Here is a 409,462-nt window from a genome sequence, read left to right as displayed (position 1 = left end):
GTATTACCGCGGCTGCTGGCACGTAGTTAGCCGGGGCTTTCTTCTCAGGTACCGTCACCTTGAGAGCAGTTACTCTCCCAAGCGTTCTTCCCTGGCAACAGAGCTTTACGATCCGAAAACCTTCATCACTCACGCGGCATTGCTCCGTCAGGCTTTCGCCCATTGCGGAAGATTCCCTACTGCTGCCTCCCGTAGGAGTCTGGGCCGTGTCTCAGTCCCAGTGTGGCCGATCACCCTCTCAGGTCGGCTACGCATCGTCGCCTTGGTGAGCCGTTACCCCACCAACTAGCTAATGCGCCGCAGGCCCATCCCCAAGTGACAGATTGCTCCGTCTTTCCAGTTTCCTTCAGGCGAAGAAAACAACTATTCGGTATTAGCTACCGTTTCCGGTAGTTGTCCCAAACTTGAGGGCAGGTTGCCTACGTGTTACTCACCCGTCCGCCGCTAAGTATCAAGGAAGCAAGCTTCCTATCAACTCCGCTCGACTTGCATGTATTAGGCATGCCGCCAGCGTTCGTCCTGAGCCAGGATCAAACTCTCCAATAAAGTATTGAAAAGAGCGATAAGCTCATTTTGAATCTGACGATTCATTATAAATCAAAAGTTACTATCCATTTGTTCAGTTTTCAAGGAACTTGTATGTCTGTTTATGTTGACGTTTGTCAACCAGACAGGAATCTTATCATACCATGTTAACTAACTTACTGTCAACACTTTATTTTCGTCAGCTTTCAAATCATTATGACAATCATTCGTTTGAAGCGACAAGAAATAATATATCACGTAGCGATTTATTTAGCAAGCATTATTTATCTACCATTTGAAATTATATAAGTCTTCATCAACAGTACCTTGCCTTCAGCCTATATACGACATATCAATACAATATCTGAAACATAGATGGAAACCTTATAAAGGCTGCTCTATATCAATCTCCTGTTGGTTTGAAGAAAGTGATCCAAAAACCCTATAATAAGGTATATAGATATAGGGATATAAATATAGGGATAGGGATAAGCAATCAAATGCACTTCTTCATGTGGTGTGGTTAATCCATGAACAAACGCTAACCGTCTCGTACGAACGTTTACTCAGATATCGCACTTCATTCACTAACTAGCTATTACATATCAAAGTTCTGGATAAACTCATTACTAACCTATATGGGGTGATCGTACTTGAAACAATGGTTGAAGAACAGACGGAAAGGTTACGGCAAAAAGCTGGTTTCCATTCACGCCTGGAATGCCTGGATTGTCGTGATTCTTGCTATTTCAGGCCTTATGCTGGTAGGTGGCTTTTGGCGAGAGATACTCGGAATTGGGCGTGTATGGTTAAAATGGCTGCATATCATCGTTGGGCTAGCGATGCTGGCACCCGTGGTATATTACTTGATTTTGGCCGGAAAGCACTGGAAGCAACTTCGTAACAGACCTTGGCAGAGAATAAATACTATCGTAGTTCTCGCTCTGTTGGTGGGATGGCTCCTCTCGGGTATCATATTGTGGCAGTTCAAGCTGGCTGGACCTCGATGGTCGAATGCTGCACTTCTGATCCATGACCTTCTAACTTGGGTGGGCCTACCTTATATCATCTATCACTCAATAACTCGGACCAAATGGTTAAAGGACCCTGCACGACGTGCGGTTACAACCAATGCAGCTTCAACACCAACTAAAAATGGATCTGATCCCTCTGATTCAAAATTGGATAAAAATGAAACTCCGGCTGCCATATCTGCTTCCCATATTGATCGCAGATCCGAAAGAGATACCATCAAGCAGCCTGAGCGACCTGAACCTGTGTATACACGCCGAGCTTTCATCCGTTCTGCTGTAGGTGTTGGACTCGCCGTCACGCTGGGACCTACATTTATATCCTGGGTAGGACGAAATCTCAAGATCGATAACAGTATTGATAGTATGCTGGAGAACGATCCTAATCGTATGGTTCCTTTGCCACAACCGCTGTCGGCTTCCTCTCCTCCCATTGGAGGCGGAGCTGAAGGTCATTTCCGCGTATATACGGTTACGCCCATCCCGTCCTTCTCCAATGCTAACTGGTCTTTCCGAATCGATGGATTGGTTGAACGGGCACAGGTTTGGAACTGGGAACAGTTCGTGAAGCTCGCGCGTACCGTACAAGTTAGTGATTTCCATTGTGTAACGGGCTGGTCTGTATATAAAAATACCTGGGAAGGCATTTCTCTTGCACAGCTTCTGAAACAAGCCGGGGTCAAACCGGAAGCTCATAGTGTGAAGTTTTATTCCGGTGATGGTGTGTATACAGATGCGATTACGATGGACCAGGCACAGATGGAGGATATTATGGTCGCAGTCATGCATGATGGTAAACCCATCCCCGCAGATCTTGGCGGTCCGGTACGGCTCGTCATTCCTCAAATGTATGCCTATAAATCAGTAAAATGGTTGAATCGCATTGAACTCATCGACAGCGAACATATCGGTTATTGGGAAGAACGAGGATATGATAAGGATGCCTGGCTTACAGGCGCATCTCAGCGCATTCCCAACAATATAAGTGGATCATAATCAGATAGGACTGGTCAGCTTTCATCCGTTGTATCACAAATCATTTATGAAACAGTAAAAGCCCCCGATCACGGATTCGTGTCTTCGGGGGCTTTCTAATATGAACTCTTTTGTCCGCTTATCCTCTAACCCTGTGGATTTAAAAGACGTACAAGTTCGTCCTCATCCTCGATCGTTGGAATACCGAGATCATGAGCTTTGGCCAATTTGCTACCTGCCTTCTCTCCTGCAATCACCAGATCTGTCTTTTTCGACACACTGCCTGTCACCTTCGCTCCCAGCGCTTCCAGTCTTTGCGTCGCCTCTTCACGTGTCAACTGGTGCAAGGTTCCGGTCAGGACAACCGTCTTGCCACTGAAGAAGGAATCTTCCACAACTGCTGCAGGTGCCTCAGGTGCCTGGGCTTTCACACCCAAGTTGAGCATTTTCTCAATTGCAGCCTGTGTAAACGGGTCTGCAAAGAAGGTTACGATACTCTCCGCCACAATACCACCAACGTCAGGTAGTTCAACCAATTCTTCTACGGTTGCATTCATAATGGCGTGCAGATCTCGGTAATGATCCGCAAGCATACGCGTGGTGGATTTACCTGTGTTCGGAATACCCAGTGAATATAGGAACGATGCCAGATCTCGATCCTTACTGAGCTCCAGCGCAGCGATAAGGTTGTTCGCCTTCTTTTCGCCAAACCGTTCCAGTTTCACCAGATCACCAAACTGTAACGTATACAGGTCAGCAGGCTCACGCACGTTCAATTCATCATACAGCTGAATCGCTGTTTTCTCACTGAATGTCTCGATGTCCATGGCATCACGGGAAGCAAAATGGGATATACGTGCCACCGTCTGCGGTTTGCATGCCAGTCTGTTATTACAGAACAAGTGCGCTCCACGTTGCTCGAGCGGGAATCCGCATGCCGGGCAATGCTCAGGGAAGACGATCTCCTCGCCATCACTCTCCTCTGTCACTTTACCCAATATTTCTGGAATAACATCATTAGAACGACGGATAAAGACCCGTGTACCCAGAGCGAACTTCAGATTTTTGCGCTCAATATCGCCAACATTGTTCAGTGTACAATTCTGTACCGTTACCCCGGCAAGTTCAACGGGTTCTACGCGTGCCAGCGGAGTTACTTTGCCAGTACGACCCACATTCCATACCACAGCATTAAGAACCGTCGTGGTCTCTTCTGCCTCGAATTTATATGCTACCGCCCAGCGAGGGAATTTATCAGTATAACCCAACACCTCACGGGTGCGCATGTCCGTAATTTTGATAACCGCTCCATCAATCAGATAGTCCAACTGACTCCGGTTCTCCTGAATCGCAGCCAATTGTTCCATTACATCATCAAATTCGTGGAAGTACGTGATGGATGGATTCACTTTGAAACGGTTCTCACGCAGGAAGTCCATCATCTGCTGATGATTGGCAAACTGAATGTCATCCGAATAACCTACGTTATAAAAATAAGCATTCAATCGACGCTCAGCCGTTGCCTTCGGATTGAGGTTCCGCAGCGCTCCAGCTGCTGCATTCCGTGCATTTTTGAGCGGTTCTGCTGCTGTCTCATTATATCGATCCAGGACAGACAAGTTCATGATACCCTCACCCTGTACTTCAATGGTGCCGCTTGTGTAAGGAATTTTGAGCGGAACTGATCTGATTGTTCTCACTTGAGCCAGAATCCCTTCGCCTACGGTACCATTCCCTCGTGTAGAGGCTTGTACCAACTCACCGTTGGTGTACGTCAGGTTCAGCGTCAATCCGTCAAACTTCAACTCAATGACATAACCTGGTTCCGGTAAAGGCGTATCGGGATTTTTACTGTTATAGTCATTAATCAGTTTCAATACACGGGTATTCCAGCTGCGCAGCTGTTCAATATTCTGCGCTTTGTCCAGACTCCATAATGAGGATAAATGGCGATGTGGGGTAAACCCCTTGAGCAGCTCGCCACCCACACGCTGTGTAGGAGAATCCGGCAGAACCATGCCGCTTTCCTGTTCCAGCGTAACCAGTTCATCGTACAGAAGATCATACTCCTTATCACTGATCTGTGGCTGATCCATCGTGTAGTACTGATAATTATGCTGGTTCAGCTCGGTAACGAGTTGCTCCATCCGGTGCATCGGGTCCATACAGGGCCATCCCTCCGTTAATTTGATCTATATATGTAAACGAACATTCCTCTTGCACTTAACCACCGATAACAGAATAACTTTCCGATCGCTGTTATCCCCAGCTGGAGATAAAGGCGATCGCTTCGCTTCTTCAAAGTTAGTTCTGTACTCTCCGTTATCGTGCAAAAGGAAGTTTCGTTTTTATTCCACTTTCGTAATTGGAGCAAACCCGGCAAGCAAACGTTTCACGCCAACCGGAGCCGGGAATGCAATCTGCAGTTCGGTGTCATTCCCTGTCCCTTTAACTGCAACGATTGTGCCTGTTCCCCATTTGCCATGCTGCACTTTGTCTCCGGCCTTGAATCCTGCTTCACCATTAGAAGCCACCGGCTTGGAAGCAGATGATGGCGTAGAGTATGTTGGGCGGGAAGTACTTGTGGTCACACGCGAAGTTGGCGTGGATGAGGTAGCAGATGACCCGCTCTTGCTTTGGTGATCAAAGAGCTTGGTGCCACCACCGAAGTTACTCCCTCCACTGGAACCTAATCCACGTCCACCATATGAGCCACCTCCGCTGCTACCGCGGCGGAAACGATCACGAGCCATGGAAGTGTCTTCCTTCAGCTCATCCGGAATTTCATCCAGGAAGCGGGAAGGCGGGTTCGCTGTGGTACGTCCAAACAAGGTACGCATCTGGGCACACGACAGGAAAAGTTGCTCTTCCGCACGGGTGATCCCAACATAAGCAAGTCGGCGTTCTTCTTCCAGTTCTTCATTGTCCATAAAGGCACGGCTGTGCGGGAAGACGCCTTCCTCCATACCCACGATAAAGACAACCGGGAACTCCAGTCCTTTGGCACTGTGCATGGTCATCAGGGTAACCGCATCGCTCTGGTCCTCTTCATCATCGTTCATGCTGTCAATGTCCGCAATCAATGCAAGATCGGTGAGGAACGATACGAGCGTTTTGTCTTCATTATTTTTCTCAAATTCCATCGTTACCGACAGGAACTCATCAATGTTTTCGAGCCGTGCACGAGATTCGAGTGTATTTTCATTTTGCATCTCAAGACGATATTGGCTCATCTCCAGAATCTTCTCGGTTAATTCAGTTACAGACAGATATTCTACCATCTGATGCAGAGCAGCGATCATGTCATAGAACTCCACCAACGCATTACGCGTACGACCAGCAAAACCAAGATCATCCACGACCTGAAGTACTCGGAAAATGGAAATTCCACGCTCTCCTGCAGCAGCCGCTAGCTTCGCTACTGTTGTATCCCCAATGCTGCGTTTCGGTACATTAATAATCCGGGTGAGACTGATATCATCGTCCGGGTTGGACAACAGGCGCAGATACGCCAGAATGTCCTTGATCTCTTTACGATCATAGAACTTGATGCCGCCGACAATCTGATACGGAATATCAGACTTGATCAGAATTTCCTCTATAACCCGGGACTGGGCATTGGTACGATACAAAATGGCATGGTTCTGATAGGATTTGCCGTTCTTCACATTTTTACTAATCTCAGAGGTAACAAAATACCCCTCATCATGTTCGGAATCCGCACGGTACACCTTGATCTTCGAACCACCCTCTTTGTCCGTCCACAGTTTTTTCGGTTTACGCCCTGTATTCAGGCCGATCACTTCATTCGCTGCATTCAGGATATTGGAAGTAGAACGATAGTTCTGCTCCAGCAAAATTGTATTTGCTTCAGGATAGTCTTTCTCAAAGTTCAGGATATTGCTGATATCGGCCCCGCGCCAGCGATAGATCGATTGGTCACTATCCCCTACAACGCAGATGCGGTGGTGGCTGTCAGCGAGCATGCGGCACAGCATGTATTGTGCACGGTTCGTATCCTGATACTCGTCCACGTGAATGTACTGGAATTTCTTTTGGTAAAAATCGAGGACTTCCGGTACTTCCTTGAACAGTTGAATAGTCTGCATAATAAGATCATCAAAATCAAGTGAGTTATTGGCTCTTAACCTTTTCTGATACATCTTATATATCTTCGCTACAATACCCTCGAAATAGTCCCCTGCCTGCTTCTCATATTGCTCCGGACTGATCAGTTCATTCTTGGCCGTGCTCATCATGGATTGAACTGCTTTGGGCTCAAATTTCTTCGTATCAATATTCTGGTCTTTCATACAGCTACGAATTACAGATAATTGGTCCGATGAGTCCAGAATACTGAAGTTGGAGGTAAAGCCAATTCGTTCAATATCACGGCGCAAAATTCGCACACACATGGAGTGGAACGTGGATACCCAAATGTCGCGGCCTTGGGAGCCACCAACCAGTTGGGAAACCCGATCCTGCATCTCACGGGCGGCTTTATTCGTAAAGGTAATCGCTAAAATGCCCCACGGAGGTGCTTTCCGTGTTGCAATAAGGTAGGCAATCCGGTGTGTCAGCACCCGGGTCTTGCCGGATCCCGCTCCGGCCATAATCAGCAGCGGGCCATCCGTCGCCTCGACGGCTTGCCGTTGAGGGGTGTTAAGCCGTGCAACGGCATCATGTATATTTACAGGTTGCATGCATGCATGCTCCTTTCGTTGGTTGGTCTATAGAGCAAAATTAATAGGTTACACTCGCCACTCCGATGACAGAATAATCTTCCGATCGCTGTTATTCCCGGATTTTTCGATCTACATTTCAAAGGTGAAAATCCGGTAATAAAGGCGAACGCTCCGCTTCTCCAGCTTATTTCTGTCCTCTGTGTTCTCGTGTAAAAATTAGTTTAGCTTAAATTTAAGGGCAGTAAAGATACAAGAGAGAACACTTCGTTTCTGTGTAAAACTTACTCTTGTATACGAATTGCTTAATTAGTAAGGGCAAAGTTCTATTTTAACAGATCATAAGGGGAAAATGGGGGAATGGTAAACTAAACCGTTTCATCGGTACCTTTTACGGCCAACACCGTCTCAAGTGCCTTATTTAAATCGCTGTATACAATGTTGCCTACCACAACGGTATCAGCCACTTGGGCAGCTTGCGCGGCTTTATCCGGATCATCTATTCCGCCGCCGTAGATGAGGTGTGCCCAATCCAGTTGTCTGTGTGTCTCACCAACGAGTTCCATATCTCCGAACGTTCCGCTGTACTCCATGTATACAATAGGAAGGTTGAGCAGACGTTCCGCAGCCTGGGCATATGCCACCGCTGCTCCTGTCGTCAGTTCCGTATCTGCACCCGTCAACCTCGCTACCGTGGAGTTTGCATTAAGCACGATATAACCCTCGGCAATCAGCAGGTCCCAAGGGATAAGATAACCATAACGTTCTATGGCCTGCTGGTGGTGTCCAATCATCCATTTGCTGTCCGTTGCATTCAGGACCATCGGGATCAGATATCCGTCAAACCCGGGAACAACGGCTTCCAGATCGGATACTTCAAGCACACAGGGCAACTCATAACGACGCACACGGGACATCAGGTCTACCGTGTTATCATAAGTAATTCCGGAAGATCCCCCAACGATAATCGCATCGGTCCCCGACAAGCAGACCAGATCGAGTTCTTCGTCCGTAATCTCCCGGTCCGGGTCAAGCTTAAATACATGTCTCCACTGCTTAATCATGTCTATCAACGAACATTCCTCCAGAGGTTCTTCTGCATCCTAGAAAGCTTGTAAACTAAGTCTAAGTCAGCAGGCAGTGAGTGTCAATGTTCGTATAAAAAGGGGAACAGAAAAACGTATAGTTTTACGGTTTCCAGGCAAAACGTGTGTTCATCTCATCCAGTTCCTGCTCCGTTAACACGTCCGAGTACACCCCGTACACGCCCCATTTCTCATAGTTAGCCACCTGTTCAGTGTCATTAATGGTGTGTACGTAAGTGACCGCCCCCGCACTATTCAACTTGGCGACGAAATTCTGGTTCACTTTATATTCCGGCATGGTTACAGCATCAATATCATTCTTTTGCACAAAATCAACAACCTGATCTTCTGTATCCTGTGTGGCATATAACGTATAGATAATGGAAGGGAAAGCATAGACTTCTTTCACTGTTTCAAGCATCGGTTCATTATAGATCTGTACAACCACCCGATCCAGCACGGATGGATCATGTTCTTTGGCTGCATCCACGAGGGATCTTAATACTTGCTGAATATCTTCATCTTTCTGTTCCTTGGTGTCGGTTACGATATACATATCCGGGTACTCAGCCAGTACATCTATAATGCCATCGGCATCCATGGGTTGATACATGCCCAGAATGGGCGTATTCATGAACTCATCATGTGTCAGCGCCCCGGCCTGTTTATCCTCCGAAAGTTCTTCATCTTGTCCTAGCATTTTGCTCATATTAGCAGTCCATTCATGTCTGGCTACAGCTATGCGATCCGAGGTCAGCATAAAGTCGATCTCAAAGACACGTGTGCCTTTCTCGTAATTGGCAATCATCGCTTCATAGGCGTTGGTATATGGTTGATCACGAATGCTGCCCATCGCATGGGCTATTAATCTATAAGCGGTAAATCCGTCCCGTTGCTCTTCACTTTGGCTTTCATAAGCAAAAAAGAGTGTACTCACGGTAACGATTAGTAGTGTCAAAACTGCGGCAATACGTTTCATGTCACATTCACATCCTCAGTACCTTTTTGATAGCTAACTACCCGAATTGAGGAGCACCAAAACAAAATAGCCGCCCGGAGGCAGCTGTTAAATGGTGGTTAGACTATAGAGATAAAGCACGGGCCATCAACATGCTCAGTCTTTTTGGTCTACACTCAACTCTATCAAAAAGGCAATCAGCGCCTCACGCCAAGGTCTCAGAGGTTTCAGACCGTTAGTTCGAATCGCCAGATGATCCATAACCGAGTATGCAGGACGCGGAGCTGGACGTGGAAATTGATCGGTTGTGCATGGCGCAAGTTCCGCCGTTGGCTTGAATCCTCCCCGCTTAGTCGCTTCTTCGCTAATAGCCTGCGCAAACTCATACCATGTGCAATTTCCGGAATTGGAAGCATGATAGATGCCATACTTTTCACTTACGGAAAGGAGATGGATGAATCGGGCAAGATCCACCGTATAGGTAGGCGAACCTTGTTGGTCGTGGACTACTTGAAGTTTTGGACGCTTCACCATAAGTTCCAGCATGGTTTTGACAAAGTTACTGCCATACACACCAAACACCCATGATGTTCGAATGATAAACCATTGCGTACACAAACTTTGAACAAGACGTTCACCGGCAAGCTTCGACTTGCCATAAACACTCTGTGGATTCGTTACATCGTACTCCCGGTATGGTGTACTACCACTCCCATCAAATACATAATCCGTACTGATATATACCAGCTTTGCTCTCACACTCTCGGCGGCAACTGCAATATTTCTAGTACCTGAAGCATTGATGGCATATGCTGTATCCTCATCTGCCTCAGCCTGATCGACTGCCGTGTAAGCAGCGCAGTGAATAATGATGTGAGGTCGAAACGTTGTAATCATATCTGTGCACTGCTGTTGATCAGTAATATCCATCTGGTTCCTGTCACAGGCCAATACCTGATGACCCTCTGCTTCGAAGGTCTTCACCACATCATAACCCAGCTGTCCCGCCGCGCCAGTTACCATAACTCTATAGTTCATTTGGACGAATCACCCATCCGCTTACCATACTGAAGCTGAACATAGTCCTGATATGTGCCTGACTGAATTCTCGTCCACCAATCCTGGTGTTTCAGATACCACTGAATTGTCTCCTTAATCCCTGTCTCAAAGTTGTGCGCAGGCTGCCAGCCGAGCTCTGTACGTATCTTGGCAGGGTCTATACCGTAACGCCGGTCATGTCCCAATCGATCCTGTACATACTGAATCAAGCTCGCCGGCTTACCCAGTTGCTCCAATACGCTCTGCACAATGTATATATTAGTACGTTCATTATTACCGCCAATGTTGTATACTTCTCCAGATTGCCCATCATGAATCACCAGATCAATCGCGCTGCAGTGATCCTCGACATAAAGCCAGTCACGAATATTGAGCCCGTCACCATATACCGGAATGGCTTCATCATTCAATGCACGGGAAATAATTAGCGGAATCAGTTTCTCCGGGAATTGAAAAGGTCCGTAGTTATTGGAGCATCGTGTAATATTTACAGGCAATCCAAAGGTTTCATGATAGGCTCTCACGAGCAGGTCCCCGCCAGCTTTACTTGCCGAGTAAGGACTGTTTGGCATCAGAGGTGTATCTTCAGTAAATAAGCCTGTTGGGCCTAGTGATCCATATACCTCATCCGTCGATACCTGAACAAATTTGGTGACTTGATATTTCTTTGCCGCATCCAGCAGAACCTGAGTACCCATCACATTGGTACGCACAAAGATATCCGGGGACAGAATACTTCGATCCACATGAGACTCGGCAGCGAAATTCACAACCACATCGACGCCTTGGGAAAAAACTGTTTCCATCTGCTGTACATCTGCAATATCTGCTTGGATAAAGGTATATTGGGGATTGGACTCTACCGCATGCAAGTTCTCCAAGTTCCCCGCATACGTTAATGCATCCACATTGATAATTTCATAACTCGGATGTTCACGAAGCATATATAGCACAAAGTTACTGCCGATAAATCCGGCCCCACCCGTAACCAGTAGTTTCATGCCGTTTCTCTCCCTCTGCCTCCAGATACAAAAGTATCTGAAAAGTCTGTTTAATTAGTCGAAGTTCAGTTCGGCATCTTTCAGTAAAGGATGCTTGTTATCCTTCTCCGATAGTATAGGTATCGTCACAGGCCAATCAATAGCGAGCGCCGGATCGTTCCACAGAATTCCACGGTCATGTTCAGGTGAGTAATAGGCGTCTACCTTATAAGTTACCTGGGAATGAGGCACCAAGGTACAGAATCCATGAGCAAATCCTTGAGGAACAAGCAGCTGCCGCTGGTTGTACTCACTTAGAATGACACTTTTCCATTGGCCAAAAGTAGGGGATGATGTGCGGACATCCACAATCACATCATATATAGCCCCTGATATAACCCTCACCAATTTAGTTTGCGCTTTGGGCTGAAGCTGGTAATGAAGCCCACGTAAAACACCTGCTTCTGCCGACAAGGATTGATTGTCCTGAATAAAGACGTGCTCTATCCCCTGTTCATGCAGAATCTGCTCATTATAACTCTCCATAAAATATCCACGGTGATCACCATAAATCTTGGGTTCCAATATGGCAGCGCCATCCATAAACAGCGGAAGTACCTTCATGACATCCCTCCGTTTTGCTGTTGACATCATTTCTTCATATTGACTATGTATATGTAAAGTGTCGGGCAAGTGTTTGTTCATTGGCCTGTATAACCCTCATATTTGTTCTTCCTCCAAAATAAATTAAAGCCCAGCCACGATATCATTCTTCGGCTGGACTTCAAGGGCATACGAAAAATCATTTATGATCCTTTACGACCTGTTCCAAATATTTCAAGAGATCTTTCCGCAGATCCGGGCGCTGCAACGCATAATGAATTGACGTTTCAATAAAGCCCAACTTCTCACCAACATCATGGCGCAGCCCGTCAAAATGATATGCAAGAATCTGCCGCTGCTCATTCAATCGGGACAAGGCATCCGTAAGTTGAATTTCGCCTCCAACGCCAGCAGATTGCTGACCTAGTATCTCAAAGATATCCGGTGTAAGAATGTAACGTCCCATAATAGCCAGATTCGAAGGGGAATCTTCGGTCTTTGGTTTCTCTATTAAGCGTCGGGCGCGAAAAACACGATCATCGGTAGGGGTCAGCAACTCCCCGTCTACAATCCCGTAGCGAGATACCTCGCTCCAATCCACGGGCTGTACACCAACAATCGGAGATTGCAGTTCATCGTAGACATCAATCATCTGCTTCAGGCAGGGATGGTCAGCTTCCACGATGTCGTCCCCTAACAGGACGGCAAAAGGCTCGTTGCCAATAAACTTGCGAGCACACCAGATAGCGTGACCAAGTCCCTTCGGTTCCTTTTGACGGATATAATGGATATCTGCCATCTCGGAGGGTTTGCGTACTTCGTTAAGCAAGTCCCACTTCTGTTTGTCCGCCAGATTCTGCTCCAGCTCAAACGAATAGTCGAAGTGATCTTCAATGGCCCGCTTCCCTTTACCTGTCACAATAATGATATCTTCAATGCCTGAAGCTACGGCTTCTTCAATAATGTACTGGATCGTTGGCTTGTCCACGATGGGCAGCATTTCCTTGGGCATCGCCTTGGTGGCAGGCAGAAACCGGGTACCCAGCCCTGCGGCTGGAATAATCGCTTTGCGAATACGCACACGAACCCACTCCTTTTGCTAAACAAGTGAACTAAAGCATATTTACACTTACCACTCCGATGACAGAACAACCTTCCGATCGCTGTTATCCCCCGATTTTTTTAAATTCACTTTTACAAAGGTGAAAATCTGGTGATAAAGGCGACCGCTCCGCTTCTCCAGCTTCTTTCTGCCCTCTACGTTTCTCGTGTAAATCATTAGTCCATCTTGTATAGATTCATATATTTAATGATGCTAAGTGCTATAATGCTTGGACTCCGTTATACCATCAACAATTCGCGGATATCCTGTTCGGATAACGTCGTTGATCCGCCATCTCCAGGTTCAATTACTTCGGCAATCAAGTCCTTCTTCCGCTGCTGGAGTTCCAGAATCTTCTCTTCGATCGTACCTTCGGTAACCAAACGGATGACTTGGACCACTTGTTTCTGTCCCATACGATGGGCACGGCCAATCGCCTGTTCTTCCACCGCGGGATTCCACCACAGATCATATAATATAACGGTATCTGCACCCGTTAAGTTTAGCCCTGTCCCTCCCGCCTTCAGGGAAATCAGGAACAATTCAGCTTCACCCTCATTAAATCTGCTACACATCTCGACGCGGCTATGTGCAGGAGTCTGACCATCGAGATAGAACAGAGTTCTTCCCTGTGCCGCGAGCGTCTGACGAATCAGGTTCAACATGCTCGCAAACTGGGAGAAGATGAGAATGCGTTTGCCTGCTGCCAAACAATCTTCGACCGTTTCAAGCAACTGCTCCATTTTCCCGGAATCACCTTGATAGCCTTCGACAAAGAGGGCCGGATGACAACACAACTGACGCAAACGCGTGATGCCAGCGAGGATTTTGATACGATTCTTCTGGAATCCGTTATCCTCCATATCCTTCGATGCTTCATCCTGAAGCTGGGAGAGGTAAGCCGCATACAGTTTCTTCTGTTCAACCGTGAGCTCCGACCGCTGTACCGTTTCAATTCGATCAGGCAATTCTTCCAACACATCTTTCTTCAGGCGGCGCAGGATAAATGGACGTACCATCCGCGAGATCCGTTCCGGAGGAAGGTCGCGGAATCTTCTGTAGCTTGGAAACAGCCCAGGGAATACAGCTTCAAAAATGGACCATAATTCATCCAGCGAGTTCTCCACAGGTGTACCTGTAAGTGCAAAGCGACGCGGTGCCTGAATTTGTTTTACTGCCTGCGCAGTCTGGGAAGAGGCATTTTTAATCGCCTGAGCCTCATCCAGAATGAGGGTATGAAATGTTCGGCCAAGGTAGGTATCCAGATCCCGACGTAACAAAGGATACGATGTCACAATCACATCTGCCTCATCCATGCCTGAAAGCATATTGGCTCGTTCTTCTTTCTGCCCGGCTGCGATCAGGACGTTCAGATGCGGGGCAAACCTCGCAAACTCATTAGCCCAGTTATAGGTCAGCGAAGCAGGGGCCACGACAAGTACCGGAGGATGAATGACTTTCGTTCGGACCGTTAATCCATCCTGCTGCATCGTGGACCATGAACCATCCGTATTCTCTGCTGCCATCTTATCGAATGAGCGACCCGTTTCGGGATCGATGTCGGCAGTGGCCAACGTTTCACCACCCCATAATGATCCGCTCTCCCGATACTTATCACTACCCGTATGGTCAATGTTGTACTCGGGCTTCTCCTGAAGTACTGCTGTGATATAGGCGATGCTTTGCAACGTTTTGCCAAGTCCCATATCATCCGCCAGAATGCCGCCAAAACGATAATAAGCGAGGGTACGCAGCCACTGGTATCCGCTAATCTGATAATCCCGCAGAATAGGGGTCAGAGATCCCGGCAATGCAAAATCCATACGTTCAGGATCGCGCAGATCACCGAGGAAACGTTTCAGGGAGCCTCCCCACTTCACATGACCAGAAACCTCATCCCTGCCTGGCAATTGTAACGCTCGAACAGCTGGCAGCCGGATATGGCTGCTCTTGATGTCATCTGCTCCCAGTCCAAGCGAATCAGCCATGTGAGCGAAGCTGTCTGCACCTTCATTCTCAAGCGAGAGAAAGACACCGCTCTTGAGACGGAAATACGGTTTCTTTTCCACAATGCGGCGCATAAGTTCCTGAAGCTCCTGCTCGTCCACACCTTCCATCTCGAATGAGATCTCCAGCCAGTCCAATCCTCTTCCCAAATCTGCCCGGACTTTCGGCGGCGTTGGATAAGATTGCACCATCGCCTTCACGGCGTTTGGCATATAGATGTCTACCTGTTTCTCAAGCTCAGGTAACAGATGGTACATGACATCATAAATGGCATCTTCTCGTTCGCTCGCCCAGACACTGCCATCCCTTTCGAGAAAGGAACGATCAAGCCGTTCGATCAGATTCCTCTCTTTGTATCGATCACGCACCAAAATAACCTTTTTCTCTTCTTCATCTATTAAGTACTCTGCCAGCGGATTAATTACCATGACCTCATAGTCGAATTCCAGACGTGCTGTAATACGTTCACGGTAGAAGTCGATGTATAGTTTCGGTGAAAGTTCCGGTTCCGCGATCTGTTCACGCACCTGTGAATCAATGGACAGATGTCCGAGCGTGCGCAATTCAGGTACAACATGCTGCACGAACTCATCCACCTGCTGGGTCGAAATATCAATGCTTTCCTTGATCCCATATGAAGTGAGTGCCGCACTCAAGTCTTCCAGACTTCGCATCTGCATCGGCTCCAACATGTGCAGCTGTCCTTCCACCACAGCAGCATCATAAGCAGGGAGAAGAATCAGCTCACGCAGTCCGGAAATCTCAAGCTGATACCCTTCATTCGTTCCCTGAGCAATCCGGTAAAATAAAGGCAATACACCTTCACCAAGTGTGAGTGGTCCATTGGCAAATCCTGTACCTTCCATCCGACTGTCAGCCTGTAGCAGTAATTCCAGCAGTGGCTTCCATACGATTGGAGCAATCAATATCTCCCTTCCATCGGAAGCTCCCAGATAACCGGAAATGGATTGGCGATATGCTTCTTCACTTTGTCTCATTCTAATAAGCATCGAGAGAATAGCCTGATCCTGCGGAGTGAAAACATGCATCAATGGATCATAGTGGAACAACTTGGTAAATGACATTGGCTCGCCCTTTTCGATGCAGTTCAGGAATTGCTTCACTTTCTGCACCACATACAGACGTTTGTTACCCACTTTCAGTTCAAGAGCAAGTTTCCCTCCACCCTTATGAACCTGTATCAGCTTACATATAAACTGGACCTGCAACTCTTCCCGCAGGGAGGATCTGTTAACAGGGGCAATGTATTTTCGGTCATTTCCATACAGCGGTCGCCGATCCTTGGCAAACATGGACAGAATCTGATCCGCCGTACGATAAGATGGTTTATCCGCCGAACGGCCCCACCCCGAAGCTGTGCTTGGACGACCTGCTTGGGCAAAATGAACCGGAGAACGCTCTGGAGCATTATTCATCTGCTCTCGTTGTGAATCAGACTGGGGACGCTCCCACTTGCTCTCTTCGACCAGCGTCCCGACCCTAGACTTGGAACCTGTGTTGGAACTGGTATTGGCTCCTTGACCTGTAGCAGATCGAGTAGGCTTCTCAGAGTCAATTGTAGCATTATGCTCCTGCTGCTCACCCCATTCGTGAATAGCCAACAGAACAGCAGCCACATGTTTGCAATAGTCATAATGTCTGCCATCACCCGGACAACTGCAGCCTGCCACAACCTCACCCGTTCCATCTATATCCACCGTCACCTGATAGCGCTCCGATCCACGTACCTGTGCTTCATAATGAAGCTGATCCTTGCTGACCACCAGATTGGTCACCCTGCCAGATTGGTTATAATCTTCTCCGCGCTTGAATGCCGTGACCCCGCACAGCAATTTGATATCCATGATTGTGAATGGCGTCACGCTTCTTCGCCTCCTGTGTCATGATGTAAAAAGAACCCCAAGAGCTCCTTGAAGCAGAGATTGGGGTTCCTTCATGCTTGTAACTGTTGTTGTACCATACAATCTGTTTATTTCACCAATTGACCGCGTGTAACGCCCAGTTGGTTCGTTGCTTTGAGTGTTTTCCAAACTTGTGTACCACTGATCTCACCGCGCAGTGCACGGTTGTACAGATCAATGACTTCACGTACCTGCTCCGGTGTCTCTTCTAGGAATTCCACACGGTAACGGGATACACCCAGATCCATAAAGTTGGTCAGATACTCGGCACCAGACTGCTCCACTGCATTGTATACCGTATTACGGCAGCCTTCATCCACACGTACCGGGTGAGACATACCAATCCGGTCTTGCAGGGATGCACGCTGTTCCTCACAAGGACGTCCACAGTTCGTGAAGTCTGTTCCTTCACTCATAAACGTACAATACACACAGTGCTCGGTGTGGAACATCGGCAGATGCTGATGGATAACCACTTCGGTCTGACTTGTACGGGAGTGGCCCAGTAAATCAACCATTTGTTGAATGTTCAAGTCATAGGATGGTGTAATCCAGTCACATCCGGCTTCCAGGAACAGTTCAACGGCTTTGTGATTGGCGATGTTCAATGAGAAGTCGCCGATCAGTTCCGGGTGCGTCGCATCCGGGTTTTCCATCCGGTGACGCAGGTAGAAGTACAGTGCGCCTGTATTACGCACCAATACTGCATCCGGCTTCAGACGCAAGATATTGTTATGATATCCGTTCTCCCCAGGCATATGAATACGCGGCGTTGCCAGCGCGATCTTGCGACCCGCGGCATGCACAGCTTCCACGGCTGCCGGGAACTGCTTGATAAACTCGAAGTCGGCATAGATCATGCCGATACCCGCTGCAATCGCTGCCTCCACTTGTGGCAGGCTGCGACAGAGCGCGGTCAGTTCGGCTTGACCGCGAGCGACTGGCGATGCAGGTTTAACCGAATCGCCGTACACATCTACCGACCGTTTCACGTAGACGGGTGGTTTAGGACGCTCGCCTGCGAGTTGCTCTACCGCCTGACGGCGAATGTTATTCAACTCGCGCATCGGGATGATGACGTCACCGTGCAGGTTGACGTCCATACCTTCCAGCTGGAACACGGTACCTCCCAGACGTCCGAACTGCTCTTCGAGCAATTCATGTGTCATTGGACGCTTCTGTGCGATATCCAGTTCCATCTCGGAATCAATACGAACGGTCGTACCTTTCTGCACGTCTGTCCACCACGTGCTAAGCGGCTGCCCCGGGCTGCCGATGACCTTCACCTTCACCGGGAATACACGGAACGGTTTCTCTGTCTCGAAGCTTTGACGAAGACGTTTGTCCAGCGCCGGGTCATTCGTTTTCCAGACTTTGTCGCCAACTTTCACGCGGCGCAGATCCACGTCACTGCGGCCTGGCACGACGTCAACGATCCAACCCTCTTCGGCTTCGCCTTCGAGTTTTACGCCTTTGCGACGGACATCGTATACCCGTCCGCCTTCTTCCTTCTTCGTTGGGTCTCCAGCGTCAAATACAATCCCGTCTCCACGTTTCACGGGTGCATCCAGCTTCAGGACCACACCATCGCGCAACACTTGATCTACACGACCGAGGTAGACGCCACGGCTTTTCGGGAACGTTCCATCCACCAGTTCTTTGTTGTTTGTACCGCTGAGGAATCCATGCGTGAATCCACGGGAGAAGCTTTGCTGCAATTCGCGAACTTCTTCCTTGCTTGGTGGTGTGTTATCTCCATCAAAATAACGGTCAATCGCTTTACGATATTTGCTTACTACGTTCGCTACGTATTCCGGCGTTTTGAGACGTCCTTCAATTTTGAAAGATGTTACTCCTGCTTCGATCAGTTCCGGCATCAGATCAATCGCTGCCAGATCCTTCGGAGACAACAGATAAGCCACATCCCCCATCGGCTTGTGCTCACCATCCACCATCAAGTCGTATGGCAAACGACAAGCTTGTGCACACTCCCCGCGGTTCGCGGAACGTCCTCCCCACATTTCGGAAGTCAGACACTGTCCCGAGTAGGATACACAGAGCGCACCGTGGACAAATACTTCCATTGGAAGCTTCGCCTGTTCACCGATCTTCTGGATCTGCTTCAGGTTGTTCTCCCGTCCCAGAACGACACGTTCCATATCAAACGGCTTCGTAAACTCGACCGCTTCCGGTGACGTAATCGTCATCTGTGTTGAACCGTGAATCGGGAAATCTGGCGAGATCTCGCGAATCATTTTTACCAAACCCAAATCCTGAACAATTACAGCATCCACACCTGCATCGACACAAGCATCAATCAGTTCTTTGGCATCCGTCAATTCATTTTCAAAAATCAATATATTAAAGGTCAAAAAACCTTTTACGCCGTAACTGTGCAAAAACGCCATAATCTCCGGCAGCTCGTCCATGCGAAAATTGTTCGCCCGTGCCCGTGCATTAAACTTTTCGACTCCGAAGAAAATTGCATCTGCGCCATTGGCTACCGCCGAACGCATACAATCCCAGTCACCAGCGGGTGCCAGAAGTTCAACGTCTTCTCTTCGTATTGTTGCTGTTTTCATGTAGATCCTCCCCATGCCGGCATACGCCGGATTTCATCCCTATATCCTTAAACGCCTGAACATACCAAGCTTAAGACTGCACCTTATCGGGTACACCTGCATTGTCAAAGTATTACATATCTATCTATTATGTCTGTATTGCCTGAACTCCAAGCTTACAGTCATTCATATTTTTCAGATCAGCAGTCATAACTCCTGAACTAGTATAGTGTACCACTTCTGCACCGACTCTTCTACGTTTTCCTGAAAAAACCGTTTACCATTTTCATTTCCAGCACAACGAAAAAGCCGAAAGGTCTTTTGACCCTCCGGCTCCGCTACAATTATTTAATAAAAGTAAATGAGTTCACTGCTTTTTCCAAAGCAGCCGCCTGAACTTCTGTCTTGTTGGCATCATTCAGACCACTTGTGATCGTATAGGTTGTTCCGTCCTTTTCAAACACGATCTGGCGACCCGCATATGGCACACCTTTGTCCAATTCATGATACGTAAAGGAAAATGCAGGAACACCTGCAAACGTCAGCTCCTCACTGCGAAGCAGCTGGAAGTTTTTCCGCGTTTTGGTGGCTTCGGCATAAGCTTCTCTCAGTTGGCTGACCGTCATCTCGATCGACTTGTCCTCGCTCGCCGCAATGGAAAATTCTCCGCCCGTAAAGGTGTACACCACAGGTGAATATTCGAATCGATCACTGTAAGGCGTCCAGTAACGTGGAATATCTACACTGTATTTATAACGTTTGGATGTACGTGTAAGTGTCTTCGTTCTGTCTGTCAGATAAGGATCTTCATCCAGCTGACCGAAATTATCGGCAACCGTACCAAAATCAATCTCCACACTCTTCATAATCCGTTCAAACCATGCCCGATCTGCAACTTGCTCCTCAGGGAACGTATACTCTGCGTAATATCGATACCCATTCTTCTGCAAAAGAACATCGAACTCCGTCTGCCAGCCTCCGCCAAAGTTATAACGGAATTCATTCACCTCGGCAGTCTCTCCCGAGATATCCATCGTATATGAGCCTATCGGCTCGTAACTCTCTGGTGTAAATGTCTCGCGCATCCACTTATCCAGTTGGCTGCTCCAGTCTTTGACCGTTGTACCTGCCTTCGCTGAAGTGACACGCCATTGCAGATACGCACCATCCTTGGCTTCATAGACCATCTGATTGTTGTCCATTGACCAGCCGGCAGGAATCTTCAATTCAATACCATAGTCATCATTCCACGCGGAGCGCATGCCATTATCTACGGTGGACAGATCCTTGATCGTTCGATCCGATTCCGCATAGGTTGGCTGGAATGAATTGAGCAACGCTGCACGTTTGCCCAGATCTTTATAATTCAGAGCTTCGTAATCCGCGAGGTACACATCATATTGACGACCTTCGCTCAGATACTGACGCATCTCCCACAACATGCCGTCTACATCTTTCACGATAATGCGTGCATAAGGCGTTTTGCCTTTCGACACCGCTTCACGATCCAGCACCGTATCTCCCGATTGTTTGGCCTCCTGGACGAGTTGCTGCAACAAATCATCCGCATCCAGAGCTACATCCTGATCGCTGACGTACACTTCAAGATAATAACTGTTGTCCGCAGCGCCAAAAGTCATCATGCGCTCCTGCTCACCGGTCTGGAAAACCATAAGGTCTGCCGGATAGTTAATGGACCAGCCGTAAAAACTGTTGCCAATTCTGGTTTTGCCTTCATCCGGATGAAGGCCGTCCTCATCGTCTACCGAATCATCGGTTTGCAACAGACGAATCACCATTTCTCCGGAACTGGTTGGAGCAAGCGTTGCTCCAATCCCGGCAGCTACCGGACGAAGTGGAACCATGAGTACACCATTCACCATCTTGGGAGCAGCACCCATCTCATGTTTCACACCATCCACCCAGCCAATCGAACTGCCAATCGTCAGAGTTACGGTGTGCGGACCTTCCTTGATTTTGATGACATCATTTTTCTCCAGCCGGATTTCACTGCCAAATGCTTTTTTAAATACACCGACAGGTACCATCGTCACACCCTTGACCTTGTAAGGCTTGGCTATGGCCTGTTTATCTCCGTTAATATAAGCGTTCGTGCTGCCCGCTTTGACTCGCAGTTCACTTGTCATCATATCTGATGCCCATACAGGCAGTGCCGCGCCAATCGTCAGCATCCCGGTTAATACACCTGTGCTTAGCACACGTATCCATGACTTTTTCATACCGCTCTTTCGTCCTCTCTCATCCGGGCTGATCGCCAGGGCTTTATTGTTCTTCATCTGCAAGGAACGCTTCATCTTCCTCGTCTACGATGTCTGCGCGATCAGCAAGCACCAACGTGCGGGTGACGATATCACCATCTGTTTGCATCAACAGCTTTACCTTTTGTCCAGGCAGATACGTTTTGAGCAGCTCATTGATATCTACAACTGAGGAGACTCGTGTACCTGCCACACTATAGATGAAGTCGCCCTCTTTGATTTTGGCTTTCTTCGCTTCAGGAGACAGTACACCCGTGATCGTTAATGGATCATCTGTCGGCAGGCCCACAATCGCAGACCAGCTCTCTTCCAGCTGTAGCCCCAGACTTGCACGTTTTATTTTGCCATATTTGAAAAATTGATCGATGATATATTGAACCGTATCCACCGGAATCGAAAATCCCAAACTCTCTACGCCAACCGCGGAGAATTTCATGGAATTGATACCCACTACTTCACCCTTCAGGTTGACCAGCGGTCCTCCACTATTTCCCGGGTTAATGGCCGTGTCGGTCTGAATCAACCGGTAGGTCGCCTCAACACCACGATTCAGGCCGCTAATGACCCCTACCGTTGCCGAGTTGCGCAAAGAAAAGGAAATCGGCGTACCTAAGGCAATCACCGTTTCTCCAACAGAGGTTTGTGTAGCTTTGGCGAAACTCGCCGGTTGGAGTGATTTGGCATTGATTTTGATCAGTGCCAGATCACTGAGTGCATCACTGTATGTTTTCGTAATTTTGTATGTATTGCCATCCGTCGTTACGACCACCGGATTCGTTAATCCATCAACCACATGGGCATTCGTTACGATCCATCCATTGGATCGGATAATAACACCTGTACCATGTGCAAGATTATAACGGTTGTCTGATGATGCACCTTCCTGCACTTCGGTAGATTTCCCAATAATGCCTACAACCGAAGGGGATACCTTTTCGATCACTTTGGGAATGATTTCACTTCCCTTGTACGTGTACGTTCCGGATTTGGCATCATATTGCCCACTTCCACCAACTGCCTTGAGCAGATCCTTGGTGTTCACATAGACTTCGCCGTCTACCACTTTCGATTCCATTGCCATTTTGGATTCAGCCGCGCCGGCCGTTGCCGCTACACTAATCGAGAGTACAGCAGCCATCAGTATGGCTATTCCCTTTTTACCCAACACGCTCATATTCTCACCTGACCCTCTCTATACATCCTTCTTGCGCGACTCGACATCGAATTCATCACTGAATCTATTCTCTCTTTCTCTCATCTGCAATTCCGGTATCCCTCAATGTATCATACAGAATCTGGATATACAATTGTTTTAAGTCCTATTTTAGTAGAGAAGGTAGAATCTTGTTCAATCGCTCGATATAAACGAAAAAAACACCCTCCATGTCTCCCATGGAAAGTGTTCTTTCATACCTCTTTTAGAGGTTGTTCAATAAGTTCGCTTTTGATTACGAAGGATGCCTAGTGGCATCATCAGCATCGAAGTTGAAATTCAGCCGAAATGTCCGTTGCTCACGTAGTTTGCCTACGCTCCGCTACTCCATTTCTAGCTTCATTCCATCTTCTCGGCACTGAAAACCGATCTTTTTGAACATGCAATACTCACTTATATGCCATTCACTTCAATGGCCTTCCTACTGAGCAAACCAACCGGTTATCATCGCATAGTCCGTCATCAGAAATACAAGCAGGCTGACGACTGCAAATCCGATCGCAAACAGATTCTTCTTCGGCGCCCGAAGAAGGCGAACGACTCCAATGAAAATCAGGATCGTAAATAGGATGACAAAAATATCAAATGCATTAAAATTCGATGTACTCGCCGTGGCAGCTTCTGCAAACAGCATGGATAGACAGACCTCCTTACCATAGTTGAACAGCTAACGCATACCCTAATATCTTCCTCTATGTTATCTGTACCCTGCTTGTAATGCAAGCCCTATCATCCATAAAAATGAAAAAAAGACAATTTGGCCGAATATTCTGTAATGCTCGTCATAATGCATATGTAAACACTTTCACGAAACGACTGGAGTCCGAAGATAAACGGTGCAAAATGAAAAACCCTTCTTCTCGGAAGCAGAGCACATCAGATCGTAATCCAACGTCTCCACCTTTTCGAAAAGAAGGGCCAATCCTGCCACTTCATATTGATATAACTACTGGTTAGAGGACCTTAGTCCACCAATTGCAGTGCCTTGCTCCGCTCGGTATCCCGCTCCAGAACCGGTTTCAAGTACTTGCCCGTATAGGAAGCTTCCACTTTAATGATATCCTCAGGTGTTCCGGTTGCAACAATGGTACCTCCACCGCTACCACCTTCTGGACCCAGATCAACAACATAGTCTGCCGTTTTGATTACATCCAGGTTATGCTCGATCACTAACACCGATTCCCCGGAATCAACCAAACGGTGCAATACGTTTAGCAAACGGTCGATATCATCGACATGCAAACCGGTCGTCGGTTCATCGAGGATGTAGATGGTTTTCCCCGTACTGCGGCGATACAGTTCGGAAGCGAGCTTCACACGCTGGGCTTCACCACCAGACAATGTGGTTGCAGGTTGTCCCAGATTGATATAACCCAGGCCCACATCCATCAGTGTCTGCATTTTACGATGAATCTTCGGAATGTTCTCGAAGAATTGGGTTGCATCTTCAACCGTCATTTCCAGCACATCGGAAATATTTCTGTTTTTATATTTCACTTCAAGCGTTTCCCGATTGTATCGTTTGCCTTTGCAGACTTCACATGGAACATAGACGTCCGGCAAGAAGTGCATCTCGATTTTGATAATACCGTCTCCACGGCAGGCTTCACAACGTCCACCTTTGATATTAAAGCTGAATCGACCTTTCTTATATCCACGTACTTTGGCTTCATTCGTCTGAGCAAACAGATCCCGAATATCATCAAAGACACCTGTATACGTAGCCGGGTTGGATCGTGGTGTCCGCCCGATTGGCGACTGGTCAATATCGATAACTTTATCGATATGCTCCAAACCACGAATCTCTTTATGTTGACCGGGACGTACCCGAGCACGGTTCAGATCACGTGCCAGCGTTTTGTACAGGATCTCATTAATCAATGTGGATTTACCTGAGCCAGACACCCCCGTTACCGCAGTAAATACACCCACTGGAATCTTCACGTTCAGATTCTTGAGGTTATTTTCTTTGGCTCCGCGCACTTCCAGCCAGCGGTCTCCTACACTACGGCGCTCTGTACGTACAGGAATGAACTTGCGTCCACTCAAATATTGGCCGGTTAAGGAGTTCTCGTCGTTCATAATCTCCTCCGGTGTACCCTGTGACATGACGGTACCTCCGTGTATACCTGCACCTGGCCCAATATCAATAATATAGTCGGCAGCCATCATCGTATCTTCATCATGTTCAACCACGATCAACGTGTTACCAATGTCGCGCATATGTGCAAGGGTTGAGATCAGGCGGTCATTATCCCGTTGATGCAGACCGATACTTGGCTCATCCAGAATATACAGTACACCCATCAGGCTGGAACCGATCTGTGTAGCCAGTCTGATCCGCTGGGCTTCCCCACCAGACAATGTTCCGGCAGCACGACTCAGTGTAAGGTAATCCAGACCAACATTCACCAGGAAGCCGAGACGGCTGTTGATTTCTTTCAAAATCAGTTTGGCAATCGTCTGCTCTTTCTCCGTCAATTCCAATGTATCGAAGAATCGGCCAGCTTCACCAATGGACAAACTAGTCACATAGGCCATGTTGTGATCATTAATTGTAACCGCAAGACTCTCGCGTTTCAGACGTTGGCCTTTACATGTACCACAAGGCTTCGCACTCATGTAACCCTCAATAAATTCACGGATACCTTCAGATGCTGTATCACGGTAACGACGTTCCAGGTTATTCACGATACCTTCAAAGGTAACGAGCGCTTCCTTCCGTTGTCCAAAATCATTCTCATAGCGGAAACGGATTTTCTCCGTACCTGTGCCCTGCAACAACTTGTTCATCTGCTCAGCGGGCAGATCTTCGACAGGAACATTTTGCGGAATGTTGAAGTGCTCACATACTGACTTCAGAAACTGCGGATAATAGGTGGATGTTCCACCTGTCCAGGCATCAAAAGCACCCTCTTCAATCGTCTTGCTGCGATCCGGTACGAGCAGATCAGGGTCAACAATCATTTTGACACCTAACCCATCACAATCCGGGCAAGCGCCGAAGGGACTGTTAAATGAGAACATCCGTGGTGCAAGCTCTTCAATACTGAATCCGCACACCGGGCAGGCAAAGTTGGAACTGAATCGCAACTCTTCTTCACCCATAATGTCCACGAGTAGTTGTCCACCAGACAGATTCAGTGCTGTTTCAATAGAGTCGGCCAGACGCGCCTGTACATCATCCTTAACAACGATCCGGTCAACAACAACTTCAATCGTATGCTTTTTATTTTTCTCCAATTGAATATCCTCTGACAGGTCACGCAATTCCCCGTTCACCCGCACACGGACAAAGCCCTGCTTGGACACATCGGCAAATACACTTTTGTGCTCACCCTTACGTCCCGAGATAATGGGTGCCAGTATTTGTAGCCGGGTACGCTCCGGGTATTGCATGATACGGTCAACCATTTGTTCTACGGTCTGGGAGCTGATTTCCACGCCATGGTCCGGACAGTGTGGATGGCCCACACGTGCAAATAACAGACGCAGGTAATCATAGATTTCCGTCACCGTTCCCACCGTGGAACGCGGGTTACGGCTTGTTGTTTTTTGATCTATTGAAATGGCAGGAGATAATCCTTCGATGGAATCCACATCCGGTTTCTCCATCTGTCCCAGAAACTGCCGTGCATAAGCTGACAATGATTCGACATACCGTCGCTGTCCTTCGGCATATATGGTGTCAAAAGCCAGCGAGGACTTCCCTGAGCCACTCAGACCGGTCAATACAACAAAGCGGTCACGCGGGATGGTAATGTCGATATTTTTCAGGTTATGCGCTCGTGCGCCTTTAATGACAATGTTATCGCTCGCCAATAGTATTCATCCTCTCAGTGTGTTAATCCAAACCTTTTAAAGGCTTTTCGATCCCTCCCAAACCCTCCCTTCCAAGGGAGGGCCCCAGAGGGCGCAGCCCTCTGGACACCCGAAACAAGCGGTGCAATGGTGAGGGGTCGGGTCTTGCTATGTGAAGGGTTGTCGTATGCCCGCGGTTTCCCATAAGATTCCGGCATATTGCCGGAACCTTTATGGGACCGCTCTACTGCGAGATGACGCTCTCCGCTTCGCCACGTTCGCGGCAAAGTCGCCATTGCCTTCGGCTCGGCTCCCAGGTCAACACCGGGACGCTCTCCGCTTCGCCACTTTCGCGGCAAGGTCGCCATTGCCTTCGGCTCGGCTCCCAGGTCAACATCAGAGGGCTTCTTGGCTCTCAGGGGGACACGACTCCCAATTGCTTTCCTATAAACCTTTTAACCAATTTCAACATTTCTATCAGTATAGACCTGAATTCAAGATTTCAACATCTCTTATTATTCGGTAGATATCAACGAATTCCTTACTCAACAAGAGAACGGCCAATTGGCCGTTCTCTTGTTACAGATCCATCTTTACTGGAGCATATGAATGAGCTGTATCTTATTCAGCGCGAAGTTCCAGCAACGCATCGCGAAGCTCGGCAGCACGTTCAAACTGCAGGTTTTTGGCTGCATCTTTCATCTCTACCTCTAGGCGCTGAATAAGCGCCTGGCGATCTTTCTTCGACATCTTCTCGGCTGCGCCTGTGAGATAATCTTTCTTGGATTCGGCAACTTTGGTTGCCTCAATTACATCACGCACTTTTTTGCGAATCGTCTGTGGCGTAATTCCATGCTTCTCGTTGTACTCGATCTGGATTGCACGGCGACGCTCGGTTTCCTTTATCGCCTTATCCATTGAATCGGTCACTTTGTCACCATAGAGAATAACGCGACCCTCGCTATTCCGTGCCGCACGACCAATGGTTTGAATCAGTGAGCGTTCGGAACGCAGGAATCCTTCCTTATCAGCATCCAGTATAGCTACTAAGGATACTTCGGGCAAATCGAGGCCTTCCCGGAGCAAGTTGATTCCGATCAGTACGTGGAATGTACCCAGCCTCAGATCACGCAGAATCGCCATCCGCTCCAACGTCTTGATCTCGGAATGAAGATAACGAACCTTGATTCCAATCTCCTTCAGATAGTCCGTCAGATCCTCGGACATCTTCTTCGTTAATGTGGTAATCAATACACGCTCGTCTTTGGCAATCCGGTCGTTAATCTCCCCGATCAAGTCATCGATCTGACCCTTGGTTGGACGCAGTTCAATAATTGGATCAAGCAGACCGGTTGGACGGATAATCTGTTGAACCATCGTATCGGTATGCTCAATCTCATATGGGCCCGGTGTGGCTGATACATAAATAATCTGATCCATCTTGCCCTCGAACTCTTCGAATTTGAGTGGACGATTATCCAGCGCTGACGGGAGGCGGAAACCATGTTCAACCAGTACCGTCTTCCGCGCTTGGTCACCATTGTACATCGCACGGATCTGTGGCAGAGTCACGTGAGACTCATCGACCACGATCAACATGTCATCCGGGAAGTAATCCATCAGTGTATATGGCGTATCGCCGCGTTCGCGGAAAGTCAGCGGACCGGAATAGTTCTCAATCCCCGAACAGAAGCCGACTTCCTTCATCATCTCGATATCATATCGTGTGCGCTGCTCCAGTCGCTGAGCCTCCAGCAGTTTTCCCTGTTCACGCAGCACTTCAAGACGCTCCTCCAGTTCACGTTCAATGTTCACCAGCGCCACCTTCATCGTCTCTTCTTGCGTTACGAAGTGAGATGCCGGGAAGATGGCAATATGTTCACGTTCGCCAATCAGTTCTCCGGTTAACACATCTATCTCCGTAATTTTCTCAATCTCATCACCGAACAATTCTACCCGAATCGCATGTTCGCCCTTGGAGGCAGGGAAAATCTCAACAACATCCCCACGAACACGGAATGTCCCCCGCACAAAGTTAATATCGTTCCGCTGATACTGAATCTCTACCAGACGGGACAAAATCTGATTGCGCGGTTTCTCCATGCCTACCCGAAGTGACAGCAACATGCTTGAATACGAGTGCGGTGAACCCAAACCATAAATGCAGGAAACACTCGCTACAATGATGACGTCCCGGCGCTCAAACAACGAACTTGTCGCTGCGTGCCGCAGTTTGTCGATCTCTTCATTAATACTTGAATCCTTCTCGATATACGTATCGGAGGACGGGATATATGCTTCTGGCTGAAAATAATCGTAATAACTGACGAAATACTCAACCATGTTATTCGGAAAGAAATCTTTGAACTCACTTGCAAGCTGCGCCGCCAACGTCTTGTTGTGTGCAATAATCAGCGTAGGACGTTGCAGTTGGGCTATCGTCTGGGCTATCGTAAACGTCTTACCTGTACCCGTTGCACCCAGCAGTGTCTGGTACCTCTTCCCCTCCTGAACACCCTTCACCAATTCTTTAATGGCAGCAGGCTGATCACCTTGGGGAGAAAACTCTGACTCGATTTCGAACGTTTTGTCGCTCATTATAATATCGCTCATTGCCGTATCTCACCCTATCGTCTAAAATAATAGTCACTATATATTGTCGAAGTTCCCCGAATTTTCATATGGGAAAACTTATAGTAATAGGAATATTTGTTCCCTTTTAATTATACCTTGTTCGTTTTAGTGATGCAAACGTGAAATGAAGATAGGAGTGGGTTAATTTATGGATATTGCGACACTTATCGGTATTATTGCCGGAATTGCCGCAGTCATTAGCGGTTTTTTGTGGGAAGGCGGCCAATTGTCCGGTCTCCTGCAAAAAACGGCTGCTTTAATTGTATTCGGTGGAACGATTGCTGCTGTGGTTGCAAGTTTCCCAGCTCATCGTCTGCGTACGATTCCAGCTGCCCTGCGTATGGCTTTTGGACGTCACAATAATGAATCAGGCTTATGGGTTGAAGAATTGGTCGAAATGTCTTCGATCGCACGCCGCTCAGGTGTGCTTGCATTGGAACGCAAGGTTATGGATCATCCGCATCCATTTTTGCAAGACGGTATTCAGATGGTTGTCGATGGTACGGATCAGGATGTAGTTCGTCAGATTCTGGAGATGGAGATTGACTCTATTGAACAAAAACATGAGGGCTATGCCAAGATTTTCGAATCTGCTGGCGGTTATGCCCCAACCATGGGAATCATCGGGACCGTGATGGGACTCATTCAGGTCCTTGGCAGTTTGACCGATCCAACCGGGCTCGGACCTGCCATTGCTGTTGCCTTTACCGCAACCCTGTATGGGGTCGCCAGTGCCAACCTTATCTTTTTGCCCATTGCCTCCAAGATCAAATCCAGAGGTGCCGATGAAGTGCAGACCATGGAAATGCTTCTCGAAGGTGTACTTGCCATTCAGAACGGTGAGAACCCCCAGCTTGTACGTAAAAGACTGGAGTCCTTCACCCTCACGCATCGTCAGCATATGCGCCCCCTAGTGAAGGAGGGATTGGATGAGTCGGCGCAGTAAACGGCGCGTAAAACGTGAAACAGTTGATCATCGGGATCGCTGGATGATTACTTATGCCGATCTCATCACTTTGCTTCTGATCTTTTTTGTCATCATGTATGCCATGAGCAATCTGGATTCCGGTAAATATGACGTCGTTACCCAATCGTTACAAAACACATTCAATTCATCCGACTCTATCCTTGAGCTGGGTGAGGGACTTGGCGAGAAACCCGGACAAACGATTACGGAAACTCCACCATCCGGGATTCAAGGGGAAGATTCTTCAAAAGGCGAAGGAAACCCTTCCGATTCTGGAACTGCAGCGCCAGATGATGACAAGCCCCTCACAGAACGGGAAGAACAATTCAGATCACAGGAGCAGGAATTGCAAAATCTGTTCAATGTGATTACCCAATATATCGAGGATAATAAACTGGAAAATCAGATTTTTGTTGCGGACAAGCCACAGGGACTATCCATTACACTTAGTGACCGCTTCTTGTTTGATCAGGGGCAGGCCGCCCTAAAGGACGGTGCAGCGCCAACACTCAGTAAACTGGCCAGCCTTTTCCGTGATCTGAATACCGTTGTCAGCATTGAGGGTCATACCGATAATGTTCCTGTCGGAGCAAACTCCGCCTATACCGATAACTGGCAGCTTTCCGGGGAACGTGCACTGTCTGTATTGCGATTCTTTTTGGATACAGAGAAGCTTAACCCGGACGGATTCCAGTATGCCGGATATGCGGATACTCGCCCAACGGGTGACAACACCACAGCGGCTGGAAGACAAAAGAACCGTCGGGTCGAAATAACAGTCCTGCGTCAACTCCAACCCTAAACAGCGATATCTCGCTTATGAACCCATTACATTCTTCGTTCTTCATTCTTCTTTTATAACAAAAAGCACGTTCTACCTGAATCAAACTCAGGCAGAACGTGCTTTTTATTAATCTTTTAGCGTGAGACTAGCTCTCCATAACCGTCTTGATCTACAACTTATGCCTCTACTCCTGGCTGGCTAGGACGCAGAATTGCGGAGCCTACGGTCAGCAAAATGGCAGCCATACCAAACAAAATTAATAGTGGCAGTGTAATATCTGATAACGTACCACCAGCTGAGATCGTCTCCACCGCCTGAATCGCCCATTTCTGCGGAACAAAGTTGGCAAGCTTCTGCATATAGTCAGGCATTAACGAGATCGGCCAGAAACAACCGCCTATCATGCAGGTAGGCATAATGACAAGTGAATTCAGCATGTTCGCATTTTTGGGATTACGGATCAATCCTGCCACGGTACTTGCGAGCCCCATGGAGACCAACATGAATGCTGCCAAGATGATGAAATGAATGCCAAAAGGAATACCGGCATCATAATGAATCAGCCACCTGCTGACTCCCAGTACGATCACAATCTGAATCATACCAATGACAAAGCTACCCAGGAAATTACCAAGCGCAATCTCATATGCACGGACGGGTGCCGTAAATACTCTGGCCATGGTACGTTTTCTGCGATCTTCCATGATCACAGCCACTGCACTGGTCAGCAGCCCCATCATAAACATGATTGTAAATCCAGTCACATTGTTCAGGCCTGGCTTGGGATAGATCTGCAGAGCGGTGACTTCACCAGCAACCTGATGCTTTCCTATTTCCTGTAAAAGCTGTTCAAATCGCTTCTGTATACTCAATAGTCTATCAGTCTCACTTGAGACAGGACCTGCCGCCAAGATAACAGCTGAAGCAGATTGTTGCAATCCGCTCGTCAACCCTTCAACTGCTGCTCGCAGTGTGTAGGAAGCTTCGCTGATCCGCATCTCCACCAGTTGAATTTCGGTTGCCTTGCCTTGTAAGAGATCTTCCGTATACCACTCCGGAATAATGATGCCAGAAGTTCCTTTTTGCTCAGCGATGGCTTCCTTCACCTCTGCTTCGTTAGTCATCGGCTTGAGCAGGTACTCCTCTTTGCCAGCAAGTTCTTGAATCATCCACGCTCCTGCTGCCCCTCCATCCTCATTGACATAGGGAATAACAGTGCGTGCATTCTGCTCGTTTCCAAAAAGAGCAACCGCCCCTGTAACCACCAGGCAAGGCAGAAGTAGAAACGTAATGAAGCCCATTTTACGGCCTAGTGTACGTCTAATCATCAACCAGGCGATGTGTAGACTATTCATATCGGTATCCTGCCTTTCTATAGATTAATCCTGAGATCAACAGTAATACAGCGCATATTACGCCCAGCATCAGAATGCTATATACAATTTCGCCTACAGGTGCATCCAGCATCATTCTCAGAAAACTCTGAAGCGCCCAGTGGTTTACCGTGAATTCGCTAATCCGTTGTACAAAATCTATCGGAATGGGCATGAATCCACCGCTGATGAATGTCATGGCAACGATGATACCTTGAAGGGCTCCACTAGCCGATGCCGTACTTTTGCATACCAATGCCACGATCACGCCAAGGGTCATGGACGCCAATGTGATTCCTACACAAGTCAGCACAATGTACCAAGGATGCGTTCCCCAATCCACACCGTAGAACCAATACGTCATAAGAATAATCGTTGTTGCTTGCAAGAATGCGAGCAGACTATTGCCAACAATTTTACCAGCGAAAATAACTCCGTTACCTATCGGCGCAGCCTGAAGACGAATTAACGTTCGGTTATCCCGCTCTCCAAAAAGGCTGGTACTTGTGGTCATACCCGAGTACAACATGAACATGGCCAGCATGGAAGCTGCATAGTACTGAGAAGCGCTGTAGGCCGTGCCTGTTTTTCCGGGATTAATGACAGTAATGGAGGTGGAACTCGCCGCACCAGACTCCGAATAAGGGGCCATGGCAGCTATTACTTCCGGACCGAGCACTTTGTTCATCGCCATCTGCCGATTCCATTCGTCCGTAAATCGTGTGAACAAGGTTTCACCCAATGTATTGAGCGTGTTGTCCTTTCCTCGTATCCACTGTAACCTGGCCTCTTTTCCCGTCATCACATTCTGCTCAAAATCCGAAGGAATCATTACAGCAAAGTCGAGCTTACCGGTACGCAGCAAATGGACAGCCTCTTCTTCTGTCTTAAAGTTCTGTACCTTGATCATCTCGGCTACCGTCGGGGAATGAACGAATGTATCCATTGCTTGATTAACCGGTTTTGAACCGCCACCTGATTCAGTGCTCCAATGGATGACTCCCACACGTACAGTATCCGGAATAACATCATCCGCGGTACCCATCGTACTGGAAAGGGCAGTACCCAATATAAAAATCAGTAACAACGGCAGGATGAACAGGTTCAATACCACAGATCGAATCTTAAGAATACGTCTTAACTCAAAGATGCAAATATGCCATATATCCATCTCTTGCTCCCCCTAGTCTCGAAGCGTACGCCCGGTCAGATTGAGGAACAATGTTTCCAGATCCGGTTCTTCAACCTTAAGTGATTGAATGGATATTTCATGTTTGCTGCAAATGAAGAGCAGATCCTGGAGATCCTGCTGTGCCGAAGGCAGCGTAATCGTCAGTGTATTATCTGAAACTTCTACCATACGCACGCGAGGGTGAAGTTTCAGTTCTTCCACAACGTCAGCACTGATACCGGAAGTGGAGAGCACTACTTTTTCCTCCGATGCTACCCGTTCTCTCAGCTCTGCTTCCGTGCCACAGGCAATGATTCGCCCCTGATCCATAATTGCAACCCGGTGACTAATCGCCGCCACTTCCTCCATGTAGTGACTTGTATATATAATCGTTGAACCCATCTTGTTGAGTGTGCGCACCGATTCCAGGATATGGTTTCGCGATTGCGGATCAATGCCTACTGTTGGTTCATCCATAATAATGAGATCCGGGCGATGTGTAATCGCACATGCGATGTTTAACCTGCGTTTCATACCGCCGGAGAAGGTTGAGGGGGCATCCTTGGCTTTATCCTGTAACCCTACGAATTCAAGAGACTCCTGTACCCTCTCCTTCAGCAATTTCCCACGCAGTCCATACAGCCGGGCAAAAAAAGTCACATTCTCCGCAGCCGTCATCGTTTCGTATAAAGCCAGATCTTGCGGAACCAGTCCAATCTTGCGCTTCACATCAAGTGGTCGCTCTTTGACCGATATTCCATCTAATCTGATTTCACCCTGATCCATATTGAGAAGTCCTGCAATCATGCTGATGGTGGTGCTTTTCCCTGCTCCGTTGGGACCGAGCAATCCAAAAATTTCGCCTTTGCCAACACTAAGGTTCAAATGATCCACGGACAGCTTACTGCCATACCTTTTCACTACATGATCCACTTCAAGTATACCCATCCCGTTTACGCCCCTCTTCCGTTTCGGCCTCTGCCGCTGGATTTCATATTTGTATTGTACCGGATCGTACTCTTTAGCGAAGGTACGAAAAGTCATGAATCGAAGGTGACTTAAGTCATCTCCTGATTCGATTGCTGCTTGTGGTATAATCAAGGGCGCATTACCTAGAGATTTTCTACTCCACTTTTTATATAAAGGATGTCATTTACATATGCCGATACGGTTTCTGCAATATGGATTAATTATCGTTCCAGCCGTGCTGTACATGTTGATGCTGCCCTTGGACAACGAAGCCGTCTACACCCTATATATCATTATTGCGCTTGGGCTCTCCGTGTGGAAAGATTCCACTCGTTCAAGTACACAGCAGTGGCTGTTGCTTCTGGCCGAAATACTTTGGAGCTGTTGGCTGATTGCTTCGTATGGACCAGTCCTGCTATTCCTCGCTCTATCCGTGCTCTACGTGTATATATATAGACTTGAGGGAAGCCGGAGGTGGTTGATGTTAGCAATTCAGCTGATCTCAAGCAATGTCGCTTTGGGATGGTATTATTCTGTGTCACAGGCACCGCAGCCAGCGTCAACCACAGTAAATCCAACTACCACTACATTATTCTCCGCAGAGACAACAGCGATGGTTCTTGGCAACCTGCTTCTGCTCATCACAGCAGCTCTCTCCTGGCAGGGATCAAGAACGGCGAGCAGCCGTGGACAACTGGAACAAGTCTATGACGAGCTCCGCAGTAAACATTACGAGCTACAGGAAGCACGTGCACAGCTCCTGTTATTTACAAAGCAACTTGAAGGAGCGGCCCAGGCAGAGGAACGTATCCGTATCTCAAGACAGCTTCATGACGATATCGGGCATCGACTGATTCGTACCAAAATGATGTCGGAAGCAGCCCTGCTGACCCTCCCCAGAGATACAGAACAAGGAACGGAAATGGTAAGACAGATTCGCGATCAATTGGCCACCAGTATGGAGGATATGCGCAGCACGCTGCATAAACTGCAACCTGACTCTTATGCATCCGAAGCCTACGACCTGGATCGTCTCCTAGAGGAAGTGGGCAGAGATACCGGTGTGAAGACAAATTATGAAGTTCATGGCCCATCTCATGCGCTGTATCCTAGCATTCAGATTGTTTTGTTCAAAAATGCAAAAGAAGCCATGACCAATGCCCTTCGACACGGGAATGCCTCTTCCATCACAGTAGAGTTGGTATTCAGGAATCAGGAAGTCTCTATGAGTGTAAGGAATGATGGCAAAATCAACCCCCGTTCGTCTAAGGGAAGTGGTATAGGACAGGAAGGCATGCGTCTGCGGACACAAACGGTGGGAGGAACCTTGGAGATCCAATCAGCTTATCCATATACAGTGATTACACGCATTCCAATTACGAATCAGATGGATATACTCTAAAAAAAGGAAGTGAATGTGCTCATGTCCGAACGGAATGATGTGAACAACAAGCATGATTCAGCCCAGCCCCCACTTATTCGGCTGATTCTCGCCGACGATGACTATTTCATTCGCGAGAGCCTTAAAGTGCTGCTGGGACTGGACTCCGGTATTAGCGTTACAGGCACAGCCTCAAATGGACGGGAGACCTTGGCATTGCTTGAAGCAGGAACGCCTGCGGACGTGGTGTTAATGGACATTCGGATGCCGGAATGTGACGGAGTCGAAGGCACTGGGCTGATCAAGGCACGTTTTCCCGAAATCCAGGTGCTCATGCTGACTACGTTTGACGACGATGAGTATATTATTCAGGCATTACAGAATGGAGCCAGCGGTTATTTGCTCAAAAATGTACCACCTGAGCGGATCATTCAAGGCATCAAGACGGTCCACAATGGCGATATGTTGATCCATCCGGATATTGCACGTAAATTGGCAGGCCTGCTTCGTCCTGCTGCGATTCCCCCGACACAGCATTCAATCGAATCCTATGGACTGACTCGTATGGAGCTGGCGGTTTCCGAGGCCATATCGGAGGGTTTATCCAATAAAGAAATTGCCGCCAAATTGTTCCTCAGTGAGGGCACGGTCAAAAACTATGTCACGGATATTCTCGGTAAGCTAAGCTTGCGTGATCGGACTCAAATCGCCATTTTTATGTTAAAAAAATAACAAAAAGGTATTTCCCTCGCCTGTAACGGCGCTTGGAAATACCTTTTTCATTACTCCATTTATGCAACATACTTCATCACATATGCTTAGTTACATCTCTATGGATCCTTTATCACTGGTCACAGGGGCTGGCGGTAATGCCAATGTTGCTTCGTCCCTTTGTGATTTTTTCAAGCGGGCAAACAATTTGAGATTGATGATATGGAACAGCGTCAGTGGACGTAACCGAATCGCCCAGACCTCGTGATTGTCCGGTGCCATAATGACCCCAAGCTGATGATGCTCCCCTTCATAAATCGCTCGTTGCATAAACTTGCTTTCTCCCTGATGATTGCGTACTTCAAGCTTGCAAAAAGCCGGGTTCATCCGCAAGGCGCGATGCAACTCTTCCGGCGAATGAACCAACTTACCATTCACCTTGTACAACGTCTCTCCAGCCTCAATCCCCAAATCCGCAGCAGGACTCTCGGGAATAACAGCTAATACTTTCAACCCATGCTGCGGATGGACAAATACCGGACTGCGGTTTTGTTCTTCAAACGCGCTGTACCATACCAGAAACTCATGTCCGATAAATGCAATCAGCGCAGCAACCACCATGAGTGGAGACCACCATGCAGCAAGCAAACTGAACACGAGCAAGGTTGTCCCATACAACATCAACCGTTTGGACGAGATCTGCACCTTCTGTCCAGGAAGCATACTTTGCGTTATTTCACCAAATCCGAGCATAATGGGCAAGGCAAACAGCATATAACTCTGACCTGCATTCATAAATGGATTCCATGCAAGCTCCGCGCCACCTCCTGTGACGGGAACAAGAATTAGTAAGGGAACGGCCCAGAACTGTTGCAGTTGATATCCACCAACCAGTTTCCCGCGTTTTCCCTCGAAGAGAAGCGGTGATGCCATCGATACCCCCTGCATGCGTACCAACAGGGCTTCACCCATATGTAGAAGGGCCGCCAGGACAAGCAGGGCAGGCATGTCCAGAGCACGTAGCGTCTCCGTTATACTCCCGATCCAGCCCGATGGATGCCAACCTGAAGCCAGATTCAAACCAAATTGCAGCACACCCAGTAACCCGGCTGCGTAAGCAATACACAGATACCGGATACGGAACAAGGATAGAATTAACGTTGCAGCCCATATGCATATCATGCTTCCCAGGGTAAGATGTGCACCGAGGAATAGGGATACAAGCGAGACGATGGTACCAATGAGTATACCTCCCAGCACGGCACGAATCGTCTGTGTAATCGAGCTTTGCAAACGAACATGAAACAATTTACGCTCCTGCAGTAACTGACGATGATAGATGAGCGCAATCAGGATCACCGAAATATAATAAAACGGCTGAATAAACAACTGCAACAATGCTTCGCCTAATGTAGTTAACCACGGCCATACCCATTCCATCGTGGTTCTTCACCCCTCTCTTTCAGCCGGTTCAGAAAAAAAGAAGGCTGAAAATCAGCCTTCTTTATGGCTTCGACACAGCGGACGAAATATCCTTCGAGACATTTTCGATCGCGCGTTTCAGCTGTGCATCATATTGAGGATTCGCAATACGTTCAATCAGAGCCGCCTCCAGTGATTCAGCGGTTTTCTCATCAATCTGGCCTGTAGCCTGAATGCCTTTTTGCTTCTGGAATGCCTTGACCGCTTCTTCTGTCTTCTGGTCGTAGTATCCGTCCACACGATCCGGTTTGAAATCGAGTCCTCTCAGCATCGTCTGCGCACTTTTCACATCCGTGCTATTGCTGTCATATTTAAGTGGCAACTTCTCTTTGTTTATCGGTGCCACCGAGAAATAATCCGGTTGGTTAACCGCGATATCCGGTTTGATTCCTTTTTCATGAATCCAGTCCCCGTTCGGAGTGAGCCATTTGGCAATGGTGATCTTCAGCAAGCTGCCATCACCCATCTGTTTGTCATAACTCGTCTGTACGGTTCCTTTACCAAAGGAGTTTTCACCAATCAACTTCGCGCCTGCTGATTGTTGTAATGCACCGGCCAAAATCTCCGACGCACTCGCGCTACCTTTGTTCATCAGGACTGTGACTGGATAAGCTTTGGCTGATCCATTGGATTTGCTTTGTTCCTTTTTGCCGTTCTTGTCTTCGACTTGCACAATAACCTTACCTTTAGGAACGAACTGTTCCGCAATATCAATAACGACTTGCAGGACACCGCCCGGGTCATTCCGTACGTCGATGACGAGACCTTTCATATTCTGCTTCTCAAGCTTCGCCAACTCTTCCTTGAAGCGATCGCCTGTATTCAAAGAGAATTGAGTAATGGCAATAACGCCAATTCCGCCGTCCTCCATGTGAGCATATACGGTCTCCAGATCAATATCATCCCGCACAATAACAAATTCAATCAGTTCAGAAGATCCAGCACGTTTCACTTGTACCTTTGCTTCACTGCCTTTAGGACCTCTGATTTTGTTAACAGCCTTGTTCAGTTCCAAACCTTGCAGCGATTCTCCGTTAACAGACATAATCATGTCTTTTGCACGAATACCCGCTTTCTCGGCAGGTGATCCTTTGATTGGGGAAACAACAACGACGTTTCCATCCTGTGAGGATACCTCTGCGCCAATACCGGTAAATGAACCTTCGATCGACTCTTCAAACTGAGCAGCCGTTTCCTGCCCCATATAGTTGGAGTACGGATCACCAAGGGATTCCATCATGCCGTTGATCGCACCGTCAATCAATTTGGTCTGATCCACGTCTTTATAGTAGTTGCTTGAGATCAAATCCATCGCGGTTTCAATCTTCTTCAAATCGTTCTTCTGCTGCGTATTGCCGGTCACACTGGCCAGCAAACCTTCGCCCGCTGTGGTTTGGCTCCCTATTCCCGGGTAAGTCATTAATACCAGGGTTAGCAAACTACCGCCAAGCAGACCCACAATGACAAGCAGTAGCGCCGATCTTTTCTTCATCATCCGTTTGTCACCGCCTTTAGTTTTGAAGCGTGTCAGATTCCATTGTTGCCAGATTCCATTCCCTGAACATGCCAGCTTAGTATATGTCTAGCTTGTACGGAATATGTTTTTTCCATTCGGTCTAAGAATGAAAAAATTACAAATAGTTCATCGGATTTACCGCGGTACCGTTATCTCTCACTTCAAAGTGCAAGTGAGGTCCCGTGGAGTTTCCTGTATTTCCTGACTCAGCAATGGTATCCCCTTTGCTTACAGTGTCTCCCTTGCTGACTTTGAATCCACCTTCGCGCAAGTGACCATATAATGTCCAAAGTCCGCCGCCATGGTCCACAATAACCGTATAACCATAACCGCTATACCATTCAGCCATGATTACGATTCCGCCAGAGGCAGCATGTACAGAGGTTCCCACAGGAACAGCAAAATCTACACCGTTATGCATCTTACCCACTACACCCGTAATTGGATGGGTACGGGGACCGAAAGGAGATGAAATACGTCCTCCAGATACCGGTCTAGAGAAGATACCATTACCGGATGAATACGTGACCTCACTGCTGCTCTCCGAGCTAACTCGAGTTGGCGTCTTGGCTGCAGCTTTCGCCCTAGCGGCTGCTGCGGCTTTGGCTTTGGCTGCTGCGGCTGCCTGTTGCTCACGCAATTTATTTTTCTCTTGAAGAAGTGCCGAACGTTTGCTGGCAATCTGCATCAATACATCTTCCTGCTCTTGTGTCAGCTCTTCTGACTCTTCAATCTTAGCATCATATGAAGCGAGAAGCACTTGCTTTTCCGCTTCTTTTTCATTCAATTGGGACTTGCGCTGTTTCTTCTGTGCATACAGGCTCTTGGCTTCCGCATATTGCACATCCAATTCTGCCTTTTTGTCCACGACCAGTTGCTTGTCCGCTTTGTGCTCATCCAGCAGATGCTGATCCTGATCCACAATCGTTTTGAGTGAATCCGCACGGGTCAGGAAGTCAGTGAAGCTAGTAGAGGACAACAATACATCCAGATAGGATACAGCACCGTCCGTATACATCAGGCGCACGCGTGACTCCAACAATTTTTCCCTTGCAACAATGCGTTCTTCTGCCGCTTGCAGATCTTTTTTCGTTGTACGGAGATCTTCCTCCGTGTTCTCGATCTGCAAGGATACACTCGCCAGTTCATCACTAACGACATTGATCTGTTCCATGACAACCTTCAGATAAGCGTTGGTTTTGTTCTTGTAATGCTGTGCTTCCTTTTTGTTGGAAGCCGCTTTTTTTTGCTCCTGCTTGGCAGAAGCCGCCTTGCTCTCCAGTTGCTGAATCTGTTGGTCAATATCGCTGATGCTACTCTTGGCATATCCGTCAGAAGGTTGAAGCGTCAAACTGGCCAATAACGTAAAGGCCAGCAGCGAAGCGGTTTTTTTCAAAATGATGATCCCCCATCCTATGATTTCACAAGAAAGCAACCTGCACAGGTGGTGAACAGCATGTTCTTTGCTTTCTTCAATCTTAAAAGACTCCGTCTTTCCTACATATCGTCAAACAGCGTCCATTAATGAACCTGCTTTACCATTCTTTTCGACATATTCTGCAATTTGATCGTTGAAAACAAAATTAAACGTTGAGCGATTTCCGAATGGACAGTGTACTTCCCAAAATACCTACCAACACACCTAGTCCGATCAACAGCGTTCCAAACAGCAGCCAGATTTCGCTGAGCGGAATCAAGTTAAGCATCTGCATGAAGACATCCTGACCAATCGTGGACATCAATTGGCTGTATCCAACGAACAGTACCCCCACCGTAATGACCGAGCCAATAAATCCAATGAGTGCACCTTCAATAAAGAAAGGCCAACGGATAAAGGTGTTGGTTGCGCCGACCAGCTTCATAATACCGATCTCCCGGCGACGTGCCAGAATCGTTACGCGAATCGTATTCGAGATCAGGAACATGGACATGAGACCCAGTCCCCCGACAAAAATAAATCCGATGTTACGAACAAGTTTCGTAAATTTGAACAACACTTCCACCGTTTCCTTGCCGTAGTTCACTTTCATAATCGGCTTCTCCGGGTGTTTTTCGTTCAACGCTTCGATTTTTTGCGCTACAAAAGTGACGGTTTCCGGTTCAATGACTTCAACTTCAATAGTCTCCGGCAGTGGATTGTTGTCCACATCGAAACCGCTAAGTACGTTATCTGCACTCTCTCCAAGACGCTCACGGAACTCCTTGAGTCCTTCTTCCTTGGAAACAAAACGAATCTCGCTTACTTCAGGCATGGCGCTGATCTCTTGCTCCAGTGTGTTACGCAGGTTCTCGTCCACATTCAGTTCAAGAAACGTGCTGATCTCCACCTGGCTATCAACCTGATTCGCCATGGAGTTCACATTGAGCACCAGCAGCATAAACACACCAAGAATCAATAGTGACACAATGATGGACATGATGGAGGCTACAGACATCCAGCCGTTGCGGAATACGTTTTTGAATCCCTCCCGCAGATGGCGCAAGAGAGTACTAAAATTCATAACCGTATTCTCCTCTCATCTGATCCCGTACAATCTGTCCGCGTTCAATCGCGATTACCCGTTTACGCATTGTATTTACGATATCTTTGTTGTGGGTCGCCATAACAATGGTCGTTCCCCGGAAATTAATCTCATCCAGCAGTTGCATAATGCCCCATGACGTCTCCGGATCGAGGTTACCTGTAGGCTCATCGGCGATAATAACCGACGGGTTATTGACGATAGCCCGTGCAATGGCAATACGTTGCTGTTCCCCGCCTGAGAGCTGAGAAGGTTCGCGATTCGCCTTGCTGCGCAGTCCCACCAAGTCGAGTACTTCCATCACTCTTTTCTTGATATGACGCTTTGGTGCTTCAATAACTTCCATGGCAAATGCCACATTCTCAAATGCTGTCATCCGTGGCAGCAGACGAAAATCCTGGAACACAACGCCGATGTTGCGACGCACATAAGGAATCTTTCTTGGCTTTAACTTACCAATATTAAATCCGTTAATGGATATTTGTCCTTTGGTCGGAACTTCTTCTCTGTACATCAATTTCATAAATGTCGATTTGCCTGCGCCGGACGGACCGACGATATAGACAAATTCATTGCGGTCGATCTTCACCGACACCCCTTGTAATGCGTGGGTACCATTGGCGTAGGTCTTCCACACGTCCTGCATTTCTATCACATCATCACTTCCTGCTCGCATAGTTAGCCATTATCATTTCGACACAATCCCGGCATTTCCTTTAAAAAGACCTGAATTTCATCAGGAAAAAATCCACTTCATCCCTGTTTCGTTGGTGAAGCATGGATTCATATGAAGTTTATTGTAACAAATTTGTTACCTATTGAGTACCCGAAAGTTTTCCTGCATTGGATCATATATATAGAAAGTGTTACAAAGTGCGGAACAACAGAAGTATAAAGGAGCGTACGGTTATGAAAAAAATACATGTGACGGTCATTGTTCTATTCTCCATCCTCTTGATCGGCTCCGCGTCTTATGGATTGCTGTATATGTACGTGAATCAACCTGCCATGCCCAAAGATGTTCATGTTGGTGGCATGCTCGTGGAGGGAAAAAACCGCAAGAATCTGCTGCATGAAGTGCATGAACAGATTCAAAAGCTGGAGGACTGGCCTGTCACCTTGGAAGTGGCTGAACCTGATCCGCAGACGATGACGTATACCACAGCTCAAGTGGGGGCGAGCTACAACGTTAACAGCCTGGAAGCCGCGATACGGCAGCTGGAGGAAGGTAACCTGTGGGAACGCGCTTATGCACGTTACCATTTTCCGAAAGAGTTCTCTCTCGATATGAGCTACGACTCACGGTCACTTCAAGAGCATCTCAGCCCTGCCTGGGAAAAAGAAACCTTCGGTACACCTGCGGACGCTGTTCGCCGCATCACCACAAGTGATAAAGTCCAGTATATCCCGGAAAAGGGCGTCCGCCGGATTGATTGGGATACACTCGCTAATCTCATTCAAACAAAACTGCACAGGGATTTCAGTGTACTGAGCCCAAATGAGAAATCCGCCCCATTGTTGATCCAGGTACCACTGTATACGCTGAAGCCTGAGATAACCCTTGATTCGCTGCGCCAGGAAGGTATTGACCGGAAGATCATCCAGTTTTCCACGGGTCTGGGCAATAGTAGTGAAGGCCGGATACATAATGTCAGCGCAGCAGCGGAAGCGATTAACGGCATGATTTTGCCACCGGATGCCACATTCGATTATGAAAAGGTCATCCGTAAAGCTGAAAAGGAGTATGGGTTTCGTGAGGCCCCGGTCATTGTGAATGGAAGGCTGACCCCCGGCATTGGCGGGGGAATCTGCCAGGTGTCCAGTACAGTGTATAACGCAGCGTTATTGACAGGTCTCGATATTATCGAGCGTCGCAACCACTCACTGCCGGTCAAATATTTACCGAAAGGATTGGATGCCACCTTTGCCTCCGGAGCCATCAATTTTCGCTTCAAGAATAATACAGGGAAATCCTTACTCATTCATGCAGAGGTGAAGAACCACCAATTGATGGTGAAATTTTTTGGTACATTCCCGGAGAATGTCAGTTATGCACTTGAATCTCGCACCATTGAAACATTAAGTGTTCCGGTAAAATATGTGTCCAGTACGGTACTGCCTGATGGTGCACAGCAGGTGCTGCAAGACGGACAGCCTGGATATATTGTCGAGACGGTAAGAACGAAGAAGCTGGACGGCAAAGTGGTCGAATCCAAAACGATTACACGGGACACCTACAAAGCTCAGAATCGTCTGATTGCCCGCTCCGGTCATAGCAGCCTGCCTGATCCACAGGAACCTTCTGTTGTCGAGGACGGGATTAGCGATACGAAACGGCCATAAGAGTATATGTTCCAAGCAAACAAAAACGAAAAGACACACTTCCCGGCCCTTTTGAGGATACGCCAGAAGTGTGTCTTTACATGGTATAAATAGGATATTGGAGTTGTAATAAACTACGATTAGCTCTAAAACGTAATTACAGTTAGCTGTATAGCCGGCTTAGTGACCGCCTGTGTATTCGCCTTGCTCTTCGCCTACGACCATCTTCTCTTTTCCCATGAAGAAGGAAGCGACCAACGCGAGAGTAGCCGGAATCACAGCCCAAGCAAATAACTGAACAATGGAAGAAGACAGGGCATGTGTGATCGATTCAAGCACCTGCGGGGGGATCGCCTGTCTGAGTTCTGGTGACAGCAACGCATGTGGATCCGTCAGATCCATTCCCTGAGGCATACCACCCGCGGAGGCACCACCTGCTTCCGCAGCTGAACCAGCGAGGGCATCATTCATTTTACGCGTAAATACCTGGCTCTGTACGATACCAAAGATCGTGATCCCCATCGTCATGCCGAGGGACCGCAAAAAGTTAAGTGTGGAGCTTGCTGCTCCGCGTCGTTGTGGTTCAAATGCGTTCATGGCTGCATTGCTGAGTACCGAGAACGAAGCACCGACACCCAGACCAACCATCACCATGTAAATCCGTATCGTCCAGAGGGAAGAACCCTCATCCAGCGTAGTCAGCAATCCAAGTCCAATGACAAGCAAGGCCAACGTAGGGATCATGATATTGCGATACTTGATCTTGGTCATGAGCACCCCGCCCAGGGATGCCGTCACAACGGACCCCAGCATCATCGGTAAAAGCACAAGACCGGAGTTGGTCGCTTTACCACCGAGTACACCTTGTATGAAGATCGGAATATACACGGATGCTGTAATGAACGCCGCACCACTGAACATACCAATAACGTTACTGGACCAGTAAACCCGGTTGCGGAACATGCCGAAGGAGATGATGGGTTCCTTGGCTTTTGTTTCTGCAAACAGGAAAAGCAGCGCTAGTGCTACAAATCCGGCAAACAAGCCAAGAATCTGCCATGAACCCCAGGCAAACGTCTTGCCGCCCAGTTCAAGACCGAAGATCAGGCACACAACAGCCCCGATCAGCGTTACGGCACCCAGCCAGTCGATCTGTTGAGACTGATGCTGATGAGACTCCTTGTAGAAAAATGCAATAAACACAAATGCAATCAAGCCTAGCGGCAGGTTGATATAAAATACCCATTCCCATGTCGCATACTGAGTAATGTAAGCACCCAGCAGAGGTCCAAAGACACTGGACAGGCCGAAGACGGCTCCAAACAATCCGCCCAGTTTACCGCGTGATTCGGGTGCAACCACATCAAACATGATTGTAAATGCAATCGGCACCAGGGCACCTGCACCAATACCTTGAATGGCTCTGTACATCGTCAATTCCACAATAGACGTGGCCGTTCCGCACAGTGCTGAGCCAAGCATAAACACAATAATACCAAAGACAAAAAACTTCTTCCGTCCATACATGTCGGATAACTTACCGAAGATCGGCATCCCGGCCATCTCAGCCACCATGTACGCGGAGGTCACCCAGACGAACTTGTCGAGCCCGCCCAACTTCCCGACAATATCCCCCATTGCCGTAGCAACGATGGTATTATCCATCGAGGCCATGAGTATGCTGAGCAATAAGCCTGCCAGCACCAATCCAATACTGTTTTTACGTGCAACCATTGTACTCAATCTCTCCATTCACGCTCTATTCATATGACTGCATTAGTATATCCGAAAGGAAGTCTGCGTTAATCAGTCCAAAGACCGATTGCTTTGCAGCAAAACTTCCGATTGCGGATGAATATGCAGCGATGAACGGTATTCCACTGTGCCAATCTGGCAGCCGGGACCGATTTTCACTTTATCCCCCCGAACCATCTCGGCCACGGTATTCTCTAATTCAATATCGTCCCCTTCGATGATCTGTGCCTTGAGAATCGACTTATTGCCCGTGAACAAGTCATTCAACCGGCCACTCCTCACGGAGATGATGGAACCGCCCATTTCCTTGACCTCGGATGGACCCATGATTTTGAGTGTCATATGTTCGGCGCTAAGCATCCCCGCTATCGTCAACCGTCCGTTCAGCTTGATGTTTTCCGCCTGACAATCCCCGGGCAGATGAAGCTCACCGACCACTTTGATATGCTCAGCTTTGGCGTGCAGGCCAGAAGCCTGGATGCCATCCTCACCTTCGTTGTTGGCCGCGCGCTCTGTCAGAGTAAGGGTTCCCGTGATTTTAATATCTGTTGATTCAAGCGATCCGTATATGACTGATGTACCCGTACATTTGAATTGATCACAATATAGATTGTCGTTGAAGGATGCGTCCCCTACGACCTTGACCTTGCCGTACACGCCACCCGCAGAACTGCCATCACCCACGATGCTGATATCCGATTTTTTGTCCATTGAACGCCCATGATTATTATTCATGCCCATCCCTCCCTTTCTCTCCAAATCAAACTTTAAATACGCCGACTGCTACCCACCTTGGCATCCCGATCCACCTCAAGTTCACCCGAGTACTCAACCAGCCTGATGTTACAGCCACGACCGATATGAATGTTGCTTCCCCGCACGATATCAGCTTCGGTATCTTCCAGCACAATCTCATCGCCCTCAATTAAGGATGACTTAAAGGAAGGAGTTCCGCCCAGACCAATACTTTTCCAAAAGCCGTTCTTCTGTTCCTTGCGACGAATATCGATACGCTCTCCGCCAATCTCTTTAGCCGAAGAAGAGGTATGCAGCCTGATCTCTACTGTTCCCGCATTCAGAAAGCCACTGATTTTAATATTGCCCTGAACATTCAGGGACTCGCATTGCACATCGCCTTCAATATCGATCACGCCGCCAATATCAATTCGTTCTCCGTCCACTCTTCCGCGTACGGTACACTTTCCGTTCACTTCGAGCTCAGGGCTATGAAGATCTCCGTTAATTGTCGTCATGCCATCCACACGAACACGCGAACTGGTCAAAGGGCCGTTCAGCGTACACATGCCGTTGATCGTTGCACTTTCGGAGTTCAAGCCGCCATGCATCTTCAATGTTCCATTCACTTCCATAGAGGTACAGTCCAGGTTGCCGTTCACCTTAGCCATGCCATCAATAGATACACGGTGAAAATTCCCGCCTGCCGTTTGACTTATGCCCGCCACATTCAGATCATTCCGCTTATTCCGCTCTTCCATAGATGATCCTCTCCCTATCCCAATTTGAGTTTTAATTCTTCCATAAATGTTCCCATCGACTGCTTAAGAACCACTTTCACACCATTGTCAAAATAAAACTCCGTTCCTGCTGCAACCAGCATGAATGAAGGAACCCCCATCTTGCGAATAAGCACGAGTTCGCTGGGTTTGCCTGTGAAACGATAATAATGTTCGGACATCACATCAATGAGTACGCCACCCTCTTGCCTTGTAATGTCTCCGCTCATTAATAACTGATCAACGACGTAGAGCATCATAATCTGCTCCAAAGCATACAGCGGTTGTTCCCGCCCTGCCTCTTTCAACAGATCCAGCGATATTTGTGAAACAATGTTTCGCTCTAACAGTTGTTGTGCAGACATCTCCACGTCACCCAACGTAGGTGAGAACACGTCAGCCAGCTCATCCAGCGACAATCCGTCTTTCATATTGAGTATCTTGTCTATGCGAAGTAATATCTGCTGTTTCGGAAAAAAGGTCTCTTGTCCGGTGTAGGACGACTTCCGAATGAACCATTCTTCCGGAATGAGATTTTTCCGCTTCCAGCGGTATAACTGGCCGTATGAGATTCCTGTCAGGTCCAGCAATTCTTTCTTGGAGATCAAATCATCCGTCATATACACTCACTCCTCTTGTTAAAAACAGTGTAACATAACATTGTTACGTTGTAAATCAATCTTGTTATTGCAATGGCAGAGCATTGCGTATAACCTGTTACATATACACACTTGAAGTTTCAGACATCCAGATTTCATCTCATCATCTCAAATTAGAACATGTGTTCAACGAACTTATGAAAGGGGTTTCTTTTACTCATGGCACTTATTAAATGTGATTTTTACTCGGATACACTTGGATTGAGCACCAGCATGCATGTCATTCTGCCGCAACAAACCCACAATCAGATCGGTATGGAGAATGTGACCGGCAAAGGACTGCATCCCACCCTGTACCTGTTACATGGTCTATCTGATGATGATTCCATCTGGCTGCGCCGGACTTCCATCGAACGTTATGTAGCCAACCTCGGTATCGCTGTTGTTATGCCACAGGTACATCGCAGCTTCTATACGGATATGGTGGAAGGCGGAAAGTACTGGACGTTTATCAGCGAGGAACTGCCAACGCTCGCCCGCTCTTTCTTCCCACTGTCGCATCAACGCGAGGATAACTATGTCGCTGGTCTGTCCATGGGTGGATATGGTGCATTCAAGCTGGCCCTTCGCAAACCGGATCAATACGCTGCAGCTGCAAGTTTGTCCGGAGCACTCGATATGTCTGCACATATGGATAGAAACGCATCCTCAGCATTACAACAGACAGAGTTACAGCGGATTTTCGGACCCGATGTGACAGGTACAGAGAACGATCTGATCCATCTGTTAAAAGAATATCAATCTGGCGAAAGCCCAAGACCTTTGCTCTACCAATGTTGCGGAACGGAAGATTTCCTGTATGAGGACAATCAAACTTTCCGTCAAGCCTGCGAACAAACAAACTTCGAATTGACGTACGAGGAAGGGCCTGGTGAACATGAATGGGGCTACTGGGATGCCAAGATCCAGGATGTATTGAAATGGTTGCCTTTGCCCAAGCGCGATTAGTAGAGCATTAATAGCCGCTTTAGACAATGAAGACGGCACGGTATTCCGATGACATAACAACCTTCCGTTTCTATGGAGTTGGAACGAACGATCTATATCACATTGCTGTAAAACACAAAAAAAGCAGGCCGTTGAGAACAAAGTTCTCTGGCCTGCTTCTTTATTGTACTGTCTTATCTGTAAGATACCTATCGTACCCGTGGTATTAACCGCGGTTCGTAATCCATTGCTCGGTGATTTCCAGTACCTTCTCACTGCGTGCAATGGCTTCAGCAACTTGACCCGAAGCTGTTCCACCGTAGACATTACGAGCGTTTACTACCGCTTCCGGTTGAAGCACGTCATAGATGCGTTCATCAAACAGCGGTGAGAACTGCTTGAATTCATCGATCGTCAGATCCAGCAAATACTTGCTGTTCTGGATGCAGTACAGCACCGTTTTGCCAATCACTTCATGCGCCTGACGGAAAGGCAAACCTTCGCCTACGAGGAAGTCGGCAATATCTGTAGCGTTGGAGAAATCCTGGTTGACCGCTTGACGCATACGATCCTTGTTCACGGTCATTGTCGCGATCATTGGAGCAAACAGTTGAAGTGCACCTTCCAGCGTTGCTACCGTATCGAACATGCCTTCTTTGTCTTCCTGCATGTCTTTGTTGTATGCCAGTGGAAGAGACTTCAGTACTGTCAGCAAACCAATCAGGTTGCCGTACACACGTCCTGTTTTACCACGAACAAGTTCAGGAACGTCCGGGTTTTTCTTCTGAGGCATAATGCTGCTGCCTGTGCAGAACGCATCATCCAGTTCAACGAATCCAAACTCCGTGCTGCTCCACAAGACCAACTCTTCACTCAGACGGGACAAGTGAGTCATGATCAGGGAAGCGGCTGCCAGGAACTCAACGATGAAGTCACGGTCGCTTACTGCGTCCAGACTGTTCTCGTACACCCCATCGAAGCCCAGTTGTTCCGCCACAAAATGACGGTCGATCGGGAAGGTTGTGCCAGCGAGCGCACCTGCACCCAGCGGCAGGATGTTAATGCGTTTGTAACTGTCCATCAGACGCTCCGCATCCCGTTGGAACATGGATACATACGCCATCAGGTGATGGGCGAACAGTATCGGCTGTGCCCGTTGAAGGTGCGTATAACCCGGTACGATGGTATCGAGGTTATCTTTGGCTTGTCCGATCAACGCTTCCTGCAAGGAATGCAGCATGCCTACAAAGCCAACCACACGCTCACGCAGATACAAGTGCATATCCGTTGCAACCTGGTCATTCCGGCTACGGCCTGTATGTAATTTGCCGCCTACAGGGCCAATCGTCTCAATCAGGTTTTTCTCAATGTTCATGTGGATGTCTTCATCCGATACGGAGAATTCCACTTCGCCCGCACGGATTTTGTGCAGAACGGTGATTAGACCTTCTTTAATTGATTCCACATCTTCCGCCGGAAGAATGCCGCATTTGCCCAGCATTGTTACATGAGCCAGACTACCCTGAATGTCTTCCTCAGCCAAAGCTTTGTCAAAATTGATTGATGCCGTATATTCCTCAACCAAATGATTGGTTTGTTTCGTAAAACGTCCTCCCCACAGCTTGCTCACAGTGAGTACTCCCCTTTCGCTCATGGACAAAGCCGCTCCTGCCAGATGTGCAAGAACGGCCTGCCTTGTCAATTATATTAATGTCGCTCTAATATGCAGGTTGAACTTAGTTTTTGTTTTGCTCCACGCCGGAGTTTACTTTCAAACGCAGTGCGTTCAGGCGGATAAAGCCTGTTGCATCCCCTTGATCGTAAGCTTGTGTTGGATCAGCTTCCATCGTTGCGATGTCCGGATTGTAGAGGCTGACAGGACTTTTCACACCTGCGCCGATGATGTTACCTTTGTACAGCTTCACACGTACCGTACCTGTTACGTTCTTCTGGCTTTCAGTTACCAGCGCTTGTAATGCAAGACGCTCTGGTGCGAACCAGAAACCGTTGTATACCAGGGTGCTATAACGTGTGATCAGGCTATCACGCAGGTTCATCACTTCACGATCCATCGTGATGGATTCCATTTTGCGATGTGCAGTAAACAAGATCGTTCCACCCGGTGTTTCGTATACGCCACGGCTCTTCATACCCACAAAACGGTTTTCAACCATATCTACACGGCCGATACCATGTTTGCCACCCAGCTCGTTCAATTGCTCCATCACTTGCAATGGGCTCAAACGCTCACCGTTCAGCGCAACACAATCGCCTTGTTCGAACTCCAGTTCAACATATTCTGCTTGATCTGGTGCATCTTCAGGTGCACTGCTCAACAGGAACATGTCTTTGTTCTCGTCCGCACTTGGATCGAACCAAGGATCTTCGAGCACACCGCTCTCATAGCTGATATGCAGCAGATTACGGTCTGTTGAATACGGTTTAGCCGCGGATGCGGTTACTGGAATGCCATGTTTCTCAGCATACGCGATCATCTCGGCACGTCCCGGGAACTGGTTACGGAATTCTTCCAGACGCCAAGGTGCAATGACATTAATGTCTGGTGTCAGCGCGGCCGCGTTCAGCTCAAAGCGAACTTGGTCATTTCCTTTACCCGTAGCGCCGTGAGCGATGGCTGTAGCACCTTCTGCACGAGCGATATCCACCATGCGTTTAGCGATCAGTGGACGAGCGATACTTGTACCGAGCAGGTATTGTCCTTCATAGAGGGCACCCGCCTGGAACATCGGATAGATGAAATCTTTGGCGAATTCATCGCGCAGATCGTCGATGTATACTTTGGAAGCGCCTGTTGCCAGTGCTTTTTCCTCCAAGCCGTCCAATTCATCCTTTTGTCCAATGTCTGCTGTGAATGCGATAATCTCTGCATCATACGTTTCTTTCAACCATTTCAAAATTACGGATGTGTCCAACCCGCCTGAATATGCGAGTACAATTTTTTCCTTAGCCATGTTCGATGGTCCTCCCCAAGATCAGTTAAGTTAAACAGAGCCTTCATACACTGAATCCTACGAGCTTCTTGTTTAATTAACTTTTTAAAGTACATTATAGATGAATCTATCATCGCGAAATCTTCGCCTAAAATCAACCCGTAAAGGCAAACAGCCTCTATTCGCTCATTAACGCAGCCATCAATGCTTTCTGTGCATGCAAGCGATTCTCCGCCTGATCAAAGATCAGGGAGTTCGGTCCGTCAATTACACCGGCACTCACTTCTTCGCCGCGGTGTGCTGGCAGACAGTGCAGGAACATGTAGTCCGGCTTCGCGCCTTTCATCAGTTCCTCATCCACTTGGTATGCCGCAAACGCCTTCTCACGAATCTTCTGCTCTTCTTCAAAGCCCATGCTTGCCCATACATCCGTGTACACGATATCTGCATCTTTCGCTGCTTCTTGTGCACTGTAGGTTACCGTCACTTCAGAACCGCTCTCTTGTGCAATAATACGCGCCTGCTCCACAACCGCACCATCCGGCTCATAGCCTTCTGGCGTTGCTACAGCAACATGCATACCCATTTTCGCTGCACCGAGCATCAGGGAGTGTGCCATATTGTTGCCATCTCCGATGTAAGCCATTTTCAAACCTGCTAGCTTGCCTTTGTGCTCCAGCACCGTTTGGAAGTCGGCCAGTACCTGACAAGGATGCGCTGCATCGCTCAGGCCGTTAATAACCGGAACATCCGCATGCTCTGCCAGTTCAGTTACATTATGGTGTCCAAAGGTACGGATCATGATGCCGTCCAGGTAACGGGACAATACTTTGGCTGTATCATGTGTGGTTTCCCCACGACCCAACTGGATATCATTTTTGCTCAGGAAGAGCGCGTGTCCACCCAATTGGAACATGCCCACTTCAAAGGATACACGCGTACGTGTAGATGATTTTTCAAAAATAAGTCCGATCGTTTTGCCTTTCAACGGTTGAAAAGGTACACCGCTTTTTTGCTTGCCTTTAATCTCGATCGCGAGATCAAGCAGATAACGAATCTCCTCTGCCGTGTAGTCCGTGAACTCGATAAAATCCCGGCCTCTCAGATCAATCTTCTGAACCTTTTCCGTCTGTTGTGCTGTCATCTATATGTCCTCCTTATTTCCGGTTCCCTGCACCCGCATAGGCAGAAGAGCGGGCAATGTCGATACTTTGTCGGGGTGCTTCTCACGTTTATTCATCTCGGCCTTCTGCAAGTTCACCACGCGGCTACAGGGATTCATCATCTCGTTCTGCTTCGAGGCCGGTAATGGCCCCGAGACAGAAAGGTTATCATGTTTATATTAGGCTTTCGCCGCTACGTGCTCTTCGATCAGTGTCGCTACCAGGGATACTGCCTCGTCGATCTCTTCTTTGCTCACATACAGGTTTGGAAGCAAACGAATCACATTCGGTCCTGCAGAGACGAACAAGATACCGCGTTTTTGTCCAGCAACTACAATATCACCTACCGGCTCAGCACATTCGATGCCAACGAGCAATCCCAAGCCACGAACTTCCTTCACAAAGGAGTTGCCTGCCAAACGCTCCCGCAGCGAGCTCATCAGGTATTCACCCATTTCCGCTGCACGCTCTGGCAAACGATCTTCCAGCATCGTTTCAATGGTTGCAATCACAACGGATGAAGCAAGTGGCGTTCCGCCAAATGTCGTCGCATGACTACCAGGTGTGAACGCATCCCGCAGGAAACCTTTACCCAGCATCGCGCCTACAGGGAAGCCACTGCCGATACCTTTGGCAACGGTGAACACGTCTGGCTCAATGCCATAATGTTCGTGTGCAAACAATTTACCTGTACGTCCCATTCCGGTCTGCACTTCATCCACAATGAGTAACAACCCGTGCTCGTCACACAGTTTCCGAACATGCTTGACGAATTCCGGTTCAACCGGATATACCCCACCCTCGGCCTGAACCATCTCCAGCATTATCGCTGCAGTGTTGGGTCCAATTGACGCTTCGAGTGCAGGGATATCATGAAGAGGAACAGTTACAAACCCGGCTGGCAATGGCAAAAATCCTTCTTTCACCTTATCCTGTCCGGTTGCTGTCAGTGTAGCGAGTGTCCGTCCATGAAAAGATTGGGCAAATGTGATCACTTCATAGCGATCTGTTCCTTTTACCTTCTGGTGATACCGACGGGCTACCTTAATAGCCGCTTCGTTCGCTTCGGCACCACTGTTACAGAAGAACACGGCATCAGCGCATGTATTGGCTGTCAGCAATGCTGCTGCCTTCTCCTGGCCCGGAATCTGGAACAGGTTGGATACATGCCATAGCTCATCAATCTGAGCTTTCAACTTGGCTCCGACTTTCTCCGGCGCATGGCCCAGGCTGGTTACAGCGAGTCCGCACATGAAATCGAGGTAACGGTTGCCCTGATCATCCCATAGCCAGCTGCCCTTACCTTTGACCAGACTGATTGGATAACGCGCATACGTTTGAAAAAGCGAGCTTTCCGTCTGTGCAGCTGCACCTGTTGCTGCTACACCTGCTACCGCTGTGCCAGAACCTGGCTGTTCGTTGCCTTTTGCCATCACCATATCACTCCTATTGGTTGGTGCAACGGCAATCATATAAGAGCCCTGACTTACACTAGACCACTCCGATTGCAGAACCATCTTTTGAACGCCTGCATACTCCACTTCGATGACAGAACAACCTTCCGATCGCTGTTATCCCCGGATTTTTTTGATTAATTGTTTAAAGGTCGAAATCCGGGGATAAAGGCGCACGCTTCGCTTCTTCAGGTTATTTCTGTCCTCTACGGTATGCATTTTTATTCTTCAGTTTGGTTCTGCACCCTACGTTATTGTGTGTGTAATATTAGATTTCTTATATAAAAAAGCCGTGCACATATTTTTTATTTACTATCAGATCATGAAGACCCTAGCACACTCAGAAAATTATTGCATACGGATGATTCTTGTTCCGATGATTTCTCCGCCGAGCACACGGCTCAGGATCTGGGGTTCGCTTCCATCTACGATGATGACCTCACGTACTTGACCATGGATACAGGCGATTGCTGCACGCACTTTGGGAATCATGCCGCCATAGATTTCTCCGGTCTGAATCATGTCCTCAATCTCCTGTACAGAGACGGATGACAGTACTTTTTTCTCACCGCCTACGTTCTTCATGATGCCAGGAACGTCTGTCACGACAATCATCCGACTCACGCCGAGATGAGACGCCACTGCACCCGCAGCTGTATCTGCGTTAATGTTGTAGCGCTGTCCGGTTGCATCTACACCAACTGGTGCGATAATCGGCATGTAACCCATGTTCACGATGCCTTGGATAATCCCTGCGTTCACACCAGTGACATCGCCTACCCAACCGATTTCTGCGTGGTTTGTAACAGGTTTAGCCTGAATCAGGCCTCCGTCCACACCAGACAAGCCCAGTGCACGACCTCCCACACGTTGAATCAGACGCACGATTTGTTTGTTGATACTGCCCGCAAGCACCATCTCCACTACGTCCAGCACCGGTTCAGTCGTCTTGCGTAGACCGTTAACGAACTCGGTTTCGATACCAAGCTTCGCCAGGTTATCCGAGATCGCAGGACCTCCGCCATGCACGATCACCGGCTGCGTACCCTGAGACTGCAAATCACGCAGATCCGCGAAGAAAGATTCCGGCAATGCTGCCAGCGTGCTGCCTCCACATTTCATGACAAACATCTGTTTCTCTGTGCTCGCTTCCGTTGCGGTACTCTTGTTTGGCATTGTTGAATTCATGAGGGCAAGCTCCTATCATAGTAAAAATTATATTCAAAAAAATATAACACTTTTATACGGTCACAAAGCCTGGTAGGAGTCCATTCCGAATTCGGATTGTTCTTTCGATCGCTGTTGTCTCCAGGTATCTTGAATTATCCCTATATAGGGGAACACCCGGAGACAAAGGCGACCGCTCTGCTTCTGCAGAATCAATTCCGTCTTCTCCATTACTATCGCTATATGTCCAACACCAAACAACAAGTTTAAATTTCATTGATAATTTTTGAAACATCTCACGAAACAGTTTCACAATAGAAGACAGCTGTTTCGCAAAATCTTTAACCCAAAAGTTTATTAAGTGCGGTATGCGGCGTTAATTCGGACGTAGTCATACGTCAGGTCACAGCCCCAGGCTCTTGCTGTTCCTTCGCCGTGGTGCAGATCCACCACAATACGAACCGTATCCGTCTGTAAATAGGCCAATGCCGCTTCTTCGTCAAACACGACAGGACGGGACTGTTCAAGTACCGAGATCTCTCCCAAACGGATATTTACCGTATCCGGGTTCACTGGCTGTCCTGCACGTCCTACGGCTGCAATAATCCGTCCCCAGTTGGCGTCAGCGCCGAACATGGCGGATTTCACCAGACTGGACCCGATAACCGTTTTGGCAATCGCTTGCGCGGATTCATCACTTACCGCACCTGTAACTTCTACCTCAACCAGTTTGGTTGCTCCTTCACCATCGCGAGCAATGGCTTTGGCCAACACTTGGCATACATAGGTGAAGCCGGCTGCAAAAGCGTCCCAATCCGGATGATCTGTGGTCAGCTCTTCATTGCCTGCATATCCACTGGACATGGCTACCAGCATGTCGTTCGTACTTGTATCCCCATCGACAGTAATCATGTTGAATGTATGATTGGTTGCCTGGCGCAGCAGGCGCTGCAACGCTTCTGCACCAATGACCGCGTCAGAGGTCATGAATGCGAGCATCGTCGCCATATTCGGATGAATCATCCCCGAGCCTTTGGCGGCACCTGCAATCGTAACCGTCTTGCCGTTAACCATAACGGAGACGCAGGCTTCCTTTTTCACCAAATCCGTTGTCAGAATCGCTTGTGAAAATTGTTCCGCCTCATTCGACTCCTTGCCCATATGCGCCGGAAGGCCGGTAATACCTGAATGCACAGCATCCATTTTGAGCAATTCCCCAATGACACCTGTGGAGGCCACAGCTACGTCCTCTTCTGCCACACCCAACTCACGCGCAGCGGCCGATCGCATCGCATAGGCATCTTCTTCCCCTTGTTGACCTGTACATGCATTGGCATTCCCACTATTAACGATGACAGCTTGAAGGCGTCCATTGCTCAGGCTTTCACGCGTTACTTTGAGTGGCGCTGCCTGAAACACGTTCGTTGTATACACAGCAGCAGCTGTTGCCGGTACATCACAGCGGATCGCTCCGATGTCATTGCGAGATGTCTTTTTCAATCCACAGTGAAGTCCACCCGCAGTGAACCCCCCAGGGGTTACAATCGTTCCGTTCTCAATTACGGTAAAACTCTTTTGCTCCACATTCGTTCCCATATCATATCCCCCGTATGCGTTCAGCTATATGCCGATGATCCGCTGCTTAACCTGACCCAATCTCCCCAAGTGGCTCCGAGAATGCACTTAAATTTTACAACGAATATTTCAGTGCCTTCCGAATTCCAATCCCTATGGATATACCGGTGTCATGTTCAGCCCGAGGTTCTCCTCCCATCCCATCATCAGGTTCATATTTTGAATCGCTTGCCCGGAAGCACCCTTCACCAGGTTGTCGATGACCGAAATAATCGTCAAACGCCCTGTGCGAGGATCCACCGCAAATCCGATATCACAATAGTTGGATCCGTACACTTCTTTGGTAGAAGGCCAGATGCCCGGTTCACGTACACGTACGAAAGGTCTGTTCTCATAATATTTGCGATACAAGTCCACGATCTCCCGGTCGCTGTGTTCCCCAAGGAGTGTTGCATACATCGTACTCATGATTCCACGCGTCATTGGTACCAGATGTGTGGTGAAGGTAACCGTAACAGGCGTTCCCGTTATGTTGCCAAGCACTTGTTCGATCTCGGGAATATGTTGGTGTTTGTTGAGTTTATAGGCTTTGAAATTCTCATTCATCTCTGCATAATGGTTCGTCAGACTTGTTCCGCGCCCTGCACCGGACACACCTGATTTGGCATCAATAATAATAGTAGAAGGATCAATCCAGCCTGCCTCTACGGCAGGGATCAGTCCAAGAAGTGTGGCTGTTGGATAACAGCCGGGGTTGGAAATAAAATTCTGTCCCTTCACCTTTTCACCGAATACTTCAGCCATACCATACACCGCTTGTTCCAACAAATCAGCTGGAGGCGCCGGATGTTTATACCACTCTTCGTATACTGTCCCATCCTTCAGTCTGAAATCGCCAGACAAATCAATAACCTTAAGCCCTGCTGCCAGCAGGCTTGGTACGAGTTTTGCACTTACGCCGGACGGGGTCGCTGTGAATACCAGATCTGCACGACTCGCTATCTCAGCCGGATCTACGCCGTCGAGTGGCCTGTGAATCACGTCCGTCAAATGCGGAAATCCATCTGCGATGGACTCACCACTGCTCGATGATGAGATCACCGATGTGATTTCAACCTGCGGATGGTTCTGGAAAAAACGAATCAGTTCCACCCCGCCGTAGCCGGTGGAACCGACGATTGCTACTTTTAATTTGTTATTCACTCTCGCTCCCCCAATCTCGATGTATGCGCTACTTGTGCTATGCCCTTGCATGAATGTGGCCCGAACACAGCAATTCCGTCGCTTATATGCATATTTGTGTATTATTATACGACTCTGGTTATATAAATACAACACTCTATCATCAATTTCACATGGATTTCCATCGAATCCGAACATATCTTTTTTATCATCCGGGACGAACAGGTATACTTCTGTTAAAATACGTATTAGTAGGAAACATTACAATCAGGGTCTCATTCATAACTAACCTGCTAATCAAGGACATATGAATAGATTCATGATGGTCATTATGAGACGTGGGGGACTATAGTGCATATCGAATCCATTTTACTTATTGTACTCCTGGGCCTGAATATTATTTTTGCGGCAGCAGTCGTTTTCTTCGAACGGAAGGATGCCAGCGCTTCCTGGGCTTGGCTGCTCGTCTTGAACTTTATTCCAGTGTTTGGGTTTGTACTTTATCTTTTAACCGGTCAGAACCTGACTCGATACCGGCTTTTCCAGTGGAAGGAACGCAAGAAGCTCGGGCTCGAGGAACGTATTGAAGCCCAGCTCGCACAGTTGCACGATAACCGTACCCCTTTCCGCAACCAGGCAACCGAGAGTAGCCAGGACATGATCTATATGAACCTGAAGCAGAACGGCGCCCTGCTGACAGAGGATAATGCGGTTGAGATCATTACGGACGGTACCGACAAATTCCAGCGGCTCTTGGATGACATCGAAGCGGCCAAGGATCACGTGCACGTGCAATACTACATTTATAGAGGCGACCGTCTGGGCAAAAGAATTCGGGACGCACTCATCCGCAAAGCGCGGGAAGGCATCAAAGTTCGTTTGCTGTATGATGCGCTCGGCTCGCGGCGGGTATCCAAACGCTTTTTCAAAGAATTGCGCGAAGCAGGTGGTTTGGTTGAAGTCTTTTTCCCATCCAAATTCAGTCTGATCAACTTGCGTATGAACTATCGTAATCACCGGAAGATTGTCATCATTGATGGTAACCTTGGATACACGGGCGGATTTAATGTTGGTGATGAGTATCTTGGTTTGAACTCGAAATTCGGTTACTGGCGCGACACACATCTGCGTATTCAGGGGAATGCCGTTCATGCCTTGCAGACCCGTTTCCTCCTGGATTGGAATGAAGCGTCCAAACAGCATGATACGCCTTATGTTCCTGCACATTTCCCTCATATCGAGGGTACGGGTAACACTGCCATGCAGATTGTCTCCAGTGGACCGGATGCAGAGACTGAGCATATCAAGAACAGTTATCTCAAGATGATTAATGGTGCCAAACATTCGATTTTGATCCAAACGCCTTATTTCATCCCGGATGCCAGCGTATTCGAAGCCATACGCCTCGCGTGTCTGTCCGGTATCGATGTTCGCATTATGATCCCGAATAAACCAGACCATGCCTTCGTCTATTGGGCAACGTTATCGTATATTGGTGAGTTGTTGAAGGTTGGCGCCAAAGTATTTATATATGACAATGGCTTCATTCATGCCAAAACACTTATCATTGACAGCTTGGTTGCATCCGTGGGAACCGCCAATATCGATTACCGCAGTTTCCGGCTGAACTTTGAGGTGAATGCTTTTATGTACGATGAGACGATTGCGACAGCACTTGTACAAACCTTTGAGCACGACCTGCATGTATCGCGGGAAATGACGCTTGAGGAATACCAAAAACGCAGTCTGATCATCCGCTTCAAAGAAGCGATTTCCCGTCTGTTATCTCCGATTCTGTAGTGGTGGCACTCCGATGACAGAACATCCTTCCGAAGTAGCTTTCTTTCAGAAAGCTTTTAGGCGAACGTTCCACTTCTTCAGGATATTTCTGTCCTCTCCGTTATGTGAAATGTTAAGTTGAACTTTTAAGAATAGAAAAGCAGGTACTCCCTCTTCGTTATCTCAGAGAAGGGTGTACCTGCTTTTTATTTTGAACTTTCAAACTTATGAGCCTGTATGGCTCACTCGCTATTTTCATACCCGTTCACACATGTTCTCCCCGCTTAAAGCCTTCGCCGAGCACTTCGTGCGCATTACTGATAATGACAAAAGCTCCCGGGTCCACGGACCGGATCAACGCTTTGAGTCTTGGCACCTCATTTTGTCCAACCACTACCATCAGTACTGTTCGTTGATCGTCGGTGTACCCGCCTTTGGCCTCCAGCTTCGTTAAGCCACGATCCAGGTCATCCAGAATTACTTTGCTGATTGCTTCCGTCTGGTTGGAGATAATATAAGCCACCTTGGAGAAGCCGAGCCCCATCTCAACCGCATCGATCACTTTACCGGTAACATACAACCCAATCAGCGCATAGAGAGACTGCTCCAACGATAATACAAATGCAGCCATAATGATAACGGTGGCATCCATAATTACAACACAGAGAGAGTAACTTAGCCCGCTGTATTTCTGTACGATTCTGGCAAGAATGCTCATGCCCCCTGTTGATCCTCTACCTCGATATACAATGCCGATCCCCAGACCCACGCCAATTCCACCGTACAGAGAACCAAGAAGCGGATTCGTTGTTGGTATGGCCCAATCCTTCGTTAGATAGACCAGTAAGGGCAGGACAATACTGCCGAGAACTGAACGGATCCCATACTGTTTGCCAATGAGCAGAAACCCTGCAATCAGCAGGGGGATGTTAATTGCCCACTGCGTATAAGCCGGCTCCCAATTGAGCCATTCCTTGCCCAGGATGGATAATCCGGACACCCCACCTGAAGCGATTTGATTCGGTAATAGAAATAAATTAAAGGCTACTGCGATTAAAAATGAACCTACAATGATGGATAACGTATCCACGACGTTTCTCCAGGGCCCGTTTAGGGGAATGAGGCTGATTAACCCCTTTTTGCGATGATTATGAAATTGTGATCGTTGTTGCATGTTCTCGTGCGCTCCTTTGTTGTGACTGATCAGTTGTTCGTTCATTAACATACACCCTATAAAATCATTCAAAAAAAAGCCCCTGTATAGACCAGCATACGCCTAGACGTAAGGGTCCATACAGGAACTTCTATTAATCGTTCTCTACTTTAATCTGGCTACGCAAATAACCATCGATGAATGCATCGAGGTCGCCGTCCATTACTGCTCCTGTGTTTCCTGTCTCTACGCTTGTACGGTGATCCTTTACCATACTATAGGGATGGAACACATAGGAGCGAATCTGGCTACCCCATGAAATATCCGACTGATCTCCTCGGATTTCATCCAGCTGTTGTTTTTGCTCTTCAATTTTACGCTCATACAATTTCGAACGAAGCATCGTCATCGCTCGCTCACGGTTCTTAATCTGTGAACGTTCATTCTGACACGTTACAACTACGCCTGTCGGAAGGTGAGTGATCCGCACGGCAGAGTCGGTGGTATTGATATGTTGTCCACCCGCACCACTTGCCCTGTACGTATCGATCTTGAGATCCTCTGTACGGATGTCCACTTCAATCGTATCATCAATCTCCGGTACCACATCACAGGATACGAAGGACGTATGTCTACGGCCCGATGAGTCAAAAGGAGAGATCCGCACCAATCGGTGTACACCCTTCTCGGCTTTTAGATAACCATAAGCGTTATGTCCCTTGATCGACAACGTCACACTCTTGATCCCAGCCTCGTCACCTGGCAGATAATCCAATACCTCAACCTTGAAGCCACGCTTCTCGGACCAACGTGTATACATCCGGAGCAACATCTGTCCCCAATCCTGGGACTCGGTGCCACCCGCACCCGGGTGAAGCTCCAAAATCGCATTCATCTTGTCGTATGGTTGATTCAGTAGAAGCTGAAGTTCGAACTCTGCGACCTTATTCACGATCGCGGTAATACTGTTACCAATCTCGGTAGCAAGATCTTCGTCGCCTTCTTCATCCGCCAGCTCTATCATCATCACTGCATCATCATAGTCCTGTTGGAGCTTGGTGTATTGATCCACCGATCCCTTCACCGCATTTAGCTCAGCGATGATGGATTGCGCCTTGTCACTATCGTCCCAGAAATCCGGGGCAGACATCTTCACTTCGAAGTTGCCGATCATCTCTTGCTTCAGATCTAAGTCAAAGAGACCCCCTAAGGTTTGTTAGTTTCTTGCCTATTTCACGCAGGTCATGCTTCACGTTTGGATCGATCATGTGCAATTCCTCTTTTCATTAAGATAAGCTCCCCGCATCCAGGGGATTCCGCCAGATCAAGTAACGGATGCGCCACCGTGGTGTTGAGACAACTGTTTTCAGTCTATCTCTTCTCCATGTTCATGGTCATATGATTATAACTATGCACCATTCACCGGTTTTGCATCCTTCACTTCATCTATGGAATACCCGGCTGCAAGGAGCCGTTCATGTCATGCTATGTAAGTTGACCTAGTAACTGTTACACCTGCACTCCGATTACAGTAGCATCTTCCGATCGCTCTTATCCCCAGATTTTTTTGATCCCCTCTTACAAGGGGGAAAATCCGAGGATAAAGGCGAACGCTCCGCTTCTTCAGATTGCTTCTGCACTCTCCGTTATGGTGTAAAATCAAGGTTCAACTTATTACACTAAAGTTTATCTAAAAACCATTGTACTACTCTTGACCGTGGCAGTGTTTGAACTTCTTGCCACTACCGCATGGGCATGGATCGTTACGTCCGATTTGGTCGGAAACCTTCACTGGACGTTTCTCAGCAGGTTCACCGCTTGTCGAGATCTGACTTTCCTCCACAACCGCTTGACGCTCCTGATTGCTCTCGATCTGTGCTCTCATCACATAAGTCGCTACTTCTTCCTGAATCGAAGCGATCATCTGATGGAACATCTCGAAGCCTTCGAACTGGTACTCACGCAGTGGATCTGTACCGCCGTAGGCGCGAAGGTGGATACCTTGACGCAATTGATCCATTGCATCAATATGATCCATCCACTTGCTGTCTACTGCACGGAGCACAACCACTTTCTCGAACTCACGAACCATTTCTTCGCCAATTCGCTCTTCACGTGCATTGTACTTGTTCTGCACTTTCGTAAACAGATACTCGATAATCTCTTCTGCTTCTTTGCCCCACAGATCATCTTTCGTTACCGAACCATCATCCAGCAATTTGCTGTTCATGTAATCGGCAACTTCCTGCAACTCCCAGTTTTCCGGAATATCGTCACCACAATGTGCTTCAACGATACGTTCAATGGATGGTTTGATCATATCCATAACGATCTGTTTGATGTTTTCGGACTCCAGTACCTCGCGGCGCTGTTTATAGATAATTTCACGTTGTTGGTTCATGACATCATCATATTGAAGAACGACTTTACGCACGTCAAAGTTGTTACCTTCAACACGCTTCTGCGCCGATTCCACTGCACGGGTAATCATCCGGCTCTCGATCGGTTGATCTTCTTCAAAACCAAGGCGCTCCATCATGTTCAGTACATTGTCTGCACCGAAACGTCTCATCAATTCATCACCCAGTGACAGGTAGAATTGTGTTGAACCCGGGTCACCTTGACGTCCTGCACGTCCACGCAGCTGATTATCAATCCGGCGTGACTCGTGACGCTCTGTACCGATGATATGAAGGCCGCCTACTTCAGCTACACCTTCACCCAAGATAATATCCGTACCCCGTCCTGCCATGTTGGTAGCAATCGTTACTGCACCCGCTTGGCCAGCTCCTGAGATAATCTCTGCTTCTTCAGCGTGGTACTTGGCGTTCAGTACCTGGTGTCTTACACCACGGCGCTTAAGCATATCAGACAAGCGTTCAGAGTTCTCGATGGACACCGTACCTACCAGAACCGGTTGATTCTTGCTGTGGCGTTCCACGATTTCTTCCACAACCGCCTTGAACTTGCCATCGATGCTCTTGTACACGACATCTGCCATGTCATCCCGTTTGTTCGGACGGTTAGTTGGAATCTGCAATACTTCGAGACCGTAGATTTTTTTGAACTCTTCTTCCTCGGTTTTCGCTGTACCCGTCATACCCGCAAGTTTACGGTACATCCGGAAATAGTTCTGGAAGGTAATCGTAGCAAGCGTCATGCTCTCGTTTTGTACTTCAATGCCCTCTTTGGCTTCAATCGCCTGGTGTAATCCATCACTGTAACGACGTCCGGACATCAGACGACCTGTGAATTCATCGACGATCATAACTTCTTCATCACTGACCACATAATCTACGTCACGACGCATGATTACGTTGGCTTTCAACCCCTGTACGATGTGATGGTTGAGCGTAACGTTGGCATGGTCATACAAGTTCTCGATCCCAAATGCTTTCTCTGCTTTGGCCACGCCCGCCTCAGTCAACGCTACGGATTTCACCTTGATGTCTACCGTAAAGTCTTCTTCCGGCACCAAACGCTTCACAAAACGATCTGCTGCATAGTACATATCCGTTGACTTTTGAGCTTGTCCGGAGATAATGAGTGGCGTACGCGCCTCATCGACCAGGATGGAGTCCACTTCATCAATGATACAGAAGAACAATGGACGTTGGACCATTTGCTCTTTGTACAGAACCATGTTGTCACGCAGATAGTCAAAACCAAACTCGTTGTTCGTTCCGTACGTAATATCACATGCATATGCATGCTGTTTCAAAGCATGGTCCATACCGCTCAGGTTAACCCCTACCGTCATGCCCATGAATTCGTAGATTTGTCCCATTTCCTGGCTATCCCGCTGTGCCAGATAGTCATTGACCGTGACCACGTGAACACCTTTGGACATCAACGCGTTCAGATATACCGGGAGTGTTCCTACCAGCGTTTTACCTTCACCCGTTTTCATCTCGGAAATACGGCCTTCATGCAGAGCGATCCCGCCCAGCATCTGTACATCGTAGTGACGTTTGCCCAGTACACGGCGTGATGCCTCACGTACAGTTGCAAATGCCTCTGGAAGAAGCTCATCTGTTGTTTCTCCCTTTTCAATACGAGCACGGTATTCCTCCGTTTTACCTTTCAGTTGTTCATCAGACAACGCCTGAAATTGTGGTTCCAGTTTATTGATCACATCGACCGTCTTCATCAGACGTTTAACATCACGTTCATTCATGTCGCCGAAGATCTTTTTGACAAGTCCTAGCATGGTATACCCCTTTCGTGCAAAACAGAATAGACCCCCTGTTGCCGCCACGCGACACCATCGGATGGATGTTGCTCCACTTGCCCGGGGGTGACAAACATTATAAAAAGTAATATGGATGAATCAACTCCAGGCTTGCCAAGGGTTCCTCATGAAGCTGATTCGGTGTTCAAACGGATTCGGTTATTAAAAACTAGCCGAAGCCCGAGCCTTGCGAATCATGTTCATGGTGCTGTGCCTGTCATTGATTATGATTAGCGATCATTCGTTGACAATTCCTCATCAGGACAATGATTCTCTTTGCATAAATTGTAACAGTTTGTAAGGGTCGCCGCAACACGCCACGGCACACTTCTTTGAACTTCTGAGACATATCAAATGGAGTTTTAGTGCAAAAAATCATAGTCGTTAGCGGAAGCGTTCAATTGTCTGGTTTCATTTTACAAGGCAGACTGCCCTGTCAACGAATTTTGATGGTAAATCTGGATGATAATCTCAAAATTCAGTTCTCGAAATTAGGTGTACGAATAGTTTCGTAACCATTGGAATCCGGTGGTTACATTGTACCGATTATTGAATCTTCATACTATCTATTAGACGCAGCAGCATAGGGAATAGTTTCACCATTTTATTTCCAAACATCATTTCCCAGTCCCTCTACGCACAAAAGAGCCCCATCCCTTAAGGGATGGAAGCTCTTGTTAGGTCTAATCCAGGAAACTACAGTTCCCGTGTTCATTATTAAAGTTTAGATATTCTTATTCAATTCCCATCCGATGATCGTAAACGTTAAAATTAACCTTGTTCGATTAATCCGTACTTACCATCGTTCCGTTTGTAAACCACGCTAACTTCTTCACTGTCAATGTTGGAGAATACGAAGAAATTGTGACCAACCATGTTCATTTGGAGGATTGCCTCTTCCACGTCCATTGGTTTCAACATAAAGCGTTTCGTACGTACAACTTCCAAATCATCTTCATCCGTGTCCGCATCCAGTTCAGCTGTAGCTACAGTACCTGTTGGATCTTCAACGAAGAGTGTTTTCAGGCTGCCTTCCTGGCGGAACTTACGGTTAATTTTTGTTTTGTGTTTGCGGATCTGACGTTCCAGCTTGTCCACCACGGAGTCAATGGATGCGTACATATCGTCGCTCTCATCCTCAGCGCGGAGCACAATGCCTTTCAAAGGGATCGTCACCTCTACCGTATGCAAACCTCTCGTCGTGCTCAATGTAACAGCACCGTCAGAGTTAAGGGGTGCATCGAAATACTTCTCGAGTCTACTCAACTTTTTGTCGACATAATCCTTCAAAGCATCGGTAACCTCGATTTGCTGACCTCGAATACTTAAATTCATAGGGCACTCCTCCTTTTTCCTTTGCCACTTCATTATAACACGAATGTAAGCGCCATGTAAAAACTCCCGGTGACCGAATAATGACATCTGTTCAAGCCACATCTGCCAACATAGGCATAGCGCCATATTTCGCGATATTTCATCATATTCAGCCATAATCGTATATTTGCATGGAACGTCTTATTAGGCGCTTGATGATGTATTTAACCGTTTTTGAGCTTGCTCAATCTAATATGTAAAAGGAACTTCATCTATCTCTTGAATCTACTGCTTTAATCTATTAAACTCACAAAAATACTATTCCCGGAATGATCTAAATCTCGAATCTATTGAAACAAAAAAAGACCCCGGAACATACCGGAGTCTGATGCTAGCGATAATTCAATTTGGTAACCATCTAACCATATATGTAGGTCGGATTGTCCGGATGATTATAATTTGATTACGTTAGCTGCTTGCGGTCCACGCGCGCCTTCGACGATGTCGAATTCTACGGATTGACCTTCTTCCAAAGTTTTGAATCCTTCGGATTGAATTGCGGAGAAATGTACGAATACGTCGCCGCCATCTTCAGTCTCAATGAAACCGTAACCTTTTTCTGCGTTGAACCATTTTACTTTACCTTGCATGCACTAACATTCCCTTCGTCATCAAATGAAGTGAAGCTTTCGGCCTTAACCTCTGCCCACAATTCAGATAATACCATCCAAAGTTATCCATTGTCAATTGGTAAAGTAAATGTTTTCTTGGAATTTTTTGTAGATTAATTGGGGATTGTGTTGAATGGTGGGATATCTTGAATATAACAGGTAATTGGCGGGTTGGTAAGTCTATTTTAGAGAGATATGTTAGAGAAGAAACTATAGTGCAGATAACGAGCGAATGACAAAATGCATGAGTCTTAAATAACTGACAAATTCACTTTTACAGCTAATTATGATATAGGAATATCTTCGTAAAAACATAAAATTGTTCTGTACAACAGAGTGATCAATGGCTAAAACATACGAACTCTCTCTACTTAAAATGTTATCAAATATATTAATATGTTTGATAACATTCTACTTTACACAATTTTTAATTTCATAAAAAAAATGAGCCGCAGCGTCGAAAACAAAACAGGGGAAATCTTAAAAGATCTCCCCTTTTCTTTATATGTTATTTTCTTCTATCCATAAGCATACTATCAGGCGCATAGGCAGTCTCATATACATTCCGCTGCATTTTTGCTTGATTTCGTTTATGCAGCCAATCTTGTGCCTCAACCCGAAGGGCGTTCATACGATTAAGTAGTGTTTTATCATAGGCCAAAATCCGATGAACTTCCCCTTTTTGTTTTACATCCAGAGGGCAAATCTCACTCTCTTTAATTATAGCATCCACAATGTGTTGGCGATCTTCTATGAAGGACTCCAGTTCCTCATATGAGATCTCCTCAATCCGTTCAATGACTTCCAGAGTCATTATTGACAATTGCTCAATAAGCTTATCCATGAGCACTTTCAGTCTGAGAAGAGGCAAGTTTGGAAGCCTGCACCCAAGTTTCCCGCAAATCCGTCAAGTATCCAATGGCCTCTTCTGCTTTTTCTGGACTTTTACGAATATTAGCCTCAATTAGAAGATAGTTCGTATACTCATAGAGAGCGAACAAGTTTTTGGATACATCGAATGACTGGTCCAGCGTAGACATAAGTTCACTAATAATCGTCTGAGCTTTACCCAGATTCAAATTTGCTTTCTCAATATCCTGGTTATTCAGGCCCTCAAGTCCAACTTTTACAAATCGGATTGCTCCATCATACAGCATAATAACCAATTGAGCTGGCGTTGATGTCTGAACGGAAGATTGACGATATTTTTCATAAGGAGATTTAATCAATTAGGTCACCCTCTATTATAAAATTTCTCTTAGCTCGTGGTAGAGAATAGACTGGACGACTGTGAACTGAGTTTGTTCATTGCTGTTTCCATCGCAGTGAACTGTTTATAATAACGAGTTTCTGTGTTTTCCAAAATGGTAAGCATATTCGTAATTCGACTATTATACTCCTTGAGTTTCCTACCCATAGCACTTTCTTCTTTGTAACTCACTGTGAGGTCAGCTGAGAATTTACTGGTTCCGACACGTGTCACGAGGCTATCCAACGAACCAGATATTTTGTCTGCCAACTTGTCAAAAATACCATTATTCGCCTCACTGCCGGTACCTTGGAACAGATCGACTGCTTTTTGAGGATTCTCAGTCAATGCTTTTTTCAAGACGACTTCATCCAGAACAATTTTGCCTCCTGAGTTGTAGGATCCCATTGTAATCCCCATCTCAGATAAAGCGACGACTTGACCCGATATAATTCCTCTCATGTTAGAAAGAGCCGATCTTAAAATGTCATCATTCTTCAATAAACCACTCTTTGCTTTGTCAGTCCAATTGGTAATATCCGTATCTTTCATTGCCGTCTTTTGTTCGTCAGTCAACGGCTTGAAGTCACGATATTTATTTTCGTCCAGCTTGGTATTAAGCAGTGTGATCAAAGAATTGTAATCTTCAACAAAACTTTTGATGGTCTGCAAAGCTGTTTCAGTATCACTTGATGTTGTAATCGTAACTGGAGTGTCACCTGTTGTTGGAATCAATTCGGGATCAGCTTGAGTTACTGTTGTTTTTTCAAGTGTCAGTTGGACACCATTAATTGTAATCGTATTACTTGCGCTCTCAAACTTCTTATCATTTACAAATAAGAAGGCATTTTTCCCTTCAACAGTCTGCTTGATAAGGTCGGTGGTAGTGCCTTTAGGATTAAAGAGATTTAACACGGTATTATTGGTGTTAGCATCCGGATCAATTTCTACTTTCCCATCTTTACCGCTTGTTTTGGAGTTAATAATTAGTTTACCTGAGATTTCATCGTATTTTGCTGTAACGTTTGCTTTTGAATTTCCGTTGATGGTAGCAATCATCGTGGAGATAGAATTTCCTCCTGTAAAAGAAAAACTTTCCCCATTTATCGTTAACTTATATTCTTTTTCTGATAATTGTTTGCGATCAGCATCTGTCATATTGGCGACGCCTGTAGGATCCATCTGTAACATTTCCAAGTCAGCTAGAGTCTTCGTGCCAGCTACAGGTTTGTCCAACCCGTTAGTCGCGACTGTCTTTTTGGTAGCTACTTGAGTAATACTGACTTTCATATCAATTCCGTTAGCGTTTGCCGAAGCGTCCGCTTTTAGAGCGTCGGTGTTTCCACTCACAACAGCTTTTTGTGTATTTAATGCTGCACTTTTACCATATTTATCAATGAGTTTGTTCGTCCGAAAGTCTACGAGTTTGCTGTTAATTTCTCTATAACTATCACGTTTCCATTCAAGGATCTGCTTTTCCTGATTCAGTTTATCCAGTGGAATTCGTTTTGCAACCATCATACTTTTAACCATGCTATCGACGTCCATACCGGAGAAGCCGTTAATACGTGTAACCATTCAATCCCTCCTATAATTATATTTTCTCGTCTACCAATATCCCTGCAATCTCCATCATCTTGGCAACCAAGTCCAGCGTTTTCTCTGGTGGAATCTCACGAATAAGTTCCCCCGTATCTTTATTCATCACTTTCACCATGATGTCATGGGTCTTCTCATGTACACTAATTTCGAGCGTAGTCTCGGGGCCTTGCAAAGATTGCACCGCACGTTCAATCGTTTTAATCAGTTGCTCATCTGCAACCGAAATTTTGGCACCTTGGCTTTCTCTCGTGCTCAGGTCTTTATAATTTTTAATAGCTGACGCTGAAGATATTGATTCACTTGCACTTTGAACAGGAGCTACTTCTGGTCGGGGCTGTCCGTTAGCTGCGCCGGATGCCGAGAAGGAAAACTGTACATTCATGTGCTCTATCCTCCAAGAACGCTTGATTTATTATATATATCGGTCATTAGTCTTCGTTATTTTAGGGAATTCCTAGCAAAACAAAAAAAAGCCCCGGAATACTCCGGAGCTTTCGGTATTGAAGTGAATCTTAACGAAGCAATTGCAGAACGCCTTGTGGTTGTTGGTTAGCTTGAGCCAACATTGCTTGTGCAGCTTGTGCAAGGATGTTGTTCTTCGTTTGTTCCATCATTTCTTTAGCCATGTCAACGTCACGTACACGGGACTCAGCTGCAGTCAGGTTCTCGGAAGATGTGTTCAAGTTGTTGATTGTGTGTTCCAGACGGTTTTGAACCGCACCCAATTTAGCGCGCTCGCTGGAAACGGAGCTGATTGCTTTGTCCAAAGAAGTGATTGCGTTAGAAGCGCCAGCTGTAGTAGAGATATCTACACCAGAAATACCAAGTGCAGTAGAGCGCATGTCATTTACACCGAATGTGATGCTTTGACCTTTGTTTGCACCGATTTGGAATGTAACGCCACCATTGCTAGAAGCATCCGTTTGAGCTGCAGAAAGACCCAGATCTTTAATTACTGTGCTTCCAGTCAGATCTTCGAGTTTAATCGGACCACTCTCACTGATAATCTCAAAACGTCCGTCTTCCAATGCGTTTACTTTGACATCCTTAATGAAACCAAAGTCGCCGTCTGCTGTTGCGCCAGCTGCATCGTTAGCTTTTTCAATTGCATCATTAATCGCTGTCTCCAACGCTGTAGCTGCATCTGCCATAGTCGTTGTACCATTTTCAATATCCGCTGCTCCCGTTTCTGCTTGAAGCTTAGTATCTCCAATTGTGAAGTTGAACTTGGAGGCTGCTGTCACAGTTGTTCCATTGTATACACTTGTTCCTTTATTAGTAGCCGCCGCGCCGTCTGTTCCCAAAAATTTACCAGCAATCGAAGTAGTAGCTGAAGCTGTTTGAATTTGGGAATTAACACCTGTAGAGCCGCTTTCCAAAACAAGTTTATCTCCACTTACATAACCAGAAATATGAGCAACATTTGCTCCGGATTTATCAATAGCTTCGTTAATTTTGCTTACAATTAGGTCAGCAGCAGCTTTCATGGAAGTTGAAGTAGCTCCGCTTCCTGTACCTGCTGTGATAGTGTTTTGCTCTTCTGTAGATAGATTTTGCCAGTCAACTGTAATGTCAGTGCCATCAATTTTAATTTTTTCACTAACAAAGTCAGGAGTAGCAACCAGAGCCGTAGCACCATTCATTACAGCGGTTCCCGTAGCTACAGCAGCTGTTTGCTTACCAATTACAGTACCTGTAGTCGAATCCAATCCTACAGTTGCTCCGGAAGTTTTCAAAGCACCGTTCAACAATTTCTTCGTATTGAACTCTGTAGTATCGCCGATACGGTCGATTTCGGATTTCAATTGTTTAACTTCGTCTTGCAATGCTTTACGATCTTCTTCAGTGTTCGTACCGTTAGCGGATTGAACGGAAAGTTCACGTACACGTTGCAGGATGGAGTGAGTTTCGCTCAATGCGCCCTCAGCTGTTTGGATCAAAGAGATACCATCTTGCGCATTTTTGGAAGCCATATCCAAACCGCGGATTTGACCGCGCATTTTTTCGGAGATTGCCAAGCCTGCAGCATCGTCACCAGCACGGTTGATACGAAGACCTGAAGACAATTTCTCGATGTTTTTGCTAGTTGCAGCAGAGTTAGTGGACAGTTGGCGGTGAGTGTTCAACGCCGTAATATTATGGTTGATAATCATTTGATATTTCCTCCCTGAAGATAAATTAGTTCCACATCCTTGTGGTAAACGCCGCGACATTAAGGTCGGCCGCCCTGCCGAAGCAGCGTCTAAATTATATATCGACGGAAGGTATGCAACTGTTTATAGCAAATTGGAATATTTTTAATCTTTTTTGATATCTGTATTTCGTAGGCGTTCCATAAAAGCTTCAATATTGGCTGCCAGCGGCGTGGCAGACTCCCGATTGGCCTCTTGAATGGATGCATATATTTCCTGCCTGAATATATCAATATGCTTGGGTGCGGAGATTCCAATACGTACTGTATCTCCCTCTACAGCGAGTACAGTCACCTCAATCTGATCCTGAATGATAATAGACTCACCTTTTTTACGTGATAGTACCAGCATTTACACTCCACCTTTCACTGATTTGGCATCGTCTTCTGCCCAGATCAGATGACGTGTATCGTAAGAAGACTGATGGAGCACGACTTGTTTACCTAAAAGTCGCTCGGGATTAAGAACTACGGGTGCTAGCAGATTCATTGTTGATTTATTCGCCAGTGAATGAATCGTAACCATAGAGTATACAGACACTTGCTCCACAATCTCCAATTCTTCCTTATCTACCTCTCCCAATTCAAAACTATAATCCGGTACAAAAGTAAACGGACTTACCAAGAGGAATGCCAGTCCCGGCTCTCTTGTCGATTGCAAATAACTGAAAGGTGTATCTTCCCAAGGAACCAATGCGAACTCGGTTTCCTCTTCAAATCCGGGTAAACCTTTAGGAAATTGATATACATCTTCCGTTTTGACCTCTAATGATCCCCACATGCTTGTCTGAATATGAATAATAAACGCCTCCCTGGCGAAAGTTTTATGCAAAAAGAGCCATAGATGTCTACGATCAAGACCGTCTATAGCTCTACTTTATAATAACTAGAATCCTATATCTATGGCAGGTGGTGTGTACTGAATCGATGCATACTGCTTCACATAGATATCAAGCTTGCCCCGATTATACTCAATCTCCGGTCTATTCACAATGACATTCATTTCCGAAACAGCTGGAGTAAAGTTGATATCCGGCGCCTGAGTATACACACGAGTCTCCACATTCCCAGAAGAAGCGGGTGTCCGCGTTTCCGGAAACGGCCTCGCCTGCCAGTCTGAGCCAATAATACTCGCAATGGTATTTCCAGGCTTATGAATTGCAGCCAATTCATTGCCCTGCTGAACTCGTTCAGCCATATTTTGCAAAAAGATCTGTTGAATGCCTGAATAGATCCGTGCATTCATATCAATCATATTGCCGCCTGTGTAAGCAGAGAATGCTTTGCTCTGATCCACACTCAGTCTCATCGGATGACTCTCTACCGTTAGCTTGGCAGGTCTGGTATTCAACTGCACCTCAGCTTTGGGTTGACGAATGGTGAACTGTCCTGGATCAGCATCAATACTTAATAGTGTCGGCGTTGTCCTAATCTGAAGAACGGGAAGAGTACTCAAACGTTAACTCCTCCTTTTTATCTTAAGAAGTCCACCAAAGATGGAGAGATAATTTTGGCACCTGCAGACAAGGAAGCGTTATAGATGTTTTCCTGAATCTTGGATTGCATCGCCAGTTCCGCATAATCCGCATCCTCGACTTTGGATTGCAGATCTGTCAGGTTAATGCCGAGATCATCCAAACGACCCATCATCAGATCCACCCGGTTCGTCTTGGCACCAATCTCAGAACGGATTGCAAGCATCTTGTCCGTACGGCTATCAATATGATCCAACTGATTGGATAACTCTTTTTGATTCCCTTCTGTGAGAGCTTTCATGATGTTGTTCACGATGTTGAACAAGTTATCTTCTTCCGTCTCTGTTCCAAACACTTCATTACCACTCACGTTAATAGGCAATTGAACACTTTCACCTACGATGAAGTTAATCTTCCCTTTATCCGTCACAATAGAAGTAGCATTCGTTGTATCTAATGTACCGTCTGGATTAGACGGGAAATCATAAGGCTTAATATCATATGTCTCGCCATTAAAAATATATTTCCCGTTAAGCTTACTGTTCGAGATATCAATCAGCTGTTCTTTCAACTGTTTGACCTCTTCATTAATACTATCCAGCGCGGACTGGGGATTGGTCCCTGTCGAAGCTTGTACCGTCAACTCTCGCAGACGCTGTACGGCGTTACCCGCTTGATTCATAACCGTATCATTAAACTCAAGCCAGGATATAGCACTGTCTACGTTTTTCTGATACTGATCATTCGATGAAAGTTCTGCACGATAACGAAGGGAGTATGTGATCCCTACCGGATCATCCGAAGGTTTGTTAATTTTACGGCCTGTTGCCAGTTGGGTCTGGGTGTTGTTCATCTGCTGTGCATTCCGGTTCAAGTTCAAAAGCAACTGTGAACTAAGCATGTTATTCGTTATTCTCATGGTCTGTTATGTCACTCCCCTCTATTATCTGCCTACTGTTCCAGTAGAGTTGATCAACTTATCAAGCAATTCATCATATGTGGTCATAAATCGAGCAGAAGCGTTATAGGCATGCTGGAACTTGATCATATTGGACATCTCTTCATCCAAAGATACGCCACTCACGGATTGGCGACGAGTATCCACTTGCTCTACAAGGAACTCCGAGTTGGATGTCTGACGAGCCGCTTCCTGGGATTGTACCCCCAGTTGTCCCACAATGGCACTGAATTGTGCACCGATCGTTGCATTCCGTAAACCGTCTGCTGATTTCATCGGTGTATCTTTCAGATTCGCAAGCAAGATGGCAAGTGTATTATTACCTTTGATAACAGTCTCTGTACCAGAAGCATCCGATGTACGGAGTGAGGTCGCAATCTTATTCGGATCAGCCAAGATCTCTGCGTTCAATGAGATATTGCCAGCTGTAATGGCTGTTCCACCACCCGCTGCTGTAAAGAATGGGACTCCTCCAGAATTAGTTCCATCCATGCTGTATCCAAGTTGGTGCAATCCGTTCAGACCTTTGACCGTAACCTTCAAGTCTGTAGCGAGTGTACGTGCTGCACCTGTGTATGTAACCCCATCCAGTACAGTATTATCTGGCAATACCGAGCCAGCAGGAAGAGTAATCTCAATATCTCCGTTAGCAAGGGTATTCGCCAAGTCATCCATTTGTTTCTGGTAATCACTTACCAAGGTGTCTCTGGACTTAATCATGCCATGAACTTCACCATTGGTGAGTGTACCCGCAGTATATGCATCATTCAGAAAAGCAGGATCTACCGCGACTTGTACTGCCCCGCCTGTAACCAGTGCCTGTCCATTCATCTGGATCTGGTATCCTTGCTGTGAATCAGTAACAGTAATATTCATGATTTTGGACAGCTTATCCGTCATTAGATCGCGTTGGTCACGCAAATCGTTGGCATTGTCGCCAAGTGATTCAATTTTCACAATGGCACTATTGAGGTTTGCAATGTTACCCAAGTAACCCTGAATCTCATTACTTTTCACAGCGATGTTACTATCCAAATCCTGACTAAGCGCATCCAATTGACGGCTAATCTGATTCATAGCATCCGTAAGAGCGAGTGTGGTTTCCTTAACAATCCGGCGTGCCGTAACGTCCTCAGGGTTTTTGCTCAGATCTGACCATGATTTATAAAAATTATCCATTACGGTCCGGAATCCGGTGTCCGATGGCTCGTTCACAATGGCTTCAAGTTTCTCAAGTGTATCTCGTTGAATGGACCAACTCCCGAAGTTGGTGTTTTCATTGCGATATTGGTCATCCAAGAATTTCTCGCGCACACGGGTAATGGAGTCGAACTCTACCCCTGTACCAAGCTGTCCTGGTGTTGTGCTATGCAGAAATGCAAATGGCTCCATTGGAATGGATGCCTGCATGTTTACCTTTTGACGAGAATAGCCTTCCGTGTTGGCATTGGCTACGTTATGGCCTGTTGTGCTAAGAGCTGTCGTCTGTGTGAACAAACTGCGTTTAGCCGTTTCGATTGAATGAAATGTAGATGTCACCTGGTTTCCCCCTAATTAATCAGGCACGCGTGTCAAACAGACCGATTCGCCCTGGATTGCCGTTCTTATCAGCAGGATGCTGATATGTGGCATCCTGTTCTGGCCGAGAAGCAAAGATGTCCATTGAAAGATCAATAAACATCAACGATTGCTCGATCAGCTTTTGATTCAGTTGATTGATTTCCTTTAACTCCTGCAATGTTCCCGCCAGCTTCTTCTGGACTTCGAGCAATCGCTGTTTGTCAGCCGGATCAAATATCAGTTTGGAGATCTCTGTAATATTCAGGTTCAGCATGGACTTGATTCCACGCTCCTGAAGCAATTCGTGAACTGCACTCTGTCGTTCGATCTCCAATGGCTCCTGTTGTTTCATGAAACGGGATTCTTTGTTCAGAACGGCAATGAGTTCATCCACATCGTTTTTGACAATGACCTGTCTCTTGACCTCGCTGAGTGCCAGCATATCGCGGTGACTTTGTTCCATTTGCTGCAAAACTGCAATTAATCTGTCCAGTGCTGCCATTACGTGATCACCTATTCCTTATCAAAAGACTTAAAATACGGCAGCAGCTTGTCAGCAAGCTTGCTACTGTCTACCTGATACGTTCCCGAACTGACCTGTTCTTTCAGTTCCTGTATCCGCTGAATGCGTCCTGCATCCTGTGTACGTCCTTGTTCCTCAAGCATCTTCATCGCCTCCGGAGAAATGGATACTTCGTCCTTACGGCGGCTCTTCTTGGCTTCAGCCTGCTGATTGGATTCAACGTTCCTCTGATATGAATTGATGGCGCCAATTCTACTCGGTTCATTGATTTTCATATGAACTACACTTCCTTCCACGTTAGAATTTTACCTTGATATACGTTTTTCTTACTTTATCTTTATGTTATCGAAATGATTAGGATAATAAAAAAAACCGATAATCTTTAATAAGTTTATCGGTACGTTTCAAAACATTTGTTATAGCAAAGCATGTATTTGAGCCCTCGCTCCTATTAATCGCGTAGTTTGTCGAGAGCATTGTAGGTTCGTCCGCCTATATTGCCGTTATCCTTCTGACCTACATCGCGAGCTGCACTAGCCAAGTCTTTCGTCAAACGATTACGACAAGAGTCACACATATGACCTTCACGAATCAATGTTCCGCATACTTCACAAGGATACATCATATTCGGGGCATTTTCGATGGAAATCCGTCCCTCACGGATGAACTTGGTAATGGTTTTGATCGAAACTTCTGTTGCATCAGATAGTTCCTGTATGTTGGTGCCTTTGTTTTCGCGCAAATACTCTACACAGATCTGATATTCCTGTTCCATTTCCTTAATACAATTCGAGCATACATCTCGAAAATTCAACGCATATAATTTACCACAGCGAGGACAATTACCTAGATTCATCGCTAAAACGCCCCTCTCAAACTTCCATTTCCGAATAGATAATAACTATACATTACCTTATTTTCTCTGATGAATCCATAGTCTATTTGCAAAACAAAAGAGGGGAGAAGGATGCACATATACGCAACCCTGCTCCCCAATTTTATATTCCTAATTCAGTGTTCTAATACTTAGTACAGAAGACCATACGCTTGTGTTCTGATCGTTGAATGCGCGAATGCGATATTTATGCAAACTGGACGGTAACAGATCAGAATGAACAAATGTTGCATCACTGACAGTCGCCACAATTTACCCATCGGCTTCAATTTCGTAAGACGAAGCGCCTACAGCCCCGTCCCATGTCAGAGTAACGTTTGTTCTGTCCGAAGTTCCCTTCAGTACAGGTGTAGTTAATTGAGTCATTCCCATTATCATCTCACTCCAAGCTCCCGCGCCAGAAGCATTTTTAGCACGAATACGGAAGGTATGTTCCGTATTTGGTACAAGTCCGCTCTTCGTATAAGCACCTCCACTCACGGCAACCACCGTACCATCAATCTCCAGATCATACCCGGTAGCTCCAGTTGCAGCAGTCCATCTCAGCGCGATAGCCGCTGAGGTTGCAGAGTTAACACTTAAACCTGAGACACTGGCAGGCAACGTAATTTGGGACAGTATTGCTGTCCATGCACTCACATTAGTATCGGTCAGAGCACGTATACGGTACTTATGCGTAGTCCCACCAAGTAATCCATTGTGGACATACAAGGGATCACTCACCGTAGCAACCACTAGGCCATCTGCCTCAATTTCATATATTGTTGCACCTGCAACTTCATTCCATGTCAGCGTTACTGCCGTTTCTTCAGGTACAGCTTTCAGCGTTGTTGGTACATTTAATTGAGTCGAAGCGGTTACGATCTCAGTCCAGCTACCCAAGCCAGCAGCATTCTTCGCACGAATACGGAAGGTATGATCTGTATTAGGTAGAAGACCACTTTTCGTATAAGCAGCTCCACTTACAGAAATTACAGCACCGTCAATTTCCAAATCATAAGCGGTAGCGCCTGTAACAGGGCTCCATTTCATTGAAATAGCCACAGGTGTGGCGGTATTTAGCATAAAACCGTTAACTGCAGCAGGGATGGTACTTTGTGTCAGCACTGCTGTCCATGCACTTTTGTTTTCACCTTTTAAAGCGCGAATTCTATACTTGTGTGTCGTTCCGGGCAATAAACCATCGTGTATATATACTGGCTCACTAACAATACCAACAATTGTACCATCGACCTCAACTTCATACGCGGTCATATCTTCTACATCCGACCATGATAGATTGATTGTTGTTTCTTCCGATGTTGCCTTTAATACAGGTGTATTCAAAAGAGTCATACCACTGATTAGATCACTCCAAGCACCTACTCCTGCGGCGTTCTTTGAACGAATACGGAAGGTGTGCTCAGTATTCGCAACAAGACTACTTTTCGTATAGGCTACTCCCGTTACCGGGACAATTGTGCCATCAATTTCTAAGTCATACCCCGTAGCTCCGGTCACTGCTGTCCATTTTAGAGTGATACCCACATTCGTAACAGAACTAATATTAAGTCCCGCAACTGAAGCAGGTATCGTACTTTGCGACAGCACAGCAGTCCATGCACTCGTATTGTTATCCGTTAGAGCACGTATGCGATACTTGTGCGCTGTTCCTGGTAACAATCCAACATGTGAATATGCCGGATCACTAACTGCGGCAATCACTGTACCGTCGGCTTCAACTTCATAAGTAGTAGCGTCTGCAACAGCTGCCCAAGTTAGATTAATTGCCGTTTCTTCTGATGTTGCTTTTAATACAGGTGTATTTAAAAGCGTCGTTCCACTGATCAAGTCGCTCCAAGTACCTACACCAGCGGCATTCTTTGAACGAATACGGAAAGTATGGTCTGTATTTGCTGCAAGACCGCTCTTCGTATAGGCTACTCCCGTTACTGGGACAACCGTTCCGTCAATCTCTATATCATATCCCGTCGCTCCAGTTACTGCCGTCCATTTCAATGCAATGGCTACGTTCGTCGCAGAGCTAATATTCAACCCTGTAACCGAAGCCGGTATTGTACTTTGCGTCAACACTGTTGTCCATGCACTCGCATTGATATCCGTAAGAGCACGGATTCGATACTTATGCGCAGTCCCTGGTAACAGATCAACATGTTCATACGCTGGATCACTAATTGTTGCAATTACTGCACCATCGGCTTCAATTTCATAAGTAGTAGCATCTGCAACAGCTGCCCAAGTTAGATTAATTGCCGTTTCTTCTGATGTTGCTTTTAATACGGGTGTATTCAGTAGTGTTGTTCCGCTAATTAGATCGCTCCAAGCACCTACTCCTGCGGCGTTCTTCGAACGGATACGGAAGGTATGGTCTGTATTTGCTGCAAGACCGCTCTTCGTATAGGCCACTCCCGTTACTGGGACAACGGTACCGTCGATTTCCAGGTCGTATCCCGTCGCTCCAGTTACTGCTGTCCATTTCAAGGCAATCGCCACGTTCGTCGCTGAGCTAATATTCAACCCAGTAACCGAAGTTGGTATCGTGCTTTGCGTCAACATTGTTGTCCAGGCACTTGCATTGTTATCTGTCAAAGCACGAACTCGGTACTTATGTGCCGTTCCCGGCAACAGATCGCTGTGTACAAATGTTAGTTCGCTGGATGTTGCAATAACCGTACCATCGGCTTCAATCTCGTATGTAGTCGCATCTGGTACATCCGCCCATGTCAGATTGATACTTGTTTCTTCTGAAGCTGCCTTTAATACAGGTGTATTCAACAGTGTTGTTGTGCCGAGCGGATCACTCCAATCACCCACGCCTGCAGCATTTTTCGAACGAATACGGAAAGTATGTTCTGTATTTGCTATAAGGCCGCTCTTTGTATAGGCTACGCCAGTGACAGGTACAATTGCTCCGTCAATCTCCAAATCATACCCTGTTGAACCTGTCACTGCTGTCCATTTCAGAGCAATAGCTGCATTAGTGACCGAATTTATAGTGAGATTCGAAACAGGACCGGGGAGTGTACTTTGAGACAAGATTGCAGTCCAGGCACTTGTTTTCGTATCATTCAAAGCTCGTACACGATACTTATGAAGTGTCCCTGGTGATAGATCAGTGTGTGTATAAGCGGGATCTACAACAATTCCTACGTTAACTCCATCAGCTTCAATTTCATAAGAGGTAGCTCCCTCAATTGCAGGCCATACCACAATCATCTCTTCTTGCGAAGAAATTGCTTTAAGAACAGGTGTACTTAAAAGTGTCGACACCGTTAGCATATCAGTCCACTTACCTACGCCGCCTGCATTTTTAGATCTCAATCGAAACGTGTGCTCTGTATTGGGTGCAAGACCCGTCTTGCTGTAAGTTGTACCAGAGACCGGAACAACGACCCCATCTACCTCCAGGTCATATCCACTAGAACCTTTAATTGCAGTCCAACTTAAAGAGATTTTATTGAATGTATTTTCTGTTATTTTCAAATCACTTGCTGAGTCTGGGACAACAAGTTGCGTAGCCGTTCTACTCCAATTGCTTTCATTATCTGAAGATACTGCTTTTAAAGCATAGGTATGACTGGAATTGGCCTCCAGACCAACGTGTTCGTAATTCGTTACATTACCTAAATCAATTGGGGCCTCACCATCAATCTGAAGTTGATATCCATCGGCATGATTAATTGCAGCCCACTCTATTATATTTTTCCCTTGCTCAGAACTTGTGGAGATAACAGGTTCGTTAAGCAGTGTTTTGACATTAAAGACACTACTCCATTCACTTTTTCCTATCGAATTTATAGCACGTATTTTGTATGAGTAATTTTGGTTAGGAGTGAGTACGGCATCATCCAAGCTCGTGCCATAATAAGGCCCCATTAAAATACCATCACGCTCAATTTCATACTGTACAGCTTCCTGTGCATGATCCCAGCGAATGTGAGTTGTGTTTTCAGTAGAGCTACCCGTTATATTCGAAGGCACAGAGGGTACGTTATTAATCGGTAATGGGTTTACCTCCTGCTTGGTAAAAGAAGCAGGCTCTGCTTTACGTGTATAGTACGGATTAAGTTCAGAGTAAAAATCTACAACTTCTCCCGTATCTGCGTTTACAACCAAACTCAACTGTCTCACATCATAGTCATATACATCAATTGGCGTCACTTGACCTAGCACATTATAGTTTGTGATCGTCCATTGGCCAACTTGGTTATACGGTTGTCTGTACGTCATCTCAGTAGCAATTTCACGCACTTTGCTCAGATCAATTAAAAAAGCATTATCGATCTGTCCGGCATATTTGGATGTATACGATCCAAAGCTTATGTTGGTGATATCACTTGTGAAACCCAGGACAGACTGCATTCTGGTGAACGAATATCCTGTCGATGAAATGTTGTATGATCTCGCCCAACTCAGTTTAACTGATTTTTGGTTCACCTCTAATTGGCCGTTGTTGTTGGTCAACACATATTGGTAATCATTGCTTGATGAGACTATCCCGCTTCCTACTGCTGCATGTGCCCGGTTCCCCCCGTACACGCCAAACTGTCCGAATACCAGCATGAATACTAGTAGACGGACAGTCCATAAATAAAATCCGTTTTTTCTTTTTCCTGCGACCACTTGTGTTCTCCCCTTCAAAAGATATGTTGTGCCACTCCCTATGCTGTCACCTCTATGAACGGCAAAACTATCTATTCTGCGCGAGAAAACCAATTCCTCTTTTTTACATGTAAAAAAATTCTTGTTACACTTTCATTTATAATTTCATCAAACAATTATATTTCACACGGTAAACATGGAAAGGTGAACCACACATATATACCAACGATTAATAAAAGAACATATTTTCCTGTCTACTATTAATCATAAAGTATGGATCATCCACCTAAAGTGACTGAAGGATGCTGGGCAATCATTCATTATTCAGGATTCATTTCTAGGATCTTGCCAGTGTCAACGTGTAAATCTCGACTGGAATCCCCATGGAATAACCAGCATTTAGGATAACCCCGCCACAAGCGTCCAAGGTGCTACCTGTTGTGTATATGTCATCGATCAGCAGGATCTGTATGGGTTTGACATGTGACATGCCCTTTTGTGTTGTCAGATGAGATTCCCTGTATAGTGCTTTAATTAACTGTATGCCTTCGGGGTTGATGGAAAAAGCGTTCTTCATCGTTTCAATACGCTCACCGCGTGATTTGAAACTTTGTTTGGTGGTGTTGATCTGGCGCTGCAACAGATCAACGATAGGTAGGCGGCAAGCGGTGGCAAGCCCAGCAGCCAGCCGCTCCGCCTGATTGAAGCCGCGCTCGGCCAGGCGCTCGCTGCTCACCGGAACATAGGTGACCGCGTCAGGCTGCCATTGCGGCTTCGTTTGTTGAGCAGGCGTGGCGAGGTGAGCCACGGGGGCTAGGGGTTCTTTTGCCAACGTAGAAATGTGTTCCTCGCTCATCGCTTGAAATGCTTGAATCAACAGCGCGGTTAAGAGCGGCGCGTATCTTTCATGACCCCTGAATTTGTACATGCCTATCCATTCTTTCATAAGAGGGTTGTACTGTACGGCGCTGCGGTTGAGGATAAAAGAACGGTTTTGCATATGTGGACGAGAACAGTCCGGGCATCCTACGCCACGACCACAACGCAGGCAGCGGATGGAACGAATCCATGGAATCTGTTGCACACAGCGTGGGCATATACCTGGATAGATTGGAGACAGGATCGCGCGAGTGCCACATGTCAGACAAGTCGCTCCCGGTGGGGCGAGTAGATGATGAAGGCGCTGGGTAAGATGCTGCGCTTGGTCGGTGATGTTGCTGAGCCAGTTGAACATAATGGTGTAAACCTCCAATCTGGTCTGGAGAATCTAATGGTATGTAGGAAATATACGCTGTGTGTACTTTGAAATATGGATGCTAATTCATATATTTAGGCAGATCACAATTTGTCTGGGATGGCGGATGCAGGTAGCCTTTGCGACGAGCGATCGTGTTCATTTTCCGAATTTGTGCAACGGCCTTCACCTGTGAACGTGTCCGACGAGATGATGCGAAAACCACTCTACCCGCCGGGTCGTCCTTGGAACGCCCTGCTCTGCCCGCCATCTGAACCAGTGAAGCTTCATCAAAGAGACCATTGTCTGCATCCAATATAAATACATCGCTGCGCGGAATGGTCACGCCACGCTCCAGAATTGTGGTGGTTACGAGCAGACGAATTGTGCGTTCACGAAAAGCTGTAACTTTGCTAGCCCGATCGGGGTCCTGAGATGAAGTTCCTTCGATATGGATTCCGGGAAAAGTATGACGCATCAGATTCACAAACGCCTCAATCTGGGCAATGCGTGTCACAAACACAAATACCTGGGCGTCACGCTTCAATGAAATTTGGATGTTAGTTTTCAAAGCAGAAGGAAGATTTCGTTTCCTAATACATTCAGCAACGGTAACCATCTTGATCAATCTTGGCACAGGCAAAGGATGACGGTGGAAACGTACTGGCACTTTGGCATGAGTGAGTTTTCCTTGCGCTGCTTCCCTCTGTAGCCGAGCTGGTGGTGTAGCAGACAAATAGACGAAATTGCCATCCGGTTTACAGGAAGAGGCAGCCGCGTGAGCGAGCATGGGATCGTTATGGTACGGGAAGGCATCCAGTTCATCGATGATCACGAGGTCAAACCCCTGATAAAAACGCATCAGTTGATGTGTGGTCGCGAGCGTCAGTTGAGCGTCTTTCCAACGTTCGTCACTGCCTCCGTAAAGGGTAGCGAGCGAGGTGTCCGGAAAGGCTTTGGCCAGACGCGGAGCAAGTTCCAGTACCACATCCCTGCGCGGCGTAGCGACCAACGCTCGTCCACCACAATCCAATGTATGTTGGAGTAGAGGGAATATCATCTCGGTCTTGCCGGCCCCGGTCACGGCCCACAGCAAGAACCGCCCCGGCCCATCCCCTGCGGGTGGCCGGGCCAAAAACGCAAGCGCCGCGGCTGCTGCCGCGCTCTGCGCTGCGCTAAGCCCCCACCGGGCGATCCTGCCGCCGGTGGGGGCCATGGCCGTGCCACGCGGTGCTTCGCCGCGCCGTGGCACGGCCCCGTGCGCTGCACTGCGTAGCAGCAGCGCACAAGCACGGCTGCGCCCTAGCGCGAGGCATGCCTCGCAGTAGGCGCACGCCGCCAGGCCGCAGGCAGCGCAGGGCACGCGCTGCCTGGCTTCGCTGCCACAACGGTGGCAGCGGGGCGCGCTCCGCGCGCGTCCAAGCCATGCGTGCCGACGGCGCGTGGCAGGCCCTTCGAGGGCGGCTGTGATACTCAGCCGCCCGTGCAAGCGCGCGAGCTGCGCAGCCGCGCGCCACTCCCTTGGCGGCTGGGCGGTATCCGCCAGCAACGCCTCCGCTTCGGCCGCCAGTAATTGGCGGCCGCTGATCCGCTCAGCCAGCAGGGCCGCGTCCCGCTCCAGCTGAGCCCACTGCCCGGCGGGATACGGCTCTGACATCCCGCCTACCTGAATGCGACGCGCAGCGACACTCCCCGCTTTGCCCGCTGTACCTTTTCTCGCCTCAACTTCCCCCGAGGCCAGTTCATATACATCCAGCTTCCGCGCAAAATAACTCTGCCATTCGCACTGGCCCCACTGATCCATGCCTCGCTCCATCTCAAAATGTTCAACCAACCAGGATGCCTGACTTAACGGCAACGCCTGATCTAACAGCAACCAGCGCAGCACATGTCGCCCACTTCCTCCCTCTAGCCACCAGGCCACGTCCACACGAATATCGAGTGATAACACCATGCTCCACCCGTCCCCTGCACGGCACACATATAAGGCAACCTTCATTAACTCTCCTCCCCTATCGTAATTTTTCCGAACGCAAAAAAAGCACATGCTAACCCGGCTGTTCGCCGGCGCATGTGCTTCATGTCCATATTCCATCTTCTTATGATCAATCTACTTATCACTATACCAATTGAATCTTCACAGCACAAGGTTAGTCACGCATCATAAAATTCTTCTAATAACCAGAATCTTTCTATAAAATTGCGAAACTTTTTCCAATCTCTATCGTCTATACTTTTAAATTAAGAGTTCTGACTTCGAAAATCTTATTTCCATGATCAGAAACTCCTCAAACCCAGGCAATAACCATAGATTGCATAAAAACCCATTTTTAATTTAAAAGCAGACTTGGCTACAATTACAAAAAAAGACTACAGCTTCTGCTGTAATCTTTTCACTGTAGATCTGTGAAATGTTAATCCCATTTTCCGTTCACATGATGATTTATTGCTCAGACTCACGCAAATCAATCAGCCGAAAAGTGTGATCGGTCTTTGCTATCCGTTCAATATCAGCAGGGACAGCAGACAGATAAGATGTCTCCAGACCTTGCCTTTGCATAAGTCTTTCAATAATCGTAATCGTTTCCGCTTCTGTACGATCAGCAACAACGGTTAATCTGAAGCTCTTTCCACGGTATAACAATTCCCGGCAAAGCGCTCTTACAATGCCTTCGATCCGCCCTGCCTGATTGGAAGGGATGAGCAGGATCTGCTCGAAACCTTCAGGTTCCGGACGGGAAAGATGGCGCTGGTGCATGGCATGAACGGCCATTGCCGCCAGGAAGTATATGAGCAGAATCATAGTCAGATGAGCAACCATGGCAACTGCACCTCCTCGGAAGGTCATGCTCACCCATGGCGAACATCCCTGTATACGACAGTATATGCCGTACTTCCTGAAGGGTTACACTTGCACTTCCCATCACTCATATTCCACGCTGATCGACACCGGACGAAGAAAGACAGGCCAGGTCATTCATTCACGCCTAAGCTTGAACATATGTTCCGCATAACCTTACGCTTTGCTCATGTGCAGTGATAAAGTCCATTAACCCGCAGACCAATCCAACATTCTGGAGAGGGCGCGAGTGAACACCAATCTATACTTCGTCAAGGTTGAATCATCCAATGGACTGACTTACCGTTAAAATACTGCTTTACTCAAAACATAAGGTATTAGAGCGTAACCCAACCATATTTGATCGAATTGATAACCGCTTGTGTACGGTCGTCCACTTCCATCTTCTGCAGAATACTGCTGACATGGTTTTTTACTGTTTTTTCACTGATGAACAGGAATTCACCAATCATTTTGTTGCTCTTGCCTTCTGCCATTAAGCGAAGCACTTCAGCCTCACGACGTGTGAGCGGGTTATTGTCGCCAGCGACAAATTTAACGCCTGCTTCCTTCGAAGCTCCTTCACTCATTGCCCCTGTTTCATTAAGATACGTCATACGACGCAGCTGCATGATCAGTTTGCCAGTCACTTTCGGGTGAATGAATGCATGTCCTTCATGCACGGAACGAATCGCATTGATCAGAGACTCGGCCTCCATATCCTTCAGCAAGTATCCGTTAGCCCCTTTACGAAGCGTCTCAAACACATAACTTTCATCATCATGAATGGACAGGATAATCACTTTGACATCAGGGAACAGCTCACGCAACTTCTCCGTTGCTTCAACCCCGTTTTCAATCGGCATGTTGATATCCATCAATACGATATCAGGTTTATCCTGATTGCAGAATTCGAGCACTTGAATACCATCGCCGCATTCGCCGATGACCTCAATGTCGTCCTCCATATTTAAAATGCGTTTCAGTCCCTCACGGAACAGCTGATGATCATCAGCCAAAAGAACTTTAATTGATGCTTTACCAGTATCACGGTTTTCCATCATCCTGCTACTCCTTTCCCTTATCCACGTTTGTCGGGATATGAATCACTATTTTGGTTCCTTGATTTTCTCCGGATTCAATCTCTATTCTTCCTTCTAACAGTTCAACCCGTTCTCTCATCCCAATCAGACCGAAGTGGGTATGATCCTTGCTTTTCTTTGCAAGAAGCTCCGGTTTGAACCCAAGCCCATTGTCCTGAACGACAATTTTGACGAGCTGAGCCTGGTATGTAATCTCCACTACAACATAAGTGGGATAAGCATGCTTTGCAGCATTTGATAGCCCTTCCTGCACAAGGCGGTAGATCGCAGCCTCCATCGCGGAAGATAAACGGTGTTCTTTACCTCGTGTTTCAAAAAGCGACCGGATTTTCGTTTTTACCTCAAAATCCTGCACGTACTTCCGAAGCGTTGGAATCAGTCCCAGATCATCCAGTGCCATAGGACGCAGATTGAAAATAACTTTTCTCATTTCTTCAAGACTGGAACGAACCTGGCCTTTCAAATCTACTATTTCGGCCTGGACCATCTTAAAATCCTGCTTAATGAGCATTCTTTCTACAATTTCCGTCCTAAGCACTAGATTGGCAAGCATCTGCGCAGGCCCGTCATGAATCTCACGAGCAATACGTTTCCGCTCTTCTTCCTGGGCCAAAATTATTTTCAAACCAATCATTTGTCGATTTTTGGCAGATTCGATGATCCGGGTCACTTGACCCAGTTCACCTGACAGGTATTCGAGTACAACACCCATCTGCGAACCGATAGTCTCGGCACGCTCCACAGATGCTTCCACATTTTTGGCACGCTTCTGCAGATCATCCCGACGGGCCTTCAGATACATTTCCTTCTCACGATAAATCATCAGATCCAGCTGCAGCTGTGTTGCTTTCTCGTACGCCTGCTTGATATCATGCTCGGAATAACGGACAAAGTCGCGGCTAACCTCCGTCAGCCGGATCCGGGAACGGCGGTAGTTCAGCTCCAATTGATCTACTTTCTCGATCGTTTCCGCCGTCTCCTTCAATACCGACTTTAACTCCTCGTTGAGTGTTTTGAGCTCATCGCGAGTCGAGTCCATAATTTCGAACATTTGATATTTGCTGTTTTCCATGACTTGTATGGCGTTTTTAATGACGCGGTCTATGGCATCGGCTTGTAAATCCACGTTTGTTCGACTCCATTTCTATCGTTTCCGGTATATATCATACCATATCACGATGAGATGGTAACGGTCTTCGTTTTCTGTTCCCATTTTACAGTCAGTCCAAGTTGCTCGGAAACGAGTCTAAGTGGGACCAAAGTCCTACCACCCGTTACGTATGGTGCAACACTTGCGCTCTGTCTTTTGCCATTCAGAATGAATTCTTTCTGCCCTACAACCAGATCAATCAGCTTCCCACCACGTAATACCGTGATTCGCTGATTTTTGCTATCCCAGCTTGCCTGACCACCAAAAGCATCCAAAACATGTTTAATTGGCACATACGTCGTACCATTTTTCAGGACTGGTGCTGCATCAATTGCTTTTTTCGTTCCATTCACCGTCATCGATTTCTGTCCAAGTACAAGCGAGGCAGTACCCGTGGGCAATCCAACTTCACTGGACTTGGAAGGCATCGTGAATGCGATATTGTCAAAGGCAACCGTACCTGATTTCGCACGCTCATCCTGACCCTCTTCCACGTTCACCACATAGACTCGCTTCAGCTTCGCCGGATAGGCAATGTTCAGTCCGTTGAGGTCCACGCTCAGCTTCTTCCACCCGTTCCAGTCAATCGCCTTGGCGAGATCGGCATATACCGTTTTGCCTTTGGCATCCGTGAACTCGGCACGCAGCCAGTTCAGGCTCTTATCTCCCATAACATCCATCGACATCGATGTCGCTGCTGCAGATACCTCTTTACCAGTGGAACCGTTCAGTTGTGCATAAGCATACATTTTGCCTGTACCCGCAGTCATATCATAACCGAGCTGCAGCACATTGGAGCCGGCTTTCTCACCAGTTCCTGCCGTAACGCTTGCCGAACCGGTCACACCCGCTGCATTCGTTGTGAAGTTGATCGGATAATTCACATTTTCGAAGTTTTCCCAGATCGTTTCGCTTGCAGAAGCAGAGAGTACTACTACTGTGCTGTACCCATCATAACGACCAATTGCATATCCCACTTGTGCACCAGAATTGACGGAAGATACGGTTAATTGGTCCGCCGTCACTTTACCCTTGAACCCGATAAATTCCCATGTCAGCGAGTCCGCCGGAACCGTCACACTTTGTCCGCTCTTTGTTGTTGCCGTTACCGGAATGGACATCGTTGTGCCCGCTTTGAGCGAACCCAGACCCGATCCTGCTGTCAGGGAAGCCAATTCACTTCCACCGAGTACCGATACTTTAATGGAAGATGATGCTCCATTGCTCGTTGCCGTCAGCGTTGCTGTGCCTGGTTTCACGCCTTTGATTGTGCCGTTGCTGACACTCACGATGCCGTTATTGCTGGACTTCCAGGACATGCTGATATCACCTGTTGCGATCGGGTTGTAGTAGGTGTCATATCCTTTGGCTGTGTACTTGCCCTCTTGCCCCACCAGCAACGTTTGGCTGCCACTCACGGCAAAGCCCTTCAGTTTACCTGCAGGAGCCGTAGAGAACACCCCCAGCGTGTTTACGACCTGACGTTGCTCGGTGCCATACTCTGTGTTGAACGTCAGACCGGCGGTTTGCTCCCCTAGCGGACGTGTTACCATCGTTGTGGAGCCGCCTCCGTCCAGGTTCATGCCTTTCCAGACACCCACGCTGGTCATAAAGGATTGCAGTTCCGTCAGTGACATCCCGCTGCTGTTACTGTTTTTCTCCGCTGCAATGATGTAGACATATCGACCATCCTGAGAGTAGCCTACTGCCGTTCTTGCACGAATACCGCCAATGCCGGACGCAGCGATATCCCGGGAGAAGGAAGCTGCCTTGCCACCGTTCACCAAAATGGTATGACCGCCAATCATCATCTCCAGATTACTTGGATCAACCGATTGCCCGGTTGTTTTGGCTTTCAGCTTGTAATCCGCATCCAAGGTTTGCCCCACGGATAGATGGCTCATGATCCATGTCGCCGCTGTTCCATGCGCACGCAAAATGTACCCATCCTGCGGCACCGTCATGTCTAGTGCTTTTTTATCCGAGATCTGGGTGATTACTCCGTTCTGCACGAGAACCTCTGTTGGCGTTGTGGAAGGGTCATTCGGACGTTTGGTGGACGTCCATGCCGGTGTATAAATATACATTGAGTTGGCATGACTATACTTCACCGCACCTGACTCTACCGTATAATCCTCTTTATTTATCCCACGCAAAGCAAAGGTTGAACCATCCTGAGCCTTCACTGTTCCGTCAAATGAATACTCGTCGATCATCGGCTTGCCATCCTTGGTCACTGTGAGGGCATACATACCCGATAGTTCAGAAGGTGTGGACACCAGTACGCCATCAGAGACCTGTCCACCGATTGGTGCCAGCTCCCCGGATACGTTGAAGTAATCACCATTCACAGCAGCTACAGCACCATTTTCCTTGGCCATGGCACCTGTGCTCTGTTTACTGTTCAGATTACCGCCCTTGCCTGTCATTACATCCAGCTTCACATACGGGTTCTGCAGATCCACCTGGATCACATCCGCCAGTACGTTGACCTTGGAACCGGAACGTGTTGTTGTATATCTGTATTTCATGAGCTTCGCACCCGAAGTCAGAATTTCTTCACTCAACTTGCTTGTATTCGTAGATGCTGCTGCGGCCACCGATTGCCATGAAGTACCTGACCAGATCTGCCCACCTGTGCTCATCACCGGTGCAATCCAGATCACACCCGCCAGCGTCACAATTGCCCATTTCTTCACCTTACTGCCCTTAACGTCTTCCAGCTGTTTCCCATGATTCCCCAGCATGTCTGAAACGTCTCTCCCATCTTGTATATCAATCTTAGACATCACGAACACTGCCAAGTAGGCAGCAGATAGCGAGATCTCTAGTATACTCTTCTATTAATAGACTGCTTTTAGTGGAAAAAGTTACGCCCACAGCCAAGATTGAGGTATATATTGGTTAATCGATTCACACGTTTCTAGTATGTAGTTAAACTAATCAAAAAATAGACTTCGTCTATGCCTGATTCAGCACAACAGAACTCCAATTTCACATCTCAATAAAAAGGAACACCTCAAGAAATGCGCTTCCTTGAAGTGTCCCTATTAATTTATAGATATTCCAACTTATCCAAAACCCGTTTCAACATGACTGCTGCCTGAGCGCGAGTCGCGTTTCCCTGGGGTTCGAATGTTCTCGCTGTCATGCCTTGAATAATTCCCTCTTGCACTGCTTTGGCAACAGAATCCTTGGACTGAATTTTATTGCTATCCTTGAACTTGGACAATGTCGAAGTAGCAGAGGATTGCAGAGAGACTGTCTTCCCACCGTAGCTCATCGCCCGAACCATCATGAGAGCCATCTGTTCACGCGTAATTTCACTTTCCGGTTTGAATGTACCATCCGTGTTGCCTGTAATAATGCCGGCTTCTGCCGCGGCACCAATGTAGGCACTGGTCAGATCTCCTCCACGAATATCACGGAAACGACGTGCAGCAGTCTGATCTCCTTTCAAACCAAGACCTTTCGCTACCAATTCGGCAAACTCGGCACGTGTTATTTTCTGATTAGGTCCGTAATAGGAGCCATTCGTGGCCCCAATGATCCATTTGGACGACAATTCTTTGATGACTGCACCTGCCCAATGGCTGGAGGTATCCTGATAACTCACGGAATGAGTGACAGGCACGATGGTCTGGTTACCGTTCAGTTGTCCTTTAACAACCACTCCTCCTGTTGTACTCGCAAACGTATGCGGCACATTCGCCAGAATCAGTGTAGTCGGATCAATATACGTAAACCCTGAAGTCGCTGTAGGTGTGTTTACAGGCAACTGCATCGCCAGCTGGCTTTTGATATTTTGTTCTACCCGTTGATTCGTATTGCCACTAAACGCAGAGAGGTAGATGTCTGTAACATTACCAAGTTTCTGTGCTCCAGCAACCGCCAGCATTCCGTCGATCGTTCCTGAACTGGAGACAGGAACTGTCTCCACCTGTACATAGAAGTAAGAGGCATCGGTGGTGGTTGTGTTTCCCCCTACAGCTTGACTCATTGCGGATACATCCAAATTAGATAGTGGGACCATCCACAGACGATCACCATATTTGACACCAATTGAACCTGTACGGTTACTTAATGCAACCTGAGCCAATGTGTTCAACGGGAATCCTACATAAGCGGAAGATTCACTGGCAGGGACTTCAAATACAACAGGTTGTGTTGTTTTGCCAGTTGTTGTTGCGTACTGGAAGGCCTGCAAAAGTTTGGTACCATCTACATTGAACTGACGAGTAGAGCGATTGTTTCGTGACATCATCGAAGCTGTAGCTGCCGTATCTGTGCTCATCACAAGCAATGCTTGTCCATAACTTGACGAGTCTTGTTCTGTAAGCCATGAAGGCCGACTGTTCGTCTGGTTGCCTGTCGAACTACTGCCATTTTGTTGCAAGGGAAGTGGTCCAAACGCAGTAATGGTATTGTTCAACGCATCTCGCAGCGGAACTGCTCCCGGAGTATAGCTCACCGTACCTGTCTGTCCTGCTGTTCCCGAGTTTGAGAGATTAAGAGTCACAATTGAACCCGATATGGAAGCATTCAGAACATTCGTTGTCGTCCCTCCAAGCTGCACACTAAACTGTGAAGCCGTTAGAGCCGTTTGAGCCTGAAGTACATCTCTAAAGTTAATATATACTTTGTCCCCTTGAAGAGTTGCCGACAATATTTTCCCGTTACCAAAGGTATATTTTACTGGAGCCAGATTAACATATCCTGCAGGATTATTGTTTAGATCGGTTAACCGCAGGGTGCCTGGCACATAGGAAAAGGTTACGTTTTGAGTACTGGCAACGGTGTTGGCCAGCGTCAATGTAATCAGATCATCCTCAATCTCGGAATCATTGACAAATACAGCTTTACCATCTACCAATACGGAATATTGGCTCTTGAGTGGCTTATTCGTCCGGCTCAGCGGCTCATTATATCTGATCCACATCGTCGTACCACTCACTTCTGCACTCTTGAACTCAGGTGGTTTCGTATCAATACTGTTACGTACATAGAACCCGTTGAATCCAGCAAGAGCTTGACCACGACTGTCTTTCACCGGCCATGTTCCTGGCGCATAGGATACCTGTACCACTTCACCATTCTGGATGGAACGACTCAGATTAAGCGTCACCAATGAACTGTTATTGGTGGATATGCTACTGATGCCCACCGCTGACCCGTCAGCAGTAACACTGAATTGTCTCACCGCATCACTGGAGTTAATATAGACGGTCTCAGGATAGTACAGACTGATCGTATTGTAATAAGCTGTGCCTTCGCGTGGTTTCGACATAATGGAATCGAGACTGTTCTCTACATCTCTGGCTCCGAATGCCGGAGCCGCGTTAAGAGACAAATCCTGAATTTTACGTGTTCCTGTTCCCGGTGCGTAGGCAATGCGGACAACCTGCCCTACGGCTACACCTGTATCCAGAACAACATGCACACTGTCTCCTGAAACATAGGAAGAACTTACATTCCGGTTCTCTCCGTTAACCGTCACTGTGAAGCTGGAAGCAAACGGATCAATACTGGAGAGCAACTCATCATATGTTAACCGGATGATCGTATTGCTGTACATTTTGGCTGTTTTCAGTACAGGTGGTGTTGTATCTACAGTCAACGTTCTAAAGGTCCACGATGTGGTTCCATTCAGACCCGTGAACAGATTCCCCGTCTGATCCCGGAACACATTTGCAGGAATATCAACTGTATACGTTGTGTTGCTTGTCAGAGTCGTTTGCGGGATGATGCGCAACTGTCTCGGGTTGGACGTACTAATTAATGTCGTCGAAGCCACAATCCCTCCGTTTGCATTTTTAACCGTAGCTGAACTAGTAAAATTCCGGTCCAGGTCTTTGTTGAATGTCAACGTAAACTCATTCGTGAGTGATACGCCTGTTGCTCCGTTTGCAGGAGAAAGGCTGGATACGGTTAATGCTGTGGGATCGGATACTACATTGAATCCCCATGTTGTTCGCTGAATGGCTCCCGTATCATTGTTCAAGTCATCACGCAAAAAACCTTCCGGAACTGCTATGTAAATCGTGCTGTTATTCGCCCAATTGTTCACTGGATCAATCGTCACCGTGGTTCTCGCCGTGTTGAAACTAATTCGGTTTGAATTGGCATCAATCTCTTCCAATAATGTACTGCCACGATAGATCTGGAGCTTGCCAGCACCGACCTTCATTGCCCGATCATAAGTTAGTTGAATATTGGCTGAAGGAGATACATTCGCAGCTGCGTTAAGAGGCGACTGCCCAGTTAATTGAGCTGTACTAACTCCTGATGTGCGGAATGTCCACTCTGTATTCAATCCCTCAACCGGTTGACCGTCCCCATATACGAAAGACTGGCTACCGATCATAACATAGAATGACCCTCCAGGCAGAGCAGCAGGAAGCTGGATTTGCACACGTTTCCCCAAATATGCATCAATAGCTGCATCATCTGCAATGACAGTCACAGCTGCATTCGTTACGGAAACTTTTGTTACGATCGAGTCATCCTGAACTCGGCGTACAGTAATTTCCTCTGTAGAAGTGTCGATTTTCTTTACTGGCTTAATAAAATCAAGCGTCAGTGGTGCTGATCCACTCGCCTGTTGTTCGTTCACAGCAGGTGACGTTGTGCTAATTCCTTTTCCCGTCAACTCATCGGCGGCATATGCGGACTCTACTCCTCCCCATCCGGCGAGTATCCCTTGAGTGACTAACATCAAAATCATAAGACTAGCTAATCCCTTACGGGCCATTTTTTTCACAAACACCCAACCTTCCCCCTCTTCTCATTATCCTAATTGTCTGATATACAGACCTCTATATTTATGTCGGTCAGAGAGAGTTTTTCAATTAATAATATGGAAATGTATGGTGCTTTATTTTGTAAAAAGATGCAAAAAGCCCCTTATTCCATATCGGAATAAAGGGCTTCATTAGAAGATCAGTGTACAGTCAGCTAATTACAGACCTGCTTGAGCTTTCAAAAGGTCTACTTTGTCCACTTGCTCCCATGGTACATCCAGGTCTGTACGGCCGAAGTGACCGTATGCAGCAGTTTGTTTGTAGATTGGGCGACGCAGATCCAGCATACGGATGATGCCAGCCGGACGAAGATCGAAGTTGTTGCGCACAAGCTCAACCAATTTCTCTTCGCTGACTTTGCCAGTTCCGTATGTATCCACGTTGATCGATACCGGGTTGGCTACACCAATTGCATAAGCGAGCTGGATTTCCACTTTGTCTGCAAGACCTGCAGCTACAAGGTTCTTCGCTACGTAACGAGCCGCATAGGCTGCGGAACGGTCTACTTTTGTCGGATCTTTACCAGAGAACGCACCACCACCGTGACGTGCATAACCGCCGTACGTATCTACGATGATTTTACGTCCAGTAAGGCCTGCATCTCCCTGAGGTCCGCCAATAACGAAACGTCCTGTTGGGTTGATGAAATATTTAGTCTGCTCATCCAGCAATTCAGCTGGAACGACAGGCAAGATGACATGTTCTTTGATGTCTTTTTGGATCTGCGCAAGTGTAGTCTCTTCAGCGTGCTGAGTAGACACAACGATGGTATCCACACGTACCGGCTTGTCACCGTCGTATTCAATCGTTACTTGCGTTTTACCATCCGGACGAAGATATTCCAACGTACCGTTCTTACGCACTTCCGCCAGACGGCGTGCGATCCGGTGGGACAATGCGATTGGCAAAGGCATGAGTTCAGGTGTTTCGTTCGTTGCAAAACCGAACATCAGACCTTGGTCACCTGCACCAATGTTTTCTGTTTCACGAGCGACTTGTTCCGGGTCACGATTCTCAAGCGCTGCGTTAACGCCTTGGGCAATATCAGCAGACTGCTCATTCAGAGAAGTCAGAACTGCACAAGTGTTATAATCAAAACCGAACTTGGCACGTGTATAGCCAATATCCTTAATTGTATTACGAACGATGGACGGAATGTCCACGTATTCAGAAGCTGAACTGATTTCACCGATGACAAGCACTAAGCCTGTGGCTACGGAAACTTCGCAAGCTACACGAGCATTGGGGTCGTTTGCAAGAAACGCGTCCAATACGGCGTCTGAGATCTGATCGCAGATTTTATCCGGATGTCCTTCAGTTACAGACTCCGATGTAAATAGATGCCGGCCTTTAACAGACATGAAGTTTCAACCTCCCATAACTAGTAGTATGGCGATTGCCCGAACAAAACATGACAGCGATTCGTTCACTGTACCCTCGAAGCTTTCCAACATGGAATAAGGACCCTGGGTCCGCAGTTACGAAGATAAGGATTTTTCAGGTAATTGCCTCAAACGAAAATCAACCTTTCCCTAGTGGAAAAGGTTGCATACCTCAAGTGCCATCTTAACGTATTTGTCAAGACGTGTCAAACGAAACGGGGTAAGGAAAATGCCCTATAAGTGCTGCTCTGCCTGACGAATTAGCCTTTTGGTGATCTCTCCACCAACCGATCCATTCTCGCGGGAAGTCAGATGTCCCCACCCTTTGTATTGCCCATAAGAGTGATCACTCACTTCACCCAGTTCAGATCCAAATTCTGTATCCGCACCAGCCAATCCTCTGCCACCATAACCCACATTGAGACCAAACTCCGCAGCAATCTCGTACTTCATCTGATCCAGCATTTGACGACTTTCGGGTACCACTTTGCGATTGCTTCTAGCCATGGTTCCTGCACCTCCGTTAATTGGTTGTCAACAGTTATAGAGTGAGCAGGAACAAGGCATGCTAGCCGTATTAATGTTTGTTAGAACTGGGTAATCTGAGCAAATAAAATGTATGACGAATGAATAATTCCTTTAACAGAAGCAAAACCTATTTCAAAGTATATCCACCACGAACCATTACGGTTAAGCTGTATTTGTTGCCTTCCAATACCGTGATCCCCCGTCCATCTCTTGGAAAAGAGAGCAGGTGATTGGTCGGCGCTGCCTGTCCATTCGTCAGGTCAATCCCGTCCGTCAGATCCGCTACACCATTCGTACCTTCACTGACGATCACAGCCTTGCCGCTACGTACAATGAACTCCGCGCCAGACTTGCCGATCAGCTGTTGCCCCGGCTTCACGGTTACGATCTCAACGGCATCAGAAGCACCTGAGACCAGTGGAGGAAGCGAAGTATCGCCACCTGTACTACCGGAGTTCCCGGTTCCTGTAGAGCCAGAATTGTTACCTGATGAATTACCAGAACCTGTGCTAGCACCGCCACCCAATGCTTTTTGAATCTGCTGATCTACATAACTCTTCGTTACAACCGGATCATCTGCTGTTCCTGGCTGGCTTGTACCTGCACCGATGGCTGTATTGCTGTATACCGACCCAACCCACACGCCAACACCAATCGCGAGCGCAGCAAGGGATACTTTCATATAAGGTTTCATGTGAATCATTTTCCTCCTCTGGTAATCTATTAACTTTAACTATAGAGAAAAAATAGGGATGCGACAAGCAAAACCTCGTTTCCATTGGGGTGGAAACGAGGTTAATAAAGTATTCATGGTACTGATTCTTATAATTAGAGCCCATTCGTAGGAAACGTTGGTAATTCAAATTCTTCTTTTGGCAGCTTGGTAATGTCGAATCCATAACTTTGCTCTGCAAGACGAATACGTTGTCCTTGGAATTGGTCATACACAGTTAAGCGATAAGAACCGCCACGTAATTTCTCATAAATACTATCTTCAATACTCCAGTTCAAAGTTTGATTGCTACCGACTTTGAGATCGGTTCCAAGCGTTACTTCTTTCTCAAACGTTTTACCAGTTTGATCCGTTATAGCTAAGATCAATTTATGTTCGTTCTCTCCCATCTCAATTTCCTCATTGCGACTCAGGCTATAATTCATATCAATCTGTACGGAAGAGCTACCCGCCAGATATGCACGGACGCTGTTAGCAGTCCAAGAGTAAGGATAGAGATCAATATTGGTGAGTGAACCCTGTACGCTTATCGAAGTTGGCGGTACTTCAAATGCCAAAGCATTCACATATGCGGTAGCCTCGCCTTCACCTGTAACAAACTTGTTATCGGCAATACCTTCTCCTACAACTAAACGCAGGTCAGAAAACGTCACAGACTTCGGTAGCTTGGCCCAGAACGTCACAATCGATTTCTGGCCTGGACCCGGTTTACTATCTGCTTGCTTCGCTGTAGCACGGTAATACTGGCCATCCGCTGTTTTGAAATAACCTACAAGTTTGCCAAGACCACTCTGACGGAGCGATTTGTTGGTAACTTCGAACTCTGTATATACGATATCTGATGAAGTACCTGGATAACGGATAGTTCTGCGCACACCCATCTCCGTCTCTTTATCACCAATTCCCAACGTATAAGTCTTGCCTGTTCCAACATACGAAACGGGTTGTATTAATCCGGATGTGTTCAGCGTAATCCATTCATTCGTTTCTTCCTCGCTCACTTTCTCACTCAAACTAACCTCAAGACGAGACATCCGCAGATCAGAAGGAATCTTGGTTAACAAGTATGCTTCAGTTGTCATACCAGCCCCTAACAGTTTTCCAGATTGAGTGTAGATCAGTTTCTTGTCGCCTTCAATCTGAGCAGAATCTATGGTAAACATTGCCTCTAGTTCAGGTAGTTGCACTGTTTTGGTACTTGCATTTCGAATAGTTACTTTTGCGGCAATAATATCACTATCCAGCCACGGTAAACGTTGCAGTGATCCCAATGATACACCAAACGTTCCTTTATTGTTCTTAATAACAGTCTCCGTTGTTAATCCATCTCCACTAGATACCGATTCAGGAATAGCGTAGACGCCTACAGGATAGGAGAAAACAAACCCATTGGTTGGAGAAGAAGCTGTTGCTGACTCTGTACTTTCATTTTTGTCCACCGGACTCATTACATAGAGCTTGATCTTTTTGGTATCCCCATCACCCTGAAGGGTTGCACTGAGCTTAATCGTCTTGATATCACCTGGATTTAACTTTAATGTATCCAGTGCCTTCGTTTCGATCGGATAGGCTGTTCCGTCGTTATTCCTTACCTCGAAGGTATATGTTGGCACTTTAATAGCTTTTTTCCCTTCATTCTTAAGCTTCATTTGAAGGTTAAGGCTGTACTCACCATCATCAATTCGAACTTTAGCAGATTCAAGCAGTGTGGACAGTCGTTGTCCTTCAACAGAAATGATGTTCGGCTGATTCGCAGCAACCTCTACATTTGTTTTGCTCGCTTCAGGCAGTTGCAATGCTGCAACAGGCAGAACACTCTTCTCTTCACCCTGTTCTTCTACCAGCAACAACTCAGACTTTTGCAGCTTCACTGACGTAGGAAGAGATGCCATCAGACTGAGGGCTTTATTTGCTTGAGCCTGGATGCTGACATTTGTGCTGTCTTTATCCGGGGTTAGCGGATAGTTCGTACCACTTGGCGTACGCAAAATCCATTTGATATTCGGATTTTCAAGTAATTTATAACTGATATTGTTTAAATTCACACCAATTTTCACATACTGTTTCTTATCTTCACCTGGAAACACTTTAATGCCTGATACTTTCACCTTTACTGCAGAGTCGCTTAGACGAACCGTCTTTGGCTTACCTACAGGTGTGGTAATGCTATAGGATGCGGGCACGTTAAACTTACCCAGCGTACGTTCATAGTTAGCTTGACTGAAATCCCATTTCACAATGAGAAAGTTCAGATCACTCAGTTTCACTTCGCGACCCACTTTCATAACATAGGTCAACTCGACCGTTGATCCAGGCCCGACGGTTTTCTTTTCCTGATCTTTGGCGATCAGTTTAGGCGAGAACGATGTTCCACCCTTTGTCTTTACCTTGCTCCAGTAATCGAGCATCATCATTGGGGTGCTGTCATTGTTCTTGTAAGACAATGTATACGTAACCACATTGCCATCATCTTGAGCCAAAATATTGACATCTGTTAATCTTACGGAACTTCGCGCTGTCACTTTAACAGCTGACAGGTTACCCAAGCTATGTACAACCTTCTGCGTTGTTGTTGTCGTTTTCTTCGATGTACTGCTATTTGAACTGGTGGCAGACGTTTTGTTGGTTGTACTCGCTGCCATAGCAATGCCAGCGGTTGAACTGATCAACATTGCACTTGCGAGCAAGCTCACAAACATTTTCTTTTGATTCACTTCCAAACCTCCCATAAGTTGCTTGTTGATTTATAGTATAAACGTTTGGGGAGAGCAGAAAGTTACGATGTTGTTTAAATTCATATGACCATCTTCATAAACGATATCAATTTTATGAAAAAGAAAAGACCCCTACATTTAAGTAGGAGTCCTTCATTGAATAAATTATTTATTAAGGAGCAACAGTGAATGTACCTTGTTCGCTGAATGCAGCGACATTAACATCACCTGGAGTAGCCTTGACTGCAGCAGAACCGCCTGCATAAGTTACACTAAATACTGTTTCACCAGCAGCTACAGCATCAGTTGTATTAACTGTGAAAGTGAGAATAGATGCATCAGCAGTGTTAGCAATTGTAGTCTCATCGACAGTAGCTTCTTGATCACCGACAACTACTTTCAACAATCCTTTGATAAGATTTTTATCAGAAGACAGTGCAAGTTCTTTATCGAATTTCACAGAAACTTGGAAAGTTTTGTTATCTGCACCTTGTGCAACAACTACTGGAGCAGTATCAATCAATGATGCTGCAATTTTGTTGTTCAGTACTTCTTTACCAGTAGGGATTGTAACAACATTACCAAAGGCATCAACAGTTCCTGATCCAACACGAACCAATGTCAAACCAGTTGTGAATTTAGGATCCAAGTTGTTGTTCAGTGTAATTGTCAACGTTTTTTGATCGTTAGACAATGTAGCACTTGTACCAGTAGCAAGTGTAGTTGCTCCGTTTCTAACAGCGAAATCGCTAGCTACATAATTAGAAACTTGGCCGTCGAATTTAACAACAACAGTTTTCTTACCAGTAACTTCGATGTCACCTGTTACTGCAACAGCATCGGTGGAATTTTTAACTGAAGCTGTTGTAGTATAACCACTTCCAGCAGCCAGATAAGTACCAGTTGAATCAGCAATGTAGTTTGCTTTCAAGTTAGTCAAAGCAGCAAACTCAGCTGAATCCAAATTAGTAGCTTCCAAACGAACAGTGTTAGCTGTAATCAATTGAACGTCATTGTCCGTTTTTGCAATTTGCTTATTAGTAGCATTCAAATATTTAGAAGCATTCAACGCACTACCAGCACCATCTGTTGCCAAAGAACGGTTGAATTGAACGTACACATAGTTATGTCCATTTTCAATACCTTTCCAAGCACTGTTGATTGCAGTTTCAGAAGCCTGACCTACAGGTAGGGAAACTGTGTATGGAAGCAGTACGTTACCAATTGTAGCCGAATCTTTCACTCCGGAAACAGTCAAAGCAAAAGTTTCATTGTTCAAAGTAGGTCCAAAGTTAACTTTCACTGTTTTACCATCAGCTTGAAGAGCCGGTTGGCGAATTGGATTACCACTGCTATTTACAGCAGTAGTAGCTGTAGGAATGTTACCAGCAGCATTTCTCAGAACGTAGTTTTCACGATTTTGAGCAGATGAGCTATCCAAGTTTTTGCTGAATACCAGAGTAGCTACATAGTTTCCACTCTCAACTTCGAATTTAGTATCAACTACTACTGGACGAACTGTGTCCAACGTAGGTGTTACCTTAACATCCAAGTTTGCAGAGTTACCACTGTAGTCTGTAACACCATTCAAGCGAATGTTGTTTTCAGAAGCATTCAACGGATTTTTGAATTTCAAAGTTACTTTGTTATCACTTACAGTAGTTGTCTCTGGAGTGATAGATGAAACGTTAGCATATGCACCAGAAACAGATTTCACTGGTTCATTGAAAGTGATTGTAACTTCTTTCAGGTCTTTAGATGTTACAGATTCAACTACAGGTGCAGTTGTATCAGTAGCAGCAGTGAATTCAACAGTGTTAGGTACAATTGTCAAGTTAGAGTAATCTTGAACATTGCTTACACGCAGAGTGTGAGTACCTTCAGTCAGTTCAGTTGCCAAGATTACAGTATCAGGATAAGTGTATTGCACAGTTGCTGCAATCGCTTTGTCGTCGATACGGAAGTTACTGGAGATAATTCCAGTAGACTTAACTGGCTCGCTGAATTTGATTTTAACAGCTTTAGTTCCCAAAGCTGTAACAGACTCAACTGTTGGAACTGCTACATCAAGTGGTGTAAAGGAAACTGTACCACTGATTGTTTTGGAGCTATCAGCATTTTTAACATTGTTAACTACAACAGAAGCCTGTCTTTGGTTAACGAAGTTACTGCTGTTAGCCAGCAACAATGTTACTGATTTTTTATCAGCACCCAAAGTAGCTTTTTCAATAGACAATCCGCTGATTGTATAGTTACTTACAGTTTCTGCGGAATCTTCTTCAACAGATCCATCGAATGTTACTACTACTTGTTTCAAGTTGGATGCAGTAGCTGCTTCAACTTTAGTAGCTGTAGTTACTACATAAGTAACTTTCTCAGTGAACTCTTTATCTTTGTAAGTGAATTTCACTTCAGTTTCTTTGTTAGCTTCGAGAGCTTTATCCAAAGTTACTTTTACAGTTTCGCCGTCGCTGATTTTGAATTCAACAACTTTTCCACCTTCAGTTACTGTGTAAGAAGATACTTTCAAGCTTTGAGCTTGATCGATTGCGAATGCTGCACCTACCAACAACTCGCGGGAAGCATTACCAGCGAAGTTAGCGTTAGCGTCGATCAAACCTGCGTTGATCGCTGCTTGAGCATAACCTTTAGCCCATGCTGCTGCACTGTTGTTAGTTTCAGTTGGGATTTCAAGATCAAGTGCACGAGTCAAGATTGTAGCCATTTCAGCTACTGTCACTTTACCATTGAAGTCAAAGATTTTTTTCTCTACGTTTTTACCTTCCATGATACCCGCAGCTGTTACAGCTTCGATGTAAGGTACAGCCCAGTTTTTAGCTGTGTAGTTTTTGTCAGTGTAAGAAAGAGTTCCAGTGATCTCTTTCAGACCGAGCAATTTAGTGATAACTTTTGCGAACTCAGCACGAGTCATGTCTTTATCAAGACCTGCTGTGCCATCTGGATAACCAGAGAAGATACCTTTTGCTTTCAATGCATCAAACTGTTGTTGTGGTGAAACTGCTGTGTCACCGAATGCTACAGATGCAAACATTGAGAATGCCATTGCTGTAGACAATGCTACGGATAAAATTTTCTTCATAACCTTTTTGTCTCCTCCTTGGGCGTTCATAACATTAGAATTTTCTTTAATAGGGTCGCTCGTATTCCTCATATATTGTTGCACCCCCTTTCCAGAGTTTTGAGCAAGTTAATATAAATGATGTCTGTGAGCATATCACAGAAACTTGTAAACAAGATAATAGAATCACACGTAAATAGAGTAGTTTCCTAATCCTACCTACGTATTATACAATGGGTCTCTCGTGCCGTAAAGCAATTTTTTCTAATAAATAGACAAGATTCTTCACGAGGTCATTCTTGGTAAGTTGCCCAATGTTTTCGACTCTACATCTTAAACGCAGCAGATTTCAAAAAGTTGCGGATTCCTCAAAAAAAGTTTTGAACTTATTTATGTATTGATGCAGTGCGGTCTCTAGCGGGTTCAAAACCTTTAATGCAGCTGAATTTATAACCTTTTCTTTGAAATCACCCTGTGTAAGGAATGATGTAGACGTTTATTTATACCCGTTATTTTCCACAATGAAGCGACAAAATCTTAAATATTGAAATAAAAAAAGAGGGCCCTCAGGGCCCTCTTCTTAAATAAGTGACTATAATTTAGCGGATCTTCATCGCCAGCTCAATAATTTGAGCACGCATATTCGGATCACTGTTCAATCTCAGATACATATCGTCAATTGGTTGTCTGTTCTCCCGGTAGGTTTTCTCGTGCTTCATCGTAGTATGAGACCATTCAATCAATTCATTCTCAGCCAGAACCAGATTGTTATACGCATCATGGAAACCGGTGGACTGTACAAGTCCTTCCATTACTTCCTGAGAGATCTCTTCGGTCTTACGTGTATCTTCCAACTTTTTCTCCAGAATGACTGCCTGCTTCTCGAACTGTGTCTTTGCCTTCATGTAACCCAATTGGGCTCTCGAATAAATCGGTTTCATTAGCTAACTTCACCCTCTAGATCATTGTGTATTTACCGTTATTGTATCTTAATCTCTCGCAAATTACAAAAATAGTTATTGGTAAAAAACAGATTTCTTCTATTATAAATGAATTCTATATAAGCTCTTCTACTGTCATAAAAAGAACCCACCCCTTTAGTAAAAGGGACAGGTCTTTCCTAAAATTAACTCAACACTGCTAGATTAGCTCAATGTTTTAGGGAATAGTTTCGTGCTCTTCTTAAGCAGTTCTACAGCAATCTTGGCTGCTTCTGCACGAGTCATATTACCTTTTGGATTGAATTGGAATTGCGTTTTGGCTGCACCTGGAATGTTTACAGGGCTTCCTTCCATGATTTTCGCTTTGGTAACCGCCACAATGGCTGGTCGTGCATAGAAATCGATAGAAGTTGAATCCAGGAACGATTTGGCCAACGTAGCCGTCAACTTACTGTCATTGGCCGCAAGCTTGGCATTCATCGCCCGTGCGATCATAACAGCTGCCTGCTCCCGTGTAACCGGCTGATCCGGTCCAAAGAAGCCATCACTAAGTCCTTGAACAATACCTGCACGTGCTGCTGTTTCGATCGCTTCATATGTCCAACGATCCGATTTGGTGTTCTCCGAAACGTCAGTGAAGGTTGTTTTGCTTGGTTTTACCAATTGAATGTCCATTCCTTTGACAAGCAAGGTAGCAAATTCGCCACGTGTAGTCTGATCATCCGCACCAAATGCATTGGTTCTGAGCGGATTCATAATTCCTTTGGAATACATCGCATTCAGCAAGTTACGTGCCCATGGATGATTCGTGATATCCGGGTAGCTTTGACTTTGCTTCATAACTTTGTAATAACCAAATTCGTCAAACGGTACGGTAATGGTGTGACTCTTCGTATCCACTGCACCACCTATGGAGACCCATTTACCTACATTAGAGTCATCCGAGTAACGATATACCGTAATTGTAGACCCTACGTCATCAACAATGGATGGATCATAGCTCAGCGTTAACGTTCCGCGCTGGGATGGGGTCAGAATACGCTCCTGAGCATATCTCGTAAACTCTCCATCAATGGAATACGGCGTAATTCCGTTCGTTCCTGCTTTGTATCCGTTCGTACCACGATCACCCAGTTCACCCAGACCACCGTTGATCCAGTAAATATCAGATACTTGAGTAAAGTTGGCTGTATTGATCACTGAGGCGAAGAAACTCGACAACTCGGTAGGAATACGGATTACGCTGGCACCATTGGTGCTTCTGTCATCTGCATTAACACCGATAACATTACCGTAGTCATTCTTACGTTCTACAACGCCATCTTTTGGATCAGCGATACCAAACAACAGTTTGTTGTCTGGATAGAACTTCACCATGCCACTTGTTGTTGTTGATTGCAGTACCGTTCCTTTCGGGAATGAAAGCACCACATTTTTGTTAAACACAGTATATTTGTTGGCTACCTTAGGAGCCATGAACTGTGAATCAATCGCGATCGCACCTGTATAATACACATTAATCGTATCGTTGATCGTGCCGCCCTCGCGGATAATCTGAATTTTGATTGCATTATTCTTGTCTGCTTTGAGTCCTACATAATCCAATACAAAACGGTTATTCATATCTGTACGTTTAACGGCTGGCTCTTTGCCAATTAATACTTGAGAAGCTCCTTCAGCTTCAATATCGAAGCGAACAAAGTTTTTGTTCACAACGATGTTATTACCTACCGTAGGTTGTGGAGACAAAATGCGGTAAGAGGAAGGTTCGCGTACAATCTCCAAACGTTGTGTCGTTCTCGCACCTGTGCTGTTGATCAGTTCGAGTGTGTACACATGTGTTCCTGGTACATCAAACTTAAGATTCTGAATCCGTGCGATAAACAGGTCACTGTTACCAGTAATATCATAGCTTGGCAACCCGGCTGTAGCTGGTTGGTTCACTTCAAAAATCGTTGTACTTGTCAGTTCTTTGGTAAAGATTTTATCAGAACCAAAGTAGACGTTCACAATATCAGCACCGCCGCCATTAATGACGAGATCATAATTTTCTTCACTTGTTACATACTTGTCTTCTTTGAACGCAAATTCAGGTGTAACGGAGAAAATGCGCTTCATCTCATCATCTTCATATTGCGTGATCGGTTTGTTGATAAATTGCTGACGTGAGTCCTTAGGAATCAGTGTAGGCATGAAAGATGTTACTGTCGATTGATTTTGGTCAATGACATTGATCTTCAGCGTAGTTGAGATCGTGATTGGAAGTTTATTCGCATCCTCATCTGTAGCACGTATTAAAATGGTATTCTCACCATAGACAATCGGTCCTGATTTTAAGACGGGAAGATCTACACTGAACGTTCCATCCTCTTTTTTCGGGAATGTGGTTGAAGGTGTGAATTTTTTACCATTTACAAATATTTCCGCGATAAAGTTATCTCCGTCTAGGGTTTTGAAACCAATGAAACGACCTTTTAACGTAAGCTTATCCGTACTGCTCTTGGAGTTAAAAGTGTAGGTTTGTCCGTTTTGAAGACTTTCCACATAAATAGAACTCGCTGTTACATAAGAAATTTTCACAATCTTAGGTAAGTTTGTCGGACTACCATAGTAAAAGCGTACTTGTTGGTCTCCACCAAGGAAACCGGAAACCTTATAAACTTTTTTGTTAGTAGGTAAACCATCGGGTCCCTCTACGGTTCCATCAATCGTTAACTTAGTCGTGCCTGTTGGCAGATATTCACCTACAAGCGTCCCTGAGATAGGTTCACTGGATTCTACCAAGATGTAGAATTCATCGTTTTGCAGCTTAGTGCCATCAAGTTTTGTTTGGGAATCAATGGCTTCGCCTTCTTTATAATCAGGCAAATAATAGATCTCTGTAATATCCTGTGCCCCTGGGGAGAAGGTATAGCTCGCATTATACCCTGCACTGAAATTACCATACGCAAGACGGAGACGAAGCGTTTGATCCTTCTTCGGAGATGTGCCATCCGCGGCAAGTTCCAAATTATACGGTGTTGTAACCTTGAATTTTACCAATCGATACTCAATGGTTACACCATCGGAACCCGTGATAAGTACTTCTTCAGCCGGGACCGTTTCAAACACAAAATTAGTTGGTTGCGTCAAGTTGCCATTAGACAGCGTGATCTCACCATTCGTCGGACTAAATGGATTAGGGCTCGCTGAATAAGGAAGCAGCACCTGTCCAGTCAAGGTTGCCGTTGTTTGACTAGCACCTGTAAAGGTAGGATTGCTACCCAAAATAGACTTGTCCTGTCCACCCAATTGTACCTTCAGATCTGTGAAAGGTTGATCTTTATCAAAATAATAAATGGAACGTTCTGTTTCAATGGCATTGGATGCACTTGAAATTTTGAACTTCAGATTATTCAGTCCTGCTTTTAATGCTAACTGTGGCAAGAAGAACGATCCATCTTGCAACATGGAAGCATTGATCTCGTCTCCGCCGTTCACTTTTACGCTTACAAGCGTAGAGTTCTGCACTTTACCTTGAATAGATACACGTTGGGTATCTACAACCGTGTTGGAACCTTCATTCAAGTTATAGGACTTGTTACCGCCAGTAGCGGAACTGTCCGTAAATACTTGGAAGCTCTCAATAAATGGAGCCTGATCGTACAATACATAAAATGTATCTGAGCGTTCAACTGATCCCTGGTTACCCGAGAAAGTAACCCGGTTGAATCCCGGGAACAGATTCAGGTTATTGGCTGTGAATTTGTTATTACCACTTGGATCAGCAGTAACCGCAGTTGTAATTGATTTAGTGGAGTCTGGTACCCATTTGCTATCTGAACCGGATGTAACCAAGTTCAGTTGTTCCACTTTAACCTTCAAGCTCGTATTGGATACAAACGCATAAGAACCTGAAATTGTAATTGATGAAGTTGAGGTTGTGTATGCATTCGAACGTGTCAAGAAAGCCTTGGTTGCATCTGGAACTATAGATAGAGCAGCGGTCTCCCGCAATGTTCTAAGATCTGGCGTAAAATATGTGGTATAAGCATTAGATCCAGGAGTTACCGGATCACCGTCTGCAGCCGAAGCAACAGCCCCACCGAATAGACCCTGCGGGAACAATGAGAACACCATGGTGACCAACATGATCCAGACCAACGGCCGTTTCTTTTGTTGCATTACGTATCATCTCTCCTCTTTTTAAGTCAGTTACCTTTATATATCGGCAAAAGGTTCCAATTATTTAGTAAAAATCTCAAAAAAAACAAAAAACCTTATCCACCAGGGATAAGGTTGGGTCTGGAATAATATTCAAGAATGGCTGTAACCATTACATTTATCTATTTATGATTTCGAACGAGTCTCCGGGCTCATCTTGACGCGCATGCGCATCAGGAAGTTAATAACCGGTCTTCTCGTTTTGCTAACAAGTCCGATGACTTCTGCTCCCACTTGGAGGAAGAACATCATGATACAGATGACCACAAACGTTACCCAGTTCGCTTCGAACATGGCAGCGGAAGATTGGATAATCGCCAGAACTCCGAAGAACGCAGCGATTCCATAAATAATCAGTACCGTCTGACGGTGACTGAATCCAAGTTCACGCAAGCAGTGATGCAGGTGGCCTTTATCCGGTGCGAAAATCGGTTTCCGTTGTACCGCACGACGGATAATCGCGAAGAAGGTATCCGAGAGCGGCACACCGATAATAATCAACGGGGTAATGAAGGACACGATAGCAATTTGCTTGAATCCGAGCATGGACAACATCGCAAGAGAGAAACCAAGGAATAGTGATCCGGTATCCCCCATGAAGATCTTAGCCGGGTGGAAGTTGAAGAACAGGAATCCGATAATACTACCCAGCAATACAAGACACATCAAGGCAATCATCATGTTCCCCATCAGGAAGGACATCACGGCAATGGTACCAATGGCAATACCAGATACACCGGCAGCCAGACCATCCAGACCATCAATCAGGTTAATCGCATTCGTTACTCCAACGATCCATAAGATCGTCAGCGGAATGGATACCCAAGCTTCGAGTGAAGAATAGGAATCCTGAAAAGGAATGTTAACGAAATCTACGCGGATGTTAAATCCGAATACAACGACAGAAGCAGCAACGATCTGACCAAGCAGCTTCACTTTGGCCGACAGTTCAAACCGATCATCAAGTGCTCCGATCAGCACGATAATTGTTCCACCAATCAGAAACGCGCTGACAAAACTCATGTCCCGAGTTGTGAACCATGCGGATACAAATGGAAGCAATGCAGCAACTGTAATAATAAAGGCCAGGAATATCCCTAGACCACCAAGACGCGGCATGATCCGTGTGTGTACCTTACGTGCATTCGGCGTATCCATTGCGCCAATGCGGACTGCGAACTTTTTGACAAGCGGTGTCAGGGCAAGAGCCAGTCCCATTGACACGATAAATCCAATGATAAAGATCGCTACCATTTGAACATTCGACCCCCAATTATAATACCTGTACGAAATTATAAATCCCCTGATCTCTTTTATATATAAAAAATATTGTTAGTCACTTTTGATGAAAAATGCCATTTGCACCAGAACGGAGAGGGCAGAAATAACCTGTAGAAGCGAAGCGTTCGCCTTTATCGCGGGATTTCAACCTTAGAAAGGTAGATAAAAGAAATCCAGAGATAACAGCGATCAAAAGGTTATTCTGACATCGAAGTGGCTATGTGCAACTAAAAGTTTCATGTAAGTGGCACACATCTAATCCGGAATGAATTATACGCCGATCCCACCCGAAAAGCTATCCTCAATTTCTAGCATAAACAAGCAATTATCTCTTAATTACCTGTTTTTAACGGACTTTTGTCACGTTTTCTTTGTCACGCATCACCTTAACAGCGAATTTCGGAAGCGCAAGCATCCGGCCAGCCCGGCTTGGTTCACGCAATAAGCGATAGAACCACTCCAGTCTTAACTTTTGGAACAGCATAGGCGCACGTTTGGTTTTACCCGAGATCACATCAAAGCTGCCGCCAACGCCCATGGTTACGGGAACCTGCAGTGCATCTTTGTGCTTGTGAATCCAGGGTTCTTGTGTGTCGGCCCCACGTGCTACAAACAACAGATCAGGCGAAACTTCACGAATGGAAGCGATGACCTGTTCATCCTCAGCCGGACCAAAATAACCGTCGCGATAACCCACAATTCGAATCGCCGGATATTGCTGTTGTAACCGAACTGCCGTTTCTTGAATCACCTCAGGGGTGGAACCGAGTAAATATACGCCCCATCGATAGTTTTCTCCAACACGCAGCAATTCATGTAAAAGCTCAAATCCCGGCACTCGCTCAGCTACAGGATCTCCACAATAATTCGCCGCCCATACGACACCTGTTCCATCAGGAACAATCAATTCCGCAGATTGCATAACTTCCATGATTGCGGGATTTTCCAGTGCAGCCATAACCATAATCGGGTTGGCTGTAATGACTTGATGTGGTTGCTTGGACAGCACAGCTTCCTGGAGAACCTTTACCGTTTCTTTCATCGTCAGTTTGGAAAAAGGAATGCCGTAGATCGAAACGGTAGGTATGGATCCGGTCTGACTCATCTTTATCTCATCCTTTGCGGCCTAAATAGTTAATAATCTGCTGTGCAGGCACTCTGGCTTCCTGCTTCAGTTGGGTGATACCTTCTTCATGTTCCTTCAGCCACTGCGAACGTTGATCCAGCAGTCCAACGACAGTCTTGGCGAGTTTGTCGCCATCGAGTGAGCTCGTATCCCCTGCGGGTTCACTATCCAGTCGAAGCAAGAATTGATCGATTTTCGGATCATACGAGATGCCCACCGGTGGCACATACTGCGAAGCTGCATAAATCAGACTGTGCAGACGCATACCGATGACAAGATCACACTTGCTGACTTCCTCCAACATAAGCTGAGGGTCGGTCAGATCCTGTGCGATGCTAACCTCACTGCCTTTGCTGGTCACATCACCGAGCAATTCCATAAGGAATCGTGATGCTTGTTCATCAATCGGCAAATGAAATGGCAGAAAACGCAAGTGCACAGCTCGTTTGGAACACAACTTTTTTAATCCCGCGGCAATAGCCGTTAGCTCTTTACGATCCGACTCCCAGAACCGTACGGATATGCCGATCACAGGAAGCTTCGTGTGTGCTCCAGATGTAGTTTCCACTCGATTAGCTTCGGCAGCACCATTGGCTAAGACTGAACCTGCACCACTCTCAACTTTTGCTTCAGGTAATGGCAAACCCATTACCGGGTCGGGTACAACATGGATCTGATTCCACTGTAGCCCGAGCCCACGCAGGTAGTCTGCAGATTGTTCATCCCGAACGGACACATAGGTGCAGGCCTTGAAGACCGATTTGATCATCGGATTAAAAAATTTACGATTCACAGGACCAATTCCCTGTGCATAGATAAACGTCGGCTTTTTCAACATCTGAGCCAGCTTGATCACGCCCAGATAATAAGGAATGGATTTCAGTCCAGTTGCATCCTGCAATAGACTTCCTCCGCCACTGATTAGCCCATCGCTCTCCTTGAGTGCTTCACGGACTTCCTTCAATTTCATACGATGCACGGAGCGCACACCGTACATGGAGGTAGTCCACTCGGGATCACCCGAGAGAACAATCGGTTCAATGGTGACGTCCGACCTTTGGCTTTCCTCTTCCAGTGCTGTCAGAATCGACTTTAGCACCGCTTCGTCTCCGCTGTTGCGGAATCCGTAATACCCTGAGATGACTAACTTTTGAGAAGTGGTGACCATTTTTTCCAACATCCTTCCGCTACTTGCCACACACCCACAGCAATGATACCGAAGATTAAGCCAAGTCCCAATCCCATCACTCCACGAATGAGTGACAATACAGCCGGCGTATGGATATGCGCGAACGTATCCACCATGGACAACTGTCCAATCGCTGCAATAATGAGCACAAAGATGACTTTACGATATTTTAAAGCGGCGAACACGCCAACGATAAACAGCGGGTGTCCCAGCATAAATTCTTTGAATCTCGGACGTACACCGAACGTATCTTCCAACGTGGTACGCAGGAACATCTCGAATGGTGTTACTGATCCCGAGTTGCCTGTACGGCTCAAGTAATAGTATCCAACAACGGCAGCAACGAGCGCCAAAACAACCATTAACACATTGATTGGCATACGAAGCATTTCTTTAATTTTCTGAATAGAGAACGATCCTGAACCACGATAAAACACAATGTATATCGCTACCAGCGCCATAGGTGCAAAGTGCAACAGACTTACGCCGCGGAATTGGTTGATTACCAGACTGTACGTAATGCTGTTAAGCAACGCGATGACAAAAGGTACTGCCAGGAACGAAATAATTGACGTTCTTACATATAAAACTACAGTCTGTCTCAAACGACGACCCGCAGATGCATCGGGTTGACGCTGTTGCTGATAGTTCACGGTACGAACGGCCAGCACCATCGCTATGGTCGGCGCCGCTATAGCCACAAGCAAGGCAATTCCTTGCTCCAGCAGCGTTGGTTTCAAGAGGAACAATCCTGCACTGCCCACTAGAGCAACCACAAATGCGATCAAGGTCAATAGTGGGATGAAATAAGAAACCATAAGCGCAATCATCGCAATCGCACCAACGAGAGCAACCAGCTTGGCATAACGCTGAATCGACGAATCCTTCACTGTGAATGCTTCAGCTTGTCCAAGTTCGAAGCCATGCTTCGCCATACGTTCTATCGCATGACCAGGTTCACCCAGGCTGTTGATCAAATTCTCAATCGGATCTGTAATCATGGCTTTAGCTGTATTCCGGCTTGGTGATGCATTCATATAGAGCATACGAATGTTGCGGTCTTTGGTTGCCAGAACAAAACGGTCAGCGATCGTATCTACGTCCAGATTGGCATCGCCATCACTAAGTGAGTATAGACGCGTAACGTTATAGTCCGTTTTATACGCAAGGGTCTGGAATCCAGACTGCGGTTTCTTCAAGTTCTCGATAGCTGCAAGACCAATATTGTGCTTGTTCAGCAACTGTGCGAATTGATCGAGACTTTTCATCTCTGCATTATCATTGTACCCTTTCACAGCATCACCATCAAACAAGATGCGCTTTACGCCATTCTCTTCGAAGAAGGTAAGCAAGCGCTCCATCGATTCCTGGCTGTATGGCACACTGTCCGAGATCCGCGGCAAGATGTAGAATCCTTTATCACGCAGCATCTTCACGGCAACCGGATCGGGCTGCAAAGGCTGCATGTTGGCATTCTCCGGAGGAGTCTGCAATATTAAGCCGCTACGACCTTCATACTCCCAAGGAACTACCGGGATCTGCCGATCAGCGAACGTTTGTTCAATAATAGGGGTATACGTCTGTGCATTTTCCTCCGATGTAAATAACACATACGTGTAATTTGCGTTAGAAGGAATTACATCTTTGGTCAGGTTCGCGAGATCCTGGCCGTTATATACCATTAGTCGGCGTGTCTTTCTCAGCTCGTCCAATGTACTTTCGAACACAGCCATCGTTGTTACGCCTGCGTCTTTCAGACGCGTTAATTGTTCGTTCATGAAATCTTGCGGATGTGCCTGATACGCGGAGATATCCAGCAGTCCCCGATAGTTGAAAACAAGTTCTACCTTTTTGGCAGAAGATTCTGTCTGCACCCGATCACTGATTACAGGGATCGACGCAACCAGACCGATAATAACGACGAGCCACAACCACTTCCGAGAAGCGTTATTCCAATAAAGCCATTTTTGACGCACTACATGTACCTCCTCAAGTGTTGGAACCAAATGCACGTTCAGCTCAAGTAATTCATTCATTTAACATATATACAATAGGTTACAAACAGCTTGTGTCAACTAGCCCTGATATATGCCAGTCTATCTACACTTTTATTTCAAAGAAAAACCCCTCCGCCAACCAACCTTACGGTGCGGAGAGGCCTTCTCATGTTCTTGCTCATTGTTGCATTCGTATTATTGTGCGTCTACACGCGACATTACGGTAGTCACCAGACGCTCGATCCGGCTTTCTGCATCTTCCAAACTCTCTCCACGCACGGCGAAGTATACTTTGATCTTCGGTTCTGTTCCTGAAGGACGCAAGCAGAACCATGAACCGTCTGCCAAAATGAACTTCAGTACGTTCTCCTTCGGCAGACCATCCAGACCAAGGGAATAATCCAGTACATCCGTTACAGCAATTCCCGCTACTTCTTGTGGCGGATTGGAACGCCAGTCCGTCATTTTGGCCTGAATTTGAGCTACGCCGTCTTTGCCTTTCAGCGTACGGGACTCCAGCTTCTCCAGGAAATATCCGAATTGGTTGTATAGCTCTTGCAAAACATCATAGAGCGTCTTACCTTGACTCTTATAATACGCTGCAGCTTCAGCAATCAGCATCGAGGCAAGGACGGCATCCTTGTCACGGGCATAGTTTCCTGAAAGGTAGCCATAACTCTCTTCATATCCGAACAAGAAAGTATGACTGCCTGTTGCTTCGAATTGGTTCATTTTTTCACCAATATATTTGAAGCCTGTCAGTGTATTCATCACTTCAGCACCGTAATGTTCAGCAATAACAGCACCCATCTCACTGGTTACGATCGTTTTGACAACTGCACCGTTGCTCGGCAATGTTCCGGTCTCTTGCAGGCGACTTAGCAGGTAATGTACCATAATGGCACCAGACTGGTTACCGGACAAGACGAAATATTTGCCATCGTTGTCTTTCACGACTGCACCCATACGGTCTGCATCCGGATCTGTTCCGATCAGAATGTCAGCGCCCACGGATTCTCCCAGCTTCATTGCAAGCGTAAACGCTTCGCGTTCCTCCGGGTTAGGGGATTTCACGGTAGAGAACTCAGCATCCGGCTGTTCCTGTTCAGCTACAATGTGCACCTGCTCGAATCCGATCTGCTCCAGTACACGACGTACAGGGATGTTGCCTGTTCCATGCAGCGGTGTGTAAACGATTCTGAAATCACGGCCAATGCCGGACTGGATCAATTCGCGGCTCAGACTGCGGCTTGATACGGTATCCACGAACGCTTGGTCTTGGTCTTCACCCAACCAGATCAGGAGGCCTTGAGCTTCTGCTTCTTCTTGCGTCAGCTTCTTCACGTCAGCAAGGGAAGGCACTTCCTGGATGTACTGAATGACTTTTTCCGCTTCATCCGGCACCAATTGACCGCCCTCATGATTGTACACTTTGTATCCGTTATATTCTGGTGGGTTATGACTCGCTGTTACAACGATTCCGCCAGTTGCCTTCTGATGACGCACCGCGAATGACAACTCCGGAGTTGAACGCAGGGATGGGAACAGCTTGGCTACAATGCCGTTTCCAGCCAGTACAAGCGCAGCATCCAGTGTGAATTCAGGTGAGAAATGACGGGAATCATGAGCAATGACAACAGAAGGTTTACCTTCCTTATCACCATGCTGCTCAAGCAAATACCGCGCGAATCCTTGCGTTGCCCGACCTACGGTGTAACGGTTCATCCGGTTGCTTCCGGCACCAATGACTCCACGCAATCCCCCTGTACCAAACTCCAGGTTTCTGTAAAAACGTTCCTCCAGCTCTTTCGGCTGATCCTGCAAGTCACGAAGCTCCTGTTTCGTTGCTTCATCAATCGAAGCATCCTCCAACCATTGCTGCAACGTCTCTGCTGCTGCTGTGCTTAACTGTTCCATTCCGATAAACCCCTTCCGTCTATATAAATTCAGGTGTGCTGAGATACTTCAGCATCTTGCATCATTCGGTCCAACAAAGTTCCTGCATGATGTCAATGCTCACGTATGTAATCAGCTTGGGTCAGACAGTGCAAACATAATCTCGCCTTCAGCGACCACTTTATCGTCTACACGGGCGGTTGCTTTACCTTTACCAATCGAACCCTTCAGGCGTGTAATCTCCACTTCCAGGATCAACGTATCTCCGGGCACAACTTGTCCACGGAATCGGAAGTTGTCCAGTCCCGCCAAAAAGCCGATCTTGCCTTTGTTGCCTTCCATATTCAGAATGGCTACTGCACCAACTTGAGCCAGCGCTTCTGTAATCAGTACACCCGGCATTACCGGATACTCTGGAAAATGACCAATGAAGAATGGTTCGTTAATGGTTACGTTCTTCAGACCAACGGCACGTTTGCCATCCTCAATCTCTAGAATCTTGTCCACCAGCAAAAACGGGGGACGGTGCGGGATGATTTCTTGAATCTGTTTGATATCGAGCACAGTGTAATCTCCTCTCGGGATGTTTATATGAGCATTCTTCATCATAAAGTTCTCATGGTAGCACAGGTGAGCGTTACGGTCACGGATCGTTCTTCTGATCGCTGTTGTTTCCTAATGTTTCTGAAATATTTTTCAGATGGATAACATTAGGAAACAGCTTATGCTTTCGAAGCAGCTTTCTTTACAGAAAGCTTTTAGGCGAGCGCTTCGCTTCTTTCGAACGATTCCGTTCCCTCCACTTACTTCGGTGCGGCATGAAAATTAATTATGACCAAATCGAACCTCATATAAAGGTTTTTAATTTTAAAATGGTGTATGGAAAGCATATTTTCGGTTAACACTAGTTATATCCTTCATGACTGCAGTAGTGAAGGTTAAGATAAGGGGTCTCTCTTCGCGATGACGAATGTCTTTCGCAGGGGAGGCCTCTTTTGACGTCAAACGTCATCCATCATTATACTGTTTTCAACGTCAAAAAGAAAACTCCTGCCTGCGCAGGAGTTTTCGCTTAAGTCGTTACATTATGGAGCGAACACCAGATTATATACATGTTCCCATGTACTCCATTGCCACACGGAACCGATATCCTGTTTGCCCAGTACCACATAGCCAGCTACCATTCCGCCAGCAAGGGCAAGAACAAGCAGGACCGGAACCAGGAACCATCTTGCGATGCGCCATCCACTCTTCTTCTTCTTGACTTCCTTCTTCTCCGGCTTACTGTTCTGCTGCTGTGTTTCTGTCATCACATTCACCTTTTACGCTCTCATAGTGTTGGCAAGACCCATCATGGAGTCACTCGAAGTTAGCGCCTTAGCCGCCAGCTGGTAGGTCCGCTGTCCTTGCATAAGCAAAGACATCTCCTGAGTCAGATCCACATTGGATTGCTCCAGATAACCGGGACGAATCATGGCAACCGATTGGCGCGTGGCCGCGTTGGCACCGAATACATCATCCTCGGTTAATCCTGCATCCAGACCGAACAGGTTGTCCGAATACTGTACCAGCCCCTCAGGGCGTTCAATGTCTACCACTTGCAGTTGTGCTCCAATGGTGGCATTCGCCTCATTACCGCGCCGGATTAACAGGTTGCCATTTTCATCAAAAGCAACTTTGCTATTATTCGGTGCCGTAATACGGTTGCCTAGACGATCCAAGGCAAAGTGACCTTCGCCATTGACCATTACCATCATATCTGGAGAATTCGGAGTAGGCTTCGGTCTTGTATCGGGTACAAAATGAAATGCACCCTGACGTGTCCACATTTTCTCTCCATTTGCTTCAACTGCAAACATGGCATTTCCTTCAATGGCGAGATCGGTCGGAAGGCCAGTCTCGTTCAAGGTGCCTTGAGACATATCCTTCGTCACATCTGCCAAACGGGCACCAAAACCGAGGTTATATCCCATCGGTGTGGAGCGTCCATCCAGTTTGTACTTGTCCGGTTGTTGTTGAACCCGGGTCAGCACATCCTCGAAGGCCGCTTGTTTGCTTTTATAGCCTGCCGTATTCACGTTGGCAATATTATCGGAAATGACATCCAGACGCTGCTGTATGGCAGTCATGGAAACCTTGGCACTGATCATGGAATTATTCATCGGTGGTTACCCTCCCGCTGTGCGGTTATATTTTAACGTCGGCGTTATACACGCCCGACTTCATTGACGGCTTTTTCCAGACTGCGATCGTAAAATTGTACGACCTTTTGATTCGCTTCATATGCACGGTATGCGGCGTTCATATCAACCGTTGCCTGTGAAGCATCGACATTCGAGCCTTCCAGGTACCCCTGACGGATCTGCACATTATCACCCGCAGCCATCATCCGGGCCGTGGCCCCATTTTCATCACTCAGACTGAAATTGCCATTCCCTTGACGAACCAGTTGATTCGGCTGGTCAATGACACTAATACCGAGAGTAACCCCAGTCGGTGCACCCGTTGCTGCATCCACCAAACGGCCTTGCTCATCCACTTTAAATTGCTCTACGGAACCTGTCAACACAACAGGTTGTCCATTATTATCCAACACTTGAGAACCTGTCGAGCTCAGCAATTGTCCCGTTCCTGTAATCTCGAAGTGACCATCACGTGTATATCCGGTGTTACCGTCTGCATCCTGAACTGTAAAATACGCTTGAGGCTGGTAAGTCACCGTACCATCGGCCCGTACAAATTTGCCTGATGCGTCAAACGGGACAGGTTGTCCAGTCTGCGGATCATTGACAGTCATATTGGATGAAATGGAAAAATCATTTTTCTGCCCAGTCTCCATAATGGTCCCCTGCAAATTCATGGACAAACTCTCTTCCGCGAACACCCCCGTGTTCAGCTTGCCCAGCCGCTTTGTCGGGAGATTTGCATCTCCGCCTACCAAGGTAATGAGCATTTCCGGGAAGGAACGGCTTACGCTGTTCACTTGTTTGTATCCCGTGGTGTTCATATTTACGATATTCTGTGTTGCTGTGTCATGGCGGCGTTGTTGCGTAATCATTCCCGCAGTAGCGGTGTACAGACCTCTTAACATGAATTAACCCCTCTCCTCAAGCGCTTGACCTGCATCTCAGGTTGGCTGCTTGTCCGTTCTGCTTTCCGAGCATGGCGAACCTATGCTTTTTATATCGGCAGATTAGAACTTTTTCTTAACCACCTGATCCAAATTATTAAGCATAATGCCTGTCCCCTTCACGACACAGTGCATTGGATCTTCCGCAACCCATACCGGAACATGTAATTCATTGGACAAAAGCTCGTCCAGTCCGTTCAGCAATGCACCTCCACCAGTCAAAACAACACCACGGTCGATAATGTCCGCTGACAATTCAGGCGGTGTACGTTCCAATACCGATTTGGCTGCCACGATGATGGATTGCACGGAATCCCAAAGCGCTTCCTGTACTTCATTTCCCGATACCGTTACGGTAACAGGCAGACCGGATACCATATCACGTCCGCGAATGTCCATCTCCGTTTGACGCCCACTCGGATTTACGGAACCAATCGCAATTTTGATATCTTCAGCGGTCCGTTCACCGATCATAAGCTTGTACTTGGCTTTGATAAACTTGATAATAGCTTCGTCGAACTTGTCCCCTGCGACTTTAATAGAAGAGGCGGTGACCACGTCGCCCATAGAGAGAACTGCAACGTTAGTCGTACCGCCGCCGATATCCACGACCATATTGCCGCTCGGCTGAAAAATATCCATTCCCGCACCGATCGCTGCCGCTTTCGGCTCTTCTTCCAGAAACACTTCTTTGGCACCGCTGCGTTCTGCCGCCTCGCGGATGGCCTTCTGCTCCACAGAAGTAATGTTCGTTGGTGCACAGATCAAAATTCGAGGGTGGCTGTACCAGCTTCTTGCACCCACACGATTAATGAAATGTCTGAGCATTGCTTCCGTAATCTCGAAGTCCGCAATAACGCCATCACGCAGCGGTCTAATGGCAACAATGTTACCTGGAGTACGCCCCACCATACGACGCGCCTCTTCCCCAACAGCAAGGACACGCTTCGTATCGCTTTCAATGGTCACGACGGAAGGTTCATCGAGGACAACCCCACTTCCTTTCACGTGAATAAGCACGTTGGCCGTGCCAAGATCAATACCGATATCCTTGCTAAACATAAAAGAGCCCCCAAAGTGATATTATTTGGTCAGCGTATCCTGTGAAAAAGAGTCCCTTATCACGTCACCGCTCGTTCGACAAAGTGCAACATATATATGTAAAAATCGGGCTGATAAGATGTCATAATTCGATCCTGTACCAGCTTTTAACATATCATACTTCAGGGGAGGGATTCAATGCATGTGTGAGCTTTTTGGCCTACGTCTTCAAGAAGATGCTTACGATTTGGCGGAAGCCAACACCTCACGTTTCTTGCCACTCGTTTTTTTGTATTTAATTTTGGTCGCTTCCCCGCCCCGCAAATGACGGATGGACTTGTGATACTCCAAAATGTGTTTCACCTGGTCAGCAAGATCAGGGTTGATTTCCGGCAGACGCTCCGTCAGATCCTTATGCACAGTACTCTTTGACACGCCGAATTCTTTGGCTATGGTACGGACCGTATTCCTCGTCTCAACAATGCAGCGACCAATTTTGATGGTCCGTTCCTTGATGTAATCGTGCACGCTCCCGCCTCCCTACTGTGTGGATAGTTTGGTACATTATATGAGGAGCATGCCTATATATTCGCGGTTTAGAGGTGTGACAAGCTTCGAAGGTCCCATTATTTTCTGAAAAGCACAAAAAGAGCAGAGGTTCAACCCTCTGCCCGTCATGTTGCTGCGGTAAAAATCATTTATTTTTCCGGAAGATATCCTTGCGGGTTAACCGGCTGTCCGTCTTCGTACACTTCAAAGTGAAGGTGGTTGCCGAGCGTTTTACCCAGTTCATTGACGCCAGCGGATGCGATCGCATCTCCCTGTTTCACTTCGTCGTCCTGTTTCACTTTGACGTCTGCCAAGCTTTGGTATACCGTCTTCAGGTTATCGCTGTGTGTAATTTCCACAACCTGACCTGTGAGCGGATTCTGCTCAACCCGGGTAACTTTACCGGCAAGTGCTGCTTTGACTTCAAACGTTTTGTTATCCCCACGTGCCAGATCCACACCCGTGTTCGGGATAAATGTATCATTGTACTGCACCATTGCCGCTTCATGTTCCTCGGTTGAAGCTTCGCTGTCATAGAAAGGTTTCACTACCGAAATTTCGGACGGTACCGCTACCGGCCATACAAAATTCTCCGACTTTGCAACAACTTCCACACTTTCTTCTTCTCCGCCTGCTGCTGTTCCTTCTGTACCCGCCGATGCACCTGTTTCTACTGCTTCTTTAGCAGAGTCCGGGTTCATAGCTTTGTCGCCTGTTCCCTGATAGACCCACACTAAGGTTAGTATAATGCCTGCTGCTGCGATGTAGGCTGCCGGGAAGACCCAGCGTTTGGACATTGCTCTTTTCCATGAAGAGGGCTGGTTAGCCGGTACTCCTTGAGTTGTTTTAGGAGTTTCTTCTTGGACTGTTTTTTTGTTTTGTTCATTCATCTTGATCACCTCAGTAACAAGTGTTACCGGGTGCAACTCTTTTATACACGCGCGACTCTAATTATTTTCACGGAGGTTTCAGAGAGTGCTATATATGTGTGGAGATGAGTGTTAGTACGAGCTCCGCTTCTACAGGTCTTTTCTGTCCCCTGCGCTCTCCATACGCTAGCACTCTCCTCCTATATAGCCGAATCTTGAAAGCTCCGGAAGGGATGTTGCTAGAGAAGACTCGGTTGGCTGTAGAGGCCATTCCTTCTATGAAGTGCATTTATTGGCTAAAAGCGAAATGATATAGGATGTGACTGGATAACACAGTTTAAGGCGCCTAGGTTCTCCTACTTCGATGCAAGCATCTTGGATGCCTGTCCGAATGAGATGCCGGTATAGTAGTGTTTGAGAATCTGGGTAGCCGTGTGGCCCTCTTGCGCCATGCCATTTGCTCCCCATTGGCTCATGCCAACCCCATGCCCGTAGCCATACGTTGTAATCTGGACCTCGTCACCCGTAGTCTTCCAACTGAACTGGCTGGATCTTAATCCGAGAAGCTTGCGAACCTCTGGGCCGCTGAATGTTTCACCAGCAATTTGCATTTCCTTAATTCGATGTCCTTTGGTTGTAGACAACACTTCCATCCACGATCCACTCTTCTGGGTAGTAACCGGAATGGCATCCAGGTTCAGCTTCTGCAGAATCTCGTTACGCTTCATCGTAACGGTCTGCTTGTAGCCTGGTGCCAGGCTTTTATCCCAGGGACTGTCTACACTTTGCAGATACGGCACGGCGTTACCCCATACATCCTCTGCGTTCTCGGTATACCCATTACTTGTGGAAAAAAAGGATGCGGTGATCGCCTTGCCCTGATATGTCATCACCGTATCTCGACTTTCGCGTACAGCCTGTTGCAGCTTCTCCCATTCCTTCGCCTTCCCCAGTCGAGTCCATTCCGATTTCACCTGATCTGGCGGAATAAACACTTGATGGCTTACCGTATCCGTCACATCCGCCGCGCCTGATGGAACACCACTTGTATCACTAGCAGCAAGTCTTCGCACAATAAATGTTCGGGCTGCGATCGCCTGTGCCTTTAACGCTTCCAGCCTGAATTCCGCTGGCATCTCAGCTGCCACCACCCCGGTAACATAGTCTTCCAGTGGCAGATTCATCGTTGTCCCTGTTGCGGACAGGTATACCCTTACCTTGGGTTCAGGGTAGGTAACAGGAACAGCTGGCGCAGGAGCTGGGGTTCTTGTAGTGCTGGCATCTGTTGGAGCAGGGATCGGCTTTGGTGATTCACCTGTCCGCGGCCATACCAGAATTACCGGAATTAGCAGAGCCATTGCCAATAAGGCAGATACAGCAGCCGCAGGTTGCCACCGTGTAGAGTTGCGTCCCCGTCCCCATCGGGGTTTTCGCCCGAATGTCCGCATTCGGCGACGCTTCACACGGCGGAATTCGTCCAGCTCAATAACAGGTATATGAATATGCGCGGTTGCCTGCCGGTTCACTTCATCTGTCGACACCCGTTCTGAAGTTGATAATTTTGCAGGCTGTGATGAAACAGTCCTCAGTTTTAATGGGGCAGGCTTGTCTTTTTCCACTCCAGATACGACATTCTTCTCAGGTTCTTGCATACCTGGACGGGGGACAAGTGGTACCTTTACCTGTACACTAGCTTCTTTCATTCGACTATAACCCTCCGTTATCTATGGCCGGTCATGTGCCGGTCGTGTTGTTCAAATCCATAGTTTAGGGTATGAGCTAGCTCGATCTGATAGAACCTGATTTAAGAGAAACGAGTCTCTTTTCGTTCTGTGCAATTTCCTGTTTTCTTTTGCTATGTACATCTTAGAAACGTTGATCTGTCGCTGAATACCGGTGTTTAGCTGGACCCAACACCCTATATAAAGTACGCTCTTTCATTTGGTTCAGGATGGATACAGAATACGATGTTATGCTATACAAGTTAGGACCAGCTATTAATAGAATCAGGTATCAAATATCTCGTTGTCTTCTGAAAAGTAAACACAAAAAAAGCCAAGCCAGATGGCTTAGCTTTATCATTTTTACAATATACGTTCCATCGCATTCATAATCCACACAACTGTGTGACTCATAATAGGGGGACCATATTTTTTCTATTCAATCCAGTGTTAAGCCAGAGTTGGTTGCACCTTAAACATCGGCACTTCTTTCTCCACCTTTTCACTAGGTGCTTTGGTTGCTTCCAGCTTAGGCTCATCAACCGAGATCCGATAGATGTCAGCGCCAAGTCCGTTAAGCTTCTCAGCGAGATGTACATAGCCACGGTCGATGTGATGAACACCACCAACTTCCGTTGTACCTTCAGCAACAAGACCTGCAATAATGAGTGCGGCACCCGCACGCAAATCGGTAGCCGTTACTTTGGCACCCTTCAGTTTGGCATTACCTGTGATGATGGACGAACGTCCTTCAACTTTGATCTCCGCATTCATCAATTGGAACTCATCCACATGCATGAAGCGGTTTTCAAAAACAGTCTCTGTCACGACACTGGTTCCTTCAGATGCGAGCAAAAGAGCCATCATCTGAGATTGCATATCTGTCGGGAATCCTGGGTAAGGTAATGTTTTCACATCCACAGCCTTAAGAGGACGATCTGCGATTACACGCACGCCATTCTCATCCGGTTGGATCGTTACACCCATCTCTTCAAGCTTCGCGATAACGGAACCTAAGTGATCAGAAATTGCACCTTCAATATACACGTCACCGCCAGAAATTGCAGCAGCAGCCATATACGTACCAGCTTCTACCCGATCCGGAATAACGGTGTGTGTAACGCCTGACAGTTTCTCCACACCTTCAATGCGGATCACTCCAGTACCAGCACCACGTACAATGGCACCCATTCCATTCAGGAAGTTGGCAAGATCCACAATCTCAGGTTCTTTGGCCGCGTTCTCCAGAACAGTCACACCTTCGGCCAATGTTGCAGCCATCATAATATTTTGAGTGGCACCTACGGAAGCCACATCCAGATAAATTTTCGCGCCACGCAACCGTCCTTGGCTACGAGCTTCGATGTAACCTTGGCCCAAGCTGATCTCTGCGCCCATGGCTTCAAAACCCTTCAAATGCTGATCAATAGGCCGTGTACCGATGGCACATCCACCAGGAAGTGAGATTCTTGTATGACCCATTCGCGTCAACAAAGGCCCCATGACCAGGAAAGACGCCCGCATTTTACTAACCCATTCATACGGGGCTTCACAGGAAGTAAGTTTCTCCGCATTTACGGTAATCACTTCGTCCCGGTATGTAACTCCCGCTCCCAGCGATTCCAACACCTTGTTAATCGTCATCACATCGTCTAGAGGAGGCGCGTCAATAATAACGCTTTGTCCTTCTTCCCCTAAGAGAGAGGCAGCGATGATCGGAAGAACAGAATTTTTAGCGCCGCTAACTTTGACACTTCCGGTCAACCTTTTGCCACCGCGGACGATAAATTTGCTCATCATGGTTCCCTCCGCGCTTTTATTCCCTTTTCTTCATTCCGGAATACGTAAGCCCCACTGTGTGTAGAAAGGACTGTTGCTGTGTGTGGAATTTCGACATAAACTGGCATATTGCCACAGATGTCTGTTCAGAAAAGAATTGGTTTTTATAATCCATATCAATGATACCATGTGCCGTGCATCTTGCTATTCAGCATGTAAAATCAGTGTCCTACAAGCCAGCAAAGCATCAGAACAGACAGAGTGGGATGGTTATTAGCCGGCATGAACCGGATATCCCGTTTATAACTACAAAATAAGTGAACAATTGTGAATTCCCTAACTTCCATCATAACATTGTTGATTTGTACGATACAAGCATTTTTTACATAAAACATCTCAAATTCATCCAATTTTACGTCACACTTTTTTCTTAATTTCTTTACCGACAACTCATACTCTAATTGTTAACACAATTAATCGATGTTATTCGACAATGAGCTCCTTCAAGGGCCTAACAGATGATTAACCAACCATCTCAACATTAAAACAAATTACGCAACATTTGAGTCCAGGACAAGTAGTCAATGACAAAGCCAGCAACGGCATGCCCCAAGATAATGGCGAGCAACAAATGTAACAGTCTTCCTTGAGCACCTCTTGGCTGTCTGATAATTAAATCCAATTTGAGATTTGTCAAAGCCCACCATGACAACGCAATACATAAAAGAGAGACGATGATCGAAACCAAGCCATTGGTGCTTAACGCCTGGTTCACCTGATTCGTCAGATCAGTATCCATATATTCTTTACCTCCACATTTGTTGCAGCAGTCAGCATATCATATGCCTGGCACCCATAACTTGTTAGTATACTGGAATGTCTTAAACACAAAATACTGAGCGTACTGTCAGTTTTACTCCTGCCAAGCAGGAATCCCCTGATGCCCAAAGAGCGAGCAGCAACAATCCGGCAGTGCATGACTATGGAATCTACTACGCAGCTTCCTGCTTCTGCTGACTCTATGGAATATAGGCTCTTTCATCATACATTGTCAATTACATTGATTTCCACTTCTAAAATATTTTAATTTTAAAAGGACGGGATTTTGTGACTAAAACGACATAAAAGAGCGCTATTTCGATATCGATTCTGTCATTTCCTCGGAAATAATTTTAAATCTCTTATGAAAAAAATGGTTCTCTTAGTGGTAAATGCGCCCATTACTTTAGTCCTACATTCTATTCAAATCCTCATAATTGGTGAATCATTTGCTTAAAATACTTCTGTTTACTGAAGGACCTATGGAATTTGTGGCCAGCCACTTTGATATATTCGATCAAACCATTCTATTAAACAAACTCAAAAAAGCCCGGCAGATTAATCCGCCGGGCTTCCAAGAATCGTTTATTTGCCAAATACATTAATCCGGTTAACCGCTTTTTGCAGCGCAATCTCTGCACGACGGTGATCAAAGTGATCCTGATTGCTTTGGCTTGCAAGCCGACGTTCTGCCCGCTCTTTCGCCGCACGCGCACGATCCACATCAATGTTTTCCGGGAATTCAGCACTCTCTGCGAGTACAACAACCTTATCTTTACGTACTTCAATAAACCCGCCACCGATAGCAACTTGTTTATTTTCTTTTCCGTTACGAATATAGATTGGTGCAATCTGCAAAGGTGTAACCATAGGAATATGACCTGGCAGAATGCCCAGTTCCCCTTCAATACCACGAGCCGTGATGCTATCCACTTGTTCTGAATACACCAGACGCTCGGGTGTTACGATTTCCAACAAAAAGGTGCTCAATTCCATCCCTCCTGAAACTATCCGAAGGATAGCCCGCATAAGGACAATCCTGGATTCAGACTAAACCAGTGTTTTGGCTTTCTCCACTGCCTCTTCAATTGTACCAACAAAGAGGAAAGCTGCTTCCGGAAGATCATCATACTTACCTTCGAGAATCTCTTTAAAGCTGCGCACCGTTTCTTTAACCGGAACGTATTTACCCGGAATACCGTTAAATGCTTCAGCAACGTGGAAAGGCTGGGACAAGAAACGTTGGATTTTACGAGCACGATATACAAGCGCTCTGTCTTCCTCACTCAACTCGTCCATACCCAGGATTGCAATGATATCTTGCAATTCATTGTAACGCGCCAAGATACGTTTAACGCCTTGAGCTACGCTGTAGTGTTCTTCACCTACAACTTCAGGGGACAAGATCCGGGAGCTGGAAGCCAGCGGATCTACCGCAGGGTAGATACCCATCTCGGAAATTTTACGCTCCAGGTTCGTCGTTGCATCCAAGTGGGCAAACGTCGTTGCAGGAGCCGGGTCAGTGTAGTCATCCGCAGGCACGTAGATGGCCTGGATGGATGTTACAGAACCTTTTTTCGTTGAAGTGATACGTTCTTGCAGTTGACCCATTTCTGTTGCCAGCGTAGGCTGGTAACCAACCGCGGAAGGCATACGTCCAAGCAAGGCGGATACTTCTGAACCCGCTTGGGTGAAACGGAAGATGTTATCGATAAAGAGCAACACGTCACGGCCTTCTTCATCACGGAAATATTCCGCCATCGTCAGACCTGTGAGGGCAACACGAAGACGTGCGCCTGGAGGCTCGTTCATTTGTCCGAAGACCATTGCTGTTTTGTTGATAACGCCGGAATCACTCATCTCGTGATACAAGTCATTACCTTCACGTGTACGCTCACCAACACCCGCGAATACGGAGATACCGCCGTGCTCTTGTGCGATGTTGTTGATCAATTCCTGAATCGTTACCGTCTTACCTACACCGGCACCACCGAAGAGGCCGATTTTACCACCCTTAGCGTAAGGGGCAAGCAAGTCGATAACTTTGATTCCTGTCTCCAGCATCTCTGCTTGGGTAGTCAGTTCATCAAATGCAGGTGCTGAACGGTGAATCGGATTTTTGTGCTCAGAAGCTACGGCACCGCCAGTATCAATTGCTTCACCGAGTACGTTAAATACACGACCCAGTGTTGCTTCTCCGACGGGTACAGAGATTGGTGCTCCTGTATCTAAAGCTTCCATACCACGAACAAGTCCATCCGTGGAGGACATCGCAATACAACGTACTCGGTTGTCACCCAGATGTTTTGAAGCTTCGAGTGTAAGGTTTACACTAACGCCGCTCTCACTTACTGTAGTGATCGTAATGGCATTGAGGATTTCCGGCAGACCGCCGCGATCAAACTCGACGTCAACAACCGGACCCATGATGCTCACAACGCGTCCTTTGTTCATCTTAACGTTCCCCTCCTACAAGCCTGCTACTTTTGCAAAAATAATGTACCGTTCGTTTATCTTTGCTCTGCAAGCCTTCATTAATAAAAAAACGGTTAGCCTTGTGCTGCGTTGGCACCTGCCACAATTTCCGTAATCTCCTGCGTAATCGCCGCTTGACGGGCACGGTTATAGGTCAATGACAAGTCATTTATGAGTTTCGATGCATTTTTGGTTGCATTACCCATTGCCGTCATTTTCGCGCCCAGCTCACTTGCCTTACCGTTCAGAAGTGCACCATAGATCAGCGTTTCCGCATAACGCGGAAGCAAAACCTCCAGTACAGCTTCAGCAGACGGCTCGTATTCGTAGCTCGCCGTTGGTCCTTCCGCAGCAGTTACCTCAGGTGTTTCCATTGGAAGAAGTTTTTCAACCGTAGGAATCTGGGTCAACGCATTCACAAAGCGGTTATAACAAATGTACAATTCATCAAATTCAGCCAGTTCAAACCCATGAACAGCTTCGTGTGCGATGGATTTGATGTCTGCAAATGAAGGCGAATCCGACAGATCCGTTGTTGTGGATGCCATCGCAATTTCACGACGTCTGAAGTAATCGCGTCCTTTACGTCCAATGACGAACAATTCGTAGTCATCCTGGGAGTTGTGGCGCTCTTTGAGCGTCTGATTAACCTGACGCAAAACGTTCGCATTGTATCCACCTGCAAGACCACGGTCCGATGTAATGATCAGGTAAGCTGTCTTTTTAACCGGACGGCTCTCCAGCATCGGATGCTGTATGCCTTGCGTGCTTGATGCAATACTCGCTACAACTTCTTTCAGTTTCTCCGAATAAGGACGGGCTGCTTCCGCTTTTTCCTGCGCTTTACGCAGTTTTGCAGCAGCTACCATCTCCATTGCTTTGGTGATCTGCTTGGTGCTTTGTACGCTTTTAATTTGCCGCTTAATTTCGCGCATGCCTTTTGCCATGATTTCACCACCTCAAAACTTTGACGGAGTCAAAGTTACTTCGTAAGCATCACCACTAGTTTTGACAGAGTCAAAACTACATCGTAAGCATCATCTTTTTTGACAGAGTCAAAGTTTTACATGCAGACATGCGGAATCGGTTAGACAACTCCGCACCTGCAATCATTTATTTAGACAGAGACAGCAAAGCTCTTTCTGAACTTCTCAATTGCACCTTTCAGTGCATTTTCATTGTCTGCAGTCAATTCTTTTGTATCACGGATGGATGCAAGAATCTCCGGATGGCTGCTCTCCATGAACGCGAGGAACTCACGCTCGAAACGAGTAACATCACCTGTTGGAATCTCATCCAGGAATCCTTTAACTGCAGTGTACAAGCTGACAACCTGTTGTTCTACAGGCAGAGGCTGGTTAACACCTTGCTTCAGGATTTCCATCATACGCGCACCACGATTCAGGCGGGCCTGAGTCGCTTTATCCAGATCGGAACCGAACTGGGAGAACGCTTGAAGCTCACGATATTGAGCCAGATCGAGACGCAGGGAACCTGCAACCTTTTTCATCGCTTTGATCTGAGCAGAACCACCAACACGGGATACGGAAATACCTACGTTGATCGCCGGGCGTTGTCCAGCATTGAACAAGTCAGCTTCCAGGAAGATTTGTCCGTCCGTGATGGAGATTACGTTCGTTGGAATGTATGCCGATACGTCGGAAGCTTGTGTTTCAATAAACGGAAGTGCGGTTAAAGAACCACCACCAAGTTCATCATTCAGCTTCGCAGCACGCTCCAGCAAACGGGAGTGCAGGTAGAAGACGTCACCCGGATAAGCCTCACGGCCCGGTGGACGACGAAGCAACAAGGAAAGCTCACGGTATGCAGAGGCTTGTTTGGTCAAGTCATCGTAGATAACCAGAACGTGCTCGCCTTTGTACATGAAGTACTCACCCATCGAACAACCGGAATACGGTGCGATGTACAAGAGTGGTGATGGATCGGAAGCTGCTGCAGTTACAACAATCGTGTACTCCATTGCGCCTTTACGACGAAGAGTTTCCACAACTTGAGCAACCGTAGACTGTTTCTGACCAATAGCTACATAGATACACTTCATGCCGCTACCTTTTTGGTTCAGGATCGCATCAATTGCGATGGATGTTTTACCTGTTTGACGGTCACCGATGATCAACTCACGTTGTCCACGACCGATTGGTACCATTGCATCAATGGCTTTGATACCTGTTTGCATCGGCTCATGAACCGATTTACGATCCATTACGCCTGGTGCTTTACCTTCAACCGGACGGAATTCCGTTGTAGCGATTGGCCCTTTGCCATCTACAGGAATACCGAGCGGATTAACAACGCGTCCAATCAATGCTTCGCCTACAGGCACTTGCATGATTTGACCGGTACGTTTCACTTGGTCACCTTCACGAATATCGTAGTAAGGTCCCAGGATAACGACACCGACATTGCTTTCTTCCACGTTCATGGCGAGTCCCATAACACCGCTTGGAAATTCAACCAACTCGTTGGACATGACGTTCTCAAGTCCGTAAACACGAGCGATACCATCACCAACCTCGATTACCGTTCCGACTTCGACTACATCGATATCGGTCTTGTATTGTTCGATTTGGCTCTTAATTAATGTACTGATTTCTTCTGGTTTGATACTCAAGTGTCCTCACCCCAATCTACTGTACTCGTCTGTTAAAAGACTGCTCAAGACGTTCGAGCTTGCCAGCCAAGCTGCCGTCATAGATCGTATCGCCAATGGCGACTTTCAATCCGCCCAGCAGAGTCGGATCAACAATGTTCTCGATACGAATCTTTTTATTCACACGGCCACCGAATTCACGGGCTACCGCTTCTTTTTCTTCATCATTCAACGCATAAGTCGAGTAGACAAGTGCATCAGCGATGCCCAGCGACTCACCTTGGATCTTCCGATAATCATTCAGCAAGTCTCCCAGCAATTCAACGCGTCCGCGCTCAATCAACAACAAGACTGTACGAAGGACTGAATCGGATACCTTGCCATCAAGACTTGAGTGAATCACGTTCTGCTTGGCTTCATCAGAGATATTAGGGGATACGATAAATTTCTCGATATCTGCATCTCCGGTCAATGCACTGACTACTGCAACCAGTTCCTGTTCAACCTCAAGCACCTGCTGCTGCTGAAGAGCAACTTCGAACAATGCTTTCGCATAACGCTTGGCAACAATCGTATCGCGGCTCATTGTCGGCCTCCTACCTCATTGAGGTATTGGTTCACAAGCTCTTCTTGTGCAGGACCGTTCTCAACTTCTTTTTTGATCAATTTGGATGCAATCTGAACGGAAGCTGTACCCAGTTCGCTGCGAAGCGCTGCGACTGCTTTGTTCTTCTCGCTCTCGATTTCGCGTACTGCATCGTCTTTCAGACGATTAGCTTCAGCTTTCGCATCAGCCAAAATCGATTCAGCTTGTTTGCCACCCGTTTGTTTGGACTGTTCAATGATGTCGTAAGCATCTTGACGCGCTTGCTCAAGAGCTTGTTTTTGTTCCTCCACATAGGCAATGGCCTGTTCCCGAGTCTGTGCAGCCTCATTCATCTGCGTCATCACGAGTTCACGACGTTTTTCCATAATGGAGAACAAAGGCCCGAAGGCATAACGGCTAAGCAGCCAGTATAAAATTGCAAATGCAACAATCGCAAGAAGCGTATTTTCCCATATGAAACTCAATCTGTTCACTCCTTCCTGGAGGTATCCTTAAAACGTCATCCGTTAGAACGGACATTACCTAAAAAGAAGGCGCGGATGGCTATGGCCTTCCCCGCCAAACCTTTAAAATTTAATTAAGCCATACCGTAGAACATGAACGCGAGTACCACACCGATGATCGGCAATACCTCGATCAAACCTACACCGATAAACATTGTTGTTTGAAGAGTGGATTTTGCTTCCGGTTGACGGGCAATACCTTCCACCGTTTTGCTGATTACCATACCGTTACCAATACCTGCGCCAAACGCGCCCAGTCCTGCAACAATTGCTGCTGCGATTAATGCCATTGCTCCCATTTGTATATCCTCCTTAAAATGATAAATCGAATTTTTTATTGTTCAGCCTGGTGAAGAATTCTTCGTAGGGCTTGAAACTTAATGCTCGTCGTGCGTCTCGATGCTCTGTGAAATGTACACCATCATCAAGATAACAAACACAAATGCCTGGATTGCGCCGATAAAGATACTGAAGCCTTGCCACACCATTAACAGCGGAATTGCTGCGATAGCACCAAACACTTTGAATGTGGTCAGTTTCAGGATCGTTGCAATCAGTACCTCACCCGCGAAGATATTCGCGAATAGACGCATACCGTGTGTCAACAGCTTGGATGCCGTCTCAATCAAGTTGATTGGCAAGAACAAGGCGAATGGCTTAAGGTAATGCTGGAGATACCCTTTTGTGTTGCGGAACAATCCTAGTCCATGAGATACAAGGAACGCTACGAGAGCGAGTCCCATCGTTACAGACAAGTCGGCTGTCGGTGATTTCCACCAAGCCAGTTCAACGTGCGGGTGTGCTTCAGGATCCTTGGCATGCGCTTCTTCAAACGCCTCCACCGCTGTAACAATCGGCTTACCGAATACCTGTGCCTGATTAACATCTGTTACCTCAGATACAGCCACGAGCGGAAGACCTAGCATATTCCCTACAAAAATGAACATAATCATGGAAAGAGCGAGAGAGATAAAGTGTTTACCTTTCTTCATATCCATCGTGCTGGAAATCAGATTGCGGACGAATTCTACTGCCCACTCCATAAAATTTTGCAGCTTGCCGGGATTTTCAACGGATAATCTCCGTGTTGCCAGTACAGCAAAAATAAAAACAATTGCACCTGTAACAACCAGCATCAACAGAACCGATAGATCCAGTCGAAATCCGCCAAGCATAATAATTGGAGCTTCATGCATATTTTTCTCACCCCTTTCTCGACTTGAAAGCTGCAGCCCTTAACTTCATTCTGCTCTGCGGGAATGGACAATCCCTATAATCAGTAAGGAAAATTGTGCAATGACGAGACCGCCTGCAACCGCATATGTATTGAAGTACTGCGGAAAGCGCATCGATATGAATATACCGAGCACAGCGAGTGCCGCTCTTGTCAAAAATCCCAGGTTCACACGCTTCAAGTTACCTTCTGCCGCATCATCAGACATTTTCCTTACTTTGTAGCCCAAGTAAAATGCATTGATCCAGCTAATTCCTGTACCCAGGGCGAGTCCCAAAGCAATTGTCTCCACACGTGGCATAAAGGCCGCTGCGAGAAAACAAATCATAAGAAAGTACATGATGAAAACAGTCATCGATCTGCGGTATCTGGTTAGTTCACTCATCACTTTCCCCCATGAATTTTTTCGCGATAAAGTAGATGCTTACACCGCCTGCCGCAAGAAAAAAGAGAACGCTTACGGCGATCCATATTCCGTTACCTCCGATGGTCTTGTCCAACCAGGAGCCAGCGTAATATCCGGCAACAGCGAGAATGGCAATCTCGATCCCAAAAGCTGTCACGAGTCCCATCGCTTTCCACACATTATCGTCATGGTTACGGGATGAATTTGGTTTGTTCGAATCGGCCATTTTCCACGCCACCCTTGCAATCCCAGTTAATTTTACTGAATGATGAGAGCCTTTGTCAATTGAATGATTTTAGCGTTTTAAAGGGGAAAACGACGGGAATACAGACCATCAAAGCCCATAAACCCGCGTAAACCGTACAGTTTAACTGTATGCTATGCCCTTTATAAATCCGTCAGAAAAATTGTATTATTTTTTGAATTTTCTGTGAAATGATTCCGGACGCTCACTATTTACACCAAAATGGTGCAAAATCGCATTGACAATTCTTTCCGAAGCATGTCCATCACCGTATGGATTAGCAGCCTGACTCATGCTTGCATATAGTGTTTTGTCTGTAAGCAGAGCTTTGGTCCGTTCATATACACGTTCCTCTTCGGTACCTACCAATTCCAACGTTCCAGCTTCAATACCTTCCGGGCGCTCTGTTGTATCGCGCAATACGAGCACAGGCACACCAAACGAAGGCGCTTCTTCCTGCAAACCGCCTGAATCGGTCAAAATCAAGTGAGTATGCGGGTAAAAGTTATGCAAATCCACCACGTCTAGTGGATCAATTAATTGAATACGGGGATGATTCCCCAAGATCGCGTGAGCCGGCTCCTTCACAGCAGGACTTGGATGCACCGGGTACACGATGGCAATATCTTCAAATTCGTCGGCAATCCGTTTGACGGCCTGGAAAATGTTGCGGTGAGGCTCGCCTTGAGATTCACGGCGATGAGCTGTCATCAGCACAAGGCGTTTGCCTTGGGCCCAATCAAGTACCGGGTGTGTGTAGTCCTCCCGTACTGTATATTGAAACACATCTGTTACCGTGTTGCCTGTGACGTACGTACTAGACTCTGATTTATTTTCTTTGGCAAGATTGGAAGAAGACCAGTCTGTAGGCGCAAAGTGTAGATCAGCCAGTACGCCCGTCAGCTGACGGTTCATCTCTTCGGGATATGGAGACAGCTTGTTCCACGTCCGAAGTCCTGCTTCCACATGTCCTACCTGAATCTGTTGCAAAAATGCTGCGTAACTCGCCACAAAGGTAGTCAATGTATCTCCGTGAACCAGTACAATATCCGGTTTAGCTTCCGCTAACACCGGCTCCAGACCGCCAAGGACACGAATTGTAATCTCATTCAATGTCTGGCGGTCTTTCATTACATCCAGATCATAATCGGGATGAATGTCGAAAACTTCAAGTACCTGATCCAACATCTGGCGATGCTGCGCAGTTACGCAAACAATAGATTCAATAGACTCAGGGTGTTTTTGCAATTCCAAAATAAGCGGAGCCATCTTGATGGCTTCTGGACGCACCCCGAAGATCGTCATGACTTTAATTTTCTTGGACATTCGAGCAAAGCCCCTTTTCTATAAGTTCCGATTACAAGCATGCGATATGCTTATTTAGTGCCGTATAGACGGTCTCCTGCATCTCCAAGCCCTGGAACGATATAACCATGATCATCCAGACGGTCGTCCAGTGCTGCTACATAGATATCCACATCGGGATGTGCATCCTGAACCGCTTTTACGCCTTCCGGTGCTGCCACCAGGTTCATCATTTTGATTTGGGTACAGCCACGTTTTTTGAGCACGTCAATAGCTGCAATTGCCGAACCGCCTGTTGCAAGCATCGGATCGATCACAATCAATTGACGCTCTGTTACGTCTGTAGGCAGTTTGGTGTAGTATTCTACCGGTTGCAGTGTTTCCGGGTCACGGAACAGACCAACATGTCCAACTTTTGCTGCTGGCAACAATTTCACAACGCCATCCAGCATTCCGAGTCCTGCACGCAGAATCGGCACCAGTCCGAGCATGCGTCCAGAGATGACTTTACCTTGTGTTGCAGCTACAGGTGTCTGTACATCAATCGTTTCCAGTTCAACATCTCTTGTAATCTCATAAGCCATCAACGTTGCTACTTCATCCACCAATTCACGAAAATCTTTCGTATTCGTACGCATGTCGCGTATAAACGTCAGTTTGTGTTGAATCAAAGGGTGATCACATATTACTAATTTTCCCATCTAATTTGTCCCTCCGGTAAGTTCTTCATGTTCAGCATTTCCAAATATACCTAGCCACCATTCATGGGCTCGATAAATCCTGTATATTATATCATCACCAACAACGAATTACACCATCAAAGGGCACCCAATCATTACAGAATACCGAATCCTATAAAAAACAGGACCGGAAAATGATCCATCCGGTCCTGTTTTGCTCATGTTGTTATGTCATTGAGTGGGAAAAATATGAATACAAGTGATGCTCCGCAAGCAGATTGCACCTTCGATCGCTGTTATCCCCTGATTTGTTTGATCTCCTATAAAAGGAGAAAATCAAGGGATAATGGCGAGCGCTTCGCTTCTCCGGTTGCATTCTGCCAGCTTCGTCTTTTGTATTCCAATTTAAATAAACTCAAAAGAAAGCAGCATGAGCAAAGTTTTTTAGTATTTAAGGTCGGTATAGAGCGGGAATTGGTCTGTCAGTGCAGTCACTTCTGCACGGGCTTCATCCAGCTTCGCTGTATCTTTTGGATTTTTCAATGTTTTGGCAATGATCTTACCGATCGCTACCATCGCTTCTTCGTTCATTCCACGGGAAGTTGCAGCAGGTGTACCAATTCGAATACCGCTTGTTACAAACGGGCTGGTTGGGTCGAATGGAATTGCATTTTTGTTCACGGTAATACCGATGGAATCAAGCACATGCTCAGCTTCCTTACCCGTGATGTTCACACTGCGTGTGTCAATCAGCATCAAGTGGTTATCTGTACCACCGGATACGATGTTCAAGCCTTCAGCAATCAGGGTTTCAGCCAAAACCTGTGCGTTTTTCACAACGTTCTGTGCATATGTTTTGAACTCTGGTTGCAAAGCTTCTCCGAATGCTACCGCTTTGGAAGCAATCACGTGCATCAGAGGACCACCTTGCGAACCCGGGAATACCGCTTTATCAATTGCTGCCGCCCATGCTTTACGGCACAGAATCATACCACCACGAGGTCCACGAAGCGTTTTGTGTGTTGTTGTCGTTACGAAATGCGCATGTGGAACCGGGTTTGGATGCAGACCAGCAGCAACCAATCCTGCGATGTGAGCCATATCCACCATGAACAAAGCACCTACATCATTGGCGATGGAAGCCAGCTTTTCAAAATCAATGGTACGCGGATATGCACTTGCCCCTGCAACGATCAGACGAGGGCGGTGTTTGAAAGCCGCTTTGCGCACTTCATCATAATCAATCAGGAATGTATCTTCCTGTACGCCGTATGCTACAAAGTTGTACAGCAAACCGGAAGCGTTAACCGGGCTACCGTGTGTGAGGTGTCCACCATGGGCAAGGTTCATACCGAGTACAGTATCACCAGGTTTCAATGCTGCAAGATATACTGCCATGTTCGCTTGTGCGCCGGAGTGAGGTTGAACATTCACGTGTTCTGCTCCGAACAATTCTTTGGCACGATCACGCGCGATGTCTTCAACGACGTCTACATGCTCACAACCGCCATAGTAACGTTTGCCTGGATATCCTTCAGCGTACTTGTTGGTCAATACAGATCCCAATGCTTCGATTACCGCTTCGCTTACGATGTTCTCGGATGCAATCAGTTCGATGTTGTTCTGTTGACGTTTCAGTTCAAGATTCATCGCTTCCAGTACTGCCGGGTCATTCTTGCGCAATTGTTCCATGATTAAATTCCTCCCAAGTATAGTGAAGTAGGTTGAATATGTTAGTCACAAAATGTTGAATCTGGTTGTTCTTCCATACGATACACCGCGCGTTCGCCGCCAATTAACTTTGGACGGGTCAACGCTGTGGTTACACGTGCATCTCCAACATAGCGGAGCGCTGTACGAAAGGGTACGGCTACATGCCGGAGATGCATGCCAATCATGGTCTCCCCAATGTCCAGTCCCGCATGGGCCTGCACATGTTCAGCCAGGCATGGATCGGTCAGCGAACGATATGCTGCGGATGCCATTGAACCTCCGGCCTTGGGCACGGGTACTGCACCAACCTCGGTCAATCCCAGACGAGTCAGCACAGAACGTTCCATGACCAGCGCACGATTCAGATGCTCACAACATTGGAATACCGTGTCAAAACCGAATTCCTCCTGCACCTCGCGTATACCCGCAAGAAGCTGTTGCGCCACTTCAATGGCACCACTCGTACCAATCCGCGCCCCTGCGACTTCACTTGTGCTTGTACCGATCACAACGATCTGTCCAGGCCCAAGCTGTCCGGCAAGCGCCAGTTCATGCAGAATGGATGCGGTCTGTTCCTGTAATCCGGGTTGTTCTGAATCTAACTCTATAGTCATCCTCTCATCGCCTCCCGATAAAATCATGCCCGCTGTCTCTTGGCTGTCCTTCGTATTCTTGCACGGCATCTCAGGACCTATTATAGCGAATAATCAGATGAAAGACGAAAAAAAGAGCAGTCTGCGGGTATCGCAGAATTGCTCTTTTGCCCAGGCGACCGGCCGTTTGTTCCGGTGCTCCATCGTGGTTATGCCCACTTCGTCGCCAGTTACACCGGATCCCTGTTTTCCCCTTCATCATAAAACAACCCGCGTCTAAAATCAACGGTTAATTTACATCCTATGTCCTGTTTCTATAACCTGCCCCGCAGGATCAGAATTATCCCAGCTTATCCAAAAGCCGGTCCAATGCCGTCCGAATCTCAGCCGCAGCGATATTGTAATCATCACGACTTCCCCCAAACGGGTCAGAGATATCGAAACTAGGAATACGTTGTCTAATCTCAATGGCTCGCTCACGCTCTGATGCCAGAATCTCTTGCCCAAGGGCACGCTTCATCTCCAACGTTGCAAACAGGCTGTCCAACTCCTGAACATCTCTTAATACCTGCTCGTCGTCCTCCACATACTCTTTCAATGTATAGGTTTTGTGGACGGAGTCGGGAAACACCTGCATGACATGTTGCTTATGGCTCCGCGTTAATGTAAGAACCAGATCTGCCCAACCGACCAGGTTGGCGCTAAGCTGTGTGGAATGAGGTGGGCCTTCAACGTTATGATCTCTCAAAACCGCTTCCGCATGACGGGAAATCGGCATACCCGACGTAGCTGCCACACCTGCGGAACGAACCTCTACCTGAATGCCGCGCTCCGATGCCAGTTTTCGCAAAAGCCCCTCTGCCATGGGGCTGCGGCACGTATTGCCTGTACATACGAATAAAATATGTTTCATTGTGTTAGCCTCCCCATTTTACATATGATGCGAATGATATGATGTCTCACATTTTATTTTAAAATATAAACAAAAGTCCAAATGCAAGCAAGATTGCGCCACCAATAGCTTCGCCGTAATCCCCGAGATTCTGGCTCACCCGACGGCCTAATAGCAGTCCCATAATCGACATCAACCCGCCACACACGCCAAAGGCAAGTACAGTCAATATCAGATCACTGCTAAACATCCCCAGTGAAACGCCAACGGAAAACGAATCGACACTTACGCTGAGGGAGAACAGAACAACGCCGAGCAGGGACCGGTGATCCACCAGCTTGGTATCCCCTTCACGGAATGCATTCAGAATCATATGACCACCCAGGAGAACAAGTAATCCACCTGCCGCATACGTCGTAATGTCACCGAGCAGGGAGCTGACGTATTTGCCCATATACATGCCGATGAGCGGCATGATGATATGGAACAGTGCCGTGACTGTACTGATTCGTAATACATCCCTCAGCCGAATGCCCTTCATGCCTATTCCGATTCCGAGCGAGAACGCATCGAGGCCCAGCGCAACAGCCATGATCAAAATGGTTACCAACTGCCCTACATGGGCAGACACATCCCACATCCCCATACCCCCAAGTCACGTAAAGGTTCTTGTACACGATATGCGGACAAGGACCCAAACATGACCGATGAAAGGTAAACGGCGACGAATCTGCTTAATATCCATGGTGCATGAAGCTAGATTGGCGTGCATGTGGATATGGTGGTATGTGAATTGTTTTGGAAAAGAGTACGTAGCTCTCCTGACTGTATGATCAGGAGAGGTTAGGAGGGCTGGCCAACTTGTATGAGTTGGTTCCCCGCAGCCTTGAGCAGCCGGTTCATGACGGCTGCTCCCAGCCCTTCGCGTGAGCAGGCTTCAGCCACAATATATGTGGCGCCTTGCTCATCGCAGCTGCGCAGCGCGGCGTATAGCCTGCGCGCTGCTTCCTCCAGCTCGCTGGCATCTCCCAGCGAGAACACGGCATCGGCGCGGTACTGCTCCGCGTGCTCGGCGAACGCCAGCACCGCGGTGCGCTCTCCGCGCTGCGCCGCCTCTGCGAGGGCGGCGCTGATCCAGGCCGCCACCGCCGCGGGCGGCCCCTCCACCACGCACAGCGCCCCTGCGGGTGCGTAGTGCGTGTACTTCATGCCCGGCGAGCGCGGCGCCGGGCTGCCCACGCCATCGGACCCCTCCGCAAGTAGCGCGGGGTCCGTGGCGACACGGGCGGCAACGGCGGACAGTTGTTCCGCCGTAATGCCGCCAGGGCGCAGGATGGTGACGGTACCGTCGTCACCGACCTGCACGACCGTGGACTCGACGCCCACCCCGGTGGGGCCGCCGTCCACGATGCCGCCGATGCGGCCATCCAGATCCTCGCGCACATGAGACGCGAGTGTCGGGCTTGGCCGCCCGGAGCGGTTGGCGCTTGGCGCAGCCACAGGGCATGCCGCCGCCGCGATCAACTGCAAGGCCACCGGATGGTCCGGCATGCGCACAGCCACCGTGTCCAGACCGGCGGTGACACGCGGGGACACCGCCCCCGGCCTAACCGGCAGCACCAGCGTCAGTGGTCCCGGCCAAAAGGCCGCCATCAGCGCTTCCGCTGTCTCGTTCACTTCCGTGACCAGAGCATCCAACTGGTCACGGTGCGCGATATGCACAATCAGTGGATTGTCGGAAGGTCGGCCTTTGGCGACAAATACAGCCTCCACGGCTGCCGTGCTACGCGCATCAGCACCCAGGCCGTAGACCGTCTCGGTCGGAAAGGCCACCGTCTGACCTTGACGAAGGCAGGCTGCGGCCGCCTGCAAGTCGTCGAGCGCCCTTTGATGGGCGCTCCCCTTTTTCACATCCGCTGATTCAATATTACCCAATTCATGATCATGATCAGCGTTTACCAAAACGCGCACATCCCAATTCGCAGTAACCATCTCTGATGGAGTTCCCTTGTCGTGAAGCTCCATGTCATTTCCCATTTCTGAGGTGGATTGCACTTGTTCGTTCTCTCTATTCATATATCCATCATTCCTAAACATCATAATAGGTTACTTGTGCACGTGAGAAATACACCTTACACGCTATACACATCCTTGTTCACTTCGCTTCATACTCCATATTCAATATAAGTAATTATAACATACCTGTCCTGCCTCGGATGCCCTTCAAACTTTGCTTACGTATGAGTGCCCCTGTAACTTCGCCACCAATTCATATCAAAAGGGCAGCTCCCTGAATTGAAGCCACCCTTATGTATAGTATAAATTCGTTGTTATGCGAACAATCCAGTTACCCAACTCCATAGTTTCACAGCCATATCCCACAGAAAGAATCTCGCCTCCGGTGTCTCTCCCTGCACAGATGCCTCTGCATCTCCAGGTTCAGCTGCTGCGGCCGATACGTTTGAAGGTTTCGCCAGTGCATCCCCGGTCCCTGCATCAATGAAGCACAGCGGCGGGAACAACACACACCACCAGTTCTGACCTTTGCCTTCGCCCAGCGTAATCCGAACCGCTTCATAATCTCCAGCAGGATAGACGGTGCCCCCATATAGTTTGGTCGGGAACGGAACAGAACCCAGTTCCACCTGATAGTCATAATGCAAGCCACGACTTGTCAGCTCTTCTCCAACTCTATTCTCAATCTCGGACAGATGCTCACGAATTACCTTGCGCGCTTCATCCAGACTTTGCGGATTCTCCAGTTCAGCTACCCACTCGCCCATCTGAGCAACGACAGCATCCCGAATCTCGCGTTTCACCAATTGATCGCCCGGTGCATCCGAGTTTGCTAGAATACGTAAGCGAATCGATTGTTCAGGAATGGCTGTAGCCGCCACAGCTGCATCCGTTTTCTGACCTTCCCACATCATGATCATCATCATAAGACATACAATAATAAGTCCAACTTGCTTAACAATTCGTCTGTTCATTCCGTTCTCCCCCTCGGCTCTCTGATCACGCGACCTGCAACTCTCTCATGTCTATCAGTATGCCCGGGAGAGGCGAAAGTAAACCTAGCATTTGCAATTAATCTACTAGAGATTGTGCTGACTGACCCTGGCGAATGACTCTCGAATGACCAGTCGATATTTCAAATCCCCGAATAAGACGGATGTGGTTCGTTAGCACCGCTCACCCAACATGTTAAAAAGGCTGATCTGCACCTGGTTACAGGGCAAATCAACCTACCTCTTCATTCCTCCGAAAAATGAACAATTCCGTTAAACGCTCTACCGCTTTACTTTTTCACTACACCAACTCAACAGTTACACAGCACTTTTCTCTTTCTTGAGCATATTCCATAAACGTTCCGCCACCCGGGGTGGCTGCTCCCCCATGAGAAGTTCATCCTCCTCTTCCTGTCCATACAACTTAATGCTCATGACTACCCCAATACAGGCCATATTAATGAGCAAAGAGGTGCCGCCATAACTGATGAACGGCAATGTAATGCCTGTGAGCGGCATGAGTCCGAGGAATGCTCCTACATTCTCGAACACCTGATACAACAACATTCCGATAATACCCACAATGATGACGGGTCCCGCGCGATCTCTGCATGTCAGAGCAATCAGCACCATACGGTGGACCAGAATAAAGTACAGCAGGATCAGTATGGATGCACCGACAAAGCCAAACTCCTCTGCGATCACGACAAAAATGGAATCAGAATACGTATAGGGAACTCGTCCGCTCTGAACGGATGTTCCTTGCAAATAGCCTTTACCGATGATTCCCCCTGAACCGATGGCTAAACCAGCATTTTTTGTATGCCAGGAGGCTTTGGATGTAGCCTTTTCCGGTACAAGCCAGGGATCTATTCGCTCGGCCCAATGCTCTCGTTTCACCTTTTCAAGAAAAGTAAATACTTCATCATGATAGAACGTATAGGCTTTAACAAAGCCAATAAATGCCACTCCCACAATCGCCAGCGTAATCAATACGTGCTTCAGCCTCATATTGCCGATCCAGAATACCGCAGTCAGAATCACCACGTACCCCAGTGCATTTCCCAAATCGTTCTGAGCCATAACCAGAGCAAACGGAATAAACGCCCAGCAACCAATCGGTACAATATCTCTCCAAAATTTCAGCGTGCCCCGTTGTCTCTTCACAATCAAATGGGCGAGGAACAGAATCAGAATCATCTTGAACAGCTCTGCCGGTTGAAAAGAAAAATTGTCGCCCAGCTTCAGCCAGCCGTTGGCATTATTGATCGAACTTCCTAGGACATTGGCCAGAATCAGCAGTATAATCCCCAACCCATACAAATAAAACGCATATTTCACGTATAACTTGTAATTCACAAGCCCGATCACGAGCACTGCAATGAATCCAGCCACATAGAAATAGATTGTTTTGACATGGTGATTCGCCAGAGTGGCATCTGTCTGCGTTCCGCTGTATATCGCAAATACACTAATAATCATAAGCAACAGCATGACGAAGAGAATCACACCATCCATCTTTTTCAACATTCTCAACATAACTCCGTCCATCCCCCTGAAATCTAGCAATCTATGATTTCCAATTGAACTCAATATTACCATTGTATATAATTGGATAATAAAATGGAAATCTGGATCTTTTCAGGATGACTATTCAACCATTCAACGGCCTGTCTCCCACAATAAAAACAATAAAAACCCCAAAACATTCATTCCTATGTGAATAGGACTGATCTGTTTCAGGGTTCTATCGTTAAATGACTTATATACGAATATCTGACGTTGCTATTTCAAGGTTTGATTCAAGAGAACGTTATTGCTCCTGCTGGGATGGCTTGCGTCTCAGTACTTTCATCACCAGATCGGTAATACTCGGTTGTTCCGCAGAGCCGAGAATATCCTCATTCTCTTCCGTGTGAACCTTGATACTCATCACAATTCCCATACTGATCATGTTGAGCATAATGGAGGTACCACCCGAACTGATAAATGGCAGCGTAATCCCCGTCAATGGCATTAGACCAATGAATGGGCCAATATTAACAAAGATCTGGTAGAGCAGCATCGCTATAATACCTACAATCAGGTATGGCCCAGCACGATCCTTACACTCCAGTGCAATCAGCACCAGCCTGTGAATCAGAATAAAGTACAGAAGAAGCAATACCGAGGCACCGATGAAACCGAACTCCTCACCGATCTGTACAAAGATGGAGTCAGCATAGGCCAGTGGCACCCGATTCGACTGAATTGTCGTGCCCTCCATATACCCTTTGCCCGTAATACCACCAGAACCAATGGCAAGCTTTGCATTGTACGTCTGCCAGAGTACATCTCTTGAGGTCAGCTCGGGTACAAGCCAGGGGTCAAAACGATCCGCCCAGTGCGAACGTCCAATGTCATTCAGAAATTTAACAATCTCATCATGATAATGAATATATGCCTGTGTACCGCCGATAAAAGTAGCTACAGCAATAATAAAACCAATGAGGGCATGCGTAAATTTAATGTTGCCGATCCATAACAGGCCCACAAGAATGACAACATAACTTAACGCATTCCCCAAGTCATTTTGAAGCAATACGAGTAGTAATGGCGGCAGAACACAAAGTGAGATCGGAATGACATCACGTCCGAAATAGAGCGGACGATTCTTCTTTCGGGCCAAAAAGGCCGATAAAAACACAATCAGACATAGCTTGAACAACTCAGCAGGTTGAAGACTGACCCCGAAGATGGACAGCCAACCTTTTGCACCGTAATACTCTTTACCAAAGAACATTACGAAAATGAGCAACAGCATACCCACGCCATAGATATATAAATAATTTTTAATTATGAATTTATAGTTGATCATCGACATTCCAAAAAAGACGATGAATCCCAAAATATAAAAGATCACTGCACTTTTCGGGAGTCCCTCCAGCTTCGGACGACCAAACGTTGTACTGTAAATCGACAAAATACTGATAACCATCAGAATAACAAGTATAAACACTATGGAATAGTCTATCTTTTTAAATTTGTGCAGCATGTAATTATGTTCCCCCAAGCATTCAGAAATCTTCGGTATATCTCATTGTAGAGGATTTCACGGCAAAAAGAAAACCCGCGGAACCTTACATTTTCGTCACCTGTTCCGAAGTACGAACACCCAGGACATGCCGCTCGATTCCGGCAAGGTCCGGTACAACGATAATTTCCGGCCAATGTCCCGCCGATTCAAGCAGAGCCGCGATGTCACGAGCCTGCCCCTGGCCCAGCTCAAAACCAATAATCTGCGGCGGCGCAGGCAGCAGCGCCAGTTGCTCCAGCATAATGCGGTACGGTGCAAGCCCGTCCGGACCGCCGTCCAGTGCCATGCGCGGCTCATGATCGCGCACCTCTTGCTGCAACCCGGCGATATCCGCTGCCGGGATGTATGGCGGGTTGGACACCAGGATGTCCACCCGTGCCCCGGCGAACGGGGCCAGCAGATCGCCTTCACGGAAGTCGATCTGTACGCCGTTCGCGGCCGCGTTCCGCGCGGCCACTTGCAGGGCAGCCGCCGAGAGATCCCCGGCGCCGACCTGCCAGCGCGGGCACAGTGAAGCCATCGTCACCGCGATGGCGCCACTGCCCGTGCCGATATCGACGGCGAGCGGAGCGCCGTCAGGAAACACGCGGTCGGCTTCGCGCAGCACAGCCTCGACCAACAGCTCAGTCTCCGGCCGAGGAATCAGCACGGCCGGCGTGACCTCGAACGGCAGCCCATAGAATTCCTGGCTGCCGATAATGTATTGCGCCGGCTCACCCGCAGCCTTGCGCGTGACGGCGTCCTCCCAGCGGCTGCGATGCTCGCTGGGAAAAGGCTCCGGCTGCATCATGTAGTACGCGGCGCCATTAATGCCAAGTACATGTTCCAGCAGCAGCCGGGCATTGTTTTGCGGCTCGTACACGCCGCACTTCTCCAAAAAAGAGGAAGCCTCCACGAAGGCTTCCCGACAGCTCTGTTCCGGCGTCATGACAAACTGCGCTCGGGTCACAGATTATTCTCCTCTATCCATCATCTCAGTCTGCTGAGCAATGGTCAGTGCAGACAGAATATCTTCAATCTCTCCGTTCATCACCTGGTCCAGCTTATGCATTGTCAGGCCGATCCGGTGATCCGTCACACGGCTTTGCGGGAAGTTGTACGTACGAATCCGCTCACTGCGGTCACCCGTTCCCACTTTGCTCTTCCGCTCAACAGAGATTTTCGCTTCCTCTTCCATACGTTTCATATCGAAGATACGTGTACGCAGAACCTGCAACGCTTTTTCCTTGTTGGAGTTCTGTGATTTTCCATCCTGACACGTCGCCACGATGCCCGTTGGCACGTGTGTTACCCGTACTGCGGATTTCGTCGTATTAACCGATTGTCCACCAGCACCACTGGAACAGAACGTATCCACACGGATGTCTTTATCATGAATTTCGATATCGAAATCTTCGGCTTCAGGCATTACCGCAACCGTTGAAGTTGACGTATGAATACGTCCGCCCGATTCGGTTGTAGGGATACGCTGCACACGGTGTGCGCCGCTTTCGTATTTCATCTTGCTGTAAGCGCCACGTCCGTTGATCAGGAAAACAACCTCTTTGAATCCACCGAGGTCATTCGTATTAACGTCCATCAGCTCTACACGCCAGCCCTGTGCATCTGCATAACGAGTGTACATACGGTACAGATCTGCTGCAAACAACGCTGCTTCATCTCCACCAGCTGCTCCGCGAATCTCGACAATAACGTTTTTGTCATCATTCGGATCTTTGGGCAACATGAGTACACGAATCAATTCGTCCAGTTCTTTCTGGCGAGTGCTCAATTCGTCAATTTCCATTTTGACCATTTCGCGCATCTCATCATCCAGTTTTTCGCCCTGCATTTCCTTGGCTGCTTCAAGATCCTCACTTACCTGTTTGTACTCATTGTACGCTTCATAAGTCGGTTGCAGATCGGATTGTTCTTTCGAATATTCCCGCAACTTTTTGTTGTCACTTGCCACATCCGGGTCACACAAAAGCTCGCTCAACTTGTCATAACGGTCGGCTAACGCCTGTAATTTATCCAACATGTATAGTCACCTCACGTATTATTTTGTCCATGCAAATATCGTTTTCAATAATTACTTTGGTTTCATTCTTCATAACATTTATAATCTATATTCCACAACGCACAGGATTCTCAACGAATCCCCTGACCGCAGCATGTATTCACATTCATGTATGATCGACGTATAACATCGCTACAACGTCATCAAATCCTTTACTTTTAAGTTATATAAAAGAAATCGCGTACCCGGTATCAAACCCGCTTCAACTCATTAAGCCGAGCATGAAATTCAACATAGGTATACGACTCTTAATTATAGCATATTCTTATGCTTCTGGATAGCAATAGTTCATCGGACAGACATCCAATATTGCTTTTATTATAAAAACGAAAATGATATCATCCCGCTATACTATCTCGTCCTCCAACTGTTCAAGCACAACACTCCACCACGTATCCTCTTTTGCAACACTCGCCGGATCACTATCCGTATAAAACAACCACAGCTGCTTGAGTGCTTTATTCCTCGCTTGTGGAGAATATCTCTGCGCAGGAGGTGTAACTTCACCGCGCCGAAAAGCAGCCAACTTGGCTTGGGCTTGCTCTAGCGTCATCACACTCGGTTCATATGACGGGGAATATTCGTTGACGAATAAAGCATACCTTTGCAGGAATGTCAGAAACAAGCTTAAACTGGAGTTTATTACACCATACTCACCGGTATGAACATTCAGCGTGTAGAGCAACCCCGTTTCCGCTTCAAGACCCAACAATGCCGTGGTTTCATCCCATTCATAACCGATAGGAAGCATTGTTTTACGTCCATCTTTCGTGCGAATCAGACCCTGATCCGTCTTTGCTTCAAAATGAATGCCCAAGAGAGCTTCCTGATTCATATGGATCTGAGATAATCCGGACAGAAGTAACAGATCCTGTGTATATTGAGGCAATTGCGCAGCTTCCACAAGCGATCGGTCGTAACGAACTGTATTCTGATTCTCCATCATTCCGTCTCCTCCTGCTTCCTCATTTTTATTATATCCACCGCTGGCAAACAATCCAGCAAAATTACAGTATGCGGCACGATCAGAATATAACAAAAGCCCCGCAGTCTTCACGGGAAGACAACAGGACTTTTGGTTAACATTATATCTATTTGTAGATTAAATATGAATTAAACGTTGAAACGGAAGTGCATAACGTCGCCGTCATTTACAACGTACTCTTTACCTTCAAGACGAAGTTGTCCACGCTCTTTGGCACCGTTCATGGAACCCGCAGCAACCAGATCGTCGTAAGAAACAACCTCTGCACGGATGAATCCGCGTTCGAAGTCCGTGTGGATCACACCCGCTGCGCCAGGCGCTTTTGTACCTTTACGGATCGTCCACGCCCGAACTTCCTGCACACCTGCTGTAAAGTATGTGTACAGACCGAGCAATTTATAAGCTGCTTTGATCAACAGGTTCAGACCGGAATCCTCAATACCGAGCTCTTCCAGGAACATTTGTTTATCTTCGCCTTCCAGCTCAGAGATCTCTTCTTCAACCTTCGCACTGATTGGCACTACTTCTGCATTTTCAGCAGCTGCGAATTCTCTTACTTTTTGCACGTAGGCATTGTTCGCCACGTCGCCGATTTCGTCCTCAGCTACATTGGCTGCGTACAGAACAGGCTTCAGGGTAAGCAAGTGCAGATCGCGTATAATCAAAAGCTCGTCATCCGTAAGTTCCATGCTGCGTGCTGGCTTGTCATCGTACAGAACAGCCTTCACTCTCTCCAACACTTCTACTTCTTGAGAGGCAGACTTGTTGCCGCCCTTCATGTTTTTCTTGGAGCGATCGATTTTCTTCTCAACACTCTCGATATCGGCCAGAATCAGCTCCAGATTGATCGTCTGAATGTCGCTCACCGGGTCAATTTTGCCATCGACATGTGTAATGTTCTCATCTACAAAACAACGTACCACGTGTACAATTGCATCCACTTCACGAATGTGGGCAAGGAACTTGTTACCCAGACCTTCGCCTTTGCTCGCACCGCGAACAAGACCTGCGATATCTACAAACTCAAACGCGGTTGGTACTGTTTTCTTAGGTACAACGAGTTCTGTCAATTTGTCCAAACGCTCATCGGGTACTTCAACGATTCCCACGTTAGGGTCAATCGTACAGAACGGATAGTTTGCCGATTCGGCACCTGCTTGTGTAATTGCATTAAACAATGTAGATTTACCAACGTTCGGCAAACCCACGATTCCAGCTTTCAAAGCCATGTATATGACAACTCCTCATTGATTACTTGTTCGGTATGGATAATCCTATACATTATATATGACAAACCTCAAGGCATCAAGGAACTTCGCCAATTCGACCTGAGTCCCATCCGCTTCCCGAAATCCCTCGTTACTGCGGATGATTCGTTTTACGTAGATGATACCTTTGGCTTAGATTATCCGTTATCCGTTAACCTTTAATTTCCTTGTACATGGTCAGATCCGTTACCTCATATCCCATCTTGCGATACAGGCTGCTCGCACGCACATTATGTCCAAACACATGCAAACCAATGCGATCTACGCCAAGACTCAAGGCCGTCTGTTCAAGCGCCTCCATTGTCTCTGTGCCGTATCCCTTACCACGATGCGCTTCTTCAACCACAATATCCAGCAAAAAAGCATCCTTTCCACGTCGATTTTCCGTGATATTAAACCAGATATACCCCACATTGCCGTCCACAGAATGCACGAGATTGTAGAGATACGCTCCAGGTGTGTTCAAGCCCTCTGGCAGATAACGTTCATAAGATTCCTCCGCCAGTTGCTGCGCCTCTTCCTCCGCCCAAGTGCCTGCTTCTACTTTTTCCTGTGCAAAATCCTTAATCGATTTAATGCGGAAACTAGCATAGTCTTCCTGATTCATTGGAGAAAGTTTCAACTTTTTCCCCTCCTTATGTTGAGTGATCTTTATTATGTAGGATCTCTGTGCAGTCCTTTTTGCACTGCTAGTATCTTATTGTATCCTGTTCTCCCGCTTGGCGCATGAGGTAATTCTGACGATTTGAACTTCAATTTTCATATGTATCCATGCTATCTATAACTTTTGATCTCTTCCCATCGTTTATAACTTATAGGAAGGAGTGCATTATATTGTACACACGTCGCCGATTCTCCAAAAAGAAAATCATTATCTTGTCCGCCATCTTAATCGTCATAGGCATCATCGCCTTTAAGAGTTTGCTGAATGCAGTCGATCCCTTTCGTCACTTAAGGATCACGATCCACAACCAGTCCGACTATGACCTCACCAATATTCAGGCTAACCTGGCCCAAGGTGATTCGTATAACACCAACGAGAATGGCTCCACTTACATATTTGAAAAGGATGTTCCCAGCGGATCAGACGTGAAATTCGCCCCACAGCTGAAACTTTCCGGGGAAGGGTCTGTCTTCCTGGAGTTTACGGACAGCCGCGGTAAAACCTATAACAAAACGGTTTGCGGTTATACGGAATATTTATCTGGTAACTCCTATGTGACTGTAACCAATGAGAATGTCACCGTGATAGAGGAATGTATGTAAAGGGTGTATCAATTCTCAAAAAAACATGCAATCTCCCTTTAGGAAGATTGCAAATTCGGCTCTCGTCATTTTTTGATATCCACCAAGCGAACCATTGGAATAATTCCATGAACCGTTCCACGTTTCCCTCACAGTCTAACGAACCTGAGAGACATTATTCAGCCCTTTTCATACGTCTTGAAAATCTAACGAACTATAGACTCTTTATTTACTCTTTCTTTGGCGTCATCCGCTGTAAATTGCTGTTTTCTAGCCTCTTAGCGTGTGTGAGATTCGTTAGATTCGCAACTAACACCTAAATCGCCAAATAAGATGTTACAGGTTCGTTAGCAGACGTTTGTCCATCAAACCCAGCGCCTACAAAGATCACAAGTCAGAGCTGTTCAGCAAGACGCCATCTCTGGTTTTATCTACCGCCGTTCCACCAGTCGCTCCGTCTGTTTCAAATCCTCAATTTGCCCTGCGCCAATGCCAAACATCACGGTACGCAGCTCAAATTCGACCTGTTCCAGGCGCTCATCCAGCGCATCGTCGGAAGCGACTGCGGATTCGAGTAAAGATCGGCCAAAACCAGCCAAGTCCGCACCGAGCGCGAGGGCTTTGGCCGCATCTACGCCTGTGTACAGTCCGCCACTGCCAATTAAAGCACCCGCCGGGTTCAGCGCACGCACTTCCTGAATACACTCCGCTGTCGGAATGCCCCAGTCGGCAAAAGCTTCAGCTGCCGCCCGGCGTACCGGGTTATTGTTGCGGTACTTCTCCACCTGCACCCAGCTTGTACCACCAGCACCAGCTACATCGATAAACGCAACACCCGCTTCATATAGGCGTTGAGCCGTCACGCCATCGATGCCAAAACCTACTTCTTTTACACCAACAGGCACGTCTAATTCGCGGCACAAGTTCTCAATCCGCTGAAATAAGCCGCTGAAGTTGGTATTACCTTCTGGCTGGAAGACTTCCTGCAACGTGTTGAGGTGAAGCACGAGCATGTCCGCCCCTGCAATGTCTACGGCACGCTGGAAATCAGCCGTGGTGAACCCATAGTTCAACTGCACCGCGCCAAGGTTGGCAATGACCGGGATGTCCGGTGCCCAGCGACGCACATCGAAGGTACTTGCCAGTTCCGGCTGTTCCACGGCAGCCCGGATCGAACCTACGCCGAGCGCCCAGCCTCTGGCGTTTGCTACTCGGGCGAGGCGCTCATTGATGGCGCCCGTTGTTTTGCTTCCACCCGTCATCGAACTGATGAGTAGGGGTGTGCGTACTTTTTTGCCAATAAACGAAGTCTCCAGATGCACCTCTTCAAAATCCAGCTCCGGCAGTGGGTGATGACGAAACGCATACCGCTCCATACCGCTGGTTACCCCTTCTCCTGCCACATTCTCCTCAAGACAGAGGCGCACGTGCTCCAGCTTCCGTTCTCCTGTAGCTACTTCGGGAAGCAGCCGTTCGCCGGCTCGCTCTTGTTCATTCATGATGAGACCTCCTATGTGAGAATCGTGCGGATCGACAGGATAACCTGCCTGTTCCTAGCTTCTATGTATATAAGTCATTTGTATAAAAGACACAACAACATGTATTAAATATGCAATACAGCTCAACTCTATCCAGTATAACGTTCCAAACCGCCTATTGAAAGGATGCCCCGACATCAGTGTCTCATTTAAATCTCGGAGCACCACTATCTTTGCCTACTCATCTCAAAATTTCAGATGCCAACTGTTCACCAACAAGCTGCCCGGACAATGTCACGATCGGGGTTCCGCCGCCTGGATGCGTTGTGCCGCCGACGTACCAGAGTCCTTGTACATCTTTGCTTCGGTTGCCCGGTCGCATAAAGGTCTGCTTCACGGAGTTGGACGAGATGCCATAGATCGACCCTTGATGCGCCAAAGTATCCCGTTCGATATCTCGCGGTGTGTATCGGATCAGCACATCGGATTGGTTCAACCCCGTAATCCCTCGGGCCGCTAACTGTTCCAACACATACTCCCCGTAACGTTCCGTCTGCTGTCCCCAATCCCATGAATCCGACAAGTAGGGGGCATTAACCAGAATGAACAGATTACTGGCTCCCGCCGGGGCCATGCCTGCTTCGGAATAACCGGAATAACAGATGTAGATTGTGGGATCTTCGGGCATTTTACGGTCACGGAAAATATGGTCGAACTCCGGCTCATACCGTTCCGGGAAGAAGACCGTATGGTGCAGCAGTGCATCATATTGTCTTCGCACACCTGCCAGCGTTACAAATCCCGAAATGGATGGTTCATACTTCCGTATGCGGGAATCACTCATCTCTTTCCGATGTTCCGGTGCGAGCAGCAGTCGATTCACGCTAAGCACATCTCCATTGGCAACCACCTGATCGGCTTCCCGGAAGCCTTGGTCCGTATCCACACCTGCTACTTTGCCATTTTGAACAACAATCTGCCGGACCTCTATGCCCGTAATAATCTGTACCCCTTTTTCCTGTGCCAGGCGAGTCATGCCTTCGATCAGTTGATAGGTTCCACCTTTAACTCCGTAGATGCCCACCTCTGCTTCCACATGACCCATCATGGCAAAGATGGAAGGTGACTGATACGGCGATGATCCCACATAGGTCGCGTACCGTCCGAACATGGCGAGTGTATGCGGATGCTGGAAATATGAACGCAGCAGCTTATCCAACTTCACCGTTGGTCGCACGCGGAGCAGACTGCGCAGCATCTGAAGATTGTATTTATCAGAAGGAGACAGCAGCAGCTTACCGAGAAAATGACGGTTGGCTTCCGCATACAGTGCAGCAGACTCATCCATAAATGCATCATAACGAGACGCATCTTCCGGACTGTACGCCGCGATCTGCTCCTTCATCCACCCGCGATTGCCTGACAAATCTACTACCGTGCCATCTGAAAATACATTACGCGTGCGCGGTTCTAACTCATATAGCTGTACGTAATTCTCCATCGCCACACCCGCATGGTCGAAGACGGAACGAAAAGTGGATGGCATCGTGATCGTGCTCGGTCCCCGGTCAAAATGATACCCGTCCCGCTCAATATGCTGCAGCTTGCCACCTACATGTTCCTGCCGTTCCAGAACGGTCACCTGCACACCTTGTGAAGCCAGTCGGATCGCACACGACAGACCTCCGAATCCCGCACCGACAATAATGACGTTACCTCTCAACTGTACCGCCTACCTTTCCATACATACCCCTTGCCGGAGCGGCCTGCCTGCCATGAAGCAAGTCCGATGGCAATGACACAGGCCATGCTGACCGGTTGCAGAAGGGCAAGCCACCAGGGTTGTCCGCCAGCATGGTCTGCGACTCTTTTCACAGCCATACCCAATAAAGTTCCTATCAATCCATACAGAACGGACATCGAGCTGCCCATCAGGAGTCCAATAATCAAGCCCATCGGAGGCACAATATACATTAGTGTATACATCAACATCGTACCAAGCAGCAGTAAGTCTTTGCGGCCCATACCTTCGTACATGTTTTTCTTGTATCCATTCCATACTTCTGCACCGTTCTGATACATGCGGGTATTCGTTACGTCATGCACGTCGGTCAGCATCACCGGATGACCTGCACGCTTGACTGCTTTGGCAAGACTCATGTCATCCACCAGATGCGCCTGAATGGCAGCATGACCGCCGGATGCTTCGTAACTGGAGCGATGAATCAGCAAAAAAGCCCCCGTAGCGGCTACAAACATCGGACTGGATGATCTGCGTATCATAAAAATGGGCAGATGACTGATGATGGTAAAGACCATCATCGGTACGACAAGCTTCTCCATCCATGTCATGGTTACCTGATAAGGAAAACCGGTTACCAGCCCGCCCCCTTGCTCACAACCGGCAGCAACGGTCTGCCGAATCGCACTTGGCTCCAGACGCACATCCGCATCCACGAACATGTACCATTCCCCCTCGGCCTCCTTAACCAGTCTGTGACACGCATGGGATTTGCCCATCCAGCCCTCAGGAAGATCGACACCATGCAGCAGACGTACACGCGCATCGCGGTCCGCAATCGCTTGTACCATGGCCGCTGTCTCATCTTCGGAGCGATCATCCAGCACCAGCACTTCCATCCTGAATCCCGACGTATCGCTCGCGAGTACACTTTCCAGACATCCTTCGATATGTAGTCTTTCATTTCTGGCAGGTATCAGCACCGAGACCAGCAGGTCTGGTGGTTGTATCTTGTCTGCCCGGAATGAACGCACTTTGGGCAGACAGGAGACGTTCCATAGAGCGAACAGCAACTGTATGCCCAATATACATGTAAGCACCATCCAGAAGATTTCAGGTGTATTCATCCTAACGGTTCACCCGCTTTCGCGTGGCATCATATTTTTCACTTGTCGAACGTGCATGACGAATCAACGGAAGCGCATCTGGCAAACTTCCCTGCCCCAGCCGTATAAGCTCTGATCTGTGATCGTCTAACTGCCGTTCCAGCACATGGCCCAGTCTGGTCGCAATCTCTTCACTCTTCCATGCCTTCCAGTCTTCCATTACAGTTGGGCCTGCCAGCATCGAGATTTCCGGTAAATCATGCTGGACCATCCCATGGCATAAGGTTACGGGTACAGCAATGGCATTTGGGGAGCGGCGAAGCAGCAATCCGATGCCTGGACGGAACCGAATTGGTCTCGCCTCCTGATGCAATATTTCTCCTTGCGGAAAAATCCAGACTCTTTTGCCCGAATCCAGCAGTTCAGCAGTGTACTGCAGGGAGGTCCGAATACCGGACGCACTCTCCTTATTGATCGAATACGCGCCCAATTTACGAAAAAAAGCATATTGCTGCAGCTGTTGCTCCTCCATCATCACATAATGATCTCCCCGCGATGTCTGCCTGGCCGCATGATAGAGCAGCAGACCATCCCACCAGGAACTGTGGTTCATGAAGTAGATCACCGGACGAGCGGGATCAATTGGGGAGTTGTCCCTGGTGTCCACCTGCGGGTCCAGTGACCCCGTAAGTGTGAAGGATCGGAAGCGCCGACGCAGCAGATAATAATGATTGTATAAGGCAAAAATCTGATTAAACGGTTTTGATTTTACGGCGCGAATCATAGAGCCAGCTCCCTTCGGCAAGAAGCACGCCAGCAATGGCGATGATAAAGCTGCCCGTAATCCCTTCCTTTAAGGCCAGTAGGCCGAACAGAAGAATAAACAGCTGATACAGCCATTTTGCACGCAGTAATGAGCTGCGGTCATTCGGCATGACCGGAAGGAAGAGGGACAGGAATGCACCCATGATAAACCAGCTTATGTAATTGGTCCACGGAACACCATAGAATCCACCTGGAGCCTGCCACTCCCAGAATCCTCTCGCGTGCGCAACAGGATCGAGTACCAGATCGAGTACAATCGCCCAGAACCCGGTTTTCACTGCTCGAAGCAATCGGCCCTTCCAGGTTGAACCACCGCCACTTAACAGTGCCGAGTTACCAACCACTGCAATCCAGGCGAAACCGAGTGTAACTGGCACACTGAACAGATGAATCCCGAAGAAGTCCGAGTAAGCATATTCGCCAAAAGGCCAGTGAGTATGAACCCCTACCCACTCCACACCCATGCCTCCCAGCCAGATGATTATAGAAGAAATCCAGAGTCCGGGCTTCATCCAGATGACTGACTGGTCGGACAGACCTGTTCGATTACGCCCCTGATAGATCAGATCCAGCACATACAACGCATAGAAGATTAAGAATAAACCATTGGAAAAGGACAATACATCCGGCACGCCGATCGTCAGCATCAGGGTTGCTCCAATGACATACCAAGCCCAGTAAAGCCACTGGATCATCAGGATACCGCCGTTCGGGAGGCTTGATAGGCCAGCATCGGGTAACGTTTTACAATCGCACCCAGCATCTCCAGTTTCAATTCATCGCTAACATATGCCCGTTTGGTATATACGTCATAGTCGTTGCGTTCAACCGCGTGTAGAATGGTAGAGTAAAAGGCTGCTGCCAGTTCGATGGAAAACGCACTTTCCGTTGGGTACGTATCCAGACGATCCATGCCAATACGGAACCAGTTCAATGCTGCAGCTTTTAATTCATGAATAATGGCAATAAAGCGTTCATCCACAACTCCGTCTTCAAAGTCCTGCTCGGAGTAACCATGCTTCTCCATGATCTCCAGCGGAACATATCGGCGCACTCTGGCCCGATCTTCACCCACATCCCGAATAATGTTGACGATCTGCATCCCTTTACCCAAAGCTATCCCGTTTACGGCTACTTCCGCGCCATTATCATCCCGCAATACAGGCAATAGCATCTCGCCTACGGTTCCAGCCACAAGATAACAATAATGCTCCAGTTCCTGCATTGTTGCGTAATGTGTCACTTTAAGATCCGTGAGCTGACCTTCCATCTGACGGAAAAATGGCCCCTTATCCAGATGAGGGAATTTGCTGAACAACCATCTCAGAGCTGGCCAGATAAAGTGTCCCTCCGCTTCATCCAGACGATCAAACAAGTCATGGATCTCGTGAATCGTATAGGCCGATTGTTCCGGCTCATCCACGCTGTCATCAATCATGCGGCAGAAGGCATAAATGACATATACTGCTTCACGGCGTGGACTGGGCAGACCCCTAAAGGCCTGATAAAAAGATGAAGAACCCTTTTGCATCAACTCTTCACACCTGTTTAAAATTGCTTCATTCATGTTCCCATCTCCTTCATGAGTTGATTGACAGCCATACGTGCACTCTGCATCACAATTGGCACTCCGCCTCCAGGATGTACAGATGCTCCTGCGGCATATAATCCCTGTATATTGGGGAATGGTTTGGGTTGCGGTCGATATACACCGGACTGGAACAATACAGGCGCAATTCCGAAGCTTCCGCCCCCATAGAGCCCGTCTCGCTCTGCGTCAGCGGGTGTACGCACCTTTTTCCACTTGATGGCTGCACGAAGTCCCGGGAATCCACGTTGCTCTGCTTCTTCCAGAACCCGTTCTGCCAAAGCTTCGCTCTCTTGATCCCAATCGACACCTTGGGCATCGGGTACCGGAATGAGGAAATATAATACACTCTGTCCTTGAGGGGCTGCTGTCTTATCCAATGCGACCGGATTAAATACGTAAAATGAGGACTTTGCCGGTATGCGTCGCTGATTGAACACTTCCTGTAAACTGCCTTCAAGACTGGGTGGCAGGAAGAACTGGTGTGTCGTAGTATCTTCCCAGGTTTTGTCCACGCCCACATAGAGCAATACACAACCGGAAGAGGGGCGATACGGCTTTCTTTTGCGCACTGCCTCTGGTGACTGACCAAGCAAACCTGATAGATGGGGGAAATCACCATTGTAGATAACTGCATCCACATTTTCTGCGCCTGCTGCCGTTTGTATACCTTCACATATACCATTTTTAATCGTGAGCCCGGTAACTTCCGAGTTCAGCATGACACGTCCACCACGCGATATCAGTTCCTGTTCCAGCATGGCCGGCAGTGCCGCATAGCCGCCTTTGACCATCCAGATCCCATATTCATGCTCTGCATAGGGAAGCAGGGAATAAATGCCTGGCGTGCCGAACGGTGATCCACCGATGTATAGACTTTGTAGCGAGTACGCGTCGAGCAATTCCTCATGCTGAAAATAATCGCCTACCGCTTTGCGGACACTTTTGTGTGCACGCAATCTGCCCATGAGTGACATGAGAGATGGTGTGAAGAAATCCCTTTTGCGCGGAAAAGCCCTTTCCAGAAACGCTGCCCGGCCTGCCGGAAACAACGTGTCCATATCTTTCATGAACCGTATGAATCCCCGGCTCTCTCCCGGGAACAAACGTTCAATCTCCGCCGTCTGCTCTTCACGTGAGGTCATCTTGGTCATGACACGACCACTGTGATAGTGCACTCTGTATAGCGGATCACAGCGAAGCAGCTCAATCTTCGAACGATCTACGCCCGCTTCCTCCAATATGCCAAGTAACATCTCCGGCAAAAGCACAATGGTTGGCCCCTGATCGATCCGATACTCCCCATCCTGCTCATATCCAATGCGTCCGCCAACGCGTGAACCCCGTTCATACACGGTGACATCCCATCCTTGACGATTCAACAACAGTGCCGAAGTGAGTCCACCAATTCCTGCCCCTACAATGGCGGCCCGCTTCATGAATGCCCTCGGGCTTCTGCCGTCTTCACGTAAGAGGATAGCTTGGAACTTGTTCTGGCATCCTCTTCCTGGATCAGCCTCACGCTGATTCGAGCCGACTCAAAGATCGTTGGCAATCCGCTGCCCGGATGTGTCCCGCCGCCTACCAACCATACACTTTCCAACTCTTCAAACTGGTTGTGGGGGCGCAGGTACATCATCTGACCCAAATTATGTGCCATATTAAATGTTGCTCCGCGATACACATCCAGTTCAGTCTCCCAATCGAGTGGGGTGAAAAGCATAGATTCTTCGATCCGGCTACGAATGTCGGCCAGTTCAGGAATGCCTTCCATGCGTTTCATCATGGCCTCCTGCACATTCTGCCGTTCTGCCTCCCAATCGATGTCTGCGGTAAGGTTAGGCGTAGGCATGAGAACATAAAGAGCAGATTTTCCTTCCGGTGCCAGCGTCGAATCGAGTCTGGAAGGGTTATGAATATATAGAGATGGATCGGCTGATAACATTTTGTGCTTCGTAATCTCATCTACGTTCAATCGGTAATCCTCGGGGAAATAGATCGAGTGATGCGGCAGATCCACTTCACCATCCACGCCCAGGTACAGCATCGCTGTAGAACAGGAGTACTTTTTGCGTTTCATTTTCTCCGGGGAATATTTCTTCAATACGCCCGGTTCGAAGAGATGATTCACCGCATGTGCAAAGTCGGCGTTCACAACCACATGGTCCGCTTCGATGCGTTCACCGTTCTCAAGCAACACACCTTCTGCACGACCATTGCGAACGATGACCTGTTTCACAGGGGTGGAAGTATGTATACGTCCCCCGTATTCTCCTACGACATCGGCCATGGCCTGGAAGATTCGATTCACACCGCCAATGGGGTGGAACAATCCGTAGTGATGTTCGATAAACGACAGTATGGTAAACGTACCCGGACAATCCCAGGCAGACATGCCAAGGTATTTGGATTGGAATGTAAATGCCCAGCGCAGACGCTCATCGGTAAAATAGCGGGACAAGATCCCATAGACCGTGTTGTGGACATCAAGCTTGGGCAGAGCTGTTATCGCATCTTTGCGCAAATAGTCCGTCAGCTTGCCAAAAGGACGACGGAGCAATGGCATAACTTTGCCAAACTTCACTTCCTCTTCTTGCATGAACCGAAGGTAATTGTCCTCATTCCCAGGAAACAATTCCTTAATCTGTGCAGCTGTATCTTCCCGATTACGAGAAGGCGTGAACACCTTGTCACCAAAGTTCAGGGCGTACAGCGGGGTCAGCTCTTTCATATGCACATAATCGGATAACTTGCGTCCCACCACGTCGAACATCTCTTCAATCAGCTGAGGCATCATCAAAAATGTAGCGCCCCGGTCGAATCGATATTCACCCAGTTCCAATCTGGCAGAACGTCCCCCGATGACTGGCTGTTTCTCATACACATCTACTTCGTACCCCTGACCGGACAATAACATCGCTGCTGCAAGTCCACCCGGACCCGCACCAATAACAGCTGCACGTTTGCGTTGTTGATTCGGTATCATGCCACTCACCTCTCTATGTAGGGAATTCCTATAGTTCTCTAGCCCCTAACCTATTATTAAACCGCCCAAGAACACTTTAAGCGGGTAACAGCAAAAACATTATACAAATATAATACAAATATTATACGACCTTGTAAACTAAAAAATGACCAGCGGGTCAAATTACGAGAATACTCCATTCATAAACGCAAAAAAAACATCCCTTGATGACTTTCGTCAAAGGATGTCCTGTATTCAGTAACCTATTCATATCTTTTGAGATTATGTTTAATTATTGGTTTGTCCGAAACTCGCCCCAAATGGTCGATCCGTGAGATACTCACGTTCTATCCATGACTGCCAATCTGCTGAATCCTCCGGCATGATCCATTGCGGGTAACGAGCATGTTCTGCACGCTCATAGCCCTTCCCACCCAGTACAAAGCGAATATGCGGAAATTCGTTTTTAATCCGTTCTATAAGCTGATCACACCGTTCAAGAAGCCCGGGACTTGTAATCGACAGGCAGACCAACTTGATCTTCTGCTCCCGGATAATCGGGAAAATGCCCTCTTCTGGTGTGTTCGCGCCGAGATACAGTACTTCCGCTCCATTTTTACGCATAAAAAGAGAGAACAGCAGCAATCCAACCTGATGGTGCTCCCCTTCCGGACATAACGCCAGAACTTTGGGCAGATGCGGATAGATCGGGAACAGATGGAAAAACTGATAAAACCGCTGTGAAATCAGCTGAGTCATGAAGTGTTCCTGAGCCACCGAAGCCCTGCCTTGCTCCCATGCATCTCCAACTCGAACCAGGATAGGTACCAGCACGTGATAGAACATCGAGTCGTACCCGTACATGGTAAAGCCAAAATCAATCAGACCGTTGGCACGTTCACCCTGAAAGTTGTAAAGCGAGTCATAGATCTGATCTGCCATGCGTGCGTAGGCTTCTTCCATCGTAGGCACCGGGGCCATGATCGGAATAGGCGCAGCTGCCTCGGGTGGGTTTAATTTGTTTACTTTCAACATCCGTACCGCTTCCGAGATATTGGTTTGATGCAGCTCTACCTGTTCTTTCAACCAGCGCAGATCCTCAACATTCTCTTCGGTATACATTCGATAACCCGATTCTGTCCGCTCAGGGGTGACCGCATTATACCGATTCTCCCAAGCCCGGATTGTTACCGCCCTGATATCGAGCATGGCTGCGACTTGTTTGATGGAATACACCTTATTACCCACTTTCTTTCCTAAATGTCCAGATTTCACAGGTTATATCATTGGTTCCCCGTCCTTGTCAGGCATATGAAAACCCTAACATTCTACAAAAATAATACACTCATTATACACAACGCTCAGACACCTGTCGATTGCCTCCTGCCAATTTTGCTATATGCATTTTACAGCTACATTCGTTATTCTGCTGGTTATCCTGCGTCAACGTTATCATCCATGTGGTAATAGAACTCAGCATGTACAGAAGGGGGAGTCCACCGTTGGTCTCATTGCGCCGCCATTCATCCGACCGCAAGTCTTCACGCGGCAAATTTCCATACATACGAACAGGGCTCGCCCTATTGGCCCTATGGCTCATCGCCGTTATGCTCTATCAGACATACAAACCATTACCACCCGGTATTTCCTACGAAAGTCCGGAGTATCGTGTGGATCAAGTCGATTTCCTGCATGATCTCACGTATCCTTCTTCCGACGGACAGATGCAGCACGAACAGCAGATTTTCCAGCGCATGATGCAAATTGTGGAGGAAGCAGAGCAGTTTGTCCTGGTGGATATGTTCCTGTTCAATAATTATCAGCACAAGGGACAGAACTTCCCACCTGTCAGTACAGAATTTACCGAAGCTCTGGTTGCCAAAAAAAATAAGCATCCTGATATGGACATCTGGTTCATTACAGATGAAGTAAATACCAACTATAACTCAGCACCCAATCCGTTGCTGGAACAAATGAAACAAGCAGGCATTAACGTGGTCATCACCGATGTTGACCCTTTGCGTGATTCAACTCCGGTATACTCTGCGGTCTGGCGGACCTTCTTCCAATGGTTCGGGCAAACCGGAGATGGCTGGATCAAGAACCTGATGGCCACAGATGGTCCGGATGTCACTGTGCGCTCCTATCTCAAACTGCTCAATGTGAAGGCGAATCATCGCAAAGTTGTCGTTAATGAGAAGACGGCGATTGTCTCTTCCGGCAATATCCATGATGCAAGTGCTTACCACTCGAACATTGCATTTGAAGTAACAGGCCCGGTCATTGGGGATATTCTACAGTCAGAGCAAGCTGTGCTTGATATCTCAGGCGGAGGCCAGGTTCCTGCCTACACCACTCCTTCCACGGATTCAAACACGGGAGATCTGCGAATACGCTATTTAACTGAAGGCAAAGTGAATGACGCTGTTCTCCATGAGATCAATCAGGCTGGAAAAGGTGATACCTTATGGATGGGCATGTTCTATGTTGCCTCTCCGAAAGTATTGGAAGCCCTGCTGGAAGCCGCCAAACGAGGGACCGAGATCCGGCTTGTACTTGATCCAAATGAAAATGCCTTTGGTCAGGAAAAGATCGGCATTCCGAACCGTCCTGTTGCCGCCGAATTGCATGATAAATCCGACGGTAAAATACAGATCCGCTGGTATAACACCACCAAGGAGCAGTACCATACCAAGATGATCTATATTGCCAAAGCAACCGGAGATCATATTGTCCTTGGCGGTTCAACCAACTTCACACCCCGAAACATGAATGATTACAATCTGGAGAATGATCTATGGGTCGCTGCACCTCCAGACAATAAGTTCACACGCGATATTGCGAATTATTTTGAGCGAATTTGGAATAATGATGATGCCGAGTTTACGCTAAACCTGGATGAGTTCCAGGAGAAGACAACGTTTTTGAAAGGTATCCTGTATAAACTGCAACTGATTCTGGGTCTAACGACCTTTTGAACATAAAGCACATTCATACTTGTGATGTCCGCCTGCACTCAACTGTGCAGGTGGTTTTTTATTGACAGGTGATGTAAAGTGTGAAAATATAATTACCTAACGACCGTTAGGAAGGTGATCTGATGACTGCACAATCCATTCGGGATGCAGCCCTGTTCCATTTTGCCAAAGATGGTTACGAAGGGGCCTCTCTGAGAGCAATTGCTGATGAAGTCGGGATTAAAAAACCGTCGATATATGCACATTTCAGTTGCAAGGATGACTTGTTTTTACACACATTGGCCTTTGCATTTCAAGAGGTGCAGCGGCACACTCTGGAGTATTTCCGTGATCATGCGGACATGCCACTGGGGCACAGGCTGAAGGGCTTACTGGAGTGGTTTGAACAAGAGTACCATGCCCACGCCTCTGCTCGCTTCATGCTGCGCAATTGTTTTTATCCGCCGCTTTCTCTATATAGCGAAGTGATGGATCTGGTGTATCCGTTTATTGATGGCATGGAACGCGCACTGAGCCGTCTGCTGCAAAGAGCAATGCGTGATGGAGATCTGCCACCCATTCCCGCCGAACAGGCTGCCATTGCATTCATGACATTTCTCGATGGCATTACCGTGGAGATCATCTATGGAAGTTCGCGTCGGTACAAGAGACGATTGGAAGCAGCATGGCCCGTCTTCTGGCAAGGGATTCATCATCTGAAAGAGGTACAAAACGTTGTGCCGGAAGGAGATTTAACATCATGAACCGCAACTGGTTATATGTATTTATCGGTGGAATTATTGAGATTGTCTGGGTAAGCGGGCTGAAACATGCCTCGAATGCCTGGGAATGGACTCTGACGGGGATTGCTATCGTGATTAGCTTTGGACTGATCATTGCTGCTTCCAAAAGGCTGCCTGTGGGTACGGTGTATGCCGTCTTTACGGGAATTGGTACAGCGGGTACCGTCCTTACGGAAATGGTCCTGTTCGGTGAACCGTTCCGCTTGGCCAAAGTATTACTCATTGGACTGCTGCTCTGCGGCGTAATCGGACTGAAGCTGGTTACCGATCAGCAAGAAGCCAAAGGAGGTACAGCATAATGGCCTGGATTGCAATTGTAGGTGCAGGGATATGTGAGATATTTGGCGTGATTGGCATTAATGGTGCTTCTACTCGCAAAGGATGGCCTTATATCGTACTGATGTTGGTATCGTTTGTGTTCAGTTTCTCGCTGTTATCCTACGCCATGACGTCCATTCCCATGGGCACAGCTTATGCCGTGTGGACCGGCATTGGGACAGTCGGCAGTACGTTAACAGGCATGTTCCTCTTCGGTGAACGGAAAGAAGCGAAGCGCATCTTGTTTATCGCGATGATTTTGGTGGCTGCGGTTGGTCTGAAACTGATCACATAAGCGGAACGAAATGAAGTTGACGTTATAACTCCGATTGCAGTACCACTTTCCGATCGCTGTTTATCGTGTAAATCTTAGCCTCCATATAAGATATCTATTAAATTTTATAACATTAATCAGACGACTTTCATCAGGAAGTCGTCTTTTTTGGGATATGATAGAAATAGGAAACCTCACTACACTTTGCTACGTAAGAAAGGAAGTCGTAATGATGAAAAAATTATTGGCACGCATGGGCTCTTATACGGGCTATGCCCTTCTGATCGCCATGGCCGTCTTCTATCTCATTGCACTTATCGCCATTATTATACTCGCCTTGTACGCCTTCACTGGAGAAAACTAGCTTATCCGTTTTTTGACCACTTATTTGACCACTCAATTGTACGTACATACAGACTGCAACTTCTTAACTGCTTGTCTACTTCCCTGATTCACCCTCATGTCACTATACAGATATCACTTCTTAACCCACTCTGATTTTCCAATTTACTCCCATTTGAATTCCTTCAGCCAGATCGTTTATACTTGGTTTGACCTTAAAGTCAATTCAAGAACTCACAAGTTCCCTGATGAGGTGAATGTATCGTTAATGAACCCTATACATGAGATGAACGAGAAGAAAAAACTCATCATTACTACAGCACTCAAGTTATTTTCATCCAAAGGCAGTGCTGCAACATCCATGCAAGAGATTGCAGAATTATGCGGGATGTCCAAAGGCAGCCTCTATATCATGTTCAAATCCAAAGAGGAATTGGAAGCCAGTACTCTGGAGTATTGCATGTACACACTAATGGACGAGATGACGCAGATTGAGCATGAAACCAGCCTCACCTCGCGAGAACGTCTGCAAAAGCAGATTGAGACACTGCTCATTCATGTATCCGAACTTAAGGAATTTTTACGAGTACAGATGCGCAGCATGATGATGGATGATGAACAGCAACGCAAGGAACAATGCCATCCGCTGCAAAGAGATCTGGAGGTCCGTACCTTGCATTGGTTTAAGGATAAACTGGAGGAGCAGTACGGATCGGAGATAGAACCTTATACGATTGACCTTATTTTGCTGACACAAGGGCTGTTCCTTTCCTACGTCAAAATCTGGTTTACAGAGATGCCATCTCTGACCGTTACCAAAATGGCTACAAACTTACTGCAAATGATGGACTACGCAGCGCACGGGTTCCTCAAGCAGCGTCCTTTGCCTTTGATTCCTTTGGAGGACTGGCCTGCCTGGATTACCGAGCGCCACCCGGATTCCACAGTGATGCGGCATCCTATCCATATTATCAAGCAAATGCAGGATGTCGCCGCCTCCGATTTGCCCGCAGGGCAACCGAAGAATGATGTGCTTGAAACCATTTCCATTCTCAGACAAGAGATGATGGAATTCACGCCGAGGCGTGCCATCATTCTGGGCATGATGCACAATCTGGAGAACGTAACTGCGATTCAACCCTTGCATTCCGAGCTTCAGCATATTTTGGATGCCATGTATAGCCGGTTCATCCAAGCTGACTCGTCACACACATAAACAGGAGAAACAGAGAGGAGAAGAAACCATCGTATGAAAGGTATTATTAATTTTTCACTGAACAACAAGTTTGCGATCTGGATTCTGACGATTATCATCTCTTTCGCAGGTCTGTACAGCGGATTGACGATGAAACAAGAGACGATCCCGAACATCAACGTACCGTTTCTGAATGTCACTGCCATTGATCCGGGGGCTGCACCAGAGGGTATTGTCGAAGATGTCACGAAGCCGCTGGAACAGAAGCTGCGCAATGTTGATGGCGTGAAGACCGTTACCTCCACTTCCATGGAGAATGCGGCATCCATCACACTCGAATTTGATTATGGTACAGATCTGACCAACGCAACGGCAACCGTGCGTGAGGCACTGAATGAAGTCCAATTGCCTGACAGCGTGCAGAAGCCGACCATTTCCAAGTTCAGCATTAACTCTTTCCCGGTTGTATCTCTGAGCCTGTCCGACAAGGACGGCGGTGACCTGGAACAATTGACACGACTGGTTGAATCGGATATTCAGCCTGCACTTGAAGATATTGATGGTGTAGCTCAGGTTCAGGTGTCCGGTCAATACGTAAAAGAAGTTCAACTGAAGTTCGACCAAGCCAAAATGGCCGAGCTCGGCCTAACGGAAGATACGGTAAATGGCATTGTCCAAGGCTCCTCCATCCGTGTGCCCCTTGGACTGTTCGAACTGGATAAATCCCAGAAAGCCGTTGTCGTAGACGGAAACATCGTCGACATCGATGATCTGAAAAACCTTGCCATTCCAGTTGTACCCGGCGGTGCCGGTGCTGCTGCAGGCAATGGATCTGGCGCAGCTCCACAAGGTTCCGGGGCACCAACTGAGGATTCCTCGGCAGCTGGCGGAGCAGGTCAAGGTACCGCTCCTGGCTCGGCACAAGGAACAGACCCGTCCGCTGGTCAAGCTGCTGGCGGTAACGCCAGTGTAGGTAGTCCTTCAGCTGCTGCCAATGCGCCTGGCATCCCAACTGTAAAACTAAGTGAAATTGCCAAGATCGAAGTCATCGGTCAAGCGGAATCCATTTCCCGGACAGACGGCAAGGAATCGATCGGTATTTCCATTGTAAAATCCAACGATGCCAACACGGTTGATGTCGTTAATGCAGTCAAAGACAAAGCGGAAGAGTTGCAAACGCAGTTCAAAAATGCTGATTTGACTGTACTGCTCGACCAAGGTAAGCCGATTCAGGACTCGGTGAACACGATGCTGGGCAAAGCCGTCTTCGGTGCTTTGTTTGCCATTCTGATCATCCTGTTATTCCTGCGTAATATCCGTTCAACCATTATCTCCATTATCTCGATCCCGCTCTCCTTGCTCATGGCATTGACTGCGCTCAATATGATGGACATCACCTTGAACATGATGACGCTGGGTGCCATGACGGTTGCCATCGGACGGGTTGTCGATGACTCCATCGTTGTTATCGAGAATATTTACCGCCGATTAACACTCAAAGGAGAGCGACTGAAAGGCCGTGAACTGGTCCGCGAAGCAACGCGCGAGATGTTCATTCCCATTCTTTCCTCCACCATCGTAACCATTGCTGTATTCCTGCCACTGGCACTGGTAAGCGGTATGGTCGGTGAGCTATTCATGCCATTTGCACTGACCATGGTATTTGCCTTGCTGGCATCCCTGCTCGTTGCCATCACCATTGTGCCGATGCTCGCGCATACCCTGTTCCGTAAAGGGTTGAAGAACAAGCAGAATCACGAAGAAAAACCAGGCAAAATGGCGGAGGGTTACAAACGCCTGCTGAACTGGACACTGTCTCACAAACTCATCACAGTCAGTATTGCAGTGATCCTGCTGGTCGGCAGTTTGTTCCTGTACCCGTTCATCGGTGCAAGCTTCTTGCCTGAACAACAGGACAAATACGTGACGATTACGTACAGCCCGCAAACCGGAGCTTTACGTGAAGATGTAGAAAAAGAAGCACTCGTGGCCGAGAAGTGGTTGCTGAAACAACCAGGTCTGGAGAAAATGCAATATTCCATCGGTGGCACGAACCCACTGAGCAGTATGGGTGGCGGTGGCGGAAACTCAGCCCTTTTCTATATCGAATATAACGAAGATACGAAGAACTTTACTCAAGTGAAAGAACAGCTTGTCGAAGGTCTGAAGAAGGAAGTTACCGTAGGAACCTGGAATGAGCTCGACATGTCCGGGGGTCTGGGTGGCAGCGGCTTGAGCCTGTCCATCTATGGCGATAATGTAGAGCAACTCAAACCTGTATCGGACGAAATTCTGAAACTGGTTGAAGCAGATAAGGATAATTTTGAAAAAGCAGACACAACACTCGCAGACACTTACGGGCAATATACGCTCGTGGCAGATCAGGAGAAATTAAGTTCCCTGGGTCTGACTGCAGGTCAGCTGGCTATGGCACTGAGCCCTGCACGGGAACGTCCTGTGCTCACGGAAGTCGATATTGATAATAAAACGTACAAAGTATATGTAGAGACTGACGACAAAACATTCAGCAGTATTGATGAGATTGAGGATGAGACTGTCACTTCACCGCTCGGCATCCAGGTTCCGATCAAAGATGTTGCCAAAGTGGAAGAAGGTACATCCCCGAACTCCATCATGCAGATTGATGGTAAGGTTGTTGTGCAAGTCACAGCCAACATCTTGGCTTCGGATGTACAGAAAGCTTCAAGTAACTTACAGGCTGAGATCGACAAGTTGGATCTGCCTGATGGCGTTGAAGTGAAATTTGGCGGTACAACCGAACAGATTAATGATACCTTTACTCAACTTGGTCTCGCCATGTTGGCGGCCATCGCCATTGTATACTTCGTGCTCGTTGTTACATTCGGCGGCGGATTGGCACCATTCGCCATCCTGTTCTCCCTGCCATTTACGGTGATTGGTATTATGGTAGGTTTGTTCATCGCTGGGGGTACGCTTGACGTCTCCGCCATGATGGGTGGACTGATGCTCATCGGGATCGTGGTCACCAACGCCATCGTGTTGATCGACCGTGTTATTCACAAGGAAAATGAGGGTATGTCTACCCGTGAAGCCTTGCTGGAAGCCGGCGCAACTCGTCTGCGTCCAATTCTGATGACCGCTCTCGCAACGATCGGTGCCCTGTTGCCACTGGTAACCGGTCTCGAAGAAAGTGCGGGTATCATCTCGAAAGGACTCGGAATCACCGTAATTGGCGGTCTGATCAGCTCCACGCTGCTCACGCTGGTTATCGTACCGATTGTGTATGAGTTCTTGATGAAATTCAAAAAGAAAAGAATCGAAGATTAAGAAGTAGAGAGTCGTTCTCATATAACGGTTCGAGTACAACTCAGATATAGGCTATACGTTCTAACCTCTCGCCCCTTAGCGCATATTGGAATGAGTGATTTCCGATGTGATGCGAAGGGGCTTTTTATTATTTAAGCATTTTGCATAAATCTCATGAGCGTCTTCCAATCAGCAAGATATAGATCGAAATGATCCTATTCGTCTATATCTTGCTGATTGGAATCGAATTATGCAAAATGCTGTTGTGAATGTACAGGGGATATAAACGGACATAGAAATAATTCATTTTAATCAGAATCACAAAAATAATAGTGCCGATTGTCATTTGAAACAAATGAACGTTAGATTTCTGCCCATCTGCTGTAAATCGACTTATAATATGGATTAATTATGCAAGTTGACGGATTCCAGACTCCAGATAGGTCACATGTGATTGGGGAAGGACGGTGGTTGTGTGGGGGAGACAACGCTACATATTCAGGTCAGAGACATGTTAAAACGTCCCGTGTTTCGCAAGGCAGAAGTCCTGGCCAGTGATCGTGCGCTGGAGCGATACGTTCGCTGGGTTCATATCATGGAGGTTCCAGAGGTAGGGGACTTGCTCAATGGCGGGGAATTGGTGTTGACGACAGGCATTGGCTGGCAGGAAGGTGAGCAGCAAGGTCTGTCTTTTCTGCGTCAGTTAATTGCACGCGGGGCTGCCGGACTCTGCATGGAACTGGGGGATCACACAAGGTCGCAACTCGGTGCCATGAAAGAAATTGCAGTCGCAGCGGATTTCCCCTTGATCTGGTTCCACGAACAAGTCCGCTATATTGATATTACGCAAGATCTTCACTTCACCTTGATTCGCAGCCATCAGCGGATGATCGCCGAACTTGATCATCTCACCACTTCGTTTAACCAACTTCTTCTGAATGGAGATGGCGTACAACCTCTGCTTCGATTATTGTCACGGACAATTGGATATGCCGTGGCGTTATACCCATTTGAAGGAGAAGCAAGCAGTGTTCCCTATTGTCCTCCAGAGCAGTTGGAGACTCGTCGGCAGGATTGGTTTTTGCAGCAAAGGCATTCGGAGGGGGAGGATCATACAGCGTTAGAAGCATACACGGATCATGCATTGCATGCATTCAGCATGCCTGTTCAGGCGTTGGACTACACCTTTGCCGATCTTGTCCTCATGCATCAAAAACTGCCCGATCACGATTCAAGCCTATCCGTCCAACCTTCAGATGAATTCGTCATTCAGGCAATGGAACGGTGCGCGGCAGCGATTGCTCAGGACTGGATGCGAACCAAATACATGGAAGAGAAGCGCCGCTACAAAGAAGATATGTGGGTCATTGACTGGCTTAACGGACATCACTCCACGAAGGAAATTCATGAATATGTATCCAGCGCTAATCCCCTTCTCGCAACAAGCAAGGCCACGATTATCTTATTCGACAGTAACCCTGCATACACAGACAGTCTCAGACTTCAGAAATTATTGATCCAACGTAACATTGTCGCCCGATCCGTGTTCGCTCGGGAGAAATTCACCCTCTACAGCACCGTTCTCAATCACCAGATCATTCTGATCATTCTCGACCCACTCCCTGGATCTCAGCGTAAAAACAGTCTATGGCGCTGCGTCGAACAGCTGCGGCTGCACGAACAGGAACAGACCCACTGCCTCTTCTCGGGCATGTTCGGCATCGGCCATAGCTGCACGGACCTTTCCCGTCTCAAGGACAGCCTGGAAACCGCGAAGGAGACCCTGCGGATTCAGAAGGACATCGGTGTGATGCAGCAGCCCTTTTACAGTAATCTTCATTGTTACCGCATCATTGCCAGTATGAAGCAGAGTGGCAGTCTGGATGATTTCATCGAAGAATATCTGGGGCCGCTCATCCGATACGATGTGGAGAAAGCAGGTCAGTTGTTACGCACGCTCAAGCAATATTTGGCCCTATGCTGCTCCAAACAAGAGACGGCCACCGCGCTATATATCGTCAGACAGACGTTGTATCACCGTTTGGACAAAATCGAAGCCCTTCTGGGAGAAGACTACATCCTCCCGGAGAAGCGGGTAGCGATCGAACTTGCACTCTATGCCTATGAGTACGTACACGGCCCGATCGCATGAAGGCATAGCTTGGTCTATGGTCTATGCTCCCCGCTGCTCCTGAAGCTGGCGAATCAGGATACGACTGAACCACTTCCGTCCAGACGCCGTGCCCACGTATTGCTCTTGTTTCTCTTCGGGAAGATCCGGGTGCCCCCATATGACGTGAGCACCCTCCAGATGTTCCCGGACCGCATAGATCTGATACCCCTGTTCAACCATTCGCTCGATGGCAATCCTCTCGGACTCAAACACATCATGATCCGTCATCAGCTTCTCCCTCCATTCACTGCCGTCACAGGCTGTTTCATCGGTATGGGTGCACCTGCATCATATTTGTTGCGCTTCACATATTGGCCTGCTCCCGCTTTTCCGGCATACTGCCGATCTCGAATAACATATTCCCCGCGGCACAACACGGTTACCGGACAACCCTGTACCTGCATGCCTTCAAATGCACTGTAATCGACATTCATATGATGCGTATCTGCCGAGATCACCCTGTCTACAGATGGGTCAAAAATAACGATGTCTGCATCTGTCCCTACAGCCAGAGTCCCTTTCTGCGGAAATAACCCAAATAACTTGCTCGCTCTTGTCGAACATAGATCGACCCATTGATTGAGCGTAATCCGCCCTTTGACTACACCTTCCGAATACAAAATGCTGAGGCGATCTTCGATGACAGGTCCCCCGTTTGGAATTTTGCTGAAATCAGCCTTGCCCAGGTCCTTCTGCCCTTTGAAATTAAACGAGCAATGATCGGAGCCAATCGTCTGCAGTTGACCACTTTTCAGCGCGTTCCATAACGCTTCCTGATGCGCTGCTTCCCGCAGCGGTGGTGACCAGACATACTTCGCACCCTCAAAGTCCGGCTGATCCATGATCGACTGATCCAACGTCAAATACTGAGGACAGGTCTCCCCCCAGATCCGATAGCCCATTTCACGCATGCGCGCGATCTGCTCCACCGCTTCTGCACAGGTCACATGCACCACATACAGCTGTGAATCCGCAAGTGCAGCCAACCGGGCCGCCCGGCCTGTCGCTTCTCCCTCCAGCATGGATGGACGAGTCAGCGCATGATGAATTGGCTCCGTGCGCCCTTCGGCGAGCGCTTGTCGAACCAGCAGGTCGATGACATCCCCGTTCTCGGCATGAACCATGACGAGTGCGCCGTACTCTTTTGCCTTCTGCAACGTCTGGAAGAGAATTCCGTCATCGGCCTGGAACTGGTTTTTGTACGCCATGAACACCTTGAACGATGACACCCCCTCTTCTTCAATAATCTGGGGCAACTCTTCCAGCACCTGATCATTCATCTCCCCGATCATCAGATGAAAACCGTAGTCAATGGCGGCTTTACCCTCGGCTTTGGCATGCCACTCCTGGAGGGATTCGATTAATGGACGGCCTTTTTGTGTCAGACAGAAATCGATGATCGTCGTGGTCCCTCCAAAAGCTGCTGCTGCCGTTCCCGTCGCAAAATCATCCGCCGTTACCGTTCCGCCGAATGGCATATCCAGATGCGTGTGCGGGTCGATCCCGCCCGGAATAACGTAACAGCCGGAAGCGTCCACAACTTCCGTTTGTTCGTCTGGGTTAAGCCCGATACCAATCTGTGTGATCTTCCCCTTCTCGATCAGAATATCTGCTTCAAAGGTATCTGACGCTGTGACCAACACACCGTTACGAATCAATTTGCGAGTACTCATGATATCGCCTCCTTGGTTGATTGATCTCTGAACGATTGCAACATGGCAATCGCCGACTGACGTTCATTCCAGGTTACAGGTTCCTGCTCTGGTACAAGTTCAACCATCTCAATTGCCCCATCCACCGGGCACACGATCGAACACAGATTACAGCCAACACAGTCCTCTTCCACCACTTCCAGATAGGAACCGGACGGGTCGCTCAACATGTCAATACATTGGTGCGAGGTGTCCTCACAAGCAATATGGCATTTGTTGCAATTGATGCAGACATCGCGGTTGATGCGGGCGACCACTTTGTAGTTCAGATCGAGATTGCCCCAATCCGAGTACCGCGGAACCGTTTGACCTACCAACTCTGCTACGCTGCTCAGACCCTTCTCATCCAAATAGTCGTTCAGCCCATCAATCATGTCCTCCACAATACGGAATCCATGATGCATCGCTGCGGTACACACCTGAACCCCTGTAGCGCCCATAAGCAAAAACTCTGCCGTGTCCCGCCAGTCGGATATGCCGCCAATCCCCGAGATTGGCACACCCACCTCCGGATTACGTGCGCACTCGGCAACCATGTTCAGTGCAATTGGCTTCACGGCTGGGCCACAATACCCGCCGTGCGCTCCTTTGCCACCCACATGCGGCACGGTATTCCACGAATCCAGATCCACACCTGCCAGGGAGTTAATCGTATTGATCAGCGAGATCGCATCTGCGCCGCCGCGGACGGCCGCCCGGGCTGTCGCCGTAATATCCGTGATATTCGGCGTGAGCTTCACAATCACCGGTGTGGTCGCCACTTCCTTCACCCACATCGTCTGTAGTTCGACCAGATCAGGTTGCTGACCAGAGGCGGCTCCCATACCACGTTCAGCCATGCCATGCGGGCAGCCAAAGTTCAGTTCCAGGCCATCGACGCCGACGGCCTCTACCTTTTTCACAATCTCATGCCACTTCTCCCGTGTAGGTTCCACCATTAGTGAAGCGACAACCGCGCGATCCGGGAAGCGCTTCTTGGTCTCGGCAATCTCCCGCAGATTCACTTCCAGCGGACGATCGGATATCAATTCAATATTGTTAAACCCCGCCACCCGCTGTCCGCCAAAATGGACTGCCGCGAAACGCGAGGATGTATTGATAATCGGCTCGCCCAGCGTCTTCCACACTGCACCGCCCCAGCCCGCTTCGAACGCACGCTGGACTTGATATCCCGTATTGGTCGGTGGGGCAGAAGCCAGCCAGAATGGATTGGGTGATCGAATACCTGCCAGATTAATGGATAAGTCAGCCATAACGATCCCTCCTTGGTGTTGTTTTAACTTACGAGTTACACTGGACACTCCGATGACAGAACAACCTTCCGATCACTGTGTAAATGTTTAGTTCGATTTTTATCGTTGTACTGGATATTTGGTCGTGCTCAGGATTTCTGGATAGTAATTAGTTTTAGATAGCACGCGCCTAAATTCTAACGAACCGTACACTTCTTATATGACTCATATGCGACACTTTCAAAATCTAACGAATCTTAGAAACCTTATATTCCTGTATTCGCTCATTTTGGCTTCATTTCAACGATTTATATCAAAATAAGATGTGTGAGATTCGTTAGATTTTTCAATCCTCCATAATTGCCACTATAAGATGTGTAGCGTTCGTTAGCGCGTCAGTGGCATGGGAATTCGATGCACCACTCACGCCGTCTCCTCCACCTGCCCAGGCAATGCCTTTATGACTGCCGCAGCAGCCAGCTTACCTTGCTGTGCAGCCGAGACAACCATCGCCTCACCCTGGCCCTGACCAAAAATAACATCTCCTGCCGCATAGATCTGAAGATTCGAGGTACGGTACGTATGCGGCTCAATCTCGACGACACCCCAGTGGTGACTCAGCCCAAACGCTTCGATTAATGGTAATAAACGATGCTGCCCAATCGCACGGATGACCGTATCACATTCAATCATGAACTCCGACCCTTCCACAGGTACAGGCAATGCACGCCCACCCCCAGGCGGAGTAATCAGCTCCATTTTCACACATTCCACAGCCTGAACCCGACCGTTCTCGTCTCCAATAATACGCTGCGGCATCGTAAACCAGCGGAACTCTACACCCTCCTGCTTGGCAAACGTATATTCAAACGCATACGCCGTCATCTGGCTTTCCCCGCGCCGATATAACATCTGCACCCGCTCGGCACCCAGACGTACCGAACAAGTCGCTGCATCTACCGCCGTATTGCCTGCGCCAATCACGGCGACCTTCAGACCATTCAGTGCCGGCGGAACACCCTGCTTGGTAGACTCCACCAGTTCAATCGCATCATAGACACCTTCCAGTGTCTCTCCTTCAATGCCCAGCATGGGCACCGATCCCATGCCACAGGCCAGAATGACGGCTTCATGCTGCTCCAGCAACTGCGTAGCAGGAATATCCACACCAATGCGCACCCCGTAACAGATCTTCACACCCAGCGCTTCCACCTGCTCCACTTCCCATAGCGCAACCGATTCGGGCAGACGGAAGGATACGATGCCATACGTATTCAACCCGCCGCCTTTGGGTTTGGCTTCATAGATCGTCACCTCATACCCCGCACGCCCCAGTTCACGTGCCGCCGACAATCCCGCAGGCCCTGCTCCCACAACGGCGACAGTTCTCCCATTGGCAGGTGCCGCCTGGAATAACGGCTCATTCTTCGTCCGTGCCCAGTCGGTGGCGTAACGTTGCAAGTCACCAATACGAATCGGCTTCGACGATTCGTTCAGCACACATGCGCCTTCACACAACTCTTCTGTGGGGCAGACGCGTGCGCAGCTGGCTCCAACCGGATTCGCATCCATGATGGTGCGGGCCGATCCTTTCAGGTGCCCTGTTGATATTTTGCCAATAAAAGAAGGGATGTTAATGTCGGTTGGACAGGCCTTGATACAAGGTGCATCGTAACAGTACAAACAGCGGTTCGACTCCTCCATCGCTTCCTTTCCCGTCATGGCGGGTTTCATCTCGGCAAAACGACTCTCCCACCCATAATCGGATAACGTTGTTCCTGAGCTGTTCATCAATGTCATGCACCTCCTGTAGAATGATCTACGCTAACTCAAACCATATTACGTACATTACAGAGCCACCCGCTGACAGAATCACTTCACCGTCGCTTGTTGCTTCTTCCTACAGACTAACCAGATGTTCGTACGTTTCCGGTCTGCGATCCCGGTAGAACTGCCATACATTACGTACCTCACGAATCATCTCCGTATCCATCTCACCAATGACGACCTCACCCTGATCCCGGCTGCCGATGGCAACCATTCTGCCTCGCGGATCGACCAAGTACGACTGCCCATAAAATTCACCCATATTCCACGGCGCTTCCACGCCGACCCGGTTGATGGCTGCCACATAATAACCATTAGCTACTGCGTGAGCGGGTTGTTCCAGTTTCCACAGATATTCCGATGTACCCGCAACCGTAGCGGACGGATTGAACACAATCTCTGCCCCTGCCAGCCCGAGCAATCGTGCCCCTTCCGGAAAATGTCGGTCATAACAAATGTACACGCCAACTCTGGCGTAAGCTGTATCAAATACCGGATACCCGAGGTTGCCTGGTTTGAAATAATACTTTTCCCAGAACCCGTTCGTACCCTCACCTGCTTCCACATGCGGGATGTGATGTTTGCGATATTTGCCCAGATATGAACCATCTGCATCAATGACGGCTGCCGTATTGTAATACGAAGCAATGCCCTCCACCTCGTACACAGGCAAAATAATCACCACCGCAAGCTCCTTCGCCAGCTCCTGAAAAAGCTTGGTCGTAGGTCCTTCCGGCACCGGTTCGGCGGATGCATACCATTTGGGATTTTGCTCTGTGCAAAAGTACGGCCCATAAAATACTTCCTGCAGCCCGATGATCTTCGCCCCTCTCGCAGCCGCTTCTCGAACCAGTGCAATGTGCTTCTGAATCGCAGCTTCTTTGTGAACTTCAACGGGAGCCGAACCTTCAATCTCATGAGAAGCCTGGATTAATCCGATACTGATTTTGGCCATAACGTCACAACGCCTCCTCAGGTAAATGGGTTATTTGGTTCATTCCACTGCACATCCTCCGAATGGTGCGATATAACACTTCCGTGCCGATTCCAATATCCTCTGGGGAGGAATACTCGCTGGGATGATGACTGATTCCGTCCTTGCTGCGGACAAAGATCATGCCGTAATCACATACAAGCGAAAGAGCCAACGCATCATGGAACGGACCACTCATCAGCTCTGGCAAAGGAATCCCCATCTCTTCCGCAGATGAACGAATAACGGACATGATTGGCTGGGCACAATACCGCGGCTCACTGTTCGTATCTTCTGTCAACGAGTAAGTTAGACCGTAGCGGGAACTCACGTCATCCAGAATTCTCATTAATCGGGCTTCCAGCCGGTTCCTGCGCTCCATCTCCATGTCTCGCATATCCACCGTGAAGCTCACTTCCTCCGGGATGATGTTACGCGAGTCTGGAAACACCCTCAGACTTCCCACCGTACCTACGGTTGGAGCTTCCGGGTCTTCTCTCACCATATCGTCAAAAGCCGCAATGACTTTGGCACTGCCTGCCAAAGCATCATGCCGCATGGCCATCGGAACGGAGCCCGCATGACCCGCCATACCTTTCATCGTAACCGTGAGCCATAGCGGGCCCGAGATGCCTGTCACCAGACCTACAGGTGCATTCAACGCTTCCAGCACCGGTCCCTGTTCAATGTGCAGCTCCAGATAACTGCCTATGGAACCTGCGGGATAGATCGCTTCTCCAAAATCCGAAGGAGAACAGCCGAAGGCTTCCAGCGCCTCCCGGCGGGTCACTCCGTTTTTATCCTGCCGCTCCAGTTCGCCTTCTTCCAACTGACCGGTTATACCACGTGAGCCGAACAGGCCTTTGTTAAAACGGGAACCCTCTTCATCGCAAAAAGCAATCACCTCAATCGGCATCCGGGGCTGAATGCCGTGTTCGATCAGGCATTGCACGGCTTCGAGTGCGCCGAGCACACCAATCGCTCCATCATATCGGCCGCCATAGGGTTGAGAGTCGATATGGGAACCAATCATGAGGATCGGCAAGGCCTCATCCACACCTTCCAGACGACCAATCAGATTGCCAAAGGCATCAAGTCGTGTCGTCAGACCGGCCTGCTCCATCCAAAGACGCACCTGAATAATGCCGTCCATATCTTCCGGAGTCAGGGCAAGCCGGCAGACACCCGTCTCTGCGATGCGGCCAATGCGTGACAGCTGCTCAATTCGCTCATTCAGCCGAAGCTGATTAATGAGTTTGCCTGTCGTCGTCTGCATCCTTTCTCGCCTCCTTTTGTGTTATCCATCCATTTAGGGCAACTAACCCGCGTCCAGACTACGTAGTGCAACAAGCAAACTTCCAGCGATCAGATCCAGTTCTTCCTCGGTGGTGACAAACGGTGGGGAGATGGTCAAAATGTTTGCAAATCCCGGTACGGTATCACCGTTCTTGCCAATCAGAATCCCGTCCCTTTTGCAACTGGCGAGTACCTTCATTACTTTATCCGCTTCCGCAGGAGACCCGTCTGCTTCAATCAACTCCACCCCGCAGGCGAATCCGAATGAGCGGATATCCCCCACAATGGACAACTCCAGCAATGGCTCCAGCTTCTCACGAAGCAAATATCCCAGTTCTTCTGCCCGGCTGACCAGATTCTCTCGTTCCAGAATCTCCAGATTCGCCAGTGCCACCCGGCAGGACACGGGATTCCCGCCAAATGTATTCACATGCCGAAAGTGTGCATCCGGACCGGGTTCCCGGAACGTATCGTACAGTTCGGCTCGCACCGCCGTTGCTGACAACGGTGAATATGCACTGGTCATCCCCTTGGCCATCGTCACAATATCTGGCTGTACGCCATAATTCTGATGACCAAACTTCTGCCCCGAGCGGCCAAAACCACAGATGACCTCATCGACAATGAGCAGCACGCCGTAACGCTGACAGATCTCTTGTACGGTACGCATATAATCCGGCGGCGGGACAATCATGCCGCCCCCTGTAATCACCGGCTCCATAATCACTGCGGCAACCGTCTCAGGACCTTCCCAACGAATCACCTCTTCATAGATGGTTGCACACTCGAGTCCGCATCCATCCTTGTTTCGTCCAAACGGACAGCGGTAACAATACGGTGGTGGAACATGAGAGAAACCTACGCCGAGTGGTTCATATTTGATCTTGCGGGCAGCTTGCCCGGTCGCGCCCAGTGCGCCCATGGAATTGCCGTGATAGGCACGGTGACGGGAGATGAATTTATGCCGAGCAGGCTCACCATTCTGATGGTGGTACTGACGGGCTATTTTGAAAGCCACCTCATTTGCATCTGAACCCGAGTTGGAGAAGAATATTCGATACTCCCCCTCCAACCAGTCATTCAGCTTCTCCGCCAGCAAAATCGCCGGTTCATGACTCTGCGTCATCGGTACATAAGCAAGTGCTTTCATCTGTTCGTAGGCACTTCTCGCAATCTCCTCACGGCCATGCCCTACATTCACACACCACAGTCCCGACATCGCATCCAGATAACGCGTACCATCCTGATCGGTAATCCAACTGCCCTCCCCGCTTACTGCAATCATCGGATGATCGTTATGAGGTGAGATGTGATGCCATACGTATTTGCGATCCTTCTCCAGCCATTCTTCCTTCGTACCGCCAAGCGGCTGCGGCTGCTGATCCACAGAACTCATTCGTCATCCTCCTCTCTTTAAGCTGGACCTACAGACTTTACACTCGCCACTCCGATTGCAGTACCATCTTCAGATCGCTGTTATCCCCAGATTTTCTAGATTTATTTTTCCTTAAGGAAAAAATCCGGGGATAAAGGCGCACGCTTCGCTTCTTCAGATTGGTTCTGCACTCTTCGTTTTCGTGTAAATGCTTGTTCCCAGCCTAATTACTTCGTCATATCAATCGCCGCTTCTTCATAGATGCTTTTCTCCAGCGCTTCATCCAGGTTGGCGGCTTTTTTGATCAAGCCATAATTTAGTGCAATATCCGCAGTTCGGGTAAATGACTCATCTACAAAACTGCCAACTTGCTGCTCCGTAAATCCTTCCGGGCGAATCAACTTTGCGATCTCTTCCAGCATCGTGACCTGATGTTCACGGGTGGTGCTGCCCTCCGTCACATTACTCATCACGATATCCACTGTCTCATCCTGATTGTCGATGGCGTAATTCCAGCCTTTCAGAATGGCACGGGTCACTTTAACCGCTAGCTCACGATTGCTGTCTACCCAATCCTTCTTGGCAATCAGCGTATCCTCCAGCATCCCAACACCGGCATCTTCAATATTAAATACATCCAGATCGGATTCTTTCGTTCCACTTTCCAGTACTACGTGGTATTCGTTATAGATCGTCGCCGTAGCTACATCTACCTGATCGTTGAAAAACTGATCCATCGTGAACCCCTGCTTCACCAGTTCAATATCTTTCTTCGGGTCCAGGCCGTTCTTCTCCATGAACGCAAGCACCTGAAACTGCTGACTGCCGAACCACGTACTGACCTTCTTGCCTTTCATCTGAGCGGGATCGGTGATGCCGAGGGACTTCTTGGCGATCAAGCGATAACTACTCTTCTGTGAGATCTGGGCGAGTGAGACGAGAGGCAGACCGTTATCCCGGCTGACCAGCAGACTGTCTACTCCTGTGATGCCCACATCGGCTGCGCCATTGACCACCTGCTGCTCAATTACGATATCCGGACCACCCGGAATAATCTCGGCATCAATGCCTTCATCTGCAAAAAAACCTTTTTCCTTCGCAGCATAGATTCCGGCAAACTGCGCCTGAGGCACCCATTTCAGTTGAATCTTCACTTTGGTTAAGGGTTGATTTGCTTCTCCCGCCCCTCCTGAACTCGCAGCAACAGGTTCCTTAGCTGGCTCAGACTTCGTAGAACATGCGCCCAGCACCGTAACCACCAACATAACCATGACCAGCAGACCCAACTTCAACGTTTTGTACATGGACAGAACAACCCCCTGTGTATATGCGATTTTTCAATCAGGCAGTGTGAGGCTCTACTTCGCCAGCTCTATCAATCTATGGTTGCTAACCTGATGTACGTTATGGATCTGTGCGTGCACGATTCCAAGGAATGAGTCGCTTTTCTGCCAGAACAACAGCTTCATACAGCACAATGCCAAGCGCGGCAGCGATAACAATGCAGGACCAGGCCAGAGGCATGTTTGCCAGTCGAATCTGATCCGAGAGCAAGTACCCCAGCCCCTGGGAAGCGATGAAAAATTCACCCACAATGGCCCCGATAATACTGGTCGACATGTTGATCTTCAGACCCGCAAAGAGGGACGGTATGGCGTGAGGGAGTCTCAGCTTCCAAAAAAACTGCATCCTGCTCGCGGCAAGACCACTCAGCAGATCACTGTACTGGGGCTGCATGGAGGTCAACCCCTTAAACAAGCTGACCGCCATGGCCGACATCGTAATGACGGTGATGACTGCAATACGCGACCAGATCCCGTCACCGAACCAATTGTTCATAATCGGGGCAAGGGCCACAATCGGAACGGCGTTCAGTGCAGACAGAATGGTAACCGCCGCCTTGCCGCTTGTTGGAAAGAAAGACGCACCCGCCGCTGCCAGAGCGCCTAGCAGGGAACCCAGCAGGAAACCACCCAGCATTTCCGTTCCACTGTACATCGCGTAACGAAAGAGCATATTGGCATTTTCCTGAATGGATATCGCAATCGCGGAAGGCACAGGCAGTTGGTAACTTTCCAGCGAGAATATCCAATGAAACAACCTGAGCTGCCAGAGAGCGAGAAACATCACCCCTGCACCCCAAGGAAGCATGTTCAGTACAATCGATCGCCCGCGAACGCCGGTGTCCGATCTGGCCTTTCCGGCCTGTCCCTGTTGTCCATGAATTTCCGATCCGGGAGCAGATGTCATCTGTGAACCCGTGAGGGGTGTAGCCGCGCCATGGACAGCAGCAATTGCCACACTTTCATCCCGCTTCCGCCGCATAACTCTACCTTCACTCATGTGGCATCACCTCCTTTGGCCCTGAATTCAGGCTGCCAGGGGGTCAGCCAACGTTCGGCCAAGCTGATGACCAGATACGAGATCAGGCCAATACCAATGCTAAGCATGATGGTGGCCCAGAACATGCCCACTTGGGCATGGCCGTAATATAACGAACTAACCATCAGGACACCGAGTCCGTCAGGGGCTCCCATCAATTCCACAACGATGGAAGAGGTCACCGCCAGCGGAGCAGCTATTTTCATACCTGAAAATAATCCCGGCAGTGCTGAGGGCAGCAGACATTTGATATATCGTGCAGTCAATGAAGCTCCACAAGAACGCATCAGTTCCAGATGCTCCGGGGCTGCGCTTTTCAATCCTTTTAAGGTATGGATGATGATGGGGAAGAAAGTGACATACGCCGCCATAACCATGCGCGCCCATTCTGCATTGTGGATGATGCCGTACACAATTGGTGCGAGACCAATCACCGGAACCATCTGTGAGGAGACAACATATGGCGATAACGTGCGCTCCAGCCAGACAGCCCCGCTCATGAGTAACGCCAGCCCCAGACCAAGCATCGTTCCCCCTGCAAAACCAATGGCGGCATTGCCAAAGGTCACAGCTCCCTGCTCTGCCAGCGTACCCGAGTAACGAAACAAGGCTGCAAGGACATCGTGCAGATAAGGAAGGCGAGACGCCGCCTGCTGGGGTGACAGGAACAGTTGGAGCATCCAGGCAATACCTTCCCACAGCACCAATACGGCCATAATCCATATGACAACCCAGGATCGATATCCCGGTTTAAAGAACCGCGGGGACATGAGATTCATCACGCTCCTCGTAGAAGCAATTGCGAATAGTCGTGATCATGTGGTAGAAGGCTTCTGTTTCTCTCAGTTCACGATGGCGTTCAGAAGGCAGATTGACGGAATGAATGGAATGTACTTGCCCCGGATGCGCCGAGAGTACGATGATCCGGTCGGACAGAAATACGGCTTCGGGGATGCTGTGTGTGACAAAGAGGAAGGTCTTGCCGGTCGAGCGCTTGATCTCAAGTAGCTCCAATTGAAGCTTTTCTTTGGTGAATTCGTCCAGAGCGGAGAAGGGTTCATCCATGAGCAGCAATGGTGGATCAAGCGCAAGGGCACGCGCAATGGATACCCGTTGCTGCATGCCTCCACTGAGCTGCCATGGGTAATGGTCGGCGAAGCGGGTTAGCCCTACCATCTCAAGCAGCTCACCGCTGATGCGGCGACACTCCTTCCGACGGGTACCGAGCAGCTCCAATGGCAATTCCACATTGTGACGAACGGTGCGCCAATTGAACAGGGCTGGTGTCTGAAAGACGATGCCGAACTTTCGCTGTAGTCGAGCCCGTTCAGGTTCCTCACCTGCAATGCGAACAGTGCCTGAGGTGGGCTGAAGCAGATCACCCACCAGCCGAAGCAAGGTCGACTTGCCACAGCCGGAAGGACCCAGCAGGGAGACAAACTCATTGGACTGGATCTGGAATGTAACATCCGACAAGGCAGTGACTTGTTGTGTACCTGTGCCAAAGACGACGGACACATGATTTACATCAATATGGAAGGCTTCGGGGACAGTAGCTGAGGATCTGGAGGGCATGGGCATTCTCCTTTGCGGAAGATATTTTCATTGCACACCAAGGCTGAATGGGAGGTTTACATACACGAACGTAACAGGTTTTGCTTGTTAGATAATACTATATCGCTTTGGGCGGGAATTACATTATACAGTGTGTTTTGAGTATGGGCCTGTTCATGTTACACAATGTAAAATGAGACAGGTTCTCAGATACATCCATGTGAGTTTCCCTGGTATATAGCTAACATGTATTTCACCTAACAAGAAGCGCACGATCATTTGTATTTATTGATTAAATATTCGGAAAATATGACATATCCCCTCGTATTCTTGTTCGTTTTCTTGTATAAAGATTGAATAGACGTACAAGGACTTCCACTACCATGTGGTCAATTCTTCTGAATGATGAAGGCGGTACCATTGTTCCGGATCAACCACCAGGGAGGGCTGGATTCCTCTGTTAGATTTCGCTTTGAAAACCACATAGATAGGTCTATCCAAAGATCAGTAGAACGAAGCTTTCAAATCCAGAAATCGGGGTGGTTATGATGTTTGATTGGCTGGGATGGAGAAAAGGATTGCCGCTGTGGCGATCGTATCGGTTGAACGCACATATTAAGGAAGATGTAGAACAGATTTTTGAAGGAATTGCCGAAACGCGGCGGCAGCTTATGATGGACTGGGCAGATGAACAATGGAATCACCTGGATCGATTGCTTCAACAGATACAATCCGTTCCATTACAAGCTGTGTTAGAAGGTACACAGCAACGAAACAAACTAGATGCATGGTTACAATCCAGTTATATACGAGCCGTTGACAGTACGGAACTATTTATGTTGAACGAACAGAATCAGGTGGTATTCTCTACATACAAGAAACATGTTGGACAGATCTATGAAGATCACGAAGCATTGATTGGACCAGGATTGAAGTATTCCAGAGCAGATCATCATCCTCAAAAATGTTTGTACGGTCCTTATTCCGATCCATTGACGTTGGATATTGGTCCACGCTCGTCCGCTTTTCACGATGATGTCACCTTGCTGTTTATCAACCCCATTCTACAGGAAGGTCAATATGTTGGTTCATTATGCAGCCGTGTTCCCGGAGATGTACTCGGTGACCTGATTCAGCGGGAGTCAGGCCACATCTATCCCGATTCAGGTGACAACTATCTCTTTATGGCTGAGTCAACATTACGGCCCCATCTACAGCCCGGCACTGCCTTGTCCAGAAGCCGCTTTGAAGATCGTACCTTTACACATGGAGAAAATCTGAAAGATGGTGTCACCACTGATTGGGGCATCGTTTCCGTTAAGCATCATACCGAGCTGGAGCTTATGTTCACCGACCCGTCAACGGGAGAGCTACACCCTGGCGTAGCAAATACCATTCAGAATGGTTCCAATCTGTTCGTAGCTTTTCCCGGCTACTCGGATTACCGCCATATTTCTGTAATCGGTAAAGGCATCACCTTCCAGCTGCCACACTGTCCTGATCGTTGGGGCATGATGTGCGAAGGGGATCTGGAGGAAGTGTATCGGGTACGAAGCATTGGCTGGCGCCAGTTCAAGCAACACAGTTTCTTTACGCTTTTGTCGGGCGTTGCAGGAGCCGCTCTTGTCTACGCCCTCACTGACAGTGGATGGAGTTCGGCAGCAATGGCGGCTTTTAATATGTTATTCGGATTCTTCACTGCATTACAGCTGCATCGTAGACAATATATACGTGTTCATGAAGATTTGCGCCGCATCAGCCGATTTATTCGAATCAACGCCGAGGGCAGGGGGGATCTGACCCAGCGCCTGGACACTTCTGCCTTTGCCCAAGACGAATCGGGTGAACTGGCCAAGTGGATCAACAACATGATCGATTCTCTGGAAGGCATTATGCTGAAGGTACAACTTGCCACGGTAGACGTTATGGATAATCAGGTTCAGATGCGAACTTCAACAGAGACAACCCAGGGCACAACTGAACGTGTGAACTACAAGCTGGGTTCGATGATTCAGGCTATCCGTACCCAACTGGAAGATCTCGATCAGGCCAAGATCGCTGCCGATCACATGCGCATAACGCTGCAACAACTGGAGACCACCGCAACCGAACAGATCGGTGTGGCCCAGCAGGAAGTGGAACGAATCGGCGACAAAATGACCCAAATCTCTGGAGCGGTATCCGATACCAACCGTACGATCTTGTCCTTCATGGATACGATGAAAGAGATATACCGCGCACTGGCTGTCATTGATGAAATTTCAGCTCAGACCAACCTGCTGGCTCTGAATGCTACGATTGAAGCTGCACGTGTGGGCGAACATGGCCAAGGCTTCTCGGTCGTGGCAGGAGAAATCCGTAAGCTGGCCGATTTATCCCGCTCTTCTACTGATAATATTCATCAGATTCTGGACCGGATCTCCACGGCAGCAGGAGCTGCATCCCAATTAATCACAGAGGGAGATCAGGTGCTTGCTGAAGGTACAACACTGGTTCAGGCCGCTTCGCAACTTCTGCAAAACGCTACCGCTGAAGAACCTGAGCGGACACAAGTCGTGGATCAAGTGGTCATGCTGATGGAGAATATTGCTGCAATCAGCCATCAAAATCGGGCTACTTCTGCAGAGGTGGAGGCTGAGATGATGGAGCTAATCCGTGATATGATGCAGGTTCAACATTCTTCGCATAACGTGGAAGTCATTACGGTCTTCCTGCAGCAACTCGTGGGACAATTCCATCTGAACCACCCTGCCAAAAATGCTGTCATCTGACGTCATCATTGACGTGGATTGGAGAAATAGCTAAAATTTGATGCAACTGTTCCTTTTGAAATTGTCGTATCATTTATAATAGAAGATTTCCAATCTGAACCGATGAAAGGGTGGTCTGCATGGAATTGCTTCAGGATTCATTTGGCCGGATACATGACTACATCCGTATTTCTGTTACGGACCGCTGTAATTTACGCTGTGTGTATTGCATGCCTGCGGAAGGCATGGAGTTTGCTCCACATGATGAGATTATGAGCTATGAAGAGATCGCACAGGTGCTGAAGGTGCTCGCTCCGATGGGCATGCGCAAAGTTCGGCTCACTGGGGGCGAACCGCTGGTGCGCAAGGATCTGCATAAGCTCGTCGGCATGATCTCGGCGATTGACGGTATTGACGATATTGCACTGACGACCAACGCTCTTCTACTGGATAAGCAAGCTCAGGCATTGAAAGACGCTGGATTGAACCGGATTAACATCAGTCTGGATTCCCTGCGCGCTGATCGTTTCTCCATGATTACCCGCGGCGGGGATGTGAACAAGGTACTGAAAGGTATTGAGGCTGCAACAGCCGTTGGTCTCGCTCCAATCAAGCTAAATGTTGTGCTGATGAAGGGAATTAACGATGATGAGATCAAGGACTTTATTGCCATGACCATCGATCAGCCTCTTCATGTGCGTTTTATTGAATATATGCCAATTGGACATGCTTCGGATTCATGGCGCAAATCCTATTTGCCGCTGGAAGCCGTGACAGATGTATGCGCTGAGGCAGGCTGGACGGTAGAAAATACAACAGGCCCTGCGGGCAATGGCCCATCACGCAATATGAAAATTGTGGGCTCCGAAGGCACATTCGGATTGATTCATCCCGTGAGTGATCACTTCTGTGATAACTGCAACCGACTGCGGCTGACCGCTGACGGACATATCAAAGCCTGCCTCTACTGGTCGGATGAGTATAATGTTCGCCGCTTCGTGGATGATCCGGATGCGATGGCGGCGCTTTTCCTCAAAGCGCTGGGTACGAAACCGAAGAATCACGAGATGGCCCTTGCTCTGGAACAAAAAATGCAATCCCATACGCCGACTGTACGGCGCATGTCCCAGATTGGCGGATAACACGTGTTTCACGGGTGATGTACGGTGGTGATGTAAAACTCATTGCGGGAAACGTGAAACAGAGCGTTATACAAGGAATAAGTGGATAACAAAGCAGACGAGAACTTGATTGTTCTCGCCTGCTTTTTTGTCATGTTTTCATAATTTCCTGAAAAATATCACTTTCCCTGTTTCATATGTTAAAAATATTATTAATATACGTTATGCCCTTATCAGGCCTTCAAGATTATCCTCATTATGACGATGTATACAATACATCTAGATGATATGCACATACATTATAGGAGCTGAACTTTATTGAACATCGTTGAAGCACTCGTTGCAGCAAGTCCGTATTTTAAAATTATGCTGAAAGAACACGATATCATGATTGCAGTAACGGATACCGAGAAGTTCTGGTATTATGTTCCCAGCAACGAGCTCGATCTGGGCATCAAGGCAGGAGACCCCGTTTCCCTCGATGACCCTACACTCCGCCGTGCACTTATACATGGGGAAACTTCAGCGAACCGAATTGATGCGAAATTCTATGGCACATCCATCAACTCGGCGGCCACCCCACTTCGGGATGAGCAAGGAAATATTGTGGGCACACTTGCCATTGGTTTCTCTCTTCAGAATGAGGAGAAACTGGAGTACTTCACTGAATTGATCGGCGGAATCAGCGGAAAATTAACAGATATGGTACAGACGGTGGCTGCCCAATCCGAGCAATTGACGGCTTCTTCCACGCAGATTTTGGATAATACCCGCATGGCAGTGCAGAACTCAGGCGAAGTGAATAAGGTAGCTGCATTCATCCGTGAAATCTCGGAACAGACCAATCTACTGGGCCTGAATGCGGCTATTGAAGCAGCCCGAGCAGGCGAAGCAGGCGCCGGATTCAGCGTCGTTGCATCCGAAGTGCGCAAACTTTCTACGGGTACCAAAGAAGCCACGGTGAATATCGAACGTTCCTTGAAGGATGTCCAGCATTCCATCCAGCAGATGGAGCAGGAGATCACTTCCATCTCACAGTCTAGCAACCAACAGGCTGTGATGGTAACCGAGTTCAGCGAGGTCATTGATCAGTTGAACAGTGTAAGCCGTGACCTGAAAGTGTTTATTGAATCCATGCTGCTGAAGGCAGAATAAATTCGAAAACGATGACCCTTCCTTAAATGATTAACCATATATTAAAGACGCTACACCGAAGCGTTATCGAGCACTACATGTTTCATTTCGATAACGAGATCAGCAGGCATCTATTGATCACCAAATTCAGCACCTGCATAAAACTCCCCATGTGATTAACGTCACGGGGAGTTTTCTAATTCTAAACAAAATAAGCCACATCACGTCCTTCTATGCATAGATGAGTTTCCACAGCATCATAACCGCCAGCCCGACCATGACCACAGCGGACAATCGATTGAACACCAGACTCATACGTCCAGTGCGATCCGTTCTCCCAATTACTCTGCCCGCACCTGCAAGTCCCAAGAACCACACCCACGACACAGCTGCGGCTGTCAGGGCAAAATAGATGCGCTCCACCCCTTCGTACCGAAGCGAACTGGTGCCAATCACGGCAACGGTATCCAGCAGCGCATGGGGATTGAGTAGAGATACCGATGCAGCGAACGCAATCTGTCTCCCCGCTGACATTACCGTCTGCGAACCTTGCACAGATTCGGACGACCGCCATATACTCCATGCCATATACAGCAAAAACAGACTTCCTGCTGCATACAACACATTCGCCAGCACTGGCCATTGCAGCAAAATAAGCGACACCCCTCCAACAGCTGCCCCGATTAACAACGTATCACTGACACCTGCCGTTATTACAGCAGGTAACGCATGTATATAACGTCTCTGGCTCATGCCCTGATTAAAAATAAATACATTCTGCACACCCAGTGGCAAGATCAGGCCAAACGCCAGAATCACTGCGTGAATAACAACCTCCATCGTTCTTCCCCCTTCTCTCGTATTCCATAGTAGGGCAGATGAGGGCTGACGTAACCAACCACTTGGATGGCATCAGACCCAACCAAATGATATAGTGTTCGTTACACAGACAAACGGAGGTGATTCTGCCTGTCATGGAACGTTTTGATTCCCGACTACACATGAGTTGGAAGCCAAATCCTTCTCTCGACCTGCCTTTATATCGCCAGATTGAAGCCTATATCCGCCACAAAATCACAACAGGTGAATGGTCGGCAGGCTACCGTCTTCCCTCACAGCGACTATGGGCTGAGTCCATGGGGGTAAACCGCAGTACATTGGTCACTGCCCTTGATAATCTGGCTGCCGCGGGTCTGCTTGAAGGCAGACATGGCGGGGGAACCTATATCTCCGGCTCCGGTTGGCATGGCATGGCTCACGAAGCGGCGACACCCAAATGGAATGAAGCCATTGAGGAGGGTTGGTATTATCCCAACCTGCCCGAGATCCAGCAGATTAATCAGGCTGAATTCAGGCCCGGCATCATCCGGCTCGGTACAGGGGAGCTTGCCCCGGAGCTGATGCCTCAGGCTGCTTTTAACGACATTCTGTATACACTGTCCCTTCGTTCTCGCACACTGAACTACCTGGAACCTCAAGGTAGCCTGGAGCTGCGTCAGGCGATATCCGTCCATTTGCAGACAACCGGCATTCAGGCCTCTCCGGATTCCATACTAATCGTATCAGGCTCTCTTCAGGCCCTGCACTTGATCTCGGTCGGACTGCTCCCTCGCGGATCAGCGGTTCTGCTGGAAAAACCGTCGTACCTTTATTCCATTCACGCCTTTCAATCGGCAGGATTAAAAATGAGCGGAATTCCGATGGATGACGAAGGATTGCACATTGCACGTCTGGAGGACGCAGCGCAGCATCTAAAAGATCAAGAACACATCTCGCTTCTCTATACGATCCCGAGCTTTCACAATCCCACCGGCTCTGTGATGAGTGATCACCGCCGGGAAGAACTGATGACCACCGCTCGAACAATGGGCATCTCCATACTGGAGGATGCCGCCTATAGTGATCTGTGGCTGGATCAACCTCCTCCGTCATCGCTAAAAGCGCGTGACCAGGAAGGACGGGTGCTGCATATGGGCACCCTGTCAAAGGCCGTCAGTCCCGGGCTGCGCCTCGGATGGCTGGTCGGGCCGGAACCGGTCATTCGCCGGCTCGCAGATATCAAGATGCAGACCGATTATGGTACAAGCTCACTCGCCCAAGAAGCTGCTGCCTTGTGGTTCGCAGAAGGACATCATGCAGAACATATGGAGCGCCTTCGCCCTGAGTTACGCAGACGCAGAGACCTTATGCTGGAATTGCTTCAACGTTACTTCCATGGAATTGCGGAATGGAAGATACCTGCTGGCGGGTTTTACATCTGGTTGAACTTCACGGTTGAACCTCTCTCTATCCGCCAGTTATTCCATACCTGTCTGGAGCAGGATGTGCTTATCCACCCGGGCTATCTGTATGACAGGCTGGATGCGAGTCATATCAGGCTGTCTTACGCCTATGCTTCTCCTGATGAGATGGAGCGTGGACTACAATGCCTTGTAGAAGCTGTCCACAAGCTCCTGAAAGCTGGCTCCTGAGTTCGAATGCAGGTTCCAGATTTTACAACCGAAAAAACAGCCTTGACCTGAAAGGACCATGTCCTCTAGATCAAGGCTATTTGTGTAAGTTTTGTAAGCTTGATACGAATAACAAAATCGGAAAAATTACCAAATGAACAGCGGGATTCCTTCACACTTCTACCCTTTTACAGCACCCTCTGCAATGCCCTCCATGATGAACTTCTGGAAGAAAGCATAGATCAGAATAACCGGAATCGCAGTCAGTACCAGGGAGGACAGAATCAACGGCCATTCCTTGTTATATTCACCAAACAGCATGTTCGTGGACAGGATCAGCGTATAGCGATTCACATCGGTTAACATGAGCAGCGGCAACAAGAAGTCATTCCAGATCCACAGGAAGTCCAGAATCGCGATGGTGACTGTGATCGGAAGCAAGAGCGGGAATATAATCTGGAAGAACGTCTGGAACTCGTTACATCCATCAATCTGAGCCGATTCCTCCAATTCCCGCGGGATGGACTTCACAAACCCGTGATAGAGGAAGATTGCCATGTTCACACCAAGCCCGATATAGATCAAGGCCAATCCGTACGTGCTTCCCTGTACCCCCATGCCTTTGGCTACCCGAGTCAGCGGAATCATGATGGAGTGAAACGGCACCAGCATGGATGCAACAAACAGGAAAAAGATCAGGTTGCTCAGTCGACCAGAGGTACGTGACAGCTTGTATCCAGCCAATGAGGCACAGAAGACGATCCCACCAATCCCCAGAAAGGATACAATCGCCGAGTTCATCGAACTGCCCAACAGATTGATTTTGTTAAACGCGTCCGAATAATTCTCCCAGTGAAGCGTCGCCGGCAGCGCGATAAAAGATTGGAACATCTCACCTTGGGTTTTGAAAGAGTTCACCACTGCCATATAGATCGGCAGCATGGCCACGAGAGAACCCAGAATCAGCAGCAGTCGAATCAGATAACTGTTCAGTCGTTGCATCCTCATGCTTCCACCTCTTTCTTCTTCATGACGGTGATCTGAATGAGTGTGAAGATGAGTACGATGATGAACAGCACAACCGATTTGGCACTCGCATAGCCGTATCTGAAGTTGTTGGAGAACGCTTCTTCATAGATATTCATCGTGATAACCTGTGTAGCACGGCCCGGTCCACCACCCGTCAGTCCATATACCACTTCAAACACCTTAAATGCTCCGTTCAGCGTCAGGAAGAAACAGATGGTCACAGCATGAGTAATCATTGGCAGCACCACGTTGCGCAGCACCTGGAATGCATTGGCGCCATCAATGACAGCCGCTTCCTTGAGACTTTTTGGCACACCCTGGAGAGCGGCCAGATAGATGATCATCATATACCCCACACCGTTCCAGAGCGAAACGATCAGAATGGAGTAAAATGAAAACTTCGGATCTCCCAGCCATTGCTGGTCCAGGAATGAAATGGCCAGTTTCTGTGCGAGTTGTGGCAGTACCTGAGAGAAGATGAATGTCCACATGAAGGCACTAATGATCGTACTGATCATGTTAGGCATGAAGAACAGGGTCCGGAATAGCCCTTTACTGCGCGTCCGTGATTCAATCAACACGGCAAGTAGCAAGGCAATTCCATTTTGCAGAATAAGCATAAATATTACATATTTCATCGTGAACCACAGAGAGTTCAGAAAGTCCGGATCTTCTTTGAACAATTCCACGAAGTTGCCCAGACCGATAAAGCTGTAATCCCGGTTAAGCCCGTTCCAATCTGTCAGACTGTAGAACATGCCGCTAAACGTAGGGTACAGCAGGAAAATCGCATAGATGACAAAGGCAGGCGCAGTGAACGCGAGCAGTGACAGATACTTCTTGAACACATTCGTAGCCATTGGTTCTCCCCCTTTTCACTCGAAGCGGATGATCGTAAACGAGGGAACGAAGAACGTTCTGCCTGACGTATCATCTGCTTGGAGACTGCGACGAAATAAAGTACCGCCTATTTGTTGACAAAACCCCAAAACCGTAGGGATTTTGCCAACAAAAGCGGGTACTACATTCCTCGCAACTCCTTACTTGTTGACTTTGTTGTACGATTTCCACGCTTTGTCGAGTGCATCGATAACCTGCTGTTGATTTAATTGCCCAGAGTAGTAACCTTGCAACGCTTTGCCTGACTCGTCTTTCACCGCTTGCGGGATCGATGGGTCCTGATAGGCTTTACCTTCACTCACATATTTCTGGGCATCGTCTACCCACGGGAAGCTCTTGAAGTCATGGATTTTGGCAACCGGATTGAACTTGAGTGCTTCGTAGAATGCACTTGAATCCTTGTCATCAAGAATGTAGTTCACGAAATCGAGTGCCACTTCTTTGTTCTTGCTGGATGATGATACTGCCAGTGAAGTAGAGGTACTCAGATTGATTTTGGTATCATCCGGATTGTCATTGATCGGCATTGGTGCTACCCCAAAGTTCAAGTCCGGGTTGGACTTCAGAATGGTTTCGGCAAACCATGGTCCCTGAATCCACATCGCGGCATTTCCTGATGCGAAGGCTGCTGAACCATCATCTCCGCCCACTTCCAGCGCTTTGTCCGTTCCATTCGCATTAACCAGATCGAAGACATCGAACAACGCTTTCATATCCGAGAAGGAACCCTGATCCTGATTCATCTTGTCGACGAAGTCTTTGTGCTCCGACTGCGTTAATGCCCCCACAGTGAGTGGCAGGAATAATTGCGGAATCCAGGATTCTTTGTAGGACAGTTCAAATGGTGTAATGTTGGCTGCTTTCAGTTTCTCCACGACCGCTTTCATTTCCGTTAACGTCGTTGGTACTTCCAGCCCTTGCTCCTCGAAAATATCTTTATTATACAGATAGCCCCATGATAACGTTTCCAAAGGCACAGCCACGACTTTGCCCCCTGCATCCGTTACGGAAGGTTTGACCGAATCCAGCAACTTATCGACAAAAGGTTGGCCCGACAGGTCTTCCAGATAACCCGCTTTGCTAAACGGTGGAATCTCATTGACTGCATGTAGAGCGAATACATCCGGTGCATCATTGGAGGCGAGTCTTGTCTTGAGAATCTGAGGTGCATTGTCCGCTGGCGGCATCTCCAGTTGCACGTTCACCTCAATGTTTTTCTCTGCTTTCTCCTTGGCTTTGAACTGCTCTATATATTTATCGTAATGTTCTTTCAGCCGAGGTTGGGCAACGAACACTTTGAGTGATACCGTGCTGCCTGATGCCGATTCTTCCTGCCCATTGTCCGTTCCTGCATTGGAGCCGCAACCTGCGAGCAGAACACTGACCAGTACCGCACTTGCTACGCTTTTCCATACTTTCATCTCTTATGACCTCCCGGTGTGACTGGTTTGTCTTTCATAGACTCATTATATATCAGATAATGAAAGCGCTTCATTGGACAAAATTAGACTCGTGTATTGGATTATTTTAAACCTTAATCCAACCACAAGTGCTCCCTCGAACGAATCAATCCGAGCTAATGCCTGAATTGCCTGATGTACGAGGTTGTCCCTTCCGCATCTCTCCCGGGGAAACTCCGAAATGCTTCTTGAATACCCGATAGAAGTATGACACATCTTCATAACCCGCCATCTCGGCAATATGCTTAAACGGAATCTGTTCGTCCATTACCCACTCTTTCGCTCTCGCCATACGTAATTGGACAACATAGTCGGTCACGTTCACTTCATACTCTTTCTTGAATACCTTGCTGAGATATTCCTTGCTGACAAAAAAGATCTGGGCAAGCTGCTCCAGCGTGATCATCTCCATACAGTGCTGCTCAATGTATTGTTTCACCTCATTCAGGTTCAGCTTGTTCTTGAATTTACGCTGGGCAATGAGCTGCTCCAAAGCCTGGTAGTACGGCGCGGATATCCAGTTGATTGTGGATTCAATGGAAGCCAGCGCTGTTGAAGGAGGTAGCGCCGTTGCTTCGGGCCGCTCGTACAAGCCATTGGAGACACACAACTCATCCAGCAATGCCTGTAGTTCATAGGCGACCCGTCCAAGTTGCCGGGGTCTGTTAATTTCGCATCGTTCCAGCTTCTGCTGCAACTGCTGGAACCATTCACGCAGACTCTGACCGTTCAGGTCATTAAACCTAAGACGGGCCTGCTGTTGAAACAGGAAGAACTCACCTGCGAACGAAGATGGGTATGCCTCCCATGATTCAGGCGCGGATTCAACCTTTTCCAAGTCTCTTCCACATTTAGCCAGCACCGCATTCAGTTCATCCGGATTCACCGGTTTGAGCAGATAATCAGCAGCCCGATGTCGGATCGCATGTTTTGCATAAGTGAAGTCATCATACCCGCTTACCACAATCACTTTGATCTGTGGATACTGTCCGCTCAGCGTCTGTAGCAGTTCCACACCGTCTGTGCCGGGCATGCGCATGTCCGTAATGATAATGTGAGGCTGATGCTGCTTGACCAGTTGTATGGCCTGCTCGCCATCCTCTGCCTCACCAGCAACGGTCATGCCAAGTTCATTCCAATCCCCCAGGTTGCGCAATATATCCCGGTTCCACGGTTCATCATCCACCAGTAGCACTCTGTACAGTTCCTTGTTCACAAGGCTTCGCCTCCTCTATTGCAGGGAATACGTACCGTAACGCATGTCCCCTGTCCGTATTCACTTTCCATGTCCATTCCATATTCAGGTCCAAAGTGCATTACCATTCGTGAGGCCGCATTGACCAGTCCAATACTTGTACCTGAACTCCAGACCCGATCTGCCTGCCGGGTGAGCCGGTCCAGTCTGGACTGCATCTCCGTTAGTTTCTCAGCATCCATACCCACGCCGTTATCACGAATTCGAATGGTTACCTCTTCAGATTCACAGATGATCTCAATGTCCAGCTTCCACTCGCCCTGTTTCTTCTCCAGACCATGCAAAAATGCATTCTCCACAATCGGTTGCAGAGACAGCTTGGGGATGTAACATTCCTGAAGTTCCCCGGTAATCTCCAGTGCATATTCAAGCCTTCCGCCAAAACGCTGCTTCTGAATCAGCATATAATGTTCCAACTGATCGAGTTCAGACTGTAGAGGCACAAGTCCATCCGGCGCTCGCACAATATAACGAAACATCTCGCTCAATGCTCGAATGACTTTATAACTGTCTGCCGGTTTTTGCGAGTAGACCATGCCGCCAATCATCTGCAGCGTATTTTGCAGGAAATGCGGATGGATCTGGGATTGCAGTGCTTTGAGCTCGGCCGTCTGCTTCTCCAGATTCATCAGGTAGTTGTCACGAATATGTTCCCGAATACGACTAGCCATACCGTGCAGATTTTTCTCCAGCAGGCCAATCTCATCCACCCGGCCGCTCCGTACCACTTCCCTGTCTCTGATCAACTGGATACCCTTCATGGAATTTGCCAGTCTGACAATGGGCTTCGATGTACGCCAAGCCACGAGCGCAGCGATTCCAATAGAAATGAGGGTGGCCAAGCCACCCACAACCAGTCCATATTTCATCGTTTCCAAGGCACTCTCATTAATGACATGGGCAGGTACAATCTTGATCACACGCAGTCCTGACGGCTCAATGGAATGAAAGAATACGTATTCCTTGGCTGTACGGATAAAGCCCGAACTTTCTTTCGTACCTGCCAGTCTCTCCAGGGCTTCCGCAGATGGCTGAATCTTCTGGTTTGGCTGATAGACGGGACTGCCCGTGCTGTCAGCAATGTACACCCCATAGTCTCCCCGGCTATCCAGCAACTCCAGGGTCTGGTTGAACTCAGCCCATTTGACCTCCAGACTGATGGCACCGATCTGTGCCTGATCCTCGAAGCGGTTCATGCTGCGGGTCATGTGGAACTTTTGCGGATCGTCCGGATCATTAATAATTGTAAAATCTTTATGTTGTGCAAAAATCTCATGATATCCTTCCGGTATTTGCGATACCGCTTTGATGCGAGAATCCATGGAGTTGAAGGTGAACAAGGTATCCAATTCCTTCAGATACAGTTCAACACCAAATACATAATTGCCGGCAGAATAGTATACACTGTTCAACATATTGAACATGGCCTTCTGTTCGTCGAATCGGCTGGCTGCCGGTGCTTCCTGGTTCAGCGCCAAATATTGATGCAATTCGTCACTGATCTGAATGGAATAGATGATATTGTTCATGCGAGCGAACTGTTCCCCCAGATAGATGGAGGCCCAGTTCATATTGGCTCGGTTGGTCTCCATAATCTCCTCTTCCATGGAAGAGCGGGTATTCTCAGCTGCCATAGCCGTCATGGCAATGACCGGCAGAACAGCCAGCAGCGTCATGGTAAGAATCAACTTGTTGCGAATGCTGCGTTTGAAAGGATCTGTCAGCTTCCGATAACATTCGGTAAACACAGCGCATCCACTCCTGATCTAAAATAGACAAACGCCCCAGCATGGAAGCCGAGGGCGCTTTGGTCTTTATATTCGTTTGGAAATGTTAAAATATCACGTTATACACTAGGATGAATGGTTACACGAGATCACTACGTGGTCAGAACAACCCTCTGATCGCTGTTATCACCGGATTTTTTTGATTCCCTTTCTAAGGGGAAAATCCGGTGATAAAGGCGGGGTGTATGCTTCCGATGCAGCTTTCTTTCAGAAAGCTTTTAGCTCCGCTTCCTCAGGTTATTTCTGCCCTCTCCGTTAACGTGTACATGTTAAATTCAACTTATATACCTATATTTATTATTTCCTATTATTGTTCAATAATCCGTATGCCCCATGGCTCCAGTTCGATCTTCTCTCCCGCAGCAATCGGGATTCCTGCCAGAAGTTCAGTCCCTTCCCCATAAGCATTCACGAAGGATGTTGCCTCATCTGCATAATTGAAATAGTAGCGAATCGTATTCCCTTGATCGTTCACACCAGTCTTCACAATGATCGGAAATGCCAGCTCCTGATCGGCTCCCCATACGCCTGCATCCTTCATCACACGTTCCAACACCTTACGGATCACAGCAGAACTGGTATAACAGCCGACATAGGTTGTTTTGCCTTTTCCGTAGGCATTCTGGGTAATTGCCGCATATTCACCCCAATGTGGATGATCATACCAAGCGAGTACTTCAGCCGTTGTCGGCGTAATCAGTTCCATCCAGGTGTGAACCTGGTTCTGCTCCTCCCCAACCCCGAACGGATCATCGCGTAGCGAAACATGCTTCGGCTCTACAAAAAGGTTATAGCTGATCCCGCATGCCTCACTGATCAAGCCGGGTTGGCGGGTAGAGCGTACCTTGATATGCTCATTCGCAAATCCGCTTTTGAACGAGTAGACGATATGTCCGCCATTCTCTACGAATTGATTCAATTTTTCCAGCAACGCATCCGATGCAGCGTACAGAGCAGGTACAACGAGCACATCATATTCCGCATAACTCTCAACAGACGGGTCGATGAGGTCACAGCCAATATTCATTTTGTACAGTTCATCGTACATCCAGCGCACCACGTCATTGTAATTCTTGTCACTGGTGAAGTTAAAACCAAACCACTTGATCGATGTCAGGGCCTCATTGCTGAACAGCACAGCCACCCGATTCTTTTTCTTCAGATTCACGAGCTTTGGACTGAGACGGGCAAAATCCCTGCCAATGGTCTTCGCTTCGTTATACACCGGATTTGGTTCAAAATCATGGCTGAGCAATCCTTTCCAGTACGTCTCAAACGAATTGTGCAACGAATGCCAGTGCCAGTAGGCGACCATGTTCGCTCCGGATGCCAGATGACTGAACGCCTGCAACCGAAGTTGCCCCGGATAGGGAACCCAATGCCAGAAAGCCTGTGCTTCGGTCTCCAGTACAAGATAATTCGATTGTTTGGTCGAACGCGCCACATCCCCGCCGAATGCAATCTCAATGCCAGTCAGATCATCCTGGGAAGGATGATAGATGTCCACACTCGTAATATCAAAAGGTTTCGATGCGGCAAAATGATCCACATCCCCTTGAATGCCGTAGGAATATCCACGCCAATCGAAGTCAAAGTTCTGAGTAACAAACTGTCCTTCCTGTTTGTATTCATTTACGATCCCCACTTGCCAAGCCAAAAAGTGGGTTACCAGCTGTCGCTGGAACTTCGCAAACTCCGCGCCCAGACTGCCGTTAATCGTTCCTACGACAGACGGGAAGTCCTCCCAGCTATTGATCCGATTGCTCCAGTAGTCGAGGCCGAATTCCTTGTTCAACTCGTCCAGGGAGCTGAACTTGTTCCGCATATATTTGACGAATTGCATTTGTACATTATCGCCTGCGGTATTGTAGTGCTTCGTCTCGTTATCCGTCTGATAACCGATGACCGCTGGGTGTGTGCTTACCCTGGATATCAACTTGCGGATGATCCGCTCGGCATAGAATAGATAGGTTGGATGTGTGATATCCATGATCTGTCTTGCACCATATTTGCCAGGCCCTTGTGCGGTGGTAGCCAGTACGTCTGGATGTTCCTTGACCATCCATGTTGGAACGGCATAGGTTGGTGTGCCAACGATAACCTGAATCCCCGCTTCATGCATGGCATCCAGCACACGGTCTACGGAAGAGAAGTCGAATACACCATTTTGCGGTTCATGGGTGCTCCAGGTTGATTCTGCAATGCGGACTACATTAATCCCTGCATCCTTCATCATCTGAATGTCCTTGTCCAATCTTTCGTAAGGCATATATTCATCATAATAGGCTACGCCATATAATAATTTGTCCATGATTTGATCTCCTTTTTGTCGGGAAAATATAATGATCTTGACGTGTGCACGAGTTGACATATTCCTACTCGCAATGGTAGCGTTTACATTATTATCGGTTGAAAGACTGGAACCGTTCAGTAACCCCTTCAAACGTGGATACGTTCCATGGTTTATCCATGCTTGCGTTAAACTGATTATAATGAAGTATACTAAGGGTGCCGATTGTACAAGGCGAGTTTTTTTTACCCTTTTCCGAGGTGAATGTTATGGATATCCGCTCACAGCTCCGAGAAATGCCTCACCATACGTTGGCACACTGGCTGCCTATTATCGACTGTAACATCAAATTCTATGGCGCGCACAGCCAACAAGTTCCATATGGATGGGCGATGCCGGAGGAATCACATCCGGGATTTGAGATTATGCTGATCATCGAAGGTACTCAGGAGAGTGTGATTCATGGTTATACCTACACCGTAGAGGAAGGTTCCATTCTTCTCATTCCTCCCGGGTTCAAACATACCAATCAATGTGTATCCATGAAAGGCATGACTTATTTCAGCGCTCATTTTAATGTGGATGATCCGGTCTTCACCCTGAAGTTGATGTCTCAGCATAGCCAAATCTACGCAGCAGGGACGGAAGATAACAGGAAGATGCGCGTTGTGCTGGAGAGCTGGATGGAGATGATTAACGTATCTGAGGCCTACACGTCCACCGATAAAATGATCATGCAGGCCCGCATGTTTGAACTGTTTGCCCTGTTGTCCCAGGCTGCTGACAATGAACCGGAGTCCTCCACTTCCGTTGCTGCTTCACATGCACCAGCTCCAACAGCGATGCATTATGCGGGAGCTATAGCGGAGGCGATCAAGCAGGCCTTCTATGCCCAACTGCGAACCAAGGAAGACAGTGTATCCACGGTCAAAGTGGAGCAGATTATATCCTCGTTTGGCATCAGCCCGGGATATGGTCTACAGGTCTTTCGCAAGGTGTACGGGCGATCCCCAAGGGCTTACCTATCCAGCTTGAAGTTGCAGGAGGCCAAGGTACTGATCGAACAGCCAGAGCTGTCGCTCGGTGAAATTGCATGGAAGCTCGGCTACACCCACCTGTCCCATTTCAGCAGACAATTCAAACGTTGGACAGGCCAAAGCCCGCTTCAATATCGCAATCATCATGCCGATGCATCTGGCGGTCCTGTATCCTACAGATCTGAATCGAGCCCTGAATCTTGATTGCGGATACGCTCGTATTCTTCCGGCGTGTTCATATTACTCAATTGCATCGCTACATGATGAATGCCCGCTCTCTCAAGCTCCTCCGCTTCGATATAGCGGCAACCAATCTCTTCAAGCCATCGTGTGACTCGAAGATGATCCTGATTCAGACGCTGCTCCAGATCAGGGAGCACTCGCTTGTGATAAGCCCCTGCAAGCGGATGGATACGTCCATCCACGACTGGCACGATAGCAGAATAAGAGTCATTCATTTCGGCCAGTTTTTTTATGCTACCCAAAAAGGACGTTTGCAGGAGCGGCATATCGCAGGCGCAGACCAGATTCCAGTCTGTATCCGAAGCTTCCAGTGCCGCGTGAAGGCCCGCGAGTGGTCCCTTCCCCGGATAGTAATCCTGTACGCAGTCGTAGCCCATATCACCGTATGTTGTCACGTTGGGTCCACCAGCCACGATGATACGGGATACTGCGGGTCTCATGGCTTCTGTGACATGTTCCAGTACGACGGAACCGTTCAGTTCCAGCATGGCCTTGTTGGTCCCCATGCGGCTGGATAATCCCCCTGCCAGTATAATGCCTGTCCATTCTCTCGTATTCATGATGTCATGCTCCTTCCTGGTTACGATATGAGCTTGTTATATCAATGGATCAACTTTTTCTATAGATTGAATCCCCTTTCAACAAATGATACATTGAACAATATGCATTTGAAAGGAATGGCTTAATTGGACAGACCTGTACCTTCAAAAGGTAATCCCTCATTGGGATCTCTGAAACTATATAACTTTTTCATATATGGAGCCATCTCGATCTTTGCCGGATTCCTGCAGCTCTATCTGCAAGAGATTGGCATGACCAAACTGGAGATTGGCAGTCTGATGGCGATTGGCCCCTTTGTATCCTTGTTCGCCAACCCGTTCTGGGGTTTCTGGAGCGATAAATCACGCAATATTCGTATCATTCTGATGATCATGATGGGAGGTACGTTTGTACTCGCCCAGGGTGTGTTCTATGCGCCCAGTTATACATGGATCTATGTAGCCATGATCTTTTTTTATTTTTTTCAAAGTCCATTATTTGCTCAAACCAATAGCCTGATTCTCGGTTATATTGATGGTACGACCCAGAAATTTGGATCATTCCGGCTCTGGGGTTCACTCGGTTGGGCGCTGACAGCCGTCGCTGCCGGACCGCTCATTGACCGTTTTGGCATTGGCAGTGTATCCATTATATTTGCGTGCATGATTGCAACCGCCTTCGTGTTATCCGTATTTCTGCCCAGACAGCCTATTGCTTCGGATACACCCGTAGTTACTTTTCGGCGGTTTGGCAAGGTCATGTTCAATCCGTATTTTATGACATTTATCGGTCTGGGTGTACTCGTGTCGGTGCCTAATGCGATGAACAGCACATTTATGTCGCTATATATTGTAGAGATGGGTGGCGACAAACAGATGGTCGGCTGGGCCATCTTCACCTCATCCATTCTCGAAGTCGGTGTATTCCTGCTGCTCGACCGCTTGCTCAAACGCAAGATGAGCCTACTCCTGGCATCTCTTATCCTGATTAGTGTGCTGTTTGCACTTCGCTGGCAGCTCATGGCACTGGCCACCAATCCGATGGAGATTGTATTCATTCAGCTGATGCACTCCATTACGTTCGGCGGATACTTTTATGTAGGTACCCAGCTGACCATGCTATTCATTCCAAGACCTTATCGTTCCTCCGGTCAAGCGGTGTATACGATGGCCTGGGGCGGCCTCTCAGGGGTTATTGCGGGTCTGTTCGGCGGCTGGCTGTTCCAGAGTTTTGGTGCGGAAGTAATGTATAGTATCGGCGTATTCTTCTCGCTCATCGGTGCTGTTGGATTCGGCATCATGTGGTTGTCGAACCGCCGTAACGGCTATCAGCCGGTTGTGTTGACGGAGATGGGCAATATGGATGAGGACAGGTAATCTTTTGTTTGAAAAAGTTGAAAGATTGATTTACACAAGAGCACTACGATGACAGAATCCCCTTCCGATCGCTGTTATCCCCGGATTTTTTTGATTCCCTTTTCAAAGGGTAAAATCCAGGGATAAGCGTATGCTTCCGATGTAGCTTTCTTTCAGAAAGCTTTTAGGCGAACGCTCCGCTTCTCCAGCTTTCTTCTGTCCTCTCCGTTATCGTGTAAATTAACGTTCAAACATTCAAACAAAAGATTACGGATAGTAGTAGTAAAGAGAAAGGAGTCTAAGGTTTGTTGCACCTAACGAACCTTAGACTCCTTATATGCAATAATTTCACGAAATTCTAAAGCTAAGGAATCTCAGCCACGTTATTTCGCATAAAAGATGCTAAAAATCCAAAAATCACAGGCCGAACGTGGAAATAAGGTATCTACGATTCGTTACGTTGCTGGAATGCCCAAATACACTTGGATAGTGTGTCCTCGGTTCGTTAGATTCTTGCCTCACACGCACATCCACCGCTTCAGCTCACATTCATGTTCATGTTCATACCGTAATATATGATCAGTCTAAAGCTAAACCTAGCTAAATATCGAATAACAAAAGGGCATCCTTCGCCATGATCATGACGAAGGATGCCCTTGCTTTAACATATTATTTGTCTGCTTGCCAGCACTCCGATGAAAAGAGCTTAAGCTGATTCATCGAGCTTATGCCTTCGGCAGTTGGAATGAGCTTTTCAGAGATACCACCCGGTTAAATACCGGACGACCTGGCTCGGAATGTTTCGGATCTACACTGAAGTAACCGTGACGGAAGAATTGGAATTTGTCCTGAGCTTTCGCTTCCTTCATCTCTTGTTCCACATACCCGTGAACAATCTCAAGGGAGTTCGGGTTCAATTGATCCAGGAACGTTTTCTCCGGTTGCTCTTCCACAACTTCCGTATCAGCCCCAGCTACAGCCACTTCCACCTCTGCTTCGGGTGCTTCATCCAGAATCAAAGGCTCATACAGACGGAATTCAGCAGGTACCGCTTGAGTCGCTTCTACCCAGTGGATCGTACCTTTAACTTTACGGCCAGTGAAGCCACTGCCACTCTTCGTCTCTACATCATAAGTACAATGAATCTCGGTCACATTACCTTCTGCATCTTTGATTACATCGTTACATTTGATGAAGTATGCATGTTTCAGACGAACTTCGTTGCCAGGGAACAAACGGAAGTATTTGTTCGGTGGATTTTCCATGAAATCGTCTTGTTCAATATAAATCTCACGAGAGAACGGAATTTGGCGATTACCCATCTCCGGATTCTCCACATTGTTCTCTGCTTCAAGCCATTCCACTTGCCCTTCCGGGTAGTTGGTAATAACCACTTTGAGCGGGTGAAGGACAGCCATCGTGCGTGGAGCTTTCAGTTTCAAGTCCTCACGTACAAAGTGCTCCAGCGTTTGCAGATCGATAACCCCTTGGCTCTTCGAAATGCCTGTCTCGAATACGAAATCCCGAATGGCTTCCGGTGTATATCCCCGGCGGCGCAGACCCGAAATTGTCGGCATGCGCGGATCATCCCATCCATCCACATGGCCTTCGTCCACAAGAAGTTTCAGCTTCCGCTTGCTGGTCACCATCTGGGACAGGTTCAGGCGGCCAAATTCGTATTGACGTGGTTGGCTCTGCATCTCACATTCCGCAATAACCCAATCGTAGAATGGGCGTTGATCCTCAAACTCCAAAGAACAGAGGGAATGTGTTACACCTTCAATGGCATCTTCGAGCGGATGAGCAAAGGCGTACATCGGATAGATACACCATTTGTCACCGGTGTTATGATGGTGTGCATGTGAAATCCGGTAAATCACCGGATCGCGCAGATTGATATTCGGTGCAGACATATCGATCTTGGCACGCAGCACTTTCTCTCCGTTCTGGAATTCGCCTGCACGCATACGTGTGAACAGGTCGAGATTCTCTTCCACGGAACGATCACGGTACGGGCTATTCTTGCCCGGCTCCGTCAGGGTTCCACGCATTGCACGAATTTCGTCGGCGCTTTGGTCGTCGATGTAGGCTTTTCCTTTTTTAATCAACAAGACAGCACGGTTGTACATCTCATCAAAATAATCCGAGGCAAAACGTTTCTCGTTCCACTCGTATCCGAGCCATTTCACGTCTTCCTGAATCGATTGAACGTATTCCACATCTTCCTTGACCGGGTTCGTGTCATCAAAGCGCAGATTCGTTTTGCCGCCAAATTCGCCGCCCAGCGTAAAGTTGATCCAGATCGCCTTGGCATGACCAATATGCAGATAACCGTTCGGTTCCGGAGGAAAACGGGTAATAACTTCCTGGACTTTCCCAGACCGGAGATCTTCGGTGATAATATTTTTGATAAAGTTAGGTGGGGTTGTACGATTGTCCACAGGTATCAAACCTTTCATGAATGGATTGGAGCTTTCGGGAATTGCAGCAATTCCGGCTATAATTCCTTGATAACGAAGTCATTTCCTGAAAAAATCTATTTTCTTGGAAAGTTTCGTACGCGTTTCATTTAAATATACCTTTAACGGGGGAGGAGTTCAATAAAGAACGGCACCAAAGTCAGGATCAGCCTTGCATAAATAGGCCCAAAACCATTTTGACGGGTTCGCTCGAATCATGTAGCATGATAGTAAAAACAAAATTAAAGGGAGGGTTTCCCATTCCATCAAATTCGCTTAAACTGACCAAAGAACAGCAGGATGAAGCCATTCGCACCATCCAGTCGTATTTCGAAGAGGAACGTGGCGAAGAACTGGGTGATCTGGCTGCTTGGGGTGTACTCGACCTGTTCATGACACAGCTTGCTCCCTACATATATAATCAGGCACTCCGTGACGCACGTACAACGGTTAATCAACGCATGGCCTCGATGGAAGAAGACCTGTTTGCACTGGAGCAAAAGTTGCCCAAGACTTCCCGTTAATCTACTACAAAATAAACCTATACTGTACAAAGAAAGAAGGTTGCATTCATGTTTACCTATTCATTGGATGAATATACCGAACTCCGGCCGCTGGCCATGGAACATACCAAACCGCTGTTTGAACTGACGGATCGTTCGCGGGATCAACTGAGACATTGGTTACCGTGGGTGGATCATGTGACAGAAGTGGAACACACCTCGAATTTCATTACCAACGCATTAAAACAAGGTGCTGAAAATGGCGGCTTCACCGCCGGCGTGTGGTTAAAAGGCGATCTCGCAGGCATCATCGGATTCCACGAGATTAACTGGACCAACCGCTCGGTAAGCATCGGATACTGGCTTGGAAAAGGCTTTGAAGGTCAGGGCTTGATGACAAGCGCTTGTCGCGTTCTGGTCGATTATGCACTGGTGACCCTGGATCTGAATCGCGTCGAGATTCGCTCGGCAACGAACAACAAACGAAGTCGTGCCATCCCGGAGAGACTCGGATTCGTTCTGGAAGGTGTCATTCGTCAGGCAGAGAAGCTGCCTAAAGGTTACGTGAACCATGCGGTATACGGCATGCTTCAGCATGAATGGGAACTTTTGCGTTAATTCGCCTACATAATAATTCGGGAGTGATCTCTCCCTACATATTGGATCAACATGAAATACCCTCTATATCCACGAAATGTGGTGACAGAGGGTATTTATTTTATTCGCCTATTTAAATAATTTCTAGAGGGCTCGGACCATACCACCGTCCACGATTAATGAGGTGCCGGTAATGTACGTATTGGCCCCGGATAACAGGAATACCACCGCTTTGGCGAATTCCTCCGGCTGACCATAACGGCCGAGTGGAATTTCCTTGTGGAACTGTTCAGAGACCTCGTCCTCACTGATTCCGTTCTGCTCAGCCCGTGCTGCATCCAGTTCACGAATACGATCTGTTGCAATGCGTCCTGGCGCCACCGTGTTGATCAAGATACCGTATGGAGCCAGCTCCTGAGACAAGGTCTTCGCCAATCCGAAAACGCCGGTTCGGAACGTGTTGGACAGAACCAGACCCGGGATGGGCTGCTTCACTGAAGTTGAAGCGATATTCACAATGTGTCCTCCGTGTTCTTTCATATAAGGGAGTGCACCACGAATCAGTCTTACATAACTAAGTACATTTAATTCAAATGCTCGTTCCCAATCCTCATCGGTCAGTGACTCGAATGAACCCGATGGCGGACCGCCCGAATTGTTCACCAGAATATCAATCTGCCCGAACAGCTCTGCTGTCTTCTGAATCAGGGCCTCGATATCTTCCTTACGTGTCACATCGGTTGCACAATATTCCACACGTCCGCCTCCACCAAGCGCCAGAAGCTCCTGCTTCACTGCTGCGAGCTTTTCTTCGCTCCGGCTGGCGAGCATGACGTCAGCACCTTCTGCCGCCAATTGAGCGGCTACCGCTTTGCCCAGCCCGCGGCTGGAGGCCAGCACCAGTGCTTTTTTACCCTGAAGTCCCATATCCATCGTTGTTCCTCCTCAGCTACGTTTTCTATTTGGTCTGGATAAAATAACCCATAAGAATATCGTCCACATACTTGCCCCCGATATAAAACTCGGACACCAACCTGCCTTCTGTCACAAATCCACACTGGGTATAAAACGTAATCGCTCCCGGATTGCTGGAGAGTACGCGCAGCCTGAGCTTGCGAACGCCTTGTTGGGCCGCATGCTGCTTGATGGCATCCATCAAAGCTGTGGCAATGCCACAACGCCGATCATGGGGATGAACTGCAATATGAATCTCGTAGACATGACGGTTGACCGGCATACCTGTGGCTGGCTGAAAGCCCACATAACCACATACCCGCTCTCCCTGCACCGCAATCAATTGGCTGCCTGGCGGGCAATACTGCAGGTATTGCTGTCTGGAGCGCCATTGCATCGGTGCAGGTGAGGTGTATTTGTCCCATACCAGGGTGTCCAACTCCATAAGCTGTGCGGCATCTTTAATCTCGGATGGACGAATCGTAAATGTATGGCTGGTAAGCATAATGATTCAACCTTTCTTGCTATAGTCGACAACGTTGTACGTTACAACGTCGGGAAGTTAAGCGAGTGATGAGTCAGAAGTTAGGAAACCATGGTTCGGCCCGCTTCACTGTTTATATATCTTTGTTCTATATATTGTAGCATAGCCTCAACGTTGACTAAAATTCCACCCGGTATTGAACCTTATCGCAAAATGAATTGAAATAAACACTTAACCTTGCCGTAACGTCATCGTTTATACTGGTTCGATAAGGAGGGGATGCATGATGAATATCAAAGAGGCAGCAAGCAGACTCGGAATCTCGGCGAGAGCCATTCGCTTTTATGAGGAAAAAGGATTAATTCTTCCCGCCAAACAGATCACTAACGGGTATCGCACATACACAGAAAATGATATCTGGCGGCTTCAGACCATTGCTGCGCTGCGTGAGATTGGCATGTCCCTGCAGGATATTACACATGCGCTCGGAGAGATTGATCAAGGGAATCAGCAGCGGTTGGAAGAATATCTGGAGCTGCAACAGGCCGTTATATATGCCCAGTGGATTGAACTGAAACGTATGATGGATACAACCCAACGCATGATTGATCTGAATCGTCAGGACGGACCGCTGGATGTCAGCCATCTGCACGATCTTGCAGACAGTGCGCGGCGTCTGCGTGAAGCACGGCAGAACTGGCATGATCGTTGGAATTATGACACACAGGCAGCCATCCATGATCAGCGAGTGCAGGGTGGGCACAGCGACAGTGCGAGGCAATCTTTTTCAGAGGACAGGCACCGTTCGGACAACGTCTCGCCTATAAACGATGAGCATGAACTTTCACATCCATATCATAGTGCAGATCAGTACACGCCGAGTGATTGCAATGATATGGTGCAGTCTTCCTTTTATCTGTATCACAACTATGATGAAGGGCTGGAACAAACAGCTCAATGGATCTCACCTGCTCCGGGTGAAAAAGGACTCGATATCGGTACAGGTACGGGTAACCTGGCTGGGAGACTGCTACAACACGGCGCAGACATGACTGCAATCGACCAATCCCGGGAGATGCTCCGCAGATGTCGTACCAAATATCCCGAGATGCATGTGAAACTTGGTAATTTTCTGGCCTTGCCGTTTGTAGATCAATCCTTTGACTTTGTTGTGTCCAGCTTCGCCTTCCATCATCTGAGTCCAGATCAGCAACTACTGGCCTTACAGGAGATGCAGCGAGTTCTAACCTCGCGCGGTCGTATCGGTCTAACCGATCTGATGTTTGTCGATGCAACTCACCGCGAGGCGTATGTCCGTGAAGCTGAGTTATCAGGACACGAAGAACAGCTGCGCGCCTTGCGCGAGCGTCACTTTCCTCTGCTGGGTGAGCTATGCGGCTGGCTGGAGCACCAGGGCTACGTAACCAAGCATGTGCGGCATAATGAGCTGTTGCACACGTTGCTGGCAGTTCCTTTGCGGTGAACATCGAAACACCAAGAGCTTACAAATGAAATAAATAGATTTACATTAGGACAATGTGTTCTCCCTCACAAAACGCTTCAAAGTACGTCTCCTTCTTATGTATAAAAAAAGACTCCACCATGATGAAAATAGTGGGGTTTTTTTGAGTTTTCCCGCAGTGTCTTCCGAGATTTTTATGCTGAAATAAATATCGTGGAACAACCTTTCTATGAATACATAGTGTGTTTCTAAAGTGTTATCCTGTAATCACGTAATACTTACCTTTTTAATAGATATTCAGTGGTTTAAACAGAATTCGAATGTAAAACCCGAGTAAAAGATCCATGTATTAACATCAAATAATCATTATACCATTTTTAAAAATCGTAAGATATATACAATCACATAGAAGTTTTTTTGAATGCGACTGTATAATAATGGAAATAATAACGAATTTGTAAAAGCTACGTAAATTCTGCGTAAATATTTATTCCTAAATTTATAAGTAAAGGTGGTGTGCTCCTTTAATGACCGAAAATCATCGGAGAATTAAGTTTGAGAAACAGCTGTTATTGAATTTTATAAGAGATGTTAAAAAACAATTTCCTAAAAAAGCATATGGCTACTTTTTATCAACAGAGCCAGATGGTGGACCTTCTGAGTACATAATTATGCAAGAAGATGTACGAGGTTCTTTCTTAGACTATTTCTCATCCTATGGAAATTACTACAAAGACCATGATGATGCCGGATTTTTAACTTCTCCAGAAGAAACTATTAAGATTGAAAAGTATATTCGACAGAATAAGTTGTTCAAAGTAGGGGTATTCCACAGTCATCAACGACACCCCGCTATATTAGCAAGGGTAGATGTCGATCTACATCCCTCATCGAGTGTTTGGCATCTTCTAATCTCTTTACGGACAATAGAGTATCCCCAAATTAGAGTTTTTGAAGTAAGCCCTGATAAACAAGTAAAAGAAATTAAAATTGAGTTGGCAGAACTGGAGGATCAAAATGAAGCAAGCTATACATTTTACTGAGATGAGTAAATCTTATAATGAAGATGAGCTTGTCCAATTCCTTAAAACAATCTTCTCTGTTAATCGATTTGGAAAACCAGTAGTAACAAATAATCATGTTCTTTATGAAGCTTACCAATTGCTTAGTGACATACCTTTACACATTAAAGAAGAAATTCTATATACAAGATTTTATAAGGATAATGAAAAACGCTATAAAGAGTTGATAGCTAGATGGATGATTGAATTACCTGGGGGCACATTTAATATGGGGAATCACAAAGAGGCTAAATACTTATATTGTGGAGAAGAGCCTTTACATGAGGTATACCTCTCACCCTATAAAATAATGTCAATTCCAGTTTCAACTAGTTTGTATAAAGAGTTTGATCCTGATTATCAAAGCGCCCCACAAAATTATCCTGCAACTAGTATAACTTGGTACGACAGTTTTATGTTTGCAATTTGGTGTAATACTGATCTACCAACCGAAGCAGAGTGGGAGTATGCAGCAAAAGGAGGGAAAAATCATCACTATCCAATTGACGAACATTCTCTAATTGATTACGCATGGTTTAGTGATAATTCTGGAGGTAAATTGCACGTAATCGGACAAAAGAAGCAGAACAATTATGGCTTATATGATATTAACGGTAATGTATGGGAATGGTGTTTGGACACTTATAACTCTAATTATTATTCAAAAACTGCCTCTCATAACCCCGTAAATATAAATGATGGAGAAAACAGAGTCTGCCGAGGAGGAAGTTTTCATTCGTTCATAGATATGTGCAGAAATAATTTCAGGCATCATGAACCTGCATCATTTCATGCTTATGATCTTGGTTTTAGGTTAGTTAAACATGAAGGAGGAGAAATTCAATGATTACAGTAATCTTGCCCCAATTCTTAACATCTTTAGCTAGAAATCAACAAGAAATACAAGTAGAAGTAACTGATTTGGCAGAACTCAAAAATTATTTGGCATCTAGCTTTCCAGCATTAAAGGAAAAGTTATGGGAATCAAATGGCACTACTAAAAGAAATGTATTGTTTGTTTTAAACGATAATTTAATTAAATTTGAAGATTACAAAGTAATTCAGTTTAAGCAAGATGATGAATTAAATATCATTTTACAGTTTGCTGGTGGTTAATATGAGCAATTCAAAAATATTAAATTCGAGAGTTCTTCCTCAAGAATATGTTGAAGAAGCTCTAGGATATGTATGTTATGAGCGAACGTATCACTATCTATTTACACAAGTATATCAATTAGAGAGCTACCCACTTCTTTATTTGGATAGGTTTGTAGGGTGGACTTTTAATACTTCAGGCGAGCCGTTTTTGCCTTTGGTTAATGGGCTAGAGGAGTTTCTAAACAAGTATATTAGACAAGTACATTTAGTAGAAGTAACGGAAGTAATAGAACTTCTCTATAAACTATTCGCTCAGAATAACTTTGTATCATTGACTATGGAAATGAAACATCTGGATAATTCCACTTACTATACCACCGTATTCATCGAAGATATTCATGATGAACAAATTGTTTATACTCATATCAACGAAGCTAATCAAACTGCTAGGAAATGTATGAATTTAGAAACTTTCAAAACAAAGCTTTATATTGATAACAACCTAGTAGAACTATCAGCATATGAGTATTCTGAAGTACTGAATAGATTGAAAAATAATAATATAATTGAGAATATAAAGTTTATCTTTCTCAATCTTTATGGGTTGAAGATTAATGAGGAGGGTATAGAAAAAAACTCAATAAGCATTCCATGCTCGCAATCTGGACTACATGATCTAAAAAAATTCATTAAAGAACACACTTCTCGGTTTCTAACTGCATCTATCACAAAAATTGACCAACAAATTTTGAGTAAGCAGATAAAAAGTAAAATTCATCCTCTTGTACAACTGATCAAGTATATATTAAGCTCAAAAATTCATATAACAACAGAAATAAGTAGTGTGCTTGAATTTCAAGTTTACAATATCAATGATTGTCTTAATAAACTTCAATTTTTTTCAAGTGTAGTTGTACAAAAGCCCGGCCAAAAATCGCTTGATTTGTACCTTAAGTCCTTAGACAAATTAATTTTGAATATTAGTCATTTACAAGAAACGTTATTAGTGGTCTTAAGAGCATTGATAGAGGGAGATAATTATGAAAAATAATGTGATGAACCTTCTTCACGGGCTTATTCCAGAGGATGTACTGAAAGAAGTTGAGAATAATTTCGAACAGTATATATGTACTCCTCTAAATCAGTTGGGGTTTGATTCTATGTCCACAATATCACTTGTAATGAAACTTGAGGAGCAACTACAAATTGAGTTTGATTACGAGCAATTCGACCCTGCTTCAATTAGTAGTATAGAAGGTCTTTTAAAATTACTAAGAGAGAATGAAAGTAATTTTGTTGGATTCTATGAAATATAATAAACGCCGAAGGGGCCTAGATTTAAATGACAACAATTAACTCACTTACAGAAGAAGAGAAACTGCGTTATAGAAGACAATTAATTTTGCCGGAAATTGGAGAAGAAGGCCAAAAAATTCTTAAACAATCAAAAGTATTAGTCATTGGAGCAGGAGGTATTGGTTCTCCCTTACTCCTATACTTGGCAGCCGCAGGTATTGGTCACATTAAAGTTTATGATAATGACAATGTTGAACTAACTAATTTGAATAGACAAGTCCTTCATGGGTACACAAATATCAATCAAAACAAGGCAGAATCAGCTAAACAAACGTTGAGCGAACTTAACCCAAATATTTCAATCGATATCTCAAGAGATAGACTTGTAAGAGAAAATGCTCTCCATATTGTCTCAGAATTCGATATTGTTGTTAACGCTGTAGATAATTTAGAAACTAGATATATGTTAAATGATATATGCGTAGAGCATGGGACACCATTAATTGAAGGAAGTATCTTTCATTTCGAAGGACAGATCATGCTCATTGAACCTGGAAAAGGACCTTGTTATCGATGCCTATATCCTGAATCACCCGTTGACGTAAAAAAACAAGAGTTTGGTGTTATCGGCATGACTCCAGGTTTGGTCGGAGTTCTTCAAGCTACAGAAACAATTAAGTATCTACTGAAAATTGGTGAACCTCTTACTAACAAATTGATCTATTTCGATCTATTGTCTACAACAATAAGAAAAATTGATATTAAAAAAAATCCCGATTGTCCTATATGTTCTCATAAATAATACATCAAAGAAAGGAAACTATAAGTGAAAGAAATTCATCCCCCAACTACTTCCAATGTTAATCTTTTGTTTCAGGAAACATCAAAAAATAATTCAAATAAATTGGCAATTAAAGATGAAAATAATTTCTTAACTTATAATGATCTTGATAGAACTGTGAATAACCTGGCACATTGGCTAAAAACACAACATCATTTTGAAAAGAATGAAGTGATCGCCATTATTCATGAGCGCTCTGTAGAAACTGTTACTGCAATGCTGGCTATTCTCAGAATTGGTGGGGTCTTTTTACCGATCGACCCTTCTCTTCCAATTGCAAGAATCGAATATATGCTTAAAGACAGTGAAGCAGTGCATATTTTAACATCCCGAAAATTAGAGGTTAATTATAAGAATAGAACAAATAGTTTGATTGTTATTGATGATATATTAAAACTCCCCCAATATAATGATTTATCTTTAGTGGATATCAAAAAATCTGATCCCGCTTATATTATCTATACTTCTGGTTCAACAGGAAAACCTAAGGGGGTAGTAACAAAACATGAAGGTTTAAGTAATTTAACATCTGTATTTACAAATGATTTAGATATACAGCAGCATGATAGAGTACTGCAATTTGCGAGTATATCTTTTGATGCTTCAATCTGGGAGATATTTATGGCTTTTTTTACAGGAGCTAGTCTGCACATTGTCCCACAAAATATTATTATGAACCCTAGACATTTTGAAAATTATCTGAATATCAACAAAATATCCATATTAACCCTTGGACCTGCTTATCTCGCATACCTTAATCCTTCTAACATAGAACACATAAAAACGGTAATTACGGCTGGTTCGCAAATTTCTTCAGACCTAGTAAAAAAATGGTCTAAATTTGGGTACGTGAATGCTTATGGACCTACAGAAACCACGATATGTGCTACTTTATGGAAGAGAACTAATATGGAAGAAATCGAATCCATACCTATCGGCAAGGCTATACAAAACTGTGAAACTTATGTCATGGATGCAAACCTGAATGAGTTACCAGCTGGGCAGACTGGTGAATTATGTATTGCTGGAATTAACTTAGCGATCGGCTACTTAAATAACGACGAAATGACCAATAAAAAATTTGTATTCTGCGAAGCTTTAGGTAAACGATTGTATAGAACAGGCGATCAGGCCAAGCTAACTAACAACAATGATTTAATCTATTTAGGTAGAATTGATGATCAGATAAAAATTAGAGGTTATCGTATTGAAATAGGTGAAATTGAGTATTATCTAAAAACATATCCTGAAATATTAGATGCGTGTGTAAAAGTAGTTACGGACTCTCAAAACCAAGATCATCTATGCGCTTATTACTTGTCTGATGAAGCCATTAATAATATTCAAATAAAGGAATTATTAAGCTCATACCTACCCAGTTATATGGTTCCCAATCATCTAATCAGACTTAATAAATTCCCATTAAATTTCAGTGGGAAAGTTGATAAATCTAAATTACACTCACCCTTTTAAAAGGAATCCTTCTGCCTAACCACCACACTATAGTTCCCTGCAGATGCGAACACATTAACATAAAAAGTTTACTAAAAAGGTGGAACGACTTGATGACTTCTATTAAGAAAGGCTTGCTTGATTTAAGAGGATTCCACCCTATGATCTATATACTATTGATTGGTACAGCACTTGCTAGAGCAGCTAATGCTATGAGTATTCCATTTTTAGCTATTTATCTAAGTAAAGAAACCGATTTAAACCCAATTTTGATTGGTCTCATTGTTGGTGCAGGAGCATTATCAAGTGCTTTTGGTGGCTTTTTTGGTGGTGTATTGTCTGATCAGTTTGGACGTAAAAGGATCATGTTACTGGCTCTTTATATATGGGGACTTGTCTTTATTGGTTTTTTCTACACGCATGCTACTTTAATTTTCTTAATCCTAAATATTCTTAATGGACTATGTCGCACTTTTTTTGAGCCGGTGGCTCAAGCGTTGATGTCTGATCTTGCGCCCAGTGAAAAAAGAATTCGTATTTTTTCTATGAGGTATCTCGCTATAAATGTAGGGGTAACAATTGGACCATTATTGGGAGCTTACATCGCTCTTGAGGAAAGTTCAGTAGCGTTCTTATTTACTGGATTTTTTTATATTCTGTATGCCGTTTCATTATCTCTCCTATTACGCTTATTTAATATAAGTGAGATCAATAAGACGAAGAAAGAAATTGTTACGATTGTATCAGCTGCGAAAGTTATAATGAAAGATTCGTATTTTCGCAGATTGTTGATCGGTGGTATTATTGTGACTATTGCTTACTCTCAATTAGATTCAACTCTTCCACAATACTTAAATCAAAGTTTCGTGAATGGTATTGAGTTTTATGCAATCATGCTGAGCCTTAATGCACTATTAGTAGTAATTTTCCAAATACCTTTAACTTCATGGATTGAAAGTAAAGGTTCTCTGTTTGCGATCATTTTAGGTAATATATTCATATCAATCGGATATATTGGCTTTTGCTTTTCCCCTAATTTAGTATTTCTTCTTATATCTATATTTGTATTCACAGTAGGAGAAATCCTATATTTCCCTGCTGCCAGTGCTATGGTAGACAGAATAGCACCAGATCATCTAAGAGGTACATACTACGGTGCTCAATCATTCTTGTATTTCGGAAAATTCATAGGACCAATTCTAGGTGGTTTTTTATTGAATCAGCTTGGTGAATCGGGGCTTTTCGTTACCATGGTTTTTTTAACTTTGATCGGTACTGTATTTTATCGTATTAAATTCGAAAGAAATACAACCAAAATCGAGCACAATAATTCTTTTTGATTACTTTAAAAGGATGGCACTGTATTATAATGCCATCCTTTTAGCTATTATTTTTCAAGTGATAGCCACATCTTAAATTATTTCTTGAGAGTACTAATATATCTTAAGCTAATCCACGTGCTACTCTGATGTGTATAAAAAAGTTGCTCTCTGAGATGGCCAGTCTCCAAAATGGTAAAGTGTTTGAAGTGCTCCATTAAATCATCCTCCGTAAAAAAATGAGCATACTTCCCTTTTTTATATTCATATGTACAGGGTTCAATCTGATTTCCTTTTCCATTGTTGCTATCCTCGTCTGAAAATACAGAAAAAAAGCTTACTCCATTGTCATTAAGAAGTTCAATACATTTGTTTATGATTAAATCTCGTTCGTTCTGCTTGAATAAATGAAGAAGATTGTAACAGAATATAGCGTCATATCTCTCTTCTAATTCAATATCAAATATGGAAGCATGAATAAAGTTAGATTTAGTATCAAATTCCCGTGCAAGTTTGATGGCAGTTGACGAAATTTCAATTCCATCTACATCAAAAAAGTTAGATAGTTCCTTGGTATTCCGCCCATATCCCGCTCCTAAAACGAGTACTTTTTTTATATTAAACTGCTTATAAAGTGATATTGCCTTAAATGCCATTTCACTAGGTAGTTCTCCCCAAATTCTTCCTCCCATTTCAAATCTATCTTCCCAATAAGACCCCATTAACGCTCCCCCCTTGTGATGGAATTTTACAACCATGAACTAAACTGCAATAGATTAATACTAAAATATAATTCTACAAAAAAGAATTGTTTACCTTTGTTATTTAATACAAAAAATATAAAAAGCACCCCCAGTATCTCATTGGATAAAGAAGAATCCAATGAGCATTCTAAAGGATGCATTTTAAGATAGATCGTATAGGGATAGATCACCTTTACAACTTACATAGTATTACATATAAATATCAACGATTGTGCGCTCAGTCGCACTGCGTGCCTGTCTGAACTCATCCAGAGAGATGCTTACTCCGCCCTGACGGTAACGGTTCGCTGTACGCTCGGTGCGAATGTCCTTGCCATTCACCGCTACACGGCTCACAGCACCTTCATTCAAGTGATAAATGAACGTCACCGGCTCACCTGCATACTCGAATTCGAATTGCATGCCGTTCAGCTCAGTCGGCAATACCGGGTCAATGACCAGATCGCCGCCCTCTTGACGAATGCCAAGCGCGTTGGAGATCAGCTGGTTCATGTAGATTCCAGGGCCGCTGGAGTAGATTCTCCATCCGCCTTTCACCTGTACAGTCCCTTTACGAAGCTGATCAAAATGTTCCTGTGCCTCGTAACGTGTATTGAACTTGCCGTCCGAACTACTGAAGTACGAGTTCGCCTGGCGAATCTCCGCGTTAGGTACAACCTCGCCGATACCAACCGGGTTGATCATCGCAAGACCGTTCCACACCTGATCTGTCTTACCGAGCTTCGCCATCGCTTCTACATAACGGATATGAGCGTGCACATATTGTAAACCAATCTCACGTCCGAAGTTGGATGCTTGCTCTGCACGTTTGAAGTGTGTGCTTACGCCGCCAGCATATTGAGCCGGACGATTCATCAGACGCACGCCATCCGGGCACAGGAACTGCTCACGGATCAATGCGTAATGTGATTCTGCTTGCTCCGCATTCAGCAATTCACCGATCATGCTGCGCGTCATTGGCAACAGGCGGTATTGAATGCCTGTCTCTGTGTCCGATGGATGGAGCATCAACTTCGCTTGGTCAGCTTCTTCCATGTATACAAAGCCTGGAATCACATCCGTGCCCAGCATGTAACGGTTAAAGTCCTCGCGGATGCCTTGGGCCAGCTCGTCAAGCTCCTGTGCAAAGTCCGTATCCTTGAATTTCAGCGCTTGCGAGAGCACATTCACGGACTGATACGTCAATGCCACCGTCCAACTGCTCACCATGTATTGCTTAAGCTGTGCATTGGCTGGTTGGAGCGTATCATCCCAGTCGCCATCGCCGTAAGAAGACAGGAACGTATCGTGCAGGAAGTGCGAACGAATATACTCGATCTCTTTTTTTGCGTGATCCAGTACCGTTGCTGTCTCTTCCGTGAACCCGAAGCTATGCTTAACAGTATAAGGTACTTTCTCATCCAGAATCGCATAATCGCGAGTCGCTGTCAGGTAATCCGCCAGCACTTTTAGCGGCCATACAATGATGTCACCATGACTCTCTTCCTGTTGAATCGCAAAGTATTTATCAAACATGAACCATTGCGGCCAGTTGCCATCATCTTCGTATTGGTGGGTATAGACCATTTTGATAATATCGCGAACTTGCTCATATTTTTGCGTTGCCATAAAGTATTCCACCGGACCTTGACACACATCCCGTGTACCCCAAGCTGCGCCGCCATACTGTTCCAAACCGTGAGGCACGGAGTAGTGAACCAGCATGTTGTGGGTGTACCACCAAGCCAGCGCATTTACTTTGAACAGATCCTCTGCCGTCTGACCTTCTCCACGGGACAAACGGAACCCGTTCATCACACCTGCGAAGAACTCGCGATATGCCTGCACTTCCTCTTCAAACGTCAGACTTGAAACTGCTGCCGCGCCGCTATCCGCTTGACCTTCCAATACCCCTTGTACCTTCAGCGTCCATTCAGTACTCGCTTCCAGACTAAGTGTAACCAGCGATGCGGAACCACTGCGGATACCACTTGCCAGCAGCGTTTCGTCACCTACATTTACAGTCGCACCATCCACCGACATACGGTATTGAAGATCCGGATACGTTCCAGCACTAATCGCTTGTGGGTCCGCTTTGAAGATCAAAGTATCGCCATCCTGCGTCATATGCAGCGGATACTCGTATTCATTCACATTCATCGTAATTTGGTTCGTTACCAGGTAACGGTATGCCTTGCCACTTGTGGAGCGTACGTTCATGCTTACTTCCGTCGTATGTGCACCTGTGTAATTGGTCACGATGATCGTATCGGATTCCGTTTTGTAGATCCAGCGTGCATAGTTGAAGCCAATCTCGAACAGGGATGGCATCGTCAGCAGACGATATTGTCCGTCCATTTCCACATAGATGCGTTGTCCAGCCGTCTTCGGCACGTTCAAGGCATTACGGGCATTACTGATCATTTTATTAAAATTGGTGTTCCCAATAACGAGCTGTGAGTTGAAAATACCGTACATATACGATGTCGTTGTAATAACCTGTGCCCCAAGTTGCACGTTGCCACCACTCATCAGAATGTGACCGTGCGGACGCTCCACAAGCAATTCTTTTGCTTTCAGAACGATGTGTTCGTAGCTGCCTGTGAAGAAGGATAACAATTCCTCACCGCTGTGCTCCTCCTGATGACGATCAGGGAACAGATCCTGAATCTCATCTGGCGTCAGGTCAAGCGTAACCAGAGGTTCACCCAGGAAGGAGGACAGTTTCACCTGTTCCAACGTGTCGCCTTTGTCCACAGACATAGCTTGTACTTCATTCCATGCTGCAGTAACTTCATCTCCGAATTCCAGTGCAGAGATTCCTTCGGCATGATTAGGCTTCGCCAGTCCATAGAAGACCACCTGAGCTTTTCCGTTCAGATTCAACATCTCCGATTGCAATGCGGTATAGGCAAATTCATACTGATATGTCTCATTCGCCAGCGTTGGGCGATTCAAGCTCTCTGGTTGATTGCTTTCCTTGTATGACAGACCAAAGAATTGGAATCCGTCTGTGGAGTAACCGATAGCTTTCGTCAGGGAACCTTGCTGCATGTACGGAAATGCACCGCCCTGAGGCTGGTTTTGACGGGAACATACCACATACCCTTTCGCTTCATCTTGGAACACCGTATGGTCAATGTATTGTGACAGATAAGCTTCATTACTGCGTACCGCTCCTGGATCAGCTAGTCCTACATCCTGTCCATATACCACGTCTACGTTCTGTTGTTGTCCTGTGAGCTTCACATCCCAGAACCAGACACCTTGTGGTGTAGCCGTAAATACGACCTGGTAGCCGATGCCTTGTTCACTGCCTTCCAACTGTACTGTGCCCTCCCAGATCAACTGGTTGCTGGACTGTGCTTTGCTTGTAATCACCTTGCTGTTCGAATGTACACCGAGCAATGGGAACGAGCTGATCTTCTCTCCCTCGTGTACACGCAGGTACAGGTTATTGAGAGATCCATCAATCTGGTTACTGAGCAACTGGTTCAACATCGTTGTACCAGAAGTAGCCTGGTACAAGTCGCCACTGTTCAAAAAGGTAAAGGATAACTCCCCGGCATTCAACCGGATCGGTTCATTAATCATCGTTGTCATAAGGTTCACTCCTTGAATTAGTATAGAATCGAAACGTTTCGATAAACTTGAAAAAGAATAGGGGCCTCTTCAAACCGGCCTTTAACAGCCCGTCTGGACGATAACCCCTTCATTAAACTTTTACACCTACAGGCAGTTCTTCAATTCCAGACTTGGCCTAAACCGAACGTACAGAGTTGCGCTCGATCATATTAATCGTTAACGTATAGGAAGGATCTACTGCTTCACCATTGAGCATCTGGAATAACAGATGTCCGGCGAGTGACCCGGCTTCATGCTTCGGCTGGCGTATCGTTGTCAGCGGTGGACGAACATATTCCGACAACTGAATATCGTCAAATCCGATTACGGAAATGTCATTCGGCACCGATATACCACGCTCTTCCAATGCCTTCAGGCCACCAATCGCCATCTCATCGTTACCGTAAAATACCGCTGAGGGAAGCTCGCCCTGCATGATCATCATTTTGGTTGCACTGTATCCGCCCTCACGCACAAAGTTGCCGTTCAGACGCCATTTGGACTTTTCTTCAAGTCCCGCTTCCCGCATCGCTCGCAGATACCCTTGGTAACGGAGCGCATTGTCATACGAGTTGGATGGACCACTGATATAAGCAATCTTCTGATGTCCAGCCTGGATCAGATATTGTGTAGCCAGATAACCGCCCTGCTCTCCATCCACCAGCACGTTAACCAGATGATCACTCGACAACTGACGATCCATCACAATGATCGGAAAGCGATGACCGGCAGATTCCACCAGAATATCATCATGGATGTTATGTGCCAAAACGATGGCTCCGTCCACTCTTTTTTCACGTAAAAATCTCACCGCTGTTGAATCCCGTCCACCCATGGAGCTGCACGCAATCAAGTCATACCCGTTCGCGAGAGCTACATCCTGTACACTACGGATCAACTCCGAGTAATACGGGCCTGACAGATCGGTCAGAATCAGAGCGATCGTGTTCGTTCGGCTCCGCTTCAGGTCCATGGCAAAGCCGTTCTTGCGGTAATTCAGTTCTCGTGCTGCCTCAAGCACTTTAGCCTTGGTCTTGGCACTAACCTTGCTATCCCCGCTCAGCGCATAGGAAGCCGTCGAGAGTGCTACACCTGCCAGCTTTGCCACATCCTTAATCGTTGCCATTCCACGTTCGCTCCTTCTAGACTAGAACAAATTCTAAGGTTATCTACATTTTATACGATACATGGTTAGAACAACCACTACATCCGATATAATCGTTTATTGATCTTTGTACATATCGTAGCTATGGATATCAATCGAAACGTTTCGAGGTGTTCTCAAAAAAAATCCTTGTCTCCATCCTTATAGCGCCATGGTTGAATGTGTAACGTTCCAGTCCTTGCCACTATTGATGGTCATGACACGTCTTTCAATCTGGCGAGCTACGAACTGTTTGTGCCTAACACAATGAAACTGGCAGTAAACGCCAGATTGAAACGTTTCGACATTTTCATTATAGTCGGTGTTGATAGCGATTTCAACCACTTTATCCATTTTTCACAGAAAAATATGATTTGTCCTATCTGTCCATCCACGTCACTTCATTTATAGTATATACTGCATAATAGTTGAGATCCGAGAATTACGCCAGTATACCGAGGGCATAAGACGAATAATGACCCTGCCGGCTTATGTAAGGAGACCGTTATCTAATGAATATTTCCAAGCACACGTATCATCAAAAATCGCTGTCCATCCCCATTTCCTTGCAGAAGATTCAGTCCGTACCTGCTGCCGGGTTCAAGCTGTGCCATCTGGTGCAGCTTCACGATCGCGAGGCCTTCTCCCGCATAGATGAACTGTGGAGCACACTTCATGTACTATACGTCGTTACTGCTGGTCAGGCCAGGATAATTAGTGCAGAGGGAAAACTGACATTAAATGCAGGCTCCGCCGTTGTTCGGCAAGCCGAAAACCTGCTTCAGCACGAGAACAAGCGCGGCTCCCTATCGCCAATACAGGGCATTGCTATTGCTTTTGATTCCGCTGAAAATGAACAGCGGTTCTGGCCTTTTGGGTTACCAGCAACCATTGTGAGTCGCCATCTCACAGACAAGGCCGTTGAGCTGGTTCAAGCCTGTTTGAAAGGTAATGATTCCAGCCCCTTCAGGCCACATATGCTTTTCTATGAAATACTGGACATGTTGCAAGATCATGTGGCTCATTCTGCTCATGAAGATCACTCCTGGCTTGATAACGTGCTTAGACATATCCATCAGATGTATATACAACCGCTGACCCGTGAACAATTGGCACGCGATGCCAATGTGAGTCCCGAGCATTTTTCACGGGAGTTCAAGAAGCATACAGGCCTTACGTTTGTTGAATATGTGACTCGTCTCAGAATCAGGATGGCTCAGGAACATCTATTGTTCTCGAACCCTCCGCTACAGGAAATTGCACGATCGACAGGCTACAGGGACACTTTCTATCTGAGCCGCAAATTCAAACAGATGGTTGGCTCGGCACCGACTCATTACCGGAAAATGCCCAAGAAGATCGTTTCTCTGACTTACAACTATACAGCCTCACTTCTGGCACTGGGCCACACTCCCCACATGGGCGCCGTAGCCAGCTGGATGGAAGAAAAAAGTGGTGAACACGGTCATCATGGGCATGAACAATTTCAGCAGCATTCCGAATATGAGCTGGTTAAACATCCGGAGCTGATTGCGAATGCTCAGCCTGATGTCATTCTCGGGTATGCACCACACCCCGCTTCCGACGAACTACGTCTGATCGCCCCGACCATTCTGATGCCCTTTGAAGAACTCGATTGGCAGGAGCAGCTTCTCCATCTGGGACGAATTACCGGACTCGAGTCCAATGCACAGGGGTTATTGGATCGTTATCATCAACTTGAGCAAGAAGCCAATCATAAGTTGGATCAATGGATGGAAGGAACACGAGGGTCCGCCGTTTGCATATTTATGATCGGAGAGGATGGCGCATATATCTATGGTCATGGCTGGGGCAGAGCTTCTCATGTGCTGTATCAATCGCTGAGCTTCACTCCACCGTCACGAATGGAGCAGAACGGACAATTACTCACGGGGTACATTCATGTTCCGTTGTCCGAGATTCACTTATATGCAGCAGATCACATGTTTGTCGCCTTCCCTGAGGAACCTGCCGAACGAGAGATATTGGATGACCTGTTGAATCAGGAATTCTGGGGCACCCTACCCGCCGTTCGTGAAGGACGTGTATACGAGATTGATGCCGACATGTTCTACGGATTTGATCCTTTGTCCGTTATGGAGCAATTGCAGCATATCATGCGCCACCTGACATCATAATTGTCCATGCGATAGTGATCATAGTTGTCCATGTACAAAACTCACATCTTCCTCTATGTTATTAATGAGAATAATAATCATTATTAATTATACATAGGGGGAACAAAAATATGTTTGCTGCAAAAAAACGCTTTTCCGGCTTGCTGCTTATGCTCGCCATCATTATGATTCTGGCAGCTTGTAGCAGCGGAACGGGCTCGACTGCCACTGAACAGACATCAGCAGCGGGAACTGAAACGACATCCGCCTCTTCCGAGACGAATTCAGACACGTCGTCCAGTGCAGATAATTCAAATGCTACACGAATCTACAAGTCATTAAGCGGGGATGTTGAAATTCCGGCTGAACCGAAACGAATCGTTACCGATATGTACGTAAGTGATCTGCTCGCACTGGGTGTGAAGCCCGTTGGTGCTGTTCAATATTATCTCGAAAACCCGTTCTATGCAGAGCAGGTGGCGGGCATAGAGAGTATTGGTGATCGGGCAGCGGTATCCATGGAGAAGGTCATTGCTTTGAACCCGGATCTCATCATTACCTACTCTGACCAGGCCAGCGAAATTGAGAGTTATCAAAAAATCGCACCTACCGTAGTCATCCCTTATGGTACATTCACGAATGTACACGAAGAAATCCGGGGATTCGGAGAGCTGATGAACAAATCCGAAGCAGCGGAAGCTTGGCTGAAAACGTATGATGGACGGATCGAAGCTGCTCGTGCCAAGGTGAAAGCCGTCATTAAACCGGAGGAAACCTTCTCCATCCTTGAAGTTTCCGACAAGAGTTATTATGGATATGGAGACAATTTTGGCCGAGGAGGACAGGCGGTATACCGCGCTTTGGAACTTGCTCCACTCGAAATCACCAAAAAAGAACTGATGGGCGATACCCAATGGAAAGAAATCTCGCGTGAAGTCGTTGGTGATTATGCAGGGGATCATATCTTCTTGACCGTTGGAGAGAACAATAAAAATTACCAGGGTGACTCCATCTGGCAGTCCTTGCCTGCTGTGAAAAACAATCAGGTGTACGAATTGCTGGAAGACCGTTACTGGTACTTCGACCCGATTGCAATTCAAGGTCAGGCTGAAGAATTTGCCGATATGATCGTAGAACGTGCCGAACAAAACCGCAAATAACATAAGCATGAATACAGGTGTCCGGACAGGCTGATTTAGCCTGCTCGGGCATTTATCCATATTGAGAATGAGGAGGGCTTACATATGCTTCGCCGTTTTATGTCTTATTATCGTCCTTACAAAAGGCTCTTTATATTGGACTTCTCCTGTGCCATCGCCGCCGCGCTGCTGGAGCTGGCCTTTCCACTCGCTGTGAACCGGGTGGTCGATCAACTGCTTCCGGCTGGCAATTGGTCCATGATCTTGGCGGCATGTGTCGGTTTGCTCGGCATCTACCTGCTCAGTTCCTTTTTCCATTATGCCGTCACCTATTGGGGCCACAAGCTCGGCATTAATATTGAATCCGATATGCGGAGAGAACTGTTCACGCGTGTACAGAAGCAGTCCTTCCGCTTCTTCGACAACAATAAGACCGGACATCTGGTCTCCCGCATGACCAACGACTTAATGGATATTGGTGAGATTGCGCATCACGGACCCGAAGACTTATTCATTGCCTTCATGACACTCGCCGGAGCTTTCGGCATTATGCTGGGGATTAACTGGCAGCTCGCTGTGATGACGTTCATCATTGTGCCGCTGATGATCTACCTGTCGCTGTATTTCAGTCGCAAAATGTCCAAGGCGTTCAAGCGCATGTTTGCGGATATCGCCGATTATAATGCACGGGTAGAGAACAATGTGAGCGGCATCCGGGTGGTACAGGCTTTTGCCAATGAAAAGCATGAAGTAGGACGTTTCGTTGAGAACAACGAACGTTTCCGGCTAACGAAACTAATCACCTACCGCATTATGGCCTGGAACTCTTCACTCAGTTTTATTCTGATGAAATTTGTATCGCTGTTTGTACTGGTGTGTGGAACCTGGTTTGTCATTCAAGGCAGTATGACTTACGGGGAGTTCATCGCATTTGTAATGCTGTCCAATGTATTCCTCGGACCGATCGAGAAGATTAACTCCGTCATTGAGACGTATCCCAAAGGCATCGCCGGATTCAAACGTTATCTGGAGCTGCTCGAAGCTGTACCTGATGTAGAAGATACACCTCAGGCAAAACCGATTCCGGATGTGAAAGGCGATATTGCTTTCCATAACGTGACCTTTTCTTATGGAGAACACAAACCTACACTCTCTCAGGTCAATCTGGATATTCAGGCAGGCCAGACGGTTGCTCTGGTTGGACCTTCGGGCGGGGGCAAAACGACGTTATGCAGTCTAATTCCACGTTTCTACGATGTAGATGCGGGGCATATCTCCATTGATGGCATTCCTGTGAAGGACATGACGCTGGAATCACTGCGCTCCCATATCGGGATTGTGCAGCAGGATATTTTCCTGTTTGACGGAACCATTCGTGAAAATATAGCATACGGCAAGCTGAATGCTTCGGATGAAGAAATCTGGCAAGCCCTCCGCCGGGCCCAGCTGGAAGAGCTGGTGCAATCCCAGACAGATGGACTGGACACCATGATTGGTGAACGTGGCGTAAAACTCTCCGGCGGACAGAAGCAACGTCTATCCATCGCAAGAATGATCCTGAAGAACCCGCCAATTCTCATTCTGGATGAAGCCACTTCCGCACTCGATACCGAGACGGAAGCCGCCATTCAACTGGCCTTGTCCGAGCTGGCTCAGGGACGTACAACTTTGGTGATTGCCCATCGACTGGCGACCATCCGACATGCTGATCGTATCATAGTGGTGGAGAACGGCAACGTAACCGAACAAGGCAGTCATGATGAGCTGCTCGCGCGTAAAGGCTCTTACAGCCGACTGCATCAAGCCCAGTTTGGTTAAGTAGCATGCCCTAACATAGCAACCATCGAAAAAAACAAATACGGAATGAAAACAACCTTCCCTCTGCAAACGAGGTGAAGGTTGTTTTATTCATTTCAGATATCCTTTTGATTTCCAGAATCGCTTCGCAAATGATTCAGCAGCGTACGGTGGCTCCCCATTCAGTAGATCCTCATTCGCTTGAATGAGCACTTGGCGTCCACGTTCGAGCAATTGAACGGCATGTAGTAATTGAGAGCCGCCTAGATAATGAAGTTCAAGCAGCAACGGTTCTTCTTCCTCATCCTCGTCATTCTGAGCCGAGTATTCAATCAACACACTTTCCGAGCCGTCCGCATGTTGGTGCAGGGTATAATAGTATTTCTCCACCTGAGTCTCCCCTTGAGCATCCACATACTCTCTTCCAATACGTAGCATGGCTGGCTGGGGAACACCATTAGACATCTGACCTGCTTGTCGAAATGCAAAATATAACTCTCCAATCCACAGTCCGTGCCGATCATCATCATAATAATCGTCATATGGCTCCACGACAGGCAGTGCTAATAAATCATGGATCAGTTGTTGCGAAATGAAGGAACGGGCATACTGATAATTCGATACAGACTGCAACAAGGTGCTCCATCCTTGCTCGCTTAACTGCTGAATATCAGCAGGTGAGTTCTCCGAGAATACGTTCCATTCCGAATTCTCATTGTGCAGATAACGATATGCTCCTGAGATCATCCAGACAGGTTTACCCGATTGTACGATATGTTTATCAGGAGAGTTGGAACCTTGATCTGATGGCTCCATCTTAAGCAACAATGCACAATTGTGGTCATCCTGAAAATACAGACTGCGGAAATACCCCTCCGTATGCTCATCTCCATAGACCGATACTCGGCAAAATTGCTCGTCCAACCAAAATTCATAACTGTTCAGCAACTCATCCGCCTCTCTTACAGGCAACAAAGATGGATGAGTAAGACGCTCTATGTTCTCAGCGGTAATCCGATGATCTTCGAACCAATCCGGCACATCTGGCTCTGATTCATCAGCATGAATGTACTTTCGGTTGATTACAGGTTGTCCTTGCTGCAGCCTCCTTAACATTTCTTCTCGCCAAGGAAAAGGCTCTGTATCTTCATCAATCACACATTCAGGAACCAATAACGTCAACATGTCAGAGCCCCGCCATGGTCCGAGATCCTCCCATTCTTCAAGCTGACGCTTCACATTACGCTGTCCTTGAACCTGAATCGTATATTGCTCGGTACTTACCAGCAATCCACCTTCTACATTCCCTCTCACTGTCAATTCTCCATGGTTATAATCCCCCCAGAACATATCCTCCACATAGAGATTACCTGTAATATATATTTCCTGCCCACCCACGATCATATAGGGCGTTATGAGATTCCCAAGTACAACCAGATTTGAACTGGCCGCGTCGGAACTTGTATTTCCAATATAACGATCCACTGTCAGATTTCCGTCAACCAAGATCAAAAAAGGTCCTTCATCCAACAACAGTTCACTGATATGAAGATCACCAGAATGTAACCATACTTCCTCGGCTTCAAATTCACCGTTGTGCGCTTCATTCTGAGTGTACATCCAACTTTTCTGAGGCAACTTCGTATGTATATCTGCAAAAGACACCTTGTGACCTATCTGATGTATGGACATGTCCTGACACTCCTCATCCATTAATATATGGATAGAATCTATCTAATCTACAGATAGACTACCCATTTTTATTATACTAGAGGAAATATACACCACTCCACAACAAAAACCCTCACTCGAGTAGAATGAAGGTTAAGCTTGTGAACGATAACGACCCCAAGCTCATTAAATACATATATGATCTAGTCCATTCTTATAACTTCCCACCCAGAATGGCATTTGCCCGCTCACGAAAATCCTTTGCCGCCTGCTCTGGCGTAATTTTGCCAAACAACAGCAGATCATACAACTCACGTAACACGGCAGTCACCTCGGCTGCACCTACAGGATCAGGCGGGTCCATCTGGCTGCTGTGATCCGCAACCCAATCAATGTAATCAAACACCTGTGCCAGTTCCGGTTCAACCACCAGCTTCATTCGCTCTTTGACACGGGATGAGACAGGCACACCCCGCTCCCCTTTGAGCAGCAGATTGGCATCCAGATCATTTACGAAAAAGCTGATGAACTTGGCGGCCTCCTCCTTATGCCTGGAATTGCCTGCGATGGAGAAAAACATGCCTGGCTTCAGGAACAACCCATCCTGGCTGTTTGGCCCAGGCATCGGGGAAATGGTTAACGGTTTGCCGTAACGTTGAGCAGTGCTGATAAATTGGTTGGAATACCCCCAGCTAAACAAAGCCTCTCCCAGATAAAACGGATCGTTGTCAGGTTTGCCAATGTCGGATGTCCAGATATCCGGTGCAAAAATAAGCTTCTTCTCCGCGAGCTGCTGCATTCGGCCAAAATAATCAATAAATAGCCCATCGTCCTCATAACCCAACCTCTTGCCATCCTCGGCGTACAGCTTGGAACCGTATTGTCTCAAGTAATACGCAAAAAACTGTTCGGGCGTGAAATAGGTTCCCAGATAAATGCCTTTCCCCAGCAATTGCTCGCCCATCCGGTCAAAATCCGCCCATGTCCACGTATCCGTTGGCAATTCAATATCATTGGCCTTCAATACTTCCGGATCATAGATACTAAGCATGGCGTTAACGCCCAAACTGAGTCCGTAGGTTTTTCCATTTAGGCTCCCACTCTCCAGCTGTTCCTTCTCTATATCTGCCGTGTCAATCTGTCCGCTCTGGATGTACGGCGTCATATCCTCCAACAGTTGCAACGAACTGTACTGGGACAGATAGGAGACATCCATCTGGATAATGTCGGGCAACGCATTGCCTGCTGCATGTGGGGCAAGTTTTCTCCAGTATTCATTGAAACTGCTATATTCGTATTCAATGTTCACATGTGGGTTCAACTTCTCATACCGATTGATAACAGCTATCGTTGCATTGTTGCGAAACTCCCCACCCCACCAAGCGATTCGCAGTGTGATCGGCTCTTCTTCCACAATCATGCCTGGCCTTTGATCCCACTGGTTCACACAGCCAGAAAGAGTCAGTATAAGACAGATCATGCCTATGGCTCGCATCCATCTTCCCATATCTTCTCCTCCTTACCTGGTGATGGTGGTGGCAGCAGCACCGTTACTCTCGTTCCATACCCCGGCTTGCTCTCCAGCAGAACATCATATTCTTCGCCAAAAGCCAAGCGTACCCGCTCCCTGATATTCAGCAGACCAATCCCTGTTCCTCTGGTCTTCACTTCTCCGCGCAGCACTTGTTCCACATATTCGGGTGCCATGCCAGGACCCTGATCTTCCACGATCAGGGCCAGCTTGCCCCCTGATATCTCGGCATACACTCGAATCAGACAGGATCCAACCTGTGGTTCCAAGCCATATTGAATGGTATTTTCCAATAGGGGCTGTAGAGTTAACTTGGGAATGGCACACCCCAAATAAGGAGCAGGCACATCCATACGGAAATCCAGTCTCTGCCGGAAACGGTAGGTCTGAATGGTAATATAGTGGTTGACGATCTCCAGTTCTTCGGCAATGGTAATGATATTTTGCTTGAAGCTGATGGAGGAACGCAGCAAATATCCGAGTGACAGCACCATACTGGAGATTTGCTCCTGCCTGTTCTTTTTGGCGAGCCAATGGATTGAATCCAGCGCATTATACAAAAAGTGTGGATTGATCTGTGCCTGCAGCGCCTTAAACTCCGTTTCTTTAATGACCAGCTGGCTTGCATAATTTTCTTTGATCAATGTATTAATATGTGTAATCATCAGTCGATACGTACGCTGGAGCAACCCCAGTTCATCCATGTGCTGGTGTGTGGGAACGGCCAGATTGGCATCTATGTTGTCGAGGTCCCCATACTGCACCTCCTTCATCTGACTGATGAGCTGCCTGATCGGCCTTGTCAGACTGCGTGCGAACACCATACCAAGCGCAAGCACAACCAGAATGGCGATAAGATAAACGACAATCAAACTATTCTTCAACCATATAATCCGTTCAAAAATTTCATCGTAAGAGGCCATATTGTAATAAACCCAACCGGTGTAAGAAGATTTCTTCTGGGAAAGGAATATCTCCCTTCCATCCAGATTTTTGATCTCATAACCCCCACTACCCGGAAGTGGATTCAATCCCGCGGACACCGCTTCTGGAAGCTGGCGATAAGGATAGACCACCTCACTGCCTGCTTTCAGAATAATGTCACTGTCCTGGCTATCCATGCCCGCATACTCCTCAACGAGTCGCTCAATATTAATACGCAGAAACAGTATGCCTACTGGTTCCAGGGTCATCGGTTCGTAGGCTCGCACCTGACGCACCATAACCAGCATCGGATCATCGTCATCCGGGTATAACCAGCGTACTGCCCCGTTCGCCTGCTCCGCAGCCTCAATCATCCGATCATATTTTTCCGGGGATACGGTTAGTGTTTCACCATATTTATTCACTCTCCCCTTGGAATCAATCAGATGAACGGACTGCACATATCGTGCAGCCCCACTAATATGCTCCCATAGTCGATCTGTGATCTTCTTCCGTTCAATAAAGCTTGAATATGCGCTATCGTCATCCAGCAATGACTTCAAAGCCCTTTGAATCTGCGTATCTGAAATCACGTTTAATGATAACGCTTCCAACTTCCGAAGTTCAACATCCACTGTAGACGAGGAAAGGTTCAGTAGGCGGGATGACTTATCAAACAGCTGTTTGTCATACACCGAGTACGTATAATACAAGGAACCAAACGCCAGGATGATGATAAATGCCATCATGACCATGATCATCAGAAACATTTTCATTTTGATGCTGAGTTTGCGGTAGGCTGTCATGACCAAAGCGCTCCTTTGAACCACGTGATACTACTAGGTATATCACATGCAGGAAGGTTTTCCCAAAGTTTTAGCGCTCGATTTCTCACGGTTTATTTGGACTGATATCGGTCATAGGCTGCCTGATGAACCTCAATCGCCCGCTCAATGTCCATGCTCTTGATGGTTTCGGTCATCTTGTCAAATTCAGTGATTGGTTTCTGTCCGCTAATGATGGCTGTCATCGTCTCATTCAAATACGTATTCACCTGGCTCATGATGGACGTACTTGTGGTCACCTCTTCTGTGGACAAGCGAATTGGGGGAAGTGTTAAAGCCGAGCTTGCTTTCATCCATTCCGCATTCGCTGCACGCTGTCCGTCGTCAAATAATAAGGCATCCAGGTAACGGCTATCCTGATTGATTGGACCGTCCATGATGGACAAGGCATAGGAAGCCAGCGCCTGGTCGTACGTCAGACCGTTCGGATTATCAATAATGGTATCTGTGAATTTGACACCTTCCCCGTCACGAACGTAGCTGTCATTTTCAATACCGAAGTTGAACAGATCACTACCTTCTTCGCTATAGTTATAGTCCATCCACTGTACAATATATTTCAATTTGTCCTCGTCCGCAGAAGCCGTTATGGCCTCACCATAACTTAATACCTTGTTCTCCAGATTGAAGGTAGCGTACGAAGTTCCATCTGGAGATACAGGCCACGGTACACCGGTTACGTTAAAATTCGGATCGGTGTCTCTCATCAGATTGAAGTATTTCCCCATCCCACTGAATACACCGCCCTGATATGCTCCTGCGAGATTGCTGGTGACCTTGTAGTCGAACGCCTTGCCATCATTGGTCATAATCTCGGGGTCAATCAGTCCTTCCTTGTACCACTTGGCCATGGTCTCCAGAAAATCACGGTAGCCCGGCTGAATCGGTCCAAATTCCACCTTGTCTCCATTCAGCTGGAAACCACCAATGACGCCAAAGGCCGCAGCAAAATCATGGAGCTTGGTCAGGTTGCCTGGCCCCCAGTTTCCGGTGAATGGCAGCTCATCTGGCTTGCCATTGCCGTTAGGGTCCTGCTCCTTGAATGCCTTGAGTACCGTATACCACTCATCGATGGTGGTGGGTACCTCAAGGTTTAATTGATCAAGCCAATCCTGACGCATAATTAATCCGGAAGTGGCATTCAGCTTCAATGCATCCAGCTTGAGCAGCGGGAACATATAGATTGTGCCATCATCGAGTGCAATCTGCTTCTTCACATTCGGATCGGATTCTATGATCCGCTTCAAGTTCGGTGCATAACTGTCAATTAATTCATTCAACCGGATGATTCGTCCGTCCTTGATCATTTTTTCCGGACCGCCAACCGCATCTGCCCAGTTATAATATATGACATCCGGAAGCTCCTTCGTGGAGATCAGAAGATTGAACTGGTCACGCTGTTGTCCAAGCGGCGGATGTGTGAACTTCACCTGGATGCCCGTCAGCTTCTCCTTTTCCTTGTAAGCGGCCATATCGCCAAAGTTGTTCAAGGAAGCCGTCAGTTTGGCGTCATTGGCGCGCCAGTAGTCAATGGTAAATGGCTCACTTGTAATCGGTAACGGAATCTCCGTTAATGCCTGAACCGCAGGTTCTGTTTCCTCCGCCGGTTCTGCGTTACCTGGCTCCTTATCCCCCGTACAGCCCGCCAGTAAAGACATGGTAAGCAGCGATGACAACAAGATAGACCCCATTCTTTTTTTCACACAATTCGCCTCCATAGGATACATTTTTTATTGTTTCACAGCACCGATTAAAGCGCCCTGAACAAAATAACGTTGGATGAACGGATATACCAGCATAATCGGCAGCGTGGAGATAATAATCGTCGCATATTTGATGTTCTCCCCAATGGCGAAGCCCGTATCAGCGCCAGCGCCCATGGCCTCCGTACTGCTGCTGATCAGAATATCCCGCATAATAATCTGGATCGGATATAATTCCTGACTGCGTAGATAGAGCATCGGTCCGACATAATCATTCCAATGGTCAACCGCATAATACAGCATCATAACCGCCAGGATTGGCTTTGACAGAGGCAGTACAATTCGGAACAAAATCAGAAAGTCATTGGCGCCATCAAGCTTCGCCGATTCGATCAGACTGATCGGAATGCCCTCAAAGTTTGTTTTCATAATGAGAAAATAGAACGTACTGATGGCACCCGGAATAATAAGCGCGAAACGGGTATCCACCATGCCCAGATTCTGAATCAGCAGAAAAGTCGGGATCATGCCCCCGCCAAAAAACATCGTGAACGTAATTAATTTCATCAATGTTTTTCTGCCCATCAGATCACTGCGTGATAACCCATAGGCTGCCAGTGAAGTCATGAGCAGATTGATGGCTGTGCCCACAACAACATAGAACAAGGTGTTCATGTAACCCGTATAGATGCGCGTATCCTGAAATACCGACTTGTACGCCCCCAGCTGGAAACCTTCAGGAATGAGCATCAGTGACCGGGAACGCAACATCTGATCCGGATCGCTGATGGAAGAATTGAACACGTACAGCATCGGGTAGAAGCATAAAATCATGATGACCAAGAGCAGCAGTGTATTGAATACATCAAAAAGTCGTTCCCCTATAGACTGTTTCATCGCTTCACCTTCCAATTACCAGAGACTGGTTGAGTTAAGCTTTCTGCTGATCGCATTTGCGATGATGAGCAGTGCGAAATTAATAACGCCATTGAATAGCCCGATGGCTGTTGAATACGTATAGTTCCCCTCCAAAATTCCGGATCGATAAACAAAGGTGGAGATGACATCGGATGTCTCATAGGTCGGAGCCGTTTGCATCAGCAATATTTTCTGAAAATCAGCGTTCATGACCGCCCCCATCCGCAGAATTAACATGATCACAATCGTTGGCATGATACCCGGAAGTGTAATATGCAGCAGCTGTCTCCAGCGGCCTGCGCCATCGATTTTGGAAGCCTCATACAACTGGGGATCAATCCCGCTGAGTGCCGCCAAAAAGATAATCGAAGCCCAGCCTGCCCCCTGCCATATGTTGGACAGGATGTACATTGGACGGAACATATCCTTCTCCGCCAGGAACATGATTGGCTGCAGATCGAAAAAGTCACGAATGACATTAAACAATCCGCCATCCAACGATGAGAACGTTTTCAACATTCCAACCACGACCACAACCGAGATGAAATGTGGCATGTAACTGATCGTCTGTACCGTGCTTCTGAACCACTTTTTCCGTACTTCATTCAGTAACAGGGCCAGGATGATTGGAGCCGGAAAACCAAACACAATGCTGTAAAAACTCAGAATCAGTGTGTTCTTAATCAGTCGCCAGAAATAATAACTTTCGAAAAACATGGTGAAATTGTCAAAACCGACCCATTCGCCTGCCAAAATTCCTTTGATCGGGCTGTAGGATTCCTGAAATGCCATCAGCAGTCCGTACATCGGCCCATAACTGAAAATCAGATAATAGGCTACAACTGGAACGAGCATCAGATACACATATCTGTTGCGGACAAGCTCCTTTTTCACCGAACTCCATTTGCCAGCTGGCTTCAAACGCCCAGGTTCAATCCCCCGGCTTCGATTCAGCTCCATCCACTCAACCTCCACTCTCGATGTTCATTCACATGACACTTCTAATGATAGAAGCGAGCGCCTTTTCTTCCCATGCTCATTTCCGTTTAATGCATGTTCAAAACCGAGTTCTGTCCGACAAAAAAAGACCCTGATGCCGATGAATGGCAAACAGGGACGTGATCACAGATTGATTGTGGATCGGATATACAGGAAGCTATGTAGGAAGCGACAGCAGCGCTGTCCTAGGGTACCTTTTTATACTCGGAAGGGGAGAAGCCCGTGTATTTCTTGAACATTTTGCTGAAATACGGCCAGTTGGCACCAAACCCCGTCTGTTCGGCAAGCCAGGATACGGTGCAGTTCCCGTCCTGCTCCAGAAGCTTCAACGCTTTGCGAATACGGTAGTTTAACACATAGTTCGTAAATTTCTCACCGGTTTCCTTTTTGAACATTTTGCCAATGTAGTCCGGGTTCATGTATATTTCTCCGGCGATGGATTGGAGTGTCAGTGTTTCGTCCCTGTAACGATTCTCCACGATCTGCTTCACACTGCCCACCATCTGCGACTGTCTGGAGCGATGTTGTTCGTAGCGGCGCAGCGTGATTTCCTTGGCAACAGCAAGCAGAAACTGTTTAAAGGAATGCAACGTGCTGGACTCAATCATGCCTGGCAACTGATCCATATACCTCTTCATCTCGGCAGAGCCGCTGAGTCGAATCATCTCCATAAATATCTGAATAAGATAGGACTTCGTTTGAAAGATATCGTAACGGAAGTCGGCGAGCAGCTGAAACATCCGGTTCAGTTCTGTTCCGACTTCCTGCCAGTGTCCAGCCTTCATCGCAGTAGCCATCCGCTCTGGATCATATTCGAATTCGGGAAGAGTTCGCTCCCCGGGAGAGTAAACATCCCGCTCCATAATGAGACTGCCCTCCCCAAGGTAGAAACGGTAATTGAGATAAACCAGCGTCTGCATGTACAATTGCCGTGCCTGTGGAAGATCTCCCGGTTCGCTCAGAGCGATCGTAAGATCATCATGATAATATCGGGTAAATGTGGCGCGAATCTCATCAATGTTATGGAACAACTGCGATTCAGACAACTTGTCCTCCATCATCAGTAACACATGACCTCCAACCGTGGTACTTAAGATCGGATTGTGAAAAATATCCTCGGCAATGTTCTTCACCGCGAACAAGTGCAAGTATTCATGATCCCCCTCAATCTCTACCAGCAGCAGCCGCACGCGCTGATCCTGAAACTGTACATCGAATACCTCCTGGAAATACTTCCATTCCTTGACCCCGTAGGTTCTGTTCGTCACCAGCTCTTTCAGAAAATATTCCTTGGCATGCGGCAGTACACGCTCCAGATTATATTGGATCGATTGCACAAAACGCTCCTGATCGGTTAACTCCCGCTTCTCACTCACCAATTCACTGATAGCCTGGACGAGATGTTCTTCACTGCAGGGCTTGAGCAGATAGTGCTTCACCCCATACTGCATGGCCGTCTTCGCATATTCGAATTCGGTGAAACCCGTGAGCATGATGAATGAGATATGCGGATACTTCTCTGCCACGGCCTCAACCAGCTTTAACCCATCCATTCCCGGCATGCGAATGTCCGAGATGATGATATCGGGACGTTGCATCTCGATCTTCGCAAGCGCTTCCAATCCATCTTGAGCAATGCCAATCAGTTCTGTTCCTAAGCGAGACCAGTTCACAACACTGGAAATTCCATCCGAGATCATAAATTCATCATCGACCAGCAAAACCTTGTACATCGTATGCATTCCCCCCTGCCTTTCACCCGATCCATTCTATTATATGAGCATTATGCACAAATAGAGGAGAGAACGTTGATTGACATGGGATTGAACGATAACAAGTCTGATTGTTGAACATTTGTATCCCGTCGAAGTTATTGGCTATCAAATCATGGTTTATGCTGAGCCCCTTTGTTCAAACCAAACAACCTTCACCCTGCCACAGGGTGAAGGTTTGCCGCTGCTATGCAAATACGGGCTATACAGATGACCATACATGCCCGGATCGATTTATTTTTTTACTGCGTGAATGAAATGTATCGTTTCAAATGCCCTTAGATGATCGATTCGATCCTGGAAAAACTGTTCCTGAATCGCCTCCGGAGTCAGATGCTCATAAATAAGCAGCCCTGCTTCATCAAGCAAGGCTTCCATCTCCACATATGCGTAACCGGATTGCATCGGCTCACCACCCATTGCAGCCAATTTAACCATATTTTCAACCCGATTAAACATTCCTTTTTCCTCAAAAAGGTGCTCATCTGCATAATCCAGAACTATAGAGCTTCCGGTTGGCAGGCTTGCAAATACATGACGAATCACGTTAAACAGATCATTTTGGGGCAAATAATACGAAACACCCAAGAGGCTGGCCAACGTCTTCCGTTTCTTCAAACCTTCAAGAGTCAAGCTGTCACTCGAAAGCTCACGCGTAAAATCCATGGGTACGAAGTGAAGATTGTCCGGAATAGTCAGCTTGGCCTGATTCAGCCGCTCCTTCTTGAATTGCTGTGTAGCAGGATAATCCACTTCAATGATATCCAGCGTGTCCTCCAATTCCGGATGCCTCAAAGCAATCGTATCCATCCCGGCGCCAAGAATGACTACCTGCTTCAATCCCAACGCAACTTCATGCAAAAGTACTTGCTCACAGTATGCGGCCCGAGCCAGAGTTATTGGAGATAACTGTACCTGGGTAATCCATTTTAGAGCCTTTTCCGGGTCGTCCTTGAGCTCGTGAGCCATATCCGGGTTGAAAAAATGAATGCCTTTAACCATGTTATTGCTGATATCTGAAAACTCTTGAGGAGAGATCAGCAATTTAGCCATATAATCATCGAAAATAAGAGGTGTATCGTGTTGGCTGTGATAGGCTCGACCAAAAGCCGAAATCAAGGATGTAATGCTGGATTCATTTTGCCTCATACTTAATCCTCCCGTACAAACAAAAATAAGATTCCCCTGGCCAGGAGAATCTTATTATATACGGAATAATTTTATATGTAAATTATAGCATAAATATATTTTTTTGTCAACTACAATTTACGGGTGAGCAGACTCATTACAGTGGATTTACCGTCCATTTCAACTCGTTCTTCCTTCCACATCCTGTCCAACCCGATTAGATCTGTCAGGCGTCCATCCCATACTCCTTCACTTCACGATTACGATTCAACACCGCATGCAGCACAAAACCAAGTACCGCAACAGCCGCTGTGCCCGTTGCCAGCCATGCTACAGGAATAAGTCCCTGTTTGTCATACATGACCCCCATCGCATAGGGCCCGATAACCCGTCCAACCGCACCGATCCCACCTGATATCCCGATGTAAAAAGGCGCTGCCCTGCCCGCATGCTCCGATATGAAGGCAGGTGTTGCAGGGGAGATCAGCATCTCTCCAAACGTGGCGAGTACCATTGCGAGCACCATGCCCGGATAGCTGTACATGGTAATCATGACGATATAAGCCATGCCATAGAATACCGCACTCGCGGTCATCTGGGCAGTGGAGGTACGGGCCATGGTCCGTTTCACCCAACTGGTGAAAGGTTGGCCTACAAAGATCAGCACCCCGTTCAGGGTCCAGAGCAGACCGTACATTCTTTTTTCCATACCCTCAGAGATGATGTACGGCGACACACCTGTGTTCCAGATGGAATTGCCGAATAACAGGAACAGCACGCCCAAGCTCATAAACAGATATAGTCGGGTATTGCCCAGCAATGCCCATACGCCCGGCCCATCGGGAACGGTTTTGCGTTTCGTCAGATGTACTCCCCCCTGATCCGGTTCAACCCGCGACAGATAATACCAGAAGAACAACGCAAATCCGGCTGAGGTTACTCCGTTCAGTACAAAGCTGAGGTGATAGGAAAAGTCAGCCAGAAAACCACTCAGCGCCGTACCAATCGCCACCCCGATATTGTTCGCTACATAGATAATATTGAATAATTCCCCGCGTCGCTCCGCAAATCGGAAGCCAATAAAGGCTTGAATCGCTGGCAGCGACAATGAACTGAACAGACCAATCCAGCCCATGGCACATATAAATATGACCCAATACGCGCTAATCCAGGGTAGCGCAAACAAACCTAACGCATTAAGCGCCAGTGAGCCAATGATCAGCTTCTTCACGCCCACCCGGTGATATAAAGACCCTCCAAGCAGTTGTCCAAAGATACCACCCAGGGACTGAATGAGGATTACAAAACCTGCGTTGGCCATCGTCCGTCCTAGCTCATCAAACACATACATGGTGGTCAGCGGCCACATCAAGGCACTTCCTGTTGCGTTAACCAAGCTTGCCAGTAAAAATACTCTCACTTCTTTTGGATAGGTATCCAGCCATCTCATCATCTCTAGTTCATTCTCCTTAATACCTCTGCACAAGCAAACAGCCATAAAAAATAGACCTTTGCCCTGACGGTATAACCGTAACCAGCCAGAGCGAAGGTTTTATGAAATGTCGCATATATTGCTCTATTAGATCCTGCTCAAGTTCTGTCCTTTGTTCATCTTACCTCAAAAAAGTCATGCTGCAAGCACACTCATTGACGCTTCACTTCGACAGTGGCCGAGAAGAATGTAGCCCCGTTGCCCATATCCGACAACCGATTGGATGTGAGTGAATTGGCTCGCTGCTTCTTGCCTTCCCCATCCCACCATAAGCCTTGGCTGATGACGGTTCCTGGCAACATGGCTTCACTCACCTTGGCGGTAAGTTCCATGCGTCCACGATCATTCCATACGACCACTGCATCCCCATCCTGCACGTTTCTGCGGGCAGCGTCTTCGGGATGCATTTGCAATAAAGGCATCTTTTCCAAACGCTGATGTTTGGCTGAGTTGCCAAAGGTCGAGTTCAGGAAATTATGATTTGGCGGTGACAGGAACATCAATGGGTAAGTATCGGCAGGTCCAGCCGGATTCTCCCCATCATATCCTTCAACCAGAGCGCTATAGGTAGGGAGCGGCGGAAGCCCTCTCTGTTCCATTGTCTCTGAATACAATTCAATCTTGCCTGAAGGTGTGGGCAGCTGATCCAGAAATGCAGCATGTGGTGTCATATCCAGCTTCACGAAACGGTGTTCCTTCAGTCCTTCTAACGTAACTCCATTCATGTAAGGATTGCCTGTATCCTGGAGTGCGTCCTTAATCATCTGTTCCGGCGTTTCTCCGAAGATTGCAGGATCGTACCCCATGGCCTGCCCAAGCAGGGAAAACAACTCCACATTGCTTTTGCTCTCTCCAATCGGTGCAATTACCGGCTCTTGCAGATGAACGTATTGATGCCAATAGGAAGCATACAGGTCCGTCGCTTCAAATGAAGACGTGGCCGGCAATACGATATCTGCATATTTAGCCGTATCCGTCATGAACAGTTCATGCACAACCGTGAACAGATCTTCCCGTGCAAAACCTCGCTCCACTCGTTCAGTATCCGGTGCCACCACCAATGGGTTGCTGCAGTAGACCATCAGAGCCCGGATCGGCTGCTCGGCTTCCAGCAGAGCTTCACCAATCCGGTTCATGTTTACCACTCGCGGCTCCGTATTCTGCCGCAGCTCCGGACGCTCCAGCGCGTCGCTATTCGTGCTCGCGTAGCTGTTCGTACGCACGGCACCGCCGCCTTGCTTCAGCCATTGCCCCGTGATGGCAGGCAGACATGCAACGCTGCGTACGTTCATCCCCCCATTATCATGGTGCTGGAGGCCATTGCCGATGTGAATATGGGCTGCCTGTGCGTTGCCATATAGCTCGGCCAGCTTCACAATGGTCTCCTCCGGCACGCCCGTAATGCGCGCAACGCGTTCAGGTGTGTAGCTGCGGACATGAGCACGCAGTGCCTCATGTCCCACTGTATACTTTTGCATAAATGCTTCATCCGTCAGTCCCCGTTCGAACAACACATGCATCAGGCCCAGCGCCAGTGCACTGTCCGTGCCCGGGTACAGCGGGATAAACCAGTCGCCCCATTGGGCGGTACGATTGCGATGCACATCGATTACGACGATCTGGGCGCCCTTCTTGCGGGCTTTCTCCGCCAAAACGACCTGGTGCATATTCGTACTCACGATATTTCCGCCCCATACCAGAATAAGATCTGCATGCTCCGTATCTTCCGGCACCGTTCCATGGTTGGCGCCCATCGTATATTTCCAGCCGGTATTTCCGGCCGCATTACAGATGGTCTGCTCCAGCATACTCGCACCTAGCGCATTGAAGAAACGCCGATCCATGCCGTCTACGCCGAGAATGCCCATGTTGCCGTAGAAACTGTAAGGCAGGATGCTCTCAGGTCCGTAGGTCTCGGACAATGCAGTGAAGTTGGTCGTAATCTCGCTAATTGCTTCATCCCAAGTGATTCGTTCGAACTTGCCTTCACCCTTGGCTCCAACACGTCTCATTGGATATTGCAGACGCTCGGGGTGATACACCCGCTCCGTCATATTTCTGACTTTATTACAGATGGCACCCTTCGTTATCGGATGATCCGGATTGCCCGCCACCTTCACAATTTTGCCGTTCTCTTTATGTAGTAACAGACCACAAGTGTCCGGACAATCGAGCGGGCATACCGCTGCAAATACCCCATTCTCCTGATCGATCATCGTATGGCTCCCCCTCTTTAAAAAGCTATCCCTATATCATATCTTCTTCGAGGTTATCACGTAAAGAGAACAGTATGTTTTTGCTTCATATTCGCCGCTATAGCACCTTCAAAATATTTTCAAGAAAATGTTTTGCCATTTGATTCAATTTCAGAATACAGGGGTAAATTAAAAATAAGGCATTAGGCTAGTGTTTCCCCACTTCCTCCTCATGCCATATCATGGACCACTCCCGAAATTCGCCATGAACAGGTTTCGTTCCCCCGAACCTTGTCATGGCGAATTTATTTTGCTTTAAAACTCCAATAAAGGACACAAAAAAAAGATTCCGACCTGCTCCATCACAGCATATTTGCCATGAACCGAGCAAAGTTAGAATCGTCTTCACTTCTATGTGTATATGATATATGTGTTTCGTGTCATGCATTGTAGTGCCATACTCCGCTACGCCTGCTTGCTCAACATCACTCTACCCTCCGCCTCCACAGGTTCGATCGACGTTACTACCTCTGGTTTCACTTTTGGCTCAGCTTGGCGCAGGTACACCACCCAATAGGCTGCAGCTACAAACAGAGCGCCTCCAGTCAGATTGCCGAGCCACACCGGAATGAAATTCATCACATATTGTCCCCACGAATAATGTCCTTCGAAAATTGCAGCCGGAATGAGGAACATATTGGCCACAACGTGCTGGAATCCAATGGCCACAAACGCCATCGTTGGAAACCAAATGCCCAGTACCTTGCCACTCATCGTATCCGATGCATAAGATAGCCACACAGCCAGCGCGACCAGCCAGTTACAGCCGATGCCGGAGATAAAGGCTTGTAAGAAGCCGTCATGCAGCTTGTGTCCGGCCATATCCACTACTTTAGCCAAATACACGCCCTCTCCAGTCAGACCAAGCACATGTCCAAACGCGTACGCGACAAAGATTGCTCCAAGAAAATTACCTATCGTTACTAATGATAGATTTTTCACCATGCTGCCTACCGACAGCTTGCGCGCGATCGTAGCGAGCGGAACAGCCATCATATTGCCTGTCAGCAATTCACCGCCACCGATGAGCACCATAATTAGTCCCACCGGGAACACAGCTGCACCAATCAGATTAACCAAGCTCCCCCACTCTGCCGGAACAGATGCAATCACCCGGATGTCCAGTAGAAAACCCAACGCAATAAATGCCCCTGCCAGAAAACTGAGTACCAAGACTGAAGACACCGGATATTGCGCCTTTTTCATGCCTGTTTGCGCCGTATATTGTGCAACCTCAAGAGGTGTTTTCGCTGCCATATCGTTCATCCTCTCCTTCATTGTTCATTCATCATTGCAATAAAATCATTGGGAAATTCTTTGGTTACGCGTCGAATGCCATATCCTAATTGTATCTTGGTCCTATGCAAAACTTTGTGCAAATTATCACAATGTTATGTATAAAAGTCGTTATTCATGCTTGTCATCCAATGACTATCACAGCAAAAGATACTGGGCATGCTAATATGTAACTTCATCATAAATATCAAAAAAAGACTGGCGATATGATCGCCAGTCTTTGGGTATTTTTTGGCTTCCTTACACCATTGCTGGTGCTTTTACTTCTACCGGTGGCAGTGCTTGCAGACCTGCCGTGTTCAGGAAGTTCCATGGTTTGTTGTAATGTGGCTGGAAGAAGAAGTCGATGAAGGCCAGTTCATCTACGGTCATGTTGTTTTGGATGCAGACCGAGATCGTATTAATCGATTGGGTCAGATCAACCTGTGACATCACCTGTGCTCCGACGATCCGACGAGTAGCCTGCTCATATACTACTTTGAGCAACAGTTTCTCAGCCGTTGGCATGAACTCCGGACGGTAGCTGTCTTCCAGTACGACAGATTCAACAATCAGACCTTCATCAGCAGCAGACGTTTCCGTCATCCCCGTACCCGCAATATTTTGCTCATATATTTTGATACCCGATGTTCCTTGTGTACCCATATACGGTGTCGTAGGACGAACCAGGTTACGGGCTACGAGTGTACCCATCCGCACGGCGTTGGTTGCCAGTGGAATGTAAGATGCTTTGCCTGTCGGGTTGTAATGAATAGCACAGCTGTCACCCGCAGCGAAGACGTCTTTTTGACTCGTTTGCATATATTTATCCACGATGATTGCGCCGTTTGGCAGCATATCCACTTGGCCTTTGAGCAGTTCGGTATTTGGACGGAAACCAATGCAGAGAATAACCAGATCGGTTTCGAATTCCCCTTTGGACGTGATTACCTTGGTCACTTTACCATTCTCTCCAGTAAACTTCTGTACCGTTTGACCGAGAGCCAGCTTGATGCCGCGTCCAGTCAGCGTATCTTCAATCGCATCTGTGAACTCAGGATCCAAATATTTATTCAGAATCCGATCCACACTGTCAATCAGAGTAACTTCCTTGCCGTTCATCTGGAACGCCTCAACCAGTTCTACGCCGATATATCCTGCACCTACAACGGTAACGCGTTTCGCATCTTTAGCTTTTTCGATAATCGTGTTGGAATGATTGTAGTTTTTGCACAGCAGAATGTTGTCCATCTCAATGCCTTCAAGCTTCGGAACGACAGGCCATGAACCGGTTGTCACAATCAGTTTGTCAAACGTATCTTCAAATTCTTCCCCGGTTTGCAGGTTTTTAGCCCGAAGGGTATGGCCCTTGGCATCGACTGCTGTCACTTCGTGAAGCATCTTGGTCACTACACCGAGATCTGCCAGTTGATTAGGTGAAGAATAGAACAAGCCGTCAGGGTCTTTCACAACCCCACCTACATAAAGCGCAATGCCGCAAGATAGGAAGGAGATATTGTCATTGCGCTCATACACCGTGATGGTAGCGTCCGGGTACAATTTGGCGGTATTTACGATGGCTGCGGTCCCTGCGTGTGTACATCCGATAACTGCGATTTTCATTAAAAGTTCCTCCTCGAAATATATAAATGAGTTTGAATATAACGTTATTATGGTTGTGAAATATTTCACTTCTTGTTCGAAACTGTGTATGTGATTTATTTCACTTTATACACTCATTATAATGTGATCTTTTTCACATTGCAATAGGTAGAGCAAAAAAAGTTTGTCGAAGGAGGTCCTTCCTTGTATTTACGCCTTTCTTCCCTTCACTGTATTGATTTCATTGTCCCCGGATTGGAGTCGGTTTATGCTATGCAATGGCTTCCGCGATCCCTGTAGGTCATATGGAGATATACAGTTAAAGTCCCCTCTTGCATTCATGTTTACTTGTAAAAAAATAAATGCATTCAATTTCAACTACAGGGTTGATTTTTAAATTGGTAAGCGCTTACAATAATATTGATCCTTTAAATGGAATTTATGTAAATTAAACACCAATTCAATTATTCGTTCAGGAGGCGTTCATTTGAAGAAACGTTCAATGCCTGTCGTATTCCGCATGGTTCCCGTTACGCTTGCGATCACCATGATGACAACTGGAGTAGCTATCCCCTTTGCTGCTTCTGCCGAATCTCCACCCGTTACGATTAAAACCGAAGTTCTGTCCTCTAACGTTCCAGCAGGTGCCGATGTGTCTTCACTACTTCAGAAGTTTAGGGATTTCAGTCATTTTGCAACCGGCGACTTGGCCAAAGATACGGCCTATGCCCTGAATATCGTTTCGTGGCAAATGCCGCACGGTGGATTCTACAAAGACATGGAAGAGCAGTACGCAGCCCCATGGGATGGCGTAACCGCTCGATCAGGCTGGAAAGACCCGAATGGGATTGAACTTGGCACCTTTGATAATGATGCAACAACATCCGAGATCCGCTTCCTTGCTGACATGTATGATAAAACGGGCAACCAAGCCTTCAAGAACAGTGTGCGTAAAGCGGTGGAATTTATCCTGATCTCCCAATATCCCTCTGGAGGTTGGCCGCAGGTCTATCCCAAACGAAGTAACTACTCCGATGCGGTGACTTACAACGACAATGCTATGGTACAAACGATGGTTTTATTAGACGATATGATTGAGCGCAGAGGTGGGTTTAACAACGATATAATGACTGCCGCTGACCGCATCAAATTGAAAAATGCACTGGATAAAGGCATTGATTATACGCTGAAAGCACAAATTATCAATAATGATCAACTCACCGTTTGGGGTGCCCAGCACGATCCTGTGACCTATGTTCCTGTGCAAGGCAGAGCGTATGAATTAGCCTCCAAGTCGGGCTCAGAGTCGGTGGCGATTACTGCTTTTCTCATGTCCAGACCTCAGACTCCCGAGATTGAACAAGCCGCCAAAGCAGCTCTGCGATGGTTCGATAACGTTCGAGAGAACGGAACCAAGTATAACCGACAAGGTCCAGTATATTTTGAACCGGATGCAGGGAGTGTGATCTGGTACCGTTTCTATAACGTGGATGAAGATGTGCCTTTCTACGCGGACCGGGATGGGTTGAAATATATGGACATTCTGGACATCAGTGAAGAACGACGACATGGCTACTCCTGGGCCGGAAGCTATGCACGCAACCTGCTTAAGCTGGCCTCCGATCAAGGTTATTACATGATAAGTCAGCCCTTGCCCTGATTCGGAAGCCAGCTCCTATCTGTGAAGAGAATACCGCCGCATGTATATAAAAATCAAAGGAGCCTATCCTTGCACATGCAAGAATAGGCTCCTAAAACGCTCATGTATTAACCGAGCAATTTCTCGATATCTGCTATCATAGTCTCCGGGGATTCTTTCGGTTCAACACGACCGACCACTTCACCTTCACGGTTAACAAGGAACTTGGTAAAGTTCCATTGGATGTCGCTTGTTTCACCTACGCCAGGTTGTTGCTCCTTCAGGTATTGGAACAGGGGATGTGTATCCGCACCATTCACATCTACCTTGGCGAACACCGGGAAATTCACACCATAATTAATCTGGCAAAATGACTCAGCTTCCTCACTTGTACCTGGCTCCTGCCCTCCAAACTGGTTACAAGGGAAACCCAGTACAACGAGACCCTGATCGCGATAACGATCATAGAGTTTTTGCAATTCACCATATTGCTTGGTTAGTCCACACTTGCTGGCTGTATTGGCAATGACCAATACCTTACCTTGATACAGATCCAGTGAGACTTCCTGGTTCGCGGTAGTTACCGCTTGATATGAATATACGGACATGACTGATTCCTCCCATGATACGTGTTGGTTTGGGCTGCGCCGAGCACATTAATATAACCAATGAACTTACAGCCTGTCTTATTATTATAAACCTGATCCGATGCGATTACCAAATTCCGGGTCTACCCATATTTCTTTACTCCCATGAATGCGAAAGAGCCGCATGCGATAGCGCACAGCGGCTTCATTCGTTCTATTATGCAGGGCCAACATATGGCCGAATTCATTAACTTCCTATCGCTTGAACGCGCTGTTCTGTCCGTCCTCCAGCATGAACCATTGCACTGTTCATGACCTTCGTATCTGGCGTTTTCGATTGCTGGCGTTCACCAGCAAGAGCGTATGGCAAGCAAAGCGGTACACCGGAGCGTGGATCAATCACAATATCTGCTTCAATGTTAAATACTTCACGAAGCACATCCGAGTTCATGACTTCCACAGGCGAACCATGAGCAATGGCTTTACCTTTTTTGATACCAATCATGTGATGTGCATAACGGGAAGCATGATTCAGGTCATGTACAACCATAACAATGGTACGGTTAGCTGTGGCATTCAGCTGCTCCAGCAGTTGCAGTACTTCAAGCTGGTGAGCCATATCCAGGAACGTTGTAGGCTCGTCCAGGAACAGGATATCCGTCTCTTGAGCAAGTGCCATGGCAATCCAGGCACGTTGACGCTGCCCACCGGACAGTTGATCAATCGGGCGATCATGGAATTCTGTCATGCCTGTCACTTCAATAGCCCATTCAATCATGCGTTTGTCTTCCGCACGCATGGAGCCAAATCCTTTTTGATAAGGAAAGCGACCATACGATACCAGTTCAGTAACGGTAAGTCCTTCTGGTGCTGTTGGATTCTGTGGCAAAATCGCAAGCTGCTTGGCAACTTCACGCGTGGACTGTTTATGGATGGACTTCCCGTCGAGTAATACATTACCTGCTTTTGGTGCCATAATGCGTGCCATCGTTTTCAGGATGGTTGACTTCCCTGAACCATTGGCTCCAACAAGTGCTGTAATTTTTCCTTGGGGAATCTGAATATTCAGATCCTCTACAATTAGTCTTTCCTCATAAGCGATATCCAGCTTGGTCGTCTCCAGACGAAACATGCGATCATCCCTCTCTCATTTATCCCGGTTATGTAATCCGGCTATGACAACGAAAACGAAATTGTAATTCTGTGTATTTCCGACGCAAATATCTTCTACACTAAAGATACTGATAATCATTATCATTTGTCAACATGAAAATGCAAATCTTCTGCTTGTTCCAAGCCTTATTCGGACCTTTTTAAGCACATTGGAGTGCTTCTTTATAAAAACATATGAGAGCTTTTCTCATTCAGCACGCGCATTTCATCACTTCTGCTCATCTCTCGAACTATTGAATCGCTAATTCTGTGTCGAAATTGTGAATATATGATTTTTCTATAACGATTGTTGCATCCGGGATAGGGATCAAAAAAAGATGACCTTGAAATCTATAGTCCAAGGTCATCTCACATACGCTCGTTTAATAAGGTATGAATTCAGCATTCAACAGTATTGGATCAAAAGACACTTCATGAATGTATGCAACATGCTCGAATAAAATAACTTACAGCTTCGGCTGTGGAATCAATTGGATTACAGTCATCCCGCCCTGGGTACTCTGCACGCTGGCAATACTCTCAGCATCAAGATCAGCCGGAAGTTCGATCTGTAACCCATACGGATAGAGACGATCTGCTTCTTCAATAGACATCTGGGCAGAAATCGTTGCATCCTCTTCATTGGATACGGATGTGTCAGGCGAAGTCGAGCCTGTATCCGGTGTTGTATCGGTAGCAGGGTCTGAAGTGGAATCACCCGATGTTAATGGGTCTGCCTGCTGACTGCCATCTTCCGCTTGCTCTGTGTTCTCCGCGTCTCCCGCTGCTACTGCTCCGTCCGTGCTTCCTTCAGAAGTACTGCCTGAATTGCTATCGGAAGGATCTTGGGTATCCGGCTCTTCATTGCGATTGAAGCTCTCCCGCTTGCCTGTGGTATCCAGCTCCTGAGTACGGCCATCTTTCATTGTCAATTGAAGTTTGCCTTGCTCATAATCGGTGCTTCCCGTATCGTTCCTGAAACGGATCACCAGCTTTGCAGGTAATTGCGAACCCTCCTCTTCACTTACAGGAATGATATAAGCAATCTGCTCCGCAAGCTGTACTTCGGGTTCAGCCGGTATGACAGGCTCCTGGGTAGATGGAGGAGATGCCACTGGCGGCTCTGCAGAATCTTTCATCCATGCATATGTACCGCCAGCAATGCCAAGAACCAGGATCAAAAGGAGTAATCCGAACAGATTCTTCCTCTTCCCCGTAAGCATCCGTACCAGTGGAGAGGACAATTCGGTCTTCGCACGGTCATAGGCCGGTTTCATCGTTTTATTCGCTCTCGCGTAATATGGTTTGAACGGCGACTTCGACTTGAAAGCTTCACGGTCATGGGCCTTGAAATAGGCCACGAGGGCATCCACATAACCTTTATGTGCATTGGCCCCCCGGACAAACATCCGTTGATCTCCTGACCATTCAAAGAATGGATACAAACCTTCAGCACGACTTGCATTGGTCCGGATGAATTCAATCAGGCCAGAATAATCCAACCGGTTACTTCCGCTTCCTCCCCGGTAGAAAGCCAATGGCAAAGCCTCATAGGCCGCGATCCCCGGCTTAGTCTGCAATTCTTCGGCAAGCCAGCGACGCGTCCAGCGTTGAAGTTCATTGCGTTCTGCCAGGGAGAGCACCTCCAACGCCTCTTCCTCATTCCCCTCGCCACTAAGCCAAGCTCTCGCAGCCAGCATTATGTTCGTTCGAGTCGATACATCAGAGCCCTGACGTGCCGCCCAATCTCGAACTTCATTACCATGCTGCAAAATATCAATGCTTAACAACTGTTCACGGTTAACCCGTTCCAGATCCAGATCCTGAATCATAAACAGGTTAATGACATAAGCAAGCTTGTCGGCAAGGCGGGTTAACTCCTCCTGATATGCCGGGTCTTGACCGGGAGAAGGAGATCCCCCTTTCCGATTAGGACGGACTGTAGATTCAGACTGACCAATTCGTGCCGTAACACCTGTATCATAGTAACCTTCAGCTGGTACCCGATCCAGTATGCTAACCCGTTGGAGTGCTTCATTCGCAGATTGCACCGGACCCGGTGCAGAACATAATCGTTCACGCAGCTCACTGGCTGTCCGCTCCAGCAAGAAGCTGTTGTGGATCGCAGATGGATGGGACGTAACCCATCTTCGGATCACTTCCACAACGTTCGCTGCCGATTCGGTTCGTTTCAGCTGATTGTCCAGATAAGGTTCAAATAATAGCTTGGATAGCGATTCATTGGCCAGCACTTTATCAAAGAAAGCCCGATTCAGCTGAGTATCCCGGTCCAGCACAGCATATAATTCCTGCACAGCACGCATACGTTTCTGGGCGCGGGCATTATTGACACCGTAGATGAAATAGTCCACGATCCAAGATTGCACCACGGGCACGGCAACGCGGAAGTATTCTCCAATGCGAGCAGCGACTGCTTCTTCGGGTACGTTCTCACGCTTCACGCTATCCAGTTCCCGGCTGAGTAAGGTCAGGAACAGCTCGTTCAGACGCGAACGTTGCCGTGCTCCACCTTCCGGCTTCAGATAGGTCAACAAGCCGCTCAGAACTTGACTTTTGTTATCCAAGTACAGATCTTCCATGCCTTGTTCAAGACCATAGAACACCGAGAGTTCGCCATAGGCTTCAATGGAAAGCTCCCTTCCAGGCTCCATGCCGGACAGCATCTCGTCGGCAAACGTATAGAACGCATCCGCAGCTCCAGGTTCCTGCAATAAAGCCCAGGCGAATTCCGCATAAGGCAACTTCGCCACAGATGCATCCGCATGTGTCACTCTGCCGGATACCAGATCAAAGGTGAAATCCTTCTCCGTATTCCGGTCTTTCGGACGTAACGTCCCCCGCTCTACAAACTGGACATGGATGCCCTTCTTGGCCAGTGGCTCCTTGGCAAACGTCATGAATCCCAGCTGACGCCGGAATGCATATGGTAACGCAGTATACAGCAAACGCAGCAAGCCTTTGGCCCCTGCGGTCACTTCTTCAGCGGGAAGGTCCAACGCAATGTATACTTTTCTGCGTGTCGCTACAGACTGCATCACCGCGTAGAGCAGGCGCTTGAACAGCACTTCGTTCATCTTCAGGGCGTTCAGCATCTGGCTTGGCGATAAATCTGCACTCAGACTGCCGCCAGGTTGAGCAGCTCTTGGCAGGCCCTGTCCGCTTCCAGTTGCTGTAGGCAATTCTGCAAGCGCAGGCAGTACTGTACCTTGTTCGATGTCATAGGACGTGGCGAACACGGCATCCAGCCAGCCGCCTTGCTTCATCTGCTCTTCCGAGCGTTCGGGAGACAAGACGTAGTTATGCGCAAAAAAGGCACTGCGCAGCCCCGTGAAATCCGCAGATTGGTACACATTTTGCCCAAGAATCGTCTCTCCACTCTCCAAATGAAGCAGGTGAATGGAAGCCGGAAACTTCGTCTCGTCCTTCTCGCTACGGCCTGTTAGCTCCGCTGGAGCGTCATAGACACAGTAGGGGTGAAGCACTTTTTTGATAAAAGAAGGGTCCAGTCCCGGCGATGCCGCAACCGTATCGAACCCCTCTGTTGTGCGAAACACCCCGCGCCGCTCCCGGGTATACAACTGTTGTTCAATGGGCGGGGTTACGGAAGAACGCATCATCCCACTCTCCCCTCAATGTACTTCAGCTTGTACAACAACCACAGGAAGGGTTCATCCACGCGGATCGGGCTAACCACACCCTGCAATTTCATATCCACCGGATTGCTGCCCAGCGCCGATACTGCGAAATAGGCCGTATCCTTGAAATACACATCCATCGTACCTTTGAACGGACGATCCACCTTCTCGATAAAACGGCGGATCTCCCCGTCGATATTCTCGAACTCGGTTAGGTCGAACCAATCACGGTGTACCATGTTGCGGAACACGTTACTATTCGATTTGATATAATCCCCCTCTTCATCCTTGAGGGAATGCAGCATGTCGCTTTTCGTGAGCACAACAGCTGTTGGAATATTGGTCTTGGCTTTGTCCTGATACGCAATAAAATCTCCAAACATCGTCAGCACCACGTCGCGCGGCTCATCGTATCGCGGTGTCCACTCTCCCGGCTCATTGCCGAGGTTAATGCGGATTTTGTCCCGAATCGAACGAATCTGAAGCGGGTCCACCATGAACAGGATACCTGCCGAGTTCTTGATGTGCTGCCCGTGAAGTCCGAGATAATCCTGCTCCACCATACCTTCACCCGCAACGTCAAAGAACACCAGGGTCAGCGGTGCCTTATCTTCGTCCTTGAACACAAATTGGAAGATAAACGGCTCCTGCAGCTTCTCCTTCTGTGTGGAATCGAGCAGATCGCCCCGTTCGAACAACGGTTCTTCATAATCCGCACGGAACCGACGGCTAATCTCCGCATTCAGCGGCATGCAAGCCGCGTCAAAATGATCGGCCGTATAATGCTGCAACGTATGAATCAATGAAGTCATGTAGACGGATTTTCCCACCTGGGATGCACCGATAATGGAAATGATATTGCTCGGTGCTTTACCCGCCGTAACAGGCAGCTCGTTATGACATTGCGGACACAGCCGGCGACGTGTAACGACACCGTAACGATCGTTCAGCCCCATCACGATGTTATCGGAATAAATCCGATGTTCCTCCGGTACATCATATGGAGCCAATACGGCCTCCATATCAAATACCGTATCGAGTCCGAATCTTTCGCGATACCGATTCAACTTCGCATCTTCCCCGAGTGCGTAATCCTCATCATCATCGCGGTGATGGGCGGCGCGAAACACCACCTCTTCCGGTGAAAACTTGCTGAAACAATAAGGACATACAATATCGTAAAACAGCGGGCGTTCCTCCGGCTGTTGTCTCTTCAAAAACCGACTAAAAAAGCTCATAGCCACTCCCCTCCCCTGATCAGTCAGACAAAGATGATTTACACTTGCACTACGATGACAGAGTAACTTTCCAATCGCTAGTCCAACGATCTAGTCTGATATAAGCCGATAGGCGGCTCCATATTTCGGTCCGTCCGTGAAGAATAATCGAACATAATCATCCTTGGCAACTTCAACGGGCGGCATCTCATTTCTTCCGGGAGCAAAATCACTCACAAAAGGATACACCGTACCATCTTCCTTATTCAGCGGAACCCCGCCCTGTTTGCGAACATAACAGAGTGCTTCCTTCGGAACAGGTACTTCCGCTGTGACGGTGATCAATACACTTTTTCGTTTCTGAAAAAAACCGCTCTTGTAGCGAATGGAGAAGCGGATATCCGCTTTTCCTGCGCTTGCAATCACCATGTTGTCCTCGTCTCGCTGACGGATCAGCACGGGCCCGTCTTCCTGCATCTGACACACATACACCGTGTACTTGATGGCCCCAAAACCCGTGATCCGATCGGTGTAACCATTGTTCGCCTTATATTCCTCTCTCGTGTACAGCTTCAGCTTGCCCTGTGCAGGCTCTACCCCGGTACGATCATCGCTCATCATATCCAGCTCCAGCCGTTCCACATACACAGCTTCAACCCGTTCGGGCCAGAGCCAGCGAAGTGTACAACGCCCTTCATCCACCGCAAGTGTCAGTTTTCGAATCAAGGGTGTCGAAGGGTCTGCATCCGTAAACCGCATGTCCATTGACCTCCCGACGTTAGAATCCTTTGCTGCGTGAATCTCTTGCTCTCTGACCGAATCCTTCGGCTGAAGAAGTTCCGCCGCCAGCTTCACGGCGTCCCCTGCTCTTCCGCGGCGTGTTCTCCTTAATCGGAACAATCCAGGAGAACAGGGTCAATACGCCAGATAATATGAGCATTGCACCAAGTCGTACGAAGGTATCCCCCACGTTCGAACCGTCAAGTCCCCACTCCAGCAGCAACCCTGCCAACAGACCCGATACCGCACCGCCGATACCAAAGCTGAACGCGAGATGGCGATTATCGAATACGAGTCCAAGGGATACACCCAGTGCTACGCCGATCAGCAACAAGGCTGCCACACGGAAAATCGCCAGATAAATGCTAGGCTCCATCATACCCGTGCGCTCCGTCACCAGCGTCCGTTCATCAATCGTATCGTAGATCTGCTGGAATGCCAGATTCAGACCACCGGAATCCGGTACATCATAGTACATCCCACCCGATTGTTGGGCAATATTACGCAGCAGATCCGTACCTGATGGGTCCACCAGACTTAAGCCGACTGTATGAATGGAAATCTGTTCGCTGGCATATTGGGACAAAATATCTGCCGTATCCGCTTCACTGAAACCATCCGATAACAAGATGACAACGGTACCTCGTTTCGGGTCCTGTTTGCCCTGAATCTGTTCCATGCCTTCCCGCAGCACGGCATCAAAATTGGTGCCGCCTGAAGTCGTGACAATGCCATCGATTTTGCCATAAACCTCATTCTTGGCCGCGTCACTATCCAGCGCAATAAACGGTTGCAACAACTGTGGCTGGTCATCAAACGTAATCACAGCTACCTGTTTGTCACTCTCCATTTGGCTGATCAGTGTCTTGGCTGCTTCAAAGCGTCCGTTATCCGGATCTGTCTCGCTCATGCTGCCCGAGTTGTCGATCATCAGTACGATGTCCTTCACTTGCTTCACACCGCCCGGATTGATCTGATACAGCAATTGCAGCGCGAGTCCAACAACAAACAACAGAGCGAGTGTTGCTGGAACAAGCAATTTCCACGACAGTCCCAGATATCGGAGCTTCCATGAAGCGCCATTCAGCTTGGGTGAGATCATCTCTGCGATCAAACAGAATAATCCAACGCTAAGCGCGAGTACGCCAAAGTATAAGCCCATCAGCAACAGACGCGGCATTTCCCCAAGCCATTGACGCAGCATGATTTCCCCTGCCGCAAAGCCCACTGCTCCGCCAATCAGGCTGAACAGGACCAGGAGAAGATTGATTTTTCGCTGCATGTCCACATGCATCCTTTCCATACCAGCCTTAAGCAGGCTGAGTTAATACAAGATTGTAGCAGGGTGTCATGACACAGTCGGCCGTCTTAACGGATGGGTAATAACTTTTCCGCCAGACCTGCGGGGTGAAGTTCATAACCATTCTCCGTGTACGAGTCATAATATACCTTGCCGTTCCGATACACCATGAGATCCTCCAGATGGAAACCTCCCATCAGATTCAGCTTCTCCACACCACTGCTGCGTTCTTCGTACACCACACCCAGCTTGTAGATGCGTGACGTCTCTTCGGCATGCGCCGCGTAGTCCATGAAAGCACTATGATGGTCACCAAAGAAGTACTTCTCTTCATACCGATGTTCCTGTGTATAATCGAATACCCGTACCCGAACGACCGCCTGATCCTCCAACGTGTGGTACAACCTGCGGAACAGATCATCCCGGGTCAATACGTCTTTGTCGCCGTAGGCAATCGTCACATTAGCCCGTTGCAACAGCTCTTCTTCAAATGGCAGTCGCAACGGCTCGGCCGTAAGCAGCAACGAGTGACATACCTCCATCAGACGTTTCAGCAGATGTTCATCACCTTCCGTTGCAAGCCGGTTCATATCTCCCATATACCGGTCCTCAAACCATACGTCCCGTCCGCGCTTGGCTTCCAGGTCGCTGATTAGCTCTTCCGTCACTTTGCCGTAGTATTCCATCACGTTCTGGCCGATGTATTCATCCGCAGCGGCGATACTTTGAACAGCCGTTTCTCGCAGTGTGCGTTCCAACGCTTCAAGAGCTGCTGTGACGTGGCGACTATATCGATGAAGCTCTTCCATCTCCGTATCGTAGATGCGCAGCAGATGTAATTCATTTTCCAGTCCCAGCAAGTCTACCTTGGGTACATACACTCGTTCCAGCATGCAGTCAATCAGATTGCGTACATTCTGCTTATCACGGAACAACGCCCGTTTGAACGACTGATCTTCCACTCGCTCTTGCTGACGTTGCTCCAGCAGGGCACGTGCCGATTCAAGCTGCATTGATTTATCCCTAATCAGTCCAAGCAGCGCTTCACGTACACTGCCAGGCTCACCGTCACTCCAGGCTGCCCATTGGAAGTAACCAACCTCTGGATGCTCCGCGCGGGATTGTTCAGCCTGACGACGAAGAGAAGCGCCGGAGCTGCGCTCTCGCACACGCTCTTCGACAAGACGGGTGACGTTATCCCGGAAGAAAGCTTCAGCTCCTTGCCCGAACAGCGCTCTCTCTGCTTCACGAAGCGAGAGAGGCTTCAGATCGGAGAAACTGACGTTATGCGTCATGATGCCACTCATGCCACTAACCAGATCTTCATTAGGTAGCAGACCTTCGACTTTGCGTTCCACCGAGGCCGCGTCCAATCCGAAGAAAGCAAGCTTGTCCTTGATGTTCCAATCCGGCTCCTGCCGCATCCGTGTCAGCAGATACCGATACATGTGGTATAACACCGCCAAGGCAATCGGTTTGTTGGGCCGCCTGATCTCGGCAAAACCCGCACTTGCATAACCATGTTGATCCGAGGTGGTACGAATATTGTTTTTGAAGGATGTATTGTTGTACGTGTTCGCTCCCGTGCTTGAAACAGTACCCGAGTATTCCGCATCCTGCTTCCTGTTCTTCAGCAGGCAGATCCGGCAGATGATCTCGGCATTTTCGATCCAGCCACCGGGAACGCCGGTACCACGCTCATTTTTGTCGGACAACAGATATACCAGATCAAATAATGGGGACGCGGGATGTGTAACGGGAATGGAAATCCCATCCTCCGTCACCAACAGATTATCGCTGAACGTGTAGTCCAGCGACTGCATATAATCCAGCTCCCGTAGGAAAGCAAGGCCTGCTGCGCTGGCATACCCGAAAGAATCCACCTGTTCCATCTCGCTGACCAATACATGCAGATCCGTTTGCACCGACTTGAAGGCTTGGGACAAAATAGTCTCCGTCAGCTTGGTGAGCTCTGGCAACAATACATTCAATGGATCATCGGCTCTGGTTACCACCGTAACGTAAATCCGATCAAATGACGAGTACAGCCGTCCATATTCGGCAATTCGGTTACTGACCCGCCGAAGCGTACGATTCAGGTCAAAGAGAGCCTGATCCGATTCGTGGAAACTGCGGTGCACATCCTTACGCCGTGTTTTGGACGGTCGCTCCGTCTGCCCCGCGGACAGCGGCAAGCGGTGACGAGTCACCTGACCATCATCGGACGAGCCACCATTCCTCGTTTCACCCGAACCCGTTGCCTGATCATCTGTCCCGATCTGAATGTAGACCACACCGTCTCCGTTATCCCATTTCAGCCGATTGATCTCCTGCACGGCAGACACGGCAGGTGCCACCAGATCACCCACAAACAGGAACAGCGCCGGGTAATGGATACTGCTGCGCCCATCACCCAGGCTGCCTTGACGCTCCTGCTCTATTGCATACTGCGCTGCATACTTCTCCAGATCACGCTTCAGGGTATTGTTCGAATAGAACTGCATCCCGGCCGCCACCCTTACTTCAGCCTTTTGCGAATGTCGTTCAGCTTGGACGACATCGTTCTGTAGAACTGATAGATGTCTTCTCCGTTAGCCAGTTCTACCCGCTCGTATTCCAGACGATCACGTGATTCCATGAACAGCGCAGCCAGATCATCCAGCTTCGTCAGCAATGGGGTGATATCTTCAGAAGCCGTCAGATCATTATCGCGACGGGAGGCTTTGCGCAGCAGTGTACTGCGATCCTTCTCCGCCAGACCACGGAAGTTGCCAAACACTTCATACTCGGCAAAGTTACGGCTCTTCATCAGGTTCGCAAACGGCTCCCATGCATCTTCTTCCGGATCACGGTCATAGACGTAGAGCGCACCTTTTTTGACGATGGTGTCTGTATAGAGCGCTTCGATGAAGCGGTCATACCACTGCTCTTCGTCCTGATACTGGGCCAGAATGCCTTCCAGTTCGGCAACTTTGGCCGAGATGGCATTCATCTTCGCCAGTTCCTCACGTACACGTGCGATCAGCTGTGGAGAGCGTACCAGGTTTTCTTTGGCCATATCTTCATTAATACTGCCGAAAATATCCTTAACTCCTACACGCGGCAACCCTTCGGATTGCAGACGTTTCAGCTCAATCACGGCCCGCTTCACTTCGCCGAGGTTCGGCGTGGTGGACGTCAGACGCATGTCGTAGGCTGCCAGTTTGGCGGACAAGTCAAATGCTTCTGTTGTCACAATCGCATACCGGTTGCTTGTATTCTCATCAATGGATTTGGCTGTCACAATGTTGTATCCGAGCGCCTGCTCGAACTCATTACGCACACGGGCGTTATACTGCTTCACGCGGGCATTCTCGTACACATCTCCCCATGATTTCTCCGGAATTGGAGACGGCAGATAGGTCCAGTTGTTTTTCTCCGTTTGCACCAAGTGACGACCAATGCCTTCTTTGTCCAAAATGGTACGTTCATAGCTTTCCTCATATACCTTGAGCGGAGTATACACAAAGAGCGGTACCCCGTTGCGGGTATTCAGCCAGAAGATCCGGTTACGCACTTCACTTTCCTTCACGGTAAAATGAGACTTGCCTACGGCATTGTTTTGATAATTGCGAATCCCTTTCAGAATGCCCGGTGCCTGTGCCGGTACGGATACAAATCCCCATGAAGGGAAATGCAGACTGCCTGTACTGTTGCTCAGATTGAACACTGGAACGGCCTCATCATCCAGCTTGCCAGCAATGAAACGTTCCACGAATTTCTCGACCGACTCATCCTGACCGTATTTGATCACGAGGAAATCTTCCATGGAACGGGTAATCAGATCACCGAATTTCTCACTCAGGAAGTCGGAGATGGAGCTGACGATATCAATCTCGTTCTCTTTCACCCACTGGCTGGAGTTTTCCAACAATTCACGGGAGAAGTCCCGGATCAGATCATCCGTATCACGTTTATCCAACAGCCCGTCCACCACACTTACGATATCCGGTACACTTACGACGTTCCAGTAATATGTCTTGTTGCCTTTGTGATCGGACTGTTCCTCGCCGCGTGTCAGCAGATCGCCGTTCTTCGCGAATATTGAGCTAAGGGCGTTCAGCGTCTCGGTAAATACGTTATAAATGCGGCTGTTCTCCTGATTCAGCAACTCATACAGATCTTCATAGAACTCGATCATCTGATCGTTGCGTTCCACGTCGGCGTGCAGCCAGTACTCATGAATTTTTGCTTCAATATAAGCATTCTTTTTCTTCTCTTTGGAGACAAAAGCACTCTTCGCATCGCCCAGCTTCTCTTCGGACTGCTCCTGAGCTGCTTCGATATCACGTGGAATGCGGAATGCATTCTCACGCAGGGTTTCGATGTACGACTGAATCATCTTCAGTACACAGAAGCCTTTTTCCGTATAAATGAGACGGGATACATAGAACGGACCTTGTTCGGGATGCAAAAACATACGCCGGATCTGTTCGGTGAACTGACCCGCAATTTCGCCCGGCAGTTGTTTCTTCGCCTTGATATATTCTTCACGAGCACGGGCCAGGAAGTTCTGTTCCAGTTCGGTGTCCATATTCACAACCTGTGATTTCACTACATTGCCATAGGATAAACGTTCGCTGTTCTGATAACCAGGCAGCGGCTCTGGTACGCGCGCTTCAAAGGACTTGACCACACTTTCGAGATCAATGCCCAGCTTGCGGGCAAACTTCTCGGTGTCCTCCTGGTTCGGTGCTTTGGAGAACATGGTGTTCATTTTGTCGAACATGCGATAAGCCAGATACGTGGTCATCTCTTCAATCGGTAGTACAGCCGAAGAGGCACCAATGATGTTGTAATCATAGTTAGCCGGGTACACCTTGTTCATCTGTGCAATGTTCGTGCGAATGTTACTGATATAGTCATGGATGGCGAACTCCTCACCAGACTGCTTCTCCTCACTTGCCATGAAGTTGGTAATGTTCTCGGCTGTGACGTTCATGCAGTAATCGTAGGCGTTCTCCAGCAGTTTGCCTTCGGTATTCGTTGCAGAGATCAGATGACACAGGTTAAATGGCGGCAGTGGTGAGTTGACGGTTAAAATATTGCCGTACTTCTGCGTAAACCGCTCACCGCGGCTATCCACGTTCATCCAGTAATCCAGCTCTTTAAGCGCAGCATATCCGTTCTTGCGAATGTATTCGCGCGTGTGTTCGCTCAAGCTTTTGTTGGACAGGTTCACGTCCGGCGTGAACAGGTATCCAAGCGTATTCACACGGTCAATCCCGGCAGAGCCGTGATCCCGTTCGATAATACCGCGCACGATGTAGGAAATATCGAGGAAACAGCCGCTGCCTGTACCGCCGGACAGACCTGTCAGCAGGAACACCATCAGTTTTTTGTTGGTGCCTACGGATAAGGTTTTGATTTTTTTGTCGATGGCCTGCACGACCTGATTAATCTTCGTGAACAGGAGCAGACGTCCAGCCTGACGCACACCTGCGGCGCCATTCATGCCGTCCGTGATGCTCAGTTCCGGAGACAGCCAGTCTGTAATGTACGGCTCCAGCACGCTGCGGTTTTGAAGAAGTCCGCCAATCTCGGCATTGGACAGCAATACAAATTCATTAATCGGATCGAGTCCGATTCCTTTATACTTTTTGGCGCGATCCTGTTCGTTCGTCTCAAAAGCCAGAAACTCCACATTGTCCGGCTTGTCCATTTTTTTCTTGGAAACCGGGTCCTGTGGCAGCTTGAAACGACGGTTGATCTGATATTTAAGGCGTAGCAGTGCATCAATACCTGTTCCTCCCAGACCGATAATCAGAATGGGGTTATCAATCGTATCGACCCGGATCTTCTCACTGACAATCCCTCCGCCAAGTGATACATCCAGTTGCTGAATATGTTCTCTAACAATCGGTTTCATTCCATATCCTCCCTTTAGTTAGACCAGTTGGGCACAAACTCATTACACTTGCCACTCCGATGACAGAGTAACCTTCCGATCGCTGTTATCCTCAGATTTTTTTGGTTCCCTTTTCTAAAGGGAGAAATCTGAGGATAAGCGTATGCTTCCGATGCAGCTTTCTTTTAGAAAGCTTTTAGGCGAACACTTCGCTTCTTCAGGTTTTCTCTGTCCTCTCCGTTCTCGTGTAAACAATTATATCCAACTTAAATTTGCATTCCTTTTAAACCAAACAATTAACTTACACCAGATACTCAATTAAAATGGTCTTGTCCGCCTGTTGCAGCGGGATGCTCAGTCGGTCACCGTTCTTCAGTTCAACGCCTGAGCTTGCATCGACTGCACGACCGGATTTCTCCAGCGTACCGCCTGCGGTGTTACGGATGATAATTCGATCCCCATTGCTGGGCGTAAATACATATTTTTCGGTTTCCTTCAGCTCAGGATCCAGTTGCAACAACTGATGCAGATGGAATCGGCCCCGGAAGGATACCAGCTTTTTATATTGTGGATATGACTTGTCGCCCGTGTTCTCATCACGAATCTCAACGATCATCTGACCGACAAAGCCCCGGTTTTTGCGTTTCAGCCAGCCCATCAGGAACCAGGCACCAACACCGACCACTATCAGGGCTATAGCACCGAGAATAACAGGTAACCATGGAAACGGTTTGTCCTGTTCACCACCTGATGTTGTCGGTTGAGATCCGCTTCCGGCTGCTCCGCTTGCGTTGATCGTGATAGGCTCACTTTCACGATAGAAGCTGTCTTCTTCCGCACGGATGACCAATTCATAATGATGATTGTCCGGTACTTCAAATGTTCCGGCAAAACCAGATCCTGTGTTTTCCAGCGGTTGTTCTTCACTTTTGCCTGTATCGACATCTTTCACAACCAGCGTGGCCTTCATATCTGCATACAGATCATTATCCTGAAGCGGCTGGCCGCCATTCTCCAGTTTGGCTGCAAGATCAACGTTGTCCCCTTTGGTATAGGACTTGGTCTTAATCGGGTCCACAACGAGCTGAAGATCATAGTTGAACAACAGGTTGATATCGATGCTGTCTTTCGGAGCGCCTTTTACCCGAAGTTTCCAGTCTCCCTCTTGGGGTTTCAACAGCTTCACGAGCGAATAACTCTTCGATGTCGAGAGCTTGGCTGCATCCGAGTTCAGGTCCACGGCTTGTCCGGAAGGGTCCGTTAACTGCACTTCCACCGGCTTCGAGGACATAATCGAGATGTTTGCCTCCAGCACACTATCGTTTGGCACGTTCACGGTAACTTCCTGATAACTGCCGTTTCCTGTTACAGAGGGCAGCTTCACCACATTCAATTTGGCATGATCGGCGAAGATCTCACTCAGAATCTGTGGCAGATCATCCGGCGTATCGGTAATGAATGACTTGCCTCCGGTCTGCTTCGCGAGGGCTGCGAGTGCATCCTTGTTCAGCTTGCCATCCGCGTTCAGTCCAATCGTATACACCGGAATACCCTGATCCTGTGCTTCCTTCACGGATTTCGCCAGATCAGCGTCCGATTGTGCCTGTGTACGGCCTTTGGTTTTGTTAAAGTCATTGTTGCCATCCGCCAGCAGCACGATCATTGGCGAATGAGAAGGGTCTGCACCATGGTTCAGTATGTTCATGGCTTCGGCGACACCCACGGAGACATCGGTATATGGACCCCGGCCGAGCTGATCAATAAAATCCTTCAGGCTGCTCTTGTCCGCATCAGACTGAATCGTAAGCATTGCCTTTTCCCGCTCCACCTGATCGGTATAAGCGACAATCCCTACCTTGTCCCCTTGGACGGGCAGCATATCAATAAACATTTTCATGGCTTCATTACTGATCTTGTCACGGTCACTTGTATTCATTGAGTTACTTACATCGGCTACAAGTACCGCATCGATTCCGCTTGTCTGTGCCTGAGCCGCTGCAGCTTGTGGCAGCAACGCTTGAGGTAGCAGTAGCGTTAGAATGGCCAGCAGAACCATCGTTCCGCTGAGCAAGCGTATTTTGCGTGTCCACAGCATTGGGTGTACTCCTTCACGTTTGAGATTAAAATGGGAATAGTTTATTATAGGCGTCAAGCCTTAAGGAAATCTTAACAGTCTACTAATAAATTCTGAAAAGCACCCCTATCTTGAGTTACAGTTTTGTAATGACTGACAAAAATCGACGATTTCACGCCTGTAACTGGCGCAAAAGTACCAACTATGGAAATATGATATAGTTATTGCCAGCAAACTGCAATATAACAGCGCTTGTTTACCAAGCCATAGAAGGGAACGGATTATGGTTACATAAGGATGCCTCGCCATATTGTTTCTTTTTGTCATCATAAAGGGTTTTGCACTCCAACTTCATCGGCGGAAGCCGGTCTCCCGCGAAGACACGGATCGTACCCTCTACACTATTCTGAATGGTGAGCGTGATTGAGCATGAGTACTAAACGAGTTGTATCCATACGACCATTTCATCGAACGACCTATGCCTATGAAAAGTTGCAAGTCTGCTCCCGTTGCGGACAGTATACCTGCCTGTGGGAAGATGAGTGTACGGCCTGTGGCCGGGGTACTCTGAACTCCGTTCAGGCGAAGGCGACTTCCCGCGTGAAACGCCGGATTGCACGCGACCTGTTCATTACGATCTTGTTCGGTGCAGCGGCCACCTATTTTGGTGAAACCATAGATCAGACCATGGCGGCGGCCAGCGTCTCCCTGTTGCTTCTGGCATTGCTGATCTTCATGCAGAAACGTTCGTTCGAAGTAGAGCAGCAGCGTGAGTTGAAACGCACGTTGCAACAGGATGAGGAGCTCATCCGCCAAGGTATCAACCGCAACTGGGCTCTGGTCGCCGAAGCCCGCAAGCAGGATGAAGCACTGGCTTATGAGATGCTCCGCGAGATCGGCTCACTCGTCTACAATGACCGGATTCGACTGCAACAGGTTGCACTGTTACAATCCTTTGTCCTGCGCAGTGATATGGATCTGCAGCTCAAGCCCTTGTTGCTACGCAGCTTCGAGCGGCTGCTGGCTGAATATATCGGTGAGATTGCACGGCTTAAGCCGGAATTGATCCGGGAAGACGCGATTCGTTATATCGCAACCTATGAAGTGAACATTTTACAGCTCCACAATGGAATTCAGATTCTTACAGCCGTAGCTGCTGCTGCTGTGCGCAAGAGTAAATATATTGAGTTATTCCCTAGTCTTATTACCCGCTACGCCCGCTTTATGCCCAAGGATCGGTTCATGCGGCTCTATCACACGATTGAACGCTATCCAGGCAAAGCACGCGGGGGTCTGGCGGAGTCGGTAGGCCGGGTGTATAACGAGAAATATCGGGATCAATACGCAGATGTTCAGCTGTAGGGATCATACATTGAGAAAGAAAAACGTAGTTTAGTGCAAACTCATTCCCTGTATATAGACGAGTGCAGTTTCATCCACCCCTGCATGCACATCAGCACCGCAGATCGAAGGTTATGCTTCTAATGATATAAGAATTCAGCCAAAAACACCCCATCCTTAGGTCTAGGATGAGGTGTTTTGAATTTTATGGAATGAGGCAGGCATCAAAACAGGCACTCGCAGACAATCGAAACAATAAGTGCAAAAGATCATCTGTTCTGTTGAAAAAGGGCCGCGACGTGCTTCCGTCGCGACCCTTGATCCGAGGATTCGGCACGCCTGTACCCGAACCCTCTCATATGTGCCATGCCAAACGCTTGGCATGGCATGGTGCCTGCGCAGGTGCGGCTATATCACCGCTTGCGCCAAGACTTTACCGTCCGCGACGAGAATCGCGACGGTCGCCCTTCGCCGGTCCGCGTCCTGCGGATTCCGGACGGCGAGAGCCTTCGCTGCTGCGTCCGGAGCTGCGCTTGTCCGCACTACGGCCAGCCCAGCCGCTGCTGCCTGCACCGCGATTGCTGTCGCTGCTGCGTGCAGAACCACGACCTGCGCTGCGCTCATCGCCACTGCGACCTGCACTGCGTCCGCCTTGGCCTGCTGCACCACGACTGCTGTCGCTACTGCGCGCAGAACCACGGCCTGCACTGCGCTCGTCGCTGCGGCCACCACTACGTCCTCCACTGCGTCCACCTTCGCCACCGCGGGAACCACGACCCCCACGTCCGCCATCTCTGCGATCGTTACGGCCTGCACCGCGACGGGCACTGCCCGTTCCGGAAGAGCGGCCGCCTCGTTCGTCATCCCCCTGACTGTTGATGGAACGTCTGGCTGCTCCAGTCGAAGCAATTGGACCTTCGCTCGTCCACTGGATACGCGCCAACTTCTGGTCAATCCCTTGTTCAATACGTGCAAGTTCCGGTCTGTCATGCTCTGTTGCAAACGTCACAGCAAGACCTGTACCGCCTGCACGGCCCGTACGACCAATCCGGTGGATATAACTTTCAGCATCATGCGGCATGTCGTAGTTAAATACATGCGTCACGCCTTCAACATCAAGTCCACGTGCAGCTACATCCGTAGCAACCAGCACTTGCAGTTTGGCATCACGGAACGCTTTCATTACGTTCTCACGCTTGGATTGGGAAAGATCCCCATGAAGTTCATCACTTGCATAACCCGCTTCACGCAGATCTTGGTTCAGCTTGGATGCACGACGCTTGGTCCGGCAGAAAATGATCGCCAAGTATGGGCGATACGTATCAATCAGGCCGCGAAGCGCTTCAAGCTTACCGCGATCCGTACATTCCAGCACCTGCTGACGAATCTGCTTGATCGGGATCACCGATTGGGAAGATACTTTTACATCTTCCGGATCTTTCATGTAAGTCTTCGCCAGGTTGCGAATGCCCTTTGGCATCGTGGCAGAGAACAGCATCGTCTGGCGTTTGTGTGGCAGCTCGCTAAGAATCGTCTCCACATCGTCCAGGAAGCCCATGTGCAACATTTGGTCGGCTTCATCCAGCACCAGTTTTTTTACATTATTAAGCTTCAACGTGCCACGGCGCAGGTGATCCAGAAGACGACCCGGTGTTCCAATAACGATCTGGGTACCATTCTGCAATTTGCGCAGTTGCTTCTCCACATCCTGCCCGCCGTATACGGCAAGCACGTGCAGTTTATCGTCGTTTGCCGTGAGCTTCTTCGCTTCTTCCGTAATTTGCAACGCAAGCTCACGCGTCGGCGCGATAATCAATGCTTGCGGCGAACGGTCGGATACATTAATTTTCTGAATAATCGGCAGCAAAAAAGCCAGCGTTTTCCCTGTGCCTGTCTGTGCCTCGGCGATAATATCGCGTCCGCCCAGCAGTACCGGAATCGAACGCTCCTGTACCGGAGTCGGCACGGCGATACCCTGATGTTTCAGAATCTCGCACCATTCCGGGCGAATGCCCAGTTGTTCAAAGTTTGCCAATCGTTACACCTCTGTATATTCATTTAGATAAGTCCATTTCATAATGACTTCAGTATCAGTATCTGCCATCAAGACTAGTTTTCCTTCGTTCAATCATGATTATGAAATGAATTTTTTAAAAAGCAATCCACTCGTTGCTCTTCTTCTCCATACCCTGTAGTTTACACGTTAGTCAAGCAAAACAAAAGGGGATACAGCGTTCCCCCCCTAACTTGTAGCGCAAAATCCCGAGATCGGTATGACTTGTATCAATCAAGTGAGTTTGAGGATGATTGTGAGCTTAACTACAGAAGCCCTCTACGAAATGATGATGAGTGGACAACCCAGGCGCCAGCTTGAAGTATGACTCCGACTCCGTTGTGAAGGTTATCCTAAAAATAGAAAGAAAAGGAAGAGATGTTGCGAAGTTTTCAGGAATTAAAACCCCATCTATACTTCTACTAAAACTCCCTCTACTACCACAACTATCGCTGTACACCCCAAATTCTCTAATAAAACAGCGACGCCTTCTCCCAACTTAGATTGGGGGAAAATTGCGCCGCTGATAAAAAAACTTTTTATATTGTCTGTTATGAACCGTGCCCGCCAGCTGTGGCAAATCCACTCCGTTCAAGAATGCGAGTGCTCTCTTCATTCAACCCCCGCAGGTGCACGGTTTTGCCAAGCTTGGCGTACTTGAACTTCACTTTGCCAATAGCCACAACCGCGGTGTTATCCCAGATATGTGAACCTCCGAAATCAATTGTGATCTCCTTTGGATCAGCCTCTGCATTGAATTCATCCACGAAGCGGGACGAAGATCCGAAGAAGAATGGTCCGTGGACCCGGTATACCTTCTGCCCTTGTTCCTGGCTGGCCTGTACGCGGATCTTGGTCTGTTTCCAACCAAAATGCAGCACACTGAGCACGACGCCGACCATAACCCCGATCGACAGATCGTGGGTATAGACCACAATCGCCACGGTCACGATCATGACAAAGGCTTCCGCCCGCGGCACGCGAGCAATATTTTTAATGGAGCTCCAGTCGAATGTTCCGATACACACCATAAACATCACACCGACGAGCGCCCCCATTGGTACCTGCTTCACCACACCGCTAAATAGCAGCAGCAGGATTGCGAGAAACGCACCCGCAGTAAACGTGGATAATCTCCCACGTCCGCCAGATTTCACATTAATGACCGACTGCCCGATCATCGCACAGCCGCCCATGCCGCCAAACAAACCGTTCACAAAATTCGCGATACCCTGACCACGCACCTCACGGTTCTTGCTGCTCTTGGTTTCGGTCATCTCATCCACGATGGTTGCGGTCAGCAAGGATTCCAGCAAACCAACCAGTGCCATGGTGAATGAATATGGGAGCAGAATCATCAGCGTGTCCCAGGTCCACGCAATATTCGGCAAATGGAACATTGGGAGCGTGCTCGTTATGTTCCCCATATTGCCGACCGTTCTTACATCCAGGTGAAACACCACCGTAATAATCGTCATCACGATAATTGCAATCAGTGGAGCCGGAACGCCTTTGAAAAACCGTGGCAAAATATAGACGATCGCCAGCGTGCCCGCCACCATCGCATACATAATCCAGTTCGCTCCCGTAAAGTGGGTTAATTGCGCCATAAAGATCAGAATCGCCAGTGCGTTCACGAAACCGGTTAATACCGAATGAGGCACAAACGTTATAAATCGCCCAACCTTAAATATGCCTAGAATAAACTGAATAATACCCGTCAAAATCGTAGCCGCAAAAAGATATTCCACGCCATAATCCTTGACGAGTCCAACCATCAGTACCGCCATGGCCCCTGTTGCCGCCGAGATCATGCCTGGTCTTCCACCTGCAATCGAGATCACAATCGCAATCGTAATCGAAGCATACAACCCGACCATGGGATCGACTCCTGCAATGATGGAGAAAGCAATGGCTTCCGGAATTAACGCCAGCGCTACCGTAATGCCTGCCAGCACATCTCCGCGAATGTTGCCAAACCATTGTTGTTTTAACGTATTCATATGTTCTTTACCGTTCCTCCTATGTGTATTCCTCATAATGGACAATCTTACTGAAGAGTAACGGAAGCCGTTCACGACCAATTAACTGCCCGGGACAGCACAAAATAACGGATTCCCTCTCCGCATCATTCGACTATGCTGTTGCCCAGATTGTAAATTGCATCATTCCCACCATCCGTATAGCCTTGACGGGTTAATGTGCACTCGCGTCTTTTCCGTTCCAGTGTGTACCGCTGGTGTTCCATTACTGCCTTCAGTTCTCTTACTCGTGCGACAACAGGAGCTGATCCTGATGCCAGTGGGTTTTCCCCTCTCAGAAAAACCGGGTCCGTTAACGTACTGACCTATTATTATAGTCACAGGACCGGATATGTACTAATACAGTTAAGCCATCAAAATAAAAGCTTATCTCCTATTATCTTAATATTTCTATGATTTACTCACCCATTCTCTATTCACAAAAAATAACCCGCAAAGATCCTCTGGAGAAGGTCTCTTTACGGGTATTGTTGTGATGTCATGCTGATGCTAGAATCTTCCCGATTTGAATATCGAATAGAGCAGGAAAGCCACCATTAATATCGCCACCAGGAAACCAATCTCAATAACCGGAATATCCCACAGCATCGTGGACTGATGACTGATCGACGAACCGATAATCAAGCCCACCATAATGATACAGAAGGCGAGCAGCACGATACTAAAGGACAGTCGATTACTAATCTGGTCCATTCTGCGCATGAGTGCATCCAGTTCAGGGACACTGATCTCCAGCCTCAGCTTGCCTTTGCTAATAATGGATGATAATTGCCTTAACTGCCCTGGCAGACCAATGACACTCTCCGCCATATCGGCCGCACTGCGGAACAGTCGATTCTTGATTCTTCCGGCGCTGAAACGTTCCTTGATCAGCTTTCGGCCAAAAGGTTCGGCCATATCTACGATGCTCAGGGAAGGATCGAGATGTTCGATTACCCCTTCCATCGTCAGCAACGATTTACCAAGCAGCAGAATATCTGCCGGCATCACCACCCGATGTCTCTGGGCTACGCCGAACAAGTCATTCAACGCCTGACCCACACTAATCTTGGAAAAGGGAATATCGTAATATTTGGTACGCAACTTGTCCAAATCCACATGAAGCCCCCGAAGATCCATGTCATCTGGCATCATGCCAAGCTTCTCAATGGCCCGGATCATACTATCCGTATCTTTGCGCATTAACCCAATAATAAGCGAAGCGAGCTGCTGTTTCATCTCGTCACTCAAACTGCCCACCATGCCGAAGTCTATAAAGGCAAGACGTCCATCCTTCAATACCATCAGGTTGCCTGGGTGTGGGTCAGCGTGAAAGAATCCATGAATAAAGATCTGATTCAATAAAGAATCCACCAGCCGCTCCGCAATGTTATTCAGATCATGGCCGCGTCTGACCAGTTCATCCCGCTCGTTGAGTTTGATGCCTTCGATATACTCCATTGTGAGCACACGGGACGACGTCTGATCCCAGTAAATTGTCGGGATTTTGACCTTGTTGTCCTGTTGGTATTGCTGTGCAATTTTTTCCGTATTGCGGCCTTCGACCGTATAATCCAGCTCAGCCATCAGTGCCTGGGCGTATTCTTCTACCATTTGCGGAATCTGGTATTGCTTCACCCAGTCCCAGCGCTTCTCTGCCATGGCTGTCAGCTCACGCAAAATATCCAGGTCACGCTGCACAATACGAGATATACCTGGCCGCTGAATCTTGATGGCTACCGACTCACCACTTCGAAGTTTGCCCAGATGCACCTGTCCAATGCTGGCCGCAGCTACAGGGGTATCCTCGAACCGGGAAAAGATCTCCTCCAGCGGTGTATCCAATTCCTGTTCCAAAATACCCCGTGCCGTCTCGGAAGAGAACGGCGGGACCTGATCCTGCAACTTCACCAGCTCGCGAATGACAGACTCAGGCAATAGATCTGCCCTTGTGCTTGCGAGTTGCCCCAGCTTGACGAAAGCTGGCCCCAGCTCCTGCAGCACAAGCCTGATGCGTTCACTCAGCGTTTTGGTCGTGTGTGCTTCACGTGACATCCACCGCCGAGGTAGAGCCAGCAACTGGAATAAGCCCAGCTCCTCGACCATATAACCGAAGCCATGACGCACCAGCGCCATGGCAATTTCACGGTATCTGCCGACATGTTTGATTCGCACTGCCATCTACTCGATCTCGTTTCCTTTGAGAGGAGGAGGAACTTCAATTGGAGCCGGGGATTCATCAGGTTGTAGCTGTGGTGATTGGCCCAGTTCGGCAAGTTTTTTCTCCAGGACGGCAACACGTTGTTCCAGACTGGTTACATCACTTTCAGATGCCACACCCGCTTCCTGAAGCACACGTTTAACCTGTTCCTGAATTACCCGCTTGAACTGACCTTGCTCTTCATCGCCACGTTCCATCAGGCGTTCAACCAAAGCTTTGGATTCACCGGGCGCAAGTTCCCCGCGCTTGACCAAATCATCCACGGTTTTCTCAATTTTTTCTTTGCTTACGACAGTAAGACCAAGCCCTAACGAGATCGCCTTTTTGAACAAATCGCTCATTTTGTCATCCTCCTCTTCGTTGATCTCTATATTATACCCCTTAGGCTTTGCATGCAAAAATGTCCATCCGATCAGACGTAACGTGCAGCCCATTTGCCTGCTTGCAGGAGTAATTTACGGTACATTTCATGTGCAAAAGACGGCACATGGTGACCCGGCATAAGATAAACAATTCGTCCAACGCCATAACGATGCGCCCAAACCGCAGGCTTCGGTCCATCTTCGGATTGATATTCAAGCAATATCTTAGTTTCGGCAAAAGAGCCAAACTCGAACTGATACGCCTCTTCTTCCATCGTAAACGCTGTGATTCCTTCCGTCACCGGGTGGCTTTCTTCCGTTACGGTGAATTCCAGTGGTGCATAAGCCGGATGATGCAGGAACTTGGCACCAATCATCTGTTTGAGCTCATAACGATTTTGGAGCGAAATGCCGTTATGTATAATAACCAGTCCACCTCCATTACTTACATACGACAACAACCCTGCTGTCTGCTGTGGAGAGACTTTCCCTTTCCAATCGTCCATGTATGAAATACACACGTCAAACCCGGTTATATTCTCTTGCAGCAGCATATTCCGGTTCTCACTGCACTGCACAGTCATAGTATCATGAAAAATCCGGCTGATCTCCGCGTCTACACCCTGCAACGGATGCCAATCCGGATGCGTATAATCGCCTAGTAACAATGCTTTTTTACGATGATCCATTCCATCAATCTCCTTTCTCGTTCACCTCACTGTATAAAACCAACTACCAGGGAAGTTTCTCTCCCTTGTAGTCCACATATGCGGGCTGATCTCCCTTAAACTGTTCATGGCGGTCGATAAGTACTGCGATATGCTGTGCAGATTGCTCGGGCGTGAGATCTGCCGAAGCATCCAATTCACCCCGCATATAACTCTGTACCCAACCGGGATGAACAAGCATCACTTGTCCGCCTTCATCCTTCAGACCATTGTGCACAAGACGGGCCTGCATGTTCAAAGCAGCTTTGGACATGCAATACGCATACCAGCCATCCCGACTGCATTGCTCGATACTTCCAGCCTCGGAAGAGATATCAACTATCAGCTTGGTCTGCCCTTGAAGAAGGAGGGGTAACAGGGAATGAGTCACACGCAGTGTGCCTAGGGTGTTCACATTAAATACTTCAGCCATCTCCGCCATATTCAACGGCCCGCGGATATGATCCGTAATACTTCCTAGTATAGCCGCATTATTGATCAGCATATCCAAATGATTCGTATCCAGCTTCAATGTCTCTGTGAACAGAGCTACGGAAAGGTCGTCCGATATATCCAATTCGATGGCGCGCAGATGGTCCGGATATCCTTCTGCAAGCATACGAATTCCCTCGGAATCTTCCACGTCCAGACCGGCCGCATACACGTAATACCCTCTCTTGAGCATCTGGGCCGTCAAAGCCAGTCCCAAACCCCGAGCGGCTCCAGTCACACATACGGTTCTCATCACGATATCCCTCCCTCGCATAATGATTCTGTCTTTAACTCATTCCACATATTCATCTGAAAACCTTTAATTAAAGTGGGGATCGCCAACTTCACGACCTTAGACTCATGAGATGAAAATCAGATTAGAGCCATTTTGCTTATTGAATTCAGCCATCGGTTTGAACTGTCTAACCGTTGCTTTCACTCCTGAATATATCGTTCCTTCCGATAAGCCTGACAATGCTCCACCCATCTTCGTGCGGCTGCCGGGTAAGAGCCGAGATGAACGTGCGTATACCCTGCCACGATGTTGCCTGCGGCATATCCCTCTTGCTTCAAGCCACGCAACCCCTTGGTCTCATACGCATAAGGGATCGTCTCTTCGTCACGATAGGTCATCGTGGAATAATGAAACTCATGACCCCGAAGGACCTCACCCTTTTTCAGCAAAAAGGAATCCTTAGCGCTACTCGCTTCACGGTAGCCAAGCGCAGCTCGCTTCTTCTGCATCTGCACCTGTGCGGGGATAATACCCGCCATCTCGAAAGTAACACCATCACGGTCGGTCAACGTTTCTCCGAGCACCATGTAGCCCCCACACTCGGCAAATAATGGCATGTTGGATTGTGCTGCATGACGAAGCCCTTCCAAAAATCCCTGGTTACCCGCAATATCTGATGCGAATTCTTCAGGAAATCCGCCGCCCAAATAGATGCCATCCACATCCGTTGGAATACCTTCACCAGCGAGCGGACTGAAATACTGTAATCGGGCTCCCGCACCTTCGAGCAATTCCAGATTATCGGGGTAATAGAAATTAAACGCCGCATCACGCGCAACGGCAATGACAGGTTGTACCGCATAAGATACATGTCGATGATTAACGTGGATCACTGAATCGGAATGCGGATCGTTATTTGAGCCAGATTCAGCACTGGCTGAGTCTGTGTCGAGAATAGTAGCCGAACTACATTCTTCTGTATTCAAGGGTGGAGCACTTGCCGCCAGTTCAAGCAGAAGATCCAGATTCGTGCCTTCCATCAGCACATCGGCAGCACGTTGGAATAATGGCTCCAGTTCACCGCGCTCGATGGCAGGCACCAGTCCCAGATGTCTCTCCGGGATGGACATGTCCTCGTCCCGCTTAAGCCAGCCAACCACCGGAATGCCGCACATCTGCTCAATGGCTTTTTTCACAATGGTATAATGCCCTGCACTTCCACAACGATTGACGATCACTCCGGCAATATTTAATGCAGGCTCCAACTGTTGAAAACCCAGTACAATCGCGGCCGCACTGCGAGCCATGCTGCGTACATCCACAACCAGGACCACAGGGGTCTGTGTCACCAGTGCAATCTCTGCCGTCGAGCCTGTATTGCTGAGCGGATCTTTACCATCGTAGAGGCCCATAACACCCTCGATAATGGAAATATCATGTCCCTCCGATGCCTTCTCAAACGTATCTCTCACATACTTTGGCGATGTCATCCATGCATCCAGATTACGTGACGGCCTGCCCGTGACTGCGGTATGGTAGGTCGGATCAATATAATCGGGGCCGCATTTGAACCCCTGTACACTCATACCACGCTGGGAGAGTGCTTTCATCAGTCCCAAGGTTACTGTCGTTTTCCCTGCACCACTTCCGGTGCCAGCAATGATCAGTCGGGGTCTGGCATTATGATTTGCAATGGTCATTGTCATTTCCACCTTTACTTGCGATTATCGAATCCTTCAGCTCTGCTGAAAACGCATAAGTTCTATAATCTTAAAAAAACCGCATCATATAGCGATGCGGCCAAGATTAATGCAGAACCTTTATTCATGAAATGAATATTCACACAATAACGGAGAGGACAGAATTAACCTGAAGAAGCGGAGCCAAAAGCTTTCTGAAAGAAATCTGCTTCGTAAGCATGCGCTTCGCCTTTATTACCGGATTTTACTCTTTGAAGAGGGAATCCAAAACATCCGGGGATAACAGCGATCGGAAGGGTATTCTGTCATCGCAGTGCTATGGTATAAAGTAGATTCACTTCATGCATATCTCTACTTAAATAAAACGCGTGCAACGGAGATCGTCAGATTACCGCGCTTTTTCTTCTCTAATAGCCAATGGTCGGCTCCCGAAGAGAGCAACGCCGCAGGTTCACTCACGCCATAGGCTCCGGTATATTTGAATACCGTCTCGGATGGATTTGCAAGCTTCACTGTATTCAGTTCTGCAGGCGTATAAGTCACCAGTTCCCAGCCGTATTTGGCGCAGAGGGCCATTAGGCCTTCTTCATCCTTTTTCAGATCAATTGTGGCAATGTTGCGCACACTCTTCACGGAAAGGGATAACTCCTCCAAGGTGGCGAGGACTTCCTGCTCCAATTCCTCGACAGATGTGCCGCGATTACAGCCCATGCCGAGCACGAGGCTTTTCGGACGATACAATACGCCATTGGTGAGATAACGTTCCTCTTCTTCTGCCGAAAGCAGGCGGTCGCTGACGACCAGCGCGGCGTTGAACGGAAATGATTCCGTTTCCTCCAGGCGGTTGAAGACACGGATATGATCCGGCACGGGTTTGTTATATTTCCACCAGTTTCGCTCCCCCGTCTCCTGAATGAGGGCGACAGGCTCTTCGTTCACCACAGCCGCACTGACAGGTGTTGCCTTGTCGAAGCTGTCTACGATCCAGCCCAGCTCGCGGCCAAACATGTCCACCGGAATGGTGCCCTGCACGTCTGAAGCTGTCGTGATGACTGCACGTGCGCCGAGTACCTCTGCGACCTGACGAGTGAGTTCGTTCGCGCCGCCAAGGTGACCAGAGAGTACGCTGATGACATTTTCGCCGCGGTCATCAATGACCAGGACGGCAGGATCAACTTTTTTGTCCACCAGAATCGGAGCGATCATACGCACAACTGCCCCCAGGGAGATGAACAGAATGATGCCATTATATCGTTTGAACAAGTCAGGTAAAATCAGCTTTACCGAGCCTTCGAACAGCTCATAACCTAACTGTTCTTCATCGCCACGAGCAAACTTGCTCATATAATACACGTCCGTGCCCTGGAACTGCCCAGCCAGATTACGCACCATCTCTACACCATGTTTCGTAATGGCGACGGCTGCAAACGGATTACTCACCAGATTTCACTCCCTTGCGATAGCCATGGGTGAAGGATTTATCGTACAACTTGGAACGGTGGGCATCCCGGTTCACGAGATCCGGGTCAAGTGCCCAGCCTGCCAGAATCATCGCATGCATGGTAATGCCGGCGGCACGCAGATCCGCTGCCAGGTTGGCAAGCGTGGTCCGTACAATCTTTTGATCAGGCCATGTTGCCCGCTGCACGACCGCCACGGGTGTATCTTCACTCCAGCCTGCGGCGAGGAATTCAACCACGACCTTTTTCGCCAGAGTTGCACTCAGGAAGAGCGCCACCGTACAGTGATGGGATGCCAGATCACGCAGCTTCTCCCGTTCAGGCACAGGGGTACGGCCTTCTGCACGTGTCAGAATAACGGTCTGTGTGAGTTCAGGTACAGTCAATTCAGCGCCTAACGCAGCGGCCGAAGCAAAGACCGAACTCACACCCGGAATGATCTCATATTCCACGCCCTGCTGTTTCAGCAGTACCATTTGTTCCAGAATTGCGCCGTACATCGCCGGATCACCTGTGTGCACACGAGCTACACTGCGACCCGCACGAGTGGCTTCACACATCAGCTCAACCTGACGCTCCAGATCCATGCCAGAGCTTTGCAACACTTCTGCTTCGGGCTTCGCCGTAGCAATCAGTTCATCGTTCACGAGGGAATCCGTATACAGCACCAGATCCGCACTTCTCAAAATGTTGGAACCTTTCACCGTAATCAGTTCCGGATCGCCCGGGCCTGCACCTACAATGTAGACTTTCGCTTCCAATGTCTTCATTTGCTCACCACCATCAGGCTTAGATATTCCAGCTCCTGCCCTTTCAGTTCACGGGCATCGCGCCAGACCAGTTCATATGGAGAAGTGACCTTGGTAACGACCGAAGCTTTGCCCCCGAGTCCCATCTCGTCCAGCAATTCCAGCATCAGGTCAAGCACCTTCGCCACTTTGATAAATACAATGGTATCGTGATGCTCAATTGCCTGCCGCATCGCTTCTTTATCTGCCGTAGCCGGGATAATGCCTACCTGCTCATCTCCGTCTGCCAGATGCATATCCAGCGCTGCCGCCGCACCCAACACGGAGGATATGCCCGGGATCGAACTAATCGGCACCTCAGGATGCAGCTCTCGCATCAACCGGGCCAGATGAATAAATGTGCTGTAGAGGTTCGGATCTCCCTCGGTTACAAAGGCCACATCCTTGCCTTCCTTGAGCGCGCCCCAGCATGCTTCAACCGTCTTGCCCCACTCGCGTTCAAGCACAACCGGGTCCTTGGTCATCGGAAAGATCAGGCCAAGCATCTCTTTTTCTTCCGGGTTCACATACAGTTCCACAATCTCGTGGGCGTATGATTTACCGCCTTTACGTTTCTTCGGATAAGCGACCACGGGACATTCCCGGATCATCCGGTATGCTTTTACCGTAATCAGCTCCGGGTCTCCCGGCCCAACACCCACGCCATACAATGTACCGATGGCTTGGTGATCGGACGATGTATTTTCCAATGAATCTGCCGAAGTGCTTTCCCACGCTGTGCTTCCTGTTGTGCTTGCTGTTGTTGTGCTAATGCTGCTCTCCCCCTTCTTCATTCTGGCCAGACTACTCTGCGCCGTTCGCCGTTTCCGCTTCTTCTGCTGTAATATATTGTCCTGTAATCACGTAGATCGGATTCAATCCTTCAAAACGGGTCATGTTCAGGATCGGCTTGCTGCGCGCCGTCTGCAACAAGGTCACGGAGGCGTCCATGCCTGCTTCGCGCATCGCCTTCATGCTGTCATGCAGCGTCTCGATCGTCGCTGCATTCACGACGAGGCGTCCCTCGGGGCGCAGCCGGGACGCACACAGGGCGATCAGCTGGCCGAGTTCGCCGCCGCTGCCGCCAATGAACACCGCATCCGGATGCGGCAGTTCGTCCAGCCCCGCTGGAGCTTTGGCATGAAGGACGGTGAAGTCTGTCCGGAATTTGATCCGGTTGGCCTCGATGTTCACGAGGTCACCTTCGTTCTTCTCGATGGCGAAGACCTGGCCCCGCGGCGCCAGCCGCGTGCACTCGACCGCCACCGAGCCTGAACCTGCGCCGATATCCCACACGATGCTGTCCTCGCCCAGTTTCAGCTCGGACAAGCTGAACGCGCGGACTTCACGCTTGGTGATGAGGCCTTTTTCGGGTTTGCGCTGATGGAATTCCTCATCTGCAAACCCGAAACCCCGGCGCGGCGCGGGTGCATCCTTGCGGCGCAGCAAAATCACGACGTTCAGCGGGCTGCATTCTGCTGCTGCCAGCTCGTCGAGGGTGTAATGGCGGACACGTTCGTCTGCCCCGCCCAGGTTCTCGGCAACGTAGGCATCATACTCCGTCATGCCGAACTGTTGCAGATACGCCCCGATCGCAGCGGGGCTGTTATGCTCGTCCGTGAGCAGCGCCACTTTGGCTTTGCCATCGATGCGCTGTGCAAGGCCTTTGAGCGGGCGTCCGTGCACGCTTTCGAGCACGGCATCGTGCCAGCTCTCGCCAAGCTGGGCAAATGCCAGCTGCAGCGAACTGAGATTAGGCCGGATCTCCAGTTGATCCGGGCCGATTTTGCGCGCTAAATACCCGGCGATGCCGTAGAACAGCGGGTCTCCCGAGGCAAGCACAACAACGCTGTGTGTGGCCTGCAACGCTTTTATTTTCACAACGAGATCGCTTAAACCGCTCTTAATCGCTAACCGTTCACCTGCAAATGCGGGGAAGTACTCTAGCTGGCGCTCTCCGCCAACGATTACATCTGCCTCCTGAATGAGATTCAGGCTATCTGTTGTCAATCCTGCTGCGCCTTCTTCACCCACACCGATAATGCGGATTTTACGATTCTTTGCTCCAGTTGCTGTCTTCGAGTTCACTGATTTCCGCCCTCCCCAGTTCCATTCCTTTCATTGTTACCAAGACCACTTCCACTGTCACGCCGCCTCCGGCATGTTCCAAACAGTGCCGACAGGCGTATGTACATAACTTTTCAAAATAGGGCAAGTACCCGGCTTCGGTCATCATATCTGCCACCTGAGTGGCCGTGTTGGCTTCCTCGATCGCTTGCGCCAGTTCATCCCCGGCTCCAGTCTCGCGGGCCACGGACGCAAGAAATCCAAAATCCACCGGCGCACTCTTGGAGTGCACCATCATGACGCCTTGGGCCACTTTGGCAAATTTGCCTGGCATCCCGACCAGCGTGATGCGTTTCATGCCCAACCGTTTACCGTGTTTGATCGCAAAGCCGACAAAGTCACCCATCTGGATAAAAGCTTCCTCTGGCAGATCGGGCATCATCTTCATGGCGTATTTCTCACTACTGCCGCCCGTCGTCAGTACAATATGATCACATCCGGATGCCTGAGCAACCGAGATGGCCTGCACCACACTGGCTCTGTAAGCAGAGGTGGAGAACGGAACGACCACGCCGCGTGTACCTAAAATGGAGATGCCGCCCAAAATGCCCAGACGGGAATTCAGTGTCTTCTTCGCCATCTCTTCGCCGTCCGGCACGCTGATCACAACCCGCACGCCTCTGGCTGTGCCGTGTTCGGCGAGCACCTGAGTGACGGCTTCGGTAATCATGCGGCGCGGAACGGGATTGATTGCCGCTTCGCCTACAGGCACAGGCAGTCCAGGCTTCGTGACCCGGCCTACGCCGATGCCCCCATCCAGCTCCATGCCTGGCTCGTCCCGCCAGGACACATGTGCGATGATCTTCGCCCGATGCGTGGCGTCCGGGTCATCTCCGGCATCTTTGATCGTGGCACAGGTCGCTACGCCATCGGTCAGTTCCTGCTCGATCAGTTCGAACGAGTGGTCAAAGCCCGCGGGCAATGAAACCACGGCCTGCGCCGGAATCATACCTGTTAACAGGAGCTGCGTGGCCCCTTTGGCAACGGCTGTGGCACACGCTCCTGTGGTGAAGCCGGAACGCATTGGTTTGTCGGGGTCTGGTGTACTGCCGCCTTTCATGGGTTTTGAACCTCCCGTCCTTTAATTAGCTAGTTTAAATGAGATGGCATTACGCTGCGTGCATGGGTGGTGGCTTTTGGCGCTTGGGTGACCGCTACGGGTACGGATCGTTCTTATGATCGCTGTTGTCTCCAGATTTCTTTGATTCCCTTTTCCAAAGGGAGAAATCCGGAGACAAACGCGAGTGTATGCTTCCGAAGTAGCTTTCTTACAGAAAGCTTTGAGCTCCGCTTCTTCAGAATCGATTCAGTCCCCTTCGCTGCTACCTGCTTCTGCATCCACCCGGCACAGTGCATAATGCCACCTCTTGGGCTAAACAATGCCCTGAGGTTATTTTGGGTAACTGATCATTCCACGCCAGTAGGCCTTGGCATGGAATGTAGTTACGCGGTTTTGCGCTTGAGCGTCTGTTATTCATTTTTGCTAGTGGGTGATACTTGAGGATTGACCACCTTATGACGGTGGACCGTGCTTATCCGTACAATCCGTTTCAGTCATGTGACTATGAGTGGATGCCTTTTGATGACATCTACATTTCTAACGAATCGAGAAGACGCTATTTGGGTCAGGTTCCACATACGAAAAATGTAACGAATCGTAGTGACGTTATTTCATTAAACAGACGTTGTTTTCACCACTTTTTGGCGTGTTTCACCAGAATAGCGTTACTCGGGTTCGTTAAAATATGAAACGGATGATACTCCGCAATATAAGGCCTGTGAGGTTCGTCAAACTCCGTCAAGGTTCGTTAAAGTCCGTTAAGATCGTTAAAGTTCGTTAACGCTTGTTTACGTCACGATTGCCTTGCCTCTACTGTCCTTTATTCGTTACTTAAAAACGACTACGCCTTCACCGCCATCAGGGAGATGGCGTTCAGGGCGGCTACGACGATGGTACTTCCGCCTTTACGGCCGATGTTGGTGATGAACGGGATGTCGAGTTTGCGCAGCTCGTCTTTGGACTCGGCTGCGGATACAAATCCGACGGGCATACCAATGATCAAGCCTGGTTTGGCTTCGCCTTCTTTCACCAAACGGATCAGTTCCAGCAAAGCTGTTGGGGCGTTACCAATGGCATAAATTCCGCCTTCATATAATTGATTCGCTTTACGCGTCGAGATGATTGCGCGAGTAGTGTTCAAGCGTTTGGCTTCCTCCATCACATCGGGATCAGAAATATGTACGTGCACATCTCCGCCAAAACCGCGAATGCGATCTTTGCTTACGCCAGCCTGAATCATCTGTACGTCAGCGATGACGGATTGGCCGGCGCGAAGCGCTGCAATTCCTGCTTGAATGGCATCCGGGTGGAACACCATGCTGCGGCCCAGTTCGAAGTCAGCCGAGGCGTGAATGACACGCTGTACCACGGGATATTGCTCAGCTGTGAAAGGATGCTCACCCAGTTCCTCCGTAATCATCTCAAAGCTTTTGCCCTCAATCTCCTGTGGTTGTACGGTCAACGGTTTGAATTCCGTTTTGAAATCCATGTGCATTTCACTCCTTCAAGTAGTGGTGTCATTCAAAAATTCATTATTCAAATTAAGACTATTGGGGTGCTCTAATGCACCATTACACGCTTCAACTCATCCAGTACACCTTCAAAATGGTCAAACACCGTTCCAAATTCAGCCTCGGGGCGTGAAATCAACACGACATGAATGCCCAGTTCGAGTGCAGATTGGATTTTCTCATCCACTGCGCCGGTCTTGCCGCTCTCCTTGGTAACCATTACCGTCGTCGCATAGTGCTTGTACAAGGCTTCATTCATTTCACGGGAAAAAGGTCCCTGCATCGCAATAATATTGCGCTGTTCCACACCAAGCTCACCGCACTTCTCCAAATTATCGAGACGTGGAAGCATGCGGGCAACGAGGCGAATATCCGGATCACCGAGCAGATGCTTGGTGAAAATCTGTAACGTCTTGCTACCTGTCGTCAGCATAACGGAGCCCTTGAGTTCTTTGGCCTTGAGTGCCGCTTCATCGTAGGAAGATACGACATGCAGCAACGCGTGATCATCGTATGCCAGACCTGTGCGCTCATAGCGAATATATGGAATGCCCACCTGTTTGGCTGCTTCCATCGCATTGGCATGTGCTTCTTCGGCAAACGGATGACTTGCATCCACAATGGCACGGCTACCTTTCTCACGCACAAGTTCCACCATGGCTTCCACAGTCAAACGACCTGTCCGAACAGGTAACCCGGCTTCTGTCAGGCTATTTGCCGCACTTTCGGTTACGACAGAAGTCAGCACGTCTGTACCTTGCTGTTGAATCTGTAGAGCGAGTTCCCTGGCATCACTCGTACCACACAACATGAAGATCATGGACGATTCACCTGCTCCGAAGTTGCTGCAACCTGTGACTGATCGGGAGAAGCTGCTTCTTGTGCGATTCCTTCCGCGTCATCCGGGTTGTTCCGATGGACTTCTTGCTCGTGATGCGTATGATGCAACTCTTCATCGTGATCATGATGATAATCGAGTGATGCTTGACGATCGACGGCTGTATGCGAGTGATCATGACCGTGGTCATGCTTATGTGTATGGTCATCGTGTGCATGTACATGCTGGTGGTCATGCTCATCATGATGATGCGAGTGATCATGGTCCGTATGATCGTGGTTGTGTGCATGGCTGTGTTCATGATGGTGGTCGTGACTGTGCTCATGTCCATGATCATGATCGTGATGATGGTCGTGGTCGTGGTGATGATCATGTCCATGGTCGTGATCATGATGGTGATGATGGTGTTTGGCTGCTTCCAGTCTGAATTGGCAGTTGTCACAGTTGGCTGTTACACGTCCGTATAACCCCTCATGAGCTCGCTCCAGCACCAATTCAACCAGCTTCGGGTGGAAGCCAAAGTATCCGCCAACCTCAACCTGAATGTCCGGATGTGCCGCTGCAAATTCCGCAGTCATTTCATCAATGCGCTTGATCAGTACACCTGTGAACAGGAAGTAAGGCATGATGATGATTTTCTTTGCACCCAGCAAGAGACAGCGCTCTAATCCATCCGGGAATGAGGGCTGAGTCACGCCGATAAAGCTGCTTTCCGTCCACTTGTATGGCAGTTTCTCCCATAACATCCGGGTCATTTTGAAAAAATCACTGTTGGCATCCGGGTCACTGCTTCCGCGTCCAAGCACCAGGACGGCAGTCTCTTCATCCGTCACCGGAGCCGGTGGAGCCGCGACCGCTGTACCGCCTTGAGATGCGACAAGTACAGGTTGTGCCTCTTGCAGACGAGTCTGCATGATTTGAACGACTTTCTCATGAACCCCGATGGGACGACCGTATACGAACTCTACCTGCGGATAACGTGCCTTGGCGCGGTCAATGGCGTTAGGAATATCAATCTTGGCATGACCGGCAGCAAACAGAATGATCGGCACCAACACGACACGTGTTGCCCCTCGATCCACACAAGCGGTTACACCTTCAGCAATACTTGGTCTCGTTAACTCCAGAAAACAAGTCTCCACCAACGTATTCTCCGGTGCCTTCGCTGCTACCTCATTTGCAAACTCCTTCAGTTCCCGGTTCCCCTCGGGATCACGACTTCCGTGTCCCACCAACAATATTGCATCCATCTTTGTTATTCCTCCCCCGTCTGACCCGCAGATCAGACTTTTCATATTCAATCGGCACTCCAGTTCATCAGGCAAAAACTGCGCTCAAACCAGTCCTCTCATCCATTCGCTACATCCCCGTAATAATCAATCCATGTCAGCTGAAATTCAGCGAATATTGCAAACGATTCGATACGTCCTGACAAGCCGCATCGTCATGTCTCCCCGAAGGAGATGACTCAGTCAAGGAAATTAATTAATGCTTAATCAAGGCTTAGTCAGGCACTAGTACATAATTAATTTAGTACGTAATTAGTCACCGCATATCGGGTTTACTTCCACCGTGACCGGTGCGTCCACATGGCGGAAGCCCTGAATTACGCCGACTCGTTTGAAGAACTTGTGGAATCGCTCATTCGGATGACCCTTTTCCTTGTAATCCGCCACAATTCGTTCCACAATTCCACCAATTTGGTCACCCGGAATTCCCTCTGCTACGGGCTGTGCAGGATGGGCATTGCGGCCGAATTTCTTGCCACCGAGGAACAGGTCGTATGCCCCTTTGCGATACACGATGCCGATATCCTCCAGCACGGCCCCGTAACATGCCATACCGCAGCCATTCAGCGCCACACTTGTTTCTTTCGGTGCACCCAGTCCGCCAATTACGGCCTGCAAATGGTTAGCCATCGGGACAGCGTCATCCTTCTCCATGTTGCAGAAGTCACAGGCCTTCACCTTGATGACATCGCCAATCGGTACAACGATAAAATTCGCTGCACGCAGCTCTTCAACCAGCGAGTCCGGTTCAAATGTCGGCACTCTCAGAATAATCTGATGCTCCGGCGTGTACTCCAGTTCGCCGTCTTCACTTGCACACTGCGCCAGCAGCGCCATCTGGGCTGCGGTGAATTTTTTGTTGCCCACGCCGGGCGACACGCCGACTTCGAACAACGGCGCCTTGCGCCCAGGCTCGGACGCGGTGCGTACCGCCGTTGCGGTCGCAGCTTGCGGTGCACTTGCCGATCGGCTCGGCGCTGCTGCTGCATCCAGCCAGCGGCTCGCCGATTCGCCCGCGAGCGCGCCGCCTGCCGCGAGCCGCGTCAGCGCCTCGGCGGCGAGCGCAGCTGCGCCGGCGCGGGGCGCTTCTGCGACCCGGCCCGGAGCGGCCTCTGCCGCAACGGGCGCAGGTCGCTCGCCGGCAAGCACGGCGGTGCCAGCGCCGCTCGCCGGGCTTGCCGCAGGCATAGCGGCAGCAGCCCCTGCGCCAGCGGGAGGCTGCCCTTGCGGAGCCGTGCCCGCTCCGGCGCTCTCGCCGCGCAGGGCTGGCTCCGCCTGTGGCTGCGCGGCCGATGCATCGCTGGCCGCGCTCTCGCCCGCTGCCTCGCCGGAGGCGGCAGCGCGGGCTTCCCTTGCGCCGAGCGACCATGGCTCGGCTTCCGTGCGAAGTCGCTCATGGGGTCTGAGCGACTGTTCCGCGGTGTTCAGCGTATATTTCCGCTGGTACCCGCGCGGGGTGACCATGAGTCCTTCGTACATCATGGTCGAAGAATTGCCGATAATCACGGTCGTCAGCATGCCGATATCATGATTCAGCATATCCTCCAGTGTGGTCATGACAACGTCCTGACGCTCACGGTATGCACTTTTCACCAGACCTACCGGGGTCTGCGGATCACGATAACGCAGGATCATTTCCTGTGTTTCCACGATCTGGCGTGTGCGCCGTCCACTGCGTGGATTGTACAGGGCAATGACAAAATCAGCGGACGCTGCGGCTTCGACCCGGCGAATAATGGTCTCCCACGGCGTGAGGTGATCACTAAGGCTGATCGTACATGCATCATGCATAACGGGAGCTCCGAGCAGCGAAGCACAAGACTGAATAGCCGAGACTCCTGGAATAACTTCGACAGCAACACCCGTATCCGGCTTCCAGCCTTGCTCCATCAGCACCTCGTACACCAGACCCGCCATCCCGTACACGCCTGCGTCACCACTGGAAATTACGGCAACTTTTTTGCCCATCTCCGCCTGTCTGACCGCTTCCTGTGCACGGCTTACTTCCTCCGTCATGCCTGTGCGCACAATCGCTTGCCCGTTTAACAGAGGTCGAATAAGATCCACATAGGTGTTGTATCCGATAATAACCTCACTCTCCTGAAGTGCTTCGAGTGCCCGCTTCGTGATATGTTCCATGGCTCCCGGACCGAACCCGATAATCAACAGCTTGCCTTGATCTTGCATTGCTTTTCCTCCTCCATCACACTTGTCGAACCGATCTAAACATTGAAAAAGGACGGCTATGCCGGCCTTCTCCCCCACTGTACTGCATCTTCAACTCGTCAGCTCTGTTAACTCGGACTCTCGAACCAGGCTCGTGGACCACCTGTGATGATCAATCCAATCTATTCCTCTACCTGCAACTTCCCGACTTAGGTTAGGTATCGCAAAGATATACATTTATCTAAAAAAACAAAAAAATCCCATCCTTGTAACGGATGGGATACGCATGTACGTACACTCAAGAACACAGTCCAGACTCCCCGAAGGTAATCCTGTGACTATGTGGCCCAAGGGGGGCCAGCCAGGCGAACCGCTGGTTCGCCCCATTCCTGATTCTTCGTACACCACTCCTTTCCGCGAAGGATTCGGTGACACATGCAAGGTAGGTCTCCTGGCTTTGGATCATCAGCTTCCTTTTCTGTCTTCCCCGGCTTTCCGAGTGACTTGGATCAAAAAGGGCTTCACCATTACAGTGGCGGGACCGCTCGGGACTTTCACCCGATTCCCTGTTACCTCTTGCTGCACGCAAGAGCACCTTGCTTGTTCTCATTCAATATTGTTTTCATAATAACACCGCTCAGGAAATAATGTCCATGCTTATGATATTTGTCCGTTCTTCAATTTTCAGACAAACCTGAAAAAGGTCCTGATCCAAAATAATGGATCAGAACCGGATGTAACATAGACATATTCGATTGGTTTCAAATCATTCAACTACCGCATGATTGAATACGTTCATAGTCATTGATAACTATGGTTGCAGGCCGCTAATCTTCGCAGCACGGCCCGCAGCAAAGTAACGTCCAAGCTCTACGATGAGCGCTCCCATCTTCTCTTCTTCCGGAATGACCAGCGCCTCAATGCCTTCTTCACGCATAGCGTTTGCTGTAACTTTACCTACAGAAGCAGGAATTACACCTTGCCTGAAGGCGGCAAGCATCGGCTCAAGTTTGTCCTGGGAAGCCGCATATTGGGTCAGGAATCGGACCTGCGGTCCACTTGTAAACGCAACAGCATCTACCTCGAACTTAAGAATTTCATTCAACAGCTGTTCCAGCTCTGCCTCTTCCGGCGGGACATGGCGGTAAGGAAGCACTTGTCTGACGACGGCCCCTTGCTCTTCCAACCATGCGACAAGTTTGGGAGCTGTCTCTCCATGAAGCTGCAAGATGACCTTTTTCCCTGCGAGATCATGTGGAGCGAATTCTCGAATAAGCCCATCCGTGCTACCGTCGTCATCTCGTACCAGCGGTGTTAACTTGCGCTTTTTGAGCGCATTCACCGTCTTGTATCCCCTCGCCGCAATGGAGGATTCCGATAATACATCCAACAACTGGCCTGCGACTTCCATATCCTCAGCCATATCAAACAATGCATCCAATCCCATACCCGTCGTTAACACCGCCCAGTCTGGCGGGTCTGAGATCCAGGATACCAACCCATCCCTGATATTCCGATCATCCAGAAATACCGTCCCCTGTGACGGCCGCACAAGCGGGATTCCACCCATTTTTTCAACCAGTACGGACATTTCTTTCGATTTTCGTGGTCCTGTCAATGCTACACGCACACCTGCCAAATGTTGAGCCATTCATGTTCCCCCCGTTAGTTCAGCCGAATGTTCATCAGTCTGACTACAGTATACAGGGTACTTCTGCGAAGGGAAACTGTGCTTATCCTCTTTTTTGCCCGTTAAGCTATAAGGATTTTTGATGGAAAGCATCAGGAAGGCTGGAGTTCTCCACCGTGGGAATCCTTCCTTCCTTTCTCCTTATCCTTCCCGAAATCAACCGTTTCTTGCTCGGGTTCAGTGTTTTCTTTCCCTGAATGTTCTCTCGATTTCTGATGGGAAGACCGTTGCTTATCCTTTTTGCGTGGACGAAGGAAAAGATAAAATACTACAGGGAATAGCACTTCAAAAACAATGGCGATCCATGTCCATTCCCGGGTAAATCGATTGAGCTGAATTGCATTTCGGAAGAACCAGAATGCACAGACAAAACCGACCAGGGCCACAGGACCTGTCAATACTTTACCTGAAACGTTCGGAATCATTCGTTTCAGTCCCCAGCACACAAAGTAGAGATCAAATGCAATCTTCGTAATCATGGTAGGCAAAGTTGCCGCTGCCAGTGCCAGGTCAAACCGGTCCAGGAAATCACTGATTTGTAGCTGTCTGGCCAGCTCATAAGAGGGGTAAACCAGTCTTGACGCTATTGGAACTCCAATGGAGGTTATGGTCTCCACAACGATCAGCATCATCAACAATGCAGAGATAATAATCCCTGTAGATACAGATTTGAATTTAAAGTCACCGCCTTTGACTACAAACGGCAGTGCAATCATCTCTCCGAAAAACGAGAATATGTACCAGCTCCCTTTGCCTACTCCCGCAACATCAATGTTAAAGTACGGCATCAGATTATCCATATTGATCTGTTGAATAAGCATGAAAGGCACAACAACCGAGTTTAACAAAAACAGTGTCACATACAGCTCTGCCATTCCGATCAAGGAACCGAGTCCACCTCTGACGATAAAGACTCCCATCACGATAAGTGATAGCACAACGATGGAGATGGGTGTGGTCTCTAGCAGCGTTATACTTATATAGTCACCTGTTAGCCGGATGTCTCTCGCAAACACGAAGAAAAAAAACAAAATGTACATCAATCCCGCAAGCCTCCCCAAAAAGGGGAAACGGCCGGCAAGAGCCTCAAACAGATCCTGGTCCGGAAATCTCCGTTGAACCCGGCTTACCATCCACATGGATAAGAGCATCACGAGAACCACTGGCACATACGATAGATAAGCATGTTGTTCCGCGTAGTAAATAGCCTGCGCATGGGGCTGAATCAACGTGCCTGAAATACTGAGCAGCAGCACGAGCAATATCATCTGGCGGTGTGTCACTTTCTGATTCATGAAATACCTCCTTCCCTCTCGCCAATTCGCAACTCACATGCTCACCGTCCACAAGTCTATGGCAATGGCAACAAGCGCTGGATGACGTGACTTATCCATACCGACACATATAAGGTTTTGCTCAGATGGGTCACATAGAACCAAATGCCCGTCCCCAATACAATCAGGCCATAAGATAGCCATCGATTAATGACAGCCGCTTGTTTCAAATGTCTGAAATCCATGATGATGACCACTATCGCCATGGCCAAGTAGGTATATAACAGCGGCTTAATCATGCACAATGTCCTCCTCCACTACGCCAATTGGTTTATTGCTCACCCCTACATTTTCAATAATGACATGGGGAGTAACCGTCACCTTGACTTCAGGATATATGTCATCCCATCGAGCCTTCATTTTGTCCCACTCCGCTGGCAGATGTTGATGAATGGACCGACCAATTCCAAGAATGTCGGCGTGGTATTTCTCCTGCACCAGACGGACACCTTCCTCGATGTCGGATTTGATTTTCTCGTGAATCGCTTCATTTAACTTCACAATCTCGTTCTCACGCCGATCACCATAATTGGATTCGTTATCTACAAGAACGCCCTTCGCATATAGCTCAACGTTCACGACCACCTTGTCATCTTTGATATGTGGATGCAGTGAAGCGTTGTTCTCGTTCAGCTTGATGAACATATTTCCTTCTCCGCCAGGGGCTTTAACCATAATTTCTGGCGCATTGGCCTCCCCCATAGCCAGAATCAATGCATCTGCTGGAGCCTTATCAATCATGCCAACCAGCTTGTCTTTTTTGAAAATGGCCAATCCATCCAATTTGATGTTTGTTTTGGCGTCCTTCCAACCTTCTGGAACATTGCTTACTTTGGAAGCAACCGGTAGGAACGGATCCACACCTTCACTAAGAATGGCATCAATGAATGTTTTAAGTGAACGCGGGTTGCGCATGTTTAGGAAGCACAACTCTCGCACCATCTCGGATGGAAACTTCTCTATAGGAGCATCCGTATCCATTACTTCGTATGCCGCGCCTTTCGTGACGACCGGTAATGCAGAGAGTCGGTTCAGCGGATAACGCGTGAACAAGTCGAGCATTGGAGCCACGCCATCCCGGGCAAGATCCTCCCCAATCAGCATGGTACGACGGTGCGCATAATAAATCTTGCGAGATAGCGATTTCTGACCTTCAAGTGAGGTCCCCCGCAGTGTCTTTGCGGTGTTGGACAACATGAACCACGATTTGTCCCCGCTTGTACCCCCGCCACCTCCCGAACTGCCGGTAGAACCGGATTGACCAGGAAGAGCAATTTGCAGACTGGATCTGTAATTCTCCTCTTCCTTATCAACAGCTATGCCAATGACAAAGGCAATATCATTAATCTCCTTACGATCCCAACACCCTGCAATGAAAAGGGTGCACAGCAGTAACATCAATGCAGCGCGGAATTTACGAATAAGAAACATGTATTCACCATCCTTCCTCTGCTTCAGGCGAACCATTAATCTTCTCTTTCATCCGTTTCTGGTTATCCTGAACCGTCGAAGGACGATTGATCATTTTCCACCACGGCACACGAACAAGAATATCCTTGGTATCTGTTTTACTGTACGGGCTAAGACCTGACAGATAAGGCACGCCAAACGAAGTCATCTGTGTCAGATGCACCGAGATCAGAACCAAACCAATCACAATGCCGTACAGTCCAAGCATACCCGCCAATAACATGATCGGAAATCGCAACAGACGCACGGTAATCGCAAAGTTAAACCGCGGAATTGTAAAGGAAGCTATACCTGTCATGGATACGATAATAACCATTGGTGCGGACACAATCCCTGCCTGAACTGCGGCCTGCCCGATCACGAGCGCACCGAGGATACTGACTGCCTGACCGACTGTTTTCGGTAACCTGACCCCCGCTTCACGGAGGGCTTCGAACGACAGCTCCATGATGAGGGCTTCCACCAATGCCGGAAAAGGGATGGCTTCCCGTGCACCAGCAATACTCAGAATCAGCGTGGTGGGCAACATATCCTGATGAAATGTCGTGATCGAGATATACAGCGCTGGTAGAAATAGAGCAATAGCCACAAATAAAAAGCGAATCCAGCGTACCAGATTACTGATGAAGAATCGTTCATAGTAGTCCTCACTGGCCTGTAGCATCTGCCACATTGTGACTGGAGCAATTAACGCAAAGGGAGTGCCGTCCACCAAAATGGCAAATCGCCCTTCCAACAAGTTACCTGCTACTGTATCCGGGCGCTCCGAATAGTGCATCTGTGGGAATGGAGAATACGGGTGGTCTTCAATCAATTCCTCGATATAACCCGTCTCCAGAATGCCATCGATCTTAATTTTTTCCAGACGTTTCTTCGCGTCCTGAATCAATTTCGGATCAGCAATATCCTCGATATAGGTCAGAACGATATCTGTCTTGGTTTCGGTACCGAGGGTCATACTCACCATCTTGAGAGAGGGGGTTTTCAGCTTGAACCGCAATAAAGCCGTATTCACACGCAGTGTTTCGGTGAATCCTTCACGCGGCCCTCGAATCACGGATTCTGTCTGCGGCTCCTCCACCCCGCGTCTGACGCCGCCTTTTACGTTGAACATCCAGGCTTCGCTGCTTCCATCGACCACCAGAAGTGCGGAGGATGCAAGCACCCCTTCTGTCGCAGCAGCCCAAGTTTCAACCCGCTTCACCTGCGTCAGCTCAACGGTTGTATCATCCAGTGGAACATCGGGCTCATCTGTGCGCTGCTGCACCAGGCCTCGAATAATTGGACGCAGCATATGCTCCTGGATATCGGCTGAGTTAACAATGCCTTCAATATAAACCAGAAGCCCTTTCACTTCCGGCGTAATCATCACGTTGCGAAATACCACATCCGAGCATTCGGAGAAGATCTCCTTTACCGCTTGAACCTGCGTTTCATGTACTCTACTGATCGGCTGCCGTAGAAAAGGCGGGGACGGCAGTCCCAAAGGGATATGTTTTCTCTCTTCTGAAGTTCGTCCCGATTGTCGGGACTTGTCTTTCCCGGATATTTTGTCCGCCATATGCCGCCCCTCCGTTTCTTGTTTTTATACAAGGTAGCTTGTGCCAGACAGCCGGGAATTATGTGGTTTATTTTTGCAAAATTACGATCATTTTTTTGATTTCAGACAGCAAAAAGGCCTCTGTATTTAACAGAGACCTTATTAACTATTCCGATCCTACTCAAGCCATTATGCAGTTAATCTGCGAAATAATCCTCAGGCACATAGCGAATCTCGGACTTCGCATAGATGCTTAGCGTGTGACTCTCCCTGTTGTATACTACCCGTTCACCATCTACGTAGTACCAGTGCTTCAAAAGGGGCTGATCCTTGCGTTGGACGAAACGAAATACGTTTAGTTCCTGTCTCAGTTCCATAATCTGTTCCACAATCTGCTTGTCCAGACCCGTGACGGTAAATATGAAACCTGTACCCTCCTGTTGGAATCGATAGGACAGGGCATCTGTTTTGCTATTAGCTAGTCCTCGCCCAGTCACCGCATGTTTGACCATAAACCATTCCTGTTGCGCCATACGTGTATATCCTCCTTCATCTTGGAGTTCATTTCATCAGCCTTCTACGGCAAATCAATAATCATATAGAACGTATCTTCGTTTGCTTGCAGCTCGATTGAATTCTGCTGTTCCACACGAGCCGTGTCACCTGCGTTCAATTGGTACTCTCCATCCAATCCCAGCTTGCCTTCGATGGAGAAAATGTACATCCGGCGGTCCATCTCCTGATGGAAGGTTAACGTTTCGTCTTTGGCTAATCGTCCAAGATAGATCGTCATATCCTGATGAATGGTCGCAACTCTTGGTCCCCCATCCGGGGATACAATCGGCACAAGTGCTCCTGCCAGTGCGGCTGGATCAAAAGACGTGGTCTCATACGAGGGTTGCAACCCTCTCGTATGCGGCATGAACCAGAGCTGAAGCAGACGTACTTCTTCCGTATCGGATGCATTATGCTCGGTATGAATCATGCCACTGCCTGCTGACATTCGCTGAATACCACCAAAACCTGTAACGGCCACATTGCCCAGACTATCTTCATGTCGCAGCTTGCCGCTGAGTACGATGGATACAATCTCCATATCACTATGTGGGTGTGCTCCAAAACCGCGTCCAGACGCAATCACATCGTCGTTCGCTACGCGCATTGGTCCAAACGCCGTATTCTCCGGGTCTTGGTATTCTCCGAAAGAAAAGCTGTGACTGCCACGGAGCCAGCCTCGATCGAAGCTGGAGCGGGCATCGGATGGAATGACGTTAATCATAAAATGCATCCTCCTTATTTTTTCTTAGTAGCATACTTATTCTCATTGTATCAAACCTCAGGCATGTCGTCCAAACGAAAAAAGTTCTCTACCGATCAGCCCGGTTCGCAAATACAATTTCCGAACCGGCCTGACCAATAAAGAACCTCGTTACAGGAATAATCCTACACTTCATTATGTTTTAGTAATCGTTAATCGATTCAAGCACTCATATTCTGGCGAGCGTTCCCCTGTCTGGAGAACAGATAATCAACGGCCAGAAAGCGGCTTCCTGTGAAGAGCAATGTCAGGGAACCCGCCAGCAGCAGGTAATCGAACTCGGTACCACTCATGAACGGCTCACCCACTTTGGCAGTAAGCAAAACGCCACCCATAACGATAACAAACAGGGCAGCAAACACACGTGTTCCCAGTCCCAGTATCATCGCTGCACCACCTACCAACTCAATAATCGCTACAACGGATGCAAGAAACCCAGGAATACCGATACTTTCGAAAAATCCTACCGTACCGCTAATTCCACCTTCGAATTTACTCCAACCGTGCAATACAAAAATTAAACCAATCATAATCCTGGAGAAAAGCAGTCCAATCTCTACACTTTTATTATTCATGTTCATCTTCCTTCCTCGTTATATTCGACCTCAAGTTGAGCCAAATGAATCTATCCGATGGACCAGACAAACAAGATAGACAGCAATAGGAAAACAGTAGCCGACAGCAGAACAGCATAACGTGGCAATCTCAGCGTCACGTCCTGTTCCGGGTCAAGCAGACGTGAAATTCGGACATTCACCGACGTATCCGCAAATGAGGATTGAACGGTCAATTCTTTTGCCCCCCAGGGTTCCGGACAAGCACGGAGCAGCTTGAGCAAAGCACTGCCAATGCCTGCCATATTGCCTGTACGTTCAATAGCCTCATTGTCTGCCAGAATTTCTCTAACGATATGATATTGTTTTGAAGTGTGCTTCAAGACGGGAATATACGGCATCATGATTGCAAATACCGACAGCAACGTCGTCTTCAGAGGGTCACGGTGCCACAGATGATGTACTTCATGATAGACAACCGCTACCTCCTCTTCCGCATCAAGCATGTCCAGCAGTCCTGTGGAAAGTACAATATACGGTCTCCATAGACCAATGGTAAATGCCACGGGTGAAGGCTTGTCCACTACAATAAAACTTGGCTGTCCTAGATCATGATAGTTGGACTCCATCTCACGGGATAGCACTTGAATCTCCATGGAGCGGAGCTTGCGGATCGCTGCCCGTGTTTTCATCATGCGAACCGTAAGCAACCAGCCTGTTCCGGCAAATGTCAGCAAGACCAGTGCCAGCAAGAAATGTCCCACGGATAACCAGCCCAGACGACTCATCCAATGATTGCAGAGCCAGAGCAGATTAAACGGGATATCCCAGCCAAAGATTTTGTACATCGCGTACATGAACATTTGCATGAACACGAGTAGCGGAATGCCAAACCCGACGGTAAACAAAAGTTTCGAGCGGGTCTTCCACATGTTAATCGCTATCCTTTTTCCATTGTTTGATCTTCTGTTCCAGGCGTTCAATCAGACCCGCATCTGCTTCGTCCAGCGCATCCAGCATATGATTCAATGCCAATGCTCCGAATTCATCCACCAACTCATGTGACAGTTCCTTGGATTGGTCGTTCATAAACTCCTCCTTGCTCTGTACCGGTTGGTACAAAGATGTTCTGCCCTTTTGTGACTTTCCGAGAAGTCCCTTATCCACGAGCCGGTTCATCACTGTCATGACTGTATTAAAATTGACGTCTTTGTCTTGTTCAAGTGCGGTCTGCACTTCACGGATGCTACTGCCAGGACGAGCCCATAAAATGTCCATGATCTTGGCCTCCAGCGGACCAAAAAATCGGTTGAGCCCACGTTCACCCACTTTAAAATTGTGTATTCTCATTTTCTGACACCCCTCACACTACCCATTGTAGTGCCATCAAATGAGAAGTCAACCTCTATGTCAGCTATTTTATGTAAATGATTTGTAAATTTGTTTTCCATTTCAGCAAAAAAAAGCGAAAGACCGGGCAATTCCGCACGTTCACGGTTTGCCCGGTTTTCACCGAATATCAGTCCCTATGATGTTGTGAATTCATGGCCAAATTGTACTTTATTTCCCTTCCCGTGAAGGCATATGTGCTGAAATATCCACACCAAGCCCATGAGCCAGACGTCCGCCAAGCTGTCCATCCGCCCGGAAGAAGTGGCACAGGGCACGCATTTGAATATCGACGGATACTCCCTTGAGGTCATTGATCAGATTATCCAGCAAATGCTGCTGCTCTACAGGGCTAAATGAACGGAAAAGTTCCCCCGACTGCGTATAATCATCCGTTTTCTCGATTTTTTCGCGAGTGACATGCCCTTGCAATGGAACCTGACTGTCGCGGTATGCCGGATCTTCCTGTGGACTGTTTCCGGCGCTATTCGGTTCATAGTTCACCGGAGATGGATCCTGATTCACATTCATGAGTCCATCACGCTGATGATTACGAACAGGTGCATACGGGCAATTCACCGGAATTTGCAAATAGTTCGTTCCAAGCCGGTGCCGCTGTGTATCTGGATAGGAGAATAGACGTCCTTGCAGCAATTTGTCCTCGGAAGGCTCAATTCCAGGTACAAGCGCACTAGGTGAAAAGGCCGCCTGTTCCACTTCAGCAAAGAAATTCTGCGGATTCCGATTCAGGGTCATGGTGCCTACCGTATGGAACGGCAGAACATCTTCAGGCCATGTTTTGGTTGGGTCGAGTGGATCAAAAGCAAAATCATCCATCTGCTCCGGCTTCAAGAGTTGAACCTGTAACTTCCACTGCGGGTATTTTCCGTTCTTGATATGTTCATGCAGGTCCCGGGTAGCATGATTAAAGTCCTGTCCTTGTACCTCGGCAGCTTCCTGACGAGAGAAGCCCCGAACCCCTTGTGCAGACTCCCACTTGTATTTCACATAATGGACCTGCCCCTGTGCATTAATCCATTTGAAAGCATGTACGCCGAAACCATCCATCTCCCGATAACTTGCCGGTGTGCCCAGATCTGAGAACAACCAGGTCATCATATGCGTTGATTCTGGTGAGAGGGTCATGAAGTCCCAATATCGGGCGGGGTCCTGAATGTTCGTATCCGGAGCTGGCTTCAGAGAGTGAACCATATCGGGAAACTTCATCGCATCACGAATGAAGAACACAGGCAGATGGTTACCAACGATATCATAGTTGCCTTCCCGGGTGTAGAATTTAACGGCAAATCCACGCGGATCTCGTGCAGTCTCTGGTGATCCTGTACCGTGAATAACGGTTGAAAAGCGAACCAGCACATCAGTAGCCGTACCCGGCTCTTGCAGGAAGTCCGCTGTTGTATATTGCTTCATGCTCTGCTCCAGTGTAAATACGCCATGAGCACCTGCTCCTCTAGCATGAACCACCCGTTCCGGAATACGCTCACGGTCGAAGTGGGCAATTTTCTCGATGAGATGGTAATCTTCAAGCAGTGTCGGTCCTCTTCTGCCTGCTGTGCGGGAATTCTGGTTGTCACCTACAGGTGCTCCCTGATTGGTTGTCATACGTTCTGTCATCCTGTCGTCCTCCTCTAATGGGTCTCACGGTTGCTATATCTACTAATAAAATCATATTCGGCTTCAATATAAATATACATTTAGACTTGATCTAACTGTTAAATTAATTCTAACATGTCCCAATCTGCTCTTGCATGAGGTTCACATGAGATTAAGATGAGGTTCTTCAACACTTCATGAATGAACGATGAACATACTTTTCAGGCAACAAAAAAAAGCGGACTAATCCGCCAGGCGGTAGCCCACTCCTCTTACTGTTACGATATATTGCGGCGAAGACGCGTTATCGCCCAATTTTTTGCGCAAGCTTTTGATATGAACATCCACCACATTACTTCCACCCGTAAAGTCTGTCTCCCAGATATCGCTGAGCATCTCCTCACGGGAAATGACTGCGCCTTTGGCATCAATCAACTTGAGTAACAGATCATATTCGGTCTTGGTTAGATGAATCCGGTTATTATCGCGCTGCACACTCATTCGTTCACGATCGAGCCACAGATCCTTGAATCCGACACGCTGTCCTTCCTCAGGCAAAAAACCACGTTTGGGTAGCGCTGGACTGTTGCCAATCATACGCTGCACCCGGTAAAGTGCTTCCTGCGGACGAGCAGGCCACACCAGCAATTCCTCCTGAAGCATCGGTCCACTCGCGCTGCCGATCATCTTCTCACCGACCAGATACAGACAAGGTGTTGTATGCTCAGCCTCACGATTCAATCGGCTGCTAATGCCGGCAAAGGCATCGATCGTTCCGGCAACAGACAGGTCATAGATCAACAGATCGAAGACCAGTCGCTCATGCAGATCCGGTTCCCAACGGTGAAAGACCAGTACATCGAAGCAGCTATCCGTTAAGGCCTTTACCAGTTCATGAACCTGCCCCGGCATTGGGCTGATCAGAATAACACGGCGTGTAACAGGACAATTGTCCACAAGGGGTGCTGCATCGGACAGGGCCGGTTTAACCCTAAGCGGTAAACGGCGGCCAGGAAGTTTTATTTTTACTTGATCCGTTTGTTTCTGCATTCCCCGCAGACACCTCCAAAGACCACATGAGCATGATCGATTGCATATCCGGTTTCTTCAGCTACCTGTTTCATCCATTGTGGAGGCACCTCTGTCATCACCTCGTCCACTTTGCCGCACACTTCACACATAATGTGCTGATGATCATCCATACGAGCATCATACCGGCTGGCTGTCTCTCCGAGTTTAAGCTCCCGTATCAATTCTTTGTCCGTGAGATAACGAAGAGAATTATACACTGTACCATAGGCCAGATTATACCCTTGTTCCACGAGTCGATTCATAACATCAGCAGCTGTCGGGTGATCCTCCGAATGGCGCACCACATCATATACCGCTTGTCGTTGTATCGTCAGATTTAAAGTTCTCACAACCATTTCTCCTTTATTATTGATCCATTTTATATGAAATCAGACACCGATCTTCTGCTTATGATGGTTTTCCCAAAAAAGAAGGAATACATTTTGATTTAGATTAAGTATAAATCTGATTGTATATTGAAGTCAATATGCACGCCAGCCATCCGGATATGGAATTAAAAACACCTTTCCCATTAATCCCCTCGATAATTTGGGATAATATGGTTCGCTACAGCACCATTTTTCAGATAAAATATAGGGATGTGCGTATAAAGGGGGAATGTCGGTTGTTAAGCACGTTTTTCATCAATATCTGTGTCATGATTACGTTTATGTATGTGTCCGGGATCATCGCCAAGTTCTATAGAATCCGATTGCCTTTTCCCTCATTACGTGTTCAGTTGATCGGCGGCTTATTATTCGGCATATATGGCACAGTTCTCATGAACTATTCCTTCCCTCTGAACGAGACGACAATTGTAGATCTACGGCATCTGGCCATCGTTACCGCAGCAGTATATCTGGGAGGAATGGCTTCGGTCGTTACGGGACTTGTGATCTCGGTCCTTCGAATTCTGATGTTCGGCATGTCATCCTCTGCCATCGATGCAGGATTTGTTATGACTCTGATCGGACTATCCGGTGTATATTTCGCTTATGCTTCCTGGTCCCGACTAACCAAAATTATTACGATGAATCTGCTCGGCATAACGTTAATCTTTATCATCCTTATGTTAAATACAGACAGCATGAATTCATTAATGAAGGTATATCCGTTACAAATGACCATTTCCTTCGTCGGTGGAATATTTATCTTTATCATCGCAGAATTCATCAATAAATCCAATGAGATGTTATTCCTTTTGGAGAGAAGAGCATCTACCGATCATCTTACCAATCTTAGCAATCGACGACAGTTCGAAAAATCACTTCAACTGGAACTTCAGCGTGCGCGTGATTACCAGCAAAAGCTGTCCTTGCTTGCCATTGATATTGACCGGTTCAAAAAAGTAAACGACACGTATGGTCATTCTGCCGGCGATGCGGTCCTGAAGCAACTTGGACAACTGCTCGTTGAGCATGCCCGATCTGCCGATATTGTGTCACGAAACGGCGGGGAAGAATTCGCCATTCTCTTGCTCGACTGTGGAAACCGTCAGGCAATGGCTACTGCTGAATCTATCCGCCAGTCAGTAGAGAAATACCATTTTGCTCTGCCCGACGGCCACACGACACGTCTGACCATCTCCATTGGTGTAGCCGTGTATCCGGATCATTGTGATACTCATGACGATGACGACTTTTTCGAACAGGCCGACCGCGCTCTATACGAAGCCAAGAATACAGGGCGTAACCGCGTGTGTGCCTTACCTTTTCGCTCCTTGTCTCTTACACTTAAAAATGGGATCTAACCGTTCAACGCGATCAAAAAAAAGGATGTCTTGTTGGCCTATTCAGGCGGACAGGACATCCCTTGCTTTATGGACTATTGCATATCATCTCAGCTTGTAGCCTATAACAGAAGATCAGGCAAGGATGCTCTCAATCTCCTCGACAATGGCAGCATCCAGCTTCACGCCTGATGCAGCTGCATTCTCTTTGACCTGCTCGGGACGACTTGCCCCTACAAGTGCACTGGATACATTGCTTTGGCGCAGAATCCAGGCCAGGGCCAGTTGGCCAACCTTCAGATCGAGCTTGTCCGCCACTTCAATCAGTTGACGAACTTTCCCGATGCGATCCGCATTGATCTTTCCTTCATCCCATCCTAGCTTAGCCGCACGGCTATTCTCCGGGATATCGGAGACGGATGTATATTTCCCGGTCAATAGACCTTGAGCAAGCGGGGAGTATACGACTTGTCCGATGCCTTTACGTTCACCGAGCGGGATAATCTCATTTTCGATGTATCGGTCAAACATGTTGTACACCGGCTGATTGACCACGATACGATCCAGAAGCAGACGGTCTGCTGTACCCAATGCATCTTCCATCTGAGCCGCAGTCCACTGGCTGACGCCTACATATAACACTTTGCCTTGACGCACCAGATCATCCAGTGCACGGAGTGTTTCTTCTATCGGTGTTTCGGTATGATAACGATGGCAGTAGTAGATATCCACATATTCAACGCCCAGGCGCTTTAGGCTGGCTTCACATTGCTCCTTGATATGTTTACGCGACAGCCCCTGGTCATTCGGACCATCACCCATTTTGCCAAATACTTTGGTTGCAAGTACATAAGAGTCACGGGAATACGCTTTGAGCGTCTGCCCGAGCAGTTCTTCTGCTGCACCCCGTTCATATACATTGGCTGTATCAAAAAAGTTAATGCCTTCATCGAATGCAGTTTCAATTGATTTCACCGCATTTTCACGTTCCACATACCCTCCGTACGTCAGCCAGCTTCCCAGGCTGATCTCGCTTACTTTCAGTCCGCTTCCACCTAATCTGCGATAATCCATTGATTGCATATCCTCCTCTATTGGTTATAAAGATGAAGTTCATATTCTATTGTAACGTAACCAGCCCGGATGAAAAGGGCTTTAGCTCAGAAAATGGAAAATGAAAAGAAGCGCACCTATTGCCAGGTGCGCCAAATCAAGGTTTATCATCTGATCATGATTTAAGGCAGAGTAATACTTAATGCATTCAACAGATCAGCCTGTCTAACCGGCTTGGTCAGAACAGCATCAAAAGCTTCTGCTTCGTGCAATTCAATATGCATCCCATAAGGAATAAGGACAAGGACAGGCAGATTCTCGGTTCCCTGCTTCAGCTCATGTACAAAATCAACTGCTCCGCCCTCCAGAAGGCCCATATCCACAACGGCTACATCCGGCTTGAGTCCTTCCTTGATCCAATCATGCGCTAATGTCAACCCTGAGGTCATGTGTACATCCATCTCCCACCTGCGCATCAGGGAAGAGACGCCTTGCAGAATGTCAGGGTCTTTGACAAGCAGGACCTTGCTGCCTTTTAACCTTTGCTGAACACTTGCCAGTTGAGGTAACTCCCAATATCTGCGCAACGGAAGGGAGATGTTGAATTCCGTCTCGTTTTCCTTCACACTGCTCACCTGTATGCGGCCATGCATGAGGATGGCAAGATTCTGGCTTACAGCCAAACCCAGATTGCTTCCAATCAGTTTTTGAATATTGAAATTTTCGTCTTGGCTCAAGGTTGGGGTCTTCTTGTCCGATAACATCTGACCCGTGTACTTCACCCTGAGCTGAAGGGTACCGGTCTCCTCAGATTCTTCTCCGTTCACTACTGCTGTGATCAGAACCGAACCTTCACGCGTTGAATCCAGAGCATATTGGATGACATGTGCAAGCAACTGTCCAATCTTGACTTCATCACCCACGAACACTTGGGACACATTCAGTTCAAGATTTAGTCCCAGCTCAATGTTCTTGCCCGTCGCAATTCCGGCATAGAGATACACGGTATTCTCAATGGTGCCAACGAGATCGAACGGATCATCATGTATAACCGTTCTACCTGCTTCATTGATATTGAAATTCATCATATTATTCAGCAGGGAGAGTAGAATATTGCCGCTCGTCTCAATCATATTCACATATTCCGACTGCTCCTCCGACATATCCGGAGTGCGCATCAGATCTGTCAGTCCCAGAATACCGTTCAGTGGATTGCGAATCTCGTGACTCATTAGCTTGAGCATCTGCGCTTTGGTCATGGCCTCCGATTCGGCACGTTCTTTCTCTGCCTGGAGTTGTTCTTGGATTTGTTCCGAATGACTCAACTTTCGCTCCTGAACATGCAACGTGCTTTCCAGATCCACAACATAGCCCAGGAATACAGCCATCGCGTTCAGTGTCTTCATGTCCGTTTCGCTGATCACATAACCAGGATCATCCATTAGACATATCGTTCCGAATGCCTCACCAGATCTTCTCATGATCGGTACGCCCACGAAGAAACGATTCCCAAGCCCGCTCGTAACGTTCATGGAACGTGTCATTGGGTTTTCACATGTGTCCTGGATGGTAAGAATACTGCTTTTGTCTCTTAATACCAGACTGCAATATGATTCGTTAAAAGAAAGCACACTGCCCTTCACAATCAACTCTTCCGTACGGTTAAAGGCCTCCAAAATGACATTGGTCACCCCGTCATTTGTGGCAACAAAGATGGTATTGACCTTCAATATACCGCTTAATACGTCTACGATATGGGCCGCTGCTTCCTTTATATCTTCATAGAAGCCTCTCGTAATGCCTTCTGCCGTTCCCATGATTCACCCCTCTTATCTTAGCTGCACTTTCAAATCTGTATATCAGAACGTTTAATCACGTACAGGGGTTCATCAACAATCCGAATAGCTGTCACAATCTATACTTATATGATTAACACCGTAGAAGTAAAAGAGAATCATACTCCCTGCCCATGGCCCGTTTTTGGACAATTGCAGGTCTTAAACTGATGACTTAACTACGGAAAATGGTTTGCAAATCGCCTTTTCAGATTGGTTACAGTCCATCTTGTCTCAGTTCGATTATTATCCTTGCAGGATAACTAGAAATTATACGCTTCTACTCAGACTTTGGGAACCTTTATCCACAGCAAGTAAAGGAAAGTCCACTTTGCCCACTAAGGGGTGTGACCATTATCACACCCAAAAAACCACATATAGTTTATAAATGGATAATATAAATCTACATATAGTATTTAACGTGAATTGAATGATATTCAAAATCATTTTAGGAGGAAACTTACATGAACATGCTTGAGTATGCCACTCCACCGGCATCCGATCTATTATCCGACCTGGGAAGACGAATTATTGGCGCAGAAGACGCCGATACGCTGAGGGAAAATGCGAATCTGAACGGGGACTCCTTCAGCGGAAAAATGAGCAGGCTCGGTTCGGAGACCGCCAAGTGGCATGCTCTACGTCATGTGTTGCCGGAAGAGCTTGCCCAAGCTGTGGAGAACGGGGATCTGTATGTTCATGATCTGGATCAGTATGCCCTTGGAACAACCAACTGCATCTTTATCCCGTTTGACCGTCTTCTTGCCACGGGTTTCAATACAGGCAACGGATCGGTTCGCACACCTCAGACGATCATGTCTGCCATGGCTTTGGTTGCGATCATCTTCCAATCCCAGCAGAACAGTCAGTATGGCGGGGTATCGGCCAATAAGATTGACTGGGATTTGGCCCCTTATGTACAGCGATCGTTCCGCAAACATTATCGCAAAGGGCAACGCCTCTTTGGTGAGCATGTCTTGCTTGAAGATGAACAGCTTTATCTGGACAGCATCGAAGCGAAGAACCAGTGCCCACGAGCATATGCATTCGCCTATGAGGAGACTGAACTGGAGACAGGACAAGCTGCTGAATCACTGATTCACAACTTGAATACGATGAGCAGCCGGGCGGGTGGCCAGATTCCATTCACATCACTGAATTATGGATTATGTACTTCTGCGGAAGGACGGTTGATATCACGTTCATTGCTCGAAGCAACGATTCGTGGCCTGGGCAACGGGGAAACACCCGTGTTCCCTCAACATATTTTCCAATGTAAACAGGGGATCAATCAGGCTCAAGGAGAGCCGAACTATGACTTGTTCCGCCTCGCAGTCACCTGTTCATCCCGGCGGATGTATCCTAACTTTGTCAATGTGGATGCCTCTTTCAATCTGCCTTATTATCATCCGGAAGATCCGGATACGATTATCGCAACTATGGGATGCCGCACACGTACACTGGCTGACCGATTTGGCCGCAATCGTCAAAGCGGTAAAGGAAATCTGTCCTTCAACACCATTAATCTGGTCAAGCTGGGTATCCGGTTTGGCATCTGCCAAGGTGCCAGAGCTGTTGCGGATCGGGCTGGATTCTACACTGCTTTGGAATCCGTGATGCATAATGCCGCTTCTGGTCTGCTGCATCGCTACCGCATTCAGACAGCACAGCCTGCCAAGGCATCGGACTTCATGATGCGCGAGGGTGTATGGGAAGGTGGAGAACAGCTTGCCCCAAGCGAGCCCGTTGCCGATCTATTAAAGCACGGAACGTTATCCCTTGGTTTTATCGGTCTCGCTGAATGCATGACAGCTCTCTATGGACGCCATCATGGGCAGGACCCTCATGTACATCGCGAAGCGCTCAACGTTATTCGGACCATGCGAGAGTTCTGTGACCGGATGAGCGAGCAGCATAACCTGAATATCACCCTGTTTGCCACACCTGCGGAAGGGTTATCCGGCAAATTCACGAAGATCGACAGAGAACGTTATGGCCTCATTCCAGGAGTTAATGATCGGGAGTATTATACGAACTCATTCCATATCCCGGTCTATCATACCCTTCCAGCTTATCGGAAGATTGAACTGGAGGCCCCGTTCCATACGTTATGCAATGCAGGCGCAATCTCCTATGTGGAGCTGGACGGTAACGTTCGAGCCAACACCACAGCTTTCCTGCGAATCGTGCAATATGCACTGGCGCAGGATATCGGTTATTTTTCCATTAACCATCCCATTGATCGCTGTCCTGCATGTGGTTATGAAGGGGTTATCGGGGATGTATGCCCACATTGTGAAGTTCATGAGGACCATGTACACTTCCAGCGGTTACGCCGTGTAACGGGCTATCTGACCGGAGATTACAAAGTCCGCTTCAATGCTGCGAAGCAGGCCGAAGTACGGGATCGGGTGAAACACCGGTGAATCTGTATGGATACATTCCCGAATCGGTCAATGAAGGGACAGGTCTGCGTGCCGTGTTGTTCATCAGCGGATGTCGCCACGCCTGTCCGGGCTGCTTCAGTCCGGATTCGTGGAGCTTTCGAGCGGGTGAGCCCTTTACAGAGGAGCGGCAGCAGCAAATTCTGTATGAAGTGACGACCCATCCGTTGCTGGATGGCGTTACGTTATGTGGCGGGGATCCCTTTTTCTCGGCAGCAGAATGTACGTCATGGGTTCAGCAGCTCCGCACTGCACGTCCTGATCTGACGGTATGGGCCTACACGGGATTCGAATATGAAGAACTGGTCACCGATCCTGCAAGAGCAGAACTTGCCCGATTGTGCGACGTCATTATTGACGGGCGATATGTTGAAGCAGAGCGTGATGTCTCCCTGCCCTTCCGCGGAAGTCGGAATCAACGTTTGATTGATGTTAATGCAACACGAGCCACTCGAACTATCGTTACGATGCAGCTTAGTACGTCCTAAACATTAATTGTACTCCCCTCCCCAATTATTAAGACATGAGTCCCCCGGCGGACTCGTGTCTTTTTGGCGTATAGCGGCCTTGTATGTAGAATATGTTTTATCCAATCTCGCTACTTCCTTCTCTATTGCATGATGATATATTATATAGGTAGTTATTATTTTAGCATTTAAAAATTAGACCGTTTACATAAGGTAACCAGGGAGGAATCATCTTTTATATGGATATTGTTCAAGCATTAATTACATGTATGCCTTTCTTTCGAGATACGATTCGTCAGGATGTAACCCTTTCCGTTATTGATCATGAAAAATTCTTATATTTCTCAGCAGGGGAATCGTTAAAACAACTGAATTATCAACCTGGAGACCCTCTGTTGGATGGAAATCGAAATTTTGCTGATCTCAACGGCGGTACAGTCAAACGCTTCGATCACTACCCTAAAGATTTATTCGGTGTTCCGTTTGACGTGGCTTTTATCCCCATTAAAAATGAGCAAGGTGAAGTCATCGCCCTGTTCAATCTCCTCTACAGTATGGATGACCAGGACCAGCTGCAACAGCTCATGGATGCTACCGAGAATTTGACCAACCAATTAATTGACAGTGTACAGCACGTGGCCGCACACTCTGAGGAACTCAGTGCCACAACCGAAGAGATTCGGAACAACTCCAAACAAGCCGTACAGAAATCAGGAAATGTAACTCAAGTCGCCAGCTTCATTCGTGAAATCTCCGAACAAACCAATCTGCTTGGATTGAATGCAGCCATTGAAGCTGCTCGTGTCGGTGAAGCAGGTGCAGGTTTTGGCGTTGTTGCCAAAGAAATTCGCAAACTGTCTGTGGATACCAAAGAAGCAACGGCCCGTATTGAAGATTCTCTTCTCTCGGTCCGGCAATCCATACAAGGCATGGAGAATGAACTTGGTGAGATCACTGCGAGTTCTCAAGAACAGGCCGAACTGGTTAACAATTTTATGAGCACAATTGAGCAATTGAATGAAACCAACCAACAATTGAAGCAATTTGTGCAAAAAATGATTTCATTTGACGGAAAATAAAAAGACGTGAGATGGCAAAGCATATTGGGGATTTATGCAAAATGCTCATCAAACAACAAACAAAAGCCTCCGAATGCACTCGGAGGCTTTTTCATGAGCTATTAGACTTAACGAATCTCGAAGTGACTGATACGTACACCTGCAGACAGCACAATGTATACATCCTGTGCACCTGATCCACCCGTGAGTTCAGCCTTAACAGTAGACCACTGCTGGGCGTCACCTTGTGCCAGTTCCACACGTCCTGCGACCGCACCATCCGGTGAGCCAAGTCGCACTTCCAACACAGCGCCTGCTTGTTCTGCGGAGACACGTGCTTCAATTGCTGCTGCTCCACTACCCAAATCGGCATCTTTGAAGGCAATCCATCCTTGTTCTCCAACTACACGGACAGCACTGCCGCCCTCTTTGCTCTCATCCAGGTCAACACCCAGGTAAGCATCATAATTCTCGGCACGGGTAGCCACACCCAGATTACGAGCTGGGATCGTCTCTCCTTCTACCGTCAGGTCTGCAACCAGCTGAACATCGGAGGATGACTTGGCCACCATAATGGAGTAAGTTCCACTTTCCACGACATATCGATCCCGAGTTACATCCCAGATTGCCAGTTCTTGAACAGGCAAGGTGAAGCTGACCTTCACTGTAGCTCCCGCTTCGATATGAAGACGACGGAATCCTTTTAACGTTTTGAGGGGACGTTTCACCCGTGATTTGCCTGCACGAACATACAACTGTACAACCTCGTCGCTTGCGATTGAACCAGTATTCGTCACATCCACAGTTACCGTGATGGTGCCATCCGTACCCGTTTGTGCAGGACTTAACGCCAGATTACTGTATTTAAATGTTGCATACGTCAGACCATGTCCAAACGGATACAGTACATTGCCTTCAAAATATTGATACGTCCGACCGGATTGAATGATATCGTAATCCTTGATGTCGGTCAGTTGATCTGCCGATTGTACCCACGTCATGTTCAGACGGCCTGCTGGTGCATAGTCGCCATACAATACATCAGCTACTGCGTTACCCAGTTCCTGTCCTGCGTGTGAAGTATACAATACTGCGGGGATGTTCTCCTGAACCCAGTTGGATGTGAACGGATAACTTCCCACGATGACAACTACCGTGCTCGGGTTCGCAGCATAGACTGCCTCAACCAGACGTTGCTGGGATTCGGCCAGATCCAGACTTGGACGGTCGATCTCCTCTTTCCCATTGACAAGCGGATTGTTACCGACAAAGACAATTGCCGTTTCTGCAGCCTTGGCAGCTGCTACCGCTTCCTCAAGTCCGTTCACAACCACATCCTGCTTGAATGTTTCTGTGGCACCGAAAGTCTTCAGTTCTTCGGACACTGCGAATGCATCGTTTCCACCATTAGGTGCAGTCACCGTTTTGCCATTCCATGTAGTCAGACCTACACTGCCATCCTGTTGTGGCAACAGATGGAATACTTCCTTCACGAACCAGCCATACACTTCATCTGCCGATGCCGTTACAGTCTCTTCATCTGTCGTCAGATATTTGCCGTTGCTTTCGGCCTGCAAGGTATAACTTCCGAAGCCCCAGTCGGACACCATAAATGTCTCCGCTTCTCCCGAAGCAACAACAGGTGATTTCTCACCATCCGCCAGTCCAATCTTCTTCCCGTTGGCCACGGAAGTTAACGTAATCCGGTCATTTCCATCCTTGAACGCCACGTTATCGCTGCCTACTTTGCCACGGATCGCCTCAAGCGGGGATACGTTATACGGCATGGTGCCTGCATACCAGTCACGATAGACGGTTCCGCCCAATTGACCAATGACAGCCACTCTACCAGCTTTTGTTTTGTCCAGCGGGAGCGTGCCTTTGTCGTTTTTGAGCAATACCACTTGTTCTCTCGCAGCTCGAAGCGACAGTTCTTTTGCTTTCTCCGTCATCATGGACTCTTCACCGATCGCAGCGTACGGGTTGCCTTCTTCCGGATCGAACTCGCCCAGACGGAAGCGTACACGGAACGTATTGAACAGTGCCTTGTCGATATCATCCATGGTAAGTGTACCTTGTTCCAACCCTTCACGCAGTGCCTGTTTGGACAGCTCAGCATCATCGGTGATGCTATCAATTCCTGCCTTCACGGACTCCACCGTACCCGGAGTGTGGGAATCATAGTATTTATGATCGTTCTTGATACCCATTACATCGCCTGCATCACTGACAATGAAACCATCCATGCCCCATTCGCCTTTGACAATCTCGTTCACAAATGGATGCAACAACGCTGGCGTACCATTAATGGAGTTGTACGCAGTCATCATGGACTGTGCACCGCCTTCTTTGAATGGCTTCTCGAACGCCTTCAGATAATATTCACGCATGTTGCGCGGGTCAATGCTGGAAGAACCGCTTCCGCGATCCACTTCGTTATTGTTCGCGAGGAAATGCTTCAAGGTAGCGACCGCTTTGTAATATTTGGGATGGTCGCCCTGAATTCCTTTGACCAATGCTGTCGTCAGCTCGGCTGTCAGTTCCGGATCTTCACCATACGCCTCTTCATTTCGTCCCCAGCGCGGGTCACGCTCCATATCTACTGTAGGTGCCCACAGCGTAAGACCGTTCACTGCCGGATTGCGTTTATAAAATACACGTGCCTCGTCTCCGAGAACGGAGCCGATCTCCTTCATCAGATCCGCATCCCATGTGCATGCCAGTCCTACAGGTTGTGGGAAGGATGTTGCTTCGCCAAGCCAGGCCAAGCCGTGTGCCGCTTCTGTGCCATGTTTGTATGCAGGCACACCCAGGCGGTCTACTGCCGGTTGATATTGCAGCATGGATTCAATTTTTTCATCTTCAGTCAAACGGGATACAAGATCCTTCACCCGGGTGTCTAACGCTAGTACTGTATCCTGAAACGGATATTTCGTTTGGTTGGTCGTCATATGGAATCTCCTTTGGTTATCGGTAATTGATTGTAATGATAGCGAATACATATTTTAATAAAAAACGTGGTTTAATTCGGATGAACTTTTTCCTCCAATAGATAAATTAATCCTTTTGTAATCAACGTTTACCGGTGTAAAACTCTATCTCCTTTTCAAAACCTAAAACGGTTTCGGTAATCTTATCATATAGTATGTTTAGCAAAAAAAATAGAGGTGCTCCGCATGAAATTGTGAACAGCTCTCTGCAAAATCTGAACAGCACCGTTTTTTCCTGGCATAGTCTGGCAATCATGGATAAGAGTACAACGATGTGCACTGAACGATAAGCGAATCAACCAAATGTAGATAAACAAGGAGGAAGAACAATGAGCGATACTCAGCAATCCAAGACGGGTCTGCCCCCCGTCCCCGAATCATTGTGGCGTGCTACGCATGAATTCGATGCCTATCCAAAACTGACCGAAGATATCACCGCCGATGTAGCGATTATCGGTGCCGGTATTGCAGGGATTACAACCGCTTATCTGCTGGCACAGACAGGTATGCGTGTGGTCGTACTGGAGGCTGGAAAAGTACTGGATGGCACGACCGGTCATACCACGGCCAAAGTATCTGCACAGCACGGGGTCATATTTGATGAAATTATGCATCACTTCGGACAAGAACAGGCCCGGATGTATTATGAAGGCAATGCCGAAGCCTCCAAATGGATGCGCAATCTGGTGAAGGAACAACAGATTGACTGCCAGTGGGCAGAGGAGGATGCCTACGTCTACATTCAATCAGAGGAAAACATCAAAAAACTGGAGATCGAACTGACCGCTTATGGCAAACTCAATATCCCTGGCGAATGGGTAGACCCACTGCCTATTCCTCTGCCCGCCCGGGCAGGTATTCGCATGCCGGGTCAGGCACGCTTTGATCCGCTGGCCTATCTGCACCACTTGCTGGATTCTGCTGTGAAGCACGGGGTACAGATCTATGAGCATACGACGGTTACGGAAGTGGAGGAAGATGCTTCACTGCATGTGCGAACCTATGGCGATGGGCCATCTGTAACAGCGGAGCATGTTGTCGTAGCTTCTCATTTTCCCGTCTATGATCCCGGATTTTATTTCACACGGTTACACGCCGAACGATCCTACGCCGTATTAGTCGAGCCGGAGAAATCCTATGCTGGCGGCATGTATATTTCGGACGATACACCGTACCGCTCTCTGCGCTCAGTCCTTCATAATGGGAAAGAACTTATTCTCTTCGGCGGTGAAAATCATAAAACCGGACAAGGCATCTGTACCTTCGGTCATTATGAACGTCTGGAGCAGTTCGCAGCAGAAACATTTGGTATCCGCAACATTCCCTTTCGCTGGTCAGCCCAGGATCTGATCTCCATCGACAAGGTGCCTTACATTGGCCCCATTACCGGAAGACATGAACGTGTCTATGTGGCGACCGGGTTTGCCAAATGGGGGATGACAACTGGCACGATGGCAGGACACATTCTTGCGGATCGCATCACTGGACGTGATAACCCCCATGCCGCTGTATTCGATCCGGCAAGATTCAAGGCCGATCCTGGCATGAAGCACTTTATTGTGGAAAACGTGAATGTAGCCAAAGAATTAATCTCCGGTAAAGTAGGTATCGTGCATAAAAATGTTAGCGATATTGGCGAAGACGAAGGAGCTGTCGTTCGTCATAATGGCAAACGGGCTGGTGCCTACAAAGACACCAGCGGAAAGCTGTTTTTGGTGGATACCACCTGTACTCATCTGGGGTGCGAAGTCGAATGGAACAAAGGCGAGCGTTCATGGGATTGCCCATGCCACGGTTCCCGCTTCGATTATGCAGGCCATGTAATTGAAGGTCCTGCTGTAGAAGACCTTAAAGTTCTCGACGCACAAGAGTAATCTAAGTGTATGGATTGTGCTTTGTAAATCGCAGATACAAAAAAGTTCATCTCTCAGACCGGATCGGAATCCGCCTCCAGACGGAAGCAACCGATCCGGTTTTTACGTATGCTGAATGAAAGCTAAATAAACTGTTTTGGTTGCGCATCAATCCCAAACAAACGTTATAGATGGTAAATCATGATACGGAACTATTTTAAAATCACTACCTTGCAATAAACAGTACTGAATGCTATGATGAATCCACTACTACTGAACAATACACACTAGCGATAAATGAAGCTACGAAGGAGGAACCTGTGTGAATGTGAACATCCAGTTCAAAAAAGGAGTATTGGAGCTGTGCGTCCTGGTATTAATTAACCGCCAGGATCGGTATGGCTACGAACTGGCTCAGGCGGTCTCCAAACATATTGAAGTTGCTGAAGGTGCGCTGTATCCCTTGCTTAGACGTCTTGTTAATGACGGGTACTGCACCACCTACTTGCAGGAGTCAACTGAAGGACCGCCGCGCAAGTATTATCGACTGTCCGATACAGGTCTTGAATACATGACGGCACTGACAACAGAGTGGAATGAATTTGTGCGCAATGTCGCAAATCTGATTGAGGAAGGAACCCCTAATGAATAGACAACAATTTATGAAAGCCATGGAAGTTCATCTCCGGCCGATGGACCCATTCGAACGGGCTGAGTTGCTCGCCGACTATGATCAACATTTCGAACTTGGATTAAGTGAAGGCAGACAAGAGGAAGAGATTGCTCGGGAACTCGGACAGCCTGAAGAAATCGCCAAGGAAGCACTCGGTGATCGATACGACGCGCACACACCGGGTTCAGATGCCTTCTATGCACCGACGTATCAGGAAATGCGGTCACCCCGAAACAGCACCAAAGCTACTCGCAACTTCTTCACAGCCATCGGCCTGATATTCCTGAATCTCATCCTTGGCATCCCTCTCGGTCTAACCCTGTGGTCAGTGTGGCTTACGGTTGCCAGCTTGTCCTTATTGATACTTGCACCTGTCGCAGCGGTTGTGGACTTCGTTTTCTTGGGTCAACTCGATAAGGCGGAGATTTTCGTGGCGATTGGCGCATTCGGTGTCGGCATTTTGTTTGCCCTTGCATCGAAGTACGTTTTTAGAGCATTCAAAATCATCACACTTCAATACATTAAATGGAATAAAAACATGATGAAAGGAGATGTATCCGCATGAGTACCAAGAAATGGCTTGCTTTAGCCGTCATATGTATCGGTATTGGTTTACTCGGAACATCCATCTATGGCGTTCAGTTCGGAGATAAACGGGAGAACTATTCCAAACGGTGGGACTTCAAAGCGAATGAATTGCAGAATATTATCATGAACGCCAATTTCAGTGCAGATATTGATTTTGTGATAAGTCCGGATTCAAACGGTTATATCGAAGTGGATGGCAAATGGGACCCTACCGTAGTCAAAAGCTTCGAACAAGCCACGATATCCAACGGCACATTCCAACTATCCCAGACAGAACGTGACCGATTGCAATTCTTCACCCTGTACTGGAATGATCGAGACTCCACAATAACCGTGGCTCTGCCTGAAGGACACCAATTAAATGAGGTTAAGCTGGACTCTTCTTCAAGTGACTGGAACCTGACGGACCTGACTGCAAATCAGCTTGAGCTGAATAACACCTCAGGTTCCATACGTCTGGAGAACATCAAGGTACCTACTATTGAACTTTCTCTCACTTCAGGTGACATTAACGCTTCCCTGATTAATGGAGACATGACCGTGAAACAGACATCCGGGAGCTTGACAGCCGATCAGGTAGCTGGTCATGTAACTAGTAAGATTCAATCAGGTGATATTGAGATTACTGCGTTAAACGGTGCAGCCGATGTTCAATTCACTTCGGGCAGCATTCATATTGAACAGTCCCATTCTGCCCCGATCAGTGCATCTGGAACATCAGGCGATATTTTCATTCAAGCTGCACCTGATTTTGATGGAATCTATGATGCCAAGGCTACTTCTGGAGATGTAGATGTACCTGAATCGCCAATGGTAAGCCGGGAAGTAATCAAAGCCCGGACCTCTTCTGGCAGCATCGAGATTACCAAATAGTGATGAAGCAAATTTCCGAACTGTGGGTAATATAGTATAATCAAATGCCAGTCCAATTCTAAGGAGGAATTACCCATATGGAACTAAAAAATAAAACAGCTATCATCACAGGGGCCGGAAAAGGTATTGGCCGTGCCATCGCTGCGGCACTTGCCAAAGAAGGTGTGCACCTTGGACTTATCGCACGTACCGCTTCGGATCTTCAGGCTCTTCAGCAATCTCTTAGTCAAGAATATGGTGTAAAAGTAACCAGCGCCGTAGCAGATATCTCGGATCGCACACAGGCGGAAGCCGCTGTAGCAGCCATTGAGATGGAACTCGGTGCAGTGGATATTCTGATTAATAATGCAGGTATCGCAAGCTTCGGCACCCTGCTGGATATGGAGCCAGAAGAGTGGGAACGCATTCTGCATGTTAACGTTATGGGTACATATTACGTTACACGCGCTGTCCTTCCAAGCATGATCAAGGAAAGCAGCGGCAGCATCATCAATATTGCTTCCACTGCAGGTGAGCGCGGATTCGCTACAGGTTCAGCATACTGTGCATCCAAGTTTGCGCTACTTGGCATGACCGAATCCCTGATGCAGGAAGTGCGCAAGTCGAACATTCGTGTAACGGCGCTGACACCAAGCACAGTCAATACGGAGCTTGCGACTAACGCCGGACTGAAAATTGGCGACGAAGATCGCATGATGCAAGCGGAAGATGTAGCTGAACTTGCACTCGCAACGCTCAAGCTGTCCGATCGTGTCTTCGTTAAAGCCGCAGGCATCTGGACAACCAATCCACAATAGACAGAATGCTTCTGACCTTTCTAACGAATCTCAATGTCTGCTTAGAATCATCGTATAAGGCTCGCTCATTTCGTTAGAAATATGAAAAAGGACGTCTCCCATTATACATGTATGCATGTCGCATGTTCATGACTTGGGAGTCGTCCTTTTTTTATTCTACAAATGATCCAGACCCAATTCCTTGGACACTGCAATGAGCACCACGGCAGGCTCCTCACCGATATTGGAAACTTCATGGGGCACAATCGCATTCCAGGTAAACGAATCCCCCACTTCAAGAAATTCCACATCTTCGCATTGCTCCGCACGAATCTTGCCCTGTAACACCAGATGGCTTTCCTCCCCGGCATGTTTGCTAACCCCTGTCGATGCGCCTGGGGGCAATTCTACAATGGACATGCGCATGGCGCCTTTGGCCGTAAGCTGCTGCACCTTGATCTGTCCACTTCCGGCTGTCGTCTCCTTACGCTCGTTCTTGCGTACCACGTTCATCCGTTGCTCCGGTGTCAGCAGCAAATAGGGAAGCGGCACTTCCAGATAATCGGCAATACTTTCAAGCGTAGCAATGGAAGGTGACGTTTTGTTGTTCTCCACGTTGCTGATAAAACCTTTGGACAACCCGGTTCCCTCACACATCTGCATGATCGTAATCTGTTTCTGCTTGCGGATCGTACGAATCGCCAAGCCAATATCCATATGGCGTCCCTCCCCTTTTATTGATCTATATAAGACACCAGGCGTACGCTTGGCTTCTACTGGTTATCTATCCGGCACGTGTCTCAACATATATTCATCATACAAAAAAAGTATTGACCCTACAATGAAAGCATGATAAATTTTGTTCATAAATAAGAATAATTATTTCATATTTGTGAAATTTATTATCAAAAATATATATCTAACTCATTCCTCATCAGGTGGTGTTTTCAATGAATTCTCCCTATATACATGAAGTTCGGTTACCGTCTCAATACAATTCAGAACAACGTTATCCTGTAATCTTCGCCTTACATGGCATGGGATCGGATGAGCAGGATATGCTTCGTTTAATGGAGCCCCTGCAGTCTGATTTTATTATTATCGCCATTCGTGGACCTATCGTTCAGTGTAGTGGTTATGCTTATTTTCAGATTAAAAGCATTGGCAATCCCATCCGTGAATTGTATGATGCCTCCGTGCTGGGACTACAACAATTGATTGTTGATCTGTCTGCCAAATATGCTATTGATCCCACGCGGCGTTATATCGCCGGATTCAGCCAGGGTGCCATTATGGCGATGACCCTATCGCTGGTGATGGGGGATGCGATCAAAGGCATTGTAGCGATGAGCGGATACATCCCGCAATTTGTGAAAGACGAGTACAAGCTGCAACCCGACTCAGAGCTGTCTGTGTTCATCTCGCATGGAGATCAGGATCATCTATTCCCGCTGCAACTGGGCGAAGATAACGCCGATTTCTTCCGTCAACACACCGATCACGTCACATATGTTCCTTACAACGGTGGGCATCAGGTGACTCCCGATCTATATCAACGATTCCAACAATGGCTTCGGAAGGATGCGAATCTGACTACCGAAGACCTGAACGAAGATCTGAAAGGACTGAACTCATAATGATGCCATCCCTGTTTATTGCTCACGGCGCCCCATCACTGGCACTGGAGGAGAATGCGTACACCGAATTTTTACAGAAACTTGGACATGAACTACCGAAACCCAAAGCCATCGTATTGTTCTCTGCTCACTGGGAATCCACAACTCAGCTTGTATCCTCGGTAGCCAATTACGAGACCATTTACGATTTTGGCGGTTTCCAGCCTGAGCTGTATCAGATTAAATATCCCGCTCAAGGACAGGCAGAAACCACTGCCGAAGTAGAGCGTTTATTGGCAGAAGCCGGGATTCCGGTACAAACGGATGATGTTCGTGGCCTGGACCACGGCGCCTGGGTGGTTCTGCGCTTGCTCTACCCGGATGCGGATATTCCCGTAGTCGCCTTGTCTGTTAATCGCTATCTGACAGGTGAGCAGCAATACCAGGTTGGACAGGCGCTCGCTTCCTTGCGTGAGCAAGACATTCTCGTCATTGGCAGCGGCGGAACCGTTCACAACCTGCGTCGATTGAACTGGGAAAGTAACGGCGTTGATCCGTGGGCATCCGAGTTCGATAACTGGTTGCATGACAAGCTGGTGAGTTGGGATACAGAGTCTCTCTTCTCCTATGATACACTGGCACCTTCAGCACAAGCCGCCGTGCCTACGCCGGAGCATTTTGTACCACTCTTGCTCGCCATGGGTGCAGGAGATCAGAATAAGCAGGCATCCCTCCTGTTCAAAGCCTATCAGTATGGTAACCTGAGCTTGTCCTGTTGGAAGTTTGATTAAAGAGGACGATGTAAAAATCTAGTTTCATTTATATAGTTGATAAATAAGTAAGCGTGATTTACAGGGATTGCCCCTGTATGTCACGCTTTATTTGTTGTTAGGCGCGACTTTCATGATGGTTGTACATAATGGAATGGGAATGAGACCAGGTGTGTAGATTATGCAACAACCGCCTTTGAATAATGAGACCATTGTAGTATGTAAGCAAGGACTCCGGTTTCTTGTGTGCTTTTACGGATTATAACTATAATATGAGGTGAAATCAGGCACGGTTGGCTCACATATTTCACCATATTATCTGAATAAGCTCATACGGAGGGACTGGCATGTCAGAACAGCGTATATATGAATTGATGGATGAACTGGATATGTTGCTGGAGGAGAAGGTACAGGATGAGGAAAATCGGGAGTTGCTTAACGAATATCGCCAGTTTGAAGGCGTGACGGATGAGCAGCTTGATGCGTTTGAGCTTGAACAAGGTATTCGATTGCCTGCTGATTTTCGTGCGTTTTATAAACGTAAAAATGGGAGCGGTTATGGCTTTCACGTCTTGTACCCAAGCCTTGAGAATGGACAGGAATCCGAGCCATTCTACCTGTTATCCCTGGAAAAGATTCAAAAGGAGCATTCCACACTGGTAGAGAACCGCATGGATGATTATTTTACCGAAGAAGAGATCCGTGAGCTCGATCCCCGAATCAAACCCTACCTTTTTCAGAAAAAATGGGTTACGTTTGGCAATTTGGGAGGCGGGTCATTGTATCTAATGTTCGACTTTGATCCGACAGACCAAGGAACTTATGGGCAGATTATCATGTACGTGCATGATCCGGATTTTGTGTATTACGTAACTGGAACGTTTACGGAGCTTTTGGAACAGTCCAACCGTAACTTACGTGCATTGGATGCCATTGAATACTGAGACCGCTATGATGATATGACCTTTTTTGCATAATGCTGGGATATGTCAAAACGGTTATAATAACATTTAGTGGAAATGCACATGCTGTTAGATAAGACTGCCTTTTCTACACCTAATACATTGATCTGGGAGGAACATACGAAGTGGCTGAACAACCAAAGTCTGAGAGCTTTATGTCTCTCGTCAAAAAAGGAAACACATCCTCCGCCGTAGCGATGGCAGGAAATGCGGTTCTTGCGGTGTGCAAAGGGGGAGCATTCCTATTCAGTGGCAGTGGCGCCATGTTCGCTTCGGCGATGCACTCGTTGGCCGATGCCATTAACCAAGGGTTTGTCTTTGTCGGAAGTGTGTTGTCCGAGAAAAAACCTACACGCCGCTTCCCGACCGGATTCGGACGGGTCATCAACATTTTCTGCATGATCGCCGTTATTGTTGTTACCATTATGGCGTATGAAACGATCCATGAAGGTATCCATCTGTTGCAGCATCCTGCCGGCCATTCCGGGGGACTCTGGATTAACATCGGTGTGCTCATCTTGAACATTCTGATTGATGGAGCCATTCTGATCAAAGCCATGAAGGAAATTCTAAAAGAAGCACGTGCACCCAAAGCCGCCGGATTGGCTCTGGTCCCTGCTGCCATCAAAAATGTAGGCCGTGCTGCGCCACCAACCCGTCTCGTATTCTACGAAGATGTTGTCGCTGTACTGGGTGCCACACTCGCGTTAATCTCTGTCGTGGTTATTGCCCTGACCAATTTTGCATTGCTTGATGGTATCGTGACGACGATTATTGGATGTCTGATGATCGCTGTAGCCTTCCGTGTCGGTTATGATAATATGATTGGATTAATCGGGGTAGCGGCTCCCCAGGACATTGAGGACAAAGTGTCCCAAACCATTCTGGCAGACACACATGTTGCCGATATTCAGATGATGCGGATCATCCAGGAAGGCCGTTATTATCATGTGGAAGGTCTGATTGAGTTAACCAAAGGACTCAGCCTGGCGGATGCGGATGACATCAAGTTCCGTATTCAGGAGAAACTGATGACGAACCCCGACATCGCCGATGCAGCCATCTCCATCATTGAGGATGACGGCGTGAACAGCTGGGGCAAGAAACATTCGGATGTGGTGAAGTAACGAGCTTTGCTTTGGATAAAAAGAATGACAGAACCCACTCTTCAATGGAGTGGGTTTTTAGTATGTTCAATTATACACTCATCTACGAAGAGGTCGTTGCCCTTACATGCTTCCCTAGACTTTGGTCTAGGTTCACTTTAACTCCAAAGACGGAGGATTAACTTTTCCAATTCATGGTATGCTGTGAATAACGAAAGTCATTGTTCTACATACACCGTTCGGATTTGATCTTGTATTGAGAAGGAGAGATATTATGGCTAAACGTACGATCCTTGCGCCTGTTCTCATTTTGCTGGGCGTGTACCTGATTCTGAACCAGGGAGGTTCACTCGGTCCGGGTACGATCTTTGCGACCTTCTGGCCCACGCTATTCGTAATTCCACTCGGACTGTTCTTCCATTGGCTCTACTTCTCCATGATTGGCAGAGGAGTTGGACTGCTGGTTCCCGGTGGATTGTTACTCACTGTGGGTATAGTCTGTCAGATCGCTATGCTGTTTAACAACTGGGGTACAATGTGGCCGGGCTTTATCCTGGCTGTGGCTGTTGGTTTGTTTGAATTGTACTGGTTCGGCGGTCGGAACAAATGGTTGCTGATCCCCATCAACATTCTAACCGTTATATCATTGCTGTTCTTCGCCGTGATGTCGATTGGCACGATGCTAAGCAGCTTGAGCTTTATCCAGCCTTTCGTGGCGATTATGCTGATTATGGGTGGGGCATGGATCATGGTAGGTCGCAAAAAGCGCATGTAGTGGCATTCATATAAGATAAGTAGGTGGGATCAACTAAGCCACTGCGGTGACAGAACAACTTCGGCTCGCTGTTATCCCCGGATTTTTTGGAATCCCATCTAGCAATGGGAAAATCCAGGGATAAAGGCGAGCGCTTCGCTTCTCAGTTTTTTCTGTCCCCTCCGTTAACGTTTGATCTTAAATGCTCATCTTATATGGCACTTCAAGCGCTATTGCTCTGAAGTAGATAATAAAAAAAGGGTTGCTGCTCGTCATTCAAATGAAATGACGGGCAACAACCCTTTTTCTTTTTTCAAAATTTAACGAACTGTGTACGCGCTATTGGCGGTTATTTACTATGCATTTTAAACTCCAGGAACAGGTCGTTATAATGCGAGAGCATTTTTTTGCCCAGATTATCGTAGACCTCCAGCTTGCCTGTCAGTGTCTCGTCTGGATAGAAACGCTCATCCTCCGAGATGTCCTCTGGCAGCAGCTTAAGGGCCTCAGCGTTCGGTGTGGAATACCCGACATACTCCGCATTGCGAGCAGCATGATCCGGGTCCAGCATGAAGTTGATAAACTGGTGCGCCCCTTCAATATTAGTCGCCGTCTTCGGAATAACCATGTTATCAAACCAGAGGTTTGAGCCTTCTTCCGGCACCATGTAATCCAGCTTGTCGTTCTCATCCATAATCTCTGACGCATCCCCGGACCATACAAGTCCAACTGCCGCTTCCTCGTTCGCAAGCAGCATCTTGATCTCGTCACCCACAATTGCTCTGACGTTCGGTGTCAATGTAGACAGCTTCTTCAGCGCTTCTTGCAGATGATCTTCGTTGGTATCGTTCAGGGAGTACCCGAGACTGTTCAATCCCATCCCAATAACTTCACGTGCGCCATCGAGGAGCAGGATTTGATTTTTCAAACGGGGGTCCCACAAGTCATTCCAGCTATCAAACGTCAACCCATCCACCAGTTCAGGATTGTATACAATCCCCACCGTGCCCCAGAAATACGGGATGGAGTACTTGTTGCCTTCATCAAAGGACAAGTCCATGAATCGCGGATCAATGTTGCCCAGGTGGGTTAATTTGCTATGATCGAGCGGAACAAGCAGGTCTTCTTCTTTCATTTTGCTAATCGCATATTCCGAAGGAATCGCCACATCAAACGTCGTGCCGCCCTGTTCGATCTTGGTCAGCATCGCTTCATTGGAATCAAACGTCTGATAGATCACCTTAATACCTGTCTCGTTCTCAAACTCCTTGAGCAGATCGGGGTCGATATAATCACCCCAGTTATAGATGGTCAGTGTGTTGCCGCCAGAATACCCCTGACTCTTGTTCAGATAGGAAGCCAGGATCATCAAGGCAAAGGCAGCCACAAACACAAGCGCAAATGTCCGTACCAGTTGCTTCATGGACGCAGCCCCTTTCCTCCGGGTGGTATCCGTGTTGCACGGCGATTAATGAAATAATACCCGACCACCAGCAGAACTGTCAGCAGGAATAACAGGGTAGACAACGCATTGATGGACAAGGAAACACCCTGCCGTGCTCTGGAGTATATCTCTACCGAGAGCGTGGAGTACCCATTACCTGTGACAAAGAATGTTACTGCAAAATCATCAAGCGAGTACGTCAAGGCCATGAAGAATCCGGCAAAAATACCGGGTTTCACGTATGGCAGCACTACACGCGTCAGAATCTGCCATGATCCAGCACCCAGATCACGCGCTGCATCCATCAGTGTTGGACTCATCTCTTGCAGCTTAGGCAGTACCATAATCACGACAATGGGTACGCTGAATGCGATATGAGATAGCAGAACCGAGGTGAAGCCCAGTTTGATGCCAATCATGGTGAACAGAATCAGGAATGACGCACCAATGATGACATCGGGACTCACGATCAGCACGTTGTTGAGTGACAGCAGCGTATTCTTGGTCCGTTTGCGACGCACATGGTAGATCGCCAGTGCTCCTGCTACACCAAGGATCGTTGAGATCGCTGATGACAGGAGTGCAATGATAAATGTATTCAGCACAATGATGAGCAACCGGGTATCGGCGAACACCTCTCTGTACCATTCAAGCGTGAATCCTTCGAAGCTGCGCATGTGACCGCCGCTGTTGAAGGAATAGAAGATCAGATACGCAATCGGTGCGTACAGAATGGCGAATACAACGGCCAGATAGACGTTAGACAGCTTTCCGTTTCTTCCCATTACGCACCTCCTTCTTGCCTGATCCGGTCAGGAACATAATAATCGCCATCGCAATAATCAAAAAGACGGCAATCGTTGAACCCATCCCCCAGTCCTGGGTGACGAGAAAATGCTGTTCAATCGCTGTTCCCAGCGTAATTACACGGTTTCCTGCAATAAGGCGGGTAATCATGAACAGGGAGAGCGCAGGAATAAATACAGCCTGACATCCTGATTTTACACCGCTAATCGTCAGCGGAAAGATCACCCTGCGGAATGTCAGCCACGATGAGGCTCCCAGATCACGCGCCGCGTAGATCAACGATGGATTCATCTCTTCCAGCGCATTGAAGATCGGCAGAATCATGAATGGAATGAAGATATACACCGAGACAAAGATAAAACTGAAGTCGGTGAACAAAATCTGCTGTGTGCCAATACCCACCACTTCGAGCAGGGAGTTGGTCAGACCGTACGTTCCAAACAGGCCGATGAAGGCGTACGCTTTTAACAAGAGATTGATCCAGCTTGGCAGAATGATCAGCAGCAACCACAGCTGCTTGTGCTTCGTCCGGGTCAGCATATACGCTGTTGGATACGAGATCAGCAGCGAGAACGCCGTAATCAGAAATGCATACCAGAACGAACTGAGCGTCATCTGCAAGTACACCGGCGTGAAGAACCGGGCGTAGTTGCCAAACGTGAAGTTACCCTCCACATCGAAGAATGAATAATAGATGACCAGCAGAACCGGCGCCACAACGAACAACACCATCCATAATACATATGGAATCAGATACGCATTGCGTGTGCTGGCCTTAGTCTGCATGAGCGGCCTCTTGATAAGCTTCGAGTCGTTTGTCGAACTCTTCCTCGGTCTCGTTAAAGCGCATGACGTGTACAGCTTCCGGATCAAAATAGAGTCCAATCCGTGCGCCTACAACGGCTTTCTTCGTTGAATGCACAAGCCACTCATTGCCCGCATCATCATATGTGGATATCTCGTAATGCACTCCACGGAATAACTGGGAGTCCACATTGACCTTCAGCTTGCCCTGTTCTTCGGTTGTAATCTCCAGATCCTCTGGACGAATGACAATCTCTACGGGCTCATCCGGCTGGAGACCCTGATCGACACACTCATGCTGTGCGCCAGCGAATTCCACCACGAAGTCCTGCTTCATTTTGCCTGATACAATGTTCGATTCCCCGATAAAGTCCGCCACAAAGCGGTTAATCGGCTCATCATAGATATCATTCGGTGTACCGCTCTGTTGAATCACGCCACCATTCAGGACAAAGATCTCATCCGACATTGCCAAGGCCTCTTCCTGATCATGTGTAACAAAGATAAACGTAATACCCAGTCGCTGTTGCAGCTCCCGCAATTCATACTGCATCTCGGTGCGCAGCTTCAGATCGAGTGCGGATAAAGGCTCGTCCAGCAACAGAATCTCCGGTTCGTTCACAATTGCGCGTGCAATCGCGACACGTTGCCGTTGTCCACCGGACATTTCACCAATTTCACGGTTCTCATAACCGGACAGATTGACGAACTTGAGGGCTTCCAACACTTTGCTGCGAATCTCAGCCGTTTTCATCTTTTTGATCCGCAAACCAAAAGCTACGTTCTCAAATACATTCAAATGTGGAAATAACGCATAATCCTGAAATACGGTATTCACCTGCCGCTGATGGGCAGGTACCCGGTTAATAAGCGCACCGTTAAAATAGATACTGCCCTGTGTCGGCTCCGCAAAACCGGCAATCAGCCGCAATATCGTTGTTTTCCCGCAGCCCGATGGGCCAAGAAGCGTATAAAATTTACCCCGCTCAATCTCAAAGCTGACTGCCTTCAATACGGCTTCATCCTGATCGTATTGCTGAGTCACTGCTTCGAAGCGGATAATCGGTTGTTGTTCTGACATGCTTCACATCGCCCCCTTATACTTGAGGTACCTCTTTAATCTGTACACTTTCGTTCATGTATCCTTATAGATAACCCATCTATTATATATGATTCAGGTATAACCGCAATGGTTTTGATGTAAACACCGCGTGTCATTTTCTTCTTATTCTCAAAAATCCTGCATACATTACGGGTATATGTCGATATCTACGCATTCCTTTGGGAAATGAAGCACGTTTGGGATTCCATTTTATGTGTGAAAGGAGTCTTGGCTCTTGGATATTCGTCGTAACCTGCCCTTGCTGATGACGATCTGTTTCCTAAGTCAGATGGGCGGATTCATGATCCTGCCTCTGTTTCCTTTGTTTATTGAGGAATTTGGCCTGTCCGGCTGGATGATGGGGGTTATTTTTGCACTTTTCTATGTGGGGAAAGTGATTGGTGGTATTCCTGCTGCGGCAATTTATAAGAAACTCGGGGGTAAACGCGCGCTCATCCTCATGCTGTTACTACTCGCTGTCTGCATGGGTGGCTTCGCTCTGTCTTCTGCTGCGGTGTTGTTCGGCCTGCTCCGACTGCTGCAAGGGCTCGCTTCCACCGGGCTTACCGTGGTCGTGCGTTCCATCATCGGGGATGGGGGTAATGTAGACAACCGCGGCCTGTACAATGGGTATATCAGCAGCAGTGAAGGTGGCGGCATGGTTCTCGGTCCAGTGATTAGTGGCTGGCTCGCACTGCACTGGCCATTGTCGGTGCCTTTTCTGCTTGTTACATTATGTTGTCTGATGGCTGTAGTCGCTGCGATGGGGATGAAGACGGCGGCACCTCCTCTACCTTCAACAACATCCGATGCACTGCATACGCAAGGTACGGGTATCTCCCAATCCAATCAAGCTTCCGGCTCAAAAACGATTAGCCCAACTACAGAGCTTACCCAGCGTCAACAGCTTCTCGGCTACAGTACAGTACATTTTCTGGAGATGAGCGCCTATGCGGTATTCCTCACCTATTTTGCACTGTATGCAGCTCACATCATGCATTGGGACCCCTTTGCAACCAGTCTCGCCTTCACCGTATCCGGGATCTCTACGCTTGCTGCTGCCCCCTTTGTTGGTTATCTCTCTGATCGGTTAGGCGATCGTCTGTTGCTTTGTATGCTCGGCATGTTCCTGATTGGAATCGAAGTTTGTGTATTTCTAAGCACGTCCTCCCATCTATGGGTCTACGTTGGCATGCTGATTGGTGGGGTTGGCGGAGCATGTTACATGGATTCGTTCTTTGCCCATATCGGTGATCACATCCCCGACGAGAGTCGAAGCTCCGTCATAGGCAAAATTGTCTCTGCTGCTGAAATCGGCTCCATCGTATCCCCATTGGTTGCAGCACTGCTGATGGAGGTTGGTTCGCTGTATTCCGTGTTTGTGTTCAATCTGCTACTGATTGCGGTAGCCATTGCCGTTCAGGGTGTGATGCGCAGTCGGTACCGATTGAAAGAGGGGTAACCCTGCGTTTGAAAAAAGGAATACAAAAAATAACCCGCCTGCACAAATTAATGTGCAAACGGGCATTTCATTGGTGCATCCCCGGCCTGTGGCTGGGGATGCTCTACCTTTGCATTCTGCTGCTCACTGCTTCGCAGTTCTACGGCAGATGCCACGCCATCTTTCAGCGTATACGCCTGATCCTGATGGAAAAAGTTCGGCTTCACAATCTCATTGCGATACGAGCTGTGGAAAATATGCGTTGTCGCCGGGGACACTGGCGGAATCAGCCACACCCAATCCCCGGTCAGCGCACGCCCAGCCTTCTCTTCCCGCTGTTCAAACATCGCAAATTGCGCTGCTGCCGTGTGGTGATCCACAATGCTCACGCCTGCTTTCTTAAACGAATGCAGCACAGCGACATTCAACTCCACCAACGCCCGATCCTTCCACAATGTCGTTTCACTTGACGTATTCAACCCCAAGGCTGCCGCCACAGCAGGCAGCTTGTTATATCGGAACGTGTCCGCCAGATTACGGGCACCGATCTCGGTACCCATATACCAACCATTGAACGGCGCTGCCGGGTAGGATATACCGCCAATCTCCAGACGCATATCGGCGATCATCGGCACACCATACCAGCGCATACCCAGCTCTGCAATCTCCTTCTGCTCCGGGTGCTCGAGCATCACTTCCACAATCTCTTCTTCGGGTATAACATACCACTCTGGCGCTTGTCCTTGTGCCTGTATAATGATCGGTAACACATCATAAGAGCCACCTGCTCCTTGCCAGCCAAGGGACATGGCAACTTTGGTCAGCTCCACGGAAGCAGGATCTCCAATAATGCCTTGCTCTGTCTCATATCCTGCATAACGAATAAGCTGATGATTCCAGAGGCGTACCGGGGCTCCCTTCGGTCCATCTGGTGGAAGAATAGTGATCATCGGGATCACTTTACCACCGTTGGATGCCACATGAATATGATTCAACACAGCATCCGCTGCCGTTCCTGCCGTATCGGCATGACGGGCATCCACGATCCGCAATTTATCCCAGAACAGTCGCCCGATGCAGCGGTTGCTGTTCCGCCAGGCCATTTTGCAACCTTGCTCCAATTCCTCTGTGGTATGTACATAGGTACCCGTCACTTCGATCTCGTCCATAACGCCAACAAGCCGGGCCTGCGCGTCTTCACGCGAATGGCCCAGCTCTTCATAACATGTATATACAAACCGTTCAGCTTCTTCCTGCAATTGTTCCAGGTCTGACCGCATCATTCATTCCACCATTCTGTACATCTTGGATGCCATCATTATACGGCAAGCATACCGGATTTGTAAGCGAACGGACACTTTGTTCACGGACTCTACATATCGTTGTCAGGATGAAGGGTAACCATGCTTATTTGCCCAGAAATGCGTTTAACATCCAGACCTCTTTATCCAACGCAGCGGTGAATCCGATCAGCATATCTTCTGTTGCGTTATCTTCTGCTTCCCCCACTTCGTGAATGCCTTGATGAATCACTTCTACCATTGTACGCAGATCAGCAACCACCGACTCTACCATACGCTCAGCAGACAACAGGCCTTGTGCCTCTTCAATGGGAGACAGACGCAGTTGTTCAGCCATCGTAGCCACCGGACGTCCACCAATAGCCAGCAAACGTTCTGCAACTTCGTCCATATTCGCCGTAGCCATGTTGTACAACTCTTCGAATTTGGCATGCAGTGTGAAGAAATGAGGTCCTTGGACATACCAGTGGAAGTTATGCAGTTTCGTGTACAGCACAGACCAGCCTGCGATCTGACGGTTCAGGACATCTTGAAGTGCTGTGGCATGGTTAGCAAAAGTATTGTTTCTAGTTTGGATTGTGCTCATGGAATTTATCCCCTCTCGAATATAAAAATAGAATTTAAATGATTGTTATGGCGTTGCTTTGATTCATCATTTTAATTTAGACTTAATCTAAATCTTGTTTTAATTATAGCACTGCATATGCGATTTGGGAAGGCTTTTGCACTGTCTTGTAAATGAAGATTCCATGAAGTGCAGCTTCATGGAATCGTTGGTACATGCAATTAGAAGAATGATGATTGCATGCAAACTATTCCTCAATGATTGGGGCTATGATAGACTCATCTGATTGGGTTTCCATTTTTTTTGGAGTAGGATGATACCCATCATAAGGATCGTTGCCATTGTAGGAAGTTAACTTTATCACTATTGCGGAGGTAAACATGAGGATATTTCAATTTAAACAAGAGTCCGGGAAGAAGATTACCAAATTTGATTCTAATTTCGTCATGTCACGTATTACGCAGACCGACAAAGCAGCTCATATCGGATGTATGCACTTGGCTGAGGGCGGAGTAGTGGGTTATCACCAAGCTGTCGTTCCACAACTCCTTTTGATCGTAAATGGAGAAGGCTGGGTTAGAGGCGAAGCGAATGAATACATCAAAGTTCATTGTGGCGAAGCGGTACTCTGGGATACACATGAATGGCACGAAACCAAAACAGAAACTGGACTCATGGCCATTGTAATTGAAAGTGAAGAGTTAGACACCGCATTATTGCTGCCTTTGTAGAAGGTATAACGGCTTAAAAAATGGAGTTCTCCTTTAACACTAAAAAGCAGACCTGCACCTAAAAAGGTAACAGGACTGCTCCTTTAAACATTGATCTCCTTAAACTCGAACAATCTCAAAAGTCAGAATACTACTGATCTCCTCATAGCTTGATGCTACAAAATGGGGCTGATGATCGGATTCCGGCAACGCCTCCCGATGATTGAACCAGATAACTGTCCATCCCGCATCAACTGCACCTACCACATCATTACGCCACGAGTCTCCAATGTAATAGCTGGAACGAGCATCTGTCTCGGTCTGCTTGCTCACATAGTCAAACAACCTGCGATCCGGCTTTGCATAACCAGTCGTACCGGAAATGAAGACCAGATGCTCGTCCACGAGGCTGAGCACATCCAGTGCTTCAAGCTTGCGCCGCTGATGCTCTCCTTCTCCATTGGTGATGAGACCGACCGTGTGGCCTTCTGCCTGAAGCCTTCTGATTAGCTCATACGCTCCTTCAAAAGGCACAATCTCGAACTGTCTGCTTAGATACTGGGCTTGCAGTTCTTCAGCCTGTCCCGGTTGTAGATGGAGTCCAAACTCCTCCATCGTCATCTCAAACCTCCGACGACGCATTCGCTCCACTGCATCCGGCTCCGGTACAGCAGACAGATCTTCTTGTGCAGACAGCCAGTCACTGTAATAACGAAAACGGTGATAGGCATCAGCAAAAGGGAAATCATCCAACAGGCCGAGAACATCCTGCAACGCCCCGCGAAGCGGCTGTAAGTGATCATATAAAGTATCATCAACGTCGAAAAATATGGTTTTGACATCATTTTTTATATTCATAGTTGTAACCGATCCTCCTGCTCCTGTCTCAAACATTCTCTTCTTATTACTATATATGTGATCCTACGCCTCGTCCAAAAGGGTTTTGGTAAACGTGGACAATCCATGATTGCCACATCCCAGTTACTGGAATATAATTTATTAAGGATCACATCCAAAATGATTAAAAGGTGGAATGAACATATGAGTACTACAATAGAGAAATGCACCGATTGTGGAGGCACGTCCTTCGTACAGGCATCCGACTTCATCAATCTTCGTCCATTGGATAAGAAATTGTCGATTGGTTCAGAAAGAGTATATACCGTGTGTTTGGACTGCGGAGAAGTGGTCTCCATTAAGGTGAAGAATCCAGAGAAATTAAAATAAGCAGGGTTCGTATTTAATATAATTACAAGAACATGATAATACGAATATGAATCCGTGAAAAAGAAGCCCTGGCTCACCTGAGTGAACTGGGGCTTCTTTTTCTTATGGAACACACAGTCAATATAACAACGAATCATCTAGTGAATCATCGGAAGAAGACCACCAGATGTGTCTATCCACTCACTTATACAATTAATGATACAACCTTACCTGCATTCACATCAATCAGTCCATGGTCCGTAATCTTAAGCGCTGGACTTACGGCAAGGGAGTGAGTACTTAACGACATGATCGGGTTGTAATGTACATAACCAAGAGACAGCATAGCTGCGCGCAGTTCCTTCACTTGATGGGACACCACTGCAAGTGGTTCTTCCGTCAGAATGCCACCTACGGGAAGTTCCAGATGGGACAGTACCTTGCCGTCTTCCACCACACAGAAGCCACCCTGGCTCGAAATTACGGTGTTAGCTGCCAATATCATATCTTCACGATTCCGTCCTACAACCAGCAGGTTGTGATTGTCATGTGAATATGTCGTTGCAATGGCGCCACGCTTGATGGTGTCTCCACCGATCAGACCATGTGCATGATTGCCGTTCACGCCATATCGTTCAAAGGTTGCGATTTGTGCATATCCACTTTCTTCCCAGCGCAATTCGCCATCCGAAGACTGAATCGGTGCAATATGCTCCTCCACAAAAGTAGAACCATCCTTGACCATCATGACACGGCATTGATATTCACCTTCACTGGCAAGATCAACACCTGATCCACTGACTTTCGGGTCTGACAAGCGAATTGCAAAGTCTGCTGCGCCCAGCTTCTCCAACTGTACACTCTTATAGAAGTGAGGTGGAAACTGACCGGTTGTCCGTTCCTGCTTATACGGTTCGTAATCGTCATAAGCTTTGCGGCCGTTTTTGTACACCTGATCAATCGACAGTTCCTTTAGGTTGGACAGCAACACGTAGTCGGCCACTTTGCCTGGGGCAACGCTGCCACGGTCGGTCATTTTCATGCGGGAAGCGGGAGTAACCGTTGCTGCGTAGATCGCATCTTCCGGACGCATCCCCATCTGAATTGCCTTGCGTACGATGTGGTCCAGATGACCACGCTCCACCAGTGAATCCGGCATCACATCATCCGTTACGAAGCAGAAATGCTGTGCCACATCATGTTGAAGCAGATACTCCATGACCTCAGGCGTCATCGATTTCTCCTGAATTTCAATGAACATGCCTGCTGCAATCCGCGCCTGCAATCCCTCAATGCTCTGATGAGTATGATCAGAATCAATACCTGCGTAGATCAGTCGATGCAGATCGAGTCCAAGCAGTTTCGGTGTATGTCCTTCGATCACGAGATCGGGGTAGTTTTTGCGGATATGCTGTAAAATCTGGTTCGTCTTGCACTCCGGATCACGGATAACATCGACGTAATTCATGATCTCGCCCAGACAGATGATCTCGCCGGTGGCAAGCAGCACATCCATATCTTCGATCTCAATCGAACCGCCTGTTGTCTCCATCGGGGTTGCCGGGACAGAACTTGGGATCGCATAGAACATGTCCACCGTCGTCTCCCGACTTGCGGCCATCATCTCCTGCACCCCTTCAAGCCCAAACACATTCGCCATCTCATGCGGTTCTGCGACAATGGACGTTACACCACAACCAATCAGACCATGGGAAAAGGTTTCCGGTGTCACCATCGTACTTTCAATATGCAGATGGATATCGATCAAGCCAGGAATCATGTATCTTCCTCGTGCATCAATGACTTCGTCTGCCTGAATCATCTCCGGTCCACCGGGTCCAACGTATAAGAATCTGCCGTCGAGCACAGCGACGTTATTCATCTCAAACCGTTTATAATAACTGTTATACACATGTACATTCACAATTAGTTGATCTGCACGCATGGGGCATAATCTCCTTCTTCACAAGCATTCAACGCGATCCGAACCGGACAAACCTGTACTTTAATCTGCTATACTGCACATGATTGCGCACCACTGTCATTGTCCGGAACATCGCATGAAATGCCTTCTTTGCTGCTCTTATTTCGTAAAGCTACTCCCTACATTCACGACTACTCTACCAGCACAAGCTTATCTTGCGGGAAAATCAGGTTAACACGCTGTCCACTAAGGTACGGTGTTTCCATCTCCTGATTGGCTGTAAAGTCACCCAGTTCCGTCTCAACCACATACTGATAGCTGCGTCCCAGATAGGTGCTGACTTTGATAATCCCGGGCAAGGCGTTAACCACATCCGCAGAGGTATCTCCACTAACAATCAGATCATCCGGCCGAATCGCGCCTTTACGTGCACCGGGACGGGCTGTTCCGGGATGTGCTGTTGCTGTAAATGTGCGTCCACCTGCGCTCAGTGTGATTAATTCACCTGCATCGGTGCGATCCGCGAATTCAATAAAATTATGGAATCCGATGAATCGTGCGACAAACTCCGTTGCCGGATATTTGAAAATCGTTTCCGGGCGGTCGAGCTGCTCGACCACGCCTTTGTTCATAATCGCGACCTGATCCGAGATCGAGAAGCATTCTTCCTGGTCATGAGAAACATACAGCGTTGTGATACCCAGCTCTTGCTGAATCCGGCGAATCTCCACCCGCATATTGAGTCGCAGGTTCGCATCCAGATTACTGAGCGGTTCGTCGAACAAGAGCAGATCAGGCTCGATGACCAATGCGCGGGCAATCGCCACACGCTGACGCTGTCCACCCGACAGTTCTTGTGGAAAACGTTTCTCAAATCCATTCAGGTTAACCACCTCAAGGATTCGCATTACACGGGAAGAGATATCCTTGTCTTTTACCTTGCGCATCCGCAGGCCAAAGGCCACGTTGTCAAAGACAGACAGATGCGGGAATAATGCATAACTCTGAAATACAAATCCGAAGTTCCGCTTGTTCGCCGGAACCTTCGTATAATCCTTGCCGCCGAACATAAACTTGCCCTGCGATGCTTCCAGGAATCCGGCGATGAGGCGCAGCGTAGTTGTTTTGCCGCAACCGCTCGGTCCGAGCAGGGAGAGCAGCTTACCTTTTTCCAGATCCAACTGAAAATCCTTCAGGATTGTCTGCTTATCGTATGCCACGGATACGTGGTCTAATGTCAGCAATGCCATAGCGTTCTGCGCCTCCAATTAACGTTTAGTAAAGTATGAAAATCCGCCCATGATCCGTTCAATCACGAACATTAAGAGTCCGGTCAGTACCATCAACAGCACGGAAATGGCTGCAATCGTCGGGTCAAAGTAATTCTCGACATAGGTCAGCATCTGAATTGGCAATGTACTTACCCCTGGTCCGGTCATGAACACCGAGATGTCCACGTTGTTGAACGACTCCAGGAAGGCAATCAGCACCGCCGCGATAATTCCTGATCGGATGTTGGGAAGCACGATCGTGAAGAACGTTCTTACCCGTCCCGCACCAAGACTCAGCGCTGCTTCTTCTACTGCAAAATCAAAGCTCGACAGACTCGATGCGATAACCCGAATGATGAATGGAAGCATGATAATCGTATGACCGATCAACAATCCGAGATACATTGGCAGATGGTAGATGACGATCAGATATTTCATTAATGTAAAACCAAGCACGATTCCCGGAATCAGTACCGGGGACAGGAACAGTGCGTTCAGCACAGACTTGCCTTTGAAATCGTAACGACTGAGTGCATACGCAGCCGGTACTCCGAGCACCAGTGCCAACAGGTTCCCCAGCAAGGAAATGATGATGGACGTCTGGAACGTGCGGAGGAAACCGCCTGTGTTGAAAATATTCTCATACCAGCGGAAGGAGAACCCTTCCGGCGGAAATTTGAGTACCGTTCCCGGTTCAAACGAAGTGACCGATATGATCAGAAGCGGGCCCAGCAGAAAGATAAAGACCAGCAGACTGAACAGGCCCAGCCCGATATGTTTCTCCCGCATATGTCTACCCCTTCGGATTTAAAGTTTTGGCCATTTTGTTCATGACACCGACCACGACAAATGTAATTACAATCATAATCGCGGCAACAACCGAGGCCAGATACCAGTCGTTGAGGGTCATGGCGTTCTGATACAGGAACGTAGCAATCACGCGCTGCTTGCCTCCTAGGAGGGCAGGTGTCGTATACGCCGTCAGGCTTCCGACAAAGACAAGCACGGCTCCGATCACAAGTCCTGGCACAGCCAGTGGGAACACAACCCGGCGGAACGCCGTAATGCGCGATGCGCCCAGACTTTGTGCTGCTTTGAGCAGGTCACCGTCAATATTCTCAAGTACACCGACCAGAGAGATAATCATCAGTGGCAGGAACAAATGCGTTAGACCGATCATCATCGCTGCGGGCGTGTACAAAATGTCCAGCGGCTTGTCCACGATACCCAGGCCAACAAGGGTGTTATTGATCAGCCCTTTGCGTCCAAGGATAATCATCCAGCTAAACGAGCGCACGACCGGGCTCGTCAGCAGCGGGAAGATCGCCAGTGCCAGCAAAATGCCTTTGCGGCGTGGCGCTTTCTGCGAAATATAATAAGCTGTCGGGAATCCGAGCACCACACAGACGATGGTGGTGACCACGCTGACTTGCAGCGTCGTAAGCAATATTTTCAAAAAGTATGGGTCTCTGAAAAAATGCATGTATCCTTCAAACGTGAAGGAGTTTTCCTGGAAAAACGTCGACCCGATCGTCAGGACAATCGGAATGATCATAAATGCCGCCAAAAATACGAATCCCGGCAGCAATAGCCAGTAGATTACTGATTTCTTCATCGCGATACTCCTGACTTGTAAAATGGTTTTATTCACACGTTTCACTGGCGCACATTTCAAAAAATATCCACGTTCATTGCATCAGCCGTTCCGGTTACGAATCGTTCTTACGATCGCTGTTATCCTTGGATTTTCTTGATCTCCTTCTTAATAGAAGGAAAAATCCAAGGATAAAGGCGAACGCTTCGCTTCTTAAGAATCGATTTCGTCCCCTACACTACCAGCGCAATACGTAAGGATTAATTTTCAAATTGAACGCCAATGCCGTAAAGATCATAACTACGCGTTTAACGCGTTGATAAACAGTTCAAGGAAGCTTTCTGCGTCTACAGTTTCGCAGACGAGGGTGTTGGGCGGCTCGCCCAGACGGTTTTGGAAGTCGCATACCATCTGGCCATCGCACAGGCGGCTGGCGGTTTCGACATCGACGTAATACGATTTGCGTCCTACCAATTCAGGAGCAAGAGCTACACCAACGGCCAGCGGATCATGCAGGGCACAAGCCCTTACACTGTTCATTTGTTCATAACGGTTAATATATATCTCCGTGCTCTGAGCCACGTACGCGCGCAGTGCAGGATCAGTGAGACGCTCAATCGTTGCTTCATTCAGCAGTGTTTGACGCGTCACATCCAGTCCGACTTGAGTAAGCTTCTCGATGCCTGCGTGCAACACGATGCGGGCCGCTTCCGGATCGGCGTAGGTGTTGTACTCGGCGGTCGGTGTAATGTTGCCATGTCCGCGAACCACACCACCCATGAAGATGACTTCCTTCAATAAAGAAGGCAATTCAGGACACTTCATCAGCGCGAGTGCCAGGTTCGTTAAGGGTGCAGTCATGATTAATGTCAGTTCGCCTGGATATAACTTGGCTTGTTCCACGATAAAGTCCGGTGCAAACCCGTCCTCGGCTTGCTTGGACACTGCCGGATCAGGCAGCGCACCGCCCAATCCATCCTGTCCATGTACCCGGTGTTCATAATGCGACTTGCGAGTAAGGGGTCCTGCCGCTCCTGCAATCACCGGAATTTCAGTTGCATCCGCAAGTTCAAGAATTTTGCACGTATTCTCTGTTGCCTGCTGGAGTGATACGTTCCCACAGACTGTGGTAATACCGAGAATGTCCAGCTTCCGGCTTTTGACCGCCAGCAATATTGCCAGTGCGTCGTCAATCCCCGTGTCCACATCCAAAATGATGCGTTTCAGCGCTTCACTCATCCGTTCTCAACTCCTATACAGTGATTGGTTGCTTGCTGCAAATGATATAAGTTCAACATATCGATCAAAGGTAGCTTTTGTTTTATTGTGCAATCTCACGGTTCCAGCGATCTGTCCAGCCTTTAACCTGTTGATTCACGAATTCCATATCCAGCTTGTTCAGTTTCTCAACAACGTCAGCGCCATATGTTACGCCTTCTGCTTCTTCAGCAGTCAATTCAACCTTGGTGTTTACCGGAGAATCGACTTTGGCTTTAGCGGATTTCGCTTGTACATCTTGACTGAGCTGCCAGTTGATGAACTCCTCAGCGAGCTCTTTGTTTTTGCTGCCCTTCACGACATTGATCGTGTTCATTACGGCATATGCGCCTTCACTAGGTGTAACAAACTTCGCATTAGGAATAGCAGCTTTCAGATCTTTGAAATACATTTCCATGATCGGTCCGCCTGCAATCTCTTCCTGGGAGAACATGTTCACGAACTCGGACGTTTGGCTATAGAATTTCACCACATTGCCACTAAGTTTTTTCAGTTCTGCAAATGCCGCATCTTCATTAAACGTCTCATTACCAGCTACACGAGAAGCTGCATCCACAACCATTGGACCGGCTGTTGCCGTAATATTCGGGATAGTCAGATTACCCTCAAACGCCGGGTCCCACAGGTCACTCCATGAAGTCACTTCTTTGGAAACAAGGTCCGGGTTATAAGCGATTCCGAGCTGTCCAACTGTGTAAGCCGGGCCATAATCTTCACCAAGCGGGGCTTTGGCAATATCATAAATGTCATTTACATTTGGAATTTTGGAGCGATCGATTTTTTCAAACAGACCTTCATCGATACCTTGTTGTGCATAGTAGTCAGACAGGTAGATGACATCGACATTTGATGTACCTTGACGGATTTTGTTCAGACGCTCAGCGTTATTGCCGACTTCGAGTACGATGTCCACATTATGTTCTTTTTCAAAGGGGCCAAATACCGATTCATTGAAGAAATCTTCCGAGAAGCCCCAAGTGGAGATAACCAATTTGGTAGCTGCCGTTCCTCCATTGCCTGATCCGCCTGTTGCATCCTCTGTGCTGCCACAACCTGCAAGTAATACCGATGTCATTGCCACTGCTGCCAAACCGCTAATCCACTTTTTCATCATGATCCTGATTCCCCCTGATATGTGTGTTTTAACAACCCAACCAATAAGTTGAACTAGCTTGATAACACATCTTACGTAGAAAACAGAAAGAACCTGGAGAAACGAAGTGTTCGCCTTTATCACAAGATTTCTCCCTTAGATAAGGGAATAGAAGAAATCTGGGGATAACAGCGATTGAAAGGTCTTTCTAATTTTCGAAGAATATGATGTGTTATACAGGGCTAGTTCGACTTAAAAAACAAAAAGAAAAGCATTCTTGTATAAACAAGAACACTTTTCTTCGTAAACAAAGGAAAGCGACACCCGCTGCCGGTACATCATCGGTTTCTGCTTCAGAATCAATCCAAAGACAGACGCCATCATATGAAATTGTACGGAACCTGATCATGAAATTGGGCCACAACCTCCGTATACATCAACAAGAATTAATCCTGCCGATCCATCCTTAGGCCTGTTCCAGAATCACATTTGTAATGGCCCACTGGGTGGACGCATCATAATCCCGCAATATAGCTTCAATTGGCAAACCCATGTGTTGCTCGAGCTTCTCCCGGAATTTCTTCTTATATAAGACAGACATGCGGAAGTCCACTTCCAGCTTTAAGCCGGGGGCCTCCCCTTCCAGGGCATCAGAGCGCGGTGAACGTCGGTGCTTAGCGTAGAAGGTCACAATATTCTGGTCAATGGTCACTCTCAGGAGAGTGGTGCCAAATCCGAACAGTTCCTTCGAGATTTCGTTATAATACTGGCACATCTTCTTCTTGCTCTCATTGCTGTCCAGTAGTTCCATGAACTCACCCACATCTCTTACTACCGTACATTCGACGTGTTAACACGATTGATTATACATAAATATACGATCATAGGCAACCCAAAAGATATAGTTAACATGTAAATCACACACAGAAGCGAACGATAAGACATAAACGCCTATAAACAATTCGTCTTATACCACACTGTAATTTACATTAATATGCCTGCATGTCAGTTCTATACTATTGTTACTTCCAAGCTCCATTTTAATACACTGCATTCGAGTCATCGTTTCAACTTTCCCGATTAGGGTATTAATTCCTGCAAAACATAGACAAACTTCGTCAATAACCGTTAAAATGAGACACAATGTTTACCTGTTTTTATTTTCTAGAAATTGGAGGCTTAACCCATGAAATGTCCAGTATGTAATCATGAAAATGGAGATGCTCATTTTTGCGAGAGGTGCGGCTCTAATCTGACGCAGACAACCTCTTCACCCGCTGCTGTACCGAATCCGGAGTCTGCTGCTCCTGAACCGGAATACACCCGTTGGTCCAGCACACAAACCACATCTTCCCAGGCACCTGTTCCATCCAGCACGCCAGCCGTCTCTACTCAAAAGCAACAGACAACAGAATCAACAGGGTCCAATGACCATGCTTCTGCAGGAGATAATAGCTCCAATCAATGGAATAACATTGCACAGAACGAGAAGGTTCAGCAAGCCAAAGAAGTCAGCAAACAGTATCTATCCTATTTCCTCAGTGTATTGGCCCGTCCTTATCAGACGATGAAAACCGTTGGTGACCAGCATTCACTAAATGGATGGCTTACGATGGCACTGATTGCAGTCCTATCTTCTACATACTTCTTGATTACCTTTAGTCGCATAGGCATGGACGGCCTGTTCATTGGTGGATTTATCCGGCCGCTGTTGTTCACCGCCATTATCCTGATTGTCTCTATTGCGCTGATGTACGCTATTCTGAAGATTGAAAAAATATCATTCCGTCCAAAAACATTGGTTGCCCAGTTCGGTACATTGCTTGTTCCCGCTGTCGTATCCCTTGTTCTGGCGAATCTGTTTATTATCATCTCGTATTCCATCGCAATCTCCTTGCTTGCTGTCTCGTATATCATTGTCTTTGTCGCTTTGAATTCAGTATTGCTTCAATATCCACTGAATCGCACCAAAGCAGCCATCGACAGTATGTACAGCGTGCTGATCGCCAATGTGGTCGTCTTCTTCATTCTGTATCGCTTGTTGGGTGAAGTTATTATGGGACTGATCGGATTGATGATGTCACCGTTTGGCCGTCTGTAAACGGGTTTAGTTGGAATAAAGCTGATTTACACTTGTTACTTCGATGACAGAACAACCTTCCGATCGCTGTTATCTCAGATTTTTTTTAATTCACTTTTACAAAGGTTGAAAATCTGATGATAAAGGCGAACGCTTCTGCTTCTTCAGGTTCTTTCTGTCCTCTACGTTTTCGTGTAAATGGTTATTCCAATAAATATAAATTTTCTGACTCTTTAGATTCATACTAGGCTTTCCCTGCTCACGCCGGGAAGGTCTTTTTTATGTTTTCTAAGACATCGTTGCGCTGGGCATATGTCATACACTATAATGTGTAGTGCAATAGGTATGTTCTTATTTACGTAACAAATCGATTCAGCAACGCCCGTTACGTCATGAGATCATTCAACATTGCCATTAACACTACGACATGTAGTGTATCGATCACTCATTTTACAAAGAAAGCAGAGGAACTCTCTATGGACATGACTCATATGAATCATATGCAAATGGAACACGAGACAGGCACTTCCTACCTGTGGCTTATTATAGGTGCAATCATGTTACTGTTCTCCATCGCCGCCTATATCTGGGCATCACGCACACAAGGCAAAGTCCTGGGCCATATGAAAAAGAAGGAACGGGCAGACATCCAGAAAAAAAGTCGGTCCCTCCGGCTGGTTGCTCATGCATTGATGGCTGTGTCAATTGTTACGCTTGGTCTGTTCTTCCTGCAGGGTGCAGGGGCAAAATATGATGTAGCCGATCTGGACACCAATGCGACAATTGATGTGACTGACGATAAATACTATGGGGCAGACCATACAGAGGACCCCATCCAGTATGAGATGAAGATCCCGACTTCAGGGCCGCATAACCCGCATGATATCAAGTTTGGATTTTATACCGACTTCCCGGGCTATAATTACCTGGTACACAATCTGGAGCATGGGGATATCATCATCTATTATCGTGAGAATGCAAGCGAGGACTTGAAGGAGCATCTGAAATACCTCGTCAAATTCCGTGAAGCCGGAGCAGGTATACTGGCCGTGCCCAACAAAGACATTCCGGAAGGCAGTGAAGTCGTCGTGACTGCTTGGACCAAAACGATGAAGCTCGATCAATTTGATGATGCCAAAGTGGGTACTTTTATCAATAGGTATATTAATCAGGGACCTGAAAAGATCCCTGCCTCCATCCGCCAGGGCGGCGGAACGATGTAATAACGTTGTATAGGATTAAAACGTACTTAGCTCCCGAATCTGATTGACTCGGGGGCTAATTCTTTATCGCCCAGATGCCGATATTCCAAGTAGAAAAGTGAACATTGGAAATACCATACATACGAACCAAAGAAGAACGGCCTATACCAATGTAAAGAGACACAGAGACGATTCATCCAACAGATCAAGGGGGAACACTTTTACCAATGAACAGTTTGTTTATGCGGATCTTTTTATTTTTTTCCTGTCTAATGCTGGCCGCGGGTGCGGTTCTTGGCATTACCATGTACCGCTCATCAGCTCAACTGGTCGAGCAGTCCATGGGCATGCAGGCACAGGCTGTGGCCGAACGGGCAGCAGCATTGATTGATACTTCCCTGTACGCACCACTCAGTACCGGACAGGATGAGACAGCGTATTATGGCACATTGCGTGAACAGCTCAGTCAACTGCGTGAAGCCAATGGGCTCAAGTATCTGTACACACTCGGTACACGCGAAGAAAATGGAACGGCTACGTATTTCTACGTTGTGGATGGAGCAGCTGCCGATGTGGCAGAAGATGACTTCTCTCCTTACGGCTCCCCAGAAGAGACCCCTTACGAGGGTATGCTACAGGCTTTTGAGCAGAACGAACCTATTCGAGGCGAACTCACCCAGGATGAATACGGCGCTACGATTACAGCGTATGTACCGATCCATGGGGCTGACGGGAAAGTCCTGGGGCTGGTCGGTGCGGATCTGGACTCCACTGCAGTCTATGAACTCATGTCCCGCAACCGTATGACCATGATCTGGACAGCCTTGGCTATTGTACTGCTCAGTGTTTTGTTGGTGTATGGTTTCGCCCATTACTTAACCCGTCCGTTGGTAAAGCTGAAGAAATTAATTACCGAAGTGGGACAAGGTGACTTGACCGTCAATGTCGAACTTGGACGAAAGGACGAGGTGGGACAACTCGCTTCCGAGTTCAAACATCTGGTTACAGGTACCCGGAATGTCATGACTGGCATCCGTCAAAGCTCCGATTCTCTGCTACAGGCTGCAGAAGGTGTATCGAAACATTCGCAGACGACTGCCGAAGCGAGTCAGCGTATTGCCGAGCATACCAATCATACGGCCAGTGGAGCTGCCGAACAGGTGGCACGAGCAGGCGAAGTCACAGTAGCCATGGAAGAGATTACACGCAGCATGCAGCATATTGCGAATTCTTCTTCCATGGTTGCGGATGTCTCGCAGGAAACGACCAATAACGCGGTGCAAGGTCAAGCCAACATCAACACAGCAATGGATAGCATGGACAAAATTCATCAAGCGAATGTGCAGATGGTGGCCTCCACCACTCAGCTTGAGCAGTACTCTGATAAAATTGAGTCGGTGGCACATCTAATGAAGGGTATCGCTTCACAGACCAATCTGCTCGCACTTAATGCGAGTATTGAAGCGGCTCGTGCAGGAGAATATGGCAGCGGGTTCGCGGTGGTTGCCTCAGAGGTTCGCAAACTTGCGGGAGAATCAGAGCAGTCGTCCCAGCATGTAACCGAACTGATTGCCGAGATGACTCGGCAGACTGCCTTGTTGTCGGAACATATGTCAGCCAGCACATCCGCAGTTCAGTCCGGACTTACTGTCGTTCAGGAGGCAGGCCGTTCGTTCACATCCATTCATACCGGAATTGAGACGATCAATGAACGTCTGCACGAAGTATCCGCAGCATCCGAACAGCTGTCTGCCAGTGCAGAAGAAGTGTCTGCTTCCGTGGAGGATATGGAGCATATCTCGCGTGAATCCTCTTCAAGTATCCAACAGGTGTCGCATGCTACCGGAAGCCAGCTGCAATCCATGGATGAGATGCGTACATCCGCAGAATCTCTCCGGGTACTGTCCAGTGAGCTGAACGGATTGATTAGTCGATTTAAAATATAGCGGGCAGCTTAGATTGTTATATATAGCCCAAAACAAAAAGCCGCACGGCAGAGACAGGATCATGGGGTTTAACCCCATACCCAGACCACTGCCTGCGGCTTTAGTTTTGTTGTACCTTGAACGATGGCAGGCCTAACGACTGCCTCAATTAGTAGCGCTGCGGAGCAGCTTTTTTACCCAAATCCGTCATGTACGTAAAGAACGCTTCTGGATCGGTATCATACACCAGTTGTACTGGACGTCCGTCTGCTTGCTCCACCGTGCGGCCCTGGCTAGGACCATCCGGAATAACAATACAGTTGACCGTTTTCTTCTTCACGATGTCCTCGCGTCCAACGGAAGCCGTTGTCAGCACATCCCACAGATAATATGTGGAATTTGTCTCACTGTACACCAGTGGCGGACAACCTGCGTAACAGTTCCCCAGGAAATCTACACCTTCGAAGCGACGCTCTGCTGCCCAACGGTTACGAACGGCTGGAGTCAGAGGTACTTTGTTGGTGCTTTCGAGTGCAACCAGATCGATCTGGATGCCACTCTGCCATACACGGTAAGCCGCTTCCGGGTCCCAGAATACGTTCCATTCCGCTGTGCCATCATGCTCAGGCTCTTCTACATTACCACGCTCGAATGTGCCACCCATCCATACCAGCTTGTCGATTTTCTCTTCAATGTCTGGTGCTTCGTCCAGTGCACGCGCAAGGTCAGTCAGCGGGCCTGTGAACAGGAGCAATGTTTTGCCTTCGGCATTGCGCACTTTCTCGATTAGATGCTGGTGTGCCGGAACGGCAGAGAGTGGCGCTTCCATTTTGCCGGATTCGTTCAGTACAGGAAGTGCATCTACATAGAAGGAGTGCAGTCTCCACGCCGCAGGAAATGGATTTTTTCCTCTGGAATTGGATTTGGATACCTCTACGGAATATGTACCGAAACGATCGATGATTTTACGGCTGGCATCTGTTGCTGGCTCCAGATATCCGTCTGCCGGAATAACCGATACCCCGGTTACATGTACATTGTCCATTTGCAGAAGCATGAACAGCGATACGAGGTCATCCACGCCGCCGTCATGGTTAAAATACACATTAAGTTGGTTCGTCATACTTGCTTTCATCCTTCCCCCTGGTTGTCCCATTGATGTTAATGTTGATCATCCGTCTGCCCTAAGCCGACGCTTCCTCTATTATGTCCCAAAACCATTGGCTACGTAAACCTTCCCCATGCAAAGAAAACAAGGGTTACGCCTTATCCTGCGGATATTTTACAGTTCCACCATTCCATCTCAGGAAGACACATAGCGCTACTCTCATGGTTTATAAAAATAAAGAAATGGACAGCAGGTTTGAAGCACCGCTGTCCATCTCACCCCATCCATGCATTACATGGACTGGTTTTGTTTCTGGTTCTGTTTCTTCTCATTCTTCTCCGCAATTGGAACATACTTGCCTGGCCAGAAAGCCCATTTGCCCAGCAATGCGGTGATAGCCGGTACCATAAACGGACGAACCAGGAAAGTATCCAGCATGACACCGACGGCTGTAATAATACCAAATTGCACCAATACCTGAATCGGCAATGTAGCAAGTACCGCAAACGTTCCTGCCAAGATCAGACCTGCAGATGTAATAACCGAACTTGTCTCGCCAACACCTTCTCTGATAGCTTGACGAAGCGACATCGTTTTGCGTTTCTGCCAGATGCTAGAGATCATGAAGATGTTGTAGTCTTCACCCAATGCCACGAGGAATACGAAGGAATACAGCGGAATCGCTCCCTGTATGGCATCTGCACCAAGACCATAGTGAATGATGATCCAACCCAGACCCAGTGCAGAGAAATACGATAGAACGACTGTTGCAATGAGATACGCCGTGGCTACAACGGAACGCAAGTATAATAGCAGCAACAATGTAATCATGCCGATGACCACTGGAATAATGATCTTGGCATCCCGTTCTCCTGCAACTTCAATGTCATATTGTTCAGCCGTCTGACCATCGATCCAGACCTGACTGTCCACATTGGCTACACCAGCATCTTGAAGCGCCTGTTCCGCAGTAGCCCGCAGATCCGGAATATGCTGCATGGCCTCCATGGAATATGGATTCAGATTAAACTCCACATCAAAGGCGGTAATGTTGGCATTCTCAGCGCCCTGCTGGGCATCGCCTACTTTGCTAATGTAATCCAGCGATTCGAGACGCTGCTTCAGATCCGTTGCTTTGCCTTCGGCATCAACGATCACTTTGACTGGGGCCAGCTCACCTTGGGAGAACTGTTCGCCAATGACCGTGAACCCTTCGCGGGAAGGTACATCCTCCGGGAAGGAAGACAACAGATCGTACGTGAATTTAACCTGAGTAGAGAATACCGCCAGTCCACCCAGCAATACCAAGGTAATCGCAAGGACAGTCCATGGCTTCGTTACTACGACACGGCCAATCCAGCTTTCCTTGACTTTGCGCGGAGCCGGAGCCGGTTTTCCTTTTTTCTTGGCACGTTCCACTTCCATCTCATGTGTACGGGGTACGAATGGATAGAATGAACCCCGACCGAAGATCGCCAGGAGCGCCGGGACCAGCGTCAGACTTGCAATAAACATGATAAAGATGGACAAACTGAATGGTACGGCGAAGCGATGATATGCACCGTATTCAGCCAGCAACAGCACCAATAGTGCTGCAACGACCGTAAATCCACTCATGGCAATGGCGCCGGAAGATCCGGTAATTGCCTGGAAGATGGCTTTCTTTTTGTCCGGCTCATGATAGAGAATTTGACGGTATCTGGAGATCATGAACAGGCAGTAGTCCGTTCCTGCTCCAAATAACAATACAGTCATGATTGAGATGGATTGTGCGTCTACCGTTATCCAGCCTTGATCCGCCATGAATCCGAGAATCGGACTGGTCACCATATATGCGAATCCAACAGCAATAATTGGGATAATCGCCAGCACTGGCGAGCGATAGATCAACAGCAACAGCACTAATACCAGTACAACCGTAGCGATTAGCAAGGATACATCGGCGGAGGAGAAAAGTCCGCTCGCGTCAATGGATATGCCTACTGGCCCTGTTACACGGGCAATCAGTGCATTGGCATCATCTATAGCTACATCGAACGGGTTAACCCCGAAGATGTCCTGTGTTTTTTGCTCAAGTGCTTCAATACCTTCCTTCAATTGTTCTGCATCAGCACCTTCATTGAAGAACAGTGGCATAACCAGGGTGCTTCCATCTTCCGAAAGCTGGCCTTTCAAAGCCTGTGGTGGCAATTGATAGAGTGGCACAACGGACTGCTGTTGTTCTACCGGATCTTGATCCAGTCGTTCCGTCAATGCCTGAATGTTCTGAATCTGTTCATCTGTTAGACCGCCAGCTTGACGCCATACAATCAGCGCAGGCAATCCCTCACCGCCAGGGAATTCCTTCTCGGCAAGTGCAGCTGCCTGAACCGATGGTTTCGATTCACTCAGATCCTGTGCGTTATTGGTTTCACGATCACCTACAGCAGGCCATACCACGCCAAGCACTACGGCGATAATGATCCATACCAACAGCGTAATCCATTTGCTTCGTTTGCCGGCAACCCAGCGACCGTAACCCGAACCTTCCTGCATTGTCTCTTCATCTCCCTATTCTGTTTCTATGAAGCCCTATTTATGTGATGTTGTAGTAATGAACCACGGGTCATAGTATAATCGAGTTAATTATATATACCGGAAGGTTAATTATGCAATGCTTATTTTTGTGAACACGTCTAATAAGTGATTAAACTACGTAAAGAGGTATGTACTATGAGCAAAAAAAACAACATTCCCCGGTCACCGGGCAGACCCAAAACGGGTGCCGATCAAGCATCTGTGCAAACCAACATATTGATGACCGCGTCACGTCTGTTTATGGAATACGGGTACGAACCCGTCTCCCTCCAGCAGATCGCTTCACTATGCAATGTAACCAAAGCATCGATCTATTATCACTTCTCCAGCAAAGCCGAACTGTTCACCGTTGCCATTACCCGCATGATGGCGATGGGCATGCAGCAGACCTCGCTCCGTCTGGATGAGCCTGGTACATTGCAAGAGCGGCTAATCAAGGTTGCGGAAGCAAAGATGCAGCACTCCCATATTGAAACGGAAACCATGATGCGAGAAGCGGAAAAACATCTGGATGCAGAACAACTTGCTCAGATCCGGGAAGCCGAGGTTCGTATCTTCGAAGTACTTGCTACCCACTTCCAGCAGGAGATGGATAACGGTTATTTGCGTGTGTCCAGTCCCATGCTGCTTGCCCATGCGTTTACGTCACTCTTAATGCTGGCCAACCGCGAAGATGTGCGCAATATGAATGGCGGCAGCATCGAGGAACTTGCACGGGAACTGGTAGCCCTGTTTCTGGATGGCGCGGTTAAGCGGAACTAATAATCGCACCAGATCCTGGCCAGTGCGGCAATTCCCGGTTCGATGCGATCTGGCTCTATTCCGGCAAAACCGATAATGAACTCTCTTTTGCCGTCTGCTGGTTCACTCCCGTTTGCCCACAAATATTCCGTTGAACTGATCTGTATCCCTGCCTCTATCGCTTTGGTCACCAATTCCTGGGATGAGGGAGTGGCTGCCATTCGCAATACCAGATGGAAGCTTGAATGTTGACCCTTGATTTCAACTCGATCTCCAAAGTGCAGTTGAATGGCCCGAACAATCAGGTCATGATTTCGTTTGTAGACATTACGCATTTTACGGATATGCTTGCCCAGTTCCCCTTCACGCATGAACACCTCCAATGTTCGCTGATGGAGCCGGGAAGCTGATTGCTCGAATAGAACCATCTTATACATATCGCGAAAATGGTCCATTAATTCTTCGGGAAGTACCATGTAATGTATACAAAGAGCAGGTGCAAGTACCTGCGAGAAACCACCCATATAGATCACGCGACTTCCATCACGCAGACCCTGCATGGAAGGAATTGGCCTTCCATAATACCGGAACTCTCCATCGTAATCATCCTCGATTAGGTATGACTTTGTTCGTTCCGCCCAATCCAGCAACGCCAATCTGCGAGTAATTGGCATCGTCATACCTAGTGGAAATTGGTGAGAGGGTGACACACCTGCCAATTTCACTCCAGTCTGTTCCAGCTCCGTTAAGTTCATGCCATCATGGTCCAGAGCGATTGGTACAACCTGATAACCATAATTCCGGAATGTGCCCGGTAGCAGTCGGTATCCAGGATTCTCTACACCAATGGAATGTTGCGATCCCCCCATGTGAAGCAGGGTTTGTGCCAATAGGGACATCAGCAGATGCTGTTCAGCCCCCACAACAATCTGCTCGGGAGAACAGCTGACTCCCCTGAACTGCGCCAGATAGACAGCAATTTCACATCGTAGTCCCCATTCTCCCTGAGGGTCTCCATAAAACAATAGCTCCTTCGCTTCTTCCCGCCATATCTGATTAACAGTTTGTTGCCACTTGGCCATAGGAAACAGGCTGAAATTGTTGCGCGACATATGAAAATCATATTGAACTGCTCGTGCAGGACGTATGGCCTGATGATCTGACCAGGTCGTTTGAGCCTGGGGAGCTTGTCCATCTGTCTGTGTAACTGTTTTCTCGATTTGCATGGCATGATAGCTATCTACCATGGCACGAACACGATAACCACGACGTGGCTGGCTGTATATATACCCTTCAGCGATCAATTGTTGATAGGCCCATTCCACCGGAGTGGTGCTTATCCCAAGCATCTCCGCAAGCTTGCGCACCGAAGGCAATCGGCTATGTTCAGTCCATTCCCCGTGAATGATCTCCCTTTTGATATGATCCGAGAGCTGTACATAGATTGGTGCGTTATCGTTATCGTCCAGCTTCGGTAATTTGATCATAATGATGCACCTCATCTGTCCTGCAAAATTTATCTAAACTGTATATTTGGAAGTATACAGTATTGGGATATACTCATGTCATCATCAATATGTCGTACCATTTTCAAGAAGCAGGGCAATCACAATCTGTCCCACGCTTGAACTTATAGGAGGAACAACTTATGGCACATTCGAAACCATTCCCACGCATCCCCCGTCTGCTAGAAACGTCGCGCATATATCTCCGTCCTTTCGAGACTACAGATGTGGATGCTTATTTCCCCGGTCTGTTTGACGCCGAGATGCGCAGGCTGACAGGAACACAGAACAGTTTCACAAGTGCTCAGGTTGAACGTTATGTTGAGAGCGCTGCACAAGATGACACCAGACTCATGCTACTTATTGCTTTACAGGAAAATGACCAGATCATCGGAGATGTCGTCCTGATGGACATGCATGCCAAGAACCGCAGTGCACATATACGGATTGCCATCGATCAGGCGGAGCATCAAGGAAAAGGCTACGGCAGCGAGGCTTTGCTGCTTATGTTGGATTACGGCTTCGGCATCTGTAACTTGCATCGGATAGAGCTTGAGGTGTATGCCTTTAACGAGCGAGCTATTCGCACGTATGAGAAGCTCGGATTCCAGCGCGAGGGTGTAAAGCGGGATGTATTGTTCTACAACCACCAATATCATGATGCCGTTCAGATGAGCATGCTGGAGGATGAGTTCAGGCAACGTCATATGAAAGATCAAGCAGAGAATGATTGAGATGTTGATCAGCTAAAATCAAACCCAAAAAACCGGGGACTTAATATCCCTCCCCGGTTAGAAATTTCAGATGGCCCGCCAGCACGGATAACTCGGCGGGTGTCTTCATATACAATTCACCATCCGTGTCAGCTGACATGGGCGTATCTGTCTTCAATTTGAGTGTAGATGCCTTGAAGTATGAAATACTCTCACTCTGAGGTTGCCATTCCCCCTCAGGCTTGTGTGACAGAACCTCGCGCAGAAGCGGGATACCTGTTTCATGAATGATGAGCACGTCCAGTTCACCATCCTGCAATGCATCGGGTGCAAAGGGCAAGGCATTCGTCCCCAGAAAACGGCCGTTGGCTGCGTAGATCATCACCGCGTCGCCTTCCATCTCTTTTCCATCCGCCTCCAATTGATAACGAAACGGCTCTGTATGACTGATCGTCTGCAAGGTGCTGATAAAATAACTTAACTTACCCAGTGCGCCTTTCAGATTCTCGTTAATATTCTGCGATGCATCACTGATCAAGCCAATGCCAAAAAAGTTGGTGAACACCCGATCATTAGCTCGTCCAACATCAATGGACACCACTCGACCTGCCAGCAATTCTTTTGCCGCAGTCTCTGCATCCGGTGAGATGCCGAGCGAACGAGCAAAGTCATTACAGGTACCTCCAGGCAATATACCAATCAACGGCGGATGTTGCAGATCAGCCAGTCCATTCACGCATTCATGTACCGTGCCATCCCCACCCAGGATAAACACCACATCGAATCGTTCCCCACGCTCACGACACAGCTTCTCTCCCTCACCCGGTTCGTCCGTGCGTACAATAACGAGTTCATGAACAGCGGGAGCCAGTACACCAGCAACAAGACCCACAGTATTTTCACGATTGGCCTTGCCCGAATGATGATGATGAATTAACAAGGCTTTGTTAAAATCCATCCTTCTCCCCCTCCATTTCAATGCTTGTTAACCTTTACCCACAAAGGTTGAAGCTGTAAACAAGCTCTGCTCTGCGCACTCATCATGATCCAGAATAGGTTACCCAATCAGGCATGCATCTTAATCTTCATTCATTCGTAATAGTTAGATGACTCGTTGATCTTCCAAACCACTTCCTTGTTTGACCAGATCTACGCATGAGAAAAAGGAATTCTCCACACCTTATGTCATAAGACTGCAAATTTTGCTGGTGAGAACCCATTCAAATCGAGTCAAAACGGTTATATCTATACCATATACGAATGGAGGGATTCCCTATGATTCCGGCAACGTTGGAACAATTGGAGCAAGTTCGCAAGGAATGCCGTACCATGGTTCGCAAAAGAGCTACCGCTTCCGCCGGTACAACACTCGTTCCGCTGCCCGGTACAGATGTACTGGCTGATGTGGGAATGCTGATGCAGCTGTTGCCTGCCATTAACAATAAATTCGGATTATCACAAAAACAGCTGGATGGCATGGACCCGGAGACCAAATCGATGATCTACGGATTCGTCATGTCCATCGGAAGCAAGGTCATCGGCCGTATGGTGACGAAGGAGCTGGTTGTACAGGTTCTGAAAAGAGTCGGCGTACGCGTAGCTACCAAATCCGTCGCCAAATTTGTCCCTTTTGCTGGGCAGGGACTGGCTGCCGCACTCAGCTTCACAGCCATGAGATATGTAGGTAACAAACATGTGGATGACTGTTATGAAGTCGTCAAACGCATGATTGAGCAGCGCGAATTGATTCCGGGTGAACCCGCTCCGTCTGCGCTGGAGGAAGCTAACAGCGACGACGTAAAAGTAGAAGCGAAGTCGATCTCTAGCAACGACACTGATGAACCTGCGAAGGAGTCTAAGGATCAGTAAATAAAACAATCCATATCCTAATGTCAATCCTCTGGATATACGACAAATAGCCGGGAGCACCCCTAGGGATGCTCTCGGCTATTCTTGTTAGTTACATCTGTAATCAGATCGCCTGTGGCTGCTGTTCAGCAAACTGACTATTGTACAGATCCGCGTAGAAACCTTGACTTGCCATCAATTCATCATGATTACCCTGTTCAATCACGTTACCGTGATCCATCACCAGAATCAGATCGGCACCGCGAATGGTGGACAAACGGTGTGCAATGACAAAGCTCGTGCGATCCTTCATCAGATCATTCATGGCTTTCTGGATAAACACTTCGGTCCGTGTATCCACGCTACTCGTCGCTTCATCCAGAATGAGAATAGCCGGGTTCGCCAGAATCGCTCTCGCAATCGTGAGCAACTGTTTCTGCCCTTGAGAGATGTTCGATGCTTCTTCATTCAGCACCGTATCATAACCATCAGGCAGTGTACGAATAAAGTGATCGGCATGTGCCGCAACGGCTGCCTTGACGACATCCTCTTCCGTAGACCCCTCTCGACCATAGGCGATGTTGTCCCGAATCGTTCCGTTGAACAACCAGGTATCCTGAAGCACCATGCCGAACAGACTGCGCAACTTGCCACGCTCCATGTCCTTAATGTCGGCACCGTCAATCGTAATCTGACCATCCTGAATTTCGTAGAAACGCATTAACAGGTTGATCAGGGTCGTTTTACCGGCTCCCGTTGGTCCAACAATGGCTACCGTCTGTCCTGGTTTTACATCAATGTTCATGTTGTGAATGAGCAGTTCATTTTCTTTATATCCAAAATTAACACCTTGGAACGTAACTGCACCTTTGGGCTGCTGTAATTGCACGGGTTGTTTGGACTCCGGAACTTCTTCCTCTTCATCCAGCAACTCGAATACACGTTCCGCCGAAGCAATCGTCGATTGAATGATATTGGAGATGTTTGCGATCTGGTTAATCGGTTGTGTGAATTGACGGGAGTACTGTGTAAAGGCCAGAATATCCCCGATGGAGATAGATCCGCGAGTAACGAAGATCCCACCGACCACACAGATCAGTACATACCCCAGGTTACCGACAAAACTCATGAGCGGCATAATAATACCGGAGATAAACTGGGCTTTCCAGCCGGATTCATACAACTCTTCATTGACCTTCTCGAATTGCTGTACCGATTGTTCTTCACGTCCAAATGCTTTGACGACCTTGTGTCCCGTGTACATCTCTTCGACATGACCATTCAGTTCCCCGAGGGATTTCTGTTGGCCTGCAAAGTGTTTTTGCGAACGGGAAGCGACCAGCATAACAACAACCACACTGAGTGGCAGTGTCAAAATCGTGATCAAGGTCATCCATGGACTAATCGTCAGCATCATGATAATTACGCCGACAATCGTGACGATGGACGTAATGAACTGTGCCAAACTCTGCTGAAGTGTATTACTGATGTTGTCCACGTCATTCGTGGCACGGCTAAGTGTCTCCCCGGTCGTGCGGGAGTCAAAATATTTCAAAGGCAGGCGTCCAACCTTCGCACTGATCTGCTCACGCATGTCATACACAACACGCTGGGCCACACCGGCCATCAGGTATTGCTGGACATACATAAATGCAGCGCTGAACAGATAGAGTCCGCCAAGCAGGTATAATACTTTCATCAATGCAGGAAAATCAATTCCGGCCCCCTGTACACCCTGAAGGATGGCAATGGCGCCTTGGCTGAGAATATCCGTTCCCTCTGCCATGATCTTTGGACTGATGATGCTGAAAACAGTACTCAGAATGGCTGCGACCAGCACACCCAATAGACGAGAACTGTGAGGCTGGAGATAACGAATTAAACGACGCAGTGTGCCTTTGAAATCTTTGGCTTTCTCTGCGGGAGGCCGCATGCCCATTCCGGGACCTGGTCCCGGCCCACCATGGGGACGAGGCGACTTGTGTTTTGTATGTTCACTCATGCGATCTCCTCCTCTGTCAGCTGGGAGGATACAATCTCGCGATACACTTCATTGTGCTCCAGCAGCTCTTTATGTGTTCCTGAACCGACAATTCGTCCCTCATCCATGACCAGAATGCGATCGGCATCCATTACCGTACTTACTCGCTGGGCAACAATTAACACGGCCGCTTCTGTCGTTTCGGACTTCAGCGCAGCACGAAGTTTAGCATCCGTTTTGAAATCAAGAGCAGAGAAACTGTCATCAAAGATATAGACTTCCGGACGGCGAACAAGTGCGCGAGCGATGGACAGACGTTGTTTTTGTCCACCAGACACGTTATTACCACCTTGTGCGATAAGGCTGTCATATCCATCTTTCATCTCGGTAATGAAGTTCTCTGCCTGAGCCGTACGAGCCGCATGAACAACTTCATCCATTGTGGCATCGTCTTTCCCGTGACGGATATTCTCCGTAATTGTACCTGTGAAAAGGACTGCCTTTTGTGGTACAAAGCCAATTTTGGCACGCAGGTCTTCCTGCCGAAGTTCACGCACATCTGTACCATTGACCCGAACACTGCCTTCGGTCACATCATAGAATCGTGGAATAAGACTGAGCAATGTCGATTTTCCAGAACCTGTACCACCAATAATGGCTGTTGTCTCACCTGAGCGAGCTGTGAAGGATATCTCGGACAACGCTGGATTCTCTGCGCCCGGATAACGGAAAGTTACATTGTCAAACTCAATCATGCCCTGCATGGATTTCATGCCACGCGGTTGCTCGGGATTGCTAAGATCCGGCTGCATATCAAGCACTTCGTTGATCCGTTCTGCCGATGCTGAAGCTCTTGGAATCATGACAAAGATCATGGAAACCATAATCAGTGAGAACATGATTTGCATGGCATATTGAATGAAGGCAATCAGTGCACCAATGTTCATGTTGCCGCTATCGATCCGCATTCCGCCAAAATAAAGAATGGCAATCATCGAAAAGTTCATAACCAGCATCATAACAGGCATGATGGTCGCCATGAGCACATTAACTTTAATCGAAGAATCTCTCAGTTCCGTGTTGGCCCCGTTAAAGCGTACGCGCTCATGCTCTCCACGGTTAAAGGAACGCACGACGCGAATCCCTGTTAACTGCTCACGCAGCACTAGGTTAAGTCGGTCCAGCTTTTTCTGAATGGTTTTGAACAAAGGTAAACCCTTGGAACCAATCAGCGCAATGGCTCCGCCCAGTACAGGAAGCACGACCAGGAAGATTGTAGATAATTTGGCGTCCTGTGATACCGCCATGAAGATACCCCCGATACACATGAGCGGAGCCATAATCATCATGCGCAGCATCATCGTAAGTACGTTCTGTACCTGCGTGATATCATTCGTCGTACGCGTAATTAGGGAAGCCGTACCCATCTTATCAAACTCTTGGAGCGAGAAGTTCTCCACATGGCGGAATACTCTGCTGCGAAGTTGTTTGGCAAATCCACCCGCCGTTCGAGATGAGAGGTAACTGGCGATAATCGAACACGCTGTTCCGCCAATCGCGATCACCAGCATCCATCCACCAATCTGCCAAATATAAGGGATATCTCCTTTAATGATGCCGAAATTCACGATATCTGCCATTAGTGTAGGCAGATACAATTCAGCAAGCGACTGAAACAGTACCAGAACCAGAATGAAGATAATCGGTATTCGGTAAGGCTTCAGCATGCGAAACAGTTTCATCATGGCGTATCATCTCCTTGTGTCGAATCATCTTTTTCCAGGGAAGGCAATGTATCAAAAAAGGTGTACACCTTGGTTAACAACTCGGCCAATTGAAGGCTATCACCCTCACCCAGATGCGCCACCAACTTATTGAAGATTTGCATGCGCTCTTCGTGAGCAGCCCGAATAATAGCCCGGCCTGCTTCCGTAATTGTAATGCGCACTGCACGTCGATCCTCCGGGTCCATGGTACGTTCGACAAGCCCTTCATCCTCAAGGCCACGAATGACCGGTGTAATCGTTGGTGATTTCACCCGTAACAAAGCACTGATCTCCGAGACTTTCATCCCGGGATGATTGGATTGGATCGTGTCATTGAAATCAGGCGGATTGTTCTGCCAGTTCAACTGTTCTCCAGGATGCATCCCATGGAGCAAACAACCCAGAACCATAATTTCATTGTGATTGCGCCCGTGAGGTTTATGTTGCCTCCATTTGCCTTTATTAAACTGCATAATGGAGTACAAAAGCTTCTGAGCGACCGGATCTATACCCGTCATAATGGGTTCCTCCTTCATTCTTTATCATTCTGTAAACTTCCAACATCATAGGATATCTATTAAATAGCATTGCAATTAAATAGACGATCAATTAATTAGGTGTACTAAGTATATTACGCCGGATGGCGAAAGTCAAACAACTAAAAATAACCAATATCCCCCTCATCAAAGAGTCCAAATGCGCTTGATCACGGGTTTAGTCATCGTGCCTTCATTGGAGCTTGTTATATTTATTGTGTGCAATGCCATGATTAAAACCCGCACAAAAAAGCACCCATTCCATACTCCGGTGGATGATGACCCGGGGTAAGACATGGGAGCTTTTCATATGATCAACGAAATAAAAAAAACAAGATAGATCTCATATTGCATAACTTGCGTGATTAGATGAGCTTGTTAAGCATCAAGACTTCGAAGCAGAGACCGTTTTAAGCACGGAGGAAAACGGGAAATATTCTTTTGCATTGTTGTAGGCGATGCCCTGTACGATCTGACCGAGCAGCTCCATATCTTGCGGTGCTTCGCCCTGTTCAGCCCATTCACCAATGAGATTGCAGACCAAACGGCGGAAATACTCATGCCGTGTGTACGACAGAAAGCTGCGTGAGTCGGTTAGCATACCGACAAATCGGCTGAGCAGACCCACATTCGCCAGTGCCTTCATCTGAGCGATCATGCCGTCCTTCGTATCATTGAACCACCATGCTGCACCAAGCTGGATTTTGCCTGGAATACCTCCGCCCTGGAAGCTACCAATGATTGCAGCAAGAACTTCGTTGTCCCTTGGATTCAAGGAATACAGAATCGTTTTGGGCAACGCCTGTTGCTGCTCCAACGCATCGAGCAAACCAATCATCGCTGACGACAACGGTGTATCATTCACTGCATCATAACCGGTATCCGGCCCAAGCTTGGCAAACATCCGTGTATTGTTGTTACGGGCTGCATTAATGTGGAACTGCATTACCCAGCCGCGCTCTGCATACAGTTTGCCGAGGAAAGTCAGCGTCACGGTCTTATACTTGTCCTCTTCCTCACGCGTTACCTTCTGACCTGCCAGTGCCTTTGCAAAGATCGCAGCCGCCTCTTCGCGAGTAGCCACGCCGTAAGGAACATAATCGAGTGCATGGTCAGAGACTCTGCCACCTACGGAATGGAAGAATTCCACACGGGACTCCAATGCAGCAAGGAAAGACTCATAGTCGGAAATCGCTGTGTCAGATACTTGCGACAGTTTGCCCACCCATTCGGTGAACGTATCTCGATTCAATTCCAATCCTTTATCCGGACGGAAAGAAGGCAATACCGCTGTATCGAAACCTTCGATCTCCTGAATCTTCAGATGATACTCCAGGGAATCCGTTGGATCGTCGGTTGTGCATACAACAGTGACATTGGATTTGGTAATCAGATCACGTGCACCGAATCCGTCACTGTTCAGTTTGGCATTTACCTTTTCCCAGATGGCGGGTGCACTTGTCTCATTCAATACTTCGTAGACACCGAAATATCGTTGTAACTCCAAGTGAGACCAGGCGTACAGCGGATTACCGATCATCATGGGTACCGTTCTGGCATATGCCAGGAAACGATCGTAATCGGTCACTCCTTCGCCTCCGGTCACATATTGCTCTTCAATTCCGTTAGCGCGCATGAGCCGCCACTTATAGTGATCACCGTATAACCAGGCTTCTGTAATGTTGCCGAAGGTTTTGTTCTCGTAGATCTCCTGAGGACTGAGGTGGCAATGATAGTCAATAATCGGCATGTCTTTGGCATAATCCTCATATAACTTGATCGCCGTTTCATTGTGCAGTAGAAATTGTTCATCCAAAAAAGATTTCATTCGCCTCGCACGCTCCCTTTAGGTGAGTTTACGTTCATATGGGTTCACTTCCCATCTTTACGCTACACTGTTTGCCATCAAAGTTCAATATAAAATGATAGCGTTATCAAAAAAGGTTGATTTAGGCATATATCCGGGAACAAGGTATACTGGATTTAACGCAAGGATGCTGATCTGAAGACAACACAAGGAGATGAGATGGAATGAAAATTACCTTTCTCGGCACAGGAGATATGTTCAGCGTAGAGCAGCACCATAATAGTATGTTGGCTGAATTCGAAGACACGCATCTGGTCATTGATTTTCCGGAATCAAATGCCAAAGCACTCAAGGAGTACGGTTTTCCAATGACCGATATTCACAACGTCTTTATTACCCACCTGCATGAGGATCATATTAACGGTGTACAGATGTTAGGTTATTACGCCCAAATTGTGGGTGACCGCAAACCCCGTCTGTTCATTCACGAACAATTGGTAGACCCGCTCTGGAACATTCTATCCCCCGGCATGCGCTACACAACGGATGGTGAACGGACCATGAGCGATTACTATGATGTCGTTCCCCTGCCAGATGGAGGCGCATTCGAGCTGGGCGGTGTGACGTTCGAGACGTTTCGAACGCAGCATGTTCCCGGTATGGTCAGCAATGGGCTACTCGCCAAACCTTACTTCTATTACAGTGCAGACAGTACACTCGATCAGAAACGGGTAGAACAGGTCGCTTCTGATGTGCAACTGATTTTCCATGAATGTCACATGCATGATCTGGTGATCAAATCTCATACCTCCCTGAAAGATCTGGAGCAACTGCCTGCCGAAGTGAGACAGAAAACTGTCTTAATGCATTATCATGATGAGTACGCGGATGCGGAGAAACGGAAACAGTTCAACCGTGAGCATGATCTGCGGATGGTCGGTACGCTGGAATCCTTTGAACTGGAGTAGATTAGGAGAGAGTATTGAATGTGGGATACGATGAATCAGTTTTTTGAAGAGTAATACCTTACTATTTTAAATAAATGAACCGGCAGCGCCTACTCCAATCCTGATACGGAAAGGTTGTGTGCTGCCTTTTTCTATTCTTCTTTCTCCCGTGTCTTCATATACTCAATCGTCCTCGGAGACGGCTCGGCCTGGATATGAAAATAATCTTCGGTTCGCTGATCATTCGGTCCATAGGAAATTTTGATATACATATCTGCATAACGCTGGATGATATTGCTATCAGTCCCTACTTTTAGCTTCCGCTTCAAAATGTAATTCCTGCCCAACCCCAATCCAAGCGGTTCCTTATCCGGCTCCAGACTGACCTCGTATGTATTGCTCACATTGGAATGAAATAGCTCTCCAGCATCGATTCGATTCATCATCTCGGGATCGAGGGTGAAGGATTGAATAACATTCACCATAGGCACCCGAGTCCCATCTACCAAAATCTCATAAGAAATCCTGTCAACGCCGGATACATGACTCACATCGACGGTTGCCGTCAGGTTATACTTATCTGGTGAATGCCCCTGAAACGATTCTGGTCGCTTCGTAACACGTTCATTCAAATCTCTACGCTCCGAATTATATGTATATTTATCCGTTCGCTTCGGTTCGCCCCCTGGTCCCTGATTTGTTCCAAAATCGCAAGCTCCTATACACAGGGCTATTACAAATAGACATATGAGCAACGGAAAAAAACGGTTCAGCTCTCTTTTCGGACTCATGTCATCCCCTCCTTCTCAATCCTCTGTATGAATATCGCTTGTTCCATTGTTTCATATGGTTTATACATTTATTTTCTCGTTTGTTATTGTGATGCTCCATATTTGGATTATTGTACCATGTATTAAGATATGAAACCGCACTGTTTTCTTTTTCACTTCAAGTTTCATTCCATGTTTTCATTTGGTGTATTTTCTTCATCTTTTTGCTTCATATTTCTACTCTATGTTCTTACTTCATGTATTTACTTCACGTTCATATCTGCAGCAGTGAATCGTTTGCCTATGATGAGCGTTAACCCAAGTTAAGCTAACGAATCTGAGAAGCTTTAATGCGTTGAATTCTAAGTTTTCAGTATTCTAACGAATCTCAGACGCGTTATTCTGATGATGTTGCTCCAATTGGCGCTGTTAAAGTCACTTTTGGCAGTAATAAGGTTACTGAGATTCGTTAGAATTTCAATAAGGCTAATTCGGTTCAAATAAGGCAGGCTGAGTTCGTTAGGCGCGCTAAGTTCGTTAGGATGGAGTTTGGCCATCCATAGAAAAATGCAAAAACCACCTGAACATCGGAGTGCTTGCTCCCCTGTTCAGGTGGATTATGAATCGATCTATATACCATTTTCATATCGATCGGTATCTCTTTTCTAATACTGCCTAGATTATTTATGCCGTTACTCTGCGTCAGCGCAGTCCTCATTCTGTTCGGGCAGAGCCCATACCGAGACACCTCCACCACATACATGGAACGTGGCCCAGCCGTCTTCCTCGATGGTAATCTGATCCTCACAACTATGTGTCAGATCTACCCAGACTTCACCAGCACGATGCTCTCCGATGAACATTCTCTTCTCCCCGTCATCCCCGTTGGATATGACCACCGCACAACCGGAACCTTCGATTTCCTCTACTCCGCGACGCACCCAGCCAATCGTATTGGCGTGATCGAAGTAATCTTCCTGCTCACCATATGCCTTGTTGCAGCGGGCAGACAGCAGAATGTCCAGAATTTCTTTTTTGCCATCCACAGGTTCAGGTCCACCAATGCCATAATAATCCCCGTAAAATACAACCGGATAACCATCACGTCGTAATAACGTCAACGCATAGGCGCTTGGCTTAAACCAATCTCCAATCCAGGATTCCAATGCTTCATGGGGTTGGGAGTCATGATTATCTACGAAGGTTACCGCATGGGTAGGATGGGTCTGAACCAAGGTGTCATCAAAAATTTTGGAGAGATCAAAGTCTCTGCCTGCAAGGGAAGCCTCATGAAGCTTGTAGTGAAGAGACACATCGAACAGATCGATCTGGTAGTCTACCGTATCAAGGAATTCACGACATGCATCCAGGTTCGAGTTCCAGAACTCACCTACGATGTAGAAATCCTGACCGCGTTTGCGGATCATCTCTGCTGCAAATTCCTTGATGAATTCATGGTTAATGTGCTTGATGGCATCCAGCCGGAACCCACCGCACTGGAGGGTGTCGATCAGCCATTTCCCCCAATCGATCATCTCGCGCCGCACATCCGGGTGGTTATAATCTATATTCGCGAACATCAGATAGTCATAGTTGCCAAACTCATCATCGACATTCTCATTCCACTTTTTATTCTCTCCTGCGATGCGGAATACACCGCTTCGTTCTCCCTTGGCATCATAGTCCGTACCGTTGAAATGTTCGGAGCTCCACTTAAAGGAAGAGTATTGATCGCCGCGACCCGGGAATGTGAATTTGGTCCAGCCTTCAATCTCGAACGGTTCAGAAATTTCCTTCGTTCGATCATTGGGATCAACCTCAATCACTTTGAACACTTCCGTCTCATCTGCTCCGGCCTTGTGATTCATGACCAGATCCACATAGACGGCAATTCCATTCTTCTGACACTCAGCAATGGCCTCCACCAGTTCCTGCTTGGTGCCATATTTGGTCCGCACGGTACCCTTTTGATCAAATTCGCCCAGATCGTACAGATCATATACACCATAGCCTGTATCTTCTGCTGACACTGCCTTGGTTACGGGTGGTACCCATACCGAGTCAATGCCTTTGGCTTTTAGTTCCGGGGCCATTTCAGCCAGTCGCTTCCAATGATCTCCGTCTGCAGCCAGGTGCCATTCAAAAAACTGCATCATGGTATGATTTCTCTTCATTATAACCGACCTCCTTGATTGCTTTCGAAGCGGACCGCGGAACGGATAGGGTAATCGCCGTTGTTCGTTCGTTGCTAACCAAGTTATAACCCTTTCACCCTACCCTTCAATCATGTAAAGGAAAAAATCTGAAAAAAATGTTACACTCTTGGTTCAGCATTTGCCTGATTCCATCGGGAATTCCTTGACTATGCAATATTAAATTCGCTTATAGTCCCGCCACTCCTCGGGCAGCAGAGAACGATACGGTTCTTGGATAAAACGATCGTCAACCAGCACCAACACGCCCTTGTCCTCTTCCGTTCGAATCAGCCGCCCACCCGCCTGCAGTACCTTGTTCATACCCGGGAAAATATAGGCATAATTGAATCCGTTGCGTCCTGTACGGTCATAGTAATCACGCAGTACATTGTTCTCCAGACCAATCTGCGGCAGCCCCGCCCCTACCACAACAACGCCATTCAAGCGGTCTCCCGGCAGATCGACACCCTCCGAGAATACACCACCCATAACGGCAAAAACCAATCGTGTTCGTTCAGGATTCGGCTGGAATCCATCCAGAAATTGCTCCCGTTCCAGTTCGTTCATGCCCTGCTTCTGTATGACCGTATCTGCTTCACTTGGAAGCTGTGCATAGGTTTCATAGATCTCGCGCATATAAGGATACGAAGGGAAGAACACCATCAGATTGCTGCGCGGCCATTCGCTTACCAGCTGTTGCAGCATCTCCGCAATGGGTCGCCGGGATTGTTCACGGTCTTTATAACGCACAGATAAGGGCATGAGTCTCACATCCAACTGTTCACGCTGAAATGGTGAGGGAATCTGCAATGTATAATCTTCTTCCTCTGCACCCAGCATATCCCGATAATAGCGAAGGGGTGACAATGTTGCCGAGAAATGAATGAGGGAGCGGAATCCTTTGGCTGTCTGACGAAGCAGTACCGAAGGATCGAGACAGAACAACTTTACTCTCACTTCACTTCGCACGCACTCTGCATAAGTAATAAAACGTTCATCATACAGCTTGGCAATACGCAGAAAATTCTGTGCCGTGAAGTAAGCATCCAGCAGCAGCTGATCCGTCTCGGCATTCCCTGAACCCCCTTCAACCAGACATTGCTCCGCGACCATGACAAAAGGCTCCAGTCGTTCAATCAGTTCCTCCGGCGCCTCCTGCTGGATGATCTTTCCTTCTTCTCCACCGTTTTTCCGAAGGGTAATCAGATATTTATCAATGGCCCCGGTGTAATCAACAATGGCTTTGGCAGCAGGTACACTGCTGTCCAGCGACTGGAACTCCCTTTTCACATCCAGAAACACCGCCTTCTCCAGCTCCGCGGAAAACATCGTTCGGCCACGATCGACCAGATTATGCGCCTCGTCCACCAGTAACACCGTCTTGCGTTTCTGCTCTTCCAACATTCTTTTCAGAGAAATACGCGGATCGAAAATATAGTTATAATCGCAGATCACCGCATCGGCTGCATACGCTGCATCCAGTGAGAATTCAAACGGACACACCCGATGTTTGCGCGCATACTGCTCAATGACCGGACGTGTCATCAACGTCTCATGTTCCAGCATGTCCAGCACGGCCCCGTTAATACGGTCATAATATCCTTCACACATGCCGCACTGCCCCGTATCACAAGCTTCCTCTTCTTTAAAACAAATCTTGTCCTTCGCGGTCAGACTGATCACATGCATCTTCAATCCTTCCGATTGCATCCGGGCAAAAGCTTCTTCTGCCGCCACCCGTGTCGTCGTCCTCGCGGTCAGATAGAACAATCGGTTCGCTTCGCCTTCGCCAATGGCTTTGACCGTAGGGAACAGCACGGACATGGTTTTGCCAATACCTGTTGGTGCTTTAGCCATCAATCCCTGACCCTCACGGATCGTCTTGTACACGGCTCCAGCCAACTTCCGCTGCCCCTCCCGGTATTTGCGAAAAGGAAACGGCAGCTCTCGCACACTGGTATCACGTTCTTCTTCATATGCAGCGATCATCTCCGCATATGGTGCATAACCGGCAATCACTTCTGCCGCAAACTGCTCCAGTTCCTCTCGTTCTGCCATTCGGCGAAACCGTCTTTCTTCATGGGTTACCGAATGCACATACGTCAACTGCACTTGCATGCGTGGTTCATCCTGCTGAACGGCGTACATGTAGGCATACATCATAGCCTGCGCCCAATGCACGGGGAGGCCCTCACCCAGGTCATCCAGATTACCTGCAGTCGATTTGATCTCATCCACCGTTAACTGATCTTCCAATCGGATCAGGCCGTCACATCGCCCTTCGACCACATAGGTCAGTTCCCCATGTTGAATCTCAGCTTCGAGTACAATCTCCTTCAGATCCTCTTCCGTGTACTCCTTCTGTACGCGCTGATGGATACGAGTCCCCTCCTGCATGGAGGCATTGTTCCGAAACCCTGGACGTATGCTGCCACTGCGGTACACATACTCCACCAAAGGTCTAACCGATATCCGAATTGTTGTTGTCATACGATCACCCGTTCTGTGTGTAGTGACTATACTTTATCATGAAAAGACGTGCTCAAACCAGTTGATCCGCCGATTGGACTCGCTGATTTCCATATGCTATCTTGAGATAGAATGTACTTAATAAGGAGGCAGCTTCTATGTATATCTATTTGGTTCCTTCACCGATTCCGGATGCACTTGCTGCATACCCGCATCTCACTTTGCGCAGCGAAGAGCATGTGCGGCTGGCGATTGAATCCGCAGAACGCCTGATGAATATCGAGTCCGATGATAAGGTATCCGCATATGAAGCTTTCGATGCCGCAGGCTCCTGGACTGGCGGAGGTTACGCTGTTCTCAACAATATCCCTGTCACAGAGGATGGCCGTAATGATTTCGAAGAACGGTTCAAGAACCGTGCCCGCAAGGTAGAAGACGAGCCTGGTTTTGTCGGTATTCGTGTGCTTCGTCCTCTAAAGGATGACATCTATGTCGTACTTACACTGTGGCAGTCCGAGGAACATTTCAAGGGCTGGCAGGAATCCCAAGCCTATAGTCACGCTCACCGTAACCGTAGTACAAGCGAAGGCCTGACTGCACAGAAACCCACCATGTTCCCCAGACCTTCTTACGTCACAACATACACTATCGAATAACGGATTAGGCCGCATCAGGCTTTTATTGCAATAGCCCATGTTTTTTTCTTACCTCTTCCTGCACGGAAGAGGTTTTTTGCCGTCAATTGCTGAGGCTTTCATTTTTGACACAGCCTTGCCGAGATAGGATAATACTTGTTAAATGAAACCTCGGAAGGGAAGGCGGTACCTTGTCACGCAGTTCACTCACCCGATTTCTAAGCGGACCGTTTATATTCTTCACCATCATCATGATGATCAAAAGCTCATTGGCCTGGATCGTTATCTTCGATGACATCCCTGTCTGGAAACCTCTGCTGACCGAATTGCCGCTCATCTGGATCGGCTTCTGTCTAATTGAGTGGTTTGCCACCAAGCGGCGGATGTGGATGTACCTGGCCATGAATTTGCTGCTTTCAGGCATTTTCTTTGCAGCCATCATGTACTACAAATATTATGGCGTTATCGTTAACTATCACGCGTTGGCACAGGTGAATCAGGTGACCTCGGTCAAGAGCAGCATGTTCTCTTTGCTGGATCCCTATTATTTGTTTATTTTTGCAGACGTTCTGATCATTGGGGGGATACTCCTTCGTCGTCGAATCAAGCTGGGAAGCACAGAACGACCGAATCGCATTCCACTTGAACGACGCGCCAGAAGACGGGTTGCTTCGGTCATTTTGACCCTGTCCATGATTCTGTGCATGCTCAACATCTATCCCAATCGGGCCAGCATGAGTGAGCTTACACAAGCAGAACAGATGGGCATCCTCGGTTACGAGGCGTATACCATCCTGGATCGACCTGATGATCTTGTGCCTATTGCTCATATTGATCAGGCTGACATCGACCAACTGAAGCAAACGACCCAACTTCCTGCGATTGTGGAACAGGGTGCAGCGAGCGGACGCAACGTGATTATGCTCCAGATGGAATCGTTTCAGAACTTTCTGATTGGATTAGAGGTAGATGGACAGGAGATCACGCCCAACCTGAATCAATTGGCTCAACAGAGCCTGTATTTTCCGAACTTTTATCAACAGGTAGGACAGGGAAATACATCCGATGCGGAATTTGTTGTGAATACATCGTTCTATACCCCGCCGAACGGGGCAGCAACAACTGTATATGCGGATAAAGCACTGCCGAGTCTACCCAAGTTGATGTCTGCGAACGGGTATCAGACAGCCACATTCCATACGAATGATGTTCAATTCTGGAATCGGGACGAGTTATACAAGGCAATTGGATTCGACCAATATTATGATATTAATTATTTCGGTACACAGGATTCGATCGCCTTTTCGGCCTCGGATGAAATACTCTATTCTAAAACACTGGATAAGCTGGAATCCATGCAGACTTCGGGTGATCCCTTTTATGCCCATATCATTTCCATGTCAGCCCACCACCCTTACACTCTGCCTGAAAACAAAGTAAAGCTATCGCTCCCAGAGCGTTATAAGGATACGTTGCCGGGGGATTATCTGATATCGCAGCATTATGCGGATCAGGCGGTTGGACAGTTGATTGCGGGATTGAAGGAACGGGGATTATGGGAAAATAGTCTGTTCGTCGTGTATGGAGATCACCTGGGGCTTCCCATCTATTCACTGGATCGGGTGGACAAAGATCTGATGAAGGAAATCTATGGCCGGGAATATACTTCCGCAGACATGATCAACATTCCACTAGTGATCTCGGCCCCGGGCGTTACTCCGGGTGTACAGCTGAAACAGATCGGAGGCCAGGTGGACATTCTGCCAACGATTGCCGGACTCACCGGAGTATCATTGGAGGACCAATTACACTTTGGACAGGATTTGTTGCGTGAAGGCGGAAATCTTCTACCCGAACGATATTACCTTCCTTCCGGGTCGGTTCTAAACGATGCTTCTCTCTTCATACCCGCGAAAGGGTACGGGGACGGAACGCATTATTCCCTAGCTGATGCGGGCAGACAGGATTCCGGTCAACAGCAGATGAATATTCCTTTGGAAGAGACGCCGCAGATTTCAGCGGGCAAGGTACCTCCAGCAATAGTTACATCCAGTAACAGTGAGGTTTCTTCTTCACGGTTTATAACGAAGGATCAATATGATCGAGCATTGGATCTTGCACACTTGTCCAACAGTTATTTGATCCAGCTACCGGATCGAAAGGCTACACCATAATTATCTTTCACTCGAACTCATCATGCGGCGACCTTCCTCTCTTACATAGACGGAATGGTCGCTATTTATCTGTACAGAGCCAGACTAGTTGCCTATCCATTCGTGAGCAGACCATCAAAGAGCCAGTTGCCTTCCTCAGAACGAATGAAATAGAAATCCAATGCACCATTTCCATCAGACCATACTGTAGCCATATGTAAAATGACACGATCTGAATCCAGCGGACTAAATCCACGGTACTCCATATTATTCAGGCTAACGTTATGCAGAAAAGGGACTTCGTAATCCCCCTGTTCCAGTTTTGAAATAATGATATTGTTATGCTGCGATATTTCTATGTTCGGTGAAGACACCGATTCAAGATATGTATAGTTATTGGATTGCATTGCCGCCATCAGTTTAAACGTGATGTTCAGCGTTTCTCTTAAACTTTCTATTTCTTCCTGCTTTTTTATGTCTTGTTCGTCTTTTTCCTTCTGGTTGTTCCGTACCTGCTCCTTCAGCAGTTCATTTTCCTTCCGAATTTGTTCGGTATCTATGGCTTCCTTGCATTCATTTTCCTGTACATCTGGTAGTGAAGCATCGTCACTTGGACTGCAGGCTGTTACAAATAAAACGAGCATCCATATCAACAAGATTCTGTATTTTCTCATCTGATCCCCTCCTTAATAAAAACGAAAATAAACATATATCCTCCATTTTTATGGTAACATATCCCATATAAAAGAAAAGAGTATCTTGTTCGTTCTGAACAATAAACCCAAAAAGACCCGAACCCGGTTAGTCCAGGTTCGGGTCTTTCAACTGATTACAACGGCAGTAGCGCAACAGACTTACGAGCAGTCAATTGTTCTACCATGGCAAGCCATTCCTGCGGTTTGTTCGGCAGCACCGCATAATACCGATTCAGGAAATCAGCCACCAGACTGGCTGGCAATTCACCGAGGGACTCATCGCCTGGCATAAAGCACAGATCCAATCCGCCAACCGCTTCCCCGTCCCCTTGCCAGGATGGATGAACATACGGGAAGTCCAGACGCTGGTATCCGAGATGGGACAGCACTTCACGACGGACATATGGGTCCATCGGCTTGATTCCGCCAAACTCGTGATCCTGACTCAGATAAGGGTTATAGATTTCGGCAAACATGCCGAACAATTCTTTCCCGTTCCCCGCGGCCAACTTCTGCAGATCCCGCTTGCGGTGATTCGCCAGGAAACTGCCGATACCCAGACCTTCACGCCCAATAATCGTAAAGTCCGTCATGGCCACGTTCCAATCCTCGTAATAACGGTACTCTGTCGCGCCAACGACCTGCCCTTCATGGACAGCGACGAACACCCGAATACCCGGATCTTCCAATGGTTCTGCCCAGAGAGGGAAGTCCAGCACTTCTTCCCGCGGGAAGATTTCTTGCATCAGCTTATGCATTTGGGCAAATAATGGATCTTTAATGGATGTAATACGTGTGAATTCCATGCATGTATGCCTCCTTGTTTTGGATGTGTATCTTAATCATTCGTGTATATGGTTCTTTGAAAATTGGGTTTGATCTGTAATTGTGATCGCTATAACTTCTGCGGTTTGAAAGCTCAAGACAGCAACCCTTATCGAAATGGATTTCGCCACTCCATCAGGGCAGCATAATTACAGGATTCCTCATCATCCAGATAGTCTGCGGTTACTCCTACTGGCATGCGTCCACAACGAAGCAGAAACGATATCACCGGATCATGCTTTTCCCCAACAGCCACTTGGTCCAGATATTCCTGAGCCGACAGTTGCTCTGCAACCAGATGATAACCCGGCATTCTGCCCGCACCGAGTAACCGATCCATACTCTGTGCAATTACCAGGTGGTACATCGCCTGCATCATCAACTGAGCCAGTCCCCACTTGCGGTACTTCGGACGAACACAGAGATCGACAATATACAGCGTGTTGCCATCCGGCTGGTGGTTACGAATATAGCCGTCATCTGTGACTTCTGCCCAGGTATGACTCGCCGGATGTGCAGGGTCCCACTGCATCCGCAGCGAAGTCATCGATCCGGCCAATTCTCCTTCCACTTCAATGCATATGGCCCCTTCCGGGTAATGCTGCACATGACTGTTGAGCTGCTCGTGACTCCAGAGCAGCTCTTCCGGATAAGGAGGAGGGAAACTTTCCGCCTGAATGCGAATGAGTTCCTCAAAGTCGGCTGCAATGTAATTGCGGACGACAGCCTTTACCCTTTTACCATTCCGCTCCGGGTCGGTGATCAGCATTTCTTTGGTATACATGTTGCCTGACCGCCCTTTCCACTGACAAATGAATTCTGATAAATGTTCCGATGTCCTGTTCGTTTATTAACGGAATTGCTACGTCCAATCGGTATACAGATCTGTACGGCGGTCACGCCAGGTTGTTACCGACCCACGTTCTCGCACCTCATACAGTAAGTCCAGATCCAGATCTGCGGTCACAATCATATCGTTGTTAATCTCACCCTCGGCCAGAATGCCACGTGGCGGGAATGGGATATCATTCGGCGTAATGATTGCAGCCTGTCCATAGTTGGCACGCATGAAATCAACGGTCGGCAGATTACCCACCGTTCCGGTTAACACGACATACACCTGATTCTCCACCGCACGGGCATGACTCGTATAGCGCACACGGTAGAATCCATGACGATCGTCCGTACAGGAAGGACAGAAAATCACGTCAGCGCCTTTGGCTTTGGCCATCCGCACAATTTCCGGGAACTCAATATCGTAACAGGTCAGCATGGCAATACGGCCTTTATCGGTGTCGAACACTTCAAGTCCATCTCCGGGAGCCATATTCCATTCCTGTACTTCGGTTGGAGTTATATGAATCTTGTCCTGCCGCGCGATGCGACCATCCGGGTAAAACAGGTGAGCTGAATTATACAGCTTCCCCTCACGGCGAATGACGTGGGTTCCCCCGATGACATGCATACCGTACTTGGCAGCAAGTGACGTGAACAGTTTTTCATATTGCTCCGTAAAATTCGGCAGATCCTCAATGGTCAGTGCGTTACCTTGTTCGTCCCCAATGGACATTAATTGCGTTGTAAAAAATTCCGGGAACAGCACAAACTCGGTTCCATATTCGCTCGCTGTCCGTATGTAATGCTCCGCCTGAGCGGCGAACTGCTCAAACGAGCTGATTGTGTGCAATTGGTATTGTACAGCAGATACCCGCAGTTTCATGTTCATACACCTCCACCATCATTATGCTTCCATTGTAACAACGATCCGGGGATATTTCTATTTGGCTTTACTCACCCAACATCGACTGTGTGAATCCGATCCACTCTCTCGTGGCAAAAGACAGATAGCGGTCCTTCCGCCAGATCATGCCGAGCTGCCAGGGTATCACCGGTTCCACCACGGGGATGATCCGCACGCGCATATGATCCACCTCACGACAGATCGTCTCCGGCAGTAAGGCCACACCCAGATTGGCAGCAACCATTGCGCTGAGCAGATCCCACTGAGAACTCTCATACACCACCCTGGGCTGGAACCCCGCATGCTGGCAGGCGACAATAATCCGATCATGCAACGCAAAATCCTCCCGAAACAGCACAAAGGCATCGTTTTCCAGTTCATGCAGCGCCACCGACTCTTTACCTGCAAGTGGATGTGAAGGGTGTACAAGCAGATTCAATTTTTCTTTCACAAAAACAAAATGATCCAACAGTTCGTCCACGGTTGGCAGTACGGCAACGCCAATATCCAGTGCACCGCTAATCACATCGGCCTCCACTTTTTTGGCACCATCCTCAAATAACTGAATAGTCACCTGGGGGTAGGCTTTGTGAAATTCGCCGATGATCATGGGGAAAAAGCTGGACCCCACCATCGGTGGCAAGCCAATCCGCAGATGGCCTTTCTTCAAGTTCATCAGATCGTCCAATTCGGATGACAGACTGCGGAATGATTTTTCAATCTCCAGCGCCTGCCGAAAAAACACATGACCTGCATCGGTTAGTTCAACTTTCTTACCATAACGGTCAAGTAACGTGATACCCAATTCCTCTTCAAGACTCTTGACCGTCTTGCTGATGGTAGGCTGGGTGATATACAGCACTTCAGCGGCTTTTGTGAAGCTCTGCTGCCGGGCGACTTCCAGAAAATATTGCAAATGGCGGATATCCATCGCTTGGTCCCCACCCCTCATAGATAAATGGAATAGTAAACATTCTTAATATGCATTTTACTCATGAAAGAAGGCCATGTAAAATTTATGATATCCAATGAAACATTTTCAAATAACTTAAACGATTACGTTAATGATACAAGGAGGGATTGAAGTGAAAAAATGGGGCATTGGTATTGCACAGGTTGCGCTCTTAATGGTTTTTTCACTGCTTATGGACCTGCTGGCCCGTACTCTCCATCTTCCTGTACCCGGTTCAATCCTCGGTATGGTCGTGTTATTCATTCTGCTTCAGACCCGTGTCGTGAAGCTGCGCTGGATTGAAGTTGGAGCTGCCTGGCTGCTCGGTGAACTATTGTTATTTTTTATCCCATCGGCCGTTGGCATCATGAATTATATGCCCATGTTGGAGCATGACGGACTACAGATTTTATTCATTGTACTGCTAAGCACATTTCTGGTCATGTCCTGCACAGGACTCGTTGCTACACGAATTGCGAAACGAAAGGAGCGTCACACCGGATGATTGGATTCCTCTGCCTGTTGTTAACCGTCGGGATCTATGCGGTCGCCAAACGAATGTATCGTAATCTGCCCAAAGTCTATCTGTCTCCATTGCTCATTACGCCACTGCTTGTCGTTGGCATATTGCTCGCAACGGGAACGGATTATACCACGTATAGCAGTGGCGGCAAATGGCTGAGTCTGTTGCTTCAACCAGCCACTGTGGCTTTTGCCGTACCGCTGTATACCTTTTTCCATGTACTCAAAAAACATATCTCCGAGATTGTCTTCAGTGTCATGACCGGATCGGTGGTTGCCGTGCTGTCTTCTGCCCTGCTTGCCAAATGGCTGCAACTGGATTCAGGACTGATCCATAGCTTGATCCCGCGTTCCATTACCACTCCAATTGCGATGAACGTATCCGCAACGATTGGGGGAATTCCGGCAATTACTGCGGTTTTTGTCATTATGACCGGTCTGCTTGGGGTCATTATGGGACCTTCTATTGTTAAGATGCTCCGCATTGACGGCGAGATTGCACGAGGTACACTGTTTGGAACCGGTGCCCATGGCACAGGAACATCCAAAGCGTTTGAACTGAGTTCCCTGACAGGTACCATCTCCAGCATCTCCATGGTGCTCGCCGCATTATTCACTTTAGCCGTTGCACCGATCCTTTCCAAACTTATTTTCCCATAATAGATGGAATTATCCCACTTTTTTGAAATATTATTGTTGTATTAAAGCCCTTTCTTCCTTACAATAAGGACAGGTTTTAATTGTGAATATTGCGGGGGAGATGCGATGAAAAGAACCGGAATGAAGAGATCTCTGGACCGTCTTGGACGAATTGTCCTTCCCAAAGAAATGCGGGATACGATGGAAATCCATATCGGCGATCCGCTTGAGTTTTTCATTGAAGGGAAAGAGTTGATTTTACGAAAGTACAAATCAACATTATGTATTTTTTGCGGTGATGTGGATACGGAAATGTATTTCAAAGAACAATTCATCTGCCGGACTTGTGCAATTCAATTAAAACACCCGGATGATTCTCCCGACTGGTTCGTACCTCAGAACAAACAGGCTCCTGCACCCGTGGAGCGTCCTGCTTCCAAATCCGCCTCAGTCTCATCTCCCGCTAGGGAAGAAGGGATCACAGCTGACAACCAAGAATATCCGGATTTGCGGCCGAAAACGGCACGCATGCTGCAACAGATGAAAGAAATTGTTGAACAGAATCCTGGTTTGGCTCAACAGCAAATTGCGGAAAAGCTTGGCATCAGCCAAGGACGCGTCTCTCAATTAAAAAAGTTACTATAATCAAATGGCATTCGATCATTTATAGTCAGAAGACCTTCCATTCAGGAAGTCCCGCTGCAAGAGAACCCGTTGTTTTTCGTGGGTTCTTCTTTTTTTTATATTCATATCGTAAAGGAAGGAGTCTTATGGATAAAAATCTGTATTTATCACAGTTCGACCTCATGTCCTCTTTGTCCGAGGCAGATCTGATTGAGATGGATGCGATGACTTCCATCACGACCATAGCTAAAAACAGACTGATCCAGACACCCGATACATTTACGGAGGGTTTCTATTTTGTAAAACGGGGAAAGGTTCGTTTATATACATTGAACCCGGAGGGCAAGCAGTTCACTCTCGATATGTTGACGGAAGGTAACGTATTTGGAGAGATGAACGGAATCTCACTCGGAACACGTGCCGTTTATATTGAAACGATGGAGGCGTGTGACATTTGCCTGATGGACAAGCCTCGTTTTGAGCAGTTTCTGATTGAACATCCACAATTTATGATGAGACTGATGAATGTGCTAAGCGAGCGGATCAAGCGAATGAGCGAGTTGACACAGACGCTCGCACTCGGAAACCTGCATGAAAAGGTGATACACAATCTCTTTCGGCTGGCTGAACAGATGGGGTGGATCGAAGAAGATGAGTACTGCCGGATTCAACTCGCGCTTACCCATCAGGAGATTGCCTGGATGGCGGGAGCCACACGGGAATCGGTCACCGTGGCCATGCAAGAGTTAGCAAGAGCAGGTCGTATTCGCACAGGATTCAAATCAGTCTCCCTTCATCGTGACGAAATCGTTACCCTTCGGAGCATCACTTCCCAGTTGTAAGCTGCCTTACATCCCTGTTCTCTGACAAGTTGTATTGTATAACGCATAAGTCTATACAACCAAGGAGGAGTATACCGTTGGATGCTAAATCAGATCTGTTGATCCCTGAAGCCATTCTTCTTCGCAAAGGTGCCCGTAAAGCAGCGGAAATCCCGGAGCACATCCGCAATGGGCTACAAGCAGGACAGATCGAATCGGTCAATCTGACCGAATGGCTGGCAGTAGATCATGTTTTTCTTTTTCAGAAGGTTACCCATGAATGGGGAATGGATGCTGAAACGATAGAAATTATGGAGCAATTAAAACAGATGAATGAGCATCGGATTATGAAAATCATTCCGGCCATTGGTATGCAATGGCTTAATCTGTTGAATCGTCTACCCATCTATGAACGCACGAATCTCTTTCGTTCCATTGCTGAGCATCGTTCAGACAGTGTACGCTGCTGGGCGGCTTATATTATTGGGCTGGATTCCGGTCTGAACCTGACTGAAAAGTTGGAACATATTCGGCCCTTTGCAGCAGATCATCACTTTGGTGTGAGAGAAATCGCCTGGATGGCTGTACGGGAGTCCATCTCTGCCGAATTATCCTTAGCCCTGCAGCAGTTAATCCCATGGAGCGTTGACCCTGATCCACTGATCCGTCGCTTTGCTATAGAATCCATCAGACCTCGTGGCGTCTGGGCCAAGCATATTCAGGAGTTAAAAGAAAATCCGACCATGGCCCTTCCCTTGCTTGACGCGGTGAAATCCGATGCTCATAAGTATGTGCAAGATTCGGTAAGCAACTGGTTGAACGATGCCGGCAAAACAAATCCCGAGTGGGTCCGGCAGGTCTGTGCCACTTGGATTCAGCAGTCCGACACCAAACATACACTGCGAATCATCACGCGTGCCAAACGAAGTCTTACATAAGAAGATGACCACCGCTTATTGGCAGTGGTCATCTTCTGTATAGGCATCTTATCTCTCAATTATGCCTGAATTGTATCCATCTGACCTTCTTCTTCCGCTTCCAATCTGCGCATGCCCACAATCAGGACAATAATGTTAGCTACCAACAACACAGCCGGGAATGGAACCGCAGCATATAGTGCATAGATTAGATGACTTCCCACGGCTCCAATCAGAATGAATGTCAGTATGCCAGAAGCCAGGATACGAGTCCGTGGAATCAGCAGTCCGACTGCACTAAGCAGCTCGGCAGCGCCGAGCAGATACATGGTCCATGTTGGATAAGAGAAACTCTCAAATGTCTGAATCATCATGTCTGCTCCACTAATTTTATTAAATCCCGTCATGACAAACACACTTGCAAGCACAACCAGAAAAATATAACCCAAAATTTTGTTCATATGTAGATCCTCCTGTGACAAATTATATGTTCCTACTATGTAATGCTATTTTTGCTGCACAATGTAAAAAAAGAATCTATGTAAAAGTTCCCAAAGGTCACTCTGTTTTAATCGTTCAGTCCAGTTCCATTTTCATAATAGTATGCGTTCATATTATACGTATTATTTATCACCAACTTACTTTTGTGAAGTTAGTATATTATAATAATATAATTTCTTCAAGTAATTTTTCTCTGTATGATGTATAATACATACAAAAGGTATGTTACAGTATATTTTGTAGTAACCCTCAATTACGTGAATGACCTACCATTCCAAGAGCGGCAGAAACCCTGTCCTTTCATATACAACTGCGAAGAAACTGATTATGAATCGAGGTGAATGCGTTGAAGCTGAGAAAAGCAAAAGCACCAAGTCCCTGTATGATCACTCAGGCCATAGACATTATAGGCAAGAAATGGGTACTGTTAATCATGTACCAACTGTTGTCCGGACCCAAACGGTTTACGGAGCTTGAAGCAGAGATGGCGATCAGTGGACGACTTTTATCGGAACGATTGAAGGAAATGGAGACAGAAGGTATCGTAACCCGACACATGTTTCCGGAGATTCCTCCTCGTGTAGAGTATGAATTAACTCCGAAAGGCAGAGCCATTGAACCTGTCATTGATCAGATCTACAGCTGGTCTTCCGACTGGTTGAAACAGCAGAAGTCCGAGTAATTTGAAAAGATGCTCCGCTAATCTTCGCTCAATACAAAATACGCCTGAATCAGGCTGATCTGCGGATCAGTCCCTGATTCAGGCGTATTTATATTACGTCCAATTATTACGTTCAACTTTTATTAATGAGAGAGATGCTTCGAAGGCTGCAGCTTTACGGGCAGACCGGAATCTGCCGATGCCAACGCTGCCGTCGTAATCTCCTGTGTACGGCAGGCATCCGCATAATCGGATAGAATTCGTGAACGGTCTCCTGTACGCAGGGCATGAATGAACGCTTCGTTCTCACGCTCGTATGGATTATGTCCTGCCGGAATCTCCAGGCCTGCCATCGCATGCGTTGCCGCACTTGGTAGAAGCAAACGTTCCGGCGTCCAATCCCACACACCTGCATCCGTGTAGAACTGGAGTCCTGCGCCGCCTTCTCCGTCCGGTAACAGACATGTATTGGCGATGCTTGCAATCGCTCCACTCTCCAGCTTGAGCGTCACATTCGCTACATCGGCAACGGTGACATGCTCATGCTTCTCATGCATGCTTCGCTGAGCTGCTACGGCATATACCTCCGTAACTTCTCCTGCACAATACCGAAGCAAGTCTACAATATGTGTAGTTTGCTCAACAAATTGTCCTCCCGAACCTTCCTGACGCCGCCACCAGGCAACCCCCGGCATTCCGCCCATCCAGCGGCCAAGAGCCATGCCGACCGTCTGTTCTTTCATCGCTTGCTGCAGTACCTGCGCAGCTTCCTGATAACGGAAATGGTATCCGACAGAGGTTAACAATCCGCTCTTCTGCACCTGATCCAACACCTGACGCGGAACATCCATTCCGGTGCTCAAAGGTTTCTCCACCAGGAATGGAATACCACGGCGAATCAATTCGGACTCAATCGATCCGTGAGACATCGGGGGCACACAGATGTACACCGCATCCAGCTTCTCACCATCCAGCATATGTTCAAGTTCCCCGTAACCAACAGCATCATAGACGGAAGCCATAGCCTCTGCCTTTTCCAACGTTGTTCCACAGACACTCGCAACACGAACACCTTCCATCCGTGCGAGAATATCCGCGTGTACCTTACTGAACCAGCCTGTTCCAATGATTCCGATCTGTAATGTCATGGATGTAATCCCCTCTCTATGTTACACGCTTACATGTTCCATTCGACTTTCGACCTTGAAATCCTGCCTCAGATTTTGCCGGATGCTTCCAGCAACAGCTGATCCAGTTCCTGTGTATGCTTGATTGCTTGCTCATCCGACCAGCTCAAACGCCCCGCCATATAGGAAATAACCGCTGCCTTATAACGACGGACCTCATCAATACGGAAAAATAAATCTCCTGTTCTTCGTACCAAAAAGTCAGAAGGGGTTACAGCCATCTCTTCATCAATCGCATATTGTAACATCAGCAGCAGCTCCTGTGGCATGCCATGAAGCTCAGCCTTGGTACGGGGATCAGGCATTCGCTCATACAGTGCCTTCACATTGGAACCATACGTGCGAACCAGCCGCTCTGCGGCAGGTCGAGATAGCCCTAGAGCGACACCATCCTTGATTTTGCGCTCCGCGTACGATACAAATCCAGCCGAACCCCCTACGTCACCGCCCGAGATGGGCATCTTCTTCGTTACGCATGGGCCTATGGAATATCCGCTCTCCTGCTCCATCTGACGTGCGACCAGGTCAACGACCATCTCGGCCATTTTACGGTATCCGGTTAACTTGCCCCCGGCAATCGTAATCAGATTGGAATCAGAGACCCAGACCTCATCTTTACGTGAAATTTCAGAAGGGTTCTTGCCTTCCTCATGAATGAGTGGACGCACACCCGCCCAGCCTGATTCCACATCCTCGGTACCAATGTGTACACTTGGAAACATGCCATTGACTGCATCAATCACATAATCACGATCCGAGTCGGAAATTTGCGGGTGTGCAGGATCATCCCGATATACGGTATCGGTCGTTCCTACATAGGTTTTGCCATCACGTGGGACAGCAAACACCATCCGACCATCTGGTGTATCAAAATAGACAGCCTGCCTCAATGGGAATCGTTCACCATCAAAGACCAAATGAATGCCTTTGGTCATCTGAAGCGTTTTACCCTGGCGTGAACCATCCAATTCCCGCAGACTATCTACCCATGGGCCGGAAGCGTTGATTACCTTGCTTGCTTTGAGCGTATAGTTCAGCCCATCGATCTGATCCATAACCTGAATACCGGTAATCTTGCCATTCTCCTTCAGAAAACCGTTTGCCTTGACGTAGTTCACTGCCAGTGCCCCATGTTTGACAGCTTCTTTCATGACCTCAATAGTGAGCCTGGCATCATCAGTCCGGTACTCCACATAGAGTCCCCCACCCAATAACCCCTGCTTCCGTAATAAAGGTTCACTATCTGACACCGCTCCAGCATTCAACATTTGGCGCCGTTCACTGCGCTTCACCCCGGCGAGCCGATCATATACCATCAGACCAATGGATGTGCTGAATCGGCCGAACGTACCTGCCGTGTAGATTGGTAACAACATCGGTTCCGGTGTGTTCACATGCGGCCCATTCTCATAAACTACAGCCCGCTCCCGTCCTACCTCCGCAACCATCTTCACTTCATATTGCTTCAGATAGCGTAATCCGCCATGGACAAGTTTGGTCGAACGACTGGATGTACCCGCTGCAAAATCCTGCATTTCGACAAGCGCTGTCTTCAACCCACGTGAAGCTGCATCCAATGCAATCCCTGCGCCTGTAATCCCACCACCAATAATTAATATGTCAAAATGTGCATTCTCCATGCTTTGCAAATATTCGGTCCGGTGCGCTGACGAGAACGTTTCTGTCATTCTTGAACCTCCCAATTATCCCCATAATATTTCCCTAAAAAAACAAAAAAAGGACCACGTCATTCGCTCAGCAATTGCTGAGCGGCACGTGGTCCCTCCCGATCTCCAGACATCATTTTTTAACTTGTGCCTTTATCCTATCACAGATTTTTGACGGCGTGAAGTCCTGATTTGACACATTATTCAAAAAAAATTCAAAAAGTTGTTCTGCCAAAGGATGGAACTTCAAATGAATCCACTAAACTTATTTTTTTCCTTATAGTGGGTATGTGGTTTTGCTTCCCCAGGAAAAATTCCCCTGTAAAATGTGTATTAATTTCCACCAGTAAATATCATTTATAACATAAGTTTAGCGAAAAAGTACAAATACCCACCCCGAGGAACGTTCATTGCATTTCTTATATTTTATTATTTTTATTTGAAAGCCATCGCTGCGTTCACTGCACGCTTCCAGCCTGCATACAATTCTGTCCGTTGTTCCTCAGCCATAACAGGCTGGAAGACACGCTCGGTATTCTCATGATCGCTCAATTCATCCGCACTCGTCCAATATCCAACCGCGAGTCCTGCCAGATAAGCCGCACCGAGTGCCGTCGTTTCATTCACCGTTGGGCGTTCGACAGGAATGCCCAGAATATCACTCTGGAACTGCATGAGAAAATCATTGGCTGCCGCTCCTCCATCCACCCGCAGAGCATGCACGGGAATACCGGAATCGGATTCCATGGCCTCCAGTACATCTTTGGTCTGATACGCCAACGCCTCCAGCGTAGCACGGATAAAGTGTTCCTTCGTCGTGCCTCGGGTCAGGCCAAACACCGCCCCCTTAACCTCACTATCCCAATACGGACTGCCCAGTCCCACAAATGCAGGTACCATGTAAACACCGTCTGTCGAAGGTACACGTGAGGCGTAATCCTCACTATCTTTGGAAGAGCGAAGCATTCTTAATCCGTCACGCAGCCACTGAACCGCTGAACCAGCAACAAAAATGCTGCCTTCGAGCGCATATTCGACCTTGCCATTCATCCCCCACGCAATCGTCGTAATCAGTCCGTGATCCGATTGTACCGGGTTCTCGCCCGTATTCATGAGCATGAAACATCCGGTGCCATATGTATTTTTCATACTGCCCTTGGTGTAACACCCCTGACCAAACATCGCCGCCTGTTGATCTCCTGCAGCTCCCGCAATCGGAATCCGATGACCGAAGAAATGATAATCGGTGGTGTGTGCATACACCTCGGATGAACCTCTCACCTCCGGCAGCATGGCCTTGGGAATGTTGAGAATACCCAACAATTCATCGTCCCATTGCAGATCATAGATGTTATACATCAAGGTACGCGAGGCATTGGATATATCCGTGACGTGTGTGCCCCCGCTCAGTTTCCAGATCAGCCAGCTATCAATTGTGCCAAACAGCAATTCCCCTTTCTCTGCCCGCTCCCGGGCACCAGGGACATGATCCAGAATCCATTTCACCTTCGTTCCTGAGAAGTAGGGGTCGATCAGTAATCCTGTTTTGCGGCGAAAAAGATCCCCGAGTCCCTGCGTCTTCAATTCTTCACAGATGTCAGCAGTCTGTCTGGACTGCCATACCACTGCATTATAGATGGGTCTGCCTGTTTCTTTGTCCCATACCACAACGGTCTCGCGCTGATTCGTAATTCCAATTCCGGCAATCTGAACCGGTTTGATTCCGCTCTCTGCCAGACATGAAGCCATCACGGCAAGAATGGAACTCCAGATTTCGTTGGCATTCTGCTCTACCCACCCCGGTTTGGGGAAATATTGCGGGAATTCCTGCTGTGCAATGTGCACAATCTCCCCGCCGCGATTAAACAGAATAGCTCGGGAGCTTGTCGTTCCCTGATCCAGAGCCAATATATACTTTTCCATACAGATAACCTCCTGTTGTGGGTTCTTTTTTTACGGTGTAAGCGATTTCCCAAAGTGTCGGATCAGATCTGCATTGGATGTGGTCACTGCCGTAGCCCCAACGCCAAGCGCAAGTTCAACCTCTTCCGGTGATCGGATCAATCCTCCTGCAATAATAGGGATACCGGTACGCACAGATACTTCCGCAATAATATGCGGAATGACGCCAGGTAGTACTTCAATATAATCCGGTTGAGTTTTGGCCACCAAGAGATAACTTTTCTCCAATGCATGAGTATCCAGCAGAAAAATACGTTGAATCGCTGTAATGCCCTTTTGCTTCGCCTTCTGAATAACACTTGCTCGTGTAGAGATCAGTCCTGCCGGGCGAATGTGCTGACACAGATACTCTGCGGCATACTCGTCATTTTTCAATCCTTGTACCAGATCTGCATGCAAAAGTATTTTTTTGTCATACCGGCGCGCCTCGTCCATTACACTCTGAAGCTGAGCAATATGGGTTTCCAGCATTACCCCATAGGTATAAGGGCCTTCAATCATCGCTTCAAACTGCCTCATACTCTTGGCAGCCGGCAATATACGTTGTCCCTCAAATGGCACCTTCGTTCCTCCCGCATTCATCAGATGACTATATTGTATATTCCGTACTGTAAGAACGGCAAGCCATTCAAATCATGAAAACCGGCTCACTAACCTGTCATCCATACCAAAAAGCCGTTGAAGTACATCTTCATAACGAAGAGCACAACAACGACTAATTCACTTGATCGATTACGTCTATTTACATGTTAAGCCTGCGCATGCGGAAGCAACGTCTCTGCTCCAGCCCATCCATCACTCTCTGCCAAGTGACCTGAACGGTTCACTTTCGTTTGCAAATATTTCTCGTTGAATGCAGAGCGATCTCCCCATAATGGGACACGTCCGCCCACATTCAATCCCGCTTCCTGCAAGGCAGCCAGCTTGCGTGGATTGTTGGTGATCAATGTAACGGGTGCGGAACGAAGCTCACGTAACACAGCAATCGCATCGTCATAATTACGAGCATCGTCCGTGAATCCGAGCTGCAAGTTTGCATCTACCGTATCCAGACCTTCTTCTTGCAAAAGGTACGCCATCGCTTTGCTGAACAGACCGATGCCACGTCCCTCATGGTTCGCAAGATAGAACAGCGCACCTGCTCCGTGAGCGGCAATCATTTTCATGGACTGCTCCAATTGGAAACCGCAATCACAGCGTTTGCTGCCAAAGATGTCGCCTGTATGACAGATGCTATGCATCCGGATTAGCGCTTCTTGTGCTTCGGCAAAGTCGCCATAGACCAGAACACTGGATTGTTGACGCTCTGCCAGTTCAGCAGCAGCAAGGGATTCAATTAACTCGCCGCTCTCCATCGCTTTGTCCGATTTCATCCAGCTGTACCACTGGAATGTCTTGGTTTCCCCATCGAGGTTAACCGGAAGCTTAATCGGTCCCACAAGGTATATGAACTCTTTTCCACTCGGAAAAGTCTGGATTTTGGGGGCAAGCAGCTGAATAATATGTGAATTGATCATTGTCGTTCCTCCTGTTTAGGCCAACTTATATGTTGATTGATTCGCATCGAAAGTAATATTGGATCACTTGGATGTCATATAGTACGTATCTATATTATTCTCATCATCATTAGTTACTTTATGTAAGTTAGTTTAGAATAAAAATTATAATGTGTCAAGTAACTTTTATTTTTAAAGTAACTACCCAATTTATGTTACGCAATCGTCATAAAATGTGTTTCATTTCAGGAATAATGGGTATGAGTTTATAAACTGCTCATACACTAATGTTGTAGTCCAAAGCACTTCATGCCTCGAACTTAACGATGAGGGGGTTATGCACATGATCCGCCGGAAAAGAACATGCTGGACAGCCATACTGATGGTCTGCGTCCTGCTTATAAGCGGATGCTCCATCTGGCCCGGACAGGACGATTCAGCCAGCAACAAAAAGGTAACGCTTACATTATGGTACTGGAACCGTTCCATTGATGATAAGTTGATTGCCAGGGCCAAGGAAAAGTTCCCCAATATTGAACTGACAGCTCAGAAAATCGGCGGTGATTTCAAGGCAAAACTCAAAACAACTCTCGCTGCACGCTCAGGTGAACCAGACATTGTAGCATTGAACGACTGGATCATGGAGCTCTTCCCCAGTGAGGACCGTTTCTATAATCTGTATGATCTTGGCGCAGGTGATATTGAAGACCAGTATCTGCCGTGGAAATGGAAGCAAGGCGTTACGCCGAGTGGACAGATGATCGGGTTTCCGATGGATACGGGACCAACGGCTCTCTTCTACCGGGAAGATCTGTTCAAGGAAGCCGGATTGCCGTCTGATCCTGAAGACGTTACACGTCAAATCAACAGCTGGGATGCTTATGCTGCTGCCGGAGAGAAGATCAAGGAAAAATTCGGAGGCAAGGTATTTCTGACCGATAACATTGGAAGCGTTTACAACCAGGTATTATCCCAAGGAGCTGAACGTTATTTCCGTCCGGACGGTTCATTCATCGGCATGGATTCTGCTCTGGTACGAACAAGCTGGGATACATCCATTGCTTTCAAAGAAAAGGGGCTACTTGCCAATGCAGACGGCTGGACTCCAGGCTGGAACGCCGCGATGAATAATGGCGAGATTGCCTCGTTCGTGGGCGCTGTCTGGATGAAGCAAGTGCTTCAGGAAGCTGCTCCGGATACATCCGGGAAATGGCGGGTTGCCCGAGCGCCAGGGGGAGATGGCAATAACGGGGGATCATTCCTGTCCATCCTGAAGTCGAGTGAACATCCTCAGGAAGCTTTTGAACTGGTTCGCTGGCTGCAAAGTCCCGAGAACCAGCTGGAGCAATATCAGACATTGAACCTGTTCCCTTCCGCACCAGGTGTATTTGACGACCCTGCCATGAAAGAGGAAGAACCTTTCTTCGGCGGACAGGCGACGGGTCCCGTATTTGCCGAATCGGCACAGCAAGTGCCAGATGCTTTTTTTGGCGAAAGATACCCTTCCGTACACAACATTATTACGCGAAGGCTGAATGATGTGGCGAAGCAAAATGCCGATCCACAGCAAGTCTGGACAGATACGGTACACCGCGTCGAGCGGGAATTGCAGCGTTAACCTGAAGAGCGTGTGGTTTCGTTATCCGCAAAGGAGGAATTCATATGGCTGTAACTGAACCTCGTCTTACGCCCGATCCCGGCAATGCAAAACCTGATCTGGATCGGCAGAAGTCGCTATGGGCGAGAATGTGGGAGCATCGTGCACTCTACGTTGCGATATCGCCGTTTTATATTCTGTTTGCGGTATTTGGGCTGTTCCCAATCGGGTTCTCACTCTATCTGGCTTTTCATAAATGGGATGGTATTGGTGTCATGACGTACAACGGGTTCAACAACTTCAAATACATGCTGACTGACGCCGAGTTCTGGCAAGCCGTGGGTAACACGTTCATGATCTGGATCTACTCAACGATTCCGATGCTCTTCTTCGCCCTGATTATTGCCTTTCTATTACATGCACCATTTGTGAAGTTCCGTACATTATTTCGGGTCGGTTATTTCCTGCCGAACGTCACGTCCATCGTAGCGGTGGCCATTATCTTCGGTGCCTTGTTTGCCAACAATTATGGCTTTCTCAACTATCTGTTGCAGTCGGTCGGGTTACCAGTTGTGGAGTGGCTGAATGCACCATGGGGCATCAAAGTCGCCATTTCCTCCATGGTCGTCTGGCGCTGGACCGGATATAACGCTGTCATCTATCTGGCCGGGCTACAGAGTATCCCGCAGACATTATACGAAGCAGCCAAGATTGACGGCGCATCAGCGATACAATCCTTTTTCCGAATTACGATTCCGATGCTGCGCCCTGTAATCCTGTTTACGGTCATTACATCAACGATTGGCGGTATGCAGCTGTTCACCGAGCCGCAAGTATTGGTCGGCAATGATGGCGGCGCAGGTGCAGCAGGCATGACAATTGTACTGTACCTCTACCGTGAATCCTTCATTAACAATTACTTCGGCTATGGCGCTGCCGTTGGTTGGGGCATGTTCCTCATTATCGCTCTGTTCTCGATTGTGAACTGGAAGCTTGTTCAAGGCAAATCATCCTGATGTGATAAGGGGGAGCGCACATGGCGACCAAACACCTCAAATCGCTGGTGTTGTATACCGGTCTTATCGGGGGCATGCTCATATCCATGTTTCCGTTCTATTGGCTGATTGTAATGTCTACCCGGACAACGTCCGATATCTACAAGTTCCCGCCGCAACTCTGGTTCGGGGGTGAGCTATGGAATAATATTACGCGAGTATTGCAGCAGATTGATTTCTGGGGCGCCTTTCTGAATACATTGTTTGTGTCTGGCCTCGTGACCATTCTTGTACTGTTTTTTGACTCACTGGCAGGGTTTGCATTTGCGAAGTTTGAATTTCCCGGCAAAAAGTGGCTATTCATCCTGCTGCTTGCGACCATGATGGTACCTTCTCAACTGTCACTGGTGCCTTCCTTTGTGCTCATGGCCACGTTCGGCTGGGTCGGTTCCTTCAAAGCCCTCATTATTCCAGGCATGGTTAATGCCTTCGGCATCTTCTGGATTCGTCAGTACGCGACAGAATCCATCCCGAATGACCTGCTGGATGCAGGTCGCATTGACGGATGTAATTTTTTCCGACTGTATTGGAACGTGGCGCTGCCGATTCTGCGTCCTGCCTTTGCTTTCCTCGGCGCGTTCACCTTTATCGGGGTATGGAATGATTATCTGTGGCCTTTGATCGTCCTGACGGATGAACGCAAATACACGTTGCAGATTGCGTTGTCTCAATTAAACGGACTGTATAACACAGACTATGCGATGGTCATTGCAGGTACATTGCTTGCCGTCATTCCGCTCATCGTGATGTTCCTGTTCATCAGCCGTCAGTTTATCTCGGATATTGCCGCAGGTGCGGTGAAGGACTGAAGATGTGTAAAAGCGATAGCGAGGTCTGATCCATTTTGATCCATCCCTCAAGTCTGATATTCTTATCTATAGTAGAAATAACAGATGCCATATAAGTTGGACGAATAGCGCCACCTTATATATTTAAGAAAGAGGGATGACAAAATGGCTTCTTCACCCTATATGATCGGCGTAGATATCGGCACGACCTCCACCAAGGCCGTTTTATTCGAACAGAATGGAACCATTGTGGCTCAAGGCAGTGCCGATTATCCGCTGCACACCCCCACACCTGCGATTGCGGAGCAGGATGCGGAAGATATTTTCAAAGCAGTCATTACATCGGTTAAACAGGCTACCTCCAAAGCGGGAGTTAAGCCAGAAGATATCCTGTTTGTATCCTTCAGTTCGGCCATGCACAGCATTCTGCCTGTCGATCAACACGGCACACCGCTGATGCGAGCCATGACATGGGCAGATAATCGCAGTGCCGAGTGGACCGAAGTACTCAAATCGAAGATGAATGGTCACGAAATCTATCTGAGAACAGGAACACCGATTCATCCGATGTCCCCGCTCACCAAGATCATGTGGCTCACCCGGGATCAACCGGAACTGTTCAGACAGACGCACAAATTCATATCCATGAAAGAATATGTTTTCTATAAATTATTTTCTGAATACGTCATCGACCACTCCATGGCCTCCGCCACCGGACTCATGAATCTGGAAAAACTCGACTGGGATGCAGAAGCACTGCATGTGGCGGGCATTACGCCGGAACACCTGTCTCGATTGGTACCGACTACACATGTGCTCAAACATGGATTGCACCCAGAGTACGCCAAGGAGATGGGCATTGCGTTCACCACACCGTTTGTCATTGGGGCAAGTGATGGCGTGCTGTCCAATCTGGGCGTTAACGCCATTGATCCAGGCGTCGTGGCCGTGACCATTGGCACCAGTGGAGCGATTCGTACGGTCGTAGATAAACCGGTGACCGATCCGAAAGGACGTTTCTTCTGTTACGCACTCACCGAGGATGCATGGGTCATTGGCGGACCGGTCAACAATGGCGGTGTTATTTTCCGCTGGATCCGGGACGAACTTGCGGCTTCCGAGGTGGAGACCGCGAAACGACTTGGTATTGATCCGTATGAAGTACTTACTCGTGTCGCGGAAAATGTACCTCCCGGTTCGGAAGGTCTCTTGTTCCATCCATACATGACAGGTGAGCGGGCCCCGCTCTGGAATCCGAATGCACGCGGCTCGTTCTTCGGTCTGACGCTGCATCATAAGAAGGAACATATGATTCGCGCGGCGCTCGAAGGTGTATTGTTCAACCTGTACACGGTTATGTTGGCGATTGAAGAAAAGATCGGTCGTCCGAAAAAAATCCAGGCGACAGGCGGCTTCGCCCGCTCCGAGTTGTGGCGGCAAATGATGGCTGATATTTTCGATCAGGATGTCATCATCCCCGAAAGTATTGAAAGCTCCTGCCTCGGCGCAGCCGTACTGGGCTTGTACGCCCTGGGCCGCATCGATTCTCTGAGTGCGGTCTCCGGCATGATCGGATCGACGCATCGGCACCAGCCTGACCCGGACAGTGTCCGCGTCTACCGGGAACTGCTGCCGATCTTTATCCGCATCTCCCGTAAGTTTGAAGAAGAGTATGCGGATATCGCTGCTTTTCAGAACAAGACGATGCAAGGGTAGGAAAGACGCGAATGTGATCAGAGATGGGCGAGTTAAAACGATGAACATGGAGTGGCTAACGAATCGTAGACGTCTTATTTGCAGCTTTTAGCATGTTTTCAGATTCTAACGAATCTGATACACCTTCTATCCGAGTTTAGTGGCGTAAGGTTGCCCCAAAGTGAGAATTCGCGGAAAATAACGCTTCTGCGATTCTTTAGAATCCGACTTATGCCGATTCTCGGCCAATAGCGCGTCCAAGTTCGTTACATTGAAAGAACGTCGTTTCCATGCAGCACGTCTTAGGTTCGTTAGAATTGCCGGACCCTCGCTACCACGCAGCGAATCACCATCTCCTTCGCTACATCCGGCTCAAATTTACATTCGACTATTAACATTTGACTCTAACGATTACGTTTTATACACGTTCATGAGGACCGTCTCGCCATGCTTAGGACATGCGGGACGGTCTTTTTTATGCACAGTTTTTCAGGTACGTATTTCATCCAATCCCCTGTAGAGTCTGTGCGATCAGAGTGATGAAGCCCTCCTCCTTAGTGCCTTCTAATTGACTAAAAGCGCTACAGAAAAAAGCCCACAGCATGGAAAACTGTGGAGCTAAAGTTGGCTATCTTATTAGGAATTCGGCATGCTCGCTTTTCACTCATCAAACTGAAATCTCCAGATTTTAATTACTGATTATACTTGCTGAATGCATTCTGATCGGCCTGTACATTCTCCAGGTACACGATTTGCCCCGCCTCATTCACACGTGCAATATCAATGCCTGCTTTGGCATATACCGTTCCGTCTGCCGCTTGTCCGCATACAGCCCAGTTCGTTTGGTAGCTGCCGTCAGGCTGTTGCACCCACCCGTCCCACATATGTTTTACGTCTTTATTGTACTCATAGAAAGCCTTCATAAAACCATCGAATCCTGTTCGGCTGGTGCCATTAAGCACAATCTCTGCGTCCGGTGTGAACAGGGACAACAGATCTTCCATGGCGCGCTCGTCTGTACGTGAAGCATCAAATAAACGGAAATAGTTGTTCAACATTGTAGTGGTACTTGTAGTACTCATTAATATTCCTCCTAGAATAAAAAGCCGATTTCCAACCCTTCAGTTCGAATATTTTCGAACTAACTGAAAAGAAATGTAACACACTTCCTATACTGCCCGCAAGAAATATATAAGTTGAGACCGACTTTTACACTAAAACGGAGAGTGCAGAACCAATCTGAAGAAGCGAAGCGTGCTCATTTATCACCGGATTTTTCCCTTGGACCAAGGGAATAAAGAAAATCTGGGGATAAGAGCGATCGAAAGATGGTACTGCAATCGGAGTAAACAAGTGTAATAGTTACAGTTCAACTTCTATAGTTCGATTTTTTTCAAACATTGAAAGAGAAAGCCGAATATGCTAACGTCATACATATGAGAACTCCAACGATACCTACAGCTTCGGAATTGAAGCTGACCACGGTCTGCAACGCACTCGGTGATCCGATCCGCATGAAAATTGCACACTGTCTGGCCAGCTCTGGCGAGAAAAACTGTTCCGCCTTCGAAGTAGACCATATTTCCAAATCCACGTTGTCCCATCACATCAAAATCTTACGTGAAGCTGGCGTGATCCAGCCGCGCATTGAAGGTAAACAGCACTTTTATTCCCTACGAAAGGAAGAGCTAAACGTTCGGTTCCCAGGTCTGGTCGAAATGATTCTGAATACAACCGAAGAATACGCACATTAAATTAAGCAAGTTCGAGATAACAAATATAATTATCAGAATTATATTTCCATAAAGGAGGCTAACCATATGGACAAGAAAGCAGCAAAGATACTGCTGAGCACATTCTGGGGAGGTGGCGGTTGGAAAACAACTTCCCCCCCCTTCTCCGGGGATGAATTTGAGTATGCCAAAAGCAAAGACGTCATGTTCGACCCACTCACGATCACGCATGACGAGATGGTTCAGCGTCTATACGACATGCATCAGGATAGCTCGCTCAAGGAGCGGGTAATTACGGCCTTTTTACATAGTCTGTCCACCAAAAAAGTCTATCTGCGCAGCGCATTATCCAGCTGGGCTTTAACATTGAACATGCCTTTGCATACCTACGCGGAACGTCCTGCCCTTCACCCTAATACCAGTGCCTGCGGGGATTGCAATTTCCTGCGCTTACAGTCAGACAAGGAATATTTCAATGTCGACATGAACGTCCTGAACTTTGAACGAATCAAGTGGGGCGGCGTGCGTCATGGTTGGTTACTCTACTGCCTGATGGATCTGGAATTACTGCTACAGGACAACGATACAAGCTATGAAGTAACCCCTGAAGATCAAGTTATCCTTGTCAATCTGCTTGAAGCAGCTCAGACGGAAGATCCCAAAGACAGTGCTCGTTCACTCGAGAAAAAGTGGAAGGATCTCTTGCCTTCCAGCAAACAGGAGCGCGATGCGCTGCTGGAAATCTGGGCGGCAGCCGGCATACTGGTTCCTGGGGACAAACCGAGGAAAGGCAAAGGGGGTTCCGGCGATTTTGTCTTTGCAGCAACCTGGCAAGGTGACGATGGATATCATGCAGAAAATGTAAATCATTATTTCGGCTCCTATCTTCCTCAAATGCGATAAAACCTGGACTTTGGCTCACCTTTGCGTACGTCTGGTTACAATAATGACATCGACAGATTTCCTGTTTAACTCGTATAATAAGGGGAAATGGGTAGATGGGAGTGAAACAAGCGAGTTTATGGTATACATACTGGCTTTTATAGTGTCTTTTGCTGTCGTGGTTTTGCTTATTCCGCCGCTTGGTCGACTGGCTCACCGGCTCGATTTTGTGGACAAGCCTCGGGAGGATGTGGAGCGTAAGCTGCACAGGCAACCGATCCCGCTCACGGCGAGTTACGCGATATTTACTGGATTTTTCCTGACATACATTGCTTTGACCAAAGAAATCACTTGGGAAACAGCGGCTCTGGTCGCTGGTGGTATGCTTCTGCTCACAATTGGTACCGTCGACGACTGGTACAAAACGAAAGGCAAAGATTTTCCTGCCTTGCCCAAGATGCTCGTACAAGTCTCTGCAGCAGTGCTCGTATTCGCTTCAGGCATAGCGTTCACCGGATTCGTGAATCCCTTCAACGCGGAATATGTCATGCTTCCGATCTGGCTGCAATTCATTCTGACGATCCTGTGGATCTTTGGGGTGACAACCGTCATCAACTTCTCGGACGGCATGGACGGACTAGCCGGCGGACTATCGGCCATCTCGGCGATTACTTTGTTCATTGTGGCCCTTGCCAAAGGTCAAAGTGATTCCGCACTCATGTCGATCATTCTTGTCGGTGTGACGATCGGTTATCTGAAGTACAACAAAGCTCCTGCCAAAGTGTTCATGGGTGATGCAGGCGCAACGTTCCTTGGCTTCATTCTGGCGGTTATCGCTCTGGATGGTGCATTCAAACAAGCAACCATGTTGTCCATCTTCATTCCAATTCTCGCACTCGGTGTACCGATCTTCGATAATATCTTTGTCGTGATCAAACGCTTCATTCAAGGTAAAGCAATCTACCAGGCTGATGCGAGTCAAGCCCATTATCGATTGCTGCGTGCCGGATTGAATCACAAACAGGTTGTTGCTGTGCTCTATCTGGTCAGCACTTGTCTGTGCCTTTCCTCCATCATATTGATGTTGGTAGAGATGTAAGTATCCGCAAGCAAGCGGTCATATCCGAATCGAAAAAGAGACGAGTCCAAGATGATTTCTTGGCTCGTCTCTTTGTTATGTTTATCTGATTCGCGCTCACTGGCTCACACTTATCTCGAAGCCGCCGGCGGCAACGGTTGTTCTTGTTGCTGCAACCCTGTCCATCCCGGCCGATCAAGTTCAATGAGACGGCGGTATCGCTCTTCCCCAGCCAGCAGTTGTTCGTGAGAACCCTGCATGGCAATCTGTCCATTTTCCATAAAAATAAGTTCGTCCATCTGTTCCGCACCAATCAGGTGATGGGTGACCCAGATCATCGTTTTGCCTTGCAAGCTGTCCAGAATGGTGCGCATCAGTTCACGTTCCGTCACGGGATCTAGCCCCACGGTTGGTTCATCAAATATCACAACAGGTGTCTCCCGGAGCAGGACCCGTGCCAGAGCAATTCGTTGTCTTTCCCCACCGGAGAAACGCAGACCTGTCTCCAGCATCGGCGTATCGTATCCCTGCGGCAAGGATTCGATCAGACCGGATAAACCGACTTGAGCGGCCACCTGACGAATCTCCTCATTCGTTGCGTGTGGGCGCCCGATCCGCAAATTATTGGCTACCGTGGTGTCGAACAGGTGTGGGCTCTGATTCAGCACCGCGATGACATCAGTGATACTCTCACCCAAGGTCTGCACAGGCAAATCATTGATCAGAACTTTCCCCGCAGACGGAAGTAATGCCCCCTGAATCAGCTTCAACAATGTCGATTTGCCGCCGCCGCTTCGTCCAAGAATAGCTAATCGTTTGCCTTGTGGCAGATGAAGGGATACATCATGTAAGGCGTAGGAATCATCCGCTGCATAACGGTAACTTACGCGATTAATCTCGATGTCTGCTCTTAGTTTGGGCGGGATGCGAAGACGAATTCGTCTGTCCGAGTCGCCCGTTCCGCCAACATCATCCACTCCAGTCTGCCCCTGAAGATCCGATTTGCCTTCCAGCTGTTTCAAGCGATCCAGTGATTCCCGGTACTGAGGCAGATGCTCCACCGCATCCCCTACAGGCAGAAGTGTTTCCGTGAGCGGAAATAACACCAATACAAAAGCAGCGATCATCACGGCAGGTAATTGCCCGACAGAAGCGGCGTTCCCAGCCCATACTGTAACCGATATGACCATCAAACCAATGACACACTGGGCCATCAGATCACGCCAGCGCGTCCAGCGCCGCAACTTGCGGCGAACTGTGTCGACCTGTTCTTCCTCCTCTTCCTGCTGCTGAACAAATTCCCCTGCTCGTCCACTTGCAAGCCAGTCTCCCAGTCCAAGCACACCGTCAGTCAGACGGGTATACAACCTGCTGTTTTCCTTTTTCAGCCGCACACGCCATTTCCACGTCACTTTCAGGGAAATCGCAGGCAGCGCGGCAACAAGAAATAACAAATATAAGCCCATCCACATTGCAAATCCCAGATCCACAGTGCCAAAAGCGATCACAGCCCCACCGTACATCACAAGTGCAGTAACAGCAGGAAAGACGGTACGCAGATAGATATCCTGCAGCCGCTCCACATCATCGGCGAGTGCTCCGAGCACATCTCCGGTCTGCATGCGAGAGCGCAGGAAAAGTGCCTGCGGCTCCAGAATGCGATATAGCTTCACTCGCTGATCGGCCAATACACGCAGTACGGCATCATGTCCTGCCAATCGTTCGATATATCGAAACACGGCGCGGAAAATCCCAAATGCACGCACCCCAACAATAGGTACATATACCATCAGAATATTTTCAGGACGCAGCGCAGACTTGGAAATCAAAAATCCGGAGGTAAACAGCAGCAATACCGCACACAGTGCAGCACAAGTGCCCAGCGCAATGACTGCAATGAATCTCCAACGGTACTGTGCCACATACGGAGCAATCCAGCTATTTTTTTCTTTGCCGTTACGGACGCTCTCCATATGTTCATATCCGGGCTTCATTTTATATCGCCTCCATCTGGGCCTGAATCATCTGATAATATACACCTTGCCTTGCCAGCAGTTCCTGATGTGTTCCTGTCTCTGCCACCGTGCCGCCATCCATAACAATAATTCGATCCATATGCGGCATCCAGTGCAGACGATGGGTAGCCAAAAATACAAGTTTGCCCTCAAACAGCGGAAGCATCGTCTGTTTCAGCTCATACTCGGTTTCCACATCCAGATGTGCTGTCGGTTCATCGAGCAACAGGATGTTTCGTTTACTCAGCAAAGCTCTTGCCAGTGCCACCCGTTGCTCCTGCCCACCACTGAGCTGTCGGCCGCCAGCCCCAATGTGCTCATGCAGACCACCGGATAATGCGGACAGTAGCTTGGTTAATCCAGCTGCACTAACTGCTTTGGCTACTTCTGCATCTGAAGCCTCTGGCATGTAGAACCGAACGTTATCGGCCAGACTTCCACTAAAGATATATGGATGCTGCGGGATCGCTGCCGTCTGTCTTCGCCAGGATGCAAGCATATCCGGTGTCACGGGCTGCCCGTTGGCTAATACTTGGCCTGAAGTAGGCAGCTGAAATCCAGCCAATACATCAATCAACGTGGACTTGCCTGCCCCGCTGGCGCCAATAATACCGATTTTGCCGAGACCTGTAATCTGGAAGGTAACATCCTTTAGCGAATAAGGACCTTCTTCATCGTGTTGTACCTGTACATCCGTTAGTGCCAATCTGCTATTCTCATTCCATGAGGTCACCGAGGAAGATGAAGGAACATGATCAGGAGTAGTAGAAGCAGGGTCAAGATGTGCCTCAGCCGATTTATTATTCAACAAGACACGTATGGTCGAAGTGCCGGTTGTCCTTTTATCCGAAGATAATGATGGTATTAATCCAGCTTCGTCCTTTGCCGTGTCCGCATGCGCAATAACATTTGCATAGGCCTCTTTCTGTTTCTGTTCAGCGGTTTTCCCCCGTTCAATCACCTGATTAATGGCCGCTCCGGCTTCCTTGCCGTCCAAAGTGGCATGATAATCTGCGCCGAGCATACGTACAGGCAGGAAATATTCGGGTGCCAGAATCAGTACCGTCAGTGCAGGGCCGAGCAGCATGTGACCTTCCGTCAGACGTAACCCCAGACCCACAGCGACGGAAGCAACGGACAGCATGGTGAAGAAATCGAGTGCAAATGAAGAAAGAAAAGCCATGCGCAGGGTGGACATCGTCGCTTTCCGATACCGCTGACTGACACGCACAATCGACCCTTCGTGTGTTTTGCTTTGTCCCAATGTCTTTAGCGTCTCCAGCCCACGCAAAGTATCGACAAAATGATTAGCGAGCGCTTTGTAGGATCGGAATTGTCCGTCAATCTTGCGCTGAGCTGCAAGACCAATCAGAATCATGAATACGATCAGAATCGGGAGTGTCAGCATCAGAATAACCCCGGACATCAGGTCCAGCTTGAACACATACAGCATAATGAGGATGGGTGTGAACCCCATGCCCAGCATGCGAGGAATGAATAGTTCAAGATACGTCTTGTATTGGGCTGTTCCCTCTCGTGCCAGTGTGACCAGATGGCCTGTTCCCTCCGTCTTGGCATAACGCGGTCCAAGCCTGAACCACTGCTCCACCATCTGTCTGCGCAGATCGGTCCCTGTCCTCTCTGCATATCGCGATGTCACGAGTTGTAACCAGAAGGATAGGGCGTAGCGGGCGGCAAAAGCAGCCAGGAACAGCAGCAGTACCGGGTACTGCTCTGTTACGGATGAACCTTCAAACAATGCCGTGATGGCCTGTGCCAGCCATTTGGCTTGCATAATGATCGTCATCGCCTGTAGCAGTACCAGCGCTGATGCCAGCGCGAGTACTGGCCGGATGCCCGGCAGCTTCAGCAGCCCCCGTCCCATATCAGTACTCCAGGTGGTGCTGCTCGTTCAGACGTTTGCGGAAGATATAATAACTCCAGATCTGATAACCAAGAACAAATGGCAGCAGTGTACAAGCCACAATCGTCATCACTTTCAATGAATACGCACCAGATGCCGCGTTGTATACGGTCAGGTCAAATGCAGAACCAAACGAACTTACCATGACCCTTGGGAACAGACCGATAAATACCGAGGCAAACGATATAGCAATCACAGCCCCTGTCATACCAAAAGCCCAGCCTTCACGCTTCTGACGAACGAAGTATGCCGAAAGTGCAAGCGCAACTGCGCCAAATACAACCATGATCCACAGTGCCCAGCCGCGAACGGCGAACACATCGGTCATGAAATACGTCATTATCGCATACACGGCAAGCAGTGCAGCCAGCGGCAACATCAATTTTTGCGCTGTATTCAAGGCACGCTCTCGGAGATCCCCTACAGTTCGTAATGAGGCAAACAGCAATCCATGAACCAGACACAGCAGCGTTACGCTCAAGCCACCGATCACGGTGTACGGATTAACGATGTCCAAGAATCCTGCACGTAACTGCATCTCTCCATCAATGGGCAGACCCTTCATCAGCGTGGCAAAAACCACGCCGAACAGGAACGGCAAGAGGGCACTGGAGATCACAATGATGATGTCCCACGTTTTGCGCCAACGCTGCTGTTTCATTTTACTGCGGAATTCGAAAGCAACCCCGCGACCAATCAAAGCGAGTAACACCACGACGAGTGGCAGGTAAAAACCACTGAACAACGTCGCATACCAATGCGGGAAGGCTGCAAACATCGCGCCCCCTGCGGTAATCAGCCATACTTCGTTGCCATCCCAGAACGGACCGATCGAGTTGATCAGGGTCCGGCGTTCACGGTCTGTTTTGGCAATAATACCTGTGGACATCCCCACACCAAAATCAAAACCTTCCAAAAAGAAGAAACCGACAAACAATACGGCAATCAGCAAAAACCACAACTCACTTAGTGACAACGGAATAACCTCCATCCACGCCGAACGGATCGGCCGATTCATCGTGATCTTCCGGCTTATCGACCGCAAATGGCCCAGCCTTGATCTCACGTACGAACAGGTATACCATCACGATTCCGAGAACCGTATACGCGGCGGTAAAAGCGATGGTTGAGAACAAAATCATTCCTGCGGATACGTTCGGCGAGACCCCGGCTTCAGTGGTCATATAGCCAAATACCGTCCATGGCTGCCTTCCAACCTCAGTCATGATCCAACCTGATGTATTGGCAATAAACGGCAAGGATATGGCAAATACCATCAGACGCATAAACCACTTTCCAGCGACCTCCAGCTTCTTGCGCATGGCCAGGAACGTTCCGTATAACGCCAGGACAATCATCAGACCACCCGCTGCAATCATGATGCGGAAACTCCAGAACGTTGTCCGTACTGGCGGAATATAGTCCCCCGGTCCATACGTCTGTTCATACTCGGCCTGAAGCTCCTTCATGCCTTTGACACTGCCGGAGAATTTACTGTAGGACAGGTAACTGAGCAGTCCGGGGACTTTGATCTCACCGGTATTCTCCTGTTTATCCGGATCAATAAAAGCGACCACCGTCCATGGTGCCGGATCTTCCGTTGTCGTCCATGTGCCTTCACTGGCTGCCATCTTCATCGGCTGTGTCTCTACCAGATATTGCGCCTGAAAGTGTCCCGAGAAAGCCACACCTAATGAAGAAACGAGTCCAATGATGATCGCAATATTAAATGATTTGCGGAAAATCTCCACATCCTGCTTCTTCATCAATTTGTAAGCACTGATTCCGGTGACGACGAAAGCCCCTGTCATCAATGCCCCAAAAATCGTATGCGGGAACTCGACGAGAAGCTGACCATTCGTGATCAGTGCGAAGAAATCATTCATCTCGGCTCGGCCGTTGTTGATCTCAAACCCGACGGGATGCTGCATAAATGAATTGGCAGCCAGAATCCACAGTGCGGACAGGAATGTGCCGACAAACACCAGCCAAATGCAGGCCAGATGCACTTTTTTGGACAAACGATCCCAGCCGAATATCCACAACCCGATAAATGTAGACTCCATAAAAAACGCGAGTAACGCTTCAACAGCCAGCGGTGCACCGAACACGTCCCCCACAAACCGAGAGTACTCGGACCAGTTCATGCCGAACTGGAATTCTTGCAGAATACCTGTGACAACCCCGACGGCAAAGTTAATCAGGAACAGCTTGCCCCAGAACTTGGCCATCGTTTTGTAGATTTCCTTACCCTTAACAACGTACAACGTCTCCATGATTGCAACCAACAGCACAAGACCGATGGATAGCGGGACAAAGAAGAAATGGAAAATCGTTGTAAGTGCATATTGGATACGCGATAACATAATCGGATCCATACCGTTACCCCTTCTTTCTGTTCACTTTGCAGTATGCGTATTTAGCATTGAAGCTGCACCTTCGCTGTCTGTCCGCCAAATACGTTGATGAACGTATTGTGCCAGATTACCTATTTTATACATGTGAGAATTATCACAATCTACGTGTTTAGAGCAAAAAAAAGTGATCCTGGTCACATAAAATATAAAAATCAGCCTATTGTAGTGCGAATTCAAACATCTTTTTTTCAGTACCGGGAACGTGGAATGAAGCCGAAAATGGAGGATTGGAGCGGAGGGAAGTTCTATAATGGCTTGCCAACTTCATGTATTGATGGAAGATACTCATGTTTGGGACGGAATGCCCATATGTTAGTCTCAGGCATATCATGCGAAGTGCCGTGAGGGCTTTACATATGAAGTGAAAGCATGATGCACATGTTGCGAGAATGGTGCTCCATATTACAGTCAAGGTGAGGTGAACGATTCATGGAAAGAACTGCGCCGTTACCCGGTGAAAACTCCGAAGCCAGCCCCGATATGGCGCATACGGCCCAGCCCCCTGTCCGATATGTGCTATTCCCGCGCAAAGGAGGATGGTCATCCTTTCCCTACCCGGATATTGTTGCACTGCTGTCCATCGAGGGAGAGGTCTACTATGTCAGCAGCCTGAAGCAAACAGAGGATGTACCTGCGGTTATCAACGTGATCTCCCTACCTGAAGCCGAGGAGCTGTTGCTGGAGCCCCGCACCGTCGCGGTCGTTACCCATCCCTATTGGCTGATGACAGCGGCCTCGATGGAACCTGATCTATGTATCGTCTTGCTCCCCGAGCCTGCTGGAAACGAAGCAGAATCTCCGCTATGGGAGAGCAGCATTTCCAAACTGGTCGGTATCGCTGATCTGGTAGGTACATTCTCCGAAACACGATATATGAAGCTGTTATTCCAAGGCGTACGCGCCATCTGGTTAGGAGGGGAAGACCCTTCACCTGCGGGTACGGTGCAAAAGGATAATCTTGAAGTCCCTCTCCGGGACTACGAGCTGTTCTTCCTGCATGCGCTGCGGCAGATCCTGTCAGGTACGCCCGATAGCGTCACCCTGCTTCAATGCAGTGTGCGTGCCGACTTCTATCGCCAGCTTCGAGCCAAAGCTGGGGCACATGAGACCATATCCTTTTTGCTGGCAGCCTATGAGTACTTGCTTGAAGATTCTCGGGCCATCCATTCGTTGCAAGAGGCCTTCACCCATGCAGTCTTGAATGGTCGCAGTGATTGTGTCGTCTCCCATTATCGCTTCCTGTCTGCCATTCATGCCCGGGCCGGCAAGTTAGAGGACGCTCTGCTGGTGTACGGGATTAGTGCATCCGACGAACAGGAACGACATCATTATGAACAGCTATGTCGCTGGCTTGAGGCAGGAGAAGATCAGCTTGTACGAGCGGAATTACTGCGTATTAACGATGATTATGGAACTGCGCTGCGCATCCTGGACGAACTTGGCGGAGAAACCGCGAGACATTGGCAATTCCGCATTTATCAGGAGACAGGTCGCGTGGAAGAGGCACTGGCACTTGTGCATGCAGTCGATATTCAGGATGATGCCAGTCGCCGGGATTATCAGCAATTATCCGGAAGTGCGCTGGCTCTGCGAGGGGACAGACACGGGGCAGTGAGACATTTTCTCGAAACGGCTCTGGAGGATGAAGATGCGCTCGCCCGGATTGTCGAGCTGGAGTTGTTGGATCATGCTGTACAGCAATTGCTTGGGGAGGTGCCATGATGCTGGACCCGAAGAAGCGAAGACAACAGTTGAATGGGCCAATCGTGCATAGGGATATTCGAACCGAAACCACTTACACGCCAACGGTAACAGTAGATCTGACACATACAGATGCATCGAGAGATGGCAATCACACGCCAGATCCTGCACAACCAGCGCAGAACATCCGAAGCCAAGTACATCACTGGGGCGGTGCACAAGGTCAGGGAGAACAGGATACTTCTGCAACAGAAGAAGAAACGAGTGTATTCAAAGAGCCGCACTCCATCCGTCGGGTTCGCAAAAACACAGGCAACAAACTAACCGCCATGCTCCAGGTTCGCAATGAACGCGGACGATACCTTGAAGAAGTATTGCATGATCTGAGTGAGTTCGTGGATGAGATCGTGATTGTGGACGATGCCAGCACAGACGGAACCCCGGATCTATGCAGAGCCTATCCGAAAGTGGTCCGTCTGGAGGTGTTGGAGAAACCGCTGTTCGCCGAGGAATGGCGACTACGCAACACGTTGTGGCAAGCAGCGGCAGGCACACACCCTGACTGGTTACTCTCGGTTGATGCGGATGAGCTGTACAGCTCTGAGGCCAAGAAAGCCATACGCACGCTGATTAATCAGGAGTACGCGGACTGGTTTGCATTCCGTTTCTACGACATGTGGGGCGGCCGAACCCATTACCGTGAAGATGATCTCTGGTGTCTGCACAAGCGGCATACTGCTTCACTTGTACGATATATGCCTGGATATCCTTATTTCTATCCACAACAGAATCATCATGTTCCCCGTCTTCCCTTGTCCTGCACGGTACTGCCTGGGGTGAGCACCGAACTGAAGGTTCAGCATCTCGGCTGGGCAGGCAGTCTGGAGGATCGGGTGCGTAAATATTTGCGTTACAAGCGCATTGATCCTGGCGGCGAGTGGGGCAATCTTGCACACTACGAGTCGATTCTTGATCCGGAACCTCGGCTGATTCCCTGGAAGGAGGGACCGTGAGATGGGCGTGGTGAGTATTCTGACGCATAGCTTCACCGACGGTTACAACCGGGAATTCGGCCGGGTATTTGGTGGTGGGCTGGAACGATATATTCTGGATCTGTGTAGTGTCATCCGTGGACTCGGACATATTCCCGAGGTCCATCAACTGTCCTATTTTGAGGCATTCCAGACTCGAACGGAGCAGATTGACGTATTTGGTTATTCGTACGACATGGATAATGTACCGGAAGCCTTTGACCGGATGGCAGCAGCGGCGCGCGGCCCGGTAATCTATGCCAGCTGTCTGTGGCAACCCATCACTTACAAGCCGGGCAGTCTTGGTATCTGTCACGGCATTAACTGGGATCGTCCCGGACTGCCTCTGGAGACCAAACAACAAGTGGCAGAACATATTCAACTGGCTCTGGATGGACTCGTGCGCATTGTATCCGTGGATTCCCATTTCCAGACCTTTTGCCGCGCCGCATGCACCTATACCGATCCAAGGCAGGTCGTCCTGATTCCCAATGCAGTGGATACGTCCTATTTCACACCTGCCCCGCCAACGCGCACCTTCGAGCAGGAACAGGAAGACGAATGGCTTGCCGCATGGAAGACTGATCTGGCGAGTCATGAGGAGGATGCTGGTGCAGTTATATCAGGGATGAAAGCTGTGGAAAGCAAGGGTGGACCGAGTGGTGATGGAGCATACAGTGGGAAGGCTAACGGAGATGTTACAACGGATTGGGCTACGGATATTGTAATATCAGCAGATGCTGAATATCAGGTTAATGGTCTGACTCAGGAACAGGTTGAACAGAAAACTATGGATGTCCGCTTGACCTCTCCCCGCCCAATTCGCATTATATATCCGCGCCGAATCAGCATGGAACGGGGCATTATTCCCATGATGCTGGCAGCAGATAAGCTACTGGGGGCTTTTCCGGATCTGGAGATTGAATTTGCCGGGGAACTGGTGGAAGGCAGTACGGTCGGGAGAGCCTTTCGTTACTGGCATCGTACCCATCCACATGCGGAGCGAATTAACCAGCGCACGTATGATTTTCGGGATATTCGGGAGGCCTACCATCAGGCAGATATCGCGGTTATTCCAACCGTGTTCTCGGAGGGTACCTCCTATGCCTGTCTGGAAGCGATGAGCTGTGGACTTCCGGTGATTGCCTCCAATGTTGGCGGACTGAATGATCTGATTCAGGATGGTTTTAACGGGATATTGGTACCTCCTGGCGAGCAGGAACTAACCACCGCACTGGTACGTCTCGTACAGGATCGGGCCGAGCGGGAACGACTGGGAATCTATGCGCGCGAGACCGCACTGTCCTATGATCTTGCCAGATGGCGGAGCCGGTGGAGCACGGTGTTGGAATCTTTTTTGGCAGAGACAGGATTAAAGGAGGGAATTCGGGGATGATGGATATGCCCAAGGCAACGGAATTCATGGAATCAAGATACATTCGGCAAAGTGACCCTAAAACGGAAACGTTGGTCTTCCCCCTGCATCCGGCATGGTGGAGCCGTCCCTACGAATATGAATGGGCCCGGCGATTTGCGCGTCCAGACGACGTGGTCCTTGATGCAGCCTGCGGCATCTCCCATCCGTTCAAATTCTGGCTCGCAGAACACTGCCGCGAGGTTCATGCCTGTGACTGGGATGAACGCATTTTGTCTGAAGAGGCTATAAAGCTGGATATTGCTGCTGATTTTGGCGAGCAGGCCTTTCAGAATCTGCCGGATTCGAGTCTCGTCCGATTGCAGCGTGCACAAGCCAATCTGGCCCAGCTTCCGTACGATTCGGGCAAGTTTGATCGGGTGTTCTGTATCTCTGTACTGGAGCATCTGGATACGGGTACGATGCTTCGAGCGTTCCGCGAGTTCGCCCGGGTACTGAAACCAGACGGACAGTTGATCGCCACCTTCGATGTGCCCGAGATGCGACCTGATCTGCTGGAGACGATCATGGCGGTCACCGGATTAACCATTAAAGATAAGCTGAATGTGGAAGAGCCTGACGATGCCATCTGGTCTGACATGTACGGCACGCCGATCCGCTGTTTTCGAGCGGTGATATGCAAGGTTTGAGGAATCGACCCATTGGCAACGGAACCATGCACGGTTCGGCGATATGCTCCGATGACCGGTAGCTCCGTTGCTTTTTTAATTGTAATTGGATGGGCTATTGAGAAACAGATCGAGATTGCAGGGATTAGGGTAAGGGACAGGAAATTAGAGACTAGAGACTGTCGATTAGAAATTAGATATTAGATGCTTAGATGTTAGAGATAAGAGATAACGATATGTGATAAGTGATAAGTGATAAGTGATAAGATGAATTATAGGTGTACCAGTAACATGTTGCACTGGTTGGTGTATTCATCAACAGAGGCTGCGCCGGGTGCTGTCAGGCGCAGCAGTGTACGCAGGCCCGGCGGAATCGTCGTCGCCGGGCGACCTGTGGCGGCAGGTTGCCGCGCCGTGAGTTGGGCCGACTCGGCCCATTCACGTGCCAGGTTCTGCCGCCCGGCGAGCAGCGCGAGCGTGCCCGCGAGGAGCGCGTGAGCGATGCGCTCCGCGGCGGGCACTTCGTTCGCGTGGGGCTGCTGCGCGCCGTCAGGCGTGCCGCATAGCGCAAGCGCAAGCAGCCCTTCGCGAACGCTCGCGGGTGCGCGCAGCAGCCCGCCGCGTGCCGCAGGCGGAAGCGCTGCGAGCAACGCCAGCACGCCGCGGGGCGGCAGGGCATGCAGCAGGCGCAGCCATGCGGCCCATGCGCCCACGCCGGCGAGCGCTTGCGCAGCTGCGAGCACGCCGCCCGGCGCAGGCGCCGCAGGGCCGCCGGGCGTTGCACCGCCTGGCGGGCTGCAAGCCATGCTGCTGCCGGCCAAGGCCCCGCGCTGCAACAGCGCCTCGGCGGCCTGGGCCGCTGCGGGCAGCGCTGCCTGCCGGCGAGCCGCCGCTCGGGCGTTGCGCCCGCCGGGCTGCTTCTGGCCCAGCGCCCACAGCGCGAGGGCCGCCTCTGGCCCATGCTGCGCATGCGCCGCCCAGGGCTGCAAAGCCGCACGAGCCGCGGCGTCCTCGTTCAGCTGGGCCAGCGCAAGCCCGGCAGCCAGCGGCTGTGCCCGCAGCGGGCCAGCAAGCGCCGCCGCATGGCGCAGCAGCCACTCCGGCCGATGCGCGGCCAATGCGGCGGCGATCAGCGCTTGCCATGCTGCAGGCGGCAAGCTTACCCGGGCGGCTACGCTTGCGATGGCTTGCGGCCGCCCTGTGGCAGCGGCCAGCAACAACAGCCGCTGCCATGCAGGCAAGCTGCCGGGTTGCATGCTTAGTGCCGCCGTGTACGCGGCTTCTGCTTCTGCCCAGCGGCCAGCCCGCTCATGGGCCATGCCTTCCAGTGTCAGACTGCGATAGGTTCCAGCACCAGAGACGGATGTATAGCTGCTGGCTGTGGAAGCGGCCGATTTAGCCTGTTTTAACCAGGCCAAGGCTGTGTCCTCTCTCCCCTGATCCAGTTCAAGTACAGCACCAAGCTCCAACAAATCCGGAAAATCCCCATACACGGGTGCCCATGCTTCCACCACAGCAAGTGCCCGTTCCGGACTGCCACTCTCTCGCCAGGCGTAAGCCGTTTTCAGCACCAGATCCGAGTGATATCCACACTCCGGCATAAGCTGTGCCAATAATGGCTGTAACAACCGAAGTGCTTCATCATATTTCGCTTGCTGAAACCATTCGGCAGCCAGCGCATATAACAGCTCCGGTCGATCACCCTCCTGATTCAACGCGGATCGGATCAGCTGCATGTTCCGCGCACCTTTATTTTTAGCAGTAATCTCCTGCTCCAGATATCCGTAATGAATGACCCCAAATCCAGAATGAAGCACACCATGCGGAGCCAGTGCCATAATGGAAGTAGCAATCTCTTCATGAATTCTGCCTTGAAAAGCAATTCGGGGATCATTTCGGAACAATCGACATACCGCATCCGTCACACGCTCTTCACCGGACACACCCAGCAGACTTGTGACCTGGATCCAATACCCCCATACGTCGTCTCTGCTTGCCGCTAACGACTGCACGAGTTCTGCCTTCATCTGCGGGGTCTGTACCCATACTTCATCCGCATCAAGCACCAGAATCCATGGTTTCGTAGCAGCGGCCAGCGACAGATTACGAGCTTCACTGAAATCTCCACTCCACTCCGTACGAATTACAACGGCACCATGAAGGCGTGCAATTTCAATTGTGTTGTCTACCGATCCCGTGTCCACTACGATGATCTCATCCACAACATCCCTGACTGCATTCAAGCACCGCTGGAGTGACCCGGCTTCATTCTTCACGATCATGCACAAGCTAACCCCCGACTCCACAATCACCACCATCCCTCACTAACGGAGTTCGCCCCATTCAGAACCCAGCTGTATCTCCTTTAACTCCCTCATCTACCTGGTTCCTCTCAGCTCTCAAACCCGTCTGCTCCTGGCAACTCCAGCCGAATATGCTGAACGACAGGCCAGCAACGATGCCGTTGTCCATCCGTATGCTGAGCATACACCTCCAGATGATGATCTGCCGCACCAACCAATCCTTTCACCAGCCAGCTGGTTCCCATCAGCGTATCCGAAGCCCCAGGGAACGGTTCCATGTCACTCACCTTCCCTTTTTCCTTTTTCCCTCCTATCTCATTCCCCTTTCCTTCCATCTCTTTCTCTTTCTCCTTCTCTTCCGCCGATAACCTTTCTTTCGCCAATTGCTGTCGACACAGCTGAATCAGGCTATGCAGCTCTTTCCAACTCCCCGACTGAACACATCCTTCAAGCATCAGTCCAAGGGCCTGCCAACCGTCATACTCTGCTCCTGCAACCGTTCCGTCCATGTTGGGGTCCATGTCCTTCTTCGTTGTCGCTCTCAGGTCCACCATTTGCCCGGTCTGTCCAACAAGCTTCTCATGCGTGACGGCACCAGGCTGTGAGCTACGCTTCAACCACAACGTCAGTGGATCACTTCCGTTGACTTCCTTTCCCTCCATCCACTCCAAGCGTTCAAGCCATCGGGTGGACAAGATCGCAAGCTTTCCTTTTTTCCGCTGCACTGTTTGCAGTTTCTGACGTGCCTTGTTCCATCTCCCTTGCTGGATGTGGAGCATCGCTTCAGCCACGGATAAGCGTTCCCTCATCTCTCCGGTGGGTTGTGAGGAGGATATTTCCGGCAACAATTGCAGAGCCGCATCATAACAACGGGATTGCTCCAGAATGCCCAATACTTTGTGCGTAGCCTCATCCGAGCTTAGGGCAAATCGCTCCCTCACCAGCTCCGGAATCTGATGTTCCTGCCCGGAGACTCGCATAATTCGGAATATCCGATAGAGTGGCGGCAGCAGACTGGATTTGGCGCGCACCGCTTCCACGTAAGCATCCACCGCACCTCCCAGATCTGCCTTTCCTTCCAGTAATCGACCTAACGTATACCACGTCTGATAGGTACCCATGCCTTCCTCTGTATGATAGATGGCTGGAGGTGGTCCCATGCGAACGGCTTCACGGAGCGAATACTCTGCCCGATCTGCATCGCCCAAGGCGTCTGCACATAACCCGCGATGGTGCATCAGATCCGTGTACTCCGGAAAGAGTTCAAGCGCAGCATCAATGCGATCCAATGCCTCCTGCCAGCGATTCAGATGCTGAAGACAACGAACTTCATATTTGAACAACAGATGCGCGTAACTGGTCAACGCAGGATCAATCCCCATCCGAGCCACTCCAAACGTCTCCAATGCCCGCTCCGCTTCCCCCACACGCAGATACTCCACACCCAGATTATAGTGATGGAACGGCTGATCCGGTTCTTCCTCCACGGCCTGTTTCAGCAGGCGAACATTGCGGCTTACCTTATCTTTGCCCTCCACAATCGCCGTCTGATACCCATAATGATGGATGACCATGTCCGTCACATGAAATGCAGCCTCTGGATTCTCACGACAGATCGCCGCCGCAATCTGCTCATGAATTCGACCTTGGAACCGATGACCCGGAGCATTGCGAAAGAGACGCAAAACCGGATTCACGGTAGCCCCCTGCTGACCCGTACCTGTATAGTTATGAATGTTTAAAAACAATCCGTCACATCCGCTGACTGCCGTCCAGCTCCTGATCTGCTCCCGCGCAGCCCTATCGAGCGCCTCGTCCGCATCAAGAAAGAGAATCCAGTCGCCCGAAGCCTGCTCCAGACCAGCATTCCGTGCTGCGGCAAAGTCATCGCACCACTCAAATGGTACCACCACCGCGCCATACTGCTGTGCAATCTGTACGCTGCGATCCGACGAACCGGTGTCCACTACAATCATTTCGTCCACCGCTCCCTGGACACTGGCAATACAATGAGGCAGCAACTCTTCCTCATCCTTCACGATCATGCATAGGGAAATTCGTTCCGCTCGCAAGCTGATTCCTCCTTTCCTTCGCTTGGAAAAGCGTACGCCACGGGATGCTTTCGGTCGTACGCAGCCTTTGTTCCAGTGCAGTATGTTGTGCCAGGAGTGACTCTGAAGACGGAAAACGCCCCCCTTCCTGCCGTATCGCCTCCAATGCCATCCGCATGTAACATACAGCTGCTCCAGCTCGGGCTTGCCGCATATCAGGCTCTCGCTCCAGAGCTTGCTCGAACAGAGACAGCGCTTGATCATTGTGGCCTTTGGCATACAGCGTTTCACCCAGCCAGAATAACCCTTCGGCATCCAGCTCACTCTCAGTCATGCACTGGATCAGGATGTTCGCAGCTACCATGGTATAGCCCTGACGATACAGCAGGCCTGCAAACTCCCGTCGTAAAGTTACAGCCGTTCCCCAATGATCACGCATCATTAATGCCCGCAACTCATGCAGCTGCTCAGCAAGTGTAAGCTGTCCTGTCTTTACGGCTTGCTCCACAACCTTCTCTGCTACCATCTCTGCCTGTGGACCCCATTGCATAAGTTTCTGTTCCGGTGAAGCAGATTCCATGCTCCGTGGCTCTTTGGTCAACTGATCCAACAGTCGATCCATAACCTTCCAAACGTTTTTTTCCTGTGGAAGCGCAGTTGCGAGGAACGCCTTGGATAATCGTAATCCATTGGCCCAACAAGCCAGTGCCCAATCCATTCTGTGCTCCACCGGCAGATTGACTTCATGCACATCATCAACGTTCCAGTGTTCTTCTGCCAGTTGAAGTGCTTCAGAAGCCTTATTCGCACACATCATCCAATGTATTTGATCCGCTACATGGATACGAGCAGTACACGCATCTGTATCCAGCATTTTCAATGCCTGCTCATATGCCCCACAGCCTGCCAGAACATAAATCACTTGCACCAGATGATCCTCATTCTTCACCGCATATGAATGGGGCATTTCACCACGAATCGAATCACCGTGACCCGACTTCTCGTTTCTTCTGCATCTGGCAAGCAATGTTTCTGCTATGTTCTCATCGGTTTCACCGGATTGTTGCAGCACATCTGCCAACCCTGCCCATGCCGGAATATATGTGAACATGCTGTCCAGAGCCAGCCCATACAGATGTGCAGACTCATGAAGGAATCCCCGTTTCTGTGCAAGTCTGGCCATCGCGGTATAAGCTCTGTAACTATCAGAACCTGCTTCCATTACATATGAGACGTCCACCGTGCTACCACCAACAATCTGTTCAACACGATCCGTTCCCTTCCGGCAGTCCGTTGCTCGGGCATAGGATTGATATGCACGCTCCTCCAAACCTTGCTGCTCCAACGTCTCCCCATACAACAGGTGCAGATCCGCATAGGATGGATAACGCTGTCTTTCCACAGCCAGAATTGCATGTGCCTCGTCATAACGTTCCGATCCTGCAAGTGTCTTCGCATAGTCTCTAACCAGTGTAGGGCGATATGGCGCGGGCAGCTCTGTCCGGTGTACTGATTCACGGAACGCTTCAATAGCCTGTTCAATCTGACCAAGCTGACAATACGTCACTCCCAGATTGTACAGGTGAAAAGGCTGTGCAGGCTCATCTGCAAGTTCCCGCTCGATTAGTCTTAAGTTTCGTCTTGGTTTATGTTCCTTCGCAATCGTGGAAGCCAGATATCCATCATGAATGAGACATAGCGGGGCAAGAGGTTCAGCCTCAATCACTACACGTTCTTCATCTGTACTACTCTCGCTCTTATTCATATCAGCAACCTCATCTTGGGCAAGTCTGCATGGGCCAAGGCGAACCAACTGCTCATGGATGCGTCCCGCATATCGATATCCCTGATGAGCACGGAATAGTCTCACTGGTTGGGAGATTACCCTCTCTTCAACCCCTTCACCATATCGATTCTCTATGGTAATTCGTAATCTTGAGATGCTTTTATGGACTTTTGGCAAATAATTCAGCAGTTCATCCAATCCATGCGCAACGTACTCATCAGCATCCAAACACAGGACCCATTCCGTACTCGCCAGAGGCAGACTGATATTTCGTGCATGGCCAAAGTCATCTTGCCAGTCGGCATGCAGCACCGTTGCCCCGTACGTTTTGGCGATCTCGGGTGTGCGGTCAGTTGAGCCAGTATCGGTGATAAAACATTCCATGCCATGATGCTTCAAGCTGTCGAGACAGCGGGGCAGGTGATGTTCTTCATTTTGCACAATCATATGGATTCCAAGTAATCGGTTCTTCAAAGGCAACCACCTCCAATGCAAAAAGGTACATGAAGTCCACCAAAGGAACTCCATGTACCTATATGACAAATAAATGGGTTATGTGCCTTGTCCATTGAAGAACACATCAATCGTACTTGGTGCACCAACTAGGCTGGAGCGGTAGGATAGACGCGTATATTTGAGGAAACGCTGTGGTACAAGTACATCCACTGATCCGGACAAAATGCCAGTTACCGTCGTTACATCCGTGTACCAGTTCGAACCGTTTGCACTGATCTCAACGCGCGCATCTACCCGATTTACACCAGGTCCCCTGTTGTATACAAAGAAAGAATACGTACCAAATACACTGGTTGTCACCGCAGGGAGCGCTGTGAAGGTGTTTGCGGTAGGGGTACTTATGAGTTGGGACTCCTGAAAACTCTTCTGTGAAATGGACGTCACACTGCTGAGCGTCCCTGCCGTAATCGTAGCACCGAGCACGCTGGTGATGGTTCCGTTTAACAAGTTGGTCAGTGTTCCTGCCGTGATTGTTGCCCCAAGCACACTCGTAATCGTACCATTCAGCAGATTCGTCAACGTACCTGCAGTTACGGTTGCACCAAGTACGCTTGTGATCGTACCATTCAACAAGTTGGTCAGCGTGCCTGCGGTGATTGTTGCTCCCAGCACACTTGTAATCGTACCATTCAGCAAGTTTGTTAATGTTCCCGCTGTTACCGTTGCGCCGAGCACACTGGTAATGGTTCCGTTCAATAAGTTCGTGAGTGTTCCTGCTGTGATGGTTGCTCCGAGTATACCTGTAATCGTACCCGCCGTGATCGTCGCCCCAAGCACACTGGTGATCGTACCATTC

324 protein-coding genes, 1 rRNA gene and 2 riboswitches are annotated in these 409,462 nt (G+C 48.0%); of the genes, 84 read left to right on the top strand and 241 right to left on the bottom strand.

Features of this window, described 5'->3' with window-relative positions:
• Positions 1-546 (bottom strand): 16S ribosomal RNA (locus ACTHPG_RS21260); the annotation flags it as partial.
• 632 nt (positions 547-1,178) lie between these two features.
• Here ACTHPG_RS21260 and ACTHPG_RS21255 point away from each other — a divergent pair.
• Positions 1,179-2,552 (top strand): molybdopterin-dependent oxidoreductase, encoded by a 1,374-nt coding sequence (locus ACTHPG_RS21255; RefSeq protein ID WP_440391400.1) that lies wholly within the window; start codon positions 1,179-1,181, stop codon positions 2,550-2,552.
• A gap of 125 nt (positions 2,553-2,677) precedes the next feature.
• On the opposite strand, the gene ligA is transcribed toward ACTHPG_RS21255, so the two are convergent.
• From ligA to uvrB, 15 genes are all read right to left on the bottom strand, one after another.
• A complete protein-coding gene (gene ligA / locus ACTHPG_RS21250; RefSeq protein ID WP_440391398.1) occupies positions 2,678-4,696 on the bottom strand; it encodes an NAD-dependent DNA ligase LigA in 2,019 nt (672 codons plus the stop codon).
• A 183-nt stretch (positions 4,697-4,879) separates the two neighbouring features.
• Positions 4,880-7,234 carry a DNA helicase PcrA gene (gene pcrA / locus ACTHPG_RS21245; protein ID WP_440391397.1) on the bottom strand — a complete coding sequence of 785 codons (2,355 nt, stop codon included), beginning with the start codon at positions 7,232-7,234 and terminating at the stop codon, positions 4,880-4,882.
• A 347-nt stretch (positions 7,235-7,581) separates the two neighbouring features.
• Positions 7,582-8,286: a heptaprenylglyceryl phosphate synthase gene (locus tag ACTHPG_RS21240; RefSeq protein ID WP_440391396.1), complete on the bottom strand. Its 705-nt coding sequence runs from the start codon at positions 8,284-8,286 to the stop codon at positions 7,582-7,584.
• A 115-nt stretch (positions 8,287-8,401) separates the two neighbouring features.
• Positions 8,402-9,277: a phosphatidylinositol-specific phospholipase C/glycerophosphodiester phosphodiesterase family protein gene (locus ACTHPG_RS21235; protein WP_440391395.1), complete on the bottom strand. Its 876-nt coding sequence runs from the start codon at positions 9,275-9,277 to the stop codon at positions 8,402-8,404.
• A 135-nt stretch (positions 9,278-9,412) separates the two neighbouring features.
• Complete coding sequence (gene rfbD, locus ACTHPG_RS21230) at positions 9,413-10,294, bottom strand: dTDP-4-dehydrorhamnose reductase (protein WP_440391394.1); 882 nt, start codon at positions 10,292-10,294, stop codon at positions 9,413-9,415.
• Complete coding sequence (gene rfbB / locus ACTHPG_RS21225; protein WP_440391393.1) at positions 10,291-11,316, bottom strand: dTDP-glucose 4,6-dehydratase; 1,026 nt, start codon at positions 11,314-11,316, stop codon at positions 10,291-10,293. The genes rfbD and rfbB overlap by 4 nt, the downstream gene beginning before the upstream one ends.
• Before the next feature lie 54 nt (positions 11,317-11,370).
• Positions 11,371-11,919, bottom strand: a complete 549-nt coding sequence (gene rfbC / locus ACTHPG_RS21220; RefSeq protein ID WP_440391392.1) for a dTDP-4-dehydrorhamnose 3,5-epimerase — start codon at positions 11,917-11,919, stop codon at positions 11,371-11,373.
• 178 nt (positions 11,920-12,097) lie between these two features.
• Positions 12,098-12,979 carry a UTP--glucose-1-phosphate uridylyltransferase GalU gene (galU, locus tag ACTHPG_RS21215; RefSeq protein ID WP_440391391.1) on the bottom strand — a complete coding sequence of 294 codons (882 nt, stop codon included), beginning with the start codon at positions 12,977-12,979 and terminating at the stop codon, positions 12,098-12,100.
• Between the two features lie 260 nt (positions 12,980-13,239).
• Positions 13,240-16,890 carry a DEAD/DEAH box helicase gene (locus tag ACTHPG_RS21210; RefSeq protein ID WP_440391390.1) on the bottom strand — a complete coding sequence of 1,217 codons (3,651 nt, stop codon included), beginning with the start codon at positions 16,888-16,890 and terminating at the stop codon, positions 13,240-13,242.
• Between the two features lie 107 nt (positions 16,891-16,997).
• Positions 16,998-19,511: a DUF3656 domain-containing U32 family peptidase gene (locus ACTHPG_RS21205; protein ID WP_440391389.1), complete on the bottom strand. Its 2,514-nt coding sequence runs from the start codon at positions 19,509-19,511 to the stop codon at positions 16,998-17,000.
• 323 nt (positions 19,512-19,834) lie between these two features.
• A complete protein-coding gene (locus ACTHPG_RS21200) occupies positions 19,835-21,787 on the bottom strand; it encodes a stalk domain-containing protein (RefSeq protein ID WP_440391388.1) in 1,953 nt (650 codons plus the stop codon).
• A complete protein-coding gene (locus ACTHPG_RS21195) occupies positions 21,774-22,943 on the bottom strand; it encodes a S1C family serine protease (protein WP_440391387.1) in 1,170 nt (389 codons plus the stop codon). Before ACTHPG_RS21195 ends, ACTHPG_RS21200 begins: the two co-directional genes overlap by 14 nt.
• Before the next feature lie 460 nt (positions 22,944-23,403).
• Positions 23,404-23,616: a hypothetical protein gene (locus ACTHPG_RS21190; protein WP_017692026.1), complete on the bottom strand. Its 213-nt coding sequence runs from the start codon at positions 23,614-23,616 to the stop codon at positions 23,404-23,406.
• A 329-nt stretch (positions 23,617-23,945) separates the two neighbouring features.
• A complete protein-coding gene (uvrA, locus tag ACTHPG_RS21185; protein ID WP_440391386.1) occupies positions 23,946-26,804 on the bottom strand; it encodes an excinuclease ABC subunit UvrA in 2,859 nt (952 codons plus the stop codon).
• Positions 26,805-27,404: 600 nt separating this feature from the next.
• Positions 27,405-29,396, bottom strand: coding sequence for an excinuclease ABC subunit UvrB (uvrB, locus tag ACTHPG_RS21180; RefSeq protein WP_440391385.1), 1,992 nt, complete (start codon positions 29,394-29,396; stop codon positions 27,405-27,407).
• Positions 29,397-29,565: 169 nt separating this feature from the next.
• Here uvrB and ACTHPG_RS21175 point away from each other — a divergent pair, with 169 nt between their 5' ends.
• Together ACTHPG_RS21175 and ACTHPG_RS21170 are read left to right on the top strand one after the other, a co-directional pair.
• Complete coding sequence (locus ACTHPG_RS21175; RefSeq protein ID WP_440391384.1) at positions 29,566-30,363, top strand: flagellar motor protein; 798 nt, start codon at positions 29,566-29,568, stop codon at positions 30,361-30,363.
• A complete protein-coding gene (locus tag ACTHPG_RS21170) occupies positions 30,347-31,186 on the top strand; it encodes a flagellar motor protein MotB (RefSeq protein WP_440391383.1) in 840 nt (279 codons plus the stop codon). Before ACTHPG_RS21175 ends, ACTHPG_RS21170 begins: the two co-directional genes overlap by 17 nt.
• A 158-nt stretch (positions 31,187-31,344) precedes the next feature.
• On the opposite strand, the gene ACTHPG_RS21165 is transcribed toward ACTHPG_RS21170, so the two are convergent.
• From ACTHPG_RS21165 to ACTHPG_RS21155, 3 genes are read right to left on the bottom strand one after another with little or no spacing between them, the layout of a single operon-like run.
• A complete protein-coding gene (locus ACTHPG_RS21165) occupies positions 31,345-32,523 on the bottom strand; it encodes an ABC transporter permease (RefSeq protein WP_440391381.1) in 1,179 nt (392 codons plus the stop codon).
• A complete protein-coding gene (locus ACTHPG_RS21160) occupies positions 32,516-33,712 on the bottom strand; it encodes an ABC transporter permease (protein WP_440391380.1) in 1,197 nt (398 codons plus the stop codon). The genes ACTHPG_RS21165 and ACTHPG_RS21160 overlap by 8 nt, the downstream gene beginning before the upstream one ends.
• 12 nt (positions 33,713-33,724) lie before the next feature.
• Complete coding sequence (locus ACTHPG_RS21155; RefSeq protein ID WP_440391426.1) at positions 33,725-34,660, bottom strand: ABC transporter ATP-binding protein; 936 nt, start codon at positions 34,658-34,660, stop codon at positions 33,725-33,727.
• A gap of 211 nt (positions 34,661-34,871) precedes the next feature.
• On the opposite strand from ACTHPG_RS21155, the gene ACTHPG_RS21150 reads away from it, so the two are divergent.
• Positions 34,872-36,083 (top strand): sensor histidine kinase, encoded by a 1,212-nt coding sequence (locus ACTHPG_RS21150; RefSeq protein ID WP_440391379.1) that lies wholly within the window; start codon positions 34,872-34,874, stop codon positions 36,081-36,083.
• A gap of 21 nt (positions 36,084-36,104) precedes the next feature.
• Positions 36,105-36,794, top strand: a complete 690-nt coding sequence (locus ACTHPG_RS21145; protein ID WP_440391378.1) for a response regulator transcription factor — start codon at positions 36,105-36,107, stop codon at positions 36,792-36,794.
• 90 nt (positions 36,795-36,884) lie between these two features.
• Here the strand turns inward: ACTHPG_RS21145 and ACTHPG_RS21140 are convergent, their stop codons facing one another.
• The 5 genes from ACTHPG_RS21140 to ftsE all read right to left on the bottom strand — a co-directional run bounded on the left by ACTHPG_RS21140 (position 36,885) and on the right by ftsE (position 42,948).
• Positions 36,885-38,213, bottom strand: coding sequence for a PDZ domain-containing protein (locus tag ACTHPG_RS21140; RefSeq protein ID WP_440391377.1), 1,329 nt, complete (start codon positions 38,211-38,213; stop codon positions 36,885-36,887).
• Between the two features lie 64 nt (positions 38,214-38,277).
• The gene (locus tag ACTHPG_RS21135; RefSeq protein WP_440391376.1) at positions 38,278-39,750 is read right to left on the bottom strand and encodes a S41 family peptidase; all 1,473 of its coding nucleotides are present in this window, start codon (positions 39,748-39,750) and stop codon (positions 38,278-38,280) included.
• A 136-nt stretch (positions 39,751-39,886) separates the two neighbouring features.
• Positions 39,887-41,167, bottom strand: coding sequence for a murein hydrolase activator EnvC family protein (locus ACTHPG_RS21130; protein ID WP_440391375.1), 1,281 nt, complete (start codon positions 41,165-41,167; stop codon positions 39,887-39,889).
• 187 nt (positions 41,168-41,354) lie between these two features.
• The gene (ftsX, locus tag ACTHPG_RS21125; RefSeq protein WP_440391374.1) at positions 41,355-42,272 is read right to left on the bottom strand and encodes a permease-like cell division protein FtsX; all 918 of its coding nucleotides are present in this window, start codon (positions 42,270-42,272) and stop codon (positions 41,355-41,357) included.
• Positions 42,262-42,948, bottom strand: coding sequence for a cell division ATP-binding protein FtsE (gene ftsE, locus ACTHPG_RS21120; RefSeq protein WP_024631580.1), 687 nt, complete (start codon positions 42,946-42,948; stop codon positions 42,262-42,264). The genes ftsX and ftsE overlap by 11 nt, the downstream gene beginning before the upstream one ends.
• Before the next feature lie 254 nt (positions 42,949-43,202).
• Between ftsE and ACTHPG_RS21115 the strand changes: the two genes are divergently transcribed.
• On the top strand, positions 43,203-44,636 hold the full coding sequence (locus tag ACTHPG_RS21115; RefSeq protein WP_440391373.1) for a VanW family protein: 1,434 nt from the start codon (positions 43,203-43,205) through the stop codon (positions 44,634-44,636).
• Between the two features lie 159 nt (positions 44,637-44,795).
• On the opposite strand, the gene ACTHPG_RS21110 is transcribed toward ACTHPG_RS21115, so the two are convergent.
• From ACTHPG_RS21110 to ACTHPG_RS21095, 4 genes are all read right to left on the bottom strand, one after another.
• Positions 44,796-46,349, bottom strand: coding sequence for an MDR family MFS transporter (locus ACTHPG_RS21110; protein ID WP_440391372.1), 1,554 nt, complete (start codon positions 46,347-46,349; stop codon positions 44,796-44,798).
• A 72-nt stretch (positions 46,350-46,421) separates the two neighbouring features.
• The gene (locus ACTHPG_RS21105) at positions 46,422-47,105 is read right to left on the bottom strand and encodes a hypothetical protein (protein WP_440391371.1); all 684 of its coding nucleotides are present in this window, start codon (positions 47,103-47,105) and stop codon (positions 46,422-46,424) included.
• Positions 47,106-47,137: 32 nt separating this feature from the next.
• Positions 47,138-47,866: a polymer-forming cytoskeletal protein gene (locus ACTHPG_RS21100; protein WP_440391369.1), complete on the bottom strand. Its 729-nt coding sequence runs from the start codon at positions 47,864-47,866 to the stop codon at positions 47,138-47,140.
• A 14-nt stretch (positions 47,867-47,880) separates the two neighbouring features.
• Positions 47,881-48,504, bottom strand: coding sequence for a YhbD family protein (locus tag ACTHPG_RS21095; protein WP_440391368.1), 624 nt, complete (start codon positions 48,502-48,504; stop codon positions 47,881-47,883).
• A gap of 198 nt (positions 48,505-48,702) precedes the next feature.
• Between ACTHPG_RS21095 and ACTHPG_RS21090 the strand changes: the two genes are divergently transcribed.
• Complete coding sequence (locus ACTHPG_RS21090) at positions 48,703-49,491, top strand: alpha/beta hydrolase (RefSeq protein WP_440391367.1); 789 nt, start codon at positions 48,703-48,705, stop codon at positions 49,489-49,491.
• 205 nt (positions 49,492-49,696) lie between these two features.
• Here the strand turns inward: ACTHPG_RS21090 and argH are convergent, their stop codons facing one another.
• The 7 genes from argH to argC all read right to left on the bottom strand — a co-directional run bounded on the left by argH (position 49,697) and on the right by argC (position 58,983).
• Positions 49,697-51,100 (bottom strand): argininosuccinate lyase, encoded by a 1,404-nt coding sequence (argH, locus tag ACTHPG_RS21085; RefSeq protein ID WP_440391425.1) that lies wholly within the window; start codon positions 51,098-51,100, stop codon positions 49,697-49,699.
• Positions 51,101-51,206: 106 nt separating this feature from the next.
• Positions 51,207-52,442, bottom strand: coding sequence for an argininosuccinate synthase (locus ACTHPG_RS21080; RefSeq protein WP_017692004.1), 1,236 nt, complete (start codon positions 52,440-52,442; stop codon positions 51,207-51,209).
• A 157-nt stretch (positions 52,443-52,599) separates the two neighbouring features.
• Positions 52,600-53,565 (bottom strand): ornithine carbamoyltransferase, encoded by a 966-nt coding sequence (gene argF, locus ACTHPG_RS21075; protein ID WP_440391366.1) that lies wholly within the window; start codon positions 53,563-53,565, stop codon positions 52,600-52,602.
• A gap of 198 nt (positions 53,566-53,763) precedes the next feature.
• Positions 53,764-55,017, bottom strand: a complete 1,254-nt coding sequence (locus ACTHPG_RS21070; protein WP_440391424.1) for an aspartate aminotransferase family protein — start codon at positions 55,015-55,017, stop codon at positions 53,764-53,766.
• 369 nt (positions 55,018-55,386) lie between these two features.
• A complete protein-coding gene (gene argB, locus ACTHPG_RS21065; protein WP_440391365.1) occupies positions 55,387-56,226 on the bottom strand; it encodes an acetylglutamate kinase in 840 nt (279 codons plus the stop codon).
• Positions 56,227-56,562: 336 nt separating this feature from the next.
• Positions 56,563-57,801 carry a bifunctional glutamate N-acetyltransferase/amino-acid acetyltransferase ArgJ gene (gene argJ / locus ACTHPG_RS21060; protein ID WP_440391364.1) on the bottom strand — a complete coding sequence of 413 codons (1,239 nt, stop codon included), beginning with the start codon at positions 57,799-57,801 and terminating at the stop codon, positions 56,563-56,565.
• Between the two features lie 132 nt (positions 57,802-57,933).
• Complete coding sequence (gene argC / locus ACTHPG_RS21055; protein WP_440391363.1) at positions 57,934-58,983, bottom strand: N-acetyl-gamma-glutamyl-phosphate reductase; 1,050 nt, start codon at positions 58,981-58,983, stop codon at positions 57,934-57,936.
• Between the two features lie 330 nt (positions 58,984-59,313).
• Here argC and cls point away from each other — a divergent pair, with 330 nt between their 5' ends.
• The gene (gene cls, locus ACTHPG_RS21050; RefSeq protein WP_339238109.1) at positions 59,314-60,762 is read left to right on the top strand and encodes a cardiolipin synthase; all 1,449 of its coding nucleotides are present in this window, start codon (positions 59,314-59,316) and stop codon (positions 60,760-60,762) included.
• A gap of 244 nt (positions 60,763-61,006) precedes the next feature.
• On the opposite strand, the gene ACTHPG_RS21045 is transcribed toward cls, so the two are convergent.
• The 20 genes from ACTHPG_RS21045 to ACTHPG_RS20950 all read right to left on the bottom strand — a co-directional run bounded on the left by ACTHPG_RS21045 (position 61,007) and on the right by ACTHPG_RS20950 (position 84,165).
• Positions 61,007-61,915, bottom strand: a complete 909-nt coding sequence (locus ACTHPG_RS21045) for a YitT family protein (RefSeq protein ID WP_440391362.1) — start codon at positions 61,913-61,915, stop codon at positions 61,007-61,009.
• A gap of 133 nt (positions 61,916-62,048) precedes the next feature.
• Positions 62,049-63,162, bottom strand: a protein-coding gene (gene prfB / locus ACTHPG_RS21040; RefSeq protein ID WP_440391361.1) for a peptide chain release factor 2 whose coding sequence is annotated in 2 segments (ribosomal slippage) — positions 62,049-63,089 and positions 63,091-63,162 — 1,113 coding nt in all. Because the reading frame shifts where the segments join, the coding sequence is not laid out codon by codon here.
• Between the two features lie 437 nt (positions 63,163-63,599).
• On the bottom strand, positions 63,600-66,104 hold the full coding sequence (gene secA / locus ACTHPG_RS21035; RefSeq protein ID WP_440391360.1) for a preprotein translocase subunit SecA: 2,505 nt from the start codon (positions 66,102-66,104) through the stop codon (positions 63,600-63,602).
• 792 nt (positions 66,105-66,896) lie between these two features.
• Entirely contained in the window at positions 66,897-67,460 is a 564-nt protein-coding gene (gene hpf, locus ACTHPG_RS21030; protein ID WP_124116500.1) for a ribosome hibernation-promoting factor, HPF/YfiA family, read from the bottom strand.
• Between the two features lie 431 nt (positions 67,461-67,891).
• Positions 67,892-68,089: a cold shock domain-containing protein gene (locus ACTHPG_RS21025; RefSeq protein WP_024631599.1), complete on the bottom strand. Its 198-nt coding sequence runs from the start codon at positions 68,087-68,089 to the stop codon at positions 67,892-67,894.
• 529 nt (positions 68,090-68,618) lie between these two features.
• The gene (locus ACTHPG_RS21020; RefSeq protein ID WP_440391359.1) at positions 68,619-68,954 is read right to left on the bottom strand and encodes a hypothetical protein; all 336 of its coding nucleotides are present in this window, start codon (positions 68,952-68,954) and stop codon (positions 68,619-68,621) included.
• A complete protein-coding gene (fliS, locus tag ACTHPG_RS21015; protein ID WP_440391358.1) occupies positions 68,947-69,339 on the bottom strand; it encodes a flagellar export chaperone FliS in 393 nt (130 codons plus the stop codon). Before fliS ends, ACTHPG_RS21020 begins: the two co-directional genes overlap by 8 nt.
• A gap of 29 nt (positions 69,340-69,368) precedes the next feature.
• On the bottom strand, positions 69,369-70,937 hold the full coding sequence (gene fliD, locus ACTHPG_RS21010; protein WP_440391357.1) for a flagellar filament capping protein FliD: 1,569 nt from the start codon (positions 70,935-70,937) through the stop codon (positions 69,369-69,371).
• A gap of 16 nt (positions 70,938-70,953) precedes the next feature.
• Positions 70,954-71,343 (bottom strand): flagellar protein FlaG, encoded by a 390-nt coding sequence (locus tag ACTHPG_RS21005; protein WP_253441274.1) that lies wholly within the window; start codon positions 71,341-71,343, stop codon positions 70,954-70,956.
• Between the two features lie 130 nt (positions 71,344-71,473).
• Positions 71,474-73,114, bottom strand: a complete 1,641-nt coding sequence (locus tag ACTHPG_RS21000) for a flagellin N-terminal helical domain-containing protein (protein ID WP_440391356.1) — start codon at positions 73,112-73,114, stop codon at positions 71,474-71,476.
• 144 nt (positions 73,115-73,258) lie between these two features.
• Positions 73,259-73,504, bottom strand: a complete 246-nt coding sequence (gene csrA / locus ACTHPG_RS20995; protein WP_036612471.1) for a carbon storage regulator CsrA — start codon at positions 73,502-73,504, stop codon at positions 73,259-73,261.
• The gene (locus tag ACTHPG_RS20990; RefSeq protein WP_440391355.1) at positions 73,505-73,933 is read right to left on the bottom strand and encodes a flagellar assembly protein FliW; all 429 of its coding nucleotides are present in this window, start codon (positions 73,931-73,933) and stop codon (positions 73,505-73,507) included.
• A 105-nt stretch (positions 73,934-74,038) separates the two neighbouring features.
• Positions 74,039-74,608 (bottom strand): DUF6470 family protein, encoded by a 570-nt coding sequence (locus tag ACTHPG_RS20985; RefSeq protein ID WP_440391354.1) that lies wholly within the window; start codon positions 74,606-74,608, stop codon positions 74,039-74,041.
• 17 nt (positions 74,609-74,625) lie between these two features.
• Positions 74,626-75,546 carry a flagellar hook-associated protein FlgL gene (gene flgL, locus ACTHPG_RS20980; protein ID WP_440391353.1) on the bottom strand — a complete coding sequence of 307 codons (921 nt, stop codon included), beginning with the start codon at positions 75,544-75,546 and terminating at the stop codon, positions 74,626-74,628.
• A 24-nt stretch (positions 75,547-75,570) separates the two neighbouring features.
• A complete protein-coding gene (flgK, locus tag ACTHPG_RS20975) occupies positions 75,571-77,124 on the bottom strand; it encodes a flagellar hook-associated protein FlgK (protein WP_440391352.1) in 1,554 nt (517 codons plus the stop codon).
• Between the two features lie 19 nt (positions 77,125-77,143).
• Positions 77,144-77,647 (bottom strand): flagellar protein FlgN, encoded by a 504-nt coding sequence (locus ACTHPG_RS20970; protein WP_076333996.1) that lies wholly within the window; start codon positions 77,645-77,647, stop codon positions 77,144-77,146.
• Positions 77,648-77,658: 11 nt separating this feature from the next.
• Positions 77,659-77,943, bottom strand: a complete 285-nt coding sequence (flgM, locus tag ACTHPG_RS20965; protein ID WP_440391351.1) for a flagellar biosynthesis anti-sigma factor FlgM — start codon at positions 77,941-77,943, stop codon at positions 77,659-77,661.
• 176 nt (positions 77,944-78,119) lie between these two features.
• Positions 78,120-78,524 (bottom strand): TIGR03826 family flagellar region protein, encoded by a 405-nt coding sequence (locus ACTHPG_RS20960; RefSeq protein WP_278298061.1) that lies wholly within the window; start codon positions 78,522-78,524, stop codon positions 78,120-78,122.
• Positions 78,525-78,815: 291 nt separating this feature from the next.
• Entirely contained in the window at positions 78,816-83,186 is a 4,371-nt protein-coding gene (locus ACTHPG_RS20955; protein ID WP_440391350.1) for a fibronectin type III domain-containing protein, read from the bottom strand.
• A 316-nt stretch (positions 83,187-83,502) separates the two neighbouring features.
• Positions 83,503-84,165, bottom strand: coding sequence for a ComF family protein (locus ACTHPG_RS20950; RefSeq protein WP_440391349.1), 663 nt, complete (start codon positions 84,163-84,165; stop codon positions 83,503-83,505).
• On the opposite strand from ACTHPG_RS20950, the gene ACTHPG_RS20945 reads away from it, so the two are divergent.
• Positions 84,166-84,336: a hypothetical protein gene (locus ACTHPG_RS20945; protein ID WP_440391347.1), complete on the top strand. Its 171-nt coding sequence runs from the start codon at positions 84,166-84,168 to the stop codon at positions 84,334-84,336.
• A complete protein-coding gene (locus ACTHPG_RS20940; protein WP_440391346.1) occupies positions 84,337-84,471 on the top strand; it encodes a hypothetical protein in 135 nt (44 codons plus the stop codon).
• A 10-nt stretch (positions 84,472-84,481) separates the two neighbouring features.
• On the opposite strand, the gene ACTHPG_RS20935 is transcribed toward ACTHPG_RS20940, so the two are convergent.
• The 53 genes from ACTHPG_RS20935 to ACTHPG_RS20675 all read right to left on the bottom strand — a co-directional run bounded on the left by ACTHPG_RS20935 (position 84,482) and on the right by ACTHPG_RS20675 (position 151,549).
• Positions 84,482-86,398, bottom strand: a complete 1,917-nt coding sequence (locus ACTHPG_RS20935; RefSeq protein WP_440391344.1) for a helicase-related protein — start codon at positions 86,396-86,398, stop codon at positions 84,482-84,484.
• Positions 86,399-86,842: 444 nt separating this feature from the next.
• Positions 86,843-87,220 (bottom strand): hypothetical protein, encoded by a 378-nt coding sequence (locus ACTHPG_RS20930; RefSeq protein ID WP_440391343.1) that lies wholly within the window; start codon positions 87,218-87,220, stop codon positions 86,843-86,845.
• Between the two features lie 356 nt (positions 87,221-87,576).
• Complete coding sequence (locus tag ACTHPG_RS20925) at positions 87,577-88,299, bottom strand: response regulator transcription factor (RefSeq protein WP_026081439.1); 723 nt, start codon at positions 88,297-88,299, stop codon at positions 87,577-87,579.
• 7 nt (positions 88,300-88,306) lie between these two features.
• Positions 88,307-89,467: a sensor histidine kinase gene (locus ACTHPG_RS20920; protein ID WP_307541774.1), complete on the bottom strand. Its 1,161-nt coding sequence runs from the start codon at positions 89,465-89,467 to the stop codon at positions 88,307-88,309.
• A 47-nt stretch (positions 89,468-89,514) separates the two neighbouring features.
• The gene (locus tag ACTHPG_RS20915; protein ID WP_440391342.1) at positions 89,515-92,238 is read right to left on the bottom strand and encodes a stalk domain-containing protein; all 2,724 of its coding nucleotides are present in this window, start codon (positions 92,236-92,238) and stop codon (positions 89,515-89,517) included.
• A 308-nt stretch (positions 92,239-92,546) separates the two neighbouring features.
• Positions 92,547-96,257 carry a SwmB domain-containing protein gene (locus ACTHPG_RS20910; protein ID WP_440391341.1) on the bottom strand — a complete coding sequence of 1,237 codons (3,711 nt, stop codon included), beginning with the start codon at positions 96,255-96,257 and terminating at the stop codon, positions 92,547-92,549.
• Between the two features lie 192 nt (positions 96,258-96,449).
• Positions 96,450-97,652 (bottom strand): methionine adenosyltransferase, encoded by a 1,203-nt coding sequence (gene metK, locus ACTHPG_RS20905; RefSeq protein WP_339305360.1) that lies wholly within the window; start codon positions 97,650-97,652, stop codon positions 96,450-96,452.
• A 255-nt stretch (positions 97,653-97,907) separates the two neighbouring features.
• The gene (locus tag ACTHPG_RS20900) at positions 97,908-98,180 is read right to left on the bottom strand and encodes an alpha/beta-type small acid-soluble spore protein (RefSeq protein ID WP_017691962.1); all 273 of its coding nucleotides are present in this window, start codon (positions 98,178-98,180) and stop codon (positions 97,908-97,910) included.
• Positions 98,181-98,328: 148 nt separating this feature from the next.
• Positions 98,329-98,895: a hypothetical protein gene (locus tag ACTHPG_RS20895; protein ID WP_301880100.1), complete on the bottom strand. Its 567-nt coding sequence runs from the start codon at positions 98,893-98,895 to the stop codon at positions 98,329-98,331.
• 134 nt (positions 98,896-99,029) lie between these two features.
• A complete protein-coding gene (locus ACTHPG_RS20890; RefSeq protein ID WP_440391340.1) occupies positions 99,030-101,648 on the bottom strand; it encodes a hypothetical protein in 2,619 nt (872 codons plus the stop codon).
• A 172-nt stretch (positions 101,649-101,820) separates the two neighbouring features.
• Complete coding sequence (locus ACTHPG_RS20885) at positions 101,821-104,820, bottom strand: S-layer homology domain-containing protein (protein ID WP_440391339.1); 3,000 nt, start codon at positions 104,818-104,820, stop codon at positions 101,821-101,823.
• A 506-nt stretch (positions 104,821-105,326) separates the two neighbouring features.
• Positions 105,327-105,668 (bottom strand): hypothetical protein, encoded by a 342-nt coding sequence (locus ACTHPG_RS20880; protein WP_017691958.1) that lies wholly within the window; start codon positions 105,666-105,668, stop codon positions 105,327-105,329.
• A gap of 204 nt (positions 105,669-105,872) precedes the next feature.
• Positions 105,873-109,832 (bottom strand): S-layer homology domain-containing protein, encoded by a 3,960-nt coding sequence (locus ACTHPG_RS20875; RefSeq protein WP_440391338.1) that lies wholly within the window; start codon positions 109,830-109,832, stop codon positions 105,873-105,875.
• A 165-nt stretch (positions 109,833-109,997) separates the two neighbouring features.
• Entirely contained in the window at positions 109,998-111,125 is a 1,128-nt protein-coding gene (locus ACTHPG_RS20870) for a glycosyltransferase family 4 protein (RefSeq protein ID WP_315937577.1), read from the bottom strand.
• A gap of 373 nt (positions 111,126-111,498) precedes the next feature.
• Positions 111,499-112,257 carry a WecB/TagA/CpsF family glycosyltransferase gene (locus ACTHPG_RS20865; RefSeq protein ID WP_440391337.1) on the bottom strand — a complete coding sequence of 253 codons (759 nt, stop codon included), beginning with the start codon at positions 112,255-112,257 and terminating at the stop codon, positions 111,499-111,501.
• A gap of 7 nt (positions 112,258-112,264) precedes the next feature.
• Positions 112,265-113,446: a polysaccharide pyruvyl transferase CsaB gene (csaB, locus tag ACTHPG_RS20860; protein ID WP_440391336.1), complete on the bottom strand. Its 1,182-nt coding sequence runs from the start codon at positions 113,444-113,446 to the stop codon at positions 112,265-112,267.
• Positions 113,422-115,443 (bottom strand): DUF5693 family protein, encoded by a 2,022-nt coding sequence (locus ACTHPG_RS20855; RefSeq protein ID WP_440391335.1) that lies wholly within the window; start codon positions 115,441-115,443, stop codon positions 113,422-113,424. Before ACTHPG_RS20855 ends, csaB begins: the two co-directional genes overlap by 25 nt.
• Before the next feature lie 216 nt (positions 115,444-115,659).
• A complete protein-coding gene (locus tag ACTHPG_RS20850) occupies positions 115,660-117,381 on the bottom strand; it encodes a phospho-sugar mutase (protein ID WP_440391334.1) in 1,722 nt (573 codons plus the stop codon).
• A 111-nt stretch (positions 117,382-117,492) separates the two neighbouring features.
• The gene (gene fabZ / locus ACTHPG_RS20845) at positions 117,493-117,924 is read right to left on the bottom strand and encodes a 3-hydroxyacyl-ACP dehydratase FabZ (protein ID WP_145324406.1); all 432 of its coding nucleotides are present in this window, start codon (positions 117,922-117,924) and stop codon (positions 117,493-117,495) included.
• Between the two features lie 521 nt (positions 117,925-118,445).
• Positions 118,446-118,670, bottom strand: a complete 225-nt coding sequence (locus tag ACTHPG_RS20840; protein WP_017691949.1) for a DNA-directed RNA polymerase subunit beta — start codon at positions 118,668-118,670, stop codon at positions 118,446-118,448.
• Positions 118,671-118,682: 12 nt separating this feature from the next.
• Positions 118,683-119,522: a flagellar hook-basal body protein gene (locus tag ACTHPG_RS20835; protein ID WP_440391333.1), complete on the bottom strand. Its 840-nt coding sequence runs from the start codon at positions 119,520-119,522 to the stop codon at positions 118,683-118,685.
• Between the two features lie 44 nt (positions 119,523-119,566).
• The gene (locus ACTHPG_RS20830; RefSeq protein WP_440391332.1) at positions 119,567-120,451 is read right to left on the bottom strand and encodes a flagellar hook-basal body protein; all 885 of its coding nucleotides are present in this window, start codon (positions 120,449-120,451) and stop codon (positions 119,567-119,569) included.
• Positions 120,452-120,553: 102 nt separating this feature from the next.
• Positions 120,554-121,552, bottom strand: coding sequence for a rod shape-determining protein (locus ACTHPG_RS20825; RefSeq protein WP_440391331.1), 999 nt, complete (start codon positions 121,550-121,552; stop codon positions 120,554-120,556).
• A gap of 219 nt (positions 121,553-121,771) precedes the next feature.
• Complete coding sequence (gene spoIIID / locus ACTHPG_RS20820) at positions 121,772-122,059, bottom strand: sporulation transcriptional regulator SpoIIID (protein ID WP_024632710.1); 288 nt, start codon at positions 122,057-122,059, stop codon at positions 121,772-121,774.
• A gap of 170 nt (positions 122,060-122,229) precedes the next feature.
• Positions 122,230-122,970, bottom strand: coding sequence for a peptidoglycan DD-metalloendopeptidase family protein (locus ACTHPG_RS20815; protein WP_440391330.1), 741 nt, complete (start codon positions 122,968-122,970; stop codon positions 122,230-122,232).
• Between the two features lie 335 nt (positions 122,971-123,305).
• The gene (gene spoIID / locus ACTHPG_RS20810; RefSeq protein ID WP_440391329.1) at positions 123,306-124,652 is read right to left on the bottom strand and encodes a stage II sporulation protein D; all 1,347 of its coding nucleotides are present in this window, start codon (positions 124,650-124,652) and stop codon (positions 123,306-123,308) included.
• A gap of 468 nt (positions 124,653-125,120) precedes the next feature.
• Positions 125,121-126,467 carry a UDP-N-acetylglucosamine 1-carboxyvinyltransferase gene (gene murA, locus ACTHPG_RS20805; RefSeq protein ID WP_278299125.1) on the bottom strand — a complete coding sequence of 449 codons (1,347 nt, stop codon included), beginning with the start codon at positions 126,465-126,467 and terminating at the stop codon, positions 125,121-125,123.
• 523 nt (positions 126,468-126,990) lie between these two features.
• Complete coding sequence (locus tag ACTHPG_RS20800) at positions 126,991-127,248, bottom strand: DUF1146 family protein (RefSeq protein ID WP_017691941.1); 258 nt, start codon at positions 127,246-127,248, stop codon at positions 126,991-126,993.
• Between the two features lie 605 nt (positions 127,249-127,853).
• Positions 127,854-128,258, bottom strand: coding sequence for a F0F1 ATP synthase subunit epsilon (locus tag ACTHPG_RS20795; protein ID WP_062836965.1), 405 nt, complete (start codon positions 128,256-128,258; stop codon positions 127,854-127,856).
• Positions 128,259-128,318: 60 nt separating this feature from the next.
• Positions 128,319-129,722, bottom strand: coding sequence for a F0F1 ATP synthase subunit beta (gene atpD / locus ACTHPG_RS20790; RefSeq protein WP_440391328.1), 1,404 nt, complete (start codon positions 129,720-129,722; stop codon positions 128,319-128,321).
• 95 nt (positions 129,723-129,817) lie between these two features.
• The gene (gene atpG, locus ACTHPG_RS20785) at positions 129,818-130,690 is read right to left on the bottom strand and encodes an ATP synthase F1 subunit gamma (protein ID WP_036612560.1); all 873 of its coding nucleotides are present in this window, start codon (positions 130,688-130,690) and stop codon (positions 129,818-129,820) included.
• 170 nt (positions 130,691-130,860) lie between these two features.
• Positions 130,861-132,375: a F0F1 ATP synthase subunit alpha gene (gene atpA / locus ACTHPG_RS20780; protein ID WP_047840700.1), complete on the bottom strand. Its 1,515-nt coding sequence runs from the start codon at positions 132,373-132,375 to the stop codon at positions 130,861-130,863.
• 16 nt (positions 132,376-132,391) lie between these two features.
• The gene (locus tag ACTHPG_RS20775; RefSeq protein ID WP_440391327.1) at positions 132,392-132,940 is read right to left on the bottom strand and encodes a F0F1 ATP synthase subunit delta; all 549 of its coding nucleotides are present in this window, start codon (positions 132,938-132,940) and stop codon (positions 132,392-132,394) included.
• Positions 132,937-133,425, bottom strand: a complete 489-nt coding sequence (gene atpF, locus ACTHPG_RS20770; protein WP_036612568.1) for a F0F1 ATP synthase subunit B — start codon at positions 133,423-133,425, stop codon at positions 132,937-132,939. Before atpF ends, ACTHPG_RS20775 begins: the two co-directional genes overlap by 4 nt.
• A 113-nt stretch (positions 133,426-133,538) precedes the next feature.
• Positions 133,539-133,763, bottom strand: a complete 225-nt coding sequence (atpE, locus tag ACTHPG_RS20765) for a F0F1 ATP synthase subunit C (protein WP_017691934.1) — start codon at positions 133,761-133,763, stop codon at positions 133,539-133,541.
• Positions 133,764-133,841: 78 nt separating this feature from the next.
• On the bottom strand, positions 133,842-134,660 hold the full coding sequence (gene atpB, locus ACTHPG_RS20760) for a F0F1 ATP synthase subunit A (RefSeq protein ID WP_124116536.1): 819 nt from the start codon (positions 134,658-134,660) through the stop codon (positions 133,842-133,844).
• A 45-nt stretch (positions 134,661-134,705) separates the two neighbouring features.
• Positions 134,706-135,083 (bottom strand): ATP synthase subunit I, encoded by a 378-nt coding sequence (locus ACTHPG_RS20755; RefSeq protein ID WP_062836961.1) that lies wholly within the window; start codon positions 135,081-135,083, stop codon positions 134,706-134,708.
• On the bottom strand, positions 135,076-135,330 hold the full coding sequence (locus ACTHPG_RS20750; RefSeq protein WP_024632723.1) for an AtpZ/AtpI family protein: 255 nt from the start codon (positions 135,328-135,330) through the stop codon (positions 135,076-135,078). Before ACTHPG_RS20750 ends, ACTHPG_RS20755 begins: the two co-directional genes overlap by 8 nt.
• A gap of 186 nt (positions 135,331-135,516) precedes the next feature.
• Positions 135,517-136,674, bottom strand: coding sequence for a non-hydrolyzing UDP-N-acetylglucosamine 2-epimerase (gene wecB, locus ACTHPG_RS20745; RefSeq protein WP_253441328.1), 1,158 nt, complete (start codon positions 136,672-136,674; stop codon positions 135,517-135,519).
• A 50-nt stretch (positions 136,675-136,724) separates the two neighbouring features.
• Positions 136,725-137,354 carry a uracil phosphoribosyltransferase gene (gene upp / locus ACTHPG_RS20740; protein ID WP_017691929.1) on the bottom strand — a complete coding sequence of 210 codons (630 nt, stop codon included), beginning with the start codon at positions 137,352-137,354 and terminating at the stop codon, positions 136,725-136,727.
• A gap of 423 nt (positions 137,355-137,777) precedes the next feature.
• Positions 137,778-139,025, bottom strand: a complete 1,248-nt coding sequence (gene glyA / locus ACTHPG_RS20735) for a serine hydroxymethyltransferase (protein ID WP_253441329.1) — start codon at positions 139,023-139,025, stop codon at positions 137,778-137,780.
• Positions 139,026-139,066: 41 nt separating this feature from the next.
• Complete coding sequence (locus tag ACTHPG_RS20730) at positions 139,067-139,660, bottom strand: TIGR01440 family protein (protein WP_169479777.1); 594 nt, start codon at positions 139,658-139,660, stop codon at positions 139,067-139,069.
• Positions 139,661-139,801: 141 nt separating this feature from the next.
• A riboswitch (ZMP/ZTP riboswitch) is annotated at positions 139,802-139,883 on the bottom strand.
• A 96-nt stretch (positions 139,884-139,979) separates the two neighbouring features.
• Positions 139,980-140,552 carry a low molecular weight protein arginine phosphatase gene (locus ACTHPG_RS20725; RefSeq protein WP_339238201.1) on the bottom strand — a complete coding sequence of 191 codons (573 nt, stop codon included), beginning with the start codon at positions 140,550-140,552 and terminating at the stop codon, positions 139,980-139,982.
• 58 nt (positions 140,553-140,610) lie between these two features.
• The gene (locus ACTHPG_RS20720) at positions 140,611-141,171 is read right to left on the bottom strand and encodes a manganese efflux pump MntP (protein WP_440391325.1); all 561 of its coding nucleotides are present in this window, start codon (positions 141,169-141,171) and stop codon (positions 140,611-140,613) included.
• Positions 141,172-141,374: 203 nt separating this feature from the next.
• Entirely contained in the window at positions 141,375-142,568 is a 1,194-nt protein-coding gene (locus ACTHPG_RS20715) for an L-threonylcarbamoyladenylate synthase (RefSeq protein WP_440391423.1), read from the bottom strand.
• 293 nt (positions 142,569-142,861) lie between these two features.
• Positions 142,862-143,521 carry a stage II sporulation protein R gene (gene spoIIR, locus ACTHPG_RS20710; RefSeq protein ID WP_440391324.1) on the bottom strand — a complete coding sequence of 220 codons (660 nt, stop codon included), beginning with the start codon at positions 143,519-143,521 and terminating at the stop codon, positions 142,862-142,864.
• Between the two features lie 336 nt (positions 143,522-143,857).
• A complete protein-coding gene (locus tag ACTHPG_RS20705; RefSeq protein ID WP_440391323.1) occupies positions 143,858-145,078 on the bottom strand; it encodes an FtsW/RodA/SpoVE family cell cycle protein in 1,221 nt (406 codons plus the stop codon).
• A 274-nt stretch (positions 145,079-145,352) separates the two neighbouring features.
• The gene (locus tag ACTHPG_RS20700) at positions 145,353-146,573 is read right to left on the bottom strand and encodes an FtsW/RodA/SpoVE family cell cycle protein (protein WP_440391322.1); all 1,221 of its coding nucleotides are present in this window, start codon (positions 146,571-146,573) and stop codon (positions 145,353-145,355) included.
• Between the two features lie 85 nt (positions 146,574-146,658).
• On the bottom strand, positions 146,659-147,543 hold the full coding sequence (prmC, locus tag ACTHPG_RS20695) for a peptide chain release factor N(5)-glutamine methyltransferase (RefSeq protein WP_440391422.1): 885 nt from the start codon (positions 147,541-147,543) through the stop codon (positions 146,659-146,661).
• Positions 147,544-147,567: 24 nt separating this feature from the next.
• Complete coding sequence (gene prfA, locus ACTHPG_RS20690; RefSeq protein ID WP_440391321.1) at positions 147,568-148,635, bottom strand: peptide chain release factor 1; 1,068 nt, start codon at positions 148,633-148,635, stop codon at positions 147,568-147,570.
• 385 nt (positions 148,636-149,020) lie between these two features.
• Positions 149,021-149,620: an SUKH-4 family immunity protein gene (locus ACTHPG_RS20685; RefSeq protein WP_440391320.1), complete on the bottom strand. Its 600-nt coding sequence runs from the start codon at positions 149,618-149,620 to the stop codon at positions 149,021-149,023.
• A 167-nt stretch (positions 149,621-149,787) separates the two neighbouring features.
• Positions 149,788-150,888, bottom strand: coding sequence for a redox-regulated ATPase YchF (gene ychF, locus ACTHPG_RS20680; protein WP_076332544.1), 1,101 nt, complete (start codon positions 150,886-150,888; stop codon positions 149,788-149,790).
• 190 nt (positions 150,889-151,078) lie between these two features.
• The gene (locus ACTHPG_RS20675; protein ID WP_440391319.1) at positions 151,079-151,549 is read right to left on the bottom strand and encodes a GNAT family N-acetyltransferase; all 471 of its coding nucleotides are present in this window, start codon (positions 151,547-151,549) and stop codon (positions 151,079-151,081) included.
• 212 nt (positions 151,550-151,761) lie between these two features.
• Here ACTHPG_RS20675 and ACTHPG_RS20670 point away from each other — a divergent pair, with 212 nt between their 5' ends.
• On the top strand, positions 151,762-152,193 hold the full coding sequence (locus tag ACTHPG_RS20670) for a hypothetical protein (protein WP_440391318.1): 432 nt from the start codon (positions 151,762-151,764) through the stop codon (positions 152,191-152,193).
• A 410-nt stretch (positions 152,194-152,603) separates the two neighbouring features.
• Here the strand turns inward: ACTHPG_RS20670 and fni are convergent, their stop codons facing one another.
• From fni to ACTHPG_RS20625, 9 genes are all read right to left on the bottom strand, one after another.
• A complete protein-coding gene (gene fni / locus ACTHPG_RS20665) occupies positions 152,604-153,671 on the bottom strand; it encodes a type 2 isopentenyl-diphosphate Delta-isomerase (protein ID WP_440391317.1) in 1,068 nt (355 codons plus the stop codon).
• 220 nt (positions 153,672-153,891) lie between these two features.
• Positions 153,892-155,373, bottom strand: coding sequence for a phytoene desaturase family protein (locus ACTHPG_RS20660; protein WP_440391316.1), 1,482 nt, complete (start codon positions 155,371-155,373; stop codon positions 153,892-153,894).
• Complete coding sequence (locus ACTHPG_RS20655; protein WP_440391315.1) at positions 155,370-156,518, bottom strand: glycosyltransferase; 1,149 nt, start codon at positions 156,516-156,518, stop codon at positions 155,370-155,372. The genes ACTHPG_RS20660 and ACTHPG_RS20655 overlap by 4 nt, the downstream gene beginning before the upstream one ends.
• Position 156,519: 1 nt before the next feature.
• A complete protein-coding gene (locus ACTHPG_RS20650) occupies positions 156,520-157,281 on the bottom strand; it encodes a lysophospholipid acyltransferase family protein (RefSeq protein WP_440391314.1) in 762 nt (253 codons plus the stop codon).
• Complete coding sequence (locus ACTHPG_RS20645) at positions 157,250-158,017, bottom strand: carotenoid biosynthesis protein (protein WP_440391313.1); 768 nt, start codon at positions 158,015-158,017, stop codon at positions 157,250-157,252. The genes ACTHPG_RS20650 and ACTHPG_RS20645 overlap by 32 nt, the downstream gene beginning before the upstream one ends.
• Positions 158,017-158,889, bottom strand: coding sequence for a phytoene/squalene synthase family protein (locus ACTHPG_RS20640; protein WP_440391312.1), 873 nt, complete (start codon positions 158,887-158,889; stop codon positions 158,017-158,019). Before ACTHPG_RS20640 ends, ACTHPG_RS20645 begins: the two co-directional genes overlap by 1 nt.
• Complete coding sequence (locus ACTHPG_RS20635) at positions 158,886-160,349, bottom strand: phytoene desaturase family protein (protein WP_440391311.1); 1,464 nt, start codon at positions 160,347-160,349, stop codon at positions 158,886-158,888. Before ACTHPG_RS20635 ends, ACTHPG_RS20640 begins: the two co-directional genes overlap by 4 nt.
• Positions 160,346-161,896 (bottom strand): phytoene desaturase family protein, encoded by a 1,551-nt coding sequence (locus tag ACTHPG_RS20630; RefSeq protein ID WP_440391310.1) that lies wholly within the window; start codon positions 161,894-161,896, stop codon positions 160,346-160,348. Before ACTHPG_RS20630 ends, ACTHPG_RS20635 begins: the two co-directional genes overlap by 4 nt.
• 267 nt (positions 161,897-162,163) lie before the next feature.
• Positions 162,164-163,111, bottom strand: coding sequence for a MerR family transcriptional regulator (locus ACTHPG_RS20625; RefSeq protein ID WP_440391309.1), 948 nt, complete (start codon positions 163,109-163,111; stop codon positions 162,164-162,166).
• Positions 163,112-163,377: 266 nt separating this feature from the next.
• On the opposite strand from ACTHPG_RS20625, the gene ACTHPG_RS20620 reads away from it, so the two are divergent.
• From ACTHPG_RS20620 to ACTHPG_RS20585, 8 genes are all read left to right on the top strand, one after another.
• Positions 163,378-164,853, top strand: coding sequence for a phospholipase D family protein (locus ACTHPG_RS20620; protein WP_440391308.1), 1,476 nt, complete (start codon positions 163,378-163,380; stop codon positions 164,851-164,853).
• 122 nt (positions 164,854-164,975) lie between these two features.
• On the top strand, positions 164,976-165,596 hold the full coding sequence (locus tag ACTHPG_RS20615) for a TetR/AcrR family transcriptional regulator (protein WP_440391307.1): 621 nt from the start codon (positions 164,976-164,978) through the stop codon (positions 165,594-165,596).
• Positions 165,593-165,934 (top strand): DMT family transporter, encoded by a 342-nt coding sequence (locus tag ACTHPG_RS20610; RefSeq protein WP_440391306.1) that lies wholly within the window; start codon positions 165,593-165,595, stop codon positions 165,932-165,934. Before ACTHPG_RS20615 ends, ACTHPG_RS20610 begins: the two co-directional genes overlap by 4 nt.
• Positions 165,934-166,248, top strand: a complete 315-nt coding sequence (locus ACTHPG_RS20605) for a DMT family transporter (protein WP_440391305.1) — start codon at positions 165,934-165,936, stop codon at positions 166,246-166,248. Before ACTHPG_RS20610 ends, ACTHPG_RS20605 begins: the two co-directional genes overlap by 1 nt.
• A 211-nt stretch (positions 166,249-166,459) precedes the next feature.
• On the top strand, positions 166,460-166,591 hold the full coding sequence (locus tag ACTHPG_RS20600; protein WP_440391304.1) for a hypothetical protein: 132 nt from the start codon (positions 166,460-166,462) through the stop codon (positions 166,589-166,591).
• A gap of 246 nt (positions 166,592-166,837) precedes the next feature.
• The gene (locus ACTHPG_RS20595; RefSeq protein ID WP_440391303.1) at positions 166,838-167,785 is read left to right on the top strand and encodes a TetR/AcrR family transcriptional regulator; all 948 of its coding nucleotides are present in this window, start codon (positions 166,838-166,840) and stop codon (positions 167,783-167,785) included.
• A gap of 33 nt (positions 167,786-167,818) precedes the next feature.
• Positions 167,819-171,073, top strand: a complete 3,255-nt coding sequence (locus ACTHPG_RS20590) for an efflux RND transporter permease subunit (RefSeq protein ID WP_440391302.1) — start codon at positions 167,819-167,821, stop codon at positions 171,071-171,073.
• A 454-nt stretch (positions 171,074-171,527) separates the two neighbouring features.
• Positions 171,528-173,204: a PucR family transcriptional regulator gene (locus tag ACTHPG_RS20585; RefSeq protein ID WP_440391301.1), complete on the top strand. Its 1,677-nt coding sequence runs from the start codon at positions 171,528-171,530 to the stop codon at positions 173,202-173,204.
• A gap of 21 nt (positions 173,205-173,225) precedes the next feature.
• On the opposite strand, the gene ACTHPG_RS20580 is transcribed toward ACTHPG_RS20585, so the two are convergent.
• The 11 genes from ACTHPG_RS20580 to ACTHPG_RS20530 all read right to left on the bottom strand — a co-directional run bounded on the left by ACTHPG_RS20580 (position 173,226) and on the right by ACTHPG_RS20530 (position 185,597).
• Positions 173,226-173,453 carry a hypothetical protein gene (locus tag ACTHPG_RS20580; RefSeq protein WP_440391300.1) on the bottom strand — a complete coding sequence of 76 codons (228 nt, stop codon included), beginning with the start codon at positions 173,451-173,453 and terminating at the stop codon, positions 173,226-173,228.
• Complete coding sequence (hydA, locus tag ACTHPG_RS20575) at positions 173,453-174,898, bottom strand: dihydropyrimidinase (RefSeq protein WP_440391299.1); 1,446 nt, start codon at positions 174,896-174,898, stop codon at positions 173,453-173,455. Before hydA ends, ACTHPG_RS20580 begins: the two co-directional genes overlap by 1 nt.
• Positions 174,895-176,190 carry an NAD-dependent dihydropyrimidine dehydrogenase subunit PreA gene (preA, locus tag ACTHPG_RS20570; RefSeq protein WP_440391298.1) on the bottom strand — a complete coding sequence of 432 codons (1,296 nt, stop codon included), beginning with the start codon at positions 176,188-176,190 and terminating at the stop codon, positions 174,895-174,897. The genes hydA and preA overlap by 4 nt, the downstream gene beginning before the upstream one ends.
• A gap of 402 nt (positions 176,191-176,592) precedes the next feature.
• Entirely contained in the window at positions 176,593-177,960 is a 1,368-nt protein-coding gene (locus tag ACTHPG_RS20565) for an NAD(P)-dependent oxidoreductase (protein WP_440391421.1), read from the bottom strand.
• 109 nt (positions 177,961-178,069) lie between these two features.
• Positions 178,070-178,951: a nitrilase-related carbon-nitrogen hydrolase gene (locus ACTHPG_RS20560; RefSeq protein ID WP_440391297.1), complete on the bottom strand. Its 882-nt coding sequence runs from the start codon at positions 178,949-178,951 to the stop codon at positions 178,070-178,072.
• A 4-nt stretch (positions 178,952-178,955) separates the two neighbouring features.
• Positions 178,956-180,245 (bottom strand): M20 family metallo-hydrolase, encoded by a 1,290-nt coding sequence (locus ACTHPG_RS20555; RefSeq protein ID WP_440391296.1) that lies wholly within the window; start codon positions 180,243-180,245, stop codon positions 178,956-178,958.
• A 42-nt stretch (positions 180,246-180,287) separates the two neighbouring features.
• Positions 180,288-181,661, bottom strand: coding sequence for an aspartate aminotransferase family protein (locus tag ACTHPG_RS20550; RefSeq protein WP_440391295.1), 1,374 nt, complete (start codon positions 181,659-181,661; stop codon positions 180,288-180,290).
• Between the two features lie 206 nt (positions 181,662-181,867).
• On the bottom strand, positions 181,868-182,944 hold the full coding sequence (locus ACTHPG_RS20545; RefSeq protein ID WP_440391294.1) for an ABC transporter substrate-binding protein: 1,077 nt from the start codon (positions 182,942-182,944) through the stop codon (positions 181,868-181,870).
• A gap of 100 nt (positions 182,945-183,044) precedes the next feature.
• Positions 183,045-183,983 (bottom strand): ABC transporter permease, encoded by a 939-nt coding sequence (locus tag ACTHPG_RS20540; protein WP_440391293.1) that lies wholly within the window; start codon positions 183,981-183,983, stop codon positions 183,045-183,047.
• On the bottom strand, positions 183,980-184,792 hold the full coding sequence (locus tag ACTHPG_RS20535) for an ABC transporter permease (RefSeq protein ID WP_440391292.1): 813 nt from the start codon (positions 184,790-184,792) through the stop codon (positions 183,980-183,982). Before ACTHPG_RS20535 ends, ACTHPG_RS20540 begins: the two co-directional genes overlap by 4 nt.
• The gene (locus tag ACTHPG_RS20530) at positions 184,773-185,597 is read right to left on the bottom strand and encodes an ABC transporter ATP-binding protein (protein ID WP_440391291.1); all 825 of its coding nucleotides are present in this window, start codon (positions 185,595-185,597) and stop codon (positions 184,773-184,775) included. Before ACTHPG_RS20530 ends, ACTHPG_RS20535 begins: the two co-directional genes overlap by 20 nt.
• Positions 185,598-186,121: 524 nt before the next feature.
• Between ACTHPG_RS20530 and ACTHPG_RS20525 the strand changes: the two genes are divergently transcribed.
• The 3 genes from ACTHPG_RS20525 to ACTHPG_RS20515 all read left to right on the top strand — a co-directional run bounded on the left by ACTHPG_RS20525 (position 186,122) and on the right by ACTHPG_RS20515 (position 190,602).
• On the top strand, positions 186,122-188,347 hold the full coding sequence (locus ACTHPG_RS20525) for a methyl-accepting chemotaxis protein (protein ID WP_440391290.1): 2,226 nt from the start codon (positions 186,122-186,124) through the stop codon (positions 188,345-188,347).
• A gap of 119 nt (positions 188,348-188,466) precedes the next feature.
• Entirely contained in the window at positions 188,467-189,468 is a 1,002-nt protein-coding gene (gene moaA / locus ACTHPG_RS20520) for a GTP 3',8-cyclase MoaA (RefSeq protein ID WP_440391289.1), read from the top strand.
• Between the two features lie 297 nt (positions 189,469-189,765).
• Positions 189,766-190,602 (top strand): methyl-accepting chemotaxis protein, encoded by an 837-nt coding sequence (locus tag ACTHPG_RS20515; RefSeq protein WP_210109246.1) that lies wholly within the window; start codon positions 189,766-189,768, stop codon positions 190,600-190,602.
• A gap of 210 nt (positions 190,603-190,812) precedes the next feature.
• Here ACTHPG_RS20515 and ACTHPG_RS20510 read toward each other — a convergent pair whose 3' ends face one another.
• Complete coding sequence (locus ACTHPG_RS20510; protein WP_440391288.1) at positions 190,813-191,421, bottom strand: LysE/ArgO family amino acid transporter; 609 nt, start codon at positions 191,419-191,421, stop codon at positions 190,813-190,815.
• A gap of 134 nt (positions 191,422-191,555) precedes the next feature.
• Between ACTHPG_RS20510 and ACTHPG_RS20505 the strand changes: the two genes are divergently transcribed.
• A complete protein-coding gene (locus ACTHPG_RS20505; RefSeq protein WP_440391287.1) occupies positions 191,556-193,052 on the top strand; it encodes a PLP-dependent aminotransferase family protein in 1,497 nt (498 codons plus the stop codon).
• A gap of 159 nt (positions 193,053-193,211) precedes the next feature.
• Here the strand turns inward: ACTHPG_RS20505 and ACTHPG_RS20500 are convergent, their stop codons facing one another.
• From ACTHPG_RS20500 to ACTHPG_RS20475, 6 genes are all read right to left on the bottom strand, one after another.
• Positions 193,212-194,039, bottom strand: a complete 828-nt coding sequence (locus tag ACTHPG_RS20500) for a carbohydrate ABC transporter permease (RefSeq protein WP_440391286.1) — start codon at positions 194,037-194,039, stop codon at positions 193,212-193,214.
• Entirely contained in the window at positions 194,036-194,920 is an 885-nt protein-coding gene (locus ACTHPG_RS20495) for a carbohydrate ABC transporter permease (protein WP_124116573.1), read from the bottom strand. The genes ACTHPG_RS20500 and ACTHPG_RS20495 overlap by 4 nt, the downstream gene beginning before the upstream one ends.
• Positions 194,921-195,100: 180 nt before the next feature.
• Positions 195,101-196,381 carry an ABC transporter substrate-binding protein gene (locus ACTHPG_RS20490; RefSeq protein WP_440391285.1) on the bottom strand — a complete coding sequence of 427 codons (1,281 nt, stop codon included), beginning with the start codon at positions 196,379-196,381 and terminating at the stop codon, positions 195,101-195,103.
• 145 nt (positions 196,382-196,526) lie between these two features.
• Complete coding sequence (locus tag ACTHPG_RS20485; RefSeq protein ID WP_440391284.1) at positions 196,527-197,636, bottom strand: response regulator transcription factor; 1,110 nt, start codon at positions 197,634-197,636, stop codon at positions 196,527-196,529.
• A complete protein-coding gene (locus ACTHPG_RS20480; protein WP_440391283.1) occupies positions 197,633-199,423 on the bottom strand; it encodes a sensor histidine kinase in 1,791 nt (596 codons plus the stop codon). Before ACTHPG_RS20480 ends, ACTHPG_RS20485 begins: the two co-directional genes overlap by 4 nt.
• Positions 199,424-199,769: 346 nt before the next feature.
• Complete coding sequence (locus ACTHPG_RS20475) at positions 199,770-201,773, bottom strand: beta-galactosidase (protein ID WP_440391282.1); 2,004 nt, start codon at positions 201,771-201,773, stop codon at positions 199,770-199,772.
• Positions 201,774-202,021: 248 nt separating this feature from the next.
• Between ACTHPG_RS20475 and ACTHPG_RS20470 the strand changes: the two genes are divergently transcribed.
• Positions 202,022-202,993, top strand: coding sequence for an AraC family transcriptional regulator (locus ACTHPG_RS20470; RefSeq protein ID WP_440391281.1), 972 nt, complete (start codon positions 202,022-202,024; stop codon positions 202,991-202,993).
• Here ACTHPG_RS20470 and mobA read toward each other — a convergent pair.
• On the bottom strand, positions 202,963-203,592 hold the full coding sequence (gene mobA, locus ACTHPG_RS20465; protein ID WP_440391280.1) for a molybdenum cofactor guanylyltransferase: 630 nt from the start codon (positions 203,590-203,592) through the stop codon (positions 202,963-202,965). The two genes, ACTHPG_RS20470 and mobA, sit on opposite strands and share 31 nt — an antisense overlap.
• Before the next feature lie 126 nt (positions 203,593-203,718).
• Between mobA and ACTHPG_RS20460 the strand changes: the two genes are divergently transcribed.
• Positions 203,719-204,948 carry an MFS transporter gene (locus ACTHPG_RS20460; RefSeq protein ID WP_440391279.1) on the top strand — a complete coding sequence of 410 codons (1,230 nt, stop codon included), beginning with the start codon at positions 203,719-203,721 and terminating at the stop codon, positions 204,946-204,948.
• A gap of 704 nt (positions 204,949-205,652) precedes the next feature.
• Here ACTHPG_RS20460 and ACTHPG_RS20455 read toward each other — a convergent pair.
• Entirely contained in the window at positions 205,653-207,386 is a 1,734-nt protein-coding gene (locus ACTHPG_RS20455; protein ID WP_440391278.1) for a glutamine--tRNA ligase/YqeY domain fusion protein, read from the bottom strand.
• 224 nt (positions 207,387-207,610) lie between these two features.
• Here ACTHPG_RS20455 and ACTHPG_RS20450 point away from each other — a divergent pair, with 224 nt between their 5' ends.
• Both ACTHPG_RS20450 and ACTHPG_RS20445 read left to right on the top strand, forming a co-directional pair.
• The gene (locus ACTHPG_RS20450; protein ID WP_440391277.1) at positions 207,611-207,910 is read left to right on the top strand and encodes a DUF2164 domain-containing protein; all 300 of its coding nucleotides are present in this window, start codon (positions 207,611-207,613) and stop codon (positions 207,908-207,910) included.
• A gap of 48 nt (positions 207,911-207,958) precedes the next feature.
• Positions 207,959-208,507, top strand: a complete 549-nt coding sequence (locus ACTHPG_RS20445; RefSeq protein ID WP_253441402.1) for a GNAT family N-acetyltransferase — start codon at positions 207,959-207,961, stop codon at positions 208,505-208,507.
• A 123-nt stretch (positions 208,508-208,630) separates the two neighbouring features.
• Here ACTHPG_RS20445 and ACTHPG_RS20440 read toward each other — a convergent pair whose 3' ends face one another.
• The gene (locus ACTHPG_RS20440) at positions 208,631-209,419 is read right to left on the bottom strand and encodes an SDR family oxidoreductase (RefSeq protein ID WP_440391276.1); all 789 of its coding nucleotides are present in this window, start codon (positions 209,417-209,419) and stop codon (positions 208,631-208,633) included.
• 25 nt (positions 209,420-209,444) lie between these two features.
• Positions 209,445-209,945: an N-acetyltransferase family protein gene (locus ACTHPG_RS20435; RefSeq protein WP_440391275.1), complete on the bottom strand. Its 501-nt coding sequence runs from the start codon at positions 209,943-209,945 to the stop codon at positions 209,445-209,447.
• A gap of 262 nt (positions 209,946-210,207) precedes the next feature.
• Here ACTHPG_RS20435 and ACTHPG_RS20430 point away from each other — a divergent pair, with 262 nt between their 5' ends.
• From ACTHPG_RS20430 to ACTHPG_RS20390, 9 genes are all read left to right on the top strand, one after another.
• Complete coding sequence (locus ACTHPG_RS20430) at positions 210,208-211,407, top strand: MerR family transcriptional regulator (RefSeq protein ID WP_440391274.1); 1,200 nt, start codon at positions 210,208-210,210, stop codon at positions 211,405-211,407.
• A 506-nt stretch (positions 211,408-211,913) separates the two neighbouring features.
• Positions 211,914-212,429, top strand: a complete 516-nt coding sequence (locus ACTHPG_RS20425; RefSeq protein WP_440391273.1) for a hypothetical protein — start codon at positions 211,914-211,916, stop codon at positions 212,427-212,429.
• Positions 212,404-213,294 carry a formylglycine-generating enzyme family protein gene (locus ACTHPG_RS20420; RefSeq protein WP_440391272.1) on the top strand — a complete coding sequence of 297 codons (891 nt, stop codon included), beginning with the start codon at positions 212,404-212,406 and terminating at the stop codon, positions 213,292-213,294. Before ACTHPG_RS20425 ends, ACTHPG_RS20420 begins: the two co-directional genes overlap by 26 nt.
• Positions 213,291-213,563, top strand: a complete 273-nt coding sequence (locus tag ACTHPG_RS20415) for a MoaD/ThiS family protein (RefSeq protein WP_278297870.1) — start codon at positions 213,291-213,293, stop codon at positions 213,561-213,563. The genes ACTHPG_RS20420 and ACTHPG_RS20415 overlap by 4 nt, the downstream gene beginning before the upstream one ends.
• Before the next feature lies 1 nt (position 213,564).
• Positions 213,565-214,596 (top strand): hypothetical protein, encoded by a 1,032-nt coding sequence (locus tag ACTHPG_RS20410; RefSeq protein WP_440391271.1) that lies wholly within the window; start codon positions 213,565-213,567, stop codon positions 214,594-214,596.
• Positions 214,586-214,861, top strand: a complete 276-nt coding sequence (locus ACTHPG_RS20405) for an acyl carrier protein (RefSeq protein ID WP_076332498.1) — start codon at positions 214,586-214,588, stop codon at positions 214,859-214,861. Before ACTHPG_RS20410 ends, ACTHPG_RS20405 begins: the two co-directional genes overlap by 11 nt.
• Positions 214,862-214,887: 26 nt before the next feature.
• Entirely contained in the window at positions 214,888-215,643 is a 756-nt protein-coding gene (locus ACTHPG_RS20400; protein ID WP_278297867.1) for a HesA/MoeB/ThiF family protein, read from the top strand.
• Positions 215,644-215,667: 24 nt separating this feature from the next.
• The gene (locus ACTHPG_RS20395; protein WP_440391270.1) at positions 215,668-217,155 is read left to right on the top strand and encodes an amino acid adenylation domain-containing protein; all 1,488 of its coding nucleotides are present in this window, start codon (positions 215,668-215,670) and stop codon (positions 217,153-217,155) included.
• 92 nt (positions 217,156-217,247) lie between these two features.
• Complete coding sequence (locus ACTHPG_RS20390) at positions 217,248-218,474, top strand: MDR family MFS transporter (protein WP_440391269.1); 1,227 nt, start codon at positions 217,248-217,250, stop codon at positions 218,472-218,474.
• Positions 218,475-218,551: 77 nt separating this feature from the next.
• Here the strand turns inward: ACTHPG_RS20390 and ACTHPG_RS20385 are convergent, their stop codons facing one another.
• From ACTHPG_RS20385 to ACTHPG_RS20375, 3 genes are all read right to left on the bottom strand, one after another.
• Positions 218,552-219,175, bottom strand: coding sequence for a class I SAM-dependent methyltransferase (locus tag ACTHPG_RS20385; RefSeq protein WP_440391268.1), 624 nt, complete (start codon positions 219,173-219,175; stop codon positions 218,552-218,554).
• 231 nt (positions 219,176-219,406) lie between these two features.
• Positions 219,407-222,799: a GH36-type glycosyl hydrolase domain-containing protein gene (locus ACTHPG_RS20380; RefSeq protein ID WP_440391267.1), complete on the bottom strand. Its 3,393-nt coding sequence runs from the start codon at positions 222,797-222,799 to the stop codon at positions 219,407-219,409.
• 157 nt (positions 222,800-222,956) lie between these two features.
• The gene (locus tag ACTHPG_RS20375) at positions 222,957-223,946 is read right to left on the bottom strand and encodes a LacI family DNA-binding transcriptional regulator (protein ID WP_440391266.1); all 990 of its coding nucleotides are present in this window, start codon (positions 223,944-223,946) and stop codon (positions 222,957-222,959) included.
• A 530-nt stretch (positions 223,947-224,476) separates the two neighbouring features.
• Between ACTHPG_RS20375 and ACTHPG_RS20370 the strand changes: the two genes are divergently transcribed.
• The 3 genes from ACTHPG_RS20370 (at position 224,477) to ACTHPG_RS20360 (ending at position 229,059) form a co-directional block, all read left to right on the top strand.
• Entirely contained in the window at positions 224,477-226,123 is a 1,647-nt protein-coding gene (locus ACTHPG_RS20370; protein ID WP_440391265.1) for an ABC transporter substrate-binding protein, read from the top strand.
• A 110-nt stretch (positions 226,124-226,233) separates the two neighbouring features.
• Complete coding sequence (locus ACTHPG_RS20365) at positions 226,234-227,262, top strand: ABC transporter substrate-binding protein (protein WP_440391264.1); 1,029 nt, start codon at positions 226,234-226,236, stop codon at positions 227,260-227,262.
• Positions 227,263-227,346: 84 nt separating this feature from the next.
• Positions 227,347-229,059, top strand: a complete 1,713-nt coding sequence (locus tag ACTHPG_RS20360; RefSeq protein WP_440391263.1) for an ABC transporter ATP-binding protein — start codon at positions 227,347-227,349, stop codon at positions 229,057-229,059.
• A gap of 90 nt (positions 229,060-229,149) precedes the next feature.
• On the opposite strand, the gene ACTHPG_RS20355 is transcribed toward ACTHPG_RS20360, so the two are convergent.
• From ACTHPG_RS20355 to ACTHPG_RS20300, 12 genes are all read right to left on the bottom strand, one after another.
• Positions 229,150-230,730, bottom strand: coding sequence for a hypothetical protein (locus ACTHPG_RS20355; protein ID WP_440391262.1), 1,581 nt, complete (start codon positions 230,728-230,730; stop codon positions 229,150-229,152).
• 193 nt (positions 230,731-230,923) lie between these two features.
• Positions 230,924-232,216 (bottom strand): ABC transporter substrate-binding protein, encoded by a 1,293-nt coding sequence (locus tag ACTHPG_RS20350; protein ID WP_440391261.1) that lies wholly within the window; start codon positions 232,214-232,216, stop codon positions 230,924-230,926.
• The gene (locus ACTHPG_RS20345; RefSeq protein ID WP_440391260.1) at positions 232,192-233,970 is read right to left on the bottom strand and encodes a sensor histidine kinase; all 1,779 of its coding nucleotides are present in this window, start codon (positions 233,968-233,970) and stop codon (positions 232,192-232,194) included. Before ACTHPG_RS20345 ends, ACTHPG_RS20350 begins: the two co-directional genes overlap by 25 nt.
• 92 nt (positions 233,971-234,062) lie before the next feature.
• Positions 234,063-235,712 carry an ABC transporter substrate-binding protein gene (locus tag ACTHPG_RS20340; protein WP_440391259.1) on the bottom strand — a complete coding sequence of 550 codons (1,650 nt, stop codon included), beginning with the start codon at positions 235,710-235,712 and terminating at the stop codon, positions 234,063-234,065.
• Between the two features lie 27 nt (positions 235,713-235,739).
• Positions 235,740-236,609, bottom strand: coding sequence for a carbohydrate ABC transporter permease (locus ACTHPG_RS20335; RefSeq protein WP_113052959.1), 870 nt, complete (start codon positions 236,607-236,609; stop codon positions 235,740-235,742).
• Between the two features lie 15 nt (positions 236,610-236,624).
• Positions 236,625-237,590 (bottom strand): ABC transporter permease, encoded by a 966-nt coding sequence (locus ACTHPG_RS20330; protein ID WP_339238325.1) that lies wholly within the window; start codon positions 237,588-237,590, stop codon positions 236,625-236,627.
• 224 nt (positions 237,591-237,814) lie between these two features.
• Positions 237,815-239,362, bottom strand: a complete 1,548-nt coding sequence (locus ACTHPG_RS20325; RefSeq protein WP_440391258.1) for a response regulator transcription factor — start codon at positions 239,360-239,362, stop codon at positions 237,815-237,817.
• A gap of 273 nt (positions 239,363-239,635) precedes the next feature.
• Positions 239,636-240,550 carry a class I SAM-dependent methyltransferase gene (locus ACTHPG_RS20320; RefSeq protein WP_440391256.1) on the bottom strand — a complete coding sequence of 305 codons (915 nt, stop codon included), beginning with the start codon at positions 240,548-240,550 and terminating at the stop codon, positions 239,636-239,638.
• 205 nt (positions 240,551-240,755) lie between these two features.
• Positions 240,756-241,979 carry an MFS transporter gene (locus ACTHPG_RS20315; protein ID WP_440391420.1) on the bottom strand — a complete coding sequence of 408 codons (1,224 nt, stop codon included), beginning with the start codon at positions 241,977-241,979 and terminating at the stop codon, positions 240,756-240,758.
• 194 nt (positions 241,980-242,173) lie between these two features.
• A complete protein-coding gene (locus ACTHPG_RS20310) occupies positions 242,174-244,237 on the bottom strand; it encodes a molybdopterin-containing oxidoreductase family protein (protein ID WP_440391255.1) in 2,064 nt (687 codons plus the stop codon).
• Between the two features lie 444 nt (positions 244,238-244,681).
• Complete coding sequence (locus tag ACTHPG_RS20305; RefSeq protein ID WP_440391254.1) at positions 244,682-245,533, bottom strand: formate/nitrite transporter family protein; 852 nt, start codon at positions 245,531-245,533, stop codon at positions 244,682-244,684.
• Positions 245,534-245,812: 279 nt separating this feature from the next.
• Positions 245,813-247,174, bottom strand: coding sequence for an FAD-dependent oxidoreductase (locus tag ACTHPG_RS20300; RefSeq protein WP_440391253.1), 1,362 nt, complete (start codon positions 247,172-247,174; stop codon positions 245,813-245,815).
• Between the two features lie 466 nt (positions 247,175-247,640).
• On the opposite strand from ACTHPG_RS20300, the gene pelA reads away from it, so the two are divergent.
• A complete protein-coding gene (gene pelA / locus ACTHPG_RS20295; protein ID WP_440391252.1) occupies positions 247,641-248,813 on the top strand; it encodes a pectate lyase in 1,173 nt (390 codons plus the stop codon).
• A 107-nt stretch (positions 248,814-248,920) separates the two neighbouring features.
• On the opposite strand, the gene ACTHPG_RS20290 is transcribed toward pelA, so the two are convergent.
• The 9 genes from ACTHPG_RS20290 to ACTHPG_RS20250 all read right to left on the bottom strand — a co-directional run bounded on the left by ACTHPG_RS20290 (position 248,921) and on the right by ACTHPG_RS20250 (position 265,466).
• Positions 248,921-249,400, bottom strand: coding sequence for a glutathione peroxidase (locus ACTHPG_RS20290; RefSeq protein WP_440391251.1), 480 nt, complete (start codon positions 249,398-249,400; stop codon positions 248,921-248,923).
• 226 nt (positions 249,401-249,626) lie between these two features.
• Positions 249,627-250,511: an ABC transporter ATP-binding protein gene (locus tag ACTHPG_RS20285; RefSeq protein WP_150365804.1), complete on the bottom strand. Its 885-nt coding sequence runs from the start codon at positions 250,509-250,511 to the stop codon at positions 249,627-249,629.
• A 487-nt stretch (positions 250,512-250,998) separates the two neighbouring features.
• Entirely contained in the window at positions 250,999-254,169 is a 3,171-nt protein-coding gene (locus ACTHPG_RS20280) for a GAP1-N2 domain-containing protein (RefSeq protein WP_440391250.1), read from the bottom strand.
• A complete protein-coding gene (locus tag ACTHPG_RS20275; protein ID WP_440391249.1) occupies positions 254,166-255,425 on the bottom strand; it encodes a TRAFAC clade GTPase domain-containing protein in 1,260 nt (419 codons plus the stop codon). Before ACTHPG_RS20275 ends, ACTHPG_RS20280 begins: the two co-directional genes overlap by 4 nt.
• Positions 255,426-255,515: 90 nt before the next feature.
• On the bottom strand, positions 255,516-256,163 hold the full coding sequence (locus ACTHPG_RS20270) for a beta-mannanase (protein WP_440391248.1): 648 nt from the start codon (positions 256,161-256,163) through the stop codon (positions 255,516-255,518).
• A 19-nt stretch (positions 256,164-256,182) separates the two neighbouring features.
• The gene (locus ACTHPG_RS20265; protein WP_440391247.1) at positions 256,183-257,466 is read right to left on the bottom strand and encodes a vWA domain-containing protein; all 1,284 of its coding nucleotides are present in this window, start codon (positions 257,464-257,466) and stop codon (positions 256,183-256,185) included.
• An 86-nt stretch (positions 257,467-257,552) separates the two neighbouring features.
• On the bottom strand, positions 257,553-259,988 hold the full coding sequence (locus ACTHPG_RS20260) for a transcription initiation factor TFIID (RefSeq protein WP_440391246.1): 2,436 nt from the start codon (positions 259,986-259,988) through the stop codon (positions 257,553-257,555).
• A gap of 14 nt (positions 259,989-260,002) precedes the next feature.
• On the bottom strand, positions 260,003-263,392 hold the full coding sequence (locus tag ACTHPG_RS20255; protein ID WP_440391245.1) for a tubulin-like doman-containing protein: 3,390 nt from the start codon (positions 263,390-263,392) through the stop codon (positions 260,003-260,005).
• Between the two features lie 280 nt (positions 263,393-263,672).
• Entirely contained in the window at positions 263,673-265,466 is a 1,794-nt protein-coding gene (locus ACTHPG_RS20250; protein WP_440391244.1) for a vWA domain-containing protein, read from the bottom strand.
• Positions 265,467-265,874: 408 nt separating this feature from the next.
• On the opposite strand from ACTHPG_RS20250, the gene ACTHPG_RS20245 reads away from it, so the two are divergent.
• On the top strand, positions 265,875-266,807 hold the full coding sequence (locus ACTHPG_RS20245) for a hypothetical protein (RefSeq protein ID WP_440391243.1): 933 nt from the start codon (positions 265,875-265,877) through the stop codon (positions 266,805-266,807).
• A 412-nt stretch (positions 266,808-267,219) separates the two neighbouring features.
• Here ACTHPG_RS20245 and ACTHPG_RS20240 read toward each other — a convergent pair whose 3' ends face one another.
• From ACTHPG_RS20240 to ACTHPG_RS20100, 29 genes are all read right to left on the bottom strand, one after another.
• On the bottom strand, positions 267,220-268,821 hold the full coding sequence (locus tag ACTHPG_RS20240) for a DEAD/DEAH box helicase (RefSeq protein ID WP_440391242.1): 1,602 nt from the start codon (positions 268,819-268,821) through the stop codon (positions 267,220-267,222).
• Between the two features lie 569 nt (positions 268,822-269,390).
• Positions 269,391-270,842, bottom strand: coding sequence for a SulP family inorganic anion transporter (locus tag ACTHPG_RS20235; RefSeq protein ID WP_440391241.1), 1,452 nt, complete (start codon positions 270,840-270,842; stop codon positions 269,391-269,393).
• Positions 270,843-271,370: 528 nt separating this feature from the next.
• Complete coding sequence (locus tag ACTHPG_RS20230; protein ID WP_440391240.1) at positions 271,371-273,041, bottom strand: ABC1 kinase family protein; 1,671 nt, start codon at positions 273,039-273,041, stop codon at positions 271,371-271,373.
• Positions 273,042-273,422 carry a phasin family protein gene (locus ACTHPG_RS20225; RefSeq protein ID WP_440391239.1) on the bottom strand — a complete coding sequence of 127 codons (381 nt, stop codon included), beginning with the start codon at positions 273,420-273,422 and terminating at the stop codon, positions 273,042-273,044.
• Positions 273,423-273,493: 71 nt separating this feature from the next.
• Positions 273,494-274,132: a ThuA domain-containing protein gene (locus ACTHPG_RS20220; protein WP_440391238.1), complete on the bottom strand. Its 639-nt coding sequence runs from the start codon at positions 274,130-274,132 to the stop codon at positions 273,494-273,496.
• Positions 274,133-274,175: 43 nt separating this feature from the next.
• Entirely contained in the window at positions 274,176-274,895 is a 720-nt protein-coding gene (locus tag ACTHPG_RS20215; protein ID WP_440391237.1) for an SDR family oxidoreductase, read from the bottom strand.
• Positions 274,896-275,077: 182 nt separating this feature from the next.
• Complete coding sequence (locus ACTHPG_RS20210; protein ID WP_440391236.1) at positions 275,078-276,577, bottom strand: cobyrinate a,c-diamide synthase; 1,500 nt, start codon at positions 276,575-276,577, stop codon at positions 275,078-275,080.
• Positions 276,578-276,928: 351 nt separating this feature from the next.
• Positions 276,929-278,017, bottom strand: coding sequence for a cobalt-precorrin 5A hydrolase (locus tag ACTHPG_RS20205; RefSeq protein ID WP_440391235.1), 1,089 nt, complete (start codon positions 278,015-278,017; stop codon positions 276,929-276,931).
• Positions 278,010-278,807 (bottom strand): precorrin-4 C(11)-methyltransferase, encoded by a 798-nt coding sequence (gene cobM / locus ACTHPG_RS20200; RefSeq protein ID WP_076332461.1) that lies wholly within the window; start codon positions 278,805-278,807, stop codon positions 278,010-278,012. The genes ACTHPG_RS20205 and cobM overlap by 8 nt, the downstream gene beginning before the upstream one ends.
• Positions 278,804-279,619, bottom strand: coding sequence for a precorrin-2 C(20)-methyltransferase (gene cobI / locus ACTHPG_RS20195; protein WP_440391234.1), 816 nt, complete (start codon positions 279,617-279,619; stop codon positions 278,804-278,806). Before cobI ends, cobM begins: the two co-directional genes overlap by 4 nt.
• Positions 279,620-279,629: 10 nt before the next feature.
• Positions 279,630-280,913 (bottom strand): precorrin-6y C5,15-methyltransferase (decarboxylating) subunit CbiE, encoded by a 1,284-nt coding sequence (gene cbiE / locus ACTHPG_RS20190; protein WP_440391233.1) that lies wholly within the window; start codon positions 280,911-280,913, stop codon positions 279,630-279,632.
• Positions 280,876-282,012 (bottom strand): cobalt-precorrin-5B (C(1))-methyltransferase, encoded by a 1,137-nt coding sequence (locus ACTHPG_RS20185; RefSeq protein ID WP_440391232.1) that lies wholly within the window; start codon positions 282,010-282,012, stop codon positions 280,876-280,878. Before ACTHPG_RS20185 ends, cbiE begins: the two co-directional genes overlap by 38 nt.
• A gap of 841 nt (positions 282,013-282,853) precedes the next feature.
• Positions 282,854-283,501, bottom strand: coding sequence for a precorrin-8X methylmutase (locus tag ACTHPG_RS20180; protein ID WP_278297837.1), 648 nt, complete (start codon positions 283,499-283,501; stop codon positions 282,854-282,856).
• Positions 283,502-283,572: 71 nt separating this feature from the next.
• Positions 283,573-284,343, bottom strand: a complete 771-nt coding sequence (gene cobK, locus ACTHPG_RS20175; RefSeq protein ID WP_440391231.1) for a precorrin-6A reductase — start codon at positions 284,341-284,343, stop codon at positions 283,573-283,575.
• On the bottom strand, positions 284,340-285,611 hold the full coding sequence (locus ACTHPG_RS20170) for a sirohydrochlorin chelatase (RefSeq protein WP_440391230.1): 1,272 nt from the start codon (positions 285,609-285,611) through the stop codon (positions 284,340-284,342). The genes cobK and ACTHPG_RS20170 overlap by 4 nt, the downstream gene beginning before the upstream one ends.
• 291 nt (positions 285,612-285,902) lie before the next feature.
• Positions 285,903-287,837, bottom strand: coding sequence for a precorrin-3B C(17)-methyltransferase (gene cobJ / locus ACTHPG_RS20165; protein WP_440391229.1), 1,935 nt, complete (start codon positions 287,835-287,837; stop codon positions 285,903-285,905).
• Positions 287,838-288,240: 403 nt separating this feature from the next.
• Positions 288,241-288,430, bottom strand: a riboswitch (cobalamin riboswitch).
• Positions 288,431-288,627: 197 nt separating this feature from the next.
• On the bottom strand, positions 288,628-289,467 hold the full coding sequence (locus ACTHPG_RS20160) for a uroporphyrinogen-III synthase (protein ID WP_440391228.1): 840 nt from the start codon (positions 289,465-289,467) through the stop codon (positions 288,628-288,630).
• A gap of 131 nt (positions 289,468-289,598) precedes the next feature.
• The gene (locus tag ACTHPG_RS20155) at positions 289,599-290,801 is read right to left on the bottom strand and encodes a GerAB/ArcD/ProY family transporter (RefSeq protein WP_440391226.1); all 1,203 of its coding nucleotides are present in this window, start codon (positions 290,799-290,801) and stop codon (positions 289,599-289,601) included.
• A 56-nt stretch (positions 290,802-290,857) separates the two neighbouring features.
• A complete protein-coding gene (locus ACTHPG_RS20150; protein WP_440391225.1) occupies positions 290,858-291,079 on the bottom strand; it encodes a hypothetical protein in 222 nt (73 codons plus the stop codon).
• The gene (locus ACTHPG_RS20145; RefSeq protein WP_440391224.1) at positions 291,072-292,271 is read right to left on the bottom strand and encodes a Ger(x)C family spore germination protein; all 1,200 of its coding nucleotides are present in this window, start codon (positions 292,269-292,271) and stop codon (positions 291,072-291,074) included. The genes ACTHPG_RS20150 and ACTHPG_RS20145 overlap by 8 nt, the downstream gene beginning before the upstream one ends.
• A 4-nt stretch (positions 292,272-292,275) precedes the next feature.
• Positions 292,276-293,871, bottom strand: coding sequence for a spore germination protein (locus ACTHPG_RS20140; protein ID WP_440391223.1), 1,596 nt, complete (start codon positions 293,869-293,871; stop codon positions 292,276-292,278).
• 176 nt (positions 293,872-294,047) lie between these two features.
• Complete coding sequence (locus ACTHPG_RS20135; protein ID WP_440391222.1) at positions 294,048-294,383, bottom strand: hypothetical protein; 336 nt, start codon at positions 294,381-294,383, stop codon at positions 294,048-294,050.
• Positions 294,384-294,427: 44 nt separating this feature from the next.
• Positions 294,428-295,129, bottom strand: a complete 702-nt coding sequence (locus ACTHPG_RS20130; RefSeq protein WP_440391221.1) for a pirin family protein — start codon at positions 295,127-295,129, stop codon at positions 294,428-294,430.
• A gap of 200 nt (positions 295,130-295,329) precedes the next feature.
• Entirely contained in the window at positions 295,330-295,743 is a 414-nt protein-coding gene (locus tag ACTHPG_RS20125; protein ID WP_440391220.1) for a DoxX family protein, read from the bottom strand.
• A gap of 50 nt (positions 295,744-295,793) precedes the next feature.
• Positions 295,794-296,654: a M56 family metallopeptidase gene (locus tag ACTHPG_RS20120; RefSeq protein WP_440391219.1), complete on the bottom strand. Its 861-nt coding sequence runs from the start codon at positions 296,652-296,654 to the stop codon at positions 295,794-295,796.
• A 1-nt stretch (position 296,655) separates the two neighbouring features.
• Positions 296,656-297,072 carry a BlaI/MecI/CopY family transcriptional regulator gene (locus tag ACTHPG_RS20115; RefSeq protein ID WP_017691824.1) on the bottom strand — a complete coding sequence of 139 codons (417 nt, stop codon included), beginning with the start codon at positions 297,070-297,072 and terminating at the stop codon, positions 296,656-296,658.
• A 210-nt stretch (positions 297,073-297,282) separates the two neighbouring features.
• Positions 297,283-298,746, bottom strand: coding sequence for a catalase (locus ACTHPG_RS20110; RefSeq protein WP_440391218.1), 1,464 nt, complete (start codon positions 298,744-298,746; stop codon positions 297,283-297,285).
• 222 nt (positions 298,747-298,968) lie between these two features.
• Positions 298,969-299,775, bottom strand: a complete 807-nt coding sequence (locus ACTHPG_RS20105) for a winged helix-turn-helix domain-containing protein (protein ID WP_421893949.1) — start codon at positions 299,773-299,775, stop codon at positions 298,969-298,971.
• On the bottom strand, positions 299,751-300,146 hold the full coding sequence (locus ACTHPG_RS20100; protein ID WP_036612807.1) for a Fur family transcriptional regulator: 396 nt from the start codon (positions 300,144-300,146) through the stop codon (positions 299,751-299,753). Before ACTHPG_RS20100 ends, ACTHPG_RS20105 begins: the two co-directional genes overlap by 25 nt.
• Positions 300,147-300,421: 275 nt before the next feature.
• Between ACTHPG_RS20100 and ACTHPG_RS20095 the strand changes: the two genes are divergently transcribed.
• Positions 300,422-301,546 (top strand): GGDEF domain-containing protein, encoded by a 1,125-nt coding sequence (locus tag ACTHPG_RS20095; protein WP_440391217.1) that lies wholly within the window; start codon positions 300,422-300,424, stop codon positions 301,544-301,546.
• Between the two features lie 114 nt (positions 301,547-301,660).
• Here ACTHPG_RS20095 and ACTHPG_RS20090 read toward each other — a convergent pair whose 3' ends face one another.
• Both ACTHPG_RS20090 and ACTHPG_RS20085 read right to left on the bottom strand, forming a co-directional pair.
• Positions 301,661-302,599: an aldo/keto reductase family protein gene (locus ACTHPG_RS20090; protein ID WP_440391216.1), complete on the bottom strand. Its 939-nt coding sequence runs from the start codon at positions 302,597-302,599 to the stop codon at positions 301,661-301,663.
• A gap of 161 nt (positions 302,600-302,760) precedes the next feature.
• Positions 302,761-304,395 (bottom strand): histidine kinase dimerization/phospho-acceptor domain-containing protein, encoded by a 1,635-nt coding sequence (locus ACTHPG_RS20085; RefSeq protein ID WP_440391215.1) that lies wholly within the window; start codon positions 304,393-304,395, stop codon positions 302,761-302,763.
• A gap of 482 nt (positions 304,396-304,877) precedes the next feature.
• Between ACTHPG_RS20085 and ACTHPG_RS20080 the strand changes: the two genes are divergently transcribed.
• The 3 genes from ACTHPG_RS20080 (at position 304,878) to ACTHPG_RS20070 (ending at position 308,403) form a co-directional block, all read left to right on the top strand.
• Positions 304,878-306,839 (top strand): anaerobic ribonucleoside triphosphate reductase, encoded by a 1,962-nt coding sequence (locus ACTHPG_RS20080; protein WP_440391214.1) that lies wholly within the window; start codon positions 304,878-304,880, stop codon positions 306,837-306,839.
• Positions 306,836-307,345 carry an anaerobic ribonucleoside-triphosphate reductase activating protein gene (gene nrdG, locus ACTHPG_RS20075; RefSeq protein ID WP_440391213.1) on the top strand — a complete coding sequence of 170 codons (510 nt, stop codon included), beginning with the start codon at positions 306,836-306,838 and terminating at the stop codon, positions 307,343-307,345. The genes ACTHPG_RS20080 and nrdG overlap by 4 nt, the downstream gene beginning before the upstream one ends.
• Before the next feature lie 218 nt (positions 307,346-307,563).
• The gene (locus ACTHPG_RS20070) at positions 307,564-308,403 is read left to right on the top strand and encodes a methyl-accepting chemotaxis protein (RefSeq protein WP_440391212.1); all 840 of its coding nucleotides are present in this window, start codon (positions 307,564-307,566) and stop codon (positions 308,401-308,403) included.
• A 107-nt stretch (positions 308,404-308,510) separates the two neighbouring features.
• Here the strand turns inward: ACTHPG_RS20070 and ACTHPG_RS20065 are convergent, their stop codons facing one another.
• Complete coding sequence (locus ACTHPG_RS20065; protein WP_440391211.1) at positions 308,511-311,333, bottom strand: glycoside hydrolase family 3 C-terminal domain-containing protein; 2,823 nt, start codon at positions 311,331-311,333, stop codon at positions 308,511-308,513.
• Between the two features lie 368 nt (positions 311,334-311,701).
• Between ACTHPG_RS20065 and ACTHPG_RS20060 the strand changes: the two genes are divergently transcribed.
• The 5 genes from ACTHPG_RS20060 to ACTHPG_RS20040 all read left to right on the top strand — a co-directional run bounded on the left by ACTHPG_RS20060 (position 311,702) and on the right by ACTHPG_RS20040 (position 316,156).
• The gene (locus ACTHPG_RS20060) at positions 311,702-313,246 is read left to right on the top strand and encodes an FAD-dependent oxidoreductase (RefSeq protein WP_440391210.1); all 1,545 of its coding nucleotides are present in this window, start codon (positions 311,702-311,704) and stop codon (positions 313,244-313,246) included.
• A 301-nt stretch (positions 313,247-313,547) separates the two neighbouring features.
• Positions 313,548-313,877 (top strand): PadR family transcriptional regulator, encoded by a 330-nt coding sequence (locus ACTHPG_RS20055; protein ID WP_440391209.1) that lies wholly within the window; start codon positions 313,548-313,550, stop codon positions 313,875-313,877.
• A complete protein-coding gene (locus tag ACTHPG_RS20050; RefSeq protein ID WP_440391208.1) occupies positions 313,870-314,463 on the top strand; it encodes an HAAS signaling domain-containing protein in 594 nt (197 codons plus the stop codon). Before ACTHPG_RS20055 ends, ACTHPG_RS20050 begins: the two co-directional genes overlap by 8 nt.
• Positions 314,460-315,359 (top strand): DUF4097 family beta strand repeat-containing protein, encoded by a 900-nt coding sequence (locus ACTHPG_RS20045; RefSeq protein ID WP_440391207.1) that lies wholly within the window; start codon positions 314,460-314,462, stop codon positions 315,357-315,359. Before ACTHPG_RS20050 ends, ACTHPG_RS20045 begins: the two co-directional genes overlap by 4 nt.
• 77 nt (positions 315,360-315,436) lie before the next feature.
• Positions 315,437-316,156, top strand: coding sequence for a 3-ketoacyl-ACP reductase (locus ACTHPG_RS20040; protein ID WP_440391206.1), 720 nt, complete (start codon positions 315,437-315,439; stop codon positions 316,154-316,156).
• A gap of 156 nt (positions 316,157-316,312) precedes the next feature.
• On the opposite strand, the gene ACTHPG_RS20035 is transcribed toward ACTHPG_RS20040, so the two are convergent.
• Positions 316,313-316,852: a helix-turn-helix domain-containing protein gene (locus tag ACTHPG_RS20035; protein ID WP_440391205.1), complete on the bottom strand. Its 540-nt coding sequence runs from the start codon at positions 316,850-316,852 to the stop codon at positions 316,313-316,315.
• Between the two features lie 233 nt (positions 316,853-317,085).
• On the opposite strand from ACTHPG_RS20035, the gene ACTHPG_RS20030 reads away from it, so the two are divergent.
• The 5 genes from ACTHPG_RS20030 (at position 317,086) to ACTHPG_RS20010 (ending at position 321,364) form a co-directional block, all read left to right on the top strand.
• Positions 317,086-317,772 carry an alpha/beta hydrolase gene (locus tag ACTHPG_RS20030; RefSeq protein WP_440391204.1) on the top strand — a complete coding sequence of 229 codons (687 nt, stop codon included), beginning with the start codon at positions 317,086-317,088 and terminating at the stop codon, positions 317,770-317,772.
• Positions 317,772-318,542, top strand: coding sequence for a DODA-type extradiol aromatic ring-opening family dioxygenase (locus ACTHPG_RS20025; RefSeq protein WP_440391203.1), 771 nt, complete (start codon positions 317,772-317,774; stop codon positions 318,540-318,542). Before ACTHPG_RS20030 ends, ACTHPG_RS20025 begins: the two co-directional genes overlap by 1 nt.
• A gap of 326 nt (positions 318,543-318,868) precedes the next feature.
• Complete coding sequence (locus tag ACTHPG_RS20020; RefSeq protein ID WP_440391202.1) at positions 318,869-319,465, top strand: SMI1/KNR4 family protein; 597 nt, start codon at positions 318,869-318,871, stop codon at positions 319,463-319,465.
• A gap of 143 nt (positions 319,466-319,608) precedes the next feature.
• On the top strand, positions 319,609-320,610 hold the full coding sequence (locus ACTHPG_RS20015; protein ID WP_440391201.1) for a cation diffusion facilitator family transporter: 1,002 nt from the start codon (positions 319,609-319,611) through the stop codon (positions 320,608-320,610).
• A 253-nt stretch (positions 320,611-320,863) separates the two neighbouring features.
• The gene (locus ACTHPG_RS20010) at positions 320,864-321,364 is read left to right on the top strand and encodes a hypothetical protein (protein ID WP_440391200.1); all 501 of its coding nucleotides are present in this window, start codon (positions 320,864-320,866) and stop codon (positions 321,362-321,364) included.
• Between the two features lie 328 nt (positions 321,365-321,692).
• On the opposite strand, the gene ACTHPG_RS20005 is transcribed toward ACTHPG_RS20010, so the two are convergent.
• Genes ACTHPG_RS20005 through ACTHPG_RS19990 form a run of 4 tightly spaced genes read right to left on the bottom strand, consistent with a single transcriptional unit; the run spans position 321,693 to position 325,479 of the window.
• Positions 321,693-322,766: an ABC transporter substrate-binding protein gene (locus tag ACTHPG_RS20005; protein ID WP_440391199.1), complete on the bottom strand. Its 1,074-nt coding sequence runs from the start codon at positions 322,764-322,766 to the stop codon at positions 321,693-321,695.
• Positions 322,763-323,572 carry an ABC transporter permease gene (locus ACTHPG_RS20000; protein WP_062836831.1) on the bottom strand — a complete coding sequence of 270 codons (810 nt, stop codon included), beginning with the start codon at positions 323,570-323,572 and terminating at the stop codon, positions 322,763-322,765. Before ACTHPG_RS20000 ends, ACTHPG_RS20005 begins: the two co-directional genes overlap by 4 nt.
• Positions 323,547-324,380, bottom strand: coding sequence for an ABC transporter permease (locus ACTHPG_RS19995; RefSeq protein ID WP_017691799.1), 834 nt, complete (start codon positions 324,378-324,380; stop codon positions 323,547-323,549). Before ACTHPG_RS19995 ends, ACTHPG_RS20000 begins: the two co-directional genes overlap by 26 nt.
• Entirely contained in the window at positions 324,370-325,479 is a 1,110-nt protein-coding gene (locus ACTHPG_RS19990; protein WP_062836830.1) for an ABC transporter ATP-binding protein, read from the bottom strand. Before ACTHPG_RS19990 ends, ACTHPG_RS19995 begins: the two co-directional genes overlap by 11 nt.
• Before the next feature lie 256 nt (positions 325,480-325,735).
• Between ACTHPG_RS19990 and ACTHPG_RS19985 the strand changes: the two genes are divergently transcribed.
• Positions 325,736-326,962: an MFS transporter gene (locus ACTHPG_RS19985; protein ID WP_440391198.1), complete on the top strand. Its 1,227-nt coding sequence runs from the start codon at positions 325,736-325,738 to the stop codon at positions 326,960-326,962.
• A gap of 47 nt (positions 326,963-327,009) precedes the next feature.
• On the opposite strand, the gene ACTHPG_RS19980 is transcribed toward ACTHPG_RS19985, so the two are convergent.
• Entirely contained in the window at positions 327,010-328,221 is a 1,212-nt protein-coding gene (locus ACTHPG_RS19980; protein WP_440391419.1) for a nitric oxide synthase oxygenase, read from the bottom strand.
• Between the two features lie 127 nt (positions 328,222-328,348).
• A complete protein-coding gene (locus ACTHPG_RS19975) occupies positions 328,349-328,828 on the bottom strand; it encodes a Dps family protein (RefSeq protein ID WP_440391197.1) in 480 nt (159 codons plus the stop codon).
• A 359-nt stretch (positions 328,829-329,187) separates the two neighbouring features.
• Here ACTHPG_RS19975 and ACTHPG_RS19970 point away from each other — a divergent pair, with 359 nt between their 5' ends.
• Positions 329,188-329,538: a cupin gene (locus ACTHPG_RS19970; RefSeq protein ID WP_440391196.1), complete on the top strand. Its 351-nt coding sequence runs from the start codon at positions 329,188-329,190 to the stop codon at positions 329,536-329,538.
• A gap of 99 nt (positions 329,539-329,637) precedes the next feature.
• Here ACTHPG_RS19970 and ACTHPG_RS19965 read toward each other — a convergent pair whose 3' ends face one another.
• A complete protein-coding gene (locus tag ACTHPG_RS19965) occupies positions 329,638-330,375 on the bottom strand; it encodes an HAD family hydrolase (RefSeq protein ID WP_440391195.1) in 738 nt (245 codons plus the stop codon).
• Positions 330,376-330,558: 183 nt separating this feature from the next.
• On the opposite strand from ACTHPG_RS19965, the gene ACTHPG_RS19960 reads away from it, so the two are divergent.
• Positions 330,559-330,744, top strand: a complete 186-nt coding sequence (locus ACTHPG_RS19960) for a hypothetical protein (protein WP_091013261.1) — start codon at positions 330,559-330,561, stop codon at positions 330,742-330,744.
• 184 nt (positions 330,745-330,928) lie between these two features.
• On the opposite strand, the gene ACTHPG_RS19955 is transcribed toward ACTHPG_RS19960, so the two are convergent.
• From ACTHPG_RS19955 to ACTHPG_RS19925, 7 genes are all read right to left on the bottom strand, one after another.
• The gene (locus ACTHPG_RS19955) at positions 330,929-332,668 is read right to left on the bottom strand and encodes an adenine deaminase (protein ID WP_440391194.1); all 1,740 of its coding nucleotides are present in this window, start codon (positions 332,666-332,668) and stop codon (positions 330,929-330,931) included.
• A 170-nt stretch (positions 332,669-332,838) separates the two neighbouring features.
• Positions 332,839-333,897, bottom strand: coding sequence for an ABC transporter ATP-binding protein (locus tag ACTHPG_RS19950; RefSeq protein WP_440391193.1), 1,059 nt, complete (start codon positions 333,895-333,897; stop codon positions 332,839-332,841).
• An 18-nt stretch (positions 333,898-333,915) separates the two neighbouring features.
• Complete coding sequence (locus ACTHPG_RS19945) at positions 333,916-334,707, bottom strand: ABC transporter permease (RefSeq protein ID WP_017691790.1); 792 nt, start codon at positions 334,705-334,707, stop codon at positions 333,916-333,918.
• 4 nt (positions 334,708-334,711) lie between these two features.
• Positions 334,712-335,533, bottom strand: a complete 822-nt coding sequence (locus ACTHPG_RS19940) for an ABC transporter permease (RefSeq protein ID WP_036612869.1) — start codon at positions 335,531-335,533, stop codon at positions 334,712-334,714.
• Positions 335,534-335,812: 279 nt separating this feature from the next.
• Positions 335,813-336,739: a nucleoside hydrolase gene (locus tag ACTHPG_RS19935; protein WP_440391418.1), complete on the bottom strand. Its 927-nt coding sequence runs from the start codon at positions 336,737-336,739 to the stop codon at positions 335,813-335,815.
• Between the two features lie 94 nt (positions 336,740-336,833).
• Positions 336,834-337,901, bottom strand: a complete 1,068-nt coding sequence (locus ACTHPG_RS19930; RefSeq protein WP_440391417.1) for an ABC transporter substrate-binding protein — start codon at positions 337,899-337,901, stop codon at positions 336,834-336,836.
• Between the two features lie 448 nt (positions 337,902-338,349).
• Complete coding sequence (locus ACTHPG_RS19925; protein WP_017691786.1) at positions 338,350-338,694, bottom strand: Na-translocating system protein MpsC family protein; 345 nt, start codon at positions 338,692-338,694, stop codon at positions 338,350-338,352.
• A 375-nt stretch (positions 338,695-339,069) separates the two neighbouring features.
• On the opposite strand from ACTHPG_RS19925, the gene ACTHPG_RS19920 reads away from it, so the two are divergent.
• From ACTHPG_RS19920 to ACTHPG_RS19910, 3 genes are all read left to right on the top strand, one after another.
• Positions 339,070-339,984, top strand: a complete 915-nt coding sequence (locus ACTHPG_RS19920; RefSeq protein ID WP_440391192.1) for a hypothetical protein — start codon at positions 339,070-339,072, stop codon at positions 339,982-339,984.
• A gap of 455 nt (positions 339,985-340,439) precedes the next feature.
• Positions 340,440-341,186, top strand: coding sequence for a DUF3105 domain-containing protein (locus ACTHPG_RS19915; RefSeq protein ID WP_440391191.1), 747 nt, complete (start codon positions 340,440-340,442; stop codon positions 341,184-341,186).
• 206 nt (positions 341,187-341,392) lie between these two features.
• Complete coding sequence (locus ACTHPG_RS19910) at positions 341,393-343,111, top strand: methyl-accepting chemotaxis protein (RefSeq protein ID WP_440391190.1); 1,719 nt, start codon at positions 341,393-341,395, stop codon at positions 343,109-343,111.
• A 148-nt stretch (positions 343,112-343,259) separates the two neighbouring features.
• On the opposite strand, the gene ACTHPG_RS19905 is transcribed toward ACTHPG_RS19910, so the two are convergent.
• Together ACTHPG_RS19905 and ACTHPG_RS19900 are read right to left on the bottom strand one after the other, a co-directional pair.
• Positions 343,260-344,225, bottom strand: a complete 966-nt coding sequence (locus ACTHPG_RS19905; protein ID WP_440391189.1) for a nucleoside hydrolase — start codon at positions 344,223-344,225, stop codon at positions 343,260-343,262.
• Between the two features lie 264 nt (positions 344,226-344,489).
• Positions 344,490-346,733 (bottom strand): MMPL family transporter, encoded by a 2,244-nt coding sequence (locus tag ACTHPG_RS19900; RefSeq protein WP_440391188.1) that lies wholly within the window; start codon positions 346,731-346,733, stop codon positions 344,490-344,492.
• Between the two features lie 177 nt (positions 346,734-346,910).
• Here ACTHPG_RS19900 and ACTHPG_RS19895 point away from each other — a divergent pair, with 177 nt between their 5' ends.
• Positions 346,911-347,537, top strand: a complete 627-nt coding sequence (locus ACTHPG_RS19895; RefSeq protein WP_440391187.1) for a TetR/AcrR family transcriptional regulator — start codon at positions 346,911-346,913, stop codon at positions 347,535-347,537.
• On the opposite strand, the gene pdxR is transcribed toward ACTHPG_RS19895, so the two are convergent.
• Positions 347,534-349,003, bottom strand: coding sequence for a MocR-like pyridoxine biosynthesis transcription factor PdxR (pdxR, locus tag ACTHPG_RS19890; protein ID WP_440391186.1), 1,470 nt, complete (start codon positions 349,001-349,003; stop codon positions 347,534-347,536). The genes ACTHPG_RS19895 and pdxR overlap by 4 nt on opposite strands.
• Before the next feature lie 161 nt (positions 349,004-349,164).
• On the opposite strand from pdxR, the gene ACTHPG_RS19885 reads away from it, so the two are divergent.
• Entirely contained in the window at positions 349,165-349,755 is a 591-nt protein-coding gene (locus tag ACTHPG_RS19885) for a GNAT family N-acetyltransferase (RefSeq protein ID WP_440391185.1), read from the top strand.
• 40 nt (positions 349,756-349,795) lie between these two features.
• Here ACTHPG_RS19885 and ACTHPG_RS19880 read toward each other — a convergent pair whose 3' ends face one another.
• Positions 349,796-350,692: a diacylglycerol/lipid kinase family protein gene (locus ACTHPG_RS19880; protein ID WP_440391184.1), complete on the bottom strand. Its 897-nt coding sequence runs from the start codon at positions 350,690-350,692 to the stop codon at positions 349,796-349,798.
• Between the two features lie 317 nt (positions 350,693-351,009).
• Here ACTHPG_RS19880 and ACTHPG_RS19875 point away from each other — a divergent pair, with 317 nt between their 5' ends.
• Entirely contained in the window at positions 351,010-351,603 is a 594-nt protein-coding gene (locus ACTHPG_RS19875; RefSeq protein WP_440391183.1) for a hypothetical protein, read from the top strand.
• A gap of 103 nt (positions 351,604-351,706) precedes the next feature.
• Here ACTHPG_RS19875 and ACTHPG_RS19870 read toward each other — a convergent pair whose 3' ends face one another.
• The 4 genes from ACTHPG_RS19870 to uxaC all read right to left on the bottom strand — a co-directional run bounded on the left by ACTHPG_RS19870 (position 351,707) and on the right by uxaC (position 357,693).
• On the bottom strand, positions 351,707-353,584 hold the full coding sequence (locus tag ACTHPG_RS19870) for an ABC transporter ATP-binding protein (RefSeq protein WP_440391182.1): 1,878 nt from the start codon (positions 353,582-353,584) through the stop codon (positions 351,707-351,709).
• The gene (locus ACTHPG_RS19865; protein ID WP_440391181.1) at positions 353,581-355,308 is read right to left on the bottom strand and encodes an ABC transporter ATP-binding protein; all 1,728 of its coding nucleotides are present in this window, start codon (positions 355,306-355,308) and stop codon (positions 353,581-353,583) included. Before ACTHPG_RS19865 ends, ACTHPG_RS19870 begins: the two co-directional genes overlap by 4 nt.
• Positions 355,305-355,847, bottom strand: coding sequence for a MarR family winged helix-turn-helix transcriptional regulator (locus ACTHPG_RS19860; protein WP_440391180.1), 543 nt, complete (start codon positions 355,845-355,847; stop codon positions 355,305-355,307). Before ACTHPG_RS19860 ends, ACTHPG_RS19865 begins: the two co-directional genes overlap by 4 nt.
• Positions 355,848-356,250: 403 nt before the next feature.
• Positions 356,251-357,693 carry a glucuronate isomerase gene (gene uxaC, locus ACTHPG_RS19855; RefSeq protein WP_440391179.1) on the bottom strand — a complete coding sequence of 481 codons (1,443 nt, stop codon included), beginning with the start codon at positions 357,691-357,693 and terminating at the stop codon, positions 356,251-356,253.
• Between the two features lie 203 nt (positions 357,694-357,896).
• Here uxaC and ACTHPG_RS19850 point away from each other — a divergent pair, with 203 nt between their 5' ends.
• On the top strand, positions 357,897-358,640 hold the full coding sequence (locus ACTHPG_RS19850; protein WP_440391178.1) for an MBL fold metallo-hydrolase: 744 nt from the start codon (positions 357,897-357,899) through the stop codon (positions 358,638-358,640).
• Positions 358,641-358,771: 131 nt separating this feature from the next.
• On the opposite strand, the gene ACTHPG_RS19845 is transcribed toward ACTHPG_RS19850, so the two are convergent.
• The 3 genes from ACTHPG_RS19845 to ACTHPG_RS19835 form a co-directional block, all read right to left on the bottom strand.
• Positions 358,772-359,410 (bottom strand): hypothetical protein, encoded by a 639-nt coding sequence (locus tag ACTHPG_RS19845; RefSeq protein WP_440391177.1) that lies wholly within the window; start codon positions 359,408-359,410, stop codon positions 358,772-358,774.
• A 671-nt stretch (positions 359,411-360,081) separates the two neighbouring features.
• A complete protein-coding gene (locus ACTHPG_RS19840) occupies positions 360,082-361,563 on the bottom strand; it encodes an alpha-amylase (protein ID WP_124116656.1) in 1,482 nt (493 codons plus the stop codon).
• A 198-nt stretch (positions 361,564-361,761) separates the two neighbouring features.
• Positions 361,762-364,074 (bottom strand): ATP-dependent DNA helicase, encoded by a 2,313-nt coding sequence (locus ACTHPG_RS19835; protein ID WP_440391176.1) that lies wholly within the window; start codon positions 364,072-364,074, stop codon positions 361,762-361,764.
• Between the two features lie 137 nt (positions 364,075-364,211).
• Here ACTHPG_RS19835 and ACTHPG_RS19830 point away from each other — a divergent pair, with 137 nt between their 5' ends.
• Both ACTHPG_RS19830 and ACTHPG_RS19825 read left to right on the top strand, forming a co-directional pair.
• Entirely contained in the window at positions 364,212-364,709 is a 498-nt protein-coding gene (locus ACTHPG_RS19830) for an antibiotic biosynthesis monooxygenase family protein (protein ID WP_440391175.1), read from the top strand.
• A gap of 170 nt (positions 364,710-364,879) precedes the next feature.
• A complete protein-coding gene (locus tag ACTHPG_RS19825) occupies positions 364,880-366,862 on the top strand; it encodes an LTA synthase family protein (protein ID WP_440391174.1) in 1,983 nt (660 codons plus the stop codon).
• A 92-nt stretch (positions 366,863-366,954) separates the two neighbouring features.
• Here the strand turns inward: ACTHPG_RS19825 and ACTHPG_RS19820 are convergent, their stop codons facing one another.
• The 5 genes from ACTHPG_RS19820 to cidR form a co-directional block, all read right to left on the bottom strand.
• Positions 366,955-367,515, bottom strand: a complete 561-nt coding sequence (locus ACTHPG_RS19820) for a hypothetical protein (RefSeq protein WP_440391173.1) — start codon at positions 367,513-367,515, stop codon at positions 366,955-366,957.
• A gap of 155 nt (positions 367,516-367,670) precedes the next feature.
• Entirely contained in the window at positions 367,671-368,342 is a 672-nt protein-coding gene (locus ACTHPG_RS19815) for a GNAT family N-acetyltransferase (RefSeq protein ID WP_440391172.1), read from the bottom strand.
• A gap of 128 nt (positions 368,343-368,470) precedes the next feature.
• A complete protein-coding gene (locus tag ACTHPG_RS19810; RefSeq protein WP_440391171.1) occupies positions 368,471-369,145 on the bottom strand; it encodes a GNAT family N-acetyltransferase in 675 nt (224 codons plus the stop codon).
• Positions 369,146-369,223: 78 nt separating this feature from the next.
• Complete coding sequence (locus ACTHPG_RS19805) at positions 369,224-370,081, bottom strand: carbon-nitrogen hydrolase family protein (RefSeq protein ID WP_440391169.1); 858 nt, start codon at positions 370,079-370,081, stop codon at positions 369,224-369,226.
• Between the two features lie 67 nt (positions 370,082-370,148).
• Positions 370,149-371,033 (bottom strand): cidABC operon transcriptional activator CidR, encoded by an 885-nt coding sequence (gene cidR / locus ACTHPG_RS19800; RefSeq protein ID WP_047840818.1) that lies wholly within the window; start codon positions 371,031-371,033, stop codon positions 370,149-370,151.
• 154 nt (positions 371,034-371,187) lie between these two features.
• On the opposite strand from cidR, the gene ACTHPG_RS19795 reads away from it, so the two are divergent.
• The 5 genes from ACTHPG_RS19795 (at position 371,188) to ACTHPG_RS19775 (ending at position 374,598) form a co-directional block, all read left to right on the top strand.
• The gene (locus ACTHPG_RS19795) at positions 371,188-371,559 is read left to right on the top strand and encodes a CidA/LrgA family protein (protein ID WP_339298443.1); all 372 of its coding nucleotides are present in this window, start codon (positions 371,188-371,190) and stop codon (positions 371,557-371,559) included.
• Complete coding sequence (locus tag ACTHPG_RS19790; protein ID WP_440391168.1) at positions 371,556-372,236, top strand: LrgB family protein; 681 nt, start codon at positions 371,556-371,558, stop codon at positions 372,234-372,236. Before ACTHPG_RS19795 ends, ACTHPG_RS19790 begins: the two co-directional genes overlap by 4 nt.
• 105 nt (positions 372,237-372,341) lie before the next feature.
• Positions 372,342-372,860, top strand: a complete 519-nt coding sequence (locus tag ACTHPG_RS19785) for an AbrB/MazE/SpoVT family DNA-binding domain-containing protein (RefSeq protein WP_440391167.1) — start codon at positions 372,342-372,344, stop codon at positions 372,858-372,860.
• Positions 372,861-372,985: 125 nt separating this feature from the next.
• Positions 372,986-373,681: a Crp/Fnr family transcriptional regulator gene (locus ACTHPG_RS19780; protein WP_440391166.1), complete on the top strand. Its 696-nt coding sequence runs from the start codon at positions 372,986-372,988 to the stop codon at positions 373,679-373,681.
• A gap of 77 nt (positions 373,682-373,758) precedes the next feature.
• Positions 373,759-374,598, top strand: coding sequence for a DNA alkylation repair protein (locus ACTHPG_RS19775; RefSeq protein WP_440391165.1), 840 nt, complete (start codon positions 373,759-373,761; stop codon positions 374,596-374,598).
• A 59-nt stretch (positions 374,599-374,657) separates the two neighbouring features.
• Here ACTHPG_RS19775 and ACTHPG_RS19770 read toward each other — a convergent pair whose 3' ends face one another.
• Complete coding sequence (locus tag ACTHPG_RS19770) at positions 374,658-375,038, bottom strand: DoxX family protein (protein WP_440391164.1); 381 nt, start codon at positions 375,036-375,038, stop codon at positions 374,658-374,660.
• A 422-nt stretch (positions 375,039-375,460) separates the two neighbouring features.
• Between ACTHPG_RS19770 and ACTHPG_RS19765 the strand changes: the two genes are divergently transcribed.
• Positions 375,461-375,760, top strand: a complete 300-nt coding sequence (locus ACTHPG_RS19765) for a winged helix-turn-helix transcriptional regulator (RefSeq protein ID WP_026081419.1) — start codon at positions 375,461-375,463, stop codon at positions 375,758-375,760.
• A 122-nt stretch (positions 375,761-375,882) separates the two neighbouring features.
• Here ACTHPG_RS19765 and ACTHPG_RS19760 read toward each other — a convergent pair whose 3' ends face one another.
• The 5 genes from ACTHPG_RS19760 to ACTHPG_RS19740 form a co-directional block, all read right to left on the bottom strand.
• A complete protein-coding gene (locus ACTHPG_RS19760; protein WP_440391163.1) occupies positions 375,883-376,887 on the bottom strand; it encodes a Gfo/Idh/MocA family protein in 1,005 nt (334 codons plus the stop codon).
• Positions 376,888-376,955: 68 nt separating this feature from the next.
• A complete protein-coding gene (locus ACTHPG_RS19755; protein WP_440391161.1) occupies positions 376,956-378,614 on the bottom strand; it encodes a glycerol-3-phosphate dehydrogenase/oxidase in 1,659 nt (552 codons plus the stop codon).
• Between the two features lie 414 nt (positions 378,615-379,028).
• Positions 379,029-380,516 (bottom strand): glycerol kinase GlpK, encoded by a 1,488-nt coding sequence (glpK, locus tag ACTHPG_RS19750; RefSeq protein WP_440391160.1) that lies wholly within the window; start codon positions 380,514-380,516, stop codon positions 379,029-379,031.
• A gap of 30 nt (positions 380,517-380,546) precedes the next feature.
• Positions 380,547-381,116: a glycerol-3-phosphate responsive antiterminator gene (locus tag ACTHPG_RS19745; protein ID WP_440391159.1), complete on the bottom strand. Its 570-nt coding sequence runs from the start codon at positions 381,114-381,116 to the stop codon at positions 380,547-380,549.
• A 188-nt stretch (positions 381,117-381,304) separates the two neighbouring features.
• A complete protein-coding gene (locus ACTHPG_RS19740) occupies positions 381,305-382,072 on the bottom strand; it encodes a GTP cyclohydrolase II (RefSeq protein ID WP_440391158.1) in 768 nt (255 codons plus the stop codon).
• A 322-nt stretch (positions 382,073-382,394) separates the two neighbouring features.
• On the opposite strand from ACTHPG_RS19740, the gene ACTHPG_RS19735 reads away from it, so the two are divergent.
• From ACTHPG_RS19735 to gntK, 4 genes are all read left to right on the top strand, one after another.
• Entirely contained in the window at positions 382,395-383,669 is a 1,275-nt protein-coding gene (locus tag ACTHPG_RS19735) for an ABC transporter substrate-binding protein (RefSeq protein WP_440391157.1), read from the top strand.
• A gap of 128 nt (positions 383,670-383,797) precedes the next feature.
• Positions 383,798-384,664: a carbohydrate ABC transporter permease gene (locus ACTHPG_RS19730; RefSeq protein ID WP_091013252.1), complete on the top strand. Its 867-nt coding sequence runs from the start codon at positions 383,798-383,800 to the stop codon at positions 384,662-384,664.
• Between the two features lie 20 nt (positions 384,665-384,684).
• Positions 384,685-385,512, top strand: a complete 828-nt coding sequence (locus ACTHPG_RS19725) for a carbohydrate ABC transporter permease (RefSeq protein ID WP_036612996.1) — start codon at positions 384,685-384,687, stop codon at positions 385,510-385,512.
• Between the two features lie 144 nt (positions 385,513-385,656).
• On the top strand, positions 385,657-387,207 hold the full coding sequence (gntK, locus tag ACTHPG_RS19720; RefSeq protein WP_440391156.1) for a gluconokinase: 1,551 nt from the start codon (positions 385,657-385,659) through the stop codon (positions 387,205-387,207).
• Between the two features lie 671 nt (positions 387,208-387,878).
• Here the strand turns inward: gntK and ACTHPG_RS19715 are convergent.
• Entirely contained in the window at positions 387,879-388,268 is a 390-nt protein-coding gene (locus ACTHPG_RS19715; RefSeq protein ID WP_440391155.1) for a nuclear transport factor 2 family protein, read from the bottom strand.
• Between the two features lie 354 nt (positions 388,269-388,622).
• On the opposite strand from ACTHPG_RS19715, the gene ACTHPG_RS19710 reads away from it, so the two are divergent.
• From ACTHPG_RS19710 to ACTHPG_RS19700, 3 genes are all read left to right on the top strand, one after another.
• Positions 388,623-388,940, top strand: coding sequence for an ArsR/SmtB family transcription factor (locus tag ACTHPG_RS19710; RefSeq protein WP_440391154.1), 318 nt, complete (start codon positions 388,623-388,625; stop codon positions 388,938-388,940).
• Positions 388,941-389,006: 66 nt separating this feature from the next.
• A complete protein-coding gene (locus ACTHPG_RS19705) occupies positions 389,007-389,822 on the top strand; it encodes a hypothetical protein (RefSeq protein WP_440391153.1) in 816 nt (271 codons plus the stop codon).
• 118 nt (positions 389,823-389,940) lie between these two features.
• Positions 389,941-390,900 (top strand): MraY family glycosyltransferase, encoded by a 960-nt coding sequence (locus ACTHPG_RS19700; RefSeq protein ID WP_145325010.1) that lies wholly within the window; start codon positions 389,941-389,943, stop codon positions 390,898-390,900.
• Positions 390,901-391,010: 110 nt separating this feature from the next.
• Here the strand turns inward: ACTHPG_RS19700 and cydC are convergent, their stop codons facing one another.
• The 4 genes from cydC to ACTHPG_RS19680 are packed head-to-tail and all read right to left on the bottom strand — an operon-like array spanning position 391,011 to position 397,196.
• Positions 391,011-392,873 carry a thiol reductant ABC exporter subunit CydC gene (gene cydC, locus ACTHPG_RS19695; RefSeq protein ID WP_440391152.1) on the bottom strand — a complete coding sequence of 621 codons (1,863 nt, stop codon included), beginning with the start codon at positions 392,871-392,873 and terminating at the stop codon, positions 391,011-391,013.
• Between the two features lies 1 nt (position 392,874).
• Positions 392,875-394,779: a thiol reductant ABC exporter subunit CydD gene (gene cydD / locus ACTHPG_RS19690; RefSeq protein ID WP_440391151.1), complete on the bottom strand. Its 1,905-nt coding sequence runs from the start codon at positions 394,777-394,779 to the stop codon at positions 392,875-392,877.
• A 1-nt stretch (position 394,780) separates the two neighbouring features.
• Complete coding sequence (gene cydB / locus ACTHPG_RS19685) at positions 394,781-395,836, bottom strand: cytochrome d ubiquinol oxidase subunit II (RefSeq protein WP_440391149.1); 1,056 nt, start codon at positions 395,834-395,836, stop codon at positions 394,781-394,783.
• Entirely contained in the window at positions 395,781-397,196 is a 1,416-nt protein-coding gene (locus ACTHPG_RS19680) for a cytochrome ubiquinol oxidase subunit I (protein ID WP_440391148.1), read from the bottom strand. The genes cydB and ACTHPG_RS19680 overlap by 56 nt, the downstream gene beginning before the upstream one ends.
• Positions 397,197-397,664: 468 nt before the next feature.
• Between ACTHPG_RS19680 and ACTHPG_RS19675 the strand changes: the two genes are divergently transcribed.
• Genes ACTHPG_RS19675 through ACTHPG_RS19660 form a run of 4 tightly spaced genes read left to right on the top strand, consistent with a single transcriptional unit; the run spans position 397,665 to position 402,031 of the window.
• Positions 397,665-398,957, top strand: a complete 1,293-nt coding sequence (locus ACTHPG_RS19675) for a tetratricopeptide repeat protein (RefSeq protein ID WP_440391147.1) — start codon at positions 397,665-397,667, stop codon at positions 398,955-398,957.
• Positions 398,954-399,949: a glycosyltransferase gene (locus ACTHPG_RS19670; RefSeq protein ID WP_440391146.1), complete on the top strand. Its 996-nt coding sequence runs from the start codon at positions 398,954-398,956 to the stop codon at positions 399,947-399,949. The genes ACTHPG_RS19675 and ACTHPG_RS19670 overlap by 4 nt, the downstream gene beginning before the upstream one ends.
• 1 nt (position 399,950) lies before the next feature.
• Positions 399,951-401,363, top strand: coding sequence for a glycosyltransferase family 4 protein (locus tag ACTHPG_RS19665; RefSeq protein ID WP_440391145.1), 1,413 nt, complete (start codon positions 399,951-399,953; stop codon positions 401,361-401,363).
• Complete coding sequence (locus ACTHPG_RS19660; protein ID WP_440391144.1) at positions 401,360-402,031, top strand: class I SAM-dependent methyltransferase; 672 nt, start codon at positions 401,360-401,362, stop codon at positions 402,029-402,031. Before ACTHPG_RS19665 ends, ACTHPG_RS19660 begins: the two co-directional genes overlap by 4 nt.
• Before the next feature lie 251 nt (positions 402,032-402,282).
• On the opposite strand, the gene ACTHPG_RS19655 is transcribed toward ACTHPG_RS19660, so the two are convergent.
• From ACTHPG_RS19655 to ACTHPG_RS19640, 4 genes are all read right to left on the bottom strand, one after another.
• On the bottom strand, positions 402,283-404,292 hold the full coding sequence (locus ACTHPG_RS19655; protein ID WP_440391143.1) for a tetratricopeptide repeat-containing glycosyltransferase family 2 protein: 2,010 nt from the start codon (positions 404,290-404,292) through the stop codon (positions 402,283-402,285).
• A gap of 110 nt (positions 404,293-404,402) precedes the next feature.
• On the bottom strand, positions 404,403-406,385 hold the full coding sequence (locus tag ACTHPG_RS19650; protein WP_440391142.1) for a glycosyltransferase: 1,983 nt from the start codon (positions 406,383-406,385) through the stop codon (positions 404,403-404,405).
• Entirely contained in the window at positions 406,342-408,624 is a 2,283-nt protein-coding gene (locus tag ACTHPG_RS19645; protein ID WP_440391141.1) for a glycosyltransferase, read from the bottom strand. The genes ACTHPG_RS19650 and ACTHPG_RS19645 overlap by 44 nt, the downstream gene beginning before the upstream one ends.
• 78 nt (positions 408,625-408,702) lie before the next feature.
• The coding region (locus ACTHPG_RS19640; RefSeq protein WP_440391140.1) for a DUF6385 domain-containing protein at positions 408,703-409,462 on the bottom strand (760 nt) is incomplete at its 5' end.

It is taken from the genome of Paenibacillus sp. SAF-068, from assembly GCF_051967555.1.
Classification (GTDB): Bacteria; Bacillota; Bacilli; order Paenibacillales; family Paenibacillaceae; genus Paenibacillus.
This window is presented reverse-complemented; position numbering and strand designations above follow the sequence as displayed.

Excerpts from the sequence above, each read along its gene's own strand:
- ACTHPG_RS19900 (WP_440391188.1), bottom strand. The coding sequence starts at position 346,733 with ATGCAGGAAGGTTCGGGTTACGGTCGCTGGGTTGCCGGCAAACGAAGC.
- ACTHPG_RS20305 (WP_440391254.1), bottom strand. The coding sequence starts at position 245,533 with ATGGCAGCGAAAACACCTCTTGAGGTTGCACAATATACGGCGCAAACA.
- ACTHPG_RS20430 (WP_440391274.1), top strand. The coding sequence starts at position 210,208 with ATGATGAATATCAAAGAGGCAGCAAGCAGACTCGGAATCTCGGCGAGA.
- ACTHPG_RS20960 (WP_278298061.1), bottom strand. The coding sequence starts at position 78,524 with ATGAATCTAGGTAATTGTCCTCGCTGTGGTAAATTATATGCGTTGAAT.
- ACTHPG_RS20110 (WP_440391218.1), bottom strand. The coding sequence starts at position 298,746 with ATGACAGAACGTATGACAACCAATCAGGGAGCACCTGTAGGTGACAAC.
- ACTHPG_RS21000 (WP_440391356.1), bottom strand. The coding sequence starts at position 73,114 with ATGATTATCAACCATAATATTACGGCGTTGAACACTCACCGCCAACTG.
- ACTHPG_RS20705 (WP_440391323.1), bottom strand. The coding sequence starts at position 145,078 with ATGTTGAGAATGTTGAAAAAGATGGATGGTGTGATTCTCTTCGTCATG.
- ACTHPG_RS20185 (WP_440391232.1), bottom strand. The coding sequence starts at position 282,012 with ATGAAAGGCGGCAGTACACCAGACCCCGACAAACCAATGCGTTCCGGC.
- ACTHPG_RS20540 (WP_440391293.1), bottom strand. The coding sequence starts at position 183,983 with ATGAGTGAAGGTAGAGTTATGCGGCGGAAGCGGGATGAAAGTGTGGCA.
- ACTHPG_RS19875 (WP_440391183.1), top strand. The coding sequence starts at position 351,010 with ATGATTCCGGCAACGTTGGAACAATTGGAGCAAGTTCGCAAGGAATGC.
- ACTHPG_RS19760 (WP_440391163.1), bottom strand. The coding sequence starts at position 376,887 with ATGACATTACAGATCGGAATCATTGGAACAGGCTGGTTCAGTAAGGTA.
- rfbC (WP_440391392.1), bottom strand. The coding sequence starts at position 11,919 with ATGAAGGTACTTCCGCTGTTTATGGATGGCGCTGCCATATTGGAACCC.
- ACTHPG_RS20425 (WP_440391273.1), top strand. The coding sequence starts at position 211,914 with ATGACCGAAAATCATCGGAGAATTAAGTTTGAGAAACAGCTGTTATTG.
- ACTHPG_RS20390 (WP_440391269.1), top strand. The coding sequence starts at position 217,248 with ATGACTTCTATTAAGAAAGGCTTGCTTGATTTAAGAGGATTCCACCCT.
- ACTHPG_RS20990 (WP_440391355.1), bottom strand. The coding sequence starts at position 73,933 with ATGTGGGGATCATTAGAGGTCAAAACGGAAGATGTATATCAATTTCCT.
- gntK (WP_440391156.1), top strand. The coding sequence starts at position 385,657 with ATGGCTTCTTCACCCTATATGATCGGCGTAGATATCGGCACGACCTCC.
- cobI (WP_440391234.1), bottom strand. The coding sequence starts at position 279,619 with ATGAAGAAGGGGGAGAGCAGCATTAGCACAACAACAGCAAGCACAACA.
- ACTHPG_RS20355 (WP_440391262.1), bottom strand. The coding sequence starts at position 230,730 with ATGTCCATACATCAGATAGGTCACAAGGTGTCTTTTGCAGATATACAT.
- ACTHPG_RS20115 (WP_017691824.1), bottom strand. The coding sequence starts at position 297,072 with ATGAGAATACACAATTTTAAAGTGGGTGAACGTGGGCTCAACCGATTT.
- ACTHPG_RS20535 (WP_440391292.1), bottom strand. The coding sequence starts at position 184,792 with ATGTCCCCGCGGTTCTTTAAACCGGGATATCGATCCTGGGTTGTCATA.
- ACTHPG_RS20040 (WP_440391206.1), top strand. The coding sequence starts at position 315,437 with ATGGAACTAAAAAATAAAACAGCTATCATCACAGGGGCCGGAAAAGGT.
- ACTHPG_RS21170 (WP_440391383.1), top strand. The coding sequence starts at position 30,347 with ATGAGTCGGCGCAGTAAACGGCGCGTAAAACGTGAAACAGTTGATCAT.
- ACTHPG_RS20320 (WP_440391256.1), bottom strand. The coding sequence starts at position 240,550 with ATGAGGCAAAATGAATCCAGCATTACATCCTTGATTTCGGCTTTTGGT.
- ACTHPG_RS20010 (WP_440391200.1), top strand. The coding sequence starts at position 320,864 with ATGGCTAAACGTACGATCCTTGCGCCTGTTCTCATTTTGCTGGGCGTG.
- ACTHPG_RS20065 (WP_440391211.1), bottom strand. The coding sequence starts at position 311,333 with ATGACGACCAACCAAACGAAATATCCGTTTCAGGATACAGTACTAGCG.
- ACTHPG_RS19655 (WP_440391143.1), bottom strand. The coding sequence starts at position 404,292 with ATGATCGTGAAGAATGAAGCCGGGTCACTCCAGCGGTGCTTGAATGCA.
- ACTHPG_RS20365 (WP_440391264.1), top strand. The coding sequence starts at position 226,234 with ATGTTTGCTGCAAAAAAACGCTTTTCCGGCTTGCTGCTTATGCTCGCC.
- ACTHPG_RS20225 (WP_440391239.1), bottom strand. The coding sequence starts at position 273,422 with ATGAGCGATTTGTTCAAAAAGGCGATCTCGTTAGGGCTTGGTCTTACT.
- ACTHPG_RS20720 (WP_440391325.1), bottom strand. The coding sequence starts at position 141,171 with ATGTGGGATGTGTCTGCCCATGTAGGGCAGTTGGTAACCATTTTGATC.
- ACTHPG_RS20130 (WP_440391221.1), bottom strand. The coding sequence starts at position 295,129 with ATGATTAACGTCATTCCATCCGATGCCCGCTCCAGCTTCGATCGAGGC.
- ACTHPG_RS19995 (WP_017691799.1), bottom strand. The coding sequence starts at position 324,380 with ATGCAGACTAAGGCCAGCACACGCAATGCGTATCTGATTCCATATGTA.
- ACTHPG_RS21115 (WP_440391373.1), top strand. The coding sequence starts at position 43,203 with ATGAAAAAAATACATGTGACGGTCATTGTTCTATTCTCCATCCTCTTG.
- ACTHPG_RS20255 (WP_440391245.1), bottom strand. The coding sequence starts at position 263,392 with ATGAAACCGATTGTTAGAGAACATATTCAGCAACTGGATGTATCACTT.
- ACTHPG_RS20070 (WP_440391212.1), top strand. The coding sequence starts at position 307,564 with ATGGATATTGTTCAAGCATTAATTACATGTATGCCTTTCTTTCGAGAT.
- ACTHPG_RS20445 (WP_253441402.1), top strand. The coding sequence starts at position 207,959 with ATGTTTACCTATTCATTGGATGAATATACCGAACTCCGGCCGCTGGCC.
- ACTHPG_RS20755 (WP_062836961.1), bottom strand. The coding sequence starts at position 135,083 with ATGAGTGAACTAACCAGATACCGCAGATCGATGACTGTTTTCATCATG.
- ACTHPG_RS20025 (WP_440391203.1), top strand. The coding sequence starts at position 317,772 with ATGATGCCATCCCTGTTTATTGCTCACGGCGCCCCATCACTGGCACTG.
- ACTHPG_RS20350 (WP_440391261.1), bottom strand. The coding sequence starts at position 232,216 with ATGGGAAGATGGATGCGAGCCATAGGCATGATCTGTCTTATACTGACT.
- ACTHPG_RS20030 (WP_440391204.1), top strand. The coding sequence starts at position 317,086 with ATGAATTCTCCCTATATACATGAAGTTCGGTTACCGTCTCAATACAAT.
- ACTHPG_RS20050 (WP_440391208.1), top strand. The coding sequence starts at position 313,870 with ATGAATAGACAACAATTTATGAAAGCCATGGAAGTTCATCTCCGGCCG.
- ligA (WP_440391398.1), bottom strand. The coding sequence starts at position 4,696 with ATGGACCCGATGCACCGGATGGAGCAACTCGTTACCGAGCTGAACCAG.
- ACTHPG_RS20475 (WP_440391282.1), bottom strand. The coding sequence starts at position 201,773 with ATGGACAAATTATTATATGGCGTAGCCTATTATGATGAATATATGCCT.
- ACTHPG_RS20510 (WP_440391288.1), bottom strand. The coding sequence starts at position 191,421 with ATGGAGGTTGTTATTCACGCAGTGATTCTGGCGTTTGGCCTGATCTTG.
- ACTHPG_RS19730 (WP_091013252.1), top strand. The coding sequence starts at position 383,798 with ATGTGGGAGCATCGTGCACTCTACGTTGCGATATCGCCGTTTTATATT.
- ACTHPG_RS21235 (WP_440391395.1), bottom strand. The coding sequence starts at position 9,277 with ATGAAACGTATTGCCGCAGTTTTGACACTACTAATCGTTACCGTGAGT.
- ACTHPG_RS19665 (WP_440391145.1), top strand. The coding sequence starts at position 399,951 with ATGGGCGTGGTGAGTATTCTGACGCATAGCTTCACCGACGGTTACAAC.
- ACTHPG_RS20505 (WP_440391287.1), top strand. The coding sequence starts at position 191,556 with ATGGAACGTTTTGATTCCCGACTACACATGAGTTGGAAGCCAAATCCT.
- ACTHPG_RS20775 (WP_440391327.1), bottom strand. The coding sequence starts at position 132,940 with ATGAGCCGCGATACGATTGTTGCCAAGCGTTATGCGAAAGCATTGTTC.
- ACTHPG_RS20150 (WP_440391225.1), bottom strand. The coding sequence starts at position 291,079 with ATGATTAAGCCGCTGTTATATACCTACTTGGCCATGGCGATAGTGGTC.
- upp (WP_017691929.1), bottom strand. The coding sequence starts at position 137,354 with ATGGGAAAATTAGTAATATGTGATCACCCTTTGATTCAACACAAACTG.
- prmC (WP_440391422.1), bottom strand. The coding sequence starts at position 147,543 with ATGACGCCGGAACAGAGCTGTCGGGAAGCCTTCGTGGAGGCTTCCTCT.
- glyA (WP_253441329.1), bottom strand. The coding sequence starts at position 139,025 with ATGGAACAATTGCGCAAGAATGACCCGGCAGTACTGGAAGCGATGAAT.
- ACTHPG_RS20885 (WP_440391339.1), bottom strand. The coding sequence starts at position 104,820 with ATGAGGAATACGAGCGACCCTATTAAAGAAAATTCTAATGTTATGAAC.
- ACTHPG_RS19815 (WP_440391172.1), bottom strand. The coding sequence starts at position 368,342 with ATGGAATTCACACGTATTACATCCATTAAAGATCCATTATTTGCCCAA.
- ACTHPG_RS20440 (WP_440391276.1), bottom strand. The coding sequence starts at position 209,419 with ATGGATATGGGACTTCAGGGTAAAAAAGCACTGGTGCTGGCCTCCAGC.
- ACTHPG_RS20950 (WP_440391349.1), bottom strand. The coding sequence starts at position 84,165 with ATGCAAAACCGTTCTTTTATCCTCAACCGCAGCGCCGTACAGTACAAC.
- atpB (WP_124116536.1), bottom strand. The coding sequence starts at position 134,660 with ATGCATGAAGCTCCAATTATTATGCTTGGCGGATTTCGACTGGATCTA.
- cydD (WP_440391151.1), bottom strand. The coding sequence starts at position 394,779 with ATGGGACGGGGGCTGCTGAAGCTGCCGGGCATCCGGCCAGTACTCGCG.
- ACTHPG_RS19945 (WP_017691790.1), bottom strand. The coding sequence starts at position 334,707 with ATGCGGGAGAAACATATCGGGCTGGGCCTGTTCAGTCTGCTGGTCTTT.
- ACTHPG_RS20565 (WP_440391421.1), bottom strand. The coding sequence starts at position 177,960 with ATGAACAGCTCAGGAACAACGTTATCCGATTATGGGTGGGAGAGTCGT.
- ACTHPG_RS21190 (WP_017692026.1), bottom strand. The coding sequence starts at position 23,616 with ATGCTGTTTGCAGAAGCTGCCACGGCGAGTACATCGAATTTTAATGCA.
- ACTHPG_RS19670 (WP_440391146.1), top strand. The coding sequence starts at position 398,954 with ATGATGCTGGACCCGAAGAAGCGAAGACAACAGTTGAATGGGCCAATC.
- ACTHPG_RS20615 (WP_440391307.1), top strand. The coding sequence starts at position 164,976 with ATGACTGCACAATCCATTCGGGATGCAGCCCTGTTCCATTTTGCCAAA.
- ACTHPG_RS20750 (WP_024632723.1), bottom strand. The coding sequence starts at position 135,330 with ATGGCCGATTCGAACAAACCAAATTCATCCCGTAACCATGACGATAAT.
- ACTHPG_RS20210 (WP_440391236.1), bottom strand. The coding sequence starts at position 276,577 with ATGACCATTGCAAATCATAATGCCAGACCCCGACTGATCATTGCTGGC.
- ACTHPG_RS19705 (WP_440391153.1), top strand. The coding sequence starts at position 389,007 with ATGGACAAGAAAGCAGCAAAGATACTGCTGAGCACATTCTGGGGAGGT.
- ACTHPG_RS19725 (WP_036612996.1), top strand. The coding sequence starts at position 384,685 with ATGGCGACCAAACACCTCAAATCGCTGGTGTTGTATACCGGTCTTATC.
- ACTHPG_RS20125 (WP_440391220.1), bottom strand. The coding sequence starts at position 295,743 with ATGAATAATAAAAGTGTAGAGATTGGACTGCTTTTCTCCAGGATTATG.
- ACTHPG_RS20835 (WP_440391333.1), bottom strand. The coding sequence starts at position 119,522 with ATGAATAATTCCATGATCAGTGCCAAGGTTTCCATGACTGCCATACAG.
- ACTHPG_RS20875 (WP_440391338.1), bottom strand. The coding sequence starts at position 109,832 with ATGCAACAAAAGAAACGGCCGTTGGTCTGGATCATGTTGGTCACCATG.
- ACTHPG_RS20630 (WP_440391310.1), bottom strand. The coding sequence starts at position 161,896 with ATGATACCGAATCAACAACGCAAACGTGCAGCTGTTATTGGTGCGGGT.
- flgM (WP_440391351.1), bottom strand. The coding sequence starts at position 77,943 with ATGAAAATCAATGAACCGAGTAGAATTGGCGCCATCAATTCATATCAG.
- ACTHPG_RS20825 (WP_440391331.1), bottom strand. The coding sequence starts at position 121,552 with ATGTTTAGCAAGGATATCGGTATTGATCTTGGCACGGCCAACGTGCTT.
- ACTHPG_RS19740 (WP_440391158.1), bottom strand. The coding sequence starts at position 382,072 with ATGATCAATTCACATATTATTCAGCTGCTTGCCCCCAAAATCCAGACT.
- ACTHPG_RS20895 (WP_301880100.1), bottom strand. The coding sequence starts at position 98,895 with ATGAAACCTTATATGAAAGTATCCCTTGCTGCGCTCGCGATTGGTGTT.
- fni (WP_440391317.1), bottom strand. The coding sequence starts at position 153,671 with ATGAATGAACAAGAGCGAGCCGGCGAACGGCTGCTTCCCGAAGTAGCT.
- ACTHPG_RS20970 (WP_076333996.1), bottom strand. The coding sequence starts at position 77,647 with ATGGCAGCACTGGACAGATTAATTGCAGTTTTGCAGCAAATGGAACAA.
- csrA (WP_036612471.1), bottom strand. The coding sequence starts at position 73,504 with ATGCTGGTACTATCACGTAAAAAAGGTGAGTCTATTATCATTCAGGAT.
- ACTHPG_RS21025 (WP_024631599.1), bottom strand. The coding sequence starts at position 68,089 with ATGCAAGGTAAAGTAAAATGGTTCAACGCAGAAAAAGGTTACGGTTTC.
- ACTHPG_RS20170 (WP_440391230.1), bottom strand. The coding sequence starts at position 285,611 with ATGGATGCAATATTGTTGGTGGGACACGGAAGTCGTGATCCCGAGGGG.
- ACTHPG_RS21195 (WP_440391387.1), bottom strand. The coding sequence starts at position 22,943 with ATGAGCGTGTTGGGTAAAAAGGGAATAGCCATACTGATGGCTGCTGTA.
- ACTHPG_RS20000 (WP_062836831.1), bottom strand. The coding sequence starts at position 323,572 with ATGGGAAGAAACGGAAAGCTGTCTAACGTCTATCTGGCCGTTGTATTC.
- ACTHPG_RS20420 (WP_440391272.1), top strand. The coding sequence starts at position 212,404 with ATGAAGCAAGCTATACATTTTACTGAGATGAGTAAATCTTATAATGAA.
- ACTHPG_RS19975 (WP_440391197.1), bottom strand. The coding sequence starts at position 328,828 with ATGAGCACAATCCAAACTAGAAACAATACTTTTGCTAACCATGCCACA.
- ACTHPG_RS19910 (WP_440391190.1), top strand. The coding sequence starts at position 341,393 with ATGAACAGTTTGTTTATGCGGATCTTTTTATTTTTTTCCTGTCTAATG.
- ACTHPG_RS20470 (WP_440391281.1), top strand. The coding sequence starts at position 202,022 with ATGGATATCCGCTCACAGCTCCGAGAAATGCCTCACCATACGTTGGCA.
- ACTHPG_RS20610 (WP_440391306.1), top strand. The coding sequence starts at position 165,593 with ATGAACCGCAACTGGTTATATGTATTTATCGGTGGAATTATTGAGATT.
- ACTHPG_RS20285 (WP_150365804.1), bottom strand. The coding sequence starts at position 250,511 with ATGTTTCGTCTGGAGACGACCAAGCTGGATATCGCTTATGAGGAAAGA.
- cidR (WP_047840818.1), bottom strand. The coding sequence starts at position 371,033 with ATGGATATCCGCCATTTGCAATATTTTCTGGAAGTCGCCCGGCAGCAG.
- ACTHPG_RS20550 (WP_440391295.1), bottom strand. The coding sequence starts at position 181,661 with ATGAGTTCTGTGGATCAGCAGCCGCAGCCGCTTGGCGGTACGAAGGAA.
- ACTHPG_RS20640 (WP_440391312.1), bottom strand. The coding sequence starts at position 158,889 with ATGAATGAAGCAATTTTAAACAGGTGTGAAGAGTTGATGCAAAAGGGT.
- murA (WP_278299125.1), bottom strand. The coding sequence starts at position 126,467 with ATGAGCAAATTTATCGTCCGCGGTGGCAAAAGGTTGACCGGAAGTGTC.
- ACTHPG_RS20410 (WP_440391271.1), top strand. The coding sequence starts at position 213,565 with ATGAGCAATTCAAAAATATTAAATTCGAGAGTTCTTCCTCAAGAATAT.
- fliD (WP_440391357.1), bottom strand. The coding sequence starts at position 70,937 with ATGGTTACACGTATTAACGGCTTCTCCGGTATGGACGTCGATAGCATG.
- ACTHPG_RS19780 (WP_440391166.1), top strand. The coding sequence starts at position 372,986 with ATGGATAAAAATCTGTATTTATCACAGTTCGACCTCATGTCCTCTTTG.
- ACTHPG_RS20655 (WP_440391315.1), bottom strand. The coding sequence starts at position 156,518 with ATGAATACACCTGAAATCTTCTGGATGGTGCTTACATGTATATTGGGC.
- ACTHPG_RS20020 (WP_440391202.1), top strand. The coding sequence starts at position 318,869 with ATGTCAGAACAGCGTATATATGAATTGATGGATGAACTGGATATGTTG.
- ACTHPG_RS20940 (WP_440391346.1), top strand. The coding sequence starts at position 84,337 with ATGATGAAGGCGCTGGGTAAGATGCTGCGCTTGGTCGGTGATGTTGCT.
- ACTHPG_RS21020 (WP_440391359.1), bottom strand. The coding sequence starts at position 68,954 with ATGGATAAGCTTATTGAGCAATTGTCAATAATGACTCTGGAAGTCATT.
- ACTHPG_RS20155 (WP_440391226.1), bottom strand. The coding sequence starts at position 290,801 with ATGAATCAGAAAGTGACACACCGCCAGATGATATTGCTCGTGCTGCTG.
- ACTHPG_RS20045 (WP_440391207.1), top strand. The coding sequence starts at position 314,460 with ATGAGTACCAAGAAATGGCTTGCTTTAGCCGTCATATGTATCGGTATT.
- ACTHPG_RS20380 (WP_440391267.1), bottom strand. The coding sequence starts at position 222,799 with ATGACAACGATGATTAATGAACCGATCCGGTTGAATGCCGGGGAGTTA.
- ACTHPG_RS21110 (WP_440391372.1), bottom strand. The coding sequence starts at position 46,349 with ATGGTTGCACGTAAAAACAGTATTGGATTGGTGCTGGCAGGCTTATTG.
- hydA (WP_440391299.1), bottom strand. The coding sequence starts at position 174,898 with ATGAGTACTCGCAAATTGATTCGTAACGGTGTGTTGGTCACAGCGTCA.
- preA (WP_440391298.1), bottom strand. The coding sequence starts at position 176,190 with ATGGCTGACTTATCCATTAATCTGGCAGGTATTCGATCACCCAATCCA.
- cobJ (WP_440391229.1), bottom strand. The coding sequence starts at position 287,837 with ATGCAAGATCAAGGCAAGCTGTTGATTATCGGGTTCGGTCCGGGAGCC.
- ACTHPG_RS20310 (WP_440391255.1), bottom strand. The coding sequence starts at position 244,237 with ATGATCGATCAGGAGAATGGGGTATTTGCAGCGGTATGCCCGCTCGAT.
- ACTHPG_RS19680 (WP_440391148.1), bottom strand. The coding sequence starts at position 397,196 with ATGGATCCGATTATGTTATCGCGTATCCAATATGCACTTACAACGATT.
- atpD (WP_440391328.1), bottom strand. The coding sequence starts at position 129,722 with ATGAACAAAGGACGCGTTGTGAGCATCATGGGTCCGGTTGTTGACGTC.
- ACTHPG_RS21145 (WP_440391378.1), top strand. The coding sequence starts at position 36,105 with ATGTCCGAACGGAATGATGTGAACAACAAGCATGATTCAGCCCAGCCC.
- ACTHPG_RS20725 (WP_339238201.1), bottom strand. The coding sequence starts at position 140,552 with ATGAAACATATTTTATTCGTATGTACAGGCAATACGTGCCGCAGCCCC.
- ACTHPG_RS19715 (WP_440391155.1), bottom strand. The coding sequence starts at position 388,268 with ATGAGTACTACAAGTACCACTACAATGTTGAACAACTATTTCCGTTTA.
- ACTHPG_RS20605 (WP_440391305.1), top strand. The coding sequence starts at position 165,934 with ATGGCCTGGATTGCAATTGTAGGTGCAGGGATATGTGAGATATTTGGC.
- ACTHPG_RS20915 (WP_440391342.1), bottom strand. The coding sequence starts at position 92,238 with ATGCTGGGGAATCATGGGAAACAGCTGGAAGACGTTAAGGGCAGTAAG.
- ACTHPG_RS20500 (WP_440391286.1), bottom strand. The coding sequence starts at position 194,039 with ATGAGGATGCAACGACTGAACAGTTATCTGATTCGACTGCTGCTGATT.
- atpG (WP_036612560.1), bottom strand. The coding sequence starts at position 130,690 with ATGGCAAAAGGCATGCGCGAAATTAAGCGGCAAATTAAAAGCGTACAA.
- ACTHPG_RS20840 (WP_017691949.1), bottom strand. The coding sequence starts at position 118,670 with ATGACAGAAACACAGCAGCAGAACAGTAAGCCGGAGAAGAAGGAAGTC.
- ACTHPG_RS20375 (WP_440391266.1), bottom strand. The coding sequence starts at position 223,946 with ATGGCAACGATTAAGGATGTGGCAAAGCTGGCAGGTGTAGCACTCTCG.
- ACTHPG_RS19905 (WP_440391189.1), bottom strand. The coding sequence starts at position 344,225 with ATGAAAGCAAGTATGACGAACCAACTTAATGTGTATTTTAACCATGAC.
- ACTHPG_RS19980 (WP_440391419.1), bottom strand. The coding sequence starts at position 328,221 with ATGCGGTCAGACCTGGAACAATTGCAGGAAGAAGCTGAACGGTTTGTA.
- uvrB (WP_440391385.1), bottom strand. The coding sequence starts at position 29,396 with ATGAGCGATATTATAATGAGCGACAAAACGTTCGAAATCGAGTCAGAG.
- metK (WP_339305360.1), bottom strand. The coding sequence starts at position 97,652 with ATGTCTGTTAAAGGCCGGCATCTATTTACATCGGAGTCTGTAACTGAA.
- ACTHPG_RS20385 (WP_440391268.1), bottom strand. The coding sequence starts at position 219,175 with ATGGGGTCTTATTGGGAAGATAGATTTGAAATGGGAGGAAGAATTTGG.
- ACTHPG_RS20250 (WP_440391244.1), bottom strand. The coding sequence starts at position 265,466 with ATGCTGTGGACACGCAAAATACGCTTGCTCAGCGGAACGATGGTTCTG.
- ACTHPG_RS20180 (WP_278297837.1), bottom strand. The coding sequence starts at position 283,501 with ATGGATTTCAAAACGGAATTCAAACCGTTGACCGTACAACCACAGGAG.
- ACTHPG_RS20870 (WP_315937577.1), bottom strand. The coding sequence starts at position 111,125 with ATGGTAGCGATCTTTATCATTGGATTTATCGTGTCAATGGGACTGGCT.
- ACTHPG_RS19850 (WP_440391178.1), top strand. The coding sequence starts at position 357,897 with ATGAAAATTACCTTTCTCGGCACAGGAGATATGTTCAGCGTAGAGCAG.
- cydB (WP_440391149.1), bottom strand. The coding sequence starts at position 395,836 with ATGAATCGGCCGATCCGTTCGGCGTGGATGGAGGTTATTCCGTTGTCA.
- ACTHPG_RS21165 (WP_440391381.1), bottom strand. The coding sequence starts at position 32,523 with ATGAATAGTCTACACATCGCCTGGTTGATGATTAGACGTACACTAGGC.
- ACTHPG_RS21045 (WP_440391362.1), bottom strand. The coding sequence starts at position 61,915 with ATGCAACAACGATCACAATTTCATAATCATCGCAAAAAGGGGTTAATC.
- ACTHPG_RS20945 (WP_440391347.1), top strand. The coding sequence starts at position 84,166 with ATGTGGACGAGAACAGTCCGGGCATCCTACGCCACGACCACAACGCAG.
- ACTHPG_RS20590 (WP_440391302.1), top strand. The coding sequence starts at position 167,819 with ATGAAAGGTATTATTAATTTTTCACTGAACAACAAGTTTGCGATCTGG.
- cobK (WP_440391231.1), bottom strand. The coding sequence starts at position 284,343 with ATGATCTTCATGTTGTGTGGTACGAGTGATGCCAGGGAACTCGCTCTA.
- ACTHPG_RS20300 (WP_440391253.1), bottom strand. The coding sequence starts at position 247,174 with ATGAAAATCGCAGTTATCGGATGTACACACGCAGGGACCGCAGCCATC.
- ACTHPG_RS20865 (WP_440391337.1), bottom strand. The coding sequence starts at position 112,257 with ATGAGTCAGACCGGATCCATACCTACCGTTTCGATCTACGGCATTCCT.
- ACTHPG_RS19820 (WP_440391173.1), bottom strand. The coding sequence starts at position 367,515 with ATGAGAAAATACAGAATCTTGTTGATATGGATGCTCGTTTTATTTGTA.
- ACTHPG_RS20400 (WP_278297867.1), top strand. The coding sequence starts at position 214,888 with ATGACAACAATTAACTCACTTACAGAAGAAGAGAAACTGCGTTATAGA.
- ACTHPG_RS20230 (WP_440391240.1), bottom strand. The coding sequence starts at position 273,041 with ATGGCAGTGCGAATCAAACATGTCGGCAGATACCGTGAAATTGCCATG.
- ACTHPG_RS20315 (WP_440391420.1), bottom strand. The coding sequence starts at position 241,979 with ATGAGATGGCTGGATACCTATCCAAAAGAAGTGAGAGTATTTTTACTG.
- ACTHPG_RS19970 (WP_440391196.1), top strand. The coding sequence starts at position 329,188 with ATGAGGATATTTCAATTTAAACAAGAGTCCGGGAAGAAGATTACCAAA.
- ACTHPG_RS20730 (WP_169479777.1), bottom strand. The coding sequence starts at position 139,660 with ATGACTATAGAGTTAGATTCAGAACAACCCGGATTACAGGAACAGACC.
- ACTHPG_RS21205 (WP_440391389.1), bottom strand. The coding sequence starts at position 19,511 with ATGAAAACAGCAACAATACGAAGAGAAGACGTTGAACTTCTGGCACCC.
- ACTHPG_RS20120 (WP_440391219.1), bottom strand. The coding sequence starts at position 296,654 with ATGTGGAAGACCCGCTCGAAACTTTTGTTTACCGTCGGGTTTGGCATT.
- ACTHPG_RS20060 (WP_440391210.1), top strand. The coding sequence starts at position 311,702 with ATGAGCGATACTCAGCAATCCAAGACGGGTCTGCCCCCCGTCCCCGAA.
- ACTHPG_RS20335 (WP_113052959.1), bottom strand. The coding sequence starts at position 236,609 with ATGAAACAGTCTATAGGGGAACGACTTTTTGATGTATTCAATACACTG.
- ACTHPG_RS20435 (WP_440391275.1), bottom strand. The coding sequence starts at position 209,945 with ATGCTTACCAGCCATACATTTACGATTCGTCCATCCGAGATTAAAGAT.
- ACTHPG_RS20635 (WP_440391311.1), bottom strand. The coding sequence starts at position 160,349 with ATGAAGCGGGCCGCCATTGTAGGGGCAGGAATTGGTGGACTCACTTCG.
- ACTHPG_RS19870 (WP_440391182.1), bottom strand. The coding sequence starts at position 353,584 with ATGAGTGAACATACAAAACACAAGTCGCCTCGTCCCCATGGTGGGCCG.
- ACTHPG_RS21080 (WP_017692004.1), bottom strand. The coding sequence starts at position 52,442 with ATGGCTAAGGAAAAAATTGTACTCGCATATTCAGGCGGGTTGGACACA.
- ACTHPG_RS19790 (WP_440391168.1), top strand. The coding sequence starts at position 371,556 with ATGATTGGATTCCTCTGCCTGTTGTTAACCGTCGGGATCTATGCGGTC.
- ACTHPG_RS19860 (WP_440391180.1), bottom strand. The coding sequence starts at position 355,847 with ATGACGGGTATAGATCCGGTCGCTCAGAAGCTTTTGTACTCCATTATG.
- ACTHPG_RS20930 (WP_440391343.1), bottom strand. The coding sequence starts at position 87,220 with ATGGTTGCTCATCTGACTATGATTCTGCTCATATACTTCCTGGCGGCA.
- ACTHPG_RS20325 (WP_440391258.1), bottom strand. The coding sequence starts at position 239,362 with ATGTACAAGGTTTTGCTGGTCGATGATGAATTTATGATCTCGGATGGA.
- ACTHPG_RS20495 (WP_124116573.1), bottom strand. The coding sequence starts at position 194,920 with ATGGCTACGAATGTGTTCAAGAAGTATCTGTCACTGCTCGCGTTCACT.
- uxaC (WP_440391179.1), bottom strand. The coding sequence starts at position 357,693 with ATGAAATCTTTTTTGGATGAACAATTTCTACTGCACAATGAAACGGCG.
- ACTHPG_RS20555 (WP_440391296.1), bottom strand. The coding sequence starts at position 180,245 with ATGCAGACGACGACAGGCAAACTCATTAATCAGCTTCGGCTGAATGAG.
- ACTHPG_RS19710 (WP_440391154.1), top strand. The coding sequence starts at position 388,623 with ATGAGAACTCCAACGATACCTACAGCTTCGGAATTGAAGCTGACCACG.
- spoIID (WP_440391329.1), bottom strand. The coding sequence starts at position 124,652 with ATGAAAGAAGCTAGTGTACAGGTAAAGGTACCACTTGTCCCCCGTCCA.
- ACTHPG_RS20275 (WP_440391249.1), bottom strand. The coding sequence starts at position 255,425 with ATGAGCTTTTTTAGTCGGTTTTTGAAGAGACAACAGCCGGAGGAACGC.
- ACTHPG_RS19955 (WP_440391194.1), bottom strand. The coding sequence starts at position 332,668 with ATGCGTGCAGATCAACTAATTGTGAATGTACATGTGTATAACAGTTAT.
- ACTHPG_RS21005 (WP_253441274.1), bottom strand. The coding sequence starts at position 71,343 with ATGAATGTACAGTTTTCCTTCTCGGCATCCGGCGCAGCTAACGGACAG.
- ACTHPG_RS20360 (WP_440391263.1), top strand. The coding sequence starts at position 227,347 with ATGCTTCGCCGTTTTATGTCTTATTATCGTCCTTACAAAAGGCTCTTT.
- ACTHPG_RS20005 (WP_440391199.1), bottom strand. The coding sequence starts at position 322,766 with ATGAAGCAACTGGTACGGACATTTGCGCTTGTGTTTGTGGCTGCCTTT.
- cobM (WP_076332461.1), bottom strand. The coding sequence starts at position 278,807 with ATGAAGACATTGGAAGCGAAAGTCTACATTGTAGGTGCAGGCCCGGGC.
- ACTHPG_RS21140 (WP_440391377.1), bottom strand. The coding sequence starts at position 38,213 with ATGGAATGGGTATGGCCGTGGTTAACTACATTAGGCGAAGCATTGTTG.
- ACTHPG_RS21070 (WP_440391424.1), bottom strand. The coding sequence starts at position 55,017 with ATGGCAAAAGGCAACGAACAGCCAGGTTCTGGCACAGCGGTAGCAGGT.
- ACTHPG_RS19915 (WP_440391191.1), top strand. The coding sequence starts at position 340,440 with ATGGACATGACTCATATGAATCATATGCAAATGGAACACGAGACAGGC.
- ACTHPG_RS20235 (WP_440391241.1), bottom strand. The coding sequence starts at position 270,842 with ATGAATACGTTAAAACAACAATGGTTTGGCAACATTCGCGGAGATGTG.
- flgL (WP_440391353.1), bottom strand. The coding sequence starts at position 75,546 with ATGAGAATAACGAATAACATGCTTAGTTCACAGTTGCTTTTGAACTTG.
- ACTHPG_RS19810 (WP_440391171.1), bottom strand. The coding sequence starts at position 369,145 with ATGTATACCAAAGAAATGCTGATCACCGACCCGGAGCGGAATGGTAAA.
- ACTHPG_RS20215 (WP_440391237.1), bottom strand. The coding sequence starts at position 274,895 with ATGAGAACCGTATGTGTGACTGGAGCCGCTCGGGGTTTGGGACTGGCT.
- moaA (WP_440391289.1), top strand. The coding sequence starts at position 188,467 with ATGGAATTGCTTCAGGATTCATTTGGCCGGATACATGACTACATCCGT.
- rfbD (WP_440391394.1), bottom strand. The coding sequence starts at position 10,294 with ATGAACTATAGAGTTATGGTAACTGGCGCGGCGGGACAGCTGGGTTAT.
- ACTHPG_RS21105 (WP_440391371.1), bottom strand. The coding sequence starts at position 47,105 with ATGAATAATAATCATGGGCGTTCAATGGACAAAAAATCGGATATCAGC.
- ACTHPG_RS19940 (WP_036612869.1), bottom strand. The coding sequence starts at position 335,533 with ATGAAGAAATCAGTAATCTACTGGCTATTGCTGCCGGGATTCGTATTT.
- ACTHPG_RS20880 (WP_017691958.1), bottom strand. The coding sequence starts at position 105,668 with ATGAAACCGATTTATTCGAGAGCCCAATTGGGTTACATGAAGGCAAAG.
- rfbB (WP_440391393.1), bottom strand. The coding sequence starts at position 11,316 with ATGAAACTACTGGTTACGGGTGGGGCCGGATTTATCGGCAGTAACTTT.
- ACTHPG_RS20140 (WP_440391223.1), bottom strand. The coding sequence starts at position 293,871 with ATGGCGGACAAAATATCCGGGAAAGACAAGTCCCGACAATCGGGACGA.
- ACTHPG_RS20280 (WP_440391250.1), bottom strand. The coding sequence starts at position 254,169 with ATGATGCGTTCTTCCGTAACCCCGCCCATTGAACAACAGTTGTATACC.
- ACTHPG_RS21155 (WP_440391426.1), bottom strand. The coding sequence starts at position 34,660 with ATGGGTATACTTGAAGTGGATCATGTAGTGAAAAGGTATGGCAGTAAG.
- ACTHPG_RS19735 (WP_440391157.1), top strand. The coding sequence starts at position 382,395 with ATGATCCGCCGGAAAAGAACATGCTGGACAGCCATACTGATGGTCTGC.
- ACTHPG_RS21175 (WP_440391384.1), top strand. The coding sequence starts at position 29,566 with ATGGATATTGCGACACTTATCGGTATTATTGCCGGAATTGCCGCAGTC.
- ACTHPG_RS20490 (WP_440391285.1), bottom strand. The coding sequence starts at position 196,381 with ATGAAAGTATGGAAAAGCGTAGCAAGTGCGGTACTGGTCAGTGTTCTG.
- ACTHPG_RS20090 (WP_440391216.1), bottom strand. The coding sequence starts at position 302,599 with ATGGATTATCGCAGATTAGGTGGAAGCGGACTGAAAGTAAGCGAGATC.
- ACTHPG_RS19785 (WP_440391167.1), top strand. The coding sequence starts at position 372,342 with ATGAAAAGAACCGGAATGAAGAGATCTCTGGACCGTCTTGGACGAATT.
- ACTHPG_RS20815 (WP_440391330.1), bottom strand. The coding sequence starts at position 122,970 with ATGAATGAACAAAACAAAAAAACAGTCCAAGAAGAAACTCCTAAAACA.
- ACTHPG_RS19660 (WP_440391144.1), top strand. The coding sequence starts at position 401,360 with ATGATGGATATGCCCAAGGCAACGGAATTCATGGAATCAAGATACATT.
- glpK (WP_440391160.1), bottom strand. The coding sequence starts at position 380,516 with ATGGAAAAGTATATATTGGCTCTGGATCAGGGAACGACAAGCTCCCGA.
- ACTHPG_RS20260 (WP_440391246.1), bottom strand. The coding sequence starts at position 259,988 with ATGCAGTTCTATTCGAACAATACCCTGAAGCGTGATCTGGAGAAGTAT.
- ACTHPG_RS20085 (WP_440391215.1), bottom strand. The coding sequence starts at position 304,395 with ATGGGAACGGCAGAAGGCATTACGAGAGGCTTCTATGAAGATATAAAG.
- ftsX (WP_440391374.1), bottom strand. The coding sequence starts at position 42,272 with ATGAATTTTAGTACTCTCTTGCGCCATCTGCGGGAGGGATTCAAAAAC.
- ACTHPG_RS20530 (WP_440391291.1), bottom strand. The coding sequence starts at position 185,597 with ATGCCCTCCAGATCCTCAGCTACTGTCCCCGAAGCCTTCCATATTGAT.
- secA (WP_440391360.1), bottom strand. The coding sequence starts at position 66,104 with ATGCTAGGACTTGTCAAAAAGATCTTCGGCGACATGAATGAACGTGAT.
- ACTHPG_RS21100 (WP_440391369.1), bottom strand. The coding sequence starts at position 47,866 with ATGGAAGAGCGGAATAAGCGGAATGATCTGAATGTGGCGGGCATAAGT.
- ACTHPG_RS19770 (WP_440391164.1), bottom strand. The coding sequence starts at position 375,038 with ATGAACAAAATTTTGGGTTATATTTTTCTGGTTGTGCTTGCAAGTGTG.
- ACTHPG_RS19840 (WP_124116656.1), bottom strand. The coding sequence starts at position 361,563 with ATGAAGAGAAATCATACCATGATGCAGTTTTTTGAATGGCACCTGGCT.
- ACTHPG_RS19765 (WP_026081419.1), top strand. The coding sequence starts at position 375,461 with ATGATCACTCAGGCCATAGACATTATAGGCAAGAAATGGGTACTGTTA.
- ACTHPG_RS19700 (WP_145325010.1), top strand. The coding sequence starts at position 389,941 with ATGGTATACATACTGGCTTTTATAGTGTCTTTTGCTGTCGTGGTTTTG.
- hpf (WP_124116500.1), bottom strand. The coding sequence starts at position 67,460 with ATGAATTTAAGTATTCGAGGTCAGCAAATCGAGGTTACCGATGCTTTG.
- ACTHPG_RS20455 (WP_440391278.1), bottom strand. The coding sequence starts at position 207,386 with ATGAAAGGTTTGATACCTGTGGACAATCGTACAACCCCACCTAACTTT.
- ACTHPG_RS19830 (WP_440391175.1), top strand. The coding sequence starts at position 364,212 with ATGTATATCTATTTGGTTCCTTCACCGATTCCGGATGCACTTGCTGCA.
- ACTHPG_RS19835 (WP_440391176.1), bottom strand. The coding sequence starts at position 364,074 with ATGACAACAACAATTCGGATATCGGTTAGACCTTTGGTGGAGTATGTG.
- ACTHPG_RS20105 (WP_421893949.1), bottom strand. The coding sequence starts at position 299,775 with ATGCAGAAACAAACGGATCAAGTAAAAATAAAACTTCCTGGCCGCCGT.
- ACTHPG_RS21095 (WP_440391368.1), bottom strand. The coding sequence starts at position 48,504 with ATGACGGATGATTTGATCTCCAAGAAAGAATTGCTGGACCTGACAGGA.
- pcrA (WP_440391397.1), bottom strand. The coding sequence starts at position 7,234 with ATGCAACCTGTAAATATACATGATGCCGTTGCACGGCTTAACACCCCT.
- ACTHPG_RS21090 (WP_440391367.1), top strand. The coding sequence starts at position 48,703 with ATGGCACTTATTAAATGTGATTTTTACTCGGATACACTTGGATTGAGC.
- ACTHPG_RS21160 (WP_440391380.1), bottom strand. The coding sequence starts at position 33,712 with ATGGATATATGGCATATTTGCATCTTTGAGTTAAGACGTATTCTTAAG.
- ACTHPG_RS19845 (WP_440391177.1), bottom strand. The coding sequence starts at position 359,410 with ATGAGTCCGAAAAGAGAGCTGAACCGTTTTTTTCCGTTGCTCATATGT.
- ACTHPG_RS20290 (WP_440391251.1), bottom strand. The coding sequence starts at position 249,400 with ATGTCCGTATATTCATATCAAGCGGTAACTACCGCGAACCAGGAAGTC.
- cydC (WP_440391152.1), bottom strand. The coding sequence starts at position 392,873 with ATGAAGCCCGGATATGAACATATGGAGAGCGTCCGTAACGGCAAAGAA.
- ACTHPG_RS19930 (WP_440391417.1), bottom strand. The coding sequence starts at position 337,901 with ATGAAAAAGTGGATTAGCGGTTTGGCAGCAGTGGCAATGACATCGGTA.
- pdxR (WP_440391186.1), bottom strand. The coding sequence starts at position 349,003 with ATGATCAAATTACCGAAGCTGGACGATAACGATAACGCACCAATCTAT.
- ACTHPG_RS19990 (WP_062836830.1), bottom strand. The coding sequence starts at position 325,479 with ATGTCAGAACAACAACCGATTATCCGCTTCGAAGCAGTGACTCAGCAA.
- ACTHPG_RS20595 (WP_440391303.1), top strand. The coding sequence starts at position 166,838 with ATGAACCCTATACATGAGATGAACGAGAAGAAAAAACTCATCATTACT.
- ACTHPG_RS20650 (WP_440391314.1), bottom strand. The coding sequence starts at position 157,281 with ATGATTCGCGCCGTAAAATCAAAACCGTTTAATCAGATTTTTGCCTTA.
- ACTHPG_RS19805 (WP_440391169.1), bottom strand. The coding sequence starts at position 370,081 with ATGAAACTGCGGGTATCTGCTGTACAATACCAATTGCACACAATCAGC.
- ychF (WP_076332544.1), bottom strand. The coding sequence starts at position 150,888 with ATGGCTTTGAAAGCTGGAATCGTGGGTTTGCCGAACGTTGGTAAATCT.
- ACTHPG_RS20450 (WP_440391277.1), top strand. The coding sequence starts at position 207,611 with ATGATAGTAAAAACAAAATTAAAGGGAGGGTTTCCCATTCCATCAAAT.
- ACTHPG_RS19755 (WP_440391161.1), bottom strand. The coding sequence starts at position 378,614 with ATGACAGAAACGTTCTCGTCAGCGCACCGGACCGAATATTTGCAAAGC.
- ACTHPG_RS20330 (WP_339238325.1), bottom strand. The coding sequence starts at position 237,590 with ATGGAGCTGAATCGAAGCCGGGGGATTGAACCTGGGCGTTTGAAGCCA.
- atpE (WP_017691934.1), bottom strand. The coding sequence starts at position 133,763 with ATGGGAGCAATGGCATTAATCGCAGCAGCAATTGTTGCAGGACTGGGC.
- ACTHPG_RS20245 (WP_440391243.1), top strand. The coding sequence starts at position 265,875 with ATGAGTACTAAACGAGTTGTATCCATACGACCATTTCATCGAACGACC.
- ACTHPG_RS20925 (WP_026081439.1), bottom strand. The coding sequence starts at position 88,299 with ATGGAAAACCGTGATACTGGTAAAGCATCAATTAAAGTTCTTTTGGCT.
- ACTHPG_RS20080 (WP_440391214.1), top strand. The coding sequence starts at position 304,878 with ATGAACATGCTTGAGTATGCCACTCCACCGGCATCCGATCTATTATCC.
- ACTHPG_RS19880 (WP_440391184.1), bottom strand. The coding sequence starts at position 350,692 with ATGGATTTTAACAAAGCCTTGTTAATTCATCATCATCATTCGGGCAAG.
- ACTHPG_RS20545 (WP_440391294.1), bottom strand. The coding sequence starts at position 182,944 with ATGTACAAAACGTTGAAGTTGGGTCTGCTGGTCATGGTTATGTTGGTG.
- ACTHPG_RS20900 (WP_017691962.1), bottom strand. The coding sequence starts at position 98,180 with ATGGCTAGAAGCAATCGCAAAGTGGTACCCGAAAGTCGTCAAATGCTG.
- ACTHPG_RS20645 (WP_440391313.1), bottom strand. The coding sequence starts at position 158,017 with ATGATCCAGTGGCTTTACTGGGCTTGGTATGTCATTGGAGCAACCCTG.
- ACTHPG_RS20600 (WP_440391304.1), top strand. The coding sequence starts at position 166,460 with ATGAAAAAATTATTGGCACGCATGGGCTCTTATACGGGCTATGCCCTT.
- argB (WP_440391365.1), bottom strand. The coding sequence starts at position 56,226 with ATGAATTCAACAATGCCAAACAAGAGTACCGCAACGGAAGCGAGCACA.
- ACTHPG_RS19675 (WP_440391147.1), top strand. The coding sequence starts at position 397,665 with ATGGAAAGAACTGCGCCGTTACCCGGTGAAAACTCCGAAGCCAGCCCC.
- ACTHPG_RS20415 (WP_278297870.1), top strand. The coding sequence starts at position 213,291 with ATGATTACAGTAATCTTGCCCCAATTCTTAACATCTTTAGCTAGAAAT.
- argJ (WP_440391364.1), bottom strand. The coding sequence starts at position 57,801 with ATGGGAACGAATGTGGAGCAAAAGAGTTTTACCGTAATTGAGAACGGA.
- wecB (WP_253441328.1), bottom strand. The coding sequence starts at position 136,674 with ATGTCCAAGAAAATTAAAGTCATGACGATCTTCGGGGTGCGTCCAGAA.
- ACTHPG_RS19920 (WP_440391192.1), top strand. The coding sequence starts at position 339,070 with ATGAAATGTCCAGTATGTAATCATGAAAATGGAGATGCTCATTTTTGC.
- ACTHPG_RS20525 (WP_440391290.1), top strand. The coding sequence starts at position 186,122 with ATGATGTTTGATTGGCTGGGATGGAGAAAAGGATTGCCGCTGTGGCGA.
- ACTHPG_RS20220 (WP_440391238.1), bottom strand. The coding sequence starts at position 274,132 with ATGGATCATCGTAAAAAAGCATTGTTACTAGGCGATTATACGCATCCG.
- argF (WP_440391366.1), bottom strand. The coding sequence starts at position 53,565 with ATGACAGCACAACAGACGGAAAAGGTTCAGAAGATTGATCTGAGAGGC.
- ACTHPG_RS20715 (WP_440391423.1), bottom strand. The coding sequence starts at position 142,568 with ATGGGAAATGACATGGAGCTTCACGACAAGGGAACTCCATCAGAGATG.
- ACTHPG_RS19885 (WP_440391185.1), top strand. The coding sequence starts at position 349,165 with ATGGCACATTCGAAACCATTCCCACGCATCCCCCGTCTGCTAGAAACG.
- ACTHPG_RS21135 (WP_440391376.1), bottom strand. The coding sequence starts at position 39,750 with ATGATGAAGAAAAGATCGGCGCTACTGCTTGTCATTGTGGGTCTGCTT.
- ACTHPG_RS19895 (WP_440391187.1), top strand. The coding sequence starts at position 346,911 with ATGAGCAAAAAAAACAACATTCCCCGGTCACCGGGCAGACCCAAAACG.
- ACTHPG_RS20560 (WP_440391297.1), bottom strand. The coding sequence starts at position 178,951 with ATGGCCAAAATCAGTATCGGATTAATCCAGGCTTCTCATGAGATTGAA.
- ACTHPG_RS20700 (WP_440391322.1), bottom strand. The coding sequence starts at position 146,573 with ATGCTGCACAAATTTAAAAAGATAGACTATTCCATAGTGTTTATACTT.
- ACTHPG_RS19925 (WP_017691786.1), bottom strand. The coding sequence starts at position 338,694 with ATGGAACTACTGGACAGCAATGAGAGCAAGAAGAAGATGTGCCAGTAT.
- ACTHPG_RS21200 (WP_440391388.1), bottom strand. The coding sequence starts at position 21,787 with ATGAAGAACAATAAAGCCCTGGCGATCAGCCCGGATGAGAGAGGACGA.
- mobA (WP_440391280.1), bottom strand. The coding sequence starts at position 203,592 with ATGAATACGAGAGAATGGACAGGCATTATACTGGCAGGGGGATTATCC.
- ACTHPG_RS20370 (WP_440391265.1), top strand. The coding sequence starts at position 224,477 with ATGAATATTTCCAAGCACACGTATCATCAAAAATCGCTGTCCATCCCC.
- ACTHPG_RS19950 (WP_440391193.1), bottom strand. The coding sequence starts at position 333,897 with ATGGCATTGCTGACATTAGACCACGTATCCGTGGCATACGATAAGCAG.
- ACTHPG_RS20145 (WP_440391224.1), bottom strand. The coding sequence starts at position 292,271 with ATGTTTCTTATTCGTAAATTCCGCGCTGCATTGATGTTACTGCTGTGC.
- ACTHPG_RS20580 (WP_440391300.1), bottom strand. The coding sequence starts at position 173,453 with ATGACGGATCATGATGTGTTTGAGTCCGAGAGGATTGCCATCGAGCGA.
- ACTHPG_RS20270 (WP_440391248.1), bottom strand. The coding sequence starts at position 256,163 with ATGCGGTTTACGGATGCAGACCCTTCGACACCCTTGATTCGAAAACTG.
- ACTHPG_RS20830 (WP_440391332.1), bottom strand. The coding sequence starts at position 120,451 with ATGTTAAGAGGTCTGTACACCGCTACTGCGGGAATGATTACGCAACAA.
- ACTHPG_RS20935 (WP_440391344.1), bottom strand. The coding sequence starts at position 86,398 with ATGAAGGTTGCCTTATATGTGTGCCGTGCAGGGGACGGGTGGAGCATG.
- prfA (WP_440391321.1), bottom strand. The coding sequence starts at position 148,635 with ATGTTGGATAAATTACAGGCGTTAGCCGACCGTTATGACAAGTTGAGC.
- ACTHPG_RS20345 (WP_440391260.1), bottom strand. The coding sequence starts at position 233,970 with ATGACAGCCTACCGCAAACTCAGCATCAAAATGAAAATGTTTCTGATG.
- ACTHPG_RS19865 (WP_440391181.1), bottom strand. The coding sequence starts at position 355,308 with ATGATGAAACTGTTTCGCATGCTGAAGCCTTACCGAATACCGATTATC.
- ACTHPG_RS20800 (WP_017691941.1), bottom strand. The coding sequence starts at position 127,248 with ATGGATACTGATCTGACGAATCAGGTGAACCAGGCGTTAAGCACCAAT.
- ACTHPG_RS19960 (WP_091013261.1), top strand. The coding sequence starts at position 330,559 with ATGAGTACTACAATAGAGAAATGCACCGATTGTGGAGGCACGTCCTTC.
- spoIIR (WP_440391324.1), bottom strand. The coding sequence starts at position 143,521 with ATGAACAGACGAATTGTTAAGCAAGTTGGACTTATTATTGTATGTCTT.
- csaB (WP_440391336.1), bottom strand. The coding sequence starts at position 113,446 with ATGGTCACCACTTCTCAAAAGTTAGTCATCTCAGGGTATTACGGATTC.
- ACTHPG_RS20685 (WP_440391320.1), bottom strand. The coding sequence starts at position 149,620 with ATGATGGAGAATCAGAATACAGTTCGTTACGACCGATCGCTTGTGGAA.
- ACTHPG_RS21150 (WP_440391379.1), top strand. The coding sequence starts at position 34,872 with ATGCCGATACGGTTTCTGCAATATGGATTAATTATCGTTCCAGCCGTG.
- ACTHPG_RS20405 (WP_076332498.1), top strand. The coding sequence starts at position 214,586 with ATGAAAAATAATGTGATGAACCTTCTTCACGGGCTTATTCCAGAGGAT.
- ACTHPG_RS20135 (WP_440391222.1), bottom strand. The coding sequence starts at position 294,383 with ATGGCGCAACAGGAATGGTTTATGGTCAAACATGCGGTGACTGGGCGA.
- ACTHPG_RS20160 (WP_440391228.1), bottom strand. The coding sequence starts at position 289,467 with ATGGCTCAACATTTGGCAGGTGTGCGTGTAGCATTGACAGGACCACGA.
- ACTHPG_RS20035 (WP_440391205.1), bottom strand. The coding sequence starts at position 316,852 with ATGGATATTGGCTTGGCGATTCGTACGATCCGCAAGCAGAAACAGATT.
- ACTHPG_RS19965 (WP_440391195.1), bottom strand. The coding sequence starts at position 330,375 with ATGAATATAAAAAATGATGTCAAAACCATATTTTTCGACGTTGATGAT.
- ACTHPG_RS20265 (WP_440391247.1), bottom strand. The coding sequence starts at position 257,466 with ATGCAGCGAAAAATCAATCTTCTCCTGGTCCTGTTCAGCCTGATTGGC.
- ACTHPG_RS20850 (WP_440391334.1), bottom strand. The coding sequence starts at position 117,381 with ATGGAACAGTTAAGCACAGCAGCAGCAGAGACGTTGCAGCAATGGTTG.